Source organism: Zunongwangia sp., assembly GCF_048269745.1.
Taxonomy (GTDB): Bacteria; Bacteroidota; Bacteroidia; order Flavobacteriales; family Flavobacteriaceae; genus Zunongwangia.
Genome location: NZ_JBLXIB010000001.1, coordinates 1 through 461,373, shown reverse-complemented (window position 1 = coordinate 461,373; position 461,373 = coordinate 1). Strand labels below are relative to the sequence as shown.

The 461,373-nt window shown below is 33.2% G+C and carries 395 protein-coding genes, 6 tRNA genes, 1 rRNA gene, 3 pseudogenes, 1 CRISPR repeat array and 1 riboswitch (1 of these 407 only partly in view); of the genes and pseudogenes, 191 read left to right on the top strand and 214 right to left on the bottom strand.

Annotated elements, in window-relative coordinates; translation table 11 throughout:
- The 10 genes from ACN0WI_RS02025 to ACN0WI_RS01980 all read right to left on the bottom strand — a co-directional run.
- Window positions 1-947, bottom strand: the 5' portion of a protein-coding gene (locus ACN0WI_RS02025; RefSeq protein WP_417884939.1) for a fatty acid desaturase family protein. It extends 67 nt beyond the left edge of the window; only the first 947 of its 1,014 coding nucleotides appear in the window; its start codon is at window positions 945-947; the stop codon falls past the left edge of the window.
- Window positions 948-1,293: 346 nt separating this feature from the next.
- Window positions 1,294-1,488 (bottom strand): cold-shock protein, encoded by a 195-nt coding sequence (locus ACN0WI_RS02020; RefSeq protein ID WP_417884938.1) that lies wholly within the window; start codon window positions 1,486-1,488, stop codon window positions 1,294-1,296.
- Window positions 1,489-2,238: 750 nt separating this feature from the next.
- A complete protein-coding gene (locus tag ACN0WI_RS02015; protein ID WP_417884937.1) occupies window positions 2,239-2,700 on the bottom strand; it encodes a heme-binding domain-containing protein in 462 nt (153 codons plus the stop codon).
- Between the two features lie 57 nt (window positions 2,701-2,757).
- Window positions 2,758-4,095: a DUF3570 domain-containing protein gene (locus ACN0WI_RS02010; protein WP_417885095.1), complete on the bottom strand. Its 1,338-nt coding sequence runs from the start codon at window positions 4,093-4,095 to the stop codon at window positions 2,758-2,760.
- Entirely contained in the window at window positions 4,086-4,298 is a 213-nt protein-coding gene (locus tag ACN0WI_RS02005) for a DUF4266 domain-containing protein (protein ID WP_417884936.1), read from the bottom strand. The genes ACN0WI_RS02010 and ACN0WI_RS02005 overlap by 10 nt, the downstream gene beginning before the upstream one ends.
- Window positions 4,295-5,278, bottom strand: coding sequence for an FAD:protein FMN transferase (locus ACN0WI_RS02000; protein WP_417884935.1), 984 nt, complete (start codon window positions 5,276-5,278; stop codon window positions 4,295-4,297). The genes ACN0WI_RS02005 and ACN0WI_RS02000 overlap by 4 nt, the downstream gene beginning before the upstream one ends.
- On the bottom strand, window positions 5,278-5,715 hold the full coding sequence (locus tag ACN0WI_RS01995; protein ID WP_417884934.1) for a thioredoxin family protein: 438 nt from the start codon (window positions 5,713-5,715) through the stop codon (window positions 5,278-5,280). Before ACN0WI_RS01995 ends, ACN0WI_RS02000 begins: the two co-directional genes overlap by 1 nt.
- Window positions 5,716-5,728: 13 nt before the next feature.
- Window positions 5,729-6,376, bottom strand: coding sequence for an HD domain-containing protein (locus tag ACN0WI_RS01990; RefSeq protein WP_417884933.1), 648 nt, complete (start codon window positions 6,374-6,376; stop codon window positions 5,729-5,731).
- Between the two features lie 94 nt (window positions 6,377-6,470).
- Complete coding sequence (locus tag ACN0WI_RS01985) at window positions 6,471-7,847, bottom strand: ATP-binding protein (protein WP_417884932.1); 1,377 nt, start codon at window positions 7,845-7,847, stop codon at window positions 6,471-6,473.
- Window positions 7,844-8,512: a response regulator transcription factor gene (locus ACN0WI_RS01980; RefSeq protein ID WP_417884931.1), complete on the bottom strand. Its 669-nt coding sequence runs from the start codon at window positions 8,510-8,512 to the stop codon at window positions 7,844-7,846. The genes ACN0WI_RS01985 and ACN0WI_RS01980 overlap by 4 nt, the downstream gene beginning before the upstream one ends.
- Window positions 8,513-8,956: 444 nt before the next feature.
- Here ACN0WI_RS01980 and ACN0WI_RS01975 point away from each other — a divergent pair, with 444 nt between their 5' ends.
- The 8 genes from ACN0WI_RS01975 (at window position 8,957) to ACN0WI_RS01940 (ending at window position 23,632) form a co-directional block, all read left to right on the top strand.
- Window positions 8,957-11,707: a substrate-binding domain-containing protein gene (locus ACN0WI_RS01975; RefSeq protein ID WP_417884930.1), complete on the top strand. Its 2,751-nt coding sequence runs from the start codon at window positions 8,957-8,959 to the stop codon at window positions 11,705-11,707.
- Between the two features lie 218 nt (window positions 11,708-11,925).
- On the top strand, window positions 11,926-13,254 hold the full coding sequence (locus ACN0WI_RS01970; protein WP_417884929.1) for a sugar porter family MFS transporter: 1,329 nt from the start codon (window positions 11,926-11,928) through the stop codon (window positions 13,252-13,254).
- A 34-nt stretch (window positions 13,255-13,288) separates the two neighbouring features.
- Window positions 13,289-14,884: a glycoside hydrolase family 32 protein gene (locus tag ACN0WI_RS01965; RefSeq protein ID WP_417884928.1), complete on the top strand. Its 1,596-nt coding sequence runs from the start codon at window positions 13,289-13,291 to the stop codon at window positions 14,882-14,884.
- A 1-nt stretch (window position 14,885) separates the two neighbouring features.
- A complete protein-coding gene (locus ACN0WI_RS01960; protein ID WP_417884927.1) occupies window positions 14,886-17,987 on the top strand; it encodes a SusC/RagA family TonB-linked outer membrane protein in 3,102 nt (1,033 codons plus the stop codon).
- Between the two features lie 14 nt (window positions 17,988-18,001).
- Window positions 18,002-19,699, top strand: a complete 1,698-nt coding sequence (locus ACN0WI_RS01955; protein ID WP_417884926.1) for a RagB/SusD family nutrient uptake outer membrane protein — start codon at window positions 18,002-18,004, stop codon at window positions 19,697-19,699.
- A gap of 46 nt (window positions 19,700-19,745) precedes the next feature.
- A complete protein-coding gene (locus ACN0WI_RS01950; protein WP_417884925.1) occupies window positions 19,746-21,143 on the top strand; it encodes a DUF4960 domain-containing protein in 1,398 nt (465 codons plus the stop codon).
- Between the two features lie 17 nt (window positions 21,144-21,160).
- Window positions 21,161-22,714, top strand: coding sequence for a glycoside hydrolase domain-containing protein (locus tag ACN0WI_RS01945; RefSeq protein ID WP_417884924.1), 1,554 nt, complete (start codon window positions 21,161-21,163; stop codon window positions 22,712-22,714).
- Window positions 22,715-22,741: 27 nt separating this feature from the next.
- Entirely contained in the window at window positions 22,742-23,632 is an 891-nt protein-coding gene (locus ACN0WI_RS01940; protein WP_417884923.1) for a carbohydrate kinase family protein, read from the top strand.
- Between the two features lie 399 nt (window positions 23,633-24,031).
- On the opposite strand, the gene ACN0WI_RS01935 is transcribed toward ACN0WI_RS01940, so the two are convergent.
- The gene (locus ACN0WI_RS01935; RefSeq protein ID WP_417884922.1) at window positions 24,032-25,129 is read right to left on the bottom strand and encodes a Fic family protein; all 1,098 of its coding nucleotides are present in this window, start codon (window positions 25,127-25,129) and stop codon (window positions 24,032-24,034) included.
- Window positions 25,130-25,556: 427 nt separating this feature from the next.
- On the opposite strand from ACN0WI_RS01935, the gene ACN0WI_RS01930 reads away from it, so the two are divergent.
- From ACN0WI_RS01930 to ACN0WI_RS01905, 6 genes are all read left to right on the top strand, one after another.
- Window positions 25,557-25,835 carry a helix-turn-helix domain-containing protein gene (locus tag ACN0WI_RS01930; RefSeq protein ID WP_417884921.1) on the top strand — a complete coding sequence of 93 codons (279 nt, stop codon included), beginning with the start codon at window positions 25,557-25,559 and terminating at the stop codon, window positions 25,833-25,835.
- 54 nt (window positions 25,836-25,889) lie between these two features.
- On the top strand, window positions 25,890-27,101 hold the full coding sequence (locus ACN0WI_RS01925; RefSeq protein ID WP_417884920.1) for a primase-helicase family protein: 1,212 nt from the start codon (window positions 25,890-25,892) through the stop codon (window positions 27,099-27,101).
- Window positions 27,102-27,303: 202 nt separating this feature from the next.
- Window positions 27,304-28,197 (top strand): toprim domain-containing protein, encoded by an 894-nt coding sequence (locus ACN0WI_RS01920; protein WP_417884919.1) that lies wholly within the window; start codon window positions 27,304-27,306, stop codon window positions 28,195-28,197.
- A complete protein-coding gene (gene mbpA / locus ACN0WI_RS01915) occupies window positions 28,172-28,693 on the top strand; it encodes a mobilization protein MbpA (protein WP_417884918.1) in 522 nt (173 codons plus the stop codon). The genes ACN0WI_RS01920 and mbpA (ACN0WI_RS01915) overlap by 26 nt, the downstream gene beginning before the upstream one ends.
- Complete coding sequence (locus ACN0WI_RS01910) at window positions 28,690-29,559, top strand: relaxase/mobilization nuclease domain-containing protein (protein ID WP_417884917.1); 870 nt, start codon at window positions 28,690-28,692, stop codon at window positions 29,557-29,559. Before mbpA (ACN0WI_RS01915) ends, ACN0WI_RS01910 begins: the two co-directional genes overlap by 4 nt.
- Before the next feature lie 12 nt (window positions 29,560-29,571).
- A complete protein-coding gene (locus ACN0WI_RS01905) occupies window positions 29,572-29,883 on the top strand; it encodes a DUF6730 family protein (protein ID WP_417884916.1) in 312 nt (103 codons plus the stop codon).
- Window positions 29,884-29,934: 51 nt separating this feature from the next.
- Here ACN0WI_RS01905 and ACN0WI_RS01900 read toward each other — a convergent pair whose 3' ends face one another.
- The 4 genes from ACN0WI_RS01900 to ACN0WI_RS01885 form a co-directional block, all read right to left on the bottom strand.
- On the bottom strand, window positions 29,935-30,450 hold the full coding sequence (locus ACN0WI_RS01900) for a porin family protein (protein ID WP_417884915.1): 516 nt from the start codon (window positions 30,448-30,450) through the stop codon (window positions 29,935-29,937).
- A 103-nt stretch (window positions 30,451-30,553) separates the two neighbouring features.
- Window positions 30,554-31,102 (bottom strand): hypothetical protein, encoded by a 549-nt coding sequence (locus ACN0WI_RS01895; protein ID WP_417884914.1) that lies wholly within the window; start codon window positions 31,100-31,102, stop codon window positions 30,554-30,556.
- 604 nt (window positions 31,103-31,706) lie between these two features.
- Window positions 31,707-32,804, bottom strand: a complete 1,098-nt coding sequence (locus ACN0WI_RS01890) for a hypothetical protein (protein WP_417884913.1) — start codon at window positions 32,802-32,804, stop codon at window positions 31,707-31,709.
- Window positions 32,805-32,806: 2 nt separating this feature from the next.
- Window positions 32,807-33,595, bottom strand: a complete 789-nt coding sequence (locus ACN0WI_RS01885) for an RNA polymerase sigma factor (RefSeq protein WP_417884912.1) — start codon at window positions 33,593-33,595, stop codon at window positions 32,807-32,809.
- Window positions 33,596-34,044: 449 nt separating this feature from the next.
- Between ACN0WI_RS01885 and ACN0WI_RS01880 the strand changes: the two genes are divergently transcribed.
- The 10 genes and pseudogenes from ACN0WI_RS01880 to cas2 all read left to right on the top strand — a co-directional run bounded on the left by ACN0WI_RS01880 (window position 34,045) and on the right by cas2 (window position 44,059).
- Window positions 34,045-34,272 carry a helix-turn-helix domain-containing protein gene (locus ACN0WI_RS01880; RefSeq protein WP_417884911.1) on the top strand — a complete coding sequence of 76 codons (228 nt, stop codon included), beginning with the start codon at window positions 34,045-34,047 and terminating at the stop codon, window positions 34,270-34,272.
- Window positions 34,273-34,614: 342 nt separating this feature from the next.
- Entirely contained in the window at window positions 34,615-35,412 is a 798-nt protein-coding gene (gene cas6, locus ACN0WI_RS01875; RefSeq protein ID WP_417884910.1) for a CRISPR-associated endoribonuclease Cas6, read from the top strand.
- Window positions 35,409-37,364: a hypothetical protein gene (locus ACN0WI_RS01870; RefSeq protein WP_417884909.1), complete on the top strand. Its 1,956-nt coding sequence runs from the start codon at window positions 35,409-35,411 to the stop codon at window positions 37,362-37,364. Before cas6 ends, ACN0WI_RS01870 begins: the two co-directional genes overlap by 4 nt.
- On the top strand, window positions 37,364-38,284 hold the full coding sequence (locus ACN0WI_RS01865; RefSeq protein WP_417884908.1) for a type I CRISPR-associated protein Cas7: 921 nt from the start codon (window positions 37,364-37,366) through the stop codon (window positions 38,282-38,284). Before ACN0WI_RS01870 ends, ACN0WI_RS01865 begins: the two co-directional genes overlap by 1 nt.
- Window positions 38,285-38,295: 11 nt before the next feature.
- Complete coding sequence (gene cas5b / locus ACN0WI_RS01860) at window positions 38,296-39,066, top strand: type I-B CRISPR-associated protein Cas5b (protein WP_417884907.1); 771 nt, start codon at window positions 38,296-38,298, stop codon at window positions 39,064-39,066.
- 10 nt (window positions 39,067-39,076) lie between these two features.
- Window positions 39,077-41,839 (top strand): CRISPR-associated helicase Cas3', encoded by a 2,763-nt coding sequence (gene cas3, locus ACN0WI_RS01855; RefSeq protein WP_417884906.1) that lies wholly within the window; start codon window positions 39,077-39,079, stop codon window positions 41,837-41,839.
- A complete protein-coding gene (locus tag ACN0WI_RS01850) occupies window positions 41,839-42,348 on the top strand; it encodes a CRISPR-associated protein Cas4 (RefSeq protein WP_417884905.1) in 510 nt (169 codons plus the stop codon). The genes cas3 and ACN0WI_RS01850 overlap by 1 nt, the downstream gene beginning before the upstream one ends.
- Before the next feature lie 159 nt (window positions 42,349-42,507).
- Window positions 42,508-42,774: pseudogene (locus ACN0WI_RS01845) on the top strand (four helix bundle protein); the annotation flags it as partial.
- A gap of 15 nt (window positions 42,775-42,789) precedes the next feature.
- Complete coding sequence (gene cas1b, locus ACN0WI_RS01840; protein WP_417884904.1) at window positions 42,790-43,794, top strand: type I-B CRISPR-associated endonuclease Cas1b; 1,005 nt, start codon at window positions 42,790-42,792, stop codon at window positions 43,792-43,794.
- 1 nt (window position 43,795) lies between these two features.
- A complete protein-coding gene (cas2, locus tag ACN0WI_RS01835) occupies window positions 43,796-44,059 on the top strand; it encodes a CRISPR-associated endonuclease Cas2 (RefSeq protein ID WP_417884903.1) in 264 nt (87 codons plus the stop codon).
- Between the two features lie 206 nt (window positions 44,060-44,265).
- A CRISPR array of direct repeats spans window positions 44,266-46,015; the repeat unit is 30 nt; unit sequence CTTCCAATCGTACCATATAGGAATTGAAAT.
- Window positions 46,016-46,249: 234 nt separating this feature from the next.
- On the opposite strand, the gene ACN0WI_RS01830 is transcribed toward cas2, so the two are convergent.
- The 4 genes from ACN0WI_RS01830 to dnaE form a co-directional block, all read right to left on the bottom strand.
- Entirely contained in the window at window positions 46,250-47,461 is a 1,212-nt protein-coding gene (locus ACN0WI_RS01830; protein WP_417884902.1) for a site-specific integrase, read from the bottom strand.
- A gap of 243 nt (window positions 47,462-47,704) precedes the next feature.
- Window positions 47,705-47,778, bottom strand: a tRNA-Asp gene (locus ACN0WI_RS01825).
- 324 nt (window positions 47,779-48,102) lie between these two features.
- On the bottom strand, window positions 48,103-48,420 hold the full coding sequence (trxA, locus tag ACN0WI_RS01820; protein ID WP_417884901.1) for a thioredoxin: 318 nt from the start codon (window positions 48,418-48,420) through the stop codon (window positions 48,103-48,105).
- A gap of 205 nt (window positions 48,421-48,625) precedes the next feature.
- The gene (gene dnaE, locus ACN0WI_RS01815) at window positions 48,626-53,014 is read right to left on the bottom strand and encodes a DNA polymerase III subunit alpha (protein ID WP_417884900.1); all 4,389 of its coding nucleotides are present in this window, start codon (window positions 53,012-53,014) and stop codon (window positions 48,626-48,628) included.
- Between the two features lie 497 nt (window positions 53,015-53,511).
- Between dnaE and ACN0WI_RS01810 the strand changes: the two genes are divergently transcribed.
- Together ACN0WI_RS01810 and rimM are read left to right on the top strand one after the other, a co-directional pair.
- On the top strand, window positions 53,512-54,042 hold the full coding sequence (locus ACN0WI_RS01810) for a 30S ribosomal protein S16 (protein ID WP_417884899.1): 531 nt from the start codon (window positions 53,512-53,514) through the stop codon (window positions 54,040-54,042).
- 14 nt (window positions 54,043-54,056) lie between these two features.
- A complete protein-coding gene (gene rimM, locus ACN0WI_RS01805) occupies window positions 54,057-54,584 on the top strand; it encodes a ribosome maturation factor RimM (RefSeq protein ID WP_417884898.1) in 528 nt (175 codons plus the stop codon).
- A gap of 496 nt (window positions 54,585-55,080) precedes the next feature.
- On the opposite strand, the gene ACN0WI_RS01800 is transcribed toward rimM, so the two are convergent.
- Together ACN0WI_RS01800 and ACN0WI_RS01795 are read right to left on the bottom strand one after the other, a co-directional pair.
- Complete coding sequence (locus ACN0WI_RS01800) at window positions 55,081-57,978, bottom strand: leucine--tRNA ligase (protein ID WP_417884897.1); 2,898 nt, start codon at window positions 57,976-57,978, stop codon at window positions 55,081-55,083.
- A 713-nt stretch (window positions 57,979-58,691) separates the two neighbouring features.
- On the bottom strand, window positions 58,692-59,621 hold the full coding sequence (locus ACN0WI_RS01795) for a ketopantoate reductase family protein (protein WP_417884896.1): 930 nt from the start codon (window positions 59,619-59,621) through the stop codon (window positions 58,692-58,694).
- Between the two features lie 177 nt (window positions 59,622-59,798).
- On the opposite strand from ACN0WI_RS01795, the gene ACN0WI_RS01790 reads away from it, so the two are divergent.
- The 4 genes from ACN0WI_RS01790 to truB all read left to right on the top strand — a co-directional run bounded on the left by ACN0WI_RS01790 (window position 59,799) and on the right by truB (window position 62,616).
- Window positions 59,799-60,677, top strand: coding sequence for a cell division protein FtsX (locus ACN0WI_RS01790; protein WP_417884895.1), 879 nt, complete (start codon window positions 59,799-59,801; stop codon window positions 60,675-60,677).
- Between the two features lie 16 nt (window positions 60,678-60,693).
- On the top strand, window positions 60,694-60,948 hold the full coding sequence (locus tag ACN0WI_RS01785) for a DUF3098 domain-containing protein (RefSeq protein ID WP_417884894.1): 255 nt from the start codon (window positions 60,694-60,696) through the stop codon (window positions 60,946-60,948).
- Between the two features lie 3 nt (window positions 60,949-60,951).
- Complete coding sequence (locus ACN0WI_RS01780; RefSeq protein WP_417884893.1) at window positions 60,952-61,746, top strand: undecaprenyl-diphosphate phosphatase; 795 nt, start codon at window positions 60,952-60,954, stop codon at window positions 61,744-61,746.
- 150 nt (window positions 61,747-61,896) lie between these two features.
- Window positions 61,897-62,616 (top strand): tRNA pseudouridine(55) synthase TruB, encoded by a 720-nt coding sequence (truB, locus tag ACN0WI_RS01775; RefSeq protein ID WP_417884892.1) that lies wholly within the window; start codon window positions 61,897-61,899, stop codon window positions 62,614-62,616.
- Here truB and ACN0WI_RS01770 read toward each other — a convergent pair.
- Window positions 62,613-63,146 (bottom strand): hypothetical protein, encoded by a 534-nt coding sequence (locus ACN0WI_RS01770; RefSeq protein ID WP_417884891.1) that lies wholly within the window; start codon window positions 63,144-63,146, stop codon window positions 62,613-62,615. The two genes, truB and ACN0WI_RS01770, sit on opposite strands and share 4 nt — an antisense overlap.
- Window positions 63,147-63,345: 199 nt before the next feature.
- On the opposite strand from ACN0WI_RS01770, the gene ACN0WI_RS01765 reads away from it, so the two are divergent.
- From ACN0WI_RS01765 to ACN0WI_RS01750, 4 genes are read left to right on the top strand one after another with little or no spacing between them, the layout of a single operon-like run.
- Window positions 63,346-64,062: a hypothetical protein gene (locus ACN0WI_RS01765; RefSeq protein ID WP_417884890.1), complete on the top strand. Its 717-nt coding sequence runs from the start codon at window positions 63,346-63,348 to the stop codon at window positions 64,060-64,062.
- Between the two features lie 9 nt (window positions 64,063-64,071).
- Complete coding sequence (locus ACN0WI_RS01760; RefSeq protein ID WP_417884889.1) at window positions 64,072-64,431, top strand: hypothetical protein; 360 nt, start codon at window positions 64,072-64,074, stop codon at window positions 64,429-64,431.
- 34 nt (window positions 64,432-64,465) lie between these two features.
- A complete protein-coding gene (locus ACN0WI_RS01755; RefSeq protein ID WP_417884888.1) occupies window positions 64,466-65,050 on the top strand; it encodes a DNA-3-methyladenine glycosylase I in 585 nt (194 codons plus the stop codon).
- Window positions 65,051-65,108: 58 nt separating this feature from the next.
- The gene (locus ACN0WI_RS01750; RefSeq protein WP_417884887.1) at window positions 65,109-65,795 is read left to right on the top strand and encodes a DUF2490 domain-containing protein; all 687 of its coding nucleotides are present in this window, start codon (window positions 65,109-65,111) and stop codon (window positions 65,793-65,795) included.
- On the opposite strand, the gene aat is transcribed toward ACN0WI_RS01750, so the two are convergent.
- From aat to ACN0WI_RS01735, 3 genes are all read right to left on the bottom strand, one after another.
- A complete protein-coding gene (gene aat / locus ACN0WI_RS01745) occupies window positions 65,792-66,436 on the bottom strand; it encodes a leucyl/phenylalanyl-tRNA--protein transferase (RefSeq protein ID WP_417884886.1) in 645 nt (214 codons plus the stop codon). The two genes, ACN0WI_RS01750 and aat, sit on opposite strands and share 4 nt — an antisense overlap.
- A gap of 72 nt (window positions 66,437-66,508) precedes the next feature.
- Complete coding sequence (locus tag ACN0WI_RS01740) at window positions 66,509-66,883, bottom strand: DUF3127 domain-containing protein (protein WP_417884885.1); 375 nt, start codon at window positions 66,881-66,883, stop codon at window positions 66,509-66,511.
- Window positions 66,884-66,903: 20 nt separating this feature from the next.
- Window positions 66,904-67,770 carry a flavin reductase family protein gene (locus tag ACN0WI_RS01735; protein WP_417884884.1) on the bottom strand — a complete coding sequence of 289 codons (867 nt, stop codon included), beginning with the start codon at window positions 67,768-67,770 and terminating at the stop codon, window positions 66,904-66,906.
- A gap of 117 nt (window positions 67,771-67,887) precedes the next feature.
- Between ACN0WI_RS01735 and ACN0WI_RS01730 the strand changes: the two genes are divergently transcribed.
- Window positions 67,888-69,072, top strand: a complete 1,185-nt coding sequence (locus ACN0WI_RS01730) for a sensor histidine kinase (RefSeq protein WP_417884883.1) — start codon at window positions 67,888-67,890, stop codon at window positions 69,070-69,072.
- 75 nt (window positions 69,073-69,147) lie between these two features.
- Here ACN0WI_RS01730 and ACN0WI_RS01725 read toward each other — a convergent pair whose 3' ends face one another.
- Entirely contained in the window at window positions 69,148-69,537 is a 390-nt protein-coding gene (locus ACN0WI_RS01725) for an HIT family protein (protein WP_417884882.1), read from the bottom strand.
- A 103-nt stretch (window positions 69,538-69,640) separates the two neighbouring features.
- The gene (gene greA / locus ACN0WI_RS01720) at window positions 69,641-70,117 is read right to left on the bottom strand and encodes a transcription elongation factor GreA (protein WP_417884881.1); all 477 of its coding nucleotides are present in this window, start codon (window positions 70,115-70,117) and stop codon (window positions 69,641-69,643) included.
- A 244-nt stretch (window positions 70,118-70,361) separates the two neighbouring features.
- Here greA and ACN0WI_RS01715 point away from each other — a divergent pair, with 244 nt between their 5' ends.
- Window positions 70,362-70,790, top strand: a complete 429-nt coding sequence (locus tag ACN0WI_RS01715) for a hypothetical protein (RefSeq protein WP_417884880.1) — start codon at window positions 70,362-70,364, stop codon at window positions 70,788-70,790.
- On the opposite strand, the gene ACN0WI_RS01710 is transcribed toward ACN0WI_RS01715, so the two are convergent.
- The 3 genes from ACN0WI_RS01710 to ACN0WI_RS01700 form a co-directional block, all read right to left on the bottom strand.
- On the bottom strand, window positions 70,787-71,689 hold the full coding sequence (locus ACN0WI_RS01710) for a helix-turn-helix domain-containing protein (protein ID WP_417884879.1): 903 nt from the start codon (window positions 71,687-71,689) through the stop codon (window positions 70,787-70,789). The two genes, ACN0WI_RS01715 and ACN0WI_RS01710, sit on opposite strands and share 4 nt — an antisense overlap.
- Before the next feature lie 93 nt (window positions 71,690-71,782).
- Window positions 71,783-72,547, bottom strand: a complete 765-nt coding sequence (locus ACN0WI_RS01705) for an SDR family NAD(P)-dependent oxidoreductase (RefSeq protein WP_417884878.1) — start codon at window positions 72,545-72,547, stop codon at window positions 71,783-71,785.
- Window positions 72,548-72,699: 152 nt separating this feature from the next.
- Window positions 72,700-75,039 (bottom strand): TonB-dependent receptor, encoded by a 2,340-nt coding sequence (locus ACN0WI_RS01700; RefSeq protein ID WP_417884877.1) that lies wholly within the window; start codon window positions 75,037-75,039, stop codon window positions 72,700-72,702.
- A 115-nt stretch (window positions 75,040-75,154) separates the two neighbouring features.
- A riboswitch (TPP riboswitch) is annotated at window positions 75,155-75,245 on the bottom strand.
- An 86-nt stretch (window positions 75,246-75,331) separates the two neighbouring features.
- Between ACN0WI_RS01700 and ACN0WI_RS01695 the strand changes: the two genes are divergently transcribed.
- Window positions 75,332-77,773: an ATP-binding protein gene (locus tag ACN0WI_RS01695; RefSeq protein WP_417884876.1), complete on the top strand. Its 2,442-nt coding sequence runs from the start codon at window positions 75,332-75,334 to the stop codon at window positions 77,771-77,773.
- Here the strand turns inward: ACN0WI_RS01695 and ACN0WI_RS01690 are convergent.
- The 5 genes from ACN0WI_RS01690 to pnuC form a co-directional block, all read right to left on the bottom strand.
- Complete coding sequence (locus ACN0WI_RS01690) at window positions 77,763-79,118, bottom strand: sigma-54-dependent transcriptional regulator (RefSeq protein WP_417884875.1); 1,356 nt, start codon at window positions 79,116-79,118, stop codon at window positions 77,763-77,765. The two genes, ACN0WI_RS01695 and ACN0WI_RS01690, sit on opposite strands and share 11 nt — an antisense overlap.
- 261 nt (window positions 79,119-79,379) lie before the next feature.
- On the bottom strand, window positions 79,380-79,718 hold the full coding sequence (locus tag ACN0WI_RS01685) for a hypothetical protein (protein WP_417884874.1): 339 nt from the start codon (window positions 79,716-79,718) through the stop codon (window positions 79,380-79,382).
- 398 nt (window positions 79,719-80,116) lie between these two features.
- Window positions 80,117-80,518 (bottom strand): alternative ribosome rescue aminoacyl-tRNA hydrolase ArfB, encoded by a 402-nt coding sequence (gene arfB, locus ACN0WI_RS01680; RefSeq protein ID WP_417884873.1) that lies wholly within the window; start codon window positions 80,516-80,518, stop codon window positions 80,117-80,119.
- 9 nt (window positions 80,519-80,527) lie between these two features.
- The gene (locus tag ACN0WI_RS01675) at window positions 80,528-82,060 is read right to left on the bottom strand and encodes a DUF4301 family protein (RefSeq protein ID WP_417884872.1); all 1,533 of its coding nucleotides are present in this window, start codon (window positions 82,058-82,060) and stop codon (window positions 80,528-80,530) included.
- Between the two features lie 391 nt (window positions 82,061-82,451).
- Window positions 82,452-83,081, bottom strand: a complete 630-nt coding sequence (gene pnuC, locus ACN0WI_RS01670) for a nicotinamide riboside transporter PnuC (RefSeq protein WP_417884871.1) — start codon at window positions 83,079-83,081, stop codon at window positions 82,452-82,454.
- A 272-nt stretch (window positions 83,082-83,353) separates the two neighbouring features.
- Between pnuC and ACN0WI_RS01665 the strand changes: the two genes are divergently transcribed.
- Window positions 83,354-83,734, top strand: a complete 381-nt coding sequence (locus ACN0WI_RS01665) for a hypothetical protein (RefSeq protein ID WP_417884870.1) — start codon at window positions 83,354-83,356, stop codon at window positions 83,732-83,734.
- Between the two features lie 5 nt (window positions 83,735-83,739).
- Window positions 83,740-84,456 carry a hypothetical protein gene (locus ACN0WI_RS01660; protein WP_417884869.1) on the top strand — a complete coding sequence of 239 codons (717 nt, stop codon included), beginning with the start codon at window positions 83,740-83,742 and terminating at the stop codon, window positions 84,454-84,456.
- A gap of 15 nt (window positions 84,457-84,471) precedes the next feature.
- Here the strand turns inward: ACN0WI_RS01660 and ACN0WI_RS01655 are convergent, their stop codons facing one another.
- Window positions 84,472-84,831, bottom strand: coding sequence for a winged helix-turn-helix transcriptional regulator (locus ACN0WI_RS01655; RefSeq protein WP_417884868.1), 360 nt, complete (start codon window positions 84,829-84,831; stop codon window positions 84,472-84,474).
- A 138-nt stretch (window positions 84,832-84,969) separates the two neighbouring features.
- On the opposite strand from ACN0WI_RS01655, the gene ACN0WI_RS01650 reads away from it, so the two are divergent.
- A complete protein-coding gene (locus ACN0WI_RS01650) occupies window positions 84,970-85,857 on the top strand; it encodes an SDR family oxidoreductase (protein WP_417884867.1) in 888 nt (295 codons plus the stop codon).
- A 191-nt stretch (window positions 85,858-86,048) separates the two neighbouring features.
- On the opposite strand, the gene ACN0WI_RS01645 is transcribed toward ACN0WI_RS01650, so the two are convergent.
- Window positions 86,049-86,756 (bottom strand): geranylgeranylglyceryl/heptaprenylglyceryl phosphate synthase, encoded by a 708-nt coding sequence (locus ACN0WI_RS01645; protein WP_417884866.1) that lies wholly within the window; start codon window positions 86,754-86,756, stop codon window positions 86,049-86,051.
- Window positions 86,757-86,762: 6 nt separating this feature from the next.
- Complete coding sequence (locus tag ACN0WI_RS01640) at window positions 86,763-87,395, bottom strand: 4'-phosphopantetheinyl transferase family protein (RefSeq protein ID WP_417884865.1); 633 nt, start codon at window positions 87,393-87,395, stop codon at window positions 86,763-86,765.
- Window positions 87,396-87,459: 64 nt separating this feature from the next.
- On the opposite strand from ACN0WI_RS01640, the gene ahcY reads away from it, so the two are divergent.
- Window positions 87,460-88,776 carry an adenosylhomocysteinase gene (gene ahcY, locus ACN0WI_RS01635; RefSeq protein WP_417884864.1) on the top strand — a complete coding sequence of 439 codons (1,317 nt, stop codon included), beginning with the start codon at window positions 87,460-87,462 and terminating at the stop codon, window positions 88,774-88,776.
- Window positions 88,777-88,843: 67 nt separating this feature from the next.
- On the opposite strand, the gene ACN0WI_RS01630 is transcribed toward ahcY, so the two are convergent.
- From ACN0WI_RS01630 to ACN0WI_RS01595, 8 genes are all read right to left on the bottom strand, one after another.
- Entirely contained in the window at window positions 88,844-89,293 is a 450-nt protein-coding gene (locus tag ACN0WI_RS01630; protein WP_417884862.1) for a hypothetical protein, read from the bottom strand.
- Window positions 89,294-89,703: 410 nt separating this feature from the next.
- A complete protein-coding gene (locus ACN0WI_RS01625) occupies window positions 89,704-90,732 on the bottom strand; it encodes a phytase (RefSeq protein WP_417884861.1) in 1,029 nt (342 codons plus the stop codon).
- A 98-nt stretch (window positions 90,733-90,830) separates the two neighbouring features.
- On the bottom strand, window positions 90,831-92,444 hold the full coding sequence (locus ACN0WI_RS01620; protein WP_417884860.1) for a TonB-dependent receptor domain-containing protein: 1,614 nt from the start codon (window positions 92,442-92,444) through the stop codon (window positions 90,831-90,833).
- Entirely contained in the window at window positions 92,353-93,675 is a 1,323-nt protein-coding gene (locus ACN0WI_RS01615; protein ID WP_417884859.1) for a carboxypeptidase-like regulatory domain-containing protein, read from the bottom strand. Before ACN0WI_RS01615 ends, ACN0WI_RS01620 begins: the two co-directional genes overlap by 92 nt.
- Before the next feature lie 166 nt (window positions 93,676-93,841).
- Window positions 93,842-95,404 (bottom strand): tetratricopeptide repeat protein, encoded by a 1,563-nt coding sequence (locus ACN0WI_RS01610; RefSeq protein ID WP_417884858.1) that lies wholly within the window; start codon window positions 95,402-95,404, stop codon window positions 93,842-93,844.
- Window positions 95,405-95,630: 226 nt separating this feature from the next.
- The gene (gene rpmA, locus ACN0WI_RS01605; protein WP_417884857.1) at window positions 95,631-95,891 is read right to left on the bottom strand and encodes a 50S ribosomal protein L27; all 261 of its coding nucleotides are present in this window, start codon (window positions 95,889-95,891) and stop codon (window positions 95,631-95,633) included.
- Between the two features lie 30 nt (window positions 95,892-95,921).
- The gene (rplU, locus tag ACN0WI_RS01600; protein WP_417884856.1) at window positions 95,922-96,401 is read right to left on the bottom strand and encodes a 50S ribosomal protein L21; all 480 of its coding nucleotides are present in this window, start codon (window positions 96,399-96,401) and stop codon (window positions 95,922-95,924) included.
- A 108-nt stretch (window positions 96,402-96,509) separates the two neighbouring features.
- Window positions 96,510-96,977 (bottom strand): DUF4199 domain-containing protein, encoded by a 468-nt coding sequence (locus ACN0WI_RS01595; protein WP_417884855.1) that lies wholly within the window; start codon window positions 96,975-96,977, stop codon window positions 96,510-96,512.
- 171 nt (window positions 96,978-97,148) lie between these two features.
- Here ACN0WI_RS01595 and ACN0WI_RS01590 point away from each other — a divergent pair, with 171 nt between their 5' ends.
- Window positions 97,149-98,474 (top strand): M16 family metallopeptidase, encoded by a 1,326-nt coding sequence (locus ACN0WI_RS01590; protein ID WP_417884854.1) that lies wholly within the window; start codon window positions 97,149-97,151, stop codon window positions 98,472-98,474.
- A gap of 17 nt (window positions 98,475-98,491) precedes the next feature.
- Complete coding sequence (locus ACN0WI_RS01585) at window positions 98,492-100,558, top strand: M16 family metallopeptidase (protein ID WP_417884853.1); 2,067 nt, start codon at window positions 98,492-98,494, stop codon at window positions 100,556-100,558.
- A 572-nt stretch (window positions 100,559-101,130) separates the two neighbouring features.
- On the opposite strand, the gene gldD is transcribed toward ACN0WI_RS01585, so the two are convergent.
- From gldD to mutY, 4 genes are all read right to left on the bottom strand, one after another.
- A complete protein-coding gene (gene gldD, locus ACN0WI_RS01580) occupies window positions 101,131-101,697 on the bottom strand; it encodes a gliding motility lipoprotein GldD (protein ID WP_417884852.1) in 567 nt (188 codons plus the stop codon).
- Window positions 101,694-103,013, bottom strand: a complete 1,320-nt coding sequence (locus ACN0WI_RS01575) for a gliding motility-associated protein GldE (RefSeq protein WP_417884851.1) — start codon at window positions 103,011-103,013, stop codon at window positions 101,694-101,696. Before ACN0WI_RS01575 ends, gldD begins: the two co-directional genes overlap by 4 nt.
- A 21-nt stretch (window positions 103,014-103,034) precedes the next feature.
- Window positions 103,035-103,523 (bottom strand): single-stranded DNA-binding protein, encoded by a 489-nt coding sequence (gene ssb / locus ACN0WI_RS01570; protein ID WP_417884850.1) that lies wholly within the window; start codon window positions 103,521-103,523, stop codon window positions 103,035-103,037.
- Window positions 103,524-103,618: 95 nt separating this feature from the next.
- Complete coding sequence (gene mutY / locus ACN0WI_RS01565) at window positions 103,619-104,674, bottom strand: A/G-specific adenine glycosylase (protein ID WP_417884849.1); 1,056 nt, start codon at window positions 104,672-104,674, stop codon at window positions 103,619-103,621.
- A 124-nt stretch (window positions 104,675-104,798) separates the two neighbouring features.
- Between mutY and ACN0WI_RS01560 the strand changes: the two genes are divergently transcribed.
- From ACN0WI_RS01560 to ACN0WI_RS01550, 3 genes are all read left to right on the top strand, one after another.
- On the top strand, window positions 104,799-105,107 hold the full coding sequence (locus ACN0WI_RS01560) for an HU family DNA-binding protein (RefSeq protein ID WP_262506692.1): 309 nt from the start codon (window positions 104,799-104,801) through the stop codon (window positions 105,105-105,107).
- A 317-nt stretch (window positions 105,108-105,424) separates the two neighbouring features.
- Window positions 105,425-106,963 carry an Rne/Rng family ribonuclease gene (locus ACN0WI_RS01555; protein WP_417884848.1) on the top strand — a complete coding sequence of 513 codons (1,539 nt, stop codon included), beginning with the start codon at window positions 105,425-105,427 and terminating at the stop codon, window positions 106,961-106,963.
- An 83-nt stretch (window positions 106,964-107,046) separates the two neighbouring features.
- Window positions 107,047-107,535, top strand: coding sequence for a regulatory protein RecX (locus ACN0WI_RS01550; RefSeq protein ID WP_417884847.1), 489 nt, complete (start codon window positions 107,047-107,049; stop codon window positions 107,533-107,535).
- Window positions 107,536-107,564: 29 nt separating this feature from the next.
- Here ACN0WI_RS01550 and ACN0WI_RS01545 read toward each other — a convergent pair whose 3' ends face one another.
- From ACN0WI_RS01545 to ACN0WI_RS01450, 20 genes are all read right to left on the bottom strand, one after another.
- Window positions 107,565-108,446: a cupin-like domain-containing protein gene (locus tag ACN0WI_RS01545; RefSeq protein WP_417884846.1), complete on the bottom strand. Its 882-nt coding sequence runs from the start codon at window positions 108,444-108,446 to the stop codon at window positions 107,565-107,567.
- On the bottom strand, window positions 108,446-109,315 hold the full coding sequence (locus tag ACN0WI_RS01540) for a cupin-like domain-containing protein (RefSeq protein WP_417884845.1): 870 nt from the start codon (window positions 109,313-109,315) through the stop codon (window positions 108,446-108,448). Before ACN0WI_RS01540 ends, ACN0WI_RS01545 begins: the two co-directional genes overlap by 1 nt.
- 10 nt (window positions 109,316-109,325) lie before the next feature.
- Complete coding sequence (gene bioB / locus ACN0WI_RS01535) at window positions 109,326-110,423, bottom strand: biotin synthase BioB (protein ID WP_417884844.1); 1,098 nt, start codon at window positions 110,421-110,423, stop codon at window positions 109,326-109,328.
- Between the two features lie 73 nt (window positions 110,424-110,496).
- The gene (locus ACN0WI_RS01530) at window positions 110,497-111,654 is read right to left on the bottom strand and encodes a beta-ketoacyl synthase N-terminal-like domain-containing protein (RefSeq protein WP_417884843.1); all 1,158 of its coding nucleotides are present in this window, start codon (window positions 111,652-111,654) and stop codon (window positions 110,497-110,499) included.
- A 92-nt stretch (window positions 111,655-111,746) separates the two neighbouring features.
- Window positions 111,747-113,024, bottom strand: coding sequence for an adenosylmethionine--8-amino-7-oxononanoate transaminase (bioA, locus tag ACN0WI_RS01525; protein ID WP_417884842.1), 1,278 nt, complete (start codon window positions 113,022-113,024; stop codon window positions 111,747-111,749).
- A gap of 4 nt (window positions 113,025-113,028) precedes the next feature.
- Window positions 113,029-113,649, bottom strand: a complete 621-nt coding sequence (gene bioD, locus ACN0WI_RS01520; protein WP_417884841.1) for a dethiobiotin synthase — start codon at window positions 113,647-113,649, stop codon at window positions 113,029-113,031.
- A complete protein-coding gene (locus ACN0WI_RS01515; RefSeq protein WP_417884840.1) occupies window positions 113,646-114,059 on the bottom strand; it encodes a DUF2007 domain-containing protein in 414 nt (137 codons plus the stop codon). The genes bioD and ACN0WI_RS01515 overlap by 4 nt, the downstream gene beginning before the upstream one ends.
- Window position 114,060: 1 nt before the next feature.
- Window positions 114,061-115,218 (bottom strand): aminotransferase class I/II-fold pyridoxal phosphate-dependent enzyme, encoded by a 1,158-nt coding sequence (locus tag ACN0WI_RS01510; protein ID WP_417884839.1) that lies wholly within the window; start codon window positions 115,216-115,218, stop codon window positions 114,061-114,063.
- Between the two features lie 52 nt (window positions 115,219-115,270).
- Window positions 115,271-115,663 carry a monovalent cation/H(+) antiporter subunit G gene (gene mnhG / locus ACN0WI_RS01505; RefSeq protein ID WP_417884838.1) on the bottom strand — a complete coding sequence of 131 codons (393 nt, stop codon included), beginning with the start codon at window positions 115,661-115,663 and terminating at the stop codon, window positions 115,271-115,273.
- Complete coding sequence (locus ACN0WI_RS01500) at window positions 115,660-115,935, bottom strand: cation:proton antiporter (RefSeq protein WP_417884837.1); 276 nt, start codon at window positions 115,933-115,935, stop codon at window positions 115,660-115,662. The genes mnhG and ACN0WI_RS01500 overlap by 4 nt, the downstream gene beginning before the upstream one ends.
- Window positions 115,932-116,408 (bottom strand): Na+/H+ antiporter subunit E, encoded by a 477-nt coding sequence (locus ACN0WI_RS01495; protein WP_417885094.1) that lies wholly within the window; start codon window positions 116,406-116,408, stop codon window positions 115,932-115,934. The genes ACN0WI_RS01500 and ACN0WI_RS01495 overlap by 4 nt, the downstream gene beginning before the upstream one ends.
- A gap of 14 nt (window positions 116,409-116,422) precedes the next feature.
- Window positions 116,423-117,874, bottom strand: coding sequence for a proton-conducting transporter membrane subunit (locus tag ACN0WI_RS01490; protein ID WP_417884836.1), 1,452 nt, complete (start codon window positions 117,872-117,874; stop codon window positions 116,423-116,425).
- 56 nt (window positions 117,875-117,930) lie between these two features.
- Window positions 117,931-118,284 (bottom strand): Na+/H+ antiporter subunit C, encoded by a 354-nt coding sequence (locus ACN0WI_RS01485; protein ID WP_417884835.1) that lies wholly within the window; start codon window positions 118,282-118,284, stop codon window positions 117,931-117,933.
- A gap of 2 nt (window positions 118,285-118,286) precedes the next feature.
- Complete coding sequence (locus tag ACN0WI_RS01480; protein WP_417884834.1) at window positions 118,287-118,700, bottom strand: Na+/H+ antiporter subunit B; 414 nt, start codon at window positions 118,698-118,700, stop codon at window positions 118,287-118,289.
- 11 nt (window positions 118,701-118,711) lie between these two features.
- Window positions 118,712-121,024, bottom strand: coding sequence for a putative monovalent cation/H+ antiporter subunit A (locus ACN0WI_RS01475; RefSeq protein WP_417884833.1), 2,313 nt, complete (start codon window positions 121,022-121,024; stop codon window positions 118,712-118,714).
- A gap of 229 nt (window positions 121,025-121,253) precedes the next feature.
- Window positions 121,254-121,535, bottom strand: coding sequence for a F0F1 ATP synthase subunit epsilon (locus tag ACN0WI_RS01470; RefSeq protein WP_417884832.1), 282 nt, complete (start codon window positions 121,533-121,535; stop codon window positions 121,254-121,256).
- Between the two features lie 82 nt (window positions 121,536-121,617).
- Complete coding sequence (gene atpD / locus ACN0WI_RS01465) at window positions 121,618-123,126, bottom strand: F0F1 ATP synthase subunit beta (RefSeq protein WP_417884831.1); 1,509 nt, start codon at window positions 123,124-123,126, stop codon at window positions 121,618-121,620.
- Between the two features lie 207 nt (window positions 123,127-123,333).
- Window positions 123,334-125,181 carry a glutamine--fructose-6-phosphate transaminase (isomerizing) gene (gene glmS / locus ACN0WI_RS01460; RefSeq protein WP_417884830.1) on the bottom strand — a complete coding sequence of 616 codons (1,848 nt, stop codon included), beginning with the start codon at window positions 125,179-125,181 and terminating at the stop codon, window positions 123,334-123,336.
- A 31-nt stretch (window positions 125,182-125,212) separates the two neighbouring features.
- Window positions 125,213-126,817, bottom strand: a complete 1,605-nt coding sequence (locus ACN0WI_RS01455; protein ID WP_417884829.1) for a DUF4270 domain-containing protein — start codon at window positions 126,815-126,817, stop codon at window positions 125,213-125,215.
- 16 nt (window positions 126,818-126,833) lie between these two features.
- Window positions 126,834-127,646, bottom strand: a complete 813-nt coding sequence (locus ACN0WI_RS01450; protein WP_417884828.1) for a glycogen/starch synthase — start codon at window positions 127,644-127,646, stop codon at window positions 126,834-126,836.
- A gap of 110 nt (window positions 127,647-127,756) precedes the next feature.
- On the opposite strand from ACN0WI_RS01450, the gene panC reads away from it, so the two are divergent.
- Genes panC through ACN0WI_RS01420 form a run of 6 tightly spaced genes read left to right on the top strand, consistent with a single transcriptional unit; the run spans window position 127,757 to window position 133,681 of the window.
- Window positions 127,757-128,608 carry a pantoate--beta-alanine ligase gene (panC, locus tag ACN0WI_RS01445; RefSeq protein WP_417884827.1) on the top strand — a complete coding sequence of 284 codons (852 nt, stop codon included), beginning with the start codon at window positions 127,757-127,759 and terminating at the stop codon, window positions 128,606-128,608.
- 4 nt (window positions 128,609-128,612) lie between these two features.
- A complete protein-coding gene (gene panD, locus ACN0WI_RS01440; RefSeq protein WP_417884826.1) occupies window positions 128,613-128,963 on the top strand; it encodes an aspartate 1-decarboxylase in 351 nt (116 codons plus the stop codon).
- A gap of 57 nt (window positions 128,964-129,020) precedes the next feature.
- Complete coding sequence (locus ACN0WI_RS01435) at window positions 129,021-129,938, top strand: lysylphosphatidylglycerol synthase transmembrane domain-containing protein (protein WP_417884825.1); 918 nt, start codon at window positions 129,021-129,023, stop codon at window positions 129,936-129,938.
- A gap of 34 nt (window positions 129,939-129,972) precedes the next feature.
- Window positions 129,973-131,127 (top strand): alpha/beta hydrolase, encoded by a 1,155-nt coding sequence (locus tag ACN0WI_RS01430; protein WP_417884824.1) that lies wholly within the window; start codon window positions 129,973-129,975, stop codon window positions 131,125-131,127.
- Between the two features lie 14 nt (window positions 131,128-131,141).
- Window positions 131,142-132,506, top strand: a complete 1,365-nt coding sequence (gene radA / locus ACN0WI_RS01425; RefSeq protein WP_417884823.1) for a DNA repair protein RadA — start codon at window positions 131,142-131,144, stop codon at window positions 132,504-132,506.
- 47 nt (window positions 132,507-132,553) lie between these two features.
- Window positions 132,554-133,681, top strand: a complete 1,128-nt coding sequence (locus ACN0WI_RS01420) for a peptidoglycan DD-metalloendopeptidase family protein (RefSeq protein ID WP_417884822.1) — start codon at window positions 132,554-132,556, stop codon at window positions 133,679-133,681.
- Window positions 133,682-133,749: 68 nt separating this feature from the next.
- On the opposite strand, the gene ACN0WI_RS01415 is transcribed toward ACN0WI_RS01420, so the two are convergent.
- The 5 genes from ACN0WI_RS01415 to ACN0WI_RS01395 form a co-directional block, all read right to left on the bottom strand.
- Window positions 133,750-134,787 (bottom strand): NADP(H)-dependent aldo-keto reductase, encoded by a 1,038-nt coding sequence (locus tag ACN0WI_RS01415; protein WP_417884821.1) that lies wholly within the window; start codon window positions 134,785-134,787, stop codon window positions 133,750-133,752.
- 144 nt (window positions 134,788-134,931) lie between these two features.
- Window positions 134,932-135,882 (bottom strand): OmpA family protein, encoded by a 951-nt coding sequence (locus tag ACN0WI_RS01410; protein WP_417884820.1) that lies wholly within the window; start codon window positions 135,880-135,882, stop codon window positions 134,932-134,934.
- A 12-nt stretch (window positions 135,883-135,894) separates the two neighbouring features.
- A complete protein-coding gene (locus ACN0WI_RS01405; protein WP_417884819.1) occupies window positions 135,895-136,656 on the bottom strand; it encodes an exodeoxyribonuclease III in 762 nt (253 codons plus the stop codon).
- A gap of 66 nt (window positions 136,657-136,722) precedes the next feature.
- Complete coding sequence (locus tag ACN0WI_RS01400; protein ID WP_417884818.1) at window positions 136,723-139,695, bottom strand: GEVED domain-containing protein; 2,973 nt, start codon at window positions 139,693-139,695, stop codon at window positions 136,723-136,725.
- A gap of 132 nt (window positions 139,696-139,827) precedes the next feature.
- Window positions 139,828-140,517 (bottom strand): zinc metallopeptidase, encoded by a 690-nt coding sequence (locus ACN0WI_RS01395; protein WP_417884817.1) that lies wholly within the window; start codon window positions 140,515-140,517, stop codon window positions 139,828-139,830.
- Window positions 140,518-140,677: 160 nt separating this feature from the next.
- On the opposite strand from ACN0WI_RS01395, the gene pyrH reads away from it, so the two are divergent.
- From pyrH to ACN0WI_RS01355, 8 genes are all read left to right on the top strand, one after another.
- Window positions 140,678-141,385 (top strand): UMP kinase, encoded by a 708-nt coding sequence (gene pyrH, locus ACN0WI_RS01390; protein WP_417884816.1) that lies wholly within the window; start codon window positions 140,678-140,680, stop codon window positions 141,383-141,385.
- A gap of 29 nt (window positions 141,386-141,414) precedes the next feature.
- Window positions 141,415-141,969, top strand: coding sequence for a ribosome recycling factor (gene frr / locus ACN0WI_RS01385; RefSeq protein ID WP_417884815.1), 555 nt, complete (start codon window positions 141,415-141,417; stop codon window positions 141,967-141,969).
- A 104-nt stretch (window positions 141,970-142,073) separates the two neighbouring features.
- The gene (locus ACN0WI_RS01380; protein WP_417884814.1) at window positions 142,074-144,542 is read left to right on the top strand and encodes a DUF5686 family protein; all 2,469 of its coding nucleotides are present in this window, start codon (window positions 142,074-142,076) and stop codon (window positions 144,540-144,542) included.
- A gap of 77 nt (window positions 144,543-144,619) precedes the next feature.
- A complete protein-coding gene (locus ACN0WI_RS01375; protein ID WP_417884813.1) occupies window positions 144,620-147,052 on the top strand; it encodes an efflux RND transporter permease subunit in 2,433 nt (810 codons plus the stop codon).
- Window positions 147,053-147,109: 57 nt separating this feature from the next.
- The gene (gene asnS, locus ACN0WI_RS01370) at window positions 147,110-148,552 is read left to right on the top strand and encodes an asparagine--tRNA ligase (protein ID WP_417884812.1); all 1,443 of its coding nucleotides are present in this window, start codon (window positions 147,110-147,112) and stop codon (window positions 148,550-148,552) included.
- 137 nt (window positions 148,553-148,689) lie between these two features.
- Window positions 148,690-149,556, top strand: coding sequence for an RluA family pseudouridine synthase (locus ACN0WI_RS01365; protein WP_417884811.1), 867 nt, complete (start codon window positions 148,690-148,692; stop codon window positions 149,554-149,556).
- A gap of 84 nt (window positions 149,557-149,640) precedes the next feature.
- Entirely contained in the window at window positions 149,641-151,101 is a 1,461-nt protein-coding gene (gene rpoN / locus ACN0WI_RS01360) for an RNA polymerase factor sigma-54 (protein ID WP_417884810.1), read from the top strand.
- Window positions 151,101-151,709: a hypothetical protein gene (locus tag ACN0WI_RS01355; protein ID WP_417884809.1), complete on the top strand. Its 609-nt coding sequence runs from the start codon at window positions 151,101-151,103 to the stop codon at window positions 151,707-151,709. Before rpoN ends, ACN0WI_RS01355 begins: the two co-directional genes overlap by 1 nt.
- A gap of 3 nt (window positions 151,710-151,712) precedes the next feature.
- Here ACN0WI_RS01355 and ACN0WI_RS01350 read toward each other — a convergent pair whose 3' ends face one another.
- The 9 genes from ACN0WI_RS01350 to ACN0WI_RS01310 form a co-directional block, all read right to left on the bottom strand.
- Window positions 151,713-152,429 carry a porin family protein gene (locus tag ACN0WI_RS01350; protein WP_417884808.1) on the bottom strand — a complete coding sequence of 239 codons (717 nt, stop codon included), beginning with the start codon at window positions 152,427-152,429 and terminating at the stop codon, window positions 151,713-151,715.
- 97 nt (window positions 152,430-152,526) lie between these two features.
- Window positions 152,527-153,009 carry an ExbD/TolR family protein gene (locus ACN0WI_RS01345; RefSeq protein ID WP_417884807.1) on the bottom strand — a complete coding sequence of 161 codons (483 nt, stop codon included), beginning with the start codon at window positions 153,007-153,009 and terminating at the stop codon, window positions 152,527-152,529.
- A 36-nt stretch (window positions 153,010-153,045) separates the two neighbouring features.
- Entirely contained in the window at window positions 153,046-153,657 is a 612-nt protein-coding gene (locus ACN0WI_RS01340) for an ExbD/TolR family protein (protein WP_417884806.1), read from the bottom strand.
- Between the two features lie 4 nt (window positions 153,658-153,661).
- Window positions 153,662-154,099 (bottom strand): hypothetical protein, encoded by a 438-nt coding sequence (locus tag ACN0WI_RS01335; protein ID WP_417884805.1) that lies wholly within the window; start codon window positions 154,097-154,099, stop codon window positions 153,662-153,664.
- 21 nt (window positions 154,100-154,120) lie between these two features.
- Window positions 154,121-154,924: a MotA/TolQ/ExbB proton channel family protein gene (locus ACN0WI_RS01330; RefSeq protein ID WP_417884804.1), complete on the bottom strand. Its 804-nt coding sequence runs from the start codon at window positions 154,922-154,924 to the stop codon at window positions 154,121-154,123.
- 71 nt (window positions 154,925-154,995) lie between these two features.
- Window positions 154,996-155,083: transfer RNA gene (locus ACN0WI_RS01325), tRNA-Ser, on the bottom strand.
- A 67-nt stretch (window positions 155,084-155,150) separates the two neighbouring features.
- A complete protein-coding gene (locus ACN0WI_RS01320) occupies window positions 155,151-156,176 on the bottom strand; it encodes an asparaginase (protein WP_417884803.1) in 1,026 nt (341 codons plus the stop codon).
- On the bottom strand, window positions 156,163-157,305 hold the full coding sequence (locus ACN0WI_RS01315; protein ID WP_417884802.1) for a 1-acyl-sn-glycerol-3-phosphate acyltransferase: 1,143 nt from the start codon (window positions 157,303-157,305) through the stop codon (window positions 156,163-156,165). Before ACN0WI_RS01315 ends, ACN0WI_RS01320 begins: the two co-directional genes overlap by 14 nt.
- Window positions 157,306-157,354: 49 nt before the next feature.
- Entirely contained in the window at window positions 157,355-158,122 is a 768-nt protein-coding gene (locus ACN0WI_RS01310) for a TatD family hydrolase (RefSeq protein WP_417884801.1), read from the bottom strand.
- Window positions 158,123-158,175: 53 nt separating this feature from the next.
- On the opposite strand from ACN0WI_RS01310, the gene ACN0WI_RS01305 reads away from it, so the two are divergent.
- On the top strand, window positions 158,176-158,613 hold the full coding sequence (locus ACN0WI_RS01305) for a retropepsin-like aspartic protease (protein WP_417884800.1): 438 nt from the start codon (window positions 158,176-158,178) through the stop codon (window positions 158,611-158,613).
- 259 nt (window positions 158,614-158,872) lie between these two features.
- Here the strand turns inward: ACN0WI_RS01305 and odhB are convergent, their stop codons facing one another.
- The 3 genes from odhB to ACN0WI_RS01290 all read right to left on the bottom strand — a co-directional run bounded on the left by odhB (window position 158,873) and on the right by ACN0WI_RS01290 (window position 164,155).
- Window positions 158,873-160,144: a 2-oxoglutarate dehydrogenase complex dihydrolipoyllysine-residue succinyltransferase gene (odhB, locus tag ACN0WI_RS01300; protein ID WP_417884799.1), complete on the bottom strand. Its 1,272-nt coding sequence runs from the start codon at window positions 160,142-160,144 to the stop codon at window positions 158,873-158,875.
- Between the two features lie 57 nt (window positions 160,145-160,201).
- A complete protein-coding gene (locus tag ACN0WI_RS01295; RefSeq protein ID WP_417884798.1) occupies window positions 160,202-162,970 on the bottom strand; it encodes a 2-oxoglutarate dehydrogenase E1 component in 2,769 nt (922 codons plus the stop codon).
- Between the two features lie 210 nt (window positions 162,971-163,180).
- The gene (locus tag ACN0WI_RS01290; RefSeq protein ID WP_417884797.1) at window positions 163,181-164,155 is read right to left on the bottom strand and encodes a polyprenyl synthetase family protein; all 975 of its coding nucleotides are present in this window, start codon (window positions 164,153-164,155) and stop codon (window positions 163,181-163,183) included.
- A 137-nt stretch (window positions 164,156-164,292) separates the two neighbouring features.
- Between ACN0WI_RS01290 and ACN0WI_RS01285 the strand changes: the two genes are divergently transcribed.
- Genes ACN0WI_RS01285 through ACN0WI_RS01270 form a run of 4 tightly spaced genes read left to right on the top strand, consistent with a single transcriptional unit; the run spans window position 164,293 to window position 170,893 of the window.
- Window positions 164,293-164,907, top strand: a complete 615-nt coding sequence (locus tag ACN0WI_RS01285) for a TetR/AcrR family transcriptional regulator (RefSeq protein WP_417884796.1) — start codon at window positions 164,293-164,295, stop codon at window positions 164,905-164,907.
- Window positions 164,888-166,267, top strand: a complete 1,380-nt coding sequence (locus tag ACN0WI_RS01280; protein ID WP_417884795.1) for a TolC family protein — start codon at window positions 164,888-164,890, stop codon at window positions 166,265-166,267. Before ACN0WI_RS01285 ends, ACN0WI_RS01280 begins: the two co-directional genes overlap by 20 nt.
- Window positions 166,268-166,280: 13 nt before the next feature.
- Window positions 166,281-167,453, top strand: a complete 1,173-nt coding sequence (locus tag ACN0WI_RS01275; RefSeq protein ID WP_417884794.1) for an efflux RND transporter periplasmic adaptor subunit — start codon at window positions 166,281-166,283, stop codon at window positions 167,451-167,453.
- Window positions 167,450-170,893, top strand: coding sequence for an efflux RND transporter permease subunit (locus ACN0WI_RS01270; protein WP_417884793.1), 3,444 nt, complete (start codon window positions 167,450-167,452; stop codon window positions 170,891-170,893). The genes ACN0WI_RS01275 and ACN0WI_RS01270 overlap by 4 nt, the downstream gene beginning before the upstream one ends.
- Before the next feature lie 86 nt (window positions 170,894-170,979).
- Here the strand turns inward: ACN0WI_RS01270 and ACN0WI_RS01265 are convergent, their stop codons facing one another.
- On the bottom strand, window positions 170,980-171,348 hold the full coding sequence (locus ACN0WI_RS01265) for a toxin-antitoxin system YwqK family antitoxin (protein ID WP_417884792.1): 369 nt from the start codon (window positions 171,346-171,348) through the stop codon (window positions 170,980-170,982).
- A gap of 232 nt (window positions 171,349-171,580) precedes the next feature.
- Here ACN0WI_RS01265 and aspS point away from each other — a divergent pair, with 232 nt between their 5' ends.
- The 4 genes from aspS to ACN0WI_RS01245 all read left to right on the top strand — a co-directional run bounded on the left by aspS (window position 171,581) and on the right by ACN0WI_RS01245 (window position 175,734).
- Window positions 171,581-173,332, top strand: a complete 1,752-nt coding sequence (aspS, locus tag ACN0WI_RS01260) for an aspartate--tRNA ligase (protein ID WP_417884791.1) — start codon at window positions 171,581-171,583, stop codon at window positions 173,330-173,332.
- A 60-nt stretch (window positions 173,333-173,392) separates the two neighbouring features.
- Window positions 173,393-175,183 carry a chloride channel protein gene (locus ACN0WI_RS01255; RefSeq protein ID WP_417884790.1) on the top strand — a complete coding sequence of 597 codons (1,791 nt, stop codon included), beginning with the start codon at window positions 173,393-173,395 and terminating at the stop codon, window positions 175,181-175,183.
- Window positions 175,184-175,192: 9 nt separating this feature from the next.
- Window positions 175,193-175,435, top strand: a complete 243-nt coding sequence (locus ACN0WI_RS01250; protein ID WP_417884789.1) for a hypothetical protein — start codon at window positions 175,193-175,195, stop codon at window positions 175,433-175,435.
- A 104-nt stretch (window positions 175,436-175,539) separates the two neighbouring features.
- On the top strand, window positions 175,540-175,734 hold the full coding sequence (locus ACN0WI_RS01245) for a cold-shock protein (RefSeq protein WP_417884788.1): 195 nt from the start codon (window positions 175,540-175,542) through the stop codon (window positions 175,732-175,734).
- A 70-nt stretch (window positions 175,735-175,804) separates the two neighbouring features.
- On the opposite strand, the gene ACN0WI_RS01240 is transcribed toward ACN0WI_RS01245, so the two are convergent.
- Window positions 175,805-176,767: an NAD-dependent epimerase/dehydratase family protein gene (locus ACN0WI_RS01240; protein ID WP_417884787.1), complete on the bottom strand. Its 963-nt coding sequence runs from the start codon at window positions 176,765-176,767 to the stop codon at window positions 175,805-175,807.
- A 161-nt stretch (window positions 176,768-176,928) separates the two neighbouring features.
- Here ACN0WI_RS01240 and ACN0WI_RS01235 point away from each other — a divergent pair, with 161 nt between their 5' ends.
- Window positions 176,929-177,507: a hypothetical protein gene (locus tag ACN0WI_RS01235; protein WP_417884786.1), complete on the top strand. Its 579-nt coding sequence runs from the start codon at window positions 176,929-176,931 to the stop codon at window positions 177,505-177,507.
- Window positions 177,508-177,706: 199 nt separating this feature from the next.
- On the top strand, window positions 177,707-179,770 hold the full coding sequence (locus tag ACN0WI_RS01230; RefSeq protein ID WP_417884785.1) for a M13 family metallopeptidase: 2,064 nt from the start codon (window positions 177,707-177,709) through the stop codon (window positions 179,768-179,770).
- A gap of 80 nt (window positions 179,771-179,850) precedes the next feature.
- Here ACN0WI_RS01230 and nadB read toward each other — a convergent pair whose 3' ends face one another.
- The 4 genes from nadB to ACN0WI_RS01210 form a co-directional block, all read right to left on the bottom strand.
- The gene (nadB, locus tag ACN0WI_RS01225) at window positions 179,851-181,446 is read right to left on the bottom strand and encodes an L-aspartate oxidase (protein ID WP_417884784.1); all 1,596 of its coding nucleotides are present in this window, start codon (window positions 181,444-181,446) and stop codon (window positions 179,851-179,853) included.
- 10 nt (window positions 181,447-181,456) lie between these two features.
- A complete protein-coding gene (gene nadA / locus ACN0WI_RS01220; RefSeq protein ID WP_417884783.1) occupies window positions 181,457-182,452 on the bottom strand; it encodes a quinolinate synthase NadA in 996 nt (331 codons plus the stop codon).
- A 240-nt stretch (window positions 182,453-182,692) separates the two neighbouring features.
- Window positions 182,693-183,052 (bottom strand): YraN family protein, encoded by a 360-nt coding sequence (locus tag ACN0WI_RS01215; RefSeq protein ID WP_417884782.1) that lies wholly within the window; start codon window positions 183,050-183,052, stop codon window positions 182,693-182,695.
- 2 nt (window positions 183,053-183,054) lie between these two features.
- Window positions 183,055-183,633: a hypothetical protein gene (locus ACN0WI_RS01210; RefSeq protein WP_417884781.1), complete on the bottom strand. Its 579-nt coding sequence runs from the start codon at window positions 183,631-183,633 to the stop codon at window positions 183,055-183,057.
- Window positions 183,634-183,787: 154 nt separating this feature from the next.
- Between ACN0WI_RS01210 and metG the strand changes: the two genes are divergently transcribed.
- From metG to ACN0WI_RS01180, 6 genes are all read left to right on the top strand, one after another.
- Complete coding sequence (metG, locus tag ACN0WI_RS01205) at window positions 183,788-185,875, top strand: methionine--tRNA ligase (protein WP_417884780.1); 2,088 nt, start codon at window positions 183,788-183,790, stop codon at window positions 185,873-185,875.
- A 44-nt stretch (window positions 185,876-185,919) separates the two neighbouring features.
- The gene (gene clcA, locus ACN0WI_RS01200; RefSeq protein ID WP_417884779.1) at window positions 185,920-187,290 is read left to right on the top strand and encodes a H(+)/Cl(-) exchange transporter ClcA; all 1,371 of its coding nucleotides are present in this window, start codon (window positions 185,920-185,922) and stop codon (window positions 187,288-187,290) included.
- A 77-nt stretch (window positions 187,291-187,367) separates the two neighbouring features.
- The gene (locus ACN0WI_RS01195) at window positions 187,368-188,840 is read left to right on the top strand and encodes a hypothetical protein (protein ID WP_417884778.1); all 1,473 of its coding nucleotides are present in this window, start codon (window positions 187,368-187,370) and stop codon (window positions 188,838-188,840) included.
- A 7-nt stretch (window positions 188,841-188,847) separates the two neighbouring features.
- Entirely contained in the window at window positions 188,848-189,750 is a 903-nt protein-coding gene (locus ACN0WI_RS01190; RefSeq protein WP_417884777.1) for a histone deacetylase, read from the top strand.
- Window positions 189,751-190,114: 364 nt separating this feature from the next.
- Window positions 190,115-190,369, top strand: coding sequence for a DUF4212 domain-containing protein (locus ACN0WI_RS01185; RefSeq protein ID WP_417884776.1), 255 nt, complete (start codon window positions 190,115-190,117; stop codon window positions 190,367-190,369).
- A gap of 42 nt (window positions 190,370-190,411) precedes the next feature.
- Complete coding sequence (locus ACN0WI_RS01180) at window positions 190,412-192,184, top strand: sodium:solute symporter family protein (protein WP_417884775.1); 1,773 nt, start codon at window positions 190,412-190,414, stop codon at window positions 192,182-192,184.
- Window positions 192,185-192,227: 43 nt separating this feature from the next.
- On the opposite strand, the gene ACN0WI_RS01175 is transcribed toward ACN0WI_RS01180, so the two are convergent.
- Window positions 192,228-192,560 carry a single-stranded DNA-binding protein gene (locus tag ACN0WI_RS01175; protein WP_417884774.1) on the bottom strand — a complete coding sequence of 111 codons (333 nt, stop codon included), beginning with the start codon at window positions 192,558-192,560 and terminating at the stop codon, window positions 192,228-192,230.
- Window positions 192,561-192,873: 313 nt separating this feature from the next.
- Here ACN0WI_RS01175 and ACN0WI_RS01170 point away from each other — a divergent pair, with 313 nt between their 5' ends.
- From ACN0WI_RS01170 to ACN0WI_RS01145, 6 genes are all read left to right on the top strand, one after another.
- Window positions 192,874-193,863: a hypothetical protein gene (locus ACN0WI_RS01170; protein WP_417884773.1), complete on the top strand. Its 990-nt coding sequence runs from the start codon at window positions 192,874-192,876 to the stop codon at window positions 193,861-193,863.
- A gap of 101 nt (window positions 193,864-193,964) precedes the next feature.
- Window positions 193,965-194,591: a hypothetical protein gene (locus tag ACN0WI_RS01165; protein WP_417884772.1), complete on the top strand. Its 627-nt coding sequence runs from the start codon at window positions 193,965-193,967 to the stop codon at window positions 194,589-194,591.
- 194 nt (window positions 194,592-194,785) lie between these two features.
- Window positions 194,786-196,948: a DPP IV N-terminal domain-containing protein gene (locus ACN0WI_RS01160; RefSeq protein ID WP_417884770.1), complete on the top strand. Its 2,163-nt coding sequence runs from the start codon at window positions 194,786-194,788 to the stop codon at window positions 196,946-196,948.
- 134 nt (window positions 196,949-197,082) lie between these two features.
- Window positions 197,083-197,433 carry a hypothetical protein gene (locus tag ACN0WI_RS01155; RefSeq protein ID WP_417884769.1) on the top strand — a complete coding sequence of 117 codons (351 nt, stop codon included), beginning with the start codon at window positions 197,083-197,085 and terminating at the stop codon, window positions 197,431-197,433.
- 112 nt (window positions 197,434-197,545) lie between these two features.
- Window positions 197,546-199,858: a M20/M25/M40 family metallo-hydrolase gene (locus ACN0WI_RS01150; RefSeq protein ID WP_417884768.1), complete on the top strand. Its 2,313-nt coding sequence runs from the start codon at window positions 197,546-197,548 to the stop codon at window positions 199,856-199,858.
- A gap of 21 nt (window positions 199,859-199,879) precedes the next feature.
- Window positions 199,880-200,680 (top strand): NAD(P)H-binding protein, encoded by an 801-nt coding sequence (locus ACN0WI_RS01145; RefSeq protein WP_417884767.1) that lies wholly within the window; start codon window positions 199,880-199,882, stop codon window positions 200,678-200,680.
- Between the two features lie 88 nt (window positions 200,681-200,768).
- On the opposite strand, the gene ACN0WI_RS01140 is transcribed toward ACN0WI_RS01145, so the two are convergent.
- The 3 genes from ACN0WI_RS01140 to mfd all read right to left on the bottom strand — a co-directional run bounded on the left by ACN0WI_RS01140 (window position 200,769) and on the right by mfd (window position 205,412).
- Window positions 200,769-201,158, bottom strand: a complete 390-nt coding sequence (locus tag ACN0WI_RS01140) for a RidA family protein (protein ID WP_417884766.1) — start codon at window positions 201,156-201,158, stop codon at window positions 200,769-200,771.
- 115 nt (window positions 201,159-201,273) lie between these two features.
- Window positions 201,274-201,837, bottom strand: a complete 564-nt coding sequence (locus ACN0WI_RS01135) for a Crp/Fnr family transcriptional regulator (RefSeq protein ID WP_417884765.1) — start codon at window positions 201,835-201,837, stop codon at window positions 201,274-201,276.
- Between the two features lie 197 nt (window positions 201,838-202,034).
- Window positions 202,035-205,412: a transcription-repair coupling factor gene (mfd, locus tag ACN0WI_RS01130; protein WP_417884764.1), complete on the bottom strand. Its 3,378-nt coding sequence runs from the start codon at window positions 205,410-205,412 to the stop codon at window positions 202,035-202,037.
- Window positions 205,413-205,634: 222 nt separating this feature from the next.
- Here mfd and ACN0WI_RS01125 point away from each other — a divergent pair, with 222 nt between their 5' ends.
- The 3 genes from ACN0WI_RS01125 (at window position 205,635) to ACN0WI_RS01115 (ending at window position 208,391) form a co-directional block, all read left to right on the top strand.
- Window positions 205,635-206,030 (top strand): DoxX family protein, encoded by a 396-nt coding sequence (locus ACN0WI_RS01125; protein ID WP_417884763.1) that lies wholly within the window; start codon window positions 205,635-205,637, stop codon window positions 206,028-206,030.
- Between the two features lie 112 nt (window positions 206,031-206,142).
- Window positions 206,143-206,919: an SDR family NAD(P)-dependent oxidoreductase gene (locus ACN0WI_RS01120; protein WP_417884762.1), complete on the top strand. Its 777-nt coding sequence runs from the start codon at window positions 206,143-206,145 to the stop codon at window positions 206,917-206,919.
- A gap of 113 nt (window positions 206,920-207,032) precedes the next feature.
- Window positions 207,033-208,391 (top strand): dihydrolipoyl dehydrogenase family protein, encoded by a 1,359-nt coding sequence (locus ACN0WI_RS01115; protein ID WP_417884761.1) that lies wholly within the window; start codon window positions 207,033-207,035, stop codon window positions 208,389-208,391.
- Window positions 208,392-208,586: 195 nt separating this feature from the next.
- On the opposite strand, the gene ACN0WI_RS01110 is transcribed toward ACN0WI_RS01115, so the two are convergent.
- From ACN0WI_RS01110 to asnB, 7 genes are all read right to left on the bottom strand, one after another.
- On the bottom strand, window positions 208,587-209,378 hold the full coding sequence (locus ACN0WI_RS01110) for a tryptophan-rich sensory protein (protein WP_417884759.1): 792 nt from the start codon (window positions 209,376-209,378) through the stop codon (window positions 208,587-208,589).
- A gap of 152 nt (window positions 209,379-209,530) precedes the next feature.
- Complete coding sequence (pdeM, locus tag ACN0WI_RS01105) at window positions 209,531-210,160, bottom strand: ligase-associated DNA damage response endonuclease PdeM (protein ID WP_417884758.1); 630 nt, start codon at window positions 210,158-210,160, stop codon at window positions 209,531-209,533.
- Between the two features lie 4 nt (window positions 210,161-210,164).
- Window positions 210,165-210,620, bottom strand: coding sequence for a hypothetical protein (locus ACN0WI_RS01100; protein WP_417884757.1), 456 nt, complete (start codon window positions 210,618-210,620; stop codon window positions 210,165-210,167).
- 338 nt (window positions 210,621-210,958) lie between these two features.
- Window positions 210,959-211,702, bottom strand: coding sequence for a succinate dehydrogenase/fumarate reductase iron-sulfur subunit (locus ACN0WI_RS01095; RefSeq protein ID WP_417884756.1), 744 nt, complete (start codon window positions 211,700-211,702; stop codon window positions 210,959-210,961).
- Window positions 211,703-211,747: 45 nt separating this feature from the next.
- Window positions 211,748-213,751: a fumarate reductase/succinate dehydrogenase flavoprotein subunit gene (locus ACN0WI_RS01090; RefSeq protein ID WP_417884755.1), complete on the bottom strand. Its 2,004-nt coding sequence runs from the start codon at window positions 213,749-213,751 to the stop codon at window positions 211,748-211,750.
- Window positions 213,752-213,763: 12 nt separating this feature from the next.
- Entirely contained in the window at window positions 213,764-214,426 is a 663-nt protein-coding gene (locus ACN0WI_RS01085) for a succinate dehydrogenase cytochrome b subunit (RefSeq protein WP_417884754.1), read from the bottom strand.
- Window positions 214,427-214,676: 250 nt separating this feature from the next.
- A complete protein-coding gene (gene asnB, locus ACN0WI_RS01080) occupies window positions 214,677-216,359 on the bottom strand; it encodes an asparagine synthase B (RefSeq protein WP_417884753.1) in 1,683 nt (560 codons plus the stop codon).
- Between the two features lie 290 nt (window positions 216,360-216,649).
- Here asnB and ACN0WI_RS01075 point away from each other — a divergent pair, with 290 nt between their 5' ends.
- The 3 genes from ACN0WI_RS01075 to ACN0WI_RS01065 all read left to right on the top strand — a co-directional run bounded on the left by ACN0WI_RS01075 (window position 216,650) and on the right by ACN0WI_RS01065 (window position 219,136).
- A complete protein-coding gene (locus ACN0WI_RS01075; protein ID WP_417884752.1) occupies window positions 216,650-217,948 on the top strand; it encodes an aminopeptidase P N-terminal domain-containing protein in 1,299 nt (432 codons plus the stop codon).
- Window positions 217,949-218,011: 63 nt separating this feature from the next.
- Entirely contained in the window at window positions 218,012-218,782 is a 771-nt protein-coding gene (locus ACN0WI_RS01070) for an alpha/beta fold hydrolase (RefSeq protein WP_417884751.1), read from the top strand.
- Window positions 218,783-218,878: 96 nt separating this feature from the next.
- A complete protein-coding gene (locus tag ACN0WI_RS01065; protein ID WP_417884750.1) occupies window positions 218,879-219,136 on the top strand; it encodes a DUF1660 family phage protein in 258 nt (85 codons plus the stop codon).
- Here ACN0WI_RS01065 and thiL read toward each other — a convergent pair.
- A complete protein-coding gene (thiL, locus tag ACN0WI_RS01060; protein WP_417884749.1) occupies window positions 219,133-220,194 on the bottom strand; it encodes a thiamine-phosphate kinase in 1,062 nt (353 codons plus the stop codon). The genes ACN0WI_RS01065 and thiL overlap by 4 nt on opposite strands.
- A gap of 286 nt (window positions 220,195-220,480) precedes the next feature.
- Here thiL and ACN0WI_RS01055 point away from each other — a divergent pair, with 286 nt between their 5' ends.
- The 12 genes from ACN0WI_RS01055 (at window position 220,481) to ACN0WI_RS01000 (ending at window position 230,781) form a co-directional block, all read left to right on the top strand.
- Entirely contained in the window at window positions 220,481-220,810 is a 330-nt protein-coding gene (locus ACN0WI_RS01055; protein WP_417884748.1) for a HesB/IscA family protein, read from the top strand.
- Window positions 220,811-220,858: 48 nt separating this feature from the next.
- Window positions 220,859-222,304: a Fe-S cluster assembly protein SufB gene (gene sufB, locus ACN0WI_RS01050; RefSeq protein ID WP_417884747.1), complete on the top strand. Its 1,446-nt coding sequence runs from the start codon at window positions 220,859-220,861 to the stop codon at window positions 222,302-222,304.
- A gap of 17 nt (window positions 222,305-222,321) precedes the next feature.
- Window positions 222,322-222,708 (top strand): hypothetical protein, encoded by a 387-nt coding sequence (locus ACN0WI_RS01045; protein WP_417884746.1) that lies wholly within the window; start codon window positions 222,322-222,324, stop codon window positions 222,706-222,708.
- A gap of 48 nt (window positions 222,709-222,756) precedes the next feature.
- Window positions 222,757-223,509, top strand: a complete 753-nt coding sequence (gene sufC, locus ACN0WI_RS01040) for a Fe-S cluster assembly ATPase SufC (RefSeq protein WP_417884745.1) — start codon at window positions 222,757-222,759, stop codon at window positions 223,507-223,509.
- A gap of 74 nt (window positions 223,510-223,583) precedes the next feature.
- Window positions 223,584-224,897, top strand: a complete 1,314-nt coding sequence (gene sufD, locus ACN0WI_RS01035) for a Fe-S cluster assembly protein SufD (RefSeq protein ID WP_417884744.1) — start codon at window positions 223,584-223,586, stop codon at window positions 224,895-224,897.
- A gap of 28 nt (window positions 224,898-224,925) precedes the next feature.
- Window positions 224,926-226,164: an aminotransferase class V-fold PLP-dependent enzyme gene (locus ACN0WI_RS01030; protein ID WP_417884743.1), complete on the top strand. Its 1,239-nt coding sequence runs from the start codon at window positions 224,926-224,928 to the stop codon at window positions 226,162-226,164.
- A gap of 361 nt (window positions 226,165-226,525) precedes the next feature.
- Entirely contained in the window at window positions 226,526-226,903 is a 378-nt protein-coding gene (locus tag ACN0WI_RS01025) for a SufE family protein (RefSeq protein WP_417885093.1), read from the top strand.
- A 2-nt stretch (window positions 226,904-226,905) separates the two neighbouring features.
- On the top strand, window positions 226,906-227,229 hold the full coding sequence (locus ACN0WI_RS01020) for an SUF system Fe-S cluster assembly protein (RefSeq protein WP_417884742.1): 324 nt from the start codon (window positions 226,906-226,908) through the stop codon (window positions 227,227-227,229).
- A gap of 14 nt (window positions 227,230-227,243) precedes the next feature.
- Window positions 227,244-227,756: a DUF2480 family protein gene (locus ACN0WI_RS01015; protein ID WP_417884741.1), complete on the top strand. Its 513-nt coding sequence runs from the start codon at window positions 227,244-227,246 to the stop codon at window positions 227,754-227,756.
- A 1-nt stretch (window position 227,757) separates the two neighbouring features.
- Window positions 227,758-228,651 carry a DUF3078 domain-containing protein gene (locus ACN0WI_RS01010; protein ID WP_417884739.1) on the top strand — a complete coding sequence of 298 codons (894 nt, stop codon included), beginning with the start codon at window positions 227,758-227,760 and terminating at the stop codon, window positions 228,649-228,651.
- A 127-nt stretch (window positions 228,652-228,778) separates the two neighbouring features.
- Window positions 228,779-229,999, top strand: coding sequence for a GTPase HflX (gene hflX, locus ACN0WI_RS01005; RefSeq protein WP_417884738.1), 1,221 nt, complete (start codon window positions 228,779-228,781; stop codon window positions 229,997-229,999).
- A gap of 53 nt (window positions 230,000-230,052) precedes the next feature.
- Window positions 230,053-230,781: a hypothetical protein gene (locus tag ACN0WI_RS01000; protein ID WP_417884737.1), complete on the top strand. Its 729-nt coding sequence runs from the start codon at window positions 230,053-230,055 to the stop codon at window positions 230,779-230,781.
- Between the two features lie 12 nt (window positions 230,782-230,793).
- Here the strand turns inward: ACN0WI_RS01000 and ACN0WI_RS00995 are convergent, their stop codons facing one another.
- On the bottom strand, window positions 230,794-232,176 hold the full coding sequence (locus ACN0WI_RS00995; protein ID WP_417884736.1) for a DUF5689 domain-containing protein: 1,383 nt from the start codon (window positions 232,174-232,176) through the stop codon (window positions 230,794-230,796).
- Window position 232,177: 1 nt separating this feature from the next.
- On the bottom strand, window positions 232,178-235,003 hold the full coding sequence (locus ACN0WI_RS00990) for a TonB-dependent receptor (protein WP_417884735.1): 2,826 nt from the start codon (window positions 235,001-235,003) through the stop codon (window positions 232,178-232,180).
- A 92-nt stretch (window positions 235,004-235,095) separates the two neighbouring features.
- Here ACN0WI_RS00990 and ACN0WI_RS00985 point away from each other — a divergent pair, with 92 nt between their 5' ends.
- Window positions 235,096-236,130 (top strand): endonuclease/exonuclease/phosphatase family protein, encoded by a 1,035-nt coding sequence (locus ACN0WI_RS00985; protein ID WP_417884734.1) that lies wholly within the window; start codon window positions 235,096-235,098, stop codon window positions 236,128-236,130.
- A 36-nt stretch (window positions 236,131-236,166) separates the two neighbouring features.
- On the opposite strand, the gene ACN0WI_RS00980 is transcribed toward ACN0WI_RS00985, so the two are convergent.
- The 6 genes from ACN0WI_RS00980 to ACN0WI_RS00955 form a co-directional block, all read right to left on the bottom strand.
- Window positions 236,167-236,607 (bottom strand): hypothetical protein, encoded by a 441-nt coding sequence (locus ACN0WI_RS00980; protein WP_417884733.1) that lies wholly within the window; start codon window positions 236,605-236,607, stop codon window positions 236,167-236,169.
- A gap of 125 nt (window positions 236,608-236,732) precedes the next feature.
- Window positions 236,733-238,151 carry a hypothetical protein gene (locus tag ACN0WI_RS00975; protein ID WP_417884732.1) on the bottom strand — a complete coding sequence of 473 codons (1,419 nt, stop codon included), beginning with the start codon at window positions 238,149-238,151 and terminating at the stop codon, window positions 236,733-236,735.
- A gap of 23 nt (window positions 238,152-238,174) precedes the next feature.
- The gene (locus tag ACN0WI_RS00970; RefSeq protein ID WP_417884731.1) at window positions 238,175-240,736 is read right to left on the bottom strand and encodes a TonB-dependent receptor; all 2,562 of its coding nucleotides are present in this window, start codon (window positions 240,734-240,736) and stop codon (window positions 238,175-238,177) included.
- Between the two features lie 356 nt (window positions 240,737-241,092).
- The gene (gene pgi / locus ACN0WI_RS00965; protein ID WP_417884730.1) at window positions 241,093-242,724 is read right to left on the bottom strand and encodes a glucose-6-phosphate isomerase; all 1,632 of its coding nucleotides are present in this window, start codon (window positions 242,722-242,724) and stop codon (window positions 241,093-241,095) included.
- Entirely contained in the window at window positions 242,725-243,960 is a 1,236-nt protein-coding gene (locus ACN0WI_RS00960; protein ID WP_417884729.1) for a peptidoglycan DD-metalloendopeptidase family protein, read from the bottom strand. It abuts the gene before it with no gap.
- 337 nt (window positions 243,961-244,297) lie between these two features.
- A complete protein-coding gene (locus tag ACN0WI_RS00955; RefSeq protein WP_417884728.1) occupies window positions 244,298-245,074 on the bottom strand; it encodes a DUF3108 domain-containing protein in 777 nt (258 codons plus the stop codon).
- 458 nt (window positions 245,075-245,532) lie between these two features.
- Here ACN0WI_RS00955 and ACN0WI_RS00950 point away from each other — a divergent pair, with 458 nt between their 5' ends.
- Window positions 245,533-246,552, top strand: a complete 1,020-nt coding sequence (locus tag ACN0WI_RS00950; RefSeq protein ID WP_417884727.1) for an LLM class flavin-dependent oxidoreductase — start codon at window positions 245,533-245,535, stop codon at window positions 246,550-246,552.
- A gap of 152 nt (window positions 246,553-246,704) precedes the next feature.
- Here the strand turns inward: ACN0WI_RS00950 and ACN0WI_RS00945 are convergent, their stop codons facing one another.
- Window positions 246,705-248,933, bottom strand: a complete 2,229-nt coding sequence (locus ACN0WI_RS00945) for a patatin-like phospholipase family protein (RefSeq protein WP_417884726.1) — start codon at window positions 248,931-248,933, stop codon at window positions 246,705-246,707.
- Between the two features lies 1 nt (window position 248,934).
- Window positions 248,935-250,728, bottom strand: a complete 1,794-nt coding sequence (uvrC, locus tag ACN0WI_RS00940; protein ID WP_417884725.1) for an excinuclease ABC subunit UvrC — start codon at window positions 250,726-250,728, stop codon at window positions 248,935-248,937.
- 177 nt (window positions 250,729-250,905) lie between these two features.
- Here uvrC and ACN0WI_RS00935 point away from each other — a divergent pair, with 177 nt between their 5' ends.
- The 4 genes from ACN0WI_RS00935 to ACN0WI_RS00920 are packed head-to-tail and all read left to right on the top strand — an operon-like array spanning window position 250,906 to window position 253,771.
- Window positions 250,906-251,340, top strand: a complete 435-nt coding sequence (locus ACN0WI_RS00935) for an ATP-dependent zinc protease (protein ID WP_417884724.1) — start codon at window positions 250,906-250,908, stop codon at window positions 251,338-251,340.
- On the top strand, window positions 251,340-252,212 hold the full coding sequence (rimK, locus tag ACN0WI_RS00930) for a 30S ribosomal protein S6--L-glutamate ligase (RefSeq protein ID WP_417884723.1): 873 nt from the start codon (window positions 251,340-251,342) through the stop codon (window positions 252,210-252,212). The genes ACN0WI_RS00935 and rimK overlap by 1 nt, the downstream gene beginning before the upstream one ends.
- A 6-nt stretch (window positions 252,213-252,218) precedes the next feature.
- Window positions 252,219-253,205 (top strand): succinylglutamate desuccinylase/aspartoacylase family protein, encoded by a 987-nt coding sequence (locus tag ACN0WI_RS00925; RefSeq protein ID WP_417884722.1) that lies wholly within the window; start codon window positions 252,219-252,221, stop codon window positions 253,203-253,205.
- 2 nt (window positions 253,206-253,207) lie between these two features.
- Window positions 253,208-253,771, top strand: a complete 564-nt coding sequence (locus ACN0WI_RS00920) for a 5-formyltetrahydrofolate cyclo-ligase (RefSeq protein WP_417884721.1) — start codon at window positions 253,208-253,210, stop codon at window positions 253,769-253,771.
- A 144-nt stretch (window positions 253,772-253,915) separates the two neighbouring features.
- Here the strand turns inward: ACN0WI_RS00920 and ACN0WI_RS00915 are convergent, their stop codons facing one another.
- From ACN0WI_RS00915 to gdhA, 9 genes are all read right to left on the bottom strand, one after another.
- A complete protein-coding gene (locus tag ACN0WI_RS00915) occupies window positions 253,916-254,530 on the bottom strand; it encodes a lipoprotein signal peptidase (RefSeq protein WP_417884720.1) in 615 nt (204 codons plus the stop codon).
- Window positions 254,531-254,569: 39 nt separating this feature from the next.
- On the bottom strand, window positions 254,570-255,196 hold the full coding sequence (locus tag ACN0WI_RS00910) for a DUF4097 family beta strand repeat-containing protein (RefSeq protein ID WP_417884719.1): 627 nt from the start codon (window positions 255,194-255,196) through the stop codon (window positions 254,570-254,572).
- A gap of 72 nt (window positions 255,197-255,268) precedes the next feature.
- Window positions 255,269-255,652: a TraR/DksA family transcriptional regulator gene (locus ACN0WI_RS00905; protein WP_417884718.1), complete on the bottom strand. Its 384-nt coding sequence runs from the start codon at window positions 255,650-255,652 to the stop codon at window positions 255,269-255,271.
- Window positions 255,653-255,661: 9 nt separating this feature from the next.
- Window positions 255,662-259,066 carry an isoleucine--tRNA ligase gene (gene ileS / locus ACN0WI_RS00900; protein ID WP_417884717.1) on the bottom strand — a complete coding sequence of 1,135 codons (3,405 nt, stop codon included), beginning with the start codon at window positions 259,064-259,066 and terminating at the stop codon, window positions 255,662-255,664.
- 144 nt (window positions 259,067-259,210) lie between these two features.
- Window positions 259,211-259,408, bottom strand: a complete 198-nt coding sequence (locus ACN0WI_RS00895; RefSeq protein ID WP_417884716.1) for a hypothetical protein — start codon at window positions 259,406-259,408, stop codon at window positions 259,211-259,213.
- A 225-nt stretch (window positions 259,409-259,633) separates the two neighbouring features.
- The gene (locus tag ACN0WI_RS00890; protein ID WP_417884715.1) at window positions 259,634-260,032 is read right to left on the bottom strand and encodes an ExbD/TolR family protein; all 399 of its coding nucleotides are present in this window, start codon (window positions 260,030-260,032) and stop codon (window positions 259,634-259,636) included.
- A gap of 184 nt (window positions 260,033-260,216) precedes the next feature.
- Window positions 260,217-262,613: a TonB-dependent receptor plug domain-containing protein gene (locus ACN0WI_RS00885; RefSeq protein ID WP_417884714.1), complete on the bottom strand. Its 2,397-nt coding sequence runs from the start codon at window positions 262,611-262,613 to the stop codon at window positions 260,217-260,219.
- Entirely contained in the window at window positions 262,613-263,332 is a 720-nt protein-coding gene (gene recO / locus ACN0WI_RS00880; protein ID WP_417884713.1) for a DNA repair protein RecO, read from the bottom strand. Before recO ends, ACN0WI_RS00885 begins: the two co-directional genes overlap by 1 nt.
- Before the next feature lie 94 nt (window positions 263,333-263,426).
- On the bottom strand, window positions 263,427-264,770 hold the full coding sequence (gene gdhA / locus ACN0WI_RS00875) for an NADP-specific glutamate dehydrogenase (RefSeq protein WP_417884712.1): 1,344 nt from the start codon (window positions 264,768-264,770) through the stop codon (window positions 263,427-263,429).
- Window positions 264,771-264,973: 203 nt separating this feature from the next.
- Between gdhA and ACN0WI_RS00870 the strand changes: the two genes are divergently transcribed.
- Window positions 264,974-265,726, top strand: coding sequence for a THC0290_0291 family protein (locus ACN0WI_RS00870; RefSeq protein WP_417884711.1), 753 nt, complete (start codon window positions 264,974-264,976; stop codon window positions 265,724-265,726).
- Here the strand turns inward: ACN0WI_RS00870 and pncA are convergent.
- Together pncA and ACN0WI_RS00860 are read right to left on the bottom strand one after the other, a co-directional pair.
- Window positions 265,723-266,325, bottom strand: a complete 603-nt coding sequence (gene pncA / locus ACN0WI_RS00865) for a bifunctional nicotinamidase/pyrazinamidase (RefSeq protein ID WP_417884710.1) — start codon at window positions 266,323-266,325, stop codon at window positions 265,723-265,725. The two genes, ACN0WI_RS00870 and pncA, sit on opposite strands and share 4 nt — an antisense overlap.
- Before the next feature lie 7 nt (window positions 266,326-266,332).
- Complete coding sequence (locus ACN0WI_RS00860; RefSeq protein ID WP_417884709.1) at window positions 266,333-267,736, bottom strand: nicotinate phosphoribosyltransferase; 1,404 nt, start codon at window positions 267,734-267,736, stop codon at window positions 266,333-266,335.
- Window positions 267,737-268,048: 312 nt separating this feature from the next.
- Here ACN0WI_RS00860 and ACN0WI_RS00855 point away from each other — a divergent pair.
- The 3 genes and pseudogenes from ACN0WI_RS00855 to ACN0WI_RS00845 all read left to right on the top strand — a co-directional run bounded on the left by ACN0WI_RS00855 (window position 268,049) and on the right by ACN0WI_RS00845 (window position 269,149).
- A tRNA-Asn gene (locus tag ACN0WI_RS00855) sits at window positions 268,049-268,122 on the top strand.
- 53 nt (window positions 268,123-268,175) lie between these two features.
- Window positions 268,176-268,249 (top strand) — tRNA-Asn (locus tag ACN0WI_RS00850).
- Window positions 268,250-268,366: 117 nt separating this feature from the next.
- Window positions 268,367-269,149, top strand: a pseudogene (locus ACN0WI_RS00845) (PfkB family carbohydrate kinase).
- A 159-nt stretch (window positions 269,150-269,308) separates the two neighbouring features.
- Here ACN0WI_RS00845 and rseP read toward each other — a convergent pair.
- A complete protein-coding gene (gene rseP / locus ACN0WI_RS00840) occupies window positions 269,309-270,634 on the bottom strand; it encodes an RIP metalloprotease RseP (RefSeq protein ID WP_417884708.1) in 1,326 nt (441 codons plus the stop codon).
- Window positions 270,635-270,782: 148 nt separating this feature from the next.
- On the opposite strand from rseP, the gene ACN0WI_RS00835 reads away from it, so the two are divergent.
- From ACN0WI_RS00835 to feoB, 3 genes are all read left to right on the top strand, one after another.
- Window positions 270,783-271,457 (top strand): SCO family protein, encoded by a 675-nt coding sequence (locus ACN0WI_RS00835; RefSeq protein WP_417884707.1) that lies wholly within the window; start codon window positions 270,783-270,785, stop codon window positions 271,455-271,457.
- Between the two features lie 72 nt (window positions 271,458-271,529).
- Entirely contained in the window at window positions 271,530-271,760 is a 231-nt protein-coding gene (locus ACN0WI_RS00830; RefSeq protein WP_417884706.1) for a FeoA family protein, read from the top strand.
- Entirely contained in the window at window positions 271,757-273,862 is a 2,106-nt protein-coding gene (gene feoB, locus ACN0WI_RS00825; protein ID WP_417884705.1) for a ferrous iron transport protein B, read from the top strand. Before ACN0WI_RS00830 ends, feoB begins: the two co-directional genes overlap by 4 nt.
- A gap of 224 nt (window positions 273,863-274,086) precedes the next feature.
- Here feoB and ACN0WI_RS00820 read toward each other — a convergent pair whose 3' ends face one another.
- From ACN0WI_RS00820 to ACN0WI_RS00810, 3 genes are read right to left on the bottom strand one after another with little or no spacing between them, the layout of a single operon-like run.
- A complete protein-coding gene (locus tag ACN0WI_RS00820) occupies window positions 274,087-274,908 on the bottom strand; it encodes a ZIP family metal transporter (protein ID WP_417885092.1) in 822 nt (273 codons plus the stop codon).
- 18 nt (window positions 274,909-274,926) lie between these two features.
- Entirely contained in the window at window positions 274,927-276,819 is a 1,893-nt protein-coding gene (locus ACN0WI_RS00815) for an Nramp family divalent metal transporter (protein ID WP_417884704.1), read from the bottom strand.
- A complete protein-coding gene (locus ACN0WI_RS00810; RefSeq protein WP_417885091.1) occupies window positions 276,812-277,474 on the bottom strand; it encodes a metal-dependent transcriptional regulator in 663 nt (220 codons plus the stop codon). Before ACN0WI_RS00810 ends, ACN0WI_RS00815 begins: the two co-directional genes overlap by 8 nt.
- Before the next feature lie 100 nt (window positions 277,475-277,574).
- Between ACN0WI_RS00810 and ACN0WI_RS00805 the strand changes: the two genes are divergently transcribed.
- Together ACN0WI_RS00805 and ACN0WI_RS00800 are read left to right on the top strand one after the other, a co-directional pair.
- Window positions 277,575-279,938, top strand: coding sequence for a TonB-dependent receptor (locus ACN0WI_RS00805; RefSeq protein ID WP_417884703.1), 2,364 nt, complete (start codon window positions 277,575-277,577; stop codon window positions 279,936-279,938).
- Between the two features lie 221 nt (window positions 279,939-280,159).
- Complete coding sequence (locus tag ACN0WI_RS00800; protein WP_417884702.1) at window positions 280,160-280,711, top strand: thioredoxin family protein; 552 nt, start codon at window positions 280,160-280,162, stop codon at window positions 280,709-280,711.
- 15 nt (window positions 280,712-280,726) lie between these two features.
- Here the strand turns inward: ACN0WI_RS00800 and ACN0WI_RS00795 are convergent, their stop codons facing one another.
- Together ACN0WI_RS00795 and ACN0WI_RS00790 are read right to left on the bottom strand one after the other, a co-directional pair.
- Entirely contained in the window at window positions 280,727-281,239 is a 513-nt protein-coding gene (locus tag ACN0WI_RS00795; RefSeq protein ID WP_417884701.1) for a hypothetical protein, read from the bottom strand.
- Between the two features lie 201 nt (window positions 281,240-281,440).
- A complete protein-coding gene (locus ACN0WI_RS00790; RefSeq protein ID WP_417884700.1) occupies window positions 281,441-282,178 on the bottom strand; it encodes a TerB family tellurite resistance protein in 738 nt (245 codons plus the stop codon).
- A gap of 184 nt (window positions 282,179-282,362) precedes the next feature.
- Here ACN0WI_RS00790 and ACN0WI_RS00785 point away from each other — a divergent pair, with 184 nt between their 5' ends.
- The 4 genes from ACN0WI_RS00785 to ACN0WI_RS00770 all read left to right on the top strand — a co-directional run bounded on the left by ACN0WI_RS00785 (window position 282,363) and on the right by ACN0WI_RS00770 (window position 284,704).
- Window positions 282,363-282,773: a BrxA/BrxB family bacilliredoxin gene (locus ACN0WI_RS00785; protein ID WP_417884699.1), complete on the top strand. Its 411-nt coding sequence runs from the start codon at window positions 282,363-282,365 to the stop codon at window positions 282,771-282,773.
- A gap of 102 nt (window positions 282,774-282,875) precedes the next feature.
- Entirely contained in the window at window positions 282,876-283,052 is a 177-nt protein-coding gene (locus ACN0WI_RS00780) for a hypothetical protein (protein ID WP_417884698.1), read from the top strand.
- Window positions 283,053-283,312: 260 nt separating this feature from the next.
- Window positions 283,313-284,044 carry a lysophospholipid acyltransferase family protein gene (locus tag ACN0WI_RS00775; RefSeq protein WP_417884697.1) on the top strand — a complete coding sequence of 244 codons (732 nt, stop codon included), beginning with the start codon at window positions 283,313-283,315 and terminating at the stop codon, window positions 284,042-284,044.
- Window positions 284,045-284,047: 3 nt separating this feature from the next.
- Window positions 284,048-284,704 (top strand): HD domain-containing protein, encoded by a 657-nt coding sequence (locus ACN0WI_RS00770; RefSeq protein WP_417884696.1) that lies wholly within the window; start codon window positions 284,048-284,050, stop codon window positions 284,702-284,704.
- 133 nt (window positions 284,705-284,837) lie between these two features.
- Here ACN0WI_RS00770 and ACN0WI_RS00765 read toward each other — a convergent pair whose 3' ends face one another.
- The 3 genes from ACN0WI_RS00765 to ACN0WI_RS00755 form a co-directional block, all read right to left on the bottom strand.
- Window positions 284,838-287,102, bottom strand: a complete 2,265-nt coding sequence (locus ACN0WI_RS00765) for a S9 family peptidase (protein ID WP_417884695.1) — start codon at window positions 287,100-287,102, stop codon at window positions 284,838-284,840.
- 97 nt (window positions 287,103-287,199) lie between these two features.
- On the bottom strand, window positions 287,200-287,991 hold the full coding sequence (locus ACN0WI_RS00760) for an Fpg/Nei family DNA glycosylase (RefSeq protein WP_417884694.1): 792 nt from the start codon (window positions 287,989-287,991) through the stop codon (window positions 287,200-287,202).
- A 270-nt stretch (window positions 287,992-288,261) separates the two neighbouring features.
- On the bottom strand, window positions 288,262-289,338 hold the full coding sequence (locus ACN0WI_RS00755) for a PA0069 family radical SAM protein (protein ID WP_417884693.1): 1,077 nt from the start codon (window positions 289,336-289,338) through the stop codon (window positions 288,262-288,264).
- A 167-nt stretch (window positions 289,339-289,505) separates the two neighbouring features.
- Here ACN0WI_RS00755 and ACN0WI_RS00750 point away from each other — a divergent pair, with 167 nt between their 5' ends.
- Both ACN0WI_RS00750 and ACN0WI_RS00745 read left to right on the top strand, forming a co-directional pair.
- Window positions 289,506-291,905: an erythromycin esterase family protein gene (locus ACN0WI_RS00750; RefSeq protein ID WP_417884692.1), complete on the top strand. Its 2,400-nt coding sequence runs from the start codon at window positions 289,506-289,508 to the stop codon at window positions 291,903-291,905.
- Entirely contained in the window at window positions 291,898-292,692 is a 795-nt protein-coding gene (locus tag ACN0WI_RS00745) for a hypothetical protein (protein WP_417884691.1), read from the top strand. Before ACN0WI_RS00750 ends, ACN0WI_RS00745 begins: the two co-directional genes overlap by 8 nt.
- Window positions 292,693-292,777: 85 nt before the next feature.
- Here the strand turns inward: ACN0WI_RS00745 and ACN0WI_RS00740 are convergent, their stop codons facing one another.
- The 6 genes from ACN0WI_RS00740 to ACN0WI_RS00715 all read right to left on the bottom strand — a co-directional run bounded on the left by ACN0WI_RS00740 (window position 292,778) and on the right by ACN0WI_RS00715 (window position 299,266).
- Window positions 292,778-293,560, bottom strand: coding sequence for an enoyl-CoA hydratase/isomerase family protein (locus ACN0WI_RS00740; RefSeq protein ID WP_417885090.1), 783 nt, complete (start codon window positions 293,558-293,560; stop codon window positions 292,778-292,780).
- A gap of 32 nt (window positions 293,561-293,592) precedes the next feature.
- Window positions 293,593-295,062: an ATP-binding protein gene (locus tag ACN0WI_RS00735; protein ID WP_417884690.1), complete on the bottom strand. Its 1,470-nt coding sequence runs from the start codon at window positions 295,060-295,062 to the stop codon at window positions 293,593-293,595.
- 40 nt (window positions 295,063-295,102) lie between these two features.
- Window positions 295,103-295,651 carry a CopD family protein gene (locus ACN0WI_RS00730; RefSeq protein WP_417884689.1) on the bottom strand — a complete coding sequence of 183 codons (549 nt, stop codon included), beginning with the start codon at window positions 295,649-295,651 and terminating at the stop codon, window positions 295,103-295,105.
- A 147-nt stretch (window positions 295,652-295,798) separates the two neighbouring features.
- On the bottom strand, window positions 295,799-297,154 hold the full coding sequence (locus ACN0WI_RS00725) for an MATE family efflux transporter (RefSeq protein WP_417884688.1): 1,356 nt from the start codon (window positions 297,152-297,154) through the stop codon (window positions 295,799-295,801).
- A complete protein-coding gene (gene hemH / locus ACN0WI_RS00720; RefSeq protein WP_417885089.1) occupies window positions 297,154-298,188 on the bottom strand; it encodes a ferrochelatase in 1,035 nt (344 codons plus the stop codon). Before hemH ends, ACN0WI_RS00725 begins: the two co-directional genes overlap by 1 nt.
- A gap of 178 nt (window positions 298,189-298,366) precedes the next feature.
- Window positions 298,367-299,266, bottom strand: a complete 900-nt coding sequence (locus ACN0WI_RS00715) for a helix-turn-helix transcriptional regulator (RefSeq protein WP_417884687.1) — start codon at window positions 299,264-299,266, stop codon at window positions 298,367-298,369.
- 199 nt (window positions 299,267-299,465) lie between these two features.
- Between ACN0WI_RS00715 and hemA the strand changes: the two genes are divergently transcribed.
- From hemA to ACN0WI_RS00665, 10 genes are all read left to right on the top strand, one after another.
- Window positions 299,466-300,719: a glutamyl-tRNA reductase gene (hemA, locus tag ACN0WI_RS00710; RefSeq protein WP_417884686.1), complete on the top strand. Its 1,254-nt coding sequence runs from the start codon at window positions 299,466-299,468 to the stop codon at window positions 300,717-300,719.
- On the top strand, window positions 300,716-301,630 hold the full coding sequence (gene hemC / locus ACN0WI_RS00705) for a hydroxymethylbilane synthase (protein WP_417884685.1): 915 nt from the start codon (window positions 300,716-300,718) through the stop codon (window positions 301,628-301,630). Before hemA ends, hemC begins: the two co-directional genes overlap by 4 nt.
- A gap of 5 nt (window positions 301,631-301,635) precedes the next feature.
- Window positions 301,636-302,301, top strand: coding sequence for a uroporphyrinogen-III synthase (locus tag ACN0WI_RS00700; protein ID WP_417884684.1), 666 nt, complete (start codon window positions 301,636-301,638; stop codon window positions 302,299-302,301).
- Between the two features lie 42 nt (window positions 302,302-302,343).
- Window positions 302,344-303,372, top strand: a complete 1,029-nt coding sequence (gene hemE, locus ACN0WI_RS00695; protein WP_417884683.1) for a uroporphyrinogen decarboxylase — start codon at window positions 302,344-302,346, stop codon at window positions 303,370-303,372.
- A gap of 221 nt (window positions 303,373-303,593) precedes the next feature.
- Window positions 303,594-303,992 (top strand): hypothetical protein, encoded by a 399-nt coding sequence (locus tag ACN0WI_RS00690; protein ID WP_417884682.1) that lies wholly within the window; start codon window positions 303,594-303,596, stop codon window positions 303,990-303,992.
- 1 nt (window position 303,993) lies between these two features.
- Window positions 303,994-304,896 carry an oxygen-dependent coproporphyrinogen oxidase gene (gene hemF / locus ACN0WI_RS00685; RefSeq protein ID WP_417885088.1) on the top strand — a complete coding sequence of 301 codons (903 nt, stop codon included), beginning with the start codon at window positions 303,994-303,996 and terminating at the stop codon, window positions 304,894-304,896.
- A 38-nt stretch (window positions 304,897-304,934) separates the two neighbouring features.
- The gene (gene hemB, locus ACN0WI_RS00680; protein WP_417884681.1) at window positions 304,935-305,927 is read left to right on the top strand and encodes a porphobilinogen synthase; all 993 of its coding nucleotides are present in this window, start codon (window positions 304,935-304,937) and stop codon (window positions 305,925-305,927) included.
- A 183-nt stretch (window positions 305,928-306,110) separates the two neighbouring features.
- On the top strand, window positions 306,111-307,253 hold the full coding sequence (locus ACN0WI_RS00675) for a CNNM domain-containing protein (protein WP_417884680.1): 1,143 nt from the start codon (window positions 306,111-306,113) through the stop codon (window positions 307,251-307,253).
- Window positions 307,198-307,680 (top strand): methylated-DNA--[protein]-cysteine S-methyltransferase, encoded by a 483-nt coding sequence (locus ACN0WI_RS00670; protein ID WP_417884679.1) that lies wholly within the window; start codon window positions 307,198-307,200, stop codon window positions 307,678-307,680. The genes ACN0WI_RS00675 and ACN0WI_RS00670 overlap by 56 nt, the downstream gene beginning before the upstream one ends.
- Before the next feature lie 70 nt (window positions 307,681-307,750).
- Window positions 307,751-308,899 carry a serine hydrolase domain-containing protein gene (locus ACN0WI_RS00665; RefSeq protein ID WP_417884678.1) on the top strand — a complete coding sequence of 383 codons (1,149 nt, stop codon included), beginning with the start codon at window positions 307,751-307,753 and terminating at the stop codon, window positions 308,897-308,899.
- Window positions 308,900-308,985: 86 nt separating this feature from the next.
- On the opposite strand, the gene ACN0WI_RS00660 is transcribed toward ACN0WI_RS00665, so the two are convergent.
- Window positions 308,986-310,896, bottom strand: coding sequence for a S9 family peptidase (locus ACN0WI_RS00660; RefSeq protein ID WP_417884677.1), 1,911 nt, complete (start codon window positions 310,894-310,896; stop codon window positions 308,986-308,988).
- Between the two features lie 264 nt (window positions 310,897-311,160).
- Here ACN0WI_RS00660 and ACN0WI_RS00655 point away from each other — a divergent pair, with 264 nt between their 5' ends.
- Window positions 311,161-311,988: an ankyrin repeat domain-containing protein gene (locus ACN0WI_RS00655; protein ID WP_417884676.1), complete on the top strand. Its 828-nt coding sequence runs from the start codon at window positions 311,161-311,163 to the stop codon at window positions 311,986-311,988.
- A 92-nt stretch (window positions 311,989-312,080) separates the two neighbouring features.
- A complete protein-coding gene (locus tag ACN0WI_RS00650) occupies window positions 312,081-312,803 on the top strand; it encodes a 3'-5' exonuclease (RefSeq protein ID WP_417884675.1) in 723 nt (240 codons plus the stop codon).
- Here ACN0WI_RS00650 and ACN0WI_RS00645 read toward each other — a convergent pair.
- From ACN0WI_RS00645 to ACN0WI_RS00605, 9 genes are all read right to left on the bottom strand, one after another.
- Window positions 312,798-313,451: a CoA transferase subunit B gene (locus ACN0WI_RS00645; RefSeq protein WP_417884674.1), complete on the bottom strand. Its 654-nt coding sequence runs from the start codon at window positions 313,449-313,451 to the stop codon at window positions 312,798-312,800. The two genes, ACN0WI_RS00650 and ACN0WI_RS00645, sit on opposite strands and share 6 nt — an antisense overlap.
- 4 nt (window positions 313,452-313,455) lie before the next feature.
- Window positions 313,456-313,593 (bottom strand): four helix bundle protein, encoded by a 138-nt coding sequence (locus tag ACN0WI_RS00640; RefSeq protein WP_417884673.1) that lies wholly within the window; start codon window positions 313,591-313,593, stop codon window positions 313,456-313,458.
- Window positions 313,594-313,738: 145 nt separating this feature from the next.
- Window positions 313,739-314,437, bottom strand: coding sequence for a CoA transferase subunit A (locus ACN0WI_RS00635; protein WP_417884672.1), 699 nt, complete (start codon window positions 314,435-314,437; stop codon window positions 313,739-313,741).
- Between the two features lie 126 nt (window positions 314,438-314,563).
- Window positions 314,564-316,885 carry a penicillin-binding protein 1A gene (locus ACN0WI_RS00630; RefSeq protein WP_417884671.1) on the bottom strand — a complete coding sequence of 774 codons (2,322 nt, stop codon included), beginning with the start codon at window positions 316,883-316,885 and terminating at the stop codon, window positions 314,564-314,566.
- A gap of 5 nt (window positions 316,886-316,890) precedes the next feature.
- The gene (locus ACN0WI_RS00625) at window positions 316,891-317,385 is read right to left on the bottom strand and encodes a gliding motility lipoprotein GldH (RefSeq protein ID WP_417884670.1); all 495 of its coding nucleotides are present in this window, start codon (window positions 317,383-317,385) and stop codon (window positions 316,891-316,893) included.
- A complete protein-coding gene (locus ACN0WI_RS00620) occupies window positions 317,375-318,538 on the bottom strand; it encodes a PSP1 domain-containing protein (RefSeq protein WP_417884669.1) in 1,164 nt (387 codons plus the stop codon). The genes ACN0WI_RS00625 and ACN0WI_RS00620 overlap by 11 nt, the downstream gene beginning before the upstream one ends.
- Window positions 318,539-318,754: 216 nt before the next feature.
- Window positions 318,755-319,786 (bottom strand): rhodanese-related sulfurtransferase, encoded by a 1,032-nt coding sequence (locus ACN0WI_RS00615; protein ID WP_417884668.1) that lies wholly within the window; start codon window positions 319,784-319,786, stop codon window positions 318,755-318,757.
- A 31-nt stretch (window positions 319,787-319,817) separates the two neighbouring features.
- A complete protein-coding gene (locus tag ACN0WI_RS00610; protein WP_417884667.1) occupies window positions 319,818-320,048 on the bottom strand; it encodes a ferredoxin in 231 nt (76 codons plus the stop codon).
- On the bottom strand, window positions 320,048-321,289 hold the full coding sequence (locus ACN0WI_RS00605) for a peptidase U32 family protein (RefSeq protein WP_417884666.1): 1,242 nt from the start codon (window positions 321,287-321,289) through the stop codon (window positions 320,048-320,050). The genes ACN0WI_RS00610 and ACN0WI_RS00605 overlap by 1 nt, the downstream gene beginning before the upstream one ends.
- A 197-nt stretch (window positions 321,290-321,486) precedes the next feature.
- Here ACN0WI_RS00605 and recA point away from each other — a divergent pair, with 197 nt between their 5' ends.
- The 5 genes from recA to ACN0WI_RS00580 all read left to right on the top strand — a co-directional run bounded on the left by recA (window position 321,487) and on the right by ACN0WI_RS00580 (window position 325,684).
- Entirely contained in the window at window positions 321,487-322,515 is a 1,029-nt protein-coding gene (gene recA / locus ACN0WI_RS00600; protein WP_417884665.1) for a recombinase RecA, read from the top strand.
- Between the two features lie 121 nt (window positions 322,516-322,636).
- A complete protein-coding gene (locus ACN0WI_RS00595; RefSeq protein ID WP_417884664.1) occupies window positions 322,637-323,167 on the top strand; it encodes a hypothetical protein in 531 nt (176 codons plus the stop codon).
- A 137-nt stretch (window positions 323,168-323,304) separates the two neighbouring features.
- A complete protein-coding gene (locus ACN0WI_RS00590) occupies window positions 323,305-323,748 on the top strand; it encodes a hypothetical protein (RefSeq protein WP_417884663.1) in 444 nt (147 codons plus the stop codon).
- Window positions 323,749-323,768: 20 nt separating this feature from the next.
- Window positions 323,769-324,314 carry an RNA polymerase sigma factor gene (locus ACN0WI_RS00585; protein WP_417884662.1) on the top strand — a complete coding sequence of 182 codons (546 nt, stop codon included), beginning with the start codon at window positions 323,769-323,771 and terminating at the stop codon, window positions 324,312-324,314.
- On the top strand, window positions 324,311-325,684 hold the full coding sequence (locus ACN0WI_RS00580) for a hypothetical protein (RefSeq protein ID WP_417884661.1): 1,374 nt from the start codon (window positions 324,311-324,313) through the stop codon (window positions 325,682-325,684). Before ACN0WI_RS00585 ends, ACN0WI_RS00580 begins: the two co-directional genes overlap by 4 nt.
- An 8-nt stretch (window positions 325,685-325,692) precedes the next feature.
- Here the strand turns inward: ACN0WI_RS00580 and ACN0WI_RS00575 are convergent, their stop codons facing one another.
- Complete coding sequence (locus ACN0WI_RS00575) at window positions 325,693-326,436, bottom strand: lysophospholipid acyltransferase family protein (RefSeq protein ID WP_417884660.1); 744 nt, start codon at window positions 326,434-326,436, stop codon at window positions 325,693-325,695.
- 72 nt (window positions 326,437-326,508) lie between these two features.
- Here ACN0WI_RS00575 and trpS point away from each other — a divergent pair, with 72 nt between their 5' ends.
- Complete coding sequence (trpS, locus tag ACN0WI_RS00570; protein WP_417884659.1) at window positions 326,509-327,477, top strand: tryptophan--tRNA ligase; 969 nt, start codon at window positions 326,509-326,511, stop codon at window positions 327,475-327,477.
- Here trpS and dprA read toward each other — a convergent pair.
- Window positions 327,474-328,577 (bottom strand): DNA-processing protein DprA, encoded by a 1,104-nt coding sequence (gene dprA, locus ACN0WI_RS00565; RefSeq protein ID WP_417884658.1) that lies wholly within the window; start codon window positions 328,575-328,577, stop codon window positions 327,474-327,476. The genes trpS and dprA overlap by 4 nt on opposite strands.
- 96 nt (window positions 328,578-328,673) lie before the next feature.
- On the opposite strand from dprA, the gene ACN0WI_RS00560 reads away from it, so the two are divergent.
- The gene (locus ACN0WI_RS00560) at window positions 328,674-329,609 is read left to right on the top strand and encodes an SPOR domain-containing protein (protein ID WP_417884657.1); all 936 of its coding nucleotides are present in this window, start codon (window positions 328,674-328,676) and stop codon (window positions 329,607-329,609) included.
- Window positions 329,610-329,677: 68 nt separating this feature from the next.
- Window positions 329,678-330,190 carry an acyl-CoA thioesterase gene (locus ACN0WI_RS00555; protein ID WP_417884656.1) on the top strand — a complete coding sequence of 171 codons (513 nt, stop codon included), beginning with the start codon at window positions 329,678-329,680 and terminating at the stop codon, window positions 330,188-330,190.
- 95 nt (window positions 330,191-330,285) lie between these two features.
- Here ACN0WI_RS00555 and ACN0WI_RS00550 read toward each other — a convergent pair whose 3' ends face one another.
- The 19 genes from ACN0WI_RS00550 to ACN0WI_RS00460 form a co-directional block, all read right to left on the bottom strand.
- Window positions 330,286-331,503, bottom strand: a complete 1,218-nt coding sequence (locus ACN0WI_RS00550) for a murein hydrolase activator EnvC family protein (RefSeq protein ID WP_417884655.1) — start codon at window positions 331,501-331,503, stop codon at window positions 330,286-330,288.
- Window positions 331,500-332,270, bottom strand: a complete 771-nt coding sequence (locus tag ACN0WI_RS00545; protein ID WP_417884654.1) for a DUF4292 domain-containing protein — start codon at window positions 332,268-332,270, stop codon at window positions 331,500-331,502. Before ACN0WI_RS00545 ends, ACN0WI_RS00550 begins: the two co-directional genes overlap by 4 nt.
- A 314-nt stretch (window positions 332,271-332,584) precedes the next feature.
- On the bottom strand, window positions 332,585-333,595 hold the full coding sequence (locus ACN0WI_RS00540; RefSeq protein WP_417884653.1) for a sugar phosphate nucleotidyltransferase: 1,011 nt from the start codon (window positions 333,593-333,595) through the stop codon (window positions 332,585-332,587).
- 33 nt (window positions 333,596-333,628) lie between these two features.
- Complete coding sequence (dut, locus tag ACN0WI_RS00535; RefSeq protein ID WP_417884652.1) at window positions 333,629-334,063, bottom strand: dUTP diphosphatase; 435 nt, start codon at window positions 334,061-334,063, stop codon at window positions 333,629-333,631.
- Window positions 334,060-335,505, bottom strand: coding sequence for a lipopolysaccharide biosynthesis protein (locus ACN0WI_RS00530; RefSeq protein ID WP_417884651.1), 1,446 nt, complete (start codon window positions 335,503-335,505; stop codon window positions 334,060-334,062). Before ACN0WI_RS00530 ends, dut begins: the two co-directional genes overlap by 4 nt.
- A 53-nt stretch (window positions 335,506-335,558) precedes the next feature.
- Window positions 335,559-335,999 (bottom strand): hypothetical protein, encoded by a 441-nt coding sequence (locus tag ACN0WI_RS00525; RefSeq protein ID WP_417884650.1) that lies wholly within the window; start codon window positions 335,997-335,999, stop codon window positions 335,559-335,561.
- A gap of 174 nt (window positions 336,000-336,173) precedes the next feature.
- Entirely contained in the window at window positions 336,174-337,034 is an 861-nt protein-coding gene (gene atpG, locus ACN0WI_RS00520; RefSeq protein ID WP_417884649.1) for an ATP synthase F1 subunit gamma, read from the bottom strand.
- A gap of 52 nt (window positions 337,035-337,086) precedes the next feature.
- Window positions 337,087-338,661 (bottom strand): F0F1 ATP synthase subunit alpha, encoded by a 1,575-nt coding sequence (gene atpA / locus ACN0WI_RS00515; RefSeq protein WP_417884648.1) that lies wholly within the window; start codon window positions 338,659-338,661, stop codon window positions 337,087-337,089.
- A gap of 42 nt (window positions 338,662-338,703) precedes the next feature.
- Window positions 338,704-339,261 carry an ATP synthase F1 subunit delta gene (gene atpH, locus ACN0WI_RS00510; RefSeq protein WP_417884647.1) on the bottom strand — a complete coding sequence of 186 codons (558 nt, stop codon included), beginning with the start codon at window positions 339,259-339,261 and terminating at the stop codon, window positions 338,704-338,706.
- A gap of 9 nt (window positions 339,262-339,270) precedes the next feature.
- Window positions 339,271-339,765, bottom strand: a complete 495-nt coding sequence (locus ACN0WI_RS00505; protein ID WP_417884646.1) for a F0F1 ATP synthase subunit B — start codon at window positions 339,763-339,765, stop codon at window positions 339,271-339,273.
- A gap of 92 nt (window positions 339,766-339,857) precedes the next feature.
- Window positions 339,858-340,091, bottom strand: a complete 234-nt coding sequence (gene atpE, locus ACN0WI_RS00500; RefSeq protein WP_417884645.1) for an ATP synthase F0 subunit C — start codon at window positions 340,089-340,091, stop codon at window positions 339,858-339,860.
- Window positions 340,092-340,115: 24 nt separating this feature from the next.
- A complete protein-coding gene (atpB, locus tag ACN0WI_RS00495; RefSeq protein ID WP_417884644.1) occupies window positions 340,116-341,201 on the bottom strand; it encodes a F0F1 ATP synthase subunit A in 1,086 nt (361 codons plus the stop codon).
- A 135-nt stretch (window positions 341,202-341,336) separates the two neighbouring features.
- Window positions 341,337-341,732: a hypothetical protein gene (locus ACN0WI_RS00490; RefSeq protein ID WP_417884642.1), complete on the bottom strand. Its 396-nt coding sequence runs from the start codon at window positions 341,730-341,732 to the stop codon at window positions 341,337-341,339.
- On the bottom strand, window positions 341,725-341,946 hold the full coding sequence (locus ACN0WI_RS00485; RefSeq protein WP_417884641.1) for an AtpZ/AtpI family protein: 222 nt from the start codon (window positions 341,944-341,946) through the stop codon (window positions 341,725-341,727). Before ACN0WI_RS00485 ends, ACN0WI_RS00490 begins: the two co-directional genes overlap by 8 nt.
- On the bottom strand, window positions 341,927-342,319 hold the full coding sequence (locus ACN0WI_RS00480) for a bactofilin family protein (RefSeq protein ID WP_417884640.1): 393 nt from the start codon (window positions 342,317-342,319) through the stop codon (window positions 341,927-341,929). The genes ACN0WI_RS00485 and ACN0WI_RS00480 overlap by 20 nt, the downstream gene beginning before the upstream one ends.
- Window positions 342,320-342,324: 5 nt before the next feature.
- Entirely contained in the window at window positions 342,325-344,865 is a 2,541-nt protein-coding gene (locus ACN0WI_RS00475; RefSeq protein WP_417884639.1) for a tetratricopeptide repeat protein, read from the bottom strand.
- An 89-nt stretch (window positions 344,866-344,954) separates the two neighbouring features.
- Window positions 344,955-345,686, bottom strand: coding sequence for an ABC transporter ATP-binding protein (locus tag ACN0WI_RS00470; RefSeq protein WP_417884638.1), 732 nt, complete (start codon window positions 345,684-345,686; stop codon window positions 344,955-344,957).
- Between the two features lie 92 nt (window positions 345,687-345,778).
- Complete coding sequence (locus ACN0WI_RS00465) at window positions 345,779-347,263, bottom strand: DUF5687 family protein (RefSeq protein ID WP_417884637.1); 1,485 nt, start codon at window positions 347,261-347,263, stop codon at window positions 345,779-345,781.
- Window positions 347,264-347,315: 52 nt separating this feature from the next.
- Entirely contained in the window at window positions 347,316-347,624 is a 309-nt protein-coding gene (locus tag ACN0WI_RS00460) for a hypothetical protein (RefSeq protein ID WP_417884636.1), read from the bottom strand.
- A gap of 117 nt (window positions 347,625-347,741) precedes the next feature.
- Here ACN0WI_RS00460 and ACN0WI_RS00455 point away from each other — a divergent pair, with 117 nt between their 5' ends.
- A complete protein-coding gene (locus tag ACN0WI_RS00455; RefSeq protein ID WP_417884635.1) occupies window positions 347,742-348,788 on the top strand; it encodes a 2Fe-2S iron-sulfur cluster-binding protein in 1,047 nt (348 codons plus the stop codon).
- A gap of 53 nt (window positions 348,789-348,841) precedes the next feature.
- Here ACN0WI_RS00455 and ACN0WI_RS00450 read toward each other — a convergent pair whose 3' ends face one another.
- The 3 genes from ACN0WI_RS00450 to ACN0WI_RS00440 form a co-directional block, all read right to left on the bottom strand.
- Complete coding sequence (locus ACN0WI_RS00450; RefSeq protein WP_417884634.1) at window positions 348,842-349,921, bottom strand: glycosyltransferase family 9 protein; 1,080 nt, start codon at window positions 349,919-349,921, stop codon at window positions 348,842-348,844.
- A 13-nt stretch (window positions 349,922-349,934) separates the two neighbouring features.
- Window positions 349,935-350,540 (bottom strand): DUF4254 domain-containing protein, encoded by a 606-nt coding sequence (locus ACN0WI_RS00445; protein ID WP_417884633.1) that lies wholly within the window; start codon window positions 350,538-350,540, stop codon window positions 349,935-349,937.
- Between the two features lie 174 nt (window positions 350,541-350,714).
- The gene (locus ACN0WI_RS00440) at window positions 350,715-351,647 is read right to left on the bottom strand and encodes a DUF6427 family protein (RefSeq protein ID WP_417884632.1); all 933 of its coding nucleotides are present in this window, start codon (window positions 351,645-351,647) and stop codon (window positions 350,715-350,717) included.
- Window positions 351,648-351,692: 45 nt separating this feature from the next.
- Here ACN0WI_RS00440 and ACN0WI_RS00435 point away from each other — a divergent pair, with 45 nt between their 5' ends.
- Window positions 351,693-351,914, top strand: a complete 222-nt coding sequence (locus ACN0WI_RS00435) for a DUF6341 family protein (protein WP_417884631.1) — start codon at window positions 351,693-351,695, stop codon at window positions 351,912-351,914.
- Here the strand turns inward: ACN0WI_RS00435 and purD are convergent.
- Window positions 351,911-353,188 (bottom strand): phosphoribosylamine--glycine ligase, encoded by a 1,278-nt coding sequence (gene purD / locus ACN0WI_RS00430; protein WP_417884630.1) that lies wholly within the window; start codon window positions 353,186-353,188, stop codon window positions 351,911-351,913. The genes ACN0WI_RS00435 and purD overlap by 4 nt on opposite strands.
- A gap of 149 nt (window positions 353,189-353,337) precedes the next feature.
- Here purD and ACN0WI_RS00425 point away from each other — a divergent pair, with 149 nt between their 5' ends.
- On the top strand, window positions 353,338-354,588 hold the full coding sequence (locus ACN0WI_RS00425) for a phenylacetate--CoA ligase family protein (protein ID WP_417884629.1): 1,251 nt from the start codon (window positions 353,338-353,340) through the stop codon (window positions 354,586-354,588).
- Here the strand turns inward: ACN0WI_RS00425 and ACN0WI_RS00420 are convergent.
- The 5 genes from ACN0WI_RS00420 to ACN0WI_RS00400 all read right to left on the bottom strand — a co-directional run bounded on the left by ACN0WI_RS00420 (window position 354,580) and on the right by ACN0WI_RS00400 (window position 360,502).
- Window positions 354,580-355,356, bottom strand: coding sequence for a glycosyltransferase family 2 protein (locus ACN0WI_RS00420; RefSeq protein ID WP_417884628.1), 777 nt, complete (start codon window positions 355,354-355,356; stop codon window positions 354,580-354,582). The genes ACN0WI_RS00425 and ACN0WI_RS00420 overlap by 9 nt on opposite strands.
- A 2-nt stretch (window positions 355,357-355,358) precedes the next feature.
- Window positions 355,359-356,348, bottom strand: a complete 990-nt coding sequence (locus ACN0WI_RS00415; protein ID WP_417884627.1) for a UDP-glucuronic acid decarboxylase family protein — start codon at window positions 356,346-356,348, stop codon at window positions 355,359-355,361.
- 90 nt (window positions 356,349-356,438) lie between these two features.
- Window positions 356,439-358,124, bottom strand: a complete 1,686-nt coding sequence (locus ACN0WI_RS00410; protein ID WP_417884626.1) for a DUF6909 family protein — start codon at window positions 358,122-358,124, stop codon at window positions 356,439-356,441.
- Window positions 358,125-358,135: 11 nt separating this feature from the next.
- A complete protein-coding gene (locus ACN0WI_RS00405) occupies window positions 358,136-359,629 on the bottom strand; it encodes a GH3 auxin-responsive promoter family protein (protein WP_417884625.1) in 1,494 nt (497 codons plus the stop codon).
- Window positions 359,630-359,632: 3 nt separating this feature from the next.
- Window positions 359,633-360,502 (bottom strand): M23 family metallopeptidase, encoded by an 870-nt coding sequence (locus tag ACN0WI_RS00400; RefSeq protein WP_417884624.1) that lies wholly within the window; start codon window positions 360,500-360,502, stop codon window positions 359,633-359,635.
- Between the two features lie 208 nt (window positions 360,503-360,710).
- Here ACN0WI_RS00400 and tatA point away from each other — a divergent pair, with 208 nt between their 5' ends.
- Window positions 360,711-360,926, top strand: a complete 216-nt coding sequence (gene tatA, locus ACN0WI_RS00395; protein ID WP_417884623.1) for a twin-arginine translocase TatA/TatE family subunit — start codon at window positions 360,711-360,713, stop codon at window positions 360,924-360,926.
- Window positions 360,927-360,999: 73 nt separating this feature from the next.
- On the opposite strand, the gene ACN0WI_RS00390 is transcribed toward tatA, so the two are convergent.
- From ACN0WI_RS00390 to ACN0WI_RS00380, 3 genes are read right to left on the bottom strand one after another with little or no spacing between them, the layout of a single operon-like run.
- Window positions 361,000-361,995 (bottom strand): DUF4837 family protein, encoded by a 996-nt coding sequence (locus tag ACN0WI_RS00390; protein WP_417884622.1) that lies wholly within the window; start codon window positions 361,993-361,995, stop codon window positions 361,000-361,002.
- A 31-nt stretch (window positions 361,996-362,026) separates the two neighbouring features.
- Entirely contained in the window at window positions 362,027-363,625 is a 1,599-nt protein-coding gene (locus ACN0WI_RS00385) for a LysM peptidoglycan-binding domain-containing protein (RefSeq protein ID WP_417884621.1), read from the bottom strand.
- A gap of 48 nt (window positions 363,626-363,673) precedes the next feature.
- Window positions 363,674-364,858: a phosphoglycerate kinase gene (locus ACN0WI_RS00380; protein ID WP_417884620.1), complete on the bottom strand. Its 1,185-nt coding sequence runs from the start codon at window positions 364,856-364,858 to the stop codon at window positions 363,674-363,676.
- Between the two features lie 69 nt (window positions 364,859-364,927).
- On the opposite strand from ACN0WI_RS00380, the gene ACN0WI_RS00375 reads away from it, so the two are divergent.
- Complete coding sequence (locus tag ACN0WI_RS00375; protein ID WP_417884619.1) at window positions 364,928-366,082, top strand: ATP-binding protein; 1,155 nt, start codon at window positions 364,928-364,930, stop codon at window positions 366,080-366,082.
- Window position 366,083: 1 nt separating this feature from the next.
- The gene (locus tag ACN0WI_RS00370) at window positions 366,084-366,485 is read left to right on the top strand and encodes a DoxX family protein (protein ID WP_417884618.1); all 402 of its coding nucleotides are present in this window, start codon (window positions 366,084-366,086) and stop codon (window positions 366,483-366,485) included.
- A 49-nt stretch (window positions 366,486-366,534) separates the two neighbouring features.
- Here the strand turns inward: ACN0WI_RS00370 and ACN0WI_RS00365 are convergent, their stop codons facing one another.
- The 5 genes from ACN0WI_RS00365 to ybeY all read right to left on the bottom strand — a co-directional run bounded on the left by ACN0WI_RS00365 (window position 366,535) and on the right by ybeY (window position 371,082).
- Window positions 366,535-367,107, bottom strand: a complete 573-nt coding sequence (locus ACN0WI_RS00365; RefSeq protein ID WP_417884617.1) for an OmpH family outer membrane protein — start codon at window positions 367,105-367,107, stop codon at window positions 366,535-366,537.
- 240 nt (window positions 367,108-367,347) lie between these two features.
- Window positions 367,348-368,172 (bottom strand): class I SAM-dependent methyltransferase, encoded by an 825-nt coding sequence (locus ACN0WI_RS00360; RefSeq protein ID WP_417884616.1) that lies wholly within the window; start codon window positions 368,170-368,172, stop codon window positions 367,348-367,350.
- A complete protein-coding gene (locus ACN0WI_RS00355) occupies window positions 368,173-368,679 on the bottom strand; it encodes a hypothetical protein (RefSeq protein WP_417884615.1) in 507 nt (168 codons plus the stop codon).
- A gap of 78 nt (window positions 368,680-368,757) precedes the next feature.
- Window positions 368,758-370,629: a tRNA uridine-5-carboxymethylaminomethyl(34) synthesis enzyme MnmG gene (gene mnmG, locus ACN0WI_RS00350; protein WP_417884614.1), complete on the bottom strand. Its 1,872-nt coding sequence runs from the start codon at window positions 370,627-370,629 to the stop codon at window positions 368,758-368,760.
- Between the two features lie 15 nt (window positions 370,630-370,644).
- A complete protein-coding gene (ybeY, locus tag ACN0WI_RS00345) occupies window positions 370,645-371,082 on the bottom strand; it encodes an rRNA maturation RNase YbeY (protein WP_417884613.1) in 438 nt (145 codons plus the stop codon).
- 433 nt (window positions 371,083-371,515) lie between these two features.
- On the opposite strand from ybeY, the gene gltX reads away from it, so the two are divergent.
- Window positions 371,516-373,036: a glutamate--tRNA ligase gene (gene gltX, locus ACN0WI_RS00340; protein ID WP_417884612.1), complete on the top strand. Its 1,521-nt coding sequence runs from the start codon at window positions 371,516-371,518 to the stop codon at window positions 373,034-373,036.
- Between the two features lie 75 nt (window positions 373,037-373,111).
- On the opposite strand, the gene ACN0WI_RS00335 is transcribed toward gltX, so the two are convergent.
- From ACN0WI_RS00335 to ACN0WI_RS00320, 4 genes are all read right to left on the bottom strand, one after another.
- Window positions 373,112-373,351 carry a DUF6327 family protein gene (locus ACN0WI_RS00335; RefSeq protein ID WP_417884611.1) on the bottom strand — a complete coding sequence of 80 codons (240 nt, stop codon included), beginning with the start codon at window positions 373,349-373,351 and terminating at the stop codon, window positions 373,112-373,114.
- 2 nt (window positions 373,352-373,353) lie between these two features.
- A complete protein-coding gene (locus ACN0WI_RS00330) occupies window positions 373,354-373,710 on the bottom strand; it encodes a phage holin family protein (RefSeq protein ID WP_417884610.1) in 357 nt (118 codons plus the stop codon).
- 5 nt (window positions 373,711-373,715) lie between these two features.
- Entirely contained in the window at window positions 373,716-374,090 is a 375-nt protein-coding gene (locus ACN0WI_RS00325; protein WP_417884609.1) for a YtxH domain-containing protein, read from the bottom strand.
- 116 nt (window positions 374,091-374,206) lie between these two features.
- Window positions 374,207-375,883 carry a glutamine--tRNA ligase/YqeY domain fusion protein gene (locus ACN0WI_RS00320; RefSeq protein WP_417884608.1) on the bottom strand — a complete coding sequence of 559 codons (1,677 nt, stop codon included), beginning with the start codon at window positions 375,881-375,883 and terminating at the stop codon, window positions 374,207-374,209.
- Window positions 375,884-376,707: 824 nt separating this feature from the next.
- Between ACN0WI_RS00320 and folB the strand changes: the two genes are divergently transcribed.
- The 3 genes from folB to ACN0WI_RS00305 all read left to right on the top strand — a co-directional run bounded on the left by folB (window position 376,708) and on the right by ACN0WI_RS00305 (window position 377,752).
- Window positions 376,708-377,064 carry a dihydroneopterin aldolase gene (gene folB, locus ACN0WI_RS00315; RefSeq protein ID WP_417884607.1) on the top strand — a complete coding sequence of 119 codons (357 nt, stop codon included), beginning with the start codon at window positions 376,708-376,710 and terminating at the stop codon, window positions 377,062-377,064.
- A 50-nt stretch (window positions 377,065-377,114) separates the two neighbouring features.
- Window positions 377,115-377,188, top strand: a tRNA-Cys gene (locus tag ACN0WI_RS00310).
- A 72-nt stretch (window positions 377,189-377,260) separates the two neighbouring features.
- Window positions 377,261-377,752, top strand: coding sequence for an OsmC family protein (locus tag ACN0WI_RS00305; RefSeq protein WP_417885087.1), 492 nt, complete (start codon window positions 377,261-377,263; stop codon window positions 377,750-377,752).
- A gap of 89 nt (window positions 377,753-377,841) precedes the next feature.
- Here ACN0WI_RS00305 and ACN0WI_RS00300 read toward each other — a convergent pair whose 3' ends face one another.
- From ACN0WI_RS00300 to rnr, 3 genes are read right to left on the bottom strand one after another with little or no spacing between them, the layout of a single operon-like run.
- Window positions 377,842-378,552 (bottom strand): LysE family translocator, encoded by a 711-nt coding sequence (locus ACN0WI_RS00300; RefSeq protein WP_417884606.1) that lies wholly within the window; start codon window positions 378,550-378,552, stop codon window positions 377,842-377,844.
- A 31-nt stretch (window positions 378,553-378,583) separates the two neighbouring features.
- Window positions 378,584-379,258 (bottom strand): head GIN domain-containing protein, encoded by a 675-nt coding sequence (locus ACN0WI_RS00295; RefSeq protein ID WP_417884605.1) that lies wholly within the window; start codon window positions 379,256-379,258, stop codon window positions 378,584-378,586.
- 10 nt (window positions 379,259-379,268) lie between these two features.
- The gene (gene rnr, locus ACN0WI_RS00290; protein ID WP_417884604.1) at window positions 379,269-381,482 is read right to left on the bottom strand and encodes a ribonuclease R; all 2,214 of its coding nucleotides are present in this window, start codon (window positions 381,480-381,482) and stop codon (window positions 379,269-379,271) included.
- 1,054 nt (window positions 381,483-382,536) lie between these two features.
- Between rnr and rpiB the strand changes: the two genes are divergently transcribed.
- Both rpiB and ACN0WI_RS00280 read left to right on the top strand, forming a co-directional pair.
- Window positions 382,537-382,971 (top strand): ribose 5-phosphate isomerase B, encoded by a 435-nt coding sequence (rpiB, locus tag ACN0WI_RS00285; protein ID WP_417884603.1) that lies wholly within the window; start codon window positions 382,537-382,539, stop codon window positions 382,969-382,971.
- Between the two features lie 6 nt (window positions 382,972-382,977).
- Window positions 382,978-383,415, top strand: a complete 438-nt coding sequence (locus tag ACN0WI_RS00280) for a GNAT family N-acetyltransferase (protein ID WP_417884602.1) — start codon at window positions 382,978-382,980, stop codon at window positions 383,413-383,415.
- Between the two features lie 237 nt (window positions 383,416-383,652).
- On the opposite strand, the gene rnpA is transcribed toward ACN0WI_RS00280, so the two are convergent.
- From rnpA to ACN0WI_RS00255, 5 genes are all read right to left on the bottom strand, one after another.
- On the bottom strand, window positions 383,653-384,024 hold the full coding sequence (gene rnpA / locus ACN0WI_RS00275; protein WP_417884601.1) for a ribonuclease P protein component: 372 nt from the start codon (window positions 384,022-384,024) through the stop codon (window positions 383,653-383,655).
- A 59-nt stretch (window positions 384,025-384,083) separates the two neighbouring features.
- Window positions 384,084-385,073, bottom strand: coding sequence for a 2-hydroxyacid dehydrogenase (locus ACN0WI_RS00270; RefSeq protein ID WP_417884600.1), 990 nt, complete (start codon window positions 385,071-385,073; stop codon window positions 384,084-384,086).
- A 131-nt stretch (window positions 385,074-385,204) separates the two neighbouring features.
- Window positions 385,205-387,064: a M1 family metallopeptidase gene (locus tag ACN0WI_RS00265; protein WP_417884599.1), complete on the bottom strand. Its 1,860-nt coding sequence runs from the start codon at window positions 387,062-387,064 to the stop codon at window positions 385,205-385,207.
- A gap of 5 nt (window positions 387,065-387,069) precedes the next feature.
- Window positions 387,070-388,767, bottom strand: a complete 1,698-nt coding sequence (locus tag ACN0WI_RS00260) for a S8 family peptidase (RefSeq protein ID WP_417884598.1) — start codon at window positions 388,765-388,767, stop codon at window positions 387,070-387,072.
- Window positions 388,751-389,614: an MBL fold metallo-hydrolase gene (locus ACN0WI_RS00255; RefSeq protein ID WP_417884597.1), complete on the bottom strand. Its 864-nt coding sequence runs from the start codon at window positions 389,612-389,614 to the stop codon at window positions 388,751-388,753. The genes ACN0WI_RS00260 and ACN0WI_RS00255 overlap by 17 nt, the downstream gene beginning before the upstream one ends.
- 174 nt (window positions 389,615-389,788) lie before the next feature.
- Here ACN0WI_RS00255 and ACN0WI_RS00250 point away from each other — a divergent pair, with 174 nt between their 5' ends.
- On the top strand, window positions 389,789-391,654 hold the full coding sequence (locus ACN0WI_RS00250; RefSeq protein ID WP_417884596.1) for a cation:proton antiporter: 1,866 nt from the start codon (window positions 389,789-389,791) through the stop codon (window positions 391,652-391,654).
- Between the two features lie 68 nt (window positions 391,655-391,722).
- Here ACN0WI_RS00250 and ACN0WI_RS00245 read toward each other — a convergent pair whose 3' ends face one another.
- The gene (locus tag ACN0WI_RS00245; protein WP_417884595.1) at window positions 391,723-392,481 is read right to left on the bottom strand and encodes a YebC/PmpR family DNA-binding transcriptional regulator; all 759 of its coding nucleotides are present in this window, start codon (window positions 392,479-392,481) and stop codon (window positions 391,723-391,725) included.
- Between the two features lie 280 nt (window positions 392,482-392,761).
- A complete protein-coding gene (gene lepA / locus ACN0WI_RS00240; RefSeq protein ID WP_417884594.1) occupies window positions 392,762-394,558 on the bottom strand; it encodes a translation elongation factor 4 in 1,797 nt (598 codons plus the stop codon).
- A 369-nt stretch (window positions 394,559-394,927) separates the two neighbouring features.
- On the opposite strand from lepA, the gene ACN0WI_RS00235 reads away from it, so the two are divergent.
- A complete protein-coding gene (locus tag ACN0WI_RS00235; protein WP_417884593.1) occupies window positions 394,928-396,184 on the top strand; it encodes a sugar MFS transporter in 1,257 nt (418 codons plus the stop codon).
- Window positions 396,185-396,289: 105 nt separating this feature from the next.
- Window positions 396,290-397,120: an N-acetylmuramic acid 6-phosphate etherase gene (gene murQ, locus ACN0WI_RS00230; protein WP_417884592.1), complete on the top strand. Its 831-nt coding sequence runs from the start codon at window positions 396,290-396,292 to the stop codon at window positions 397,118-397,120.
- Between the two features lie 15 nt (window positions 397,121-397,135).
- Here the strand turns inward: murQ and ACN0WI_RS00225 are convergent, their stop codons facing one another.
- The gene (locus tag ACN0WI_RS00225; RefSeq protein ID WP_417884591.1) at window positions 397,136-397,891 is read right to left on the bottom strand and encodes a DeoR/GlpR family DNA-binding transcription regulator; all 756 of its coding nucleotides are present in this window, start codon (window positions 397,889-397,891) and stop codon (window positions 397,136-397,138) included.
- 254 nt (window positions 397,892-398,145) lie between these two features.
- On the opposite strand from ACN0WI_RS00225, the gene ACN0WI_RS00220 reads away from it, so the two are divergent.
- Window positions 398,146-401,208, top strand: coding sequence for a SusC/RagA family TonB-linked outer membrane protein (locus ACN0WI_RS00220; RefSeq protein WP_417884590.1), 3,063 nt, complete (start codon window positions 398,146-398,148; stop codon window positions 401,206-401,208).
- A 5-nt stretch (window positions 401,209-401,213) separates the two neighbouring features.
- Window positions 401,214-402,725 (top strand): SusD/RagB family nutrient-binding outer membrane lipoprotein, encoded by a 1,512-nt coding sequence (locus tag ACN0WI_RS00215; protein WP_417884589.1) that lies wholly within the window; start codon window positions 401,214-401,216, stop codon window positions 402,723-402,725.
- 91 nt (window positions 402,726-402,816) lie between these two features.
- Here the strand turns inward: ACN0WI_RS00215 and ACN0WI_RS00210 are convergent, their stop codons facing one another.
- Window positions 402,817-402,951, bottom strand: coding sequence for a hypothetical protein (locus ACN0WI_RS00210; protein WP_417884588.1), 135 nt, complete (start codon window positions 402,949-402,951; stop codon window positions 402,817-402,819).
- Between the two features lie 39 nt (window positions 402,952-402,990).
- Here ACN0WI_RS00210 and ACN0WI_RS00205 point away from each other — a divergent pair, with 39 nt between their 5' ends.
- The 6 genes and pseudogenes from ACN0WI_RS00205 (at window position 402,991) to ACN0WI_RS00180 (ending at window position 412,516) form a co-directional block, all read left to right on the top strand.
- Window positions 402,991-404,535: a glycoside hydrolase family 10 protein gene (locus ACN0WI_RS00205; RefSeq protein ID WP_417884587.1), complete on the top strand. Its 1,545-nt coding sequence runs from the start codon at window positions 402,991-402,993 to the stop codon at window positions 404,533-404,535.
- A 9-nt stretch (window positions 404,536-404,544) separates the two neighbouring features.
- Complete coding sequence (locus ACN0WI_RS00200) at window positions 404,545-405,564, top strand: dipeptide epimerase (RefSeq protein WP_417884586.1); 1,020 nt, start codon at window positions 404,545-404,547, stop codon at window positions 405,562-405,564.
- 18 nt (window positions 405,565-405,582) lie between these two features.
- Complete coding sequence (locus ACN0WI_RS00195) at window positions 405,583-406,791, top strand: SH3 domain-containing protein (protein WP_417884585.1); 1,209 nt, start codon at window positions 405,583-405,585, stop codon at window positions 406,789-406,791.
- Between the two features lie 103 nt (window positions 406,792-406,894).
- Window positions 406,895-407,708 (top strand): annotated as a pseudogene (gene lgt, locus ACN0WI_RS00190) (prolipoprotein diacylglyceryl transferase).
- A 211-nt stretch (window positions 407,709-407,919) separates the two neighbouring features.
- Complete coding sequence (ggt, locus tag ACN0WI_RS00185; RefSeq protein ID WP_417884584.1) at window positions 407,920-409,629, top strand: gamma-glutamyltransferase; 1,710 nt, start codon at window positions 407,920-407,922, stop codon at window positions 409,627-409,629.
- A gap of 28 nt (window positions 409,630-409,657) precedes the next feature.
- Window positions 409,658-412,516, top strand: coding sequence for a TonB-dependent receptor (locus tag ACN0WI_RS00180; RefSeq protein WP_417884583.1), 2,859 nt, complete (start codon window positions 409,658-409,660; stop codon window positions 412,514-412,516).
- A 211-nt stretch (window positions 412,517-412,727) separates the two neighbouring features.
- Here ACN0WI_RS00180 and ACN0WI_RS00175 read toward each other — a convergent pair whose 3' ends face one another.
- From ACN0WI_RS00175 to ACN0WI_RS00165, 3 genes are read right to left on the bottom strand one after another with little or no spacing between them, the layout of a single operon-like run.
- Complete coding sequence (locus ACN0WI_RS00175; RefSeq protein WP_417884582.1) at window positions 412,728-413,675, bottom strand: N-acetylmuramoyl-L-alanine amidase; 948 nt, start codon at window positions 413,673-413,675, stop codon at window positions 412,728-412,730.
- Window positions 413,676-413,720: 45 nt separating this feature from the next.
- Window positions 413,721-415,640 (bottom strand): glucosamine-6-phosphate deaminase, encoded by a 1,920-nt coding sequence (gene nagB / locus ACN0WI_RS00170; protein ID WP_417884581.1) that lies wholly within the window; start codon window positions 415,638-415,640, stop codon window positions 413,721-413,723.
- Window positions 415,641-415,651: 11 nt separating this feature from the next.
- The gene (locus tag ACN0WI_RS00165) at window positions 415,652-416,923 is read right to left on the bottom strand and encodes an ROK family transcriptional regulator (protein ID WP_417884580.1); all 1,272 of its coding nucleotides are present in this window, start codon (window positions 416,921-416,923) and stop codon (window positions 415,652-415,654) included.
- Between the two features lie 228 nt (window positions 416,924-417,151).
- Here ACN0WI_RS00165 and ACN0WI_RS00160 point away from each other — a divergent pair, with 228 nt between their 5' ends.
- The 4 genes from ACN0WI_RS00160 to ACN0WI_RS00145 all read left to right on the top strand — a co-directional run bounded on the left by ACN0WI_RS00160 (window position 417,152) and on the right by ACN0WI_RS00145 (window position 424,241).
- Complete coding sequence (locus ACN0WI_RS00160; protein ID WP_417884579.1) at window positions 417,152-420,091, top strand: glycoside hydrolase family 3 N-terminal domain-containing protein; 2,940 nt, start codon at window positions 417,152-417,154, stop codon at window positions 420,089-420,091.
- Window positions 420,092-420,163: 72 nt separating this feature from the next.
- Window positions 420,164-422,596, top strand: a complete 2,433-nt coding sequence (locus tag ACN0WI_RS00155; RefSeq protein WP_417884578.1) for an outer membrane beta-barrel family protein — start codon at window positions 420,164-420,166, stop codon at window positions 422,594-422,596.
- Between the two features lie 74 nt (window positions 422,597-422,670).
- Window positions 422,671-423,669, top strand: a complete 999-nt coding sequence (gene dusB / locus ACN0WI_RS00150; protein ID WP_417884577.1) for a tRNA dihydrouridine synthase DusB — start codon at window positions 422,671-422,673, stop codon at window positions 423,667-423,669.
- A gap of 131 nt (window positions 423,670-423,800) precedes the next feature.
- Complete coding sequence (locus ACN0WI_RS00145) at window positions 423,801-424,241, top strand: hypothetical protein (protein ID WP_417884576.1); 441 nt, start codon at window positions 423,801-423,803, stop codon at window positions 424,239-424,241.
- Between the two features lie 21 nt (window positions 424,242-424,262).
- On the opposite strand, the gene ACN0WI_RS00140 is transcribed toward ACN0WI_RS00145, so the two are convergent.
- Entirely contained in the window at window positions 424,263-425,459 is a 1,197-nt protein-coding gene (locus ACN0WI_RS00140) for an ABC transporter permease (protein ID WP_417884575.1), read from the bottom strand.
- A gap of 1 nt (window position 425,460) precedes the next feature.
- On the bottom strand, window positions 425,461-425,853 hold the full coding sequence (gene rbfA, locus ACN0WI_RS00135; protein WP_417884574.1) for a 30S ribosome-binding factor RbfA: 393 nt from the start codon (window positions 425,851-425,853) through the stop codon (window positions 425,461-425,463).
- 247 nt (window positions 425,854-426,100) lie between these two features.
- Here rbfA and ACN0WI_RS00130 point away from each other — a divergent pair.
- The 12 genes from ACN0WI_RS00130 to ACN0WI_RS00075 all read left to right on the top strand — a co-directional run bounded on the left by ACN0WI_RS00130 (window position 426,101) and on the right by ACN0WI_RS00075 (window position 438,051).
- A tRNA-Ile gene (locus tag ACN0WI_RS00130) sits at window positions 426,101-426,177 on the top strand.
- Window positions 426,178-426,311: 134 nt separating this feature from the next.
- Window positions 426,312-427,268, top strand: coding sequence for an AAA family ATPase (locus ACN0WI_RS00125; RefSeq protein WP_417884573.1), 957 nt, complete (start codon window positions 426,312-426,314; stop codon window positions 427,266-427,268).
- A gap of 3 nt (window positions 427,269-427,271) precedes the next feature.
- Window positions 427,272-429,743 carry a S8 family peptidase gene (locus tag ACN0WI_RS00120; RefSeq protein WP_417884572.1) on the top strand — a complete coding sequence of 824 codons (2,472 nt, stop codon included), beginning with the start codon at window positions 427,272-427,274 and terminating at the stop codon, window positions 429,741-429,743.
- An 80-nt stretch (window positions 429,744-429,823) separates the two neighbouring features.
- Complete coding sequence (locus ACN0WI_RS00115; protein ID WP_417884571.1) at window positions 429,824-430,498, top strand: hypothetical protein; 675 nt, start codon at window positions 429,824-429,826, stop codon at window positions 430,496-430,498.
- A 220-nt stretch (window positions 430,499-430,718) separates the two neighbouring features.
- Window positions 430,719-431,009, top strand: coding sequence for a helix-turn-helix transcriptional regulator (locus tag ACN0WI_RS00110; protein WP_417884570.1), 291 nt, complete (start codon window positions 430,719-430,721; stop codon window positions 431,007-431,009).
- A 23-nt stretch (window positions 431,010-431,032) separates the two neighbouring features.
- Window positions 431,033-432,244, top strand: coding sequence for a primase-helicase family protein (locus tag ACN0WI_RS00105; protein ID WP_417884569.1), 1,212 nt, complete (start codon window positions 431,033-431,035; stop codon window positions 432,242-432,244).
- Between the two features lie 202 nt (window positions 432,245-432,446).
- Complete coding sequence (locus ACN0WI_RS00100) at window positions 432,447-433,340, top strand: toprim domain-containing protein (RefSeq protein WP_417884568.1); 894 nt, start codon at window positions 432,447-432,449, stop codon at window positions 433,338-433,340.
- Window positions 433,315-433,836 (top strand): mobilization protein MbpA, encoded by a 522-nt coding sequence (gene mbpA / locus ACN0WI_RS00095; protein WP_417884567.1) that lies wholly within the window; start codon window positions 433,315-433,317, stop codon window positions 433,834-433,836. The genes ACN0WI_RS00100 and mbpA (ACN0WI_RS00095) overlap by 26 nt, the downstream gene beginning before the upstream one ends.
- Window positions 433,833-434,702, top strand: coding sequence for a relaxase/mobilization nuclease domain-containing protein (locus ACN0WI_RS00090; RefSeq protein WP_417884566.1), 870 nt, complete (start codon window positions 433,833-433,835; stop codon window positions 434,700-434,702). Before mbpA (ACN0WI_RS00095) ends, ACN0WI_RS00090 begins: the two co-directional genes overlap by 4 nt.
- Before the next feature lie 12 nt (window positions 434,703-434,714).
- The gene (locus ACN0WI_RS00085) at window positions 434,715-435,017 is read left to right on the top strand and encodes a DUF6730 family protein (RefSeq protein WP_417884565.1); all 303 of its coding nucleotides are present in this window, start codon (window positions 434,715-434,717) and stop codon (window positions 435,015-435,017) included.
- Between the two features lie 111 nt (window positions 435,018-435,128).
- On the top strand, window positions 435,129-436,349 hold the full coding sequence (locus ACN0WI_RS00080; RefSeq protein WP_417884564.1) for an SIR2 family protein: 1,221 nt from the start codon (window positions 435,129-435,131) through the stop codon (window positions 436,347-436,349).
- Complete coding sequence (locus tag ACN0WI_RS00075; protein WP_417884563.1) at window positions 436,339-438,051, top strand: ATP-binding protein; 1,713 nt, start codon at window positions 436,339-436,341, stop codon at window positions 438,049-438,051. Before ACN0WI_RS00080 ends, ACN0WI_RS00075 begins: the two co-directional genes overlap by 11 nt.
- Before the next feature lie 402 nt (window positions 438,052-438,453).
- On the opposite strand, the gene ACN0WI_RS00070 is transcribed toward ACN0WI_RS00075, so the two are convergent.
- Window positions 438,454-439,554 (bottom strand): hypothetical protein, encoded by a 1,101-nt coding sequence (locus tag ACN0WI_RS00070; RefSeq protein ID WP_417884562.1) that lies wholly within the window; start codon window positions 439,552-439,554, stop codon window positions 438,454-438,456.
- A 2-nt stretch (window positions 439,555-439,556) separates the two neighbouring features.
- The gene (locus tag ACN0WI_RS00065) at window positions 439,557-440,333 is read right to left on the bottom strand and encodes an RNA polymerase sigma factor (RefSeq protein WP_417884561.1); all 777 of its coding nucleotides are present in this window, start codon (window positions 440,331-440,333) and stop codon (window positions 439,557-439,559) included.
- A gap of 468 nt (window positions 440,334-440,801) precedes the next feature.
- Between ACN0WI_RS00065 and ACN0WI_RS00060 the strand changes: the two genes are divergently transcribed.
- The 3 genes from ACN0WI_RS00060 to ACN0WI_RS00050 all read left to right on the top strand — a co-directional run bounded on the left by ACN0WI_RS00060 (window position 440,802) and on the right by ACN0WI_RS00050 (window position 444,181).
- On the top strand, window positions 440,802-441,029 hold the full coding sequence (locus ACN0WI_RS00060) for a helix-turn-helix domain-containing protein (RefSeq protein ID WP_417884560.1): 228 nt from the start codon (window positions 440,802-440,804) through the stop codon (window positions 441,027-441,029).
- 93 nt (window positions 441,030-441,122) lie between these two features.
- Window positions 441,123-443,288: an NACHT domain-containing protein gene (locus ACN0WI_RS00055; protein ID WP_417884559.1), complete on the top strand. Its 2,166-nt coding sequence runs from the start codon at window positions 441,123-441,125 to the stop codon at window positions 443,286-443,288.
- Window positions 443,289-443,293: 5 nt separating this feature from the next.
- On the top strand, window positions 443,294-444,181 hold the full coding sequence (locus ACN0WI_RS00050) for a hypothetical protein (RefSeq protein WP_417884558.1): 888 nt from the start codon (window positions 443,294-443,296) through the stop codon (window positions 444,179-444,181).
- 6 nt (window positions 444,182-444,187) lie between these two features.
- Here ACN0WI_RS00050 and ACN0WI_RS00045 read toward each other — a convergent pair whose 3' ends face one another.
- Together ACN0WI_RS00045 and ACN0WI_RS00040 are read right to left on the bottom strand one after the other, a co-directional pair.
- Complete coding sequence (locus ACN0WI_RS00045; protein ID WP_417884557.1) at window positions 444,188-445,393, bottom strand: site-specific integrase; 1,206 nt, start codon at window positions 445,391-445,393, stop codon at window positions 444,188-444,190.
- 273 nt (window positions 445,394-445,666) lie between these two features.
- Window positions 445,667-448,555: a triple tyrosine motif-containing protein gene (locus tag ACN0WI_RS00040; RefSeq protein WP_417884556.1), complete on the bottom strand. Its 2,889-nt coding sequence runs from the start codon at window positions 448,553-448,555 to the stop codon at window positions 445,667-445,669.
- Between the two features lie 329 nt (window positions 448,556-448,884).
- On the opposite strand from ACN0WI_RS00040, the gene ACN0WI_RS00035 reads away from it, so the two are divergent.
- The 7 genes from ACN0WI_RS00035 to ACN0WI_RS00005 all read left to right on the top strand — a co-directional run.
- Window positions 448,885-451,995, top strand: a complete 3,111-nt coding sequence (locus ACN0WI_RS00035; RefSeq protein ID WP_417884555.1) for a SusC/RagA family TonB-linked outer membrane protein — start codon at window positions 448,885-448,887, stop codon at window positions 451,993-451,995.
- Window positions 451,996-452,018: 23 nt separating this feature from the next.
- Window positions 452,019-453,560: a RagB/SusD family nutrient uptake outer membrane protein gene (locus tag ACN0WI_RS00030; protein ID WP_417884554.1), complete on the top strand. Its 1,542-nt coding sequence runs from the start codon at window positions 452,019-452,021 to the stop codon at window positions 453,558-453,560.
- A gap of 92 nt (window positions 453,561-453,652) precedes the next feature.
- Window positions 453,653-455,401, top strand: a complete 1,749-nt coding sequence (locus ACN0WI_RS00025) for a cellulase family glycosylhydrolase (RefSeq protein ID WP_417884553.1) — start codon at window positions 453,653-453,655, stop codon at window positions 455,399-455,401.
- Window positions 455,394-456,791 carry a glycoside hydrolase family 30 protein gene (locus ACN0WI_RS00020; RefSeq protein ID WP_417884552.1) on the top strand — a complete coding sequence of 466 codons (1,398 nt, stop codon included), beginning with the start codon at window positions 455,394-455,396 and terminating at the stop codon, window positions 456,789-456,791. The genes ACN0WI_RS00025 and ACN0WI_RS00020 overlap by 8 nt, the downstream gene beginning before the upstream one ends.
- 2 nt (window positions 456,792-456,793) lie before the next feature.
- Window positions 456,794-459,091, top strand: a complete 2,298-nt coding sequence (locus ACN0WI_RS00015; RefSeq protein WP_417884551.1) for a glycoside hydrolase family 3 N-terminal domain-containing protein — start codon at window positions 456,794-456,796, stop codon at window positions 459,089-459,091.
- Between the two features lie 445 nt (window positions 459,092-459,536).
- The gene (locus ACN0WI_RS00010) at window positions 459,537-459,671 is read left to right on the top strand and encodes a putative porin (protein ID WP_417884550.1); all 135 of its coding nucleotides are present in this window, start codon (window positions 459,537-459,539) and stop codon (window positions 459,669-459,671) included.
- Between the two features lie 694 nt (window positions 459,672-460,365).
- Window positions 460,366-461,373 (top strand): 16S ribosomal RNA (locus ACN0WI_RS00005); the annotation flags it as partial.

Below are 461,373 nucleotides of genomic sequence, written 5' to 3'. Positions count from 1 at the left end.
TTATACGGAATTCCATAATCCAAAGCCGTCTGTTTTACAATAGGACTTATAGCTTTATAATGTACATGGCAAATATTAGGAAATAAATGGTGCTCTACCTGATAATTTAAACCTCCTATTAACCACGAAAAAATTGAACTTTTCGGAGAAAAATTTGAGGTTGTTAATAGTTGATGAACTGTCCAATTACTATTGATTTCACCATCTATATTAGCTTGCGGATAATCTATCCCCGGCATAATATGTGCTACCTGAAACACACAACTAATTACTAAACCAGTAACCATGTGCATACTTATAAAAGCTAAAATTGTAATCCAAGGTGCAAATGGTAAAATAATAATTGGCAAAACAATTACATAAGCATAGTACACTAACTTCCAAAGTGTTAAATATAAAAGATCTTTTTGAAATTCTATTCTAGTATCTATTAACCCCATTTTTTGATATCGGGTTAATCGAATAAAATCTTTAGCTGTTATCCAAGAAATTGTAGATATGCTGTAAAAAAACCAAACATATAAAAATTGAAACTTATGAATTTTATATTTTTTAGTATGTGGAGAAAACCGAAGGAAGAAAGGCATATTTATATCATCATCAGCATCGTGAATATTAGTATACGTATGATGCAATACATTATGCTGCAACTTCCAAACTGTTGCATTTGCACCGATAATATTCATCGAGTAGCCTAAAAACCGATTCAGAGTTTGACTTTTAGAGTATGATCCATGAATTGCATCGTGCATTATCCCCATACCTATACCTGCCATTCCAAATCCACTAATAATATACAGCAGAAACAAGCTCCATATAGAACTAATATCAGCTATTGATAAGCAAATAATAGGCACAATAAATAACAATAACATTACTATGGTTTTAATAACCATACTGTTATTGGCATGTGTAGAAATATTGTTTTGTTTAAAATATTCGCGCACTCTTTTTTGAAGAAGTTTAACGAATTTACGATCTAAAGACCTGGAAAATTTTGGTGGATACAAATGTCATGTTTTAGAATTAAGGAAGTATAACCGATAGTTTATTAGAAGTTTACCTAATATTCCCGGTAAGTTATAGTCGTATCTTGCACTAACTAAAAAGTTAGTAAAATATTACTCTAAGCTATCGATATAAAATTCTTAAAACACTGACTAAGTTAATATATGCATAATTAATTATTGGCACATATTAAAAAAAGAAAAGCTGTCTCAACAACTTCATTCTTGTAAGTATATACTACTATGTTCAAGAACAAATTACTGTTAATTGAGACAGCTTTTTTAATTATTCGATTACTTCTACGTTAGTAGCGTTTAATCCTTTTTTTCCTTGCTCAGTTTCAAATTGAACTTTGTCACCTTCAAAGATTTCATCTCTTAGTCCACTGTGGTGTACAAAGATATCTTCTGATGAATCTTCCATAGTAATAAATCCAAATCCTTTGTCTTTATTAAAAAATTTTACTGTTCCTGTTTTCATGTTATTAACTATTAAATCTATTTATAATTCGTTTTTATATAAGTTATTCTCTTTAGTTTCAATTAACTATTTAAAATATAGTTATTGAATCGTTTTCTATTTCTAAATTATTTGAAAATACTGTGGAAGTTATTCCTGATGCGAACATCCGGAAATTTATCTATAACAAGTCTTTTTTAACTGTAGAACTAGGCGTTATCGTGTTGAAACTGGTGAGAATAATCGTAATTGTATAATTTTTATTAATATTTAAAATTTATTATGGTACTATATGTAAGTTGAAAAACAGAGGATTGATAAAGGATTCGAAACTTATTCTTTTTGAAGAAAATATAATTCAGAAAACTGCCAAGCATAAATTTGCTAACGAACTTCGTAACATAACTACGGCAAAGATACAGCAATTTATATTGCAACAATACATAATTGCAAAAAATTATTACTTTTCTTTTTATATCTCAAAAGGTTAGACCTTTCACCTCAGTTATAGCAATACCTAACAGATAAATATTTTTTTAAAAATATTTAAAAAATATTAATATTTATTTGATATAAAGGCAAATATGCATGAGTTTTAAATTTAAAAACTTTTTTAAATGCATAATTTTGACTTCTGCAATTAGCCTTATAAACAATCCCAACTAAACTTCTTGATAAAAAATGCATTCTGGTTAATTACCTTTTACTAAGTTTAGAGGGTGATAAACCAAATATTATGAGATACAATTCTTAATTATTTTTATAAATTGATTAGTTTGGTTGATAATTTTTAACCCATTCTAATAACAACTGCTTTTGTTCTTCCGTAATCCGGGCATCGTTATGCAACCAGATATAAGAATTTAAAGGCATTTTCTCATTTTCAATTTCCTCCCCTATTTCTTTTACTTTATGCGTTTTCCTTTCGGAAGATAATTTTGCCCATTCTGAAAAATTCAAATGCTTTTTCCCATCATTAACATGATTGGCTAAAAAGTAATTTACCGGTGTAATTTCACTGTACCAAGGATACTTTGTTGTATTAGAATGGCAATCGTAGCAAGACCTTACCAATATTCTAGAAATATCTCTTGGCAATTTTTCAGCTTTTAAAATATCGCTATTCAATATTTCTTCGGAAGTATTTTTTGTCGGCTTAAAAAACTGAAGCACCACTAAAACCAATAAAACACAGATTAATATGTTTTTTAATATTTTATTTTTACTCAACATTTTTTAAGCTTAGATTACAATCAACGATCATTGAAAAAATTCTACTATAATTAAATACTAAGGAATTATAAAATTGATTCCCAATGAAACCAATCCAGAGTTAAAGCCTGAATTTCGCTCGTAATAGAGGTATCTAAGATCGATACTTTTTAAATGTAAACTCCAAATATTGAATTTGGTAAATATATCAGTGTAATTCACACCAAAACCAAATTGATTTGCATTAAAATCTGATAGATCGTAATCTGAAGTATAAAAATCTGAAGTTGATTGATGTACCTCGTAGCCTGCAAAATAATCAGCAGCCGTTTGGGTATAATATCGATACGAAGGATAGAGTGTAAACTTACTTCCCAATTTTATAGGCACTTCTAAACTTGCAGTATGCGATTGTATTCCCCAATCATCATTATAAAAGCGATAATATCCGCGCAACACAAAAGTTTCGTTTAAATAATAATTTAAACGTCCACCAACGGCAACTTTAAGCCGCGTATCGGGTAATTGTTCTATCGCATCAGCTAACTGAAAGTTCTCGATAAATGAATTATCTACATCAGCAAAGTAAACCCTCTGAAAAGGTGTTGATAAAAGTCCATTTTGGCTTACTACATCGACAGCAATAGACCCTTGCATTCGTTCACTAAGAATTTGTGAAAAATTTAAACCTAATGAATATGAATTCCGACCTTTATCGGTAAACTCACTAAATCGCGGATTATAATCTGGATTTCCTGTAATTGTATTTCGTTGAAATAAGCCATCATTTAAACCCGATCCATTTTCTCCAAAAGGCCTCAACTCAATAGGGTAAATTGGCTTCCAGGTATCCAGATAGATCTTGGTGTGTAGGGTAAGTTCCGTATTCTTTTCATTGAATAACTTTGTGAAACTTCCACCAAAACCTACTGAAAAATAATCATATTCACTAGCCACAGAAGCATTTGCTGTCCAGATCGTATTACGATCGTCTGAACTATGACTGTAAACTCCATTAATATTAGCCCAAGTATCGCCACGTGATGCTCCAGAAGAAGCCGTAAAAGGATCGGCCTGGCCAGAACCATCAAAAGGATCTATATTACTGGAAGATGCTGATGTATAAGCTGAAACACCTGAATCTATAGTTAAAACATCATCTTCATTTAACGGAATAGATACGACAATAGTTGGCGTAAAATCGGTAAGTTCTTCGGTTCCTGTACCACCAGAAACCGCTGCATTATTCCCATCCTGAGAATAATAACTGCTTAGAAAATCGATTTCCGTATTTTCTAAAACTCTTTTTTTGTAGCCTTCAGTACCCTCAGTACTTTGTTCGTTTTGCGCCAATAAAAAATTTGAACTCAAAATCGATAAAATTGCTACAAGACTATAGGTATGGTTTAGTTGCATCCGCATCCTCCTCCTGTTTTTCCTCCATTCGCACCAGAAGCTGCTTCTCTGTATGAATGAAAATTAGTTTGAAAACGATCTACCTTTTTTGTCCCCAAAACCATATCAGGATCGTTGATATACACTTTTTGGTATTCTTTTATTACGGAACAGGAGACAGTACAACTAAGTAGAACTCCAAGAATTATTATTTTTTTTATCATTTAGCCGCTATTTCTATATGATTTGAAGTATATATATTTCCTTCAACATCAATAATTATACATTCTATTTTTGGCAGTTGGTTTATCCGGTTTAGTCCTACCTCTTTTCCCATTACAAATACTGATGTAGCCAAAGCATCAGCCAATTCGGCCTTCGGAGCAAATACCGTTACACTAATTATTCCGGTTGCCGGATAACCCGTTCTTGGATCGATTATATGGGCATAACGTGTTCCGTTAAACTGTACAAATTTTTCGTAATCACCGGAAGTCACTACCGCTTCATTTTTAATTGGAAGCAAAGCAAATGCCTTGTTTTTATCCATAGGATTAGTAATAGCCACCTTCCAATCTTCACCGGTAACCTGTTTTCCCCATGTATTCATATCACCAGAAGCATTAATAATTCCCGCCACTACTCCTTTACTTTTCAAAAGTGCCTTCGCTTTATCAGCAGCATAACCTTTTCCTATAGCGCCAAATCCAATCTTCATTCCCGGTAATTTTAGAAATACCGAATTATCTTTCTCATTAAGAATAATATTGTGGTAACCAACTTTAGCTACAGAATTTTTAATTTCTTCTTCTGAAGGCATTTTCGACATACTCCCATCAAACTTCCAAATTTTATCCATCGAAGCATAACTAATATCGAAAGCACCATCGGTAAGATTAGAAATTCCTATTGCTCTTTTTATAAGCCAAAATAATTCCGGACTAACCTCAACAGGCTTTATTCCCGCATTTGCGTTAATTAATGATGTTTCTGAATTAGGATCCCAAGATGAAATTAGCTTCTCTATTCTGCGAATTTCAGCAACTGCCATATCAATATACTCATTAGCTTCAGAAGCATTTGCAGCAACCACCGTAATATCGAAACGACTCCCCATTAGTTTTAAGGTTCGCTTAATTGTTTCTTGCGCATTTACATGAACTGAAAATAATACCACTAAAACCAGTAGACTTACTTTCTTCATTATTTCACAAACTTATCGAGTGTTGCTATATAATCTTTAACTGTAGTTTTTCGGTAGCCCGTTTCTCCCAAAACCTTTCCCGATTTGTCTAAAACTACAACAAATGGAAAATATCCCTTTGTATTATATTTTTCAGCTAGCTTATTATTTTTTTCTTGTTGAGCTGTGGGTAATTCATTCTTCTTCCTTCTCGGAAAATCTGCTTTCAGCATTACATAATGCTCTTTTGCATATGCTTTAAATTCATCTGTACTCCAAATTTCTCGGTCTAATTTAATACAAGGCGCACACCAATCTGAACCTTGAAAAACCAAAATAATGGGTCTATTTTTTTGAGTTGCTTCTTGTTTAGCTTCAGTAAAATCGGTTTTCCAATTTTGCGACACCATAATTTGGAAGGAAAGCAAACACAATAGTATAAATATATTTCTTTTCATTTTTATTATCAATTTAAGATAAATTAGTTTCTTTTTTTATTGAATTCAACTTTTTAATTTGAATTTGCATTAATTTTTTCTTTAAATATTTTAGATTTTCGGCTTTTCCTTGCTCTAACACAGCCTTTCCATATCGCGTAAAAAAATGCTGTTTACTTAAAAAATCTATATTTAGCTGAAGCCAACTTTCTTCACAATATTGCTTTTGAAGTTTTTCTTCCCACTCTTTTCGCAATAGGCAATTTCTGTTTATAAATTTAGAAGTCCCTAAATGAAATATGTCTGCATCACATAGTATTTTTTGCTCGATTGTTTCGGGTTGTTGTGGTAAATGTGTTGCTGCTATACAATCCATCACAATAGCTATCTTTTCTTGGGGGCAAGCTTTTTTAGATAAAAACTGATTAGCTAAGCACATACTATCTGCTTCATGCTCTTGATAAGATTTTAAAAAGCCCGTATCATGAAACCAACCAGCTATAAGTACAGGCTCCAAAAATCCTGAAGACAACCCCATGTTGGAACCTATAATTTCTATACTTGATACAACCTCCCGGGTATGCTCCAAATTATGAAAAGACAATTCCTTGCAATATTGCAAAGAGAGTAAGTCTTCACAATACAATTTTACTTCATCCAACAACATATATCTCAAATTCAATTTAAAGTAATTCTCCCCTATAGCCTTATTATTTTAGTATGCTAAAAGTAAATAGGCTATCTAAAGATCGTCTGAGTGATTTCTTAAGATTTGCTTAAAAATGAATAATGAAGGTGGTTCCTTTATTTTTTACGCTCCTAACTTCAATTTTCGCATCTATCGCATCAGCAGCTTTCTGAACTATAGAAAGTCCTAAACCGGAACCTTTAATATGTTTATGAGCTAAACCTTCTGAACGAAAAAACGGATTGAAAATTTTATTTAAATCTTCTTCTTTAATCCCAATACCATTGTCGGATATTTTAAAAACAGGGCTATTTTTTTCTTTATACAAATCGATTACCAAATTAGAATCTTGATAGGCATATTTCACAGCATTTCCAATTACATTACTTAAAATTGCATACGTATAATAGTAATGAACCTGAAGTCCGGCTACCGTAGTTGCATTAAATACAACTTGTATATTTTTATCATTAATTTTTTTAGAATATTCTGCAATAACCGTTTCAGTTAACGAAGTAAGATCTACCTTTTCAATACGCTCCTGACTCTTCGTTTTGTCGTAACGGGCTAAAAATAGTAATTGCTCTATAATTAAGCTCATCCGATCAATTTCTCCAAGGCTATAGCGTATTCTATCTTCATAATCTTCTACGCTTCTTTCTTTTCGAATTAAAACTTCTAAAGTACCTCTAAGTGCAGCTATAGGTGTACGGAGTTCGTGTGAGGCATCACTGGTAAATTGTCGTTCTCGTTCTATAGCAAATTCAATCCTTTCTAAAAGACCATTAATAGACTGAGAAAGCTCATAGAGTTCATCTCTGTTTTCGGGAAGCTGCACACGCTCATTAAGATGCTCTTTACTGATAAGGTTTGTAGTCTGTGTTATCTCTTTAATCGGTTTTATACTTCGCCCTGCCAGCAATCTTGAAATAAAAAATAAAGCTATTAAAATAAGTGGAAAACATAGCAAAAGTACCCAAGCAAGCCTGGTAATTACATCTTGAGGAGCTTCAAAAGACATAGCGGTAATAATGTAACCGTATTTTTTTCCGTCCTTTTTAAAGGGAACTTGTACTTGGCGCACAAGTTGATCTTTTAAATAGGTATTATAATGTTCATAATCTTCTTTTTCTTTTGAAAAAGGCAAAACATCATCTTTTAAATTGGGAGCTTTATCGGTAACTACTGTACCGGTACTATCCATAATCTGAACAAAAACAGGGTTTACCTGAGCTTCACGATGCTCTCGCTCCTCCCATTCTTCCTTATCCCAAAAAACGGGTTTTCCGTTTTCCAAGGAGGTTTCCCGAAGATGCATACTAACTTCATAATTTAGATCATCATCCAGATTTTGATACACGGTTTGTTTGACGAGAATAAAAACAAACAAAAAAGCAAAAGCTACAATAAGCGCAGTAGCCATCATATAATAAAAGGCAATACGATCTTTAAAGGTTAACTTCATATTTCTTTTGCGATATAACCAACTCCTCTTACGGTTTGAATGTAGTTTTCTTTCTGCCCTAACTCTAATTTCTTACGTAAGGCATTAATATAAACATCGATTACCCCGGTATTATAGCTAAAATTAATATCCCAAACTTTTTCTATAATTTTAGTACGTGTACACACTCGTTCTTTATTACGGATTAAGTATTCTAGTAAAGTAAACTCCTTGAGAGTAAGACTCACTTCTTCTCCATTTTTAAAAGCTTGGTGAGTAGCTGTATTAAGTATTATAGAGCCTAAAGAAAAAATAGTATGATCTCCCGATTTTGGGCGTAGTTGTACCTTTATTCTTTCTAACAATTCTTCAAAATGAAACGGTTTTTTTATATAATCGTTTGCCCCACTTTGTAAACCAAAAATAGTTTCGTCTAGAGTGTCTTTGGCGGTTAAAAAAATCACAGGTGTGTCTTTATCTTCTTTTCGAAACTGTCTACATATTTCTATACCACTTACACCGGGCAGCATCCAATCTAATAGCAACAGATCATACTTTCCAATTAATGCTTTTTGCAATCCTGATCTTCCTTCACTTGCTACATCTACTTGATAGCCTTCTTCTTCGAGACCTTGTTTTAAAAATCCTACAATTCCATCTTCGTCTTCGACTATCAGAATATTCATTAGCATTTATTTTTTGTACTCATATTTCTGCTTAAAGAAAGTACCCATTGATAATAAATTACAAATTCTCTTTGAAAATTATTCTTTAAAGAGAGTAAACAAAAATAATAGTAAGCTTTCTTGATCTATCTAAATTAAACTATAAAAAACAGATATCAAATATGAAAGTAGCGATATATTTAAATTTAGGAAACATATACTTTAATAAACTTACATAGCTTAGCAATTATCTATATAAAGTTTTGATTTTTTTATAAATGAGCTAAACAAAGTTAGCTTTATTCTTTATTTTTGAAATGAGTCAAACGGCTACTATATCGATCTCAACGAAAATAATTCAGTTTATTTTATTCAGAATAAATATTAAATAGAGCCTTCAATTTAATTTAATATTAATTTTGAATTAAAAACTTATATTCAAAATTTTAAAAACATACATATATCTTGAACAATGCATTTTTTTTATATAAACTTGATTTAAAAAATATTTTTATAGGTGTTTTTTTTACTCTATTTCTAGTATCCTGTAATACATCTGAATCTAGAGAAGAAGTTTATAAAATTGGCTTTGCTCAGGCAATGACTACTGATAATTGGCGTAGGGATATGAATAAATCTATGCAGGTAGAAGCCTCTATGCATCCTGAGCTAAGTTTAAAAATTAAAGATGCTAATAATGATGTACAACGGCAAATAAAACAGATTGAAGGATTTATTAATGACGGAGTTGATGTTTTAATAGTTTCCCCTATTCAATCCGTTCCCATAACTCCTGCTATAGAAAAAGCGATGAATACCGGAATACCTGTAATTGTAATTGACCGGAAAATCCAGAATAGTAATTATACGGCCTATCTTGGAGCAGATAATTTTGATATAGGGAATCAAGCTGCAAAATATATAATTACTAGTAAATCTTCAGAAATAGTCCATATTGTAGAAATTACTGGGGATCCAGGATCTTCTCCTGCTCAAGAACGCACCCATGGTTTTAATAATGGTATAAACAGTAAATCAAATTTTACTGTAACACAGCAGATAAATGGAAATTGGGAAAAAAAATCTGTTATTACAAAACTGACTAATTTATTGGACACTATTGCTCCACCAGATTTTATTTTTGCTCATAACGACAGAATGGCTTTAGGTGCTTGGGAGGTAGCGAAAAAGAAAAAAATTAATAGCCAAATAAAGATAATTGGAGTTGATGGATTATTTGGGCCTAATGGAGGCATACAGCTTGTAAAAGAAGGAATTTTATCTGCTACCATTTTATATCCAACTGGCGGAGCTGAAGCTATGAAATTATCAAAACGAATACTGGACGGTGAAAGTGTAAGTAAAAATAACATTCTTAAATCGGTAGTTATTGACTCTGTGAATGTAGATATTATGCAGAATCAATTTGATAAAATTAACCAGCAACAAAATGATATCGCCTTACAACAAGGAGTTATAAACCAGCAAATTGACACTTATAATTCACAAAATAATTTAATAAAAATTATGCTGTGTTTGCTTTGTATACTTCTAATTTTAGTAATTGGAACAATTTATTTAGTATATCGACTTAAAAAAAGTAAACACCATTTGGAAAGAAATAATCAGCAGATTATTTCACAACGTAACCAAATAGAAAATTTTGCTAAGAAATTAGAAAAATATAATGAAGAGAAAATTAATTTCTTCACTTCTCTTTCACACGAGTTTAAAACCCCACTAACATTAATTACAAGCTCTATAGAAAGTATAGCTACAAAAACAGGAACAGGCTTACAAGGCTACGAATATGAAAGAAAACTAATTTTAAACAATTCCAAGCGCTTATTGAGACTTATTAATGAACTACTTGACTTTAGAAAGCTAGATGCTAACTCTTTCTCTCCAAAACCTGTTAAAACGAATCTAAAGCAATTCCTTGAAGTTATTTATGAAGATTTCAATAATGAAGCATTACGAAAACCAATTAATTTTGAATTTACAACTAATGTAAAAAAACCGATAGTATATATTGATAGGCTAATGATGGATAAAGTGTTTTTCAATATTTTATCTAATGCATTTAAATTTACACCTCAAAATGGCAATATTCGAATTACAATTACTGAAACTGATGAGACGTATGAGGTTTCTGTAAAGGATTCCGGAATAGGGATTCCTAAGGAAGAATACGAGAAAATATTTAATCCATTTACCCAAGCTAAAAACAATACCAAAAATAGCTCTGGCTTAGGATTATACATTACGCGAAAATTTGTTGAACTACATAAGGGACAAATAAGTGTTAATTCTCATAAGGGCACAGAGTTTAAAATAACTTTACTAAAAGGGAAGAAACACTTAGAAGAATTTGAACTTTCAGAATTTTCAGAAATAACAGATTGCGATCATCAAGTTTTAGAATTTACTTCAGATTTTGAGATTATTGATTCTCCTATCCCTGTAGATGAACAAGCCGAACACATTCTCATTATCGAAGATAACACAGACCTTTCACAATTATTAATTCGAAAATTAGGCCAAGATTATTTTGTTCATCTTTCAGATGGAACTCAAGCACTTCAAAAAGCCTTTCAAATTATACCAGATATTATTATTTGCGATATAAATTTACCAGAAAGAAGTGGTTTTGAATTATGTAAAAATCTAAAAACAGACTTAAGAACATCACATATACCTATTTTAATCCTTACTGCTTTGAGCGATCAAGCTTCTAGAATAAAAGCATTACAAGCAGGTGCAGATATTTATCTCACCAAACCTTTTATCTTTGACGTTTTAGAAAAGTCTATAAGCTCTCTGTTATATAACCGTGAAAAATTACGCTACTACTATACTCATAAGCTAGGTGAAGTTAAAGATGAAAAATTTGATAGTTCAGAACAACATTTTCTAAAAGACCTCAACACCTATATTGAGGCTAACCTCAACAACCCTTCTTTTTCGGTTGAAGATCTTGCAAAACAACTTCATATTTCAAGAGTGCAACTTTATCGAAAAGTGAAAGCTCTTTTAGGTATTAGTGTTAGTGAATACATTAATACACAACGCCTAGAAAAAGCAAAATATCTTTTACAAACTTCTACACTTAATATCTCTGAAATTGCCTATCAATTAGGATATTCTTCACCTGGATATTTCTCCACCACCTTCAAAAATAAATATGGGGTTTCACCAAGAATATTTAAAAAATAAATTAAGCTTCAAAATAAGTAACCAAACCTGAAAAGCTGTATCATTTTCAAAACTACAACGTTATCGTTATTAAAAATAATCAAATATAAATAATTGATTTACAGTTTTTTGTATTCATTTTAGCATTTAAATAACAAATTTGCAATTTTTTGAGTAAATCTCAAAATACATCTCTTCTTTTTACATATACATTAGCAAATACCAAAACAAAATATGAAATGAATAAAATATTCACCTGGTCAATAAGTGCTGCTTTAGCAGGATTTCTTTTTGGCTTTGATACAGTGGTTATTTCAGGAGCTGATAAACAACTTCAGGAACTTTGGGGGACCTCAGATGCTTTTCACGGTTCGGTAGTTATGGCAATGGCACTTTGGGGTACTGTAGTAGGAGCTATATTTGGCGGTATTCCTACTAATAAAATTGGAAGAAAAAATACTTTATTACTAATTGGAGCCCTTTATTTTATTTCAGCGGTCGGCTCTGCTTTAGTTAACGATCCTATATCGTTTGCTATATTCCGATTTATTGGAGGGCTTGGCGTAGGAGCTTCAACTATTGCAGCCCCTACTTATGTTTCTGAGATAGCTCCACAAGATAAAAGAGGTCGGTTAGTTGCTCTTTATCAGTTCAATATAGTACTCGGTATTTTAATCGCTTATCTTTCTAATTATTTATTGAGTAATGTAGATGGCGAATCTTGGCGTTGGATGGTTGGTGTAGAAGCAATTCCTGCTGTAATTTACATTCTTTTTGTTATCATTATTCCCAAAAGTCCACGATGGCTGATTTCTAAATCAAGACTTGAAGAAGCTGGGGAGGTTCTTCAAAAAGTTAATCCAGAAACCGATTTAGAAACAAAAATGCAAGAAATCAGAAAACAATCGAAAAAGGAAAAAATTGGAGAAAATATTTTAATGAAAAAATATAGATTTCCACTAATATTAGCATTTTTAATTGCATTCTTCAATCAACTTTCCGGAATAAATGCCTTTCTATATTACGCACCTAGAATATTCGAAGAGGCAGGATTAGGAGTTGATACCGCTCTTTTAAGTAGTATTGGAATTGGTATAATCAACTTAATTTTCACTCTTATCGGAGTATCATTAATTGATAAGCTAGGTAGAAAACAATTAATGTATATTGGTTCTGTAGGTTATATAATTTCATTGAGTTTAGTTGCTATGTCTTTTTTTCTTGACTGGGGAGGATTATCGGTTCCTATATTTCTATTTTTATTTATTGCTTCCCATGCTATCGGACAAGGAGCGGTTATTTGGGTCTTTATTTCAGAAATATTCCCAAATCATTTACGTGCCTCTGGGCAAGCATTTGGTTCTTCAACACATTGGGTGTTAGCAGCCATTATCCCCTCATTAATTCCTTTTTTATTTTCTACAATTGGTACAGGCTACGTTTTTGCATTCTTTGCTTTTATGATGGTCTTACAACTTCTATTTGTGATTTTTATGATGCCCGAAACCAAAGGAAAATCTTTAGAGGAACTGAGTGAAGAACTCACTTTAAAAGATGCTAGTAATTAATCAAAAGTATAATAATTAAAATTCATCAAAAATTATGAAATATATTTTAAAACCTTTTATTTTTTTGGTTTTGAGTGGATTGGCATTTACTTCATGTAAAAATCATAAGGGAAAAGAGGCCATATCAAAACAAGATACAGTAGCCCAATCTAATCAAGACTTCAGACCTAATTTTCACTTTACGCCGAAAAAGAATTGGATGAATGATCCTAATGGCATGTTTTATCTTAACGGCACCTATCATTTATTCTTTCAGTATTACCCAGAAGGCAATACCTGGGGACCAATGCACTGGGGGCATGCTACTAGCCCAGATTTAATAAATTGGGTAGAACAACCTATTGCACTAAAACCAGATGAAAAAGGATATATATTTTCAGGAAGTGCTGTAGTTGACACAAAAAACACTTCAGGTTTTGGAGATGGAAGCACTCCCCCTATAATTGCGATGTTTACCTATCACGACCCTAAGGCTGAAAAAGAAGGTAAAGAAATTTATCAAACTCAGGCCATTGCGTATAGTACTGATAAAGGTAAAACTTGGACTAAATACGAAGGTAATCCGGTAATCGAAAATCCAGGAATTCGGGATTTTAGAGATCCAAAAGTAAATTGGGACGAGGAACATCAACAATGGATAATGGTACTCTCTGCTGGTGATCAAACAAAATTCTATACTTCTAAAAATTTAAAAGAATGGAAATTAGCATCTGAATTTGGCCATGGCATTGGTGCTCATGGAGGAGTTTGGGAATGCCCCGATTTTATTCAAATGAAAGTTCAGAATAGCAAAGAAAAGAAATGGGTACTCATACAAAGTTTAAATCCTGGTGGCTATAATGGTGGTTCTGGAACACAATACTTTGTAGGAGATTTTAACGGTGAAAAATTCACCCTAGACCCATCTATGCAAGAGCTAGGTGAAGACCACAACTATTGGATAGACTTTGGAAAAGATAATTATGCTGGTGTTACTTGGACTAATATTCCGGAAAAAGATGGTCGGAATTTATTTATAGGATGGATGTCTAATTGGGAGTATGCTAATGAGGTTCCTACTGAAATCTGGAGAAGTACAATGACAATTCCTAGAGAATTACAATTGCATAAAAAAGATAATAAATATTTCATTAGTTCTACACCAGTACGAGAACTTGATAAGTTCAGGAAAAATGTACTTTCTAAAAATCATTTAGAAATTTCTGAAAGAAAGAACCTAGTTGAAAATACTAAAATAGATCTCAGCAAAGCTGAAATAAGTTTTGAAATACCAGACTTCAAGGATGATTCATATGAATTTGTATTTAGTAATGATTGGGGAGATAAATTAAAATTTGGTTATGATCATACCACAAACAAATTTTTTTTAGACCGAAGCAAATCTGGCCTAATTGATTTTAATGAAATTTTTGGCTCTAAACCATCTGTAGCACCTAATATTTCCAATAAAAATAATCTTAAAGTTCATCTATTAATCGATAAAACTTCTATTGAAATATTCTTCAATGATGGAGAAACTGTAATAACAGAGATATTTTTCCCCCATCAACCTTACAACCAATTCTGGGTAAATGGAAAGGAAAGCTTCCGTATAAATTCTTTAAAAATTAATCAACTAAACACTAATTAATATGAAATTAAAATTTTTACTTTCTCTACTCCTCTTACCTGGTATACTTATATCACAAGAGGTAGATATATCTGGAGTAGTCACTTCTGCTACTGATGGTATGCAGTTAGCAGGCGTTAATATAATGATAAAAGGAACTACTAACGGAACTACAACCGATTTTGATGGAAATTATAAAATAGAAAATGTTACCTTAAAAGACTCCTTAACTTTTAGTTACCTTGGTTTTATTACAAAGGTTGTTCCTATAAATGGGCGTAAAACTATAAACATTGCCTTATCTACAGATGCACAACAGCTTAGTGATGTTGTTTTGGTAGGCTATACTTCTCAAAAAAGAACTGATATAACCGGCGCTGTATCTGTAGTAGATATGAAGGAAATAAATAAACAACCACAAGCAAATCCTATTCAGGCATTGCAAGGAAGATTACCAGGGGTCCAAATAACTACAGATGGTTCTCCTAGCGGAGGGAATACTTCGATTAGTATTCGTGGAATTGGTACTTTAAACAATACTGATCCTTTGTATGTTATAGACGGTATTCCAACAAAATCTGGAATGCATGAGCTAAATCCTAACGACATAAAATCAATACAAGTTTTAAAAGATGCAGCTTCGGCAAGTATCTATGGATCTAGAGCATCTAATGGAGTAATTATAATAACCACTAAAAAAGGTACTTCTGGAAAAATGCGTATTAACTTAGATAGTTATATTTCGACTTCTACCTATACAGACAGACAAGAAGTTCTTAATGCTAAGGAATTTGGGGAGGTTCTATGGCAAGCAAATATTAATGACGGTTTAGATCCTAATAACAATAATCTTAGGTATCAGTTTGGTTGGGGTGTAAATGAAAATGGAGAACCGGTTTTAAATAATGTTCTTGTACCTGAGTTTTTAGACTCAGACCAGACTTTGAAATCTAGTGATACAGACTGGTATGATGAAATTTCCCAAAATGGATTTGTTCAATCTTATAATCTTTCTGTAACTAACGGTTCTGAAAAAGGAAATTATCTTTTTTCGTTGGGCTACTATGATAATGAAGGGATTGTAAAGACAACATATTTTAACCGCATTTCAGCACGAATGAATAGTAATTATAATTTCTTTGATGGTAGATTAGTTATTGGAGAAAATTTTTCAATCAATAAAACCGAAGAAGTTCAAGATCCTGGTGTATTAGATCCTGCACTAAGAGCTTTACCAATAATTCCTGTACATACTGTAGATGGAGAAGGTTGGGGAGGACCTGTTGGAGGTATGAACGATCGACAGAACCCTGCTCGTTTGTTAGATGCTAATAAAAACAACGGCTATGATTATCATCGACTTTTTGGAAATGCTTTTATAGACCTAGAAATAATTGAAGATCTTAATTTGAAAAGTAATTTTGGAGTAGATTACAGCAATTATTACCAACGTGCTTTCCAGTTAAGCTATGTATCAGGATACCTTAAAAATGAAGAAAATGCAGTAATTATAAATGAAAACAGGGATATGAAATATACCTGGAGTAACACTTTAACTTATAACTTGAGTTTTAAGGAAAATAAACTTGATTTTCTTGCAGGTACAGAAATGTTTGAAGCTAACTACGAAAACCTTTACGTAAGAAAAGAAGGATTCATTATAGAAAATTCAGACTATATGTACCCTGATGCTGGTACAGGAAAAGCTTTTAATGGAGGTGGGGCAAATTCTTACAAGCTATTATCTTTTTTTGGAAAACTAGACTATACTTTTAAAAATAGATACTTATTTTCAGCTACAATCAGACGAGATGGCTCTTCTCGATTTGGGGAAAACAATCGGTTTGGTACTTTCCCAGCATTTTCTGCTGGCTGGAGACTAAGTAAAGAAAGCTTTATAAAAGATAGATATCCATTTATTACCGATTTAAAATTGCGTACAAGTTGGGGACAGACTGGTAATCAAGAAATCGATAATAGTGCAGCATATTCTTTATATGTAGCAGATTATGCAGGAGGAGATCCTACATGGGAAACCTCTCATGGAACCGCATATGATTTCACAGGATCAGGTAGCGGTTTATTACCATCTGGTTATAAAGGAATACAAATAGGAAATAAAGACCTTAAATGGGAAACGACTACACAAACCAATATTGGTCTTGATTTTGGATTTTTAAAGAATAAGTTGTTCGGAAGTCTAGACTATTATTTTAAAAAGACTAAGGACATACTTGTACTCCCTCCTTACTTAGGAGCTATAGGAGAAGGAGGAAATCGATGGGTTAACGGTGCCTCTATGGAAAATAAAGGTTGGGAATTCGCGCTTACTTATCGCAATGAAACCGACGGGGGTTTTACATATGAAGTTTCTGGAAACATATCTGCAAACAGAAATAAAATCACCTTTTTGCCTAAAGAAGTACAAAATAGCTATGGAGGAGATGGAGAAGATGACAATATACTAGGAAGACCCATTAACTCAATATATGGGTACGTTACAGATGGCTTATTTACTACACAAGAAGAGCTAGAAAATTCTGCAGATCAACCTGGAAAAGACTTAGGAAGGTTAAAATATGTAGATTTAGATGGAGATGGACAGATAACTGACGATGATCAAACTTGGATTGGCAATCCCCATCCTGATTTTAATTATTCTCTTAATATTAGCTTAGGCTACAAAAATTTTGACTTTACAACCTACTGGCAAGGTATTGGTAAAGCAGATATTATAAATAATCGTAAATTTCAAACTGATTTTTGGAGTGTAGATGATGTAGGTTCAAATAAAGGAACTCGCCTACTTAATGCATGGTCTCCAAATAATAAAAACTCAACAATTCCTGCATTAACAACTATAGATGCTAATGCCGAGTCTAGACTTTCTACTTATTATGTAGAGAACGGTAGCTATCTAAAGCTTAGGAATATCCAGTTAGGCTACACCTTCTCTAAAAGTTTAATAGAAAAATATAGCTTCGAAAATTTACGCTTTTATGTAAGTGGGCAGAATCTTCTTACGCTAACCTCATCAGGCTTTACAGGGCAAGATCCTGAAAACCCCGGATTCGGATATCCGCAACCGTTAACACTAACTGCGGGTTTAAACATTTCCTTATAATATAATTTAAAAAAATGAAAAATATAATTTATATAACAAGTGCTATTCTTTTAATCAGTTTGACATTTTCCTGTTCTGATTATTTAGATAATACACCTAGTGGAGTTTTAAGCGAAGATCAAATTATCACTCCTAAAAATGTAGATGGATTTGTAACCGCAGCCTACTCGGCTCTCGGTAACGATCATTATGACATTCCTTTTAGCCTTTGGCCATATGGAAATGTTAGGTCTGATGATGCATACAAAGGTGGAAGTGGACCAAATGACATACAAGTATTCCACTTTATGGAAGTATCTGAAAATATAAGAACAGATTTTGGAGAATTGGATAAATTTTGGTTTAACAGTTATAGCGCTATTTCAAGAGTAAATAAAGCCTTAGATGCTCTAAACCGAGTAAATGAAGATGATTTTCCGCTTAAAAAACAGCGTATAGCTGAAATGAGATTTTTAAGAGGACATTTTTATTTCATGCTTAAAATTATGTTCAAATATGTTCCTTATATAACTGAAGATATCCCAGTGGAAGATTATGGATCAGTTTCTAATCGAGCATTAAATAATGATGAGCTATGGGAGGCCATTTCTCAAGATTTTGAAGCTGCTGCAAAAAACCTACCTGAAAATCAAGAACAAAAAGGAAGAGTTAATAATACTGCAGCCTACGCTTATCTTGCTAAAACAAGATTGTACCAAGCATACGAACAAGATGAAAATCATAACGTAATTAATATTAATCAAGAAAAATTACAAATGGTTTTAGAGGCTACTCAACATGTAATCGGAAAATATAGTTTAGAAAAAGACTTCGGATATAACTTCCTATCTGGCAGCTACCAGAATGGTCCTGAATCTATCTTTGCAATACAATTTTCAGATAATGATGGAACGCTTCATGGAAGGCTTAATTTTTCAGATGTACTATCAACTCCTCAAGGAATTGGATGTTGCGATTTCCATAAGCCAAGCCAGAATTTAGTAAATGCTTATAAAGCTACTGAAGAAGGTTTACCTATGTTCGATAACTACAATACTGTAAATGTAGATTATCAAAATTTAGATAGCTTTAAATTAGATCCAAGATTATTTCATACTGTAGCTATTCCAGGCCTGCCTTTCAAATATAATGAAGACTATATTTATAAAGAAAATTGGAATCGTTCTCCTGGCACATACGGTTACTTTGCTTCCTTAAAAGAAAATGTATCGCCAGACTGCTCTTGCTTTGTAAATATTGATCCATTTTATGGAAATTCTAAAAATAGAATAGAAATTCGATATGCAGATGTACTTTTATTTAGAGCTGAAGCTCTAATAGAACTTGGGCGACAAAATGAGGCACTCCCTCTAATCAATCAAATTAGAGAGAGAGCAGCGCAAAGCACTACCTTAATTTCTGATTATGAAAAAAATTCAGTAATAAAACCATATATAGATGGGGAGAACATTAATTGGACCCAAGAAAATGCAAGACAAGCACTTAGATGGGAACGACGCTTAGAATTTGCTATGGAAGGAAACCGTTTTTTTGATTTAGTAAGATGGGGTATTGCTGCAGAAACGCTAAACCGGTATTACAGCAAAGAACAAGAACGTATAAAATATTATCAAAATGCACATTTTGATAAAAATAAAGAAGAATATCTTCCGATTCCGCAAGCACAGATTAATTTTAGTCGAGGCGAGTATAAACAAAATACAGGTTACTAAGTTTTAAAAAAGCGCTGTTGAGGCGTGAACATATAATTTTAAAATCATGAAAATAACTATAAAAGCCAAAAAAAATATATTCCTTTTATTCTTAATAGGATTTATATCGATAAACTTTTCTTGTGAAGATGACAATAATGAAAGCTTGATCTTAAATAAATCAGTTAATATTGAATCATTCATGATTAATGATTTGGAGGGTAACATCAATAACCAAACAGGAAACATAAACCTTACTCTGCCTTATGGAACTGACATCAGTTCTGTATCTCCTCAGGTTATTTTGCCAAAACAAGCTAAGATAAATCCATTTATTGATGGTCCTATCAATCTAAATAATACTATAGAGTATCGAGTTATTAATGGTAACTTATATAAAGATTATGTTGTTACTGCGCAAGTGTTAAAACCTATTACTAATTTTTCCATAAATGGAATAGATGCTACTATAAATAATAATAGTAAAGTAATAAGTTTGGTTCTTGCAAATGATGAAATTGATATTACCAATTTGCAACCAAACATTCAATTATCAGAAGGTGTCTCGATTTCTCCTAACCCAAATACTGGTTTAGATTTTTCAAATCCGGTTATTTTTACTGTTAATGGTAACGGAAAAACAGAAAAATATGAGGCTGTGATAACTATGCCTAACTCAGGCATAAAAGTAGCTTATCTTGGTGTTTCCAACTCTATGGATGATATAAGTAATCCCGATGAAATAGCTGCTGCTAATTGGCTTACTTCCAATTTTCAGGATGTAACTTATATATCCTTTAATGATATAATCGATGGTGCTAACTTGGATTACTCTGTTATATGGTGGCATTTCGACTCCAGTATGGATTTACCAGAAATAGCTTTTAATGAAATAGTTATCAATAAAATAAGAGCATTTTATTCGCAAGGAGGAGGTCTACTATTAAGTACATTTGCTGCAAAATATGTAGAAGCATTAAAATTAGTACCCGAAGGAAAAGGGCCTAATAATGTTTTCGGTGATTTCTTACCTAATGGATTTGTAGAGAAAAATAATTCCTGGGGTATATCTTTTAAAACACATACAGAACACCCTATATTTAAAGAGCTAAATACTTTTGAAAATGGTAAAGCCTACTTTCTGGAGAAAGGCATTTTTAGACTAAACCATACTGCTTGGTGGTTTCTTCCTGAATGGGGTGGCTATGAAAATGGGAAAGGATGGCGAGATCAAACCGGCGGAATTAATTTAGCAAGCGAGTCTTGGGATGATAATCTAGATGGACGTGTAGCCATAGCTGAATTTCCTAATAATAATCAGGGTAATACTATAGTTATTGGCTTTGGAGCATACGATTGGTACAATGAAAATGATCCTGATGGTAGCACAAGTGAAACAAATGCATTTCTGTTAAATATCCAAACACTTACCAAAAATGCAATTGAATATTTAAGTAAAAAATAATCAAAAAATAAAGAAAAGTGACCAATATTTCAAATAAAAGTTATCTAATTCTTTGGGTAGTAATCTTCTTTTTCTCTTGTAGTAAAGAAGACGATGATACTACCCAAATTCCTCCCACAAATCAACATAACGAAAAACTTCAACTTTACCCAAATCCCCCATCAGGATGGAAAGGCGAAACTAATCCTTATGAAACGACTGGTTGGGTTGGAGATGTTATGCCATATTTTGAAGATGGGAAATTTCACATTTTCTTTCTTCATGATGCTCAAACTAAACCTGTGGGCAAGGGCTTTCATGATATTCATAAATTTGTTAGTAAAAATCTTACAGATTTTGATTATCAAGGTAGAATGATTAATTACGGAAAAACTGCTGATCCTGATTTTGCTATAGGTACAGGTTCTGTTATTAACATTAATGGAACATATTATTTTTACTACACCGGCCACAACGGAAATACCGAGTATATTCAAGATCATCCAAGAGAAAGCATTCTACTTGCTAAAAGTAATGATCTTAAAAACTGGAAAAAAACAAACGATTTTTTATTGACAGCACCAGAAGGATATTATGATTTCGAGTTTCGCGATCCATATGTTTTTTATAATTCAGAGGAGCAAGAATATTGGATGTTGGTAAGCGCACAAACAGATCAACGCAAAGCCGCAATCTTACTTTTTACTTCTACAGATCCAGTGAATAAAGAATGGGAAGTAAAAGACCCTTTATATACTTCTTCTCTAGCAGAAAATTACCTGATGATGGAATGTGCTGATATTTTCAAGATGGGAAATTACTGGTACCTATTATTTTCAGAAAATTGGAATAAAAAAGTTACTCATTATAGAATTGCTTCAACTTCCAAAGGACCATGGGTGACACCAAAAAACGACTTACTTGATGGAGAATTTTTTTATGCTGGTAAAACAGCCGCTAATGAAAATGGACGTTTTCTATTTGGTTGGACTGCTCGAAGATTTCCAGAAAATAATACAGGAAATAAAGAATGGGCGGGAAATTTAGTCACCCATGAACTTATTCAAAAAGATGATGGAGGTTTAGGTGTAAAACCTCCATCATCAATCCTGAATATATTCAAAAATAACCAAACACTACAAGCAATTAATACTGTAGGTAATATCAGTCAAAATGAAAATAACTTTGAGTTAGATGCTACAAAAAATCCTGCCTATATAACTTATCCTTTTTCTCAACTACCGGCCAGAATAACTACCAACATTACTATTAAAGGGGATAATGGCAAAACAGGTTTTATATTTAACATAGAAAATGATATAGAAAATTCAAGTAAGATTGTTTTTGACTCATCTAAAAATCGTATCGTTTGCGTTGTAAATGGAGAAGAAAAAAATAGTATTCCTTTCCATCTGGAAACAGGAAAAGACTATTCTATTGAAATAATTTTAGAAGAATCTATTTGTATCGTTTACATCAATAATGAAAAAGCTTTTTCCAATCGGATTTATGGATTGGGTAAAGAAAATTGGGGAATTTTTGCAGATGAGATAAATACTAATTTCAAAAATCTAAAACTCAATACTAATTAATACTTCTTTTTACTAAAAAAATTAATAATGAATAAATATACGGCAATCTGTTATGGTGAAGTTTTATTTGATGTTTTTCCTAGTGGAAAACGCATTGGCGGAGCTCCACTTAATGTAGCTTCACGTCTTGCTAGTCTTGAAATTCCAACTGGAATGATAAGTTGCGTTGGGAACGATGAAAATGGAAAAAAAATTAAAACTTACCTTCAAGATAGAGGTGTTTCAACAGAATATATTAATATCCAAAATAACTATTCTACAGGTGTAGTTAATGTAAAACTTTCTTCAGAAGGATCAGCTAGTTATGAAATCGTTCATCCTGCAGCCTGGGACAAAATTGAAATTAATAATGATACAAAATTGGCTGTTTCAAAAAGCGAAGTTTTTATTTTTGGCAGCTTAGCATGCCGAGATCATACCTCTCAAAACAGTTTATTAAAGTTGTTAGATGTGGCCCCTTATAAAGTCTTCGACATTAATTTACGCCCTCCATTCTATAACAAAGATTTACTTATCAAACTGATGAAAAAAGCTGACTTTATTAAATTTAATGATGATGAGCTTTTTGAAATTGCTGAGTTACTTGGTTCTAAACATAATTCATTGGAACAAAACCTGCATTTTATAGCGGAAAAAACTAATACTCCTACAATATGTGTAACTAAAGGTCGGCATGGAGCGGTACTATTAAAAAATGAAAATCGCTACTATAATAGCGGTTTTAAAACTAAAGTGAAAGATACTGTAGGCGCAGGAGATTCTTTTTTAGCGAGTATTATTGCAGGGCTATTAAAAAATAAAAATCCACAAAGTAGCCTAGATTTTGCTTGTGCAGTAGGGGCTCTTGTTGCAGCTGAAGAAGGGGCTAATCCGATATTAGAAACTAGACAAATACAAAAATTTATGTTTCCTCAATAATGCATTGAACTATTAAATTCTTGATTTTTATCAATAAAGCCAATACTCCGTATTGGCTTTATGCATTTTTAATTAAAAATAGACGAGAAAAAGTCTCTGTGCTAATTAAAAGAAAAGCTATAAAGCAAAAAAGCCACTTTCCGGACTAATGAAAAAAGCTTTTAACTGCTTACTTGTTTTCCTTAAAATAGATCCAGATTTTTTAAACTTTTGAGGCTACCCTAAAATTAATTTTAGACCAATAAAAAAAGCCTTTCGTTTCTGAAAGGCTTTTTGCAATCTTGCGGTCTGGACGAGACTCGAACCAAACATTTATATTTTTGATTATCAATATTTTAAATAAATTAATATTTAGACATACACCGAATTCAGCACCTTTTAACAAACTTTAACATTTATTCATATAAATTTTAGCTCATAATGTACACTTCGTCCACCTCCTCGTGGTTTCAAAATTCCTTTAGAAGCCATATCCTGTAAGTCTCGTGTGGCCGTGGCTTTTGAAGTTTTGGTTAGTGATGTATATTTCTTCGCCGTCATTCCTCCTTCAAAACCTTCAACACCTTTATCAAACATTTTTAAAATCACTTTTAACTGACGATCATTTAAATTCTCCCGATGTTGATCCAGAAATTTTGCTTTTTTTAGAATAAATCGAATAACTGCTTTAGCATTTTTCTGGGCGGTTAAGATAGTCTTACAGAAATAAACAATCCAATCCGTGATATTCAGAGAGCGCTGAGCCATTTTTAAGGCTTGGTAATACGCTGCTTTATTTTGTTCGATTGCAGTGGATATACTTAATACTAATACTCTACCTAAAGATTCCGAAAGACATTTATCAGCTATGGCTCTACCTATACGTCCATTTCCATCTTCAAAAGGATGTATCGTTTCAAAATATAAATGAGCGATAGCTGTTTTGATCAATGAACTTCGAATATCATTATTTTCAATATCAAATTCCTTGTACCACTGTATGAACTGTTTCATCTCCATAGGAACTCGATGAGATGGAGGAGCTTCGTAATGAATTTCTTCTCTCCCGTATCTCCCTGATACTATAAGCATGGGTTCCTCTCCAGATCGATAAGTCCCTGCCTGAATATACCGGGATTGGCTAAATAACATCGCATGCCATCCCTTAATTAATCGCTCGCTTAGAGGTTCGGAAAAGTTTTCTCTTACCTCCACCATTAATTCTGCAATTCCTCTGGCACTGATATCTCTAATAGTAGCACCATCTCCAATATCCAATCGATTTTTGATCGATGACATTACATCCTGACGACTGTAATATTCCCCTTCAATCGCTGAAGTTTTAATGGCCTCATCGATCATAAATTGTATAATCGCATCTTGTCTAAAGTCAGAAGGCAGGCTATCTATAATCCCTTTAACTTCACCTGTCTCTGAAGCGAATTCAATCACAATATCATCGATAGCTTTCGACTTATAGTCAAAAGAAGGCCAATTTTCAAGTTGCCAGTTATACATATGAGCCAGATAAATACGTTATTCAAATCAAATATACGTAATTTATGAGCCGAATAAAATTATTATTCGGCTCATTCGTGATTACAGTAACGGATTCTAATTAAGTTAACACGGAATATATTTTTTATTCTATTCTATTTTCAGCATTTGTTATCTGTATAGTTATTAACAATTGACCGATTTCGATATTTCAAAACATTAAACCTAATCAATTCAGTTCAAATAAAATTTGAGTCGGAATATAATATGATCTCACTTAAATCTAATTGAATGTATTTAAGTGTAATTAATTAAATCACAGAGACCTGTGAATAACTACAGACGTATCAGTCGCTATATATTTGCGTTTAGTACTACTTTTATCGATAGAATTCTACTATAGATTACAAGACGTCTTGTTCATTATCAATTTTTAAATCTAATACCAATGGACAAGTTTAAATTAGAAGAAAAACTCGACAGGATTGAAAACCTCCTTTTGGGTGTAAAGAAAGTACTGACCTTCGATGAGGCCTGTGATTATACAGGAATCTCTAAAAACTACCTGTATAAACTTACCGCTTCAGGCACTATTCCTCATAGTAAACCTAATGGAAAGCGGATCTTTTTTGATATCCATAAGCTTAATTCCTGGCTTCTTCAAAATGAACGGGTGACCAAAGAAGATCTTAATACTCCCGTAGTAGACCAGCTGCTGGATCAGTAAGCACATTCTTTTCATTTTTTAACCTGCTGTATTCTCAGCACAAATTCATCTATTATGAAAAGTATACCATATTTAAGGGTAGGGACGTCGTATTATAAAAAAGTCAAAGCTCCTACCATTGCTGGACATTTCAATGAGCTATTGCTGCCCTGGAGTGTAGAAACCATTCGACAGGATCATGGCAAATCGTACCTGAGTAAAATTGCAAAATATGATGGTTTTACCTGTATCCCGGATCACCTGAATTTTAAACCGGTCTATCATAATTTTTATAATATATATTCTCCCTTAAGTAATATCCCATTGCAGGGCGAATTAGGTTTTAGCCTGAATTTCGTCCAACATATTTTTGGGGAGCATTTTGAATTAGGATTGGACTATCTGCAACTTTTATATACCAAACCGGTGCAAACCTTACCGATCCTGTGTTTGGTTTCGAAAGAACGATCGACCGGGAAAAGTACCTTTTTGAAATGGCTGAAAAGCATCTTTGAAAATAACATGACCTATCTGACCAATGATAGTTTTAGTAGTCAGTTTAATGCGGATTGGGCGAATAAGCTACTGATCTGTATTGATGAAGTGCTTTTCAATAAAGAAGAACTGACCGAGCGCATCAAATACCTTAGTACCACTAACATTAATAAGTTAGAGGCGAAAGGGAAGGATAAACGGGAAGTGGAGTTCTTTGGAAAGTTTATCCTATGCAGTAATAATGAGGATAACTTTATCAAGATTGATGGTAATGAAACCCGGTTCTGGGTGCTTAAAGTTCCTAAAATTACGGCTGAAGAAACGGATTATCTATACCATCTCAACCGGGAAGTTCCGGCCTTTCTGCATTTTTTAAAGCATCGTCAATTGCATTCCAAACATCTCACCAGAATGTGGTTTCATCCTTCCCAGTTAAAAACGCCAGCCTTAAAAAAATTGCTTGCCAATAATCGAAACCGGGTAGAAAAGGAACTGGCTACCATTTTACTTATGGGTATGGATCATTTTAATATCGATGACATTCAACTCTGCCCGATTGATGCATTACAACTACTGAACCGGACCCGGGTTAAAACGGATCTTACCCAGCTGAGAAGACTGCTGAAGAATTCCTGGAAATTAGAGAATCAAAAGAATACACTTTGCTATCAAAGATTGGTCTGGTGGGGAGATGGATCGATAGAGCAGCGGGAAGCGAAAGGCCGCTATTTTAACATTTCAAGGTCGTTTTTGACCGAGAATTTTGATGAATTGATGAACGCTGAAGGCTAAGCCCTGTATTTATAGGGGGTTAGTGGCTCATCATTTATTCATCAAATGTTCATCAAAAATAAAAGTGATGAATAAAAGCCTGCTGTCGAAAATAAAAATGATGAATTGATGAATTTTTGATGACAGCTTCAGCTCAATGTCTACAAGGGCTTAGAAGGGGTTCTCATCAATTCATCAAAAAAATCCAGAAAATAGAACGCTTATGAAAATAAAGAAAATATGCTGTGACCATGCCCGTAATTTAGACATCGTACATGTACTCGCTAAATTAGGTCATTATCCCAGCAAAACAACGGTGAAAGAAGCCTGGTTTCTGAGTCCCCTGCGGTCAGAAACACAGGCCTCTTTCCATGTCTCTTATCATAACAACAGATGGTACGACTTCGGATTAGGAAAAGGAGGAAATTGCCTGGATCTGATTATTACATTAAAACAATGTTCCATTGCTGAAGCTTTACAATTTCTGGCCAATGATCAGCAACTATCAAATACAGATTTTAAAAACCCTTCTTTGTCTTTTCATAAGCAGATTTCTAAAAAGGAAAAGGAGGGGATTAATATACTTTGTGTTCAGGAACTCTCAAATTTTCAATTACTCCGGTATGCTAAAAAACGGGGTATTCCTAAAGAACTGATTCGGGAATTGACTAATGAAGTTCATTTTAAATTATATGGAAAACAGTATTATGCGATTGGTCTACAAAATAGACGGGGAGGTTATGAGCTTCGGAATGCTTTTTATAAAGCTTCAAGTTCTCCGAAATCCTATAGCTATTTTCAACAGGATGGAAATGGTTTGATCATAACCGAAGGATTATTTGATTACCTGTCTTTAGCGCTATTAGATCCCGAGCTATTCTTTACCCATGATCATATCATACTCAACTCCCTATCCTTTATTCAGGAAATCGTCAAAGGCTTTAATGCTTATCCCAATCCTATTTTATTATTCCTGGATCATGATGCTGCCGGAGATCGTATGACTTCCTATTTACTAGAAAATTTTGCTCAGGCGATTGACCTGAGATATCGCTTTTATCCACATAAAGATCTTAACGAAAAACTTTGCCATGTTCGACGAGAAAACACCCTTTGAAAATGAAAAGAAATCATCCTATTCCTTAAGCTTTGAAAAGCTAAAAAAAAGGGAGGGCAAAACGAGGATTTCTAATGATGGGGACACGGGTTCCCATCAAACGGAAAATTCTAATATAGATCCTAATTCAAGATGTGTGTCTGTGGACACAATCTTGATTGCTCCCCATGGTCGCAATGAAAAAAAAGAGAGGTTTAAGGGGAAGACCTCCTTAATCAAATTCAGGTGTACGCTGTACCAGAAAAAACTACTGAACATTAAGGCTAAAAGATCGGGACTGAGCCTTAGTGAATTTTGTCGAAAATCAGCCATGGATCTATCTATCAATGAGCGGATGAGCGATGATCATATTGCTATCTATAAAGACCTGGTGAAATTTCATAACAACTTTAAATCTATAGGAAACATGTTTCGAAAACGGGATCCGAGATTATCTACTGAAGTTTATAAGCTGGCCGAGGCCATGAAGCAACATCTTAAAAAACTGGATCTATGATTGGTAAAGGAAAATCCATTAGTCATACCCAGGCTTCCATGAAGTATGGATGGAACCAGGAGAAGCAGGCAGAGATTGTGTACGCTCAAAATATTGTTGGAGATTCCCCGCAGGAAATTAGCCGTGAGTTTGAACAGATTCAAAAGCTGAATGAGCATTGCGAGCGTAATACCCTGTCGTTTGTCCTGAGTCCTACCATTGAAGATGGACGGACATTGGATCAACGAAAACTTGGAGAATTGACCAAAGACTTTATGCGGGAGATGAAACTGGGCGAACGACAGGCGATTGCTTTTGTGCATCAGGATAAAGAGCATAAGCATGTACATCTGTATGTCAACCGAATTGATTTTGATGGGCGTGCCTACAAGGATAATTTTATAGGTAAACGTAGTCAGCATGCTGCCGAGCGGGTAGCCCATGAACATCAACTGACCACCGTTCGTGAGGTACAGCTCATACGGGAGATCAATCTTACCGATATCCGTTTGGAACTCAAACGCCGGCATGAGCTGACCATGAAACAGTTTAAACCGGAAACCTATAAAGCTTATATGCGCGGGATGGAAACTAACGGTGTCAAGGCGATTCCTTTTATCAATAAGCAACAAAAATTGCAGGGCTTTCGGTTTGAATTTGATGGGCATAGTCTTAAAGGTAGCGCGGTTCACCGCTCCATGAGTATGTCCAATATCGGAAAACAAATGGCACGGGAACATGGCATCGAGAAATTTAAAGCACTCAATAAAGCGATCAGTTTAGCTAAAAGCCCGGAACCGGTGCAAATCAGCTTAAAACTATTGAAAGAAATTGCACAAAAAGTTATTAAAAAGTCCATATCCAAAGGCATGGATATCGGATATTAAACCTCTGTAATTATGGCAAAAATTGATGAACTATCGGAATTGTTATGCTCCGAGCTGGCAAGCTTTGAGCAGCATATGAAACGATTGGAAGAAATTTACTCACAAGGGATTCACCTGGATACTGAAGACCTGATACGACGACTTTCAAGCCTGGAAGACACTCTGGATTTTGAAAAGAAGGAATATGAGCGAATTTCTAACGAATTATCTAACACGATTAAAGAGGCGAAGATCTATCCGAAGTGGGCGCTCATTGTGTTTTTTGTGTCCTTGAGTTTGAATATTATAGGAGTTGTGATGTTGTTCCTTGAGCTGCGGAAATAAAAAAAGCGAAAGATTTGATCTTTCGCTTTCATAAGTTTTTAGTATAGGTTTTTAAAACTTGTAACCTATACCAATATTTAGAGTATTAATACGAGCTTTTAGGTCATCGTAATAATTATCTCCAGAATATCGGTTTGTAAGTTCAAAAGCATACCTTGCCTCTATGAAAAAATGCTCATCAATATGGTATCCCGCTCCAAAAGCTGCATCTAATCCCACGGTATTAATGTCCACATCTTCTAGAATGAAAGTAGCCTGAGGTCCCGCCTGAACAAAAAACCCTGAATCTTCAATGTAATATTGTGCTAGTACCGGAACATTAAGGAAATTAACTTCTTTTATTCTCATGTAATTTGCCGAAGGTTGGATATGCCAATTTTCATCTAAATGAAAATCTGCTAAAAAGCCTACATAAAAACCAGATTCGGCTTCAGAAAAACTATAACCAGATCCCTTCTCTGAAATTTTAAGATTAGCATATCCTGCCTGAACACCAAAATTTACTTCTTGAGCAAAAGAATTGACACCTGCTAATAGGATCACTGCGAAAAATAATTTTTTAAACATTTTTTGATTTGATTTATTATTTATGATTTGCAAACCTATATTATTTTTTAAAATATTTCACGTTTTAGGCTAAAATAAAATATAACGAAAGTAGACTCTGTATTTATAGGTCTATTTTCTTATAGCCTACTTCAATCTTTAGTTCTTCCCAAGAGTCACTTTCAAAATTATAATAGTCTTTATATAGCGTCAAATGAATCTGAGTTTCCGTGTGATTATCCAACTCAAAATTTTCAATTGCTCCGAAGGGATCAAATTCGTTTTGTTCCAATACTACATGGCCATCTACTTCTTCATAAGAGGTTCCAAAACTAGCGTCAATATAATCCAAATTATAATCCGTCCTTTCTGAATCATAAAAACTTAATGAGGCTTCTGGAAATGAAAAGGAAATAAGTTTAGCATAATTATCCTGATCAATCATTGGTCGTATCTCTATTTCATAGATCGAATTCGTAAAAAAGAAAGCGGTCTCTTTAGATAAGTCCATATTTGATGTTCCATCATTATTTAAATCAACGGCTTTACTAGATTCGAAAGAAGTAATTTTGTAACGTCCAGAATATAACGGTATAGATTTATCTTCCTGATCTGATGTTGAACAAGAAATAACAAAAATTACGAATATGGATAAAGCTATCTTTTTTATCATTTTATGGGTTTAGGTATTTTGAGAAAATATTATTTTAATTATTTAAGAACCTATTTAAGGATATTGAAGGTTTAAATCATCTATTCTATTCCTGAAACGGATTTGATTTGAAATAATTCTCGAGATATTTATATATCTAATTTGTTCATTATGTGTTTGAAAATCTATAAAAAATTACGATTGTGTTTGATTTTAAGGGAAATTTACTATTCTTAAATTAACTAACACTTACGAATATAATAATTTTATTTTATAGCATCCCTCGCTGATTTATTCTTAATTCGAACTTCCTCATCCTATTGAATAAATTTTCAACCAACTGAATTTATATAATTGTTGTAAACTCTTCCTATATGAAATAAGTAAGCTCCGCCTTTGTATATGCCTAGGCACTTAGTGAGTGTTTTATAAAAAAATAACCTCACCTTACGGGTATACAATTACCCCCTATTTTAAACTATCAAATACGTATATTCATTTTATGCTATCCATTAGCAACTATTTTATATAAGAATGCTCACGCACTGTAGATGCCGAAACACTTAGTGAGTGTTTTTTAGTAACCTCACCTTACGGGTGTACAGCCACCCTCCACTAATTCAAATCAATCAATAATAAGTTCAATCCCGGCTTTCTCCGCCTTATATTTTATTTTCATCGTAAGATCATAATAGCTCCAATTCCGAAATAAAAAAGCTTCTTCTTTAGCTATTTTTATTTTTTCTTCCTGGTTCATTAGCACAAGAGTGCCGGCCTGATGTTTTACACAAAAATCTATGAGCTTTCGACTATAGACATGTAAGCGATTTTGTACATAATTATATTCTGCATTTTTAAATCGCTCCAAAGCTTTTGTTTTACGTTTTCGTCCTTTGCCTGATTTTGCATAGGTCACCCCAGCTTCTACTCGCTTTCTCGCTGATTGAATCGCCAATCGACGATGTAAAAACTCTTCTTTGGAACCGATAGCCAACTTTGCTCTTCCGGTCTTGACAATGATGGGATATTCAATCGAAAGGGAGGCCTCCGCTATCTTATCCGGTTGTAGTCTGTGTTTTTCCTTTTCGAGCTCAAAAACCGCATGCATAAAGATTTTATGTTTTTCCAACTTTAAATGGGATGTGCGAAGTTTGAGCTTTCCTTCCATTAATATATGTATGAGTTTGCGAGTTTCGTGATAGTCTTTTCCTAAATAGAATACCATTGGAATGGAAAAGAAGCGGAACCGAAAAATATGTTTTTCTTCATCGTATCTTAAACCACATACTCCTTCAAAACTAAACGGAAAAGCCATATCTCTTTTAAAGTTTTTCACGGATCGTTCTCCTCTCCAGTAAGCATCCCGGTTTTGTCGAAATGAACTGAGCAGAGTACTATTCAGATGCGTTAATATATTCGTTGGCATCTCGCCTTTAAAACGATCAGAAACTAAACGGTAGGTTGTATTAATTCGAGAACGATTAAATATGCCGTTTTCTGTTTTCTTTTCATCCAGCAGTTTATATCGAACCCCTTCCGAGAAGTAAAGGAATTCCTGAACCATTTCCTGAATGTATAAATGAGAAACGATAAGATTCGATGCACGGTAGCAATTATATTGCCAGTCATATAATTTACTCAAAGCTTCCTTGCGTTCTTCCTGAGTAGGGAGATCGATCAGTAATTGGATTTTTCGAGTAAGCTTCATTGTGGATGTACCCATAACTAGGCGGTTTGTAATTGTTCTTCATGTTTCTGCTGCATCAATTTATAAGCAACCATAAATTGACGGTGGACTTCCTTCTGTGGAAGCTGTAGCTCTTCCGCAATCTTTGAAAAGGATTGCTTTTCTTCACATCGTAATTTCAACACCTTTGCCTGTTCATTGGTCATTTCCTGTGATTCCTTTTCGAAATCTGATGTTGATGGATTCGGCTGATCTAGTTTACTTCCTCGATGAATAATTTGCTTTAGATCATCTATAGCCAAATAAACTTCGTTACTGGCATGCTTAACGCTTATGCCCATTAGTTTGGAAATAATCGCATATTTAAAATCATATTTCAAACAAAGCTCTATTAATTGCTTACGCTTTGGTTCTATAAACGGTAATACATTTCTAATTCGGTCATAATACTCCTGCTCTGACTTTTGATCCAAAAGATGCTGATCTTCTTCGGCTTCAGGATCAAAGCCGTACATATAATCCTGATAGTTTTCATAAAATTCTAAGCGGTTGATCGAACGATAGAATTTATTTCTTGGACGACAATAAAAGAATGTACATTCCCTCTTTACTACATGACGTAGAAAAAAGAACACATGTTCGGGTCGCTCTATGGTATCACGAAGCATCCATAGTTTTAGGAAAGCATCCTGCATGATCGTTTCAACAACAAACTCATCTTGAATTAGCTGCCTGCCAATAAAGAAGATATGCCGACTGTGCCTGGCGTAGATAAATTCCATGGCATCAGGATGTCCTTGTTTTAAGAGTTTGAAGTCACGTTCCATAGCCAACTGTTTTTAACGTTGGATCGGATCTTCGAACAAGTCTTGTATCAATAAAAAATACAGTTCTCTCGGTATGGTCTATAATTTTCATAATTTTGCTGTGGTTTTGTTTGTCTTTAATTAGTTCATCAAGCCATAAGCCTTCCCCACCAGCTGTCAAACTCAAGGGAGGCTTTCTAGCTTCTAGCCTAACCTAAATGGCTAATTCAATAAACGATGGTTTGTTTCTTCTTATAGGTTTGGTTTTGTGGTTATATCATTAATAAGTCAACTATCTTTCTTTCCGGAAAAGAATAGTGCTATAGAATTTCTATTTGCAATAGATTACTTATAAATGATTACATAATTGTTTAGCGATACTCAAATATAATAAAAAACACAATTAATGGTACATGTACCTTTGTTAAAATTACAAATAAGTTTCTAATTGTATTGTCGAATAATCGACTATGGCTAGCAAAATAGAGACTTATATAATTAATACAGTAAAGGAGAAGCGAAAAGAAAAAGGCCTCTCTCAAATAGCTTTATCTCAAAAGCTAGGCCTTAGCGATAGTTTTATTTCTCATGTAGAATCTCAAACGCGCAGAGCAAAGTATAATCTCAATCATTTAAATGAACTTGCCATTATTTTAGAATGTTCTCCAAAAGATTTTTGGCCAAAGAACCCATTATAAATAAGGTTTGTTTCAGAATAATATAGAAAGAAAAAGTAAGTCATTTTTGGTTTTAACTTTAGTAAGTTAAATTTTTCTTTCAATCTCATCAAACCTAAAACTTATCATTGATCTAAAGGTCATATCAAATAATTCTTACTATTTACGTTTTTCCGTATTTTTCTATGATTTAAATCTTTTATATTGTAAACAACAACATTTTTTTGTAAATCTTGCATTATATAATAGATAAAATACTTAAATATGAAAAGAATAATACTGGGATATTGAACTTTAGTACTACTCTTAAAGATCTTTCATCCTTCTGCGATAAATAATTATTAAAATTTAATCATCCTAATCTTGAAATTCAAAATCACTCTAGAAGGTCTGGGAAATGATAGAGAATTGCCTATTAACTATCAATATCCTTTAAGCGCAGCGATTTATAAGATTATCGATCACGCGGATAAAGAATACGCAAAATTCTTGCACCAAGAAGGTTATGGCAAGGGCTATAAATTTTTTACATTTTCCGACCTAAACGCCAAATTCAAGATCCATAAAGACCGAATGCTATTACAATTTCCTATTGTTTCTTTCTTTATCAATTTTCATTTGCCCGAAGCCTCCCAACATTTTATCAAGGGATTATTCCAATCCAGAAAAATCACTATTGCTGATAAGATTTCAAAGGTAGATTTTGAGGTAAAAAATATAGAAGCCTTGAAAGATCCCTTAAAAGAGAACAAAGCGGGTGAAATAATCGAGATAAACTGTAAACCGCTTTCCCCTATTGTTTGTGGAGTCAAGAACGATCATAATAATTACAACTTTTTGAATCCTTATGAGGAGCATTTTATAGACAGCCTAAAGCATAACTGGCGCCAAAAAGTTGAAGCCAATTACGATTTGCAGACTGCCGAAGGTGCTTTATTACTTGCTGAAATCGATTTCTATAAAAATAATAAAGCCAGATCCAGGCTTATCACTATAAAGGCCGGCACTCCTGCCGAAACTAAAATAAGGGGATTCCTCAATTTTAAATTGAATTTAAAAGCGGAAAAGCGCTTTATCGAAATCCTACAAAATTGTGGCGCAGGGCTTTATAATGCTCAGGGAATGGGCTTCCTTCAATCTATTAAAACGAATTTTTTATGATTACAGAACTCATAAATTTTACCGATAAGTTAGAAGAACCTTTCAAAATATTGGGATATTCACCTAAGGAGGGAATACACATTTTAGTTGATAAAGTGACTGATAAAGAAGGCATATCAAAAATTGATCTTCAAAATTATAAGTACGAGAAGTATAATAAAAAAATGAAGGGTGATGAAGGCGAGTTTGTTGCGGAATGTAAGATGAAGCAAAAAAATAGTTGGTGCGTAAACACTAACAAATGTTTTGATTTACCTACAAAAGCCATTCACTCCTGTTCGCCATTTTGTGTTGCTTTCAAACGAGAGCATTTAAAAGGTGGTAAAAAATATAAGCAATACGAAGGTAAGAAAGAACAGATTTACGATCGATTTGATACTTATTTTGAAAAAGCTTTCTCTCTTTTCAATAAGGAAATCAAAAAGGAAAAATATAAAGTATTCGAGCATTTTTTCACGCACAATGAATTCACATTAATTCTGAATGAAATTGAGGCTGAGAATGCAGAAAAACTGGAAAAAATCAATTCTAATATCCTGGATCTTCAAGAAAAGACTAAAGCAACTTCAGATAAAGCTACCAAAGAAAAGCTAAAAGAGAAAATCAACGAGTTAAATGAGGAACAACTAAAATTTAAACACCTTGCCGATAGCGACTATATTATTTTCTACTTAAATCTTCCACTTTCTGACTATAAGGAAGTGCATAGTTCTTATTTATCTGATAAACTTTTTAATACTGCAGATTATAATATTTCTAAAGAAAACGAGGTAATTACTTATGGCACCAGTGATTTTTTAAATGGTTTCCCTGATAAAAAACCATTTTCCTTGCATAAAACAGCCAGCTTCGATATTTCTGGTAGAATTAGTAGTGAAGAAGCTAAAACCCTATATGAATTCCTTAATATTTTACCTAATCGTTCTTTACCTAATCCTCTGCCGATATTTATTTACGAAGAAGAATTGCAAAAAGAAGCTATAAGCCTTTTTAAAGAAAGTGGTTTTAAAGCTTCTTACAAAGAAATCCTAAAAGATCTTTTTACAAGTCATAACCAGGAAGAAATTGCCAATTATTATCTTTTATACTGGCTTTATACTAAAGATGGTGTGATTTTTAAAGATTTCGATTTTGTTTCCAGATTTGAGTTTAAATTACCTGATCATTGCAAAATCGTTAATCTTCTAGAATTAAAACAAAAGGACAGCAAACAACCAAAATCCTATCAGTTGTCTAATATTTTTGATTTTGAATGGGTTGTTTTTAAACCGCTCATTCAAAGTAAATATCACCGTTTAGACTATTTCGGTGATTTAAAAAAAGACGATTACTCAGGACTGGATCAAAGCTTCAGTACATTTTCAAAATACAGAAAGGCCGTTTACGATTACGTTTATAAGGCTCAACGGCAAGCCATTAATTATTACGCTTTTCGGGAAATGGTATATGCCCGTCTAAAAGATCTTCTCAAACAAGATAATGATTACGGTATCAAAGAAATTTTGAATATCTGGTTCAGTCTTGCAGAATATTTTATTAATCCACAAAAACCAAATATAACTATGCCCAGTAAATTAAAAAGTTACCACGATTTTGTAGAGCGTTTGGTGACTGCAGAAAAAGAAACCGATATCAAAATGGAAGATGAAGAGTTTGCTTTTCTTTCCGGCCAGGTTATCAAATACCTGCATACCAAAAGTAAATCTTCACAAACAGGCTTTAACCTTTTAGAGCCTTATACCCAGCAATCCAGATGCGATCAGTTTAAGCTACGCGTTGCAAATGACTTCGACCGCTATAAACACGAAAATTTTTCTCGAAGATTTGAGCAGGCAGCCTCTTATATACTAAGCTACGAGACTAACGCCGATTTAAAAAACTTACTGCCCGAGATGCTTGCCGGGTTCTTTGCCGATAATAAACTTTTTTCTAATTCTAAAAACAACGAATAATGAACTCTTTCAACAACCGCGTTTATGGATGCGCTATCATAAAATCCGTCAACTCTAACTACAACGCCGATTTCTCTGGCCAACCCCGTAAATTACCTAATGGCAAAGTATATGCTACCGATAAAGCTTTAAAGTATACGGTTAGAAATTATCTTAAAGAGGTTCTTGGAGAGCGTATTTTCTATTTTAAATCATTGGATAAAAAAATGGCTCCCCGTACCTTGGATGAAACCTATCTTCACTACTTTAAAGAATTCGAAAACGAAAAAGATAAAGACAAATCTAAGCTTCGTCTTGAAGTGTTGGAAAACTTATTAACCTGCTTGGATGTTCGTCTTTTTGGCGGGACTTACGCCGGAAAGACCAATATTTCACTTCACGGTACCTGTCAGATTACCCCCGGAATCAATAAATATCCCGAAAACACTATTTATTCCGAACAGATTATGTCTCCCTTCAAAAATTCCAATGAAAAAAGTGCCGACAGCACAATGACGACTTTGGGAACACAATCCCGTTTAGAAGAAGGCCATTATGTACATAACTTTTCCATTAATCCTAGAAATATAGAAGAAGATGTTTCTCGTGTAGAAGGACAAGGATTAAGTGAGGAAGATATCACAAAATTAAAAGAAGGATTGCGCAGGGGAGCTTCTTTTTACGATTCTGCCGCCAAAGCGGGAACCGAAAATGAACTCTTGCTTTGGATTCAATTAAAAGAAGAAGCTAAAATTGTTCTTCCTTCACTGGTTGATCTCGTAGAAATTGATGCAAATAAGGTTATTGATCTTGATAAGGTAAATAAGCTATTGTCGGAAAGTCATATTAAAGAGAATATCAAAAAAATCGAAATTTACTATAGTGATGCGCACACACAGGTAATTAATACACCAGAAGGTGCTAAAAAATTACAACTTTAATCGCAAACCTTATGAAACTTATATCCATAGATCTAAAGGCAGATTTTGGATTTTTTAGAAAGCCTGATACCAATAATACCATCAACCTATCGTATAACCTTATTCACAAACCGGCAATTTTAGGGATTTTAGGGGCTATTTTAGGACTAGAAGGATATCAAAATAAAGGAGAGTTACCGCAATACTATCAACTGCTGAAACATCTCCAAATAGGTATCAGGCCTTTAAATAATGAAAAGGGTAATTTTCTAAAAACCAATATCAAATATTCCAATACTGTTGGCTACGCTAATAAAGGAAGTAACCTCTTAACAGAAGAACTTACATTAATCGCACCTTGTTATCGAATTTTCATCTTACTGGATGAGACAAAAGAACTTGAGCAAAAATTGTACGATTATCTTAAAGAAGCGAAAGCTGAATTTATACCCTATTTTGGCAAAAATGAATTTACCGCCTCTTGGTTAAAAAGCAGTTTTCAGGATTATACATTTGAGAAAGCAAGTAAAGAACAAATGGAAAGTTTTAATATCCTATCCGTTTTTAAAAAAGATGACCGCCTAAAAGATAAAAGTGGTACGCCAGAAATTGATCTTCTTAACTACGCCTCCCGCGAAGAACCCTTCCTTTATTTTGAAAGGCTTCCGGAAGATTTCGATTCGGAATTGATGCAATATAAATTAGGGGAGTTTGCTTTTACGAATTATGCCGTCCAGAATAGTTTCAAATTAGATGGCCTTTATCAATTAAACGAAAGCAAGGACTATGTGCAGCTCAATTAAAAAATCATCGGTGATTTTTAAAAGCAATATGCCAGTTGATCGTCTTTTAGATGATGCTGAAAAATATTGGGCGCATAAACCATCATTCGTGGACTTTAAAAAGCCTGAAACATTAAAGGAACACGTTGAACTGGTTAATGGTTATTGTGAAAGATTAATAGAAACTCATCATCTTGATCCTATCATTAATCGTTTAATTAAAGATCTTTTAAGTGAATTTCAACAACTGGATAAATGTAGGGATTATCTTAAAAAACTTTTTTTAGACACTATTATCTATCACGATTACGGGAAAATCAACGAGAATTTCCAGGTAGATAAAATGGGAAACTCGGGGTTTAAAAAAGTAAAACAATCACCCATATCATCCCGGCACTCTTCTTTAGGCGGTTTTATTTATTTAGCAAACCATATTCAAGAAATTCAAACCAGTAATTTTAGCCAGCAGGAAAAAGTGATGTTGATTGCTATAGCCTGGTATTTTGCATACTCTATTTTTAAACATCACGGTTTTCAACTCCACGATGATATTGAGCAAAGCCTTTGTTTTTCAAAAGATACCGAATTTTTGGAAATAGCAGACTTGAAAAACTTTATGAAAAGTTATGTTGAAAAATATCATTTTGAAATTAACCCTGCTCTATACGATCTTATTGGTAATTCTAAAGCGTTGAAAGATCCTGGTTTTACAAAATATCAAAAGTCTTTTCCGCTTTATGCTCTGTGTCGTTTAAATTTCTCATTGCTTACTGCCTCCGATTATCTGGCAACAAGCGATTATATGAACAATTCTGAAATAAATGAATTTGGGGTGCTTTCAAAAGAAAAAATCGATATTATTTTTAAGCACGTCACTATCCATCGTTTTCTGGATAAAGAAGAAAAAAAAGAGAATTTTAACCGGTGGACTTATGAGAAATTAGAAAATACAGACTATCTCCCGAAAAAACCTACTAAGCTTGGCGGCGAAAATTTAAATAAGCTGCGACAGGCTATGGCAATTGAAACCATTCGTAATCTTCGGGAAAATATAGATGACAACCTTTTTTATATCGAAGCACCCACTGGTGGCGGTAAAACCAATTTATCAATGCTTTCGGTTCTTGAAATTTTAAAAGCGAATAAAGGAGAGATCAATAAGGTATTTTACGTTTTTCCATTTACTACGCTAATTACCCAAACCTATAAAAGCATCAAAGAAACATTTGGTATTAGTGATGAAGAGGTAGTCCAATTGCATTCTAAAGCGGGCTTTAAAGAAAAAGAGACCGAAAGAGAAGATGATCAATACGGCAGGAATAAAATCAACTATGTTCATCATTTATTTGCAAACTTTCCATTTTGCCTTCTTACCCATATCCGTTTTTTTGACATTTTAAAAACGAATCGCAAAGAAGCCAATTATTTGCTGCACAGGTTAGCCAATTCTGTTGTAGTTATTGATGAGCTGCAGTCCTACCCGCCAGAGCATTGGGACAAAATCATTTATTTTATAAAGCGGTTTGCTTCTGCTTTTAATATCAAATTTATTTTGATGTCGGCCACACTGCCAAAAATAGATCGGTTAAAAATCGGTGAAAATAAAAAACAGGAATTCACTTATTTATTACCAAATGCCAAAAAAGACTATTTTCAGAACCCAAACTTCCGTAACCGGGTAAGTTTTGATTTGAGTTTAACTGAAAAAAATGAGCTTCAATTAAGTGAAATTGCAGAAAAGTTGCTGGAAACTTCAAAAAAGTATGCTCTCAAAGATTTTGGAAAGGTAAAGCCTTTGCGAAGTGTTTATACTATTATAGAATTTATCTTCAAAAAGTCGGCTTCAGATTTTTATCAACTGCTGAAAGAAAATAGCTTTTTTGATGAAGTTTTCCTGCTTTCGGGTACCATTTTAGAGCCACGCCGAAAATTTATTATCAATTATTTAAAGAATATTGAAAATAGAAAAAAGCGTGTATTGTTAGTAACCACCCAGGTGGTGGAAGCGGGGGTCGATATTGATATGGATATTGGTTTTAAAGACCGTTCCCTTATTGACAGTGACGAGCAACTCGCAGGTAGGATTAATCGTAATATCAATAAAAATGAATGTCAGCTTTATCTTTTCAAATACGATAAAGCGGGATTGATTTATAAAGGAGATCGCTATAAAATTTCAAATAAACTGAAACCTGAGGAATACCGATCGATTTTAAAGAATAAAGACTTCGATAAACTATACTATGATAAAGTAATCGAAAATCGGGATAATGTCAACACTACTACATTTCTGAAAAATTTTAAAGATTATAAGAACCTGATCGAATCCTTAAAATTTCAATCGGTAAATGAACAATTTCAGCTTATAGAGCAAAATAATATTTCCTGCTTCATTCCTTTGGCTATTCCAACAGTTATTTCAGAAGAGCAAGGAAATACAGAATATACTTTGAGTAAAAGCGGATGGGATTTCTTGCACAAGCATTCCATTTTCCCCAATGAAGAGAATAAAATTTCAGGAGAAGAAGTATTCGATTTATATCTGAATATTATTGAACAAAAGCAAGATTTTATAGAAAAGAAAACCAACCAGAAAATCTTGCAAGGAATTATGTCCAACTTCATCTTCTCAATCTTCGCTTCAGAGAAAATTAAGACTGAAATCATTAAGTTTTCAGATCAGGAAAAAAGTGAATACGGTTATCAATACATAGGAAGTTGGAACCAATTTTATGATTACAAAGAAGGTTTTAACACCGATAAATTTGAAAGCGTAGAAACTCAATTTTTATAATGCTTGTAAACGCTACCCATATTAATCTATTGCACGTTTGCCATCGCGAGTTATGGTTACACTATCACGGCATAAGGATGGAGCATAGTTCCCAAACTGTTGCCGAAGGCAAGCTTATTGGGGAAACTTCTTACCCGGAACGTGCCCAAAAATACACTGAATTAGCTTTAGACGGAGTCAAAATCGATTTTTACGACCCCAAAGAACAGATGGTGCACGAAGTAAAAAAGTCTGATAAGGTAGAAGACGCCCATATCGCACAGGTGAAGTACTATCTCTATGTTTTAATAAATAATGGTATTGAACATCCTTTAGCTATTATTGAATATCCAAAGTTGAGGCAACGCCAGATCGTAGAATGGGAAGAAGGTGATACCGAAAAAGTGGAAACCTGGAAAGAAAAAGTAATTGAAATATGTTCGCAAAAAGACTGCCCTCCCCTATTACATTCCCGCATCTGCAGAAGCTGTAGTTATTTTGATTTTTGCTATGCTGAAGAGGATGATTGATAGAAATAGATTGTAATGGAAAAAAGTAATTGGATTAATTATAAAATAGAAATTAGGGAAAGGTTGAAGCGATTTACTCTTCAAATCTTGAGTTTATCTGAAAAATTTTATGGTAGCGAAAGGGCTAAAATAATCAATTATTAGGTTACAAAATCTGGAACGTCAATGGATGCGAACTACAGAGCTGTTTTAAGGGCAAGATCAAAAGCCGAATTATATAACAAACTATCTATTGTTGTTGAGGAAACTGACGTAGCCGAAATGTGGTTGGAGTTATTGATCGAGTCCAAAATTTCAAATAATGAGGATACTTTAAAATTGCATTCAGAAAGTTTAGAACTACCTAAAATACTTCAGCAATATGTAAAAAACTATCAAAGTAATTTAATTCAAACTTTTTCGATCTGTGTCAATCTCAATAAATAAATCTTCTCAAAAGAAATGAAAAAATCCTACTACCTCTTTAATCCCGGAAGGCTAAGCCGAAAAGACAACACCTTAAAATTTACCCCGGTAGATGAAGAAGGCAGGGAGCTGAAACCTAAATATTTGCCTGTGGAAGGTGTTTCTAACTTGTTTTGTTTCGGATCTTTGGATGCCAATAGTGCGATGTACAATTTTTTGGGTAAAAATAAAGTGAGTGTTCATTTCTTTGATTATTACGAACATTACACCGGGAGCTTTCAACCTAAAGATTATTTACTGGCCGGAAAAATGCAAATTTCCCAGACCCGGCATTACACTTCTAAGAAAAAGCGACAGGCAATCGCACAAAAATTGGTAGAAGGTGCCGCTTTTAATATTCAGAAGAATTTAAAATATTATCAAAACCGGGATCGTGAACTAAAAAAATATATCCAGAACATTGAAAATTACGAAAAAGCAATTCCTCAAACCGAGGATATCGAAACCCTAATGGGAATTGAAGGTAATATTCGCCATACCTATTACGGAGCATTTGATGAAATACTAAAAGATTTTAAAATGGAAGGCAGAAGCAAACAACCGCCAAGTAATGAGGTAAACGCACTGGTTTCTTTTGGCAATATGATGTGTTATACACTATGCCTGGACCAAATATATCACACACAGCTGAATCCTACGATTAGCTTTTTGCACGAACCCGGATACAGGCGTTATTCCTTGGCTTTAGATATAGCCGAAATATTTAAACCTATTTTAGTAGACCGTACCATTTTTAAAGTACTCAACAAGAAGCAGCTACAAGCTAAGGATTTTGATGTGAAAGTGAACCGGGTAATCTTAAAGGAATCCGGTAAGAAGAAATTTATTAAGGCCTTTGAGGATCGCCTAAACGAAACGATAAAACACCGCGCCTTGAAGAAACACGTAAGTTATAAGCACCTGGTAAAATTAGAATGTTATAAGCTCAGCAAACATTTGTTGGGTATAAAAGAATACAAACCTTTTAAAATCTGGTGGTAATATGTATTTGATTTTAGTATACGATATTGGGCAAAAAAGGGTGGGAAAAATGCTGAAATTATGCCGGCAATACTTACATTGGATTCAGAATTCCGTTTTCGAAGGAGAGATAACCTCGGTAAAACTCAAAGAATTATTAGCCGAAGCCGATAAGATTATGGATAAGGAACAGGACAGTCTAATTATTTTTAAAAGCCGAAATGAAAAATGGCTTGAAAAAGAAGTCGTAGGCAAAGAAAAGAATGATCTGGACACTTTTTTGTAGTCGTCGGTAATGTCTTAGACTTATAAAAATATAAATTGTTCTTTGACATATTGAAATAATCCATTGAAAATGAGCTGACTTACATCCTTGTCGAAGCCCTGGCACAAATCGGGTATTGTATATCGACGCTTTTTGCTACTTTAAAATGCAGGTTATATATTTGTGAAGCCTTGAAATAAGGTGTTTTTTGTTGTCGATCGTGACGACTTCCAATCGTACCATATAGGAATTGAAATTACGTAGTGAGGTTATGAGTAATAGTATTATCGTTTCTTCCAATCGTACCATATAGGAATTGAAATGAATTAGAAAACGTGAAATTTACCGTATCTAAAGATCTTCCAATCGTACCATATAGGAATTGAAATTTCACTAAAAATTCAGCATTTAATAAAAATTTCGGAACTTCCAATCGTACCATATAGGAATTGAAATAGTTCTATACGTTGGGGGGATATAGTAGATAAACCACTTCCAATCGTACCATATAGGAATTGAAATTAATTTTAAGTTATTTACTTAGTGATTATTAAAATACTTCCAATCGTACCATATAGGAATTGAAATTTATTCAAATTATCTTTAAACTTAATTAATTGGCGTCTTCCAATCGTACCATATAGGAATTGAAATAGACCTTGAACGAACTTACCGCCAGCTTTTACCCACTTCCAATCGTACCATATAGGAATTGAAATGTAACATTTCCCTTAAATACTTTTTGCTCTTGTCCTTCTTCCAATCGTACCATATAGGAATTGAAATACATTAGAAATGTTGTTTACACTTAAATATTCAGAAACTTCCAATCGTACCATATAGGAATTGAAATCTCTTTAGTGATTGGTAGTAATAACACTGCGGCTACACTTCCAATCGTACCATATAGGAATTGAAATCCCTCTGCCGTGGTAGGCAAAGAAATACTGCTAGAGGCTTCCAATCGTACCATATAGGAATTGAAATATATTGTACAATTCTACTTTATGAATTGCGTTCTTCTTCCAATCGTACCATATAGGAATTGAAATCTGTCTCTAAGGATGGCACGGCTGTAACCAATCCAACTTCCAATCGTACCATATAGGAATTGAAATGTGTTGGATATTGATATTATAGGAGGTGATCCAAATACTTCCAATCGTACCATATAGGAATTGAAATATTCTTTTCTAAGGTTTATAGAATCCTTTCTCCATCTTCCAATCGTACCATATAGGAATTGAAATGGAGCTACGGAATTTTGTAACGTCTTGATGTCATTTGCTTCCAATCGTACCATATAGGAATTGAAATGCGGATAACAATATTTGGGATATTAAGATTTATGAATCTTCCAATCGTACCATATAGGAATTGAAATCTAGAACTCATAAAGCTATTTAAATGGCACTTAGACTTCCAATCGTACCATATAGGAATTGAAATGAAAGTAGAATTGTACAGTATTGATGTGGCTAAGAATCTTCCAATCGTACCATATAGGAATTGAAATATAGATCAGAAAAGTACAGGGGATAATATTCAGGAAACTTCCAATCGTACCATATAGGAATTGAAATACATTTAAAGCTTCTGTGTTATTGGAAAGTGAAGTCTTCCAATCGTACCATATAGGAATTGAAATTTGAAGATGATGTAAATGAGGTATTGACTGATAAAGCTTCCAATCGTACCATATAGGAATTGAAATAAATACAATTATAAGAGGTAAATCAGGTACAGCATTTCTTCCAATCGTACCATATAGGAATTGAAATATTTCTGCAGCTTGTGATGTTCCTCCAGAGGTAGCGCTTCCAATCGTACCATATAGGAATTGAAATTCGGGAACCATAATAAGTTTTGAGGATTTTGTGCACTTCCAATCGTACCATATAGGAATTGAAATATTATAATTCCCTTTATCAAACAATTAATGAATAACTTCCAATCGTACCATACAGGAATTGAAATACATCTCTAAGAAATTGCAGGTTAACGTCTAATCTAACCATAGAAAGTTCAATATCATAATCAATACTTCAAATTGATGTTTATCATTATTGATTATAAAACATGGTATTAAGAAGGTTAACTTAAAAATTTAAAATGTGTTACGTAAAAAATTCTAGTTTCTTATTTTTCCTATGAAGCGTGGTAGCGATCTCAAAGCCGATGCTACTGTATCAGTTTTATTTGTGATTATGATTACTTTTCCATTCCCTTAGCAACAACCTGCATATCTTTTGCAATCTTTTCATCCAGAACTTTTGCATAGATCTGAGTAGTTTTTAAAGATTTATGTCCTAACATTTTCCCTACAGACTCGATTGGCACCCCTTTAGAAAGCGTTACCGTAGTTGCAAAGGTATGTCTAGCCAAATGAGTGGTTAAATTCTTTTTTATTCTACACAGGTCTGCTATTTCCTTTAGATACGCATTCGACTTTTGATTAGACATTACCGGCAGTACATTGTCACTAAATTTAACTCTTGGATGATCTTTATACTTAACCAAAATGTTCTCTGGTATTTGTAATAGAGGAATACTACTTAAAGAATTTGTTTTCTTCCTTTTCGTCTTTATCCATCGTTGATCTCCGTTAGAAATGATATCATCCTCAGACAGCTTCTCTATATCTGCAAAAGCAAGCCCTGTATAACAGGAAAAAACGAACATATCCCTTACTAAATCTAATCGATTGATATCAAAATCTTTTTCTGATAACCTTTTTAATTCCTCATCATTTAAATAATCCCTATCTGAAGATTTCCAGGTTCCCTTCCAATGGAAGAAAGGATCACTACTAATCCATTCATTTGCTAACGCGACCCTAATAATCTTTTTAAAATTTACAATGTATTTAATCGAAGTATTATGTCCACATTCCTTTTGCGATTTTAAGAAGTGCTCTAAACCAGTAATAAATGAATAGTCAACTTCTTTAACCGGCATATCCTTTACTCTAAATTTAAAATCGAGGTAATCTTCAATATGTTTTTTGCAGGCTTTATAACGCTGTAAAGTTCCTTTTGTGTAGCCTTTACCAATAAGCCGTTCCATTTGGTCATTATGCTCATTAAATATTTCCATAAGCTTGTACTCCCTCTCCTCTTTCCCTAAATAAATATCCCTTATAATTTTAGACGAGATATTCTTTTGCTCCCTAACTAAACGATCATGGATATCGTATAACCTAGTACGTATGTCATCGAGGTATCTTTTAATGATCCTGGCCTCTCCAGAATTACCTCGAGTACTATTTGTACGGGAATTCCATTTACTTACTTCTATTTTTCTGGAAGTTGTAAAGTCTGATCGATTACCATTATACGTGATTCGAGCATAAATAATAGCTTCATTCGTATGTTTTGAAGTGGTCTTTTTTGGATAAAAAATGATTGATAGTGAATTATTCATCGGTGCTGGTATTAAAATATGCACCTCAAGGTAGCAAAAGAAAGTGTTAAAGAAAAGCCGCAAGCCTTTTATTAACAGTGCGTTATGAGTTTCGAGGTGCATATAAATCGGCGAAAAAAATATGCACCGAATTAAGCACCAAACACTTAGGTTAATATGCGTTAAAATGATAGTTAGGACAATAAAAAAAGCCTCTAAATCATTGATTTAAAGGCTTTTTGCTTTTATTTGATATTCTAAAAGCGGTCTGGACGAGACTCGAACTCGCGACCTCCTGCGTGACAGGCAGGCATTCTAACCAACTGAACTACCAGACCGTTGCGTTATTGCGAGTGCAAATATACAGCTCTTTTTCACTTACACAAACTTTTTTTTGAAGTTTTTTTCGATTTTTTTTCGTCTTAAAAATTAAGTTGTTGAAATTCAATAAAATAATCAAATAAAAAAATTAAAGTTTTTTATTCTCCATTATTTATTTGTCACTATTTAAAAATAGCACCTTTAAAAAAGAATACATTTTAATTGTGTTTGTTATCATCGCTTCAACAATTGAAACCTAAATCTACATGAAAACAGCAAAACAAAAAAGCCCGGTAAAAACCGGGCTTTTTTATTAAATCGTGTATGTACACATGTATATATTACAAAAGCTCATTCAAGGCATCAGCATAAGTTGCTTTTGGAGCAACACCTACTTGGCGGCCTACTACTTCTCCATCTTTAAATACAAGAACTGTAGGGATGTTTCTAACACCATATTTAGCAGCAAATTCTTGGTTAGCATCTACATCTAACTTTCCTACTACTGCTTTACCTTCGTATTCTGAACTTATTTCTTCTATAACAGGACCTACCATTCTACATGGTCCACACCAAGCAGCCCAAAAATCAACCATTACAGGTTTATCACTTTTTAGTACTTGCTCTTCAAAATTTGCATCAGTTATTTCAATAGCCATAATCGTTATTTTTCTATGTTTTTATTCTAATATGTAAAAATAGTCAATAATTTTCGTAAAACTTACACACAACATATCAGTTTTCGTTATGTAAAGATTAGTCTTTTTTATCTGGCGGGTTCTTTATTTCGAAAAATCAAAATAAAGACCGGGATTTTCGCGCTAAATGGTAGCTCGCCACAATCCCTACTCTTTATATAGTAAACTAATTTAGTTTATAAACCAAATTTTGTTCATCTAGATTTTCTAATAATTCCGCACAAATTTTAACTTTCTGCCTTTTACTTGGCATATGTAGCTTTAACTGATCTTTCATTTCGTATACTACAAAATTAAGTTTATGATCTCCTGTAAAACTCCTTAAAACATCTTTTAAAGCGGTTATACGCTCTTCTTTAAGCTCATTAATATCCAGTTGAATCGTTAGCTTTTTAGCATACGTATCCATAATATCATGTAATAGTTGTATGGTATTAAACTGAATGCGTGGCTCACCTTTTTTCCCGGTCTCTTTATTAGTCCAACCTTCTTTTATAAAAGCTTTTATATGAACAAATGAATTTGGAACTAGAAAATGCCGGAATTTCAAATATTCTTCCCCAAACATTCTAAACTCATACGATTCCGAATAATCTTCTATTGTAAATGCAGCCCAGCCTTTACCCATTTTAGATGTTCTATGCTGCACATCACTAATTACTCCTGCAAATGCTAATTCTCGATTAACAATTTTCTCTAATCCATGAAAATCTTCCAAAGAAGCATTACAAAAATATTTAATCTCTTTTTTAAAATCGTCTAATGGGTGCCCCGATATATAAATACCTACTACTTCTTTTTCTCTACGAAGCTTCTCCATAGTTGCCCAAGGTTCGCAAGGCGGCACACTTGGTTCCGGAATCTGAACTTCACTAGCATCTCCAAATAAACTTACCTGAGAGGAGTTCTCATTTTCTTGATATTTAGCGGCAAATTTTACCACTTTTTCTAAAAAACTCAAGCCATCTCCTTCATCATGAAAATACTGTGCACGATGCGTCTCCTTAAAACAATCGAACCCTCCTGCTAAAGCTAAATTTTCAAAAGCTTTTTTATTAGCGGCCCGTAAATCAATTCGTTTTGCCATATCGAAAATAGAGCGATAGGGACCACTTTCTTTTTTTCGATTTTTAACAATAGTCGCTACAGCTCCAGCTCCTACTCCTTTTATAGCTCCCATTCCAAATCGAATAGCATTATCTTTATTTACCGAAAATTTATAATACGATTCGTTTACATCAGGCCCAAGAACATTCAACTTCATTCGCTTACATTCTTCCATAAAGAAAGTTACCTGCTTAATATCGTTCATGTTATTCGATAATACCGCTGCCATATATTCAGCAGGATAATGTGCTTTTAAATAGGCTGTTTGGTAAGCAATCCAAGCATAGCATGTAGAGTGAGATTTATTAAATGCATACGAAGCAAAAGCTTCCCAGTCTTTCCAAATCTTCTCTAAAACTTCACGCGGATGCCCTTTCGCTTCACCACCATCTAAAAACTTAGGTTTTAATTTTTCAAGTAATGCAAAAATCTTTTTACCCATTGCTTTACGAAGCATATCGGCTTCACCCTTAGAGAAGCCGGCCAGCTTTTGTGAAAGCAACATTACTTGCTCTTGGTATACTGTAATTCCGTAGGTTTCTTTTAGGTATTCTTCCATATCAGCTAGATCGTAACTGATTTCTTCTTCTCCGTGCTTTCTAGCAATAAAACTCGGAATATATTCCATTGGACCGGGACGATATAATGCATTCATGGCAATTAAATCATCAAAAACAGTTGGTTTTAAGGATTGCATGTGTTTTTGCATTCCCGGTGATTCATACTGAAATACCCCAACCGTTTCTCCACGTTGGAAGAGTTTATAAGTTTCTTCATCATCTAAAGGAAATTCATCGGGAACCAAATCGATCCCGTGCCTACCCTTTACAATTTTAATGGTATCTTTAATCAAGGTTAGTGTTTTTAACCCCAAAAAGTCCATTTTTAAAAGCCCTGCGCTTTCTACAACCGAGTTATCAAACTGGGTTACGTATAAATCGGAATCTTTAGCTACTGAAACCGGAACATAATTAGTAATATCACTTGGGGTAATAATTACTCCACAAGCATGAATTCCTGTATTCCGAACCGAACCCTCTAAAATTCGTGCTTGATTTACAGTTTGTGCTTCTAGATCATCTCCTTCAGAAATATTAAGAAGTTCATTAATATTATCTACTTCTTCACTTCTGAATTTAGCTTTTAAAGCTTTTTCATCCATTCCGAAAATCTTACCTAGTTTGGTATTCGGAATTAATTTTGCAATTCTATCGGCATCACTTAATGGTAAATCTAATACTCTCGCAGTATCACGGATTGATGATTTAGCAGCCATCGTTCCGTAGGTAATAATTTGTGCTACCTGGTTGGCTCCATATTTGCCAATTACATAATCCATTACACGACTTCTTCCTTCATCATCAAAATCGATATCAATATCGGGCATACTTACACGATCCGGATTTAAGAAACGCTCAAAAAGCAGATCGTACTTAATAGGATCTATATTAGTAATACCCAAACAATAGGCAACTGCACTACCAGCAGCCGACCCACGTCCCGGCCCTACTGATACATCTAAATTTCGGGCTTCACGTATAAAATCTTCTACGATTAAGAAATATCCCGGATAACCTGTTTTTTCGATTACCGAAAGTTCAAAATCCAGTCGCTCTTTAATATCGGGAGTAATGTCGCCATAACGATTTTCTGCTCCCTTAAAAGTTATATGTTTTAAATAGGCATTTTCACCTCGCTTTCCACCATCAACTTTATCTTCTTCTACTAAAAACTCATCTGGTATAGTAAACGCAGGAAGTAATACATCACGAGCTAACTCAAAAGGTTCAATTTTATCTACAATTTCTTTAATGTTTGAAATTGCTTGTGGTAAATCTTTAAAGAGATTCTTCATCTCTTCTCCAGTTTTAAAATAATACTCCTGATTTGGTAATCCATAACGATAGCCACGACCACGACCAATAGGAGTTGCTTGCTTTTCACCATCTTTCACACAAAGTAAAATATCGTGTGCATTGGCATTTTCTTTATGCCAATAATAGGTGTTATTTGTAGCAATTAATTTAACATCATGTTTTTTAGAAAACTCGATTAATACTTGGTTTACACGATTTTCGTCTTCTTGATTATGGCGCATAATCTCGATATATAAATCGTCTCCAAACTCTTGTTTCCACCAAAGCAAAGCTTCTTCAGCTTGTTTTTCACCAAGATTTAAAATTTTGCTTGGCACTTCTCCAGATAAGTTACCGGTAAGTACAATGATATCTTCTTTATATTGTTTTATGACTTCTTTATCGATACGCGGTACATAGTAGAACCCATCTGTATAAGCTTTAGAAGACATTTTTGCCAAGTTATGGTAGCCTTTTTTATTTTTAGCCAACATAACTACCTGATAGCCATTATCTTTTCTAGTTTTATCAGTGTGTTTTTCACAAACAAAAAATTCACAACCTACAATAGCTTTTAATTCTTTAGCTTCTGGAGTTTCTCCATTTGCTATCGCCTCTTCATTTTTAGCTTTTACACCTTTATTATAAGTCCCTACCTCTTTTACAAAGTGAAAGGCTCCCATCATATTAGCATGATCGGTTAATGCTACAGCCGGCATATTTTGCTCGGCAGCTGCATTTACCAAATCAGGTATACTGGTTGTTGATTGTAATACCGAAAATTGTGAGTGATTATGAAGATGTGCAAAAGGAACTTCATCTAACTTTTCAAGATTTTCCTGTATCTCTTCCGTAGTAATTTCATCGGTAGGCTGTAACTTTTCTAGCCTTTTTCGGATCGCCTCAGAAGCTTTTTTAAGATTTATGTGTTTTAAACCTATCGGTTGAAACGGTTCAGGATTGGCTTCTGTAAAATCCTCTAAATATCCCGGCGCAGCCTTTAACTCTTCCGTAGAATAAATTCTTTTTCTAACTAACTCTAAAAAACAACGCGTTGTTGCCTCTACATCGGCAGTTGCATTGTGTGCTTCCCCAAAAGGTTCATTAAAAAGATATTCATGTAGTTCGGTTAATGTTGGTAATTTAAATTTACCTCCTCGCCCTCCGGGAATTCTACATAACTCGGCCGTAGTTTCTGTACAGGTATCTAAAACCGGAATTTCCAATAAACTACTCTCCATTTGTAGTCTATGGAATTCTGCTCCCATAATATTAACATCGAAACCTAGATTCTGACCGACAATAAATGTTGTCTTATTTAGTGCGTCCTTAAATCTCTCAAGCATTTCTTCTAAAGAGATACCCTCTTCTTTAGCTAAATCGGTAGAAATTCCATGAATACGTTCTGCATCATATGGGATATCAAAACCTTCGGGCTGCACCAAAAAATCTTGATGTTCTACAAGATTTCCCATCTCATCGTGCAATTGCCACGCAATCTGTATACATCTTGGCCAGTTATCGGCATCTGTTAATGGGGCATCCCAGCGTTTTGGTAATCCGGTAGTTTCGGTGTCGAAAATTAAATACATTGGCTTTTCTCTTTAAGCACCCAAAGAGGAAGGGCGAATTCTGCTTATTTTTATCTTGCAAAACTACGGATAATTTCAGCTGAGCAAAAGCCAAATTTAATGCAGTTATCAACGGATTTAAAAAACTTCACGGTTAGTAAGGCTTAACGCTCTTTCCGTGAGGCTCGATACAGATATTTCTACAACACCAACCTTACATCTATCTATATTATTTCATTTAAACACTATGGTCTTAAAACCTAGATTAAAGAACTAATCCTATAAATTTACTATCATGATTTTACCGAATCAATCTAATTAACAAGCTTTATTATTGGAATAAACTTAATTTAACAAGTCGCTAATAAATTGAATCTGAAGCCTTATATTTTTTTCAGAACTAAAATTATTTCTTCGTAATTCATATTTTTTTTCACAACCACTTGTAAATTAGAAAAATGTAGTATCTTTGCAGCCTCATTAATAATAGGGGTCGGGAACCCCATAAATTAATATTTATGCCTGTAAAAATAAGATTACAAAGACACGGTAGAAAAGGAAAACCTTTTTACTGGATCGTAGCTGCTGACGCACGTTCAAAAAGAGATGGTAAATTTTTAGACAAAATTGGAATTTACAATCCTAACACTAATCCTGCTACTATAGAATTAGATGTTGACGGAGCTGTAAAATGGTTACAGAATGGTGCACAGCCAACTGATACTGCTCGTGCTATCCTTTCTTACAAAGGTGCATTACTTAAAAATCACCTTGCTGGTGGCGTTAGAAAAGGCGCTTTGACTGAAGAAGAAGCTGAGAAGAAATTCCAAGCTTGGTTAGAGGAAAAAGAAGGCAAAATCAACGACAAAAAAGAAAACTTATCTAAAGCAGAAAAAGATGCTAGAGATAAAGCTTTAGCTGCTGAAAAAGAAGTAAACGCTAAGCGTGAAGCTGCTGCTAAAGAAGCTGAAGAGGCTGCTAATGCAGAAACTGCTGCTGAAGAGCCAGAAGCTACTGAAGGTGAAGCAACAGAAGAAAAAGAAGCTTAAAAACAGTATTAACGATGACTAAAGAAGAATGTTTCTACTTAGGAAAAATCGTTAGTAAGTTTAGCTTTAAGGGTGAAGTACTTATCAAATTAGATACAGACGAACCCGAATTTTACACAAAAATGGAATCAGTTCTTGTTGAATACAACAAGAATTTGATTCCATTTTTCTTTGAAAAAACATCACTACACAAAAGCACATTACTACGTGCAAAAATTGAAGATATTGATACAGAGGAAGATGCTGATGATATAATTGGCTGCGAACTTTATCTTCCGCTTTCCTTTTTACCGGAACTGGATGATGACCAGTTTTACTTTCATGAAATTATCGGTTTTCAAGTGATCGATGCCAAGCATGGCGATATCGGTGAAATACAATCCATAAACGATAGCACCGCACAGGCTTTATTCGAAATTAAAAAAGATGATAAAGAGATTTTAATACCGATGAATGATGAATTTATCGAAAAAATCGACAAGCCGAACCAAACCATCCACCTTATTACTCCTGAAGGACTTATTGATCTTTATTTAGACTAAAGTTAGACTGCTTCGCTTTTAGAAGTTAGAACATAGACTATTTGAAAATGTGATAATGAGTAAATGTGCTGATTTGAAAACAAAAAGGAGTCAAGAATCGTAACTCAAAATCTTGAATTTTGAATACTGAATTATCGTCATTTCGACTGTAGCGTAGCGAAATGGAGAAATCCTTTTTGAGCTGAGAGCTAACAGTTTAGAATTATTCTTTTTTGAAGACTGTATGCTGTAAACCGTATACTGAGATTAGAATGATGGGCTATTAGAATATAGAATCAAGACAAAAGAGCCAGAAATCAAGAATCAGGATGAAAAATATTGAATTTTGAAACCTTTTTTATACGAAAAAAATAGTTAGATTTCTCGACTTCACTTCATTGCGCTCGAAATGACACAATCATTAAAAAAACCTCACAGGTTTTAAAAACCTGTGAGATTTCATGTTTTATTTAAAAATTAGCTGGCAGCTGAAGGCTGCGAGCTAATAGCTAAAAAATCACCCTACAATATTTACAATCTTACCTGGTACCACGATCACTTTTTTAGGTGTTCTACCGTCTAATTGTTTTTGCGTACGCTCGTCTGCCATTACCGTTTTCTCAATTTCATCTTTACTCATATCCAATGCTAATTCCATCGTAAAACGCATTTTACCGTTAAATGAAATTGGATAATTCTTAGTGCTTTCTACTAAAAATTTCTCTTCAAATTTAGGATAAGTAGCGGTTGAAATGGATTCGGAATGTCCCAACTTATTCCATAATTCTTCAGCAATATGTGGTGCATAAGGAGCAATCAATACAGCTAAAGGTTCTAGAACTTCGCGACTATTACATTTTTGAGCATTCAGTTCATTCACACAAATCATAAAGGTAGAAACCGACGTATTAAAACTGAAATTCTCAATATCTTCCGTGACTTTTTTAATGGTTTTATGCAATGTTTTTAACGAATCTGCCGAAGCTTTTTCCTCTGAAACCTCAAATTGATCGTTTTTGAAATATAACTTCCAAAGTTTCTTCAAAAAGTTATGTACCCCGGTAATTCCGGCGGTATTCCAGGGTTTTGCCTGATCTATAGGCCCCAGAAACATTTCGTACATACGTAATGTATCTGCGCCGTAATCTTCACAAATATCATCTGGATTCACCACATTATATTTTGACTTCGACATTTTTTCCACCTCACGACCTACAATATAAGCTCCGCTTTCTTCAGTTATAAATTCAGCTTCTTTAAATTCTGGCCTCCAGTTTTTAAAAGCTTCAACATCTAATTGATTCGAAGAATTAACTAAATTGACATCAACATGAACATTATATAAATCATGAAATTTATAATCTTCTAGTTCATTTTTAATCAAGAATTCATTAACAACTTTAGCATAATCATTCTTATGATTATTGGATATTGCTATATATCTCTTTTCTGTTAAATTTGGAGAATTTATTATTGTATAATGAATAAATGCACTTTCACCCAAAATCATTCCTTGGTTGATCAGTTTTTTAAAAGGTTCTTCTACCTTTAGATAACCGCGATCTTTTAAGAATTTGGTCCAGAATCTGGAATATAATAAATGTCCAGTGGCATGCTCGCTTCCACCGATATATAAATCTACATTTTCCCAATAATCCAGTGCGGCTTCAGAGGCAAAAACCTCATCGTTTCCGGCATCCATATAACGGAACAAATACCAGCTACTACCAGCCCAACCCGGCATGGTATTTAATTCTAATGGAAATACGCTTTCATGATCGACCTTATCGTTGCTTACTACTTTATTAGCGGTAGTATCCCAAGCCCAATCGGTAGCGTTTCCTAATGGTGGCTCACCAGTTTCGGTTGGCAAATATTTTTCAACTTCAGGTAGATGCAATGGCAAATGCTCTACATCGATTAGTTGTGGTAAACCATTTACATAATACACTGGGAATGGTTCACCCCAGTACCGCTGGCGAGAAAATACCGCATCTCTTAATCGATAATTTGTTTTTCCATAACCACAACCGATTTCTTCTAATTTAAGAATCGCTTTTTGTAGCGCTTCTTTATATTCTAATCCGCTTAAAAAATCGGAATTAGCGATTACCGTTCCTTCTTTACCGCTATGAGCTTCTTCAGAAATATCGGCGTTTTCAAAAATATCTTTTATAGGGATTTCAAAATGCTTTGCGAAGTCATAATCTCTTTGATCTCCACATGGCACCGCCATAACCGCTCCCGTTCCGTAACCTGCCAACACATAATCACCAATCCAAATTGGCACCGGTTCTTTAGTAAATGGATGCTCTGCATAAGCACCGGTAAAAGCTCCTGATATAGTTTTCACATCAGCCATTCGCTCACGTTCACTCCGTTTTGCAGTCGCTTCAATATAAGCCTCTACTTCTTCACGCTGCGCGTCGGTAGTTATTTCTTTCACCAACTCATGTTCCGGTGCAAGCGTCATAAACGTCACTCCAAAAATAGTATCTGGTCTAGTGGTGAACACACCAACTTGATGCTCTGTTCCCTGAATTTTAAAATCTACATGTGCTCCAACAGATTTCCCGATCCAGTTACGCTGACTTTCTTTTAAACTGTCGGTCCATTCCAGCTCTTCCAGGCCCTTAAGCAAACGCTCTGCAAAGGCAGAAATTCGCATGCTCCATTGTGTCATTTTCTTACGGATTACCGGATAACCACCTCGTTCTGAAACGCCGTTTACAATCTCATCATTGGCCAAAACCGTTCCTAATTGCGGACACCAATTTACTTCAGTTTCCGCTAAATACGTCAATCGATATTTTAATAAAATTCGTTGTTTTTCTTCGGAGGAAAACTTGTTCCACTTCTCTGAAGAAAAATCTTCGATAGCATCATCACAAGCAGCTTTTACCCGTGTATTTCCTTCTGAAACAAAAATTGCTTCAAGTTCAGAAATCGCTCTTGATTTATTAGCCTCTAAATCGTACCAAGATTCAAATAACTCACTAAAAATCCATTGCGTCCATTTGTAATATTCCGGATTACTTGTACGTACTTCTCTACTCCAATCAAAACTAAACCCGATTTTATCTAATTGCTCACGATATCTTGCAATATTCTCCTTAGTAGTAATTGCAGGATGTTGCCCGGTTTGAATGGCATATTGTTCAGCCGGCAGTCCAAAACTATCGTAACCTTGTGGATGCAATACATTAAAACCTTTATGGCGTTTGTAGCGTGCATAAATATCACTAGCAATATAACCTAGTGGATGCCCAACATGTAAACCAGCTCCTGAAGGATAAGGAAACATATCCAGCACATAATATTTTGGTTTCTCTGATGAGTTTGATGCTTTAAAAGTTTGGTTTTCTGCCCAATACTTTTGCCATTTGGCTTCAATGTCGTTGAAGTTGTAGTTCATTTTCTTTCTATTTCTGAACGTCCTAAACGGACTTTATTTTAATCGGAACCCGATAATCGAGATTAAATACTTAAGACTAGCCTCGCAATCAAAAATCTTCTTATAAAAGTTTTATGGGCTTTTCCTAAGGTAATTTCCTGAATTCCGTAATTATCAATTCTTAACAATGGCTGCAAATTTACAATTTTAAAATGGTTGATGGTAATTACAATTGGAAATAGCTAAAGGCTTTTAGAGAATAGCTATTAGTCTTCAGTAATCAGCTAAATTTCTCTTAAAGTTTGAAGAATCTTTCTTTTTTCCATTGACGAAAAAAGAAACAAAAAAGTCTAGGCTTACGAACCTTGCTCTAAATTGTTCGTTCGGAAGCTAAATTTCAGAAACTCGCTACGCTCAAACACCCTGAAATTTATAAGCTTCTTTCACTTTAAATTTTACGAGCAATTTTCGATAGGCCATAATTAAATTTCAGCAATCCTAAGAAATAATATTTGAGCTGACACCTCAAATTATTTAATTTTCGATTAAAATGAAGTTAGAATTAAATTTTGATCTTTGCGCTACGAAATCTTTAAAATGCTAATGAGATGCTGAATCAAGTTTAGCATGACGGTAATTAACTCATTCACGACCCAACAATCAAAATTCAACATTTTTTACCCCAAAAACTTTTCTCTATTTTCTAAATTCTAACAGCAAAGCGGTCTAAATTCTCAATTCTGATTTCTAGCTTCCTTTTCCATCGGTAATAATGCTCGATAGATAAATTCGTTTACCGGAGTCTCGATTCCTAATTTTTTGCCTTGCTTTACGACATACCCATTAAAGTTTTCTAATTCAGAAGGACGGCCAGCCATAATATCTCGTTGGGTTGAAGCTGTTGCAGTTAATCCTTGCTTACCGATAAATTGAAATAGTTGTTTAATATCTTCATCATCAAAATTAACTCCTTTTGCTTGTGCGATGGCTTGGATTTCAAGACCGGTTTTCTTTAAAATGTCCTGTAAATAATCGTCTTGCCACATTTTACCGATACTTACACGTGTTAATCCTCCTAAACCACTTACGGTAGCTATAAATCCAAATTTTTTCCAAACTGCTTTAAGGATATCATCCGAAACAATTCCTTTAAAGCCAGCATTATTGAAAATTTCTTTCAATTTTAAAACTCGATCTGATTTTTCGTTATCTAATTCTCCAAAGATAATTTCAGGATCAAACTGAAAATGATTAATTACACCCGGAGCTTCTTTTTTACTATAAATTCTGCAAAAACCGGCTAAAATATTTTTCTTAGGCAATACTTCCTGAAGTTTTTCCATATTATCGGCTCCATTTTGCAACGGCAGTACCATAGTTTCTTCAGTAATAATCGATTTTAATTGTTTTGCGGCATCTTTTATTTGCCAAGATTTTAAACCAAAAATTACTAGATCAGGAGTAGTTACCTGAGACAAATCATCGGTTGCAAAAGCAGGATTAACGGTAAAATCTCCGTTTACACTTTTAACTTTTAATCCGTTTTCTGTTATAGCTTTTAAATGTTCGTTTCTGGCAATAAAAGTTACATTGTGACCTGCTTGTGCCAGCCGACCTCCAAAATAACCTCCAACTCCACCAGTACCGTAAATAAGAATATTCATAACTAAATTTTCAATCTTTAAAATTCAGTTTAAATTTAAAAATATCCAATCGATATATATAAAATTGATATGACTAATTCAAATTACCCCTTGTTAGAATAATTCGTAAAGTTTGAGTGTTAAGAAACTCAGGAAACCGTTTACTTTATTATTTTTACAAAAAATTGATAGCTATTTATGAGTACATCTTTTGAAAGATATCAAAAGCGACGCTTAATTTCGTCTTATTTCTCTGTGGTACTTAGTATTGCATTGGTGCTTTTTTTATTGGGAATATTGGGATTATTAATATTGAACACCAAAAAAGTAGCAGATCATTTTAAGGAACAGATTGCTCTAACGGTATATTTTAAAGATAATGCTAAGGAAGAAGCAATGCAAAAACTGACTAAAAGTTTAGATACTGCATCGTATACACGTTCAGTAACATTTGTCTCTAAAGAAGAAGCAGCAAAACAAACCAAAGAAGCTATTGGAGAAGATTTTATGGAGTTTTTGGATTATAATCCTCTTCAGAATTCTATTGATGTTTATATGAATGCTGATTTTGTTTCATCGGAACAAGTTGAAAAAATAGCGGCTGATCTTTCTAAAAATAAAGAGGTAGATGAAGTTTCTTACGATAAACCTTTAATTTCTCTATTAAACAATAACCTAAAAAAAATTAGTTTTTGGGTGCTTATTGTAAGTGGCCTGTTCACATTTATAGCTGTTTTACTTATTAACAGTTCTATTCGGCTTTCGGTATATTCAAAACGTTTTACGATTAAAACAATGCAAATGGTCGGCGCCACAAAAGGTTTTATCCGTAGGCCTTTTATTTGGAATAGCATAAAATTAGGAATGATAGGAGCTGTTTTAGCACTTATAGGCATGGCTGCTGTTATTTATTACCTAAACAACAGTTTTGCTGAACTTAATTTATTAGGCGATAAAAAAATTATACTAGCTTTGTTTACAGGAGTTTTCTTGGCAGGAATTATAATTACCTGGTTAAGTACCTTCTTTGCAACCACTAGATTTTTAAATTTAAAAACAGACGAGCTTTATTATTAAGCTAAAATTTATTTAAATGAGCACTAAACAAACCCCTCAAGAACAAGATAAAAACTTCATATTCGGTAAACGAAATTACAAATTCATGTTTATTGGTCTAGCCGTTATTGCATTAGGTTTTATTTTGATGGCAGGAGGAGGAAGCGACGATCCGAATAAATTTAATGATACTGTTTATAATTTTAGACGTATTCGCTTAGCTCCCACTATTGTTTTAATAGGTTTCGGAATACAAGTATTTGCTATTTTAACTAAACCAAATAAAAAATAAAACGTGGATACATTAGATGCTATTATCTTAGGAATTATACAAGGATTAACCGAATTTTTACCCGTTTCTTCTAGTGGCCATTTAGAATTAGGAAAAGCTATTTTAGGAGATAGTAGTCTTCCTGAAGAATCAATGATGTTTACCGTTGTTTTACATTTTGCAACGGCATTAAGTACCATTGTTGTATTTAGAAAAGACATATTCGATATTTTTAAAGGTCTTTTTCAATTTAAATGGAATGAGGAAACAAAATTTTCAGCTAAAATTATTATTTCAATGATTCCTGCTGCTTTAATTGGCATTTTCTTCGAAGATTATCTAGAAGAATTATTTGGTGGAAGTGTAGTATTTGTAGGATTCATGCTAATAATTACAGCACTGCTTTTATGGCTAGCCGATAAAGCAAAAGATACGGGGAAACCAGTAAGCTTTATGAATTCGTTTGTAATAGGAGTTTCTCAAGCTATCGCCATGTTACCTGGAATATCGAGAAGTGGATCAACAATTTCTACTTCAGTATTATTAGGAAACGATAAAACTAAAGCAGCTCGTTTTTCATTTTTAATGGTTGTTCCACTAATTTTTGGTAAAATAGCAAAAGATTTATTAGATGGTAACATTACTGAAGAAGCTGTAGCAGGCTCACACCTTATTATAGGCTTTATAGCTGCATTTTTATCGGGGTTGGTTGCCTGTACTTGGATGATTTCTTTAGTGAAAAAAAGTAAACTCTCTTATTTCTCTATTTACTGTTTTATTGTAGGTATTCTGGCTATTGGCTTTGGATATTTTGCTTAAAATATAATTTAGCCTTAATAAAAACTTGTGTTTATTTCAAACTGAATACAGATTGGTAATTTAAAATTACAGCATTTTATAAAAACTCAAATTTTACCTACGCCAGTTCTAAATTTGTGGTTAAGTTTGAAACCAAAACAGATTTTTTTCATGAATTACACTACTATTACCGCTGAAGATTTTAAGACAGGTCAAATCTTACTTTTTGATAAACCCTTAAACTGGACGTCTTTTCAGCTCGTTAATAAAGTACGTTGGATGATTCGGAGAAGCTGTGACATCAAAAAAATCAAAGTTGGACACGCCGGCACTTTAGATCCATTAGCTACAGGGCTTTTAATTATTTGTACCGGAAAATTTACTAAACGAATTCCAGAGCTTCAAGGGCAAATAAAAGAATATACAGGAACTTTTACACTTGGGGCAACGACACCTTCTTACGATTTGGAGACCGAAATTGACCAACGTTTTCCTATCGATCATATTTCTGAAGCAAAAATCGAAGAAATCAAGAATAATTTTATAGGCGAAATTGAACAATATCCGCCTGTATTTTCTGCACTAAAAAAAGATGGAAAACGGCTATATGAATATGCCCGAAAAGGGGAAGCTGTAGAAATAAAACCCAGAGCAATTACTATCGAAGAATTTGAAACGGATGCTTCTGCATTTCCAAATATCAATTTTAAAGTGGTATGCAGCAAAGGGACTTACATTCGAAGCCTAGCTCACGATTTTGGACAAAAGTTAGAAAGCGGAGCGCATCTCTCTACATTACGAAGAACTAAAATCGGTGATTTTCGTATAGAAAATAGTGTAAACCTTGATAATTTTGAAAAACAATTACCAAGGCCCATTTCAGATTTTTAGAAACGCTTACCGATAGATACTCCTAGCCTAGGGTAAACCTCATAATCATTACTATCGCCAAAAAGTCTGCCCGCACCGGCATAAATTTCGCCCACATAATTATTACGAGTTAACAGTTTAAACCCTACGGCTGCCCCTAAACCAAAATTGGTATTCTTTTCATCATGCATTTTTGGGTAGCCAGTGTAACTATAATCGAGATAAACATCTCGATACGAAGCTAAAGCAGCATTGGCTTCAATAAAAAAACCCGCATTTTGTTTTTTCCCGAAAAACAATCGGTAATAAGGGGTAGCAATAAAACGTAAAGCCAAATCTTCTGCCTCGTCTAATCCAATTCCTACCGCAAAACCAATACTGCTATTATCTTCTAAAAAATACTCATATGTTAGTTCTGGAATACCTGCAACAGCCATCCCTAAATTCAACTTCAATTCATGTTTTGTAGAATCGATAGTTGTTTCATTTTCTTGGGCTGAAATAATGAACGAGACACTTAATAAAAAGAAAGATAGTATTATTTTTTTCATTTTAATTGATGATTAGTTTACCTACTAAAATACCCAAAATTGTTAATACTATTTCACTTTTTTTAAAACAATATTAACATTTTTAGGTGTACATTATGCAACTATATAGAAACCTTTTTTCACTAAAAACCTAAAGCCGTTTCTTTTGATTATAAATTTTAAAGATATTAACTTCACAAAAAAATCGCTTAAGAGATTTATGCCATTTCTTGAAAAACATAAGGCCTTATTACTCACTATTTCGGTATTTCTAGTACTACTTTTAGTGTTGTATAATTGGCACTTAGGCAATAATTCGCGTAAAAACAGTGAGTTTTTAGTTGATCTTGAAGCTTTTTCTAAAGTAAATCAAGAAAAAAAAGAAGTTGAAAAACCAAAAGAGCAAGAAAATAAACCTACCGATAAGCTACAAACGCACCGAGCTTTTAATCAAAATTCGGAAGCTAGAGAAGTTAATTTCAATAAACAGTTAAACAAAATTTTTGAAAAAAATTCTGCTGCTAAAAAAGAAGTTTCCGAAAATTCTAAAAACACAGCTACATCAGGAAATTATACAATTTCCAAATCGAATAAAAAAGCACAACAACAATCGGATGGTGATAATTCCAATTCTAAAATTAGCACGAAAGCCGGTAGCTTAAAAAACAGTTCAATTTCTTTTAACTTATTAGGAAGAAATGCTGTTTCTATTCCAAATCCCATTTATACTTGTGATATGGGCGGAAAAATTGTAATTAATATTCAAGTAAATAAAGCCGGCCGAGTTACCGAAACTTCTTTCAATAAAGCCAGTTCTACTTCAGATAATAAATGTTTGGTAGATAATGCGCTACTATATGCCTCTGAAGCAAAATTCACCGAACTTTCCGGAAAAGATAACCAACCCGGCACCATTACCTACCATTTTAAACCTTAGGCAAAATGTATGGCTACCCAATTTTTAAAATTAACATTAATCACTACCCATCAAAATTCAATCACAAAAGCTGAGAAATTTGCCAAATTTGTATGCCAAGTTTTATCTGTTGCTGAAAAATATAAAATATCGGAATACGATAAATTAGAAAACGCTTATAAAATTGATATTTTTAATAAAATAGAAACTAATAATCCGATTGAAAAATCTATTGAACTTACCGATAGAATTTGCTCTCCTTGGCTGATTTTCTATAACAGAGAAGAAAATATAGTAGAACTAATTTTTAATAAATCAGAAAGCTCTAGTTTTAAAAATCAACGTTTAAATGTTTTAAACTGGGCTAATTTTACAATAGAATCTCAATAAATTTTAAAATAAATTAAAATTAGACTTAAAATATATGACCCAAAAACATAAATGCGGCTGGTGTTTAGGCAGCTATTTGTATGAAAACTATCACGATACAGAATGGGGCGTTCCATTACATGACGAGCAACAGTTATTTGAATTTCTAATTTTAGAAACTTTTCAAGCAGGACTTAGCTGGATTACGATTCTAAAAAAAAGAGAAAATTTCAGAAAAGCGTTCGATAATTTTGAATATAAAAAAGTAGCGAATTATTCCGATAAAAAAATACAAGAACTACTTAAAGACAGTGGAATTATTCGAAACAAATTAAAGGTTAACAGCGCAATAACAAACGCAAGAAACTTTATTAAAATTCAAGAAGAATTTGGGAGCTTTGATAATTATATATGGAGTTTTGTAAATGGAAAACCAATCCAAAATACGGTAATAGATTATAAAAAAGCACCAGCTACTACAGAAATTAGTGACAACTTAAGTAAAGATTTAAAAAAAAGAGGGTTTAAATTTACTGGTTCCACTGTAGTATATGCATTTATGCAGGCCATAGGAATGGTTAACGATCACGAAAAATCCTGCTTTCGGAATGAAGAAATAAAAAAGCTTACAAACCCGTAAATTCTTTTTACTTATTAAGGTATTTTTGTACTGAAACAAAAGGTTACCTGAAATATTTATGATTTTCGATTATTCTAAACATTTACTTTTTTTATTAATATGCTTACTAAGCTTCCATTTACAAGCTCAAAACAATTTTAGTGCTGTAATAAATCCAAACGTTTCGCTTAGTATTAAAACAGAAACTCGATGGTCTTATAATTTTTCAGTACAAAATAGAGATATCGTTTACAAAAATGAAGATTGGGACTTCGCAGCTAAGCATCTTCAATTTTCGCATTTCACAAGTTATAAAACTAGCCTCAGTAGCAAATTAAGTTTAGGAATTCTATATCGTTTTAAAGAATTTCTCGATACAAATAATCACGATGAAGTTAGAATTACAGAGCAATATGCGTATTATCGAAAATATAATCTATTAAAAACAGCCCATCGCATTCGTTTTGAACAACGTATACGAGATATAACATTTTACAGATGGCGATACCGTTTTTCCTTAGAATTTCCTTTAAACAAATCGCAAATAGAGAATAAAGGTTTTTTTATTGGAACCAGCACTGAGCTTCTTTACACTATTTCAAAAAAAACAAGTCCTATTCCGGGAAACAGATTTAGTATTTCTATCGGTAAGGCTTTAAAACCATGCAGTAAAATTAAAGTTGGTTTACAGTATCGCTATGAGGATTATTTGAAAAAAGTGGATAGTCAATTATTTTTTATAAGTAGTTTATCAATTACTATTTAATGGATTTCTAAATACTTTAAAAATTCACTTCTCGGAATTTCTTCTGCCCCTAAACTTTCTAAATGTGAAGTATGTACTTGACAATCGATAAGTTTTACACCTTCTTTTTGTAATTTACGCACTAAACTTATAAAACCATATTTAGAGGCGTTACTAACTTTAGTAAACATACTTTCTCCACAAAATACTTTTTGTTTTTTTAAATAAATACCATATAAACCGCCTACAATTTGGCCATCTTGCCATACTTCTATAGACTGAACAATGTTTTTTTGATGGAGTTTAGTATATGCAGCTTTCATTTCCGGAGTAATCCAAGTACCTACTTGGCCTTTTCGATTAATTTGCGCACAATTATCAATTACATACTCGAAGTCTTCATTAAAAGTAACTTTAAATGCTTCTTTCTTAAAAAGCTGACGCATACTTTTAGAAATTTTTAATCGCTGCGGAAAAAGTACCATACGGGGATCTGGGCTCCACCACAAAATAGGTTGTGACTCATCATACCATGGAAATATTCCTTTAGAATAAGCTTCTATAAGTCGGTCTTCAGTTAGTGTTCCTCCTATAGCAAGCAAACCATCTTCCGAAGCTAACGAAATATCTGGAAAAGGGTGAAAAGGCTGTAAGATTTGCAAATTGATAATTTTATAAACGAAAAAGAAAAAAGAAAGCTTAGCTCAAAAATTAAGCTAAGCCTTTATTACGTATTAAAAAGGAAGATCGTCATATTCCTCATCGTTAAAATCTTGCGCCGGCTCAAATTGATCTGCTGGTGGCGGAACATTTTGTCCTACTGGTTGTTGTTCCTGCAAGTTTTCTATTCGCCAACCTTGTATAGAATTAAAATATTTTGTTTCTCCTTGTGGGCTAACCCATTCTCTACCACGAAGATTAATCCCAATTTTTACTTGCTGACCTACTTGATAACTATTTAACAAATCGGTTTTATCTTGAACAAACTCTACCAATAAATGTTGAGGATATTGCTCTTCAGTAGTTACTACTACTTCACGTTTTCTAAAACCATTATTTCCAAAAGTTTTAGTCTCACCTATCATTTTAATTTTTCCTTGTACTTCCATCTATCTACTTTCTACTTTATTTAATATTTTGCTATTAATAATTTCCAGGCTTCTAAAATTCTATTTTCTGTCAATAACAACTGTGCCTGTTTATGAATCACCTCAGGATCTTGTGTGGCTATAATTTCTACCAAAAAAGCATCATCATCAACAAACTCTTTTGCTTCTTTTAAAGAAGGAATTTGGGAAACACTTCCCAATTTTCCTAAATCGTTACCTGTTAAAATATTGCTTTCTTTAATTTCAGCAGGAATAGCATCTATCCCTATAATTGCTTTAGTGGGCCGTGACACTTCAAATAAACCGGCTTTGGCTCGGCTATACCAATCACCTCCCATTCTAGCTACTAAATCTATTTTCACAGGATTTATATAGCCCTCTTCATCTAAAACAGCTTCTTCTATATGCATTTTTATAACTTCGCAAATCACTAGATTTCCAGCTCCTTTTTGAGATCCTAAACTTGTAATTTCTTTTACTTTACATTCAAACTGAACAGGAGCACCAGCTACCCGATATGCATTTACAACATCTGAACTTTGTTTCTGAAATCCGGATTTTTTAAATTCATCTACAGATTCTTCAAACCCAAAACTAGCCAACGACATTTGTTGTACCATATTGTAAGATACTACATTTACCACACACTCTTTAGTTGCTAATAAATTAGAATGAGTATGTTTAAGCGTATTATCTTCTCCTGTAACAGGTGAGAAAACAATAACCGGCGGCGTGGCACTAAATACATTAAAAAAACTAAACGGCGCTAAATTAGCTGTACCATCTAGTCCTAAGGTACTTACAAATGCAATTGGTCTTGGGGCTATTGCTGCACTTAAATGCCTATACAGCTTATCTCCTTCCTCTGCTGAATGTAAACTTAGCATACGCTCATTTTTTTGCAAAGGTAATAATTAGGCTTAGGAATTTAAAAGTTACCTTGCACAATAAAAATTATTTTTAAACGCTTATATTTAACCGCTTTTTAAATGTAAAGAAGCTGCATGAAGATACGTGACGAACGGAAATTTAATCGCTGGTTTATAATTTTTGCCAGTTTAGTGGTGGTGATTTTGGCTTTATGGAATACTACAATTTTCTTTAATCGCTTAAAAGAAGAAGAACGTACCAAAATGAGTATTTGGGTAGAAGCCCTAAAAGAATTGGATAGAGCTGACAGTAATTCGGACCTAAACCCATTAGTTTTAAATGTACTAAACAGCAATAGAAATATTCCTACCATTCAAACCGATGAAGATGGCAATATAGTATCTGCTTATCATATAGATCCGGCTATTCTAGAAGATACCCTTCGCGCTACCAATTATTTGAATGAATTAAAAGCAGAGAACCAACCCATTATTATGCACCTAGATCGCTTTAGAACGCAAGAAGTATATTATGGTAACTCACCCGTATTAAACAGCCTTAAATATTATCCGTTAGCTTTAGTTACTATTGGTTTTTTAATTATAGGTACAATTTATTTTTTCTATACAACTACCCGCAACAACGAACAAAACAAATTATGGGTAGGAATGGCTAAAGAAACAGCACATCAAATAGGTACTCCGCTAAGTTCGCTCATTGGATGGACAGAAATCTTAAAACAAGAAAACGTTAATGAGCTTTATATACGTGAAATTGAAAAAGATGTTTCACGTTTAGAGATGATAACTGAACGCTTCTCCAAAATAGGCTCAGATCCTCTTTTAGAGCCAACCGATTTAATTCGAGCAACTCGAGATAGTTTTTTATATATGGAAGCTAGAAGCTCTAAGTTGATTGATTTTAAAATTAAAGTCCCTTCTGAAAAAATTACAATCCCCCTTAATGAGCAATTGTATAGTTGGTGTATAGAAAATCTAGTTAAAAATGCAATTGATGCCATGAAAGGGAAAGGTGAAATTAGCCTTGAAATTAAACAGAACGATAAGAACGCTTATATTTTAGTTAGCGATACCGGAAAAGGAATTGATAAAAGCCGATTTAAAGTAATATTTGAGCCTGGACATACTACTAGAAAAAGAGGCTGGGGACTTGGTTTATCATTAGCTAAACGAATTATTGAAGAATATCATAACGGAAAAATACGCGTTGCCCATAGTGAAGTTGGAAAAGGTACTACATTTGAAATTGCTCTAAAAAAAGTAGCTGAAACTAATTCTAGCAAAAGCCAAAATGCTTAATATTTGCCAAAAAAACAGGAATTACTTGCTATAAATCCTGTTCTCAATTTTCCAATTGTATACTTATTTATTATTTTATAAGTTTACGTGAATAGAATTTGCCACTTCTTTAAATTCATCATCAGTCATTTCATATTTTTTACTAAAATCCATATCAGTCATATCTTGAAGAGGTATTAAATGAACATGAACATGTGGAACTTCTAAGCCTACAACAGCCATCCCTACTCGTTTACAAGGAATTGTTTTTTCTAAGGCAACACCTACTTTTTTAGTAAAACGCATTAATTCCATATACATAAGTTCATCCATTTCGAAAATTTTATTAATCTCTCGTTTCGGAATCACAAGTGTATGCCCCATTGCATTCGGGTTGATGTCTAAAAATGCCAAAAACTGACTATCTTCGGCAATTTTATAAGCCGGAATTTCGCCCTTAATAATTTTTGTGAATATACTAGCCATGGTTTATTACTGGTTTAGATTATACTTTAAAATTAAAAATCCTTTTCGAAATTCTTAGTTAAAGAATTAGAAAAGGATCTATAAATTTTAGATATCTTTAATTTTAATCTCTCCAGATTTCTAATACTTCAAATTTCATTATTCCATTAGGAACCTGAATATCGGCTACTTCGCCAACTTTTTTCCCTAGCAATCCTTTCCCTATTGGCGAATCTACAGATATTTTTCCTTCTTTCAAGCTAGCTTCACTTTGAGCAACTAATTTATAGTTTACCTCAGCTCCGTTGTTTTGATTTTTAATTTTCACATTCGAGTGTATCAAAACTTTAGAGGTGTCTAACTGAGATTCATCTATAACTCGTGCATTTGCTACCAACTCTTCCATCTTAGAAATTTTCATTTCTAATAATCCTTGTGCTTCTTTTGCAGCATCGTATTCCGCATTTTCACTTAAATCTCCTTTATCTCTAGCTTCTGCTATGGCATTGGCTGCTCGTGGCCGCTCTACATCTTTTAGTTGATTTAATTCAGCTCTTAATTTTTTTAATCCCTCTGCACTATAATATGATACTTTACTCATAACTTCTTAGTTTTATAATTAGCAAAGCAACTCTGTTACGAGTTTTGTTTACTATAATATGTTTTTTCATGATTTTGGTTAACCTAATGAAATCCTTTTGTGGAAAGGATTAACGTATACAATATGTTGTTTTTAAAATAAATTGCATGTTCATTAGATAGTTTTAATAAAAAAATCCCAATAACTTTGGGACTTATTCTAACAAATATAGCAAATTTACAATTGCTAAAAAAAGATTTTTTAAATGAAGCCTATTTTTCGTCTACTTACTGTTATAAGCTTATTTATAAGCTGTTCTTCGGATAATAATTACACAAAAAACCCAAATTTAATTGACGTTAGTTTTAATTTTAACGCGAATATGGATTTTGCAGAATACAACCAACTTAAATTTCAGGGCAATAGCTATACCACTTACCAAGAAGGAGTTGGCATTTTAGGTATTGTTATTTATAATATTAACAACCAACAATATATAGCTTTTGAACTGGCAGATCCAAACCACCTTCCCTCCGATTGCGACCCAATGCGAGTTGAAGGACTAACTGCCATATCAAGCTGCGGTAACGAATATAGTATTATTACCGGCGAACTAACTAAAGGAGAAGGTAACTATTCTCTAAAGCCCTATCGGGTAGAAAAAAACGGAAATATTTTAAGGATTTACAATTAAGCATTTCTAAAAGTTCCCGGAGTTTTGTACGATTCTTTTTTAAAGAATTTGATAAAGTACGACGGATCTTCAAATCCTAAGCACCAAGAAATTTCAACAATATTCCAATTTGTGTGTTTTAATAATGCCCGAGCTTCTTGAGCTATTCGTTCACTTATAATTTTTGAAGTTGTTTTACCTGTCACTTCTTTTAAAACTCGATTTAAATAATTAGGATGAATATTTAACTGATTAGCAAAATCCCCCGGACTCTTAAGTTTTAGTTGCTGAACTGGATTTTCGATAGGAAATTGACGTTCTAACAATTCTAAAAACAATGAAGTGATTCTCTCTGTTGCATTCGATTCTGTTTTGGCTTGCTTCCGAAGTTCTGCCGGTTGTAACTTTAAGGCTGCATGAATTAATTCAAAAACGATATTCCGTAGCAAATCATATTTATAATTGTACGCTGAATTTATTTCTGAAAACATCTTTTCGTAAATAACCAATATTTGTTGAAATTCAGCATCATTTAAAGAAAGAATAGGCGTGCCACTGCTTTGAAAGATTGGATATTCTTTGAAATTTCCAAATCCACTCATAAAATCTTCAGTAAAAACACAAAAAGCACCGGTTTTATCTTCGGAAAGTGGTTCCCAATTATAGGGTATTTGAGGATTTGCTACTAAAAGCATGTTATTTTCTACTTCGAGTGTTTTATCGGCATAATGCACTGTATTAGCTCCGGAAATTAAGCTTATTTTATAGTAATCTTTCCGGCTATACGGCATTTCCCTAGAAGACCCAAAATAATCTTGCAACCGAAAAACATTAAATTGACCAGTTTTTTTTAGAATATCGCTGGGTAATACCCCTAGCTTTTTTCGGTAAAATTCTTCTAGAGTAATTGTCTTTTCCATTAGTATAAAGATATAAATATGAATAATAAAAAGAGAATTCCGCAGTTTATAGACTTCGGAATTCTTTTTCGCATTATGCGAATAATAAGCAGATTAAATATTTTGTCCACCTGAAACTTCAATACGTTGTGCATTTATCCACTTAGCATCTTCGGTACATAAAAATGCTACTACTCCACCAATATCGTCGGCTTGCCCTACACGGTTTAACGATATTGCCTGCTTTACCTGATTATTCACCTTATCGTTGTCTCGCACTAAGCCGCCACCAAAATCAGTTTCAATTGCTCCGGGAGCTACGGCATTAGCTCGTATCCCAAACTTGCCTAATTCTTTAGCTTGGTACCGAGTAAGCGATTCTACAGCTCCTTTCATGGCCCCATAAGCACTATAACCTGGCATGGTAAATCGAGCTAAGCCGGAAGATATATTTACAATTCCACCATTTTCATTTAAGAATGGTAATAAGGTTTGTGTTAAGAAGAAAACTCCTTTTAAATGAATATTCATCAATCTATCGAAGGTTTCTTCGGAAGTTTCAGCAAAAGGCTCGTTTATACCAATTCCGGCATTATTTACCAGAAAATCGATTTTTTCAGCATTATACTCAGATTCTAAAATTTCCTGAAGTGTAGTCTTAAAGCTTTTGAAACCACTAACCTTAGCAGTATTTAGTTGAAGAGCCACCGCATGTTGGCCATTTTCTTTAATTATAGCAACTACCTTTTCGGCTTCTTCTTTTTTACTTCTATAGGTTAAAATTATATCTAGCCCTTTAGCGGCTGTTTTTAGCGCCATGTCTTTTCCTAAACCTCGACTTCCTCCGGTAATCAATGCAATTTTTCGTTGTATATCCATGATTTTCAATTTTTCACTTAATACAAAGTTACCTTAGAAGGAGAGTAATGGTTAGAAGCGATCAAACCAAAAATGGTAAATTTCAAACACAAAAAAATGCCTGAAAATTCTATCGAATTTCAGGCACTAGAACTAAAAGAAATCAAACAGAATTAAAATCGTAAAGTAATACCTGTTAAAAAGTTTATAGTGGCTTGCGGATAATAATAGGTTCCCCATTTTGGATCGTAATAGCCATTGGATACATATTCTGCATCAAAAATATTATTTACTAATCCGGTAAACACTACTTCTTTAAATATTGGAGCGGAATCCCAAGTATATTGAATATTAAAATCAGTAACAAAATAATCATCTAATTGTGAGGTTTCCAACTCAAAGTTTGTCATGTACTGCTTCCCTATATATTTAGAAAGCAATTTAAGCTCAAGCCCTTTAGTTGGGGTATAGCCTATAATATTACCGGCAACAATTTTCGGAGAAAAAGAAATATCGGTATCCCCATAATTTACCAATTCTTCATTTTGAGTAGATTTAAAATCTTTATTTTTATTTCGGCTTAACGAAATATTTGGACGAATACTTAATTGACTAGTAATTGGGATAGTAGCATCTACTTCTAAACCTAATCGATAACTATTTCCACTATTTGCTCTTACAAAAGATCCTACATTATCTATAGCTCCGGTTAGTACTAATTGATCGCGATAATCCATATAGTACAAATTAGCATTCAGTTTTAATGATTCTGAATTATGACGCCAACCTAGCTCCCAATCGTTTAATTTTTCTGAATTTGGATTTCCATTTTTATAATCACTTCGGTTTGGCTCACGATTTGCTCTTGCATACGAAGCATACAATCGGTTTTCTGAATTTAACTTATAGTTTACTCCAAATTTTGGATTAAAAAATTCAAAATTATCGTCCACATCAATAGGCGATCCATTATCTAATATTCCTTCGGTTTTGTAACTGATAGTACGCAACTGTAAATCTACATATCCGGCTAGATTCTCTACAATTGAAAAGTTCACTTTTCCGTAAATATTAAAATCATTTTTAGTAGCATCGCTAAAATAATACCGTTCCTCTGGAGCTTTATTCATAGCGAATTTTGTATAAATCACCTCTCCAAAATGATCGCCTTTATATTGATTAAATCCACCACCAATGGTTGCATCAAATTTTGAGTTTTCATACTTCAAACTAAATACGGTACCATAAAAATCGTTATCTAGTGATTGCTGATCTACTAAATCCGACTTGGTTACTTCTTCGCCTTCAAAAATAAAATTTTGTAATTTATAATCGTTCAATGTAGCTCCTTCATGGTATTGCTCATAGTATCCCTTACCTTTTGTATAGTGCAAAGCAATGTTTGAAGACCAATTTTCAGTATAAGTCTGATTCCATAATAATTGATAATGATCTTGTTTATAATTGTCGGTTTGGTTATCGTAAAACTGAACATTTCCATCTTCATCTACATATCTTCCTGCCGAGTTATAGGTTCGATTAGTTTCTAAGGTTTCTTTATCGATCCCGTTCCAAGCCATATAGGTTTGTTCTGTGCCCCCAAATGTTATCGCTTTAATTATGGTTTTATCATCTTTATAAGTTCCTTGTAAAAAATACGATTTTAACTCGGTTGAAGCTCTATCTACATAGCCATCACTTTCAATTTTAGAGGCTCTCCCTTTAAATTCAAAATGATCGTTAAACAATCCTGTACTAAATTTCACCGTATGCTTGTGAGTATTGTAAGAGCCATAAGTATTAGCTATTTCTGCATAAGGATCTTTCTTGAAATTATCGGTTAATATATTTAGGCTAGCTCCAAAAGCTCCAGCTCCATTTGTAGAAGTACCTACGCCACGTTGTAATTGTAAGTTCTGAACGGAAGAAGCGAAATCTCCTAAATTAACCCAAAACGTGCCCTGACTTTCCGAATCGTTGTATGGAATGCCGTTTATTGTAACATTAATACGAGTTGCATCGCTACCTCGAACTCGAATTCCGCTATAGCCGACTCCTGCTCCAGCATCTGATGTTGTAACTACATTGGGCATATAATTCATTAAAGTAGGAATATCTTGCCCTAGGTTTCTATCGGCAATCTCTTCATTACTTAATTCACTATACGTAATTGGCGATTCTGCATTAACTCGAACCGACTGTAAAAATACCTCTCCTAAAACTTCTTCTAGACCGCTTAAATCTACATTTAAAGTTTTATCGGAATTAAGGTCTACTTGTATTGTTTTTCGGTTTCCATGTAGAAATTCGACTTTGTAAACTCCTTTTTCTAACAACAATTCATAACTACCAAATTCATTTGTTTGTGTTCCTGAAGAAGCTTTTTCTACATAAACCGATGCGTTCGACAAAGGCTTGCCTTCTCGAGTAACTGTTCCGGAAAGTTTGTACTGTTGTGCCCATACTGATGTAGCTAGAAAAAATAGACTAAAACTGAGTAATACTTGTTTCATCCGTAAAATTTTTACGAATAAAAGGGGTCATTATTCTGTTAGTATAGTTTAATAAGTTTCAAAAAAACTCCTGAATTTCTCCAATTTCAATTTGGATCATATTCAGGAGTTTTACCGTGTTAAAAAACACTATCCCTTGGCAGCATTACCTGCCCAGGTTCTTTGGGTATAATCTCAGCCAATTATTGGCACCCCTTTTTGAGATTGGTAACAAATGTACTACGCTTTTTTAAAAAATTCTATTTATTTGAATTGATTTAATTCCTGTATTTTTGAATAATTATTCCAAATTATGGAAAACACAAAGCGCTCTATAACTATAAAAGTTATTACAGGCTACTTTATAATTGCTGCCTTAGTAGGCGTGGCTGTATGGATTATTTATACACGAGTAATTATTTTTAGCAATATGGCTAAAAATAACAATAATAATAATGCGCAATTATTTTTAGTCAGCGATATTACCAGTGATTTATATGAAACAGAAAATGTTAGTCGCAAATTAATACAAACAGGAACTCCTGAAGATTTTGAATCGTATTATGACCAATTAGATACTATAAGGAAAAATCTAGCTGTTTTAGACAAAAAGTATTATGAAAACGATACGGTACATAAAGAACTAGATAGTATTTATAAACTACTAGACTTAAAAACGGAAAACCTTAAAGCTTTAGTTGATTTACGGGAAAAAGATCGAAATACCGACATATATCAACAAGTAATGCGCCAACTAAAACGCGTAAATGAGACCTTTATTACCAATAATTCTTACGAAGGGCGTTTCACCGACTTAAAACCCCATCAACGTCGTGTTTTAATAAAATGGTTAGAATACGCAAAAGCAGATAATGCTAAATCGCTTACCAATCAAACAGCAGATTCCCTTGTAAATTCTGTAAAAAAAGTATTACATGAATTACAGTATGCTAATAAAAAATTTAGGAATAACGTTCTAGAGAAAGAAAATGCTTTGCTAAATAACGATATGGTTTTAAACCAACAACTTCGAAAAATTTTAGCAAATATTGAAGCTGAAGAACGAAAAGCAGCTTTTATACGAACCAATAAAGCCCAAAACACCTTAGAAGATACTGTTTTTATTATGCTAATTTCAGGTGTGATTTGTGTTGTTTTTATTTTATTATTTCTAATTCTAATTATTAAAGATGTTCGCCGCAGCCAACAATACCGAATTGAATTAGAAAAAGCCAAAAATTTTGCAGAAACACTCTTAAAACGAAGAGAACAATTTATGGCAACCATTACACACGATTTACGGTCACCTTTAAATACAGTTATCGGCTATTCAGATTTGCTAAAAAAAACAAAACTTGCCACCAAACAGCAACATTATCTAGAACATATTACCAAATCCTCTGACTTTATATTACGACTAGTTAACGATTTATTGGATCTTTCCAAATTAGAAGCTGGTAAAATGGTTATAGAAGAACTTCCTTTTACTCCTAAAGAATTAATTACTGATACTGTTTACAATAATATTCCGGCTACAACAAATAGAAAGTTAGAAATCCGTATTGATGCCTCACCAGAAACCGAAAATCAATTTTTAAGCGACCCATTTAGGATTAAGCAGATTATCGCCAACCTTATTACCAATGCTTATAAATTTACCGAAAAAGGATCAATTATAGTTAGTATTTCTGTATTGCATCAAAACGAAAATATATATCAACTTTTAATAAAGGTTACTGATACTGGAATTGGTATTTCTAAAGAAAAACAAGAAATTATTTTTGAAGAATTTAGCCAAGAAGATAATAGTATTGAAAAAAAATATGGCGGAAGCGGATTAGGTTTAACCATAACTAGAAGCCTAACAAGCTTATTAAATGGACATATTTCACTTAAAAGCGAACAGGGAAAAGGAAGTGAATTTTCTGTAAGCATTCCTGTAAAAAAATTGGCTTCTAAATCTATTGAAGCTACTACAGAAAAAAGCCGGGAAGTAACTAATTTAGATCTTTCTAATATTCATGTTTTAGTAATCGATGATGAACCCTCACAACTATCACTAACTTTAGAATTTTTAAAAAGTAAAAATATACTATTTGAAACGGCAGAAAATGGTAAAGAAGGTTTAGAAAAATTAAGCAAAGGTAATTTTGATTTAGTTCTTACCGATATTCAAATGCCGGTGATGGACGGATTTCAGTTCATAAACGCTGTACGAAAAATTCCTTCTTTACAAAAAATACCTATTATTGCACTTTCCGGGCGTACCGATATGGAAGAAACTACCTACATACAAACCGGTTTTTCTGCTAAACTTACCAAGCCTTTTAAACCTACCAACCTACTTAATAAAATTTGTGATGTTTTAGCTATCAAGCAACCTGATACCGTTAAGAATAATGAAAATTCGGAAATAAAAATTCACAAATCAAACTCATTATATAATCTTGATGATATTTATTTATTTTCAGGAGAAGACACGGAAGCGATGTTTTCTATTTTAGCTTCATTTATAGAAAGTACAAAAGAAAATATAAAAAAATTAGAAGCGTTTTGGGAAGCTGGTGATCATAAAGATTTATCACAAATTGCTCATAAAATGCTTCCTATGCTAAAACAAATGCAAGCTAATGCTCTAATACAACCACTAGAAAAATTAGAACATAATAATAGTATTAGTCAGTCGGAATTTGAAAAACTGACTGCTGATTTTAAACAACTTCTTGAACTTTTAAATCAAGAAATTAAAGCTTAATATCGTACTGTTTTAATTTATTATACAGGGTTTTTCGGTCTATAGAGAGTATTCTGGCTGCTTTACTTTTGTTGCCTCCTGTTTTTTCTAAAGCTTCCAAAATGAGTTTTTCTTCATTTTTATTTTTGAAAAGCCCATAATCATCATCACTTTTTTCAGCAGTAGCAATTTCGTGCGGAAGCACTTTCATAGGAATAAGGTCGCTTTGTGTAAGCAATACAGCCCTTTTAACCATATTTTTTAGTTCTCTTAAATTTCCTGGCCAAGAGTAGTTTTTGAAGGCTTGAATTGCAGGATCGGTAAAACCGACTACTTCTTTTTCGAGATCTACATTTGCTTCTTCTAAAAAATGATCTGCAAAAAGCATTAAATCTTCTTTTCGGTCTTTAAGAGCCGGAACTTTTATAGAAAATTCGTTTAATCGATGGTACAAATCCTCTCGAAAATCTCCTTTTTTCACCGCTTGTGCCAAATCTTCATTAGTAGCTGTTACCACTCTAATATCGACTTCAATCTCATTATTACTCCCTACCGGTTTTATCCTTCGCTCTTGTAAAGCTCGTAATAACTGCACTTGCAGTTCGTAACTAAGATTTCCTATTTCATCTAAAAATAAAGTTCCTCCATTTGCTGCTTTAAAATGCCCAACTTTATCATTTATAGCTCCGGTGAATGAACCTTTAATATGTCCAAAAAATTCACTAGAAGCTATCTCTTTAGGAATTGCACCACAATCTACTGCTATAAATGGTGCATCTTTACGTTTGCTTTGCTTATGGATACTTTTGGCAACATGCTCTTTACCGGTGCCACTTTCCCCGGTAATTAAAACCGACATATTGGTAGGTGCTACCAACTCGATATAATCGTTCAATTTTCGAGAAGCATCGCTCACTCCTTTTATAAATGCAGAATTAGGTTTATCGCTTTTTGAAGGTTTTTCTTCAGCCTGTTTTTTAAAAGGTATTTCTTGTTTAGCAACTTCCCTCTGCTCTAGAGCGTTCTCAATCGTTTGTAATATTGATTCTGGCCGGAATGGTTTACTTACGTAATCAAAGGCTCCATCTTTCATTGCCTTTACTGCCATACTTATTTCGGCGTAATTCGTCATTACTACCACTTGTGTAGCCGAGTCTTTAAGTTTTACTTGTTTTAATATTTGAAGACCATCGATATCGGGAAGTCGGACATCTGTTAAAACTAAATTATAGGATTCGTTATCAATTTCTTGTAAAGCATCGTTTCCGGAAAAACATACTTTAGTAGTATAACCTCTTTTAGCTAAAAATGTTTTTAACATCGTTCCAAATGGAACATCATCTTCAACAATCAGAACTTTCGGCATAATTTATTTTTAAAACAGAATACAAATTTAGAAAACTAAATAGCAATTACTTTAAATTAAATATAAAAAAAGAGGCTTTATAAGCCTCTGTCTTTTTTTACGAATATAATTAAAATCTAATTTCCATTTTGCTATTAGTAATTATACTATATCTTTCTAGAAAATTTTGGTTAGTTAGTAGTAGTGTTTTTAGAAATCTACAGTTTATTTTAAAAATAGCTCCGAAAAGTTGGTCTCTTTTTATATCGGATATAGTATTTATTAAATATCTTCTTTCTTTATCCAATTTCCTTCTTTATCTGCATACACAATTTTAGGATCTCCGCTTGTTTGAATGCTTAATTTATATACTTTCTTATCACCCGTATGATTTACCCATGCCTTTGATGCAATAGCACTAAAATCAATCATTACTGCATCTTTTATAGCTTGAGGCAGTGCAATTACTTCAATCTCAGAAAAACCTTCCTCTATTTCTTGATTCTGGCTAATTGTATCTTGCTTTTTTTCAACAGGCTCTTGAGCACTAATTGTTTGAGTTGCAAAAAATAAAGCGGTGATAGTAAGTGTTGATAAAGTTGATAAAATTGTCTTTTTCATATATGTTTTTTTTTAGTTGAATAACTGATAGCCTACTTTTATACTTTATTTATAGAAATAATTGTGCCCAATAATTCAAAAACAAATTAAAAAATTGAAAATCAATACATTAATCATAAAAATAAATAAAAAAAGAGGCCACCACAGCCTCTTCTTAATCCGAAAATCTAAATTATACAACAGCCTAGCAGTCTGTTGCGTTAGTTATTCAAAATCTTTCAATAACCCTAACACTATTTAAATCATTCAAAATTATGCCAGTACATAAACATGTACCAAAAACAAACATAAAAAACTATAAAACAGCAAATTAAACTAGAAAACTAAGAAATATCCAAAAAGATAGGTGTAGAGAAAAATGTAGAAACCTTTTAAAAATGTAGAAATTTTACACAAAACTATAAAGGTTTTTTTCTATTTTGTTTTTTTTCAGACAGCCTCTTCTTTTCTTTTAATCGTTTTAATTTGGCCATTTTACTAGGCTTCGTTTTTTTACGAATTTTTGGTGGTCTAATTCCAATCTCGATCATCTCTAAAAATTGTTTAGTGACAATCTCTTTATTTTTATGCTGACTTCTGGAATTACTATTTTGTAGAACAAGCACATTCTCTTTAGTAATACGTGTAGGAAATTTATGTTGAATTCTTGATTTCTGAATCTCATTTAAAGCATCAGATGCATTTATATCAAAATATAACTCGACTTTAGAAGCTGTTTTATTTACATGTTGCCCTCCCGGACCACTACTTTTAACGGCTCTAAAATCGAGTTCTTTTATTAGTTCTTCTTTATTACTCATGTTTACTTTTTAAGACGGCTGATGGCTATCTTTCAGTAAATCGGATACTGTTTTAACAGGATTGAATGTAGTTACAGGAACTTCCACAAAAACGGTATTCCATTTTGCCATTGCACCATTCCATAATCCGGGACGTTCTAAAGCTTTTAATGGTTTTCCGTCTTTGGTTTTATTAGCTATAAAACTCATATTAGGATCTACATAATCATTTAAATTATATGTATCTCCTTTAGGAGTTTTAATGCTACAAACAATATCTACCGGATTAAAATGAGTCGATTCTTGAACAATTTTTACTTGCTCAGGGTTATCGTCATCAATTTGTGCTCCTTCAATAATTTGCAATGAAATTTCTCCTTCTTCATCCTTTACTAGGAAAGGGCCTCCTCCTGGTTCTCCTTCATTTTTAACCATTCCACAAATACGTAAAGGTCTATCTAATTTTTCAATTAGTTCAGCAGCTGACTCAGATTCGGAAACTGATTTTACGAATAACTCTTTTTTCAAAAAGTTTATAGCTTCTTTATTAACTTCTTCAGACGGGTTATTTCCTAATTTTTCAATTAAGTTAAAGCTTTTCGCTCTAAGCTCAATCAATTTACCGGCTAACATTTTTTTGTAATCTACAACGTCACCTAAGTTAGCCCAAGTTACTACGTTATCTATATTTTTTATAAAAATTAAATCGGCATCTTGCTGATTTAGATTATCGATTAAAGCACCGTGCCCTCCAGGACGGAAGAACATTTTCCCTTCTTCTGTTCTAAAAGGAGCATTCTCATCATCTACAGCAATAGTATCAGTTTTTGGGTCTTGATAAGAATAAGAAATATCAAATTTAAGAACTGTTTTTTCTTCAACTCTATTTTTAATTTTATCAAATTCAGCTTCAAATTTTTCTTTGTCGCCTTGCCCAACTGTAAAATGAGATTTTACTATACCATTACTATTAGCATAATTTGCGGCTTCGTACAAATGCTCTTCAAAAGCAGTTACTATTGTCCCATCATAATTGTGAAAAGGAACTAAACCTTTAGGAAGATCACTTAACCCAAGCCCTTTAGAATAAAGTACATTTTCAGCAAATATCTTTTTTTGCTCATCGTTACTTAAATTATCAAAATCTGAATAATCTTCTTTTGAAGCTTTCATTGCTGCATCGTAAAAAGGAAGTTGCTCAATATTATTGAAAAATAGCTGTAAACTAGCATCTCCCTTTTTATCTAAATATTCACGTAAATCTTCCGATTTTGGATCGAATTCGAATACAAAATTATGTAATGCTTTAAACATTCTTGTTGCAGCACCAGATGCCGGCACGAATTTTAAAAGATCTAGCTCATCTTTTTTATGTTCGAAATCGCGAATATAATCTGTACGTTGTTCATCAGAAATAGCAGAAATTCCATTAGAAAGCGTTGCTGCTTCTTGAATATCTACTTTTATATTCCCTCTTTTAAAAATTTGTATTTGACGTTCAACTTCTTCTTTGGTTAAACCCTTTTCCTGAATTTGTAAAATGTCTGATTCGTTAAATTTCACGTTGGTGGTTTGTTTTAATTGGTTGGTTAATTATTGGTATTTTATTTAAATCTTTTTAAGAAAATAGACTTACTTGAATTTCCTAAAAATAATTTTCTGATTTTTAGAAACCGAATATATGTGAATATACGTTAAAATATAGAGATAGCTAGGGGTATTTAACGCATATTTAATAATTTTAGCTATGCATATAAAACCGTAATAATCTTAAAAACAGCCTTTAACTAAATAACTCTAAAAATATAAATTATTCATTATTGTAATTTAATTAAGCCATTTTTTAAGTAAAAATTTGGTTGACCAGCAACTACCTAAAACTTGCTATACTTTCGATTTTGTTCGATTTTAAATAATTGACACTAAAATTTTAATACCGGATAAAATCCATTTATTAGTTTACGTGGCCTTGATTGAGACTCTTTTTCCAAACAATATATCCCTGAATTGCCATAACTGTAAAAATAACATATTGTAACGCTAACACGCCTAAACCTCTGTATGCATACAACGGAACTGTAATTAAATCTGCAAAAATCCAAAGGGTCCAGTTTTCTAACTTTTTTATAGCCATATACCACATTGCAGTAAAAAAGACTCCTGAAGTAAAAATATCAATATAATTTGCGGTTTCAATCTCTCTGCCAAATGCCTTATAAACAGCAAATGTTACTAGCATAGTAAGTATGAATAATCCGAACCCAATTATTTTCTCTTTTGAATTTGTTCTAGAGATTGGCACTATTGGCTCACCATCTTTCTTTCTAGCCCAGTTAATCCAACCATATATACTCATTACAGAATAGTAGAAATTCATCATCATATCCCCATAATACTCAGCTTTGAACAATAAGTAAACCGTAATTATTGTAGCCACTAAACCTGTAGGATAAACCAGTATATTTTCTTTTTTTGAATAGTAGACACTCAAAATACCAAAAATAAACACTATGGTTTCTAGAACAATATTAAGTAATGAGGAGTCTCTATAATAGTTTAGAAAAAAATCAGAAATTTGATCCATAAATATTTCTGTAAAACATGGAATATATTTATATCAAAAATAAGATAAATTATAGTAAAGAAACAATTTGATTTATGCTAAAAATAGAAAATAGCATCCTAAACCGTCATTCAAAAAATATAAAAGGAAACAAGCACAATAAGGAACACCCTTTTGTGTTTAACACTAGAAAAACTATATTTATAGTCTTATACACAAGATTACAAACAATTATCTAATAATACAAACAATTGTGAGTATTTTTTTTAAAAAATTCAACTTAGCCCTGCATCATGATTGAACGTTTAGAAATCATAAGGAAAAGAGAAGGAATGAATAAAGCAGAGTTCGAACGAAAATTGTTAAAATCTAGTGGATATTTAAATATGCTAAAAAAAAGAAACAGTTATCCAAGTGCTGAAGTAATTGCTAATTTCTCTCGCGCTTTCCCAAAATACAATCTAAAATGGTTACTCACAAATGAAGGCAGCATGCTTGAAAATACAAAAAATTGCCCTATAGATTATTCACCACAACTTACAAATAAAAATTATCCGGAAATTTATGTAATGATCGAATCTATACTTAGTAATCAAAAAAAATTATTTGATAGTATTAAAAATTTAGAAAAATCGTTCCAATTCTTTTCAGAAAACCATAACTCTAATTACTAAATCGTATGAAATCTAAAATTGTTGTACTCTTTCTTCTAGTACACGTTTTCAACATAAACATTATCGTAGGTCAATCTTCATTACCTACAAAACCCTTTTCTTCACCAAAGAAAATAATAGAAAAGGCCACAGGATGGATATATAATAAAGATAAAGACTCATGGATTAACAGAGATAACTATATTCCTAACCTTAATTTTATTAAAGAAAAATCACTCAGCCAAACAGTAAAAATGGCTATGAGTTATCAAAATTTTAATAATATAACCTTGCAAAGTATTTCTCACAATAATGAAACCTATTTCATTTTAAAAATTGATAGTTGGAAAGGACATTTTAAATATCCCACTCTACAAAAAGAGTGGACTCAGCATACCCAAACTGATGCTTACATTTTTGATGAGCAAGATATTCGGATGCTTAGAAATATTAATCGCTATGTGTGCATCTCTACTAGTCATAAAATAACAGTTACAGGAGATCACCAAGAAAAACAACTTCAAACCAATATTAAACGAGAATTAATACGATTTACAAGCCAGATAAACCCTCAATATACTTTCGTGGCAAGGAAAATAGATAAAAACACTATTCACTTTTTACTACCTGAACATTATGAGCAAAACCCTATTTTAAAAATACAAAATAAATATTTTGAGGTATCTTTAAATACCTACCAAAACTTAGTAGGAGAACCCTCACAATTAGATTATTTAAAATAATTACCGAATTAGGGTTTATTTAGCACGATTACTATTTATCTCACTCATGTTTTCATTAGCCCACTGTACCAAACTAGTCAATTTCGGTAATAAACTTAAACCAAGCTCAGTTAAAGCATACTCCACTTTTGGTGGTATTTGCGGATACACCTTTCGGGAAATTAATCCGTCTGACTCTAATTTCTTTAAAGTTACAGTCAGCATTTTCTGAGAAATAGTCCCAATTTTTTTCTGAAGTTCATTAAAACGCAATATTTCCTGCTCTCCTAATATCAGAATCACTAATGTAGACCACTTATCTCCAAACCGATCTAAGATATTACGCACCGGACAATTTTCTGTGTCTGTATAATTTATTTCATTTTTTTTAAACATAATATATTGATTTTCAATATTAGTTACTGATTAGTAACTAAATTCCGAATCTGAAACTTCTTGATTATTCCTTTCTCTTTAGTTATATTTACTTACCAAAAGTAACTAAATATCTATTAGTAATTAAATAAAATTGAAATGAAAAAGACATTGATTACCGGAGCAACCGGAAGTTTAGGTCAGCTTGTTGTTAAGAACTTACTACAAAACGTGGAAACAGATAAGATTGCCGTTTTAGTTAGAAACACTGAAAAAGACATTGTAAAAGAATACCAATCTAAAGGTTTAGATGTTAGAGTAGCCGATTATAATAACTTAGAAAAATTACAGGAAGCTTTTAAAAATATAGAGCAAGTTTATTTAATTTCCGGAAGTGATTTGAGCGCCCGATTAGAACAACATAAAAACGTGGTTGAAGCAGCTAAAGCAAATACTGTTAAACATATATTTTATACCAGTACTGTAAAAAAAACAGAATCTACTGATGCGCCGCTAGCTCCTGTTGTTAACAGTCATCTAAAAACTGAACAAACTATTATTGATTCCGGTTTACAGTATACCATTTTACGCCATAATTTGTATAGCGATGTTGTACCTATGTTTATTGGCGATAAAGAACAGCTTTTAAAAACTAAATCTATTTACCTTCCTACAGAAGACGGAAAAGTTGCCTATGTTCCCAGAGAAGATTTTGCGGATGCAGAAGCTAAAATGTTGATTTCACCTAAAGAACATATCAATAAGATTTATGAATTTAATGGAAATGAAAAAATTTCCTACCAACAAGTTAGTGAAATTTTAACCAAAATATTAGGTGAAGAGATTGCTTATGTTTCTCCTTCTGTAGATGAATTCGAAGCACAAATGAAAGAAGTTGGTTTACCAACTGAAATTGTTGGCATGCTTAGCATGTTTAGCCAAGGTATTGCTAATAATGAATTTGATTTTGATACTACCGATCTAGAAAAAATTCTTGGTCGAAAAACAAAAACTATGCAACAGTTTTTAACTGAAGTTTACGCATAGTAGATGAAGTTGAAATGACGTTATCCTTTTCTCTCTACAGAAGAGGATGGCGTTTTTTTATTAAACTTAGAATTTAAATTCTCTTGATCCTTATGTTCTGAATCCAGGTTTTGCTTTACAACAATTCAAAATTCTACCTCCTTTCTACAGTCTAATCTTCTAATTTAGAACTACTCAATACTAACTACTTCTTAATCTTCAAATTCATCATTTTCAAAAGCTGTTCCTATAACTACCAAATCAGCTCCTGCTTCAAAGGCTTTTTGCAATTGACTTGAATTTCGAATTCCGCCACCTACAATTAACGGAATATTCAGGTCTTTTTTTACCTCAGCAATAATTTCTTCAGATACAGGTACAATCGCTCCACTACCCGCTTCTAAATAAAGCAATTTTTTTCCCATCATTTCCCCGGCAATCGCAGTATGGGTAATTAATGGAATATCCTTTTGAGAGATTGGCTTTGTTTGGCTTACTTTTGCTACAGCACTTTGAGTTCCACCGTCTAATAGTAAATAGCCAGTGGGAATAATTTCCAAACTGGCGTTCAACAATTTAGGCACTGCTTTTATATGTTGTTCTATAAGATATTCAGGGTTTCTACCAGACAATAAACTTAATAACAAAATACCATCTGCTTTTTTAGTTATCTGGCTTTTATCTCCCGGAAAAAGGATTACCGGTAATTTGGTTTTGGCTTTTACAAAATCAACACAAATTTCAGTCTGATTTGTATTCCCCGTGCTACCACCTATAAAAATATGCGTAGTCGATTCAGGTAAATTCTGAAAAAAAGCCACATACTTTTCCTCAGAAAATTTTTCGGGATCAATCAAAACGGCAAGCAATTTTTTATTGCTTTTGGATGCTTTTACAATAGCATCTAAAATTTTAGGCATCAATTCTTAATTTATCAAGAAAGTATAAACGCAGGTAAAGTCTTCAAACTCTAAAAACTCCAATTTATACTCAGTTTTTCTACCTTCAAAAGTAACAGTTCCGTAAGTAATGGCATCCTCAAAATCAAAATCTTTAATATTAATATGTTGTAAAAAACCTAATCCGGGCTGCGCATGCACTTTATAGATAGACTCTTTAGCACCCCAAACAATAGTGAGCTTACGAATAATCGCTTCTTCATTAGCTAATGTATGATATTCCTTAAGAGGAGTGAATTTATTAGCTATTTTCAATATTTTATCGCGCTGTTTTTCAATATCAATTCCTACCGGCTGATCGCTAACAATAATTCCGGTAAAATTAAAAGAATGGCTGATCGAAATATATTGCCCGTCGCTTAGGTGTGGTTTTCCCAATTCATCGTACCACAGATCCTGATCTACATACCCGGCTTCAGCCATTAAATGCCGAATACTCATAAAACCACGACGATGAATTTCAGATTTCATACCTGCAACTCTTCTTTCACAATGATTGGTTAATTTTATGCCTTTGCTAAGCCATTCAAAAGATTCTTCTACCTTCCAAATGAATACTTTAGTTCCCTGTCGCGGTGTTATTGTTTTGAAAAGAGGCATGCCCGTTTATTAAATATTAATTACTTTTGCGCTATTAAATTACAGAATAATCAAATATAATAATATGTCTACGAACACAGTGCCTTATACGGCGTATAAAGTAAAAGATATTTCCCTTGCTGCATGGGGGCGTAAAGAGATTGAACTAGCCGAAGCTGAAATGCCGGGATTAATGGCGCTTCGTGAAGAATATAAAGAAGAACAACCGCTTAAAGGTGCTCGCATTGCAGGTTGTTTACACATGACGATACAAACTGCTGTTCTTATTGAAACACTTAAAGCTCTTGGTGCTGAAGTTACTTGGAGTTCTTGTAATATTTTCTCTACCCAAGATCAAGCTGCTGCTGCAATTGCTGAAGCTGGAATACCTGTTTACGCATGGAAAGGAATGACGGAAGAGGAATTTGATTGGTGCATTGAACAAACACTTTTCTTTGGTGAAGAACGCAAGCCATTAAACATGATTCTTGATGATGGTGGGGATTTAACCAATATGGTATTAGATAAATATCCTGATTTAGCAAAAGACGTAAAAGGCCTTTCTGAAGAAACAACAACTGGCGTGCACCGTCTTTATGAGCGTATGAAAAACGGAACACTTCCTATGCCTGCAATTAACGTAAACGACTCGGTTACCAAATCTAAATTTGATAATAAATTTGGATGTCGTGAGAGTGCTGTAGATGCTATTCGTCGTGCTACCGATGTTATGCTTGCTGGTAAACGTGTTGTAGTTTGTGGTTATGGAGATGTTGGTAAAGGAACCGCACAATCTTTTAAAGGAACTGGTGCTATTATTACAGTTACTGAAGTGGATCCTATTTGTGCATTACAAGCAGCAATGGATGGTTTCGAAGTAAAATGCCTTGAAACTGTAGTTGAAAAAGCTGATATTGTAATTACTACAACAGGAAATAAAGATATCGTTCGTGGCGAGCACTTCCTAGCAATGAAAGATAAAACCATCGTATGTAATATTGGCCATTTTGATAACGAAATTGATGTTGCCTGGTTAAACAACAACTATGGTGAAACTAAAGATGAAATCAAACCACAGGTAGACAAGTACACTATCGATGGTAAAGATATCATTCTTCTTGCTGAAGGACGTTTGGTGAACTTAGGATGTGCTACCGGTCACCCAAGTTTTGTTATGAGTAACTCTTTCACCAACCAAACCTTGGCACAAATCGAACTTTGGAATAATACCGATAAGTACGAAAACAAAGTGTATATGCTACCTAAGCATTTAGATGAAAAAGTGGCTGCTTTACACCTTGAAAAGATTGGTGTTGAATTAACGAAATTAAGAGAAGATCAAGCTCAATATATTGGTGTTAAAGTTGAAGGACCATTTAAGCCTGAATACTACAGATACTAGAAACTAGAAAAAAATTAAAAAATCCCGTTCAGTATTTGAACGGGATTTTTTAATAAACCTGTAAATTTTACTCTATTCTTTTATAATATAAGTATGGGCCGTCGCAAGCTACCCAACTACCATTCACTAGCTGATCTTCCGAAAAATTGAGGTTTTCTATTTTAGATCGGCTGCTACAATTTGCTATTAAATTTGATTCTTCCCCATATTCTAGCATTATAATTTCACTGTCATTTATAGAAAACACACCCTCAGCAATATGGACTTCACCTTCAACATTCGATTTTTTCTGAAAAGTATGATCTTCATAAAAGGTATAACTTTCATTATAATCTAAATCCTTTTCAACCTCAGCATTAGGAATCATTGCAGATCGAACTCCAACTAATTTCCACTCCTGAGGAAAATCAGTAAATGAGAATTTCCGCACAACTATTTCTTCTTTATCATTATCACTATCACAAGAGATTAAAAACAGTGAAAATATCCCTAGAATAATAGCTAAACTATTTTTCATGAATTAATTGGTTTGTAATTAGATACGGAAAAGGGCAAAAGGTTGCATTCATAATATTATATCCTTCTTTTTAATCATAAAGAATAATGCTTAAGGAAATACAATTAATCGTAGATTTTAGGATACGCATATTATTCCAATAATAGATAAACATCAACACGCTACAGACTCTAATTATTGAAATATAATAACTTATATACTTGATATAGCCAATGGGAGTCAAAAAATTATTGCTTTTTCTGATAAAATTCTGGAGATACAACTTCTGTAAATAACAATATGCTAAAAGGATTTTCTGCGATATATTTTGAAGGTTAATAGCTAATTCTTCATTTGTATGCAAAGAAGCCTAGCAAATGCCAGGCTTCTTTTTTGAATATAAAATGTATTCTAAATTGAATTAACAGTAATTATTGTTCAGCATCTACAGGTTCTTTCAACCTACTTAAATTATAATAAAAGAAGTTACTCTCATCATTATCATTCATTGCTACAAATAATCCGTTTGGAAACTTATCTCCTAAAGGAGTTGTTATTACTTCACAACCATCGGTTTCTGTAGTTCCTAAATTCAAGGCATATTCAAAACTATTATCTTCTCTGCTGAAGAAATTAAACGTTCCCTCCTGCTGGTTGGAAACTATAATCTGTCCTTTTCCGTTAGAATACGTTGAAATGGCAATACCCTCGATATCATCTGTGAAATGGTTCCCTCCAAAAAGAGCTAATTCTTCGTTCCCCATATCAGGCTCTGCATAATACTTTCGAATACCATTACCTTCATCTGAGCAGTAAACAAACCCTAATTCATCATCTACAGCAATTGCTTCTATTTCTTTTTTACCACTAAAAAGCCCAAATTTACGCACTACTTTTGGCATAAATCCATTTTCTGAAGACACTAATTCTATTTGGTGCAAATAGCCTTTTTTAGGACCATTTTTTCGACCTACGATAGCATAGGTCTTTCCCGATTTTGGCGATTTATAGATCGAAACGCCCATCGGTAAATTCATTTCGTTCTCGCGAGTATCTTGAAATACTTTAAAACCACCATTATCTAGCGGTTTTAAATCTGGTACCGAAAATATTCGAATTTGTTCTCGCTCTCTTTCTGTAAAAATCATAATATCGGTAACCAAACTATCGTTTAGCTTCACATCATATTCTACGTCAACATTATTCGGCCTCTTAAGATTTTTTAAAGTTTTAGATTCGATGATTTTTCCATCTAAATCGAAAGCATAAATACCTCCATCGGTATTTTTATCGGTTCCAAAAACAATGCTCTGTTCCGGATTTTCTCTATTCACCCAAATTGCAGGATCATCGGTATCATGTGGAGTTTTATCGGTAACTACATCTGGTGAAATTTCCGGTAATGTTGGTCCGCATGAAGCTAGGATTAGACAAATTAATACTGAACTTATTCGTTTCATTCTTTTTACTTTATATATTTTTAAAACCCTACTACTGCTATATTGCCAGGTTTAAATTTTGTATTTGATTTTTTAGCGATTACTCAATAGCTTCATATTTAATATAAATCATATTTAAGGCCAACTGTTAAACGTTGACTATAATATTCCATTTGCATTGTTCTGCTAGACACACCTTGGTAATACCGTAATGGTTGGTTAGTTATATTATTCAGTTTACCATAAAATCTTAAGTTTTTATTTATGGAATAAGTCATATTAAAATCTAAGAAAAATTGTTCATCGTAATACCGATCTTCAAAAGCATTCCCCCCTAACTCATCTAAATAAGCATCTGAAAAATTACCTGATAATCGTGCACTAAAACGCTTACCGCTATATGAAAGTGATGCATTAAACATATTAGGAGAAGATCCTGGCAATTCTAAATCACCTTCTCTTATGTCTCCATCTTCATTTCTAATACCATTAGCCTCAGAATGTAAATATGTGTAATTAAGAAAAACACCTACGTTTTTAGCAAATCCCGGTAAAAAATCTAATTGACGTTGGAAAGAAACTTCCGCTCCATAAATAGTTGCATCTTCTCCATTAAAAGGTTTAAATAGAATTAAACTATTATCGATATCAGATCTATTGGTATAAATAAAATTATCTAAGCGTTTATAAAAAACACCTCCAGAAAGCAATCCTACCGAGCGGTAGTAGTGCTCTGCCATAAAATCAAAATTCATTGAAGTGGTTGGATCTAATTCCGGGTTACCAGTAGAAACCTCATCATCTTTTCTTTGTCGATATGGCACTAAATCTATATAATTTGGTCTTGCTAAAGTATTTGTCCAAGCTAAACGTAAAATAGTATTATCGGTAACATCATATTTCAAATGAATACCTGGTAAAATATTAGTATACGAGCTTTCATCGGAAACTTCGCTAAATCCTGCTTCCGGATTTTCTGCATCAAATTCATTCCCTGTACTTTCTATTTCTGTAGACTCTACACGGATACCTGCCAAAACAGAAAACTTATCTGATAGGTGTTGGTTAGCCATTATATACCCTGCGTATACATTCTCGCTAACTTCAAAATTTTCTCCTAGATATTCATCTGGAATCGATTCTTCTTCAAATAAATCAGAATTCTTAAGATCTAATGATCCTAGATATTCAGGAGAAGTAAAAAATCCAGGGCGATACTGCTCGCCTGCTAAAAAATCGTCTCCATTATATCTTACAATATCGGTATCTGCCATACTTTCAAAACCACCTTCTGGGGTATATTCGAAGAAATTATTATCTCTATTTTTGTTTTTAAATCTACCTCTTACTCCAAATTTAACAAGCCCTTCTTCCTGATTAAAGAAGTTTGCTGGTAACTCGAAATTTGCGAAAAAGTTTATATCTTCTTCTTCTGTATATTGATATTCTTCTGTAATCTCTTTTAATTCGAAATCTGATGGAGAAATAGTATTTACTGGAGTATGTATAGGCTTTTCTAAATTAGTACCGTTATTAACAGCATATTCAGATTTCCAACTAATATGTCGTTCATTTGGACGCTCTTCTGAAGCTTTAGCATAAGATCCCATCCAATCGAATTTTAATTTTCCGAATAAATGCTTACCTCCTAACGTATAATTTTGCATTCGCTGGTCTTCTAAACGTCGATTTTGGGTTCTTCCTCCTGGTTGGTGTACCTCCTTTTGTTTCACGCTTGGCTTCTGCCGGAAACTGTATAAGATTTCCATTAGATATTGTATAATCGTCTGCTGAAATATCTTCTGCATCTAAAATTTCAGAAGCGTACTTAAATCGATTTTCACGATCGTCTCGCCAGTTGTACATGGTTTTTAAGTAAATACTGTTATTATCGTCGAAATCGTAATTTAGATTTAGTGAAAAACTTCGCCTAACTCGTTGTACTAAATATTTTCTATTTTGAAATTCACTCGCATACGGATTTACGGCCTCTTCTTCAAGAATATCTTCTCCTTCGCTATCTTTTACACCAGTATTATATTCAAATTCATTAGACCATTCAGCCTCTACATTATCAGAGCCAAAATCATTATCGTTTATAGAAGCAGAAATCATATACCCAAACTTACCATCATTAGTTCGGTCTCCTACCAAGATCGATCCGTTTAAAATACGTTTATCGGTTATAAAGTTTATTCCAGAACCTAAAGTTGCAGCCAACCTAAAATCTTCTGGAGCCGAACGAGTTACTAAATTAACAGAGCCACCAAGTGCATCGGCATCCATATCTGGAGTTACAGCTTTACTAACTTCAATAGTTTGAATCATATCAGAAGGGATAAGATCCATCTGCACATTTCGATTATCTCCTTCTGCTGAAGGAACTCGACTTCCGTTAAGTGTAACTGAATTTAACTGCGGAGCTAAACCTCTCACGATAATATTTCGGGCTTCTCCCTGATCGACTTGCATGGTGATTCCTGGAATTCGTTTTACCGCATCACCAATATTAGCATCTGGGAATTTACCAATCTGATCGGTAGACACGATATTGGTAATATTCTGTTTGTTTTTTTGTGTATTAAGTGCCCTAGATTGTGCACTTATTCCTCCAATTAATTGAACTGTTCCTAATGTAGTGGTAGCCGAGTTTAGTGTAAGCTCTACGGTTAAAGTTTTGTTAGCAGAAACTTGTATTTCCTCTTTATGGTCTTCATATCCTAAATATTTTACTACTAATATATGTGTTCCTGCAGGAATTTCTACCAATGTAAAATTACCATCAAAATCGGTAGTAGTTCCTTTATTTAAATCAGAAATCATTACTGCCGCTCCAGGAACATACATTCCGTTATCGTCTATAATATTTCCTTTAATTGCGCCATTTTGTGCTTGTAAAAAACTAAAGCTTGAAGCTACAAATAGCGTTACAAAAATTAATTTTAAATAGTTGATTTGTTTCATTTATTTAGTATTTATAATACTCCAAAACTATATTTTACAGGGGTTTAAATAAAATAAACAATAGCAACAAAGAGTTAACAAATCATTTTTTAGCGGCTACAACAAGGCAACATTTAAGATTACTTTACATTACAATAACCTTAACTAAAAGAAGCTCGAAATTCTATTAAAATTGAAGCATAAAATTGACTAATTCTTGTTTCTGTTCTATGGGAAGTTTTTTTCGTAATCGATATCGAGCTACACGAACACTATCTGGTGTTACCCTTAGAATAGCAGCAATTTCTTTAGAAGATAAATTAAGACGGAGTAGCATTGCTAAACGCAACTCGGTTGATGATAATTTGGAATTAGAAATCTCAGAAAGATTTTTTATAAATTGAGGATGAATCTCTTGAAAAAAACTTAAGAACTCATCCCATTCCTCTTCATCAGCCAAACTTTTATTTAATTCTTTAGCTAAACTTTTAATTTTGGGAATCGGATCCATTGAAGATCGTAAAGCAAGGTTTTGCAACGTAGATGATGCCTCTGCAATCATCTTATTTTTTTGAGCCATATTTAGGCTGTATTTAGAAAGGGAAGCTGTTTTTAAATGTATTTCATCTTGAAGTTTTTTCTCTTCTATACTTTTTTTCTCTAATTCTACTTCTAATAACTTCTGTTCGTACACTTGTACTCTAGCAGTTTCTTTACGTTTTTTATTATAAAAGTAGAAAACACCACCTATAACTAAAATTAGTAAAGTTCCTCCAATAATTAGTAAATTTTGGTTTGCTTCACTTACTTTATTTTGCTGTTTTAACAAGGCAATTTCAGACTCCTTTTCTTGGGTATCGTAAATAGTTTGTAACGCATTAAGTTGTTTAAAGTTTTGGGAGTAAAATCCTGCTTCTTGTAACTTTTTATAAATTGATAAATGGCTGAATGCTTTTTTATAATCACCCAATAGCACATAAACTTTAGATAAATCTTTATGTGCACTTTCTATCTGATGGTTATCTTTATAGAATTCTGCTAGTTGTAAAGCTTTATTAGTAAAATGTAGGGCTTCTTTAAGCCTTCCGGTTTTTCGATAAATATCGGCTATATTATTAACTACATTCACCCGAGCACTACTCTCTAAATCAGAAAAAAGCTTATTCGATTTTATAAAAAAATTCAGTGCTTTATTATACTGTTCTATATCTTCGTAAACGCTACCTATATTTTCGTAAACAGTTCCAATTCCTATTTCGTTTTTTAAATCGAGATATAATTGTAAACTTTTATTCTGATGCTTTAAAGCTCTTAAATAATCTGTTTCTTTTTCGAATGTTGTACCCAATAAACTCTCTGCAAATGCTAACTGTTCTGTAAAGTTATTTTTTTCTGAAATTAAAATGCTCTCATTTAGATATTCTCGAGATTTAGCATAATTTTTCAACTCAATATAAGAAAGCCCTATTTTATTTTTTATGATTACTTGAAATTCTGAAAACTGATCTTTTAAAACTGAAAGCGCATCGTTATAACGCTCTATAGCTTGGGTATTAATTTCTACAGATTGATAGTAATCGCCTAAATGTACTTGTTTTTTTGCAACTTGAAAAATATTTCCATCTAACTTTGCTTGGGTTAGCTGCCGTTTATATTCAAAAAATATAGAATCAGTATATTCTATTGAAGAATTTTGACTTAACAGCAGTTGAAAAATAAAAAATAGAACTGAAAAACTAAACAGCTTCATAAAAATGATGTAAAGCTTTAAATTTACCTTTCTACTTTAAAGCTAACGTTAGTTACTTATTATAAAACTGTAAAGTCTAAAACTTAATATATCGTGTTATCTATAAAAAAGACTTCTAAAAAGGATCATCTTACTATTTGCAAAATTTTATCTATTTTTTATAAACTAAAAAGCCCTCTCAGGAAATCCTGAAAGGGCATTTTTATAATGTGCTAAAAATTATTTCTTATGCCTCAAAAGGAACAACAGAAACAAAAGACTTATTGTCTTTCTTTTTAGTAAATTTCACTACACCGTCTACTTTAGCATGTAAAGTATGATCTTTTCCAGCGTATACATTTTCGCCAGGGTTATGAGCAGTACCACGTTGTCTAACAATGATGTTACCTGCTATAGCCGCTTGACCTCCGAAAATCTTCACTCCAAGTCGTTTCGATTCTGACTCTCTACCATTCTTGGAACTACCAACTCCTTTCTTATGTGCCATATTATAATAAGGTTTTTAGTATATTAATAATTAACTTAAAGCTTCAATTAATTCAGCTTTTTTCATTGAAGAATATCCTTCAACACCTTTTTCTTTCGCCATTTCTCTAAGCTCTGCAACTGTATGCTTACTTAAATCATTATCAGCCTTTGCTTCTTCTTTCTTTTCAGATTTGCTTTCAGAAGCTTTCTTACCACCTTTAGCAGTAATACTTTCGATTACAATTTCTGTTAAATACTGGCGGTGACCATTTCTAACTTTGTAACCTTTACGTCTTTTCTTTTTGAAGACAATTACTTTATCTCCTTTAAGGTGACGATTAATTTTTGCTCCTACAAGAGCACCTTCTATAGCCGGGGCGCCAACAGTAATGTTGTCTCCGTCTCCTGTTAGAAGAACTTTATCGAAAGAAACGCTGTCTCCTTCTTCTCCTGGCAAACGGTGAACAAACACTTTCTGGTCTTTTGCAACTTTAAATTGCTGCCCTGCTATCTCTACAATTGCGTACATAGTGTTCTGTTAATTAATTACTTAAATAATCAAAAATAAACTTCAATTTTACTCAAAGCGGGTGCAAATATAATTTTAAATAATTAATTTACAAAGACTTCTAGCAATTTAGTTCGAAAGCTTATGTTTCTCTGCTTCAGTAGTATTCCAGCTTTTTTTAAATAACTGCATAAATGCTAATGTTAAAGCAAATGTAGTGGCTGCACCCATAGCAAAAACGGTAAATAATACTATTGGAATACTAATTTCGTAATCGCTACGCCACATTGTTAGAAATTCATCTAAAAAATCTGGATTTATTTCACCGGCATATATTCCAAAGAATATTGTAAAAATAGTAGTTGCTATAAAACCCGTTACTAATCCGGTTGTAAAACCATCGCCATACTTAAATAAGCCTGCTTGTTCTTTTTTTTTCTTTTTAATAGCAAACCAAATGCCTGCTCCCATAATAAGGCAGTTTACAAAACTAAAAGCAGCACTACTTAATCCTAATAATCCATTTAATATCCAGAAATATGCACATAATGCTATAGCAATCACTATTCCATAGGTAATTGATGTCTTGTTTTTCATAATTAGAGTTTAGTTTCAGCTTAATTTCACAAAAAAAAATAAAAACATCACTTAAAAGCTTGTTAATTTATATTTTTTAAGCTTAAAATGTTAAATATTTGAAATATAAAAAATTGTAACAAATAAAGCTATAACTACACCTATATATTGAAATCTATAAAAATTGATACTATGAACAAACTAAAGCTAACTATCGGGATATTCTTTCTCGGTATTGCTGGTTTTGCCCAAAAAGTAGATTATACGGAATATAATCTAGATAATGGGTTACATGTAATTTTACACCAAGATAATTCAGCTCCTGTAGTTACCACCTCTGTAATGTACCATGTAGGAGGAAAAGATCGTGAAGATGGAAGAACAGGATTTGCCCATTTTTTTGAACATTTATTATTTGAAGGTACCGAGAATATAGGTCGTGGTAAATGGTTTGAGATTGTAAGCTCACACGGAGGCAAGAACAATGCAAACACTACAAATGACAGAACTTATTATTATGAAACTTTTCCATCAAACAACCTAGAATTAGGGCTTTGGATGGAGTCTGAAAGAATGATGCATCCGGTAATTGGCCAAGAAGGTGTAGACACTCAAAACGAAGTTGTAAAAGAAGAGCGAAGAATGCGAATGGATAATTCTCCTTACGGTAACATTCTACCTGCTATGCAAAAAAATATGTTCGAGAAACATCCTTATAAAGATCCTAATATTGGCTATATGGAAGATCTTGATGCAGCAACATTACAGGAATTTAAAAACTATTTCAAAAAATATTATGTTCCTAACAATGCTGTATTAGTTGTTGCAGGAGATATTAATATTAAAGACACCAAGAAACTTGTTCAAGATTATTTTGGTCCTATCCCCTCTGGTAAAGACGTAGTAAGAAATCTCCCAAAAGAGGAACCAATTACCAAAGAAGTCCATGCAAAATTTTACGATGCTAACATCCAGATTCCAATGACAATTATTGGTTATAGAACTCCGGAATTTGGCAATAAGGACTCTTATGTTTTAAATATGATTTCCAAATATTTAAGTGACGGAAACAGTTCTAAACTTTATAAAAAATTAGTAGACCAACAAAATATTGCATTGCAGGTTGGAGCAGTTAACTTAGAGCAAGAAGATTATAGTATGTACCTTCTATATTCCTTACCACAAGGTGAAACTAGCCTAGCTACATTAAATACCGAAATAGAAGCAGAAATAACTAAACTTAGAAGCGAACTGATTTCTGAAAGCGATTTCGAAAAACTTCAGAATAAAGCAGAAAATAGCTTTGTAAATTCAAACTCTAGTATTGAAGGTATTGCTAACTCACTTGCCAGAAACTACCTTTTATATAATAATACAAGTCTAATTAATGAAGAAATAGATATTTATAGAAACATCACTAGAGAAGAAATTAAAGAAGTGGCTAACAAATATCTAAAACCAAACCAACGAGTAATTATCGATTACTTACCAAAATCCGAAGAAAAGAAAGCGGAATAAAACCAATTTAGACGAAAATGAAAAAAAATATAATAGCAATAACAGTATTTCTTTTGGGAGTTCTTGGGCTCAACGCTCAGGTTGATCGTAGCACTATGCCAGAACCTGGTCCTGCTCCAAAAGTAAAAGTAGAAGAGCCAGAGACCTTTACATTGACTAACGGCTTAACCGTAATGCTGGTAGAAAATCACAAATTACCAAGAGTTTCGATGTCTCTCAAATTCGACAATCCGCCACACTCCGAAAGTAAAAAAGCTGGAGTAAGCAAAATTATGGGCGAGCTCTTAGGACAAGGAACAACTAATATTCCTAAAGATGAGTTTAATGAAAAAGTAGATTATTTAGGTGCCAGATTAAATATTAACTCTAGAGGAGCTTCTGCAAACACTCTTTCTAAATATTTCCCGGAAATTCTTCACCTAATGGCAGACGGAGTTATTAATCCAGAATTCACTGAAGAAGAATTTAGTAAATCTATTGCTCGTGAGAAAGATTACCTAAAAAGCAACGAAAAAGATGTGGCTTATAACGCAAGCCGAGTACGTTCAGCCTTAGCTTATGGTAAAGATCATCCTTACGGAGAATTCGAAACTCAGGAAACGATAGGAAATCTTAGTCTTCCCGATGTTAAAGATTATTACCAAACTTGGTTTTCTCCAACAAATGCGTATTTAGTTATCGTAGGTGATGTAAACAAAAAAGAAGTAAAAAACTTAGTTAAGAAAGAGTTTTCGAACTGGAAACAAACGGCAATTCCTGAGGTGAATATTCCCGAAGTTAAAAATGTAAAACAAACTGAAATTGACTTTGTTGACATGCCAAATGCTGTGCAAAGTGAAATAGCTTTAGTAAACACAATTAACCTTCAGAAAAATCAGGAAGATTATTTTCCCGCAATAGTAGCCAATAAAATCTTAGGTGGCGGTGGCGAAGCAAGACTTTTCCTAAACCTTAGAGAAGATAAAGGCTATACGTATGGAGCTTATTCCAGAACCGGTAACGATAAATACGCAGCTACTTTTATAGCAAGTGCAAGTGTACGTAACGAAGTTACTGATAGCTCCGTAGTTGCATTTTTAGATGAAATCAACAAGATTAGAAATGAAAAAGTTTCTAAAAAAGAATTAGCAAATGCTAAGGCTAAACTTACCGGAGATTTTGTACTTAGCTTAGAACAGCCTTCTACAATTGCTGCTTTTGCTATGGAAATCGAAACTGAAGATCTAGACAAAGATTTTTATAAAAAATACTTAGAAAATATCGATAAAGTTTCCATAGAAGATATACAAAGAGTGGCTAAAAAATATTTCCTTGCCGATCAATCCCGAATTGTAATTGCAGGAAAGGGAAGCGAAGTTTTAGAGAACCTAGAAAAAATAACTTATAACGGAAAATCGATTTCTATTAATTATTTTAATAAAGATGGAGAACAAATCGAAAAACCTGATTATAAAAAAGAGCTAGATCCTTCGATAAATGTAGAAAAAATCTATTCTGATTATATTGATGCTATCGGAGGTAAAGATGCTACTGAAAAAGTAACTTCTATTCTATTGAAAGCTACTGCAAATATCCAAGGGCAAGAATTAAGCTTAGAGCAACGTAAAACGAAAGCTGGTAAATTTTCACAATCTATTAGTTTAATGGGGAACGTAATGCAGAAACAAGTATATAATGGAGAAACGGGTTATATGATGGCGCAAGGCCAAAAAATGCCTATGAATGACGATCAGATAAAAGCTATAAAAATAGAAGCAAAACCTTTCCCTGAACTTTCTATTGATGAAACTGCTAAAGTTACTGGTATTGAAAATGTAGAAGGTGGTGATGCTTACGCGGTAAAAGTAAATGAAAATACTACCAATTATTACAATATCGAGAGTGGACTAAAAGTTAAATCGCTTACAACAGTATCTCAAATGGGACAAACAATGAGTATTCCTACTGTTTATAGTGACTATAAAGAAATAAGTGGTGTAAAATTACCATATACTATTTCGCAAAGCGTAGGTCCACAATCTTTTGATTTAAAAGTTCAAGAGATTAAAATTAATGAAGGAGTTAGCGATGCTGATTTTGAATAAATAAAGCATATTACTTATCGAAAAAGCCGGTTTAAAACCGGCTTTTTTATTTTAAAAAAATCTACTTTTCCATTTGTTATTAATCCCAATAATAGATTTCGATCAATTTACTATTAAATAAAATCATAGCTGCTCCTGTTACTAAAATAGCCACAAATCTAACAGATTTTTGAATTATACTATTTGACAAATTTTGATGAAAAATTCTAGAATAAATTTGAAATAATAATACAGAAATAATTAAACTTTAGTTACTGCCAAAACTGAAACACCACTTATTAGATGTCGCTTTAACCCCATAACAAAAGCTGCTACAACCCCTAAAATTGAATATATAATTTTCAGTATCATATACAGAAGCGCCACTTAGTATTAAACCAACAACCTTCATAGGCTTCAGAAATACTTCAAGAAAGATTTTTTATTCATTTTATCTTGGGAGGATATAAATCCTAAAAGGAGTGTTATTAAAAGTGTTTACACATATAAAATAAAAGAAGTATTCCTCTTATTTTCAATAAAATAGACCAAAAATATTCTAAACTGAAATTCCGAATAAAAAGTAGAAAATTTTATTGCCACTGAACGCTTTCCATTAAATGCTTTATATCTTTCTGAATATAAGCTGCTGCCGGATATATAGAATCGTAATTAGGAAGCGCTTTAAAATATAAAGCGCCCGTTAAAAAGTGATGTACACTATCGGTAATATAAAATTGTGCTTGAGAAGCTGCGTCCCCCTCTAATTCGTAAAACATACCATACACTTTTTTACCGGGATTGGTATAAATATCTCCCTCTATTGCATCAGCCTTTATAGTATGTTCTAATGGTAATTTTTGGGCATCCGCAAGTAACGAATCTAAATTGTTTTTCACAGGCTGATAGGTTATAAAAACCGATGCATTAAGCAATGGATAGTCTACATTAAACCAACAAGGTTTACGATGTTTAGGATAACTTATATTGGCAATTGTATTTTTTTCAAAAACGTAAGGGCATGGCAAACTTAATTTTTTATAGCTTGCTTTTGGATATTTTAAAGCTAAAAATCCATTAGGTTTAGGCTGCACCTCTTGCTGACAAGCTGTTAAAAAAAGTAAACTAAAAATTACAAAACTGAATTTCAACAATCTCATAGTGCAAGTATCGTCAGTTTTATTTGTTTAATACGGCGATCGTTAATGGCTTCAATTTCAAAATTATAATTTCCAAAATTGATAACTTCATTTTTATACGGAAAATCTCCAGATATTTCTAACAGAAAACCTGCTAAAGTATCTGCTTCACCTTTATTATCTTCAAACAAAGAAGGATCTTCTAATTTTATAATTTTATAGAAATCTTTTAAAGGTGTTCGCCCTTCAAAAACAAAATTGGCTTCATCTAGTTTAGAATATATTAAATCCTCATCATCAAACTCATCACTTATATCGCCTACAATTTCTTCAATAATATCTTCAAGCGTAATTAATCCACTTGTTCCTCCATATTCGTCTACCACAATAGCTAAATGATTTTTCTTAGCCTTAAACTCATTCAAAAGATCATCTAACTTTTTATTTTCAGGAACGAAATAAGGGTCGCGAACTAACGATACCCAATCGAAATTCTCTCTTTCTAAATGCGGTAAAATATCTTTAGCATATAAAATCCCGGTTACATTATCGATGTTTTCTTTAAAAACCGGTATTCTAGAATAGCCATTTTCGATTATTTCTGGAATAATTTCTGAAAAAGGATCTTCTTCATCTAAAGCAAAAATATCCATTCGAGGAAGCATTACTTGTTTTGTATCTATATTCCCAAATGATACAATACCTTTTAAAATTTTCTGTTCTTCTTTAGTTGTATCCTCTTTACTAGTAAGCTCTAAAGCTTGCGAAAGTTGATCAATACTAATATATGATCGTTGTTTTCCCAAATGCTTATACAAAAATAATGTAACCGAACGCATAGGAATTGTTAGGGGCGTGAAAAGAGTATCTAAAACCGATAAAGGCTTGGCCATTATTCCCGAGAACTTTACATTATTTCGGCTTGCATAAACCTTTGGCAATATTTCACCAAATAGTAGAATTAGGAAAGTAACAATACCTACTTCAAAAATCAGTTTTAAATTTATTCCAAATAAAACCGGATTGAAATTCTGAAAAATAAAATCGGAAAGCGAATCGAACAAAAGCACTATAGCTATGTTGATAAAATTATTGGCCACCAAAATAGTTGCCAGCAATTTTTTAGGCTTTTCTAATAGCCTAATTACAGTTTCCTGAGATTTTGTACGCTTCCCGTCTTCAGTTGTAAAATCGGCTGGAGTTAACGAAAAAAATGCTACTTCTGCACCAGAGATTAGCGCAGAGCAAAACAATAATAAAAATAATATTAATACGCTCATAATCTCTGTTATATCAAGCGCAACCATAAGAAGTAAACTGGGGGGTTCCGAATCCAAAAGTTTAAAATTTAGTTGTACTTAGAATGGTAAATCATCGTCATCATCATTACCAAAAGGTTGTGATGAATAACTTTGTTGATTCTGTGAACTCTGAACATCAGATTTTTGCTGAGGTTGAGAAGTTTGAGATTGCGCTGCTTGATTAGCAGTATCTCCACCAGCATTCTCTCCTTTAGGAGTTAAAAATGTGAAATCTGTACATTGAATTTCGGTAGAATAACGATCCATTCCTTTATCGTCTGTCCATTTTCTAGTTTTTAAGCGTCCTTCAATGTATACTTTATCTCCTTTTTTAAGATACTTCTCGCAAACTTCTGCAGCTTTATTTCGTACTACAACATTATGCCATTCGGTATTATTTACACGCTCACCAGAATTCCGATTGGTGTATACCTCGTTGGTGGCTAAAGGAAAACGACCAATTGATCCACCTCCTTCAAAATAATGCATCTTTACATCGTCTCCTGTATGCCCAATAAGCATTACTTTGTTTAGCGTTCCTGTCATAAAAAATAGTCTTAATTTGTTAAAAGCGACTTCTTGTTCTAAATTAACTAAAATTTCTTTTAACTAAAAAATTACAAGAATGGTAATCTACAAAATTACAAGTTTTCCAATTCAATTTCATTAAGAAAGTTCTGAATTAACACTGGTACCGGATAATTTTCTAGATTTTCTATCAATATAGCTTTTTCTACAGAAATATTTTTAACCTCAACTAACCAAAAACGAGCATAAATATGCTGGTGTGATAATTTATGAACAATTGGTTTGTAATTATAAAGGCTAACTGAAGCTTTTGTAGATCCCGTTATATTTTTAAATTCTTTAGACTGCTCAATATTTAATGCATCTCCAATATCTTGTTCTGTTTCTATTAAAGGAAATTCATACAATCCATTCCATATTCCTTTGCCTTCTCGCTGCTGAAGCATAGTTTTATTTTCTTCAGAAGAAAAAACTAAGTAATTAAAATATCGTTTCTTTATTTTTCCTTTTTTAATTTTTACTGGCAATTCCGAAATTTTATCTTCTTTTAAAGCTAAACAACTATCGTTAAAAGGACAAGTTTCACAAAGTGGATTTTTAGGTTTACATTGCAAGGCACCAAATTCCATAATACCCTGATTAAATAAAGAAGGCTGATCTTTATCTAACAACTCGGTTGCTAAATTTTTAAATTCTTTTTTTCCTGCTGTACTATTAATGGGTGTATCTATATTAAAATAGCGCGCCAATACTCGAAATACATTTCCATCCACCACAGCAACCGGTTCGTTATAGCTAATAGAGGCAATCGCACTAGCAGTATAATCTCCCACTCCTTTTAACTTTAAGAGCTCCTTATAAGACTTCGGAAACTCACCTTCGCACTCAAAAGCAATATATTTTGCAGTTTCATGTAAATTACGAGCCCTAGAATAATATCCTAATCCTTGCCACAATTTCATAACTTTATCTTGTGGTGCTTTTGCTAAATCGAATACTGTCGGAAAAGCCTCAATAAATGCTTCATAATAGGGCAAACCTTGTGCAATACGAGTTTGCTGAAGCATAATTTCACTAAGCCAAATATTATAAGGGTTTTGAGTTTCTCGCCAAGGCAACTTTCTTTTACTTTTTAAGTACCAGTTAATCAATATTTTATAAAATTCCATATATTTATTTCTGCGGATACAATAATAATTGTTTATTCCGTTATTATTTAATGATTTAGGTTTGAAATATTGAAGATTTAATTCTTATATTTGCCCCCTTGAAAATTACAACCCACATTTAATAATATTAAATAGTACGAAAATGACGAAAGCAGATATCGTAGCAAACATTTCAGAAAAACTAGGAATGGAAAAAGGCGATGTACAAGCTACCATAGAGACTTTTATGGACGAAGTAAAGACTTCTTTGGAAAGCGGTGATAATGTATATTTAAGAGGTTTTGGAAGTTTTGTTGTTAAAACTAGAGCAGAAAAAACAGGTAGGAATATTTCTAAAAATACGACTATTAAAATACCTGCTCATAACATTCCAGCCTTTAAGCCAGCAAAAATTTTTGTTGAAGGTGTAAAAAGCAACGTAGAAGTAAAATAAGTCCTGTATTATTGCAAACAGGAAAAACGAAAATAAATTATTAATTAAAACGTAACACTATGCCAAGTGGTAAAAAAAGAAAAAGACATAAGGTAGCTACGCACAAGCGTAAAAAAAGAAGAAGAGCTAACCGTCACAAGAAAAAGTAGTTTTAAACTACTTTTTTTATATCTGTAATTAGCCTTTTAAAAAGGTTAAAGTTCTTTGAAATTGAAATTCTTTATTTTTAGTAGATAAAGAATTTCCCAGGCCTAAAAACCTGTGATAATTTAATGTTTAATCCATCCCGAAATATTTCGGGTTAAAAATCTAAAAGCGTGGACAAAGAGTTAATAATCCGGTCCAATTCTTCTGCTGTAGATTTTGCCTTACTAAAAGATGGAAAACTTATAGAACTAAACAGGGATGAAGACGACAACAATTTTAATGTTGGCGATATTTTTATCGCCAAGATTAGAAAAGCTGTACCAGGGTTAAATGCCGCATTTATTAATGTTGGCTATAGTAAAGATGGTTTTTTACACTATCATGACCTAGGCCCTCAAATTTCATCCCTACTTAAGTTCGTAAAACGTGTAAGCACAGGTAAATTAAAAGATTATTCTTTACAGAATTTTACTTTTGAAAAAGATATAGACAAAAACGGAAGCATTTCCGAAGTCTTAAAATCAAATCAGTCACTATTGGTTCAAATTGTTAAAGAACCTATTTCTACCAAAGGTCCACGAATAAGCAGTGAGCTTTCGTTACCGGGTAGATATATAGTTCTGGTTCCTTTTTCAAATCGTGTATCAGTTTCTCAAAAAATTGAAAGCAAAGAAGAAAAGGAACGTTTAAAACGCCTTGTAAAAAGTATTAAACCGAAAGGTTTTGGCGTGATAGTAAGAACCGTAGCTGAAGGCAAAAAAGTAGCAGAGCTAGACAAAGACTTACAAAACTTGTTAGGTCGATGGACAGCAATGTGCAAGAAATTGTACAAACCAAATTATCCCTATAAAGTATTAGGAGAGTTAAACAGAGCATCCTCTTTATTAAGAGATGTTTTTAACGACACCTTTACTTCTATTAGTGTAGATGATGAAACTTTGTATACACAAATTAAAGATTACTTGAGCGAAATTGCTCCCAGTAAAGAATCAATTGTGAAATTACATCAGTCCAACATTCCTATATTTGAAAAATTCGGTATCGAAAGACAAATAAAAACTTCATTCGGGCGTACTGTATCGATGAGTAAAGGCGCCTACCTGGTAATCGAACATACAGAAGCAATGCATGTTATCGACGTAAATAGCGGTAACCGTTCGAATAAATCCAAGAACCAGGAAGATACTGCATTAGAGGTGAATTTAATTAGCGCCACAGAAATTGCTCGCCAATTACGACTTCGTGATATGGGCGGCATTATTGTTGTCGACTTTATAGATATGAACAAAGCCGAGAATCGCAAAGCTTTGTATGATCATCTTAAAGACGAAATGAGCGATGATCGTGCTAAGCACAAAATACTCCCTCCCAGCAAATTTGGACTTATACAAATTACAAGACAGCGCGTTCGGCCGGAAATGAATATTAAAACCAGGGAAGAAAATCCCAATGGAGACGGAGAAATTGAAGCTCCGATAATTTTAATAGGCAAAATAAAATCCGATTTAGAGCGAGTAATCAAAAAAGGACATAAAAAGGTTACCCTTAGCGCACACCCCTTTATAACAGCATTTCTAACTAAAGGATTTCCATCACCCAGACTACAATGGTTTATTAATCATAAAATTTGGGTTAAAACAGTACCTAGAGACGCTTACACGTACTTAGAATACCATTTTCTCGATAATGAAGGGAAAGTGATACTATAATATTTAAAAGCCTTATAACTTTTGTTATAAGGCTTTTTTTATACCCTTTTCTTAAATTCAGAATAAACTTTATTTTTGCAAGTATGAGGCCTGACAACCAGAAAACGTATACTGTTAAAGAAGCTACTGTTAAACTGATGCAATTTTGTGCGTATCGTGAACGAACACACAAAGAAGTGGAAGAAAAATTAAAGAAATTAAATATGATTCCCGCTGCACAAGAACAAATTATTATACAGTTAATGCAAGAAAATTTCTTAAATGAAGAACGCTTTGCAAAAAGTTTCGCCCGTGGTAAATTCAGAATAAAAAAATGGGGAAAAAAAAGAATTATCAATGAATTGAAAATTCGGGGAATCTCCCCTAGAAACATCCAAACAGGTTTAAAAGAAATTTCAGAAACTGATTACCTAAAGACATTTCATGAAATTTCAGACAAAAAGTGGGAGGCAACAAAAGAAACTTCTATAACAAAGAAAAAGAAAAAAGTAGCTGATTATTTACAATATCGAGGTTGGGAAAGCCAACTTATTTTTGAAAAATTAGCCGATCTAATTACAAACGAAAATTAGATATCCGCGCCTACCTTTTTCATTAAAAATTAATACTCAATATTATTCATTTTATGAGTATTTTCTATAGCCTTCTCATTTTTATAATCAATCCATTCTTGGCCTTTCCATTTCCGCATAATATTATCTAGATTACGCATAACAACTAAATTATAGATAGCCTTAGAAACGTTTTTTACACTTCTAGGCAAAGCTCGCAAACTCATTGAAAAACCAGGCGTTAAATACGTCATTTGGTGCCAATAGCCTTCAGGCATATACAATGTTTCCCCGTGATTTAAATAGGCTACGTAGCCTTTTGCTTTTTTAAGTGCAGGAAATTTCTGAAAATCCGGATTGGTAAAATCAATATCTTCCCTAGAGATTAATGCATGCGGGACTTTATACAAATACTTACTTTCTGAAGGCGGATACAAAATACATTGCTTTTTTCCATGAAAATGAAAGTGAAAAATATTCGCAAAATCGATATCGTAATGCATAAATACTTTTGAGTTTTCTCCTCCAAAAAACAACATTGGCAATTGCTTTATCATTCGCAAGCCAATATCAGGAAATTTAAAATCGTTTTGGAGAGCAGGTACTTCTTTCATTAAATGATAAAGAAAAATACGATAATCGGTTGGTTCCTGCTCCAATAAATCGATATAATCGCTCATGCTCATTTCGGCGTGTGGCTCATTAAACTTATATTCAGAAGTAGTAGGCCTATCGTCGTAAAGAGGCACAATTTTATCACCGGCTATTTCTTTAATATAATTTAGGTGCCATTTGTGGTAAGCAGGCCAATCTTCAATAAAATTTTCTATTACAACCGGCTTCTGAGGTTTAATATATTTCTCTAAAAGTTCGGTTTTTGATATAGCTCTTTCCCTAGGTATTTCTTCTAACTGTAATTCTTCTTCCTTCATTATCCAATATTCGACTTTTTATGAGTGTTTTTTACAGCCTGTTTATTCTTATAATCTATCCAACTCTGCCCATTTATTTTACGCATCAAATTATCATAATTTCGCATAAACAACAGGTTATTTAAAACTTCTGCTATTTTTTTTGGTGATTTTGGAAAAGATCGTAGTGTTAAGGATAAACTTGCTGTTTCATACTTCATATAATGCCACCATTTACTAGGCATAAATACACCTTCTCCGTGCTCTAAATATGTTTCATAACCTTTTGCTTTCGCTAAAGCCGGATACGTTTTAAAATCGGGGTTATCCATATTAATAACCTCCATACTTACAATTGAAAAAGGTACTTTATATAAATATTTAGTTTGGCTTGGTGGATATAGTAAAACTCGCTTTCTACCGGCGAAGTTAAAATGAAAATTATTGGCCAAATCCATATCATAGTGCATTACCACACTAGAGCCCTCTCCTCCTACAAATAATACAGGAAGTTTTTTAAAAAATGAAACCCCAAAATCGGGATAATTGATATCTTCTAAAAGTTCTGGACAATTTTGAAGTAAATTGAAAAAGAACATCCTTAAATCGGAAGGACCTTGTTCTAAAATATCAAAATACTCATTTATAGGTAACTTTTTAGCAGCTCCGTGAGAGTTTTGCCGTCCCCTAGCCGGCTTTCCATCGTATAATGGCACTACAATTTCACCAGCTTTTTCTTTAAAGTATTCAAAACTCCATTTATGGTAAGCTGGCCAATTTTTAGCTAAATCTTCAAAAACAACTGGTCGTTGCGGAATAAAATATTCCTGTAAAAATTCCTCTTTAGAAATTCCTTTTACACGAGGTAATTCTTGAAGATTTAGTTTCATACTATTATAATTAAACTTTTGCTTTTGCCTTTTGTTTTTCTTCAGTTTGAACATTTCGCTCAATCACGTGACCTGGCCTAGACCATTTTGGCTTTTCACCTTTTGCCTGATATTGAGATTCTTTAGCCTCAACAGTTTCTGGCTGCGATTTCTTTTCAAAAGGTAATTGGGCTTTTATTCCTAAAGCTTTAAACATATCCATATCCTCATTTACATCCGGATTAGGAGTAGTCAATAACTTATCACCGGCAAAAATGGAATTTGCTCCGGCAAAAAAGCACATAGCCTGACCTTCTTTACTCATTTGCGTTCTTCCTGCAGATAAACGCACTTGCGTTTCGGGCATTACAATTCGGGTGGTCGCTACCATACGCACCATTTCCCAAATCGATACCGGTTTTTGTTCTTCTAAAGGAGTTCCTTCTACTGCTACCAATGCATTAATTGGCACAGATTCCGGCTGCGGATTTAATTTTGATAATGCTACTAACATTCCGGCACGATCTTCTTCTTTTTCTCCCATTCCGATAATACCTCCGCTACAAACTGTAACATTAGTTTTACGAACATTTCCTATAGTTTCTAATCGATCTTCAAATCCGCGAGTAGAAATTACTTCTTTATAATATTCTTCCGAAGTATCTAAGTTATGATTATATGCATATAAACCTGCTTCTGCTAAACGGTATGCTTGGTTCTCGGTAAGCATCCCTAAGGTACAGCAAACTTCCATATCCAGTTTATTTATGGTTCGTACCATTTCTAGCACATTGTCAAATTCAGGACCATCTTTTACATTTCGCCAAGCTGCTCCCATGCAAACACGAGAACTACCGGTAGCTTTTGCTCGTAATGCCTGTGCTTTTACATGGCTTACACTCATTAAATCGTTACCATCTATATCGGTATGATATCTTGCTGCTTGCGGGCAATAGCCACAATCTTCAGAGCAACCTCCGGTTTTTATAGATAATAAAGTAGAAACTTGTACAGTATTTGGGTCATGATTTTGCCTGTGTACCGTTGCTGCTTCGTAAAGCAATTCCATTAAAGGTTTATTGTAAATCGCTAAGATTTCCTCTTTGGTCCAATTATGTTTTGTAGCCATCAGATTTGATTTGTATTCAAAAATAAATAAAACTTCATTTAAAAGCATTTTTAGGTAAGTGCTCTTTCCAGTTTTATACTTTACTTATTAAAATAGAGACGGAATTACCGCCAAAACCAACCGCATTAACTAAGATATTTTGTAGCCGCTTTGGTTTTTTACTAATATCGGAAAAAGGAACCGAAATGAACTCTTGATTCTTTAGCATTAACATTGCTAATTCCAAATTCAGAATTCCCGACGTTGCAAACGTATGCCCTATTTTCCATTTATTAGAAGTCATTGCTGGTAAATTTTCACCAAACAGCGCTTTTATGGCATTTACTTCTCCTAAATCTCCTTTTATGGTTCCTGGCGCATGCATTACCACAGCATCAATTTCAGCTGGATTTAATTTTCCAATTGCCATTTTCATGGAATTTTGCATACATACTCCTTCATCAGAAATAGAAACACTATGTTTTAATTTTTCTGCGGAATACCCAATTCCGATAATTTTAGCTTCCGCATTATCTGAAACTGAATTTTCTAAACACAGCAAGGCGGCACCTTCCCCTAAAACCATCGAATTTCTAGTTTTATCCAGATTCAAGGCTTGACACGGATACTCTAAATCTTCTGTTGCATAGGTTTTTATAGCTTTCATTTGGGCTATTGTAAATGGTGTAAGTGCTGCTTCGCTAGCGCCGGCAATAAATTTATTAGCCAGCCCAGATTGTAACCAAGCAACCGCATTTAAAACCGAATGTAAACCGGTTGAACAGGTTACACTATGGGAAAAATGAACGCCATTATTCTGTAAATCTTGTCCAACCCAAGATGAAATATTTCCTAAAGTTGTTGAGGGTGAAGTTTGAGTAGAGGCTTTTCGATTTTCAATAAATTCAGAATGAAATTTTTCAAAAAGTTCTGTTGCTCCACGAGAGCTTCCGATGTTGATTCCTATATTTTTTTCGTTTTGCCAACCAGCGCTTTGTATAACTTGCCTAGAAACATAAATCGCCATTAAAACAGAGCGATCAAGTTTTCGATAGTGTATAGATTCTGTTCTTAATTTATCGATTTCAGCTTGTACTTTTTTGGGCAAAAAAGCAGCAAAGGCTTCTTCTCCTTCAAAATCATGCTTTTTAATACAATGCTGATTGGTTTTATAAGCATTCCAGGTCTCTTTTTGATCTTCTCCCATAGGAGAAACCGAAGCCATGGAAGTTATATAAATTGGGTTTTTCATATTTCTAATTGTAAGCCTTTAGCTCAATTGAATTATCTAATTGATCTACCTCTTTCTTTTTTCTAATGTCTAATATAATATCTAAATTCTATTTAAAATCTATCAAAAACTCCTTCAATAACTTCGTAAATCCTATTCATTTCTTCGTCTGAAATTATATAAGGCGCGGTGATATAGATCGTATTTCCAAGTGGACGAAGATAAACTCCATTTTTCATGAAATATTGAAAAAGCTGATTTCGAAGGTTTCCGTAGCGTTCCATTTTTACATTTAGATCGAACGCAAAAATAATCCCCAATTGCCTAATATTGGTCACTTTTGGATGCTCTTTTATTTTATCTGCAAAGGCTTGGTGTAAGTTTTCGATTCGCTTAATATTGTTTTGCATCTCTTCCGAAGTTAATAATTCCACTCCAGCTAAAGCTGCAGCACAAGCTAGCGGATTTGCGCTATACGTATGTCCATGAAATAATCCTTTAGCTATATCTTCAGAATAAAAAGCATCGTAGATTTTTTGCGAACAACTAGTAAGCCCCATTGGTAATAAACCAGCTGTAAGTGCTTTAGACATGCATATTACATCGGGTTTCGTTTCAATATAATCGGAAGCAAAATAACGTCCGGTTTTTCCAAATCCCGTCATTACTTCATCGGCTACACAAATAATATCGTTGGCTTTACAAACTTTCAGGATTTCATTTAATCCTTTGGCATCATGCATTTTCATTGCAGCAGCTCCTTGCACCAAAGGTTCGTAAATAAAACCGGCAATATTATAATGTTGAATTACTTGTTGAAGTTTTTCCAAAACTTGCTGATTGTTCGTACCATTTGGTACTGGAATACGCTTTACATCGATAAAATGATCTTTAAAAGCTCCATTATAAACAGACAAACTTGAAACTGACATTGCTCCAAAGGTATCGCCATGAAAACCTTCTTCAAAAGCTAGCATTACTTTACGGCCATTTCCTAGATTATAATGATACTGCAAGGCCATTTTTATTCCGATCTCGGTTGCTGTAGAACCATTATCGTTAAAAAACAGTTTTTGCTGACCTTCTGGTAAAATCTTAATTAAAGCTTCGGAAAGTTCGACCGCTGGTTTGTGAGTAAAACCGCTAAAAACAACCTGATCCAGGTTCTTCATTTGCGCAGCAACACGATCGGTAATAAAATTGTTGCAATGGCCATATACACAAGTATACCAAGATGAAATTCCGTCTATATATTCTTTTCCCTCTTCATCATATAACTTTACGCCTTTAGCTTTAGTAATTCCTAAAGCATCTCCGGCAATTTTATGCTGTGTCAGCGGATGCCACAAATGCTTTTTATCGCGTTCAGCTAAACTTAAATGCTCTTCCATTTCTTTATTTTTTCAAATTCTCACGAAATTTATCTGCATATTTTTTAATCACTTCCGCAGTAAATTCTTTTTCTTCTTCTACGCGACCAATTACAGAAACACCACTCATTTTCTCAATAATATTTTCAGTAGTTTTCGTTGCATTTCCACTATAAATTATTCCGAAACAATCTAACCCGCGGGTTCGCAAGGCTTCAATACTTAACAACGTATGATTGATGCTCCCTAAATAGTGACGAGAAACTAAAATAACCTTATCAGTTGGCTGAATTAAGTCGGCAATGGTTTCTGTATTGCTTATTGGCACCAACAAACCACCAGCGCCTTCAATCACCAAATTATTATAGGTTTCCGGTCTAACTATGGTTTTGGATGTAACTTCAACACCATCTATCTCCGCAGCAGCATGTGGACTCATAGGGGTTTTTAATGCAAAAGCATTGGAATGAAATTGTGTGGTTTCATTACTAATTAAATGCTGAATTTTATGGGTATCTGAATAATCTAAATCTCCTGCTTGTATAGGTTTCCAATAATCTGCTTCTAAAGCTTCCGTCACCATCGCAGAGATCATTGTTTTTCCAACTTCTGTACCTATGCCGGTAACAAAATAAGTCTGTTTCATTTTAAATTAAATTTGTATTTGCAGTTTTCGCATCGGTACGAATATTTGGTATACATTGGTAAAACCGAAAAAAGAAAGCCGACAAAGAAATAAATAAAAGATTTAAAATCGGTAATACTGGTATAATATTCTATTTTAGAACTATTGCAATTGGGACAGTGAATAGGTTCTCCTGCATTATCCAACGAATACTTAGAAATACTTTCTAAAATCGTTTTTGCGCGAGCTTCATCTTCATCAAAAACCATTAATTCTACGCCACCAATTGCATTACTGATTAGCGGATCGGTATTAATTGTATGCTCATTATTAATTACAACCTGAATCTCTTCGGCTTCTAGCCTAGCTTTTACAATTTGTGCTTCTGAAGCATATTGAAAACTTGCAATTACTTTTAATGAACTATTCATCTCAAATAGATTTTAACGATTCTGAAAGTAAATTTATAAGTGAATTTATTTCTTCTTCGGAATTGAAACTATGCAAACAAAAACGGAGACGCTCGCTACCTTTTGAAACAGTTGGCGAAAGAATAGGTTTTACTAAAAATCCGCTTTGTTGAAATGAAGTCGCTATTTTTTTAACCGATTCGTTTCCTGAAACTATTGCACATTGAATTGGCGATTCACTTTCGATAAAATAAGAATCGATTTTAGCGATTTTCAATTGTTTTTTGAAATACTGAATATTCGCTTTTAGCTTACCTATTTCAGCTTCTCCAATTTTTAATTGCTGAAAGGCTGAATAAATAGTTGCTATTGTATGTGGTGGAAGTCCTGTTGTGTAAATAAAACTTCGTGCGAAATTTACCAAATATGATTTTAGTTTCTGGCTACCTAAAATAACAGCTCCATGGCAACCCATTGCTTTCCCAAACGTATGGATTCGTGCAAAAACCTTTTCCTGAAGCTGAAATTGATTTACTAATCCGCTTCCGTTCTCACCGAAAATCCCGGTGCTATGCGCTTCATCTACAATTAAAAAATGATTGTTTTTTTCGGAAAAATTAGCCAATTCAAGTAAAGGAGCTTGGTCTCCATCCATAGAGAATATAGCTTCGGTTACAATATAGATTGACGCGTTTTCTGAAGGTTTTTGACGGGAAATTTTAGCTTGTAAATCCTCGATATTATTATGCTTAAATTTATAAGCTTTCGCATTACTTAATGAAATTCCATCACGAATGCTGGCATGAATTAATTCATCATAAAAAATGAAATCACCTTTTTGCGGTACTGATGAAAAAAAACCCAGATTGGCATCGTAACCGGAATTAAAAACAAGGGCACTTTCAGCCTGATGGAATTCGGCTAAAAAATTTTCGGTAAGGTCGAATAATTTATGATTTCCTGAAATAAGCCGACTACCGGTAGCTCCGTTTTGCTTCAGTTGAAATTTTTCACAAAGCCTTGTTGCTTCAATAAAAATTGATTCAGAATTAGAAAACGCTAGATAATCGTTAGAATAAAAATCGAATAGATCTTTATCTGTTTTAGAAAGAATCCTAAAATTTTGCTGCTCTTTTCGAGAATCTAATTTGTAACGAAGTTTTTCAGGAAAAAAATTCATAGCGCAAAACTAGGATATTCACCCTATAACTACCAAATACAAATTTGTTTAGTTACATTTTTGTATGGTCGATATTATCTTCTGGAGTATCGTCTATCTGACTTTTTAGAACATGAGAATTCTTCTGATATTTACCTTGCAAATCATCCATTTTAGATTTATACCAAAGCTTATTTCCGATAAAATAAGAAGCTCTCCCTATTAAATGGGCTCCTACCGGAGCTGTTAAAAACAAAAATAATACAATTACAAAAGTACGAGAAGTTGTACCTAAATCGTTAAAATAAAAGGCTACAGCTCCTAATACTAAACTTATCCCTAAAGTTGCTGCTTTTGTATTTACTGAAATTCGGAGGTAAGTATCTGGCATACGGATTAAACCTATTGCTGCTAAAAGCACAAATAGCGTTCCGCCTGTTATCATTATCCCTATAAATATATTCATTTTCTCTTACTTCTTCGTTCTAAATAATAACTTAAGGCAACGGTACTTAAAAATGCAATTAGGGCTAAAATCATTCCGGTATCTAACAATGTAGAACTTCCGGAAACTATTGTATATACCCCAATAATTCCAATTCCTGTTGTTATTAAAAGGTCAAGGCAGACAATACGATCTGCTATACTTGGCCCTTTAAAAAATCGGACTAATATTAAGATAACCGAAAAAGCTAAAATCGGTAAAATTATTATTCTGCAATATTCTGGTAGCGTCATGTTAAAATATCTAAAATTCGTTTTTCAAAACCATTCTTAATTCCTGCAACAAATTCCTCTTTATCATCAATATACATGGCATGTACATACAACACTTTTTTATCATCTGAAACATCTAAACTTAATGTTCCGGGTGTTAATGTAATCATGTTTGCCAACAAGGTTATTCCTGCATCGCTTTGAACTGTTAATGGGACTTTTATAATACCAGGCCTCATATGTAATTTAGGAGTTCCCACTTCCCAAGCCACTTGCAAATTTGCTTTTATTAATTCATAAACAAAAAAGAATACGAAATTGATAAGTTTAGGTACAATAGTAAAATACTTTGCTTTACGAGCACCCGAAGTGATAACCATTAAGATAAAATAACTTAATATAAAACCAAACAAGTAGTTAGTAAAATGGAAATCACCCGTTAAGACCACCCAAACGAATGTGAGAAGTATATTTGAAACAAAGCTGTTTTTCATCATTGTTCTACTTATTAACTATTGTTTAAAACAGTATCTATATACTGCTGACTATTGGTTAACTCGTGTGCTATTCTTTGTGATAAAATTTGAATGTTTTCGGCGCCAAAACCTATATATAACGATATTAAGCTAAGAAAAATAATCGGAATTATAAATTGTGATTTTTTAGCTCTGCTGATATCTGAAAAATATTCAAATTTTGGTTTTTCAGGGATTGCTTTTGCATCTTTCCAAAAAACCTCTGCCCACAATTTGGCTATAATTATCAGCGTGATAAAACTTCCGAAGATAATACCTCCTACAACCCAATAATTATGAAGATTTAATCCTTCGGAAATCAATGATATTTTCGGCCAAAACCCAGATAAAGGAGGAATACCTACTAAAGAGAATAATGGTATAAAAATTAGCAAACTAATTTTCGGGTATTTTGCATAAAAACCACCTAACATTCGCATACTATTAGAGGACTTTATTTTAAAGATTAACCCACTAACCATAAACAGGTTAGTTTTTACCATAATATCGTGAATTAGATAAAATATAACTCCTGTTATAGCTATTTCAGTGTACATCCCCAAACCGGCAATCATATAACCAATATGGCAAATTATTAAGTAAGAAAATACCTTCCGAATGTTATTTTGAACTAATGCACCTATTCCTCCACTAAACAATGTTAAGATAGCGAGCACCATAATAATTTTATCTAAAAAGACATCTCCAACAAAAATTAGTGTAAATACACGTATTAATGCATATACACCCACCTTAGTTAGAAGACCACCAAAAATTGCAGAAACTGCAGCTGGTGGAGTATGGTAAGAAGCCGGTAACCAAAAATATAATGGAAAAATAGAGGCTTTTGTACCAAAACCTATTAAAAATAGAATAGCAGCTACTTCTACTAAACCTCTGTTTTCTACAGCAGCTACCTTACCAGCTAAATCTGCCATATTTAAAGAACCCGTCAAACCATATAATATAGCAATTGCTGTTAAAAATATAGTAGACGCTAATATATTAAGAGTAAAATATTTTACCGCTCCCTCCAACTGTGCTTTTTCACCTCCAATAGTTATAAGTACAAAAGAGCTAATAATTATAATTTCAAACCATACATAGAGATTAAAAATGTCTCCTGTTAAAAATGCTCCGGTAAGTCCTAATAATAAAAAGTGAAAAATGGGATAATAGCCAAATCGTAATCGATCTTTAATAACCGATCCTGCTGAAAATATGGAAACAGCCAATCCTGATATAGCCGTTAACAAAACTAACGTAACCGATAAGGTATCGGCTGCAAATACAATACCATAAGGAGCATCCCAATCTCCAGCTTTTACTATTTGCATACCATTCTCCCATACATAATAAAAAACATATGAAGCTAAGCCTAATGCAATACAACTGCCAGCGATACTAATTATCTTTTGAATATGAATTTTATTCCAAAAAAACATTAATACAATGCTTAGGAATAATTGAAATAATAAAGGGTATATAATTAACTGTTGCATTATGAATCTTCGTCTGTTGCGTTCATTTCATCCAAATCGTCTGTGCGTACCACTTTATGTGCACGTTTAACCAAAATAATAGCAAAGGATTGCAATCCAAAACTAATTACGATAGCGGTCAAAATTAAGGCCTGTGGTACAGGATCTGCGTAAGCTTCTATGAATACTTTAGAAGCTTCGGGTATTATTGGTGGCGCTCCTTTTGTTATTCTTCCTAACAAGAAAATAAGTAAATTTGCACCGTTACCTAATAAAATTATTCCAATAATAAGCTTTACTAAACTACGCCTTAAAATCATAAAAATTCCGGCAGCATATAGTAACCCTACTAAAAATGCTAATAATATTTCCATAATTAAGGGGCTTCTGAGATTGTAAAGATTATGGTTAATGTAACACCTACTACAACTAAATACACTCCCATATCAAAAAACATAGCGGTTCCTACACTACCTAAAACCGGTACGTGACCATGATACCAAACCCCTGTCATAAAAGGTTTGTTGGCAAATAATACCGGAACTAATCCACTAAAGAAAGAAAGTGCTAACCCCGTAGGCATTAAAAAACCAGGATGAAATTTAATTAATTGCTTGGTGTTTTTTAAACCATTTGCAAAGGAATGTAATACAAAAGCAATGGCTGCAATTAAACCTCCTACAAAGCCTCCTCCGGGCAAATAATGCCCTCTTAAAAGGATAAAAATCGAAAACAGCAGCAATACCGGTAATAAGTATATAGACGCTGTCCGTAATATTATAGTTTTCATATAAAAACAAATTATTGAACTCTATCGGTTCTTTTCAATCTTAATTTTAATAAACCAAACACCCCAATGGCTGCTATGGTTAATACTGAAATTTCTATCATTGTATCAGCCCCTCTGAAATCTACTAAAATCACATTAACCACATTCTTACCATGTGCCATAATATATGAATTTTCAGCATAAAAATCTCCAATTTCGCTATTAACAGGCTCGGCTAATACTTCTAAAGCGAGTATTCCAATAGTACTTCCAAATAGCAAAGCTAAGATACCATCCCTAATCTTCATTTTACGGTCTTGTATCTTTAAATAGCGAGGTAATCTATATAATACCAAAACAAATAATATTACAGTTAAGGTATCAATAGAAAATTGCGTCATCGCTAAATCGGGAGCGCTATAAAAAACAAATATCAAACAAAAGGAAAGACCAATTACACCCATTCCAACTACTGCTGATAATCGACTTTTTGTAAATACAGTATACAAAATTGCGACACTCATTATTACACATACTACTAGCTCGTAAAAACCAATATTAGATAATTTATTAAAATCAATTCTAAACTCAGTACTTGTTATCATAGTGCTTGCAACCATACACACTAAGAAAAATATAATAACAAAAACATAATTTCTTAAATATCCATTCTGAAAAGTACGCGTCCAAAATGATGATACTGCTACAAAGCCACGGTTAAAAGCATGCATTATACTTTTAGGACTTATAAACTCTAACTTACCTATTGCTGTTTCTAACTTTACAGAAGGTTTAATTATAAAATATAATAATGTTCCTACTGTAATAGTTACTAAACTTAAAATAAATATAGTATTAAAACCATGCCATAAAGCAAGGTGAATCTCTTCTGATGCTCCCCCCATTGCCTTTACTAAAGGTTTTATTAAACTATCTTGTATTAATCCAGGCATAAGACCAAATAACAAACTTAAAACAGCAAGAATTAATGGAGGAAACCACATTAATGGGCTTGGCATTTTAGCATCTTTAAACGTATCAGGAAGCTTCCCTCGAAAAGGGCTAATACCTGCTACAAAACCTGCCCATAATAATAGTATTTTTGTTATTATTATTGACACTATTAATATCGTTGCAATTATAGGTGCATGCATTGTGGCCTCATACGTTAGCTCTTTTCCTAAAAACCCGATAGTTGGTGGAATTCCGGCACTCGAAATACCAGCTATAATTGCTGCAATACCAACCGGCATTAAAACTTTCATTAAACCGCCTAGTTGAGTAATATTACGAGTACCTGTTTGGTGATCTATAATTCCTGTAGTTAAGAATAGAGTGGCTTTATAAAGTGCGTGAACTATTATAAAAACTGCAGCAGCTGTGAAAGCTTCGGTTGTTCCTAAGCCTATTAAAAACATTAAGATTCCTAATGCTGAAATTGTGGAATAAGCCAACACTCCTTTTAGATCAGTTCGAAATAAAGAATGAAAAGCTGAATACAACATCGTTATCGCTCCTACTATAATTAAAGTATTATTCCATAAAGGTTCGTCTCCTAAAATTGGCGTAAATCTCATCATTAAATAAATACCTGCTTTTACCATGGTTGCAGAATGCAAGTAGGTAGATACAGGCGTAGGAGCTTTCATTGCTCCAGGCAGCCAAAAATGAAAAGGAAATTGAGCTGATTTTGTAAATGCTGCTCCAAAAAACATTAATACCGCTAGGGAATAAAATTCACTCCCCTTAATAGCTTCAGTAGGCATTGTTAGCATTTCGCTAATACTATAAGTCCCGGTTATATTACCAAGCGTCATAGCACCTACCAATAAAAACATTCCTCCTAAACCAGTAATACCTAGAGCAATTAAAGCTGATTTACGAGAACCTTCTTCAGTATTATTAAAGCCTATTAAAAAGAATGAACTAATACTAGTAAGCTCCCAAAACATGAATATACTAATAAGGTTATCAGAAAGGACAAGACCTAACATAGCGGCCATAAACACACTTAAATAGCCATAAAACCTATCTAAGTATTTATGCCCGTGTAAGTATGATGAAGTATATATAAATACAATAGAACCTATTCCTGTTATCATTAAACAAAAAAGTAATGACAAACCGTCTAACGTAAAAGTAAGACTAGCTCCAAATGAAGGAACCCAATTGTACACTTCTCTAATAACTTTACCTTCTAAAACTTTAGGTATAAAGCTCAAAAAGTATATAAATAAACTAAGTGGAATTAAGGAAGACAGGACAGCAAACTTCCCTTTAAAAAATTTTCCAGCAAAAATAAGAATAAGCGCAAATAAAAATCCTAAGAGTACTGCTGTAAGCATATTTTTTAAATAACCGTTTTAGCAAATATAATAGTAATTATTTAAGTTTTATGCTAATTCTAGTGCTTAAATATTCACAATCTAGTTCTATTTGCAATAAAATAACCTTAAAAGTAAAAAGTTAATATTTCAGGATAAATTTAACCAAATATCACCATCATTAATAACTCAAAAAATAAAAAGCCGAAGTAAAAACTTCGGCTTTTTGTAAATATATTTTTAAAAGATTTTAATCTGCTAGAATGATTGCTTTATTATCTTTCATTTCCAGAACTCCTCCTTTAATATCATAAAACAATTCTTTTCCTTCTTGCTTAAAATCTGAAGATAATTTTTCTATTTCAGTACTTGCTGAAGCAAGATTAATTTTAACCGTTCCATCTGTTAAAGTTGATACGATAGGTGCGTGATTATTCAACATTTGAAATTCACCATTAATCCCAGGAACTTTTACAGCATCCACATCGGCTTGAAAAACCATCGCTTCTGGTGTTACGATTTCTAAATACATATATATTAGTATTGAATATTGAGCACTTAGAGGTTAAGTTTAAAGTAATTTTATACGAACTTCTAATATACCCTATAACTAGTTATGATTCAGCTAGCATTTTTTCTCCAGCTTCAATTGCTTCTTCTATAGTACCTTTAAGATTGAAAGCAGATTCTGGTAAGTGATCTAATTCACCATCCATAATCATATTAAATCCTTTAATAGTTTCTTTAATATCTACTAAAACACCTTTAAGTCCAGTAAACTGTTCTGCTACGTGGAAAGGCTGAGATAAGAAACGTTGTACTTTTCTTGCACGAGCTACAGCAAGTTTATCTTCTTCAGATAATTCTTCCATACCCAAAATCGCAATAATATCTTGCAATTCTTTATAACGCTGTAAAAGCTCTTTTACACGTTGTGCACAATTATAATGATCTGCCCCTAAAATTTCTGCAGTAAGAATTCTTGAAGTAGAATCTAAAGGATCTACCGCAGGATAAATACCTAACTCTGCAATTTTACGAGAAAGTACTGTTGTTGCATCTAAGTGAGCAAAAGTTGTTGCTGGTGCTGGATCGGTAAGGTCATCCGCAGGTACGTAAACAGCCTGAACTGATGTAATAGAACCATGCTTAGTTGATGTAATACGCTCTTGCATTGCCCCCATTTCGGTTGCAAGTGTTGGCTGGTATCCAACAGCCGATGGCATACGACCTAAAAGTGCAGAAACCTCTGAACCAGCTTGAGTAAAACGGAAAATATTATCAACAAAGAAAAGTACGTCTTTCCCTTGTCCTTCTCCTGCTCCATCACGGAAAAATTCAGCAATTGTAAGACCAGATAGTGCAACACGTGCACGAGCCCCTGGTGGTTCGTTCATTTGTCCAAATACGAAAGTTGCTTTAGAATCTTTCATAGCTGACTTATCAACTTTTTCAAGATCCCATCCACCTGCTTCCATAGAATGCATAAAATCATCTCCGTATTTTATAATACCTGATTCTAGCATTTCTCGAAGTAAATCATTTCCTTCACGAGTACGTTCTCCTACTCCGGCAAAAACAGAAAGACCACCGTGTCCTTTTGCAATATTATTAATTAATTCCTGAATAAGTACTGTTTTACCTACACCAGCACCTCCAAATAATCCAATCTTACCACCTTTTGCGTAAGGCTCAATTAAATCGATTACTTTAATACCGGTAAATAAAACTTCAGTAGAAACAGATAAGTCCTCAAATTTTGGCGCTTCTCTATGTATCGACATTCCATTTTGTCCAGTCTTCGGCAAATTACCTAAACCGTCTATAGCGTCACCTACAACATTAAAAAGACGACCATATACATCTTTACCAATAGGCATCTGAATTGGAGAACCTGTTGACAATACTTCTACCCCTCTACCTAAACCATCGGTAGAATCCATAGATATAGTTCTAACAGTATCTTCACCAATATGCGTTTGCACCTCTAAAACTAATATAGAACCATCTTCTCTTTTAATTTCCAAAGAATCGTAAATCCTTGGAAGATCATTCTCTGAGTCGAAAGATACATCAACTACAGGACCTAGTACTTGGGCAACTTTACCTGTTACTTTAGACATTATAAATTTCTTTACTGTTTTTTTATTAACTAGTTTTACAGCTTTATAGAATGTTGATTTTTACAACTATATCCAAAAAAAGACTGTAAATTGGCTGCAAATATAGTTTTTTCTAAATAAAAACATACTCACATATTAATAACTTTTTTTATACACTAAAAAGTTATCATTTTGAGAATCAAAAATAACAATTTTTACTGAGTTTAATTATTCAACCGTAACAGATTTTGCTAAATTACGAGGCTGATCCACATTTTTACCTAAAATAACAGCTATATGGTAAGAAAGTAACTGTAAAGGAATTGTAGTTAAAAGCGGAGTTAATGCTTCTATTGTTTCAGGCACTTCAATTAAATGATCAGCTAAATTTTTCACTTCTACATCTCCTTCAGTAACCACACTTATAATCTTTCCTTTCCTAGACTTTATTTCTTGAACGTTACTTACTACCTTTTCATAATACCCCTTACTTACCGCTATTACAACTACCGGCATTTCATCGTCGATTAAAGCTATAGGTCCATGTTTCATTTCTGCAGCAGGATAACCTTCTGCATGTATATAAGAAATTTCCTTAAGTTTCAAAGCTCCTTCTAAAGCTACCGGGAAATTATAACTACGGCCTAAGTAAATACAATTTCTAGAATCTTTGTAAATAGCTGCAATATCCTTAATTGTATCGTTAAGTTTTAAAGTAGCTTCTATTTTTTCTGGAATTTGTTTCAACTCTTGTAAATGTAATCTAAAACTAGAGTCTGAAATTGTTCCTTTATATTGACCAAGTTTCAATGCCATTAAGGTTAAAACAGTAATTTGGGTAGTAAATGCTTTGGTTGAAGCTACTCCAATTTCCGGACCTGCATGTGTATAAGCGCCTGCATGTGTTTCTCTTGAGATAGAAGAACCAACTACATTACAAACACCAAATACAAAAGCACCTTTTTCTTTAGCCAATTTAATTGCTGCCATAGTATCTGCTGTTTCTCCACTTTGAGAAATAGCAATAACAACATCATTTTCAGTAATTACAGGATTTCGATACCTAAATTCAGAAGCATATTCTACTTCTACAGGAATTCTAGCCATATCTTCAAACGCATATTCAGCTACTAAACCTGCATGCCAAGAAGTTCCACAAGCTACAATAAGAATACGATTTGCATTCGCAATTCTAGCTAAATTATCATCTACCCCAGCCATTTTAATAATGCCTTCGTCTGCTAAAAGCCTACCCCTATAAGTATCTCTAACTGCGTTAGGTTGTTCGTAAATTTCTTTAAGCATGAAGTGCTCGTAACCGCCTTTTTCAATTTCTTCTAAATTCAATTTTAACTCTTGAACATAAGGATCTACTAAAGAATCGGTATTTATTTTACGAACTTTTACTGGTTTATTTTTTCGGACTACTGCCATCTCTCCATCTTCAAGATAGATAGCATTATTGGTATATTTAATAAAAGGAGATGCATCTGATGCGATAAAATATTCCTCCTCGCCAATTCCTATAGCTAAAGGACTTCCCAAACGAGCCACTACAATCTCATCAGGTTTACGCTTATCAAAGACAGCAATTGCATAGGCTCCAATAGTATGATTCAGCGCAATTTGCACCGCTTTACCTAGTTTAACTCCTTCGCTTTTAATGACATCCTCAATAAGGTTTATTAAAACCTCGGTATCCGTCTCACTATCAAACTTATAACCTCTTTTTCTAAGCTCTTTACGAAGCGCATCATTATTCTCTATTATACCATTATGCACAATAGCTAAATTACCAGAATTCGATAAATGCGGGTGAGAATTTACATCATTTGGCTCGCCATGTGTTGCCCATCGTGTATGGCCAATAGCAACGTTACCATTGGTCGTTATATTATTTTTAGCCTTTTCTACTAAATCAGCTACTTTACCTTGTGTCTTACAAACTTTTAATTGCCCTCCATCAAACAAAGCGATACCTGCACTATCGTAACCACGATATTCCAATCGTTTTAAACCATTAATTACAATATCATAGGCTTCTCTATTCCCTATATAACCAACTATTCCGCACATAGTAGTAGTTTTTATTCTAATTTAAAATACGTTATATTCCGCTCTCTGTATAGTAAATATTCAATTTAGGACGGCGAGCTTCATCTTCTGCTGTATTTCCATACAACACTGTTCCTTTTGGTGAAATAACACTTACTGAAGGTATTGCTTTTACAGGTGAAGGTGTTGATTCTTTAACTATTGTATTATTTAAAGCTGTAATTTGGCCTCTATTTGATACCAAAACAGAATTAATATTAGAAACCACAACCAAACCTAAACGTACATTCTTCACATCTTCACTTGCTAATAAATTAACAATATGCGAAGTTAATCGAAGTTTATAACTCTTATAACCATCTTCTTCATCTTGCAATGGGCCAAAAATTGTGCTTGCAGAGGTTGCTGGAGAGGCTGAAAAAGATGCAGATGATGCATCTGCAATTATAGATTTTTTATCTAAATCATAAAGATAAATTCGGGAAGGCTCAACTCCAAAATCTATATCATTTGGCACGTAAAAGGTAAGGTTCGCTTCATTAATAATTAAATCACGCGCTCTTAAGTCTTCTAACACCTGATTGTCTGGAAATAATTTTATTACTCCCATACTACCTTCTCCTCCTTTTAAATAAAGTTTTTCGGCACCAACTAATGTATCTTGTGCAGCAATTTCCGAAAGAATATTTTCCGGGTAATTTCCTTTCAATAAATTAATCTTTTTAGTATCGAAATTTATTTTAAAACTTTTGGAAACTTTCTCACCTTCATCATTATCGTGCGAATAATAAAGAGTTATACCTGTATTAGCATCAGCATTTGCCATGTCTAGCAACACCATATTTCCTTTATCGGAAACAGGTTCTGCTTTTAAATACAATCCTCTAAAATAATTATCAAAATCTGCTTGACTAGATAATTTTGATTGATTATTTATTATTTTTTCTTTAAAAAATTCCTTATCCAATTTTACCCTTAAAGCTGGTTTTCTAACTATAGTATCGTTTTCTCCTTCGCTATTTTTAGCTAATAAAATTATTTGTTTTGATGATGGATAAAAGCTTGTATTTTCATAAACTTTTTCACCCTTATGATTTTCAAAAATATCTTGTTGATTACTATAGTATTTTTGAGAATCCTCAAAATTAGATTCGGGATCCAAATCACTTAAATAATATTTAGATTCAAAAATCGATAATTTTATTGGGGTTTCTCCATACAAGGAATCTAATTTGTAAGAAACTGAAGTTGTATTCGAAGCTTCTTGTTTAGAAAAATAAGGTATTTCTAATACTACACTATCTAAATTAGTATCAGCAGGAAAATCTGGATTTGTAGTCGATAGCTGTAATCCGGAAACAACACTTGCTACATCCTCGCCATATACGTTATTAGTATAAACACCTAATAATTTTGAACCATAATAGGTATTTTGGTTAGCACCACCACTACTTACTAAATTAGTATTATAGTAATTTGTTTGCACTGAGTTCAATTTTGAAGTAAATGTTTTTACATCAAACTTTTCTAACTGCACACCAGCTGGGTTTTCTATAAGTTCGCCACCCACTTCACTAAAATCATCATCGCATGATGTAAAAACAAAAATAACAACAAGAGCTGTTGTTATTTTTAAAATTGATTGGTATAAATTCATTTAAACAGAAATTTCTTTATTGCGTAAACACTTTTGTTAGATAAAAATCTTGATAAGCTTGAGAAAATTCTTCTCTAGGTTTGTAAGGTAACAAAGGTTTGTTAATCTTTTTTAGATAGTCTATTAATCCATCAGAAAGATCATCACTTCCTATTATAACTGCATCTGAATTATCAGCCGCTGTTTTTGCTAAATTTTCAAAACTAGGTTCTTTTAAATGTTTTAGATCTCTCTTCTCCATCCCATCAAAAAGAATTTTATCGCGCATTTCACTATTTAACGTTCCTTCAAAGTTTTCATTGTAAATTGAAGTCACAATTTTTGTCCCCTTAAACAAAGGCTCATTACCATAGTAATGTTTCAAGTACAATGGCAGCATATAAGCTAACCAACCGTGTACATGAATTACATCCGGCGCCCAATTTAATTTTTTAACAGTTTCAATTACTCCTTTTGCAAAAAATATAGCACGCTCATCATTATCTTCAAAAAGATTTCCATCTTCATCAGTTAGCGTAGCTTTTCGCTTAAAGTAATCTTCATTATCTATAAAATAAACCTGCATTCTCTCTTTTGGAATAGAAGCTACTTTAATAATTAATGGCATATCTAAATCATTGATAACCATATTCATCCCCGAAAGTCGTATAACCTCGTGTAATTGATGCCTTCTCTCGTTGATATTCCCAAACCTAGGCATAAAAATTCTGGTTTGCCCACCTATATTATTAACCATTCTAGCGGCTTCAAACGACGTAGATGATATTTCGGTTTCGGGCAAGTAAGGTATCACTTCAGACGATACGTACAATATCCTCTTATCTTTCATAAATTTTTTCTTTTAAGTGCAGTTGCAAACAAAAAACACGCAAAATTACAAAATTTTATGCAGATTGCCAGAGATATCTTAAGTTTGCACGCTGATAATTTTAATTTAGAATGCAGGTTTTCAAAGAAAAAAAGGTATTACAAAAGCTTTTAGCTGGTTTTAAGTCAGATAAAAAGGTAATTGGATTAGTGCCTACAATGGGCGCGCTTCATCAAGGACACTTGTTTTTGGTAAAAGAAGCTATTAAAACTTGTGATAAGGTTGTAATAAGTATTTTCGTAAACCCTACCCAGTTCGACAATCCAAAAGATTTAGAAAAATATCCTAGAAATCTTGAAGCAGATCTTCGTTTATTAGAAGAAATCTCTTCAGATTTAATCGTTTTCACGCCAAATGCTGTAGAACTTTATGGATCGCAAATAAAATCAGAAGAGTTTGATTTTAACGGACTTGACAAAGTGATGGAAGGAAAGCACCGATCGGGGCACTTTAATGGTGTCGGCACAATTGTTAAGCTATTATTTAATACTGTAAAGCCCGATAAAGCTTTTTTTGGAGAAAAAGATTATCAACAATTGCAAATCATCAGAAAATTAACTGAAATTGAAGCTATGCCAGTTGAAATTATTGGCTGCCCAATTCTACGAGAAGAATCAGGACTTGCAAGAAGTAGTCGAAACGAACGACTAACTCCAAAACAGCGAGAAAATGCTGCTTTTATTTATAAAACACTACAAGAAATTAAAAATAATTTTGGCACAAATAGTGCTGATAATATTCAAAAATGGATTGAAAATGAATTTAAAAATCATCCATTTTTAGAATTAGAATATTTTGAAATTTCTGAAGCAAAAACATTACAGAAAATTACAAACATAAAAGAAGGCGAACAATACCGAGCGTTTATTGCTGCCTATGCCGGTGAGGTTAGGCTTATTGATAATATTGCTCTAAATAATTAAAAATATGCAAGTTCACGTAGTAAAATCCAAAATTCACCGCGTTAAAGTAACAGGTGCTGATTTAAATTACATTGGCAGTATTACTATCGATGAAGATTTAATGGATGCTGCAAACATCATCGAAGGTGAAAAAGTGCAAATTGTTAATAACAACAATGGCGAGCGTTTAGAAACTTATGCAATTCCCGGACCTAGAAATTCAGGAGAAATTACTTTAAACGGAGCTGCTGCACGAAAAGTAGCAAAAGGAGATGTTTTAATCCTAATTTGTTATGCAATATTAGATTTAGAAGAAGCAAAAACTTTTAAACCTTCTATTGTTTTTCCAAATGAAGATACTAACTTACTCGATTAAACCACAGCGTTGAAAATTAATATTAAAAAAATATTAAAAACAATAATCCCCTTATTTTTGGGGATTTTTTTAATTTGGTATAGCTACAATAGTGCCACCCCAGAAGAACGCGAAATATTAATTGCCAATATAAAAAAAGCAGATCCTTTTTGGGTTATCCTCTCAATAATATTGGGTCTCTTATCTCATTTATCTCGTGCTTATCGCTGGAAGTTTATGTTACAACCATTGGGATATAAAACTAGTTTTTCAAATCGGTTTATGGCAGTTATGGTGGGCTATTTATCGAATTTAGGAATTCCACGATCAGGAGAATTTTTAAGAGCTGCTACTCTAAAAACTTATGAAGATGTTCCGGCAGAAAAAGGATTCGGTACTATTATTTCTGAAAGAATTGCAGATCTTATAATACTAATTAGTATTATTCTAATTGCTATTTTATTACAGACAGAAAATTTATTATTCTACTTTAAAGAAAACAATATAAATCCAGCTATTAGTATCGGTATTTTTATTCTGCTTATTGCTATTGGGGTTCTCGGACTATTATTTATAAAAAAATCTAAGCTACCTATTTTTAAGAAAATAAAAAACTTTGCAAAAGGGCTTTTAGAAGGAATGAGAAGTATTTTAAATATGAAACAAAAATGGGCTTTCATTTTTCATACTGTTTTCATTTGGACTATGTATATCCTCATGTTTTATATAGTCATTTTTGCTATACCGGAAACTAATCAATTAAGCTTCGAGGCTATTTTAGCCACTTTTGTAGTGGGTTCTTTTGCCATTTCAGTAACTAATGGAGGTATTGGCGTATACCCGCTTGCAATTGGTGGTGTATTAACACTTTTTAATATTTCTCAACAAGCAGGAGAAGCTTTTGGCTGGGTTGTTTGGGCCACGCAAACCTTTTTGGTATTGGTATTTGGCGGGCTTTCATTTATTTTACTACCTATAATCAACAGTAAAAAATAATTAACTATCTTGTTTTCTGCTAATTCAGAAAAATATGATCAAAAAATTACTGTTTGGGATAAGTTTAATCTCTTCATTCCTAATTACTGCGCAAAGCAACATTCTTAAGGAAACCATTTCTTCGCAAAAATTAGGGGAAAAACGAGAAATTAAAATTCAGTTGCCTAAAAATTACGATCAAGATACTGAAAAAAAATATCCGATAATTATTGTTTTAGATGCCGATTATCTATTCGATCCTGTTGCAGGCTTAATAAATTACTATTCGTATTGGGAGGATATTCCAGAAATGATAGTAGTAGGTATTAATCAGAATACTACCCGAGAAGCAGATTCTTCTTACGAAGAAACTAATTATTTACCAGCTAAAAGTGGTGCTGCTTTTTTTGAGTTTGTGGGAATGGAATTAATGGAAAAAATTTCTGAAAAATACAGAATATCTGCTTTTAATGTAGTAATTGGCCACGACCTTACTGCTAATTTTATGAATTATTATTTATTGAAACCCGATCCTATTTTTGATGCCTATATAAATTTAAGTCCAGATTACTCGCCACTTATGGCAGATCGTTTGGTAAATTCATTTAAAAAAGAGGAATCGAAAACATGGTATTATCTAGCCACCGCATCAGAAGATATTCCATTTCTTCAAGAATCAATTTTAAAATTCAATACCTCCGCAGAAAAAATCGACAATAAATTTTTGAATTATAAATTTGAAAATTTTGATAATGCAACCCACTACTCGCTAGTAGGAAAAGCTATACCATCTGCTATAGATTATATTTTCAAAGATTTCAGACCTATTTCCGAAAAAGAATACGAAGAAGTATTATTACAAACCAGTGTTAGCCTTTCTGAATATTTAAAAAATAAATACACTAGCATTGAAACATTATTTGGTGTAAAAAAACGAATTAGAATTAACGATTTTCTAGCTATTAATAAAGCTATTGATAAAACTAAACGTTGGGACGATTTTAAAGAACTTAGTAAAATGGCTGAACACGAATACCCAAACACAATGCTAGCTACTTACTTTGAAGCTAGGTATGAGGAAGAAGCCGGTAGTCCGGAAAAAGCCATAAAAATCTACAAAAAAGCCTACGGACAGGATCCTATTGCTTTTTTAACCATAGATTTTATGCTTGAAAAAGCAAACAACATTAAAAAAACATACGGCTATTAAGTACCTTTGCAGCTATGGCAAAAGTTAAAACGGCATATTATTGTCAAAACTGTGGTGCACAATACACAAAATGGCAAGGACGATGTAACTCGTGTGGAGAATGGAATACAATTGTAGAAGAAGTAGTTGAAAAACCGGATAAAAAAACATGGAAAAGCCCTTCTAACAACGAAGCTAAACGTACCGCCAAGCCCCTAAAAATTAACGAAATTGAAAGCGCTCCGGAATACCGTTGGAAAACCGGCAACAACGAGTTAGACCGAGTTTTAGGTGGCGGTTTGGTTCCAGGATCGCTAACACTTTTAGGTGGCGAACCAGGAATTGGAAAAAGTACCCTTTTATTACAAATATCATTAAGCTTTCCTTACAAAGTTTTATACGTTTCCGGAGAAGAAAGTCAGCAACAAATTAAAATGCGAGCCGAAAGAATCGACCCGAATTCTACCAACTGCTACATTCTAACCGAAACTAAAACACAACATATTTTCAGGCAAATTGAAAAAGTATCGCCAGAAGTAGTGATTATCGATTCCATACAAACCTTACATAGCGATTATATTGAAAGTGCTCCTGGAAGTATTTCTCAAATTCGAGAAACAGCAGCCGAGTTAATCAAGTTTGCCAAAGAAAGTAATATTCCCGTTATATTAATCGGACATATTACTAAAGAAGGCAGCATTGCCGGACCTAAAGTATTAGAGCATATGGTAGATACGGTTTTACAATTTGAAGGAGACCGTAACCATGTTTATCGAATTTTACGAGCAAACAAAAACCGCTTTGGAAGCACCCATGAATTAGGCATTTACGAAATGCAAGGCAGCGGACTGCGAGAAGTTTCTAACCCATCCGAAATTTTAATCAGTAAAAACCAAGAAGATTTAAGTGGAACAGCAATTGCTGGTACACTAGAAGGATTGCGCCCGCTTATGATTGAAATACAAGCGCTGGTTAGCACAGCTGTTTACGGAACACCTCAGCGATCGGCTACCGGCTACAACGTAAAACGCCTAAATATGCTTTTAGCAGTTCTCGAAAAGCGCGCAGGCTTTAAACTTGGAGCTAAAGATGTTTTCCTTAATATTACTGGCGGAATTAGCGTAGACGACCCCGCAATAGATTTAGCGGTAGTAACGGCTATTTTATCTTCTAACGAAGATATTGCTATAGAAAAAGACATTTGTTTTGCTGCCGAAGTTGGATTAGCCGGAGAAATTAGGCCGGTTACTCGCGTAGACCAACGCATTTTAGAAGCTGCTAAATTAGGTTTCGCTAAAATTATGATTTCAAGCCAAAGCAAATTACCCAAGACCAATTATACTATAGAAATTATTAAAGTAGGCAAAATTGAAGATGTGGTAAACCATTTATTCGAATAAAGCTGGCATAATTCCTGTCCGTATTCAACTAAAAAAAGCATATCAGGTTGAAATACAAGATTATTTATATTGGAATACTACTATTAATTATTTCGGGATGCTCTCGATTAAAAAAAGCAACCAATTTTATTACCAATGCCAGCGCACGAGAAGTGTATAAGCGAGATTATAAAATTTCTAATGACTTATTTTCAATTTGGAATGAACAATATAAATTAGGATTACAGGATAATTTAAAAATTAGCCTTCCATATACCGAAAATGGACATTTTTTACCAAAATCATTTCCAGTGTATACATATAATATGAAGCTACATGCTGGAGAAATTTTTAATTTTGAAATACTTACCGATTCTGTAAACGATCTTGTTTTTATTGATTTTTACTTAAACTCCAATGATAGTTTACACTCTTTAAAAAAACTGAAAAGCTCTAAAATCGATGAACATTATTTTGATTATGAAATTGAAAAAACCGGAAACTATACATTAATTTTTCAGCCTGGTATAGAAACACATTCTAATTTTGTTGTAAAGTTTTACACAACACCCACATACATTTTTCCTGTTTTAGGAGCAAAAAATCGTAATATCCAGAGCTATTGGGGCGCTACTCGAGATGAAGGTAGTAGGAGTCATGAAGGTATCGATATTTTTTCAGAAAGAGGAACACCGGTTCTTGCCGTTACAAATGGCAGGCTTGGTTTTACAGGTAAAAAAGGTTTAGGCGGTAAACAAGTTTGGCTTAATGATACTAAAAGAAGGCAATCGATATATTATGCGCATTTAGATAGTATTGCAAAAACTTCAGGAAGTGTAAAAAAAGGAGACACATTAGGCTTTGTTGGAAATACCGGCAATGCCAGAACTACACCTCCACACCTACATTTCGGAATTTATAGGCAAGGCGCTATCAATCCGTTGTATTTTGTTTATCAATCTGGAAATTTCAAACCTAAACTTCAACACTTCGATTCAAACGCTACGAACTTACTTGTAGAAAGTAAACTTGCAAATTTAAGAAACCAACCTACTACTTATAACTCAACTATTCTAGATCAGGTAAAAAACAAGGATACACTTCAGCTTTTAGGGAAAACAGAGGATTGGTACCATGTTCGATCTAAAAACAAAAGTGCATCTTTTATTCATGAGAGTCTAGTTTCTCCACTGTAATAAGCGATTATAAGTTAGCTATCAAAATTTAAAATAAATTTCTAGACATTTGTACTTGCAAAATAAATTTAAGGAGCCGGATTTGGATATTTTTCATGAACTTTTTCAATATCTTCCAACACCTCAGCAGAAAGCTCTAAATCGATACTAGCTATATTTTCTTTAAGCTGATCCATTTTAGTGGCTCCAATAATAGTACTAGTAACAGAAGGCTGCTGGTTTACAAATGCTAGTGCCATTTGTGCCATAGAAAGACCGTATTTATTGGCTACTTCTTGATATTCTTGTGTTGCTTTTACAGCTACTTCTCCAGAATATCTTTTATACTGCGGAAATAAGCTCAATCTTGTATTCTCTACTATTCCATTTAAATGTTTACCGGATAAAGTCCCCATTCCTAATGGAGAATACGGAAATAAACCTACATTTTCTCGATGCAATACTTCGGTTAAACCAATTTCATCTTTTCGGTTTAATAAGCTATACGGATTTTGAACCGTAACCACTTTTGGTAAATTATGTGTTTTGCTTTCTTCAAGGAAACGCATTAATCCATAAGCAGACTCATTAGACAATCCTATATATCTAATTTTACCTGCTGTAACTAATGCTTGCAAATTTTCAAGCACTTCTTTAAAATTATCCTCCCAAGCTTCATCTTCTTGGTGTTTATAGCCCCGTTTTCCGAAGAAATTTGTATTTCGTTCCGGCCAATGTAGTTGGTATAAATCTAAATAATCGGTTTGTAAGCGGGCTAAACTTTTATCGATTGCATCATTAATTGCTTCTTTACTGAATCCCATATTATCTCGAATATGGGAAACCATTTCTGCAGGACCAGCTATTTTAGAAGCTAATACTATTTTCTCTCTTTTGCCTGATTTTTTTAGCCAAGAACCAATAACTTTTTCAGTACTTCCTTGAGTTTCTGGTTTGGCAGGTACCGAATACATTTCTGCAGTATCTAAAAAATTCACACCTTGCTCTAAGGCATAATCTATTTGCGCATGTCCTTCAGCTTCGGTATTTTGCTGTCCCCAAGTCATTGTTCCTAAGCAAATTTTACTTACTTCAATGTCGGTATTGGGTAATTTGTTATATTTCATTATTTTCTTTATTCTGCATTAATTGTCGCTTTCTTACTAGATTGCTAACAACAAGTAATTCTTTTTAAATAACACATCAAAAATAAAATGCCCTTTCGAAAATTTCAAAAAGGCATTTTGTACTTTTCTTTTTAGATTCTGAAGTTAATCATCTTCGTTCAGAAGTTTAGTAACCTCATCTAATTTTGGAGTTAAGATTACTTCAATTCTCCTGTTTTTTGCTCTTCCTTCAGCAGTATCGTTTGTAGCTACAGGAGCATATTCTCCACGTCCGGCTGCTGTTAGATTTTGAGGATCGATATTATTATTCGTTCTTAAAATCTGTACAATTGCAGTTGCTCGTTTAGTTGAAAGATCCCAGTTATCTTTAAGTGGACCATTACCTCCATAAGGTACATTATCGGTATGTCCCTCTATCAATACACTAATATCAGGGTTTTGCGCCAATACATTTCCTAATTGATTAACTGCTTGGCGACCATCAGTATTTACTGCCCAGCTTCCGGAATTGAAAAGTAATTTATTTTCCATTGAAACATATACTTTTCCGTCTCGCTGCTCTACGGTAAGTCCTTTTCCTTCAAAATCAGTTAAGGCTTTAGATATAGCATCTTTCAATGCATTCATTTTGGCATCTTTTGCTGCAATTAAGCCTTCTAACTCGTTTATTCGTTGTGAGCGTGCTTCTAAATCTTTTTGTAATTTTTCTAAACGTGCTTGCTCATCGGCTAAAGTTTTTTCTTTTTCTTCAAGCTGGGCTAATAATTCTCGATTTTGACGTGAATTTTCAGCGATAGCTTGTGATGAGTTTTTCTCTAGCGCATCGTAAGAGTTTTTTAAATTATCGTAAGTAGATTGTAAGCTTGCAAGATCTGCTTGTAATCGATCCCGTCTTGCTAATAGAGCTTCATGTTCTTCTTTTAATTTAGCAAGTTCTTCATCTACTCCTTCTAAACGATTTAACTCACTTTTTAATTCGCGGTGTTCTCGTTTTAAATCAGCATGACGACTTTCTAAATCTTTATAGACTTTTGAAGAAACACAAGAAGTTAGCATTAATACACTTCCTATTACAACTAATACTGTTTTTTTCATTATTTATTTTTTTTAGTCTAATTCTACTAATATCGGACAATGGTCGCTATGGTGAGCTTCCGATAATATAACGGCTCTTTTTAATTTTTCTTGTAACGGATTTGCTACTAAATTATAATCGATCCGCCAGCCTTTGTTATTTGCTCGGGCATTGGCACGATAACTCCACCATGAATATTGATCGGGTTCATTATTAAAATGACGAAAACTATCTATAAAACCGCTTTTCATAAAATCGTCGATCCATTTTCGTTCTACCGGTAAAAACCCAGAAGTGTTTTTTAAACGAACCGGATCGTGAATATCGATTGCTTCATGACATATATTATAATCTCCACAGATAATTAAATTCGGAACGGTTCCTTTTAGCTCATCAATATAGGTTTGGAAATCGGCCATAAATTGCAATTTAAATTCTAACCTATTACTATTGGTTCCTGAGGGTAAGTATAAGCTCATTACCGAAAATTCTTCAAAATCGGCTCTAATATTTCGGCCTTCAAAATCCATATAATCTATTCCGGTTCCGTACTCTACATGTTTAGGCTCAGTTTTACTCAAAATTGCCACACCGCTATAGCCTTTTTTTTGAGCCGGATACCAATATTGATACGGATATCCTGCTTCCATAAATTCTTCTAAATTTAACTGATCTGGATTTGCTTTTATTTCTTGTAAACAAACCACATCTGGATTTGCTTGTTGCAACCAATCTAAAAAGCCTTTTCGTACGGCAGCTCTAATTCCGTTTACGTTATAGGATATAATTTTCATGAAATTCAATTTTGAGCAAAAATAAGATTCTTAATGTTTATACCATGATACCACTATCATAGATATCTATTTTACAATAAAGCGTTTCACTTTACCCACTTTTCGAGTTCCTACCCGAACTAAATACACTCCTTTTGCTGCATAAGACATATCCAAATCATAAACATAACCCGTTCCATTAGTGTTGGATATTTTATTTTCGAGCATTAATTGTCCTAAAACATTATGTACTGTAATTCGTAAAGGTTTATCAAAGGTGGTTTCTAGTACTACTTTGTGAATTCCATCTTTTCCGTTTAACACTTTTAGTTCGGCTTCATTCAATATAAAATCTTCTATATTTAAATTACTATCTACTATATTCACAGAATAATCATGAGTGGTCCCATATTCCATTACCTCGCACGGATTGTTTAAATCTCCATCATAGGTTACATCTCCGGCTCTAACTCGCATTAAATGTTGACCTAAAGGCGCATTTTCAGGTAAAGTAATATCGAAGGAATAAGCTTGATTAGGATTTAACAACGGTTCTGAAGTAATCAAACGTTCATTATCATCAAACTCTCCATTATCGTTAAAATCTATCCAAAGTGAAAATTGTTCTTCATCTTCCTGAGCATTGAAAGTTGTTTTAACTACAACCATATAGGAAGATTGCGCTCGATCTAAATAAGCTATGTAATTTATATAATCGTTATAGCCCTTTCCGCAAGGTATATTTTCATTCAAAATATCGGCAAATTCAAAATAGGACAAACCATCTTTCAAACTACAATCTGAACCTACTGGTATACAATTTAAACTAGCAATCGATGTTTGAGTAGTATCATTTTCAGCATCAAAATCTTCTGGTAAAGCTGTACCTGAACGAATTTCATATCTTCCTTCGTATGATAGATCTACCTGTTGCTGAAAAGTATAAATTGTATCGCGACCTACAGCCAAATTTCCATTAAAAACTTCTTGTACCTTATTGTTATTTCCTATTTGATACCATATTGGAATTTGAGATTGTATTCTTCCTCCAAAATTTTCTAAAGTTACTGTTACCTGTTCGTTTGTGTCAAAATTTTGAGACGATGTTGGTGCATCTATAGAAGTAATTCCAACATCTTTTGGAGGTAAATTTCTAACCACTTTTTTTAGTGTATCATTTTTCCGATTTTGATCTTCTGCAATGTTAGAAAAGACTTCTAATTCATAATTTTTTCCGATTTCAGAAAGATCTACTTTATTATTAAATGTCACTTCTTCAGTATCGTTAACCGCTATAGTAGTATTGAAATCTTCAAAATTTATTGTCCCACCATCAACACGGTATCCTAATTCAAATTCAGACAAAGGCATTGCCGAAAAATTGCGAACTTTAACGGTTATTGATTCAATATCTCCTAATGTAGCATCTATTGGTTTTATAATTTCGGTGACTCCTATATCCTTACTTAAATCGGATGCTATTTGAAATTTAGCTACTCTATTTTTTCTATAAATTCCGTCAAAATATTCCGCATTATGCCAAAAGCTAATTCCATCTGTTGGATCTACCGTTAAGTGCGCATAATCTCCATAACGTTCACTAGGGTCTGGGGATTCTCCCGTAACAATTTCTTGTTCTTCAAGCGTCATTATGCCTAATTCGTCATTAGCATATCTTCCTGTATAACGTATCGATGGAAAAACAGGAGTTTCAGGGCTATCATCTACAATAGTAAATCCTAACCCGATATTGCCAAAGTCATCTATCCCAATACTACCTGAAAAACGATCGCTTTTATCTGGTGCATAAGTTCCTTCTTGATATACATACCAAGGTTCACCATCGGTATTTTGACGAAGTTCGTACCACCTGATACCTGCATGCTTCGCGCTTGAAGCCTCTACATCTACCACAAAATTTAAAACTGCAGAATTATGATCTGAAAACCTACGATATTGCGTCATATACATCATAGTGGCTTGTAAAGCATCTATATCATTGTTATTATCTCCAGGTTGGGCTAAATTTGAAAAATTCCCTCCATCGAAAGTAGCTCTAAATGGAGAAACCCCTTCTGCCGCTCCTAATTCTTGCGATTCTTCTATTGTTGAATTCAATGTTTCCTGCCAATCTACATTTACTAACCATATTTTTAAGTGATCCTGGAAAACACCCGACCACGCATCATCTTGTAAATAAATTATAGGAACATTTCCCGGAGGAGGCATTAAATCTCCCATCGCATTAAAACCTGCCGGACTATAAAACCCGTTTGTTTGGATACCCGGTAGCGGAAATGATACAACTTGAGCAGTTTCACCTTCTAGCATTTTATCGCGTTCGTACACATAAATAACCTGACTTTGTTCGGGACTAAACTGATCTTTATTTGATGTTAAATAATAACCGTCACTCCAAACTGAAATTTTGGGATAATCTGGAAAACTACCATTTGTAGAAAAACGATACGTATACCAACCATCATTTACAGGATCGGGACCTTTAGATATCGCTATTAAAATTCCTTCTGGTGAGTCACTAAACTCACTTATTAAGTATCTATCTGCAAATTGATCGTATACTACTATTGGATCTCCTAAGGTTTCCCCTTCAAATTCTCCACCAATACTAGCTAGTGAAGTTGGGCCTAACAATAAATTTCCTTGCTTATCGTAAATTGAAAAAGCAGAATTCCATGCATTTAGGTAATGATTTCTACCTGCTACACCTGTAGGATCAGTTGGTGTAGATCTAGATCTTACGGCATCAAAAGACACCGATGGAGCTTTAGATGGCAACATTCCTTTTTGTAGCTGAATTGCCGGATCCTTATATTTAGGAAGCCCTTTTCCGGGAACTATTTTATTGATTCCTCTATTTCTAGGATTATATAATTTAAAATCGGTTTCAGGAATTGTTAAATTAGAAATAGAAAGTGGCGCTGACTGTATAGCTTGAGCCGAATCCAGAAAAGTTGGTTTTAAAATATCTTTTTGAGCAAAAGACGTAAAGGATATTACTAATAGAAAGGTGAAAATTAAATAATTATTTCTGTACATGGTAGAAATTTAAACGCTATTTGCCAAAAATAGCGAATAGGACTACAATCAAACGCTTTTTTAATGTCTAATTATCAAATAAAAAGCCTATGATTTGTAAACCATAGGCTTTTTTAACAATTATACTAATTATTAATCTCTACTTCCCGCAAATATACCTATAAAATAAAGCAATGTAGCTAGAGATCCTAAAGCAGCAACCACATACGTTCTTGCGGCCCACTTTAAAGAATCTTTTGCTGCACTATGCTCTTGTTGCGTAAGCATATTTTCTGTTTCTAACCAAACTAATGCTCTATTACTAGCATCGTACTCTACCGGTAACGTAATAAAGCTAAATAAAGTTCCCAATCCAAAAAGCACAATCCCAATAAAGAAAATAGTTAGTCCTAATGTACTTGTATAAAGAAGTATCAAACCGGCTAAAATCACCCACTGCGATAAATTAGAAGCAATACTAACAGCTGGAACCAATGTACTACGCATTTTTAACCAACTATATGAAGTAGCGTGTTGCACAGCATGTCCACATTCATGAGCTGCCACTGCTGCAGCTGCCGCATTTCTTTGCGAATAAACACCTTCACTTAAATTAACTGTTTTTTTTGAAGGATCGTAATGATCTGAAAGCATTCCAGGAGTTGAAATAACTTTTACATCATAAATACCATTATCTCGCAACATTTTTTCAGCAATCTCTTTCCCACTCATGCGGTTTTGCAACTGCATTTTTGAATATTTCTTGAATTTTGATTTTAATTTATTGCTTACATATAAGCTTACAATAAAAATAATTCCTGCAATTATATAATACCCAAACATAGTTTCAATTTTTTACTAATAAATAAGCAAAAATTTGACCAAATTTTATTTCTTTTGAATTCAAATGCTAAAATATTATTAAGATTCAGAATTTTAAGTAATAAGATTTTTCAAGTTCAGATATTAATTATATTTGCATCACTCATCTATAAACATGGCTATGCAATACAAAAGAATTTTATTAAAATTATCAGGAGAAGCTTTAATGGGAAACCGTCAATACGGAATAGATCCTGAACGATTAGCAGAATATGCACAAGAAGTTAAATCTATTGTTAGTAAAAACGTTGAAGTAGCGATTGTTATAGGTGGAGGAAATATTTTTAGAGGAGTAGCAGGAGCTAGTAGAGGAATGGATCGTGTTCAAGGCGACCACATGGGAATGCTTGCTACGGTAATAAATGGTTTAGCATTACAAAGTGCTTTAGAAGAAGCAGGGATTCAAACTCGTTTACAATCTGCTATTAAAATTAATGAAGTAGCAGAACCTTTTATTCGTAGAAAAGCAATTCGGCATTTAGAAAAAGGACGTGTAGTTATATTTGGTGGCGGTACCGGAAATCCTTATTTCACAACAGATTCTGCCGCTGTACTTCGTGCTATCGAAGTAAATGCAGATGTAATCTTAAAAGGAACTCGTGTAGATGGTATTTATACATCTGATCCTGAAAAAGACAAAAATGCGACTAAATTTGACTTTATCTCTTTTGAAGAAGTATTAACAAAAGGCTTAAAAGTAATGGACACTACAGCATTCACATTAAGCCAAGAGAACGAATTACCTATTGTTGTTTTTGATATGAATACTCCAGGAAATTTATTTAAAGTAGTTTCCGGAGAAAAAATTGGAACAAAAGTAAATTTATAAAAAACAGAGACAGTTTTAAATAACACATCATGGAAGACGAAATTGAATTAATTGTAGAAACTGCCAAAGAGGGAATGGATGATGCCATTAACCACTTAAAAAAGCAACTAGCAAATATACGTGCTGGTAAAGCTACTCCTAGTATGCTAAATGGAATACTAGTAGAATATTATGGGTCACAAACCCCTCTAAATCAGGTTGCTAACGTAAACACTCCTGATGCTCGTACTATTTCAATACAACCTTTTGAAAAAGGGACCATTCCTAATATTGAAAAAGGAATTTTACAAGCTAACATTGGGTTTAATCCTATGAATAATGGTGAAAGTGTTATTATCAATGTGCCGCCATTAACAGAAGAACGCCGTAAACAACTTGTAAAACAAGCTAAAGGTGAGGCTGAAGATGCTAAAATTGGTATTCGAAATAATCGAAAAGTTGCTAATAATGAGCTTAAAGCGGTAGATGCCTCTGAAGATCTTAAAAAAACTGTTGAAGAAGACATTCAAGAGTTAACAGATACACATATCAAAAAAATAGACGAAATCTTAGCTGTGAAAGAAAAAGAAATAATGACAATATAAAAGTCTGTTTTTTAATAATTTAGCCAAATTAACGATGCTTTTACGATTATAAGTTCGCTAAATTTGGCTTTTTTTTTGTTTAATTGTACCTCTTATGAGATAACATGCGTATTCTTCTTGTTTTTTTATTCATCATTTCTGGAGGTCTGTGCTGTGCCCAACAGCAAAAAGTTCCCGGGAAAATTATTAATGCCTTAACCGGAAAACCTTTGGCATATGCTAAAGTCGAAATTGGCAGTCAGCAGCAACTATTAGCAAAAGTTAATGGGCAATTTTCTTTTAGCTTCCCAGAAAACGAGAAAGTTTCAATAAGAGTTTCTTATTTAGGTTTTAAACCTCGGGTATTCGAAATTTCTAGTAAAACAAAACTACCTTTATTAATTCAGCTATATCCTTCAGAAGAATTATTAAATACTGTTTACTTACAAGGAGAAGAAAATAAAGCAAACCAGATTATAGAAAAAGTAATTGAAAATAGAGAGCGAAACGATCCTTATAAAGCGCTTAATGGATTTTCTTATAAATCGTACACTAAATTTATTATAGATAATTACGAAGATCCTGTACAAATTACTACAGACACAACCAACAGCGAAATTGCTACTATCGTAAATTCAGCACGAGCTTATCTTTCTGAAAAAGTCACTAAGCATGTTTATTCTCAAAAACAAGGAGAAAAAGAACATATAATAGGACTTTCTACTGCAGGATTTAAAAAGCCGGTATACGATGTATTAACGCTAGATTTAGATCCGACTTCGTTTTACAATACAAAATACACAATCTATAAAACAAATTATGCGGGTCCTTTAGCTAAAAATTCACTTAAAAATTATCAATTTAAAATATTAGATACCTTAGAGAATGAGCGGCCTGCTTATTTACTTTATTTTAAACCAAAACGTAAAAAAGTTGTTGCAGGTTTAGAGGGATTAATTTATATAGATACACTTACTTACGGAATTCAAAAAACAGAATCTCAGTTAATAGGGAAAACAAATTTACAGATTACCGAAAATTATAAATTAAACAATGAGCATTCGGTTTGGGTTTTAAAAAGCAGAGATATTAAAATGAGACCTGGTACCGGAAATAAAGATATCTCAATTTTTGGCGGTAATATTTCTTTAGGAACCATACAACGCAGAAATTCGTTAAGCAGTGTTTTTAATAGCGACCCAATACAACCCAATCTGTATTTAGATGCCTCTACAACCAATTTTGAATTTAAGCTAGACACTACACCAAAAATTTCTTACAAAACAACTAGCATTTATATTACAGATTCAGCCAATGTAAAAAATGACTCTTTTTGGGAAGAAAACCGAAAACAACCTTTTACTGCGAAAGATAAGGCTACGGCAAATTATGTAGACAGTATTATAAAGGCTAAAAATATAGCCCACAAAATTGAAGTAAAAAAAACAATGGCAAACGGCTATTATCCGTTAAGTTTTTGGGATTTAGAATTAAGTAAATTAATTAAATATAATAATTACGAAGGCTTGCGCTTAGGATTCGGAGGAAAAACTAACAATCATTTTTCAGAAAAGTTTAATATTGGAGGGTTCTTTGTTTATGGTTTTGGAGACCAAAAACCAAAATACAATTTAAACACCAGCATCTTTTTAAATAAGGAAACAAAAACTAGCCTTAAATTTGGCTATACTAAAGACATTAAAGAAGTTGCAAGTTTTAGATATTTAAAAGAACCCCGAAAATTTTATTTAATAGAACCTAGATTTGTTAATATTAATTTTTTCTACAATGCAGAGGCCTATTATGCGGCAATAACCAGACAAGTTACACCAGCACTTTCTGGAGAATTTCGTTTTAGCAAAACTGATATTTCAAATACTAGAGATTATCAGTTTACTTACCACGACCAATCCTATTCAAATTACACCATTAGTACTGCCAGTTTAGCATTAAAGTGGGAACCTTTTAATAACTATCTAAAAACTCCGGAGGGCACTATAACTGTAGATAAAAAATATCCTACATTTTCTGCTGAGATTGATAAAGCTTTTGCTGATGTTGCAGGTGGCGATTTTAATTTTATTAGAACCGGTTTAAAAATTGAACATCAAATTAAGCAATTAGACCTATCTAGAACCGAAATTATTTTAGAAGGAAATTATGCAACGGGAACGCTTCCACTAACGCATACCTTTCATGCCTATCCAAACTCGTCACGACAAGAAGCCATTTTAAAACGATTTTCTATAGCCGGACGGACTAGTTTTGAAACCATGTATTATAACGAGTTTTATAGTGACCGATTAGCGATGCTTCATATCCGGCATCAACTTCGGCCCATCAAAATTTCTTCATTCTTTCAACCAGAAATTGTTTTTATAAGCAGGCATGCCATTGGAGATATAAAAAACAAAAGTGCCCACCAAAATATAGAATTTAAATCTTTAAGTAAAGGGTATTCAGAATTTGGACTAGAAATTAATAAAATAATTTCCGGTTTTGGGCTTTCTGCAGCTTATAGATATGGTTCGTATCACTTACCAACATTCAATCAGAACTTAAGCTTAAAGTTCACGCTAAATATTAAATTTTAACGGAAGTCAGTTTACTATACAAAATACTCATTTTTAGATAGTCTTTTGTTAACTTTGCGCGCGCTTAAAATTTACGCATGCTTAAGATTTTCACCTTCGGATTTTGGAACGCTGTTGCCAGACTTATTCTGCGCAACAGAATCCTTATAATTTTACTGATTTTAGGCACAACTGCCTTTTTAGCTTCCCAATGGAAATATATGCGATTCTCGTTTACGGAAGCTAACTTACTTCCTGATGACCATGAAGTTAACCAAGAATACAATGCCTTTTTGGATAAGTTTGGAGAAGAAGGAAATTTAATTGTGTTGGGAATTAAAGATTCTACCTTATTTACTCCTGAAAATTTTGAAGCTTGGAAGCAATTGAACGATACCCTACAGACTTTCCCGGAAGTAGATTACGATATTTCACTAGGTAACCTAAAACAACTTAAAAAGTTTGAAAATCCGAAACGTTTTGAAATGGTTCCGTTCATCAAAGAGAAAAAACCAGATAGTACTGAATTGGCAGCTTACGAAAATCAACTTTTCACAGCGCTGCCTTTTTATGAAAATTTAGTATTTAGTAAACACTCTAATACTATCCAATCAGCACTTTACTTAAACAAGGATATTGTAAATACAAAAGCACGAAAAGATTTTGTGATCGACGTTTTAGAACCACTGGTTTCTAAATTTGAGAAAAACACCGGCATTGATGTTCGCGTTTCAGGAATGCCATATATACGGACCATCAATTCACAGAGTATTATTGACGAAATCGGACTTTTTATTGGAGCGGCTTTAGCTGTTACTTCGCTTATTTTCTTTTTCTTTTTCCGTTCGTTTAGAGCTACATTCATTTCAATGATTACCGTCTGCATAGGTGTAATGTGGGCTTTTGGAACCATTGGTTTACTTCATTACGAAATAACCGTTCTTACTGCTTTAATTCCGCCACTAATCATCGTTATCGGTATTCCAAACTGTATTTTCCTGATTAATAAATATCAACAAGAAATACAGAAACATGGTAACCAAGCAAAATCACTACAGCGTGTAATTGCTAAAGTTGGGAATGCTACCTTAATGACGAATATTACCACAGCTTCTGGTTTTGCTACTTTTATATTAACCGACAGTAAATTGCTAAAAGAGTTTGGTATTGTAGCCTCTATAAATATAGCAGCTATTTTTGTGCTTTCGCTATTAATAATTCCTATTATTTATAGCTACATGCGTGTCCCTAAAACCAAACATTTAAAGCACTTAAACCGAAAATGGATTAGCAGTTTTGTGGGTTGGATGGAAAAAATGGTAAAACACCATCGCGTTAGTATTTATTTTGTAGCTGTTTTTTTAGTTGCCGTAAGTATTATAGGAATTTATAATATTAAAATTTCAGGAAGTTTACTAGAAGATATGCCTCAAGATGCCGACTTTTTTAAAGATGTGAAATTCTTCGAAAAAGAGTTTGATGGCATTATGCCATTAGAAATTTTAGTCGACACAAAACGGCCTAAAGGAGTATTAAAAGGCAGCAATTTAAAACGAATTTCAGAATTAGAAAAAACAATTTCTGAAGAGCCTCAATTATCGGAACCTATTTCCATTACTAGACTTGTTAAATATTCAAAACAAGCATTTTATAATGGAAATCCAAAGTATTACCAATTGCCAAGTTCACAAGAACGTAATTTTATATTACCGTATACTAAAAATTTAGGCGGCACTACTAATTTGGTGAATAGCTATGTAGATTCTACTGGACGATATGCGAGAATAACTGCTTTTATGAAAGATATTGGCACCGACCAAATGGAAAAAATAGAAGATAATTTATGGCCAAAAATCCATAAAGTTTTTCCAGAAGATCGATACAATGTTAGCATGACAGGGAAAGCTTTAGTTTTCCAAAAGGGAACCACGTATTTGGTTAAAAATTTAGTAGTATCATTAACATTAGCTATTGTACTTATAGCATTATTAATGGCTTGGATGTTCCGATCTTTTAGAATGATATTAATATCTTTAGTCCCTAATTTATTACCACTATTAATAACAGCCGGAATGATGGGCTTTTTAGGCGTTCCTATAAAACCATCAACAATTCTTGTATTTAGTATTGCTTTTGGAATTTCAGTAGACGATACCATCCACTTTTTAGCTAAATATAGACAGGAGTTAAAAGTAAATAATTGGAAAATTAAAAAGTCCGTTTACGCCGCTTTACAAGAAACAGGTGTTAGTATGTTCTATACATCTATCACATTATTTTTTGGTTTTTCGGTATTTATGATTAGTAGTTTTGGTGGAACTGTAGCCCTTGGTGGTTTGGTTTCGGCCACTTTATTATTTGCTATGTTAGCAAATTTATTACTATTACCATCACTATTACTTTCATTAGAACGTAGCATAGCAAATAAAGAAGTTTTAAAAGAGCCTTCTATGAAAATTATTGATTCTCCTGAAGACGAAGAGGAATTCAAAAAAGAAGAAGAAGCTTATAAACATAAAAATGAAAAGTAAAGCTTAGTCAAGCTTATAAGAATATTTTATCTTTGTTCTTTTTCAAATTTTAAAAAAATGATACAAGCAAAAATTACTGAACTGTTAGAAAGTGATCAGTTTTTACAAGAATTTAGAGTAAGTGGCTGGGTAAGAGCATTTAGAAGCAATCGTTTTATCGCCTTAAACGACGGTTCTACCATTAATAATTTGCAATGTGTTATCGATTTTGAAAAAACAGATCCTGAAGTTTTAAAACGTATTACCGTTGGTGCCGCCATTTGCGTAAAAGGTATTTTAAAAGAAAGTGAAGGAAAACAACAACGTGTAGAAATTGAAGTAAACGATCTTGAAATTTTAGGAGATGCTAATCCGGAGGAAGTAAAATTAACCATTTTATCTCCGAAACGTCACTCTTTGGAGACCTTACGTGAGCAAGCACATTTACGTGTTCGTACCAATACATTTGGAGCTATTATGCGTGTTCGTTCTAAACTATCTTTTGCAGTACATAGTTATTTTCAGCAAAATAATTTTTACTATGTAAATACACCTATTATTACTGGTAGTGATGCTGAAGGAGCTGGTGAAATGTTTAAAGTCACAAACATGGACATTAAACAACCGCACAAAAATGAAGATGGAAGCATTGATTATAAAAAAGATTTCTTCGGAAAAGAAACTAACTTAACTGTATCTGGCCAGTTAGAAGCTGAAACTTATGCATTAGGACTTGGACAAGTATATACATTTGGCCCTACTTTTAGAGCAGAAAATTCAAATACTTCTCGCCATTTAGCAGAATTCTGGATGATTGAGCCTGAAATTGCTTTTTGCGATTTAGATGGCAATATGGATTTGGCTGAAGATTTTATCAAATATGTTATAAAATATGTTCTTGAAAATTGCGAAGACGATCTAAACTTTTTAGAACAACGCTTAGCTAACGAAAACAAAACGAAACCTGCTGCTGAGCGTACCGATATGGGACTTGTTGAAAAATTAAAGTTTGTTTTAGAAAACAATTTTAAACGTGTAAGCTATACCGAAGCAATAGAAATTCTTAAAAATTCGAAACCCAACAAAAAGAAAAAATTCAAGTATCTAATTGAAGAATGGGGTGCCGATTTACAAAGTGAACACGAACGCTTTTTAGTAGAAAAGCATTTTAAATGTCCCGTAATATTATTCGACTACCCAGCTGATATTAAAGCATTCTATATGCGCCTTAACGAAGATGGAAAAACTGTACGTGCAATGGATATTTTATTCCCAGGTATAGGAGAAATTGTAGGAGGATCACAGCGGGAAGAACGCTTAGATGTTTTACAAGGAAAAATGGCAGAATTAGGAGTCGATGAAAAAGAACTTTGGTGGTATTTAGATACGCGTCGTTTTGGCACTTGTGTACACAGTGGGTTTGGTTTAGGTTTTGAACGTTTAGTTCAATTTGTAACCGGAATGGGAAATATTAGAGACGTAATTCCTTTCCCAAGAACACCACTTAATGCAGAATTTTAACTCTAAATAATAAGTTCGTTTTAGTTTCGAGGCAAACTAATAAAACAAACATTCAAATCTCGATAATCGAGTACGTAAAAAATAAACCTCATGTTTTTTCATGAGGTTTTTTAATATAATCAAATTTAAAACCTATTTTGGAAATTCTTGAAACTTATATTGTAACCGAATTATCAGAAGAAATTAGACTTCAAGAATACGCTGCTAAAATATTCAAAACAATTACCAGTCGGAGCGCCGTAAAAAAAGCAATTAAAAAACAACGAATTTTAATTGATGGTACCATTGGCGAAACTGGAAGTTGGATAAAAGAAGGACAAAAAATCGAATTGATCGCTATAGAAAAAAAAACGCCTTCATTTCATTTAGAACTTTCTATTATTTTTGAAGATGAACATATTGCTATAATTAATAAACCAGCCGGATATCCTACAAGTGGGAATTACTTTAAAACTATTGAAAATGCACTAAGTTTTAATTTAAAGCCAAGCAGCTTATTCGATAAGTTACCTACACCACAACCAACGCACCGTTTAGATAATCCCACCAGTGGTATTTTAATCTGTGCGAAAACAAATAAAGCTTTAGTTGCTCTAAACAAACAATTTCAAGATAAAAAAATTCAAAAAACATATTCTGCTTTAGTCGAAAATCGTGTAGAAGGAACTCATATTTTAACAGATGATATAGATGGAAAATCGGCAAAAACCACTGTAATATCTAGTAAAAATTTTAGCTATAAATCTTCCAATTTAACCTTAGTAAAAGCGCTTCCTCTTACAGGCAGGACTCACCAGATAAGGAAACATTTGGCAAATCAAAATTGGCCAATTTTAGGAGACAATTTATACGGGAACACAAAATCCTTAATACCTTCAAAAGGATTATACTTAACGGCAACAGCAATTACATTTACACATCCAGAGACTCAAGAAATTTTAAGTTTTGAAGTGGCACTTCCTAAAAAATTCAGAAGAATTATAGAGAATCAATTAGAGAGTTAACAAAAATTTACCATAATCAATTATTAAGCCAAACTGAAATCAGGCAATATTTCCTTATTTTTGTAACAAAGGAAAAACCGATATATGCTAAAACAGCAATTAAATTTTAAACTATCTCAAAAGCTATCGCCACAACAAATCCAGTTGATGAAGCTAATACAATTGCCTACTCAGGCCTTTGAGCAGCGCATAAAACAGGAATTGGAGGAAAATCCGGCTCTAGACACCGGAAAAGATGATGATCGCGATGAATTTGAAGATGAATTTGAAAATCGGGATACTGAAGCTGAATTTGATGATAACGAAACAGAACCTGATATTAATATCGACGAATATTTAAGTGATGATGAAGTTCCGGAATACAAATTACAAGCTAATAATTATAGTGCAGACGATGATGATAAGCAAGTTCCGTATGCTGCGGGTACTTCCTTTACCCAATTCTTAAAAAATCAGCTAAATACATTTCGTTTTAACGAAGAAGAGCAATTAATTGCCGAATTTTTAGTGGGAAGCATCGATGAAAGTGGCTACATTAGACGTTCAATTTTAGACATTGTAGACGATCTTGCATTTACGCAAAACACCTATACCGACGAAGAATCAGTAGAAAAAGTACTAAAAAAAGTGCAGGAATTAGATCCTGCTGGAGTTGGAGCTAGAAGTTTACAAGAATGTTTAGTTATTCAACTAAAAAGAAGAAATCAAACCAGACCAATTGAATTGGCTTCTGAAATTATAGCTGATTCTTTCGAACAGTTCAGTAAAAAACATTATACCAAATTACTTAATAAACACGATATTTCTGAAGATGATTTACGGGAAGTAATTGAAGTGATTAGTCATTTAAACCCAAAACCAGGCGGTGCGTATTCAAGTAATACTCGTATGGTTGAGCATGTAATTCCAGACTTTACCATTAAAATTGTAGATAGTGATTTAGAATTAAGCCTTAACGGACGTAATGCACCCGAAATGCATGTCTCCAAAGATTACAGCAACATGCTTAAGGGCTATAAAGAAAGCAAGAAGAAAACGCAAGAACAAAAAGATGCTGTAATGTTCATTAAGCAGAAATTAGACGCTGCTAAATGGTTTATAGAAGCTATTAAACAAAGGCAACAAACGCTTATGGTAACTATGAGTGCCATTATGCATTATCAAAAAGAATACTTTTTAAGTGGCGACGAGCGTAATTTACGCCCAATGATTTTAAAAGATATTGCTGATGAAATTGAAATGGATGTATCCACAGTTTCTAGGGTTGCCAATAGTAAATATGTAGACACTCCTTACGGCACTAAATTAATTAAAGAATTTTTCTCTGAATCTATGAAAAACGATCAGGGAGAAGATGTTTCTACTAGAGAAATCAAAAAGATTCTAGAGATGTCTGTTGAAGAAGAAGATAAGAAGAGACCGCTTACAGACGAAAAACTAGCTAAAGTTTTAAAAGATAAAGGCTATCCAATAGCAAGACGAACTGTTGCAAAATATAGAGAACAATTAGATATTCCGGTAGCAAGACTCCGTAAAGAAATTTAATGAGATATCTATTTAAGTATGCTTCTTATGTTTTTCACCCTGTTTGGATGTCTTTTCTGGGAACTTTATGCTATTTTATACTTACACCTCGATATTTTCTTAGAGAGATTATAGAAGCTAAATTATTAGCTATAACAATCATTACTATTTTTATTCCTTTAGTATTTTTCTTTTTGCTTAAAAACTTAGGGAAAGTATCTAGTTTCTCATTGAATAAAGTTAAAGAAAGAAAGCTTCCTCTTCTAGCATCATGCCTATTAAACTATATGGTCCTTCAACAAGTTTTTGATCAATACAACTACCCAGAGGCTTATTTATTCTTTGAAGGAATTCTTATAAGCAGCAGCATTGCGCTAGTTGCTAGCATTTTTAAAATTAAAATAAGTTTACACATGATGGGCTTATCTGGACTTAGCTGTTTTCTTTTAGGGATTGGACACTACTTTGATTTAAACATGGTTTTACCTATAGCCTTTTTATTAGTTATAATCGGGCTAACTGCTTCTTCTAGAATGTATTTTAAAGCTCACAATAAAATAGAACTTATGTTAGGTATTTTATGTGGAGGCCTACCGCAATCACTACTATTTTTTTTAGTTATAAATTAGTTTTCAGAATAAATAAAATTTAAGTCCAAATTTTAAAACTGAAAATTTAAATGCCTCTCCATTTTCTAGCTTTGCATTATTAAAAAAGGGTGTTATGGCGTACTGAATTTGGAAATTGAATTTATTATAACCAAAACTAATATGTGCACCTAATCGCAGACGTTCTAACTCAGGAATATCATTTATTTTGATTGTTCGATTATTATTATTACCCTTATAGACAGATTTAAAATAGTAGACATAGCTTAGTTTTAATCCTCCGTATATCCTCCAAAACTTATAACTAGTAAAAGTGGAGGTACGCCATCTGAACTCCAAAGGCAAATCTAAAGTGTATAATGAGAAATAATTCTTGTCATATTCACCGCTATCTTCTAAACTGGTAAATGATGTAGAACCATCAGCATTTTTAGTGATTGATAAATTTTGATTATAAGTATCAAAACCTAATCCTAAACCCACCGCTATGGCTATATTTCGATTTTCATTCAAGGGAAAATCTCTAAGAACTCCTGCATTTATCCCTCCTGAAAAACCATTTTGAGATAAGAATTTAGGCTTATTATTTAAAAGATTAAAAGTTAGACCTATATATATTTGATCTTCTCTATACGTACTATCAACTACGGTGGGTATTGAATCTGCAAAGGCCGGATTAGTTGTTTGCCCAATAGCTACAATAGGCAAAAAGACAATTACAATAAGGATTAGGTTTCTCATGATATTTATATATAAACAAATGTATAAATATAAAAAAGCATCCCATCCTTAAAAAGGATGGGATGCTTTTAATTGTTAATTATAGATGTATACTTAGCTATTGTTGATTTTCCAACGCATCGCCTTGTACAGTAGTATAATTAATTTTTAAGGCTTCAGCTTTACGAAGCTCTTGTTTAATATCAGAAACTAATCCCATGTTTGTTTCTTTATCAACTTTTAAAGCAGTTGTTAAATAAGGAATTAATTCTTCTCGTTTAGTTTCTCGCTCAGCATAAATAAAAGATTGAACTTCACTTACGCTTGCAAACTTATCATTTAACTGGATTCTTCCTTCAGTACCGTATTTCTGCTGATAACGCTCACTTGGCTTACCAGCGTATATATACATTACTAAATCCTTTTTATCTAATTTTTCAACTTGATCTGCTTTTGGTAAACGATTTTCTACCATTAAAGTAGTTTCACGCATAGTAGTAGCAACCATAAAGAAAAATAATAGCATAAAAACAATATCAGGTAATGAAGCCGTACTAATTGCAGGTAAATCGCCAGATTTTTTCTTTGTGAACTTAGCCATAATTCTAAATTATTTAATCATTTTTTAAAAAGGCTATTAACCCTTAGGTTCTGCTTCAGAAAGTTTTTGAGGAATCAAATCTTTAATTTGATCAATCTTTTCTTTCAAAGACTCCTTCTTACCTTCTCCGGTATTCGGATCGTTATATTGCGCTTCCATATCTGTAAATGAAGTACCAAAAAGTCTTCTGGCTTCACGATCACGTAACTCATTATATGCAGCAACTAACTCATTTTGAACTGCGATATAAGTTCCGTATTCTGTACCTCTGTTATTTACTAAAGATATAATGGCTTTTTGAGGATTTACAGAAGAATTTTCTGCTCCTTTACCTTGACAAAAAGAGCAAGCTTCTTTTCCGGTACCCCCTCCATTATCTAAGAAATCGAATGCAGCTTGTCTTAAATCTTTAAGCTCCATTTCTTCATCTTGTACTAAAAGGTCGTTATTGCTATTCACAACAACCTGTAAGATATTTCTTTTCTTAATGTTAGGCGGATCTTGTTGCTCATCTTGCCATGGTGGAAGCTTTCTACTTATCCCCTTATCTGTCTCGATAGTTGTAGTAACCAAAAAGAAAATAAGAAGCAAGAAAGCGATATCCGCCATAGATCCAGCATTAACTTCTGGTGATGATCTTCTTGCCATATCTCTAATTTATTAATTTTCTAACTGAAGAAAAAGCCATAGCTAATAATGCTAAACCTGCAAGAATATAGAAACTCCACAAGCCTGCTCCTACCCAATGATCTGCAGATGCAGATAGTGTTGTACCATCTTTTAGCACAATTTCGGAACCACTAGATAGTAGATAAGATAATAAAATAACTACCCCGAAAGATACTATTCCAATTATCGTATTTTTAACATTTCCTCTAAAAAGTCCAGCTATTACAAAAATAGCCACTAGAACAACCACAAGTGCTAGTACTAGGTAAGAAATCCACATAATAGGATCTAGTACACTATTTTGTACTTCAGCTGAAGCTTTTATTGCATCGTCTCCGGTTGCAATAATCCTACCTAAAAAGATAAGACCTAGAACACCGATCACTAATGCGATATATTTTAAAATTTTATGTAAGGTCATAACGTTTAGTTAAGCTTCTAATTAAACTCTTTTTTTGTTTTTGTACTCTACCAACATATCGATAAGTACAATTGATGCATCTTCCATATCGTTTACAATACTATCAATTTTCGCAATGATATAGTTGTAAAATACTTGAAGGATAATTGCTACAATTAAACCAAATACTGTTGTAAGAAGTGCTATTTTAATACCACCTGCTACAAGAGAAGGTTGCATATCTCCAGCTGCTTCAATTCTATCGAAAGCATCAATCATACCAATTACAGTACCCATAAATCCAAGCATCGGAGCAAGAGCGATAAATAAAGAAATCCAAGAAACATTTTTCTCTAATTGTCCCATTTGAACACCACCATAAGCTACAACAGCTTTTTCTGCAGACTCAACGCTTTCGTTAGCACGATCTAAACCTTGGTAGTAAATAGAAGCAACAGGACCTCTTGTATTTCTACAAACTTCTTTAGCAGCTTCAACGCCACCACTATTAAGCGCTTCTTCTACATTACGAGCTAATTTTTTAGTATTCGTAGTAGCTAAGTTTAAATAAATAATTCTTTCAATAGCAATCGCCAAACCTAAGATAAGACATAATAATACAATCCCCATGAAGCCGGCACCACCTTCAATAAAACGTTTTTTCAATTCCTGATGAAAACCTAAGTCTTCGTCGTCTTGTGCAGCTGCTGCACCATTGTCTTCATCTTGCTGTACAAAAGTAGCGATCGTACCAGGCACTGCACTTACCATATTCGCCGCCTTAAGATTACCGGCACCTAATACCATAATCACAGCGATTACCAAAATAGAAAATAATCTTTTCATTACTGTTTGTCTTAATTTAATTAGTTAAAGGGTTTAAAGATATAAAAATAATTTCTCATTAAAAATACCAGCAGAGAGGAAGGGATTCGAACCCTCGATACGCTTGTGACGTATACACACTTTCCAGGCGTGCGCCTTCGACCACTCGGCCACCTCTCTTTCTTATTTGAAACGGTGCGCCAAATAACAAAAAAAATTAAACACCGTCAAGTATCATCCGTTAATTTTATAACATTTCTCCTCTTAAAGATGTTTCAAATATTGTTTTAAAGACCTTTAATGATAAATTTTTATCAAGAAGGTACATTAATTTAGCTATAGCCGCTTCTGTTGTGATGTCCTTACCTGACACTACTCCAATACGTTTAAGCTCTAAGCTTGTTTGATAATTACCCATTACTACACTACCACCAGAACACTGAGTTACGTTAATAACTTTGAGTCCATTTTTTATTTTTTCTTCTAATAAATTTACTAACCAAGTATCGGTTGGTGCATTTCCGCTACCATATGTTTCTAATATTAATCCTTGTAAAGAATCTAAATTTAACACATGCTTAATCACGTTTTCAGAAATACCTGGAAACATTTTTAAAATTACAATATTATCGTTTAACTGTGTGTGTAATTTTAAATTTTGTTTTCGAGATTGTCTCCATAAACTTTTTGATTGAATAGACAGATTCACACCGGACTCGGCTAAAGGCGGGTAATTTGGTGAAGCAAATGCCTGAAAATGTTCCGCATTTATCTTTGTAGTTCTATTTGCCCGATATAATTTATATTCAAAATAAAGGCCTACTTCTGTTATTATTGGCTTACCATTTTTCTGAAGACCAGCTATTTGTATACTTGTAATTAAATTTTCTTTTGCATCGGTTCTTAGGTCACCTATAGGAAGCTGAGAACCAGTAAAAATTACAGGTTTATTTAAGTTTTCAAGCATAAAACTTAAAGCTGAAGCTGTATAAGACATGGTATCGCTACCATGTAAAATAACAAACCCATCGTATTTTTCATAGTTTTCGTAAATTATGGTGGCTATTTTCTCCCATTCTACCGGATTCATATCCGAGGAATCTATAGGATCTTCAAAACTTAGCGTTTCTATTTCATGTTCTAAAATCTTTAATTCAGGAATTTTTTGAAGTAATTCATCAAAATTGAAGGGTATTAAAGCGCCACTTTCATAATCTTTAATCATACCGATTGTACCTCCGGTATAAAGTAATAAAATTTTAGTTTTCTTCATTCTGTAAACCAAACTGATTTATTACTGGATTTGCATACATTAAAAGATAACTATTCAAAGCTAAAGAATTAGTAAAATCTACTCTGCGCTTTATACGCCTTTCAAAACGTCTTTTTTCTTTAGCTGAATAAAATTCTTTATAGGTTTCGGTATTATTCAGCAAATCGTAAGCAACATAATTTGAAGGCCATAATTTATAACTTTTATGGATTCGATCATCGATTACATCTGCAACTACCTTTAATTGTTCGTTTACCGATGTATATTCGTGTTCGATAGCTTCAAATACAGAAGCATCTAAAACTTCTCCAGCAGCAACATGTATTCTTCCTTTATCTCCTAAAATTCCTTGAATAATTGATTTAAAATCTTCATCTGGAGCTTTCACATATTCTTCTTTCATGCGTTTTGACAACACTTCCGGCATTTTTAAAATATCGGTAGGGTCAAACTCATAAGAAATTGCAATAGGTACTATCTTTAACTTTGTAAAATATTCAGGAAGGCTCTGTTTATCTTTTGCCATCCCAACCATTTTTAAAACTCCTTGCTGTGTGTAATCGCTACCATCTTTAGTTCGACCTTCGCGTTGTGCCATCCAAACAGACCGTACATCTTCCATCAATAATGTTCGAATATATTTAGATAATACTTGCGAACTTTTTAACATTTCTCTAGGACTAAGCTTCCTTTTGACCAAAAAATTTCGATTAAGTTTAGAAAGCATCATCAAAAACGTTTTCTGTACTAAATTATCACCTATAGCCGAGGCTGTCATCACTAAATCGTGATTATAAAGTGTGTAGTTTAGCAGAGAAGTATCCAAAATAATATCTCTATGCGTAGAAACAAAAAAGTAAGATTCTCCTTTCTTCAATTTATCAAAACCGCTACTTGAAACTCCATCGGTACTACGATCTATAATTTTCTGAACGGAATGATAAATAACTTGAGTTTGAAAATCACGAATACTTTTACATCCTAAAACTGTTTGCTGAATTTCCTCTGGAGTTTTATCTGGAAAGGTAAAATCCAAAAGCGCTTTCATCATTGGATGCTTTAAATAGTGGCTTAAAGCTTCCTGAACTTCTTTCTCGTTATAAAATCGTATATCTTCAAAATCTTGCACGTGGTATGGCTTAAAATAACAAATGAACAAAAAATTAACTAATTTCTACCTAAACGCCGAATATATATTTAGAATTTTCGGTTGTGATTTTAGCTATCTCTTCAATAGGTTTTGCATAAATATCTGCCAATTTTTCAGCAATATTTATTAAATAGGCAGATTCATTTCGCTTTCCTCGAAATGGTGTTGGCGCCAAATAAGGAGCATCTGTTTCTAACACAATATGTTCTAACGGAATTTGGTTTAAAAACTGATCTATTTTTCCGTTTTTGAAAGTAACAACACCTCCAATACCTAATTTGAGATTATAAGAAATGGCACGTTTTGCTTGTTCTAAATCTCCTGTAAAACAATGAAAAACGCCGAAAAGATCATTTCCTTTTTCTTCTTCTAATATTTCAAAAACTTCATCAAAAGCTGCTCTACAATGTATTGCAATAGGAAGTTTGTACTTTTTTGCTAATTTAATCTGGTATCGAAAGGCTTCTTGCTGAATAGCCAATGTACTTTTGTCCCAATATAAATCGATACCAATTTCTCCTACTGCATAAAAAGAACGTTTTTTAAACTCATTTTCGATAAATTCGAGCTCATCTTTATAGTTTTCCTGAACGTTTGTTGGGTGCAACCCCATCATTAAAAAAATCTGATCTGGATACTTTTCTTCCAAACGATACATAGCCGGCACATAAGTAGAATCTATTGCCGGTATAAAAAAACGATTAATATTTTTATCTAAAGCTCTATGAATCATTACATCACGATCTTCATCAAAAGCTTCACTATATAAATGGGTATGTGTATCTGTTAATATCATAGTTGCAAAAATAATTTATTTTGAAAACCTATCTTTGCTGAAAACAAAAAAGAATGGCATCTCTAAAAAAAATATTAAAAGAAAAAGGCTATGAAAGCATAAAATTTGAATATACCAAAACAAACCATTTAGAAATTGTAGCGAAAATTAATAAAATTGAAGGTAATTTTATAATAGACACTGGCGCTTCTAGTACTTGTGTGGGAATAGATAGTATAGATCATTTTAATTTATCTGCAGAAGAAAGTGATGTAAAAGCTGCTGGAGCTGGAGCAAATAATATGTTAACACAAATTGCCCTAAAAAATAAATTTGAAATAAAAGGTTGGAAAAAGAAAAAAGTAGATCTAGTTCTTTTTGATTTACGCCATGTAAACGAAGCATTAATACAGCATGATGCTGAAAAAATCCATGGTATTATTGGCGCAGACATCTTAAAAAAAGGAAAAGCTATTATAGATTATAGCAAAAAAACTATTTTTTTAAAATAAGGGGTTTAATCCCCCTTTACTAGCAACATATTATAATTTATATTTGATTGAACATACTTTTTTACAAAGTCGCTATTAAATTTTGAAAAATAACCAGTTTATAAGTATAATAATAGTTGCTGTTATCAGTATACTTATTTTGAATTTAATAAACTTATTCTATTTTTAACCAATACCAACTTAACTAAACCAATCAAAAAAGAAAAGCGGGAATATATTCCCGCTTTTTTATATAAATCTAATCGCTGCTAGTTACATATTATAATTCTAAAGCTCTTTTTACATCGTTATCCATCAATAGTTTTTCAGGATTTTCTATAGCTTCTTTCACAGCTACTAAAAAGCTTACTGATTCTTTACCATCTATAATTCGGTGATCGTAAGAAAGTGCAATGTACATCATTGGTCGGATTTCAACATGACCATCAATAGCCATTGGTCTATCTACAATATTATGCATTCCTAAAATAGCGCTTTGTGGTGGATTAATAATAGGAGTAGACATCATAGAACCAAATACACCTCCGTTTGTAATTGTAAATGTACCTCCAGTCATTTCATCAACCGTAATTTTACCATCACGTGCTTTTACAGCTAAACGTTTTACTTCATCCTCAACCCCACGGAAACTCAAATTTTCAGCATTTCTAATTACTGGAACCATTAATCCTTTAGGTCCAGAAACTGCTATACTAATATCTTTATAGTCGTATTTTACCTGATATTTTTCATCTATCATGGAGTTTACATCCGGATACATGTCCAAAGCTCGCACTACTGCTAATGTAAAGAAAGACATAAAACCTAAACTTACACCATGCTTTTCTTTAAACTGCTCTTTGTATTTTTTACGTAAAGCATACACAGCAGACATATCTACCTCATTAAAAGTAGTAAGCATAGCCGTTTCGCTTTTTGCTGCCACCAAACGTTCTGCTACTTTACGACGAAGCATCGACATTTTTTTACGAGATTCTCCACGTTTACCCCTACCTGGAGTTCCCATAGAAGCTTTGGCTTGAACAGCATCTTCTTTTGTTATTCTACCATCTTTACCACTACCCTGTACAGATCCAGAATCTATGTTTTTTTCATCTAAAATTTTCTTTGCCGCCGGAGAAGGACTTCCGGTTGCATACGTATCTTGTTTTTGAGAAGGAGTAGAAGATTTAGAAGGCTCTTCTGTTTTAGCAGGAGCTTTATCACTATCTGTTTTAGATTCTTTTTTATCCTGCTCATCTTTTACTTCTTCTTCAGCACTTTCATCATTACTCTTACTGCCCCCTGGCTTTTCTGCCTCAGTATCAATTAAACAAACTACTTCTCCAACAGCTACAGCATCTCCTTCTTCTGCTTTTAATGTAATAATACCACTGGCTTCAGCCGGAAGTTCTAAAGTAGCTTTATCGCTATCTACCTCAGCTATCGCCTGGTCTTTTTCTACATAATCTCCATCTTCAACCAACCATTCAGCAATTTCTACTTCGGTTATTGATTCACCGGGAGATGGAACTTTCATTTCTAAGGCCATGTTCTTCTATTTTATTTTATATTCCTGATTTACAGAAATGTATTTTAAATTTAATTATTATTCTGTTAAAGATTTATCAAAAACTTGATCGATTACTTGTTGATGCCGTTTTTTGAAACGCACTGCACTTCCTGCTGCCGGAGAAGCATAAAATTTACGACTACAACATCTTAAATTTTTACCTTCTTCAAAATGCATCAGCATGTGCCCGTAAGCTCCCATATTTTTAGGTTCTTCTTGAGCCCAAACAATATCATCTGCATTTTTATATTTTTTTATAACTGCTTTCATCTGATCGGATGGTACTGGGAAAAGTTGTTCAACTCTTACCAACGCTACATCGTCACGTTCTCTTTCTTCTTTAGCTTCTAAAAGATCGTAATAAAATTTACCAGTACAAAAAACAAGCGTTTTAACTTTATCTACAGCAGCTTCAGCATCATCGATTACCATTTTGAATTGCCCCTCTGTAAGATCTTCTTTAGTTGAAACTGCTTTTGCATGCCTCAACAAGCTTTTTGGTGTAAAAACAATCAATGGTTTTCTGAAACCAAATTTCATTTGTCGTCTTAGCAAATGAAACATATTCGCAGGTGTAGTAACATCTGCTACAAACATATTATCTCTAGCACAAAGTTGAAGGAAACGTTCCATTCTCGCAGAGGAGTGCTCTGCTCCTTGCCCTTCATAACCATGTGGTAAAAACATTACTAAACCATTTTGTACTTTCCACTTATCTTCTGCAGCAGAAATGTACTGATCAATCATGATTTGAGCTCCATTTACAAAATCACCAAACTGAGCTTCCCAAATAGTTAACGTATTAGGGCTTGCCATAGCATAGCCATAATCGAATCCAACTACTGCATATTCAGATAATAATGAGTTATAAATAAAGAAATCTCCTTTTCTATCTTTTATATTGTTGTGAAGAATTATTTCTTCCTCACTTTCTTCTACTTTTAACACAGCGTGTCTATGAGAAAAAGTTCCTCGTTCACAATCTTGTCCGGTTATACGTATATTATAACCCTCTTTCATTAAACTACCATAGGCTAGATGTTCTCCCATAGACCAATCTAGCTTATTGTCTTCGAAGTACATTTTCTTCCGTAAATTGATAATTTTATCAATTTTACGCATAAATTTTTTGTCTTCTGGTAGTGTAGAAATTGCTTTTGCAACATCATCTAAATCTTCAATTTTCACCGAGGTATCGACAGCTTTCATCATTTGATCTTCCTCTACATTCTCATAACCACCCCATTCATCTTCCATAAATGGTGTTATACGAGTAAGATTTTCTTTTCGAGAATCGGCAAAATCTTCTTCTAATTTCTTCTTATAATCTTCTTCTAATTTATCGATATATGATTCATCGATAATCCCTTCTTTTATAAGTTTCTCCGCATATATATCTCTAGCATTTTTATGTTTTGCGATCGCCTTATACAGTTTTGGTTGTGTAAATCTAGGCTCATCACCTTCATTATGACCATATTTTCTATAGCCTAACAAATCGATAAACACATCACGCTTAAAAGTCATTCTAAAGTCCAACGCAAATAAAATTGCATGTACTACAGCTTCTGCATCATCTGCATTTACATGTAAAACCGGCGATAGTGTAACTTTAGCAACATCTGTACAGTAAGTAGCAGAACGACCGTCTAAATAATTGGTTGTAAAACCAATTTGATTATTTACCACAATATGAATTGTTCCTGCATTTTCATACCCTTCTAATTGAGCCATCTGCACAACTTCGTAAACAACTCCTTGTGCTGAAATTGCAGCATCTCCATGTACTAAAATTGGTAATACTTTTCCAGTATCCCCTTGATAATGTCGATCCCTTTTTGCTCTAGCAATACCTTCTACTACCGGGCCTACGGTTTCTAAATGTGAAGGGTTTGGTGCTAAATTTATATTAATTTCTTTTCCTGAATCGGTTGTCCGGCAGGAAGTCCAGCCTAAATGGTATTTTACATCACCATCAAAAATATCCTGGGCATAATCTTTACCATCAAATTCAGAGAAAATATCTTTTGCACTTTTACCAAATATATTGGTTAAAGTATTTAAACGGCCACGGTGAGCCATTCCCATTACAAAGTCTTTTATTCCTTTTTCTGCGGCAGCTTCTATTATTGCATCTAAAGCAGGTATTAAACTTTCACCTCCTTCTAAAGAAAACCTTTTCTGACCAACATACTTACGATGTAAGAATCCTTCAAATGAAACTGCTTCATTAAGCTTTCGTAAAATTTGTTTTTTACGATTTTCATCAAAATTAGGATGATTTTCGTTTACGTTTAATTTTTTTTGAAGCCACTCTATTTCTTCAGGCTTTCTAATAAACATATATTCAACCCCAATAGCATCGCAATAAATTTCTTCTAGATGGCGAATGATATCTTTTAATGGTTGAGCTCCAATTCCTAAAATATCCCCAGCTCCAAAAGTGGTGTCCAGATCCTCTTTAGTTAAACCAAAGTTTTCAATATCTAAAGTTGGAGAATAATGCCTACGCTCTCTAACCGGATTGGTTTTAGTGAATAAATGTCCTCTCTTTCTATATCCGTCTATTAAACGGATTACCTGTAATTCTTTATAAACATGCCCTGGCACATCGGTATCCTCAAACGTTACCGGAGCTTCTTCAAAAATTTTTTCTTCAACACCATTTTGTTCCATTCCAAAGTCGAAACCTTGGAAAAAAGCCCTCCAACTAGGCTCTACACTATCTGGGTATTGTAAATATTGATCGTATAACTCCGCGAAATATGCGGTATGTGCGGCATTTAAAAATGAAAATCTGTCCATAAGTTGAAACTAAAGTTTCTTTTCTGTGTATAACATAGCAAAAGTACAATTTTGGCATTACTGGTTACAGCAATTAATAGTTTTATTTCAAACCTTAAAAAAATTTTAACACACTTTCATAGCAACTCTGTTTAAAAACAGGGGCTAATATTATGAATATGATAATTTATTTTGATTTTTTAAAAATCTAATAAATTGAAATTATTAAATTTAAACACTTCTTTTCATAAGCATATTGCCAAATTCTTGTAGATTTTTTTTATACTCATCTTTAATTGCTATTTCTTCTAAAACATCAAAAGCACTATTTGTATAGTTCTCGATTTCTTTTTGAGTAGCGTTAGCCGCACCACTTTGTACAAAAATGCTTTTTACTGTTTCTATCTTTTCAGTATTATCTGAAGGTGTTACAGAAAACAAATATTCTAATTGTTGCGCCTCTTCCTTGGTAGATGCTTCTAATGACTTAAGATATAAAAAGGTTTTTTTGTTTTCTATAATATCACCTCCTACCTGTTTTCCAAATGTTTTTGGATCCCCAAATGCGTCTAAATAATCGTCTTGAAGCTGAAAAGCAATACCTAACAATCTCCCAAATTGATAAATAGCATCTTTAGATTCTTTGCTTGCTCCGGCAACAATAGCTCCCATTTGTAACGAAGCCCCTACTAGAACTGCCGTTTTATACTCAATCATTTTTAAATAATCTGGAATACTTACATCGTCTCTAGATTCAAAATCGATATCGTATTGTTGCCCTTCGCAAACTTCAGTTGCTGTTTTAGAAAACAACTGTGCTAATTCTTTAAAAGTGGAGCCTTCATAATTTTCAAAAAGCTGATATGCATTTATAAGCATTGCATCTCCAGACAAAATACCAGTATTTAACCCCCATTTTTCGTGTACTGTTTTTTTCCCTCTACGTAATGGCGCATCGTCCATAATATCGTCGTGTACTAACGAAAAATTATGAAATATTTCTATAGCCAAAGCCGCATCTAATGCTCTTTTATAATCGGCATTAAACACCTCAGTACCAATTAATACTAAAATCGGGCGTAAACGTTTACCTCCCAAATTAAGTATATAAGCCATTGGCTCGTATAAATTTCTAGGCTCTTTAACTTTGACTTTACTTTCTAAATAATTTAGAAAAGCATCTCTATACTCTGATATAGCAAGCATTTCGGTATTTTTTCGCTAAAATACCGAAATTGAATAGGATTTTATATTCATACAACATATTAAATATCTTAAAAACTTAAGAAACTTTATTTGTCTTAAAAGTTTCCAAAGATTACATTTGTTGAAATTTTTGAAATTTGAAAGAATCCATATTAAATATAGCTACAGAAATGTTTCTAGAATACGGCTTTAAGAGCGTCACCATGGACGACATTGCCGAAAAAATGGGCATCTCTAAAAAGACTATTTATGCCAATTATGCAACTAAAACAAAATTAGTACACGATGTTGCATTCAACATCATAAGAATCATTCAAATAAATATTGCTGAAATAAAGAAAAAAAACATTAATGCTATAGAAGAACTTTTTGAGGTAAAGAAACAGGTAAATATCTTTTTAAAAGATGAAAAATCATCTCCTCAGTTTCAACTTCAAAAATATTATACAGAAATATTTGAAAGCTTAGAAGCCATAAAATATGAAACTATAGAGTCTAGTATTAAAGAAAATGTTACTAAAGGAATAGAAGAAGGACTTTTTAGAGAAGATATTGATAAGAATTTTATATGTAAAATATATCACTCAGGACTTAATGCTGTGAGAGATGCTTCTATTTTTTCCAAAGATAATTACAAAAAGTCTGATTTATTTCAGCTTTTCATAGATTATCACATAAGAGCAATAGCTACAAAAAAAGGACTAAAAATTCTAAAAGACCAATTCAATAAGAATGAAACAACCACTACATAAAATTATATTTACACTAACAGTACTAGGCTGCTGTGCACTAAATGCACAAAACCAACCTAACACCCAAAAATCATATTCTTTTACTTTAGAAGAAGCCATTCGATATGGATTAGAGCATAATGTAGAAGCTGCAAAAGCACAAAAGGATGTTGAGATTAGATTACAACAAAAATGGGAAATTATAGCACAAGGATTGCCACAACTAAGTGGTAAAATAGATTATCAAAATTATATAAAACAGCCTGTAAATTTATTACCCGCAGAACTTAGCGGTGGCGAGCCAGGTACTTTTACTCCAGTTACTTTTGGTACTAAACAAAATTTAAATGGAACTGCTACCTGGAATCAAATTATTTTTGACGGATCGTACATTGTAGGAATTCAATCCGTAAAAACACTGCTTCAAGTAACCGAAAATGCTAAAACAAAAACCGACTTAGAAGTAAAAAAAGGAATTATAAATGCTTACGGAAATGTACTCCTAGCTGAAGAAAATGTTGCTATACTTTCTAAAAACGTAAAAAGCATCCAAAAAACTTATAATGAAACCAAAGCCACTTTCGATAATGGTTTAGCTGAAGAAGAAGATGTAGAACAACTTGAGATTACCCTTCTCACACTTCAAAACAATCTAAATCGTAGTAAACGAATGCAAGACATAGCTTACGATATGCTAAATATTACTTTGGGCTTACCTATTGAGACTGATTTAATACTAACAGAAAAACTTGAAGCTTTAACCTTACAATATTTTGATCTTGGAATACTAGAAAAAAACATCCCCATAGAAGAGAATATCGATTATAGAATATCAAAAAACAGTGCGGAATCTGCCAAAATTGAAGTAAAATTAGAGAAAGCCAAAGCTCTTCCTTCTCTTACAGGTTTTTGGAATTATGGTTTTCAGGGAAACAGTCAGGATTTTACATTTCTAAATAGTAATCAGAAATATTTCCAACAATCTGTGTTGGGTATAAGCTTAAATGTACCGGTTTTTAGCAGCAGTATGCGATCCGCTAGAACACAGCAAAAAAAAATTGCTTTAAAACAAGCTATTCTCGATTTAGAATACACACGTAATGAGGTAAAACAACAAATCAATTCCGCTAAAAACGAATATGAATATAGTTTAGAAAACTATCAAGTTCAAAAGAAAAATTTAGCGTTAGCCGAACGAATTGAAAATAAGAATAAAATAAAATTTAAAGAAGGCGTAGCCAGTAGTTTCGAATTAAACGAAGCACAACAACAGTTATATTCTGCCCAACAACAATACTTAGAATCTATGTTTACTGTAATTACAGCAAAAGTAGAGCTAGAAAATCTATTAGACACCAGCAAGTATGAAAACAAACAATAACTCCCCTCTGTTCATGAAAAAACTATTTGCCATATTTAGCTTTTCAATTCTTATAATTTCCTGTGGAAAAGAAAATGAAAAATCTATAGATGATCTTATTGAAGATGGAAACCTACCTGAGATAAGAGCTCGTAAATCTAAACTTAGTAAAGAGCAAAGTACATTAACCGCTAATATTACAAAGCTAGATGAGGCTATTAACGAATTAGATAAAAACAAAAATCTAAATTTAGTTACTATTCAAAAACTATCCGATACTATATTTAACCATTATGCAGAAGTTCAAGGCGATGTAGCTACTAACGAAAATATTATTATCTATCCTGAATATTCCGGATTATTAAAAAAAGTATACATTAAAGAAGGTGATAAAGTAAAAAAAGGACAACTTTTAGCCAAAATTGATGATGGCGGACTTGCTAGCCAAGTAGCCCAAAGCCAAGCTCAAGCTACTCTTGCTAAAACAACTTATGAACGGCAAAAAAGATTATGGGATCAGAATATTGGATCTGAAATTCAGTATCTACAAGTAAAAACAAATTTTGAAGCTACTCAAAAAGCAGCCGAGCAATTACAATCGCAATTAAGCAAAACAACAATAACAGCACCTTTTAGTGGTGTTATAGATGAAGTTATAAGCAATCAAGGCGAAGTAGTTAGCCCAGGGCAAAGTCAGCTATTTAGACTTATCAACTTAAGCAATATGTATGTCGAGGCCGCTGTTCCTGAGAATTATCTTACTAAAATTAAAAATGGAACTTCTGTTTTTATTAGCATAAATTCTATCAATAAAAAATATGAAGGAAAAGTAACGGATGTTGGCAGTAACATCAATCCGAATAATCGAACTTTTAGAGTTCGAATTTCAATTCCAAATCCAGAAAAGCTAATTCGGCCTAACCAAATAGCTACAATATTATTAAACGACTACACTGCTGAAAATGCTGTGGTTATTCCAGAAAACACCATCCAAACAAATGCTTTAGGAGAAAGCTTAGTTTACACGTTAAATAAAAAAACAGACAGTACTGGTATTGCTCAAAAAAATGTGATAGAAACTGGGTATAGTTATAATGACAATATCGAAGTAAAAAAAGGGCTTCAAAAAGATGCATTATTAATTATTGAGGGTAGCAAAAGCCTAAGAGATGGCCAAGAAGTAAAACTAGCAAATAATAGCAAATGAACAATTTAGACAAAGAATTTAAAATTTCTTCTTGGGCTATCGACAATAAAATGACGGTATACGTTATTATCGGAATTATTATGATTGCGGGTCTACTCTCCTACTACGGGATGCCTCGGGAAGCTTTTCCTGAAATTGTAGAAACTAAAATTTATGTAAGCTCTGTTAACCCTGGTAACTCAGCAGAAGATGTTGAAAAATTTATAACAGAACCGCTAGAAGAAGAATTTAACGATATTGGTAGCGTAAAAGAAATAACCTCAACTACACTCCAAGATTATTCTATTGTTATTGTAGAATTCGAAGAAGATGTTAGTGTAGATGTCGCTAAAAATAAAGTTAAAGATAAAGTAGATTTAGTAAAGGCAGAAACTACTTGGCCTACCTTAGATAACGGCGCTAAAGTAGAACCAAATGTTTTCGATTTAAACTTATCTGAAGAACAACCTATTCTAAACATTAACCTTACCGGAGATTATCAAGTTCAGCAATTAAAAGATTATGCTGAATATCTTCAGGATAGAATAGAATTATTACCTCAGATTAAAGAAGCAAAAATTCGGGGTGCTGAAGAAATGGAAGTTGAAATTGCGGTAGATATTTATAAAATGTCGGCCTCTAAAGTAAGTTTCGATAATATTATAAATGCAGTTAGCTTAGAGAATAAAACTATCTCTGCGGGAAATATAAAAACAGACGGACTTCAAAAAAACATCCGCATAATAGGAGAAATAAACGATCCAGATGAATTAAAAAATGTTATTGTTAAACGTCAAGACGGAATTATTTTTCTAAAAGATATCGCAGAAATAAATTTTAGAGAAAAAGATGCCACCACTTTTGCTAGAGAATATAAGCAACCCGTTGTAATGCTAGATATTAAAAAGCGAAGTGGTAGAAATATGATTGAAGCTGTTGAAGAAATTAAAAAAATAATCGAAACAGAACAAGCAGATTATTTACCTCAAAACTTACATATTTCGTATTCCAACGACCAGTCTACAAAAACTAAAACCCAAGTAGATGATTTGGTAAATAACATTATTTTTGGCGTTATATTGGTGGTTCTAGTCCTTATGTTTTTTCTTGGTTTTAGAAATGCATTATTTGTAGGGCTCGCCATCCCTCTTTCTATGTTCCTTTCGTTAACCATTTTATCCTATTTCGGGTTTACCCTAAATACTATGGTACTTTTTGCATTAGTTATGGGCTTAGGAATGCTGGTAGATAATGGAATTGTAGTTGTAGAAAACGTGTATACTCTAATGGATCAGGGAATGTCTCGTACAGATGCTGCCAAACAAGGTGTCGGAGAAATTGCTTGGCCTATTATTGCCTCTACAGCCACTACTCTAGCCGCATTTTTTCCTTTGGGCTTATGGCCGGGAACCATTGGTAAATTCATGGTTATATTCCCTATTACACTTTCAGTAGTATTAGGTTCTTCGCTATTTGTTGCTCTTATTATAAATTCGATGTTAACCTCAGAATTTATGAAAACCGAAGAAGGTGAAATTTCAAAAAAACGCCTTATTGTAATCAGCCTTTTACTAGGAGCCGTTGGTATTTTATTTCTTTTAGCCGGCTTTATGTTTAATATAGCTGCATTACGCGGATTCGGAAATATATTTATTTTAGTTGTGCTATTATTATGGTTATACAAATATGTACTATCAAAAGCAGCGAACTATTTTCAGTATACCATTTTACAAAAATTAGAAAGTAGTTATGAAGCTACACTTAGGTTTGCTTTAAGCGGAAAGCGAGCCTATATATTTTTCTTCGGTACAGTCGCTATGCTAATTTTATCATTTTTATTAGTCGGAATTGTAAAACCAGAAGTTTTATTTTTCCCGGAGAACGAACCTAAACAGATTATTACATACATTGAATATCCCGAAGGAACTACTATTGAAAAAACCAATCAACTTACCAAGAAAGTTGAAGATCGAATATTTTCAGTAATCGAAAAATATAACGACAATGGATATAATTATATGGTAGAGTCAGCTATTTCTCAAGTTGGAGAAGGTGCAGGAAACCCCTTTAGCGATGGAGGCCAAAAAAATGAAATGCCCCACAAAGGAAAAATTACACTTTCTATGCGCGAATATAATGAGCGAAGGGGTGTAAAAAGTAGTGATGTGATGGAAGAAATCCGACGAGCTGTACAAGGTTTTCCAGGAGTTTCCATTATTGTTGAAAAGGATGCTGCCGGACCTCCTTCAGGATATCCAATAAATATTGAAATAAAAGGAGAAGATTACGAAGCAATGCTAGCACAAGCTGAAGATATGCGCTCTTTTATTCAAGGTTTAAGTATTGAAGGCATCGAAGAATTAAAAATCAATGTAAATAAAGCGAAACCCGAATTACAAGTTCGAGTAGACCGTAAAAAAGCGGGACAATTAGGAGTTTCTACTGTAGCAGTTGGGCAAACAATGCGTCGGGCTATTTATGGGGAGGAAATTTCTACTTATAAAAAAGGTGATAACGATTATGAAGTAAATGTACGTTTCGACAAACAATACAGGTATAATGAAAATGTGTTGTTTAATCAGCCTATTACTTTTAAAAATCAAACAAATGGAAAAATTGTACAGGTTCCAATTTCATCATTAGTAGAAACTAAAACGACCTCAGCTTTTAGTGCTATTAAAAGAAAAGATTTGAAACGGGTGATCACGCTTTATTCAAATGTACTAGGAGATTACAATGCAAATGAAATTGTACAGCAACTTAAAACAGAACTAGTGAATTACGACTTGCCTAAAACTATGAGTTTTGAATTTACTGGTGAGCAAGAAAAGCAAGCTGATAATATGGCTTTTCTATTAAAAGCGCTATTAATTGCTATTGGAGGGATTTTATTAATTTTAGTAGCTCAATTCAATTCCATTTCAAAACCTATTATAATTGTAACTGCGGTAGTACTAAGTTTGGTTGGGGTATTTCTTGGACTAATTATATTCCATATGGATTTTGTGGTTATAATGACTATGATGGGAATTATCTCTTTAGCAGGTATTGTTGTTAATAATGCAATTGTATTAATAGATTATACCCAAATTCTTATAGATAGAATGAAAAATGATTCAGGCTTACCTTCTAATGCATTACTAACAAAACAACAATATTTTGATTGTATAGTTAATGGAGGGAAGTCTAGACTACGTCCGGTATTACTAACAGCAATCACTACAGTATTGGGATTAATCCCACTTGCTATTGGACTAAATATCGACTTCTTCGGACTAATGATAGATTATGATCCACAAATATATATTGGAGGTGATAATGTTATTTTCTGGGGACCTCTCGCCTGGACAGTAATATTTGGATTAGTATTTGCTACTTTTTTAACTTTAGTAGTAGTTCCTGTAATGTTTTACTTAATAAACCGGGGTAAGCTAAAGTTTAAAAATAGAAAAACAGCTTAAAAGCTGAATTTATATATTATTATATAAAAAAATCCCCGACATAAATTTATATCGGGGATTTTTAATTTTTGAACTAAAATCAACATTTATTTTTCGCTACTCACTAAAGTAGGCATATCTTTAATTGTGCTTACAACTACAATTTTGTTAGAATCATAGTTTACTTTTTTCACCAAGCTTCCCTGCCAAAAATACCATGTACCAACTTTTTTACCATTGGCATATGTGGCGTAGGCAATCTTTTTACCGTTTTTGTCGTAAGAAACCCATTCTCCATGGAGCTTTCCGTCCTTGTACGTACCTTCCTGCTTAACATTTCCATCTTCATAATAATATGTACCTTTAATTAATTCATTTTGTTTTTCAAATACAGGTTTTTTATGCCCGTTTTGTGCTCCTACCGCTCCTCCGATCATCATTAAGGCTGCAATAATTGTAATTTTTATAGTTCTCATAACCTTTATATTTAAACTTACAATAACAAATATAGTGAATTATTTACATTAAATCAATATTTACATAACATTAAGTTAACATTGAGATTAAACTTAGAATAATTATAATTATTTAGCAACTAGATAATTAGGACGATAATACAATTCTATTGTATTTTTAATACGGTTTATTTACTCAGAACACATTTACTTATTACTTTTGCCCCACTTAAAAATATTCACCGATTTTACTATGTATAGAAGTCATACTTGCGGCGAGCTTAATGTTTCCGAAATAGGCCAACAGATAACGCTTTCTGGCTGGGTTCAAAAAATTAGAAATAAAGGATTTATGGTTTGGGTAGACCTACGCGATCGCTATGGAATTACTCAGCTTATTTTCGATGAAGAACGATCTTCAAAAGAATTAATGGATAAAGCTGCTACACTAGGGCGAGAATTCGTTATTCAAGTTAAGGGAGAAGTTATAGAAAGAGAATCTAAGAATCCTAATATTCCAACTGGTGAAATTGAAGTTTTAGTTGATGAATTGAGTATTTTGAATACATCATTAACTCCTCCTTTCACTATAGAAAATAAAACAGATGGGGGCGAAGATTTACGAATGAAATATCGCTATTTAGACATTCGTAGAAATCCGGTAAAAGAAAAATTAGTATTCCGCCACAAAGTAGGAATGCAGGTTAGAAATTACTTATCTAACGAAGGTTTTATAGAAGTTGAAACGCCTTACCTTATTAAATCTACTCCAGAAGGTGCTAGAGATTTTGTAGTACCTAGTAGAATGAATGAAGGGCAGTTTTATGCATTACCACAGTCTCCACAAACCTTCAAGCAGTTACTAATGGTTGGTGGAATGGATAAGTACTTCCAAATTGTAAAATGTTTTAGAGATGAAGATTTAAGAGCCGACAGACAACCGGAGTTTACTCAAATTGACTGTGAAATGGCTTTTGTTGAACAAGAAGATATTTTATCAATTTTCGAAGGTTTAACTAGACACCTATTAAAAGAAGTTAACGGAGTTGAAGTTGATAAATTCCCACGAATGACTTATGATGATGCCATGAAAAAATATGGTAACGATAAGCCAGATATTCGTTTCGGAATGGAATTCGGCGAACTTAACGAAGTTACTAAACACAAAGATTTCAAAATCTTTAATGAAGCAGAATTAGTAGTTGGTATTGCAGTACCAGGAGGTGCTAATTATAGCCGTAAAGAAATAGACAAATTAATAGATTGGGTAAAACGTCCTCAAGTTGGTGCTTTAGGAATGGTTTACGCAAAGTATAATGAAGATGGAAGCTTTAAATCTTCAGTAGATAAATTTTACGAGAAAGAAGATTTAGCAAAATGGGCAGAAAAAACCAATGCAAAACCAGGTGATTTAATTTGTGTTCTTTCCGGAGCAACCAATAAAGTCCGAGCACAATTGAGTTCTCTACGTATGGAAATGGCTGAACGTTTAGGTTTACGAAAAGCTAATGATTTTGCACCACTTTGGGTAATCGATTTTCCTTTATTAGAATGGGACGAAGAAACAGAACGTTACCATGCAATGCACCATCCTTTTACTTCTCCAAAAATTGAGGATATTCCATTATTGGAAACAGACCCTGGGAAAGTACGAGCAAATGCTTACGATTTAGTATTAAACGGCAATGAAATTGGAGGTGGTTCTATTAGAATTCACGATAAAGAAACCCAATCTAAAATGTTTAGCCATTTAGGTTTTACAGAAGAAGAAGCAAAAGAGCAGTTCGGGTTTTTAATGAATGCGTTCCAATACGGAGCACCACCTCATGGCGGGCTTGCTTTCGGATTCGATCGTTTAACAGCTATTCTTGGTGGACAAGAAACCATTCGTGACTTTATTGCATTCCCTAAAAACAATGCAGGACGTGACGTAATGATTGATGCTCCATCTAAATTAGATAACGAACAATTAAAAGAACTAAGCTTAAAAGTAGATCTTAATTAATAATAAAAAATCCTGTTTTTCAACAGGATTTTTTTAGCACTAAAATTGGAGGTTTAGCCAATGTCTTTAAAAACAATCCCCGGTTTACATCGATTCTTGCTTTGGAAGACAAAGCATTTATCTCAGCAGCAGTTTATATTAATATTAAGTGTAATAATTGGCTTTACAGCAGGTCTAGGTGCAGTTATTATTAAAAACCTGACTCACTTTATTCAAGATTTATTAGAAGCAAAGGTGATTATTACCTACCATCATGCTTTTTATTTCATCTTTCCGTTAATTGGTTTAGCGCTTACCCTTTTTATTATAAAAAAGGTACTTAAAAAAGATGTTGGGCATGGTATTCCTTCTACTTTATATGCTATTTCTAAGAGAAAGGGAATTATGAGGTCATTCCAAATGTATGGCTCCATACTTACAGCGCCACTTACTGTTGGTTTTGGGGGTTCTGTGGGACTAGAAGGTCCTACAGTTGCTACGGGTGCATCTTTAGGTTCTAATATATCTAGACTTTTTAGAATGAATCAAAGTGCACGTACTTTATTGGTTGGTTGTGCTGCTGCTGGTGCTATGAGTTCTATTTTTAAAGCCCCTATAGCTGCAATAATTTTTGCAATAGAAGTTTTTAGTTTAGATCTAACGCTCGTTAGTATGCTACCATTACTAATGGCATCGGTTTCTGCTATTTTAACTTCTTATTTTTTCTTTGGTTCAGATACGCTTTTACCATTTGAATTAAAAGATAGTTTTCATTTTTCAGAAGTTCCCTTCTATATTATTCTTGGCTGTATCTCAGCATTAGGATCTATCTATTTTACAGTCATTTATTTCAAAATCTATAAAATTTTCGGCAAAATTAATAATCAATTTTATCGGATGTTGATTGGAGGCGGATGCTTAGGAATACTCGTTTTTCTAGTTCCTCCTCTATATGGAGAAGGCTATGGCGTAATCAATAATTTACTAGCTGAAAATTATTTACAAGCTCTAGGGACTAATTTTTTAAATGAATTTTTAGATAACATTTGGGTTGTAATTTTACTGTTAACCGGATTAGTGATCTTTAAAATTATAGCTACTTCCCTAACTTTCGCGGCTGGTGGTGTTGGTGGTATTTTTGCTCCTGTTCTATTTATGGGAAGTGCATTAGGGCATTGTTTTGCATTAATAGTTAATAACACTGGACTATTAAATAAGCCCATTTCTACTAGTAGCTTTACTATGGTAGGAATGGCCGGATTAATGGCAGGTGTTTTACATGCTCCATTAACTGCCATATTTTTAATTGCCGAATTAACGGGTGGTTACGAGTTATTTGTACCTTTAATGATAACCGCTTTAATTTCTTATTTAATTACCAATACGGTACAACCACACTCGGTCTATACTATGGAATTGGCTAAGAAAGGAGAGCTTTTAACACACGACAAAGATCAAACCGTACTAACCTTGTTGAATATAAACCAGATTATTGAAAAAAACTTTGTTCCCCTTCAAATTAATATGAATTTGGGAGATGTTATTCATAAAGGTGTAATAAAATCATCTCGAAATATTTTTCCTGTGATAGATGGAAATAATAACTTTATGGGAATCATTTTATTAGATGATATTCGACCTATCATGTTTAAACAACATCTATATGACGAAATAAAAGTAAGCGATATCATGCAACGCGCACCAGATACTATAGACTTACAAAATGATAGTATGAAAACTATTATGAAAAAATTTCAGCATAGTGCCGCATGGAATTTACCTGTTATAAAAGAAAACAAGTACATTGGTTTTATTTCAAAATCTAAAATGCTTACTGCTTACAGACAAAAACTGATTGAAGTAACCGTATAAATTGATAATATGAAAATTTTCATGAAAATCTTAGGACTCGCAATATTAATTGCTGTAGGTGTTGGTTTTTATTATCGAATAATTCTAGAAAATGAACTAACCGGTAACCGAATAATTGGTGTTGCAGTTTTAACAGCATCATTCGTTTTTATGCCGATTTTTTTAGTAATAAGATGGCGAGGAAAAAACTTAAAAGATTACACCCTTAGTCCGGAAAATATGAAAAAAATGAATGAAAGAGGTATTGATTAATTTAACAAAAAAACTAGCTTTTAATACAATATTTTACATTTTCTTGAACCAACCTCAATAATATTATAGTATGTTTGTACTTTACTAATTATTATTATATTACAATGGAAGGTACAGTTAAATTTTTCAATGAGTCTAAAGGATTCGGATTCATTACTAACGACGACACAGGAAGAGACATTTTCGTTCACGTTACAGCGATCGATGGTGAATCTCTAAACGAAGGAGATAAAGTGGAGTACGTTGAGAAAGAAGGTCGAAAAGGTCTTAATGCAGACCAAGTTCGCGTGATTGAATAACATATAGTTAAAAAACATATAAGTATTCAAATTAAAAGCCGCATTAAGCGGCTTTATTTTTTCTCTAAAATCAAAACTCGATATTATCCAGTTGTTTTTTTACTCCTTCTAACATCCCTTTTGCTAACTCTTCTATTCCATAATTAGGCTTCCATCCCCAATCCTCTCTAGCATTTAAATCATTAATAGAAGACGGCCAAGATTCTGCTATTTGTTGCCGAAAATCGGGTTTATAATCTATTGTAAAATTAGCTAAATGTTTTTGTATACAATTTGCCAATATTTTTGGTGTAAAACTCATTGCAGCTAAGTTATAAGAAGATCTAACTTTAATAGATTCTTTCGGAGCTTCCATAATATCAACAGTAGCTTTAATAGCATCTTCCATATACATCATAGGTAAAGAAGTGTCTTTATCTATAAAAGAAGTATATGTTCCGTTTTGTACTGCTTCATAAAAAATTTCTACAGCATAATCAGTAGTTCCTCCTCCGGGCTTTGTTTTATAGCTTATAATACCTGGATAACGTAAACTTCTTACATCTACAGCAAATTTATCATTATAATAGCTGCACCATCTCTCCCCTGCTTGTTTACTTATTCCATATACTGTACTAGGATCCATAATAGTATCTTGTGGTGTATTTTCTTTAGGTGTAGTTGGCCCGAACACAGCTATACTAGATGGCCAAAATATTTTTTCAATATACCGTTCTTTGGCTAAATTCAGAATAAACAATAAAGACTTCATGTTAAGATCCCAAGCTCGTAATGGATTCTGTTCGGCAGTAGCACTTAACATTGCTGCCATTAGATAAACCTCCTTAATGTTATGATCTACAACTATTTTTTTAACCTGTTCCTCATTCATAACATCAGCAACTTCAAAAGGTCCAGCATTCATAAGTCCTGGAGCTCCGGGTTTTATATCACTAGCTATTACAGCATTAGATCCATGAATTTCACGAAGTTTTTGCGTTAGCTCAGTCCCAATTTGTCCACAGGCACCTATAACGAGAATTTTGTTGACCATTATTTTTAAAATTTTTAGGCAAATATATCTATTTATTAAGAAAACAATAAAATAAAGTACAACAGTCCTTTTATTATTATATATTTTTCAAGGAATACTTTTTACAACTCAGCTATTTTTAAAAACTTATATTTGTAATTCTATTTTTATAAATTACAAACATGCGGTACTTTTTTTTAGTTTTAATAAGTTGTTCTCTATGTTTTTCTTGTAAAAAAGAACAACAAAAAGCACCCAAAAAAGATATTCGAGAAACCAAGGCATACACAGCTAGCTATCAAGCAAAAAAAGCTACTATTGCTTTATCAGATAAAGCTAAGGTACATGCTTTGAAATGGGCTGAATATATAACTGCAAAAAATGAAATCGACAAACTCTCAAAAACCTCAGTGAATTCGGTTATTGAAAATGCAGAAAGTATTGCTCAAATAATGGAAGCATTAGCGGTTTCCGTACCTGATTCTTTACAAACCAAATCAGTTATAGCAAGGCTAACTGTTTTAAATACAAAAGCTCAAGTTTTAGAACAAAAAGCAAATAATGAAATACCAAATGCGGAACAAATTAAAAAAGTGAGCATAGAATTACCTGAAGAATTCAACAATTTGAATATCCAGATTAATGAAATATTTTTGCAAACTATAAAAGATTTTGAAGAAAAACTAGACAAACTACACGAAGAAAGATTACAAGAATTAAGAGAAAAAGATAGTCTAGATGATGCAAAACCAGTTAAATAAACAAGCGCTATACATTATTAAATCATATTTCTAGAATATGTATTTATAATCGAAAATTATTAAAATAAGATAATTATTTTAGAATTGAAAATCCTAAATTTCAATATCATTATTTCAAATTAAGCATTTCGATGTGTAACTTTTTTAAATAAATGCGTCTCTTTTAGTACATTCGCATTACTTAATTTAATTTCTATACATGAGAAATATAACAAAAACGCTATGTTTATCTGCTCTTTCAGCATCTTTGCTGGTAGGCTGTAAGCAAGAAGAGAAAACCAATAAACAAGAAGAAGTTCACGGTATACATTTGGCATATATGGACACAACTACATCGCCAAAACAAGATTTCTTCCGATATGTAAACGGAAAATGGTTAGATTCTACTGAAATTCCGAGTGATCGTACTACGTGGGGTAGCTTTATGGAACTTAGAGAACGTACCGAAAATGATGCCTTAGCTTTATTAGAAAGTGCATCTAAAAACGATACACTTCCAGAAGGATCTGATCAGTTTAAAGCTGTAACTCTTTACAAATCTATTATAGACACAGCATCTAGAAACAAACTAGGCATTAAGCCTTTGCTTCCGTATCTTGAAAAAGTAGACAAAATTGAAAATAAAGAAGATCTACAAAAATATCTTACTGAAATGGAAGCCTATAGAGGTGCAGGGTTCTTCTCATTTGGTGTAAGTGCAGATGCTAAAGATAGTAATAAAAATGTAGGTTACGTTTCTCCGGGAAGTTTAGGTTTACCTGATCGTGATTATTATGTTGCTGAAGATTCTGACTCTAAGGAGAAAAGAGAAAAATATAAAGAGCACATCACTAGAATGATGCAATTTTTAGACTATTCTAAAGAAGAATCTGAAAAAATAGCCAAAAAAGTATTAGCATTCGAAACTAGTCTAGCTGAACCAAGATTAGATAAAGTAGAAAGAAGAGATGCTAGAAACACCTATAATCCAAAAACATTAGCAGAGTTACAAAAACTAACTCCAGCTATTAATTGGACTAGATATTTTGAAGAAATAGGAGTTGGTAAACTTGATACAGTTATTGTTAGCCAACCTAAATATATGAAAGCAATGCAAAAAGTTATTGCTAAAAACAATGTAGAAGACTGGAAAGACTATTTAAAATGGACGCTTCTTGATCATGCAGCAGGAATTCTCTCTACTGATATTGAAAAAGCTAACTGGGATTTTTACAGCAAAACATTGCGTGGAGCTAAAAAACAACGTCCCCGTAACAAAAGGGCTTTAGCAACCATAAACGGAACTGTAGGTGAAGCCTTAGGTAAGTTATATGTAGAAAAAAACTTCCCTCCTGAAGCTAAAGAAAAAGCTCAGGAAATGATTGGAAACCTTATTAAAGCTTATGAAAAACGTATCAATAACTTAAGTTGGATGAGTGAAGATACTAAGAAAAAAGCCATTCATAAACTGGAAACCATCACCATAAAAGTAGGGTATCCTGACGAGTGGAAAGATTACAGCTCATTAGATATTGAAAGTCCAGAAAATGGATCATATTTTCAAAATATGATGAATGTACGCAAATGGAATACTGCTGAAAACTTAGACAAATTAGACGAGCCAGTAGATAAAACAGAATGGTACATGCCTCCACAAACTGTTAATGCATATTATAACCCTAGTTATAATGAAATTGTATTCCCGGCAGCCATTTTACAACCTCCATTTTACGATTATAAAGCCGATGCTGCTGTTAATTATGGTGGAATTGGTGCTGTTATCGGTCATGAAATCTCTCACGGTTTTGATGATAGTGGTGCTCGTTTTGATGCTAAAGGAAATCTTAACAATTGGTGGACAGATGAGGATTTAAAACAATTTGAAAAACTTGGAAAAAGTCTTGCTGATCAGTTTAGTGCTATAGAAGTACTAGATAGCACCTATATTAATGGAGAATTCACTTTAGGTGAAAATATTGGAGATCTTGGTGGTGTAAATGCTGCTTACGATGCTTTACAAATTCACTTAAAAGAGCACGGAAATCCTGGAAAAATAGATGGGTTTACTCCAGAACAACGTTTCTTCCTTTCTTGGGCTACAGTATGGAGAACAAAAATGAGAGACGAAGCTCTAAAGAATAAAATCAAAACGGACCCGCATTCTCCAGGTATGTATAGAGCTTATGTTCCACTTCAGAATGTTGATGCTTTTTATAACGCTTTCAATATAAAAGAAGGAGATAGCATGTATGTAGCTCCTGAAGATCGTGTAAAAATCTGGTAATCGAAATTGTATCGATATTCCATAAAAAAACCGATGTTTAAAAGCATCGGTTTTTTTATTACAAAAATTTATTCGTTTAACTAAATAATAGTGTCTTTTAGAAATTGTTCTTTCTTTTCAGGATGATCAATCATATAATGCAACCCTCTACTTTCATTTCTTCGTAAGGCCGATTTAATAATCATGTAAGCCACCGTTGTTAAATTTCGTAATTCTAATAAATCTTTAGTAATTTTAGATTTACTGTAATACGATTCTACTTCCTCATAAATAACCGACATTCGTCGTGCTGCCCGATATAATTGTTCTTTAGAGCGTACAATTCCTACATAATTCCACATAATATTTCGGATTTCTCCGAAGTTGTGCTTTATTAAATACCATTCATATTGGCTATATACTCCACTCTCATCCCACTGTGGAATTACAATATCTCGGAACGGACGTAATTGTTTACGCTTGGCTTTTTCGGCGGCTCTATGCGCAAAAACAAGCCCTTCTAACAAACTATTACTCGCTAATCGATTTGCCCCATGCACGCCGGTATGGGCCACTTCGCCACAAGCATATAAATTTTGCATAGACGTTTGTCCGGAAAGTGACGTCATTACTCCGCCACAACTATAATGTGCGGCTGGGACAACCGGAATGGGTTTCTCTGCAATATCTAACTGAATATTCTCTAAGCAATTTTTATAAATATGAGGAAAACGGGTTGTTAGTTCTTCTTTGTCAAAATGTGTCATATCTAAATAAACACACTCTTCTCTTCGTTCTTTCATTTCAGCATCAATGCTTCGTGCTACTATATCTCGTGGTGCTAATTCTAAACGCTCATCATATTTTTCCATAAAACGTTCACCATCGCTATTCCGAAGTAAACCTCCGTGCCCACGTAACGCTTCAGAAATTAAAAAAGATTCACTCCCCGGGTTATATAATGCAGTCGGATGAAATTGAATAAATTCCATATTAGCAATACGAACTCCAGCCCTATTAGCCATAGCCACACCATCTCCTGTAGCTATTTTAGGATTAGTACTATGCAAAAAGGCTCTAGAAGCACCTCCGGTTGCCAACATTACAAATTTGGCTTGAAACGGAAATACATGCTTCTCTTTTGCGTTTAGTACATAAGCGCCAAAACAAATATTAAAAGCCGATTGTAAATTATTAAGCACCTGATGTTCGGTAATAAGATCGAGTGCATAATGATTATCGAAAATCGAAATATTAGGATGTTTTTTTGCCTTTTCTAAGAGTACATTATGTACCGCTGCACCGGTTAAATCTCGAACGTGTAAAATACGATGTGCAGAATGTCCTCCTTCTCGAGCAAGATCAAATTCTTTTTTATCGGCTTTTTTATCGAAATTGACTCCAAGTTCTATAAGTTCTGCAATACGTTGCGGTCCTTCTTTAATTAACACTTCAACAGCATCTTGATGGCAAAGCCCAGCACCAGCTATATGAGTGTCTTCAATATGTTTTTCAAAATCATCATCTTTATCCCAGACAGCAGCAATTCCACCTTGCGCATATTTTGTATTACTTTCAGAACCATCAGTTTTAGTTACAATGTGTACCGTTCCGAAATCAGCTACTTTTAAAGCATATGTTAGTCCAGCAATACCACTACCTATTACCAGAAAGTCTGAAGTATATATTTTTTCCAAAAGAGTAATTCTATAAATTAAGTTTAGCTGAAATGTCCAACATTTTTTCGATTGGTTTTTTAGCTTTCTCTATTTGTTCTTGGTTAAGATGAAGCTCGGGCTGCTCGTGCTCTAAACACAAAAATAACTTCTCCATAGTATTTAATTTCATGTAAGCACAATCGTTACAAGCACAAGTAGAATCGTTTGGCGGAGCCGGAATTAAGGTTTTATCGGGATTGTTTTTACTCATTTGGTGTAAAATTCCGCTTTCAGTTACAACAATAAAGGTTTGTTTATCACTATTTTCTACATGCTTTAACAAAGCAGTAGTAGAACCTATAAAATCGGCTACTAATAAAACTGGTTTTTCACATTCCGGATGCGCAATTATAGAAGCTCCCGGATTTTCTTTTTTCAGTTTTAATATTTTCTCTAGCGAATATTTTTCGTGAACCATACAAGCTCCGTCCCAAAGCACCATATCTCGGCCGGTTACACTATTAATATAATTCCCTAAATTTTTATCGGGTGCAAATATTAAAGGCTGATCTTTTGGGAAACTATTTACAATAGCTTCTGCATTACTCGATGTACAAATTACATCGGAGAGTGTTTTAATATCTGCTGTACAGTTAATGTACGAAATAACTTTATGATCGGGATATTGTGCTTTAAATGCAGCAAATTTATCTTTAGGAGCCGATTCAGCTAAGGAACAACTAGCTTTTAAATCGGGAATAATTACTTTTTTATTCGGATTTAAAATCTTGGCAGTTTCTGCCATAAAATGAACACCTAAAAAAACAATTATATCTGCATCGGTATTCGCTGCTTTTTGTGCTAAACCTAAGCTATCTCCTGTATAATCTGAAATATCTTGAAGGTCTCCGGTAATATAAAAATGCCCTAAAATTACAGCATTTTTTTCCTTCTTTAACCTCTTTATTTCTTCTATTAAATTTAAATTCTTATCAATAGGGAGATTTAAAAACCCCTCTTTTTCAAGGATTGTTGTTTGATCCATTGTTTCAAAAATTTCAATGTTCAATTAATATTGTCTTCTACAATTTGCAATAAGGTTGGCGGTACAATTGAAATTAATTTCAATACTATTGATTCAGCATCAGACACCACTCAACATATTAGCCGCCCTAAAATTACAGATTTTTTTAACGCATACCATATATCTCCCTATTTTATACCTTTTTATACAGAAAAACAGCATTATCTTTCCGAAGAAAATAAAATATTGAGATACTTATAATCAAAAATGATAAAAAGCATTCTCAAAATGTTGAATTTGAGGTGTTGTTTTATGTAGAATAATGGCTATAATATCAAAACGAATTTCAGCATCTATTGAGCGTTGTTCTGCAAACTGATTAATAGCCATTACCAATCGTTGAATTTGGCCTGATTTTACAAAATCTTGCGGATCTCCAAAATACGTTGTACTCCGTGTTTTTACCTCAACAGCAACTAAAAATTCGTCTTTAAAACCAATAATATCAATTTCAGCACGTTTAAACCGATAATTTCGCTCTAAAATGGTAAATCCTTTATTTTTTAAATAATCTACCGCAAGCTCCTCTCCTTGTTTACCGATTTCGTTATGCTTCGCCATTCCTATTTACGGTACATAATGGCCGCTACCTTTAAATTTAATTTAGCGATTTCCTCTTCGGAAGCTTTTATAATTCGATCTCCATAAAATGGATTAGGAATATCACCTTCCGGTGCTAAAAATACTCGAATGTTAGAATCTTCCAATTTACCACCATTCCAATCTACAGCTCCGCTATAATCCCAACCAAATCCGTAAAATTGTATTGGTTTTTCGTTGAGTTTCACTAGCTGATCGTAAGAAGTACCTACCTGAATTCCTTTTTCACTTTGCCATTTTCCATCTTTATTATAATAAATATCATAAATCGAAGTTTTAGCATCATCTTTCCAAGATATCAAAATCTCATCTGGCGTATCTGGATATAGAATAGTATACTGCCTGTCTTCAGCCTCTTCTTCAATTACATCTTTTAGGTTTGTTCCAGATTCAGGTTGCGCATCTGGATATAGCTCCAAAATCTCAGAATTTGTTTTTCCTTCGAGCGATTCAAGCGTAAATCGGTCTGATTTTGCACTGTTTTTACGGCTTCCACAAGAAAGTATTAAAAAGGCGAAAAGTATAGTGAGTATTTTTTTCATAATTGAATAGTTTTTACTGAAATTTGACCCTGGAAAAATAAAGCACTAAAATAGGTTTAATTTTCCACTAAATTAGAAACTAAATTAAAGGCCGCATGTTGTTTTGCAAGACTTTAACGTGTAAACTTACTGCAGCCCACTAAAAAAGAAAAATATGAGTACAACGCCACAACGATATACAATTACGGCAGCTTTACCTTACACCAACGGTCCCATTCATATTGGGCATCTAGCAGGCGTATATGTTCCTGCTGATATTTATGCCCGTTTTTTACGAATGCAAGGTCAAGATGTTGCTTTTGTATGTGGTAGTGACGAGCATGGTGTCCCTATAACTATAAAAGCTAAAAAAGAAGGAGTTACTCCGCAAGATGTTGTTGATAAATATAATGGGATTATTAAAAATTCATTTAAAAATTTCGGAATTTCATTTGATAATTATTCGAGAACTTCTGCTGATATTCATCATAAAACAGCATCAGAATTTTTCAAAAATCTATATGAAAACGGAAAATTTATTGAAGAAACCACCCAACAACTTTACGATGCAGAAGCTAAACAGTTTTTAGCTGACCGATTTGTTACCGGTACTTGCCCAAAATGTGGTAATGAAGAAGCGTATGGAGACCAATGTGAAAGTTGTGGTACTTCTTTAAATGCGACTGATTTAATTAATCCAAAATCGGCAATTACAGGTGCTACTCCTACTTTAAAAGAAACGAAACATTGGTTTTTGCCATTAGATCAATATGAAGACTGGTTAAAAGAATGGATTTTAGAAGGACATAAATCCGATTGGAAATCGAATGTTTACGGACAAGTAAAATCGTGGATCGATGATGGTTTGCGCGCTCGTGCCGTAACTCGAGATTTAGATTGGGGAATTCCTGTTCCGGTAGAAGGTGCTGACGGGAAAGTACTCTATGTTTGGTTTGATGCACCAATTGGTTATATCTCATCTACTAAAGAATGGGCTAAGCGCGAAGGAAAAGATTGGGAACCGTACTGGAAAGATAAAGACACCAAGCTTATTCATTTTATTGGAAAAGATAATATTGTTTTTCACTGTATTATTTTCCCGGTAATGCTAAAAGCTCACGGTGATTATATTTTACCGGAGAATGTACCAGCTAATGAGTTTTTAAATCTTGAAGGTAAAAAATTATCTACTTCTAAAAATTGGGCTGTTTGGTTACACGAGTATTTAGAAGATTTTCCAGGACAGCAAGATGTGTTACGTTATGTATTAACTGCTAATGCTCCCGAAGCTAAAGACAATGATTTTACTTGGAAAGATTTTCAAGCCAGAAATAATAATGAGTTAGTAGCTATTTTCGGTAATTTTATTAATCGTGTAGTAGTGCTTACTAACAAATATTACCAAGGAGAAGTACCAACACCTGGAGAATATTCTCAATTAGACAAGGAAACTATTGCTGCTCTAAAAGCTTATCCAGCAGTTATTGCTAGTTCTATAGAAAAATACCGATTCAGAGAAGCTCAATCTGAATTAATGAATCTTGCTCGATTAGGAAACAAATATTTGGCAGATGAAGAACCTTGGAAACTAATAAAAACTGATGAGGAACGCGTAAAAACTATTATGTATGTAGCGCTTCAAATTGCATCAGCTTTAGCTACGCTTAGTAAGCCATTTTTACCATTCAGTTCTAACAAATTAAAAGAAATTTTAAAATTCACTTCCGAAGAAGCAAACCTTAACGAAGGTGAATTATCGCAATGGGATAAAATTACAACTCGCGAAGCCTTACTTCCTGCCGGACATGTAATTGGTAAAGCGGAATTGCTTTTTAGTAAAATTGAAGATGAAAAAATCGAATTACAATTGCAAAAACTAGAAGCAACCAAAGCAGCTAATAACAAAGAAAATCAATCGGTAGACCCACAAAAAGAAACCACTCAATTCGAAGATTTCACTAAAATGGATTTACGAGTGGGGACTATTATCGAGGCTGAAAAAATGCCGAAAACAAAAAAATTAATGGTTATGAAAGTTGATACAGGAATCGATAAACGAACTATCGTTTCTGGTATTGCCGAACATTATAAAGCAGAAGAATTACTCGGAAAAAAGGTGACCGTATTGGCCAATCTAGCTCCTCGTAAGTTAAGAGGAGTAAAAAGTGAAGGGATGATACTGCTAACCGAAAACGCCAATGGGAAACTTGTTTTTGTAAATCCAGATGAAGAACAAGTAAACAATGGTGCCACAATTAACTAGTCATATCATATGGCTAATTTTCTGACAAATAATTTTGTAATAAAATGAGAACCAGAAGGAAAACAATCTACTTCTATAAAGTAGCACAACGTAGTTTAAAAGCAGATGCAAAAAATGTAAAGGTTTTATATTGCGCGGTGATCATCGGTATTGTAGCCGGTTTATTATCTTCAGCTTTCCGAATTATAATCTCTAAAATAGAGCATGTTCGGGAAGCACTTTATGGAGAATTTACATTCTCCTTTTCATCAATATTAGAAGGAACAGGTTTAATTTTGCTGGTCATAGGAGCTATTTTAATAGCTCTTTTTTGTGTTAAAAAGTTTGCTCCGGAAGCTGGAGGAAGCGGAATACAAGAAATTGAAGGTGCTTTAGATGAAGTACGGCCAACACGATGGAAACGCATACTTCCCGTTAAATTTTTTGCTTCAATCTTTTCTTTAGGAAGCGGAATGTTATTAGGACGTGAAGGGCCTACTGTACAAATTGGTGCCAACGTTGGGAAAATGATTAAAGACATTTTTAAACAACCCGATGAACAAAATAACCCTTTACTTTCTTCTGGTGCTGCTGCTGGTTTAGCCGGAGCTTTTAACGCACCCCTATCAGGAGTTGTTTTTGTAATTGAAGAAATGCACGGCCATTTTAAATTCAATTTTTATTCCGTAGCCGCAATCATGATTGGTTCTGGAACTGCAGATATAATTGTTCGATTTTTAATTGGTGGAGATCCTGCTTTAAGCATACGTGTATTTGCATCACCCGATATTCATGAAATATGGCTTTTCGGTGTTTTAGGATTACTGTTTAGCTTTATAGGGTTGTTATTTAATACTGTTTTACTAAAATCGTTACAATTTTTCGATAATTTTAAATATCCTGTACTATTCTTCGGATTAGGATTAGGTACTTTAATTGCCATTCTAAGTATTTATTTTCCGGACATGACAGGTGCCGGATATACAACTATTAAGGATGTATTAAACAACTCATTTGGAATTTGGGTACTTATTATCATGTTTGTAGGGCGTTTAATTTTATCGGTATTAAGTTATAGCTCTGGAGTACCCGGTGGTATTTTTGCCCCACTTTTAACCCTAGGAGTTATTTTCGGGATGATTTTTGGTTATGTAGTACAAGCAATAGATCCTTCTTTAATAGATCAAACAGGTGTATATGCCGTAGCAGGAATGGCTGCTATTTTTGCAGCAACAGTACGTGCTCCACTTACCGGAATAATGCTAGCTATAGAAATTACTTCTAATTACGAACTTACGCTGCCATTAATTATATCAACAGTAACAGCATCAGTATGTACTGCTTTCCTAGGAAACAAACCTGTTTATACTTCTTTATTAAAAAGGACGTTACTAAAAGCAAAAGAAACCGAGGTACAAAGCGTTCCAAATTCATAAATAATATTTAAGAGGTGTATTAAAAAATACACCTCTTTTTATATAGTAAATTCAATATCAAATCATCAATTTCAACAATGAAAAAACATTACATCTTAGCACTTCTATTTGTTTTTAGTTCATTTCTAAACACAAAAGCCCAGCAGTATTTTAGTATCCCAAACGATTTAAAAGAAAGTCATCGGTCAGTTAAAGATGCGTTTACCATAACCAATCCTAACACCAAAACCTTGAGCGTCTTTATTGATGACAACAAAACCATAAATGCTTATATATACAACGAAAATAGTGAGCGAATAGACTCTTTAGTATCAGATGGTTTGCCGAAAAAATATTCAGAAATTATAGGTTATATTCAAAAGGAACAAAAAACAATCTTGTATTTAAAACATAGAAACGGAAAACAGTTTGGATCAATATTATTTGATTTTAAAAATCGAAAAACAAAAGAAATAGAATTCGATTTTAAACTTCGTGGAGAGCAATATGTTGAAAGCCTAAGTAAAAACAATAAATTATATCTAATTACAACTCCGAAAAAGCGATCAGTTTTAAAATTATATGAGTTTGAAGGATTGTATCCTAAAAAACATCTTATCCCTATAGATTATACGTTTCGAATTGCTGATAATGAAAAACTCAACCTATACGGAATGTTGAAAAATTTAAAAAAAAGTAGTCCCGACCCGATTGAGTTGAGAAAAATTGACACCGAATTTCCTGTTAGCGTGGAACTTGCAGGAGCCATGAATAAACTTTATGAAACCGATAAAGGTTTCGAATTAACCTTAGATAAAAGTATTTACGAAACCTATATTATTGCTGTCGATTTAAAAGATTATAAGGCTGACATTACGCGTTTCGAAAAGCCAAAATATTCAACTGAAGAACGTTTTTTCAGTAAATCATTTTTACTAGATGATAATATTTATCAAATTGTTGGAAACGCTGACGAACTTTTTTTTGAAGCTAAAAACAGAAACACAGCAAACGTGCTAAAAAAATTACATGTAAATAAAGATGACGTAATTCCATTTAAAAATACACCTATTATTCAAGATAAAGAAGGTAGTATTTTTGCTCCCCATCGAGAATTAAAAAAAACATCAAAATTCTTGAAAAAAATAGATAATGAAGATATTAGTGTTGCTGTTCAGAAGAAAAATAATAAATATATAATCACCATGGGAAGTTTCACTAAACCTTACTATGGCAGCAGTAGCACCTTTATGATGGCTCCGACACCAGGAATGGGAATGGGAGCCCCGACAATGATGACAGTACCTATAGGTTCTAACATTAATCTTTCGTTATCTTCATATCTTACGTATGCTTATGGTAAATCGGTTAGAATTAAATGTTTATTCGATAGTAATTTTAATCATATTGAAGGGGAAATTCCAGAAAATGCTTTCGACCGTATAAAAAAATATGCAAAATTACTGCATGATCCTATTGCCGAAAATGTTTTTGAATGGAATAATTCTATTTATTATGGCTATTATAACAAGGAGGGTGAAGCTTATCGAATTATGAATTTTTCAAAATAACCTATTTGTGCTTAAAATTGCTTACCACCCTATCTATAAACATCCGTTGCCGGAAAATCATCGTTTCCCAATGGAAAAATACGAGCTGTTACCCAAACAGCTTTTGTATGAAGGTACATGTGAAGCACAGCATTTTTTTAGTCCAAAACCGGCTGAATTAGATGATATTCTTGCTGTTCACGATAAAAAATATGTAGACGATTTATTGAATCTTACGCTAGGTAGGCGAGCCATTCGAAAAACCGGTTTTCCGCTTTCAAAAGAATTGGTAGATCGAGAAATTATAATAGCAGGCGGAACTATACAAAGTAGCTTTTATGCACTAGAAAATGGCATATCAATGAATATTGCTGGAGGCACTCACCATGCATATACCGACCATGGTGAAGGGTTTTGCCTTTTACACGATCAGGCTATTTCAGCGAGACATCTTCAGAAAAAAAATTTAGCTGAAAAATTCTTGATTATCGATTTAGACGTACACCAAGGAAATGGTACAGCTGAAATTTTTAAAAACGATGATTCGGTGTTTACCTTTTCAATGCACGGAAAAGGAAATTATCCCTTCAAAAAAGAAATTTCAGATTTAGATATTGAAGTTCCGGATGGTTCTAAAGATGAGTATTACTTGAAAAATCTGAAGGAAACCTTACCCAATTTAATCGAAAAAGTTCAGCCGGATTTTATTTTCTTTCAATGCGGTGTAGATATTTTAGAAACCGATAAATTGGGGCGGCTTTCTTGTTCTATTGCTGGTTGTAAAGAACGTGACCAATTTGTACTCCAAACCTGCCACGACCTTCAAATACCAGTACAATGTAGTATGGGTGGCGGTTATTCACCACAAATAAAATATATTATTGAAGCCCATGCTAACACCTATCGCTTGGCACAAAACATCTATTTTTAGCTCCGTTTTAGCTTCTTCATAAATTTGGCAAATTCGATAGTTTCAGTTTCAAAAAGCTATCTCAATTTCACCACAGCTATAATTCCTAAGATCTCATCATGATTTGGAAATTCAAATTCGATTTTTTGATGGTAAACTTCTTCTTTAAGCTTAGGAACGGTTTCTAGTTAAAGTCGGTAAACATTAGCTTTCTTAATCATTTTTATTTTTTTGGTAAGTAACTAAAGTTTCCTTACTCATCAAATATAGAGTATACTACCTTAATAAACAGGAAAGTACAGGATACTATTCCCGTAATAAAAATTGATTTTTAATAAATTTTTATTACTTTAAATATTAAATCAACAATAAATTTCTCTAAAAATTGAAAAAAAACAATGCTAAAAAATACTGGAGAGAAAATATTAAATATTTAGTCATTCTATTAAGTGTCTGGTTTGCCGTTTCGTTTGGAGCAGGAATATTATTCAAAGATTTTCTAAATCAATTTAAAATAGGCGGATTTAAACTTGGTTTTTGGTTTGCCCAACAAGGCGCTATTTATGTATTCGTGATTCTCATTTTTATTTATATAAGACTAATGAATAAATTGGATAAAAAATACGGATACTCCGAGTAAAACTGACGAAATCAAAATACAAATAACCTTTATATCTTAACTATGGACGTTCAATTATGGACTTGGATTTTAGTCGGTATTAGCTTTGCGCTCTATTTTGGTATTGCTATTTGGGCAAGAGCCTCTTCTACAAAAGATTTTTACATCGCAGGTGGTGGTGTTTCCCCATTAGCCAATGGAATGGCCACGGCTGCAGATTGGATGAGCGCAGCTTCGTTTATATCTATGGCCGGGCTTATTTCCTTTAGTGGTTATGATGGATCTGTTTACTTAATGGGGTGGACAGGTGGTTATGTATTATTAGCGCTTTTGCTTGCGCCTTACTTGAGAAAATTTGGGAAATTCACGGTACCCGATTTTATTGGCGACCGCTATTATTCTAATTCAGCAAGAACCATTGCTATCATTTGTGCTTTGATTGTTTCATTTACTTACGTAGCCGGGCAGATGCGTGGCGTGGGAATTGTTTTTTCTCAATTTCTACAAGTCGATATCACCAAGGGAGTACTTATAGGAATGGCTGTTGTGCTGGTTTTTGCCTTTCTAGGCGGAATGAAAGGAATTACCTATACTCAGGTTGCCCAATATTGTGTACTAATTTTTGCATTTATGGTACCGGCTATTTTCATATCTATACAAATGACGGGAAATCCTATTCCGCAAATTGGTATGGGTGGACGCATTGAAGATGGCACCTTTCTTTTAGACAAACTCGATCAATTACATACACAACTAGGTTTTAAAGAATATACTAGCGGAAGTAAATCTACCTGGGATATTTTTGCGATCACCTTAGCATTAATGGCTGGAACATCTGGATTACCACACGTTATTGTTCGATTTTTTACTGTTCCTAAGGTGAAAGATGCCCGGAAATCTGCCGGATACGCATTGTTGCTTATCGCTATTTTATATACTACCGCCCCGGCTGTTTCTGTTTTTGCAAGAACAAATTTAATTACTACAGTAAATGAAACTGCTTATACCGAGTTACCTGTTTGGTTTAAAAATTGGGAAAACACAGGATTAATTTCTTGGACCGATAAAAATAACGACGGAAAGATACAATACAGAAATACGGATGCCGTAAATGGGAAACCTGTTTTTACTGAAAAAAGAGGGATATATGGGGAACGTATTGTTAGCAATCCAACAAATACTGAAAATGAACTTTATGTAGATAAAGATATTATGGTATTAGCCAATCCTGAAATTGCCCAACTACCTAATTGGGTGATCGGGTTAGTAGCTGCAGGAGGCCTTGCTGCTGCTCTATCTACTGCTGCGGGGTTACTACTGGTTATCTCAACTTCAGTATCTCACGATCTCGTAAAAAAACAATTAAAACCTAATATTTCTGATAAAGGAGAATTGCTCATAGCCAGAATAAGCATTTTAGTTGCTATTATTATTGCAGGATTCTTTGGAATTTATCCACCGGGCTTCGTAGCGGCAGTCGTCGCATTAGCATTTGGTTTGGCTGCAGCTTCTTTTTTTCCTGCAATTATTTTGGGGATTTTTGATAAACGAATGAATCGCCAAGGTGCAGTAACGGGAATGGTGGTAGGAACTAGCCTGATGTTAATATATATGATTATTTTTAAAACCGGACTTATAGGCATTATGGAACCACTTCCGGAAAGTAAATGGTTATTTGGAACTTCTCCAGAAGGATTTGGCGTAATTGCCATGATTGTTAATTTTGTTTTAGCTTTACTTATTTCAAGGCTTACTCCTGCTCCTCCAGAAAATGTTCAAGAAATAGTTGAAAATATTCGAATACCTAGCGGAGCGGGAGAAGCACAAATACATTAATAAAGCTACGCAGTAAATAAAAATTTTACTGCGTAGTTCTACGTTATTTTCCCAATAATACAATCTCATTACAAATAACCTCGGTAACATAACGTTTATTACCTTCTTTATCTTCATAATTACGATTAGTTAATTTACCATCAATAGCTATTTCTTTACCCTTAGGCACATAATTCTCTACCAATTCTGCCGTTTTCCCCCAGGCTACTAAATTATGCCATTGGGTTTCAGAAACTTTTTCTCCTTTAGCATTTTTATAATATTCGTTTGTGGCAATAGAAAATTTAGCTAATTTTTTACCGGATTCTAAATTTACAATTTCAGGTTGATTTCCTACATTCCCAATCAATTTCACATTATTTCTTAAACTACTCATATCATTTAAAATTAGATAAACGTTAAAAATCATTTGTTCATTCCAACAGGACAAACTTACTAGCGAATAAAAAGTTTAATCGTCTAATAATTAATTGTTTTCGAATGTATTCGTTTGTAAACGATTGTAAATGTTTAAAAGTTTAGTTATAAATTCTCAAGATTTTTATACCGAAATTACTAGGGTAGTATAGCAAGAATGAGTGTTTTATGGGATTACTCTTTTTATTATTCTCGGAATTTTCAGGAAAAACGGGAAATAAAACCAAAAAATATCGTTTTATAAACAAGTTGAAAAAACATAAATTAAATAAATGTGGTTTGAGCAACTAACAGGATTCAAAGAAGAATCACCCGAAAATGTAAAAAAGAATATTGAGATTAATGGAAGTGAAATTGTTTCACTCGTTAATTCTCGAAGATTTTCATATGGAAAATTAGAAGTCCCAACTTTGTATGAACTTAAAAAGCAGAACAAAAATATAAAAGATTACAACGGGAAAATTCAAGTAACTGAAATTGTTGCTGATGTACAAAAACTACATACTCAAATTGAAAACTCAAATGCTCTATTTCAAGCCGCTTCACAGTTTAATTTGCTTGAAATGGTTAGTAAGTCTGTAACACCTGAACACGGTATAGACAGATATGAATTTGATTACACACAAGGTCCAGCTTGCGCAATTTCTTGTGGAGCAGGAACGATATATCGGAATTATTTCGCAGAAGTAAATGGACAAGTAGGGCAAACAGCTAATAATCAAATAGATTGTTTGGAATTAATAGGCAAAGAATTGGGCAATGACAAGTTGAATCTATGGAAAATGCAAAATGGTTACGCATTGGTAAACCTAAAAGGACTTCTAACTATCAATAAAAAAATAGCCCAACTAACACTAACAGAAAGAGAAAGTCTAAAAGAGAAACTGAAAATTGGAATTCAGTGGAATACAGAAGTTACCATATCTAATACAAAACATAAAGTTTCTCAAATATATTGTTCAGCCCTTCCGGTAGCATACAGCCAAATTGAATCTTTTTATTGGGAGTATTTTGCTAGGGTTATTTTAGAAGCAACTTATGAAGCATCTCTTTATGCCGGAGTAATAAATATGAATAATAATAATTCAAATAAAGTATTTCTAACACTGGTTGGTGGTGGCGCATTTGGAAATGAAGAATATTGGATTTTAGAATCGTTGCAAAAAGCAATCAGAAAATTTAAAAATATTCCTTTGGATATTAAAGTTGTTAGTTATGGTAAATCTAATCCGAATTTAATAAAATCTATTAATGAAATATAAAATACTGCCGCAAATGGTTTTGTGTAACCATAATACTGCAAACAGTACAGACTGAGAAAACTCTATTTAGAAAAAACTAGCCATTTAAATTCAACCAAAAAATGCTTAAGAAAGTTTTATTAGGAATATCGATTTTAATAGGAGTCAGTATTTTAATTTTTATTGGTTGGTTAATACTTATTTTATCTGCTTTTGGAGGTTTCGATAAAGATTATTCTGTGTCTGAATTAAAAGAAAATTTTGAAGAAAATAAGACCGAAATTTATGAACTGAAGAAATACTTTAATGAAATAGTACCAAAAAACAGAATTGTTGAGATTGAATTTAAAGATAATAACACTTTGGGAAGATTCGGAATTAAAGCTTTAGACTCTAAATCTTTAATTCCAAACAAAACAATATTTTTAGATTGGAACTTGAAAATAAGCACGGCTAAAATGGATAGTATAATCAAACCAATAGAATGGTCTAGAGAAACATTAAAAAAATTAAAAGAAAAACTAGATAAAGTAGATTGTATTCAAATTGAAAGCGGTGAACCAACCAAAATTGGATTTAAAAGAAGTGGAATGGGAATGTATTCATTTAATGTTTTTAGCAAACCAATTCAGGATAAATTAATTGAAGAATATAAAGACAGTTGTAGATATATTTTAGTAAACAAAAAATTTGTTTTAGAATACGGTAGCGGAGCACTTGGAAGTCAATGCTTATACAATTTCGATTAAAAAACGAATCGCTAAAAGCAAGTAAAAAACCACAACTTATTGATGCTTTATAAAATTGAATTAAACCTTTTACAAATAATGCAGTCTAAAAATTGATAGAATTCCCTGGCTAGGCACTTTTTTGTCTCAAAATCCCTATTTTTAAAAAAAATCTCTCGCCAGGGAGTTTACTTTAAACAATTTCAATAGCTGTTATGAATAAATTTTACTTTGTTTTATACTTTCTAGTTTATACTACCATTACATTCGGACAACAAAACTCAAAAAAACTCACTACTACAGATTACGAACAGGCTGCAAAATTTTTAGCCTATAATACGTACTCTTTAGTAGATAAAGATTATGTAAGTCCCAATTGGTTAGAAGATGGCCGGTTTTGGTATAGTGTTTCGGTAAACGGAAAAACGCATTACGTCCTTATCGATCCGAAGATAAAAACAAGAAAAACAGCGAGTTCTATTTCAGCATTAATTAATGATAAGCCCACTAAAAATCAAAGAAGATCTAGAATTGAGGTCGCCTCTCCAGACGGCTCTAAAGTGGTTTTTATTAAAGACTGGAATCTTTGGATGCGAGATAATGAATCTGGCGAGGAAATTCAACTTACTACAGACGGAGAGAAAAATTATGGGTATGCAACCGATAATGCGGGTTGGAAGCATAGTGATAAGCCCATAGTTCTATGGAGTCCAGATTCTAAAAAGATCGCCACATTTAAGCAAGATCAGCGACATGTAAGCGATATGTATTTGGTAAAAACCAAAGTTGGCGAGCCCGAACTTCAGGAATGGAAATATCCTATTCCGCAAGATTCAGCAATTATAAAAATTGAACGTGTAATTATCGATATTAAAAATAAAAAGATTACTAAACTTAACATGCCTGCCGATGCGAGACGTGGTACGCTTTGCGATGATATTGCCTGCGACGGCACCTTTGGCGATAACGAATGGGGACCAGATTCTAAAACTTTAGCTTTTGCCTCAGTTTCTCGAGATCATAAAAAAGTGACACTTCGTGTAGCTAATACTGAAAATGGAGAAGTTCGAGATATTTTTTCTGAAGAGGTAGATACACAATTCGAATCGGGACAAGGAACAATCAACTGGCATTATTTGCCAAAATCTGATGAAATTATTTGGTACTCGGAGCGCGATAATTGGGGTCATTTATATTTGTACGACCTTGAAACAGGAAAACTTAAAAACCAAATTACCAATGGTAACTTTGCAGTAACTAGTCTACAAAAAGTAGATAAGAAAAATCGAAAATTATATTTCTACGCACAAGGAAAAGAAAAAGGTCGCGATCCTTATTTCAGAAATTTATATAGCGTAAAATTTAATGGTAAAGGTTTAAAGCTTTTAACTCCTGAAAACGGAACACACAGTGTTTCTTTTTCTCCGGAAAACGCCTTTTTTGTAGATAATTATTCACAACCCGATGTTCCTAATAAAGCCGTTCTTAGAGACATTAAAGGACGCAAAATCATGGATTTGGAAAAAGCCGATATTTCTCGCCTAAAAGCTATAGGGTGGCAGGCCCCTAAACCAATAAAAGTAAAATCGGCTAAAAAAAAATGGGATTTATACGGACTTATGTTTACGCCTACCGATCTCGATGAATCCAAAAAATATCCGGTAGTAAATTACATCTACCCCGGTCCACAAGGCGGCGGAGTTGGTGGCCGTGAATTTTACCCTTCTCGTGGTGACCACCAATCTTTAGCTGAGCTTGGTTTTATTGTGGTAGTAATAGATGGAACTTGTAATCCGGGTCGATCTAAATCCTTCCATGATGCTTGTTACGGAAACATGGGGGATAATACCTTAAAAGATCAAATAAGTGGATTAAAACAATTAGCCAAAAAATACTCCTATATGGATTTAGACAAAGTAGGAATTTGGGGACATTCAGGCGGTGGTTTTGCAACTGCAGATGCAATGTTTTCGTATCCTGAATTTTACAAAGTGGGAATTTCTGAATCTGGAAACCACGATAACCGAAATTATGAAGATGATTGGGGCGAACGTTATAACGGACTTATTCAAGAAACGGAAAGCGGAAAAACCAACTACGAGTTACAAGCCAATCAATACAACGCCAAAAATCTTCAGGGAGATTTGTTAATTGCCCACGGAAATCTGGATGATAATGTGCCACCTTATAACTCGTATTTAGTAATCGATGCTTTGATAAAGGCAAATAAAGATTTTGACTTAATTATATTTCCAAATGCGCGCCATAGTTATGGTATGGATAGTTATTATATGATGCGCAGACGATGGGATTATTTTGTTGAAAACCTAATGGGTGCCGAACATCCGAAAGAATTTAAATTAAGCCCGAGACAATAAAAGTAAAAGATTATTGAAAATCGATTTTTTTGAAGTAAATTATTAATTGAAACCTATTACTTCAAAAATAAATTACAAAACAACAAACAAGAATCTGATTTTCAATAATCTATATTTTTTAATATCTTTCTAATATGGATAAGCTTTGTTTAGATTGTGGTGAAAAAATAATAGGTAGAGCCGATAAAAAGTTCTGTAACGACTATTGCCGGAATTCTTATAATAATAAACTTAATAAGGATACTAAAAATCTGATGCGGAACATCAATAATGCGCTTCGGAAAAACTATCGTATTTTAGAACAGCTAAATCCAACCGATAAAATTAAAGTTAGTAAAACAAAATTAATTGCTAAAGGATTTAATTTCGAATATTTTACAAGCATATATACTACCAAAACAGGGAAAACCTATTATTTTGTATACAATCAAGGCTATTTACCTTTAGAAAATAATGAATATTACGCACTAGTTAAAAGAACATAATTTTAAATTCAATAATCTCTGAATTTTCCATATAAACCTAAAAAAAGCTTCGACTTTCTGTGAGTTATAATAACTTAAGTATCTTTATGGCTATTATGAAATTTTTTACTGAATGTCTAAAAATTTACAAGCTTTAATAGCTTTATTACTTATTTCTTTTTGTTGTTGGTTAAGTTACTATAGCTTACAACCTCATAGTATTTCTGAAGATGTACCCAATAATCAATTTTCTGTGAACAGAGCTTTTGAGCATGTTGAGAAAATAGGGCAGCAACCACATTATTTAGGTAGCAAAAACCATAGTACAGTCCGAAATTATATTGTAGATCAGCTTCAAAATTTAGACTTGGTTGTACAAACTCAAGAAGACTTTATTCTTAATAAAGAAGGTTTTTTAGCACGACCAGAGAATATTTTAACCCGAATTAAAGGTAGCGGAAACGGTGATGCATTGCTTTTAATGGCGCATTACGATAGTCAACCTCATTCATCACACGGTGCAAGTGACGATGCAAGCGGTGTAGCAACTATTTTAGAGGGTATTCGGGCCTTTACCGCAGAAGGTAATATTCCTAAAAATGATATTATCATCCTTTTCACCGATGCGGAAGAAATCGGTTTGTTAGGAGCAGAACTTTTTATGCAAGAACATCCTTGGGCTAAAGAAGTTAAATTGGCGCTTAATTTTGAAGCTCGTGGAAGTGGTGGAAGCTCATTTATGCTTTTAGAAACTAATGCAGGAAATGCAAAACTTATTGAAGCTTTTAAAAAAGCGCACGTTCCCTACCCTACTACTAATTCATTAGCATATAGTGTATATAAGTTATTACCTAACGATACCGACCTAACTGTTCTTAGAGAATTAGGAAATATAAATGGGTTTAACTTTGCTTTTATAGATGATCATTTTGATTATCATACAGCAAACGATATTCCTAAAAACTTGGATAAAGAAACCTTAGCTCATCAAGCTGATTATTTGATGCCAGTACTTAAATATTTTCAAAACGCTAATCTAAAAAAACTAAAATCAGATAAAGATTTACTGTATTTCAATTTGCCTTTCGGGATATTTATAACCTATCCATTTACATGGATAATACCGATGCTAATTATTGGTATTCTATTTTTCTTCGGTATAATAACATATGGTTTCTTAACTAAGAAATTAAGCTTTAAAGCTATTGCAAAAGGTTTTGTCCCTTATCTGGTTAGTTTAATTGTAGGCGGACTTTTAATATTCGGATTTTGGAAGTTTTGCCTATATATTTATCCGGAATATTCTGAGATGCTGCATGGCTTTACCTACAATGGCTATAGCTATATTTTAGCAACAATTTTGCTTGCATTAACGGTTGTATTTTTTACGTATCATAAATTTTACAACGCAACACACGCAGCTTCGCAATTTGTTGCGCCTCTTTTTTTCTGGATTTTAATATGCACATTACTTAGTTTCTCTTTAAAAGGTGCTGCTTATTTTATAATTCCGGTTTATTTTGGATGTATTCAGTTATTTTTAATGATAAGACAAAAACAACCAAATTTAATTATCAATACATTATTAAGCCTTCCGTCGCTTTTTATAATATTTCCATTTATAAAAATGTTTCCTGTTGCCTTAGGACTTCAAATTTTATTTGTTTCGGGAATTCTTACTATTATACTATTCACACTATTTTTTCCAGTTTTTGGTTACTTCAGTAAAAAAGATTTATTAGCAGTTTTATTCTTTTTAGGTTTTAATATTACCATGTTCTATGCTCATTTTACAGCTGATTTTACTGCGGAAAGGCCAAAACCAAATAGTTTAGTATATTTATATGATGCTGATGAAGATAAAGCGAATTGGTATTCTTACGATAAAGTTCCCGATGAATGGACAAAAACTTATTTTGGAGAAAATCCGCCACTAATTACAACTACTGAAAATAAATTTAGTAGTAAATATCATTCCGGTTTTAGTTGGAGAAGCGAAGCTCCTAGAATTGAGATTAAAAAGCCGACAATTAACCTTAAAAAAATAGATAGCTCTGCCAACGAAATTCAATATTCACTAAAAATAACACCTAATCGCAATTCAAAACGAATTGAAATTTATACTAAAGATATTGTCGATTTTAATAACTTTAAGGTGAATGGTCTAGCTGAAAAAAATGTGAAGCTCGGGGAAGAGGCCTTCAACATGTTTACCAGAAGGTGGAAGCACCGCTTGCTTACTTATTACATTTCAAGCAAAGATACTTTGGAAATGAATTTTAGCTTAGATAAATCAAAATCTGCTGAATTTATTATGTATGAATCTAGTTACAATTTGCTAGACAACAAACAACTTGACGTACCGAAACGCGCCGAGAATATGATCCCAAAGCCTTTCGTTTTAAACGATGCTATAATTTATAAAAAAGAAATACCTGTACAATAAGAAAAATAAAACTACTGAAAAATGCAAATATCGATATTAGGATGCGGTTGGTTAGGTTTTCCTTTAGGGAAACAATTAGTAGACGAAAATTATTCTTTGAAAGGATCTAGCACATCAGCTCATAAAATTCACGATTTAGCAAATGCTAAAATTACGCCCTACAAACTTCAGCTTTTTGAAGATGGTATTATGGGCGATATGGATGCTTTTCTATCAGGCTCTTCAGTATTAATTATCGATGTTCCACCAGGACTTCGAAAAAATCCAGAATTAAATTTTACCAAAAAAATTGAAAAATGTATTCCTTATATCGAAAATTCAGGAATAAAGAATATTATTTTTATTAGTTCTACCAGTGTTTTTCAGGATACAGAAGCTATTCAAACTTATACTGAAGAAGATACTCCTAACGGAACGTCTGAAGCAGGTAGACAACTTTATAATTGTGAAAAATTATTACAAGAAAACAGCAATTTTAGTACTACTATTATTCGATTTGGTGGCTTAATAAGCAACGACAGGCATCCGGTTACCATGCTTTCGGGTAAAATTAACTTAAAAAACGGAGATGCTCCTGTTAATTTAATTCGGCGTGAGGATTGTATAAACTTAATTTCAAAAATCATCGAAAATGATGAATTTGGAACAGTATTTAATGCGGCATATCCCGAACATCCCAGTAAAGCAGAATACTACGCCAAAGAAGCGAAATCCAGAAATATAAAAGCTCCTGAATATAGCCAAAATCAAATTTCTAGAGGAAAAATTATTTCTTCCGTAAATTTAGAGAAAATAGGCTTTGATTTTGAGCATGGAATTTAATAGAAATGAGATATTAGATTTGAGTATTGAGAAATTATAAAGAACCTCACTAGTTCTTGAAAACCAGTGAGGTTTAATTCCAGTTTTATTACTTAGCTAAAGTAGCTTCAAATTCAACTTTTAAAGTTTCAAAAAGTACTTGCACTTCAAGTACTGTTGATGTTTGCTTGATATCATTTTTAATAACCCAGTTTTGAAAAACATCAAAATTATTGAATAAATCTTGTGATGAAGTGGTATAAATATTTAGTCGAACGATGTCTTTGCATTTGTAGTCAGCTTCGTGGATAACTTTTTCCAAATTTTCTAAAGCCTCAAAAATCTGACTTCTCATATCTTCTTTACTAGAAACACCGTCGGCATCTATCGCGGTTTGCCCTGAAACATACAGCGTACTTTCTACATTTTTAACTTCTATTGCCTGTACATAATTTCGGGCTTCCTGCCATTGCCAGGGATTGATTGTTCGCTTTTCCATTTTTATTTGCATTTTTTTGCTGTTTAATACAGCGTTTAACATCCATGCAAATATCCTGGGCTCATTCTTTATTATGTGTGATATAGGTCACGATTAAGGAGAGTAATAAGTTTTTTTAATGCTGAAGTCTGCTTAAGGTTTCTCTGGAAACTCCCAAATAAGACGCTAAAAGTGTTTTAGGAACACGCTGAAATAAAGATGGATATTGCTTCAGTAATTCCTGATATTTTCCCTGAGCATCTAAGCTAAGTAACGAAATCATTCTATTTTGTGCGGCAATATGACCCGAATTTGATTTTTCAAGGAAAAAACAAGCCATTTTAGGCATTTCAGCAATAAGTTTTTGATAGTTCTTCAAACTAAGTGTATACACCCTAGTATCTTCAATACACTGCAAGGACATTTTCGCTTTAGACTTTGTAAAATAAGCTGAAAAGTCACTTTCCCACCAGTCTTCCATAGCAAAAGAAATAATTTGCTCTTTCCCGTTTTCGTCATTGTAGACTAATTTTAAAAGGCCCGAAACAATAAAATAGCAATAGTTTACATGCTCTCCTTGGCGAATAAGAAAATCTTTCTTTTTATATGCTTCCTCCGAAAAATAAGAAGACAAGAAGGTGTATTCTTCATCTGTAAGTGGTGTAATTTGATTAATATGTCTTCTTAGATTTTTATTCATCTTAACCGCGCTATTACAACGTATAATTCAAAAATACCACATAGCTTAATATGGGATTATGGGGTTTGATTTAGCTTTTTGTTTTAAATTTCTCAGCTCCATTTTTTCTTGCTCGAAACTACCTAAGTTATACCGCTAAAATATCTCTAATACCATTTCGTCCATAGAAGAGAAATCTTTATCAAACTTCTTTTTATCTATGCTTCCACTTCTTCCTTCTTCTTTCTAAAATCTAAGGGTTGTAATACTTTTAGTGCTCTTTCTATCGAAGTTATCTTATCGAAGGTTAATAGCAAACGCAGGCCATTTCTAGTTTTCTTTTCTTTCATCTTACAAGTTGTAGGATGCGACTGTACATACTGCAATACTTTGGTAAAATTAGCTGTTTGGTAGAAACGCGATTGCTGATCGGCAATAAAATAGCCTATCAGTTTATTCTGCTTCATAATAATGCGTTCTAAGCCTATTTTAGAAGCGATCCACTTAATACGAACACTATTTAATAAATCGACGGCAGAAACCGGTAATTCGCCAAAACGATCGACTAATTCGGTTTCAAACTTTTCTAATTCTTCTTCGGTTTTTAATTCGTTCAGCTTGGTATATAAATTCAAACGCTCGGCGATGTTATTGATATAATCATCCGGGAATAGAATTTCAAAATCAGTATCGATCTGTGTTTCCTTCACAAAATCTTTATCTTCAATATCTTCTTCGTTATACAGCTCTTTAAATTCATTTTCTTTCAGCTCTTCAATAGCTTCCGCAAGGATCTTCTGATAGGTATCAAAACCAATTTCATTGATAAATCCGCTTTGTTCCCCGCCTAATAAATCTCCGGCACCACGAATTTCTAAATCTTTCATCGCGATATTGAATCCGCTTCCCAATTCAGAAAATTGCTCTAGAGCCGTCATTCGTTTACGCGCTTCTTCGGTCATTGCCGAATAAGGTGGCGTGATAAAATAACAGAAGGCCTTTTTATTGCTTCGTCCTACCCGACCTCGCATTTGGTGAAGATCAGACAGTCCGAAATTATTGGCGTTATTAATAAAAATAGTGTTGGCATTGGTCACATCCAATCCACTTTCAATAATCGTGGTAGAAACCAGCACATCAAATTCGCCATTAATAAAACTCAGCATTAATTTCTCCAGCTTCTTCCCTTCCATTTGTCCGTGACCAATGCCTACTTTCGCATCGGGCACCAAACGCTGAATCATTCCGGCAACTTCTTTGATGTTTTCAATGCGGTTATGAATGAAGAACACCTGTCCGCCTCGCTGAATTTCATATAATACCGCATCCCGAATGGTTTCTTCAGAAAAACGAATCACATTCGATTCGATTGGATATCGGTTAGGTGGCGGAGTGGTAATGGTCGATAAATCTCTTGCCGCCATCAAACTAAACTGAAGCGTACGCGGAATTGGGGTTGCCGTGAGTGTCAATGTATCGACGTTTTCTTTGATGGTCTTCAGCTTATCTTTTACCGCTACTCCAAACTTTTGTTCTTCATCAACAATCAGCAGTCCCAGATCTTTAAATTTAACCGCCTTGTTTACTAATTGATGCGTTCCGATGATAATATCTACGCGACCGCTTTCCAGATCGGCTAGCGTTTCTCGGCGTTCTTTGGCGGTTCTAAACCTATTTAAGTAATCGACTGTTACGGGTAAATCTTTTAAACGCTCCGAAAAAGTTTGATGATGCTGAAAGGCCAAAATCGTCGTGGGCACTAAAACCGCAACTTGCTTCCCATTATCTACCGCTTTAAAGGCCGCGCGAATGGCCACTTCGGTCTTCCCAAAACCAACATCCCCACAAACCAATCGGTCCATTGGGCGTTCGTTTTCCATATCTTTTTTAACTGCTTCGGTCGCTGTACTTTGGTCTGGTGTATCTTCATAAATAAAAGAAGCTTCCAGCTCGTGTTGCAAATAAGAATCGGGACCGTACGCAAAACCTTTTTGCAAGCGGCGTTTCGCATATAATTCAATTAAATTATAGGCGATATGTTTTACGCGGGCTTTGGTCTTTTTCTTCAGGTTTTTCCAAGCATTACTACCTAACTTGAAGATTTTAGGTTCTTTTCCGTCTTTACCGTTATATTTCGAAATTTTATGTAGGGAATGAATACTTAAATACAGGATATCGCGCTCTCCATAAATCAGTTTAATGGCTTCCTGTTTTTTGCCTTCTACATCTATTTTTTGCAATCCACCAAACTTCCCAATTCCGTGATCAATGTGGGTTACATAATCACCTACGGTAAGGTTGGTCAACTCTTTCAGGGTAATTGCCTGCTTTTTGGCATAGCCATTTTTAAGGCTGAATTTATGGTAACGCTCAAAAATTTGATGATCGGTATAGCAAACATTTTTTGCCTGCTCATCAATAAATCCTTGAAATAAGGAAAGGACTACCGTTTTATACTTTACCTCTTTTTCCTGATCTTTAAAAATATCGTGGAAACGTTTGGCTTGCTGTTCGCTTCCGCAGAAAATATAATTGCTATATCCTTTTTCTTGATTTTCGATTAAATTGGCAATCAATAAATCGAATTGTTTGTTGAAGGAAGGTTGCGGCGATACAAAGAAAACAATCTCTTTTTTTGGTTTTAGCAACGGATAATTGCTTAATTCTACCACCGAAAAATCAAGAATCTGTTCATGAATTAAGGAAGAGGTACAAAAAAGTGCTACGGGTTCACTTTGCTTTACCTCTCCGGAAAGTTTTTGGAAAGCTTCTTCTGCCTTCTCAAAAAGTTTATCCATTTGTGCTGAAAAAAGATCGAGATTTTTAACAAATATCAAGGTATTTTCAGCGATATATTTTAAAAAGCTTTCTCTTACTTCATCGAGATGTTTATTCTCGACATTGGGCATAATAGAAATCTTGTTCACCTTATCGGTAGAAAGTTGGGTTTCTACATCAAAACTCCTGATGCTATCTACCTCATCCCCAAAAAATTCGATTCGGTACGGCTCGTCATTACTAAAAGAAAATACATCAATAATCCCTCCTCGTACTGAAAATTCGCCGGGTTCTGTGACAAAATCTACTCGTTTGAACTTGTATTCAAACAAAACTTCATTTACAAAATCGATAGAAAGTTCATCGTTCACTTTAATCTTTAGTGTACTTCTATCAAGTTCTTTTCGGGTAACTACTTTTTCAAAAAGCGCATCGGGATAAGTAACAATCACCGCCGGTTTCTTGCGCGAATTGATTCGGTTTAAGACCTCGGCACGCAAAAGCACATTGGCATTATCGGTTTCTTCAATTTGATAAGGCCTGCGGTAACTGCCAGGATAGAACAACACATTATCCTCTCCGATTAACTGCTCCAAATCATTTAAGTGATATGCAGCCTCCTCTTTATCATTCAGAATTAATAAAAAAGGCCGTTTGGCTTCTTTAAAAGCATTGGCCACCACAAAAGAAAGGGATGAGCCAATAAGACCTTTTAAATGAATTTTATCGGTATTTTTTTCTGAAACGGCAATAGCGTCCCGCAATTCCTGCTGTTGCGGGGATTGTGCAAAACTTTGGGCGATAGTAGATGTACTCATTGCCGCAAAGATAATGGCAAAACCAAAGCTTCACAACTGGGTATGAAATTTTTAACGTTGGTTTTAAATAAAAAGATAAAAGAATACCTAAACAGCCTCTCCGTATTCAACATTCAAACTAATATCGCCTATCTTCTGAAGCTATCCATAATCTAACTAGATATTTTACAATTTCCCTAACAAGGTTTGCTTTCCAAAATACTTAATTTCAAAAAAAATATAATGTCTAACCAGCAACTCGCTTTTCTTTTAGCTAGGATTACTTTAGGAATCAACCTTTTCCTACACGGATTTGTTCGGATACCAAAACTGGAAATGTTTGCTAACGGACTCACACAGGGTTTTGAAGGCACGATGCTTCCTCTCGCATTAGTAGCAGTTGTGGCTTACGCTATTCCTTTTATTGAAGTGGTACTGGGAATTTTTATTCTCTTAGGTATTTATAGTAAAAAAGTATTAGCTGCGGCAGCAATTTTTATAATGCTACTTATCACTGGTTGTGCGTTTAAAGAAGATTGGAGCGCGATCGGCACACAAATGCTTTACGCACTATTCATCTTTTTTCTTCTGAAAAATCTTGAATACGAGGTGTGGACGTTGAAAAAGAGTAATAAGTAGTTGGAATTAAAATTTAAGACAACAAAAGCTAGAGCATAGACCTAACAATGATTAAATTTTAGTCTATATTCTATTAGCAAAGCGGCTTTATTTAAACAAAAAAGATATAAAAATGGATTATCTATTAAAAGACAAGAAGGTATTTATTTCAGGATCAACCAAAGGTATTGGATATGCAGCAGCAAAAACTATTGCTTTTGAAGGTGCTGAAGTGATTATTAACGGAAGTTCGCAAGAATCTGTAAATACTTCTTTAGAAAAATTAAGAGAAGAAACTAGTAGTAAAAAAATAAGTGGAATTGCCTGTGATTTTAGCAATACTAAAGAAATTGATACTTTAATTACGCAACTTGGCAGCGTTGATGTTTTAGTTAACAACGTAGGTATTTTTGCCAACAAAGATTTCTTTGATACCACAGATGAAGATTGGCAGCAGTTTTATGATATCAATGTAATGAGTGGTGTTCGACTCTCGCGTGCTTTAATGCCAAAAATGATGGAGAAAGGTTGGGGAAGAATCATATTTATTTCTAGTGAAAGTGCTTTGAATATTCCGGTAGAAATGGTTCACTACGGAATGACCAAAACAGCAATGCTGGCAATTTCACGAGGTTTAGCTGAAATGACTACAGGAACCGGTGTTACCGTTAACAGTGTTTTACCTGGACCAACTAGAACCGAAGGATTAGAAAAAGATGTTCCTGAAGATCAGAATTTTGAAGACTTCCAAAAAGAATTTTTCGAAAACGATCGTCCGACATCGATTTTGAAACGTTTTGCCGATCCACAAGAAGTCGCCAATATGATCGCTTATGTGGCAAGTCCGCTTTCCTCAGCAACTAATGGCGCCAAACTAAAAGTTGAAGGTGGAGTGGTGAAATATATTTAAATAGTAGTGAGATAGGACAAATAGAGCATAGATATGGACAGACTTAAGAATCATAATTTTTCAATCTGTTGTCTATAATCTAAAAATCACAGCGATCTAAAATCTAAAATAAAATGGGAATAGAAGAATTTGATGTTTTTGTAATCGGTACCGGAACTGCCGGAAAAAGCGTAGCTAAAGATTGCGCAAAAGCCGGCTGGAAAGTAGCTATAGCCGATAATCGGGAATATGGTGGCACCTGCCCCAATCGAGGTTGCGATCCAAAAAAAGTGTTGGTAGGGATTACCGAAATTATCGAGCGTTCCCAAAATATGCTGGGATTGGGAATTTCAAAAATGCCCGAGGTAAGTTGGCAAGATTTACAGAAATTCAAGTATAAATTTACGGGCGCTATTCCCGCTGCCACCGAAAAAGATTTGGCTGCTCTTGATATTAAGATGTACCATCAATCGCCTAAATTTTTAGACGAAAACACGCTTTCGGTAGAAGGAAAAACGGTAAAGACCAAAAAAATCGTAATCGCCACTGGTAATAAACCCATGCCGCTTAAAATACCGGGAGCCGAATTAATGCTGAACAGTGACGATTTCCTGGAGTTGGAGAAACTTCCAGAATCGATGATTTTTATTGGTGCCGGCTATATTGGAATGGAATTCGCTCATATTGCCGCCCGACTTGGCGTTGAAGTTACGGTAATTGATACCGAACCCAGACCACTTTCAAATTTTGATGAAGATATGGTGGCGCATCTTACCGAAGCTTCCGAAGCTATTGGCATCAAATTTATGTTTAATGCGAAAGCTTCAAAAGTAGAAAAGCTTAGGAAATACCTTCGGGTGACTGCAGAAACGAAAAACGGAGAAGAAATTTCAGCAAAAGCAGAACTGATTTTTAATACCGCAGGACGTGTTCCTTCGATTGACGAATTAGAACTGGAAAAAGGGAATGTCGCTTTTAGTAATAAGGGAATTACCGTAAATGAGCATCTACAAAACACGACCAACGCAAGTGTTTATGCTTGCGGAGATGTTTCCAATAGTGAAGGTTTACCACTAACACCACTTTCTTCCCAGGAATCGCGGGTGGTTTCAGCGAACCTTTTAGGAAAATATAATAAAACCGAGGCGCATTATCCGCCACAACCTTCTGTCGTGTTTACACTGCCCAACGTGGCTTCCGTAGGGCTTTCAGAAAAGCAAGCCAAAGAAAGAGGTTTTGATTATGTAGTAAAACACAAATCAGTACCCAGCTGGTTTAATTCAAAACGTATTGCCAATCAGCATTACGCGTTTAAAGTGATTAAAGACAAGGAAACCGAAAAAGTTCTCGGCGCTCATCTTGTAGGTCCAGATGCCGGAGAAATGATTAATATGTTTGTAATGGCAATGTGTGGCGGTCTTTCCTGTCACGACCTTAAAGCGATGATTTTTGCCTACCCTACGTGGAGTAATGATATTAAGGGAATGACATAGATCTAAAATTTAGACCGCTAATGTTATTAGACTTTTAAAATTAGTCATTTTTAATCCTATTTAGAACCCCATAAGAGTAATAAGATTCCAAAATGAACTCCAGGATGACGAGTTGTTTCTATTTTCTAAAAGAAAAGCGATGTATTATTTATTTTCTAAAACAGAAAAAGCAAATCCAACCTAATAACTAACTCTTCATTTATTTATCATTCGATACATAACATTTTGTTTCCTATTGATAAAACCATGGTAACCTGCATTTAAACCTATTAGAATGGCTCCTGCTAAAGCTGTAAAAGCAATAAGATTTTCTGAGGAATAATGACGCATATAAATAGCAATTAAACCCCAAATACCTACAGCAGCAAACTCACGCATATTTCGGGTATAAATTAAAACGATATTTAATACTGTGGCAACAACAATCATTATCAATGTCCATTGCGTTTCTGTAAAAAAGGCACCATCCCAACCTATTTTTGCTAAATAAGCCGCAATATTTGCAATTGTTGCAACTGCAATCCAACCAGCATATAAACTTATTGGCCACCACCCAAAAGCCAGTGTAGTAAGAGGAGCATTCCAACGCTCCATATTGGTCTTCAAAATTATTTTTATAAGCGCAAAAAGGATTATAAACATTACAACTATCGATAGTGCTGTATATTCATATAACCACAAAACGACCCAACTGGCAGTAGCTAAATTAGCAATCACAAACCAGTATTTTGATTTCGACATAAATTCAAAATCATTTTTAGCGTAAAATACCTGATAAAGTTGATAGCCCACTAAAGCCAATAAACCTAAATATATAAGCCCCCAAATGGCAAAAGCATAATCTGCCGGAGTAAATAAATTAGCATATTTATGGCTTAAACTTCCCATTGTATTTCCGTTAAGCTTTACTGCTTGCGTGTAATAACTTATAAATAGTGCAATAACTACAGAAATTGCATTACTGAGAGCAATGAATTTTAGTTTCATAATATATTAATATCGTCTCTTTTTAAACATGATTCGGATCTACAGACTTCCACTTTTAACTAAGAACGTAGATCTGAACTAGATTCAGTATAAAAATTTAAGATGAATTTAGCGAAGATGGCTGTAAGCTTGTGTTACTTTGGCGTTAAAGTTTATGCCACTTTTATTACCTCTTCTGATGCACAAACATATATTTGGTCTTTCGGGCTTGGTGTCATTAAAAAACAGCCAGTAAATTCACCAAATGCAGGTAAAATTAATTGATTTTCACTTCTGAAAAAGCATTTCAATTTCAAAACCTGTTTACCAAAGCCTTCTAACCGATACCCTGGATGAATATGACCGCAAATAGTAAAAAACCCTGTTCTTTTTTCTGGATGATGTGTGAGTAGAAACTTATTAATTATCAATTCTTCTACAAGCTCAATATCTAATGAAGAATACTGAATTGGTGAAATAATATCGTGATTTCCTGCAATAAGTGTCATTGAAATTTGCTGCTTCTTGACCCAATTTTCAAAAACATACCATTCTGAATTAAACGAACTATGAAACAAATCGCCCAGAAACACTACTTTTTTTGGTTTAAAACGTTTAATCGCTGCCGTTAAGCGTTCAAAATTAGCCTGAATTGCTTGTTGCGGTACCGCACTCCCATTTTTTCGAAAATGAGATATCTTTCCCAAGTGCACATCAGCTACAAGCAGCATTTTTTGTTCTTCCCAATAAGAAACACCGCTGAAATTCAACAGAAAATGGTTATTTAGAATGGTGATTTCCAATTAGCTATTTTACTTCTTCAAAAATAATTTCCTTATTTGTTTTAGGAATGGTGGCCAAATAATAGGGCTGCATCATTCCCATAGTAGCCATTCCTTCAGTTTGAAATTTCTTCATTTTAATTACCACCGATTCTTTTTTATTCTCTATTGTTGAAATTTTGATAGAATATCCACCTTTATTTCGTTGTTTATCAATTAAAGCAATAACTATTTGTTTATCAAAATCGACGGAATTTACTTGGTCTTCTTCTATAGCGGCATTAACAGTATTCATTTTAGCTACCAAATCTTTCCATTCTTTTTGATTTTTAAGAACTCTATTCTTTTCTGATAAGCCTTCAGCACCATTGCCATATAAGTTGCCTTCAGCAATTAGACTCGAATTTATATTTTGTAGTTTTTTAGCTGAATTACAACTAAACATTAATATCGCAAAACAGAAACAAACTAATTTTTTCATAAAAATTTATCTTTTTAAAAATCTAAGATAGAAATTTAGTTATTGAATAGTGGCTGAATTAACATGCTTTCTAGAGCATGGATTGAGCATAGAAATTCTTTATTGATCATAAATCAACCACTTCATCTTCGCTCAATATAAGTAAAGTATTGTTGAAAAGGTGAAATAGACTGCGTGACTAATATAAAAAACTTCAGCATTCAAAATATCTTAAAACTTATAATATGCTGGTGCAAAATGTTCAAAAATTGGCATGAAAACTTTTCAAATGATCCACAAAAAAAACCCGAAATCTAATAAGATATCGGGATTCTATATATGCTAAAAGCAGTTTACTTTTATTTAGTACTAGCTGCTAAATATTCACGATTCATTCGAGCTATATTGTCTAAAGAGATTCCTTTAGGACATTCAATCTCACAAGCTCCGGTATTGGTACAGTTTCCGAATCCTTCTTCATCCATTTGTCTAACCATAGCCATCACACGCTCGGTAGCTTCTACTTTCCCTTGTGGAAGTAATGCAAACTGAGATACCTTTGCAGAAGTAAATAACATTGCACTTGCATTCTTACAAGCTGCCACACATGCTCCACATCCAATACAAGTAGCGGCATCGAAAGATTCGTCTGCTTTAGCTTTTTCTACTGGAATAGAGTTTGCATCTATTGTATTACCTGAAGTATTTACAGAAACATACCCCCAAGATTGCTGAATTCTATCGAAAGCAGAACGATCTACAATTAAATCTTTAACTACCGGAAAAGCATCTGCTCTAAATGGTTCTATTGTAATTGTATCGCCATCGTTAAACTTTCGCATATGCAACTGGCAAGTTGTAATTAGGCGATCTGGCCCATGAGGCTCTCCATCTATTTGTAATGAACAAGTTCCGCAAATTCCTTCTCTACAGTCGTGATCAAACTCTACTGGTTCTTCTCCCTTTGCAACTAACTCTTCATTTAAAACATCTAGCATTTCAAGGAAAGACATATCCTCTTCAATTCCATCGATAGGATATTCAACTATTCCTCCTTTTGATTTGGCATCTTGTTGACGCCATATTTTTAATGTAAGTTTCATACGTAGTGTATTGTGTTTTGTGTAAATAATTTTACACTTACATTGTTATTTGTAACTTCTAGTTTTTAATTCGATATTGTCGAATATCAATTCTTCTTTATGTAATACCGCTTCGCTAGGTAATCCTTTAAATTCCCAAGCTGCTACATACCTAAAGTTTTCATCATCCCGTAAAGCCTCTCCTTCTTCAGTTTGATATTCTTCTCTAAAGTGACCTCCACAAGATTCATTTCTATGTAAAGCATCTTTAGCAAATAGCTCTCCTAATTCTAAGAAATCGGCTACTCGACCAGCTTTTTCTAATTCTGAATTCTTGCTTCCCGGTGTTCCAGTTACTTTTACATTTTTCCAGAAATCTTCACGTAAGGCTTTTATTTCTTCAATAGCTTCTTCTAAATCTTTTGCGTTACGGGACATTCCACATTTATTCCACATAATCTTACCAAGTTTTTTGTGGTAAGTATCTACAGAATGTTTTCCTCCGGCATTCATCAATTTATTGATTCTATCTTGAACTGCTTTTTCAGTCTCTTTAAATTCAGAAGATTCAATTGATATTTCTCCGGTTTGAATATCATTTGAAAGATAATCTCCAATAGTATAAGGAAGTACAAAATAACCATCTGCAAGACCTTGCATTAAGGCAGAAGCTCCTAATCGGTTAGCACCGTGATCGGAGAAGTTTGCTTCTCCTGCAGCGTAACACCCAGGTATTGTTGTTTGCAAATTATAATCTACCCAAAGTCCACCCATAGTATAGTGAACGGCCGGATAAATCATCATTGGAGTTTCGTATGGATTCTCATCAACAATTTTTTCGTACATCTGGAATAGGTTACCGTATTTCGATTCGATTACGCCTTTTCCTAATTTTATAATCTCTTCTTTTGAAGGATTCTTGTGTCCTGAAGTAAATGCTTTTTCTTTTCCATAGCGCTCAATTGCACTAGAAAAATCTAAATATACCGCTTGTCCTGTTTTGTTAACACCAAAACCAGCATCACAACGTTCTTTAGCAGCTCTAGAAGCAACATCTCTAGGTACTAAGTTACCAAAAGCAGGATATCTTCTCTCTAAGTAATAATCTCTATCTTCTTCAGAAAGTTCTGTTGGGCGCTTTTTACCAGCTCTAATAGCTTCGGCATCTTCTTTCTTCTTCGGAACCCAAATACGTCCATCATTACGAAGAGATTCTGACATCAATGTTAATTTTGATTGTTGATCTCCTGTAACAGGGATACAAGTTGGGTGAATTTGTGTATAACAAGGATTTGCAAAAAATGCTCCTTTTTTATGTGCTCTCCATGCAGCAGTAACATTACATCCCATTGCATTGGTAGACAAGAAGAAAACATTACCATAACCACCAGTTGCTAACACTACTGCGTGAGCAGAATGGCGTTGGAGTTCTCCTGTTACCATGTTACGAGCAATAATACCTCTAGCTTTGCCATCTACTAAAACAATATCCATCATTTCATGACGGTTATAAGCACGTATTTTACCACGATTTATTTGGCGGTTCATTGCAGAATAAGCACCTAATAATAACTGTTGTCCTGTTTGCCCTTTGGCATAAAAAGTACGAGATACAAGAACCCCTCCAAAAGAACGGTTATCTAAATATCCACCATATTCACGGGCAAAAGGAACACCCTGAGCTACACATTGGTCAATGATATTTCCAGACACCTCAGCTAAACGATATACGTTAGCTTCTCGAGAACGATAATCTCCTCCTTTTACAGTATCATAAAAAAGTCGATAATCTGAATCACCATCTCCTTGATAATTTTTAGAAGCATTTATACCTCCTTGTGCTGCAATTGAGTGTGCACGTCGAGGAGAATCTTGGTAACAAAACGTTTTTACGTTATACCCTAGCTCTGCTAAGGTTGCTGCAGCAGCACCACCAGCTAAACCAGTCCCTACTACTATAACATCTATATTACGCTTGTTAGCAGGATTAACTAGATTAATATCGTTCTTATGTTTAGTCCATTTATCCTTTAGTGGGCCTTCTGGTATTTTTGAGTCTAAAACTGACATAATTCTTCCGTATTATAGATTATTAAAGTAATGGAACAATGCTACAAAAATAAACCCTAAAGGTACAATGATAGCATAAGCCACTGTAAAACCTCTCAATCCTTTTGCATACTTGTTGCTCCATCCCATTGATTGAAAAGATGAAGAAAACCCATGAAGTAAATGAAGCATTAAGAATATAAAAGATATTACATAAAGCACCACTCGAACCGGGTTTTGAAATTTCGCTACTAATTCATGATAATAGCGTGTTGGCTCCGCAGGATTAGCTTCAATATATTTATAGGCAATCTCTGGAAACCAGAAATCATAAAAATGAAGCCCTAGAAAAGCTAATACCACTATTCCAGTGTAAATCATATTTCTAGACATCCAGCTAGTGTTAGCTGATTTGCTATATTTAACATATTTTACAGATCTTGCCTTATTGTTTTTATACTCTAAGACGAAAGCCATCACAAAATGAAAAATAACCCCTAGTATTAATATGGGTTGAAGTACAAACTGGACTAAGCCATTAGTTCCCATGAAATGGGAAGCCTCGTTAAAAAAATCTTCGCTTATAACAGAAGTGAAGTTGGTAAATACATGAAGTGCTAAAAATAAGACTAAAAAAAGTCCTGAAAGAGCCATAGCAAACTTTCTTGCTATTGTTGAATTTAGGAAACCACTCATTTTGGTTTAAGTTTTATAAAAAGTTGTCTAGCAAAAATAACTTTATCCCTTTTTTCTTACAAACATTTTATGTAGTTTAAATGCTATTTAGAATTAATATAAAATAGTCGATTTTATAAAAAAAAACGCTAAAAATCCCGATCTTTTATCAAATAGAAAATTACAGCATTTATTTTTTAGTAAATTATTAAAATAAAAAAAGCCATTCGATTTAAATCGAATGGCTTTTTTTATTTTATCCATAGGCTTTTTATTCCACAGTAACTTCTTTTTTATAGGCATCGGAATGTACATTAGCCACTGCTCTACCTGAAGGGTCGTTCATGTTTTTGAAAGACTCATCCCACTCTAACGCAGTTGGCGTACTACAAGCTACTGAAGGAACTGAAGGAACCGATTTTGCAGCAGCATCACTAGGGAAGTGTTCTGCAAAAATAGATCGGTAATAATACTCCTCTTTACTAGATGGCGGTTGTATTGGGAATTTAAAATGGGCATTTTTCAATTGCTCATCACTTACTTCCTCTTCCACCATTTCTTTCAAAGTATCTATCCAGCTATACCCTACTCCATCAGAGAATTGCTCTTTCTGTCTCCAAGCAACACTTTCTGGCAAGTAATCTTCAAAAGCTTTACGAAGTACCCATTTCTCTATACGCTCCCCAGTAATCATTTTATCTTTTGGGTTTAAACGCATTGCCACATCCATAAATTCTTTATCTAGAAATGGAACTCGACCTTCAATTCCCCATGCACAAAGCGATTTATTAGCTCGTAAACAATCATACATATGCAATTTATCAAGTTTTCTTACTGTTTCCTCATGGAAATCTTTAGCGCTAGGTGCTTTATGGAAATATAAGTATCCGCCAAAAATTTCATCGGAACCTTCTCCAGAAAGTACCATTTTAATACCAAGAGACTTTATTGTTCTTGCCATTAAATACATAGGAGTAGATGCTCGTATGGTAGTTACATCGTAAGTTTCTAGGTGGTAGATTACATCTTTTATAGCATCTAATCCCTCTTGAATAGTAAATTTAATCTCATGATGTACCGTATCTAAATGATCGGCTACTTTTTTTGCAGCAGCTAAATCAGGAGATCCTTCCAATCCAATAGCAAAAGAATGTAGTCTTGGCCACCAAGCTGCATCTTTATCATCACTTTCTATTCGTTTTTCAGAATATAATTTTGCTACTGCTGAAGTTATGGAAGAATCTAGCCCACCTGATAACAATACTCCATAAGGAACATCACTCATTAATTGACGGTGAACTGCTTTCTCTAAAGCTTCTTTTAAATCTTCAATACTAGTTTCATTATCTTTCACAGCATCATATTCCATCCAATCACGCTCGTACCATTTTTGGAAACCTTCTTCTGTACTAGACAAATAATGTCCAGGAGGAAATAATTCAATTTTAGTACATTTTCCTTCTAAAGCTTTCAATTCTGAAGCTACATAGAACGTTCCGTTTTGATCCCAACCTATATAAAGAGGAATAACTCCAACATGATCTCGAGCAATTAAATATTCGTCTTTTTCTACATCATAAATCGCAAAACCAAAAATTCCGTTTAATTCATCTAAAAATTTTGCGCCTTTTTGCTTATATAATGCAAGAATTATTTCACAATCTGATTCTGTTTGAAAATTATAGTCTGGGCATTGCTCACGTAAAGCTTTATGATTATAAATCTCACCATTAGCAGCAAGTACTAATTTTTTATCTTCCGACAATAATGGTTGTCCACCGGAAATAGGATCTACAATTGCAAGACGCTCATGCGCTAAAATTGCTTTTTCATCACTATAAATTCCACTCCAGTCTGGCCCTCTATGTCGTAAACATTTAGCCATTTCTAATAATTGAGGTCGTAAACTTTCAGCCTCTTGTTTTAAATCGAATGCACAAACAATTCCACACACAGTTTTAGATTTTTAAGTATTAATTCTGAAACAAATATCACCCAAACATTTCATTAAAAAAGCATATAAACACATTTAACTTACATCAATAAACAATATAATGCAAAATGAGTTATTATTTAAAATAACATAATGCAATTTTACTTTTTTTCTTTTCAGAAGTAATTTTAAAAGACCTGCACTTATCATTTATAAGATTCTGCACTAGTAAAAGATAAAAATTAGCCTTCGATTAACAGCTATTCTAAGCGGTGTTTTATAGCTTTGAGGGAAATTTTGAATTTTTAATTATGAAATACGAGCAGATAAACAAAGACCTTTTTATAAAAAACCGTAAAAACTTTATGGCTCAGATGATGCCTCAGAGTTTAGCTGTTTTTAATGCTAACGATATTTTCCCAATTGGTGCAGATAGCACAATGCCTTTTCAACAAAACAGAGACTTATTTTATTTAAGTGGTGTGGACCAAGAAGAAGCTATTTTGGTATTATTCCCAGATGCTCCAAAACCGAAACACCGAGAAATTTTATTTTTAACAGAAACGAATCCGCACATTGCTGTTTGGGAAGGCGAAAAACTTACCAAAGAAAAAGCTTTTGAAGTTAGTGGTATAAAAACGGTGTATTGGCTTCAAGATTTTGAAAAAGTTTTTTTCGAAATTATGGCGCAAGCTGATACTATTTATTTCAACAAAAACGAACATTATCGCGTACAAGGAAGTATTCAAACCGAAACTAGAGACGATCGGTTTATAAAATGGTGCAAAGACAAATACCCAGCTCACCGAGTAGCAAAAAGTAATCCTATTTTACAACGCTTACGCTCAGTTAAAGACCCTATCGAGCTAGATTTAATGCAAAAAGCTTGTAATATTACTGAAAAATCGTTCCGCAGAGTTTTACAATTTACAAAACCAGGTGTTTGGGAATATGAAATTGAAGCGGAATATTGGCATGAAATGATTAGAAACCGTTCTAAAGGTTTTGCTTACACACCAATTATTGCTAGTGGCAATAACGCCAATGTACTTCACTACACAGAAAATAATCAACAATGTAAAGCCGGAGAGTTAATTTTATTAGATACCGGAGCAGAATATGCAAACTACTCTAGTGATATGACGCGTACAATCCCTGTATCCGGGAAATTTACCGATCGCCAAAAACAAGTTTACAATGCGGTAAATAATGTAAAAAATGAAGCTACTAAATTGTTAGTACCCGGAACTATTTGGGCAGATTTCCATAAAGAAGTAGGTAAATTAATGACTTCTGAATTATTAAGTCTTGGTTTATTAGATAAAGCAGATATACAAAACGAAAACCCAGACTGGCCAGCTTATAAAAAATACTTTATGCATGGTACAGCACATAATATAGGTTTAGATACCCACGATTACGGTATTTTAACTGAACCTATGAAGGCCAACCAAGTATTTACCGTAGAACCTGGTATTTATTTACCGGATGAAGGTTTCGGAATTCGTTTGGAAGATGATGTAGTGATTCAAAATGAAGGAGAACCTTTCAACTTAATGCGAAATATTCCAATTGAAGCAGAAGAGATTGAAGAAATTATGAATTCATAACCTAAATTTTGCCTTATAATAATCGAAAATCGATTATTATAAGGCTTTTTATTTTTATTAATTATGGAAATAACATTCGAAAATTCAAGTATTCATTTTACCAATAAAGGAAGTGGAAACCCTTTAATTTTATTGCATGGTTTTCTAGAATCGGTTTCTATTTGGAACGATCTTCAAGAAAAATTAGCTAAAAATAGGCAAGTTGTATGTATCGATTTACCCGGACATGGTAAAACCGGTAATTTTGCCGCTATACACTCCATAGAATTAATGGCAGATGTAGTTAACCAAGTTTTACTGCATTTAAATATTAAAAAGGCAGATTTTGCCGGACACTCGATGGGCGGTTATGTATGCACAGAATTTTTGAAAAAATATCCTGAAAAAATTAATAAAGTTGCTTTAATAAATTCAACTCCTTCAGCAGATTCTGAAGAGAAAAAGGAAAATAGAAATCGTGCTATTAATTTAGTAAAAAAAAATAAAGATGCATTTGTGAGCATGGCTATTTCAAATTTGCTAACTCCAGAAAACAATTTAAAATTTAAATCTGAAATTCAAGATTTAAAGGCAGAAGCAATAAAAATGCCTGCAGAAAATATTATAGCTGCTATTTTTGGAATGCGAGACAGAGAAGATAGAAAAGAAGCCTTCAAAAATCATCCTTCAGAAAAATATATAGTGATTGGTATGCAAGATCCGGTACTCGATGTCGCCAAAACCACGACTATTGCTAAAAACACCGGTTCACATATTGTAAATTTTCCCGACGGACATTTATCATATCTTGAAAACAAACCACTTATACTGAATTTCCTACAATCTATCGCTTAAAATATTCCATTTAACAAAAAATTAAATGGTTTTTGGGAATTCTTAGCATTGTTTTTTAACTTTATGACATCAAAAAATTAAAAATCAATCATTTATATGAATAAAGATCCCGAAAAATTTTCTTTTGTAAAATTATACTGTCGCATTTTTGGCCACAAATTAAAAGTGACCAAAAACGTAACAGATCATGTATGTGAATATCGCTGTAAACATTGTGGCGAAGAACTTACAGATACCGCTAACGGTTTTTTAGCTCCTTTAACCCGAAAGTTTAAAGAAACCAATGCTTATATTGCTAAAATTCACCGTCGTCGTAAAAATCGAAAAAGTAAACAATTCGCTAAAGCTTCTTAAGCTTCTTCTGACTCTTTATCCATAGAGTTCCAGCCTCTAGCAATTAATTCTACAGCCTGATTGGCTCGTGTAATTAAATGCATGCCTTCATGCTCTTCGGTCATATGGCCAATAACCGTAAAATTAGGGTTCCCTTTTATTTTATCGTAATCAGATTGTGAAATAGTAAATAGTAATTCATAATCTTCACCCCCACTTAATGCGATGGTGGTACTATCTAGTTCAAACTCTTCGCACACTGAAATTACCGCTGGATCCAACGGAATTTTTTCTTCGTAAAGTTTAACTCCTGTTTTTGAGTTTTTACAGAGATGTATAATTTCAGAAGAAAGCCCGTCGCTTACATCAATCATAGAAGTAGGCTTTAAATCGAGCTCTTTTAATAATTTCGGAACATCTTTTCGTGCTTCTGGTTTTAACTGGCGCTCAATTAAATAGGTATATGGTTCTAAATCGGGTTGTGCGTTAGGGTTGGCTTTAAAAACTTGTTTTTCACGTTCTAGAATTTGCAAGCCCATATAAGCAGCACCTATATCGCCACTTAGAACTACCAAATCGTTACTTTGGGCACCATCGCGGTAAACAACAGCCTCTTTTTCTGCTTCTCCAAAAACCGAGATACTAATAAATAAACCTGAAGTAGAAGAAGTGGTGTCGCCTCCTATCACATCGATATTATAGACATCTGCTGCTAATTTTATTCCTGCGTATAATTCTTCTAAAGCCTCTACAGTAAAACGATTAGATGCTGCAATCGAAACGGTAATATGCGTCGCTTTTGCATTCATTGCATAAATATCGGAAAGGTTTACAATTACCGATTTATAGCCTAAATGCTTAAGCGGCATGTATGCTAAATCGAAATGAACTCCTTCCACAAGCATATCGGTACTAATAAGTGTATGCTTATTGGAAAAGTCTACCACAGCAGCATCATCTCCAATGGCTTTAATGGTTGAGGAATGCTTCGGGGCAAAATGTCTTGTTAAATGATCTATCAATCCAAACTCTCCAAGTTCAGAAAGTCCAGTTCGAGTCTCTTCGCTATTATCAAACATCAATATTTTTTTTACAAAATAAATGAATAATAAAGCAACACGCTATTTTAAATAAAATTTAACTACAAAATCATATTAACATTTTCCTTAAACCAGTCTAAATTAATACTAAAATTAAAGGACTTAAAAGTAAAAAATAATAATTTACAACTGATTTTCAATAAGTTAAAAAATTGACACTATTAGCTTTATTTATTACCCTATCAGTAAAAGAAATTTTAGGTATATGGTTAAACGTATCTTTTAATGTATATTTGTAAACTGATAAATTTAAGCTTTTTAAGCGATGGTAAAAGTACATGAAAACGCAAAAAACAAGATAACCGCCCTAATGGCGGAAGAGGGCTTTGATAGTTTACGAGATTTTGTGCGTGTTGGCGTAAAAAGTGGTGGTTGTTCCGGATTATCTTATGATTTGAAATTTGACAAATCAAAATCTGAAGACGATAAGCTTTTTGAAGATAATGGTATAAAAGTAATTGTAGATAAAAAAAGTGTTTTATACCTAGCTGGCACTATTTTAGAATATTCTGGTGGATTAAACGGGAAAGGCTTTGTTTTTAATAATCCAAATGCACAAAGAACTTGTGGCTGCGGAGAAAGTTTTTCATTATAAATCTCCAAAACATCCTTCACAGGGTGCTAAAACATAGAACAATACGAAATGGCATATACTGAAGACGATTTAAAAAAAGAACTCGAAACCAAGGAGTATGAGTATGGATTTTATACAGATATAGAATCTGACACATTACCTATTGGTTTAAATGAAGATATAGTTAGAGCAATCTCTAAAAAGAAAAATGAGCCGGAATGGATGACAGAATGGCGATTAGAAGCTTTTAGAGCTTGGGAAAAAATGGAAGAACCGGAATGGGCTAACGTACATTATGTGAAACCTAATTTCCAAAATATTTCTTACTACTCTGCTCCTAACAAAAAACCTAAATACGAAAGTTTAGACGAAGTTGACCCTGAGCTATTAGATACTTTTAAAAAGCTAGGAATCTCTATAGATGAACAAAAAAAGCTTACAGGTGTAGCTGTAGATGTTGTGATGGATTCGGTTTCAGTAGCAACAACGTTCAAGAAAACATTGGCTGAGAAAGGTATTATTTTCTGTTCTATTTCTGAAGCCATTCAAGAACATCCTGAATTGGTTAAAAAATATTTAGGTACAGTAGTTCCTAAAAAAGATAATTTTTACGCAGCATTAAACTCGGCTGTATTTAGTGATGGTTCTTTCTGCTATATTCCTAAAGGAGTACGTTGCCCTATGGAGCTTTCTACCTATTTTAGAATCAATCAAGCAGGAACCGGACAATTCGAAAGAACACTGGTAATTGCCGATGAAAGTAGTTACGTAAGTTACCTAGAAGGTTGTACTGCACCAATGCGAGACGAAAACCAATTACATGCAGCTGTAGTAGAGCTTATAGCATTAGATGATGCTGAAATTAAATACAGTACGGTTCAAAACTGGTTTCCAGGCGGAAAAGATGGCAAAGGTGGTGTTTTCAACTTTGTAACTAAACGAGGATTGTGTGAGAAAAATGCAAAAATATCTTGGACTCAAGTTGAAACAGGATCTGCTGTAACTTGGAAATATCCTTCTTGTATATTAAAAGGAGATAATTCGGTTGGAGAATTTTATTCTATTGCTGTTACTAATAACTATCAGCAAGCAGACACAGGAACTAAAATGATACACTTAGGTAAAAATACTAAGAGTACTATTATTTCTAAAGGTATTTCTGCAGGTAAATCACAAAACTCCTATAGAGGTTTAGTTAAAGTAAACCCTAGAGCTACTAATGCTCGTAATTTCTCGCAATGCGATTCGCTATTAATGGGTAACCAATGTGGAGCACATACCTTCCCATATATAGAAGCTCAAAATAAAACCGCAAAAATAGAGCATGAAGCAACAACTAGTAAAATAGGAGAAGATCAAATTTTTTACTGTAACCAACGAGGTATCGATACTGAAAAAGCAATTGCACTAATCGTAAATGGCTTCAGTAAAGAAGTACTAAATAAATTACCAATGGAGTTTGCTGTAGAAGCTCAAAAACTACTAGAAATTTCTTTAGAAGGTTCTGTAGGATAATCAATTATAAAAAGGAAATGAAATATATTTTGTTCATCGCAATCATTCTTGTAGGCTTTACAGCCTGCAAAGATGAATCTAATACAGCTAGTAAACAGAAAAAAGTGCGAACTGTAACCGAACAAGATAGTATCCCTACGCTAACGGGAAACTTTATTTTTGCAAATAATGTAGCGCTTTTACGAGGAGACGATTTTATTTACAATGTAGAGATAGATAGTCTTAGTAGAAGTTTAGCTAAAAAAGTTGCTCCTTACCAAAAGGAAGATTTCGATATGATTCCGGTTAAAGTAAGCGGAAAAATTAAAGAAAGTCCTAGAAGGAAAGGAATTAAAGAAAATTTAGAATTGCGAAAAATTATTGCTGTTTTAGCAGATAGCACAGAAATAAAAAAAGAAAATTAAAAACCCTATTATAAGCCTATACAGCTTATAAATGTAGATAATAGAAGTATGCTTAAGATAAAAAATTTACACGCTAATATAGATGGGAAAGAAATCCTAAAGGGAATTAATCTTGAAATTAACCCAGGTGAAGTTCACGCTATTATGGGGCCTAATGGTTCAGGAAAAAGTACTTTATCATCCGTAATTGCCGGTAGAGAGGAATTTGAAAAAACGGAAGGAGAAATCATTTTTGAAAATCAAGATCTTTCTGAACTTAATCCTGAAGAAAGAGCTCATAAAGGCGTGTTTCTTTCTTTCCAGTATCCCGTGGAAATACCAGGTGTTTCTGTGACTAACTTTATGAAAACAGCTATAAATGCTCATCGTAAAGCTAAAGGTCTAGAAGATATGCCTGCTAACGAAATGCTTAAGCTAATTCGCGAAAAATCTGAATTATTAGAAATAGATCGTAAATTTTTATCTCGTTCTTTAAACGAAGGTTTTTCGGGAGGAGAGAAAAAAAGAAACGAAATATTCCAAATGGCAATGCTAGAGCCTAAATTATCTATTTTGGATGAAACTGATTCTGGATTAGATATCGATGCACTTAGAATTGTATCTAATGGCGTAAATAGATTAAGAAACGATAATAATGCTGTTTTAGTTATTACACACTACCAACGTTTATTAGATTATATTGTACCAGACGTAGTACACGTTTTAATAGATGGTAAAATTGTAAAAACAGGTGGTAAAGAACTTGCTTACGAGCTAGAAGAAAGAGGTTACGATTGGGTTAAACAGGAAAAAGCGGTTTAATATTAAAATTCAATAACTAAGCGCTGATTTTTTTCAGCAAAACGAATTTTAATAAACCCGATAAACGGAAAACAATGGATTTAAAAGATAAATTAGTATCATCATTTCTAGCTTTCGATGAGAAATATCAAGTAGCTGATGATATTCACCAAATACGTAGTGAGGCCATTAAAGATTTCGAAAATTTTGGCTTTCCTTCTAAAAAAGAAGAAGAGTGGAAATATACCTCACTAAACCAAGCCTTAAAAGATAACTATAGCATTTTCCCAAAACAAGAAGATGCTATTGAATATAACCACATTAAACAGTATCTAATTCACGATGTAGATACTTATAATTTGGTATTTATAGATGGCATTTATTCATCACATTTATCAACTACTACACATGATAAAATCGATGTTTGCTTAATGTCTTCTGCGCTAAATAAAGATAAATTTAAACCTATAATCGACAATTATTTTAATAGAATTGCGCCTAAAAATGGTTTAAATTCTTTAAATACAGCATACACTAAAGAAGGTGCTTTTATTCATATTCATAAGAATGTGATGGCTGATAAACCTATTCAGATTATCAATTTTTCTACGGGCAACGAATCTTCTTTATTATTACAACCAAGAAACTTAATAGTTGTAGATGAAAATTCTCATGTACAAATTATCGAACGCCACCAAAGTCTTAGTGATCACCCAGTTCTAACCAATTCGGTAACCGAAATTTTTGCAGATCGTAGAGCTATTGTAGATTATTATAAAATCCAAAATGATAGAAAAAACGCTTCTTTAATTGATAATACCTATGTCGAACAACAATCTGAAAGTTTATGTTCAGTACATACATTTTCTTTTGGTGGTAACATCACTAGAAATAATTTAAATTTTTATCAAAAAGGAGAACGTATAGATTCTACATTAAATGGAGTTACTATTATTGAAGATAAACAACATGTAGATCATAATACTTTGGTACATCATACCACTCCTAACTGTGAAAGTCACCAAGATTATAAAGGTATTTTTTCTGATAGATCTACCGGAGTATTTAATGGGAAAGTAATTGTAGAAAAAGAAGCGCAACAAACCAATGCATATCAGTCTAACAATAATATTTTGGTAGACGATAAAGCAAGCATAAATTCTAAGCCACAGCTGGAAATTTTTGCTGATGATGTTCGTTGTAGCCATGGTTGTACAATTGGACAGTTAGACGATGAAGCTCTTTTTTACCTTCAATCTCGAGGAATTCCTAAAAAAGAAGCTACCGGTTTATTAATGTATGCATTTGCTAATAACGTTTTAGAAAGTGTAAAAATACCAGAAGTTAAAAATAGAATTAACACCTTAATTGCTTTAAAATTAGGGGTAGAACTAGGATTCAATTTATAATATCCTATTTCAAAATAATTTTTAGTATATGAGTACATCCACGGATGCTTTAAAATATAATATAGAATCTATTCGAGCAGATTTCCCTATTCTTCAACGAAAAGTAAACGGATATCCGCTAGTATATTTCGATAATGCAGCTACTTCACAAACTCCAAAAGCAGTGATAGATGCTATTACCGATTATTATTCTAATTATAATGCAAATATACACCGTGGCGTACATGCTTTATCACAAGAAGCAACCGATAAATACGAACAAGCTCGACTAAAAATTCAGCAGCACTTTAATGCTGAAAAGAGTCATGAAATAATTTTCACTTCCGGAACTACGCATGGCATTAACCTTGTTGCAAACGGATTCTCTGATATTCTAAAAAAAGGAGATGAAATTATTGTTTCTGCCTTAGAACATCACTCCAATATTGTTCCTTGGCAAATGTTGGCTGAAAAAACAGGAGCCGTTTTAAAAGTAATCCCAATAAATCAAGAAGGAGAATTAATAGTTTCTGCTTTTGAAGAATTACTTTCAGAAAAAACAAAATTGGTTTTTGTAAATCATGTATCGAATGCGCTTGGAACCATTAATCCTATTAAAAAAATAATTGATACTGCTCATAAATTTGATGCCGCTGTTTTAATTGATGGAGCACAAGCAGCTCCACATATTAAAGCTGATGTTCAAGCATTAGATGCCGATTTTTATGTGGCTTCTGCACACAAAATGTGTGGCCCTACAGGAGTTGGTATGTTATACGGAAAAGAAAAATGGTTAAATAAATTACCTCCTTACCAAGGAGGTGGAGAAATGATTGCTACTGTAACTTTCGAAAAAACTACTTACGCTGAATTACCTCATAAATTTGAAGCTGGAACACCTAATATTTGTGGAGGAATTGCTTTTGGAGCTGCATTAGATTATATGAATTCCATAGGATTCGAAAATATTGCAGCATACGAAGAAGAGTTACTAAAATATGCTACTCAAAAACTTTCGGAAATAGAAGGAATGATTATTTATGGTGTTTCAAAACAAAAAGCATCCGTAATTTCATTCAATTTAGAGGGATTACATCCTTACGACATGGGAACTATTTTAGATAAACTTGGAATAGCAGTAAGAACCGGCCATCATTGTGCTCAACCTATAATGGATTTCTATAATATACCAGGTACAGTTCGTGCTTCTTTTTCTTTCTATAATACAAAAAAAGAAATAGATATCTTTATAGAAGGAGTAATTAAGGCAAAAAATATGCTGTCATAATTCATTTTCAAAATTCATATAAGCGTTTTTTTTGCCATTTATAGCAGAATCTTAAAACGTTAAATAAATCTCAAATTTTCAAAATCAATCGGTTAAATAATCAATTCTTATTTTTGATTTTTTAAGGAATAGTATCTTTGTTGCTCCTTTAGTAAAACTGTTACGAGCTATTCCTAAATTTAAAAAATAAGAGGCTCAGTTTGTTACTAAAAAATTCGAGTGAAGTTTAGTAAGTTTGGCGCTATAAACCTACTAAACTAAATAGTAGAATTAATTAAGGTTTTTACAAACCCTATAAAAATAAGAAAAAGTGAGTAAATCTATACAAGAAGAACAAGCAGAGATAATCGATGAATTTTCAATGTTTGAAGATTGGATGCAACGATACGAATACATGATAGAGCTCGGGAAATCGTTACCTCTAATAAACGAGAAATATAAAATTGATGAAAATTTAATTAGAGGTTGCCAAAGTAAAGTTTGGGTTCATGCTGAATTAAAAGGGAATAAACTTCTGTTTACTGCAGATAGTGATGCCATTATCACCAAGGGAATTGTAGCTATACTTATTCGTGTATTCTCAAACCAACATCCATCAGATATTTTAGAGTCAAACACTGATTTTATAGATGAAATTGGTTTAAAAGAACACTTATCGCCTACCCGAGCTAATGGCTTGGTAAGCATGATTAAGCAATTAAAAATGTATGCTATTGCATACCAAACTCAATTAGATTAATAATGGGACAAGAAATAAATACAGAAGAATTAGGAGAAAAAATTGTAAAAGTGCTTAAAACTATTTACGATCCTGAAATTCCTGTAGACATTTATGAGCTAGGACTTATTTATGACGTAATGGTTAGTACCGATTATGATGTAAAAATTTTAATGACACTAACTACTCCTAATTGCCCAGTAGCAGAAAGTTTACCTCAAGAGGTTGAAGAGAAAGTAAAATCGTTAGATAGCGTTGAAGATTGTGAAGTTGAAATAACTTTTGACCCACCATGGACTCAAGATCTAATGAGTGAATCAGCTAAACTAGAGTTAGGTTTACTATAATAAGTATTAGGTAAATGGCAGACGAAATTATTAACAGAGTTGCAAACAGTAAACTAATTACTTTTAATTTAGAAGAGTATTATCCCGAAGGTAAAAGAGTAAGTTTCGATATTTCTACTTGGTTATTAGAAGGTTTTGTATTGCGCGAAAAAGTCTTTAGAGAAGAAGCTAAAAAACACGATTGGAGCCAATACCAAGACTGTTTTGTAGCTTTAAATTGCAGTACCGAGGCTATTATTCCAGCTTGGGCTTACATGCTATTGGCTACTTATTTACAGCCTTATGCCAAAAAAGTAATTAGCGGGAGTTTAAAAGATTTAGAAACGATTATTTACACCGAAGTAATTCAAAATTTAGAACTTTCAAACTTAAAAGACAAACCCGTTATTGTTAAAGGTTGTTCTAATAAACCTGTACCTGAAAATGCATATATTCTTTTAATTAATAAACTACAACCAATTGCAAAAAGTATAATGTATGGCGAAGCCTGTTCTTCAGTCCCATTGTACAAAAAAAAGACTAACTAACATGAAAAAAATCTTACTCGGATTATTGATTTTGGCTTCAATTTCTGTACATGCTCAAAAAGAGGAAACTAATAAACAAAAGCAAGGTTGGACAACAGAAGGAAATCTTCAATTACTTTTTAATCAGTCAGCTTTTAATGCAGAATGGACGGGCGGAGGAACATCAAACATTGCCGGTAATTTAATTGTAAACTACGATTTTAATTATTTAAAAGATGATTTTACTTGGGATAATAAAATTATGGTAGATTATGGTTTAACGAAACAAAAGGACAGTAAGTTTGCGCAAAAAACTAGTGACCGGCTTGAATACAATTCTGTTGCAGGTAAGCAAATAAAAGAATCTAATTGGTTTTATTCATTCTTTATAAATTTTAGAACCCAAATTACTAAAGGATACAAATACAGTGAAGATACCGAAACAGGAGAAAGCATTCGAACAGAAAGAACACATTTTATATCTCCTGCATATTTACAATTTGGTCCTGGTATACTTTGGAAAAAGAGCGAGAACTTATATGTGAACTTTGCTCCGGCAACCGGAAAATTAATTTTAGTAGACTCAGATTTCACATCTGCACCAGAATATGTAGATGGCGATTATTTTGGAGTTGATGCAGGAAAAAGCACTCGATTAGAACTTGGTGCTTCTATTTCAGGCTATGCGAAATTCGATCTTATTGAAAATGTAAAAATGGAAAACATTTTAAACCTATACTCTAACTATTTAGAAGATGTACAAAATGTAGACATTAATTACACGATGAATATTAAGATGAAGATTAACGATTTACTATCTACTAACTTCATCTTTCAGACCATTTACGACGATAATGCCGTAAAAGCTTTTCAGGTAAGAGAAGTATTCGGACTTGGTTTTAATTATAATTTTTAAAACCTAATTTAAAAATTGGATTTTGGAAAGCCTGTAATTTATAATTATAGGCTTTTTTTAAAGAATATTTTCTTAAAAATTTGCCACTAAAAAATCCAATAATAATCTATTATGTACATTTGTAATTATGATTGAAAAAACGGATTTAAGTTACGAGAAAGCTGTTTTGATTGGTATTGTTACCAAAGACCAGCCAGAAGATAAGTTAAAGGAATACTTAGATGAATTAGAATTCCTTACCTATACAGCCGGAGGTGAAGTTGCCAAACGTTTTTCACAGAAAATGGATATTCCGAATCCTAAAACTTTTATAGGAACCGGAAAAATGGATGAAGTAAAAGATTATGTAGTTGAACATGAAATTGGAACAGCTATTTTTGATGATGAACTTTCTCCTGCTCAACAAAAAAATATAGAAAAAATCCTAAAGTGTAAAGTTTTAGATAGAACCAACCTTATTCTAGATATTTTTGCACAACGAGCACAAACCAGTTATGCCAGAACTCAGGTAGAACTTGCTCAATACGAGTATTTATTACCACGCTTAACAGGTATGTGGACTCACTTAGAAAGACAACGTGGTGGTATCGGGATGCGCGGACCAGGGGAAACTGAAATTGAAACTGACCGACGTATAGTACGCGATAAAATTTCGCTACTAAAAAAGAAATTGGTAACTATCGACAAGCAAATGGCGGTACAAAGAGGTAATCGTGGCCAGCTAATTCGAGTTGCTTTAGTAGGATATACCAATGTTGGTAAATCTACGCTAATGAATACCATTAGTAAAAGTGAAGTTTTTGCTGAAAATAAATTATTTGCAACTTTGGACACAACAGTTCGTAAAGTTGTGATTCGAAATTTACCGTTTTTACTTTCTGATACCGTAGGGTTTATTAGAAAACTACCAACTCAATTAGTAGAATCGTTTAAATCTACTTTAGATGAAGTTCGGGAAGCCGATTTACTGCTTCATGTAGTCGATATTTCTCATCCTAATTTTGAAGAGCATATCGAATCGGTTAATCAGATTTTAAGCGAAATTGATAAGTCGGATAAAAAAATTGTGATGGTTTTTAATAAAATCGATCAATATATTCCGGAAGAGATTGAAGAAGACGATTTGGTTACCGAAAAAACTAAAGCTCATTATACACTACAGGAATGGAAAGAAACTTGGATGAACCGTTTAGGTGAAAATGTTTTGTTTATTTCTGCTTTAGAAAAAGAAAACATGGAAGACTTCCGTAAGAAAGTATACGAAGAAGTACGTAAAATACACGTTACCCGTTTTCCTTACAATAATTTCCTTTACCCGGAATACGATAAATACGGAGAAGAAAAATAATCTTTCTGAAAACTTTAGAATATTAGTATCTTCATCGCGTTAACCATTACGTGATGAAGATATTTTTTTTAGTACTCGTTTTTAGTATTAGCCAAGCTAGTTTTTGCCAAAACATAGATGGATCTTGGGAGCTTATTCAGAAAAATAATAAACCTCTATCAGGAAGTAGTTGTATTCGCATTTATGAAGATGGTTACTTTATGGAATCTAGTAAAGAAGGAGATTATAAATTTAGCGATGCTAAAGGAGGCCGATATACTGTAGATGCTTCAACGTACTCTGAAGAGTATGATTTTAATACCTCAGAAGAAAATCTAATTCATACTTCCAAAAAATTTAAAATTTCAACAACTAACGATACCTTGCAATTAAAAGCTGGAAATCAATCTTCAACTTGGCTTCGTATTAGTTCAGCAAAAAATAAGCTAAGTGGTTTATGGGTTTTAAAAGGAAATAAAGAAAACGGAAAAGTTACTTTCGATTTACCTAAAAATCAAACTTGCCTTAAAATTATAAGTGGTGAAAAATTTCAGTGGGTAACATTTAATCCGGAAAACGGAAAATTTATAGCATGTGGAGCAGGTTCTTCCTACGCGCAATATGATGTATATCTTGAAAATATCGAAGTGTTCTCTAGAGATGAAATTATGGTTGGGGCTAGCCTTTCTTTTGAATATGAATTGGATAATGGACAATGGTATCATCGAGGAACAAGCTCTGAAGGAAAACCGCTTTATGAAATTTGGGAACCTTATCGTTTCAAAAAAAGTCTTCGAGAATAATACTTCTTGATTCTATTCAGAAATAATTTCTCTAGCGTTTATCCGAATATTATCAATATCATAAGTAGTGGTTTTATCGGGATCGCGACCTAAATAATAAAACCCAACAGCAACACTATCTTGCAAACAGCTAATATCTATTTCTGAATGGGTAAAACCTGCCCCGTTCTGGTTGGTTGGTCCTATTGGAATAGATGCTTTTAAAAGTTTCCAATTTGCATTTTTAGGATTTCCGCTAAAATCTTCGCTTATATAAACTTTTAAAATACTACCATTATCGTAAGAAGCTTTAATATCGAAAGAGAGCATTTCTCCGCCTGATTTTGATAGATCTATATTAGGAGTTACCAACCAAACTTCTAACGGATTCTCGCCTGTATTATATCCTGAAATACGTATCGTTCGGTTACCATTAGAAGTGGCATCAACAAAACGTTCTTCACCTTCATTAATATTTCTATTCATCCATCCTAATTCATCTAGCTTTTTTTCATTTGTAATTTCAGCAAAATTCTCACTAAATAAAATATAATCACCCTCTACTGCGGTTTCACTACATTCAAAAAAATCAGGATCGCATCGTTCCGCATTAAATTTCATAGCTGATAAACTATTTACTTTCAACACGTAATAATCGTCATAATAATTACGGGTAAGTACACCTTCAATACTACCTGTACCATCGGGAACAGCAATAGATTTAAAATCGGCATAAGTACTAGTCCCTACAAACGAAATCTCAGTAGTTTGGCAACTTTCAATTTGGCGCACCGCATCGTATTGATCGAAACTTTCTCCGGCAAACGTATACGATTCTCGTACAATAGTTCGATTAAACTGAACCCGTTCAAGTTTTACATAGGTATTTAAAATTGCTTGCGAAAAATCACCAATATCGATTAGTTTAGGTTCTAATTTGCTTATTGTTTGTGTTCTCAAAATAAACCGATCAATCTCAGAAGGGGTTATCGCCACCACATCGCCCCTATTTTGTTTTCCTAATTGAAAAACACCATTATTCTTCCAAAGGCTAAGGCCTTCAAGACGAATAATTAATTTTCTACCTAAATCGTAAGTTTCAAATAACGCATTTTCATCTACCAAAATTTGAATACCGCTTTGTGAATTTTCAGGTGCATCTTGTAAAATTAGTTTATTATAAAAGTTCCCTGCTTTATCTGAAGAAATCACATAACCTACAAAATACATATCTCCAGAAAATGTATAAATTTCTGCCGTTTCTTGATTATAATTGTTTTTAACCGAATTTATACTTATTTCAGTTCCTTTAACTTGAGATTCGATTATACTTCCCGATTTTGGAATATCGTAATTATCAGTTTCTACACAAGCAAATGCTATTAAAAACACAAAAAGGCTACTAATCTTCTTCATTTTAAAACCGTATATAAAAATTAGTGAAATAAGTGATACCACGCCCAAACCAATATTTGTTACCAAAAATCGGCATTTCACGTTCTCGGTCTTCTTTTAAACTGGTATAATTCGCATTTCGAGATTGCTCGTAACCACCGGTTTTAAAAACTGTATCGAGTATGTTATTTAAACTGACAAACAGCCCCAAATATTTCTGTTTTATTTTCCAAGATTTCCCTCCAATTAGATTTACTAGCCAATAATCGGGTAACTGTTCTTGCTGTAATAAACGTTTAGCTACTTCCGGATTGTAATTTGCTAATGGCAATCCGTCAGGTGCTGTTGCAAAATTATCGGTTCGAATTAATGGACTGCTATTAATAAAAGCATGCGAAAAATAGTTTGCCGTTGCACCAAACCACCAATAATCAGGATCACGATATTCAAAACCTACTTGTGCAGCGTGTTGTGGCCCATTCGCTAATCGGTAGTTTTTTAATTTTGAAGTACCATAATCGATACTTCCAGAAAAACTATCGCTTGTTACGTATAAATTTGGATTGTTAGCAAAAATATGTTGCCCAATTGCTACAACTGTTTTTAATTTTAGCGAAGCCGTAAGTTGATAATCGGCTCCAAATTCAATCCCAATATGTTGTTTTTCAATATTGGTGAGTACTTCTTGCACAAAGGCGGTAGTTGTATTTCTACCCAAGCCAGACAAACCATCGGCATAATAAAAAGATACGTCGGTTAGTTTGCTAAAATTCGAAAAATAACCAGTAAGCTTTGCATTAAAATTTGAAGATCGAAATTGATAACTGCCATCTATAGAAAAAATATGTTCGCTTTCTAAATTCTGAACAATGAAATTATTTTGCCGAGGATTAGAAAATGAATTTTGAAGATTTGGAGCTCTTGTTTGATAGCTACTATTTAAAATTGCAGCATGCTTTCCGTTGAACTGATAAGTAATCCCTCCTTTAAAACCGAGATTAGTAAAATCTAACTGCTGGCTTTCTCCTAAAGATTGATTTTGATACAACCCACTCTGAAATTTTCCGTCTCGAATATAGTCTGTATAACTTACGCTTCCTCCCAAAAAAGCACTAAGCTTATTTTTTCGAAACTGAAGTTGGTAAAAAGCTTTTGCCTGAGCAGCATTTAAATTATAATGATATTTATAGACTTGCCCTTCCCTAACTAATTTATTTGGATTTTTTAAATTATTCTGAACGGCTTCTTCTAAAGGAATTGTTTCGGTTTCTTCAGCAAAAAAATTGATATCTAAAAATTCTGATCCACCCAACAAATCTTGAATTTCAGCATAATTTTTATTTAATAAATGAGTATAGGAAAGTGCTGCATTCGCTGAAAAAATAGGGGAAATAGTATGTTGAAATTGACTACTAAATAGCCATTTTCGATTATTAGCTATATCTGCTGCCAATGCATAAATTGCATTACTATTACTATTTTTTTGGCTTTGATTAGCTTCATATAAACTTTGCCAATTTAATTGTCCATCTTCAATAAATTCTTGTTGGATTTTATAGGCTGCTTCATAATTTTCATTTCCTTGAAAACGCAAAAAATAACTCGGCAAATTTTGATAATAGGCTGGATCCGGATTACGACCGCCACCTTCATAGAAAATATCATCTCCAAAATTAATCAGATTTGTTCCTCCATAATCTAACCTAGAGTTGCTTATTTTACCAAATTGATAGCCTAAATTGTTTTGTAATGAAGTTTTAGAAGTTAGCTTCCAATAATGATTCAACATTACAATAGGCTCTTTAATTTCACGCAAACGAGCATTTCGAATTTTCCCGTTCTGCAATCCCCAATAACTATTGTAACGTCTTCCCTTCAACTCGAAAACTTCATCGGTAATAGCTGCCGATTTGCCGCGTGTTGTTGGAGTATAGAATGCTGTAAGATTGATGCTGTGTTTTTTGTTAATAGTTTTTTCCGCAGCGAAGAATATCCCGTAGGAATTGTACAAAGTTCCGTTTGTAAAACCTTCCTCTCCCCAACGTTTACTGGCTGATACTGAATAATACCAAGCATTATCTATCTCTCCGGAATGATAAGTAGCCATTAAGCGGCCTCTATAACTTCTGTTAGCAGCCGAAATAGATATTTTACTCCCTTTCGAAAACTTTGAGGCTCGCATCGTAAAATTTGTTAAGCCTGCCACCTGACCAAAATGCTGATCGGTAGCTCCGACACCATATACAAATTCCTGATTGCGTTGTACATCATTTAATCCGCCCCAATTGCTCCACTGAGGTCGTCCATCAAAAAGTTTATTAAATGCCAATCCATTTATTAATATAACACCATATTCGCTATCGTAACCACGAGCTTTAAAAAAAGTTTGACTAAAATCGAAAGCGGCTGCATTTAAAAAATTATTTCTATTAGCATTTAATAAACCGGGAATAAAACCAACATCTATATTCTCTTGATTTAATGCATTCTCGGAAAGAACAATGCTTCCCATCTGTAATTGTTTTTCTGCGATATCGGGATTCATTAATAGCACTTCTAAATCTATCGATTTGTTAGCATAAATTACTAACGGTAACTTTAAATCTTTAAAACCTTCCTTCGCTATTTTAAGTAAAAATTCTCCCTCTGCCCTCTCAGGTATTTTCAGTTTAAAATATCCATTCAAATCGCTATGTATATATTCAGAATGGCCTAGTAATTGAATTTTTGCATTATCTATTGGTTGCTGAGTTCTGGCATTAATTAATTGCCCATCTATTTTAGATTGCTGGGAATAGAGATTGATAAAAACCATCTGAAACAATAAATAAAAAACAACAAATCTCATTGATAATCAGTATATTGAAAATCAATTTATTAAATTTATATACTAAACCGTAATTTTTATTTATTTTTTAACATAAATACAATTATTTGTATATGAGTAACTTATCTTATTTTTGGTTTTTTATTTGCTTTTCAGTTTTTGCTCAGCAACATCATGAATATCAAGTTATGACTGTTGCTTTTTATAATGTTGAAAATTTGTTTGATACTGAAGATGATCCTTTTAGGTTTGATGATGATCGCACTCCTGAAGGAAAAGATGCTTGGACTAGAATTCGGTATCAATTAAAACTAAATCATATTTCCAAAGTTATTGCTGAAATAGGAAATTCGTTAACCAGAAATTCTCCGGAAATAATTGGCTTGGCTGAAATTGAAAATCGAAAAGTTCTTGAGGATTTACTGAATACTCCAATATTGAATTCTGAAAATTATGATATTATTCATTTTGATTCTCCTGACCGGCGAGGAATAGATGTTGCTTTGCTATACAATAAGAATATTTTTATTCCTAAGCATACAAAGGCTATACCTGTAGAATTAATTACACCGAATAGCAATCGAAAATATACGCGAGATATTTTAGTTTGTACAGGAACTATCGAAAATGAGAATTTTGCTTTTATAGTTAACCATTGGCCATCGCGAAGTGGTGGTGAAAAAGCAAGCCGAAATTATCGAGAATCGACTGCATTAGTAAACCGTAGAATTTGCGATTCGATTTGGGCTACCAATGCTTCAATTAAAATTGTTAATATGGGTGATTTTAATGATGACCCTAAAAACAAAAGCGTAAAAAAGTTACTTAAAACTTCAGAAAACCCAAATCAATTTGAGTTTTACAATCCGATGCTAAATCTCTATAAAAATGGAATGGGCAGTTTAGCTTATAGAGATCACTGGAATTTATTTGATCAAATATTAGTTTCTGGTAAATTAACAGATAAGAATTATCTTAATTTTCAGTTTTATCAAGCTGGTATTTTCAGTAAAGATTATTTAATAACCAAAAATGGAAAATATAAAGGATATCCCTTCAGAACCTATGGTTATAATGGTTATTTAGGTGGTTATAGTGATCATTTTCCGGTTTATCTGTACTTGGTTAAAAAGAAAAATCCTCACTAAAAGTAAGGATTTTTAAATATTATAATTATCTATTGATTATGACAACCATGCATTCCAAGGAATTCTAGATAAGAGTACTATTAGTGCCAGTGTATAAAAAATAGCCAAAATTTTAAATTTTGGAGTTGATGTTAGTTTCTTTTTATGCTTAGAATAGCCAATAGTAATTAAAGCTATAGCAATAATCATCATCAGCGGATGTTCAACGTTATACAATCTTAGTGTTGCATCCTTCATTACTCCACCCATGCCAACTTCTCCCCACATTTTAAAATAAGGAGTTGTAAAGTACAGTATAATACCTATTAACAATTGGATATGAGATACAATAAGTGTAAATAAGGAAATTCGGAAATTAACCGCTCCATATTCTTTACCTGACAACCACCCAATAATTGAAGTAATAGAAGCTATTGCAAGCATTGCAACTACTAAAAATGCCCAATATGAATGTATAAATTGTATAGTCTCGTACATAGTCTTGTATTTTTTACAAAAATAGTTTTTCAAATGTAATTAAACGAATATTTAAAAATATTAATATAAAAAAAGCCTCCTTATTGAAAGGAAGCTTTTTTATATTATTGTAGATTAATTAGTAATTATTCTTTTACTACCCAATCTCCATTTTCGCTTTTAATCATATTTAAAGACTCTGTATCAGAGTTACCATAAGACTTATAAGTAACAACAAATTTTTGTCCCACTTCAGCATTTGGATTATTTTTATTTAATAGAAAAGCAACAACTTCAACCATCATTTCATCTGTCCAGCTACTGCTAGATCCTTGTCTATTAAAATTACCATAACTACCCAAGTTACTTGCTTGATCAGGATATGTTGAAGCAAACTCTTCAGCAATAGCATCATAATCAGCAGAGGTCATCGTATATTGAATTGTATTATCAGGTACCCATACACCATTTTCTAAACCAAATTGTATAGATGATTCTCCTATTGTTGCATCTGGTATATATACAAATTTACCATCTGTAAAATTAAATTCTGCATAAGTAGTTTCGGTACTACCATCAGAATAAAAATTATACTTTACAGCTGCAAAATCACCTTCTTCAGCATAAGTATATTTATTTTCTAAAAACAATCCTAATTTATAAGCTACTTCATCCTTATCGTCAAAGTTAGCATATCTCTGTCCCATATCGTAATAATCTTGCTCTACTAGCTCAATTGGCATTTCCCAATATCCGCCATAATTAACAAAACTCTCGGTAACTTGACTTGTTTTTGAAGCTACATTAGTATCGATTACAAAATTACTATTATTATAAATTAATACAGAAGTTGCAGACCCTGAACCTCCATATGTTTTGTAAGAGATAACAAAAGTTTGATCTTCAGAAGCATTTGGATATCTATCTTGTAACAAAACATCTAAAGCATCTAAAATCATATCTTCAGACCAATAGTTTTGGCTATCTGTATTAATATCAAAACTTCCATAGTTACCTGCATTTTCAGCTGGGCCAGGATATTTATCAGCTAAAGCTTCTCCGATAAATTCAAAGTTACTACTAGTCAATTTATATACTATAACATCTCCTTCTGTTATTTTAGAATATGTTAATTCTGCAACATCACCTTTTTTTGAATCAGGATAGAAATCTTCTAAAAAAGATTTAGTTTCATTATTGGTTGGTATATACTTACCCGAATATCCGTTTTCAGTATAATTATCGTCAACTAATGTATCTACTTTAACAGCTATAGAATTACTATTATTAAGATTAAAAGTTACATTAACTAAAGATCCATCTGTAAAAGCTGGATACTTTGAATTTAATAAAAAAGGTATCGTGTCTTTTGCAAAATCTAGATCACTAAAATATTCATTAGTTAATTTCAGAGTTTCTGTATAATCTTCTGATGATAAAACTAAATTTTCGTTTCCGTTTACTTGTATACTAGTGTCGATATCATCATAAATATCGTCCATAGGATCGCAGCCAACCGATAAAAGAGCGGTTAATCCTACTATTAGAGTGAAAATTTTTTTCATTTCTATATTTTTATCTTTTATTTTTAAAATTTAAGGTTAAAGCTTACACTGTAAGTTCTTCCTGATCCGAAGTATACTGTAGCATTTTGTGCTGTACCATCAGCATCTCTAGCATCTGATATATACTCAGTATTTAATGCATTGTTAATTTTACCATATAATGATGCTTCAAAAGGACCAAAATCGAATGTATGTTTAATTCCTAAATCGAACAAGCCATATTCTGGTGCTTTCCATGTTTGTTTTCCTTCATCACCCTCACTCATTCTACTGTCTATATTATAATAAGCATACATGTTTCCTGCATAGTTATAATCTACAAAAATGGTTGATTTTGGAGCAAAATCGTAGCTACCCCCTAAGGCAAAAGTAGTTTGGGCAGCATCACCAACTTTTAAACCTTTTGAATACAGATTTATTTCTTCAGTTACATTTCCAAATTCATCTTTTTTAAATCCTTGAGCATTATTTGTCCACTCCCAATCTCCTAAAGAAAGCATTCCGTTTACTTTAAATTTATCGGTTACATTATAAGATGCTTCTACTTCTATACCTTGGTGCAATGCATCTACTCCTTGAAGATTATAATATCTTCTGATATTATCTCTTTCTCCTTGAATTTGATACGAGCCGGCTAGAGCTTTATCAATATATTCTGTACGATATAAATTCAGTGCTAATTTTAAATTTGGCAATCTAAACCCGTATCCTAATTCTGCACTAAATATTTTTTCGTTAACTGCATCTTTATTAGCTTCTGTAGATCCTGTTGAGTTCATGAATACATTAGAAAGGAAAGGTGCTCTTGTAAAATACCCCACATTAGCAAATACATTTTGATTATCGGTAAAGTTATAGTTAGCTCCACCTTTTACACCATATCCTGTAAAATATACATGATCTGACTTTTTCTTATCGATTACTTTCTGGTTATTTTCTAAACTGTATACTGTTCTAGAAACATTAGCAGATGCAAAAACATTTAAATTATCTAACACATCATATTCTGCTTGTCCAAATACACCACCTCGAATTACTTTCCCATCATAATCTTTACCAAAAGTATCTCCTACTTGTAGAGCTTGATTTGCATTAATATCATTAGGATTGTTATCATTCAACCAATAATCGCCTCCTAATAAATCGGTAATCTCGTACCAGTGAGAACCTACATAATATCTACCATCAATACCTCCTGAAAGTGTTAGCTTATCGGTTGTTCTATTTTTAAAAGTAGAAAGAATTCCGTACCATTGATGGCTATTATTTGAAGCATAAACCATATCAGATGCCCCTAAAGTTCCTAAAGCTCTATTTTCGTCAACAATTTTATCAAAATCTATAGGCTGATCAAATCCTCCTAATCTGTACTCGTCAGATCCAATTTTATCACCTTGAGTTCTACGTCCTCCACCAGATCCAAAAGAAGCATATAATGCTGTAGATATATTAGTTTTGTCGTTAACTGTCCAGTAATGGTTTAAAGACATTTGTGGTTTGTGATAAAAGTTGTAAGAAGAATTATAAACTTCTCCATTTTTGTAACCCCAGTCACCATTAAATCTTTTAGGCCCTGCTTCTGATTGTTTATACTCTTTAATTGTATATCTTGTATAACGTTGCCCATGCTGCTGTTGTGCGCCAAATGCATTAAAAGAAAGAAGATGATTTTCATTTATCTGTTGCGATAAATTCACAAAATAATTGTATCCACTAAATTCAAGGCCATTTACATAACCATCTCCACTAATTCTAGAAGCCGATACAGTGGCAGCAAAGCCTTTATCAGAAAGACCTGTAGAATACGTCATTCCGTATTTTAAATATCCATTATTACCTATAGAAGACATTATTTTTCCACCTTCTTTAGCATCGGTACTTTTTGTAACAATATTAATAGTACCACCTACAGAAGGCACAGCTACTTTAGCAGCACCTAAACCTCTTTGTACCTGCATAGTAGAAGTAACATCTCCTAAACCAGCCCAGTTACTCCAGTAAACAGATCCGTTTTCCATATCATTAACAGGTACACCGTTAATCATAACCGCAACGTTTTCAGAACTAAATCCACGGATATTTACACGACCATCTCCATATCCACCACCTTGCTTTGTAGCATAAATACCAGGAGTAGTTTTTAAAATTTCAGGAAATTCTTGAGTTCCTAATTTAAGTGCTATTTCTTCAGACTTAACTGTAGAAACTGCAACAGGAGTTTTTCGATCAATAGCTAGAGAGTAAGCTGTCACCAAGACCTCATCTAAAGCACCTTGATCCATTTCTAACCCGATAGCTCCTAAATCTTTTTCACTACCATTAGATATTGCAAATTTTACATTTTTTGAAGCAAAACCAACATATGATATTTTTAGAACACCACTGTTTTCATCTACTTCTAATTGAAATAAACCGTCAAAATCGGTAATAGCACCATTGTTTGTACCTTCTACAAAAACATTTGCTCCTGGAATTGGAGTATCTGTTTCTGCATCTACTACTTTACCAGTTAAAATTCCTTGCGCTTGCATGAAGGCAGAACACATAATGAAAGCTACAACTAGTAGGTTTGTAATTTTTTTCATTGCACTTTGTTTGATTTGATTTTAGTTCAGCGCAAAAGAAGTTAATTTCAATAGATTCAAGTTTAACGTAATGTTAAGAATCTTAGTTTAACATCTTTTACGCTACAAACATAAACTTTTTATAAACTCTCTGAAAGTGAGGATGTAACTACTTCGATATTTAAATAAAAAAGATTGTATTTTTAACAAAAAACAACAATTAACAGTTAATTAATAATAATTTATCACTTAAACTAATAAAAACTTTAACAAGCCAATACAGATGATTTCTAAATAAAACGTTTTCGAAAAATTGAAATAAAAAAGCCCCCTTTAAAAAAGGGGGGCTTCTCATTTAAAATGATCTATTTTATAGCCTATTTTAAATAATTATCTAGCAAAGCTGAAGTTGATTCATCGTGACTGGTAATTTTTTTAGAATCTATATCTGTTAAAATTGAAGATGCTAATTGCTTTCCAAGTTCTACACCCCATTGATCATAACTGAAAATATTCCAAATTACTCCTTCTACAAATATTTTATGTTCGTACATAGCTACTAGTTTACCTAAACTTTCAGGAGTAAGCTTATTAATTAAATAAGATGTAGTTGGCTTATTACCTTCAAAAACTTTAAATGGAACAATTTTTTCCATTTCTTCCTCTGTCATTCCTTTAGCGACCAACTCTTCTCGTACTTCTTCTGATGTTTTTCCTTGAAGTAAGGCTTCTGTTTGTGCAAAGAAATTAGCCATTAATTTATCATGATGACTTTTATCTTCAAATAAGGGCACTTTAAAACCAATAAAATCTGTTGGAATTATTTTAGTCCCTTGGTGTATTAATTGGAAAAAGGCATGTTGAGAATTTGTTCCTGGTTCTCCCCAAATTATAGAGCCAGTTTGGTAATCTACTTTATCTCCGTTTCTATCTACACTTTTACCATTACTTTCCATAATTGCTTGTTGCAAATAAGCTGGTAATCTATGTAAATATTGAGTATAAGGAATTACGGCTTCGCTTTCAGCTTTATAAAAGTTATTATACCAAACACTTAATAATGCTGCTTGTACAGGAATATTTTCTGCAAAATCTGTGTCTTTAAAATGTTTATCCATTTTTTGGGCTCCGCTTAATAAAGCATCAAAATTAGGATAACCAATAGCTAAACTTATTGATAATCCAACTGCACTCCATAAAGAGAATCGGCCTCCAACCCAATCCCACATTGGGAAAATATTTTCTTCGTCTATTCCAAATTCTTTTACTTTATCTACATTACTAGAAATCGCTACAAAATGTTCAGAAACAGCTTCTTTAGGAGCCGTTCTGTTAAACCAATTTCTTACTGTAGTTGAATTAGAAAGCGTTTCTTGAGTGGTAAAAGATTTAGAAACTATTACAAATAAAGTAGTCTCAGGATTAAGATCTTTTATCGTTTCATGAACATGATCGCCATCTACATTTGAAATAAAATGAACATTTAAATGGTTCTTATAAAAAGCTAATGCTTCAGTAACCATTACCGGGCCAAGATCTGAACCACCAATACCTATATTTACAATATCTGTAAATGTTTTATCGGTATATCCTTTTTTAATTCCTTGAATTACTTCAGAAGAAAAAGATTTTATCTTGCTTTTTACAGCTTTAACTTCATCCATTACATTTTCACCATCTAATGTAATTTCTGAATCACTTGGCGCTCGCAAAGCGGTATGCAATACGGCTCTATTTTCGGTTTGATTAATTGCATCTCCACCAAAATAAGAATCCATTGCTTCTTGTAAACCACACTCTTCTGCTAATTCTAGCAATAAGTTTTTTGTAGTCTCTGTGATACGATTCTTACTAAAATCTACATAAAAATCTTCCCATTTTATAATGAATTTCGATGCACGATCTTTATCGGTATCAAATAATTTTTTTAAAGTATCATCTTTGGTTTCCTCAAAATGAGCTTTTAACTTTTTCCAGGCTTCTGTTGTGGTTGGATTAATATTTTTCATTTAAATATTTTTATATGGAATATTATCTAATTCCGTTTTCAATGGTTTTATAGAAGCTAAATAAGCGTCTTTCTTATCATCTTCTATTTTTTTAGCAGTTGGAAGGTTTTGTCGATATGGATCCACTTGTTTTCCGTTTACCCAAAAACGATAACAAACATGAGGTCCGGTTGCTAAACCTGTACTCCCCACAAAACCAATTACATCTCCCTGCTTTACAATTTGTCCTTTTTTTACATTTCGTTTACTCATATGTAAATATTGGGTCGTATATTTTTTATTATGCCGTACTTTTACATAATTCCCATTACCAGATGTATAGCTAGAAGCAATAACTCGACCATCGGCAGTGGTTTTAATTGGCGTTCCGGTTGGTGCCGCATAATCGGTACCTAAATGAGCCTTCCAACGTTTTTGAACCGGATGAAATCTTCTTTTTTGATAACGTGAAGAAATACGGCTATAATTTAAGGGTGCTTTTAAAAAGAAACTTTGCAAGGCTTTAGCTTCTTCGTCATAAAAGCTAGCTTGTCCAGTCACTGTATCCGTTTCATAATTAAACGCATAAAAAGGTTTATTACCATGTTTAAAAACAGCGGCATCTACTTTTTCGATACCGGCAAAAATAGTATCATCGATATATTTTTCGTGATATACTATTTTAAATTGATCTCCCTTCTGAAGTTTGAAAAAATCGATACTCCACTGATAAATATCTGATAATTTATACATTACCATATTACTTAATCCCTGAGCATTAACGGCTTCTGAAAGTGATGAAGTTATTACTCCAGAGACTTCTCGTTTTTTTATAGTTACTGGCTTTTTTGCAGTATAAGCCGAAATAGAATCACCTATATTCAGCACAGTATAATCTATTGTTCCGTTTTGATAGATAAAATGAAGTGGCTTGTGTGTGGAATCTTTAGATTTTAAAATAACATACTTCTTCCCGGCTATAATTCGAGCAGGATTAAACGTATCCTTAACTCGTTGTGTTATTTCGAAAACGTGACCTTGATCAACTCCATTATTATTTAATATAAATCCAAAATTATCTCCGGATTTAATGGTATCTACAACAACATCAAAATCATTTAAATTAAATCCATATTCTTTTATTACTGGCTTAGGAGCCGGCTTTTCTGCTTTAACTACTTCTTGTTTTTTTTCTTCTTTTTCTTGGCATCCTGCTAAAACTAGCACTAACAGGAAAAACAAACTAATTCTTCTCAATTTCAGCTTTTTGTTTTCAAAATTCAACATATAAAATATCTGTTCTTTTCAACGAAGAACAGTCAAAAATCTTATTTAGATTTTGTTTTATTTTTAAAATGAATGTTTTGTTTGAGAGATTTATAATCCTTTTGATTAAATTTAACTGCACTAGAATTTTTTGCTTATTTTCAAAAAGAAAATAGTTTATACAAGCTACTATTTTCCTTAGATATACAGGAAGTTTACCATTTAAAAAAACACTATTAAAAACAGCTATTTTCAGAAAAAACAGAGCTAATTTTTCTGAATATTCTATTTTTAAATTGGAGTATTTAGCCATCTTAAATTCAAATTACTATTCTTGTATTATCGTAAATGGATGTTTTAAACCTTTATAAGCTTCCAAATCTGCATCTAAAGACCCTACAGCTAAATCTGCTTTTATTTTTAACGGAATTTTATTTTCATCATCACTTACCCAAAAAGTAAGACTTTCTTTTTCCTTAAAAACTCTTCCCGCTAAAACATATGGTTTAAATTTCAATGCTTTTACTTTTCCGAATTTAGTTTTAATGATCTCTCTTTCTACAAAACGAACCTTAAAATCTATATTTTCACCGTCTAAGAAAAGATTTAGATGAAACTCTTCACCAGGTGTTAGTTTTTCTGGTTTTATTTGATTGCGAAGATAATAAAATGATGACAACATATCGTGGATATTCTCCTTTGTTGTATAGGTTTTTCGGGTGTCATGTTTTTTATCGTAAACCCGAGCCTTATTATCTTGATGATCAAAATTGATAATTAAGTTTTTAGTATGCCCACCTTCATTTATTTTCCGAAGAAATTTATAAGGTCTTGAATCTTGTTTATCAATAAATGTTTGATAAGTATCGTCTACTTTAAAGAATAAATGTAAAAGTCCGGTAGATTTACCTTTACCGGTTATATGATAAACAGGTTTACCGGCTAGCGATGTTTCGTTTAACTGTAAGGTTGCAAAACTAGCGTTAAAAAGCCCATAATGAATACGGAATTTAAACCACTCTCCATCTTGATAAGCTGTTTGCCCTTGGGATGATTTTAAGACAAACAATACTAATAGCAAACTAATTGCAAATTTTTTATACATAAAAGGCCTTTTAAAATATTAGGTCATAAAGCTAATTTACAATTACTATTCCAAATGTATAAAAAACAAAAAACCCCATTAAATGAATAACGGGGTTTTTTATCTTATTAACCAACTAAAACTTAAATTATGAAAAAATACATTATTTGGTAACCACTCCAAAAATGCAGGTGCAAATTTCTACAAAACTTCTCGTTTAAAAAACACAAAATTTTATTTTAACGCAAGAAATATTACTTATCAACAACTAAGCTTCATTCACATGTATTATTGATAATAATTTAGCATTTCCCGTAAATTTTAATCAAAAACAGAAGCACTTAAAAAACTAATAATAATCTCTTTTTCACCATTTTACTGTTTTCGAAATAGTCAAAAAACTAACTAATAAATTTAGATTATTAAAAAACTTGTAATATTTAGTATTATTTTTCAATTAAATTACAAAAGAAGGAAGGATGAAGGATTTGAAAATAGGACTTTTAGACCAATCGGTAGTTAGACATAATATTAGTCCCGCTCAAGCAATACAAGAAACAATACAAACTATAAAATTAGCCGAAAAATTAGGATATTCCCGCTTTTGGGTATCCGAACATCACAACTCAAAATTTATCGCAGGGTCTGCACCAGAAATTTTATTAGCTAGATTGGGTGCTGAAACAAATAATATTCGCATTGGTAGTGGCGGAATAATGCTCCCAAACTATAGTGCCTTTAAAGTGGCTGAAAACTTTAGATTACTAGAAACGCTTTATCCTGGTAGAATTGATTTAGGTATTGGTCGTGCATCAGGAGGAGACAAGGCAAGCGCAACTTTATTAAACCCTTTTAATAATTTTAACGAGGAAGATTATAAAGAGCAACTAACGCAGCTAAATCAATTTTTTAAAGATGAAGTTGAAACTGAGCAAGGACGGGTGTATGCAGTTCCTCAAGCAAACACAATACCTCAACAATGGATTTTAAGCAGTAGCGGTGATAGCGCAAAAATAGCTGCTAAAAAAGGTCTTAATTTAGCCATTGCAAAATTTATTAATGGCTTGGTTAGCCCAAACGTAGTAAATCAATATCGAGAAAGCTTTGTTCCAACATCAACAAACCCGAGTCCTAATGTTTTACTAGGTATTTTTGTAGTGTGCGGCGAAACTTCAGAAGAAACGAACCAAATGCGGAAATATGTTGATTATATTTTATTGCAGTTTGATTTAGGTAACTATCAGAAATTTCCAGATTACGAAACTATCCAAAACCATCAATTTACTTCTTTTGAGAAAGAGCGGTTACATTATAATTCAAAACGAATAGTATCGGGTACTCCAAATATTATAAAAGAGAAAATAAGCAATCTAGCAAAAGAATTTGATGTTGATGAAATTATGATCTCTACCATGAGTTTTGGTAAAGAATTACGATTTAGAAATTTCGAATTAATTGCTGAAGCGCTTTCTATAATTCCAGAAATACAATCACTATAATTATTTTACTTATAACCTTCCTAAATTAGATACACTATTAAAAAATCACCAAACACATTACGAATAAAACTTCCAATAAAAAATTTTGCGATTAAAATTTCAACAATAAAAATAGATATGCTTATTGAAAAATATGTTTTGTGAAACCTCATCTAAAACCAAAATCCTAAACTGAAAAACCATTGACTCTTTTTTATTTCAGGGGAATACGAATATTTTACTTCTAACGGACCAAGAATAGTTTCGAGCCCATAACCTAGTGCATAACCTGAATAATCAGGTATAGAAAGCCAATTACCATTAGAATATAAATCATCATCTACATTGGCATAATTAGCGCTAAAAACCAGATGGTTTTTCGGGAAAATCTCAAAATCAGCATCCAATAATGATTTTGCATAACTTTTCCCTCCTAAACTAAAAAAATCATAGCCATAAAAAGGCACTAAATTATTAATGAAGTTATTACCATACCCGCCTAAAAAATAATCAAAACTTGTATCTCCTTTTGAACCAATATTCATTCCTGTTTCAAAAAAAAATCGAAAACTTAATTTTGAAATAGGTGTAAATGCATAACCGGCTTTACCTTTTAAAATCGAAAATTCTGAAAAATTATCGATTCCAGATGCAAATGGATATGCATTAAAACGTGCATTAAAATAAAAGCCTTTTGATGCAAAATAAAAATCATCTAGCGTATCAAATTTTAAATACACAAAACCACTATAATAATTAGCGTCTGCAAAATTAGTTCCCGGAACATCTAAATCATTCTCTCTATCGTTAATAGTTTGCGAAGATATTTTTAGATATTTATGTTCTGCTCCTATTCCAAAAGATGCTGCTTGGCTAAACAGAGTTTCTACATAAAATTGATTGGTAAAATCTTTATAGTCTATATCAATACGATTAACATCGGTAATAGGCATTTGTATTCCTTCCTTTATCAAATCGTAATTAATCGGTTTATCGAATGAATTAAACCTAGAATTAATACCGATGCTCCAATAATAGCCTTTGTCAATATAATACTGAAAGTTATAGCGTAGATTTTCTCCTACAATTAAATCTAAAGAAGCTACATCGTTGGCAAAAAATGTACTCTTCTTGGTTAGGTTTAATAAAGCGGCACTTCGGTATAAATCATCATAATGTATTCCAAATTTTAAAAAGGTTTTATTTTCTCCTTCCTTTAGGTTTACATGGAATTCATATTCCTCTTCTTCATTTTCAATTTTAGACAACGAATAATTTATTTTATCAAAATTCCCAGAAGCCGATAAATTATTAATCGCATCGTTTAAATTATTTATTGAATACTTCTTAGGGTAATTTAACCGAAGTCTACCTAACACATAAGATCGAGGATATGTATTGTTTCCTGTTACCTCTATTTTTGAAACATAAACACTATCAATTTCCTGTCTTTGATAATTTACAAGATGTTTTTTTTGCTTAGCTGCCAAGTCTTTAAGTATTTTCATTTTAGGAAAAGCAGCTTTTTCTCCTGCTTCAATAATAGCTGGAGCATCGTCAAAAGAAAATACTGTAAAATCATCGATATTCGGATGAATATAGATATCTGTTTTAGGAATTTTAGATTTCATGTCCTTAATAGTCCTAAAATTGGTTACCTGAGTAAGTATATCAAAAACCCCTTTTAATTTTTTTCGACTTAATAAAGTGTCTTGAACATCAACACCTATTACAACATCAACACCTCGTTTTTTAAGCTCTTCTACTGGATAATTATTTACAATACCACCATCTATTAGCAACCTATCGTTAATTTTAACTGGCGCAAATACTGTAGGAATTGCTCCACTTGCTGCTACCGATTTTGCTAGCGAACCTTTATCTAAAATTACTTCTTCCCCGCTCTCTACATCCGTAGCTACACAAAAAAAAGGAATAGGTAATTTACTAAAATCTGTTTGATTATTTAGATGAACCGTAAGACCCGACATTAAATTATAAATATTTTGGCCTTTTGAAAGACCTGAAGGAAATCCTAAACTAAAATTATCGAAAGGTAAGTTTATTGCATATTTATCAACATTCTCTTTTTCATAAAATGTCATTGACCTTCGCGGAATGGCATCCTGAATTAGATAATTAAAATTAGTGCTCAGTACAATAGAATCTAACTCTTCCGAAGAATATCCTGCTGCATATAGACTTCCTACAATAGCGCCCATACTGGTACCTCCAATATAATCTATCCGGACGCCTGCTTCTTCAATAGCCTTTATAGCTCCAATATGCGCTAAACCTTTAGCTCCACCACCACTTAACACTAAACCCACCTTCAAATCGTCTTGCTGCGCAAAAACAGCATGAAAAGCTAACAGACCAAAAATAAGTAGTGTATTTTTCATATCAATCTGAGTGATAATAACTATAAATAATAGTAGCTTTTGAATGACCTACTACTTCGGTAAGTGCATCTAATGAAGCTTCTTTTATTCGTTTTAACGATCTGAAACTTTTTAAAAGCTCTACTACAGTTTTTTCTCCAATACCTTTAATAGATTCCAGATCTGTATTCAACGCACTTTTACTTCGTTTATTACGGTGAAATGTAATTCCGAAACGGTGGGCTTCATTCCGAAGATACTGGATAATTTTTAAGGATTCCGTCTTTTTATCAAGATATAAAGGAATAGGATCGCCTGGATAATAAATTTCTTCCAAACGTTTTGCTATACCCACAATAGCTATCTTTCCTCGTAAGCCTAAGGTCTCTAATGCTTTTAGTCCCGAACTTAATTGTCCTTTACCTCCATCTACAATTATTAATTGTGGCAAATCTTGACCTTCATCCAACAAACGCTTATAGCGCCTGTAAACCACTTCTTCCATCGATGCAAAATCGTTAGGCCCTTCTACCGTTTTAATATTAAATTTACGATAATCTTTTTTACTTGGTTTTCCGTTTTTAAAAACTACACAGGCTGCAACCGGATTAGTCCCTTGAATATTCGAGTTATCAAAACACTCTATATGGCGAGGCTCTACACTTAAACGTAAATCTTCTTTCATTTGAGCCATTATTCGATTTACATGCCTATCAGGATCCACTATCTTCATCTGCTTAAATCGCTCTTGACGATAATATTTTGCATTACGTTCAGAGAGTTCTATAATTTTTCGTTTATCGCCTAGTTTAGGAATGGTAACTTTTACATTCCCTCCTACATTCACTTTAAAAGGAACATAAATCTCTGGAGATCTAGAGTTAAAACGTTGTCTAATTTCAGTAATAGCTAATTCTAGTAATTCAGTATCGCTTTCATCCAACTTCTTTTTCATCTCTATGGTATGCGACCTAATAATGGACCCGTGCATAAGCTGTAAAAAATTTACATAACCATAGCCTTCATCACTAGTAACCGAAAACACATCTACATTATTGATTTTCGGGTTTACTACTGTAGATTTTGCCTGATAATTTTCTAGAACAGCTATTTTATCTTTTATTCGTTGCGCATCTTCAAACTCCATCTTTTCAGCATACGCTTTCATTTGTTCTTTAAATTGATGCAGGCTATCTTTAAAATTTCCTTTTACAATTTGCCGTATATGCTCTACATTTCTGTTATACTCTTCTTCAGGTTGATAGCCTTCGCAAGGCCCTTTACAATTTCCTAAATGATATTCTAAACAAACTTTATATTTATCGTTTCGGATTTTATCTTCAGCTAAATCATAATTACAAGTTCGTAACTTATAGAGCCCTTTAATTAAATCAAGCAACGTATTTACTGTTTTAAAGCTGGTAAAAGGGCCAAAATATTCACTACCGTCTTTAATGAGTCGCCTGGTAGGAAAAACGCGCGGAAAACGTTCGTTTTTAATACAAATCCATGGGTAGGTTTTATCATCTTTCAGCATCACATTAAAGCGCGGCTGTAACTTCTTAATCAAATTATTTTCAAGCAATAATGCATCTGTTTCCGAATCGACTACAATATGCTTGATCTCATGAATCTTTTTTACCATAACCCCTATACGGTGGCTATCGTGCTTTTTATTGAAATAAGAAGTAACTCTTTTTTTAAGATTTATTGCTTTACCTACATATAAAATCTTCCCATTTTTATCGTAATATTGATAAACGCCGGGGCTATCGGGTAAGGTTTTTAATTGTACTTCTAAAGAAGGTATTTCCATTATTTCAAAATTAAGATATCTAAACGATGCTTTGAAGAAAATATGTAAAATTATTACAATTTTCACACCAATTAAAAGCCGTTATTTGGCGAAGCTATTTTTCTATCTTCATTTTTTTAAAACTTTTTTATAATAATTAGCACTAAAAATATATAGATATTTAACTATCTTGGATTTATGAGTACAAACAATAAGGTTTTATTAGGCAGGTTTGATAAAGCAGACTTTCCCTTATTAGATTTACAGGAAATTTCCGTAAAAATAGATACCGGAGCATACACCTCTTCTATACATTGCGATAATATTGAAGTAAAAAACAATATTTTGCACTGTACTTTTTTAGATGAAGAACACCCACAATTTAATGGTAAAGCGTGGAAATTCGAAGATTTTAAAACGGTTTCTGTTCGCAGTAGCAATGGTATTTTACAAGAACGTTATCAAATCCAATCAAACATTAAACTTTTTGATAAGGTTTATAAAATTTCACTTTCTTTGTCTTCACGACAAGAAATGCGCTTCCCCGTACTTTTAGGGCGTAAATTTTTAAGCGGAAAGTTTTATGTAGATCCGCAACTAATCAATTTATCATTTAATCAGCATCAAGAATAATGAATATTAAAATTCTTTCCAGAAACTCACAATTATATTCTACCAAACGTTTGGTAGAAGCAGCCGCTAAACGCAAACATAATGTAGAGGTTGTTGACCCTTTAAAATGCGATATCGTAATTGAAAAACGTAACCCCAATATTTATTATAAAGGCAATTACATTAAAGATGTTGATGCAATTATTCCTCGCATTGGATCTTCTGTAACATTTTATGGAACAGCAGTAGTTCGCCAATTTGAAATGATGGGTGCTTTCACAACTACAGAAAGCGAAGCATTAGTAAGAAGCCGTGACAAACTTAGAAGTTTACAGGTACTGTCGAGAGCAAAAATTGGGCTACCTAAAACTGTATTCACCAATTATTCTCGAGAAGTATCAGGAATTATTAGTCAAGTAGGCGGCACTCCTTTAGTGATTAAACTATTAGAAGGTACTCAAGGCGTAGGCGTGGTTCTTGCAGAGACTAAAAATGCTGCTGAATCAGTTATTGAAGCTTTTAATGGCTTACAAGCTCGAGTAATTGTACAAGAATTTATTAAAGAGGCAAAAGGAGCTGATATTAGAGCCTTTGTGGTAGATGGCCATGTAGTTGGTGCTATGAAACGCCAAGGAAAAGAAGGAGAGTTTAGATCGAATCTTCACCGAGGCGGTACTGCCGAATCTATAGAATTAACCGATGATGAAGAAATTGCCGCAGTAAAAGCAACTAAAGCAATAGGATTAGGAGTTGCCGGGGTAGATATGCTACAAAGTTCTCGTGGTCCATTAATTCTTGAAGTAAACTCTTCTCCAGGACTAGAGGGTATAGAAAAAGCAACCGGAAAGGACATAGCCAAAACCATTATTAGATATATCGAGAAAAACGCATAGCACTATATGCCGCAGATAGACGAAAATAACATACTTAGCATTTTAGGTAAAAAAGTGCCTCCCGGTAAAAGTGTCACCATTAATATGAATATGGCAAAACTATACACTACCACTTCGGTAGAAGTACCGGTAATTATAGAACGCGCTAAACATCCGGGACCAGTTGTATTAATTACAGCAGGAATTCATGGTGATGAAATTAATGGAGTCGAAATTGTTCGGCAGTTAATAAGCAAAGGTATTAATAAACCCGATCGAGGAACGGTTATTTGCGTTCCAGTTGTAAACGTTTTTGGTTTTTTAAATATGATGCGAGAATTTCCGGACGGTCGTGATTTAAACCGAATGTTTCCCGGAACTAAAAATGGACCTTTAGCTAGCCGTTTTGCCTATCAATTTAAAGAACGTTTATTACCTATTGCCGATTTCTGTTTAGATTTCCATACTGGTGGTGCTAGCCGATTTAATGCTGCTCAAATTCGAGTAAAAAAAGGAGATTTAGAATGTATAAAATTGGCTAAAGTTTTTAATGCTCCTTTTACTGTAGTTTCTAAAACCATCACAAAATCATATCGTGAAACTTGCAGTAAAATGGGAATTCCTATTCTTTTATTTGAAGGAGGAAAATCGATGAATAGTAATAAAGAAATTGCTCGTGAAGGTGTAGAAGGTGCCATGCGTATTTTAAGTCATTTACAAATGCTAAAATCAAGATTTGAAGTACCTGAAATTCATTTTAAATCGGTTTTAATAGAAAATTCAACTTGGATGCGTGCAAAATACAGCGGATTATTACATATAAAAATTCCGTGTGGCAAACATGTTGAAAAAGGAGAATATATTGGTACAATTACAGATCCTTATGGAAAATTTCGACATAAAATAAAAGCTAAAAACAGCGGATACATCATCAATATTAATGAAGCAGCAATTGTGTACCAAGGGGATGCTGTTTTTCACCTTTCTTCACTTACCAATAATCCAGAAGACTAAAAATGGACAAACACGAACTTCGGAAAAAATATAAAGAATTACGATTAAACTTATCTGCTGAAACTATTGAAGATTTTAGCTTACAAATAGCTAATAACTTATTGAAATTACCGGTTTGGCAATTCGATTTTTACCATTTATTTTTAAGCATTGCCGAGCAAAAAGAAGTCGATACTGAATTTATACTACACATCCTCCAAGGAAAAGATAAAAATGTAATAATCCCACGAACCAATATTGAAGAAAATACGCTTATTAATTATTTACTTACCGAAACCACCAAAATAAAAAAGAATCGTTGGAATATTCCTGAACCTGTTGATGGAATTGAAATTCCTCCAGAAAAAATGGATGTAGTTTTTGTTCCTTTATTGGCATTCGATAAAAACGGACATCGTATTGGGTACGGAAAAGGCTATTACGATAAATTTTTAAGCACCTGTAAACCGGAAATCATAAAAATAGGATTATCTTTTTTTGATGCTGAGGAGGCCTTTCAGGATGTTTATACTAGCGACATTCCACTAGATTACTGTGTTACTCCGAAGCAGGTGTATAAATTTTAGATTTGGAAAATGAAATTTAGACCGCTAGAAGATAGACTTAAAAATAGCTTCTGAAAAACAGACTTTTAATCTAGTTTTAAAGTCATGCGGGACTTGTTTCAGCATCTCATTAAGCTTTAAGCTAATAACTATAAATCGAAAAATCTACGCCTCAATCTTATCTTCCTTCGGAAATGCTCTCTTATTGAACAACAAGAGTAAAGCAACCCCAATACTTATTGAAGAATCGGCAATATTAAAAACCGGCTCAAAAAAGGTGAAATACTCCCCACCCCAAATAGGAATCCATTTTGGTAAATACCCCTCATACAAAGGAAAATAAAGCATATCGACTACTTTACCATGAAAAAGTGTTCCGTAACCTCCTGCTTCTGGTAAAAAAGTAGCTATTTTATTATAACTATCACTAAATGTAATTCCGTAGAAAACAGAATCGATAATATTTCCAAATGCCCCGGCAAAAATAAGAGCTATAGAAGTAATTAAAATTCGGCTTCCATTCTTTTTTACAGAATCTATCAACCAATATCCAATACCGAATATAGCAACTAATCGAAATAAGGTTAAAGCTAATTTCCCGTATTGCCCAGGTATTTTAGTTCCCCAAGCCATTCCTTCATTTTCAACAAATAAAATTCGAAACCAGCTTAAAACGGTAAATTCCTCTCCTAAAGCAAAATTAGTTTTGATATAGATTTTAGAAACCTGATCGATTAATAAAACAATGAATATAAGTAAACCGGCTTTTTTTAAAGACATTTTTTTCTTTTAGTTAAAAACGCACCAAAAATAGTAATATTATTTAGTTTTAACTACGCTAATATCACCATTAATTGAGTTTAATTTAATTTGATGTAAACCATTAAGTGGTTTAGCCACATTCACTTTCCCATGTCGGCTAGTGGCTTTTATTTGGGCATTATTGGTTTCTACCCTAATATCTCCAAAATAGGTATTAATTTGGGCATTTCCTACAAACCTATCTAAATAGCAATGTCCCTCTTTCAAATTTGCAATGAAGTTTGAAAAATTACCTGTTGCTTTTATGGATCCTGAATTTGAGCTTACTGAAACCAACTTATTATTAGGAACATACAGCTCTAATTCTATAGAAAATACTTTATGAGCGCTTAATTTATCGAATCCTCCAACTAACCGATCTGGATATTGGGTTTTTAGTAATACTTGATGCTCTCTAACTTCTGAAAGAACAGCTATATTATTAAAGTATTCACCTTCAGAATGTGTGCTGAATTGTATTGAATTTCGATTTTCAGCAATTATATTTATTTTAAATACTTCATTGGCTTCTATAAATATGTCTACTATATTTTCAGCATTTATAGTTTTTCTAGTTTCCTTTTGTGCAAAACAGGTTAACCCAGTTACTATAAAAATTAATATGCTAAAACCATATTTCCTCATATTTACAAGTATAACAAAAAACGCTCCTTAATTAAAAGGAGCGTCTATAAATAAATTGTATACAAACTACTCTTATTTTTGCATGTTTTTAGCTTCTATACTTAAAGTAGCGTGAGGTACTAATTTTAACCGATCTTTATTAATAAGTTTTCCGGTAACACGGCACACGCCATATGTTTTATTTTCAATACGCGTTAATGCATTTTTTAGGTCTCTAATGAATTTTTCTTGACGAATCGCTAACTGCGAATTCGCTTCTTTACTCATTGTTTCACTTCCCTCTTCAAAAGCCTTAAATGTTGGAGACGTGTCATCAGTTCCGTTATTTCCATCATTCTTATATGCATTTTGATAAATGTCTAATTGCTCTTTAGCCTTGTCGATTTTCTTTTGAATCAACGCTTTAAATTCGGCTAATTCAGCGTCGCTGTAACGTTCTTTAACTTCGGTTGACATAACTATGGTTTAGTTTTTAGTGATTAATAATTTAGTTGCAAGCTCATCAAACTCTACTTCAACTCCTTCTTGAACTACTGCTGCAAAATCTAGATTTGCAGTTAAAGTTTCTGTTTTAATATATTCTATATTCTCTTTTACAGCATCTTCAATTATACCATCTTTTTGCAAAACAACATTAATGGTATCGGTTACTTCAAATCCGCTGTCTTTTCTTATATTTTGGATTCTATTTACTAATTCTCTAGCTACTCCTTCTTTCTTCAATTCATCAGAAATACTCACATCTAAGGCTACTGTTATATTTCCACTAGAGGCAACTAACCAACCTTCAATATCTTGTGAGCTTATTTCTACTTCACTGGCGTCCAAATTAATAAATTCTCCATTTACTTCAACATGTATTTTACCTTCTTTTTCAATAGTGGCAATATCTTCGGCTTGAAGTTGATTAATTTTAGCGACAACGTGCTTCATTTCTTTTCCGAAACGAGGTCCTAAAACACGGAAATTCGGTTTTATTTGTTTTACCAAAATTCCCGAAGCATCATCTATAAGCTCCACTTCCTTTACGTTCACTTCAGATTTAATTAGATCCTGAACGGCAAGAATTTCCTTTCCTTGTTGCTTATCTAATATCGGAATCATGATGCGTTGTAAGGGTTGTCTTACCTTGATCATTTCTTTTTTACGTAATGAAAGCACCAAACTTGAAACCGTTTGTGCTTTTTCCATCTTACGTTCTAAAGATTTATCTACAAATTTCTCATCGTAAACCGGGAACAAAGCAGTGTGAACTGAATCGTAATTTTCTTTATTAGTCGTGCTATTTAAATCTTTATACAATGCATCCATAAAGAATGGCGCTACAGGAGCTCCAAGCTTCGCTACGGTTTCTAAACAAGTATATAAAGTTTGGTATGCTGAAATTTTATCTTGCTCGTAATCACCTTTCCAGAATCTTCTTCGGCTTAAACGTACAAACCAGTTACTCAAGTTTTCCTGAACAAATTCTGAAATTGCTCTGGTTGCTCTCGTTGGCTCATATTCTGCATAAAACTTATCAACTTTCGCTATAAGCGTATGTAGTTCTGAAAGAATCCAACGATCGATTTCAGGACGTTCTTCTAACGGAATATCGGCTTCAGCATACGTAAAGTTATCGATGTTTGCATAAAGCGTAAAGAACGAATAAGTGTTGTAAAGTGTTCCGAAGAATTTACGGCTTACTTCTCCAATTCCTTCAATATCAAACTTAAGGTTATCCCAAGGATTAGCGTTAGATATCATATACCAACGCGTTGCATCTGGCCCATAAGCAGCTAAGGTTTCGAAAGGATCTACCGCATTACCCAAACGTTTGGACATTTTCTGCCCGTTTTTGTCTAAAACGAGTCCGTTTGAAACAACATTTTTATAGGCAACATCATCAAAAGTCATGGTTGCTATTGCATGAAGTGTATAGAACCAACCACGAGTTTGATCGACACCTTCTGCAATAAAATCAGCTTTACGCCAGTCTTTTTCTACTTTTTCTTTATTCTCGAATGGGTAGTGCCATTGCGCATACGGCATTGAACCCGAATCAAACCAAACATCGATTAAATCGGCTTCACGCTTCATTGGTTTTCCAGAATCAGAAATCAACGTAATCGTATCTACCACATTTTTATGAAGATCTACATTAGAGTAGTTTTCTTCACTCATATCGCCAATTTTAAAATCAGCAAAAATATCCTTGTCCATCACTCCGGCTTCTACTGCTTTGGTGATTTCTATTTTTAATTCTTCAACAGAGCCAATGATTTTTTCTTCTCTACCATCTTCGGTTCTCCAAATTGGTAACGGAATTCCCCAATATCGGCTTCGGGATAAGTTCCAGTCGTTAGCATTAGCCAACCAGTTTCCAAAACGACCTTCTCCGGTAGATTTTGGTTTCCAGTTAATACCGGTGTTTAACTCGTGCATACGATCTTTAACATCAGTCACTTTAATAAACCAAGAATCTAACGGATAATATAAAATTGGCTTATCGGTACGCCAGCAGTTTGGATAACTGTGCACATATTTTTCAACCTTAAAAGCTCTATTTTCTTCTTTCAGTTTAATAGCGATTTCTACATCTACAGATTTTTCGGGCGCTTCACCATCGTCGTAATATTCATTCTTCACGTATTTACCGGCAAATTCACCCATTTCTGGTCTAAATTTCCCCTGAAGATCTACTAATGGCACTAAATTATCATTATCATCCTTAACCAACATTGGTGGCACTGCAGGAGTTGCTTGTTTGGCAACCATAGCATCGTCTGCACCAAAAGTAGGCGCAGTATGCACAATACCTGTACCATCTTCTGTAGTTACAAAATCTCCAGCAATTACACGGAATGCGTTTTCAGGATTTTCGAAAGGCAACGTATATGGCAATAATTGCTCATATTCTATTCCTACCAGATCTTTTCCTACGTAAGTTTCGCCAATTAAAAAAGGTATTTTCTTATCGCCTTCTTTGTAATCCTTTAATTCTTCTTCAGTCTCAACTTGCTTAAATTTCTTATCGAATTGTTTAGAAACAAGCGGTTTACCTACTAAAATAGTGATAGGCTCGAAAGTATATTGATTATAAGTTTTAACCGTTACATATTCAATTTTTGGACCTACAGTAAGAGCAGTATTACTAGGAAGCGTCCATGGAGTAGTTGTCCAGGCAATTAAGAATACATCATCTACATGTTCTTTTAGACCAGCAGGCAATGTTTCTTTTTTCGATTTAAACATTGCGGTTACCGTAGTATCCGAAACATCCTGATAAGTTCCCGGCTGATTAAGCTCGTGAGAACTTAAACCTGTCCCTGCTTTTGGTGAATATGGCTGAATGGTATAGCCCTTGTAAATAAGACCTTTGTTATAGATCTGTTTTAAGAGATACCAAACCGTTTCCATATACTTGGGCTTATAAGTGATATATGGATCATCCATATCTACCCAATATCCCATCTTCTCGGTAAGATCGTTCCAGATATCTGTATAACGCATTACCGCATTTTTACAAGCCTCGTTGTATTGCTCAACACTAATTTTAGTGCCAATATCTTCTTTGGTGATACCAAGTTCTTTTTCTACGCCAAGCTCTACCGGAAGACCATGAGTATCCCAACCTGCTTTACGTTTAACCTGAAATCCTTTTTGAGTTTTATAGCGACAAAAAATATCCTTAATCGATCTTGCCATCACGTGGTGAATTCCCGGCAATCCATTTGCCGATGGCGGACCTTCAAAAAACACGAATGGTTTCTCACCTTCACGAGAAGTTATACTTTTTTCAAATATATTATTTTCTTTCCAATGCTTTAAAGTCTCTTCTGCAACTTTTGGCAAGTCAAGTCCTTTATATTCAGGGAATTTTGTGCTCATTTCCTCAAAATTTCTAATGATGTGCGAAAATAAGGAATTTTGATAAAAAAGTGGTTTCTATATGCTTAAATTACTTAATCTTTACGATCTTAATTTTAAAACCAACTTAGATTAAAGAAAATATACCATTTAATAGCTTTTATTTTAAAGTTTATAAAAAATTTTAAATAGAATAGTTCGATCTTGTAAATAAACTCGGCGATCGGTTACGATGAATTCTGAAAAGGAATTTTCTCTTCGGAAATTGGCATCCAGCATATTATTAACTTCGATCTCAAAATTCCAGGCACTATCTAATTTATTATAGAACAGAGAGGCATTTCCTATCTGAAAACGGTTCACCTGGTCGTTTTCTTGGTTTTTATAATAATTATATTCGTAATCGGCTTTCAGAATAAATCCGTTTAAAGTTACTTAATCAATAAGAATTCACATAACTAGTGTAAATAAATAGGCAAAATCAAGTGTAAACGATATTTTAATTGTAATTTTCTAGACTAGAAAAATTATATTACTTTATAATTTGGATAACAAAAGAATACTTATTCAGTAATTCCCCACTTTTTATTACTTAAAAGCTTTTAAGTCAATTTTCTGAAACCAGTTTTTACCATCTATGTTTAATTTTTTCGTTTCCAAAAGATAACGTTCGGTTTTTATATTTTCGCGAATTGCTTTTCTCATTTCAGAATTAACATCGATGATATAGCCCATATCAAGATCTTTATCTCCAAAGATTCTAAAAACAATTTGTTGATCTATCTTAAAAGGTTGGTTTCTTAAAATTTCAGACACCTGCTTTTGTACATTTTGAAAAGAAGTTTTTTCCTCTTCAACATAAATAGTTTTATTAGCACTTATAAACACATTAAGGTAAAAAGTATTACTACTCTCTGTATTAGATTGAGCCTTTGTTGTAATTGCGAACCCTAAAAAACATAGTAAGATGTAAAATTTATTAGCCATAATTCCCAATAGTTCTATAGTCTTCCAATAAATCTATTTTCTTTAGCTGCTTTCACTATCTACACTATAAAATAATTATTGAAACTGGTATTTACTGATGAATTACTAATGTAATCATTTAAACTAACTTATTAGTTTAAATCAAAAAAATTAACGGTATTAACGGTATTACCTAAAACTTAAATTAAAACCTAAACCTAGCTGAAATGATCAAATTTCGACCTGCTGCGGCGATGCCAGAACTATAAGTACGGTAACGCCGATCGGTAATATTTTCAACGGAAGCGGTGAGCAACCAGTTTTCATCTATATCGTACTGCCCAGTAAGATTTAATGTGTACCAGGAGGGAGAATATGGATTTCCGTTCACATCGATGGCATACAAATAAGCCTTTCCCTGCTCTGAAGTTGCAAGATCGTTATAACTGATCTCTCCGTTATATTCAGCAAAAAGATCGAGTTTTACTTTCTTTTTATGCCAGATTAAATGAGTATTTCCAAAAAGTGGCGCAGCATGGCGCAATGGTGCTACCGAGCCATCATCTAATTCTTCTTCGCCTTCAGTGATTGCAATTTTTGAAGCAAGTCGTAAAGCCACTGAAAAATCGACCTCAACACTTCCCTCAAATCCATAAACATGCGCATTCGATGCATTTTGAATCGCTTGTACATTACTTGCTTCGCCTTGATAATCGATTTCAGTTTTACCTTTCAGGTTAAAATCGCGGCGCACCATTGCATCTTCTAACCAGGTATAAAAACCTGCAAAACCAAATCGGATATTTTCAGCTGGTGTCCAATTCACTCCAACTTCAGCATTGTAAGCATATTCAGGTTTTAAATCGGGATTAGGAACTACCACCGATCCTGGTTCAGAATCAAATATTTTCCCCACATCATCGATATTTGGTGCTCTAAAAGCTGTCGATGTATTTACGCGCCATCGCAAAAAATTATTTTGTTTCCAGTTGATTCCCGCACTTGCGGTTAGCGCTCCGGTGTTAATATCAGCATCTCGAAACGGAAAATCATAGAGAGTTTCATCGAATTTGGCATTCAACAAAATATGATTATATCGCAAACCCGACTGAAAATTCAAGGCTTCCTGAATTTGCCACTGATAAGTAGCGTATGTTGCTAAAGACCTCCAGCTAGAATTATCGGGATATCGCGAGGCGGTTTGTTGCCTGGAACCTGAATTAATATTTTCCTGAAAACCTTCAGAATTTATCTGGTTATTTACATATTCTAAACCGTAAAATAATTTACTCCCAACAAATGCTTTTTCAAAATCTAAATTAGCGGAATAGGCACCCACATTTTCTTCTGTATTAAATAAAATTTCCTCGCCAAAATCACGATCATGACGACTTTCCTGAAAAAACTGATATGCTAAAGTAAATTGAGCTTTATCGTAAAAATCACCATTCCCTTTTTTATTAATTTTGAAATCCCCTAAAAACCATCGTTGCGGCCCATAATACCATTCGGCTGACCTTAACTGATCATTTCTACGACGATACAAACGATCGTACCTGGGAACATCTGAAGTTTCACTATAAATAAGCCCTAAACTAAAATTCCATGTTTCATTGGGCATATATTTTATTTTTTCCAGCAAACTAAGCTGCGTATAACCAGTTGGTTTTTGAATCAGTGGATCTTCATTTTCTAAAACAACATCTTCACCATTTTCTTGTGCGGCATATTCTTGCCTCAAATAAGAATCGGGACCATGTTCTCCCATTTTTAGATCATTAAAATCTGAATAAGAAATCGACGTCTGAAATGCCCAATTTCTCCATCCTAAATTAACATCGGCATGCAAGGTTTGTTCATTGTTTGCCGAGGAATATCTTCCGTAGAAATTACCACTTATCAAAGTTTCGGCTCCAAACGAAAATCGAGGTTTTAGCGTATAAAAATTCATTACTCCTCCAATAGCATCGCTCCCGTAAACCATGGAACCGGGACCTAAAATCACTTCAGATTTTTCTATCGCCAACGGATCGATATTAATCACATTCTGAAGATTCCCGCTTCTAAAGATTGCGGTATTCATCCGTACGCCATCTACCGAGATTAGCACTCGATTGGTTGCAAAACCACGAATCATAGGACTACCGCCTCCTAACTGACTTTTTTGCACAAAAACCTGTCCGGTACTTTCTAATAAATCGGCTGAAGTTTGCGGACTGTTCAACAGTACATCTTCTTTATCGATACTTACTATTTTCTGCGGAATTTCGTCTTTTTGAAGCTGAAATTTTGCTACGGAAAGCACTACTTGATCCAGCTTATTTTGGTCTTCCTGAAGATACACAATCTGATCTTTAATTTCAGACTTTTTAATCTTAAATAATTCATGCGAAATATGCTGAAAAAGGAGCACTTCAGCAGTATTAAATTTTGATATATCCGCACGACCTTCAAAATTGCTCAGGCTAGTTTTAGTCTTTTCAGCATTAAAAATCATGACATCGCTTAAAGGCTCTTCGGTAATTTTATCGAGAACGATGATATGCTGAGAAAATAGATTTCTGCTTAAAAAAATAAAGAATAATAATACTAAGAAGCGCATTAATTAAAGATTTCGTTAAGTACAGTTAGGGATTTTGGCTTTCTGAAGCCTTCGATATGCAACTCGTAATATAATAGGATCATCTTTAAAAATTCTGCTCGTTGTGAACTGCTCAACTTTACGCTTTTCATATCATTAAACCCCACATTTAAAAATGCTGGCAAAATATCAAGATTTTCACCTTCTATGCAATAGTCATTAGTTTTAACAGGTTCAAAAGTTCCTTCCAACAAATTAAAAAATGGGTACTCAGTATTCAAATCATCAGGCTGGAAGCCTAAAAATCCGGATAATTTCAGCAAAAACATAATATGAAAATTCGCAATTTTATCATGCAAATCCAGCCACGCAAAAGCGGTTTCTAAAAAGTGATACAGTGAAGTATTAGCTTCTTCTTCTCTAATAGCGCTTTTTAAAACTTCAGCAATAAACATCGCAACACTAGCCTTAATAACATTGGTATGTAGCGAAGTATAGGTGTTAATTACCTTGGCATCTTTCAGGTATTCGAGTGTGCCTTTATTTTTATGGCTGGCGACAATCTCGAGCTGTGTTAGCAGTTGAAACTGGCTGGCTTTAAACTTTCCTTTTTTCGATTTTAAAATTCCGCGAAGCATATAAGTCCGCAAACCACTTTCTGATGTATATAGATTTACGATAAGATCGGCTTCTCCATATTTAAGCGCGCTAATAACTATAGCTTTTGTAGTAACCAGCATGAAGTTTATGAAAATTTTAGAAAATACTCAGTAAGTGAAGATATAAAAAAAGCCGCTTCTAGAAGCGGCTTATAATATTTATATTGCTTGGAATTTATACAACCCCTTGAGCTAGCATAGCATCGGCTACTTTTACAAAACCAGCAATGTTTGCTCCTTTTACGTAATCTACATATCCATCTTCATTAGTACCATATTCTACGCATTTTTCGTGAATATCGTTCATGATTTCATGTAGTTTTTTGTCTACTTCTTCAGCTGTCCAATTATAACGCATTGAATTTTGCGTCATTTCTAACCCTGAAGTGGCTACACCACCAGCATTTGAAGCTTTACCCGGAGAGAATAAAATCTTAGCCTCACGGAAGATCTCTATAGCCTCTGGCGTACATGGCATGTTAGCCCCTTCACCAACACACATACATCCATTATTTACTAATTTCTTAGCATCAACTTCTTTTAACTCATTTTGCGTAGCACAAGGTAATGCTACATCACATTTTACTTCCCATGGCGTTGTATCCGCGTAGAATTTAGCATTCGTATATTTCTCAGTATACTCTTTAATTCTACCTCGTTTTTCATTCTTAAGTTCCATGATGAATTGTAGTTTTTCTTCATCAATTCCATCTTCGTCATGAACATAACCAGCAGAATCTGACATTGTCACTACTTTAGCACCAAGCTGAATTGCCTTTTCCGCAGCATATTGCGCCACATTACCAGATCCTGAAACAACAACCGTTTTCCCTTCTAGCTTTTCTCCTTTGGTTTTAAGCATATTCTGAGCAAAATATACATTACCATAACCGGTAGCTTCTGGACGAATTAAAGAACCTCCGAAAGAAAGACCTTTTCCAGTTAAAATTCCGGTAAATTCATTTTGAATTCTTTTATACTGCCCAAACATATAACCAACTTCTCTGCCTCCTACTCCAATATCTCCGGCAGGAACATCTGTATTATAACCTATATGTTTACTTAGTTCTGTCATGAAGCTTTGGCAAAAACGCATTACTTCATTATCAGACTTTCCTTTTGGATCGAAATCTGAACCACCTTTACCACCGCCCATTGGCAATGTTGTAAGACTATTCTTAAAGGTTTGCTCGAAAGCTAAAAACTTAAGAATACTTAAGTTTACCGAAGGGTGAAAACGCAAACCGCCTTTATAAGGTCCGATAGCAGAATTCATTTGAATACGATATCCGCGGTTTATTTGAATATTACCTTCATCATCTAACCATGTAACTCTAAACATAATTACACGCTCTGGCTCTACCATACGCTCTAATAACTGCGCATTTTGATATTTTTTATTTTCTTCTATAAAAGGTATAATAGTTTCAGCAACTTCATGAACCGCTTGTAAGAATTCTGGTTCGTTTTGATTTCTTTGAGATACATTATCTAAGAAATCCTGTATATTTTTTTCCATAAGGCGTCACTTAAATATTTTTTAAAAAATGTATTGATTTCGGCTACAAATATATAAGTTCTATAAATTTTGAGGCTTATTTTAATTTTTTTTCTACAAAATTAACTTTTTATTATTTACTAAAAATAAAAAAGAATGAAGATAAATAAATTTTTATTCTGTAGGTTTTATATATTTGCGGCATTACACCATAAACACTTGTATTGAAGTCAGTTACCATATTTTCATTCATCGTTTTTTTCTACCTTTTGTCGGGTAAATTACAAGCGCAAGTCCTTCATGAGATAGGTATATCTGCTGGGCCTGCTGCTTTTACTACCGACTATGGAGAACGAGGCGATTTCCGGAATTTCTATTTAAATACAGGAGTAGGTATTGGTTTACAGCACTATATGAACTTTACTTTTACCGGAAATAATTCAAACCTTTTTAAGGATTTTGTTAGAATACGCTCTGAGCTAGATTACTTTTATTCTAAACTTGATCACTACGGTCATATTTCTTATAAAAATAATCCTAGAGGTGAACTCTTACGAGCCATGCATGGTACTGTACAAACTATTGAAGCAGGCGTACAACTAGAAATTCATTTTACTCAAATTAGAAAATTTTTATTTTTCGATAAGCGTTTCTCTCCTTACGTACTAGGAGGTGCTCATATTGTATATTTTATGCCCGATGCATATAGCGATTTAGGACCATTAGATAGTCCGAATGTTTTATTTCCATCTTTTGAAGGTGGACTGAATTTAGATAGCGGATTTACCTATTCTTTAGTTTTTGGAGGAGGTTTAAGGTACCGATTAACTAGAGATAGTGATTTATTAATTGAAGCTAAATGGAATTATTATTATAACGATTATATTGAAGGATTAAATGTACAAGGTCCCCAAAACCAGTCTAACGACTGGAATATATGGGTTAACTTTGGATATATTTATTATCTAAATTTTTAAATAGCGGCTGAACAAAGTAACTGTAATCCTTTTGTTTCTAATTCTTCTTTAATTTTTGAAAAATTTGCTGAATCTATAGCTCGTGTTGCATCTTCAATTAAAAAACAAGTAAATCCTTGCATTAAAGCATCTTTTATACTAAAAGCTACACAAAAATCAGCTGCTAAACCTGTAAAGTACAATTCTGTAACTCCTTTTTCTTTTAAATATCCTTTTAATCCTGTCGATTTTAAATGTGCGTTATCATAAAAACCGCTATAGCTATCTATTTTTGGATTGGTGCCTTTTCTAAAAATCGCTTCAATTTTATCGGTTTTTAAATCTTTATGAAAATTAACTCCTTCAGTACCCTGAACACAGTGATCTGGCCACATAATTTGGTTAATACCGTCTAAATCGATAGTCTTGAATAGTTCTTTATGATGTGTACTGGCAAAACTAGCATGTCCGGATGGATGCCAATCTTGTGTTGCAACAACTAAATCGAATTTATCTTGAATTTTATTGATTATCGGTATTATCTGATCGCCTTGCGGAACGGCTAGTGCTCCACCCTGCATAAAATCGTTTTGAGCATCAATTATAAGTAAAGCTTTCATAACTGAATTATATTTTATGTTCGTTTATTAATCGATCTCTTTCGTTTTTTAATTTTTCTGAAATACTAACTTTATAAATATGCGGATTATTGAATCGTTTATACTCATGTGGTAATTCGGCTAATCTAGATTTAGAATATTCGGCTATTTCAGTGAGTGTTCGCTTTTTTATCTGAACTTCACCTTTTTTCATTACTGGTTTCAACAAAGCTTCTTTTTTATATTCTGAAGTATTCAAAAATTTATAAGGCTCGAATGGATGAAAAACTTTATCGATATTTTCTTCATTTTCCATACTTATTACATCAATCCCGATACAAAAACCATCTTTATCTTTCATCCGGTATACCTGCTTTCTATGCGGTAAGGTTGTTTTAATTAAACTTTCCGAAATTTTAATTCGAGGCTTACCATCTGAAAAAGTTAGTTTATAGACGCCATCCAAAGCACCATCTGAATTACCTATCACTAAATTGGTTCCTACTCCATAAATATCGATAGGTGCTTCTTGTTCTTGTAAACTTTTAATAACAAATTCATCTAACTGATTAGAAGCTGCTATTTTTACATACTGCAAGCCTGCAGCATCCAATTGTTGTCGGGCTTGTTTTCCAAAATAAGCTAAATCACCACTATCTAAACGAATTGCTAGTAATTTCTGCCCCTTCTCTTCCATTTCTTTAGCAACAGTAATTGCATTAGGAACGCCACTTTTTAACGTATCGTAAGTATCTACCAATAATACACAACCATCAGGTCTGTTTTTAGCAAAATCTCTAAATGCTGTTAACTCATAATCATAACTTTGCACAAATGAATGTGCCATAGTTCCAGAAACGGGAATATCAAAATCTATTCCTGCTATTACATTACTAGTCCCATTAAAACCTCCTATAACGGCTGCTCTAGAGGCATAGTAACCTCCCGGCCCCTGGGCTCTACGTAACCCGAAATCAAGAAGGGTTTGGTTTCCTGCAACCAATCGCATTCTGCTTGCTTTAGTAGCTATTAAAGTTTGAAAATTTAAAAGATTAAGCAACAAAGTTTCTATAAGTTGGGCTTCAATTATAGTTGCTTCAACTTGTAAAATAGGACGCGTTGGAAATACCAAATCTCCTTCCATTACAGAATAGATGTTACCTGAAAACTTAAAATTTTCTAAGTAAGAAAGAAAATCAGGTTCAAAATTTTTAGTTTTTAAATATTCAATATCTTTTTTAGTGAACTTTAGATCATTTATAATTTCCAATAAGTCTTCTAAACCGGCAAAAATTGTATACCCTCCTTTATATGGATTTTTTCTGAAATAATAATCAAAGGTGGCTCGGGTATCTTTTTGACCGTTTTTAAAATAGACTTGCGCCATAGCAAGTTGATATTGGTCGGTATAAGTAGCACTAAAATCGAACATATAATAGTTTATTTCTTTAAATTACTTAAGTATTGAATTAACTTGAAAAACAAATGTAAAAGTTTGGAAAGTTTTGATAACGCTTTGTAACGCCAAAATTATTATAAAAATTTACCTAATATTTCTCCTTTGATGCATTATTTAGAGAATAGTTAAAATTATGAGTGATTTTTAAATGGAATTTGGCTAAATCTATATTACATTTACGTCAAAACACAGAACAAAAATTATTACTAATATTTTTTTTTAAAAATTATTTAGTGATATTTAAAAAATAATATATATTTGCATCCGCAAAAACGTTTGCAATATTCCTCCTTAGCTCAGTTGGTTAGAGCATCTGACTGTTAATCAGAGGGTCCTTGGTTCGAGCCCAAGAGGAGGAGCAACAGTTTTTAAGGCAACATTGGCTGCCACAAATGCCAATATTTATTGATATTCCTCCTTAGCTCAGTTGGTTAGAGCATCTGACTGTTAATCAGAGGGTCCTTGGTTCGAGCCCAAGAGGGGGAGCAAAAAGCCGTATTAAAATACGGCTTTTTTGTTTTTTATTTCTTCCTTACCAACTTACCAAGCTATTTCTCTAAAATTATCATCCAAATCAAATAATTTTCTAGATAAAAAATATTCATGAACAATACTATTCGGGCAATTTGTTTTGGTGAAATTTTATTTAATGTTTTTCCTAATTCAGAAAAAATAGGTGGAGCACCTTTAAATGTTGCTTCTCGACTTAGCGCTATTGGGATTAGAACAATTATGATTAGCAAGGTTGGAGCCAACGAAAAAGGCAAAATACTTCTAGATTACTTAAAATCTAAAAGCATTGAAAATTCTTTAGTTACCAAAACTAAAGAATTTCAAACAGGGGTTGTAAATGTTTCATTAAGCACAAATGGATCTGCTTCCTAAACTATCGAGCACCCTTCAGCCTTGGACAAAATCGAATGTTCTAAAGCTATGATTGAAAAAGTAAAAGCTTCTGATGCTTTTATATTTGGAAGTTTATCCTGTCGAGATCCTAAAAGTAGAGAAACGTTATTTCAACTTCTTGAATACGCAAAATATCGGATTCTAGATATCAATTTAAGACCTCCGCATTATGCCAAAGAAATTTTGAAAATTTTAATGCAGAAAGCCAATTCTATAAAATTTAATGATGATGAATTATATGAGATTGCTACCATGTTCGATTCTCCTTTCCACTCTTTAGAACAAAATTTGAGCTACATATCCAAAATTACCAATGCAAAATCGATTTGTGTAACAAAAGGTAGTCACGGCGCTGTACTTTTAAATGAAGGAAAGCTGTATTACAATAGTGGTTACAAAACAAAAGTTGCTGATACCGTTGGTGCTGGTGATAGTTTTTTAGCCTGTTTAATTTCAAGTACAGCCACAAAAAGCTATTGATTTTGCCTGTGCAGTAGGAGCCTTGGTAGCTTCAAAAGAAGGGGCTAATCCTGAATTCTCTTCGGAAGAAATTGAAGCGTTTATGTTTCCGGAAAATCTTTAAAAAACAAACCCCGAAATTATAAAATTTCGAGGTTTACTATTTTGAAAATATCTCCTTTATTTATCGAATATGGCTCGATAGATATCATTTCCATTAGCGTATAACACTAAAGCTATTAAAATGAAGAAACCGACCATTTGAGCATATTCCATAAATTTCTCGTTCGGTTTTCTACCAGTAATAATTTCATATAATAAAAATATAACGTGCCCCCCATCTAAAGCTGGTATTGGTAGAATATTCATAAAAGCTAAAATAATAGATATTAAAGCTGTTGTGTGCCAAAATGATTGCCAGTTCCAAGCATCAGGAAACATACCTCCTATCGCTCCAAAACCTCCTACCTGAGTTGCGCCTTTTTTTGTAAAAACGTACTTAAACTGATATACATAATCCCTAAGTGTCCAATATCCATCTTTAAAACCTTCTGAGATACTTTCGGCTAATGTATAATCTTTATGAGCAATTGTATACGGTAAGTTATTAGATACGGCTACACCAATCATACCTTCCTCATCTGGAGCTACATTTGTAGATTGTACTTCGTCTCCTCGTTGATAAACAATCGTTAAATCCTTTTGCTTATTTTTTTTAGTAAAATGATTAAGTTCATTCCAGTATTTAATGTTTTCTCCGTTAATTGATATTATACTGTCCCCTTTTTTTAAACCTGCTTTAATTGCTGGTTTACCCTCAATTATACTATCTATAACTGGTCTACGGAAAGGCATAAAAGGTTGCATAACGCCTTCCTTAAACATTTTTTCGCCAATGTTATCAGGAACTTTAATTGTTTCTGTTTGGTTGTTTTGATGCTGCACGGTTATTGTATTTATTCCGCGTAACATCAAAAACCGATTAACATCCATGCTATTTTGAAGTGGCTCTCCATCGATCTCTAGAACTTTATCTCCGTCTTGAAAACCATATTGCTTAAAACTATCTGCTACAGCAAATCCTTTGTCCATTTGCTCCGGTCCCATATAGTTGGTTCCCCAAACAAATAAAATCATCATAAAAAGCAGGAATCCTAAAATTAAGTTTACTGTTACTCCACCTAACATAATAATTAAACGCTGCCATGCCGGTTTGCTTCTAAACTCCCAAGGTTGTGGTGGCTGAGCCATCTGCTCTTTATCCATACTCTCATCAATCATTCCGGAGATTTTTACATATCCTCCTAGCGGAAGCCAGCCTATCCCATACACGGTGTCACCTATCTTCTTTTTGAAAAGTGCAAATTTTACATCGAAGAATAGAAAAAACTTCTCTACTCTAGTCTTAAAAATTTTTGCCGGAATAAAATGTCCTAATTCATGTAGAACAATTAGTAAAGACAAACTTAAAATTAATTGTATTGCTTTAATTATAAACGGACTCATTGGCTATTGTCATTTTTTAATCGCACAAAAGTAGTCTTTTCATTAGACCTAAAAAAGTACGATTTTTTACTACCATTTATCTTGCCAAAATTTAAAAGCTAAAAATGGGTAAAACGAGCTATTAGCTTTAATTTTGTAAAAAAAATATATGAAAGGTTTTTTTTCTAAATATAAAATTTTCATAATCACTTTTGGTATTATTTGCATAGTTACTATGTATAGCATCTACACACTGCTTACTCCAAAAGAAAAATTACCAGTTTATCAGCCAGATATGGTAAATGCAGATCTTGTAGACTCAACAGTACAGTATGTAAGAAAATATCATAAAATTGCTGATTTTAAATTGATTAATCAAAATGGCGACACTATTACTAATGCCGATTATAAAGACAAAATATATGTAGCTGATTTCTTTTTTACCACTTGCCGAACTATTTGCCCTATCATGACCGACCATATGGTAAAAATTCAAGAAAAAATTAAAGATGATCCAGAGGTGCTATTACTATCGCATACAGTAATGCCTAGAATAGACACAGTAGCACAATTAAAACGCTACGCAAAAGAAAAAGGGGTAATCGATAAAAAATGGAATTTAGTTACTGGCGATAAGAAACAAATTTACGAATTAGCCAGAAAATCATATTTAGCTTCTAAAACTACCGGAGACGGCGGTAAATATGACATGGTACACACTGAAAATTTTGTATTAGTAGATAAACAACGACAAATTCGTGGGTTTTATGATGGAACAAACCCTGAAGCTATCGAAGAATTAATGCATGATATTGCTATTTTAAAGCAAGAATATCAAAAATAGCGATTTTTTCTATAAAATTTTTATTGCTGCACAAAATCCTTACTTTTGTTGTTTAAAATCAATCTAAATAAATTGAAGGTAACATTAGCAGACTTAAAACGTGGTGAAAGCGGAATTATTAAAAATTTTTCTGCAGAAAGAGTTCCTCTTAAATTATTAGAAATGGGATGTTTGCCAGGTAATGAAGTTACCATGGTACAAATAGCTCCTTTTCGTGACCCAATGTACCTTAATATAAACGGAAGTCATCTTGCATTGCGAAGAGAAACCGCTTTAGAAATTGAAATAGAGCTGATAAAATGAAGGGAAAACAAATAAATGTCGCTTTAATCGGTAATCCAAATACAGGGAAAACCTCTATATTTAATCAGCTAACAGGTTTAAACCAAAAAGTAGGAAACTACCCAGGTATTACGGTAGAAAAGAAAGAAGGTATCTGTAAACTACCACGAGGGCTAAAAGCGCATATTATCGATTTACCCGGCACCTACAGTTTAAATGCTTCTTCACTAGATGAAAATGTGGTAATCGAATTATTATTAAATAAAAATGATAAAGATTATCCTGATGTAGCCGTAGTAATTAGCGATGTAGAAAATTTAAAAAGAAATTTACTCCTTTTCACACAAATAAAAGATTTAGGGATTCCAACTATTCTTGTTATTAATATGGCAGATAGAATGGATCGTAAAGGAATCTCTTTAGACATTGAAAATTTAGAAGAACGGTTAAAAACAAAAATAGCCCTAGTTAGCGCAAGAAAACATATGGGTATCGATAAGCTTAAAGAACTTATTATTAATTACCGAAGTATTTCTAATGAACCTTGCGTAAATGCTTCTGTTATTGAACCTAATTATTTTGAAAGTCTTAAAAAAGCATTTCCAAATCAATCAGTCTACAAACTCTGGTTAGTAATTACTCAAGATGTTAATTTTGGTAGTATTAACCGAAAAGAGCTAACAGCTAACTCTGGTTTTACAACAAAATCGGTCTCTGATTTAAAACGGCTTCAACAAAAAGAAACCATACATCGCTATCAATTTATAAACGGTGCTTTAAAAGAAACTCTTACTATTGATCGAAATGCAGCTAAAGATTTACGCGGCCGTTTAGATAGAGTTTTGACTCATAAAGTTTGGGGGTATGTTATTTTCTTTGTCATCTTACTTTTAATTTTTCAGGCAATTTACGATTGGTCGAGCTATCCAATGGATCTTATAGACAATACTTTTGCCACTTTAGGAGAAATGGCAAAAGTCAATTTACCGCCCGGGGCATTTACCAACCTATTATCAGAAGGAATAATACCTGGCTTAGGCGGAATTGTAATTTTTATTCCACAAATTGCTTTTCTATTTTTCTTCATTTCTATTCTAGAAGAAACCGGCTATATGAGTCGTGTTGTTTTCTTAATGGACCGAATAATGAGAAAGTTTGGTTTAAGCGGAAAAAGTGTAGTCCCACTAGTATCAGGAACTGCTTGTGCTATTCCAGCAGTTATGGCTACTCGAAATATTGAAAATTGGAAAGAGCGCTTAATAACAATTCTAGTTGTTCCTTTTACAACCTGTTCTGCTCGCTTACCTGTTTATCTTATAATTATAGCGTTAGTTATTCCTGATGATAATTTTTTAGGTCTTAATTTACAAGCTCTAACATTAATGGCATTGTACTTAATAGGCTTTGGTACCGCTATTTTTTCAGCATGGATTTTAAACAAAATTCTAAAAATAAAATCTAAAAGCTATTTTGTAATTGAAATGCCTAATTACAAAATTCCGATGCCAAAAAACATTGGAATTAATGTAGTTGAAAAAACAAAGTCATTTGTTTTTGGTGCAGGTAAAATAATATTAGCCATTTCAATAGTATTATGGGTTTTAGCTAGCTATGGTCCAAACAATAACTTTAGTAATGCATCTGAAATAGTTAAAGACAAATACACTGAAACTACTGTTCCTTCTAAAGAAATTCTAGACCAAGAAATTGCTAGTTATAAATTAAAACACTCCTACATCGGAATTATGGGTCGTGGTATTGAGCCAGTTGTGGCTCCTTTAGGATACGACTGGAAAATAGGTATTGCACTTATTAGTTCATTTGCAGCTCGAGAAGTTTTTGTGGGTACACTTGCTACTATTTATAGTGTTGGTAGCGATGAAGAAGAAACAATTAAAAACAGAATGGCCGCAGAAATAAATCCTGTTTTAGGCGGGCCGCTATTCAATTTTGCCAGTGGCGTAAGTTTAATGCTTTTTTATGCATTTGCCATGCAATGTATGAGTACACTAGCCATTGTACAACGAGAAACAAACAGTTGGAAATGGCCTGCATTTCAACTTATTTTTATGAGTGGTTTTGCTTATGTTGTGGCTCTTATTGCTTATCAGTTATTAAAATGATAATGTAAAGATTTACTATTAAAATCGACTAAATAAAAAATTATGGAAATCTTACAACAAATATTAGTCTTATTTTTTTTCTTTTTAGCTATAGGTTATTTAATAACCAAATTTGTATGGAAACCTAATTTTTTAAAAAGAAAATCGAATAAAAACAATAGTGCTTGCGGGATGTCTAATTGTAAATGTGGAAGTGATTAAGATTGCCTTTTGACTATTAGTTTTTATCCTAAAGCCACATCTAAGATCATCATTACCAAAAAGCCACCTATAAATCCTAATGTACTAACATCTGTATAATTTCGTTGCTGTGATTCCGGAACAACTTCCTCTACCACTACAAAAATCATGGCTCCAGCTGCAAACGCTAATGCGTAAGGTAAAATTGGTTGAAATGTCATTACAGCCCATGCACCTAAAACGGCTGCAATAGGTTCTACTATAGCAGATAATTGTCCATAATTAAAGCTTTTTAATCGACTAAAACCCTGCCCCCTTAAAGGCATAGCAACTGCAAAACCTTCAGGAAAATTCTGCAATCCTATTCCGACAGCTAATGCAACTGCTCCGGCAATACTAGCTCCTTCAAAACCAGCTGCTGCACCACCAAATAAAACACCTACAGCTAAACCTTCAGGAATATTATGTAATGTAATCGCTAAAACCAATAATATCGATTTATGCCATGGAGTTTTTATTCCTTCTTTCTCTTCAGTAGAAAAATTAACATGTAAATGTGGGAGCACTTTATCTAGTGCAAAAATAAATAGGGCACCTAGCGCAAAGCCTATTGCTGCTGGTATTACTTTAAAAAAACCCTCTCCCGGACTCATTTCGATACCAGGGGCTAATAAACTCCAAAAACTTGCTGCTACCATTACTCCTCCCGTAAAACCTAACATACCATCGAATAACATCCGATTCATCTTTTTAAATAAAAAAACTAATGAAGCTCCAGCCGCAGTAACTCCCCATGTAAATAAAGTGGCATAAAAGGCTGCTAAAACCGGATCTAAGGTTTCAAAATAATCTATAACGGTATTCATCATAAAATTTGGAATTATTTATGTAATAAAAACAGGAATATCTATTCTATGCCTAACAGCATCTACAGTAGTTCCTAATAAAATATCTTTAAAAAAAGTATGTCCATGTCTTCCTAAAACCAGCAAATCATAGCGCTGCTCTTCATCATTAATTGCCTTTGGAATTTCTTTCCTAGGATTTCCAAAATTAAGTATAACAGATACCTTATAACCTAATTCTTCTAACTGTGATTTATAAAGATTTAAAAACTCAGTGTCCTTATCCGTTTCGTAATCTTGAATATCTTTTCCATAAATAAAGGCTCCTGGAGTCTCTACACAATGTATTAATGTATAATTACAATCTTTACCTCCTAATTGCAATGCTCTATTAATACTTTTCTCATCTGATGAAGAAAAATCTAATGCTATCGCAATATTTTTATAGGATTTATCTGTAATTTTTGAGATAATACTTGGTGTTTTATGTGGTGCATGATTTTTAATCCATCGCTTACCAAGCTCTCTTTTGAAAAAAGGCCAGAATGTAATAAATAATAACAAAAAGCCGGTTGCAATTACTATTGGAATGACAATTGCCCAAATGTAAATAGAACTATCTGAATGTTGAATCCATTGCTGAAGCTCATCAATTACCAATTTCACATTCAACACAACAATTACAATACTAACAACCCAAGAAGCAATTACTGTATGCCATTTTATATGAAATCCTCTCATTTTTTTCTTATCGCTTACAAAATGGATAAGTGGAATTATAGCAAACCCTAATTGTAAACTAAGCACTACTTGGCTCAAAACCAATAAATTACCAGTAGAGCGTTCTCCAAAATAAATAATAGTAAGAAATGCGGGTACAATAGCTAATAGCCTTGTTATTAAACGACGAACCCAAGGCTGAATTCGTAAATTTAAATAGCCTTCCATTACAATTTGTCCGGCTAATGTTCCAGTAAGCGTAGAACTCTGTCCGGCTGCAATTAAAGCTAAAGCAAAAAGAATAGGAGCTAATGAAGATCCTAATAAAGGTTCCAATAATTTATGCGCATCCTGGATTTCGGCTACTTCATACATTCCATTTTTAAAAAAAACAGAAGCTGCTAATATTAATATTGCCGCATTTACAAAAAACGCCAAATTCAGAGCTATTGTAGAATCTATTAAGTTGTATTTTAAAGCTTGGCGAATTCCTTTTTTGTTTCTCTTTATAGTTCTCGTTTGTACAAGTGAGGAATGCAAATAAAGGTTATGAGGCATTACCGTTGCTCCTATAATTCCTATAGCTATATATAAACCTCCATTTGTAGGTACAGATGGTACTAATCCTGAAATAACTCCTGGCAAATCAGGTTTTGCCATAACCATTTCTAAAAAGAAAGATAAACCAATTATTGCTATTAAAGCTATAATAAAAGCTTCCATCTTTCTCATCCCCTTATTTAGTAAAAACAATAGTAAAAAACTATCAAAAACAGTTATAGAAACGCCCCAAAGCAATGGAAGTCCAAATAGCAGCTGAAGCCCGATTGCCATTCCCACTACTTCTGCAAGATCGCAAGCAGCAATAGCAATTTCAGCAAAAATATAAAGTACAAAATTTACAAAAGGTGGATATTCCTCCCGAGAAGCTTGTGCCAAATCTACGCCACGAACTACACCTAAACGCGTGCATAAACTTTGTAAAAGCAATGCCATTATATTAGACATTAGTAATACCCATAATAACGAATAACCAAATTTACTCCCTCCTGCTAAATCGGTTGCCCAATTCCCTGGATCCATATACCCTACGCTAATTAAATAGGCAGGACCTAAAAAAGCTAAAATTTTCTTCCATTTAGATTTCTTACCGGAAGTATTCACGGAATTGTGTACTTCTCCTAACGATTGGCGTTGGTTATCTTTACTCAAAAGAAATAATTTTTAAATAAATATTATTAGCTGCAACTTTAGATATAGTAATTTCTTTATTATTCATCTGTAAAACCATAGAACCATCAAATTGTTCTTTTTCAATAATTTTAATGGTTTTGCCTAGTTTAATTTTATTCCGATCTAAATACTGAAGAAATTCTGAAGAAGAATCCCTAACTCCCACACAAACACCTTGCTCCCCTTCTTCAAAATCAGAAAGTATCTTTTTATTCAGATTTATAAAATTTCCATTAGCATCTGGAATAGGATCGCCATGCGGATCTCGCTTTGGATATTCTAAAAACTTATCCAGTTTGGAAATTAATTCATCAGACTTTATATGCTCTAATTGTTCAGCAATTTCATGCACTTCATCCCAATTAAAGTCAAGCTTTTCTACCAAAAAATATTCCCATAATCGATGTTTCCTAATAATTTGGATAGCTATTGCATTTCCTTTTTCACTCAACTTTACACCTTGATATTTTTTATAATTTACAAGGTTTTTATCGGAAAGCTTTTTAATCATATCGGTAACCGATGAAGCTTTAGTCTCCATCTCCTCTGCAAGTGCATTGGTACTTACGCCACTGCTATATCTTTTCTCTAAATGATAAATCGATTTTAAATAATTTTCTTCTGAAAGTGTCATCTCAAATTTAATTCTAAACAAAAATACATTTTTTTTAATTAAAACAAATTTTTAGATTTGTCTAAAAATAATATTAAGCAAAGCTAATTAAATATATAATATGAAGATTATTAAAGTTTTAATTTTTATCTTTCCAATAATTGCAAACGCGCAACAAGAATTTAACATTATTGGAGACATCTCCTGTGAAGGAAAAACTGTAGCTTTTGCTAATATCTCCGTAATAGGAAAAACCAAAGGGACTTCTGCCGATCAAAACGGTACTTTTAGCATAAATCTAGCCAAAGGAAAATATAATCTTAAAATCCAGGCTATTGGTTATAAAACCAGAATCATTAAAATTGATACCGAAAATTACAAAAATGAAAAATTATATATTCAGCTTGGTGAAGATCAATTAGGCTTGGATCAAATTGTTGTGAGTGCCACAAGAAACAGAGTAAACATAAAAGAAGCTCCCGTAATTGTAAATGTATTAAGTCCGAAATTATTCAATGCAACACAATCTATCTCAGTTGCTGAAAGTTTAAATTTTCAACCCGGAGTTCGAGTAGAAACCAATTGCCAGAACTGCGGATTTACTCAAGTTCGATTAAATGGCCTTGATGGAAGTTATACTCAGGTTTTAATTAATAGTCGAGCCGTATTTTCAGCATTAAACAGCGTTTATGGGTTAGAGCAAATCCCAACTTCTATTTTAAATCGTATAGAAGTGGTTAGAAGCGGTGGTTCTGCTTTGTACGGGTCCAATGCTATTGCGGGTACCGTAAATATTATCACTAAAGATCCGGTTTTAAATTCATGGCAGATTTCATCAAGTTTGGGTTTAATAGATGGTAAAACTCCAGACCGAACCTTAAGTGTAAACGCCTCTGTAGTTAGTGAAGATTTAACCAGTGGTATTACAGTTTTCGGGATGAAACGCGATCGGGATAGTTACGATGCTAATGATGATGGATTTACGGAAATAACCGAACTTACCAATACAAGCTTAGGAGCAAAAGCATTCTTAAAACCGAACGAAAAAAGTAAATTAACTTTAGATGTTACCGCTCTAGAAGAATATCGCCGTGGCGGAAATCAATTAGATTTAGCACCACATCTTACTGATATCACTGAAGAATTAGATCATAACACTGTAATTGGCGGAATTACTTACGATTTTCACAACGAAGATGCCAGCAATAATTTTTCGATATACACTTCTGCACAACATACTGATCGGAGAAGTTTTTATGGCGGCCTTGGTGGCGGGCGTACCTGGCAAGATTCTATTAGTGCTGCTAATGCCTACGGAAATACTAAAGATTTGGCATTATTAGTTGGCGGACAATTTACTCGTAATTTTAAAAATAGTAATGATATTTTAACGGTTGGAACTGAATATAACCTCAGCAATACTGAAGATAACATTCCCGGATATAACAGATATATCGATCAAAAAGTAAATGCTATTGGAACTTTTGCACAATACGAATGGAAACCTTCTGAAAAATTTACGGCTCTTATCGGCGGTCGGTTAGACTATATAAATGTAGATGGAAAATACACTATTCAAGATATCAATCGAAATTCAGAAATCGATCAAGCTGTTTTAAGTCCACGATTAACTTTACGATACAAAGCCTCCGAAAATTTACAGCTTAGAGGCGGTTATGCTCGTGGTTTTAGGTCTCCGCAGGCATTTAATGAGGATATGCATATTTCCTCGGTTGGTGGCGAACCGCAATTTGTTATTTTATCGAATAACTTAAAAACCGAATACTCTAATGCTTACACTGCTTCGATAAATTATTCCAAAAATTATAATAAACTTCAAACCAATTTCTTGTTAGAAGGTTTTTATACCAATCTTGAAAATCCATTTACCACAATAAGCACCGGTGCGAGTTTGCCTAATGGTTCTATTTTAGAAGAAGTAAGAAATGGTAACGGCGCTTATGTAAGCGGAGCTAATATTGAAATTGGGGTTTCACCCTCGTCAAAATTGAGCTTTCAAATGGGCGGAACTATCCAGAATTCCAAATATAAAAAAGACCAAATTTTATTTGAAGCTGATGCAAATAACCCTAACGAAAATGATATTATCATTTCTGAATTTGTTCGTAACCCCAATATATATGGTTATTTAAATACCAATTTTTCCGTTTTCGAAGAAACAAGTTTTGATATCACCGGAACTTACACCGGATCGATTACGGTGCCGCATGTGGTTAGTAATTCAGGTTTTCTAAAGCTTAACAAAAGCGATTATTTTTACGATATTAATCTGAAAGTTACGCATCATATCGATATTACCGATACTTTCCAGATGAATATTTATGGTGGCGTTCAGAATATATTTAATGAATATCAAGATGATTTTGATAAAGGGCCTACTCGAGATTCCGACTATATTTATGGCCCGTCGCAACCCCGTACATTTTACTTCGGAATTAAGTTTGGAAACCTACATAATCTATAGAATTGAGATCGCTTCGCTGTTAGAGCATAGAATATAGAATCAAAAATCTGGAAACATGTTTTTGAATGTTAAATACTGGATTGAACACTATTCAGACTGGCCTATCGAAAATTGGTCGTAAAATTGGAAATGAGAGCAGCGAGTTCCTAAAATTTAGCTGCCGAACAAACAATTTAGAGCAAAATTCGTAAGCCTAGACTTTTTTGTTTCTTTTTTTGTCAATGCAAAAAAGAAAAGAAGCAAAACTTATTGGCAATAATGACCGCAAAAGCTATAAACTTAAAATCAAAAATATGATAAAAAACCTCCAAATATTGACTCTAATTTTCATCTTTCCTTCGCTCAGCTTTGGACAAAAAAATGAAGCAATAAACTGGTTAACTTTTGAAAAATTAGAAGATTCCCTCAGCGTAAAACCGAAGAAAACGTTCCTCTACTTTTACGCAGATTGGTGTGTGTACTGCAAAAAAATGGATAGAAATACTTTTAAAAATACTGAAATTATTGAAAAACTAAACACAGATTTCTACGCAGTGAAAATGAATGCGGAAAGTACCGACACCATCTCATTTGAAGGTCAAAAATTCTACAATCAACAAGCAAAAAGCATGCGAAATGGCACTCATCAAATTCCGCTACTATTAGCCAGTCGGAAAAATAAAGCATTCAGTTTACCGGCAATATTGATTTTGGATGAAGAATTTAGGGTCCAAAATCGGCAATTTGAATATTTAACGATTGATAAAATGTTGGAGTTGATTAGCATCCATTAAGCTAAGTGTCTGCAATTATTGGGTTGCTAAAGGTAAAATAACAAGCAGCTCAGTTTCAGAAACCTCCATCTGCTCTAGAGCTTCACCATTTACCGATGCTCCTACTGGAATAACATAAGAATAACAAGGTTCTTTTATTTGTTCTGCCTGAATAACTACCTCAACCGTTTCAAATCCCTCAGCACTAATTTGATATTTAAAAGTTTCCATATTGGTTGGCATAAATACTCCCAGAGAATATTGAACTTCACTATCTATAGAATTAGGTTCTACATTTTCAATTTCGGGTATATAAACAAACCCGTAATTCCCAAAATCTGATTCCACCTTAATAGTCTCTGAATCAATACTTTCGTTTTCAAGAAGATTTTCCCCCGAAGCATCTACCAGTCGTAAATAAAATTGCGGGGAATAATAAGAATCTAGTAATACATTTTTTTCTAGAGAACATTCAATTTCCCCATCATCGTCACCTGCACAACCTACCAGGAACACAACTAAAACTAAAAACCGTAAAGCTACTTTCATAAATACCTATTTTACAAATAGATACCTAAAAAACTAAATGGTTGCGTAGCTATCGAAAATTAATTCGCGTTAGGGATTGCAGTGAAAATCCTTTTGTGAGGTACGAGCAAAAGATTGTAGCGTAAAGCCCGGCCGTAGGCAACGCCCAAAATTTAATTCCTCGAAAATGTGCTACATCAATTAGAAATGGCTCAATGAGCCTTAGAAGCCGCGTTCTTTCTGAATGGTTTCGTAAGCTTCTTGTACTTTATCAAATTTCTCTCGAGCGCCTTTTTTATAGGCTTCATCCATATGTTCTAGCTTATCGGGATGGTATTTTTTCACCATTTTTCGATAGGCTTTTTTTACTTCGGAATCGGAAGCAGATTTATCGATTTCAAGTATTTTATAGGCATTATCGGGAGACTGCTTAAAGAACATGGCCTTTATACTCTCGAAATCTTTTGTTCCAATCCGTAAGTAACTGGCAATTTGCTGAATCATATTAGCTTCAGATGCGCTAACCGAACCATCGGCTTGGGCAATTCCGAATAAAAAATGTGTGATTTGTAAACGAGTTGGATATTGCGTTCGGCTTACTAGATATTGCGAAATTCTTGGAGCTGATAATTCGTGATTTTTTCGAATTTCGTTAAATGTCCTAAATGTAGCATTAGCACGCTCTTTTCCGTAGGCTCTTACAAAATAGGAACGTACGTAATCAAGTTCGGATTGAGATACTTTACCGTCAGCTTTAATTACTAATGCTGATAAGGAGAGTAAATTTAATTCAAAATCTCCCGGAGAAACTGAGGATTGTTGCTTCCCGCCCATCGATTTTAAAATTCCGCCACTACTACGGTTCCAATTATCTAATAACGTACCGATAATGAAACCTAGAATTGCTCCTGGAAAGCGCAAATACATATATCCCAAAACAGCTAAAAGCCACTTTATCATAAATCATCTTGTTTTATGCAAATATAGTATTTACAAAACTAAATGCTTTCTTGTAAGGTGGTTGAAATTTATGCGACCACTATACCTAAATATTGAGTTAAGGAAACTGACTTTCACTCAGCTAAACTTAATTTAATATCTTTGTCATTTAGAAAATGAGTCTAAAACTAATAAATTACAATATATGTATCCAGCAGATTTAGTGAAACCAATGCGAGAAGACTTAACCAGCATCGGTTTTGAAGAATTACATACCGTAGAAGATGTTGAAGCGGCAATGAAAAAAGAAGGAACTACCTTAGTAGTTGTGAATTCTGTATGCGGATGTGCTGCAGCTAATGCGCGACCTGGTGCCAAAATGTCTTTAAAAAACGAAAAAACTCCAGATAATTTATATACTGTTTTTGCAGGTGTAGATCGTGAAGCTACCGATTTAGCTCGTGGCTTTATGGTACCATTCCCACCTTCATCTCCATCAATGGCTTTATTTAAAGATGGTGAATTAGTACATATGTTAGAGCGTCACCATATTGAAGGCCGTCCTGCTGAAATGATTGCAGAGAACCTTACTAGTGCTTATGATGAGTTTTGCTAAGCAATAATCAGCTTAAAATATTGAAAACCGACATCAAAAATGTCGGTTTTTTTATGCTTTCTTTTACGCAACCATCGGCTATTCACTGAGTCTTAGATTTATATGAGAAAGATATTCCCATTAGGACCGATTTTTAGCTTAGTTGCTTGTAAGGATTATGATTTGTCTGAAAAAAAAGCTGAAGCTGAATTTGAAATGAAATTACAAAATCAATTTAATGCTATCGAAAAGCTTCCCAGAACAAGAAACTGCAATTATGATTGTGATTATTTACCATAAGAAAGAAAAACTTGTCCATCAAATAGAATCGTAGTTTTTATTAATTCTATAGATGTTGACTTTTTAAAGTAAAAAATTAAAGAGTATACCCAGCTTGAAGCAGAATATAATAAGGAGTTCAGTATCCCATCAAACTACTCAACAGAAAATCCTCAATTTATTACCGGTTGCCTAGATAGTAAATTTGCTAAGATGATCGAGTAAGAAAACTTCGGTTCATTCGCAGTAAAAACTTATTTTTGTAGTTTTTAAATTGAACAATGAAGAAACTACTTTCATATCCGTTAACGATTATCTTTTATATTTTCTTTTTTTTCAATCTCTTATTATTTCATCCGATCCAATGGATTTGTTTAAAATTAGGAGGTTATGAAGCTCATAAAAAAAGTGTCGATATTTTTAATTTCTTCTTATTACGATGTCTCAACTTGCTGGGAACTCGAATATTTGTAGATAACCCACATACAATTCCAACAGATAGACCTTGTATTTTTGTTTCTAACCATCAGGGTGTTTACGATATTCCTCCTATAATCTGGTATTTAAGAAAACACCATCCAAAATTTGTTAGTAAAAAAGAATTAGGAAAAGGTATTCCTAGTATTTCTTTCAACTTAAGACATGGTGGTTCTGTACTTATCGACCGTAAAAATAGACGAGAAAGCCTATTAAAAATGGCGAAATTTGCCAAGTATTTAAAGGAAACTAATCGATCTGCTGTTATTTTCCCGGAAGGAACGAGAAGTCGTGATGGTCAACCAAAGAAATTTGCAGCTAGCGGAATGCAAATGCTTTTTAAGCAAATGCCAAATGCATTAATAGTACCCATCACCATAAATAATTGCTGGAAACTATTAAAAGATGGTAGTTTCCCTTTATCCATTGGCGTACAATTAAAAATGAAAGTGCACCAACCTATCGAAATAGATTCTACCGACCCGGAAAGCCTGGTGGCCCTTGTAGAACGTACTATTATTGCTGACATTAGATAAAATATGACCGAAAAAGAATTAGTAATTGATAATACTATCGCATTTGTAAAGGAAACACTTATAAATGCCGAAGGTGGTCATGATTGGTTTCATATTCATCGAGTGTTGAACAATGCAAAGCTTATTTCCCAAACCGAAGACGCCGATAATTTTATTGTTCAGCTGGGAGCCTTACTTCACGATATTGCCGATTCTAAATTTCATAACGGAGATGAGACCATCGGGCCAAAAATAGCTACTGAATTTTTAGAATCTCAGCATGTTTCTCCAGATGTTATCGAACATGTGGTAAAAATTATTCAAAATATCTCCTTTAAAGGCGGAAATACGGAGCAACAATTTCATTCTGCAGAACTGGATATCGTTCAGGATGCCGATCGTTTAGATGCACTTGGTGCCATTGGTATTGCCAGGACTTTTAATTATGGTGGCTTTAAAAATAGAGCGCTTTACGATCCTGAAATCGAACCAAAACTAAATATAACCAAAGAAGAATATAAAGCCTCTAATACACCTACAATCAATCATTTTTACGAAAAATTATTATTGCTCAAAGATCGAATGAATACCGAAACAGGTGCTAAAATTGCACAAAAACGCCATGAATTTATGGAGCAGTTTTTAAACCAGTTTTATGCGGAATGGAATGGAGAAGCATAACTTATTAAATGATTCATTCGGCTATTAGCTTATAGTATTTTATCTTACAAAAAAGCCTCACAGTAAATTTGTGAGGCTTTTAATTTCTACTCATATCTAACTTCTAATAGCGAAGCGATCTAAATTCTAAACTTTAATTCTTCAAGTGTTCAGCGAAAAAGCCCATCATTGCTCTATATAAATCTAATCGATTCTCTTCTTTAGCAAAACCGTGACCTTCGTCGTATTTTACCATATAAGGCACTTCTACACCTTTAGATCGAAGGGTTTCTACAATCTGGTCGGCTTCATTAATATTCACTCTCGGATCGTTAGCACCTTGAACGACAAATAGCGGATTTTTAATTTTATCGACATGTAATGCCGGAGAAATTTCATCCATAATTACCTTTTCTTCAGGGATTCCTGGATTATACCATATCTTATATAACAACTCACGATATTTTTCCCAGTAAGGCGGAATAGTTTCCATAAAAGTATTCAGGTTACTTACCCCTACATAATCTACTCCACAAGCATATTTTCCCGGAGTTTTTGTCATTCCACGTAGTACAGCATATCCACCATGGCTGCCTCCGTAAATAGCAACACGGTCTTTATCTACATAACCTTGTTCGATTACATAATCTACTCCATCTTCAACATCGTCCATGGCTTTTCGACCAATTTCACCAAAACCTGCTTTCAGAAATTCTTTCCCATAACCTCCAGAAATTCTAAAGTTTACGTGCAAAGTGGCATAGCCTCTACTGGCAAATAATTGTGCTTCCGGATTAAAGCCCCAGCTATCGCGAATTCCTTGTGGACCACCATGCGGATTTACAACTAAAGGAACACGTTTACCTTCCTCATAATTATGAGGCAAAGTGATATAACCATGTAAAGTTAGCCCGTCTCTACTTTTGAAAGTAATCGGCTTCATACTGGCCATATCTTCAGCTTTAAGATGTGGCAATAACTTATACAATAAGCTTACAGTATCTTTTTCTACATCGTACAAATAGTATTCTCCTACAATCTTGTCACTAGTTACGGCAATCATATATTTCGATTCATCATCGGTTCTACCTACCGTAAAAAATTGCTTTTCACCAAATTCTTTCTCTAATCGATTATAGATTTTTTTATAGGTATCACTCACCGGAATTATTTTTGTTTTCTCTCCGGTATACGAAAAATAGTCGATTTCATAATTTCGTTTTCTAGAAAGAGACATGCCGGAAACATCGAATGTGTCATTGCTAAAGACCGTTTTAATCTTCTTATTCTTTTTTAAATCATAAAGTTGAATTTCTGTTTTATCACCTTCAAGATTAGAAACTACATAGGCTTCATCTGGATTGTCTGAATTTGGGTTAAAAGAATAAATCCCAAAATTATCTCCAAATTCGGTTAATTTTACTTGTTTGAATTCTCCGTCGATCTTATATGATACTTCAGTATTCACTCCATCAACAATATGGCTGATAGCTCTCAAATTACCTTTACGATCAAAATCGTAACCAGCTACCGGCGGCTCTCCTTCTTTAACAGTATATAACTTAGTTACTTCACCTGTATTAATATTTAAAAGATAAGGCTCTTCTTGTTTCAGATTATCTTTATTCATCTGCACAATAACATGGTCTTTATCTTCTTTTAAAGATTCTAAAATACTGACACGAACACCATCAAAAGGCGTAAGTTCTTTATCATTTTCACCATTAAGATCTACACCGTACACGTGATAATTTTCATCGCCTCCTTTATCTTGTACATATAGAATACGATTGTTGTTAGCCCAGTCGAAACCTCGAATCAAATCCTCTTCCTGCTTTTTTAAGAGGCTTTCTTCTTTTGTTTCCGTATCCATTATATACAAATCGCGTTCTCCGGAATCTCTACGCTTCATATATGCGATATGATTCCCGTCGGGAGACAGCTGAAACCCATAAGTTTGCGGAGTTTGAAAATAGTCTTCTACAGAATATTTATAATCTCCCGTTTCTTGAGCTGCAAGTTTTTTTAATTCTTCTTCGCTAGATGGTAATGTAATATTTCCTGGTCTTTTCTTCACAGTTTTCTTTAAATTTAAAGGCAAATTTTGCCCCATTTGCTCATAATTTCCTTCAATATTATCACCGGCCACTTTTCCGGTAAATGTCATTTTCATTTTTGCCGACTTGATCGTCAACGAATCGTTTTGCAAAATTACCGAATCCATTTCGATTCCTGAAGCGCCCTGGGCGGGAACATCTAAAGTGGCGGTATAGCCGTCTTCCGTCGGGCTAATATTAAAAATAAGCTCCAATTGCATTCCTTGAACTGCCAACTCTCCGCTATAAGAACCTTCCAATTTTTGCGCGTGTATTGAAATACTTAAAATTAATAGAAGTAAGCTTGTAATTACTGTTTTCATATTTATGGTTTTAGATAAAGGGGTTTGAAATATTGGTAACACAAAACTGATTTTGTTACATCTTAGCCCTTTTTTTATGAAAACATAAAAAGTATTCTCACCTATCAAGCTGTTGGCACTTGGAACAGAAATAAGTAGTTCTACCTGAAACTTTGGTTTGTTCGATTTTACCATTATTTCTTGGGCAATCGGCGCCTTCGCCTTCTTTTCGAATTCGGGTTAGGTAAGATTCAGGCACTCGTTTTCCTTCAATTCGTGCTTCTTTCACCACTTCTAAAATATCTTTAATTTTATCGAAAATTGATTTTAGCTGTTTTTCACTTAATTTATTCACTTTTGTTTTCGGGTGAATTTTTGTTTGAAACAACACCTCATCAGCATACATATTACCGATACCCGCAATTAAGCTTTGATTCATCAACAAACCCTTTATCGTGCCAGTTCTACCCTCGCAGATTTTTAAAAATTGATTTTCTGTTATTTCCAAAGCATCAACTCCAAGATTATGAGATTGCTGAAATTCTTCGATACTTTCTGCTAAATGAAGTTTGGCAAATTTTCGCGGACAGGTAAATGCCAATTTGGAATGATCTTCAAAAATTAATTTTAATTGCGTGTATTTTGGAGTATCGTCGTGTTGATAATAATCAAGTTTCCCCGTCATTCCAAAATGCATTACCAGCACTCCGTTTTTCTTTAGATTCAGAAATAAATATTTTCCTATTCGCGAAGTGGATTCAAATTCATTGTCTTTGAGGATCTTTTCAAAATCGAATTTATCTGACTGATATATTTTCTTATCACCGGTTTCAACCTCAATGATCTTTTTGTGCAAGATCGTCGCGTCAGCATATTTTTTCTGGTAAGCAACTTCTGGTAATTCTGGCATTGTGCTTTGGTTTAAGATTTAAGGTTTTTAGCCTCGATAAAGCTCGGCATTTTTTAGAATTCGATAGTTTTAGCTCATTGATTCTAATCTTTTCTTTTTTCTATATGCATTCCTCTCCCTTCGGTCGTCGGATGCAAAAAAAAGAAACAAAAAACTCTAGGCTTACTAACCTCATTCAAAATTGAGCATTTAAAATTCAGAATAAGGCTTGTCTCTTTTCTTTAAAATTATAAACCCTAAAACCATAATTCGCTAAATTCCTGCTAAAGTTTAAAACAACTTCATCTGTCCATCTTTATAATCTTCATGTAAATCGCAATTTAATCCCTCACGTTGGCGATCTTTTAAATATAAATTTCTGGCAATTTTAAACTGTTGTTTTACTTGATCGGCAAACTCACCTTCGCCCTTCATTCGAGTTCCAAATCTGCTGTCATTTAAACTTCCGCCGTGAATATTTTCAATTTGATTAAGCACCTTCTCTGCCCTATCCGGCATAGTTTTCTTTATCCAATCAGTAAAAATTCCCCCAATGGCACCATTCAATCTTACAATAGTATACCCCACACTAAGCGCTCCACGATTGGCTATTTCTTTAACCAATGGCATAATTTCATGACTGTTTACGGAAGGAATTATTGGTGCCATCATTACATTTACGGGAATTCCTCTTGCTGAAAGTTTTTCTACGGTTTCTAATCGTTTTTTAATACTCGCCGTACGCGGTTCTAAAATTCGGCGTGTTTCTTCTTGTAAGCTGGTGATGGAAATATTTACATGAATTAAATGATCTTTATTCAATTCTTCTAAAATATCTAAATCGCGAAGTACCAACGCATTTTTAGTGATGATCCCTACCGGATGACGGTATTTCAAAAAAGTTTGTAGTAGTTTTCTAGTAATTTCTAACTTCTTTTCTACTGGTTGGTAACAATCTGTATTTCCAGATAAAACTATAGGAACTGCCTGCCATTTTTTACTAAGAAGCTTTTTTTCGAGCAATTCTACTGCGTTTCTTTTAACCAGAATTTTCTGTTCAAAATCCAATCCAGCGCTGAAACCCCAATATTCATGAGAATTCCTTGCATAACAATAAATACAACCATGTTCACAACCCTGATAAGGATTGAGGGAAAATTCCATTCCCACATCTGGGCTTGCTACTTTATTTACGATGGTTTTGGGAAACGTATCGATGATCGTTGTTTTACTTTCTTGAAAATCATCACCTTCAGCAGCACAGTAATTTAAAAAATCATCTCGAAATTCATGATTATGCGCATCAAATCGATTAGCCACATTGCTTTGTGCTCCTCTACCTTTTATATACTCATTTGAAATTGACATATTTCAAAATTATGGAATTTTTCCATTATTTTGGATTTTATCCTCTTTTTAAAACATAATTAATAATTTATATTCTTAAGCGTTAACTCAAATATTTCAATTATCAGGCAACCTTTCTTAGAAAATATGCGTCTTAATTAATAGAAACCATCATCAACCAAATTTACATGAATAGAATAGTAACCTTAGCTTTTTTTCTACTATCGTTTATTACAAATGCTCAGCAACTAGAAACAATTCCACTTTCTTCTCCTGAAAGTGAAAATTATAAAGATTTAGAATTTCTGAAAAATCAAATCCAACAAAAAAATGTCGTTATGATGGGCGAACAAACCCATATGTACGCGAATATTTTTGAAATGAAAATTCGGATTATCGAATATCTGCATCAGGAATTAGGTTTTAACACCATTGCTATAGAATCTCCCATGTATGATATCTGGAAAATGAACCAAACAGGATTTGAACCCTATACGTTTAACAAAGCCATATTTGGAGTTTGGGGAAATAATGAAGAATTTCAGCGGCTGGTAAATTATATTGAAACGAATGACCTTAAAGTTATTGGGTTTGATTCTCAGGTAATAAACACCTCAAATTTTACTGACGATTTTTTTGATTTCATTGAAGAAAACAATCTCCGTTTAAAACATGATGAGAATGATTTAGGAATTATAATCGAAGGAATTTTAGAAAATTTAACTTTCGATGATTCAGACCTAAATTTTAGCCAGTTTAAAAAAGAAATTGAATCTATAATTCGGCAAATTGAAAAACGACCAAACACTGAAACAAACTATTATTGGAGGCAATTCACTAAAAGCATTTTAGCTTCAGCAAACGACGTTTACGAAAATGCGGAGCCTATCTTAAGCGAAGATTTTGCAAATAAACAGCATAATTTTAGAGATGCTCAAATGGCTGATAATTTAATTTCTTATGTTGAAAGAAACCCTAAAGAAAAAATTATAGTTTGGGCCGATAATATTCATATTATGCTAGATAATTCATCCATAAATCAACCGATAATTGGAGGGTTTATTTCCGCAGGAAATTATATCAAGGAAAAACTTCAGGATAACGTATATAGCTTGGCAACCATTCATGCTAACGACTCTCTATATGATTATGGAAGAAGAAAATGGGAAAAAACACCTATTAAAACTGGCTCTTTTGAGGATATTATTCTTAAAAAAGAAGCTGATTATTTGTTTATAGATGCGCATCAAAAAGCAATGGATAATTCTTACGATTCTCGGTTATTAAGTTTTATAAATTTTTATAACCTTCGATTAAATGAATTTCATGATAGCTATATATTCTTTAAACAAGCAAGCTTACCTAAAAGCGAAAAGAAAGCAATAACTGAGGCTAAAGAAGATACTATAACAGAAAATAAAATCGCTTCGCCGAAGGCTGAAAAAGAAAAGTCTGGTAGAATCATCAGATTAAAAGGAAAACTTATAGACGCTGCCAATAACGAACCGGTAGCTTTTGCGAATTTGATTATGAAGGATGAGCAAATTTATAGAGTTGCCGATGAAAACGGCCATTTTGAGCTTACAATTAACGATAGAATGTTTAAGGAATCTTCCGTCGAAATTTCTTCAATAGGATATGAAAGCAAAACAATTTCGCTTAATAATTTACCAAAAGAAATATCACTTAATCCTAGTTTTGAGAGTTTGGCTGAAGTTGTAATTTCGGCACATCTTACTCCAATTTCGGTATTAAAAAAAGCAGTTAAAGCAAAGTATAAGAATCATTCGAAAGATGACTTTAATTATCAACGCTATAGCCATATTATACTCAATACTAAAGATACTACTTTTATTGATTTAGACCTGATTACGAAGAATTATGATAACGGTTTTAAATCTGAATATGTGACTGATAAACGAGTAGAACAAATACGCTGGAATAAAAATCTGGTAGGTAACGCTTATAAAAATACAAGACAATTCTTTGGTTATCGCGAAGATCCTATTCGTTACGCCAATATTTTACATAAACGAAAATATAAAAAGTTCGATCTAGAATTTGTAAGCTCAGGATTACCGGAGGATAAAGGCAATTATATTATTGCATTCAAAACCAGCCGAAATAAATGGAATTATACCAATAGAGGCTATCCTACTTCATATTCCGGCAAAGTATATATTGATAAAGCTAGTTTTGCCATCACTAAGGTGGTGGAAAACTGGGAAACCCATTTAGATGAAAAAGAAGTTGAAAAGCACTATTCTGATAGGAGAGATTACCAAAAAGAAAGAAGCCTTATTATAAAGGAAGAAAATATAGCTTATTATAATAAAATCTATAATGGCAAATATTATCCATCTAGGTATTTTAGAAGAGCATACAAGGAAGGAGAATATAAAAATGGCAAAAAAGTCAATAATGTTTTCGAAATAAACTCTTATCTATACGATTATGAATTTGAGGATGTAGAGGAAATAAAATATGAACATTTTGGAGAGGAAAATGAAACGCTTTTAAACCATGTAGAATATAATCCTGAATTTTGGAATGATTTTAATCTTAATATAAATCAGCAAAATGACTAAAACCAGCTTAATTATTAGCCTTTTGATTTCTTTCAGTGGAATATGCCAACAATATGACGGCGTTGAAATCGAAAAATCCAAAATCGATAAAAACAATACGATTTACACATTAGGAAAACAGTTTGTTTTCAACATAAATATTGAAAATAATGGAGAAGTTCTTTATATCAAAAATAACGAAGATAATTCAATTCAACTCACTAAAAATTGTGATTCAGCAGCGATAACTGAAGTTCATTTAACAGTTATCAAACCAAAATTGTTTCAAAGAACAAATAAACATCAAACTGAAATTTATTATAGTTACGAGCCTAATCCTACTTCAATTTCAGCGACAGGAATTGTAGAAAATCAGAAGAATATTTGGTTGCACCCTCCTAGAAACGGATTTTTCAAAGCGCTGGAAACTTGTCCTTTTCCATATATCGTAAAAAATAAACCTGTAGGTTTTCAATGGAAAGACAGCATGAGTATAGGTAAACACTGGGGAAATAAACTATGGGGAGAATGGAATGATCGTTTGCTACTAAATTATAAATATGAAATTACTGAAACTGAAATTTTAAATACTCCATTTGGGGAAATAGAATGTTCAGTGATAAATGCAATTGCAACTTCAGAAATAGGCCAATCGCGGTTAAAAGCTTACTATTCAGAAGATTTTGGGTTCGTGGCACTACACTATACTTTATTTAGTGGAATAGAAATAGATTTAAAGTTGGATAAAATCATTGAAGGGTCTATTTTGAGAAGTGCCAGAGATTTTTTTGAAAATAGGTATCAGTAATATAAAAGTCTACTTAAATATAAAAACTTGTGGCGCTATCCAACTTATTTGAAATAGCGCCACATAATTATAAAAAGATAAAATATTACTTCCCAGGAAAATCGGCTTTTCGTTTATTTAAAAAAGCAGAAGTTCCTTCTTTAAAATCTTCAGTTCCAAAAGCTTTACCAAACTCTTTAATTTCAATTTCAAAACCATCAACACTTTTTTCAAAATTTGCATTTATAGCTTTTATTGCAGCACTAATGGCTACCATAGAGTTATTCATTATTTTTTCAGCTATTTTTTCAGCAAACTCTATTAATTCCTCTTGTGGAGTTACATGGTTTACTAAATTATATTGCAAGGCTTGGTTAGCATCAATCATTCCGGCAGTCATAATCATCTCCATAGCGCGACCTTTACCCACAAGTTGCGATAAGCGCTGCGTCCCTCCATAGCCTGGAATTAAACCTAATGAAACTTCCGGCAACCCCATTTTGGCATTTTCAGAAGCAATTCTAAAATGTGCTGCCATAGCAAGTTCTAATCCGCCTCCTAAAGCAAAACCATTGATTGCTGCAATTACGGGTTTCGGAAAATTTTCAACATAATCAAATAAAATATCATGCCCTTCAGCAGACAATTGTCTTCCTTCTTCTGTAGAAAAATCAGCAAACTCACTAATATCTGCTCCGGCTATAAAAGCTTTTTCTCCGCTTCCAGATATAATAACCACTTTTATTTCTTTATCGGTTTCAGCATCTTTAAAAGCTTCATGCAACTCTTTAATGGTTGCTTTATTAAGTGCATTTAATTTTGAAGGTCTATTAATAGTTATGTACTGTATTCCTTCTTCTGCCTCTACAATAATATTCTCAAACTCCATAAGGTCGGATTTTTCAAAAAAACTCATTCAATTTATTTATTTTCAGTTTTCTTAGGAAAACGTACTTTAAATATAGTGCCTTTGTCTGGTTTAGAGGTAAAATTTATGCTTCCTTTATAGGTTTCTACAATTTTTTTAACCATTGCTAAACCTAAGCCCATTCCGCTATTCTTGGTTGTAAATTTAGGCTCAAAAATCTTATCACTATTTTCTGATGTTATCCCGTGCCCATTATCAGACACGCAAATACAAACCATTTTTTCTTCTTCTTCTACACTTACTACAATTTTTGGATCAGTAACCTCATCTAGTGCCTGAATAGCATTTTTTACCAAATTTGTAACAACTCGTATAAGCTGAGTGCGATCGAATTTGGCTAAAATTTCATTTTTTTGGGTATAAAAAGATATATAATTTTCATTGAATATATCTAGCGCTAATTTCGTGATTTTAGGTACGTTGAGGATTTCGTTTTGCTGAGCCGGCATTTTTGCAAAATTTGAAAATGCAGAAGCAATAGAACTCATAGTATCGATCTGATTTATTAAGGTTGAGCAAAATTCTTTTAACTTTTGATCGATTTCCGGATCGTCTTTATCAAATCTGCGCTCAAAACTTTGCACACTTAATCGCATAGGTGTAAGCGGATTTTTAATTTCGTGCGCTACCTGTTTAGCCATTTCACGCCAGGCTTGTTCTCGCTCGCTAGTAGCTAATTTAACAGCACTTTCTTCCAAATCGTCTATCATGCTATTGTAGGCTGCTACTAAGGCATAAATTTCTTCGGAAGCATTAGTAATCTCTATTTTTTGATTTCGTTTATCTAAGCGAGTCTGATTAATTTTTTCTGAAATTATATTCAGTGATTTAGTAATATATTTTGAAAGGAAGTAGGCTAAAATAATGGCTAGCATCAGCATAAATAGATAAACTTCCGCCAAGCGCATTAAAAAATCTTTCAAATCTCGATTCAATTTAGAGTCGTCTTGTAAATAAGGTAGGTTTAATATTGCCAGCGGTTTAAACTTATTATCCGTTATATATGTATAAGAAGATTGGTATTTTTTATGATCTCTTTCTGTTTTATGTAAATAACGTCGGCTGGGGGCATTATCTAAGCGTTCTATTATTTTTTTTGGGATTAAATAATCCGTGGTATCTTTAAAAAATTGCTCTTTAGAACTAATTAAAAGCCGCCCTTCCAAATCGTAAATATTAATTTCCATTTGGTGAACCTGAGCCATCTCATAAATTTTTTGGCGTTCTTTAAAAATGGCGGGAATATTTTCGGTTTTCACCATGTAAGTTGTATTGGCTAATACAAAGTTTATATTTTCTCGTATAGCCTGCTCTTTACGCTCTAGCCTTTTTTGATGATAGGTTTCTGCTTCTGCTTTATATTGAAATACACTAACTGTAGCAATTAATATGGAAGCCCCTAAAACCAATAAAATCATGGAAATGAAAATACGGGTTCGTAAAGAAAGTTTTAACAGCTTCATATAATTGTACTTATGCCACGTTTAGCAATTATCGCACCAACTAAGCTTCGGGATTTTTATTCCGAATTTTTTTATACAGTTTAATGCCTAACATTAGTAAAATACCTAATAAAAATATAGATAAGACTCCGTAAATCCAATTTAAAGCATCCCTAACAATAACCAAAAATATTACGGCGAATAATATAATTGTAGCGCCTTCATTCCAAATTCGCATCTGGTTAGAAGTATATTTTACAACGTCTGCCTGTAGTTGCTTGAATATTTGATGTGTTTTTAAATGATAGGCGATTAAAAGCACGACAAACCCTAGTTTAACATGCATCCAGGGTTGTTGCAACCATACTGGTTGTAATACTAATAAAATTATCGCAAAAAATGTAGCCAATATTGCCGAAGGCCAAGTTATGATATTCCAAAGTCGCTTAGCCATCAATTTTAATTGATATCCCAAAATCGACTTATCGGGTTCGGGTTTCTCAGATGCTTCAATCTGATAAACAAACAATCTTGGAATATAAAAAAGACCGGCAAACCATGTGATTACAAAAATAAGATGTAGCGATTTTATGTAATTATAATATTCCAAAAGCGTAAAATTTAAAACTATAACCCCAAAAATATAAAGAGCGGTCTAAAAACAGATTGTTTTTTCAAGCTATTTAATAGAAATATTAAAATCGGCCAGAATTGTTTTAAATATCAAAGATAATGCTGATTAAAAAATTATTGCTATTTAGCTATTTTGACTTGCTTTTAAATTTTGACGAATTTCTCGATTTACAAAATATCCGGTAATTATAGTAGAAAGTACATCAGCTATAGGGAAACTAATCCAAACCCCTAATTCACCGTAATATTTCGGCAAAATTAGAACTAACGGTATTAAAAAGAATCCCTGTCGAGAAAGCGTTAATAATAATGCTGGGAGTGCTTTGCCAATTGCTTGGAAATATGCAGCTCCTATCAGCTGTAAGGCTATTATTGGTGTGGCAGCAAACACCCAGCGCATAGCATTTGGAGCTCTAGAAAGTATATCTTGATCTGATGTAAAAACACCGGCGATTCCATCGGCAAAAAACATTATTGAGATAAAAATTAATACCCCTAAAATACAGGCTGAAATAATGGCCTTATTGATTGATTTACGGACTCTGTCATAATTTTTTGCACCGTAATTATACCCAGCAATTGGTAAAAATCCTTGCGTAATCCCTAATACCGGGAATAAAGCAAACATCAGCATTCTACCAATTATTGCATATACTGCTACGCCACTTTCTCCGGCTAAATCAAACAAAATATTATTCATTAATAAATAAATAATACTAACTACTGCTTGCCGAGCTAAGGTTACAAAACCTAAAGATCCTATTTCTCTAAAAATTGAAAAATTGATTTTAAAATGGGATAATCTTAATTTTAATTCTGACTTTTTAGAAATAAAGAAGAAAAATATATAACAAAAACAAAGTATATACGAACCTGTTGTTGCCCAAGCTGCACCATACATGCCCCAGTCTAAAACATTTATAAAAATATAATCGCCTATAATGTTAGCAATAGAAGGTACAATCATGCCTACCATAGCAAAGGTTGGTTTCCCTTCTGCTCTCATTACATTATTCCCAACCATGTTTAAAGCTAAAATGGGTACGCCGTAAAGTACAACTCGGTAATAAATTTTGGCAGGTTCAAAAATAGCTCCTTTTCCTCCAAAAGCAGGAATAAGTGAATCAGCAAACAAAAGTCCTACACCTACTAAAACTGTACATAAACTAATTGTTAGTAGTATTTGGTTACCAAAAGTATTAGAGGCTTTTAAAGTATTACCGGCTCCTAAGGCTCTAGAAATAATAGAAGCTCCACCAATACCAATAGACATTCCTAAAGCAGCTATAAAAAATGAAATAGGCAATACTACATTTATTGCTGCAATTGCGGTAGAACCTATCCAATTTCCTACAAAAATGGTATCTACTAGAACATTAAGCGACATCACCAAAATTCCTATAGATGCTGGTGCAGCTTGCTTCAGTAATAATTTACCTATGGGTTTATTTCCTAAATCTTCAGAGCTTACTTTAGCCATTATACATTTACAGGCTTTTGATGAGCCCATTCATCTACCCAACGAGATAACATTTTAACCCACTCTTCTCGATCGTTTAAACATGGAACTACGTGGAACTCTTCGCCTCCTACTTCTTCAAAAATTTCTTTTCCTTCCATCGCAATCTCTTCTAAAGTTTCTAAACAATCTGAAACAAAAGCCGGAGTTACAATCGCTAATTTTGTCTTTCCTTCTTTTCCAAAACGTTCTATTGTCCGGTCTGTATAAGGTTTTAACCATGGATCGAAACCTAATCTAGATTGAAAACTGACACTATAGCTACCTTCTTTTAAATTAAGATATTTAGCAACCAAACGGGTTGTTTCAAAACATTGGTGACGGTAACAAAATTGATGAGCAGAGGAAGCTGTTTGGCAACAACTACCATCTAGCTTACAATGAGAATTTGTAATGTCGCTCTTTTTTATATGTCTTTCCGGAACTCCGTGATACGAAAACAATAAATGCTCGATATCTTTTCCATTTAAAGTTTCTTGAATGCTATTAGCTAAAACTCGTATATAATCGGGATGATTATAAAATGCAGGGACAGATGTAAACTGCATATCCGGAAAATGTTGTTGTCTTATTTCTTCAGCTAACACTAAAATAGTTTCAGTAGTAGCCATTGCAAATTGAGGATATAAAGGAAAAAGCAACACCTCTTTTACTCCTTTATCATGCAATTCTTTTAAACCGTCGTAAATACTTGGTGTACCATAACGCATAGAAAGTGCAATGGGTACACTGGTGCTCTCATCTACTTTTTTCTGCAATCTTTCAGAAAGCACAATTAATGGAGACCCTTCTTCCCACCAAATTTTTTGATAGGCTGCTGCCGATTTTTTAGGACGAGTATTTAAAATAATACCTTTTACTAATAAGGCTCTAAAAAAATAAGGTAAATCGATTACTCGACCATCCATTAAAAATTCCCCTAAATATTTTTTAACATCTTTTGGATCGGTACTATCGGGAGATCCTAAATTAACAAGAAGTACACCTTTGCTCATATCTGTCTGTCTCTTTTTTGCTATTTCAAAATTACAACTATTGCGCTGTAATGACTTCATTATTTATAAAAAGTATCTTTAGAGCTATTGTTTTTTGTTATGCTGAATTTTTATTTTCTTCTATTCTAAAAAAACCTTACTGGGATATTATTAATAGTTGATATTTTGAAATCTATTTTTATTGTGGATTAGAAGGCAACGACAATAAATACTTTTTAGGTGTAGTTCCAAACTTCTTCTTAAACGCCGCTATAAAATGGCTTGCTGTACTGTAACCTACTTTTAAACCAACTTCATTTACATTAAACTCTCCACTATCCAAAAGTTTACGAGCGTATTCCATTTTATAATGAAATAAAAAACTATAAACCGAATCTCCGTAAATTTGCTTAAATCCTTCTTTTAAGCGTTTTAAACTTAAGTTAATTTCTTCAGATAATTCTTGTAGCGATGGTGGTTCTGCCATTCTAGAAATAACAATATCCTTAGCTTTTCGTATCTTCAAAATATTTTCTTCATCACTTAAAAATGGGCATTGTTCCACATTTGCATCTTCTGCTCTATTAAAATATAAACTCAACAGCTCGTAGGCTTTTGCTTTAAAGTATAAGCTTTTGATGGTTGGCGTTAAATTAAAATTAAGTACCTGATTAAGCACAATGGCCATAGATGGGGAAATTGGGGCATCTTTATAATATTTTTTATCTCTATTTTCCGGATTTAAAAACGCAATATAATCAGCTTCTTCAGAAAATAATGCATGAAACTTCTGAATAGATATTACTAATGAAACTAACCAAGATTTTGGACCCAGTTTTAAATGTAATGGCAAGTTTTGTTGCGGATTAAAAAGTAAAAGTGATTTCTCTTCTAAAAGCGGTAAACTATAACTGCCATTATTGAACAAGAATTCGCTCTCTCCCTTTACTATAAAGTGAAATTGAATAAAACTGCTATCTATTTCTCGTTCTATTGTTTGCGATACAGAGGTCTCATTTTGAAACTTTAAAATAAAGAATCCTTCTTCAACCTTTGTTTCTTCTGAAAGACTTACAGCGATATTTTTCTCTTCATTCATAACTTAATATGTTTAATTTATTTAGAATTAATCTAAACAACATGTTTTCAAATCTTTGGTAGTACTACAAAAATAAGCTATTTACGGTGCTAGCGCCACAAAAAGAGTTAAAATCACTGAGAGCGATACAAAAAGTTCTTTCAGCGTTACTTTTTGAAGATACAATGCCTTAGTTTTGCCATGCAATCCCTATAAGTTCATGGAAAGTTTTATTTCGAAAGGAAGACATTTTTACGTTATTGGTCTTAGTTATAAAAAAGCAGATGCCAAAATTAGAGGACATTTCAGCTTGAATGAAGACGCTAAGTCTAAATTATTAAAGCAAGCGAAGAAAGAAGGAATAGAAGGTATATTAGTTACTTCAACGTGCAACCGCACAGAGGTTTGTGGCTTTGCAGCTCATCCCTTTCAGCTTATAAAATTACTTTGTGAACACACCCATGGTACTGTAGAAGAGTTTGAAAAAGTAGCGTATGTTTATAAAAGTAAACAAGCGATTTCTCATTTATTTCGTGTAGGGACAGGTTTAGATAGCCAGATACTAGGAGATTTCGAAATTATAAGCCAGCTTAAAACGGCATTTGCACATTCAAAAAAACTAGGCCTTACCAATGCATTTATAGAACGTTTGGTAAATGCTGTTATACAAGCCAGTAAGCGTATTAAAAATGAAACAGAACTTTCTTCCGGAGCAACATCAGTTTCTTTTGCTTCTGTGCAGTATATTTTAAACCATGTAGAAAATGTATCTACTAAAAACATATTACTCTTTGGTACAGGTAAAATAGGAAGAAATACTTGTGAAAACTTAATAAAACATACCCAAAACAAACATATTACTCTAATAAATCGTACTAAAGATAGAGCTGAAAAAATTGCCGGAAAATTTCAATTAACGGTTAAAAACTATGCTGATCTACAGGCTGAAATTAGAGATACTGATATTTTAATAGTTGCTACAAGTGCGCAAAACCCAACTATTAATAAGGAGCTTTTATATTGTAAGAAAGATTTGCTGATTTTGGATCTCTCCATCCCTAAAAATGTAGCAGAAAATGTGACTGATCTACCAAATGTTTCTTTAGTTCATTTAGATCAACTTTCCAGAATTACTGATGAAACGCTATTACGTCGCAAAAAATTTATTCCGCATGCCGAAGCAATTATTTCTGAAACCGAGCTAGAATTTAATCAATGGTTAGAAACCAGAAAATTTGCTCCTACTATTAAGGCTTTAAAGAAAAAGTTAGGCATGATGAAAGATGCTGAACTCGATTTTCAGCGTAAAAAACTAGTAGATTTTAACGATGAGCAAGCTGAAATTGTTAGTAATCGAATTATTCAGCAAATTATGAAGCGTTTTGCTAATCATTTAAAAGAAGATTCCGATTCTACCGATGAGAGCATAGAACTCATTCAAAAAGTATTTCAGCTAGAAGAGCAAGCACGATGAATAAAACAATACGTATAGGAACACGAGACAGCGAGCTGGCTTTGTGGCAGGCAAAAACTGTTCAGTCTGCATTAGAAAAGTTAGGCCATCAAACTGAACTTGTTCCTGTAAAATCAACCGGTGATCTTAATCTAGACGTTCCCCTTTACGAAATGGGAATTACTGGCATCTTTACTAAAACCTTAGATATTGCCATGCTTACTGGAAAGGTAGATATTGCAGTACATTCCATGAAAGATGTACCAACCACACTACCTAAAGGAATTGTAGAAGCTGCCGTTTTAAAGCGTGCAAACACTAAAGATATTTTAATTCATAAAGGCACCGATTTTTTAGAAACTAACGGGACTATTGCTACCGGAAGTCTCCGTAGAAAATCGCAATGGCTTAATAAATATCCACAACATACCGTGGAGGATTTACGTGGAAATGTAAATACACGTATGCAAAAGCTGGAAAATAGTAACTGGAATGGAGCTATTTTTGCTGCTGCCGGTCTGGAAAGAATCGAGATTAAACCTGAAAACTTCATCAATTTAGACTGGATGATTCCAGCACCTGCTCAAGGAGCTATGCTTGTGGTGGCTTTAGAAAATGATGAGTTTATTCGAAAAGCAATTGGGGCATTAAATCACTACCAAAGCGATGTTGAAGTTCATGTAGAACGTGAGTTTTTAAAAACACTAGAAGGCGGCTGTACAGCTCCCATAGGCGGTTTAGCAAAAATAGATAAAGACAATATTCTGCATTTTAAAGGAGCGCTTTTTAGTCTAGATGGAACCCAAAAATTTGAAGTAGAAAAAAGAATTGTTGCTGAAAATGCAGCTGGATTCGGGAAACTTTGTGCTGAAGAAATTTTAGCTAAAGGAGGTTTCGAATTAATGAAAGAAATTAAGGAAGTTTTAAATTAAGGCTCATGGCCACTGTACTTTCCACAAAAAAACTTACCACTGCACAACAGCAATTATTGCTAAATGCAAAAATTGGTTTTGTACAGTACAATGCCATTTCTATAGAATTTCTTCCTTTTTTATCGAATATTGATTTTGTGGAACATGCAATTTTCACCAGCAAAAATGCTTTTAAAGCTATTCAAGGCAAAGTTTCAATTAAAAGCGCCTTTGTAGTAGGTAACAAAACAGCGTTATTACTTCAGCAAAATAACATTGAAGTTGCTGAGATGGCTGATAATGCCTTAGAACTAGCTGAAAAAATAATCGAAAATCATCAACATAAACACTTTCTTTTTTTCTGCGGAAATAAACGCCGAGACGAGCTTCCATCAGAACTTACAAAAAATAAGGTGTCTTTTGAAGAGCGTACCGTTTATAAAACCAACTTAAATTATACCAAATTTCAACAAGATTTCAACGGAATTTTATTTTTTAACCCCAGTGGAATAAAAAGTTATTTCAAAAAAAATAAAAAGACCGATTCTATTGCTTTTTGCATTGGCACAACCACAGCAAATGCAATAAAAAAGTATACAACCAATATTAAAATTGCTACTAAACCAAGCATAGAAAATGTACTGGTACAAGTAGTAAAAACGTTTAATAAAAATAAATTGAGTAATTTCTAAAGAATTTCGGAGTTTACTGAATTTTAAAATAAACCCAAAAGCATGATTAAAAACGACCTTTTCTTAAGAGCTTTAAAAGGCGAATCTGTAGAGCGTCCACCAGTTTGGATGATGCGCCAAGCAGGACGCTATTTACCAGACTTTATGAAGCTAAAAGAAAAATATGATTTCTTTACGCGTTGTCGCACTCCAGAATTAGCAGCCGAAATTACCACAATGCCTATCGAGCAAGTTGGTACAGATGCAGCTATTTTATTCAGTGATATTTTAGTGGTTCCCCAAGCAATGAATATCGAAATCGAAATGAAACCCGGTGTTGGGCCATTTTTACCTAATCCGGTTCGTAGTCCGCTTGATGTAAACAACATTGTAGTACCGGATGTATACGAAGAATTAGGTTATGTTTACGATGCCATTAAGCTAACTAAAGAGCGTTTAAATAATGACGTTCCGTTAATTGGTTTTGCAGGTTCTCCGTGGACAATTTTATGTTACCTGGTACAAGGACAAGGTTCAAAAAACTTTGATAAAGCGAAAGAATTTTGTTTTAAACGCCCAGATGCAGCACAAGTATTACTACAAAAAATTACAGATACTACAATTGCTTATTTAAAAGGAAAAGTAGAAGCCGGTGTAGATGCTATCCAGATATTCGATTCTTGGGGAGGCTTATTATCTCCTACAGATTATCAAATTTATTCTTGGAAATATATTCAGCAAATTATTGATGCATTAAAAGACGATATTCCAGTAATTGCTTATGGTAAAGGTTGTTGGTTTGCATTAAAAGAAATGGCCAATTCTGGGGCTGCTGCTATAGGTGTTGATTGGACATGTTCAGCCACTAATGCTCGGTATTTAAGTGGCGGAAAAATTCCGTTGCAAGGCAATTTTGATCCGTCTAGATTATATTCTACCCCACAGGAAATTAAAAAAATGACTACTAAAATGATCGATGAATTTGGCAAAGATCGATACATCGCCAATTTAGGGCATGGTATTTTACCAGATATTCCGGTTAGAAATGCACAAGCATTTGTAGATGCTGTTAAAGAATATAAGCCAAGATAATGGCAATTTGGGCAAGAATATGGCAAGTTTATAAAAACAGCGACTACTAATAAAATGATAGTTAGATGTTCGGGTTTACTTAAAAGTAAAGTTAGTCAACAGATTTTTGGAAATTATAATTAAAGTACAAAGCAAGAATTAATGAAATCTGTCGTTAAAATTTCAGAAATAAATCCAATTACACCAAATTAAATAAATTGGGATACACAAAAAATTAAGTTATGCTTAGTAAAGGACTTAGAGATGAAAAAAATGAGGAAATCGATAAAATAATTGCTTCATTATTAGAACTTGGCTTTCTACCTGATGAGTGGAGAAAAATCAGAAATATCCTAAATAGTAAACTAAAAGAAGGTTTAGGATTAAGTTTCGATGAAATAGAGCAACTTTCTCAAGAAAAACTAATGGAAGTATTGGCTAGTTTAAAATTAGAAGCTTCTCAATATGAATCTCTTGCCGATGTTTTATTGAATAGCATTCCTCTAGAAGCAGAAGAAAAACAGTCCGATTTAGCCCGTAAAACACTTTGTATTTACCAAACCTCTCAAGAAATAAGTAAAACATTTTCATTCAGCCTAACACAAAAAATTAATGACGCAAGAAGCTGGACCAATGACTAGTATGAAGGATGAATTTTACCAATATATACAAGATCTTCAAGATCGAATTACAACAAAACTTGAAGAAGTAGATGGCAAAGCTAAATTTCAACAAGACTTTTGGGAACGAGAAGAAGGTGGTGGTGGCCGCACTCGCGTGATTGAAAACGGCAATGTATTTGAAAAAGGAGGCGTAAATATTTCTGCCGTTCACGGGCCTTTACCTCCTGCTATGCAAAGCTACTTTAAAGTTGGTGATGTAAATTTCTTTGCTTGCGGATTAAGCTTAGTCATTCATCCAAAAAGCCCTATGGTTCCTACTGTCCATGCCAATTGGCGCTATTTCGAAATGTACGATAAAGATGGAACTATAATTAACCAATGGTTTGGTGGAGGGCAAGATCTAACGCCTTATTATCTTTTTGAGGAAGATGCTATTCATTTTCATCAAGTTTCAAAAAATGCTTGCGATAAACACGACCCTAACTTTTATTTAGAATATAAGAAAAGATGCGACCTATATTTCTGGAATGCACATCGAGATGAAGCTAGAGGAATTGGTGGATTATTTTTCGATTATCTAAAAGATTCTGAAGAATATAGCATTAAAGATTGGTATAATTTTGTTACTGAAATAGGTGATAGTTTTCTGGAAGCTTACGTTCCAATTGTAGAAAAGAGGAAAATGCTTAACTACGAAAAACAACATCGTGATTGGCAAGAAATAAGACGCGGGCGCTATGTAGAATTTAATCTAGTTCACGATAAAGGCACACTATTCGGACTAAAAACCAATGGGCGGATTGAAAGTATTTTAATGAGCTTACCTCCACATGCACAGTGGGTGTACGATCATCAACCTCAACCAGGAACCAAAGAAGAAAAACTCCTAGAGGTTTTAAAGAAACCCAAAGATTGGGTATAGAATAGATCACTAGAATTTTGAATTGATACTAAAAAATTATGTTTCCATTACGAAGAAATAGAAGATTACGAACTAATGAATCAATAAGAAGTTTAGTTCGCGAAACAAATTTAAGTCCGCAAGATTTTATGTTTCCGATGTTTATTGCGGAAGGGAAAGGAATAAAAACAGAAATACCGTCGATGCCCGGAATTTACCGCCAATCGATAGATGGCACGGTAAAAGAAGTTAAAGAATTATGGAATCTAGGTGTAAAAGCGGTAAATCTTTATGTGAAAGTCAGTGAAAATCTAAAAGATAACACCGGTAAAGAAGCATGGAATAAAGATGGCCTAATGCAACAAAGCATAAAAGCAATTAAAGATGCTGTACCGGAAATGATAGTAATGCCAGATGTAGCGTTAGATCCCTATTCAATTTACGGCCACGATGGAATTATCGAAAATGGACAAATTATTAACGATGCTACCGTAGATGCGCTAACACAAATGAGTATTAGCCATGCTGAAGCGGGGGCCGATTTCGTTGCACCTAGCGATATGATGGATGGGCGCATTCTTGCTATCCGCAATGGCTTAGAAGAAAACGGTTTCCATAATGTTGGAATTATGAGCTATAGTGCTAAATATGCTTCAGCCTTTTACGGTCCGTTTAGAGATGCGCTAGATTCTGCTCCTAAGGAAAGTACAGAAGCTATTCCAAAGAATAAAAAAACCTATCAAATGGATTATGCCAACCGAATTGAAGCCATTAAAGAAGCTATAGACGATGTAGATGAAGGAGCTGATATTGTAATGGTAAAACCAGGTATGGCTTATTTAGATATAGTTCGAGAAGTTAAAGATAATGTAGATGTTCCTGTTGCGGTATATCATGTTTCCGGAGAATACGCCATGATTAAAGCTGCTGCCGAAAAAGGTTGGCTAGATCACGATAAAATTGTATTAGAACAACTATTTTGTATTAAGCGAGCTGGAGCTAGTATTATTTCTACCTATTTCGCTAAAGAAGCTGCAAAATTATTACAATAAAAACTATTGTAAAAAAGATAAAAAAACAGCCTCAATTATAAATTTGTAATTGAGGCTATTTTCAATAATAAAATAATTTTTCATTGTTCAGTACTACCAAATTACACTTCATATTTTATAATTTCTTTCAAAGTTTTTAGTTTTTTAATAATTAATTTAGGCCTTTAAAACTAAAAATCAATAATGGGTTTACTCCTAGTTTTTGCTGCATTTTCTATTTTATTTTCGTTTATGTGCTCAATTTTAGAAGCTGCACTACTAAGCTTTACGCCTGCATATATTAAAATAAAAAAGCAAGAAGGGAAAAAATACGCCGAAGTTTTAGCGAATTTCAAAAAAGATATCGACAAACCTTTAATTGCAATTTTGACTATTAATACGGTAGCTCATACTGTAGGTTCTATTTTAGTGGGAGTCCAAGCCGAAAAAACCTTTGGAGATGGTAGTAATGCCGTTGGGGTTGTCTCAGGGCTACTTACTTTGGGAATTTTAATCCTTTCTGAAATTATTCCAAAAACTTTAGGAGCTACTTATTGGGACAGGCTAGGCTATTTTACCGCAAATACCTTGCGATTTATGATTGCTCCCATAAAATATACAGGAATATTATGGCTTTTAATGTTAACTACCCGACTAATCGGAAAATCTGCTAAGGTAAATACCATGAGTCGTGAAGAATTTGCTGCAATAACGGAAGCTGCTGAAGAAGAGGGTGTTTTTGAAGAAAATGAAAGCACCGTTATTAAAAATATGCTCATCTTCAAATCTGTTGAAGCAAAAGATATTATGACACCTTTTTCTGTAGCAATTACCGAAGATGAAGCAATAACCATAGAAGATTTTCATCATTCCCACAGAAATTTAAAATTCTCTCGAATACCGGTTTATAAAGATAAATCCAACAACATTTCAGGGTTTATTTTGAAAGATGATGTGTTGGAAGAAATGATTAAACAAAACGGAAAAAGCCCATTATCATCTTTAAAGAGAGAAATTTTTGTCACCACATCTGAAGTTGCTATTCCCGATCTTTTCGATATATTTATTAGAAAACGCACCCATATTTCCATGGTTAGTGATGAATTTGGAAATGTTGTAGGCTTAGTAACTATGGAAGATATTATTGAAACCCTGCTTGGCTTAGAGATTATGGATGAAAGCGATAATATTGAAGATATGCAAAAGCTAGCTCGTAAAAATTGGGAACGCAGAGCAAAACGCTTAGGTCTTATCCAACGAAGAGAAGAAGCCCAACCCGAAAAATTGGAACATGAAAAAGACGATTTACCTAAAAACTCCGATAGCAACCGCTCAACTAACGGGTAGTAAAAATGGTGTTTCTGAAATAAAAATTATTGATAACCAATCTTCGTTTAAAGATGATATCGATATTCCGAAATGCTTACTACAAGCAAGACTTCAACTAAGTGAATATTTTAAAAAAGAACGCACTAAATTCAGTTTTCCGATTAATCCGGAAGGTACAGAATTTCAGCAAAAAGTATGGAAAGAGTTATTACATATCGATTACGGAAAAACCTGTAGTTACTTAGAACTCTCAAAAAAATTGGGCAATCCAAAAGCCATACGTGCCGTTGCTTCTGCAAATGGGAAAAACCCACTCTGGATTGTTATCCCTTGCCATCGCGTAATAGGCTCAGATGGATCTTTAACAGGTTATTCAGGTGGTTTATCACGAAAAAAATGGTTGCTAGAATTGGAGAGTCCTTCCCAGCAACAATCCTTGTTTTAGTAATAAATTCTTAAAGAATTAATATATTACAAAAAGCTATAAATTTATCTTGAATACGTACTTTTAGGGTATGAAAAAGTTTTTCCGCTTCCTAAAATATTTTGCTGGATTTATTTTATTACTAGTCGTTTTACTATACGCTTTTGGATATGGTTATATCTTTAAAGGCATTCGTATAATGTATTTAAATGGTCATAAAACAGCCTATATAGATGATTATAAAGAATTCGATAATCGACTCATTAAAAATGATAGTACAAATAATGAGCAATGGCCGGAAAGCAAGTATTACAATTCGGTTTTAGCTACCGATTCTCTTGACACTTTAAACAAACAACTTAACACTTCAGCTTTCCTCATTATAAAAAAAGATAGTATTTGGTTCGAAAAATATTACGATACTTATACCGCAACCAGTAAAACCAATTCTTTTTCAATGGCAAAAAGTGTTGTAGTTGCTCTTTTAGGAAAAGCTATAAAAGATGGATATATTACCAGTGTTTACGAACCAGTAAGTCATTTTTTTCCGCAATTCGATACCCGCCTTACGGTAGGTGATCTAGCCTCTATGGCTTCTGGTTTAGATTGGGATGAAAGTTATTATAATCCGTTTGGACATACCGCAAAAGCCTATTTAGGCAATAATATTCGAGAACTTATTTTAGAACAAAAAGTAATAAAAAAACCAGGACAAGAATTTGAATATTTAAGTGGTAATACCGAATTGCTAGGAATGGTTATTGAAAAAGCCACGCGAAAAACACTTTCCGAATATTTAAGCGAAAGTTTTTGGCAACCTATGGGTATGCAGAGCGATGCGTTATGGCAGTTAGACAGTAAAGAAGATGGTATGGAAAAAGCCTATTGCTGTATTGCCAGCAACGCAAGAGATTTTGCCCGTTTTGGAAAGCTTTTTTTACACGATGGAAACTGGAAAGGAAACCAATTGATTCATAAATCATTTGTTCGGAAAATGACAAATCCTCGATTTGAAAAATCATCGTATTATGGGTATGGATTATGGCTTAGTGATTACAGAGGCAAAAAAATCTACTATATGCGCGGAATTTTAGGCCAATACGTCATTGTAATTCCGAAAGATGATTTAATTATTGTAAGACTGGGACAAGGAGTTAAAAAGCGAAAAAGAGACGACAAACACAGCCCGGATTTTTATAAATATATCGATGAGACTTATAAGATGTTAGATAAAAAATAATTTAAATAAAATTATTTTTTATTTTTAAAACAAAACATCCTTGCAATAAAAATTACAAGGATGTTTTTTAAACTACTTTTATAAACTTAAAGTGTTTCTTTTAACCATTTAAAAAATTCATGTTGCCAAACTAGTGCATTTTGAGGTTGTAATACCCAGTGATTTTCATCTGGGAAATACACCAACTTACTTTTTAAACCAAGTAATTGTGCGGCTTGAAAAGCACCTAAACCTTGTTCAATAGGAACACGATAATCTTTACCTCCTTGATAAATTAAAATAGGGGTATTCCAATTGGCTACTTTTGTAATTGGGTTAAACTCGTTATATGCCTTTTGTGCATCAGCATTATCTTTTTCCCAATATGGATCTCCAAAATCATGGTTTACAAAAAATAATTCTTCAGTAGTTCCATACATGCTTCGAGTATCGAAAACACCATCATGCGCTATAAATGTTTTAAATCGATTATTATGAATTCCGGCTAAATAAAACACCGAATACCCCCCGTAACTAGCACCAACTGCTCCTAAACGTTCGTTATCCACGTAAGGTTCTTTAGCTACTTCATCAATAGCCGATAAATAATCATCCATTACTTGACCACCCCAATCTTTACTAATTTCTTCATTCCATTCTACACCATGCCCTGGCATTCCACGACGGTTAGGTGCTACTACAATATAACCTTGCGAAGCCATTACCTGAAAATTCCATCGGTAAGAGTAGAATTGTGATAATGGAGATTGTGGGCCACCTTGAGTATATAATAAGGTTGGATATTTTTTAAAAGCATCAAAATTAGGAGGTAAAATAACCCATACTAACATCTTCTTACCATCGGTGGTTTTTACATATCGTTTCTCTACTTTAGGCAAATCTAAGGCAGCATATAATTCAGTATTTACATTGGTTATTTGCTCAAAATTTTTCTTTCTCAAATCAAAGCTAAATACTTCAGCTGCATGGTTCATATCGGTACGGGTAACCAATAATTCTTTTTTCTTTTCAGCTACAATTCCAGTAACATCAAACTGCCCTTCAGAAAGTTGTTCTACTACAGCAGCAATTCGCTTTTTACCTGGATAATTCACTTTAAATAATTGAATTGTACCATCTACCGGAGCCGTAAAATAAATTTCTTTTCCATTTTTAGCCCATACAAAACTATTTACTGTTCCATCCCAATTGGCAGTAAGGTTTTGTTTTACGCCATTTTCTAAAACAACTATATCATTTTTATCAGCCTCGTAACCATCTTCCTTCATTTGCAACCAAGCTAACACACCTTCCGAAGAAAAAGCTGGATTAGTATCATACCCTTTGTTTTCTTTAGTTATATTCTGGGTATCCTTAGTTTCTAAATTATACTTATAAATATCGGTATTGGTACTGGTAGCGTAATCTTTTCCTTTTAATTTTTTAGATACGTAATAAATACTTTTACCGTCTGGAGACCAGCAGTAGTCTTCTTCACCACCAAAAGGTTTCTGTGGTGTGTAATATGGTTCTTTTGGCATAATATCTATACCTTCGCTATCTTCTTGATTTACTTTTTTGTAAAAAACATGTGTAAAGCTTCCGTTTTGCCAAGTATCCCAATGGCGAATGTCTAAATCTGAATATACATATGCATCAGATTTATCTAATTCTTTATAAATATCTTTAGACTGTACATCCTCTAAATGAACTTCTTGGTTAAAAAGTTTATACGTTCCATTAGGTGATATATTTCTATCGTGAGCTACTGCAATTTTATCTTTAGTAATCTCTTTTGCCGTTCCGCCATCAGCAGGAATTTGATAATACTTTGTAGTATAGTCGTTTTCTTCGATATTCGGGATTGAAACTTTATAAAATAACTGGTCTCCACTTTTATCGAGTCCTAAAACGCTAATTCGTTCTACCTGCCATAATTTTTCTGGCGTCATTTTTTGTTGCCCAAATACAAGCGGGCCACTTATTACTAAGCTCATAACTAGCATTAATTTCTTCATAAGTCTTATAATTTTCTCTATTTAGAAGTATAAATAGCAGTTTACATTCTACAAATTTAAGCCTTAGTTTGCGAATTTTACTCGATAATCAAAATTTAAAATGCCTATAAGATTATCTAGAAGTCACTTTTTTTTATAAAATAAGATAAGGTTTTTCTTTAGGGAATTTAAAATATCACAACTAGTTTTAAAATCAAAAATTGCTTAGAAATAGCCATTCAATTATCACAAAAGGGTACTTTTGTTACCTTAAAACTTTAAACCATGTACCGAAAATATATATTCTTTTTACTGATTATTACAGTTTTCTCTTGTAAAACCGGAAAGTTTACTAAACTCGATGAAACTGAACTACAAAAAACACATAAAAAACTAGCCAATTTAATTGAAGAAGACTCGATCGCGACTTTTAAAACGCTATTTAAAAAAACAAATTTCGATCCAAATCATGTAGATTTTGGTACTACTTTATTATTTGATGCTGTTTCAGAAAACGAGTTAGAAATCTGTAAATTTTTATTGAAAAAGGGTGCCGATGTAAATTTTATTTCTCATTACGGCACAGTGATGCATTGGGCTTTAGAATCAAATAAAATTGAAATGGCAAATTTGTTACTGAAATATGGTTATGATCCTTCCACCGAAAAAAACAGTATCCAAGACGCTAAGCCCTTAAATGTTTTAGCCGCTTTTTTAATAACCAAAAACAGCGATAATTTTGAGCTTTTTAAAAAATTACTAGAGAAAGGGATGAATCCAAATTTAAAAGATAGAGATGGTGCTTGTGCACTTATTTTGGGCTGTTATTATGCTAATTCCGAGTTAATTTCTCTGCTTCATAAAAATGGAGCGAATATGAATATTAAAGCAATCCCACAGGAAGACAACCCCAATTTAAGGCCGCCTGAATTTACCAAAAATCAGTATACGCCGCTAATGATTGCTACATTATTTGAAAAAACGGAGGTTGTAAAGCAATTATTAAGCTACCCAGAAGTAGACAAAAGTATTGAAGGCTTAGAAAACCATAAAACGGCTTATGATATTGCTCTTGATACTAAAAATGAAGCCTTAATTGCTTTATTTAAATAAGCTATTTTTATAGACGTCCTAAAAATAAACATATAAGTTTTTGAAAATTGAGCTATAAAATTGTAATTTAAAATACTGAATTTCAGTTTTTAATGAGCTTTGAAAAATATAATATAAAGCATATTTTATTTCTGGATATTGAAACCGTTCCGGATACGCCTTCTTTTGACGATTGGGAAGAAGAAAAGCAAGATTTATGGGCTGAAAAAACCAAATATATTCGAAAAGACGAATATTCTGCAGAAGATTTTTTCCCTAGAGCAGGTATTTGGGCTGAATTTGGTAAAATTGTTTGTATTTCAGTCGGATTTTTGAAGGTTAAAAATGAAAAACGAAACTTTAGACTTAAAAGTTTTTCGGGCGATGAGAAATCGATTTTAACCGATTTCAGCACTCTTTTAAACGAACATTTTAACAAAGCTTATCACCTACTTTGCGCGCATAACGGTAAAGAATTCGATTTTCCGTTTATTGCTAGAAGAATGATTATTCATCAGCTAAAACTTCCGCAGAAATTAAACAATATGGGTAAAAAACCCTGGGAAATTCCGCATCTCGATACAATGGAGTTATGGCGCTTTGGGGATTATAAACATTTCACTTCACTAAAATTACTAACCCACACTTTGGGGATTCCTTCTCCTAAAAACGACATTAGTGGCGAGCAGGTTTTTGAGGTGTATTATCAAGAAAATAACTTGCAGCGAATTGTCAAATACTGTGAACGTGACGTAGTTGCCATTGCGCAAATCTTACTAAGATTAAAGCAGGAAGCACTTTTAAAAGATTCAGAAATTAGCTCTGTTTCATTATAGATTCATTTCTTGGATTTCTCCATCAACGATTAGTTTTCCTTCAGTAGCAGCCTTTATTTCATCTACACTTACGCCCGGAGCCCTTTCTAAAAGTTTAAATCCATCTTCGGTCACTTCAATCACGGCAAGATTGGTCACTATTTTCGTGACACAGCCCACTCCGGTTAAAGGAAGCGTGCATTTTTTAAGTAATTTCGATTGGCCGGCTTTATTTGTGTGCATCATAGCGACAATGATATTTTCGGCAGAAGCTACCAAATCCATCGCGCCTCCCATACCTTTTACCATTTTACCCGGAATTTTCCAGTTGGCAATATCTCCATTTTCAGCGACTTCCATGGCACCCAAAATCGTAAGATCTACATGCTTTCCTCGAATCATTCCAAAACTTAAAGCTGAATCAAAGAAACTTGCTCCCGGTAGCGCAGTAATGGTTTGTTTACCTGCATTAATTAAATCGGCATCTTCTTCACCTTGTAAGGGAAAAGGGCCCATCCCCAAAATACCGTTTTCACTCTGAAATTCTACCTGTATATCATCACGCACAAAATTGGCCACCAAAGTAGGAATTCCAATCCCCAGGTTTACATAAAACCCATCTTTTACCTCTTTGGCAATACGTTGTGCTATTCCGTTTTTGTCTAACATTTTCTTATAATTTGAAAATTAGAGCTTCTTTTGAAGCAATTTTTAATTTGTGAAAAAAATCCTTTTTACTCTCAGCATTCTTGGCTTCACAAGTATTTGCTCCTATTGAATTCCCCTTTAAATAACGGAGAGGACATTTCATATTTATGATCTGACTTTAATTCTTCTGAAAATTCAATGATAATCAATTAAAAATTGAAGCTTTTATCTACGATTATATTTGGCGTATCGTTCCTTATTTTCAAATTGATTCATTTTCAAATCGTCAAATTACCCATATTATCAGATTATTTTTCTCTAACTGTTCGTTTCTCTATTCGTTTTTCGTAATGCTGTCCTTCGAAAATACGTTGTACAAATATCCCTGGAATATGAATAAAATTAGGATCCAGCTCTCCTGGTTCTACTAGTTCTTCTACCTCAACAACAGTAACTTTCGCAGCACCACACATCACCGGATTAAAATTTCTGGCTGTTCCTTTAAAAATTAAATTTCCTGCTTTATCCCCTTTCCAAGCTTTGATAAAGGCAAAATCGGCTTTAAAAGCTTCCTCTAAAACATACATTTTACCATCAAACTCCCTGGTCTCCTTGCCAAGGGCAACCTCGGTTCCGTAACCGGCAGGTGTATAAATTGCCGGAAATCCCTGCTGTGCTGCCTGGCATCTCGCCGCTAATGTTCCCTGCGGAATTAACTCGACTTCCAGCTCTTCGCTTAACATTTGTCGTTCAAATTCGGCATTTTCACCTACATACGAAGATACCATCTTATCGATTTGTTTATTTTGAAGTAAAAGCCCCAATCCAAAATCGTCTACCCCGGCATTATTAGAAATACAGGTTAAATTTTTAATGTTTAGCCGTACTAATTCTGAAATAGCATTCTCTGGAATTCCGCTCAGTCCAAAACCACCAAGCATAAACGTCATCCCATTATGGATACCTTCTAAAGCTTCAGCAACATTATTCACCGTTTTATTAATCATTTCTAAATTATTTCCTATTAAAATACATAATTTATCATTAAAAATAGGTATAACGTTAAAATCATTAAAATAAAAAGCCTGATTAGCTATTTTCTAATCAGGCTTTGACATTTCTTAAGGGCTATTTTAAAAATCTAACTCTTCTATTACTCCAGAATTTGAATTTCCTTTTTTTCCGTAGGTATCACAATCTATAGCTATTGATAAGTCTTCCGGTTTCTCAAAATCTTCTTGAGAAATATTCATATCCTTATCAGCGTAAAGCTTTTTCATATACAATCCCCAAATTGGTAATGCCATAGTTGCTCCTTGTCCATATCTAATTCCCGGAAAATGTACTGCACGATCTTCTGCCCCTACCCATACTCCGGTAACTAAATTAGGTACCATCCCCATAAACCAACCATCACTTTGGTTTTGTGTAGTACCTGTTTTTCCGGCAATTGGATTTTTAAAATCGTATGGATAACCGGTTACCGCTTTTTCATAAAACGAATTTCCTTTAGCCCAATTCCCGCGTAAACGAGCTCCAGATCCAAATTTAGTTACTCCTTCCATTAAATTTACAGTAACATATGCTGCTTCTGCACTCATTACATCGTGAGTTTTTGGTACATTTTGAAATAAAACAGTTCCATTTTTATCTTCTATTCGGGTTATCATTACCGGATCTATTCGAACTCCTTTATTTGCAAAGGTGCTATAGGCAGAAACCATATCGTATAAACTGATATCTGCTGTTCCTAAAGCAATTGCAGGACCTGTTGGAAAATTAGTAGTATCTATTCCTAACTTACCAGCTAAGCTAATTACATTATGTGGTGTAGTTTTATCGATAACACGAGCAGTAACGGTATTTACCGAGTTTGCTAGCGCTTCTTTTAAACTCATCATTCCTACATAAACATCGTCTCCACTACCCGAGTTTCTTGGTGACCAATCTTTTATATTTCCGTATTTACCGGCTGGAATGGTGAATCTATTAAGCGGTAAGGTATCGCAAGGAGACATTTTAAGCTGATCGATTGCTGTGGCATATACAAATGGCTTAAATGTAGAGCCTACTTGGCGTTTCCCCTGTTTTACGTGGTCGTATTTAAAATGTTTAAAATTAGAACCTCCAACCCAAGCCTTCACTTCTCCGGTTGTTGGATCCATAGACATTAAACCTGCCTGAAAAAAGGATTTATAATACCGAATAGAATCCCTTGGTGTCATAGTTGTATCTATATCACCTTTCCAAGAAAAAATACGCATTTCGCGAGGTTCATCGAAAGAAGCTAATATTTTTTCTTTAGAAATTCCTTTTTCTCGCATTTTTCTATATCGCTCAGAACGACGAATAGCTCCGTTTATAATATTCTCGGTCATCGACTTATCGATATCTCTAAATGGTGCTGTACGATTATTCTTATTCTGACGGTCAAATTCTTTCTGTAAATTAGCTAAATGCTGAGTAACAGCTGTTTCTGCATATTGTTGCATTTTAGAATCTATACTTGTATAAATTCTTAGTCCATCTCGATAAATATTGTAAGTTTCTCCATTTGGTTTTGGGTTATCTACAATCCATTTTGATAAAAACTGACGTGTATATTCTCTAAAATATGTGGCAATCCCATCATCATGACCTTCTGGAGTGAATTCGATTTTAAGTTTTTGTTGTTGTAAAGAATCTTTTTCTTGTTCGGTTAAAAACCCGTTTTTATACATCTGTACTAAAACCTGATTTCTACGTTTTTTTACAAGTTCCGGACGTCTAACCGGATTGTAAAGAGCTGAGTTTTTTAACATTGCTACTAATACCGCTGACTCTTCAACTTTTAAATCTTCAGGCTCTTTATCAAAATAAATATGTGCAGCCGAACGTACACCTACTGCCTGATAAAGGAAATCGTATTTATTTAAATACATCGTTATAATTTCCTCTTTTGTATATTGGCGTTCGAGACGAGTAGCAATAACCCATTCTTTCATTTTCTGAAGCACACGCGCAAAAGGATTGTTAGATACATTTTCAGTAAATAATTGTTTTGCTAACTGCTGAGTAATGGTACTAGCTCCTCCTTTAGTCCCTAGAAAAACCGCTGCTCTTATGGTTCCTCTAGCATCTATACCCGCATGTTTATAGAAACGTTCATCTTCGGTTGCAACTAATGCCTGCACTAAGTTTTGTGGTAAATTTTCGTACTTAATAGGAGTTCGGTTTTCACGATAGTATTTCCCTAAGGTTTTTCCATCTGCAGAAATAAGCTCGGTTGCGAGGTTCGTTTCCGGATTTTCTAACTCTTCAAAAGTGGGCATTTTGCCAAAAACACCCCACCCTGCTAATAGAAAGAATACAATTACCCCTAAGAATCCGGCAATAAATAAGGCCCAAAAGCCAAGTATATACTTGCGATTACTGTGTTTTTTTTGCTGTTTTTGCTTTTTACGAGATTCAGCCATTTGCTCTATTTATTCTGTATATTTTTTTCAATTCGAAACCCCACATCGGTAATTCCGTCTAAATTTTCAATTCCTTCAACAGATCCATTTTTACGCATGGCCTGCCGAATTGATATTTGATATGTTCCGGACTCTGTAAAACGAACGCCTTCTTTGTACCAAAGTTTATTTTCTTTTACATCTCCAAAACCATCTCCTAACCAACTTCCATCCGGATTGGCCATTTTATATTCTAACGTATCAATAATTACTTTACCTTTTGGAAATTGCATTTCAGTAATTAAAAACAAGTTTGCATATTTATAATCTGCATTATTCCGAACATTAAGAAATAAATTATATGTTGATGTGGTATCTAATTTATTTACCTTAAACGAAACAATTGAATCTTTATTCCATTCGTTGGGTAATGACTTATAACTATCGTAAACTCGATTCGAGTCACAACTCCAAAAAATGAGACTTAAAATGGCTAAAACCGATACTAAATTATTTCGCATTTCGAGAAGAAGGTTTTTTCTTAGTTCTTCTTTTTTTAGTTCGTTTACGTTTTTTTGTAGGTTTATCGAAACGAGTTAAACTATCCTGCCCAACCACATTATTAAAATCTGGTTTTTCTTCTTCTTGCTGCAAGATTACTTCAAATTCTTCTAAGCTACCAACTCCTTTTTTCTGCTTATTTAAATCTATAATTTTATTAGCTTGTTCTGCAGTTAGTTTATGCCAAGTCATCCATTCTCCTTCATAAGCATACCATAAAAAGCCTTTAAAAATATCGATTTTCTGGCAAACTGCTATGCCTTTTTTTGTATGAAGTTTAATATCAGTCTTTGGAAATTGTTTTAAAGCTTCCAAATACGTATCAAGTTCGTAGTTTAGGCAACATTTTAATTTACCGCACTGTCCGGCTAATTTTTGAGGATTTAGGGATAATTGCTGATAGCGAGCTGCACTAGTACTTACCGATCTAAAATCGGTTAACCAAGTTGAGCAGCACAGTTCTCGCCCACAGGAACCTATACCTCCTAATCGGGCGGCTTCTTGCCTTAATCCTATTTGTCGCATTTCAATTCGAGTATTAAACTCACGAGCAAATTCTTTTATTAACTGGCGGAAGTCTACTCGATCATCTGCTGTGTAGTAAAAAGTTGCTTTAGATGCATCCCCCTGAAATTCAACATCGCTAATTTTCATACTCAACTTTAAACGAATAGCTATTTCTCGAGCCCTTGTTTTAATCTTTTCTTCTTTTTCGCGAACTTCTTGCCAAACATCAAGATCTTTTTGTGTGGCTTTTCGATAAATCTTTAAATGTTCTTGATCGTTAGGATCTGCTTTCTTTTTTTTCATCTGAATGCGAACTAGCTCTCCTACAAGGCTTACCATACCAACATCGTGACCTGGGGAAGCTTCAGTAGCTACCGCATCGCCCATACTTAAGCTTAGATTTTCAACATTCTTATAAAAATTTTTTCTACCGTTCTTAAATCGTACTTCTACAAATTCAAAAGGTTCAGCTCCATTAGGAAGAGACATATTAGAAAGCCAGTCGAAAACCGAAAGTTTATTACATCCGTCTGTTCCACAAGTTCCATTATTCTTACATCCTTTAGGCTGACCATCTGTTCCGGTTGAGCAACTGCTACACGCCATAAATTATTTTATATCTTGACAAGGAGTATTAAAAGTTGAACGGTATTTTGAAGATACATCTCGATATCCTAAACGTATGCTAACTTCTCTATCACTAAGGACCTCAAAAGATTATTTCAAAATCCAACTTTTAACTAACCTCCTTTGGGTTCGTAAATTAGTTCTTCAAAAGTAAAGATACCAATATTAATTGGCATCATTTTTTAGAACGAATTGTTAAGGCTTATATTTTAACACTTCTGAACGTCCTTTTTTGAAGATTTTATTGCTGTTTCCTTTTCCTTTTCGGAGTTTTTTTTGTTTTTCATACGGAAGATCGTTAATCTTCATACATTCTTCACTACAGCAATTATTCATTTCCATTGCACATTCTTCACACTGTATAAATAAAAGATGACAAGCTTCATTAGCGCAATTTACATGTGTATCGCAAGGTTTTCCACATTGGTGGCAATGGGCAATTACCTCATCACTAATACGTTCGGAACGACGATGATCGAAAACAAAGTTCTTACCAATAAACTTGTTTTCAAGCTTTTGCTGTTCTACTTGTCTAGCATATTCAATAATTCCGCCTTCTAACTGGTATACATTTTTAAAGCCTTTATGCTTATAGTATGCACTCGCTTTTTCGCAACGAATACCTCCAGTACAATACATTACTAGATTTTTTTCTTCTTTAAAATCTTCTAAATCTTTTTCGATTATTGGTAAAGAATCTCTAAACGTATCTACATCTGGTGTAACAGCGCCTTTAAAATGACCAATTTCACTTTCGTAATGGTTTCGCATATCAACACAAACCGTATCCGGATTGTCTAATAGTTGATTGAAAGTTGCTGCGTCTACATGAATCCCTTTATTGGTAACATCGAAACTTGCATCATTAAGTCCGTCTGAAACTATTTTCTTACGAACCTTTACTTTTAGTTTTAGAAAAGATTTAGCATCCTGTTCAATAGCAATATTAAGCCGAACATCTTTTAAAAAATAAATGTTATCTAGAAAATCTTTAAATTCTTGAAAGCGTTTTGCAGGAACAGAAAGTTGAGCATTAATCCCCTCTTGAGCTACATATATTCGTCCCAGAACGTCCATTTCATCCCAAGCTAAGAATAAATGATTTCTAAAAAGTTGTGGATTGCCTATTTTAGCGTAGGCATAAAAAGAGAGTGTAAGCCGATCTTCGCCAGCTTCTTCTATTAAAACTTCTCTTTCTTTAGCGCTTAATTTGTTGTACAGTTGCATGCTATACTAATTTTAAGTGTTAAAGATTATTTTATACTTTTTTTGTGGTAATAATTTTTACCGGACAAGCTTTTTGTGCTTGTTGACATTCATCGAAAATACTATCATCGTGCGTTTTTAAGGTATAAAAACCTTTTTTTTCTTTAGAATGAAGTAATACGCTCTTTCCATCTTTCTTTGACATTTGAAATTCTGAAGGAGCCATTTCTACACAATAGTTACATCCAATACATTTTTCGCGTTGCAAAGTTACTACAACCATTATGCCTTTACAATTTTATAAAGTTTATCTGAATTACGTATTCTGAATTTTAAAGGAATAGTGCATGAATCTCCTTTTTTTGCGGTTTCCAGCTTCTCATCGTTTACCATCATTTCAGAAAGCTCTAATTCTTTCGCTCCAGTGGTTGGGCCTGTAATTAATAAGGTATCTCCAACTTTTATATCGTAAGCTTCAATTTTGAATTCTCCAATATTAGCTTTTGGAAAATAATGCATTCCTTTTCCTACATATACTTTTTTCTGAGTAGCATGAGAACCGGAACCATCACTCCATTCTCCTAATTTTTGTCCTAAATAATAACCACTCCAAAAACCACGATTGTAAACTGTTTTTAAATCGGCCATCCAAGCTTCGACTTTTTCTTTAGTATAGGTTCCTTCCTCGTAAGCATCGATAGCTTCTCGGTAGGTTTTTATAACTTTAGCTACATATTCCGGAGCTCTTCCCCGACCTTCTATTTTTAATACTTTACAACCAGCATCGATTACTTGATCTAAAAAATCTAAAGTACATAAGTCTTTTGGGGACATCATATACTCGTTATCAAGCTCTACTTCAAATCCGCTTTCCTGATCGATAACCGTATATTTTTTACGGCAATTTTGCTTACAAGCCCCACGATTGGCAGACGAGTTATGCGAGTGCAAACTCAAATAACATTTCCCTGATACCGCCATACATAAGGCCCCGTGGCCAAATATTTCTACTTCAACAAGATTTCCTGAGGGCCCGGTTATCTGTTCTTTTTCAATTTGTTCACAAATCTTTTTTACTTGCCGTAAACTCAATTCTCTACTCATTACCATCGTATCAGCAAACATGGCATAAAAACGAACTGTTTCTATATTGGTAATATTAATTTGAGTAGAAATATGTACTTCCATACCAATTTGTCTAGCATAAGCAATTACCGCTTGGTCCATCACTATAACTGCTGTAATATCTGCCGCTTTTGCTTTATCCAACAAAGTTTTTACAATCGATAAATCATGATCGTAAATTATTGTATTTAGTGTAAGATATGTTCGTACACCTTTAGCTTTACAACGGTTGGTTATTTCCTGTAAATCCTCAAGCGTAAAGTTAATTGTTGCTCGTGCACGCATATTTAGCTGCTCTACTCCAAAATATACAGAGTCTGCTCCATTATCTAAGGCTGCTTGCAGAGATTCAAAATTACCTGCTGGCGCCATAAGTTCTATCTTTCCTGTACTTGTCATTTTCGCATAAAAAATTAGGTTGTAAAGATACATTTCTTTCAAATATTACATACCTTTAAATTTAACTGATTCATACACTTGTACTTCAGTTATTAAAAAGTATCGCACACAATTTGTAGTGCTATAGACTAAACAATAAAATTGCTACGATGAAAAACTTATAGTAATTTAGCAATTCGCAAAAACAGGAGAATTAAATGAGTAAAGAAAAAGACGAAAAAGAAAAAGACGCTAAATTAAAAGCACTAAAGCTTACCCTAGATAAAATGGATAAAACCTATGGGAAAGGGACTGTTATGAAAATGGGAGACCAAGCAGTACAAGATGTTCCTTCTATATCTACAGGTTCTTTAGGTTTAGATTTAGCATTAGGTGTAGGTGGATATCCAAGAGGAAGAATTATAGAAATATACGGGCCAGAATCTTCTGGTAAAACAACCTTAACTTTACATGCTATTGCTGAAGCGCAAAGCGAAGGAGGTATTGCTGCCTTTATTGATGCAGAACATGCTTTCGATCGTTTTTATGCTGAAAAATTAGGGATTGATATCGAAAACCTAATTATATCACAACCAGATAATGGTGAGCAAGCCTTAGAAATTGCAGATAATTTAATCCGATCCGGAGCAATAGATATTATTGTAATTGACTCGGTTGCTGCCTTAACACCTAAAAGTGAGATTGAAGGCGAAATGGGAGACTCTAAAATGGGACTTCACGCTCGTTTAATGTCTCAGGCACTTAGAAAATTAACCTCAACAATTAGCAAAACCAATTGTACCGTTATTTTTATTAACCAATTACGTGAAAAAATTGGAGTAATGTTCGGTAACCCGGAAACAACAACCGGTGGTAATGCGCTTAAATTTTACGCTTCTGTTCGTTTAGATATTAGACGATCTACCCAAATAAAAAATAGCAATAGCGATGTAATGGGTAATAAAACGCGAGTTAAAGTAGTTAAAAATAAAGTTGCTCCTCCTTTTAGAACTGCAGAATTCGACATTATGTATGGCGAAGGAATTTCTAAAATAGGAGAAATTATAGATATTGGTGTAGACTACGAAATTGTGAAGAAAAGTGGATCTTGGTTTAGTTATGAAGATACCAAACTTGGCCAGGGTCGTGATGCAGTAAAAACATTACTAAAGGACAATCCAGATTTAATGGATGAGTTAGAAACTAAAATTAAAGAAGCAATTCGTATCGCAAAAGAAGAGAATTAATTTATTGATTTTGAGAAATATAATTTAAAAATCCCCAAAATGGGGATTTTTTATGTTTTATACGCAACCTTTTCTAGCGTCCAACATCTAAGATAGAAGAAACCTAATTTTAAATAAAAAAATGAAAAAATTAATTTTACTTTTAGTGGTAGCTGCGACTACTCTTGTAAGCTGTAACGATGATGACGGGCCTAGCATTGCTTACGATTATGCTAAAATTACCGGCAATAATTTACCTGACTATTTTGAAGCTGGAGAAGAATACGAAATTAAAATAACTTATGAGCTACCCGATGCGTGCCATAATTTTTATAGTATCCCAAATGCACAAGGATACCAAAACCAAGATGATGATACCATGTTAATTTATGATATTGCGGTACAAACCTCATATGATGTTAACATTACAGAATGTACAGAAGAAGATGGTACGGACTTAGAAGAAACAAAAGTTCTTGCTAGTAACTATAAATTACCAAGTAACACTGAATTCAAAACAATACGCTTCAGGCTATTAAAAGGTTTTAATTCATCAAATGAAGCGGAATTCACCACAGTAGATGTTCCTGTAGGTGCTCCGGAAGAAGATGGTTCTGGAGACGAAGGGGGTACAGACGATACCGAAAATACTGGCGAAGAAGGTAATGCCTAAAAACAGCCTATTACAATAACACCTATTTTATAAGCCGGGAATCATTAATTTCCGGCTATTTTTTTTCATAATACGCAACCTTTTCGACTAATTCTCATCTATTTAAAAAATAACTTTCAAATAAATCTATTCGAAAATTGAAAAAAATAATCATACTTTTAATAGGCGTATTCAGTTTATACGCTTGCGAAATTGAAGATGATGGTCCTACACTCATTTATAATTTCGCGCCAATAACTGGTGCCGATTTTCCGGAGCATTTTACAACAGGTGAAATCTATGATTTTCCGGTGACTTTTATAAAAAATAATTCGTGTAGTGCTTTTGCTGGTTTCGATATAAGTCGAGAAATAAACGGAAATACCAGAGATATTTATATTTATGCAGTAACCAAAGAAGCAGAAAGTGCAGGCTGTAAAACAGAAGTAACTGAAGAAACCCAAGTCCTTCAACAGATTACAATAACCGGAAGTAATGAAACCGAATATACCTTTCATTTATGGGAAGGTGTAAGCGAAGAAACTGGTAAAAACAGCTATCTAGAAATTAAGATACCGGTAAAAAATACCGATACTAACTAATAAACTTAAACCATCATTTTTTGACGCTAGAACAGCTCATAAAAAATTGTAAAAAACAGAATAGTAAAGCGCAAGAACAATTATACCGGCTTTATAGCAGTAAAATGTTTGGGTTATGCCTTAAATATTCTGATAGCTACCAACAAGCAGAAGACAATTTGCATGATGGGTTCATGACTATTTTCGAAAAAATAGATCAATATAAACATAAAGGCTCTTTTGAAGGTTGGATGAAACGAATCATGATAAATACTGTGCTTCAAAAATATCGAAACAATAAAGTATATAGCCTTAATAATGAAGAACAATTAGAAGAAGAAGTAACTGTAAACTATGATGAAGAAAATGTATCCTTAGATTATTTATTACAAATAGTGCAAGAATTACCTGATAGGTATCGAGAAGTATTCAACTTATATGTGTTAGATGGATATTCTCATAAAGAAATTTCAACATTACTTAAAATTTCAGAAGGTACATCAAAATCAAATTTATCAAGAGCACGTTTACTTTTAAAAGTTAAAATAGAAGAAAAAAACTATAATTCTTCCGCCAAAACCCTATGAGAGAAGATAAAAACATAGATCGTCTGTTTCAGGAGCGCTTTAAAGATTTCGAAGCCAGTCCTAATGAAAAGGTTTGGAAAAATTTAGCGCAAGAATTACAGAAAAAGCAAACTAAAAAATATAGAATTCTACCATTTTGGTATAAATTAGGAGGCGTTGCTGCTATTTTAGTAATTCTTTTGAGCGGCTCTTACTTTATAGGTGTTTTTGATAATTCTCAAGATCAAAACTTAGAAATTACATTTGAAGTTGACCAAAATTTATTACCGAAAATTGAAAAAATCACCCCAAACCCGGATTTTCAAAAGTCACTTAACACCTTAGAATCGATAAGCGAAAATCGGCAAAAACAAGATGATTTTCAAAATTTAAAAGGTAGTAATAATTCAATCTCAAAACCCTCAAAATCCACTACTAATTTGATAGATTCTAAAGATCTGTTAGCTACTACTGAGAATTCAGAAAATACTACTTCATCAAAAATAGATTCTAAAATTCCCGATAATCAAAAAGAAGAAAAAAGTTCAGAGGTAGAAGATTCTGAAAACTTATTAGAAAAAATTCAGCAACAAAAAGAACAAATTGCTAAAAATGAAGAAAACGAAACTGATAAAAACATAAAAATTACAGATTCAGAGAAAGGTAAAATAATAATAACCCCAGTTGCGGCACCTGTATATTATGGTAATCTAGGAAGTGGCAATCCGGTAGATGCCTCTTTTGCTAAAAATAATAATAGTAGTGATATTACCATGTCTTATGGATTAAAAATTGCGTATGCAGTATCTAAAAAAGTAAAAATACGATCTGGCGTAAACAAAGTTAACTTACAATTTAAAACAAAAGATATTAATTACTCCTACATGACCGCTGCAAAAAATATTAACAATATCGATTATCAGGAAAGTGCAACTAATATTCAAATTAGAAGCAATGTTAGTTCGGGAAACTTAATGAGTGATCCTGTTAATAATTCCGAATCCTTCTCTAATTTAGTAAATAGCCCAACAGAAAATGGTACTATTAATCAGCAGTTTGGTTATATTGAAGTACCTGTGGAGGTTGCTTACCAGTTAGCAAGTAATAAATTTGGCGTTACTGTTATTGCTGGTGCCAGCAGTTTATTTCTACAAGAAAATAATATTGGTATTAACTCTAAAACAGGAAATGTAGATTTAGGGAAATCTAATAATTTAAAAGATGTTAGCTTTACAACTAACATAGGTATTGGTTTAGATTATCAGCTTACCAATCAGTTTAAACTAAATATAGAACCTACATTTAAATATCAGCTCAATAGTTTTAATAATGTGAATAATGTTAAGCCTTATATATTTGGAGTATATACTGGTATAAGTTTTGAATTTTAATCCTAAAGTTAAGAAATAGTTGGTGCTGTCAATTCTTTTAATATCACAGCACGAGCTTCGTCTTTTATACAACGTCGATCTTTTTGCGTTTTGTTTTCGGTTGGAATAAAATTATGAATCTTAACACGTAATTTACCAGGACCACCCGAAAAAAACTGATATGAAAATCGCTTTTTAGTATCGTGAAATGTTAGGGGTACAATCGAAATTTGATGATCTATAGCCAGTTTAAAAGCTCCCTCTTTAAATTCATCTAAAATAATACTCTGGTCATCGGGCACACCTCCTTCAGGAAAAATACAAATACTATTACCTTGCTTTAAGCGCCGCTGAGCTTCATTAAAAACAGCTTTTCTACTTTGTGGAGAACTTCTATCTACCAATATACATGTGCGCCGATAAAAGAAACCGAAAATCGGAATTTTGGCTAACTCTTTTTTTCCAACAAAAACAAAAGGATGATTAATGGTAGAAAGCATAAGCATAATATCTAACATAGAATAATGATTGGCTATAAACATATAGCTTGCCTGCTTATCGAAGGATTGTTCTCTATGTACTTTTCTATAGAAGCCCATCCCGAAAATAATGAATTTTGCCCATACCCTAGCGCAAAAGAAAAACTGCGGATAAAAACGTTCTGAAGCTGTAAATACAACAAGTACAGGAAACATCAAGACAATTGGTACTACCAATAATATATAGAACCAAATTCTCCAGAAAAGAATTAAAACGTTTTTTAATAATTGCATAGAGCTCAAAAATACTAAATCCTTTAACCTAATTCTATAAAAAAAGTACCTTTGCATAAAAATTAATTCAAAATGTCTAGAATATTAACAGGAGTACAAAGTACAGGCACTCCGCACCTAGGTAATTTACTGGGTGCCATAATGCCTGCCATAAAAATGGCGAATAGCCCTGAAAATGATTCTTTTATTTTTATAGCAGATATGCACTCTTTAACGCAGATTAAAGATGCAGAAACTTTAAAAAACAACACATACTCTGTTGCAGCAACGTGGCTTGCTTGTGGTCTTGATATAGAAAAAACCGTTTTTTACAGACAAAGCGATATCCCACAAACCAGTGAACTTTCTTGGTATTTAAGCTGTTTTTTTCCGTATCAACGTTTAACCTTAGCACACTCTTTTAAAGATAAAGCTGACCGATTAGAAGATGTAAATGCCGGGCTTTTTACATATCCAATGTTAATGGCTGCAGACATTTTATTATACGATGCTGAAATTGTTCCTGTTGGTAAAGATCAATTACAGCATATAGAAATTACTAGAGATGTAGCTTCTCGATTCCATAATAAAATGGGAGAAACTTTTGTAATTCCCGAAGGAAAAGTGGAAGAAAACACCATGTACGTTGCGGGAACTGATGGGGCTAAAATGAGTAAATCGAAAGGCAATACAATAAACATCTTTCAAACCGATAAAAAGTTACGCAAACAAATTATGGGTATTGAAACAGATAGTACACCTTTAGAAGAACCTAAAAACCCAGATACTTGTAAAGTTTTTGCTATTTATAAATTATTAGGAACTCCTGAAGAGACTGCCAATTTAAAAGCAAAATATGAAGCTGGCGGATTTGGATATGGACATGCTAAACAAGCTCTTTTTGAACTTGTTAAAGAGAAATTTTCTACTCCTCGAGAAAAATATGAATATTATATTAATAATCCTGCTGAGATAGATAAGGCATTAGCCATAGGAAAAGAGAAAGCATCAACAATAGCAAACAGTGTTTTAGAAAGAGTACGGAAAAAATTAGGATACTAAATAGCTTCAAAAAGTTTACCAGGCAAAGGTTTCACCAAACCCTTGAGTTCCAAATTTAATAGAATTGAAGCTACTTTATAAGTTGGGAAATCGTTACTAAACGCAATTGTGTCTAATAACGATTTCCCATTTTCTTTTAAAAAAGTATAAATTACTTCATCTTCTCCCTCTATAGAAACAAAAAGCTTTTGTTGAATCGGTTTTGGTTGTTCTTCTTTTAATTTCCAATTCAGCATATAGACCAAATCAGCCGTACTGGTTAGTAAATGGGCTTTGTTAGTTTTTATTAAATTATTACACCCCTTGCTCAATAAATCTGTCGGGCGACCTGGTACCGCAAATACTTCTCGATTGTAGGAGTTCGCAATATCTGCCGTTACTAAAGAGCCTCCTTTTTCAGCACTTTCTATTACTACAGTAGCTTCACTAAGGCCGGCAATTATTCGGTTTCTTTTTAAAAAATTATTTCGATCAAACTTATCTGTACTCCAAAAATCAGTTATAAAACCACCGTTTTCTAATACAGAATCGGCATATTTTGTATGTGTTTTTGGATATATTTGATTTAAACCATGCGCTAAACATCCAATAGTTTGCAAATTATTAGCAACAGCTGCACGCTGCGCAACAATATCTACTCCGTAAGCAAAACCTGAAACAATAATAGGATTAACTACACTCAATTCTTCAATAAATTTTTCAGTAAAAGCTCTTCCTGAGTTCGTAATTTTACGGGTTCCTACTACACTTATAATCTTGGGATTATCTAAATTAATTTTTCCTTTAGAAAACAATAAAATAGGGGCATCAGAGCAATGTTGTAACCGTTCTGGATAATCTGAATCTAAAAAATATTGTGCTTTTATTCCTTCTTTTTCGATAAACTGTAGCTCTCTTTCTGCTTCTTTAAAATTATTCTTTTCAAAAAGGCCTTGTACTCTAGTATTTCCTATCCCATCTATTTTTAAAAGATTTTCTTTCTTTTCCTTAAAAATAGCAGCCGCACTTCCAAATTTAGCCAATAGCTTTTTTGCAGTTTTACTTCCCAGATTAGGAGCGTGTTGTAACGCTAACACACATAGTAATTCAGATTTTTCCATAACTTGTGTTTCTTTAAAAATACACAAAAAAAGATTTGTTAATAAAAATTGTTTTTCTAACTTTAAATATTACATATTCCTACTATTTTTGCGATTATGAGTTTAGCTAAGCATATACAAGATTTATTGTACCGTTACGAGTGTGTAATTGTACCGGGGTTTGGAGCGTTCTTATCCCAAAGAGAAGCTGCTGTTATAAATAATGAAACAAATACATTATTACCTCCCAAGAAAACAATCTCATTTAATCGCCAGTTACTCAAAAACGATGGTTTGCTTGCTAATTATATTACAGAGGTTGAAAGAGTATCTTATAGTACTGCACTAACTATTATTGCTGATTTTGTACACCAAATTGAAGTTTCTTTAAAAACAGAACGAAAAGCAGATCTTGAAAATATTGGTCAGTTTTCTATTTCTGAAGAAGATACACTGCAATTTGAACCTTACAATACAGTAAATTATCTTACTGATGCTTTTGGTTTAGCTAATGTACAAGCTACAAAAATAGCTCCTAAGGTTTCTGAAGAAATTGCTATACCTTCTCACGCTAGTAAAGAAAAAGAACTTGTTTCTTTTGTTCCCAAAAACAGATCTCGAATTTATAAATATGCAGCTGTAGGTGTTGTTGCAGTTGGACTTTCTGGAATCTTAGGATTAAACTTTTATAGTAATACAATTCAGGAGCATAATATAGCAGAACAGCAAGAGGCTGAAACACAACTTCAGCAACAAATTCAAGAAGCTACTTTTGTAATTGATAATCCGCTTCCTGCTATAACTTTTACTGTAGAAAAACAACCTGGTAACTTTCATGTAGTTGCCGGAGCTTTCCGAATGGAAGAAAATGCAGAAAAAAAGGTAGCTGAACTTAAAAAAGAAGGATATAAAGCACGTTTAATCGGTCAGAACAAATATGGCTTACATCAAGTGGTATACTCTAGCCATAAAACTAGACGTGATGCTACCAATGCTCTAATCCGAATTAAGAAAACAAATAAAGCTGCTTGGTTATTAGTAGAAGAACTTTAGTATTTTTTAAGAGTATTTACTAAAAGGTATTGTATTTTTGCCCAAAATCTGGAATATAACCAAATTACATGAAGGCAAAAAAACCAAGCGATTCTCGAACTACTTTAACCGATTTAGTATTACCTAGTGAGACCAACCATTTAAATAATCTTTTTGGAGGGGAACTTTTAGCTCGAATGGACAGAGCTGCGAGTATAGCTGCTAGAAGACATAGTAGACGGATTGTAGTAACCGCTTCGGTAAATCATGTTGCTTTTAATAAAGCAATCCCTTTAGGTAGCGTTGTAACTGTAATAGCCACTATTTCTAGAGCTTTTAAATCCTCTATGGAGATTTATATTGATGTTTTTGTAGAAGACCGCGAAAGTGGTTTAAAAACAATTGCTAATCATGCTATCTATACTTTTGTAGCAGTAGACGAAACTGGAACACCAGTAGCCGTTCCTCCTTTAGAACCCGAAACAGAAGAAGAAATTGAACGTTACGAAGCTGCATTAAGAAGAAAGCAACTAAGCTTAGTTTTAGCGGGCAAAATGGCTCCGAAAGATGCTACCGAGCTAAAAGCAATTTTTAATAATTAAAGAAAATCAATCGAATTTCAGAAATGAAAATTACTTACTCTAAGTACTATTTTCAGCATAAATGCTTATTATTATAACAAGCCTTTAATTTAATTTTACCGATTTATAATCCAATCTTCTGGATCCATCTTTTTGGTGTTTTGGAAAATCAAGAAATGGAGTGTTGTTTTCCCATTACTTTTGCTCGTCGCTATTTTACCAATTTCTTGGCCTGTAATTACAACATCTCCTTTTTTTACATATACTTCAGAGAGATTATCATAAATGCTTATATAATTACCATGCCTAACCATAATTGCTTTGTTAGCGCCTTTAAGAACTTGAACTTCACTAACCGTTCCGTTAAAAATTGTTTTAGCTTTGCCTCCTTCTTCGGTATCTATATTAACACCATTATTATTAATCATGATATTATGAACAATAGGATGCGGATGTTTACCAAATTTCATACTTATTCGGCCTGAAGCTACTGGCCAAGGTAATTTCCCTTTATTCTTAACAAAATCGGCTGCTAAAGCTTTAGATTCTGGTGTTAATTCAAAAGCATCACGTTTAGAAGAACCAGATTTCTTATTGGTTTCAGCAATCGAAGATTTTACCATCTCTTCAATTTGACGGTCTATCTTATTTATTGCTTTTTGTTTTGCATTAATTTCTTTCGAGAATTGGCTCTCTTTAGCAGTAATAGTAGCCATTAATTCTTGTTGCGCTTTTTTGTTTTCTTGCAAACGCGCCTGTACTTTTCTATTTTCTGCCAATAATCGCTGTTGTTCTTCTTTCTGATTTCCTAAACTTTCATTTAATCGCTGTAAATCTGCCGTACGAAGCTTTATGCTCTCACCTTGTTCTTTTCTGAAGTCTGCATATTGCTTCATATATTCTAACCGTTTATAAGCCTGCAAAAAACTTTTAGAAGATAATAAAAACATTAACCGACTTTGTTCTGAACGGTTTTTATAGGTGTTTTTTATTATGCCTGCATAGTCTTCTTTTAATTGCTCTAATTCTTTTCTGAATTTGGCAATCCTACGTTCATTTTTGTTGATTTTATTATTTAGAAGTTCTAACTGTTTATGTGTAACATCAATTAGATTTTCGGTACTTTTTATTTGCTGATTTAAATCTTGTACCTCGGTAAGTATCGACTTCTCTTTCTTTTTATTAGATGTTCTTAATTCTGAAATTCGTCTAATTTCATTACGTAATTCAATACGCTTTTTCTCAAGAGCTTCTCGAGTAGTTTGTCCCCAGCTTACTGTTGCTGCAAAAAACAAACAAATGCTTACTGTAATTTTAATGATGTTTAATCTCATTTTATAGAAATTTCATCGTATCCGGAAGGAATTTCAAAAGGAAAACTAACTGGTTTATCAAATTCTAAACTCCTATATTCTAGCGTTATATTTGTATTTTTATCTCCTTCGTTAGCTATAATTGTAATTGTTTTTGGAAAGCGAATTCCATTAATGGTTTGATAATCGTCATAAGTAACTGTTACCGATTGGTTTTCTGCTTCTTGAGCTAATTGTTGTGCATTAACTTGATAAGTATCTAAGTTTAAAAGAAACATCTTTTTAATAGCTTCATCCTTTTTAGGAATTAACTGAAAACCGCGTTCTGAAACACTTATTTTGTATTTATCGTCTCGCAAATCGTAAATGGGTTGTCCCATTAATAGATTTTGTACTTTTTCAAAATCTAACGGAGTTCCTAACCAATCTGCTAATAACCGAAAATCGCCTTCAAAATATGTTTTTCCTACTTTTTCGTAATAACTTGCTTTTTCTGGAGTAATATATACTTTTGCCATTGAAAACCCGAGTAAACTCGCGCTTATCCAAACAGCTTCATCTTTTTTCATTCGGAAACTAAGGTTGGCTGATTTTGTTTTATTCTCAGTTTTATAGGTTGCTCTAATTTTACCTCGAATAGTATTAAAATTTGGTGTATTAGCGTAATGTTCTTTTATTACTCGTGAAGCTTTTGCGTTGGTTGGAAGAGAACCTTCCATATTTTTTTGAGTACCACAAGAGGTAATTAAAAAAGCTATTAGCATACTTATACAAAAGTATTTATTCATGATTTTTGTCTCTTTAAATTGTAACGAATTTCGCCTGAATTCTATTGCTCTTGCTAAAAAAGCTAGTAAAATTTTAGCTATCTCAGCTTAAATTGCTTTTGCAATAATTTTAAATACATTTCAAAAGTAAGCATTTCAACTTCTCTCTTATAATTTTTAATTTTATTTAAGAGAATCAAGTATTCAACTAAAATTAAAAAAGGAATATCAGACCTATTTTTCGTATATATACCATTGAAAAAGCCTTTTTAAACTGAATAACTAAGTTTAAAAAGGCTTTTTTATTTTTCAAAAATGGTAACCATTTAAAAAAATTATTCTAAAACCGAATAATCTCCGATACTTATAGCGGTAAATTTTCCGTCGAACTTCGCAAAATTACCAATCATTGCATTATCTAAATTTGCATTTTTAACTTCAGCAAATGTCTGTATTAAACTATTTTTAATTGTTGATTCTTCAATTTTGGATCCATCCCCAATAGAAACATTCGGACCTATTTTAACATTCTTCAAGACTACATTTTCTCCAATATAACAAGGTTCTGTAATTTCAGAATTTTCAATTTTAATACTATCTGAAATTAGTTTTTCGCCATTTTTATGAAGTATTTTTAAAAGACGTCCATTAGTTTCTACAGTTACATTTTTATTTCCGCAATCCATCCATTCATCTACTTTCCCAGGCTTAAACACTAAACCTTTAGCTTGCATTGCCTTTATTCCATCGTTAATTTGATATTCGCCACCATGAATAATATTCTGGTCTAATACCTTTTGAAGCTCATCTTTAAGAACAACTACATTTTTAAAATAATAAATACCAATAACTGCTAAATCCGATACAAATGTCTCAGGTTTCTCTACCAGTTCTGTTATTTGATTGTCTTCATTAAGGTTTACAACGCCATATGCTGATGGATTTTCTACTTTTTTAACCCAAATTACACTATCTGCTTCTTTATCGATTTTAAAATCGGCTTCAAAAAGCGTATCGGCATAAGCAATAACCGCCGCACCGCTAAGCGAATCTTTAGCACACATAATGGCATGCCCAGTACCTAAAGGTTTATCTTGATAGTAAATAGTTCCTTTAGCATTTAAATCTTCAGCTATACTTAAAAGGTCTTTTTCTATAACTTCTCCAAAATCTTTACCAATAACATACGCTATCTCATCTATTGGATCTTCTACAACTTTAGCTATGCTTTTAACTAAACGTTCTACAATTGGTTTACCAGCAATAGGAATTAAAGGTTTTGGTGTTGTAAGGGTGTGCGGCCGTAGGCGAGAGCCTCTTCCTGCCATAGGTACAATAATCTTCATCTTCTTTCTGTTTGTTTGACTAGTTAAACAAGCTTATTTTGTTCCTGTACTCCCGAATCCGCCAATACCACGAGTACTATCTGTTAACACTTCAACTTCTTCCCACTGTGCATGTTCATGCTTCGCTATAACCATTTGGGCAATACGCTCGCCGTTTTCTATTGTAAAAGGCTGGTTAGATAAATTTACAAGTATCACACCTATTTCCCCTCTGTAGTCGGCATCTATAGTTCCAGGAGCATTTAATACTGTTATTCCCTTTTTTGCAGCAAGACCACTTCTAGGACGTATTTGAGCTTCGAAACCTACCGGTAATTCAATAAACAACCCGGTTTTTACAATGCTGCGTTCTAAAGGTTTTAAAGTAAATGGCTCAGAAAGTTCTGCACGTAAATCTACTCCAGCTGATGCATCTGTAGCATAATTTGGTAATTGGTGAGAACTTTTATTGATAATTTTTATTTTCATGCTCTTTTTAAAATTTTTTTAATGTCTTCTTGTTCTTTAAAATAAGTTATGGCCACAAAAATGAAAATAAAAATTGAAGCTACTATATAATTTTGTCGAAAGAATATAAAACTAATACTTGAAAAAGCAATTGCTAATCCTAAATAAAAGCCCACTCTTTTAATATTATAAGGTACGGGATAATACTTTCTTCCTAAAAAATAAGAGATTAACATCATACTTCCATAAGCGGCTAATGTTGCCCAAGCAGCAGCTATAAAACCAAAAATATTAATCAAAAGCAAGTTCATAACCACTGTTATAAATGCACCAAATAGTGAGATATACATTCCCATTCTGGTTTTATCGGTTAATTTATACCAAATGGATAAATTATGATAAATACCCAGAAACAAATTAGCTAGCAATATAATTGGAACTATAGACATGGCTACCCAATAATCGCTATTTGGAATTACAACTTGCTTAAAAAGATCTACAAAACAAACTAAAACAAGAAAAATTAAACTCCCTAAAATCACAAAATAATTTAGAATTTTAGCATACGTAAACTTGGCATTTTTTTCTTTGGAATGATTAAAAAAGAAAGGTTCTGCTCCCATTTTAAAAGCCTGAACAAAAATCATCATAAATACCGCTAGCTTATAACAACCCGAGTAGGCTCCCATAATACTATCGGAAATCATATCCTTCAAGAGAATTTTATCTAGATTATCGTTAATTATAAATGCAATCCCTGCTACCATTATAGGCCAGCCATACTTCCACATTTGCTTAAAAAGAGGTACACTAAACTGGATTTTCGATTTAAAGAAATAGGGTAATAAAATGATAAAGGTTATTCCGCTTGCTATTAAATTAGAAATAAAAATATAACCAACTATATCTTTCTGATCATAGTTATTGAGCACATAAGTTGGTGCCAGATCCGGAAATTCTGGGACAATTTTTAAAAAGTATAAATTCAATAAAAAAACGCTTAAAATATTTAATATTTTAATTGCCGCAAACCGAACCGGACGATTCGTAGCTCTTAGATATGCAAAAGGGATCACCACCAAGGTATCAAGCACTAAAACAGAAAAAAGTATTGAAAAAAAATAAGGATCTAAATCAACAATACTGATTAAATACTGTTTAAATAGAAAAACTAAACTTGCAAAAAGAATAGTCGTTGTCGTTAATGCTATAAAAGAAGTTGAAAAAATCTTCTTTTTATCGGTTGCTTTACTAAAAAAACGAAAGAAGGAGGTTTCCATTCCGTAAGTAAGCAACACATTAAAAAAAGCTGCCCACACGTAAAAGGTTGTATTTACCGAGTATTCATCGCTATTTAAAATACCGGTATGCAATGGTACAAGTATAAAATTTAGCAATCTGGGAACTACAGTAGCAATACCGTATATTATTGTATCCTGAAAAAATCGTTTTAAAGTACCCAACAGGTTAATTATTTAACTTGCTGCAAATATCTTAATAATTAGCAACAATAAACCTATTTACGCTCTTCGATATTAGTTAATACAAAATAATAGGTTTTGCCCTTTTTTGAATATTCTAACAAAGCTTGTCCCTTTTTTAGCTCAACAGGGCTTTTAACAGGCTTTTGTGGTAATGTATTCCCGTATTCTCCTTTAGGGTTTCCACTCATCACAAAATCTAATTTACCAGTATTAAAATACGCTTGAAACATATTATTATCAGATACATTAGTTGCTATAGGAGATTTTAAGCCTTTAAAATATAAGTATTGAAGATTAACTTCTGGAATTTTAGTTGCTACAGATACGTAGAAATTAATATTGTTATCAGCTGTAGTACGATAATACGCTTGTTTAAAAGCTAACGGTGCTGATTTTTGAAGTTTTTTAGTACTCGCGCAATTAGTAAAAGAAGCACAAATTAAAACTGATATAAAAAATGTAAAGTTATTCATGAGATTACTTTTATTTCAAAAAATAAATCAAAACAAGTGCCAACTTATTAAGTCTATTGATCTTATAACTAAACCTAGGTCCCTTATTTTCAGCTTTAAGAGTTTTACATAGAACTTCATAAAATAAAAAAAGCCTCGTAAAAACGAGGCTTTTCAGTATAATAGATCTTAAAATTAGTTGCTAAGTGCTTCTGCTCCTCCAACAATTTCAAGAATTTCATTAGTAATAGAAGCCTGTCTTGCTTTATTGTAAGACAATTTAAGAGAATCTCTAAGCTCTGTAGCATTTTCTGTCGCTTTATGCATTGCAGTCATCCTTGCTCCATGTTCTGAAGCAAAAGAATCTCGTAAGGCTTTAAAAAGCTGAGTTTTTAAAGATTTAGGGATTAAATCTTTTACAATCTCTAACTTCGAAGGTTCAAAAATATAATCTAACTCTATTTCGCTATCTGCTTCAAAAGTTGGAATTGGCAAAAATTGCTCTGTTTGTATAATTTGAGTAGCTGCATTCTTAAATTGATTGTATACCAATACAATTTTATCAAAATTACCTTCCACAAATTCGTTCATCAACTCTTCAGCAATTTCAGCTACATTATCAAAAGTCAATGTATCGAAAATACTTTCGTTATGTTTATACGCTTTGTAGTCTTTTTTCAGAATTTCAAAAGCTTTCTTTCCAAGACCATAAATGTATACATCTTTATCACTATACTCATTAGCGATCGCATGCTTTACACCCTTTACAATATTAGTATTAAAAGCTCCCGCTAAACCTCTATTAGAAGAAATAGCGACTATCATAACTTTTTTCACTTCACGCTGCTCTGCAAAACGGCTTCCGCTATCGCCTTTTAAAGTAGCGCTAAGATCTTGTAAAATTTGTGTTAGTTTTTCAGAATAAGGACGCATTGCCTCGATAGCTTCTTGAGCTTTACTCAACTTAGCAGCCGATACCATTTTCATGGCACTGGTAATTTGCATAGTTGAAGAAACCGAGGTTATCCTACTTCGTAATTCTTTTAAGTTTGCCATTGCTACAATTTACAAATTCAAAAAACAGTAAATACTGAAGTTTAAATTAAGCTTAATACTTCTCTGAAAGTTCTTTAGCTACTGATGTTAATGTATCAGTAACTTCATCTGTTAATTTACCAGATTTCAAAACATCCAAGATATCTCTGTGTTTTGTATTTAAGAATTCTAGGTAATCTTTTTCGAATTCTTTTACTTTATCTATTGGTACATTTCTTAATAGGTTTTTAGACCCTGCAAAAATAATTGCAATTTGATCTTCTACCGGATATGGGTCATTCTGACCTTGTTTCAAAATCTCCACGTTACGTCTACCTTTTTCGATAGTACTTAGTGTAGCAGCATCTAAATCTGATCCAAATTTCGCGAAAGCTTCTAACTCACGGAACTGTGCTTGATCTAGTTTTAATGTACCTGCTACTTTTTTCATTGATTTAATCTGGGCTGAACCACCAACACGAGATACTGAAATACCAACGTTAATTGCCGGACGAACTCCAGAGTTAAATAAATCTGTGGTTAAGAATATCTGACCATCTGTAATTGAAATTACGTTAGTCGGTATATATGCTGAAACGTCTGCTGCTTGTGTTTCGATAATTGGTAATGCTGTTAACGAACCACCACCTTTAATTTTATCTTTTAAAACATCAGGTAGATCGTTCATTTTACTAGCGATATTATCATCGTTTATCACTTTTGCAGAACGCTCAAGTAATCTAGAGTGCAAGAAGAATACATCTCCAGGATACGCTTCACGTCCTGGTGGACGACGTAATAAAAGAGAAACCTCACGGTATGCAACCGCTTGTTTCGATAAATCATCATAAATAATTAATGCAGGGCGACCTGTATCTCTAAAATACTCACCGATAGCTGCACCAGCAAACGGAGCATAAACCTGCATTGGCGCAGGAAAAGATGCATTTGCAGCAACAATAGTAGTATAAGCTAAAGCTCCTTTATCTTCTAAGTTTTTAGCAATACTAGCTACAGTAGATGCTTTTTGGCCTATTGCAACATAAATACAATAAACTGGCTCCCCAGCATCGTAAAATTCTTTTTGATTAAGAATAGTATCAATACAAACTGTTGTTTTACCAGTTTGGCGGTCACCAATAACAAGTTCACGTTGACCACGACCAACTGGAACCATAGCATCGATAGACTTAATACCTGTTTGTAAAGGCTCAGTTACTGGCTCACGATAAATTACTCCAGGAGCTTTACGCTCTAGAGGCATTTCGAAAGTTTCGCCTTCAATAGGTCCTTTACCATCTATTGGGTTACCTAGAGTATCTACTACTCTACCTACAATACCTTCACCAACCTTTATTGAAGCAATACGTTGCGTTCTTTTTACAGTTGAACCTTCCTTAACTTCTTCTGAAGCACCAAGGAGTACTATCCCTACGCTATCTTCATCTAGGTTAAGAACCATTCCTTCTAAACCACTGTCGAACTGAACTAATTCTCCGTATTTAGCATTAGCCAAACCATAAACGTTTGCAATACCGTCCCCTACATTAAGAACAGTACCAACTTCATCTAAAGAGGCTTTAGCTTCAAATCCAGAAAGCTGTTGTTTTAATATTGCTGATACTTCAGCAGGATTTACTTCTGCCATAATTTAAGATAATATGCCGTTTACTAAAGCGGCGATTTTCTATTATATTTTTGAAACGTATGAGTTGCTTGTATTAAATTTTCTTTTCAGTGTATTTAAACTGTTAATTACACTGGCATCATATTGCAAATCTCCTACTCTAAGTATAAATCCACCTATGATGCTATCATCAATAACATTTTTAATTTTTGCTTCTCTACCCGTTAATTCTTTAATCTTTGCTTGAATTTTGATTTCTAAAGCGTCATTTAGAGGAACAACAGTAGTTACTTTAGCATTTTGAATATGTCTTGATTCATCAAACTTCAACAAGTATTGATGACAAATTATATTTAAAATGCCAATTCGCTCATTCTCTATAAGTAAACTAAATAATTTTTTAGTTAATGGATTAACAGCCTTAAATACTTCTTGAAGAATATTTGATTTAATAGATGCCTTAATTACCGGACTAAGTAACGTATTTTTTAATTCGGGATTGACGTCTATTGTTTTAGATATGCTAATCATATCATCTTTAACAGCTTCATCAATTTTATTTTCTGAAGCTAATTCAAACAATGCTTTTGCGTAACGCTGTGCTGCTCTTGATCCTTTCATGCTTTAAGCTTAGTTTAAGGTAACATCACCCAACATATCATTGATCATTTGGTGCTGTTGTTCTTTACTAGATAATTCTTTACGAACTACTTTTTCTGCTATTTCTAGTGATAAAGTAGCTACTTCAGATTTAATTTCAGCCATAGCTGCTTTTTTCTCTAACTCAATACTTTGTTGAGCTTGAGCAACAATTTTATCTGCTTTAAGCTGCGCTTGTCCTTCAGCTTCAGAGATCATTTTATCTTTCATAGCTCTCGCTTCTTTTAAGATAACTTCTCTTTCTGCTCTTGCTTCTTTTAACAATTGCTCATTGTCAGCTTTAAGATTTTGCATTTCTTTTCGCGCTTCTTCAGCAGAAGATAATGCATCATTAATGGTAGTTTCTCTAGTTTTAATTGCATTTAATATTGGCCTCCATGCAAACTTTCCAAGTATTACCATTAATACCAAAAAGACTATTGTCTGCCAAAAAATTAAACCAATTTCAGGAGTAATTAATTCCATAATATTTTAAATAACTGTTTCTTTAAATCTTGATTAACAAGTTAAATCTACTTCGTAACCAACCGTTACGAAGTAGATTCATTTTTTTAGGACTATGCTGCTGGCGCTGTAAGAACCCCTAATAAAGAAGCTACAACTCCAAATAAAGCAACACCTTCTACAAGAGCGGCTGCAATAATCATAGCAGTCTGGATTTTTCCAGAAGCTTCTGGTTGACGTGCGATAGCGTCCATTGCTGAACCACCAATTTTACCAACACCAACACCAGCTCCAAGAACTGCTAATCCAGCTCCTACTGCTGCAAGTCCAATGTGTAAATACTCCATAGTATAAAAATTAAAAATTAAAAATTAATGATGTTCATGTTCTTCTACTGCCAAACCTATAAATAGTGCCGACAGCATTGTAAATATAAAAGCTTGTAAAAAAGCTACTAATAATTCTAAAACAGAAATAAATACTGCAAAAGGAACCGAGACACCGGCAACTCCTGCACTTTCCAAAATAAAAATCAGCCCAATTAAACTTAAAATAATAATATGTCCTGCTGTAATATTTGCAAAAAGACGAATCATTAAAGCGGCTGGTTTTGTAATAATCCCAATAATTTCTACTACTGCTAAAATAGGTTTCACAAAAGTAGGAATCCCAGGCATCCATAGCGTATGCTTCCAAAAATCTTTGTTCCCGTTAAATACTATTAATACAAACGTAAACATCGCTAATGAGAAGGTTACAGCTATGTTACCGGTAACATTTGCTGCTCCAGGCAACAAACCTAATAAGTTTGTAATCCAAATAAAGAAGAATACAGTTAATAAAAACGGCATAAACTTCATATATTTTTTTTCTCCAATTTGTGGCCTAGCAATATCGTCTCTAACGAAAATTACTAGCGCTTCTAAAGCATTATTAAGTCCTTTTGGAGATACCTCTTTTTTCTTATAATGTTTAGCAAGTAAACTAAAAATAATAAGCATTATAACAACCGTTATAAGCATTGCAGCAACGTTCTTTGTGATTGAAAAGTCATAAGGACGCTCAGCGTTTTCAGGATGATCTGTTTTATCTAAAATCAGCTCTTCTGCACCAGGATCTAACTGATAAATTTTCTCGTGAAGATTCACAAAACGCATTCCGTCTTTTTCAACTACGTGGTGACCTTTATCATCATGGTGAAATTCGCTAGACATAAACGTAACCAGACCATTATCGGTATATAAAATTACTGGTAAAGGAATAGTAAAGGAGTTTTCAGCTTCACCGTAAAAATGCCACCCATGGGAATCTCCGATATGGTGAAGAATCATTTCAGTTGCGTTAAATTCTCTTTCATCTTCCACGATCGAATCGTCTTCTTTTGAAGCAAAAGATAAAACAGGAAGTAAAGTTAGTGCGAATGCCACTATAATCTTGAACGATTTATGTGCTATCATGGTACCTGGTATGCTTAAAATATTTAGGCTATAAAATTTCCATGCAAAGGTATACTTTTATTTTTTATACAAAAGCGAGCATTTTATTTTTTTCAGTTATTCTAACAAAAAACTTAAAATACTGAAAATAAGCCATTAATTTTGATTCATTAGTTTTACAGAAAATACTGTTTTAAAGGTTAAGAATAGGAAATAAGGTATGAAAAACACTATAATCTCCTCCAACAAATCTACAGTATTATTTGCTATTGCAGGCAACAAAAAAATGATTGCTGCAAACATTTTTAATACCGAAAATCCCATAAAGGCTAAACCGGTAATGTCTTCAAAATTTTTATGAATATAAAGCAGTAATAAAAATATAAAACCTGTCCCTAAAACATGAAAAGTATAGTTAGCAAATGTGCTATAAAATAAATCTGCTTCCAAAAAATGATACTCAACTAAAAACTGAATCACTAATGAAATACTAGCAAAAGGAAGAAAACTTTTCAAAAAAATTAAAAATGTTATTCGCTGCTTTTTAGTCATTTTTACCTCCTAAATCTTTTACGCTTCTAAAAACTTGATAAAGTGCCAAAAATACACCAAAAAGTGATAATCCAATGGTGAATGCAGAATATTTATTTGGAATTTTTTTATCTAGCCAAATTCCTAAAAAAACGCCCCCAGCAATCATAATTCCCATCTGAGCACCTAAATTTATAAAAACTAGATATCTATTATTATGCGGTTTTTTTTCCATTTTCAACATTTTTTAAGTTGGAAATCATTTCACAACTTGCATTAAAAATTGCTCCAGAATCTACTTCCAGCCTATTAATTTTAATGGTTCCGAAAACTTTAGCTGACGATTTTAGCTTTAGAATATCGGCAACCTTCATTTCTCCATCAAATTCCCCAGCAATATCAACACTATCGCACTCTAATACACCTACAATTTTTCCTGTTTTACTTACCACTACCTTACCTTTCGTTTTTAATGTTCCTTCAAGAAAACCTTCAATTCTAAAATTTCCATCTCCAACAACATCTCCTGTAAGCTTTGTACCTGTTGTTATTGTATTTTGTTCTTGGATATTTTTCTTTGAATTTGAACTCTTCTTTTCTGAAAACATTGTTATTATTTTTCTGGTACAGGTTTTAAATAAGTATCTAGATTTTTTTTAATTTGAATTACACGATAGTTATGATTAGAAATGGTAAAATATTCATTTTCAATTTCATAATCATCATTTTTTCGTAATAATTCTCCAAACCCTAAGGCTCTTTGTTCATTTTTTAAATGATAAACACGCACAAAAATGCTTTTTTCTGAATAAACATCAACTGAACAAGCAATTGGTTGATACTTTAATTTTACAATTGCAGAATCTATAGTTGCCTTTAGTTTATTAGCTTCTTCGCGCTCGGAATATTTAAATTGATAAACAAGATTATACGGTCCTGATATAGAATCGGTCTCTAAATTTAATCGAAATAATTTTGGAAGCACTTGCCCAATTAAATTAGCAGCCTTTATTCCTTCTTCAGATTGTGGATACGTTACAGCAATCTCATTTAACGCTTTTCGATATGCAACTAAACCTTCTAATCGACCTATTGTAGTCGCTTTTAACAACTTAAATTTTGTAACTATTGGATTTCCTGTAAAACGAGGTATTAATGTATTACAATCTGTTAATACCTGTTTATATAGCTGATTTTCGTATTTTTTATAAGTCTCTTTATATTCCTGCTCCGGTAAGCTTTTTTGATTAGCAATCGATTTTGGATTACGAATGTAGCTTGCAAACTGAGAATCGGGATAATTCTTTAAAATATCTTGTTTGTATTGCTCTCTTTTTTCTGGTTTCTTGAGAATCTCGTAAAGTTGGTACAAATTGAATTTTGCCGGTAGTACTAATCGCCGCTCCTGATTACTTTTTAATAATGATTCTAGATGCTCTACCGCCCAATCGTATTTTCCAAACTGTTCTTTATAGAGTAATCCTAATTCATAATAAGCATAATTACGCTTATCTTGAATACTATCTATAACTGATTTTTCTGTCGGTAATTGAGAAATGTAAGTTTCTGTATTAAATCGCGGATCGTTTTCAAAATCAAATTCAGCTAAATCATCCTCAGTTTGTTCTGTATAAGCCATGCTATTGTAGGCTTTCCATCTCCAATTATCGGTTAATTCGCGATTACCCCACGTTTTAATAAACTCACGTTCCCCTCTGAATATCCGATTAGCATTATAAAAATAAAAGGCATTACTCGATTCCTCAGGAGTTACAAGATTAGGAACTCCAGGACCACGATTATTTAAAGCAATTATTTTTTTATTTTCTTTATTTTCTAAATCCGCTAAATATTGTTGCTTTAAAGTATCTATATATTGTTGAAAATACTCTTGCTGCTTATTTTTAGGCATCGCAAGCAAATTCAAAATACTGTCATTTCTGGTAGCTATTTTTTGGTAACGGATTACTTCATCTAATTTTTTACGCTTTTTTGATATGGTACGATATTCTCTTAAATCTGTAGACATTTCTGCTAGTGTACTATCAAAATAACTGGCGGCTGCTTGGTAATTAGCTTTGTCTAGTTGAATGTTACCTAATATTTCGTAATTAATAGAGCGCAAATACCGATCGCTACTTATTGGCGTTTTAAGCGATTCGTTATAATAGCTAATTGCCACTTTAAGAGAATCTCTTTTTTTAAAGTATTCTGCTATTTGAAAATAAATTTTATCTAAAAATGGTCGATTTTCACGGTCATCAGCTAAATCGAATAACATTTCTTTTAATTGTAACGGATCTTTTTCTTTATAATCAAAATTCCGGGCTTTTTCTACATATGCATTTATTCGATATATACGAGGGGTTTTTCGTTGCAAATCTATAACCTCATCGAAAACTATATTCGCATTATCTGATTGACTTAAGCTGTTGTATAATTGTCCAAGGATAAAGTAGTAACGACCTTTTTCGTCATTTTTTTTAGTGAAATTAGCTGCTACTGTTAAAGGTGCTAGAGCACTATCAGGATATTTTAGGTTTATATATACTTGTGCTATTGCTGCATTTGCATTTGCAAGTTCCTGATCTTCTAGATAATTATTTGATATAATTTGTTTTAAATTCTCTAAAGCAACTTGATTATTTTCTAAGCGTATATTAGCTTTTGCTCGCCAAATTTGAGCATTTGTAACATTATTACTTTCTGGGTAGCGTTGTAATATAAAATTAAAAGCCTCTAAAGCAGGAATAAAACGTTGATCAAAATAACGAGCCTTACCGAGGAGCATGTAAGCTTCATCTATTTGCGGATTTTTTTCCTTTCCACCAATCATCATAGAATGGCGTTGTATAGCTTTTACAGCTTTTTCTTCCGCAATTCCAAAATCAACATTACGAGCACTATCTGGTAGAATAATACGATCATCTAACTGTAAAGGTTCTATTGGTAATAAATCCCAATAATTATCTCGGTAACCCGAATTCAATTGAGATTGCCCACTTGTTAAAGCTAGGTTACCATTATACAAAGTATTATACTCTGTAGTAACAGCATGCCAATTTCTATTTAAAAATGTATTTTTTTTTCTGGAACAAGCAATACAGGCTACTAAAACCCATAGTACTAATACCGCTCTTTTAAATCTGCTCAAATTCTTTTTTCTTACGATCGCACTAACAAAATTAGGCAAAATTTGGTTGGTAAAAATACGTTTCTTTACAGAAAAAAAAGCCTTACAAATTATTCTATTTCAGATAAACTATCTTCAGTAACTTGTTTTCCAGAAAAATAAGCTTCTAATTCCTGTAAAGTCGCTTCTGATGTTTTTATATCTCGTACAATAACGCCTTTATCTAAAACTACAATACGCTCGCAAACTTCGGTTACATGAATTAAATCGTGACTAGATACTAATACTGTAGTTCTAGAGATTTCAGACAGATCTTTAAGTATTTTTTTTAAACGGATTTGGGTAGTAGGATCGAGATTTGCAAAAGGCTCATCTAAAATAACCACTTTGGGTTCGCCTATTAAAGCTGCTACTATTCCTACTTTTTTCTGATTTCCTTTCGATAAATCCCGAAGATATTTTTTACGCCCAATAATTTCACCGTTAAAGAATTCTTCAAATTGCATCAAAAAACTATCGATATCGGCGCGGTTTTGATTACGCAGCTCTCCTACAAAATAAAAATATTCTTCAGCAGTAAGATATCCAATCAAAAAGCTCTCGTCGATAAATGAAGCTGTAAAAGTTTTCCAGTCTTCACTCTCGTTTACAGTGATATCCTGATTAAATATATTTCCTGTGGTAGGCCTAATAAGATCTAATAATAAACTGAAAAATGTGGTTTTTCCGGCACCATTATTCCCTACAAGTCCAAAATTTTGTCCTTCAGGAATTTCAAGATTATCAATATCTAAAACTTTAGTACCGTTGTATGTTTTAGAAAGGTTAGTTGCTGTAATCATATTGCTTTTTTCTGAATATTCAGCTCTATACTAATTTACACTTTTAGCCTCGAAATGAATATTTATTTAATTTCTTCTTTTAAATATTTCTATTAGCTATCGGTTTGTTTAAATCCGTATATCATCACATACTTTTTCTTTTTATACTGAAATGTAATTTGTTCCATCAGAAAGCCTTTAAGTAAAAGACCTACAATTCCTAAAAATCCCAAAACCGAAATACTAATATAGAAATTGAGGAATAGATTGCATACATAGAAAATTCCTGGCGGCAATAATAATAACGGTAAGCTGATAATCCATTGCGCTGCACCCATACCCTGATAATTCATCACAGGACTTTTTTCCAGATCAATTCTCTTTTTGTTTAAGGATCCTAAATATAGGATAAAGGGAACATTTATTCCCAAGTTATACAATGCGCCAATAAAGATGATAAACATAATTTTCCAACCAAAATAGAGATAAGGAGTGCATAAAATGCTCAGCACGACAACGCTAAAGCTGAGTAATGCAGATTTAGCGTCTAGATATTTACGCATGGGAATATTTTGGGCCATCATCATCTGGTAATAAGGGGAATCCCAGCTAGGTATAAATTGCCCAAAATTCAATATAAAGGTACTTGTCATAAATAAGGCTGCAAAAACCGACATGGTACTAAACTTTTCAAAAACAGGATTTATAAAGAATATCACCCCGTAAAAAACGAAAATAAATGCAAAATAAACAGTAGTTTTCGGACGTTTATTACGCAAAATTAACTTCATATCTAACTGAAGGAACGTTGCCAGATCTCCAAATCGCTTTAACCATTCAAAATCTTGTGATTTTACTTCTTTTTGCTTTGTCTCTAAACCGTCATCCAGATAGAACTTCCCTTTTAATGTATTTCTTATCCAAATAAAAATCAGTAAGACAAGAATTAATGGTACAATAGCCAAATAGGGCATTTCCAGTACATAATTTAGGAATAAACCAAACTTCTCGCTAACAGGAAATACATCAAAATATTCTAAGCCCGCTAAGGCTAAAATTAAAATTATAACTGGTAGAAAGGATTTTAAATCTTCAGCAAACTTCTTTTTAATTAAGAAATTAAAATAATTTACAGAAAAACTTAAAAACAACACACTACATACCCAGCCAGTCATCGAAAGCTCAGTATGATTAGATTTTGCTGCTACTACAATGGCAAAAGGCACGTAAATTAAAATTGGTAAAATATTATAAAACGAGAATAGCGATTTTAGCAACACAAAATTGATCACCTTCTCTTTTTTTATATTCTGAAGTAACAAAGGTTTTATTTGCACTACCGGAAGACTTTGCATAAAAAACCGAAATATAAGTTCAAAAGCCAGCCAGGCTAAAATATATTCGTTCAATTTAAAAAGCGGGTCTTCTTCTGGAAATACCTTTTTTATAATTGGATATAAGCCAATTCCCATAAAAAGAAACACGACAGCGAAATAAGCCCCTATAAAAATCATGAAAATCTTAAGTCCAAGACTTTTGCCAAAACTTGCACTACGCGTAAATGACTTCCACTCTAAACTGAGTAATTTACCTACCATAAAAAAATGCTTTACTTACTTGTGTCTAGGTTTTGACTTTTGTTACATGTAATTAATATTTTAACGCTAACTCTGGGTATACTCTGAATAAAATAGCAGGCATTTTTAAAGGAAGAACAATAACTGCTACGTAATGTATTACAAATGCGAATGCGATCAATAAGGCTGTGACAACAGATGCAATTTTATTTGGAATTATTTTATCAAAATACAAAAGAAAGTAAACTGGATAAAAAGATACCGCTACTATTTGACCAACATTTAAAATCATATCCTCTAAAAGGTATATTCTACCTTTTCTTTTTAACCGTTTTTTCTTTTCACGGTTAAGTTTAATAAGATGGTAAATAAGAAAAGTCATTTCGGTTAAAACACCTATAATTATTTTTCTGTATCTACAAATTAGATGTTATTTTAATAATTAAAATACTTTTAAAAAAGGGGTTACTTTGTATTTTTGCGATAAATACGTTTGTTAATGAATACATTTCATACTTTAAAAATAAAAGAAGTTATACGGGAAACGCCACAAGCCGTTAGCTTATCTTTCGAAATACCTGCTAATCTTCAAAATGAATTTTATTTTGAAGCTGGCCAGTACATTACCATTAAAGCTCAGGTTGACGGCGAAGAGTTACGTCGCGCTTATTCGCTTTGCTCGACTCCTACTTCAGAAGAATTTAAAGTTACTGTCAAAGAGGTTGAAGGTGGTAAATTTTCGGTACTTGCCAATAATAAATTAAAAGCAGGCGATAGTTTAGAGGTACATCCGCCAGAAGGAAAATTTAAGTTAGTTCCTTCTGCAACTCCAAAAACCTATGCTGCTTTTGCTGCAGGTAGCGGAATTACACCTATTCTTTCGATGATAAAAACAGTTTTGCAGCAAGAGCAACATAGCAAATTTATTCTTACTTACGGAAATAAATCTCCTGAAGAAACTATATTTTTTAAGGAGTTACTTGAACTGCAGGCTACTTATCCTGACCGGTTATTTATTGAATTTACATTTAGCCGCAGTCGTGAAGAAAATGCTCAATTTGGAAGAATTGAAACTAGTACAGTAAACTATGTGCTCAAAAATAAATTTAAATCGCATACTATAGATGCATATTATCTATGCGGACCAGAAGCGATGATAAATACGGTAAGTGAAGTGCTAACTAATAGAGGTGTTTCGGAAGATACTATTTTCTATGAACTGTTTAATAGTACTAATACTGGTGAAGTGACATCTAACCTTGAAGGTCAATCTGAAATTACCATTATGATTGATGATGAAGAAACTAGCTTCACCATGAACCAGAAAGAAGTAATTTTAGATGCTGCTCTTGAAAAAGATCTAGATGTACCCTACTCTTGCCAAGGTGGTATTTGTAGTAGTTGTATAGCTAGAATTACGGAAGGAAAAGCTGAAATGATGAAAAACCAAGTGCTAACCGATGATGAAATTAAAGAAGGACTAATACTAACCTGCCAAGCTCATCCACTTACTCCATCCATAAAAATAGATTTTGATGATGTTTAAATAGCATGTAAACGAATTAAAAAGCTCTTAAATAAATATTTTAAGAGCTTTTTTTATCGATTTTCTAATAAAATTGTTTGTATTTTTTTTAAAATTTCGGAAGGATTTATCGAGGCAATTGCTTTCTCATACCCATCAGGATATTTATTTCCGTAGATAGAAGTAGGTATTTTTGGATACTTTTCTAAATTAGGCAAAATACTATTAGAAAGTGGCTGATTAAAAGGTACAAAACCAGCAAATGGATGCGTTACACCCCAAATTGTTACCACCGGAACACCGTACATTGCTGCCATATGGCCATTTCCGCTATCCATAGAAAGCATGATATCCAAATTCGACAATAAAGCTAGCTCTTCTTCAAAATTGAGAAGCCCGGCAACACAAATAGCACATTCAAATTGATTTTCCCACTTCTGAAGCTGTTCTTTTTCAACTGCACCACCGCCAAATAAAAATATTTGATATTCTTGGGTATTATTTAACTCAATAAGCACATTCTCCATTAACTCAACTGGATAAACTTTGGATTGGTGTTGCGCAAAAGGAGCAATTCCTATTATTTTTTTTGAAGTATCAATTTTACGTCGAATAGCGTTAGGAAGGGCTCTTTTTTCGGGAAAAACATGATCATTTAAATCAATCGGAAAACCCAAGTTCGCAAAAACATCTGCATAACGTTGAACACTACTTTTTAAAGGAACAGCGTTTTTAATCGATTCTTGAATTAGTTTTTTTTTCTCTGCTCGTCCTTTATCTATTTGCTGAAAAGGAATGCCATAAAAATAAAAAACTGATTTTAGAACATTTGTTCTTAACACATTATGTAAATCAGCTACTTTTTCAACTCCTTCATTCCGGAGTTCTTTCGCTAATCTTCCTAAACCTAATACTCCCTGATGAACGCCATTTACATCAGCTTCATATACCTGAGTGTTTGGAATATCATTAAACATAGGTACAAAAAAACGCCGTGTTAAAAAGGTTATTTTGAGTTGCGGATATGTAGCTACTAATGTTCTAATTACCGGAACAGCCATCGCTACATCTCCCATAGCTGAAAGCCTGATGGCAAGAATATGAGTTCTCTTTTTTGTTGAAGGTATTAATTCCTGAAATTTAGTAGAACTCATATTCTTTATAACATTATTTATTTCGAAGTACCGGATTCAATTCATCATCATTATACATCTTCATCTGCTTATAGACTTTCATATATTTATCCCCATTCTCAATATCATGAAGTAATTGGTCTATTGCTGAAGATAAATCTACTCGCTGCTCTAATAAAATAGCTAATTTTTCTTGGCATTTTTCTCGGTGATCTTCAGAAGCATCTTGTCTAGTTGCTTCTTCATGCATATGATAAATTTTTAGAGCCAAAATAGACAAACGATCAACTCCCCAAGCTGGACTTTCTGTATTAATAGTAGCAGCATCTTTAGGCTGTATATTTTTATATTTTTCTAAAAAATAACTATCTATATATTCTACCGTATCAGTTCGATCTTGGTTAGAAGCATCTATTAATCGCTTTAATTTTAAAGCTGCAACCGGATCTATATTAGGATCTCTAACAATATCTTCGTAATGCCATTGTACAGTGTCTATCCAGCATTTTCGGTATAATAAATGCTCGATTAATTGCGATTCACTATCATATGGATTTGTAAAAGCTTGTTCTACGCTATCTATTTTATGATAGTTTACAATTACCTCTTGAAATATTTTATTTGCTTTATCTGAAAACATTCGTAGTTAATTTTTTCGTTTAAATAAACGGAATTTGAGTGTTTATTATTTCGATTCACGAATTAAATTGTAGCTAATTTTATCGAATTTCAATTATTTAGCTACATTCTTTAGAATCTTAAAATGCAAAGATATTATAAAAAACGAATTTATTAAATTTAGTACTATACTAGATTATTGAATAAATAGAATAAATAGAATACCTATTGGCATAACTAATATTATTAATAAAAGAATTTCTCTAAAAAGTTTATCTTGTACATTATCGAAATAATTAGAGCCTATTATACTTAACGGAATAAAAAAGAAAATAAGCTCACTTCCATTTTTCGAAGGTGCTAAAAAGCCAATTAAAATTCCTAGAACTAGGGTAAATAAAATAAGGTTTAAAGAAGGCCGTAAACTTACACCCGCCTTTTGGATTAAAGAGAAATAATAAACTAACCACCAAAGCATTAGGGCTAAAATAATACTTACTGGAACTAATAACTCCAAGCTCTGATATTGAGAAAAATCAAAATTAAACGGTTGATACCAATCATTTAATGTATAAAACTGGTCTTTAAACATTAAATAAACAGTGTTATACAAGATGGCTACGCTACTAGCAGACACTATAGGAATTAACCAATATTTTGGTTTTGGGGCGTAAATTAAGATCCCTCCAAAAACAACCAAAATAAAAATAAAACTCCAAAAATAGAATAACGAAGCTATAGCAATCCAAAATGAAGCATCAAAAAGCTTTTTTTGAACAGCAATTTGAGATTTTAAACTAATAACACGCCGAAGTGCTAATAATACAAGAGATGCCGAAACTATGCAATTATAATCGCGTAATAATGATGAAAATGAAGCACAAAAAACACTAAATAGCAATATTTTATAAGCACTCCTCTTAGTTAATTCATTTTTTTTTGCAATAAAATTCAGCATAAAAATGCCGAAAAGCAATACTAAGTAAACCCCTATAATTTTTGTAAAAACAAAAGGCTGAAAGGGAGAAAATAGGTTCCCGAAATTAGCAGTTACAAAAAAAACCGATAACAATATTATTATAAATAAAATGTTTATAGGTTTTGATTTTGCAAAAAAGCTTGTTAGCATTCCTCTTTTTTATATTTTTGTAGTGTTAAACTAACTCTGTTAAAGATGACTGAATTTTTTAAAGGTATATCCTGGCTTTTTGAAAACGTGCTTTTTGTACCCTATGATGCATTAAGATCTCTAGAACTTGATTCGTGGTGGGCCGCCAACGCCATAAACTTTGTTTTCATCATAATTGGTATGATTGCTTTTGCTTACTGGTGTAAGCAACTAAAAATGTTTCAGGACGCTGACGACGAAAAAACAAGATCTAAGCCTTATTCTTAGGCTAAATCAAATCCTAGATCTTTTCTAAAATACATCTTATCAAAATGTAGTTTTTCTATGTTTTGATAAGATACTTTTAGTGCTTCTTTGTAATTTTCTCCAAATGCAGTGGTTGCTATAACTCGGCCTCCATTGGTAATTACCTTACCTTCTTCATTTATTGTTGTTCCTGCGTGAAATACTAATGCATCCCCAACAGTATCTAACCCTTTAATTTCTTTTCCTTTTTCGTAAGCTTCCGGATATCCTCCTGAAACAGCCATTACTGTAGTAGCAGTACGAGGATCGATTGTTAAAGTTGCTTCAGCTAATTTACCTTCAGCAGTTTTCGATAATAATTCAACTAAATCTGATTGAATTCTAGGTAAAACTACTTCTGTTTCAGGGTCTCCCATACGTACATTATATTCAATAACATAAGGGTCTTCCCCTACTTTTATAAGACCTATAAATACAAAACCTTTATAATCGATTTCTTCTTTTTTTAAACCTTCTATTGTTGGCTTAACTATCCGATTTTCAATTTTTTGCATAAATACATCATCGGCAAATGGTACCGGAGAAATAGCCCCCATTCCACCAGTATTCAAACCAGTATCTCCTTCTCCTATTCTTTTATAATCTTTAGCCGTTGGTAATATTTTATAATCAGACCCATCGGTTAAAACAAATACACTTAATTCAATTCCTTTCAAAAATTCTTCAATAACAACCTTTGCACTAGCTTGTCCAAATTTTTGATTTTTTAGCATATTTTCTAATTCATCCTTAGCCTCTGTAAGATCATTTAAAATTAAAACTCCTTTTCCGGCTGCTAATCCATCTGCTTTTAAAACGTATGGTGCATCCAAGGTTTCTAAAAATTTCTTACCAGCTTCTAAACTTTCCGGTGTAAAGCTTTCGTAAGCTGCTGTTGGTATGTTATAAAGCCCCATAAACTCTTTAGCACGTTCTTTACTCCCTTCTAATAAAGCTCCTCTTTTAGAGGGTCCTACAATTTTTAAATGACTAATCTCGTTGTCCTGTTTAAAAAAATCGGTTATTCCATTTACTAGCGGATCTTCTGGACCAACTACCAACATCTCTATGTTTTCTTGTAAAACGAATTTTTTAATTTTAGTAAAGTCATTAGGATCTATCGCTACATTTTCTCCTATTTGTTTTGTTCCGGCGTTACCTGGTGCAATAAATAATTTATCGCATTTAGAACTCTGTGCAATTTTATAAGCAAAAGTATGTTCTCTTCCGCCTGAACCTAGAATTAAAATTTTCATTTTTTTGAAGTATATTTATTTTTGGTCTTCAAAAATAATTGTTTGTAAATTGAAGCACCAATAATTTCTTATAAAACATCTATAATATTTTGGATTGGTTTAAAATTTCGCTTCAACTTAATAATTTTCCGATAAATAAAGCTCGGAAAATGCTTCATGAAATTGATAGCATTTCCCAAGAAAATTACCCTGATTACATATCTGCTAAAAAGAGGGAGATAGTAAACTATCATTTAAAAAATAATCCTTTTTATAAAAGTTTTATTGGTGATAAATCGATTGAAAAATGGGAAGACATTCCTATAATGTCTAAATCCGACTTACAAAAACCTATAAAAGAACGACTTAGCAAAGATTTCAATTTAAAAAATACATATATAGGGAAAACATCCGGAAGTAGCGGACACCCTTTTACTTTTGCTAAGGATAAACTATGCCATGCTTTTACTTGGTCGGTTATAGAACGTTGTTATGGTTGGTATAATATATCACTAGAACGTTCTAAACAAGCCCGTTTTTATGGAATTCCTTATGACTTTTTTGGATATTATAAAGAGCGATTAAAAGATTTTTTAGGTAACCGTTATCGCTTTCCTGTTTTTGATTTAAGTGATAATGTATTAGAAAAACATTTAAAAAAAATACAAAAGGGAAATTTTGAATATATATATGGATACACCAGTGCTATTACGTTATTTTCTAAATTTTTAGCAAAAAAAGGAATCGTTTTAAAAAATAGCTGTCCAAATTTGAGATTATGTATAATTACAGCTGAACAATTATTTGAAGATGATCGGATTATAATGGAAAAGTCATTTGGAATACCTATTGTAAATGAGTATGGAGCAAGTGAAATAGGATTAATAGCCTTCGAAAAAAACAATGATTTAGTTTTAAATACAATTGATCTTCATGTAGAAATAGTAGGTAAAAATGGAAAGAATGTGCCTTCAGGACAAAAAGGAGAAATAGTAATTACTTCTCTCTATAATAAAGCTCACCCTCTAATTAGATACAAAATTGGAGATATTGGCAGTATCGTTTCAAATGAGAGCTCAAATCCTAAGTATCCCATTTTAAAATCAATAAATGGTCGAATAAGCGATTTTGCCATTTTACCTAATAACAAAATAATACCTGGACTTACTTTTTATTATGTAGCTAAAAAGGTAATAGATGATTCTGGAGAAACTAAAGAGTTTATCATTACGCAAACTAAGTTGGATACTTTTGTTATTGATTATGTTAGAGAAACAAAATTTACTGAACGTGAAATTATTGCTATTTCTAAAGCTATGGAAAATTATGTCGAAAAAGATTTGATTCTTCAGTTTAACCAAAAAAAATCTTTATCTAGAAACAAAAGAGGAAAACTAAGACAATTTACTTCATTAATTTAAGTTTTTGTATAAAGTTATTTTAACATAAACATGCATTATTAAAAATGCAAAAAGATAGTATACACTTTTAGCTTTGCTAAAATTCAATTCTCGATTATAAACATTAAAATTATATTTGATAAGTGTAAGTTTATTACTAGAAACCGATATTTTTCGAACACGATATACAGCTAACGATTCTTGAATACCAATTGCTTTTTTTGCTTTTTGTAAAACAATTAACCACATAGCCCAATCTTGTCTTTTCCGCATTTCAGGCTGTAGAACTACTCCAATTTTTGAAGCATCATATAAACCTGTCAAATTCCCAATATAATTATGCTTCAATAACTTTTTATAAGAAAGTAACTTTATTGCTTTCACTCCTTTTAGGTAGAAGTTACCCTTTTCATCAATTCGCTCATAACTACTAAAAACGACAGAAACATTCTCCTTTTTTATAGTTTCAATTTGAATTGAAAGCTTTTGAGGTTTCCAAATATCATCTGAATCTAAAAATGTAATATATCTTCCTGAAGCAATTTTTAAAGCTCTATTTCTAGACTTTCCTGCTCCTATATTATTCACATTATTTAAATATTTAATACGCTTATCTAAAAAAGTAAATTTCTCAATAATATTTTTAGTTGTATCTGTAGAACAATCATTAACAATTATCAGTTCCCAGTTTTGATACTGTTGATTTATTACAGATCGTATTGATTCTTCAATATAATCAGCTGAATTATATGCAGGCATAATAATACTTGCCAATTCAGAAACTACCATATCTAGCGCCTTATATGTTTCGAAAAATCTTTATGTTCCTTTTTATTTAAGTCTTTCTTTGGGAGGCTTTTAAAATAATTATAAGTAGCCTTCATTCCCTCTTCTCTTGAAACCTGTGGTTCCCAGCCCAAAATTTCTTTGGCTTTAGTAATATCTGGTTGGCGTTTTAATGGATCGTCTTGCGGAAGTGGTTTGTATATTATTTCTTGCTTCTTTTCTGTTAAATGCAAAATTTCTTCTGCAAAGTCTTTAATGGTAATTTCTTCGGGATTACCAATATTTACCGGATCGCTATAATCACTCAATAATAATCGATACAGCCCTTCAATTTGATCATCTACATAACAAAAAGAACGCGTTTGTGAACCATCTCCAAAAACCGTTAAATTTTCACCTCGAAGTGCTTGCCCTATAAAAGCAGGAATCACTCTCCCGTCATTTAAGCGCATTCTAGGGCCGTATGTATTGAATATCCTTGCTATTCGAGTTTCTAGCCCGTGGAAGCGATGGTATGCCATTGTTAGCGATTCTTGAAAACGTTTTGCTTCATCATAAACTCCTCTTGGCCCTATAGTGCTTACATTTCCATAATATTCTTCAGATTGCGGATGCACCAATGGGTCTCCGTATACTTCAGAAGTAGAAGCAATCAGTATTCTTGCTTTTTTTTCTTTTGCTAAACCTAAACAATGGTGAGTCCCAATAGAGCCTACTTTTAAAGTTTGAATAGGGATTTTTAAATAATCTATTGGGCTAGCCGGGGAAGCAAAATGAAGAATATAATCTAATTTCCCAGGAACATATATATACTTTGTTATATCATGATTGTAAAACTCAAAATCCTTATTTTTAAACAGATGCTCGATATTTCGTATATCTCCTGTAATAAGATTATCCATCCCTAAAACTCGATAACCTTCTTTTATAAATTTATCACATAAATGAGAACCTAAAAATCCCGCTGCACCCGTAATTAAAACAGTTTTTGGCATACTTTTGATATTGAATTTGTAAAAATCTGTCCTGTTATTTCAACAATCTTGATTAAAGTTGTAAGAAACTTCAAGAATTAATGCTTGAAGTTACTCATTAAATATTTGTTCTAAAATTTTCTCGGTAATTAAATAAGTTGGTTTTACGCCGGATGTTCCTAATCCGCCAGAAGCAAGAGTACTTCCTGTTTCTAAAGGATTATCCGAAGCATAATATGCATAACGTACTTTTACATCGGTAGAAATACTGCAACGTAATTTGCTTGCAGCTTGTATCGCTTTTTGATAATGTACTCCTTCCATTTCTAAACCGATCACATTCCAAGTAGAATCATGGAAAAATTTCAGAATATCTTTATTCTGCAAAGAAGTTCCTAATACCGTTATCATACTACCCGAAACCACATCAATTCCATTTCCTTCTAAATCGGAAGCTTTTAATTCATTCTCGAATGGATAATTATCGGCGGTACCTTCAAAAACATGCGCAGAAGGAATCATGATATCTCCTTTTCCACCTTCTAAAATACCAGCTTTTCCCATTATGGAAACAGATGTTACATTCATTTTCACTTCTTCTTCATTGAATGTATAAGGTTTTAAAAGCTCATCCATAGTTTCGTAAGCTTGTTCTCCAAAGGCATAATCCATTACAATTATTACCGGCTTCTGAGATTCTTCTAAATCTTTAAAATTAGTATTTCTAAAACCATTTTCATTTTTCGCAGTATCAAAAACTTGTACATCTATATTAGTACCGCTTTTGTCTTCTATAAACTTCATTCCTTTAGCTAAAGCAGCTTTCTGAACTCTTTGCCGTAATTGTCCATTTGCGCTATCGCTTAAGGCTTCATACACTTCTAATATATTCCTTTTCTTTACTTCATTTTTTAAAGCTTCCGGAGCAAATAACGTATTCATTACACTATGCATATTGGCACTTATAATATGTATAGGCCGGTGTAATAGGTTTTCTTCAGCTAAATAATTTTTAATATTATCAGCCCAAACTTCGCCATGGATGTGGTGTCCTAATCGTTCTCTTAATACCGGGCTAAATGTGATAATGCGTTTATCGTTATTAATAGTTTCTTCGATCGCTAATTTCCCCATCCAGTAAATAATGTGTAAAAAACGTTCTGGATTTTTTACTGAAGAGAATTGCCCATAAATAGTAGATACTTCATAGAATGTTCTACCTAGAATATTAGCAACATGTGTAAGCGCAATCTCTCTATCGGATTGGGAAATTTCTTCTTTAGAAAGCACTATACTTTCTAATTTTTTCCAATCTCTAGTTACACTACCCTCTTCATCAATTACGACACGTCTCATTATTTTATGAGATTCTATAAACAAAAAGGTTAAGTGAGTTAGAATATCGTAAATTTCAGAACGCCCACGGGTTATTTCAATATTCATTTGTTCTTCATCTATACGGTAACAATTACGCCGACGTTTTGGAGGAACAATAGGTTGAAAATGGGATTCTCCGTAACCTTCATCACTTGTTAGATTAATATAACGGCATTCTTCAATACCTACAGGCAAACGCTCTATAACATATAGAAGTCCGCTAAGCTCGGCTTTTTCTTCTGATACAGCTCCATAAATTTCGGGGCGAAGCGCTAATAAAGCTTCTCGTAAAGTTTCTCCGGAAACTCCCATTGGTTTGTAAAACCCTCTATTAAATAGGTGCCGCATTGTAATATACATACGCTCGATAGCATTTGTACTTTCTTGTGCTCTGGTGCGTCCTTCATTTTTAAAAATCATAACAATACTTTTTAACTAATTTTTTCTAAAGCTTCCGCTATTTTTCTGTCGTTCGATAATCTTGGTAGTTTGTTTTGTCCTCCCAATTTCCCTATTGATTTCATGTAATTTTGAAATCCATCTTTTGGAACCTCAGTTATTTTTAAGGGTTGTAAAATATTCCCTTCAATTAAATCTAGATAATATGAGTTCTGTTCTTGTAAAGAAACATCTAACAATTGCTGAAATTTAGCGTTATTTTCAGGTTCTTTATCAAACTCGATAAACCATTCGTGATACGGTAATTCTCCTTCTGTTGGGTTGACTTGTGGAGCCACGGTAAACTCATTAATTTGAGCATTTGTTTCTTTTGAAGCTTTCTGTAAAGCTTCTTCTACTTCTTTAGCTATAACATGCTCTCCAAAAGCTGAAATATAATGTTTAATACGTCCGGAAACTCGCAAACGGTATGGTTTTGTACTGGTAAACAAAACTGTATCGCCAACATTGTAGCCCCATAATCCTGCTGAAGAGCTTATTATCATTACATAATTTACGCCTACTTCTACTTCTCCGATTGTTAATCGTTTAGGAGACTCTTCAAAAAACTCATCTGCTTTTATAAATTCATAAAATATTCCACTGTCTAATTGAAGTAACATTCCCGATTGTTTTTGCTGATCTTGAAAAGCAAAAAATCCTTCAGAAGCTGGATATAACTCGATACTTGGTACTTTTCTACCGATTAAGTTTTCGAATTTAGAACGATACGGTTCGTAATTTACTCCTCCGTAAATAAATAAGTCAAATTCCTTAAAAATATCACCTATTTTTTTTCCAGTTTTCTGCTGAAGCTTTTCAAAATACATTTGTACCCAACTAGGAATACCGCTTATAATCGTCATATTTTCCGCTACTGTTTCTTCAACAATAGCATCTACTTTAGTTTCCCAATCTTCAATACAATTGGTTTCCCAAGAAGGCATTCGGTTTCTTTGTAGATAACCCGGGATATAATGCGCAACAATACCAGAAAGACGTCCTAATTTAACGCCATTTTTTTCAGAAAGTTCAGGACTTCCTTGTAAAAAAATCATTTTACCATCTACAAATTTAGAGTTTCCGCTTTCTTCTATGTAACATAAAATAGCATTTCTAGCTGCATTAATATGTGTAGGCATACTATCTTTTGTTATTGGTATATATTTAGCGCCACTGGTAGTTCCGGAAGTTTTTGCATAGTAAAGTGGTTTACCCGGCCAAAGTACATTTGGCTTTCCGGCTACCATTTTATCGATGTATACCCTTAAATCTTCATAATCTCGAACAGGCACTTTTTCAACAAAATCTTGATGATTTTTAATGCTTGAAAATTCATGATCTTTTCCAAAATCGGTTTCTTTAGCTTTAGCCAATAATGTGGCAAATGTTTTTTGCTGAACCGCAACAGGATTAGAAGCCCATTTATCTATTTTATTTCGGATATGTTTTGCAAATATTTTTGCAGCAACTGATTTTAATGACATACGCTATTCAAAATCTATATAATCGGTTGGATTAACCGGGTTTTGTTCATTCCATAATTCAAAATGCAAGTGTGGCCCCGTTGTATAGTCTCCGGTAGAACCAGCTGTTGCAATTACTTCTCCTGCTTTTACAAAATCGCCCTCTTCTTTCATTAAAGTTGCATTATGCTTGTAAACAGATAATAATCCATAACCATGTTTTACTATTATTACATAGCCGGTTTCTGTTGTCCATTCAGAAAAAATAACTCGCCCATCGGCAACCGATTTTATAGGTGAATTTTTAGCTACAACCACATCTACTGCATAATGTTTTTCTTCCGGATTATAGTTTTCGGAAATACTTCCTTTTACGGGTGGAAACAACGAAAAATCTAACTGATCCGTAGCACTTGGCAATATATTATATTTATCCTCCATAGCTACTTCTTGCCGTAAAATACTATCGGTTTTAGAAGGTGATATAATTTCTACGTCAGGACTATCTTTTGAATGTTTAATAATAGAATCCCTATTTAAATCTTTAGTATCTATCTTACCCGTTAATACATTTTTAACTGAATTCAAGTACTGATTATTTAGCATCAATACATTTTGTAAAGAATCGGTTTTGTACGCTAAATCAGCAGCTTGTTCTTTTAACTTTGGAGAAGAATAGCCTGGTATATATTCTCTTAAAGGCGTAAATGCAATTATAAAAGTAGTAGCAGCAACAAGTATTATTGCACTACTGGTACCCAAAACAAATACGTTTAAACGTGTTAATTTAAGCGAGTATCGCTCTTCAAAAGTATCTTCATTTAAAATTACCATTCGGTATTTATGAAGCAACTTTTTAGTTAATTTAGATTTATTTTTTTTGTCTTTAGCCATAATTAATAAGCAAGCACGCTACAAAGATATAGTAAAAATTATGCTGTACATAAGGCTTTATTTTAAATAAAAAATTAAAATTTATGTAATTAAATAAATATGATATTTTCTTTATTTACAGCAAGCAAGGGTTTTACATGTAATTTTCGAACTAATTAACGCATATTTATTTATTTCTTTTTTATGTTTGTAGCATAAATTTAGAGTTATGAATGCACTTATTTTGCCATTAGTAATGGGAACAACACAAATAATACTTATTGTAATTGTTGTTCTGCTTATATTTGGAGGTCGAAAAATTCCTGAATTGATGAGAGGTTTAGGTAGTGGAATTAAGGAGTTTAAAGATGCATCTAAAGAGGACGATGATACAACTAGTAGCTCTTCTTCACAAGAACCTAAGGAGGTGAAAGACACCAAATAAAAAAATTAAGTATCAATAAAAAAGGCTTTCAAAAATTTGAAAGCCTTTTTTATTGAATTACAGATTCAAAAAATCACTTCAGTTTTGCTGATTTTAAAATAGCATCTAACTCAAAAATTTCATTTCTTTTACTTTTTGCAGGTCTAAATACAAAGCCCTCTAACACCAAATACCGGTTATTTTCTTCATCCCGAATAGCATAATTAACAAATGGACCGGCCATAAATGCATTTTTCACCTCCCATGTTCCTCTTGTTTCGTAAGCAAAATGTCCGTTAATTTTAGTTTTAAACAAATAAGGAGCATAAGCTTCCTCAGTAACCATATAACTACCTTCTACAGGACCAGGCACATATTCACTCCCAATACTATCTCTCATTTTTATAATATTTACTATAGTGCTAGTATCCTTATCTATCGCATTAAGAGGTACTTGATAAATAAGAATTTCCATTAACCCTTTAGGAATATCTTTTCGAATCCATGTGAAGTTTTTTCCTTCTGTAGCATATCTATAGGCTGTTGGAAAGTTTAATGAAAGTCCAAATTTCTCGTTTAATTTCTCATCAGATTTTAACGACTTTTTTATTCGCCGTTGCTTTTCTTTTATTTCCGTTTTCTGAAATTCCTCAATTATTTTGGAACTATTTTTAGTTATTTCAGAAATTATATCCTCGTCAGTAGCTCCTGTAATTACAATACTTGTTTGCGGTTTAGCATAAACATTATGCTTTATCATCAAAGATTTTTTAAGTTTAGGTGACTTTTCTATTCTTAAAAAAGAACGGCTTCGCTTTACAAATCCGGTAAAAGAAGTTGTAGGCATTTGCGCTAAATTAAATATAGGCTCGTCTTGTGGTAAACCTTTAAAAGGTGCAGCTAGTAAATCTCTAATTGTATCTCCTACTTCTCCTTCCCAAAGGGAATTATCTGTAACAACGGTAATTAAATTAATTTTACCTGAAGAATCTAATAAAATGCGTTCTTCTGGTTTTTCTGAGCCATCCGAATTCTCTTTACAGCAAACAACTAGTAATGAAACCAGTGTTAAGAAAATAATTTTTTTCATTTTGAAATTTTTGAATTTGAGATTGGTTTTTTTAACCTCTAGAAACCTTGATTTTCATTCCAGGTTTTAGATGTTTAACGTTTATATTATTCCAACTCCTCAAATTCTGTACCGTAACTCCCGGAAACTTTTTAGAAATACTCCAAAGTGAGTCTCCTTTTCGGACAGTATACACTTTTGATTTAGAAGATGTTTTAGATGTATTACTTCTTTTACTAGAAGTAACATTAGCCGTAGCTACTGGTTTTTGGGGATAAATAGTAAGGTATTGCCCAGCTCTAATAGAATTACCTCTTAGGTTATTCCACCTTCTAATCTGGCTCACTCCTACTCCAAATTTTGATCCTATTTTCCCTAAATAATCGCCATTTCTAACTCGATATCGAATACGATCTTCGGTTTCTACGTATTTAGGTAACTTTTTTTCTCCTTTTTCAATCTCGTTAGTTGCGTACTCATAAATTGCGGCTTCGTTAGCTACAAATTTACCACTTGCTTTTCTTGGTAGCCTAACCGAATAGTTTTTCCCATCTACGTAAGGAATAATATCAAGCTTATAACTAGGGTTTAAAAATTCGAGTGTCTCTTTATTTACGCCTGTTACTTTGGTTATCTGATCGAAAGTTAAAAGCTTTTTTACCTGAATAGTGTCGGTCTGGAAATAAGCAATATCAGGATGTGGAGGCTCAAAGCTATGAGCATCTGCATATTCAAAAATATAAAGAGTTGCTAAAAAAGCGGGGACATAACCAGCAGTTTCTCTCGGTAAATGCCTACGTATTTTCCAATAATCGGTACTTCCTCCACTTCGGCGTATAGCTTTGGATACGTTACCCGGACCAGAATTATAAGAAGCTAATACTAAATCCCAATCTCCAAAAACTTTGTATAATCTAGATAAATATTTAGCAGCGGCCTCTGTAGATTTCATGGGATCCATGCGTTCATCTACATAAGAACTCACGTTAAGATCGTGCATTTTACCGGTTGTAAACATAAATTGCCATAAACCAGTAGCTCCTACTCTAGATCGAGCTTTAGGATTTAAAGCCGACTCTACAATAGCCAAATATTTAATTTCTAAAGGAATATCATACTTATCGAGTTCTTGTTCGAACATAGGGAAATAATAATCTCCCAATGCCATCAAACGTTCCATCGATTTTTTATTCCTTTTTAAATAGCGTTTTATTACACTTTCTAAACTGGGGTTGTATTGAATATTAAAAGGCGTCCTGGCATTTAAAATAGCCAGGCGCGCTTTTAAGGTATCCGTAGGCAATTCATCGTATACCACAGGATTATAATCCTGTTCGATGATTGATTCTTGCATTTCATCAAATAGTTCGGAATTGGTAAGTTCTGCCATCCAAACCGAATCGATTTTAGCTGCTTTTGGATAATCTTTTAATGCTACTTTTGAAGAATCTCGAATTACTGCCGAAATAGGTAATTTCGACTTAAACTCCGGATCTGGTTCTTCTAATATAATTTTAGCACTATCCCTTTTCTGAAAAATTTGAACTCTAAAATTAGCTTTTTCAACCTGTTTTTTAGTATTCTTTTTCTCTTGAGCTTGTAAACCGATAAAGGAAAAAAGTCCTAAAATTAAGCAAGTGCATTTTTTCATACTTTAAACATCATTTTTATAAAATGCTAAAGTATCAAAAATTATTCCTTATTTACCAATTGCTTCGATTCCTGGAAGTGATTTTCCTTCTAACATTTCCAACATTGCTCCGCCACCGGTAGATACGTAGCTCATTTTATCTGCTAGACCAAATTGTTTAACTGCAGATACAGAGTCTCCACCTCCTACTAAAGAGAAAGCTCCATTTTCTGTAGCTTTTGCAATTGCTTCTCCTAATTGGATAGTTCCTTTAGCGAAAGTTTCCATTTCGAAAACCCCTAATGGTCCATTCCAAAGAATAATTTTAGAATCTGCTATTACCTGTTCAAAAGTTTTTAAAGTTTCAGGACCTGCATCTAATCCCATCCATCCGTCAGGAATACTTTCGATTTTTTCTACTTGTGTACTAGCTTGTTCAGAAAAACTATCAGCAATAATTACATCACTTGGTAAGTATACTTGTACATTTTTCTCTTTCGCTTTTTTAAGAATTTCTAAAGCTAATTCTTGCTTATCATCTTCACATAAAGAATTTCCTATTTTTCCGCCTTGAGCTTTAATGAAAGTATACGTCATACCTCCACCAATAATTAAATTGTCTACAGCATCTAGTATATTTTCAATAACAGTAATTTTTGAAGATACTTTAGCACCTCCTAAAACTGCTGTTACAGGCTTTTCTTTGCTATTTAAAACTTTATCTAAACTTTTAATTTCTTTAGCTAATAGGTATCCAAAGCATTTTTCTTCGAAGAATTTAGCTACTATAGTAGTAGATGCGTGGGCACGGTGAGCAGTTCCAAAAGCATCGTTTACATAAATATCGCCTAATTCAGCTAATTGCTTAGCAAAAGCTTCATCTCCTTTTTTCTCTTCCTCATGAAAACGAAGGTTTTCCAGAAGTAAAATTTCTCCGGCTTTTAAATTGTCTGCAGCTTCTTTAGCTTCTGCACCTACACAGTCCTCTACAAATTTAGGTTCTACACCTATAATCTCAGTAACTTTAGAAATAATATTTTTTAATGAAAATTTAGCTTCTTTACCATTTGGTCTCCCTAAGTGAGACATAAGTACTACGCTACCTCCATCATCAAGAATTTTTTTAATGGTTGGTTTAGCAGCTTCAATACGGTTGGCATCGGTTACTTTAAGGTCTTCGTTTAAAGGAACATTAAAGTCTACACGGATTAAAGCTTGTTTATCCTTAAAATTGAAATCGTCTACTGTTTTCATAAATATGGTTTCTTACAAATATAATTTTTTCCGAAGACATAAAAGCTGATATAAATCTTATATTTGCTTATGTTTTTTTCAGAAATAGCAGGTTTACCACATATAAAAAATCACCTTACCACTACAGCTCAAAATGGGCGTATTCCGCATGCGCAATTATTTGTTGGAAATAGCGGAAGCGGTACATTACCAATGGCTATAGCTTACGCTCAGTATTTGTTGTGTAAAAATTCTGGAGGTGAAAACGAGAACGGAAATAATTCGTGTAATATTAAATTTAAAAATTTATCGCATCCCGATCTTCATTTTGTGTATCCAGTAGCAACAAATTCACGAATTAAAAGCCATCCGGTTTCAACCAATTTTATTGAAGAGTGGCGCAATTTTATTCAGCAAAACCCTTATGGAAATTCTGCCGAATGGTATAAACATATTGGGATTGAAAATAAACAAGCGCAAATTGGTGTGGATGAAGCCCACGATGTGGTTAAGAATTTATCTTTAAAAGCTTATGAAGGCGGTTTAAAAGTAATGATTATTTGGATGGCCGACCGAATGAATATTGCGGCAGCTAATAAACTTTTAAAACTAATAGAAGAGCCTCCTACAAAAACTATTTTTATTTTAATAACCGAAGATGAGGGACAAATTATCCAGACTATTAAATCTAGATGCCAAATTTTAAACTTCCCTCCTTTACCAGAAGTAGATATTGCTGAAAAATTAAAGCAGGATAAACAAGTAGGAGAACAACAGGCAAATCTTGTGGCTCATCAGGCTAATGGAAGTTATACTCGGGCACTAACTTTACTAGAAAAAAATACAACCGACGACCAATTTGAACAATGGTTTATTGATTGGGTACGAACTGCTTTTAAAGCTAAAGGAAATAAAGCAACAGTTTTAAAATTGGTAAGTTGGAGCGAAGAAATTGCAAACTTAGGCCGCGAGCAACAAAAAAGTTTTCTTTTATATTGTTTAGATTTTTTTAGACAAGCTTTGGTATTAAATTATAAAGCAAAAGACTTGGTATATCTTTCACCAAAAACAAAAGGCTTTCAATTATCTAAATTTGCTCAGTATGTACATGGTAATAATATTATTCCTATAAGTAAAGCTCTTGAAGATGCTATTTACCATATAGAGCGTAACGGAAATGCAAAAATAATATTAACCGACCTTTCTATCAGACTTACTCGGTTTTTACACATAAAAACAGCTTAAAATGGCTAATATCGATTTTAAGATTGCTTTTATTTTAGTATTACTCTTTTTATTAATCACTTTTTTCATGTCGTTTTACGAAAAAGTGAGTACATACAAAGGTACCAAAGCTTGGATGGAGAGTCATTTTGAAAATACCTTTCTAAAAAATAAAATATCGGTTTTATTACCTGTTTTGGTTTTTATTGAATTAATAGCTGTTTTGGCTTTACTTCCGGCAATCATCAATCAGCTTTGTTTCTTTACTGAATTTCCTTTTGCCAGAATTAGCCTTATTCTTTGTGCTATAAGTTTACTAATGCTGCTTTTTGGACAACGCATTGCTAAAGATTACCAAAGTGCGGCAGGAATCACTATTTATTTTGCAGTTGTAATTTTAGGTTTTTTTATTTTAGGCCAATAAAAAAGCCCGGTTTTCACCAGGCTTATACTGTTATTTACTAATAAGCTAATTACTCTGCAGAAGTAGTATCGTTAGCTTTTTCGGTTTCTGCTTTAGTTTCTTCAGTAGCATCAGCTCCACCGTATTTATTATTTAATTCTTTTAAAACTTTATCTGTAATATCTAAGCCTTCTTTAGCATACATAATGTTAGCAGATTCGTTACTTCCGAAGATATAAGTATATCCGTTTTCTTTTCCATATTCAGCTACAAAATCTTTTACTTTCTCTACAACACTATCAATAGCAGAGCTACTTTCATTTTGTAGTTGCTGACCAATCATTTGTTGGCGTTGCTGCAATTGCTGACTTTTTTGTTGTAATTCTTGTTGTTTCTTTTGAAGTTGAGATTGACTCATAGAACCTGCATTCTTCTGAAATTCTTGAACTTCTTGTTGAAATTGTTGCTGTGGCCCAGAAATTAATTGAGAAAGAGAATCTCTTTTTGCTACAAACTTAGCTTCAACATCTTTCATTTCTTGATAGTCCTGAATAACTTTTGTAGTATCCACATAAGCAGTTTTTTCTTGATTACAAGAAACTAACGAAATTGCTAATGCTCCTATCGCGATTATTTTTTTCATAATTAAAAATTTTTAGTCGGCAGCAAATGTATAAAAGTAAATGTATAAAATTTGTCTATCCTATTAAATTTGCCAAAAACCACAATTCATAAATAAAATCTATAATAAAATAAAAAACATCAAAAAAAATTATTAAAAATGAATTAAAATAAGCTATTTTAACGAATTTTTAATTTCATCGAATATAATTATAGTACATACACTATAAAAACAGCTTAAAAAGCCTAAAATAAGCTATTTCTATTGTTTTTTAAAGAAATATACCATAGAGCTATATTCTCCTGTATTCAGAGCTGAAATATTCGAGGATAAGCCATTCCAAAAAGCTTTAATTAAATGTACTTTTTTAGTTTTATGCTTTTCGGAAAGTAGACTTACATAGAAAGAGTCAAATTTCAAGCCTTCGGTTTTAATAAGTTTATATCCGTTATCAGAAAATAATTGTTCAATCCCTTTTTTAGAAAAATGCCAAATATGTCTAGGTACATCGTAAGCCGCCCAATCTTCTTTATAAACATTAGCATCTTTACTTTTATAATTAGGAACTGCTATTACCAACATTCCATCTTTTTCTAATAGTCGATTAAACTCTAAAAACTGATTTTCTAAATCTGGCACATGTTCTAAAACATGCCACATACTAATTATCGAAAATTGCTGATTTAAAATTTCTGAAGTATCAGCATATAATTGTTTTCCTTTCTCTAAAGATTTAGCACGTGCTTTTTTGTTTGGTTCTACTCCTTCTGTTTTATAATATCGACTAGCTGCTTTTAAAAAATCTCCGGTTCCCGCTCCAATATCTAAAAGCGAACCTTCTGCTTTTTCTTTTAATAGCCAACCTACTTTTTTTTGAAGCATATATGTTTTAACCGATTTATAAATTTTATCGGTTAATGTTTCTGCTGAATCGGTATGCGAAATATATTCTTCACTTTTATAATATCGATCTAAATCTTCTGGCACCGGACTTGTTTTTAAAATATCATAATTAGGTAATTTTTCTAATCGATATTTTTCTCCAGATACTAAATGATCTTTACAAATAAATTCTGATTGTTCCACTTAAGGTAAGGCTTTAAAATTTTTCTGATATTCGAAAAAATCAGCTTCTAATTTATTTAGATACTCTCTAATTCTAATAGAATATAACGAGGATGTTTTTAAATGATCTTGTGCTTGTGCATCTAAAATTTTTAGATGTACAAAAAACTTAATAGATCCTGTATTATCATCGTCGTCATCTTCTCGTTGTGAATTGTTATCATCATCGTCTAAACCTAGCAAATTATCCACCAAAGTTTTTACAATTGGATTATCTATATATTCAGCTCTACCGTCTTCAATATCTACTGTAATTAAAAATTCTTTTTCCAATTCGGGAAATAAAACCACAGGAGTATTCACTAAATATTCAGATCGATCTAAACCCATATATTTCTTAATCCATGTTTTTACAATTGGTTTTTGAAGCTTTGATTGGAATAAAAAATAGTTAGGTTCGTTTTTGGTTTTTACAATTCGAGAGCCTTCGATATCGGGTACCGAATGGGTTTGAATTTTACAACTCATTACCAAAATAAGAAACAAAAAAACAAGACCTTTTTTTATCATTTAAATTAAATGTTCCACGTGGAACGTATTAAAAAATCACCTACCCATATAGACTAATAATACAGAAATATCGTTTGGACTTACTCCACTTATTCGAGATGCTTGAGAAACATTTGCAGGTTGAATTTTATTCAATTTTTCGCGAGCCTCAAAAGACATCGATTTAATTTTTGAATAATCAAACCCCTTAGGAATCTTAACATCTTCTAACCGATTTAGTTTATCGGCATTGTTTTTTTCTTTCTCAATATAACCAGAATATTTAACCTGTATTTCGGTTTGTTCTAACATTTCGGTATCTAAATTATTTTCCTGAATGTACTCCTCTACTCCAGAAAATTTACGAACATCTTGCATAGCAATTTTTGGTCTAGAAAAGATTTTAAAAATCTTATCACTTTGTTTCATAGGTGAAGAACTGTATTCTTCTAAAACCACATTAGCTTCTTCAGGAGCAACACTTTTATTTCTTAAGAAGGATACAAAATCGAAAGACTTTGTTTTTTTCTCTTCCATTTTTCGCATTCTAGATTCACTAGCTAAACCAAGATTATACGATTTTTCCGTTAATCTAAAATCGGCATTATCCTGTCGTAACAATGTTCGATATTCAGCTCTAGAAGTAAACATTCGATATGGTTCTTCTGTACCTTTCGTAATCAAATCGTCGATAAGTACTCCAATATAAGCCTCATTTCGTTGCAGTATAAAAGGATCCTTTTCCTGAACTTTCAAAGCCGCATTAATACCTGCCATCATTCCTTGACAAGCTGCTTCTTCGTATCCGGTAGTTCCATTAATTTGACCTGCAAAATATAAACCCTCAACAAGTTTTGTTTCTAATGTATGTTGCAATTGTGTTGGTGGAAAATAATCGTATTCGATAGCATAACCCGGTCTAAAAAATTTCACATTTTCAAAACCTGCTACAGAACTTAAAGCTGCATATTGAACATCTTCCGGTAAAGATGTAGAGAATCCGTTTACATAAACTTCTACCGTATTCCAACCTTCTGGTTCTACAAATAATTGGTGACGATCTTTATCTGCAAATCGATTAATTTTATCTTCTATAGAAGGACAATATCTAGGTCCTAAACTTTTAATCCTACCATTAAACATTGGAGATCTATCGAAACCGGAACGGAGGATATCGTGCACCTCATTTGAGGTATACGTCATATAACAAGATCGTTGTTTTTGAAGTGGTTTAGTTTCATCTGAAAAAGAGAATTTACCTGGAATATCATCTCCTGGCTGTTCAATCATTTTTGAATAATCCAAAGATCTGCCATCTACTCTTGGAGGGGTTCCAGTCTTCATTCTTCCAGCTTCAAAACCTGCATCAATTAAATCTTTAGTGATTCCGGTTGCAGCAGCTTCACCTGCCCTTCCTCCTCCACGTTGTTTATCTCCAATATGAATTAAGCCGTTTAGAAAAGTCCCGTTAGTACACACAACAGATTTCGCTTTAATCTCAATACCCAAAGAAGTTTCAACTCCTTTAACTTTACCATTTTCGATTAATAAACCATGAACCATCTCTTGGTAAAAATCAAGATTTGGCGTTTGCTCTAACCGAAGCCTCCAATCTTCGGAAAAACGCATCCGATCACTTTGCACTCTAGGACTCCACATTGCAGGCCCTTTAGATTTATTAAGCATTTTAAATTGAATAGCACTGGTATCACTAACCAAACCACTATAACCACCCATAGCGTCTATCTCTCGAACTATTTGTCCTTTTGCAATACCTCCCATAGCAGGGTTACAACTCATTTGAGCTATGTTTTGCAAATTCATAGTTATAAGCAATGTACTAGACCCCATATTCGCGGCTGCAGCGGCAGCTTCGCTACCGGCATGTCCTGCTCCTACAACAATAACATCATACTCCTTTTTGAACATAAATGCATTTAATTTTTAAGATTGTTCCACGTGGAACAATTCAATTTTCTCTTCTTCTTTTTGTCGCATTAGTTGCGAATCGATTTCAGTTTTATCTTTATATCCACAGTAATGTAAAATACCATGAATAATTACTCGTTTTAATTCAGATTCGAAATCTTGATTATAAGTAACCGAATTCTCTTTTACTCGCTCTGTACTTATAAAAATATCGCCGTCTAATATATTCCCTAACGTATTATCAAAACTTATAATATCAGTAAACGTATCGTGATCTAAATATTGCTGATTAATTTTTAATAAATAATCATCGTCACAAAAAATATAACTAATCTCTCCTACTCGTTTACCTTCAGATTCTGCAACGCGAATAATCCAATTTTGGAAATCTTTTGTGTTTGTTAACTCAAAATCATTTTCTGAGTAAAAATTAATTAAGCCTTCTTCAGTCATAAGTAAAATAATAAACGTATTTATTCGATAATTAATTTAAAATAGGATAAGTAAATTTACTTTGATTAAAACCAAAAGCAATAATTCTTTTATTTTTACCCTAAACTACTTTATATAAAATGATTGGCAAAGGTAAGATTTGTATAGTTAAAATATTAATTGAAATACAACATTCTTAATTCTATTTACAATAACATGAGAATGCAAATATGTTTTACAAATCAAAAAACACTTGCACACGTAGAACAAATTCTTTGCCAAAAGGCTTGTAGTATAATCGCTCTAAGTGAAGATTGAAATAAGATACTACAATAGTATAAATTTAAAAGGTAAAAAAAGCAATTTGAAATTTAACAAAATGCATTTAAAGATCCTGAAAATCTAAATTAGGATTGCATTATTTTGATTGTATCTTTGCAGTAAAAACAAAACTATGTCATCTAAAGTACGTGTTAGATTTGCGCCCAGCCCTACCGGACCATTACATATTGGCGGTGTAAGAACAGCTCTTTATAATTACTTGTTTGCTAAAAAGCATAATGGTGATTTTATATTGAGAATTGAAGATACAGACCAAAATAGATATGTAGAAGGTGCTGAACAATATATTATTGACTCTTTAAACTGGTGTAATATTCCTTACGATGAAGGACCAGGTAAAGAAAAAGATTGTGGCCCATATCGACAAAGCGAACGTAAAAATTTATATAAAGAATATGCCGATCAACTTATAGAAAGTGGAAATGCTTACTACGCTTTTGATACTGCCGAATCGTTAGATGCACATAGAAAAGAACATGAAGCTGAAGGAAAAACCTTTATTTATAACTGGCATAATCGTGAAAAGTTAAAAAATTCTTTAGCACTTTCTTCAGAAGAAGTAGCCAAAAGAATTGAAAAAGGAGAGCATTATGTAATTCGATTTAAAGCTCCTAAAGATGAAATTCTTCATACTGTAGATGAAATTCGTGGAGAAATGGAAATTGACACTAGTATATTAGATGATAAAGTTTTATACAAAAGTGACGGTATGCCTACTTATCACCTAGCTAATATTGTGGACGATCATTTAATGAAAATTACCCATGTAATTCGAGGTGAGGAATGGTTGCCATCCTTAGCGTTACACGTATTATTATATCGATCTCTAGGCTGGGAATCTCCAAAATTCGCACATCTTCCTTTAATATTAAAACCAAAAGGTAAAGGTAAATTAAGTAAAAGAGATGGTGACAAACTTGGTTTTCCTGTATTCCCTTTAGAATGGAAAGATCCAAATTCTGGTGAAATAGCCTCAGGATATCGTGAAGATGGTTACTTTCCTGAAGCAGTCACTAATATGCTAGCCTTTTTAGGATGGAATCCGGGTACTGAACAAGAATTTTTTACAATTGAAGAGCTTACTGAAGTTTTCGATTTAAAAAGAGTACATAAAGCCGGAGCTAAGTTTGATCCTGAAAAAACTAAATGGTTTCAACAACATTATTTACAAGAAAGCGATAATAGTTATATAGCATCAGAATTTTTAAAAATATTAAAGACTAAAAATATTGATGCTACATTAGAATATACTAAACATGTAGTAGATTTAGTTAAAGAACGAGCTATATTTATTGAAGATATATGGGAACAAGGTTTTTACTTTTTTGTAAATCCTACATCTTACGATCCAAAAAACACAAAAAAAGCCTGGAAAGAAACTACTAATGAGTTAATGAAAGAACTTATTAGCGTGCTAAAAAATATTGAAGATTTTAAAGCTGATAAAGTTTCTGAAGAAGTAAAAAATTGGATTAAATCTAAAGAAATTGGTTTTGGAAAAGTGATGCAACCATTACGAATTTCATTAGTTGGTTCGTTACAAGGTGTTGATATTTTTCAAATTGCTGAAGCAATCGGAAAAGACAAAACAATTTACAGAATTGAAAATGCTATTCAAATTATTAAAAAATAAGACTCAATATTATACCATAAAAAAAGCTACTTTAAAAAGTAGCTTTTTTTATTATATCTTTATATCTAGTAATAGTTATTTACGTCTTGTAGTAGTAATCACTTGTTTTACTCCAAATATTTTTCCGACAGCTTTTAATACAAGTGCTTTTTGCAAGATTGAAGAAACCGTACTTCCTAAAAGTGCAAGCGGTGATAATCCTTCTTTAACTTCTTCTAAAGTTAATTTAATCTCTTCCTTATCTATCTGAGATTGTAACTTTAAAATTTTTAAATCCTTGTCTATTTCTTCGAAAGAGGAATATTTTTTACCCATGGTTAATTGTCTTCATTAAAAAATTGCTTAGAAAATTTCGCAAGCATAATTTTAGATAATGGCTTTCTTCCAAAGATTAAAAACAATACAATAACAAGTATATAAAAAGCTCCCACAATAAAAAATCCGGCTGATGGTTGTCCCATTGCCTCTCCTATTGCAATTGCACATCCGAAAGAAAGAAAAGCAATAGCTGTACTTAAGGCAAAAGCAACAATTAAAAAAGTTATCAGCGATATTGCGGACTTACTGGATTGCTTAAAGAGAAATAGTCTATAATATTCGGCATTACTTTGCGCAAAAGACTTTACATTCTCATTAAGATCGTCTATACTATTGCTTAATTTTTCAAATGCCATAAATATTATACCACTGCTTTATTGGCACTATCTTTAGCTTCTGCTTTTTTTGCTTCCTTCTGTAATTTTGCATTTTGCTTACGTAGTTCTTCCAACTTACCTTCCATAGCAGTTAAAATATCATCTGCTTTGTAACTGGCATTAGAAAGTGTTTCCTCTAATCTAGTTTCAAATTCAGACTTTGCTGTTTTAACACGCTCGCTTAAAGTAGAAGTTGTGTCTTTATATTTCTTGTTAAATTTATCTTGAGCATCTAAAGCATCCTTACGTAATTTTTCTCTCGTTTTTTCGCCTTTATCTGGAGCATATAACAAACCGAAACCTGCACCTAATGCTGCTCCAGTTACTAATGCTAAAAATGTTTTTCCTGTATTTGCCATAATAATTTAAAATTTTATGAATAGTTATACCAAATATACATTAACATTTATACGATTGATGTTAATATGCGGTTAATATACAAAAATGCTATACTAAAATATTCTTAAACAACAAGTTACTTCTTTTTAGCCCAACTATCTCGTAAAGTTACAGTACGATTGAATATTAAATTTTCGTCGCTACTATCTTTATCTACACAAAAATATCCGATTCGTTGAAATTGATACTGACCTAATACGGATGCTTTTTGCAAACTTGGTTCTAAATAACCAGTAATTATTTTTAAAGATTCCGGATTTACAAATTCTGTAAATTCTTTTTCTTTATCACCATCAGGAGATTCTACTGTAAATAACCTGTCGTACAATCTAACTTCTGCTTTAATAGCGTGTTTTATAGAAACCCAATGTAAAGTTCCTTTTACTTTCCGTTGCGATTCTTCTGTACCGCTACCACTTCTACTTTTAGGATCGTATGTGCAATGTATTTCAGTTATATTACCTTCTCCATCTTTCACAACATCTTCACCTTTAATTATATACGCATTTTTAAGACGTACTTCTTTATTTAAGGTTAGTCTAAAGAATTTACGGTTTGCACTTTCTTTAAAATCCTCTCTTTCTATATATAATTCTCTACTAAACGGAACTTCTCTACTTCCTGCAGCTTCGTCTTCCGGATTATTTTCTGCAGTTAGCCATTCCTCTTCTCCTTCTGGATAATTCGTAATCACCAACTTAATAGGATCTAGCACAGCCATTACTCTTGGAGCTTTTTTATTTAAATCTTCACGAGCACAAAATTCAAGATGCGCAACATCAATCATATTTTCACGCTTCCCTACTCCAATAGATTTTGCAAAATTTACAATAGAGTCTGGTGTATAACCTCTTCTTCGTAAACCTGAAATTGTTGGCATTCTAGGATCGTCCCAAGAACTTACAATTCCTTTTTCTACCAACTGTGCTAATTTACGCTTGCTTACAATTGTATGGCTTAAATTTCTTCTAGCAAATTCACGCTGTTTAGGAATAAAATTTCCTGGTTTTTTTACCTTTTCTAAAAACCAGTTATAAAGTTCACGATGTGGTAAAAATTCTAACGTACAAAAAGAATGAGAAACTTGTTCTATAAAATCACTTTCTCCGTGTGCCCAATCGTACATTGGATATATTTTCCACTCACTTTCAGTACGGTGATGTGGTTTATGCAAACAACGATACATAATAGGATCACGCATTAACATATTTGGACTAGCCATATCTATTTTTGCTCGAAGTACATGGGCTCCTTCTTGAGTCTCTCCATTTTTCATTTTTTCGAACAGCTCTAGATTTTCAGCTACAGTTCTATTTCGGTACGGAGATGCTGTTCCGGGCTCTGTAGGAGTTCCTTTTTGCTCGGCCATTTCTTCAGAAGTTTGGCTATCTACATAAGCATCGCCACTTTTAATTAGCGCTATTGCCCAATCGTATAATTGCTGAAAATAATCTGAAGCATAACATTCTTTTGCCCATTTAAAACCAAGCCATTCTACATCAGTTTTAATTGCCTCTACATATTCTTTTTCTTCTTTAATAGGGTTAGTATCATCAAACCGTAAATTAACAGGAGCATTATACTTTTCTCCTAACCCAAAATTTAAACAAATAGAAGATGCATGACCAATATGAAGATATCCATTCGGTTCCGGTGGAAATCTAAATTTCAATTGATCGTTACTATAATCTGTTTGTAAATCTTCTTCGATTATTTGTTCTAGAAAATTGAGTGAATGTTTTTCTTCAGCCATAATTTAGTTTAAATAGTTCGCAAAGTTATCAAAAATTAAAGCGTTATGGTAAAAGCTAAAAAATAGATTTATATCTTGCTATAAATTTATTCTAAAAGCATGAATATTCTTAGTAAAATACCATTATTTTCAGGTTTATCAGGTTGTACTGTTTTATTAGGGTGAGTATAATCCTATTTCTATGGAAAATCTTTCAGAAATAATAAACATAGTACTGCGATTTTTTTAATAATAGCTTTCGAAGGAATCATTAACTCTTGTACTTCCTAATTGATTACAAAACTTATAACTATTACATTTTGTAATATACTTTTGGATTAAAATACTAGTCTTTATCTTTTCGAATATAAAATTAAAAAAATATGAAAGCCAATTATCTCAACTTATGGCTATGATTTTGGATTATATTCCAGAAGACATGCTATTTTTCTAAAAGAAGATAAAACCGGGATTTTATATTTTTATAAGATTACAAAATTTACCAAGGCTTTTAATTCCTATAGAGATCTTGAATTTAACGGATTTAAAATTTCAAAAAGTTTCGAAATTTTGTCCTTTTTGAGTTTTTCTAGGCTAATTACAGCTTTTACTGGCTATAATTTTCTTAGTGCTTAGCCTAATTATTACTTCTGCATTAATTACGTTTGCCAATGGTGATATTTTATACTTTATTTTAAAAATGTTGGTCCTTCTATTCCTAATAAAAAATAAATAGACAATTGCTTTGGTTACTAATTTCAACTTTTTAGCACACTTTATTGCTGAAAAATTGCTAGGATAATGATATTTTTAAAAACAACAGTATCTTTGAAAAAAATAAAAACGTGGGAAGTATTACATTAAAAAACATCAAGGTTTTTGCCTATCATGGTTGTTTGGAAGAAGAAGGTAAAATAGGAAGCGAATACCGAGTTGATCTAAAAATTAAAGGAGATCTTAGCCAATCTGCAAAAACTGATTTATTAAAGGATACTGTTGATTATGTACATTTAAATAGCATTGTAAAAGAAGAAATGGCTATACGCGCTGAATTATTAGAAACAGTTGTAGCAAGAATTAATACAAGAGTATTAAAAGAAATACCTAAAGTACAAAAAGTAAAGGCTACAGTTTCTAAAATAAACCCTCCAATTTGTGGAGATGTAGAAATGGTTTCGGTAAGTGAAAGTAAAACTCGATAAAATTAGTTTCAAAATTTAAAAATTTTATTACATTTGCGTTCCTGAAAAATGGCATCGTGGCCGAGTGGCTAGGCAGAGGTCTGCAAAACCTTGTACAGCGGTTCGAATCCGCTCGATGCCTCCAAAATAAAAAAGGCTTTCCTAAAACTAGGAAAGCCTTTTTTATTTCTATCTATTTAACTCTTTTTCCGAACTAATTAAAAAAACACCTATAAAAATAAAGAAACATAATTATAAAATAAAAGTTGAATGGACAGGGAACCAAGGAAATGGAACACAGAATTATAAATCGTATACAAGAAATCATAATATAATAGCTGAAAATAAATATGAAACTATAAAAGGATCTGCAGATCCTTCCTTTTTAGGAGATAAAACGAAATATAATCCTGAAGATTTATTTTTATCGTCAATATCAGCTTGCCATATGCTTTGGTATTTACATTTATGTTCTGTAAATAACATTATTGTTACCGACTATTTAGACAATGCAAATGCGGTTATGGAAGAAACAAAAGATGGAAAAGGAAAATTTACAGAGGTAACTTTACATCCAAATGTAAAAATTACAGATCCTTCTAGAATAAATGAAGCAAACAAGTTACATCAAAAGGCCAACAGAATGTGTTTTATAGCAAATTCTTGCAACTTTCCTATTAAACACACCCCAATTACAACGAAAGAATAGAAAATAGCTTAAAACGACACGCTTTTATTTTTAGCATATCGTTTTATTTAGGTTGTTCTATATTTAAAAAAGAAAAAATTAAAATTTGTTTAGTGATGAAGTAAATTTGTAGTATCTGAATCTGGAGTTATATTATCCAACTGTTGTTTAATTTCGTTTACTTCACCCGGAAAAGCTCCTTGTGAAATTAAAACAGCTCCAAAAACAATAAGTAAAATACTAATTGCTTTTTTCATAATGTAAATTCGGTGAGGAGTTAACTTCCTATTCAACTTTTTTGCTAGTATTATTTTTAAAATATCTACCATCAAATAACTTAGTAAAACGGTACTAAAAAAAAGTACTATTCTATTAGTTTGCATATCGAGTCTAGGGCCAAAAACGATTATTAAACCAAGCCAAAAACCGAGTACTCCAATATTTATAAAATTCAGTAAAAAACCTTTAAGCGCTAAGCCTAAATAATCACTTTTTCCTAATTTTCTAATATCTGGTCCATCATCATCCTGAGGCATGGCTTTTTTAGTTCTAATAAAAGTCATAACTCCATAGGTGGTTAAAATAACACCACCAAATATAAATAATGCCGGATCGTCTTTTATTCGCTCTAATAACTTTGTAGTACTTAAGTAAGCGATAAAGAGGAAAACCGTATCGGCTAAAATCACTCCTAAATCAAAAGAAAATGCAGCTCTAAATCCTTTTATTGCTGCGGTTTCTAGTAAAACAAAAAACACTGGCCCCAGCATAAAAGCTAAAAAAATCCCTAATGGTATAGCTGCTAAAATATCATGTAGCATTTGCCCAATTTAAATTGCTAAAATATGCTTTTTAGTTTTTTCTGACTACATCGCCACCAAATAAGGTGCTTTTATCTATTTCTTCTGGATTACCATAAACATTTACAGTCCCCCCTGCTCTAACTTTAGCAGTTACTTTTCCGGTTACTGTTACGTCAGCCACTCCTCCAGCTTTTATTTTGATATTTAAATAATCGGACTCTAAATTTTTAGCATAATATTTTCCGCCGGTATTAATACTTACTTCTTGATTTTTTGATGTTCCGCTTGGTGTAATCTCACCCCCACTTCTAACAAATGCAGTAAGATGGTTTACCTCAAAGTCTCCGGTTACATCTCCACCTTCTTGTGCTTCTAAAGTAAACAGATTAGTTTTAATTTTATCTTCAATTACAATGGATGCATTTCGTTTTGCGCGTACTTCATTTAAATCTTTATAATAAACAACAACTTTAGTATCATCATCGTCACTCCATAGATTATCGATTCCCAATTTAATTCGAAGTGTAGTTCCATCTATATCAAATTCTACTTCAGACCTACTTTTTCCGGTAACCACAGCTTTATTATCATCTCCATGAATTAAAGTAACAGGAAGATTATCGTAAGCAAAAATTTTATCGAAATTATCTAAATCATGTTTAGATTCTTGTGCATTAGTTAGTAAACCAATACTCATCATTACTATACAAACAAACTTTTTCATTTTATAAATTTTAATGGGTTGGTTGGTATTCTTCTTGTTTTCCTAATAAGAAAAAATCTAAATGTTTTTTTGCTAAATCTGCATTCTTGACTTTTACAAAAACTTCATCTCCTAATTGGTAAACTTTTTTATGCTTCTTACCAATCACTGCATAAAGTTCTTCATCAAATTCATAATGGTCATCTTGTAAATCTCGTAAACGCACCATGCCTTCACATTTATTTTTCTGAATTTCTATAAAAATCCCCCAATCGGTAACACCAGATATCACTCCTAAAAATTCTTCATTTTGGTGATTTTGCATGTATTTAACCTGCATATATTTTATAGAATCTCGCTCAGCATTAGTTGCTAAACTTTCCATCTCGCTAGAATGATGACATTTTTCATCATAAGTTTCTTCACTTGCCGATGCTCCATTATCTAAATAATGTTGCAACAATCGGTGAACCATTACGTCTGGATAACGCCTAATTGGAGAAGTAAAATGTGTATAATAATCAAAAGCTAATCCATAATGCCCAATATTTTGAGTTCCATAATACGCTTTACTCATTGTCCGGATTGCTAAAGTATCAACAAGGTTTTGTTCTTTTTTACCTTGCACATCTTTCAATAATGAATTAAGTGAACTGGTAACCGATTTTCGATCGGTAAGATTTAATTTATGCCCAAATCTAGAAACCACCGTTTGTAACGAAGCTAATTTTTCATCGTCCGGTTCATCATGGCATCTATACACAAATGTTTTTTTAGTATCTTGTTTTCCGATAAATTCTGCCACTTTTCTATTCGCTAAAAGCATAAATTCTTCAATCAACTTATTAGCATCTTTAGAAGTTTTGAAAAATACACCAGTAGGTTCGTTATCTTCATCTAAATGAAATTTAACTTCGATCTTATCAAAAGAAATTGCTCCTTCTCGCATTCTTTCACTTCGCATTTTTTTTGCCAAATCATTCAATTCTAAAATGGCATTTGCAATTTCTTTATCTACAGTATAAGCTTCATCCTTTATCGAAATTTCTTTCGGTATGCTTTGCTCTTTAGTTTCAATAATGTGCTGTGCTTCTTCATAAGCAAATCGAGCATCTGAATAAGTTACTGTACGCCCAAACCATTGGTTTTTGACGGTCGCTTTTTTATCAATTTCAAAAACTGCAGAAAACGTATATTTTTCTTCTAAAGGACGTAATGAACATGCACCATTAGATAAAATCTCTGGAAGCATTGGTACAACTCGATCAACTAAATAAACCGAAGTAGCTCGTTCGTAAGCTTCTTCATCTAAAATAGTATTAGGTTTTAAATAATGCGAAACATCAGCAATATGAATTCCTATTTCAAAATTTCCATTTTCTAATTTTTTAAAACTTAGCGCATCATCAAAATCTTTAGCATCTTTTGGATCGATAGTGAATGTTAAAACATCTCGCATATCTCGACGCTTTTTAATTTCTTCAGAAGAAATTGAAGTATCGATATTATTCGCATATTGTTCTACTTCCTCAGGAAATTCGTAAGGCAAACCATATTGAGCTAAAATAGAATGCATTTCGGTGTGATGCTCTCCAGGTCTACCAAGTGATTTTGTAATGATTCCGAAAGGTGAATCGGCTTTTTTTGGCCAATCGTCTAATTCAACAACTACTTTATCGCCATCTTGAGCATCTCCAATTCTATTTTTCTGAACAAAAAAATCGGTATACATTTTTGGATCGTCTATCACTACAAAACCAAATTCTTTTTTTAGTTGAAGTGTTCCGATAAAATTTGTCTTTTTCCGTTGAACGATTTTAATAACTTCTCCTTCCGTCTTTTTACGTCTCCTATGTTGGTATACATAAATTTCAACTTCATCGCCATGAAAAGCTGTATTTAATGCATGCTGGGGTATCATTACATCATCTGCCAGTTCGTTTACAATTACGAAACCATAACCCCGGGTAGACATGTCTAAAATACCGGTATAGTAATTACTGCCTTTTTGAATTTTGAATTTTCCTCGATCTACTTGAGTAATTTCTTTTTTTGCTGCGAGTTGGGATAATTTTTTTGTGATTTGATTTCGACTACTAGGGTCGTCCACCCCAAGCTTTGAAGCTATTTGTTTGTAATTATAACTCTTGCCAGCATCTTCTCTTAAGATCGCTATTATTTTTTTTGAAAGATCACCTATTTTGGTGTTCCGTTTATTCTTATTTCGGTTTTTTGGTTTTCTCATACACGATAAAATTAAGGTATATAACTGGTTTTCGTGATTTTTGAATGTAAAGTTTTGTTAAGTTCTGCCACTAATAGCAATGTTAAAGCAAAAAAATAAAAGCTTCTAAGTATAATATATTAGATGTACATACGTTTTTTTAGTATAAATAGTCTTAATATTTTCTTAATATTGCTGAATATAATTTGATATCATCATTGATAACACTAGTGTATGAAATGCTTAGTTTTTAAATCTAATCGAATCTCGATTTTATTTATTTTGATTTTTCTAATAGGCTTCATTGGATTTTATGCTTATATAAATTCTACGCTCAATAAAAAATCGGAAGAAAATCCAGTGACAACAAAAATGAAAAATAATTATTCAATTCTCGCGAATTAATTTTTTTTTAATTCTCAGAAAAGGTCCTAATTGAATTTTTCAATTAGGACCTTTTTTTTGTTTTAGACAATTATAATAAGCTACTTCATTTTTTTTTAAAATTTCGAAACTTTTTTCTCTTTTCAACTTCTAATCACCTCATAAAAAGTTCAAAGTTATTAACCATATATATAAACATTATCATTCTTATTTAAATTAAAAAAAATAATGATGTGATATGATTGTTTGTTAATATCTAGCATAACTTTCTTTTTAAAAATTTTGATATTGAGTTGTTATTTTTTAATAACATGTTATCAACAGGTGTATTTGCTTTTAAATAATTGATTTTCTATGTTTTATTTTAAAATTTATATTCACATCAAATTTAATTAACAATAAAATGCTAATAACTTAACGTGATGTTTACGGTTAATAACCCGGTTAATAGTGCTGAAAATTTGATAACAAAATGTGAACTTATAATTTGGCTTATAAGGTATAGAGCGTGTATTTAAATTTTTTTGGAATAAACCAAAAGAGGTTCTTATTTATGATTAACGGTTATCCACAATTAATTGTTAATAGTAAAGTATTGATTATTAAAGGTGTCTAAAAAGTAATTAACAATGAATTTTGAAATGGTTAATAGTAGGTTTTTATACCTTTGTACATCTAAATAATACACAATATGAAGATCTCTATAGGTAACGATCATGCTGGTACACAGTATAAAAATATTATCAAGTTATATCTTGAAGAACAGGCAGGTATAGAAGTAATAAACTATGGAACAAATACAGATGATAGTGTAGATTATGCTGATTTTGTACATCCTGTTGCCGAAGATGTTGAGAACGGAACCTCAGATTATGGAATAATAATTTGTGGAAGTGGTAATGGCGCTAATATGACGGCAAATAAACATCAAGCAATACGTTCAGCTTTATGTTGGTCCGGAGAAATTGTTAAACTTGCTAGAGAGCATAACAATGCTAATGTTTTAAGTATACCTGCGCGGTTTGTATCTGTACAGCAAGCTGTAGATATGGTTAAAATATTTTTAAATACTGATTTTGAAGGAGGTAGACATCAAACAAGAATAAATAAAATACCGCTGAAATAGTAGTATATGGATTTTATTGCAAAGAATTTTAATGAACTTTCTATTAATGAGTTGTATGAAATTTTACGATTACGATCTGAAGTTTTTGTGGTAGAACAGGATTGTGTTTACCAGGATATAGATAATAAAGACCAGCAAGCATTACATATAATAGGTATAGAAAATGGAAAAATTGTAGCATATGCTAGATGTTTTAATAAAGGAATTTATTTTAAAGAAGCTGCTATAGGAAGAGTAATAATCAATAAATCTATTAGAGGAAGAGGCTGTGGAAACCAGTTGTTAAATGCTTCTATTCAGTCTATTAATAGTATTTTTAATACTACCGAAATAAGACTCTCTGCACAGCAACACCTTACCAAATTTTATGAATCGCATGGGTTTTTGGTTACAGGTGAAGGTTATTTAGAAGATGGTATCCCACATATTGATATGATTAAATAAAAACTACCAGAAATTTAAAATAGAAAAGACTGTAAATACAGCTATAAACAGCTATTTGTTAATAAAATTTAATTTCAAGTTGTTTGTTTTTAGGTGTTTGTGAGGTTATTCACATTTTAACTGTAATTGTTAATAAGTGATTTTTAACATGCTAATTTCACTATTGGAAACGGAAAATAGCTATTTTAAAATGGAAATAAGTAACCTTAGAATTTTAATACAAATGATGAAGATATACTAGCGAATTGTACTTGAAAATTGTTTCAATAAACTGATCATACAGCGCTCAATTTCTTGTTGAGAAAGTATCTCTCTAGATAAATAAATAAACATAAAAGCATACGTTTTATCCGTACTAGATAAGACGATATATTTGTTTTTTCTAAAGCTTTCTCTAAGTAAACGTTTTACTCGATTTCGGGAAACAGCAGTTTTAAAATTACGTTTTGATACTGAAAATCCGGTTTTAAAATGTGTATCTTTTGGGGAAGAAATAGGAATATAAACTAATCGAATTGGGTACTTTTTAATAGTATTTCCTTCAGCAAAAAGCTGATCTATTAATCGAGTACTTTTCAATTTTTCTAATTTTCCGAAGCCTTGTTCCATATGCCAAAAATAGGTATTTATTTGTAACACCAGAAAGGCTTCGGGAAATTATGAATGCTTTAAAGTTTTACACAATTATCATTTTCTATACCAGCTTCAAAATCTCTAATATTTTTTACTGTAACCTCAGCAATTTGTTGTAATGCTTCCTTAGTTAAAAAGCCTTGATGAGAAGTAATTAATACATTTGGAAACGATATTAAGCGAGAAATAATATCATCCTTTATAATACTTTCCGATAAATCTCTAAAGAATAAATGCTCTTCTTGCTCGTAAACATCGATGCCTAAATATCCTAATTTTCCAGATTTTAACGCTTCTACGGTATCAATAGTATTAATAAGTGGCCCACGGCTAGTATTGATAAGCATAACCCCGTCTTTCATCAATTTAAAGGTATCCTTATTAATTAAATGTTTAGTTTCTGGTGTTAATGGACAGTGTAGAGAAATAATATCAGATTTTTCTAATAATTCCTCTAAGCTAACATATACACCTCCTTTTCGTTTAAGCTCTTCGTTTTCATACATATCGTATGCTATTACATCACAGCCTAATCCCATCATATTGCTAGCGAAGATTGTTCCTATTTTACCAGAACCTATTACACCAACTGTTTTACCATGTATATCGAAACCTCTTAAGCGTTCTAAAGAAAAGTTACCTTCTCGTACTCTATTATAGGCTTTATGTGTTTTTCTATTTAAGGTTAAAATTAGTGCTAAAGCATGTTCGGCAACAGCTTCTGGGGAATAAGCAGGTACTCTATAAACACCCATATTGTATTTTTCTGCTGCTTTTAAATCTACATTATTAAAACCGGCACAACGTAAAACAATAAGTCTAACTCCATTTTCAGATAGATTTTTTATAGTTTCTTCATCTAAATCGTCATGAACAAAAACGCAGACAGCATCAAAACCATTGGCAAGATTAGTAGTGTCTTTATAGAGGTGTCCATCGAAATATGTGATCTGTATTTCTTGATTATCAAATGTATCGAAGAATTCTTTATCGTAAGATTTAGTGCTAAAAAAAGCTAATTTCATGTTTTTGAATTTTTGTTAAAATTACAGAAATAATAGTGTAAAAAAGTGAAGTTTAGACAATTTTAAGGAGATATTAATAACTAAAAAAGCCCGAAATTAATCGGGCTTTTTACTATAAAAAATTATTTTTTTTATGGTTTTACCATATTATTACTTCTGTCGATGTCAGCCATTTTCTCTGAAGAGTCAATTTCTATAGAATCAATTTCAGATTTTGGAGTGTTTAATTGTAGGGTATAATTAGATTGAGCCCAAGGCCAACTTTTCTCTACAATACGTTCTATATTGCCTTCAGCTGGTTTCTGCCAACGCATCATTCGTAATGGAATATAATATAGCTTTTTATCTCCATTCTTGTAGCTTACAGTTACTTCAATAGGCATAGGCATAAGTCCTTTTCTTTGTAAGTCTACAGCAGTTCCATTTTCCGTATCAGCTACATTTGTAATAGCATAATCAATAGTGTTGGTGGTTTCTGTCCAATCGGTTAAATACCAATGTAATTGTGCACCAGAAACCTTTTCTGCTACTCGAATAAAATCGTTTGGAGTTGGATGTTTAAACTTCCAATCTTGATAATAACGTTTTAAGGTTTTTGCTACATTTTTTTCGCCAATTACATATTCTAATTGTCTTAAAAAGATAGCTCCTTTACTGTAGGCTGCTATAGAATATGCCATGTTTACTTTGTAACGATCTCCGTGTGTGGTTTGTGGTTGTTCCATTCCAGAAGTAGCAAGATAATTGTAACCTCTGTAAGTATTAGAAAATGGATTACCAGTATTCCCTTTAAGTTGATGTCCAGCAAGAGTAGAAATGTAGGTAGTAAAACCTTCGTCCATCCAAGGATGCTCAGATTCATTAGTTCCTAATAGTTGCTGAAACCAAGAATGTGCAAATTCGTGAGCTGTTGTTCCCATAAGGCTTTCATAATCTTCTCCTCCGGTAATTAGCGTACACATAGCATATTCCATTCCACCATCTCCACCTTGGATAACGGAATATTGTGGCCACGGATAAGGACCTACATGTTCATTATAAAATTGTAATAATTTAGCAGTATTAGGCTGGATTTTTTCCCAAGCATCTTTAAATTTCTTATTATCTTTATAAAAGAAATGAAGTACAACACCGCTTTCAGTTTCTAATGTATCATGAATAAATTCTGGATCGGCAGCCCAAGCAAAATCATGTACATTTTTAGCCACAAAATGCCAGGCTAATTTTTTGCCTTTTCGCCTAACTTTTTCTCCTTCTTTTTGGTATCCGTATCCTATTTTTTCTGGGTTTTGTAAAACACCAGTCCCACCAATAATATAATCTTTATCGATAGAAATAGTAACATCGAAATCGCCCCAAACGCCATGAAATTCTCTAGCAATATAGGGGTCGGCATGCCAGCCTTCAAAATCATATTCGGCTAATTTTGGGTACCACTGTGTCATAGAAAGAGCAACACCATCGGCATTATTTCTTCCAGACCGTCTTATTTGCACTGGTACTTGTCCTTCAAATTTCATTTTAAATGTGGTAGAAGCTCCCGGTAAAATGGGCTTTGCTAAAGTAACTGAAAGGATAGTTCCCTCCTCTTTTACTTCTACAGATTTACCATCTTGTTTTAAAGATACAGCTCTTAAATATCCAATTTCATCTTCTTTTAATTTTGAAATTCTACTCTCAAAATCCGGATTTTCTCTAGTACCATTATTGATAGCCATTCTGCTATCTGGATCTTGAATGTTCTGCAAGCGTAGATCCATCTCACTCCCTGGCTGAAAAGCATTAAAATACATGTGGTAAAATACCTTTGTAAGTGTATCGGGGGAGTTATTTGTATACACTAATTTTTGGGTTCCGGTATATTGATAGTTTTTTACATTAACATCAACATCCATTTTGTAATCTACGTGTTGCTGCCAATACGAAGTATTGTTTTGAGCTTGAGTTAAAGCAGCAGCAAAAATAGATAATGTGACTAAAAACTTTTTCATAAAAACTATTTTGAAACTTTAGAAGCTAGGATTAACGCATTGTATAGGTTAACTATTTTTCCGGATGTAGATAGGTTGCTGAAAGCTTCTGTATCTAATCTATTTCCGGCAACAATTACATTTGCTTTTACTGGTAAACCACTATCCATTATAATTTTTTTCACTTGTGGAGCGGTTAATTTTGGGAAATATGAACGAATCATGGCAGCTACACCTGCTACTTCCGGAGAGGCCATAGATGTTCCCTGTAAGAACTCATATTCATTATTGGGAACAGTAGAATATATTTTAGTACCAGGGGCAAAAACATCTACATTCTTTTTTCCGTAGTTTGAAAAAGTAGCAACTAAATTAGCGCCATATTCATAGTTTAATGCACCAACTACTAAGAAATTATCTGCAATTTCTTGTGGATTTTTAGGAGTTTGGTCGTTTGGATATACCATTTTTTTATCTAGATTTTCTCCTTCATTTCCTGCTGCATTTACGATAAGTACATCGTTTTTGGCTGCATATTTAATGGCATCCCAAACCCATTCTGGATGTGGAGAATAATATTTTCCGAAGCTAGTATTAATAACTTTTGCTCCATTATCTACAGCATATCGAATGGCTAAAGCAATATCTTTATCATATTCATCTCCATTAGGTACCGCTCTAACCGGCATAATTTCAACATTATTAGCTACACCATCCATGCCGATATCATTTTTACGTACAGCAGCTATAATTCCGGCTACGTGTGTACCATGTTTTATATTTTTTTTATCAGCTTCCGGTCCCATAACATTGCTATTCCCGTAGTTAACATCAGAAATATCGTCTGGATCGTCTCCTAAAATTTCTCTTCCATTAAGATTAATATTAAGATTTACTAACTTTTGATCGGAATAATATTCTACAGCTTCGTTAAGTTCTGCCAATGCATCCGGTATATTTTCACTTACATTTTGTTGAATTTGCAACAGCATCATTTTGTACTGTGAAAGAGGTTGTGCAGAAGCTTCCATAGCTTTTAGCTCTTCTCTTGTATAATCTTCTTTACCTAATTGAGAAGAAACAGCTTCATGAGCAGCTAAAAGTTGTTGTTGAATTTGCTGATATTGCTGAAGATTTTTTTCCGCTTCGGTTAGTTTTTTATTGTATTCTGCCTCTGCTTCTTTGTAAAGAGTAAATTCATCTCTATTTTCAGGAGCAATACTACTAGCCGATTTACCTTCGTATTTAGGTTTTAAATCTCTGTAAATTCTAACTAATTCTAAATTTTCCTCAACTACATCACCTAGAAAATTCCATCCGTGTACATCGTCGATGTAGCCATTGTTATCATCATCTTTTCCGTTACCAGGAATTTCATCGGTATTGGTCCAAATAACCCCGTTTAGATCTTCATGTTCAATATCGACCCCACTGTCGATTACGGCAACAATTACTTTTTTTCCTTTTTGTTTTTTAATAATTTCAGAATAAGCTTTATTTACACTCATTCCGGGTACTGTATCTTGTAAAATATCGTCACTACTCCACTCTTTAAGTTGAGCTTTTGAAAGCGGAGTTACTTTTAAAGGTATGGTATCTATACTTTCTATAGGTGTAGAAACAATAGTTGGGGCACTGCTTCCGCAAGAAGCTAAAATAGCAGCGGTAGAAGCTGCTAAAAATGGTTTTAAAACTGGGATTTTCATATTACTTAAATAATTCATCAAATGTGTATGTTTGGTTTAGACGTACTCCTTTTTCGGTGTGTTTAACAGTTATAATTTCGTTATGAGCATCGTGCTCAAGAAAAAGAAACAGTTCTTCGTCTGCAGCTTTTTCAAGAAACGATTTTTTTTCATTTAAAGTTAGCAAAGGGCGAGTATCATAACCCATTACATACGGTAACGGTATGTGACCAGCTGTAGGCAGTAAATCTGCTGTAAATACAAGTTTTTTTCCTTTGTACTCCAAGTGAGGTATCATTTGTTTATCGGTATGGCCATCTACAAATAATACGCCAAAACCTAATTCATCAACGTTAGTAAAGGTTTGGTTAGTATTTCTTTCTATAAAATTTAATTGTCCGCTTTCTTCTATCGGTAATATATTTTCTTTTAAAAAAGAAGCTTTTTCCCGAGCATTAGGTTGTGTAGCCCATTCCCAGTGTTCTTTATTACTCCAAAATTTGGCATTTTTAAAAGCGGGTTCGTAACCGGTGTGTTCTTTATTCCATTGTATACAACCACCACAATGGTCGAAATGTAAATGTGTAGTAAAAACATCAGTAATATCATCACGATGAAAACCAAACTTTGCTAAAGATTTATCTATTGAATGGTTTCCCCACTGATAGTAATAACTAAAAAACTTTTCACTTTGTTTATCGCCTAAACCAGTATCTATAAGTATCAAGCGGTTTCCATTTTCAATAAGCATACAGCGAGCACCTAAGTCTATCATATTATTGCTATCTGCTGGGTTGGTTCTGTTCCAAATACTTTTAGGAACCACCCCAAACATAGCCCCACCATCTAGTTTAAAATTGCCCGATTCGATAGGATATATTTGCATAATTTATTTTGAAATTTATAATTGTGTTGCAAATTAGAAAAACAAATACGTATTAATTAAATTTTAGCTTGATTTAACGGCAGCATTTAGTAAGTTTATTTCTTATAGTATAAATTTTTCTAAAAACTCAAGGATTTTTTAATATTTTTAAAACTTCATAACAAATACATTTAGATGTTAGAATTAGCAGGTATCATTATTTTAGGAATATTAGCACAATGGGTTGCTTGGAAGTTTAAAATTCCCGCAATTTTGCCATTAATTTTAATAGGTCTCGCTGTCGGGCCTGTTGCTACCTTGTTTACGGAAGATGGAAGTAAGTTAATTGAACCAATTTGGAACGGAGAATTTGGACTTTTTCCAGGAGAAAGTCTGTTCTATTTTGTTTCGTTAGCCATTGGTGTTATTTTATTTGAAGGAGGTTTAACCTTAAAAAAAGGTGAAATTTTAAATGTAGGCTTTGTAATTGTAAAGTTAATTACCGTTGCTGTTATTGTCACCTTTATAGGAGCTGGAATTGCTACCCATTATATTTTTAATTTATCTTGGGAGATTTCGTTTTTATTTGCCTCTTTAATTATTGTAACAGGACCAACTGTTATAACTCCAATTCTTCGAAATATTCCATTAAAAAGAGATGTTTCAACCATATTAAAATGGGAAGGAATATTAATTGATCCTATTGGAGCTTTGGTTGCGGTATTAGTATTTGAGTTTATTAGTGCAGGTAAAGGAAAAGAGTACACTTCTACAGTACTTTTGGAATTCGGCAAAATTGTACTGTTTGGGTTTACCTTTGGGTTTACTTTTGCTCATGCATTAGCTTATAGTATTAAAAAAAATATTATTCCTCATTATTTATTGAATGTATTAACCTTAGCAGCAGTTTTAGGGGTTTTTGTATTATCAGATCAGTTTGCTCACGAAAGTGGATTATTAGCAGTTGTAGTAATGGGAATGGTTATGGGAAATATCGATTTACCTAACCTGAAAGAGTTGCTATATTTTAAAGAATCTTTAAGTGTATTATTAATTTCAATATTATTTATTTTACTATCTGCTAATATTAATATGGCAGATTTATACTTAGTTTTTACCACTAAAGCGATTCTATTATTTGCGGTAATTGTTTTTGTTGTAAGACCATTAGGCGTATTTATAAGTAGTGTAAATTCTTCTTTAAAGTTTAATGAAAAGCTATTTATTAGTTGGGTTGGTCCAAGAGGAATTGTTGCTGCAGGTATCGCCTCTTTATTTGGTATTGAGTTGGCTAACCGAGGAGTTGAAGGAGCCGAATATATAACCCCATTAGTATTTATGATCGTGCTGGGAACAGTACTTTTAAATGCCACAACAGCACGACTTTTTGCGAAATTAATAGGCGTATTTCTTAAAAATTCTGAAGGGATTTTAGTAATTGGGGCTTCTTCTTTTTCACGTTTAATTTCTGAATATTTAGTAGATAATGGTCGCCATGTTGTATTAGTAGATAATAACGGAATGAATGTAAGAAAAGCTAAAAGTGCCGGATTAGATGCTATTGAAGAAAACGTATATTCTGAAGATTTAGTAAATAATATTGAGTTAAATGATATAGGATATTTAATGGCTATGACTAGCAATAGCGAGATAAATAAAAACGCAATTACTAAATTTAGAAAGCATTTTGGCGAAAACGGATCGTTTCGAGTTGTTTCTCCAGAAGAAATGCAAGATCCCGAAAATAATCCAAAAGAAGGTTTATTCTCGCAAACTGACGATTACGTGAAATTAACCAATTTAGCTAGAAAATATCCTTCTATTCATGAATCAGTATTAAACTCTCAAGAGCATTACGAAGGTTTAATTGAAATTTCGAAAACCGATTCGGATATTATTCCGCTATTTGTAAAAAATAATGATGGAAAATTAAGCATTATTCCTTCTGCTAGTAAAGAAGTAAAAATAGAAGAAGGCTACAAATTAGTTTATATGGGGAAACGAATGGAGTCTGACCAAGAAGAAGCTCGAAAATTAGAAGATGAGGAGAATACTAATTAATCTAAAAAATAGTATAAAAAAGCCCAATATTGATTATCAATATTGGGCTTTTTTATGAATGGTCCTCTTTATTCTTTTTCCATTTCGGTTATAAGCTCATCAGTGATTTCTAAAGTATGATAGACGTTTTGAACATCATCATCATCTTCAAATTTTTCAATAAGATTAAGCATTTTTTTAGCATCCTCAACAGGCAGTTCTGTAGTATTAAGTGGTATTCGTTGTACTTCAGAGTTTTTAACTTCAATATTTAACTCTTCTAACTTTGAAGACATTAATCCAAAATCTTCAAAATCTGTATAAACGGTAAGTAAATCCTCTTCTTTTTCAATTTTAGTAGCGCCTCCTTCAATAAGTTCTAATTCAAATTCTTCTAAATCGCGTTCTATTTTTTCTTTTTCTAGTACGAAAACGCCCTTTTTATCAAACAGAAATTCTAACGAACCATTAGTTCCTAAACTACCCCCATTTTTAGAAAATATAGATCGTACCGAAGATACCGTTCTATTTGTATTATCGGTTGTGCATTCTACAAAAATAGCAATACCATTTGGTCCGTAGCCTTCAAAAGTTACTAGCTCGTAATTATCTGCATCTGCCCCACTAGCCTTTTTTATAGCACGTTCTATGGTGTCTTTAGGCATATTTACACCTTTTGCATTGCTAATTGCATTTCTAAGTGTGGGGTTAGCCTCAGGATCTGCTCCGCCTCCTTCTTTTACCGCTACACTAATTTCTTTAATTGCCCGGGTAAATTCTTTCGCTCGCTTTTTGTCTTGTGCGCCTTTACGGTGTTTTATATTTGCCCATTTGCTATGTCCAGCCATTTTCTTCTTCTTTTTAGTGTTTTTTATTCAATTTTACTTCAATTTAGATCGATTTTCATCAAAAATGAAGCAATTTTTACAAATTTAAGAAATTGAGTTACAAATAAGAAATAAGCAATTTTATTCACTATTTCCAAAAAATAGTTTAGTATAACTTGACGTTTTAGCTACTAAAACTGCAAAAAGAAGATAGAATTTGGTTTTGATAAAAATGAATAAAATAAAAAACCTCGTAGTTTTTAAGGCTACGAGGTTTATATAATTCAGGTTTCACTGTTTGTTAATCGTTTAGTTTTAAAACAGCCATAAATGCTTCCTGAGGAATTTCAACATTACCTACTTGTCGCATTCGTTTTTTACCTTTTTTCTGTTTTTCTAAAAGTTTTCTTTTACGGGAAATATCACCACCATAACATTTTGCCGTTACATCTTTTCGAAGTGCTTTTACGGTTTCTCGGGCAATAATTTTAGCACCAATTGCGGCCTGAATTGGAATATCGAATTGTTGTCTAGGTATAAGTTCTTTTAATTTTTCACACATTTTTTTACCGATATCGTAGGCATTATCTTGGTGTAATAAGGCAGAAAGAGCATCTACTTTATTAGCATTTAAAAGAACATCTACTTTTACTAATTTAGAAGCGCGTAATCCAATTGGTGAATAATCGAAAGATGCATATCCTCTAGAAACTGTTTTTAAACGATCGTAAAAATCGAAAACAATTTCAGCCAGTGGCATATCAAACGTTAACTCAACACGCTCAGTAGTTAAATAAGTTTGATTGGTAATCTCTCCCCTTTTTTCAATACAAAGCGACATTACCTGACCTACAAAATCAGCCTTTGTAATGATAGTAGCTTTAATATAAGGCTCTTCTACCCTATTTAAGGTGGATGGCTCAGGTAAATCTGATGGGTTATTTACTAAAATAACATCGTCCGGATGTTTATTGGTATAAGCATGGTAAGATACGTTAGGAACAGTTGTAATAACTGTCATGTTAAATTCACGTTCTAAACGTTCTTGAATAATTTCAAGATGAAGCATTCCTAAGAATCCACACCTAAAACCAAAACCTAATGCTGCAGAACTTTCTGGTAAAAAAGTTAACGAAGCATCATTAAGCTGCAATTTTTCCATTGATGCTCTAAGTTCTTCATAATCTTCAGTATCAACCGGGTAAATACCAGCAAATACCATTGGTTTTACGTCTTCAAAACCAGCTACAGCTTCGGTAGTTGGATTTTTAGCATCGGTAATAGTATCCCCTACTTTTACTTCTCGAGCATCTTTAATACCGGTAATTAGGTAACCTACATCTCCGGTTTTAATTTCTTGTTTTTTATGCTGAATTAGTTTTAGTGTACCAACTTCATCTGCAGTATAATCGTTACCGGTAGCAACAAATTTAATATGCTGATTTTTTTTAATACTTCCATTTATTACTCTAAAGTAAGTTTCTACACCACGGAAAGGATTGTAAACAGAATCAAAGATCAAAGCTCTTAAAGGAGCATCTACTTTTCCACTTGGTGCTGGAATTTTAGTAATAATTGCATGTAGTATTTCTTCAATACCAATACCTGTTTTTGCACTAGCAGGAATTATTTCTTCTCGGCCACAACCTAAAAGATCGACAATATCATCAGTTACTTCTTCTGGATTTGCACTCGGTAAATCTACTTTATTTAATACCGGAATAATTTCAAGATCGTTCTCTAAGGCTAAATATAAATTAGAAATAGTTTGTGCTTGAATACTTTGGGCAGCATCTACAACTAATAAAGCGCCCTCACAAGCAGCAATAGATCGAGAAACTTCGTACGAAAAATCGACATGGCCGGGAGTATCGATAAGGTTTAAAACATAGTGTTCCCCTTCGTATATATAATCCATTTGGATAGCGTGACTTTTTATGGTAATGCCTCGCTCCCGCTCCAAATCCATATTATCTAAAAGCTGCTCTTGTTTTTCTCTTTCGGTAACCGATCCAGTAAAATCCAATAGTCTATCTGCTAATGTACTTTTACCATGGTCGATATGGGCGATGATACAAAAATTACGAATGTGTTTCATCAATTCTTTTTTATTGCTTTATCGGTTCGATGTAGTTCACCATTTTGCGGATTATTCATCCTAAATATTATGGTGTCGTGCATATGAACATTAAAATTATTATGCGCTTAATGTACTTTATAAAAAGTTTGGCTGCAAATATAGTTTATTTCTTACTCTAAAATCAAAAGATGCTAAATTGTAACAAATAGTTTGTTAGGAGTTTATCGTTTTTATGTTATGTAATTTTATAAAAGGAGCTTGGTTTTATAAAATTATATATAAAGTAAATAAAGATTGTTTAAATATTTATTTAACTATTAGTTCTATATTCACGTTATTTTTAATAGTTTAGTTAAAATTTTATAATTCTAGGTTAAAATTAATTAGATGGCTACAAAAAATACTTCGCAAACCAGTAAATCGATAATTATAATAGGTATTTTATTTTTTATTTTTGGGTTTGTAACTTGGTTAAATTCAGTATTAATCCCTTATTTAAGAACAGCAAACGAACTCAATAATTTTCAGTCTTTCTTTGTCGCTTTTGCATCTTATATTTCATACTTTGTAATGGCAATACCTTCAGCAAAAGTTCTGGAAAAAACTGGATTTAAAAAGGGTATGGGGCTTGGTTTGTTAGTAATGGCCATTGGAGCATTAATTTTTATTCCGGCCGCAGCTTCTAGAACGTATGCCTTATTTCTTACCGGATTATTTGTTCAGGGAACAGGTTTAGCTTTATTACAATCGGCTGCTAACCCTTATATTACAGTTTTAGGCCCAATCGATAGTGCTGCTAAGCGAATTAGTATTATGGGGATTTGTAATAAAGTTGCCGGCGCTTTGGCTCCGCTAACTTTAGGGGCTATTCTCTTAAAAAATATGGATAAAATCGAAGCAAAGCTAAGTACATTAAGCGGAGCAGAACGAGAAGCAGAATTAGATATTTTATCCTCTAGAGTTGAGATGCCATATATAGTGATGGCTGTTGTGTTGGTATTATTAGCTGTATTAATATATTTTTCTTCATTACCTGAAATAGAAACGGATAAGGAAGATGATATGGTAGCTGCGGCTAATAAAAATAAAACTAGTGTATTACAGTTTCCAAATTTATTACTTGGGACTTTAGCTATGTTTTTATACGTTGGGGTAGAGGTAATAGCGGGTGACACAGTTATTACTTATGCTAAAAATGGTCAAGGCATAGCTACAGAAATAGCTAAAAACTTTACATCATACACGTTAGTTGCCATGATTGTTGGTTATTTAATAGGAACGGTAACAATTCCTAAACTTATTAGTCAGGCAAAAGCACTTCGAATTTCAGCCATTTTAGGTATTTTTTTAGGACTTGCAGCAATTTTTACAGATGGTTTTGTTTCCGTTGTTTGCATATCCATGTTAGGTTTAGCAAATGCAGTAGTTTTCCCTGCAATATGGCCTTTAGCTTTAGATGGTTTAGGAAGGTTTACTAAAATAGCTTCTTCATTTTTAATTATGGCAATTGCTGGAGGAGCAATCGTTCCGTTAGCTTACGGAGCTTTAGCAGATAGCATTGGTCTTCAACAAGCATATTGGGTGGTAATTCCTTGTTATTTATACATACTTTTCTTTGCTGTAAAAGGCTATAAATTGAGATAATATTTTTAAAAATTTCTTTTTATGATAATTTTTAAGCTTAAAATTTGAAGATCTTTTTTTATTCTGAAAAAAAATATCAGAACTTGCATGCGTTAATTTGATCTCATGGAATGCAAAAAACCGGATACCGAAAAGCAATCGAACTATAACGATCTTGAAAAAATGAATACTTCAGAATTACTCTTAAGTATTAATAAAGAAGATCAAACAATTGCTGAAAATGTGCAAAAACAACTACCTGCTATTGAAAAACTAGTAACAGTAATTGTTGAAAATATGCAAAAAGGCGGCCGGTTATTTTATATTGGTGCAGGAACTAGCGGCCGTTTAGGCGTTTTAGATGCTTCTGAATGTCCACCGACTTTTGGGGTATCTCCAGATGTTGTTATTGGTTTAATTGCAGGAGGCGATACCGCTTTGCGGAATGCGGTTGAAAATGCAGAAGATAATTCAAAACAAGCCTGGAAGGATCTTCAGGAATTTAATATTTCAGATAATGATACTTTGGTTGGGATTGCAGCTTCGGGAACTACACCTTATGTAATTGGTGGTATAAAAGAAGCAAGAAAACAAGGAATTTCAACAGGTTGTGTAACCTGTAGTAGTGGAAGCCCATTAGGAGAGGCTTCAGAATTTCCTATTGAAGTAGTTACCGGTCCCGAATTTGTTACCGGTAGCACTCGAATGAAAGCTGGAACTGCACAAAAAATGGTGCTAAACATGATTTCTACTAGTACTATGATAAAGTTAGGAAAGGTGAAAGGCAACCGTATGGTAGATATGCAACTTTCTAATAAAAAATTAATAGAGCGTGGTACCGAGATGATTATGGAAGAATTAAAGGTGCCTCAATCCGAAGCTAAGCAATTATTACTGAAATATGGTAGCGTTCGAAATGTTCTTTTAAATTATAATAAAAAAGTAAATAAGTATTAATTTTTAGTACGAAAATTATAGGAGTTCTAAGCCTGCTTTTTTGTAATTTTTTAGATCTTCATTTGAAGGATCTAATTCGGTAATAAGTGTATTTACTTGTTGAATGTTGCATACTTTATATCGATTTGCAGTATTTAATTTTTTTGAAATACTAAGGGAAATAACTTTTTTTGAAGAGTTAATCATCGCTTTTTTCATTTGTGCAATTTCCCAATCAATTTCCGAAATTCCTTTATCGATATCCACATAACCGGTTCCTAAAAAACAAATATCGGCTGAAATATCACTCAATGTATTTATAGAGCTTCCCCCAGTAGCAAGTTGCGAACCTTTGGATAACTTCCCTCCAATTAAATGAATATCGTTAAAGGTAGAGCTGTTATTTAATAACTCTATTGCCATAGGTAGGCTAGGAGTAAAAACAGTAAGATTCATTTTTTTAGGGAGTAATTTTGCTAATTCTAAATTTGTAGATCCGCCCGTTATAAGCACAACATTTCCATGATTTAAACATGAGATAGCTTTTTTAGCAATAATTGTTTTGTTTTCGTATTCATAAATCTCTCTATTTTGATCAGATTGAATATTAAAACCATTAGATATCGCACCACCATGTACTTTTTTAAGTTGTTTAGATTTATCTAATTCAATAAGGTCTCTACGAACCGTATCTATAGACACATTCATAATATTTTTTAAATCGCTTAAAAGAACTCGATTATGTAAATGAACTTCGTTAAGAATAATTTTATGGCGTTCTGTTTTTTTCATGTATTAGAATTAAATAAAAAATCAGTCTCTAATATTTCAATTTTAATTAAAATTTAAGTTAAAAAAGAGATATTGTTAAATTGACTATAATTTATTAAATTAAATAAAAATTTAGTTTTTATGCAACAATATATTGCATATTGTGATTTTTTTATTATATAAAACTGCATTTTAATTAAAAAATTGCAATTTTGTATTGTTTTTAAGGTTTTTATATGATAAGTTTGTTTATAACTAATTGTTAACGAGCAACTATGAAAAACCAACTAAGGAAACCAATCCTTTTTCTACTCTTAGTATTTTCAATACAGATTTGGGCGCAAGAAAGAGAAATTTCTGGGACAGTGGTAGATGAAGATCAAATTCCACTTCCTGGTGTAAATGTTCGATTAAAAGATTCTAAAACAGGAACCGTTACTGATTTTGATGGTAATTTTAGTTTATCAATTCCAGATAATAATTCAGTTTTAGTATTTTCTTCTGTAGGATTTATAAGAAAAGAAATAGCAGTCACTAATCAATCAACTTTATCCGTTACAATGTCCGTCGATACCGAGAGTTTAGATGAAGTGGTGGTAACTTCATTTGGAATTGAAAAAAAGAAAAAAGCGCTTGGGTATGCCGTTCAGGAGATTTCTTCAGAAGAAGTCTTAGAAGGTAATCAGAAAAACGTAGTGAGCGGTTTACAAGGCAAAGTTTCTGGGGTAACTATTGGGAACTCTGGAGGTGCACCTGGTTCTTCATCAGTAATTTTAATACGAGGAGGAACATCGATAACAGGTGATAATCAACCTTTATTTGTAGTAGATGGTATTCCAATAGATAACTCTACCGGTTCTAGTTTAACTGTAGCGAGTATTAATAGAGCAGCTGATTTGAATCCTGAAGATATCGAAAACATTTCAGTACTTAAAGGTCCGGCAGCCGCAGCATTGTACGGAATTCAAGCAGCTGGTGGAGCAGTAATTATAACCACTAAAAAAGGAAAAGCAGGAAGTAGTACTATTTCGTATTCCGGAACATTTTCTGTTGATGAAGTTTTAGGAACTCCAGATGTTCAGCAAGTGTTTGGTCAGGGTAAACAGAGTATTAACAAAGGAGTATTTAATTATGTCGATCAATCGGAATTTAGTTTCGGTCCTGAAGTCTCTTCCGGTGCTAAAACATATAATCATATTAATGATTTTTATCAAACGGCAATTACTCAGAATCATAATGTAAGTTATTCCGGAGGGACCGAGAAAAGTACCATGTATCTTTCGATAGGAGACTTATCTCAAGAAGGCGTAATCGATGGAACGAGTTACGATAAAACATCATTCAAAATAAATACATCGTCTAAAATAAACGATAAACTTACTATTGGTGCTTCGGCCAATTATATTGTAAGTGAGATTGCTAGTACCAAACAAGGGAGTGCAAGTGGGAGTAGTTACGGAAGTTTACTTTCGTATCCAATAAATATAGATATTCAGGATTATTACAATGAAGATGGATCGCAAAAAATGTTTTATACCGATCAAACTTTCGATAATCCATATTGGAGTTTGGAAAATAGCCCTAATAATAATAAGGTAAATCGATTATTGGGAATTGTAAATATTAGCTACGATTTTCTAGAAGATTTTAATCTTTCTTACAAATTAGGAACCGATTATTTTAGAGAATTTAGTAAAAGAATTATCGGAGATGGCTCATTAATTGAGAGAAGAAGTGAGGGGTACATTAGCCAATTTGAACGTGAAAATAGACGAACTACTTCAAATTTAATACTAAGCTACAATAAAGCGATAACAGAGGATTTTTCAGTAGATGCTTTGGTAGGAAATATGGTAGAAGATTCTAAAATACATACTGTTTATACCTATGGTGATGGTTTTCAAGCTCCAAATATTTATAGTATTGGAAATGTTTCTAAAGAGAATCAATCTATTTCAGAGATCATACGAAGAAGAAGATCCGTGGGAGTGTTTGGAGAAGTAAAATTTGGTTGGAAAGATGCACTTTTTCTTAATTTTACAGGAAGAAATGATTGGAGTTCTACTTTACCTAAAAAAGATCGCTCATTCTTTTATCCTTCTATAGGAACCTCTGCAGTTCTTAGTGATTTATTAAGTCAAGGTGGGCACAATATTACATCCGATAACGGGCTAACTTATTTAAAACTCCGAGCAACTTGGGCTCAGGCAGGTAAAGATGCACCAATTGGAGCACTTGAAAGCTTTTTAGGTACCGATATTAATTCTTTAGCAAGTTCTGCGTACACCTACAACGGAGTTGATATAGGAAATCCGGAATTAGAACCTGAATTTACGAATAGCTATGAGTTTGGTTTCGATTCTCGATTTTTTAAAAATAGAATAGGCTTAGATATGAGTTTTTATTACATGAAGTCTAAAAATCAGATTCTTAAAGATATTCGTGTTCCGCCATCTTCAGGTACATTTTATGCAACTATGAATGGAGGTTCTGTAGAAAATAAAGGAATAGAAGCTTTATTGACCGCTAAAATTTTCCCAAGAAATAATAATTTTCAATGGGACATGACTTATAATCTAGGGATAAATCGAAGTGATGTTATCGAGTTACCTGGCCAATTAGATGAAGTTTATCTTTCAGATTCTTGGACATTTGGAAATACTGCAGCCGGAGCGGCCATCTTAGGAGGATCGTTATTCGGGCTAAGAGGCGATAAACCGAAAAGAACTGAATCTGGAGAATTAGTTATTGGTGCTAATGGTATTCCTGAATTTGAAACCGTAATTTTTGAGGATGTAAATCGCTTACCGAATTGGACGCTGGGTATAACCAATACCTTATCGTATAAAAACTTTAATTTCTCATTTTTATTAGATTTTGTACAAGGTCAGGAGGCTTATAATGCTACAAAATCAGCATTAGCTTATTATGGTCTTGCTGAAGAAACGCTTACTAGAACAGGAAATAATTTAAGAGTTATTGAAGGAGTATATGCCGATGGCTCACCGAACACCACACAAATAACCGATCAGCAATACTATCAAAATTATTATTCTCAAAATGCGGAAAATTTTATTGAAGACGCTTCTTTTACAAGGCTACGTTATGTAACACTGTCTTATGATTTACCTAGCGATTTTTTGGATAAACTACATATTGTGTCAGCACAACTTTCAGTAACCGGAAGAAACCTTTTTACCATTACCGATTATAGTGGGGTAGATCCGGAAGTAAATACGTTTGGAGCCGGAATTCAAGGAGCGGGTTCTGTAGGGATCGATAATTTAGGAACACCGAATACCAGAGGTTTTGATATGGGTTTACGATTTAAATTTTAGAAATTATGAAGAATATTTATAACTATATATTGGCTATTTCAGTACTGATGTTGTCGTTTTCATGTAGCGATGATTATTTTGATGTAAACAGTTCAGAAACACAACCTTCTACAACAGGTTTAGCACCGCAATATCGAATAGAAGGAGCCATAGAAAATACGGTGGCAACTGCTCAATATCGAGGAATAAGAGAAGTGCTAGGGATTGTTCAGTACGGTTCACAAAATACCCCAGCCTATTATTCAGAATCATGGAATACTTATTTAACTACTGGAAGTTATTATTTGTGGCAAAACGTATATGTATATGCCTTGCCTAATACAGCAGACCTTATTTATCTAGGGGAACAATATAATTCACCACACTATACTGCTGTTGGTAAAATTTTACGAGCTTATATTTTCGGGATGGCAACCGATCAATACGGATCAATTGTAATGGAAGATAGTTACGATCCAGAAAGAACCATAATTCTAGAGCCTGAATTTTCGACTCAGGAAGAAGTTTATGAAAGAATTTTTCTTCTTCTAGATGAAGCTATTGCTGAATTAGATCAGGAATCCGAAATTGGATTAAATGATGAAGAAGGGGATATCCTATTTAATGGAGATACTGAACAATGGAAGCGTTTTGCATATTCAATAAAGGCAAGATATTTAAATCATTTAACCAAAAAATCTTCAGGAGAACATGCTTACGATCCACAAGCTGTTATAAGTGCTATTGAGAAGGGATTCACTTCAAACCAAGATAATGCGTTAATTCAGTATGGAGGAGGAGAAGCCAGTAACGATAACCAGCCTTTTAGTGAAGATGGTTATGGTTCCACCCGATTCGATTTCTTTTCTGAATTTTTTGTAGAATTACTTAAAAATCCATTAAATATCGATGAAGAATTTCAAGATCCGCGATTAACTCGTATTGTTACCGAGGCCGAAAATGGAGGATATTATGGTGTAAAAACAGGTGCCGGAATTAATAATGACCCTAAACTTAATGATGCTGATAATTACTCTACTGGATATGGAGGTTTTTATACTTCACCAGATTCACCAACGTATATGATGACTTTTTCTGAAGTAAAATTTATTGAAGCTGAAGCCAAATTTAGAAGTAGTGATATAGCAGGAGCATATGCAGCTTATAAAACTGGAGTAGAAGCCGATCTTCAAAAATTAAATATTCCTTCTGAAGAAATTTCAACTTATATAACAAAAATCGATGAAGAAATTGGACAGGAAAATTTTGGGTTAACACAAATTTTTGTGCAAAAATATATAGCAAATATGTTAAATCCGGAAACTTGGGTAGATTTTAGAAGAATGGATTATAGTTCAGCAATTTATCCGGGCTTAGAGCGTCCAGATAATGTAAATGTAAGTATTTTTCCAAACGAAGATGATTGGATAAGAGCGATGATGTATGAATCTAATGAAGAAGCTCGTAATTACAAAAATATGCCTAATAATAATCCTGCAATTCGGTTAACTACACCACTGTGGTGGGATACCGAATAGTAATCTTTTTTAGATCGATAAACGTATTCAAAATTGGTTGATTTTGAATACGTTTTTTAGTTATAAATAAAGTTTACACACTCAATAAAATTTATTTTAATTTTTTATGTTTACTTCTATTCATAGCTAACTCTAAACCAAATTTATGCGTCAGCATTTGTTTTTTAAAAGATCCTACATATTTATCGTTTGTTTTCTGATAATTTCCTCCTGCAAAACTCAGCAAAAAGTTCAAAATTCAGAGTCGGAAAATAAACCAGAAGCTGTGGAAACCGAGATTCCGGTTGAAGATAAAACTGACGGGATCAATACTACAACACCTGCAGAAGTAAATTCAGAAGAATTACCCGATACTGTTGAAGTTGAAAAAGAAATTTTAAAAAATGAATCCCCAATTGATGTGGCTGAGTTTCGTGCCGCATGGATAGCAACGGTCGCAAATATCAACTGGCCATCACGTTCGGGTTTGCCAACTGCACAGCAACAGCAAGAAGCGATAAAATTACTCGATTTTTTATCGAATCATAATTACAACGCAGTAATTTTTCAAGTGCGGCCACAAGCCGACGCGCTTTATCAAAGTGATTTGGAACCTTGGTCTTATTTTTTAAATGGCACTCAGGGAAAAGCTCCCCAACCTTATTATGATCCTTTAAATTTTTGGATAAACGAAGCCCATAAACGAGGAATGGAATTACATGTTTGGTTAAACCCATATCGAGCCTATCATACCACCGGAGGCGAAATTAGCGATGCTTCCATAGTAAAAACCAATCCCGAAATGGTAGTGAAATTGCAAAACGGAATGTATTGGATGGATCCTGCCCGTAAAGATGTTCAGGATCGTACTTCAGCAGTTGTCGAAGATTTGGTGAATCGATATGATATTGATGGAATTCATTTTGACGATTATTTTTACCCGTATGATTCGTATAACGGAGGTAAAGATTTTCCGGACGATAAAAGTTGGAATTTTTATAAGACTGAAGGAGGAAAATTAAGTAGGGGAGACTGGCGTCGTAAAAACGTAGATGATTTTATTGAGCGTGTAGCGAAATTGGTTAAAAAAGAGAAAGATTTTGTAAAATTCGGGATTAGTCCGTTTGGAATCTGGCGTCCCGGTTATCCGCAATCTATCGTAGGTTACGATCAATATGAAAAGTTGTACGCCGATGCAAAAAAATGGCTAAACGAAGGTTGGGTAGATTATCTTACGCCGCAGTTATATTGGAAAACCGATCAAACTCCGCAAAGCTTCCCAGTCTTATTAAACTGGTGGAAAGAGGAGAACACCAAAAATCGACATGTTTGGCCGGGAATTAATGCCGGGCTAATCGAGGAAGAAGTTTACGAAAACGAACTGTTTAATCAGATAATGATTACTCGCGGAATGTTAGCTAAAGATCCCGGAGCAGTACTTTGGAACCTTAAGGCTTTGATGAATAATAAAGAAGCTGAAAAAGCTTTAGCTGAAAATTATTTTAGAAAACCGGCTTTGATACCAGCAAGTCCGTGGATAGATGATAAAGCTCCAAAATCACCTGAAGTTTTAACTAATCTTGATGGAAATACGCTTAGAATTTCTTGGCAGCATCCAGATGAAAATGACGTCTTTAAATGGGTTTTATATTTTCAATACGAAGGCAGTAAATGGGACTTCAAAATCCTGAATAACGATCAGCTTTCAGAACTAAAAACCACGCTTTCTTACCTTGTTGGACAAAAGAAAGTGAAATTATCGAAAATCGGAATTACAGCCGTAGATCGTACCGGAAATCAAAGTGATTTTAAAGAAATCATTTTAGAATAGATTGATAAAATGAAGATCGAATATCACCAATATCAGTTGCAGTTAAAGGACACCTTTAGGATAAGTCATGCATCGCGAGATGTGCAGCCAAGTTTGGTGGTTTCAGTATCTCACGATGGTTTTACCGGCTTTGGCGAAGCTGCCGCAACTTCATATTACGGAGTGACGGTAGAGGGGATGATTCGGTCTTTAAAAAAAGTCGAAAAAATTGTCGAAGATTATATCGAAGAACCTCCGGAAATGATTTGGGAAAAGCTTTATCCTGAATTAAAGACTGAAACTTTCGCGCTTTGTGCGTTAGATATGGCATTGCATGATCTTTATGGAAAGAGACAGCAAAAACCCCTGCACAAATTGTGGAATCTTGATCCTTCTGAAGTACCGCAAACCAGTTATACAATAGGAATTGCTTCAACCGAAGAAATGATTCGTAAAATTAAAGATTTTCCCTGGCCATTGTATAAAATCAAGTTGGGAACCGATCATGATATCGATATTATAAAAGCGCTTCGAAAACATACAAAATCGATTTTCAGGATCGATGCAAATGTGGCGTGGAATGCAAAACAGGCGATCGAAAATAGCCATATTTTAAAGGAATTAAATGTTGAATTTTTAGAACAGCCACTTCCGGTTGAGGATTATGATGGACAAAAACTGCTCTTTGAGCATTCAGCTTTACCTGTAATTGCCGACGAAAGTTGTATCATAGAAAGCGATGTTGAAAAGTGTGCCGATTATTTTCATGGGGTAAACATTAAACTCACTAAGTGTGGTGGAATTACCCCGGCTTTACGAATGATTGCTAAGGCAAAATCACTTGGTTTAAAAACCATGGTAGGTTGTATGACTGAGTCTACTGTTGGGATTTCAGCGATTGCGCAACTCGCCCCAATGTTAGATTATGTAGATATGGACGGTGCTTTGCTTTTAAAAAACGATACAGCAACCGGAGTGAAAATCACTTCAGAAAAAGTGATTTATCCTACGGAAAATGGTACCGGAGTAAAATTGTTTAAATTTGAATAAGATTGAAATTCAGTAAAAATGAAGATAAAAAAATATAGTTTTTGGACCCTGGCTTTAGCAGGTATTTTGGTAAGCTGCAACGAGAAAGCAGAAAATACTTCCGAAGAAAAAAACGAGGCACAAATAGTTATTGATAGTTTGGAAAATGTATATGCTCCAGATGGAAGAGTAGCCTTATTTGATGTTGAAGCAGAAAAAAATGCTGACGGTTTTAAGATCGAAGGCGAAACCAATATGCTAGAAGCGGCGGATGACCTGGAAAAAACACTGAACCAAAAAGGCATAAAATTCACTTCAAATATTCAAACTTTGCCAGATGAGAAAGGTTTAGAAAATCAAACGATGGGGGTGATCAAGATTTCAGTAGCAAATCTTCGTGAAGAACCGCGGCACGCAGCGCAACTGGTAACGCAAGCTACATTGGGAATGCCGGTAAAAGTGTATAAAAAGGAGGGAAGCTGGTATTATATTCAAACTCCTGAAGGGTATTTGGCTTGGGTAGATTATGGAGGCATTCAGAATATGACCAAAGAAGAGTTTTCTGACTGGAAATCGAAAGAAAAGCTGATCTATTTAAATCCTTACGGAAAATCGCTAAAATCACCTAGTAATGACGCTGAGGTAGTTTCCGATCTTGTAGCCGGAAACGTTTTAGAGTTAACTTCAGAAAAAGGTAATTTTTATGAAATAACTTATCCTGATGGCAGAACGGCTTTTGTACCAGAATTTGATGCAAAACCTTATAAAACCTGGTTAGCAGATTTAGATGTTAATGGTGAAACATTAGTTGAAACAGGCGAGAAATTGATGGGACTTCCTTATTTGTGGGGAGGGACTTCACCAAAAGGAGTAGATTGTAGTGGTTTTACAAAAACGGTATATTTCTTAAACGGAATGGTAATTCCACGTGATGCTTCACAGCAAATTCATACCGGAGTTTTAGTAGATTCTACCAAGAATTTTGAGAATCTTGTTGCGGGAGATTTGTTATTTTTTGGTAAACCTGCAACAGATTCTAGCAAGGAAAGAGTGATTCATGTAGGCATGTGGATTGGTGATCATAAATTTATACATTCTATGGGTGATGTGCACATTAGCACAATGGATACCACTGCTGACGATTTCGATGAGTATAACTATAATCGTTACTTGCGTACAAAACGAATTTTAAACGAAAAAGATAAAGGATTACAATACCTTAAAGAGGCGGATATTTTTACAGAATAGAAGTTTTTAATAAAGCTTTATGTCTTAGGTTTCTTCTAGGTTTACAGAAAAGACGAGACGATAAATTATAAAACTAATCTAAAAAGTTTAGGAAAATAAGAGCATGAAAGACAATATTATATATTGGGATTTAGATCCTGTTATTTTTTGGATTACCGATTCTTTTCCGCTAAAATATTACGGTCTCTTTTTTATGAGTGGCCTTTTTTTAGGCTACTTTATTATATAAGAAAGAGAACATTCCGGTGCAGGATTTAGATAATTTGCTAACCTATATCATTTTGGGGACGCTAATAGGAGCAAGGCTTGGGCATTGTCTATTTTATCAACCCGAATATTTTCTTAGTCGACCTTTAGAAATGTTTTTACCCATTCAAAAAATAGGAGGATCCTATCAATTTGTTGGTTATCAAGGTCTGGCCAGTCATGGTGGTGCAATTGGTGTTTTGATAGCTATTATACTTTATTGTAAAAAATATCAGGTAAATGTCTTATGGTTACTTGATAGAGTTGCAATTGGTATTCCGGTGGCTGGTGCTTTTATACGTTTTGGTAATTTTATGAATTCAGAAATTTATGGAAAACCAACCCATGCTAATTGGGGGATAGTTTTTATGCGCGATGATATGATCCCAAGGCATCCTACTCAACTCTACGAAGCATTTTCATATTTATTAATTTCAGTGATTTTGTATAGCCTTTACAAATCAGAAAATATCAGAATTAAAAATGGACAATTATTTGGTCTCTTTTTAATACTGCTATTTTTGGCTCGTTTTATTATTGAATTCTTTAAAGAAAATCAAGTAGCTTTTGAAGATAGCCTTACTTTAAATATGGGGCAATGGTTGAGCATTCCGTTTATAGTAGCAGGCGCAATATTAATTCTTTGGAAGAGAAAATATCTCAAAAGCTAATGCCTCAAATTCATTATTAATTTTTATCTAAAGCTTTTTCTATAATAGAATTACAGATATTCATTTTTCAAAAATCCTTATAAAAATCATAAAACCTACTTAATAGATAGGTTTTATGATTTTATAGATAAAATCTTGTAGCTGAATTTCTTTTTTCAGATTATAATTTGTCTATTTGTGTTTTAGTTTAACATTCTCTACTCATAAATCTATGAAAATCAAACATCTTATTAACCTATTAGTTCTATCGGGTTTATTCTTTATTTCGTGTAAATCAAAAACAGCAGAAATATCCAAGTCAAATATAACCGGTGAAATTGCCGAAAAAGCAATGATAGTTTCTGCCAGAAAAGAAGCTTCAAAAATAGGTGTTGATATCATGAAAAAAGGCGGAAATGCTTTTGATGCTATGGTGGCTACAGAGATGGCTTTGGCAGTAAGTTACCCGTTTGCCGGTAATTTAGGGGGCGGTGGTTTTATGGTTTATCGTACTGCCGATGGCGAAATAGGTACCTTAGATTATCGCGAAAAAGCACCATTAACCGCTTCAAAAAACATGTATTTAGATGAAAATGGAAATGTAATTGATGGTAAAAGTACGTTAGGAGCTATGGCCTCTGGAGTTCCGGGAACCATTGCAGGAATATTCAAAGCATATGAAAAATTTGGGAGTTTACCAATTCAGCAATTATTAAAACCAGTCATTGAATTAGCCGAAAAAGGAGTCGTGGTAACCCAAAAGCAGGAAGAGCGTTTGCAAAAATATCGCGAGGTTTTGCTACAAGTAAATCAAGATTCTATTCTTTTTACTAAAAATTATTCAGAAGGAGATACTATTAAAAATATCGCTTTAGCTAATACTTTAAAACGAATTGCTACTAATGGTAGAAATGAATTTTATGGCGGCGAAACCGGAGAAAAAATGATCGCTTTTCTACAAAAACAAGGCGGAATTTTAACGGAAGAAGACTTGAAAAAATATGAGGCTAAATGGCGAAATCCGGTTCGTATTCAATATAAAGATTATCAAATAATTTCTATGCCACCTCCTTCTAGTGGCGGAATTGTTTTAGGACAGATTCTAAAGATGATCGAACCATTTCCGTTAGAAGAATACAATCAAAATTCAACAAAATATATTCAGGTTTTAACTGAAGCTGAGCGTAGAGCTTACGCAGATAGGAGTTTTTATTTAGGGGATTCCGATTTTTATGATGTACCACAGGACACATTATTATCACAACAATATTTAAGTGATAGAATGGCTAATTTCAGTTTTGATGAGGCTACTGCTTCTTCAGCAATAAAACACGGTACCATAAACGGTTACGAGAGTAACGAAACCACTCATTATTCAATTGTAGATGAAGAAGGCAATGCGGTTTCAGTAACAACTACTTTAAATGGCGCTTATGGTTCCAAATTATACATTCCGGAATTAGGTTTTTTTATGAATAATGAAATGAACGATTTCAGTCTAAAACCTGGTGTGCCTAATATGTTTGGTTTAGTAGGAGCTGAAGCCAATGCGATTGAACCAGAAAAACGAATGTTGAGTTCCATGACACCTACCATTATTGAAAAAAACGGAAAACTATGGATGGTAGTAGGCTCACCTGGAGGTTCTACCATTATCACTTCAGTATTACAAACATTTTTAAATGTTGCTGAATTCGATTTATCGATGCAAGAAGCCGTTGCAGCAAAACGTTTTCACCACCAGTGGTTACCAGATGAAATTATGATGGAACCCGACGGTTTTGAGGAAAAAATAATAGAAGAGCTTCAACAAAAAGGATATCATATTAATCAAAAAGAATCTAGAATTATCGGTAAGGTAGATGCTATAAAAGTATTGCCTAATGGTGATTTAGAAGGAGGCGCCGACCCCAGAGGTGATGATACCGCTATCGGCTTTTAATTACTTACTAAACTAAAAAAACAAAAAAATGAACAAGATTTTTACCCTACTCTTTTTGCTTATTGGCAGTAATATACTCGCACAGCAAGAAAATATTACGGGAAATGTAACCGATGAAAATTCTGAGCCTTTACCGGGCGTAAGTATTCAGCTTAAAGGAACACAAACCGGAACGGTAACCGATTTTGACGGAAATTTTAGTATTGCAGCTGAATTAGGAGAAACACTGGTTTTTACTTTTGTAGGATTTGAAAAAAAAGAGGTTGAAATTACCCAAACTAAATTAAATGTACAGTTGGTAAACGGTACCAATTTAGAAGAAGTGGTTTTAGTAGGTTCAAGAAACCGAAGTAGAACGGTTACTGAATCTGCTGTGCCGGTAGATGTATTGGATGTAGAGGAGCTTCAGGTTTCAGTACCACAGGTAAATGTAAACCAGATTCTAAATTATGTAGCCCCTTCATTTACGTCGACAACCCAGTCTTTATCAGATGGGACCGATCATATCGATCCGGCTTCGTTACGGGGTTTAGGGCCCGATCAGGTATTGGTGCTAATCAATGGGAAACGTCGTCATACTTCTTCTTTAATTAATGTAAACGGAACTTTTGGTAGAGGTAGTGTTGGGACCGATTTAAATGCCATTCCTGCTGTAGCCATCAAACGAATTGAAGTATTAAGAGACGGCGCTGCAGCACAATACGGATCGGATGCAATTGCAGGAGTTATAAATGTAGTTTTAAAAGATGAGGTAAATACCCTTAATTTTAATGTAACAACCGGCGCAAATGTATCTCGAAATGCGAATGAACAAACCGGTGGGATAGATGGCGAAAGCGTTAATGTAGCAGCGAGCTACGGAATTGCATTAGGCGATAACGGTGGTTTTATAAATTTCTCTGGAGACTTTGATTATCGGGATTCGTATAACCGAATGAAAGCCTGGGAAGGTGATATTTTTAATGCTTACAATGCAGTTGAGTGGAGAGCTAACCAAGACAATGCCGATATTAGTAATTTGTCTAATCAGCAAATTCAAAATTACGCGCAGCAGGTAGATTATTTTTCTAACGATTTTAAAAGTGAAATAGCTCAAGCTACAGATCGTAGTGCTTTACAAAATCTTTTAGGGCGAGATGTTACTGAAGAAGAATTGGCTGCACGTGGTTTAAATCGATCTGATTTCAATATGCGCGTAGGACAATCGGAATTGAGAGGCGGTCGTTTCTTTGCCAATTTTGCATTACCATTAGATGATAACGGAACCGAGTTGTATGCTTTTAGCGGGCTTAGCTCTCGTAAAGGAAATGCAGCAGGTTTTTATAGATTACCAAATCAAAGTCGTACGTACACACCTTATTACATTAATGGATTTTTACCGGAAATCAATTCTAAGATTACCGATAAATCTATTGCAGCCGGAATACGTGGAAAAGTTGGAGACTGGGATGTAGACTTTAGTAATACTTGGGGAGAAAATGAATTTATGTATATCATTTCAAATACTTCTAATGCTTCTTTAGAAGGAACCAGCCCAACCACTTTTGATGCTGGCGGATTTTCTTTTTCTCAAAATACGACCAACCTTGATGTTTCTCAGTTTTTCGATGGTTTGTTTGAAGGTTTCAATGTAGCTTTTGGTGCCGAGTATCGATTGGAAAATTATAATATTATTGCTGGTGAAGAAAAGTCTTATACGCAATATACCGAAGATGGAACTATTATTACGAACTCCAGCCAGCAACCGGCAACCGATTTCTTTGGGAATCCTAGAGCAGGTGGAGCACAAGTTTTCCCTGGTTTTACCCCAGATAATGCAATTTCTAGACAACGAAATAGTGTAGCTGCATATGCCGATTTTGAAGCAGATGTAACCGAAGATTTTCTGTTAACTTTTGCCGGAAGATTTGAAAACTATTCTGATTTTGGATCGACCTTAAATTTTAAAGTAGCTTCCAAATATAAACTTACGGATAACTTAAATTTACGAGCTGCGGTAAACACAGGCTTTAGAGCACCATCATTACACCAAATTTATTATAACTCTACTTCTACTGTTTTTGACGATTTTGGAGATCCGGTACAAGTGGGAACATTTTCTAATGATAGTAGAGCTGCTAAATTGCTGGGCATTCCAGATTTAAAAGAAGAAACCTCGAAAAGCGCCAGTTTTGGAATAACTGCTAAAATCCCAGATGCAAATTTAACCATTACAGCTGATGCTTATTTTGTAGCGATAGACGATCGTGTGGTTTACACAGGCCGTTTTAGTGATGACGATCCAGATTCTGAAATTAGTCAGATTCTTAGAAGCGCGAATGCAGAATCTGCTGCATTTTTTGCCAATGCGATCGATACAGAATCAAAAGGACTGGATGTGGTAATTACACAAAATATATTTTTTAATAATGGTTGGAAACTGAAAAACGATTTGGCCGGTACTTTTACTCAAACTAAAAGAGTTGGAGATATTCATGCTTCTCCTTTATTACAAGGAAAACTAGATACTTATTTTTCTGAAGACAATCGTATTTATTTGGAAGAAGCCGTCCCCAGAACAAAGATTAATTTAACCAATGTACTTACAGTAAATGATTTTAACTTCTTCCTTCGTAATGTCTATTTTGGTGAGGTAACACAGCCTTCTAATACTTTTGCCAATCAAGAAATTTACTCAGGAAAAGTAGTAACCGATCTTTCTGTAGGCTATAATTTTGCAGAATCGGTTAATCTAACAATAGGAGCTAATAATTTGTTTGATTTATATCCCGATAAAAATAGAATAGAAGATAACCGAAGTAGCGGAAGATTCGACTGGCCTAGAAATGCCCAATTTGGTATAGGCGGGCGTTATCTTTTTGCGAGATTGCATCTTAATTTAGATTAATCAAAGCGCTAATAGCTTGCTGGGATCAGTTATTTTATACAGTAAACCTCACAGTTTTCAAATCTGTGAGGTTTCTTAATTTAATAAGTTTTCAACTAATATTATCGAATGTAGCATTCAAAATGCGCCATTTTAAGGCTTGATTTTTTAACTGAAATTTTCACTATTATCAATTCTAATTTGTAACAATAAAGCAATCTATATACTATTTCTAATTAAGGGATTTTTGATATAAATTATAAAGAATTTTAATTTCTTCTGCGTTTAAAATTCCGTCTACCTGCTCTTTTTCCTGAAGAAAATGGATTTGAAAGCTTTTAATTGCGGCATCTAGATCGTCTACGTTATATCCAATAATTTTCAAAGCTTCAGCAATATCAAAATTAGACGGAATTACGTTTGGAAATAGATATTTATCGAGAATTGGAATTCGCTTTTTCAAAGCAGGATAGATATTGTCGATTTTCAGTGGCTTTTCTGTAAAAAATTGATACTCAAACTGGATATTTTCGATACTGTCTTCATCATACCAGATTCCGTATCCTTCTTCAGCCAAACTTTTCCAAGGAAAGTTGGCACTCGGATCTACTTTTCTTCCCGGAGCAATATCTAAATGGCCTATAAAGTTTTCAGTAGGAATTTTATAATCTTCTTTTAGTTGTTTTAAAACCGCAAGTAAACTTGAAATTTGAGCATCAGAGAATTTTTCTTTGCCATTATTATCAAGTTCGATACCTATAGAAGATGAATTTAAATCGGTAGTATGCCCCCATTGGCCAATGCCACCATGCCAAGCACGATAATAGTTGTTGAGCATATGGAAAACTTCTCCATCATCTCCAATAACATAATGTGAACTTACCTGAGTTCTGGGAATCGTAAATGTGTTTAAGGTTTGAATCGTAGAATCCTGAGCGGTATGATGGATAACTACAAAATTGGGTCGTCGAAGATTGAAATTAGTAGTTCCCACAGGATACTCACCATAATTGAGTGCGGATTCGTTCTGGTTTTCTTCAAGTGGAAACTTGCTAAGTTCTTTTGCATAGGCTTTCGCCTTTTTTTTATAAAATTTATTAGTAGTTCGGTATGGGTTTGATGAACATGCAACCATCAAACCCAAACCTCCTAAAATCAAAAATTTTCTAAAATAAGTCATTGTTGCGTTTTCTAACCAAAATACATAATATTGATTATAAAAGAACTAGAATTTCCAACGAACAAAAGCTTCCATAGCTTCATAATTGGCTAAACCAAGATTGTGATATTCTAATGCTGTTTCGCTGTTTCTTTCTTCGGCACGTACCCAAAATTCACGTTCATCGTCACCTGGGAAAACTGGAGTGTCTTTTTGTGACTGGTGCTTAAAGATGGCTTCACGTTTTCTGGCTACTTCTTGCGGAGAAAGTGGAACCGCCATTTCAATAGAATGAATATCAAATTCCTGCCAAGCCCCACGGTACATCCATAACCAGCAATCTTTAGTCCATTCTTCGGTTTTTCGAAGTCGGTTCATGGCTTCAATAATAATATTGAAACAAACTACGTGTGTACCATGTGGATCGGCAAAATCACCGGCTGCAAAAATTTGATGCGGTTTTACTTGTTGAAGTAATTTCATTGTGATTTTTACATCTTCTTCGGTTACCGGGCTTTTTACTTTCTTGCCGGTTTCATAGAAGGGCAATGCCATAAAATGAATATTCTCGTCTTTCAATCCGGCATAACGAGCGCCTGCTATAGCTTCAGTTTTACGAATAAATCCTTTTACATTCATTATCTCGCGTAAGTCGATATCATTAGGACGTTTTTCAGCAATAAATTTATTGATTTTATCGTACGTTTTTTCGAGTTTGCTAGTATCTTCTCCCATACTTTTATTGAAATCGATAGCAAATTCGATATATCTTAATACATCGGTATCCCAAACTGCTGTATTTCCTGAAGTCTGATAAGCAATATGTACATCGTGTCCCTGATCTACCAGCCTTATAAACGTACCTCCCATTGAAATAACATCATCATCGGGATGTGGACTAAAAATAAGCACACGTTTCTTAGCAGGCTCAGCACGTTCAGGACGCTGTGTATCATCAGCGTTCGGTTTCCCGCCAGGCCATCCGGTAATGGTATGTTGTAATTGGTTAAATACATCAATATTTATATTGTAAGCCGGACCTTTTTCGGTAGCCAATTGCGCCATACCATGATTGTTATAGTCTTCATCGGTAAGTTTAAGAATTGGTTTTTGAACTTCATCAGAAAGCCAGATTACTGCTTTTCGAATGAGGTTTTTATCCCAAGTACAATCTTTTACTAACCAAGGAGTGTCAAACCGAGTTAGCTCTGAAGCGGCATCGGTATCTAACACAAATTCAACATGATCGTTTAATTGAAGATAGGTAGCTGGAACATTTCCGGAAATTTCACCTTCAACTGCTTTTTTAATAATGGAAGCTTTTTTCTTACTCCACGCCATTAAAATAATTTCGCGAGCTTTAAAAATAGTCCCAATACCCATGGTTATGGCTTTGGTGGGTACATTTTCTTTCCCTCCAAAATCACGAGAAGCATCACGTCTGGTAAGGTCATCTAGTGTTACTAAGCGGGTACCACTATTTGGAGCCGATCCCGGTTCGTTAAAACCGATGTGGCCTGTTCTACCTATTCCTAAAATTTGTAAATCTAAACCTCCGGCTTTTGTGATTTTTTCTTCGTATTCTAAACAAAAAGCAGCAATATCATCTTTAGCTAAAGTACCGTCTGGAATATTAATATTTTCTCTAAGAATATCGATATGGCTGAATAAATTTTCATCCATGAATTTCACGTAGCTCTGATTTTCATCTGGCTGCATGGGGTAATATTCATCTAGATTAAAAGTAATTACATTTTGGAAGCTTAATTTTTCTTCCTTATGTAAACGCACTAATTCTTCATATACGGTTACAGGAGTTGCCCCGGTAGCAAGCCCAAGTACTGATTTTTCACCTTTTTGTTCCTTTTCTTTTATAATTTTTGCAATTCGGTTAGCTACTTTTTTCGAGGCTATATTTTCGTTATCGAAAACGCTTACCGATAGTTTTTCGAAACGTGTTTCTTCTAAAAGATTTAGTCTGGCCATAAGAGATTTTTTTAACTTAAATGAGATTTAACCAATGCTAGTTGATTTTTAAAAATGCTATTCATAACAGCGATAGTGCTGCCATATAAGCTAGAGTTGTTACCAAGGTTAGATAGCGCAATAGATGTTTTTTCTTTAAGCTGCATCATGCAGTAAATATTAGTAGATTGCTCTATAGGTGTGGTTATAAATTGTTTTGCCTTGGCAATTTTCCCTTCTAAAATAATGAGTTCTGGGTTAAATATTTGAATGAGAACCGCAATTCCTTTACCAAGATTACTGCCAATATCTGAAAGTTGATTTATAGCAAATTGGTCGCCTTTATTGGCTGCATTAATAATAGTATCGGGTTCTAAAGTATCGAGTTCTTCTGATGATAATTGATTAAGTATTGAAGTTTGCCCTTCGGCAAGACCTTCTTTTACTTTTCTTACTAAAGCAAGTCCAGAAGCTTCGGTTTCTAAACAACCTCTTTTGCCACAATAACACAAACGTCCGTTTTCGAGCATTGGGATATGCCCAAATTCTCCTGCAAAACCTGAAATTCCACTTTGTATTTTACCACCCATAATAATTCCTAGCCCTATTCCCCAGTCCATAGAAATTACTAGCGCATGTTGTTTTTGTTGAGCTTTTCCGAAATGGAACTCGGCAAGAGTAGCACTTTTAGCATCATTTAAAATGGCTACAGGTTTATCGAATTTACGCTCAAATTTTTCTCGAAGTGATTCTGGTTCTTGTTCGGTTAGATAATAGGTGTAGTTTTTACCTTCTTCTGAAGATACTAAACCGGGCATACTTATGCCAACTCCCATAAGTTGCTTACTTGAAATAGCTGATTTTTCTAAAAAAGATTCTGAAAAATCGAATAAAAGATCAACAATATTAGAATTCGGAGAAATTTCTGTTTCTAAATGTTTTTCGTTTAGAATACTATGGTTGTTATCAAGTAAAGCTAGTTTTATTTTATAGCGTTCGATATGAATACTTAAAACAAAAAATGAATGATCTTTTAAACCATACAAGTCAGGTTTACGGCCTCCTTCCGATTTTCCTTGTCCTTTTTTTATTACAAATCCTTCCTTGAGTAACTGATTGATGAGCGACATTGAAGTAGGCAAACTAATTCCAAAAGTAGAACAAATGTCTGCGTTAGAGGTGTCGCCATTCAAAAACATATATTTGATAATCTTTGTTTTCTGCAGGTTTTTTTTTAATTCAACATTGCTCATTTTTTTGAGCAAGCTTTCACTAACAAAATAATCTTGTAATAATTTTTCCATAAAATAATTTCCAAAAAAGCCTATAAATCTATAAATATTGAGGCGCTTTTTTAAAAGAATAAAACTTATTCCGATAAATGTATGTAAAATATATGTTCAGACAAATACTTAACTAAAAAAATTATATAAGTTTATTTAGAATTTAAAATTTGAGCTTAAAAAGTAATTTTATTTTAAAATATGCTATTTAAAAATGTTCTTGTACTTTAGAAATTAGAATTATAGATTATGAAACCTTATTTTTTTATCCTTTTTTTTTGTCAGTTTTTACTAGTTAACTCTCAGGAGTCTCAACAACCCGAATTTTTAGAATATACCAACAGCAAATGGGTAGATTCGGTAATGGAACAGTTAACTCCTAATGAAAGGATTGCTCAACTTATTATGGTGGCAGCCTATTCTAACAGAGGCTTAAAACATAAAGAAGAAATTTTAAAATTGATTAAAGAGCAAAAAATAGGAGGACTCATTTTCTTTCAGGGGACAGCGAAAAAACAGGTGCAGTTAATGAACGATTATCAATTAGTTTCAAAAGTGCCGCTTTTAGGTGCTATCGATGCGGAATGGGGTTTAGGAATGCGATTGGATAATACCATCAGTTTTCCCTTTCAAATGGCATTAGGCGCTATTAAAGATGATACCTTATTATATAAGATGGGTGAAGAGGTGGCTCGGCAGATTAAAAGAACCGGCTTACACATGAATTTTGCTCCCGTTGTTGATGTGAACAACAACCCTAACAACCCGGTGATTAATTACCGGAGCTTTGGCGAGGATAAAGAAAAAGTTGCTGAAAAAGGTATTGCGTATATGAAAGGAATGCAGGATGAAAGAATCCTAACAACGGCAAAACATTTTCCCGGGCATGGTGATACCGATACCGATTCGCATAAAGCACTGCCACAAATAAACCATCCATTTACGAGATTGGATACCTTAGAAATGTATCCGTTTAAGGAATTAATTGATGCGGGTGTGGGCGGAGTAATGGTCGCTCATTTAAATATTCCGGCGTTGGATAGTAGTGGCGTGCCTTCAACATTATCTAAGAAAATCATTAGTGGAATACTAAAAGAGAAACTTGGTTTTAAAGGCTTAATTGTAACCGATGCCATGAACATGAAAGGAGTAACTACCGGAAACGAGCCTGGAGTTGTCGATAAAAAAGCGATCATTGCCGGGAACGATTTGTTAGAGTTTACCGAAGATGTTCCAAAAGCTATTGCTGAAGTTAGAAAGGCGATCAATATGGGAATTATTTCTCAAAAAGATATCGACGAAAAATGCCGAAAAGTGCTGGCCGTAAAACAATGGGTTGGTTTAAATAATTATGAGCCTCTAAAAACGGCCAATATCGATAAAGAGCTTAATAACTCTTATGCAAAATATTTGCAGCAAAAATTGGTTGAAAAATCTCTAACCGTTTTAAAAAATGATAACGAAATAATTCCGCTTCGGCGTTTAGATACTTTAAAAATCGCCAGCATTTCTATAGGTGCCGACAAGAAAACCACTTTTCAGGAAAGCTTAGGATGGTATACCAAAATCGATGATTTTCAACTAAAAAATAATGCCACAGCGAGTCAAATTTCCGCAGTAAAAGAGAAATTGAAGGGTTATAATGTGGTGATTGCCGGCTTACACGATCACAGTAAATACCCTAGAAATTCTATTAGATATTCTGCTCAGGTTTTAAAATTTATTGCTGAAATTGCACAAAATGAGCATAGTATTTTTAGCGTTTTTAAGAATCCGTATACGCTTAATAAAATTGAAAATATTGAAGATGCACCGGTTTTAATTGAAGCCTATCAGGATTCTGAATTATCGGAACAAAAAGCAGCACAGCTTATTTTTGGAGGATTTAAAGCCGATGGAAAACTTCCAGTAAGCGTTGGTGATAAGTTTAAGGCAGGGGATGGTATAGAAACCTCAGAAAAGATTCGTTTTTCGTATACTGCTCCAGAAGATGCAGGGATGAATGCCGATTTTCTTCAAAAAGGGATTGATTCATTGATGGAACAGGCAATAGCTAACAAAGCTATTCCCGGTGGAGTAGTTTTAGTAGCTAAAGACGAAAAGGTAGTATTCCAAAAAGCTTATGGTTTACATAAATATAGTGATACCGTAAAAACAAAAGCATCAGATATTTTTGATCTGGCATCGGTAACTAAAATTTCTTCAGCTTTACCGGCTCTAATGAAATTACAAGATGAAGGTAAGTTTAGTTTAGAAGATGGAATCGATGATTATTTACCTTATTTCAGAAATTCAAATAAAGCAGATATTCCTTTTAGGCAAATCTTTGCACATCAGGCAAGATTTAAACCTTGGATCCCATACTGGCAAAATACGTTAAGAAAAAACGGAAGTTATAAATGGAATACCTTTAAAAAAGATTCTTCAGCTCGCTTTCCGGTAAAAGTTAGTGACGATATGTGGCTTCATCGCAATTACAAAAAGAAAATTTATAAAGCCATAAAAAAGTCACCGTTAGAAGATAAAGCTGAATATAAATATTCCGGTCTAGCTTTTTATTTGCTTCCGCAGATTGTAGAAAATTTGAGTGAAGAAGATTATCGTACTTACCTCAATGAAAATTTTTATTCAAAACTAGGAGCGACAACTTTAGGTTATCAACCAACGGAATCTTTTGATCTTTCGAGAATTGTACCTACAGAAAGCGATTTTGAATTTCGGCATAAACCCATTCATGGTAGTGTGCATGATGAAGGCGCGATAATGATGGGAGGTGTTTCAGCAAATGCCGGGCTTTTCTCTGATGCGAACGATTTGGCAAAACTTATGCAAATGTATTTGAATATGGGTGAATACGGAGGAGATCGATATATTGAGGCGTCTACTTTAAAGGAATGGACAACAACGCAATTTCCAGAAAATAACAACCGTCGTGCTCTAGGATTTGATAAACCTAATTTAAAATACAAAGGCCCTAACAATAATACTGCAAAAGATGCTAGTAAGGCTAGTTTTGGGCATACCGGTTTTACCGGAACTATGGTTTGGATGGATCCTGCGCAAGATTTGCTTTTTGTTTTTTTATCGAATAGGGTTTTGCCAACTAGAGACAACCGAAGATTGTATACTTTAAATACGCGTACGCAGATTCAAGAAACTTTATATAATTCGATTTCAGCTTACGAATAGTTTAGTTGTTTTTTAATGAATTTTATAACAAACAGTTATATTTGTCATTAAACTATAAACAACTAACCATTAATGAAGAAAATAACTACTATTCCGGCTTTTTTGTTATTATTTTTTATAAGTCATTTTGCCGAGGCTCAGTATGTAGTAAAAGGTGAAATTGTAACGGATAAACAAGAACCAATAGCTTTTGCCAATGTAGTTTTGTTAAATGCAGAAGACTCTACAACTGTAGTAAAAGGTACGGTTTCCGAGGAAAATGGAGCATTTCAAATCTCTGGCATAAAGCCTAATACTTATCTATTACAGACAAGTTTTATCGGTTTTTCAGAATCTAAGCTTAGGGTAGCCATTTCAGAGAATATTGATATGGGAAAAATTGTTTTAAAGGCAGCTAAATCAAGTTTAACAGAAGTAACCGTTAGTTCTAGGAAACCTAAAATTGAACGAAAAGTAGACCGAATCAGTTTTAATGTAGCCAATTCTATTCTTTCCGGATTAAACACGTTTGATATTTTAAAACGAACGCCCGGAGTAATTGTTAGTCAAGGGCAATTATTGGTGAAAAACCGACCGGCAACTGTTTATATAAACGATCGGAAGGTATATTTATCGACTTCAGAATTGCAACAGCTATTATCGGGTTTAAGTGGAGAAAATATAAAATTGGTTGAAGTTATTACCACGCCGCCAGCCAAATACGATGCTGAAGGAGGCGGTGCAATTTTAAATATTGAAATGTCAAAAAACCCGTCAATTGGTTATAAAGGGAGTATTCAAGCTTCTAATACCCAAGCGACTTTTCCAAAATATCAGGTAGGAACTAGCCAATATTATAAAACGAAAGCTTTAAATGCGTTTGCAAGCTATAATTTTAACGCTAAGAATATTTATAAGAATGATGAAAGTAACGTCACTTATTTTGAACCTAATGGTGCTGAAAATTCAACTTGGTTAGGCAATTTTGAACGAGACACTAAAAATTATGCACATAGCTTAAATACAATTTTAGATTTTACACTCTCTAGCAAAAGTAATTTAAGCCTAAGTGCCAATTTATTATTTACACCAAAAAATAATTCCGATTTAAAAGGAAGAACCAATATTTATAATCCATCCGATAATTTAGATTCACTATTTACCACCGATAGCCGAGTAGAAAATGAAGCTAAAAATCTACAATTTAACGCTGATTTCTCAACAAGTTTAGGAGAAAATGGTAGCACATTACGCGCTCAGGCTAATTATATTCGATATGATGACGATCAAGATCAGGATTTAAAAACCACATATTCTTATATTACTAACGATTTTTTGAGGGAAAATTATATCACAACTTATGCAAAACAAAGTTCAGATATTTATACCGGGCAGGTAGATATTACATCGGCCATTGGAAGTGTTCCGATTGAAACCGGTGTAAAATATTCTGGAGTAACTTCTACTAGCGGATTAGATTTTTATGAAGGATTTGATAGATTATTTAATGATGAGTTGTCGGATGCTTTAGATTACGACGAAAATATTTATGCGGCTTATTTTAGCGGATCGAAAGATTGGGAAAATTGGAGTGTAAAAGCAGGTTTACGAGGTGAGTATACTGATATAACTGGAATTTCAGATAACGAGGGATTGGTGAATTCTCAAGATTATTTCAATTTGTTTCCAACAGTATATGTAATGAAAAGCTTGAACGAATCAAATTCAGTTTCTTTAGAATACAATCGACGAATAAATAGGCCGCGATTCCAAAGTTTGAATCCGTATCAATATTTTATTAACGAGAATAATGTAAAAGTTGGAAATCCCTCTTTAGTACCTGGAATTTCTAATAAAATTAATTTCAATTATACGTATAAAGGAATTTTGTTTTTCGATTTATATTGGGATCGTATAAAAGATGAAACAACAGTTATCTCTTTTCAAGACAATCAAGAAAAAATTCTTCGAACTCTTAATGATAATTTAGATTATACTCAACAATTCAGTTTAGATATAACCTATGCTAATTTTGTAAACTCTTGGTATTATTTATACGGGTATGTGTCGGGTTTCTATATGGAAAATCAGTTTTATGCTAGAGAAAGTGCCGCAGAAGTTTATAAAAATGATATTTTTAGTGCTTTTGTAAATATTCAGAATTATTTTTATTTCCCAGGTGACGGTAGTTTTTCTGGAAATCTAAACTTGTATTATTTACCGAATATATTGGCTGGTTCTTATGAATATGATAAAAACCAATTCGGTTTAGATATTGGGCTTCGAAAAACATTTATGAATAAACGTATTTCTGTTTCTGTAAATGCAGAAGATTTATTAAACACTATGAATATTCCGCTACAAAGCAATTATCTAAATCAGCATAATGGATTTTATGCAAAATCAGAAACTCGACGAATAACTTTCAGTTTTAAATATAAATTTGGAAACTTTAAATTAAGCGATAATAATCGTACGATTGAGGCATCAGAAACTAAGCGTTTACAAGAAAAATCAATACTGTAAAAATACTGAAACACAGGAGTTAAAAACTTCAATCTTATTTTCTTAATTTTGCCTTTTCAAAAAAATAAAAAATTGTGGCAAAAATAGGAGATATAGATGTAGGAGATTTTCCGTTGTTGTTAGCACCAATGGAAGATGTGAGCGATCCGCCGTTTCGAGCATTATGCAAAGAGCAGGGAGCCGATGTAGTATATACCGAATTTATTTCTTCGGAAGGGCTTATACGCGATGCGGCTAAAAGCACTATGAAGTTAGATATTTATGAAAAAGAGCGACCGGTTGGTATTCAGATTTTTGGTGCAAACCTAGAGAGTATGCTACAATCGGTTGAGATTGTTGAAAAATCGGGTCCAGATATTATCGATATCAATTTTGGATGCCCTGTTAAAAAAGTGGTATCTAAAGGTGCTGGAGCAGGGATTTTAAAAGATGTAGATCTTATGGTTTCGCTGACCGAAGCTATGGTAAAGCATACAAAGTTGCCGGTAACAGTAAAAACGCGTTTAGGTTGGGATCACGACTCAATTAAAATTCTTGAAGTTGCCGAGCGCCTACAAGATGTGGGTTGTAAAGCCATCTCTATCCATGGCCGTACCAGAGCACAAATGTATAAAGGAGAAGCCAATTGGCAACCTATTGCAGAAGTGAAAAACAATCCAAGAATGCATATACCGGTTTTTGGGAATGGTGATGTAGATACGCCAGAAAGAGCCCTAGAAATGCGTGATAAATATGGACTTGATGGCGCAATGATTGGACGTGCTAGTATAGGTTATCCGTGGTTTTTTAGAGAAGTAAAGCATTACTTTGAAACCGGAAAACATTTAGCTCCACCAACTTTACAAGAGCGAGTGGGTGCTGCAAGACGGCATTTGCAAATGGCGATAGATTGGAAAGGAGAGAAGCTTGGCGTTTTTGAAACAAGAAGGCATTATACCAACTATTTTAAAGGAATTCCTCACTTTAAGGAATTTCGAATGAAAATGGTTACTAGCGATGACGCTGCCAATGTTTTTGCTGCTTTTGATGAAGTCGAAAAAGAATTTATCGGTTACGAATTTACGCGAGAATAATGAATTTTTATACCTCGTTAGGAAACTGCGAGGTATATTTATAAGTTGTAAAAACTGAATTTAATACACCAAAAACTGTAAATTAGAGTACTTTTTCAGGAAATCATCTAGATATTCTTATAAAACAAAATATGGAGCAATCAGAACAAAAAACAACAAAGAATAAAGTGATACAAGGGATATCTTTCGTAATTACTTTTGTGATTGCTTATTTCGGGGTGCAGTATTTGTTTTCTAATGCTAGTCTTGAAGATCAGCTTATAGATGCAGCACAGGAACTTAATGAAGTTACTCCAAAGAAAATAGATCAAGATACAAGGTTAGATAGTGCATCTACAGTTTCAGACAAAATTTTTAAATACCACTATACCTTAGTGAATTTGGAAAAGAGCGAAGTGAATCTGAACGATTTAAATAATTATATGAAGACCAATCTTACAGAAAGTGTAAAAAATACTCCTGAATTAAAACAATTCAGAGATAATAAAGTTACAATGAGCTATAATTATTACGATAAAAATGGTGTTTTTATTACCAGTATAAATATAACTCCCGCTATGTATCAAAATTAATGATCTACTAAAAGTGAAAATTTATTCTTCTAAAGCTTTTTTACTTCTGCCCGCAGCTAAAAATGATGCAAATAATCCTAAAATTCCGATTGTTAATATCACAATAAAAATATTTTGAAGTTCCAACGTAACCGGATAGGGTAAGTTGGGAGTAATCATAACAAATTGAAATTGCATTTGCAGGATAATTAACACGATAGCACAAATAAGTCCAATTCCTCCTCCAAATGAACACATTAACATACCTTGCGTAAAAAAGATATTTTTGATTTGATTAGGGGTTGCTCCCAAGCTTTGTAATGTTTTAATATTATCTTTTTTATCGAGAATAACCATAATTATAGACCCTATAACATTAAATAAGGCAATAATTAAAACAAGCGTAAATATTAAATATACTGCTAAATTCTCGGTATTTAGCATTTTATAGAGTACATCGTTAAGCTGGGCGCGGGTTTTAATTTCTACGGAATTATCAAAAAACTTCAGAATTCTATCCTTTACATTTTCTTGATTGGCTTGTGGCGTAAGTTTTACTTCTATAGCGCTGAAGGTATCTTCATTTAAGCTTAAGAGATTTTGTGCAAAATTTATATTTGAAAATACGTATTTCTTATTTAATTCAGAATTGATATTATAAATTCCGCTAACTACTACACTTTTTTGATTAAATGCATCTGCCGGATTGGTTATTTGTCCTTTTCCGGGTTTTGGTACAATTAAACGAAGTAAATGATTGTAATTAAAAATCCCAGTATTTAATTTTCTGGAAATATCGTAACCGATTACAACCTGTGGTTCTGTTTTTGTAAACCAAGTTCCTTGAAGCGAACTGTCTATTTTGGTAATTTGGTTATAATGCTCGTCTACTCCTTTTATAAATGCCCAAGCTGTTTTTTGCTGATAATCCAGAAAAACGCGTTCTTCTATAGTTTTACTATATAGCTGAATACCTTCAATTTTAGCAAATTTTTTCTGATCATTTTCAGAGAAAGTCAAGGTTTTGCCTTCGGAAGGGATAATCTTTAAATCAGGATCAAATTCATTCGAAAAAGAGAGGCTGAATTCCTTAAGTCCAGAGAAGCCTGAAAGCACTATAAACAAAGAAAATGAACCAGCAAAAACCCCTATAGCAGCTATAATGGTAATAATATTTATGGCATTATTGCTGCTTTTTGTAAACAGATATCGTTTGGCAATATAATAGGAAAACTTCAAGCTACGATTTTTTCCTTTGATCTAGTAAATCAGGATTCGAGATGGGATTATCTTTTCCTTTAATCGATTCTTCAATATTTTTAATATATTCTAAAGAGTCGTCAATAAAGAAAATAAGATCTGGCATTTTACGTAATTGATTTTTAGTACGCTGAGCCATTTCATGTTTTATTTTTGGCTTAACTGTATTTAATTCCTCTAAAATTTCGTTAGCATGCTTAGGAGGAAATACACTTAAATATGCTTTAGCTACGCTAAGATCTGTTGTTACTTTTACTTTTGAAACAGAAATTAAAATTCCACTAATCCCAGCATCTCTCAAAATTGAATTTAGGATATCTGCCAAATCTTTTTGCAAAACACCACCTATTTTTTTCTGTCTATTTGTTTCCATAACTGCAAAAATAAAACTTTAAATTAAGCTATAGGTTTTTAGATACTAAGAATAAAAAAATATTTGAAAAATAATAAAAAATAGTAAATAGAATTATTCTTTAATTCCTTTTTAATCAGTTAGTTAATTTATTCCTATTATTAGGAGGAATAAATTTTACATATTTTAGTAAAGTAATTGATAAAAATATTTGGCATATATCACGTAATTATCTAAATTTGCGCACCCATAAGTAAAATTATGGACTGGTCCTATAGCTCAGCTGGTTAGAGCACTTGACTCATAATCAAGGGGTCCCTGGTTCGAGCCCAGGTGGGACCACCAGTAAAATCAAGCCTTACAGAGATGTAAGGCTTTTTTGTTTCTATTCGGGTACAACATATGTACAACAATTATTGTGAAAATTACCTGATAAAAAGTTTCTATAAATGTGTATTTTTGTTTAGTAAAACTTTCAAATGGCAACTGCAGAGCAAATAAAATCATTATTACTTTCTCACTATAAGAATGATAGTGATCGTTTTACATCTATAGCTCTTCAGGTTGCTGCACATGAGGCTAGAAAAGGACATATGTCTATTGCCAAAGAAATTAAAGCTCTAATCGATAAAGCTAAAACTGATGGCTTTAAGGTTATAAAAATTAACCCTAATTTAGAGGATTTAGTACTAGTATATTATCCGGAGATAGGTTTAGAGAATTTGGTTTTGTCTGAAGAGATTAGAAATAAACTTTTGAGGATTATCAGAGAATATGATCAAAGAGAAAAAATAACAAAATTCGGTCTTAATATTAGAAGAAAAGTTTTATTATCAGGTTTACCTGGTACTGGTAAAACGGCTACCGCCTCCTCAATCGCAGCTGAATTGAAACTCCCTCTATATGTCGTAATGATGGATAAATTAATGACTAAATATATGGGAGAAACTTCAGCTAAATTAAGACAAGTCTTCGATATGATGGTTTCTAATCGAGGAATTTATCTATTTGATGAATTTGACGCTTTAGGTGCTTCAAGAGGAAGAGATAATGAGATTGGTGAAATGAGAAGAATACTTAATTCTTTTTTGCAGCTGATTGAACAAGATCAATCAGAAAGTTTAATTCTTTGTGCTACTAATCATATTAAAATTCTAGACTCTGCCTTGTTTAGACGATTCGATGATATTATAAATTATAAATTGCCCGATCAAAAAATTATCAAGGAATTAATACAAATTAAATTATTTAAATATCTTGATAATTTTTCACTAGACCCTATAGTTGAAATTGCAGATGGACTAAGTCATGCTGAGATTACTAATGCCTGCAATGATGCTCTCAAAGAAATAATACTAAGTAATAAAAGTAAAGTTTCAGAAGAATTGTTAACTACTATGATTAAAGAAAGAAAAATGAATTTTTTTAATCAATAACATATGTCCAATAATTCAAAACCTCACTTATTTCTTAATAAGACGGTTTATGATAAGCAAAAATACACAGGTAAAGGTGTTCCTATAACAAAGAAAAAACCTAATAAAAATCGCTCCGAACATGGAGAATTCTTATTAGGTGCAATAGGTGAAATATGGGAGAGAAATGATCAGCGGAATCCAAACTTGGATTTTAAAGAAGGAGGAGAATATCTAGTTTTTGAAAATAAATCAGGATTTGATTTAAAGGTCAATTCATTAGATTCAAGCGGACTGAAGCTATTAAAGTACGACTATGACCGAGATAGTGGTAGAAAATTTGCAAGTGTTTATATTAATCCAGAAGCTAGAATTCAATTAGAAAAAAAAATTAAGGATTATCTTGATTATACCAGAAATGGTAAACCTTGTAATCAAGAGTTGGTTGAAAGCATTGATAGGCTTTATAAAGCTCAGATAGAAGATATTTGGAGTGGAGACCTAAACTATTTACCCAAAGATCAGCAAATATGGTGTGAGGTTTGGGTTGATAATGAATCATTAACTTCAGATGATTTTTTTGAAATTCTTACAGTAATATGCACCAACTTTGATATTCCTTTAAATTCAGAACCTATTTTATTTCCTCAGAGAACAATATTTTTAGTTAAAACAAACTTTCATCAATTAGTCGAAATAATAAATTATTTACCATACATCGCAGAGGTAAAAAAAGCTATTGAGTTAAATAGTTTTTGGCTTGATCAAACTATAATTGAAAGAGAAGAGTGGATTGCAGATTTATGTAATAACAGGCTTGCTGTCGTGGATAATAATAATTTTATTACGATTCTTGATTCAGGTGTTAATAATGGACATGATTTGCTCAAAAATGTTTTATTCGATAATGATAGATTATCGGCAGATATCAGTTGGGGAGTTAATGATCAAGGATACAATGGGCACGGTACAAAAATGGCAGGGGTCATAGCATATGGGGATCTTAATGATGTGTTGGGTAGCAACAAATCAATTGAAATCCCGTATCTATTAGAATCTGTAAAAATTTTACCAGCTAATAAAACTAGTTCTGATGATAGTAAAATACCAATAATAACGAAGAATGCAATTAATACAGCTATAGCTAATAACGCTATTGCTAATCGTACTATATGTATGGCCGTTACATCTAAGGATCAAAATGATTTTGGAAAACCATCAGTTTGGTCTGCGACTATCGACCAATTAGCTTTTTCAGGTAATTTTGATGAAAAATTGCTATTTATTATTAGTGCTGGAAATGTTCGGCATGAGGATGATTGGAAAAATTATCCTGAAAGTAATTTAGATTCATCTGTTGAAGATCCAGCTCAAGCTTGGAATGCAATAACGGTAGGTGCTTATACAAAGAAAATTTTCCCTAATAAGACTACGATTGCAAAGAAATTTGAGCTATCTCCTTTTAGTAGGACTTCAAGTTCGTGGGATCCACAGTGGCCAATTAAACCAGAAGTGATATTCGAAGGAGGTAATTTATCAAATTACAATAATGTTCCTGAATGTGACCATGATCTTGAAGTGTTAACTACCTCTAATTTAGGAAGAATTAATCACCTATCTACTATATGCGCTACAAGTTCAGCAACGGCTTTAGCATCTAAATTTATAGGAGAGTTAAGAAGTGTGTATCCAAATGCTTGGCCAGAGACTTTAAGGGCTTTAATGATACATTCTTCCAGTTGGCCTAAAGAATTAATTAGTCAATTCAAAATAAGCTCTACAAAAAGTACTGAAGCCTTAAAATTGTTGAAAATTATTGGCTATGGAGTGCCAAATTTGGAAAAAGCTAAAAATTGTAATTCCAACTATCTTACCTTTATCTCTGAACAGGAATTACAACCTTTTTCAAAACAAAAGAGTAAAAACTCAACCCAAGATATACATTATTATGATTTTCCTTGGCCAGATGATATTTTGACTGGATTGGGAGAAACTGAGGTCACCTTAAAAGTTACTCTTTCTTATTTTATTGAACCTAACCCAGGAAATAGGTATACTTCAAAATATTCTTATCAATCTTCGGCATTGAGATTTCTTCTTATAAATCCAGATGAAGATTTCGAGAATTTTAAAATAAGAACTAATAAGGCAAATCAGGATAAATTGAAGGCTATATTAAAAAAGGAATCGCTCGAGGATACAGATTTTAATAAAAACACTGGTAACAATAGGTGGGCCTTAGGTGCAGATAATGTATTTAAAGGTTCTGTTCATAGTAATTATTGGAAAGGAATAGCGGCCGAAATAGCTAAGTGTAACAAATTAGCAATTTTTCCTCAAGCTTCTGGATGGTGGAGGGAGCTTAAAAAACAGAATAGAGCAAATGATAAAATGCGCTATAGTCTAATTGTATCTATAGAAACACCTGAGGGTACCAGCGATATTTATACACCAATTGTAAATAAGATTGAATCTGAAAATATGATTAAAGTTTAATTTTAAATTGTAGAAGGTTTTGTACACGAACTAAATGTATATTCTTTTGGTTATATTTAATAAGACAAAAGAATTGATTCATGGAGAAGTTCATTCAGATCTCAGCAAAGGCATTGGCCCAATTGAGGTCTGGATTCAACTATTTTCTGGAAGAGAAAGTTCAGGCTAATTCTACTAATTTAATTCTTTTTCTTCTGTCCTTCTTTGTTTTATTTCTGCTAAGCTTCAGCCTTATTCTAGGTTTTCCAAACATTGCCCAGATTCTGATCATTATTGCAGTTTTAGCAGTGGTTATGCTTGTTCTTCTTGTGGGACTTGCTATTTATTATGAATCTAATAGACATCTTACTAAAGGACATCATAACTTTAAGATCGAACCCATAAACAAAAGCCGTATCCGTTTTGATCTTATTCAGTTGGATAAGGCTTCTCAAAAGGAGTTCCTAAGGCTTATAAAAGGAAAACGGGTAAATCAAAGAATCAATTTTACAATGGGAAATAAAAGTGGAGATTCGGCCAATCATAAGATCCTTTTCGTTCTTTTTGATGAACTATTAGTAGGAGGGATTCAGGATCTTGCTGGTGAACGTAAGCAATATTTTTTTGACTTACTTATGGAATCATTTTTAATGAATAATGCTCCACTTAAAGCCTCCACATTAAAAACCAGTTTTTCGGCATGGAAGGGAGATCAGGAAAAAATAAACTCCCGAAATCAGCGAAAATTAATTAAACAGATGCTGCGGAAAGACTGAAATTCAATTCTATTATTCCTAATTTTTCCAGATCATATACCTATAAGCCTTACTTCTTTCTTCTTTTTTCATCTGACAGTTAGTTTATAGCATAATTAATGAATAATATCTTATTGTTTTAAATTATGGTATTGATTTACAGGTATTTGCTTTCTTAAGTTTGCTTTAGCTAAAATTATAAGAGGCCTCTTATGCAGTTCTAATTTTAAAGTAAATACTTATGAATAAGCAAGAAAAAGTGGTGGATTTACTACAGGAAATTAAAGTACTGTTATCCCATAAGAAAAAAGTTATGAATGTTGAAGACCTATCTGTTTATACCGGACTTTCCAAAAGTAAAATATATAAACTTACCCACCTTCAGCTTATCCCAATGGGGAGCAATCCTAATATTCGTCAAAAGTTTTTTGATAGGGATAAAATTGATGCCTGGCTGTTAGGGGAACCTGATCTATCGGATCAACATATCGAGGAGCAATTCAATAAAACATTATTGAAAAATAAGAAGTAACCTATTCACTTAATTTATTTACTATGAAGAGTATACCATATTTAAGGGTAGGGACTTCGTATTATAAAAAAGTTAAAGCACCTACCATTGCCGGGCACTTCAATGAGCTATTGCTCCCCTGGAGTGTAGAGACCATTCGACAGGATCATGGAAAATCATACCTGAGTAAAATTGCAAAATATGATGGGTTTACCTGTATTCCTGATCACCTAAATTTTAAACCGGTCTATCATAATTTTTATAATATCTATTCCCCCTTAAGTAATATCCCAATGCAGGGTGAACTAATATTTAGCCTAAATTTTGTCCAACATATTTTTGGGTCACATTTTGAATTAGGATTGGACTATCTACAACTTTTATATACCAAACCGGTGCAAACTCTGCCGATTCTTTGTTTAGTGTCTAAAGAACGATCCACCGGAAAAAGTACCTTTTTGAAATGGCTGAAAAGCATCTTTGAAAATAACATGACCTATCTGACCAATGATAGTTTTAGTAGTCAATTCAATGCGGATTGGGCGAATAAGCTACTGATCTGTATTGATGAAGTACTTTTTAATAAAGAGGAACTAACCGAGCGGATCAAATATCTTAGTACCACCAACATTAACAAGTTAGAAGCTAAAGGTAAAGATAAACGGGAAGTGGAGTTTTTTGGAAAGTTTATTCTATGCAGTAATAATGAGGATAACTTTATCAAAATTGATGGTAACGAAACCCGGTTCTGGGTGCTTAAAGTGCCTAAAATCAAGGCTGAAGAAACGGATTATCTCTACCATCTTAACCGGGAAGTTCCGGCCTTTCTGCATTTTTTAAAACATCGTCAATTGCATTCCAAACATCTCACCAGGATGTGGTTTCATCATTCCCAGTTAAAAACACCAGCCTTAAAAAAATTACTTGCCAATAATCGAAACCGGGTAGAAAAAGAACTGGCCACCATTTTACTGATGGGTATGGATCATTTTAATATCGATGACATTCAACTCTGCCCAATTGATGCATTACAATTACTGAATCGGACACGGATTAAAACGGATCTTACCCAGCTTAGAAGACTGCTGAAGAATTCCTGGAAATTGGAGAATCAAAAGAATACGCTTTGCTATCAAAGATTGGTATGGTGGGGGGATGGATCGATTGAGCAGCGGGAAGCAAAAGGCCGCTATTTTAACATTTCAAGGTCGTTTCTGACCGAGAATTTTGATGAATTGATGAACGGGGAAGGCTAAGCCCTGTATTTATAGGGATTTTAGGGTTCATCACTTATTCATCAAATGTTCATCAAAAATAAAAGTGATGAATAAAAGCCTGCTATTGAAAATAAAAATGATGAATTGATGCATTTTTGATGACAGCCTTAGCTCAACAACTATAAGGGCTTAGAAGGGGGTCTCATCAATTCATCAAAAAAATCCAGAAAATAGAACGCTTATGAAAAGAAAGAAAATATGCTGTGAACATGCCCGTAATTTAGACATCGTACGCGTACTCGCTAAATTAGGTCATTATCCCAGCAAAACAACGGTGAAAGAAGCCTGGTTTCTGAGTCCCCTGCGGTCAGAAACACAGGCCTCTTTCCATGTCTCTTATCATAAAAACAGATGGTACGATTTCGGATTGGGAAAAGGTGGAAATTGTCTGGATTTGATTATTGCATTAAGACAATGTTCCATTACTGAAGGTTTACAATTTCTGGCCAATGATCAGCTGCTAACAATTTCAGATTTTAAAAACCCTTCTTTGTCTTTTCATAAGCAGATTTCTAAAAAGGAAAAGGAGGGGATTAAAATTCTTTGTGTTCAGGAACTCTCAAATTTTCAATTACTCCGGTATGCTAAAAAGCGGGGCATCCCTAGAGAACTAATTCGTGAATTGGCCAGTGAAGTTCATTTTGAGTTATATGGAAAACGGTATTATGCCATTGGTCTACAAAATAGACGTGGAGGTTATGAGCTTCGGAATGCTTTTTATAAAGCTTCAAGTAGTCCGAAATCGTATAGCTATTTCCAACAGGATGGAAATGGACTGGTCATTACCGAAGGATTATTTGATTACCTGTCTTTAGCCATTTTAGATCCTGAGCTATTTTTTATCCATGATCATATTATACTCAACTCCCTATCCTTTATTCAGGAAATCATTAAATGCTTTGATGGTTATCCTAATCCTATTTTATTATTCCTGGATCATGATCCTGCCGGAAATCGTATGACTTCCTATTTACTAGAACATTTTGCTCAGGCCATAGACCTGAGATATCGCTTTTACCCACATAAAGATCTTAACGAAAAACTCCGCCATGTTCAACGAGAAAATACCCTTTGAAAATGAAAAGAAATCTTCCTATTCCTTAAGCTTTAAAAAGCTAAAAAAAAGGGAGGGCAAAACGAGGATTTCCAATGATGGGGACACGGGTTCCCATCAAACGGAAAATTCTAATATAGATCCTAATTCAAGATGTGTGTCTGTGGACACAATCTTGATTGCTCCCCACGGTCGCAATGAAAAAAAAGAGATGTTTAAGGGGAAGACCTCCTTAATCAAATTCAGGTGTACACTGTACCAGAAAAAACTACTGAACATTAAGGCGAAACGATCGGGATTGAGCCTGAGTGAATTTTGTCGAAAATCAGCCATGGATCTGCACATCAATGAGCGGATGAGCGATGATCATATTGCCATCTATAAAGACCTGGTGAAATTCCACAACAACTTCAAATCGATCGGGAATATGTTCCGAAAACGGGATCCCAGATTATCTACTGAAGTTTATAAACTGGCTGAGGCGATGAAGCAACATCTTAAAAAACTGGATCTATGATTGGTAAAGGAAAATCCATTAGTCATACCCAGGCTTCCATGAAGTATGGATGGAACCAGGAGAAGCAGGGGGAGATTGTGTACTCCCAAAATATTGTGGGAGATTCCCCGCAGGAAATTAGCCGCGAGTTTGAGCAAATCCAAAAGCTGAATGAGCATTGTGAGCGCAATACGCTGTCGTTTGTCCTGAGTCCTACCATTGAAGATGGACGGACACTAGATCAACGAAAACTTGGAGAACTGACAAAAGACTTTATGCGAGAGATGAAACTGGGCGAGCGACAGGCGATAGCCTTTGTGCATCAGGATAAAGAGCATAAGCATGTACATCTGTATGTGAACCGGATTGATTTTGATGGGCGTGCTTACAAGGATAATTTTATTGGTAAACGTAGTCAGCATGCTGCCGAGCGGGTAGCTCATGAACATCAACTGACCACCGTTCGCCATGTGCAAATGATGCGAAATATTAATTTAACTGATATTCGAAATGAAATTAGACGCCGGCATGAGCTGACCATGAAACAGTTCAAACCGGAAACTTATAAGGCCTATATGCGCGGGATGGAAACCAATGGCGTCAAAGCAATTCCTTTTATCAACAAGCAACAAAAACTACAGGGTTTTCGGTTTGATTTTGATGGGCATAGTCTTAAAGGTAGCGCCGTTCACCGCTCCATGAGTATATCCAATATCGGAAAGCAAATGGCCAGGGAACATGGCATCGAGAAATTTAAAGCACTCAACAAAACAACAAGCTTGGCGAAAAGCCCGGAACCGGTGCAAATCAGCTTAAAACTATTGAAAGAAATCGCACAAAAAGTAATTAAAAAGTCCATATCCAAAGGCATGGATATCGGATATTAAACCTCTGTAATTATGGCAAAAATTGATGAACTATCGGAATTGTTATGCGCTGAACTGGCAAGCTTTGAGCAGCATATGAAACGATTGGAAGAAATTCACTCGCAAGGAATCCACCTGGATACTGAAGAATTGGTACGACAACTTTCAAGCCTGGAAAATACCCTGGATTTTGAAAAGAAGGAATATGACCGGATTTCTACCGAATTATCCAACACCATCAAAGAAGCAAAGATCTATCCGAAATGGGCGCTGGTCGTATTTTTTGTGTCCCTGAGCTTGAATATTATTGGTATAGCGTTTTTGTTATTTAGTTAAGTATCCAATTATAGTGGATACTATAATTCCAGATATCCGAAACATACTCCAGATAAATAGCTATATTTATGAATATATAATGAGTTGTGCCTTATTTTTAACAAGTAATAGATGAATTACATTTACATTAATGGATCTAGTAAAGTTTCCATAAAATACTCCGAGGATAATTCAAAAGTAGAAGAAGTTTATATTGATGATAGTTTAGTAGAATTTGAAGAAGAGGACAAGCAAGATAAGCTCGAATATGCAATAAAAACGAAGAGAAATAAATACCAAAAATTCCTGAATAAGCAATTTGAAAATTTAATTGTTTTAACTGGCGCAGGTTCTTCAGTTGGAATTGGAGAAAAGAATAAGGGAAGACTTTTATCACATTTATGGGATGACACGAAAGAAAAATTAGGTGAAGAAAAACTTAATCATTTCTGTGAATTAGTTAATTACAATTCCAAAGATGAAAATGGAAATTATGTAAAAAATTTAGAAAAATTATTATCGATTGCTAACGCAGCTAAAGATTTTGTTGCTTCTACGAAGGAAATTAATATCCCGAAAACTATAAAAGAAATAGAAAAACTAATTAAATCCAAATGTGAATTAGTTTTACCTAAAGATGCTCCTCACCATACTTTTTTAGAAAAGATAACACGCCGAAAAGTAACGCTTCCAAGAGCAAAAATTTTTAATTTAAATTATGACACTCTTTTTGAACAAGCTGGGAGAAAGGGAAACTTCACAATCATCGATGGCTTTTCATTCTCATTTCCTAGATATTTTAGTGGAAGAAACTTCGATTACGATATTGTATTAAGGGATAAAAGTAGATTGAAAGAAGAAGATAATTTCAAAAAAAGGGTTTTTCACCTTTACAAACCACATGGCTCCGTAGATTGGGAAAAAGTAAAAAAAGACATTATTCAATCTGATAATGTAAAAAAAGCATTAATGATCTATCCAAAAGACAGCAAATATGAAAGCTCATATGAGCAACCATTTTTTGAAATGATGTCACGGTTTCAACAAAACCTAAGGAAAGATAATATTCTGCTAATTTGTATTGGATTTAGCTTTAATGATAAACATATAGTTACTGCCATCCAAGAAGCTCTCGAACAAAATTCAGGATTTCAATTAATGGTTATAAATAAAGGGATTGACACTTCAGATAATTTAAAATGGCTTTTGGAATTAGCTCATAAACATTCCAATATTCTACTAATTGATGAACTTTTCTCAGATTTTGCAGAGCAATATCCTTTGCTAAAATCATATAACCAAGATGAGTATAAAAGAATTACTATTAACCTAAATGACACAGATGGAGAATAGAAATCCTTTTGAGCACAACTATTTCATTGGATATATTAATTACGTTTCAGCACAATTTGTAAAAGTCCACTTTCCTTCCTCCACCCTTCTCCAATCTTTTACATTTAAAGGAGAAAATCTAAATGGTGGATTAGTTGGAAACTTTGTTGTCATTGAAGGAGAACAATTCGGATTTTTAGGTAAGATTCAAGAATTGTCATTGCCTGAAAAAGAAAGATTAGAATTCAGCGAAAAATCTTTCAAGAATAGTGATTTCCACCCGACTGGTAAGATAGAAATATTACTATCTTTTGATTTATTTGAACCTACTAAAATTGATAAGGGTTTAAATGCACTACCTGTTATCGGAGCAAAAGTTTTCGTTTGTTCATCTAATTTTATAAGAAGTTATTTTAGAAAATTCGGAATTAAACATGAGCATTTACAAACTAGTCCAGTTTTTGAACTAGGAAAATTAACTTTTGACAAATCCGCGCCAATTGAAGTATCACAACAAGCGATTTTTGGACGTCACTGTGCCGTTGTTGGCACAACCGGCGGCGGTAAAAGTTATACGGTTAGTAAACTTTTAGAAGGTATTGTATCTAATAACGGAAAAGCTATTATAGTTGATGCTACTGGTGAATATTCTACCCATGATAAAAACAGTTATTCTGATATTCCGGCCACATTATCCACTAATTCCTTTTTTCATTATTCTAACCTTACAGTTGGAGATTTATTCGTCTTGCTAAGACCTTCTGGTCAAGTCCAGCAACCAGTACTTTTAGATGCAATCCATTCATTAAAACTTGTTCAAATTGCTAAAAGAGAAAATAGGAATTTGGAGCAAATTAAAGATGGGATCTTAATTAAAAAACAAGCCTTAAAAAGACCCATATTTGATTTATACAATGAATTCTCTGAAGAAATTGAAAAAAGTAATGCTGATTTCGATATACAAAAATTGACTCAGCAATTAAGAAGGGAATGTGTTTATGACAGTCACAAATTTGGAGAAGATATAACAAGATGGGGCGACTTAGACAAGCGAAAATTTGAAAATAGCACAAGTCTTTTTCTTAGAACAGAGAATCTTATTCAAACTGAATCTTTCAAAAATATTTTTGGGTTTGGAAAGCAGAAAACCGATGAAGGTGAGTTGGCCACTAGGATATCTGATTTTTTAAAAGGGGATAAAAAGATTCTAAGAATCGGTTTCGAAAATGTAGGATTTGATTTTCAAGCGAGAGAAATAGTTGCAAATGCTATTGGGAAATACTTGTTAGAAATGGCCAGAAAAGGTAAATTTAATGAAAAGCCCTTAGTATTATTTGTAGATGAGGCACATCAATATTTAAACAAAAGTGTTAAGGATGAATATTTTGAACTGACGCAATTAAATTCATTTGATTCTATTGCTAAAGAATGTAGAAAATATGGGCTTTTTCTTACAATAGCAACTCAGATGCCAAGAGATATACCTCTTGGTACTCTCAGTCAAATTGGTACATTTATCATACATAGATTAATCAATCATTATGACAAAGAAGCAATAGCTAATGCAAGTTCTTCTGCCAATCGAAATACATTAGATTTTCTACCGGTTTTAGGTGCTGGTGAAGCAATTTTAATGGGAGTTGATTTTCCTATGTCTGTCATGTTAAAAATAAATAAGCCTTTAACTCCTCCTAATTCGAATACTCCACAATTCAAAATTTAAAAAAAATGAAAGGATCGGAAAAACCCTAGCACGCAGATTAAAAGGCGGATTAAAGACCAAAAAATCATGGTACATTTTATTTTGGTCAGCCCATAATTCCTGTATTTTCCAGCCTTCAGATCTAAATTTTCTAAGCTTAATTGTTGTAAATACTGCGTACTTTTAGTGAGTGTCATTAAAGATCTAAACCTCACCTTACGGGTATTCTAATTATCCCAAGTGTACTTACACCAAAAACCTTAGATCGTAGTTAATTTTTAATGACTACATATAAATATTTCTGTTTACCATAATTCCCAGTTTATCTTATCGCGGGAAGGCTTTTGTTGTATATGCTGCGCGCATTTGGTGAGTGCTACTGAGACCTCACCTTACGGGTGTACAAGCACCCTCATTTTTAATTTAATCCACGATAAGTTCTATTCCGGCTTTTTCAGCCTTATATTTTATTTTGGTCATCAGTTCATAGTAATTCCAATTCCTTAAAACAAATCCATTTTCCTTTTTGGCGATCTCCATTTTATCTTCCTGATTTATTAAAATGAGTGTACCTGCTTGCTGTTTGATACAAAAATCAATAAGCATCCGACTGTATACATGCAAACGGTTACCTACATAATTTTTTTCTTTTTCGTGAAATCTTTCTACTGCTTTTGTTTTGCGTTTACGACCTTTTCCTGATCTACAATAGGCAGTAGCATTTTGCACTCTTTTTAAAGCAGCCTGAATGGCTAATCTTCTATATAAAAACTCTTCTCTACTACCAATATTAAGCTTTGCTTTACCAGATTTCACTATAATAGGATATTCAAGAGATAGGGAGGCTTCTGCAATGACTTCCGGTTTTAGGCTATGATTTTCTTTTTCAAGCTCAAATACGGCTAACCAATAAATTTTTCCTTTTTTCAGTTGAATTTTAGAAGCGCAAAGTTTGATTTGGCCGGCTACTACCTGTTCTAGCAAGCTTCGTTTATCCGTATAATCCCTACCTAAATAGGTTTTAAAAGGAATAGAAAATAAACGAAAGCAAAATTCTTTTTTTTCTTTTTTATAGGATAATCCATGAATCCCTATCGTTCCAAATGGAAAAGGAATATCCCTTCTATAATTTGCAAGTGAGCGCTCTCCCATCCTATATTGCACCAAGTTTTTACTAAAATTATTCATGATATTATAATTCATATAGGCTAAAATGTTGGTTGGAACCTCACCTTTAAAAAGATCAGAAACCACCCGGTAGGTACAATTGCTCTTGGAACGATTGAGCATGCCATCTTCAGCTTTCTTATCATCCACCAGCCTATATTTTATCCCTTCAGATAAATAAAAAAAATCCTTAATCATTTCCTGAATATACTGGTGGGAAACAATAAGGTTACCCGCCCTATAGCTTCGGTTCTGCCAACGGTATAGGGTATCAAGAGCCTCTTTTCTTTCTTCTTTGGTACGGGCGTCGACCCGTAGCTGGATCTTTCGGGTAAGTTTTATGGTTTCTTTTCCCATGACTAAGCCGATTGTTGTTGTTTGTGTTTACTTTGTAAAAGCTTATAAGCAGTCACAAATTCCTTGTGGACTTCTTTTTGGGATAGTTGCAGTTCTTCTGCAATAGCCGCAAAAGAATAGTGCATTTCATTCCGTAGCTGTAAGACTTTTTCTTGTTCCCTGGTTATTCTAGTATTTTTCTTTACTTGAATTTGATCAGGTTTTGAACCCAAATTACTCCCGTTATGAATAATTTTTTTAATATCCTCGATCGCTCTTTTCACCTCATTACTGGTATAGGTAATACTGTTTCCCATAACCTGAGCAATGCTTTTATACTGAAAACCGTATTTTAAGCAGAGTTCAATGAGACGTCGTCTTTCTGGGCTGAGTAAAGGAAAAACACGGCTTATCTGATCGAATGCTTTTTGGTGGGCTTCCTGATCCTGTAAATGATGATCCTCTTTTTGGGGATCGTAACCGTGCATATACTCTTGGTAGTTCTCATAATTATCCAACCTGTGAATGTTCCTGTGAAACTTGTTTCTAGAGTTCGTATAGTAAAACTTGCAATTCCTTTTCATCACATAGCGCAAAAAATAAAAGATGTGGTCGGGATCTACTATATACTCTCTTTTTTCCCATAGTTTTAAGAACGTATCCTGAAGAAGGCTCTCAATCACAAATTCATCAGATATGGATTGCTTACCAATCCAAAAGAGCTTACGGTGAAACCTAGAATAAATAAAATCCATGGCATCAGGATGACCTTTCTTTAAAAGTTTAAACTCACGTTCCATAGCCAACAGTTTTTAATATTGGATCGGATCTTCGAAAAGGAACTGTACTAATAAATAATACGAGTCTAGCGGTGTGGTGTATAGTTTTCATAATTTGCTGTGGTTTTGCTTGTCTTTAATTAGTTTATGAAACCATAGGCCTTCCCAAAAAAGCCGGTAAACTTAGGGAAAGGCTTATGCTTGAGGGAAGGCTTTCTGGCTTCTAGCCTAGACTAAATGGCTAATTCATTAAATAGTGGTTTGTTTCTTCTTATAGGTTTGGTTTTGTGTTTATTTCATAATTAAATCAACTCTTTTACTGGCCGAAAAGAATAGTGCTATAGAATTTCTATTTGCAATAGATTCTATATAAATGCTAACAGAAATGTTTAGTGATACCCAAATATAATAAAAACTTACATACAAAGGTACATGTACCTTTGTTAAAAATACAAATATGTCTCTAATTGTATAGTCGATAATTCGACTATGACTAGTAAAATAGAGTTTTATATAATCAATAAAGTAAAGGAAAAGCGAAAAGAAAAAGGGTTTTCGCAAATAGCACTATCCCAAAAATTAGGTCTAAGCGATAGTTTTATTTCTCATGTTGAATCTAATAATCGAAGGGCAAAATATAATTTAAATCACCTAAATGATCTTGCTAGAATTTTAGAATGCTCCCCAAAGGATTTTTTCCCTGATAAAGCTTTATAATAGCCTCTAAAAATGAAAAGATTCATCGTAAGATTGAATATTTTTAAAAATGAGGCTTTTCTAAAATCCTAAATGAATACAAATTTAAAATGAATGGAATTGGAAAAAATTGATTATATAGATAATCTTTTCTTGTCTTATAATTATCAATTGGCGAGACAATCAAATGATAAGGTTAGGGTATATACTCTGAGATATGGAATGTACCATGCAGCAGAATTTATATTATTCGATAAGGAATATGATATTTCTGAAATTAAAAAGGAATATTCAGAACTCGGATTTGCAACTGATGTAAGAATTCTTTCGGAAAATGAAGAAATTGAAGAATATCTGTTTGAAGGTTTTTTTATAAAAACTCCTTTGGGAAATGAATTAAAAAATAGATATAAGCAATTTGTTAACAAACAACTTCAAAACTTACCGGAAGGTAGTACATACGAGTACATAAATAGTTCGTTTGACTTATTACTTCAAGATGATAATCAAAATATTATAGAGGATGAATATTACGATTCTGAGTCGCAGATCAATATTATTGAAAAAATAAATCAATTATTGAGTAATGTGAAAGGTGCTATATTTATAATAATTGAAGCACCTGCCGGCTTTGGTAAAACTTGCACAGCTAATGAGATATTAAATGCCTTTTCACCTAATGAGTGCAAACAACTACCATTTTTTACAGAACTATCAAGAAATAGAGAAGCAAGAGTTTTTAAGCATATTCTTCTAAATGAAATTGATGAGCAATTTCCTAATGGGATAAAACAAAATATAGTTATCGAGCAGATAACAAAAGGAAGAATACCATTAATTATTGATGGTTTTGATGAATTAATTTCAAAGGAAAGTAATAAAGAAGAAGTTGAAAGTATGCTTACTACGATTATTGAGCTTCTTAAAGGTGATGCAAAAATAATTATTACTTCTCGAAAAACAGCGATATTTAATAGTGACGAGTTCTTAAATTCAATTTATGATTCGAAAAATGAGTTTTCTCTTGCAAGATTTGAAATAAAGGAGCCAAAAATTGAAAATTGGTTAGACAGTGATAGAATTGAAGTAATAACAAAAGGTAATTTTCCAGTATCACAAATAGCAAATCCAGTATTACTTGCCTATCTAAGAAATATTGATTTCGACACTTTAAAAGAATATGTGGACAATAAAAATGATGTTACTTTAATTGATAAATATTTTGATTATTTATTAAAGAGAGAGCAACAAAGACAAAACTTAAAACTAAATAGTGAAGAACAATTAAAAATTTTTAGAAAACTTGTTCGATTTATGTCTGAATTTAATATCACGGCTGAATCAAAAGAAACTATTAAAGATTTTATAAAAGACTATAATCAAAAACTCATTCAAGATAGTTTGAAATTATATATAGCTGAAGAAAAGCCTTCAATAGAAGATCTAATAGAAACTTTATCAAATCATGTTTTTTTGGATAGAAAGCCTAATGGGGATGTTGGAATTGTAAATGATTTTATTTTAGGACATTTAGTAGGGGAAAATCTTATCTATGAAAAATACCAAGAGCATTATGATAATTTTGTTGAAATAATTCCTCAAGATTTTGCAATTAAGTCCGTCGATTCTTTTAAAATTCAAAATAAGGAAAATAAAGAGGCACTCTGGCAAATTTATAATGTGGAGGATTTTAATTATGAAGTCACATTCTACTTTGACTTAGACTATAATTTCGGAAAACAACCAGGTAGAAAATATGAAAATTTATATGTATTCGATAGGGAAATATCCAATTTAAAATTTAGTACGGGATGTATGTTCCAGTCATCAGCTTTTTCTTCTATTATATTTTCCAATTGTGAATTTGACTTAAGTAATTTCAGGGATACTTCGTTTCAAAATTGTTCATTTTATGATTGTCATTTAATTAATTCGAGAATAGGTCAACCTTATAGTGATTTTGCACTTTTCGCTTGTGAATCTAATAATAATTTTGTTTCAGATGTTATGTATCTATTCGAAAATAATCAAATCAACTCGGAAACTGGAGACATACTTGAACCGCTTGATGAAGATATGGTTTTAAGACATTTTTTTCAGGTAGATGGCATCAAACCAAGGGCACGAAAATTTTCTTATATAAAGAAATCTCTTTCAGATTATCCAGAAAAAGAAATCAATAAAGTATTTGACTCTTTAAAATCAAAGGGCTTTCTTCATTTTAAAGATGATGTTGGATTTATTACACGTGATGCGATACATTATTTAAAACATAAATAGTAGAGATGATTGAGGGTTTTCAAATAATCGAAAAACAAATTCATCAAAAAATAGTAGATGAATTAAATAAAATTAGTTTACCGCATAGAATATTTTTAAGGACTAAGAATGATAAATCATTAGATGAAAAAATTATTCGAAAAATTAGGGAAGGAAAACCATATACTGAGGGAGGAAAGAAAATACAAGATATCATAGGAGTAAGAGTTGTAACCTATTTTCAAGATGATATTAATTTGGTCAAGAGTATTTTGAAGAATAAATTAAAATTTATAGACGAAGAAATTGACGAACATGAACTAACCGTTTTTAAGCCTAAGAGAACAAATATTATATGTCAGTTTGATAAACATCATAGTGAAATATTTGAAGACATAAAGAAAGCTTCTTCTAATGCTAACTTTAGATTCGTAGATGGCACTTTTGAACTACAGTTAAGAACGGTTCTTTCTGAAGGTTGGCATGAAATTGACCACAGTCTAAGGTATAAATGTAAAACGGATTGGACTGATCACAAAGAGAGTGAAAGGCTATTAAATGGAATATATGCTAGTTTAGAAACCAATGATATAGCTCTAAAAAATCTATTCAGTGAATTATCGTATAAGCACTTTAAAAGTCAAAATTGGGAAGCTCTATTAAGAAGTAAATTCAGGCTTCAGTTTCAAACTGGAAATTTAAACGATAGGTTAATAGAAATTCTTAATAGAAACAATTCTATTGGAAAAAAGATAATTAAAATTGATAGAAATGAATTTTTACTGAAATTATGTTGTTTAGACCTTTCTCTGCCTATAAACTTTAATAATTTGCTCTATCTATTAAATTTTATTGAAATCAACGATAAAGAAATTTTAGATATAACACCTGAAATAATTAAAAATTCAAACTGATTGAAACTACTGCAATAATAGTTCACTCGCCTCATCTAATATTGCTGTATCCAATTCTTTTAAATATGCTTTTGTCGTCTTAACATCTTGATGGCCTAAAGATTCGCTAATAATATCTGTACCAGCACCTTTTTGCTTTAAGCAATTGGCAAAGCTATGCCTGGCCACATAGCTAGTAATAGGCTTATCAATATTTGCAAGTTCTCCTAACTCTTTTAAATCCTTATTAAATTTTTTGAGTGTTTTTCTTTTCCTGTTGTTTAATTGACTAGGTGTTAGGTTTTCATGAAGTATAATAGGAAAGACGTACGAATGGTTATTGCCCTTATAACAATTCAATATTTGTTGTACAGGCGGCAAAATTTTGATTATAAAGTTTCCTTTAGTCTTTGATCTTGTATAATGTATTCTATCGCTGTAGATATTATCCCACCTTAATTTCATCATATCTGCAAAATTCATTCCCCTCGTATAAAAACTAAAAATGAAATAATTTTTGCTATTCAATAAATGTGGTTTGTCATTTAAATCAAGATTTTGAAGTCGATGTATTTCTTCGATTTTGAGCGCTTTTTTTATGGACTTTCCTTTTAGTTTGGAAATTTTGTAGTGCTTAAATGGATAAACTTTTTCATCTATTATATTTCGCTTAATTGCAACATTAAAAATCGCTCTAATGGCACGCATTTTAACTCCAATTCCCCCGCCAGTTCCTCCTTTATTTCTGAGATAAACTTCATATTTATCTAAAAAAGTAGGAGTGACCTCTTTAAAATGAACAGGCTTATTCTTTGCGAATTTCTGAACTGAATTTTTAGTATGGTGGTATACGTCGGCATTTCCCATTCTTCCAGCCATTTTCATTTCTCGAATCAGTTCATCCCAAAATGGAAAAATATTTGAAGCTTCGGGATTAGATTCTATTCTAAATTTATTTTCGAAATCACTTAGAGTGTAAAAATCCTGATTCATTTCTAATTCGGAAATTACAGATAAGGCTCTGTCTTCGATTTTTCCAAGCAATCTATTGGATTTAATTTGCTGATTGTATTTTTTACTAAATCTACCTAGCTTAGAATCCCACTCATTCAAACAAACTTCAAATGGTGTTCTAAAAAATTTTGATTTTCTATCTTTAGTGACACGCAAAAGAATTGGATATTTTCCATTCTTTAATACTGTTTTTCTTAGGATTGTTTTGATTGATGCCATTGTAGAATTATTTATTTCATGTACAACATATGTACAACAAATTGAACATTAAAGGTAAATCAAAGAAAGTAAATGTAAAAGATAAAAAAATTAAATATCTGATTTACAGCAAAATGAAAGTAAATGAAAATTATTCAAGTTGAATTTTTCATTTCTCATAATCAAGGGGTCCCTGGTTCGAGCCCAGGTGGGACCACCAGTAAAATCAAGCCTTACAGAGATGTAAGGCTTTTTTTATTTTCTTATAGCATATATTCAACTTATAATTTAAATTTAGTCTTCTACCAATTCTTCTAAAAACTGTGAAAATTTAATATCCTTAACTTCTAGTTTTTTCCTAATCCTATAGCGGGCCGTTTCAACTCCTCTAACGGAAATATTCAATAAGGGAGCTATTTCTTTATTTGTAAGATTCATTTTTATAAATGCACATAAGCGTAAATCCCTTTGAGTAATATCTGGATAAATTTCTTTTAACTCTTTAAAGAAATTATGATGTATTTTTTCAAAATTCACATCAAATACTTTCATATATTCTTCACCAATTCTATGCTGATTAAGTTTCATTATAACATCTTGTAAGCGTTTTTTTGCAGCCTGAGTCTTTAAGGTCTTTCTAAATTCCTTAAGGTTATAATAGGTTTCAGAAAATATATCTTTTTTCTTGACAAGAACCATTGTGTAATTAGCTAGTTCTTTACTTTTATGAATATTATCTTCCTCTAGTATTTTTTTATCCCGTCTTATTTTTTCTTTTTCCTGTTTTAACTTTAGTTGTTCAATTTCTAGTGTGAGCAATTTTTTTGTTTTTTCAGCACGGGATTTTTCTTTGAATCTTTCTTTTTCTATTTTCTTTTTCACTAACAATATAAGGGTTCCAATAGCAATACATGATAAAAGTATATATGTTAATATTGCTATTTTGGTTTGATACCAAGCGGGAAGAATTTGAAATTCGAAACTAGCTTCTTCACCTTTCTTGCCTAAAAGATTTTTACTTTTAACCTTAAATGTATAATCTCCAGGAGGTAAATGGTTATACTCACTAAAGGGCATTGTGCTCCACGAAGACCATTTTTTATCAATTCCCTCTAGTATATGGGCGTATTGTATTTCAACAGAAGAAGACATGTTAGGTGCCGCAAATTCAAATTGTAAAGTTTTTGTATTATTAGATAATATTGTTTTTTCTCTCTTGTTTAAGGCGAGGTTTTTTTGTTGTGTTGAATCGGTATAAACTACCTTGGTTATTTGGGTTTGTATGGCTTTCGTACTTTCTATTTTATCTAGCTGATAGATGAAAAGTCCATTTGTAGCGCCAATTATTACTTCGTTTTTCTTATAAGGTATAATAGTCTCCATTCCTCTTATTAAATTTCCTTTTAGGCTTGCAAAGAGTTTTTGATGAAGTATGGGAGATTTTTGAAGAATATTAAAATAGCCTACCTCTTCGTCTTGTACAAACCATGCCTTATTATTACTTTGAAACAATTTTCTGGTGTTTTTAGAAGGATCTAGGATGTTATTGAGATAAGGGTGTTTCTCGAATACGTTAGTAGCTTCATTAAAAGTATAAATTCCTGTATTTGTAGTAAAAATAATTTCTCTATTCCATTTAGTTACATTTACATTATAAGGGGATTTTAAACCATTTTGATCTGTATAATGTTCCATGGCAAAAACTCTTTCTAAATTGCGATCTATCTTGACCTTGTAAATTCCTTTATATCCGTGACAAACCCAAAATGTATTATCTGATCCGGCATAAATAATGTCTCTACTAGATTCATCAAAGCCTTGAATTTTATGTTTTATGCTCCAGGTTTGATTACTATACTCAAGTAAGTAAAGTCCATTGTAGTTACAGGCCAGAAATTTGTTTGTTTGATTTGGTAGTGGTATAACTTTCCAAAAGCCTCCAATATTTCCTATTTTTTTTGCACCTGCTCTATTAATTAGTAATAGGCCTTTATCATGACCGACAATTATATCTCCTTTAAATTTTTGAATGGACCAAGCTTGGCCTTCCGTATCTGGGATCTTTATGAAAGAAGGGACACTTTGTGATGAGTTAGGAGAGGGCTTTATGGAGGTATAAACTCCTTTATTGGTAGCTAGGTAGAGATTGTTTTTGTCCATAAATGCATCGTAAACGGCAGCATCTCTAAAAACATGACTCATCGGAGAGTTAAATTCTATAAAATCAAGACCATTATTTAATAAAGACCATACATTTCCATCTGCAGTCATATAAAGATTTAAAACAGAGGAATCATAGCTATGATTTAAGGCATTAGTTTTATCTGTTATCTTTCCTGTATTGTCTAATACTAGTATATTAGAGCTTAGGGTTCCAAGTAAAAAATAGTCTTTATAAGGTATAGCCGAAATTATCCGATCTTTTCTTTCATTTTTAAAAATAGACCCGGTTAATTTTATTTCATTTGAATTTAGATTGCCCACAAAAAAATTTCCATCTCTAGATATTCCAGCAAACTCTTCTTTATTATTTAAAGGCATTATGTTAACGAGATTTTTACCTTCTAGAGCTTCGCTTGAAAATACTTTTTCTAATCTAAGTTGTTGATAGTCAAATTCAAATATGCCATTTCCTAAGTCTTGAACATAGAATCGATCATTTAAAATATAAGAATAAATAAAAGCACCTTTAGAAGAAATATGAGTTGCTTTATTATCACTTACTACAATTAACTCTTTATATGTTCTAAAAATAATGTAATCATCAATTTGATGAATCTCCCAAATATTCTCGAAATTCTGATTTTCTAATTTTAGATCCTTAATAAGTGATACATATTGTGGATTATTTGTTGAGTCCCTTTTTATAATTCCAAATTCATTATAACCACCTGCGTAAATGGTACCATTATCTGTAGTTATCATACTCCTAACAGAAGAGTTATTCGGTAGTTTTATCTTTTTCCATCGCTCACCATCATAAATAATAATACCGTCATTGTTTCCAAAATATAAGTTTCCTTCTAAATCGGTTGTCATCGACCAGAATTGTGCATCTGCCTGAAAATCTGTTCTAGAATAATGTGTGATACTTGGTTTAAATGTTTCTGGAAATATAGCAGATTGAGAAAAGCAACGATAAATTGTAAGAATTAATAATAGGCTAAAAAGTAAATTTTTCATTGTATAGGGTTCAAAATGAATAAAAACGAAATCGTTATCGTTGATCAGAGTTCAAATATATTATTTTAAAACAATTTTTGGCAAAAAAATATTAAGTTTAAAGTTTTGAAAACTAGTAAATTATATTTTAAAACGTTGTATTGACGTATAGCATTAACATATTGGCGTAATTATGGAGTAATGCATTTTTAGTGTTAATTATCATCGAAATTTAATTTTATCGAGCTTTAAAAAATCAATTTATTGTTTATCAGATCTTTTTTTTGATAATAACGCAATATTGAGTTTTGTATTAAAGCGATTAATAATTAATGCTAATTTTTTTATATATGAAGGTAGAAAATTACTTTTTAGTAGTATTGCTTTTTTTAACTACTATAACGTTTGCTCAAGAACCGATTAAGGTAGAAGGAGTAGTTTTGGATGAAAATAGTATTCCATTGCCTGGGGCAAATGTTGCTCTAAAAGATTTATCCATTGGCACAATGACCGATTTTGATGGAAACTTTTCCCTTATGGCTCATCCTGATGATATATTAGTAGTTTCTTTTGTAGGGTATGAAACTGCAGAATATAAAGTAGGTAACCAAACAAAATTTGAAATTGTTATGATTCAGGATGCTGATGCTCTTGATGAGGTGGTGGTAGTGGGTTACGGAACTCAAAAAAAGAGTGTAGTAACTGGTGCTATCTCAAGTGTAGGTGTAGAAGATCTTGAAACTCTTCCAATTAATAATGTAGGTCAGGCATTACAAGGGCGAACATCTGGTGTAACTATTGTTTCCGGTAGCGGACAGCCAGGTTCTGGAGCAACAATCAGAATACGAGGAATAACCTCTTTAAATAATAACGACCCCCTATGGATTGTAGATGGAGTGGTTGTAGACAATGGAGGTATTAATTATCTTAATCAATCTGACATTGAGTCTATTGAAGTATTAAAGGATGCTGCTTCACAGGCTATTTACGGAGCAAGAGCTGCAAGTGGAGTGGTGCTTGTTACTACAAAATCTGGGAAGTCTGGAAAATTAACCATTAATTATAATGGTTTTGCGGGTATATCAGAACCTGCTAATAAGTTAGACCTTTTAAATGCTACACAATATGCGAGATTAAGAAATGAAGCATCTATTAATGATGGAGGAGAAGCTATTTATAATAACCCTGAAAGCTTAGGACAAGGAACTGACTGGCAGGAAACCATTTTTAATAACAGTGCATTTAGGCAAAATCATGAATTTAGCGTAAGTGGAGGAACCGAAAAATCGACATTTTATCTTTCTTTCGGATACTTGGAGCAGGAAGGAATTGTTGCCTCTGAAATTTCTAATTACGAACGCTATAATATAAGGCTTAATTCCACCCATGAATTAGCGGAGTGGTTAACTCTTGGTGAAAATCTTGGGTATTCTAGAGATATTAGTGTTGGTTTAGGGAATACAAATAGTGAGTTTGGAGGGCCGTTAAGCTCTGCCATAAATTTGGATCCAATAACTCCAGTAGTGGTCACTGACCCTTCAATGTTAGATCAGGCACCATACAACCGTGGACTAGCCCTAATAAAGGATGCGAATGGAAATCCTTATGGGATTTCAGAAAATGTTGTTCAAGAAATGACCAATCCTCTTGCCTACATTCAAACACGTCTGGGAAATTATGGATATTCTGATAATATAGTAGGGAATGCTTTTATAGAAGCTCAACCAATTGAAGGATTAAGATTTAGATCTTCGCTCGGGGTAAAACTGGCTTACTGGGGTTCTGAGGCATTTACGCCTATTTATTATTTAAATGCTTCCACTACTACAAATCAAACTTCCTTTAATAGAAGCTCAAACAATAGCCTTAACTATAATTTAGAAAATACTCTTTCTTATAATAAGAGTGTAGATCTGCATAATTTCACCGTATTATTAGGACAAGGAGCTTATCGCGATAATTTTACTAAAGGTTTAAGTGTTACCAAATACGATATTCCAGCAAGTAATTTTGATGAAGGCTCACTAAACTTTGATGTCCCTGATACTGATATTGTTTCCAGTGGTTACGAAAATGTTCCTCATTATGTATCTTCTCTTTTTGCGAGAATTAATTACGATTTTGATGAAAAATATCTTTTTAGCGGAATTATAAGGAGAGATGGTTCCAGTCGTTTTGGTGCCAATAATAAATATGGATATTTTCCTTCTGCATCAGCAGGATGGGTAGCCTCAAAAGAAGAATTTTGGGGAGCAAATAATCCTATAGGATTCCTAAAAATTAGAGGGAGTTATGGAGTAGTAGGGAATGATAATATTGGAGATCTTGCTTATTTATCCACTATAAGCTCCGGAAGAAATTACGCATTCGGAGATCAAATTAGTAATTATGATGTTGGTTATAGTCCAGATGCGCCGGCAAACCCAGATTTAAAATGGGAAGAAACAAGCCAATTGAATATTGGTTTTGAGTCACGGTTTTTACAATATTTTAGATTCCAATTCGATTGGTATAAAAAAACGACAAAAGATATTCTTCAATACCCTAGAATACCTGCTTATGTTGGTGTAATTGGTAATCCGGCAAAAAATATTGGCGATATGGAAAACAGCGGTTTGGAATTCGAACTTAATTTCTCCAGAACTTATGAGGACTTTAGCTTTTCTGTCAATGCTAATGCATCATATTTGAAAAATGAAGTTACTTACCTAGGTGATGGCGGTGAGTATTTAGATGGTGGTGAGGGATTCCAGTCAAGTAGTTATCCTATTACAAGAACCGCTGTAGGACAGGCTGTGAATTCATTCTTCGGATTTAAAACAATGGGCATCTTTCAAAATCAGCAAGAAATTGATAACTATACAAATTCTGGCGGACAGGTAATTCAACCTAATGCTGTTCCTGGTGATTTTAGATGGCAAGATACCAATGATGATGGTACTATATCTGAAGAAGATCGTGTATTTATTGGTAATCCAACTCCAGACTGGTCTTTTGGAATAACCTTGAATGCAGAATATAAAAACTTCGATTTGACTGTATTTGGACAGGGGGTCGCAGGGAATCAAATCTTCCAAGGGCTACGCCGATTGGATATCGCCAATGCAAACTATCAGAAAGAAGCATTAAATAGATGGACAGCAGAAGGTACCTCTAATACACATCCGCGTTTAACTAATAATGACCCCAATAGAAACTATAGCAATCCTTCCGATTTTTATTTGGAAAAAGGAGATTATTTTAGAATAAAAAATCTTCAAATCGGATATACTTTACCAGAAGATGCCATTGCTGCTATAGGCTTGAAAAAAACAAGGGTATACGTGATGAGCGAAAACCTATTGACAATTACCGGTTATAGTGGCTATGATCCTGAGATAGGGGGAGGAGTTTTTAGTATAGATCGTGGGATCTATCCTCAAGCAAGATCATTTATGCTTGGTGCTAATTTCAGTTTTTAAAAAAATAATATAAATATTTGGATATGAAATCTATTATAAAATATATACTATTCTCTATTATTATCACACCGTTCTTTAATTCTTGTAGTGATGATTATTTGGAAGTGAACCCAAAAGGGCAGAGTTTAGAATCTAATTATTACAGAAATGCAGATGAAGCTTATGCTGCCTTAGTAGCGGCTTATGATCCAGTAGGTTGGATATCGGCTAATTATGTTGCAAAAGAATTTGCCTTAAATATTGCTTCTGATGATCATTATGCGGGTGGAGGTAATGCACAAGATGCTAATCCTTTACAAGTTTGGTCTAATTATACTCTTGATGCAGCTACTGGACCACAGGAAGAACTATGGAGGAGGGGATATTCGGGAGTATTCAGGACAAATATTTTACTTTCTAAGTTACCTGATGTAGATATGGATGAAAATTTAAAAGCACGTTATACTGCCGAATCAAAATTCTTAAGAGCATATTATTATTTTGATTTAATAAGACTTTTTAAGCGTATTCCATTGTTTAAAAAGCCGCTAGAGGCAAGTGCTATTAATAATGTACTTCAGGTAGATCGTGAACAGGTTTATGCATTAATAGAAGAAGATTTGTTGGCTGCAATTAATGATCTTCCTCTTACAATTGAAAATAGAGAAACTGAAGCGGGGCGAGCTACTCAGGGAGCAGCAAAAGCTTTACTTGGTAAAATGTACCTTTATCAGGAACGTTTTAATGAAGCAGTGACCCAACTACAGGATGTAAATGGAGAGCCAGGGGGAAATAATATGTACGGCTATAAGCTATTAGATAATTTTGGAGATTTATTTAAAAAGGAAAATCAATTTAATTCTGAATCAATATTTGAAGTGATTCATAGTTCAGCCTCTAATGGAGTTTGGGATTGTATAGGTTGTACTGAAGGTAACCTTCTTAGTGTTATGTCTGCTCCGCGTGGTTACACAGTATTGGAAGAAGGTAGAGGGGCTCCTAATTTTGTTTCTGGATGGGGGTTTAATGTAGTAACCGAAAACTTAGTAGCTGCTTTTATAAAAGAAGATGGTTCTTTTGATGGGCGTTATCCTTTTACTATTACCAATGTTGATAGTTTGGCGCAAGAAGGAATTGTTAATTATGATAAAAGTTATCAAGGGTCTGGCTATTTCTTGAAGAAATTTGCTGGAACAAAGGATGACAGATCCGATGGCGGTGGAAACTGGGAATTAAATTTCCCTAAGAATTTTTATGATATTCGTTTGGCAGATACTTATTTGATGGAAGCGGAAGCTCTTGTGAGAGGTGGTGGAAATACAGGTCGGGCTCAAAAGTTGCTGGATGCAGTGAGAACGCGATCAGGAAATAATGATATGGTATCTGCTACTTTCGAAAATATTCTTAAAGAAAGAAGACTTGAACTGGCTGGGGAAGGCCACAGATGGTTTGATCTTGTGAGAACAGGAATGGCAGCTGAAGCTTTGGAATTTAAAGGTTATATAGAGGGTAAACATAATAAATTGCCCATACCGCTTCAGGATCTTAATAATACGTTATTAGAACAAGATCCGGCTTATCAATAGTTGTTTTTTTTAATTTTTATAGTTATTGAAATAAAATGTTAGATGAAATTAATTTCATCTAACATTTTATTTCAAATAATAGATACTACGAAATGAGACATTTAACCTGGTTTCTTACGCTATTTTTCTTACCATTTAGTTGGCAATCTTTTTCCCAGGGATTTCTGAAAACCGAAGGAATAGAAATACAAAATTCTAAAGGAGAGAATGTACTCCTAAAAGGAATAGGGCTTGGGGGACATATGCTACAAGAGGGCTACATGTTAAGAGTTCCCTATTCAGGACAGCAATATGTAATAAAAGAACATATAGAAGAACTTATTGGTAGCGAAAAGACTAAATCTTTCTATAATGCATGGTTAACAAACTATACTCAGAAAGCAGACATAGATTCACTTAAAAGTTGGGGTTTTAATTCTGTGAGACTTCCGATGCATTATAATTTATTTACGCCTTCTGTGGAAGATGAACCTGTTAGTGGAGAAAACAATTGGATAGAAAAAGGTTTTAAACTGACTGACTCTATTTTAAGCTGGTGCAAAGCCAATAAAATCTACCTTATTTTAGATATGCATGCTACTCCAGGCGGACAAGGCCACGATGTGAATATCTCTGACAGAAACCCTGCTAAACTTTCTTTATGGGAAAGTCCAGAAAATCAAAAGAAACTAATCGCTCTCTGGAAAAAAATTGCTAAAAGATATAGTGAGGAGACTTGGATAGGCGCTTACGATATTATAAATGAGCCTAATTGGAGCTTTGAAAAAAAGAAGAATAAAAATGGTATTGAGGATGAAAAAAATAAGCCTTTAAAAAAACTTATGGTTGAAATTACCAAGGCTATACGTGAGGTAGACAAAAATCATATTATAATTATAGAAGGTAATGGATGGGGAAATAACTATAATGGAATAATGCCACCTTGGGACAATAATATGGTTCTAAGTTTCCATAAATACTGGAATTTTAATAACAAAGCTGCAATAAAACAAATTCTTGATTTTAGAGAGAAATATGAAATTCCTATTTGGTTGGGTGAATCTGGAGAAAACTCTAACACATGGTTTACAGATGCTATTAGCCTAATGGAGGAAAACAATATCGGCTGGTGCTGGTGGCCACTCAAAAAAATGGGCTTTAATAATCCTTTAGAAATAAAAGTGAATAAGGGATATCAAGAGATTCTGGAATATTGGAATGGAAATGCAAAAAAACCTTCTGAGAAAGCCGCATATAAAGCATTTATGCAGTTAGCCGAAAACACTAAAATTGAAAATAATATTTTCCACAAAGATGTGGTAGATGCTATGATTAGACAACCACATTCTACAGAAGTTATTCCTTTTAAAGAAACGATTGTAGATAAAAAGGCACAAATTAAGGCAGCTGATTACGACTTTGGAAAGAATGGAGTTGCTTATAGCGATAAAAAAGTGGCTAACTATCATATTTCTACAGGAGAGGACCGATCAAGTTGGAATGATGGATACACCTATCGAAATGATGGTGTTGATATTTTTAGAAAAGAAAAATCTAAAAAATATAATGATGTATATGTAGGGGATTTTGAAGAAGGTGAATGGTTGCGATATAGTTTTACTGTCAAAAAACCTGCTATTTATCAAATTAGATTTAAAATTTCTTCTTCAGTTAAATCCCGAGCTCTTGTGCTTTTAAATGATAAAGAAATAGGTTCTATAACCAATTCAAATATTTCTGAAGAATGGAGTTTGGTGAATTTAGATAATATTAAAATTTCTAGAAAATCGAATTATTTAAAAATCAAATCACTTGAAGGAAATTTCAAATTAGAATCCATAGAAATTAACTTAAATGAATAAATTATACATTTTTTTCTTCGGAGTGCTATTATTAGCAGGTTGTCAAAAAGATAATTCTGATAAAAGCATTGAAATATGGCTAACCACTTTAGATAAAAAATCCTTGTTGGAAAAAAGAGATCTTCAGATTAGTTCAAAAGAAGATTTTAGCCCAGATGCTACCATTAGCATAGACCCTTCTAAAACATATCAGGAAATTGATGGTTTTGGTTATACTTTAACTGGAGGGAGTGCCTTGCACTTAAATAAAATGAGTGCAGCTGCTCGAGCAGATTTGTTACAAGAGCTTTTTGGTACAGGAAGTGACGAAATTGGAATAAGCTATTTAAGACTTAGTATTGGAGCGTCTGATTTGGATGAAACTCCATTTTCTTATAACGATCTTCCTGAAGGAAAAACCGATGAAGATTTGGAAAATTTTAGTCTGGCTAACGACACCGTGAACCTTATACCTGTACTAAAGGAAATCATTAAAATAGCTCCAGATATCAAAATCCTTGGTTCTCCATGGTCGCCGCCAGTGTGGATGAAAGATAATGTAGATACTCGCGGAGGAAGTCTTAAAGAAGAATATTATCCCGTGTATGCCAACTATTTTGTGAAGTATATAGAATCGATGAAGAAAGAAGGGATTACAATAGATGCTATTACGATCCAGAATGAGCCTTTACATCCGGGAAATAATCCAAGCTTATTAATGAAAGCAGATGCACAAAAGGAATTTATTAAAAATCATTTAGGCCCTACCTTCAAAGAAAATAATATCAAAACTAAAATTATTTTATACGATCATAATGCTGATCGTCCCGATTATCCTATTTCTATTCTAAATGATCCTGAAGCTGCCAAATATGTGGACGGCTCCGCTTTTCATCTTTACGGAGGAAAAATCGATGCTCTTACTGAAGTTCATAATGCACATCCCGATAAGAACCTATATTTTACAGAGCAATGGGTTGGGGCGCCCGGAGATTTTGCAAAGGAAATGGAATGGCATATCGAAAATCTAATTATTGGAGCCACTAGGAACTGGAGCCGAACTGTTCTAGAATGGAACCTTGTAGCGGACGAAAACCAAAAGCCTCATACCGATAGAGGAGGTTGTAAAAATTGTCTTGGTGCGCTCACTATTTCAGGAGACTCTATAATTCGTGAGCCTGCTTATTATATTATTGCTCAGGCTTCAAAATTTGTACGTCCAGGCTCAGTGAGAATTGCCTCAAATGAAGTCCAGGAGATAAACAATGTTAGTTTTAAAACCCCTCAGGGTGATGTTATACTTATAGTTCAAAATAAATCAAAAGAAAAAAAAAGCCTAAAGCTTGAAATGGAAGAAAACTCGTATCAGTTACAAATTCCTGGAAAAGCAGTGGCAACTTTAAAATTATGATTATGAAGAAAAATATTATTGTATCGTTTTTATTGATGATAGGTAGCTTTACTTATTCTTTTGCCCAAAACGATGTTTCCGCTAAAGTAGAAAGCCTGCTAAAAAAAATGAGTCTAGAAGAGAAAGTTGGTCAAATGACACAAGTTACGCTTGATGTTATTGGTGAAGGAGAAGACCGATATTCTAGTTTTGAACCTTTTAATCTGGATAAGGAACAGGTAATAAAAGCAGTTTCGCAATATAAAGTAGGTTCATTTTTAAATACAGCTAATAACCGCGCTTTAACACCAAAAAAATGGTACGAGGTTATTAAGGAAATTCAGGATATCAATAAAGACGAAACTAAGCTGGGTATTCCTATAATCTATGGAGTAGATCAAATTCATGGGGCTACATACACCGCTGGAGCAACGATGTTTCCTCAACAAATCGCTCAAGGAGCAAGTCGTAATCCAGAGCTTGTCGAGAAAGGGGCAGCTATAACCGCTTACGAGACCCGTGCTAGTGGAATTTCTTGGAATTTTTCACCTGTTTTAGATCTTGGAATGGATCCAAGATTTTCCAGAATGTGGGAATCCTTTGGCGAAGATCCATACCTTATTTCATCTCTTGGCGTTGCGATGATAGATGGTTATGAAGGAAAAGATAATACTATTGGTGATCCAGAGCACTTAGCTTCAACTTTAAAACACTTTTTAGGGTATCACGCAGTAACTTCTGGAAAAGATCGTACCCCTTCTTATATTCCAGAAGATGTGCTTCGAGAATATCATTTACCTCCCTTTAAAGCCGCAATTGAAGCAGGAGCTCATACTATAATGGTCAACTCCGGAATTATTAATGGAGTACCTGTTCACGCTAATTATGAACTACTTACTGAATTATTAAAAAATGAACTTGGGTTTGAAGGTTTAGTAGTGACCGACTGGGCTGATATAGAAAATCTGCACCGCCGTGATCGTATTGCTAAAAATGATCGTGAAGCAATAAAAATGGCTATTAATGCAGGAGTAGATATGTCTATGGTACCCTATGAATATGAGCGCTTTTTTGATAATCTTGTTGCCTTAGTTAAAGATGGAGAGGTTAAGGAAGAGCGTATAGATGATGCTGTAAGAAGAATTTTAAAAGTAAAATATGAATTAAACCTGTTTGAAACGCCAGTAACTCATTACAAAGATTACCCTAAGTTTGGAAGTAAAGAGTTTGAACAAGCTGCTTACGATATGGCTGCTGAATCTATTACTTTATTGAAAAATGAAGACAATATTCTTCCAATCAATAAAAGCTCGAAGGTACTAGTAACTGGGCCTAACGCAAATTCTATGCGTACCTTAAATGGTGCTTGGACGTATTCTTGGCAAGGCGAAAAGACAGAAGAATTTGCAGGAGCGTACAATACAATTTTGGAAGCTGTGCAAAATAAAATTGGAGAAGAAAAGGTAACTTATGTGCCAGGTGTAAATTATGTGAAGGATGGTAAATATTATGAAGATGAAAAAGATCAGTTTGACGAGGCTATCGCAGCTGCTCAAGGTGTAGATTATATCTTTTTATGTGTAGGTGAAAATAGCTATACTGAAAAACCTGGTGATTTAAATGATTTATATATTTCAGATAATCAAACGGAGTTAGCTAAAAAACTTGCAGCAACAGGAAAACCAGTGATAATGATTTTAAATGAAGGTAGACCTCGTATTATTAGTAAATTTGAGAAGGATGTAGAAGGAATTATTCAAGTCTATCTTCCGGGGAATTTTGGAGGTGATGCCTTAGCTGATATTTTATTTGGAGATGTGAATCCTTCTGGAAAACTACCTTATAATTATCCTCGCTATCCAAATGCGCTTATTCCTTATATTCATAAGCATTCTGAAGAACAAACTGCCTCTGAAGGCGTATATAATTATGAAGCCGATTATAGTCCGCAATTTTCTTTTGGTGACGGATTGAGCTATACCACTTTTAAAGTAAGTGATTTAAAACTAGAGCAATCTTCAATTAAAAAAAATGAGGAGCTTAAGCTGGAAGTAACAGTTACTAATACTGGTGAGAGAGCCGGTAAAGAAGTAGTTGAAATATATACTTCCGATTTATATGCGACTGAAATTACGCCAGATGTGAAACGATTAAGAAGATTCAAAAAAGTTGATTTACAACCTGGTGAATCAAAAACCTTACACTTTACTATTCCATCTAAAGATTTAGCTTATTTTAATACAGAAGGTAAACCCGTGATTGAAGCTGGTGAATTTGAAATTATGGTAAAAGATCTAAAGCAGAAGTTTGAAATAGAATAATAAGGAAATTAAGATTAAAATTGAAGGGGACGCTAATGTATTAGTTGTTCCTTTCAATGACTATTTATACTTAATTAATTTTATTCAATCGACTAAATTTCAACAAATAGAAAGAAAAAAATTACTAGGCTAAAAATGAAGTGCTAATCGATGTAAATAGAATGAATTTATATATACAGCAATTAATTGACATTTAAGATTTCCTGATCAAATCAGATCTTTATTTGTTATTTTAATTAAAAGATAGATTTACTAACACTCATTTTGCTGCACTCTTCAGGTAAATGATTACTACTATATACCTCAATCTATTTAATGATAAAGGAGATTTTTTGGCAACATAAGAATTTTATCGTTTTATCAGTAAGTCCACCGGTTACAATAACCATTTATTTACTCAGGTTCTCAATATAGTTAATAGTATGCGCGAATACATTAATATAATATGTATTACAGGTTATTTTTAAAATTAGAGAACATCAATTATCTTTTAACACAGAACACAGATTTTGTATCACGGGGCTACCCACATGGCGATTTTTTAATACGATTTGGGTTAGTATGGAACTTTTTTCTATAGATTTCACATTTGTTTAATAAATTGTTAGCACAATATTAAGATTAGTAGTTTTGTATTCACTGGATTTGGGTTCTTTTTCAATGAAAAATCTACAAAAAAGGATTGAATTATCGATTATCGGTAAAATTGCTATTACTTAAAAAAAAGTATTGTTTAGGTAGAAAAAGGGTTTATATTTGCACCCGCTAAGGTTTTTAGCGAGGTTGTTTAAGTTCATTGAGAGAGTAGTGTTGTTAGGGGTTTAGGGTTATATTTATTTAGATAGTCTTTGAAAAAAAACCTTAAAAAAACTTTTGGTAAATGTAAAAAAGAGTTTTACATTTGCATCCGCTTTTAGCGGGAAGTTCTTCGGTTTTATTTTGAGAGGTTGATTAAAAAAAGATTTATTTTTTCTTGTTGAATTAAAAATCTTTTGTATATTTGCAGCCGCTTAACGACGAAGCAAAATTATTGGATTACTGAGAAAGATCGTTGGGGTCAAATATAAGGTTCGACTCCTTAATTTCTAACAAAAAGATGTTAAATATTTATTAGCATCTGAACTAAGAAAGTTCATTGACATATTGAATTGACAAGTTATCATTCTATTGGAATGGTAATAGTGTACATTAAGAATTAAGACTATATAGAAGTCATCTTTTGAGCTTTAGCGAAGAGCAAACATTTATAGTGTTGTTACTATATAAAAGAAACAACGATGAAGAGTTTGATCCTGGCTCAGGATGAACGCTAGCGGCAGGCTTAACACATGCAAGTCGAGGGGTAACAGGAAAAAGCTTGCTTTTTTGCTGACGACCGGCGCACGGGTGCGTAACGCGTATACAATCTACCTCTTACTGAGGGATAGCCCATGGAAACGTGGATTAATATCTCATAGTATTATGAATTGGCATCAATTTATAATTAAAGGTTACGGTAGGAGATGAGTATGCGTCTTATTAGCTAGATGGTAAGGTAACGGCTTACCATGGCAACGATAAGTAGGGGTCCTGAGAGGGAGATCCCCCACACTGGTACTGAGACACGGACCAGACTCCTACGGGAGGCAGCAGTGAGGAATATTGGACAATGGGCGAGAGCCTGATCCAGCCATGCCGCGTGCAGGAAGACTGCCCTATGGGTTGTAAACTGCTTTTACAGAGGAAGAATCGCATCTACGTGTAGGTGTTTGACGGTACTCTGCGAATAAGGATCGGCTAACTCCGTGCCAGCAGCCGCGGTAATACGGAGGATCCAAGCGTTATCCGGAATCATTGGGTTTAAAGGGTCCGTAGGCGGATTTATAAGTCAGTGGTGAAAGTCTTCCGCTTAACGGGAGAATTGCCATTGATACTGTAAATCTTGAATTATTATGAAGTGGTTAGAATGTGTAGTGTAGCGGTGAAATGCATAGATATTACACAGAATACCGATTGCGAAGGCAGATCACTAATAATATATTGACGCTGATGGACGAAAGCGTAGGTAGCGAACAGGATTAGATACCCTGGTAGTCTACGCCGTAAACGATGGTTACTAGCTGTCCGGCCTAATTGAGGGCTGGGTGGTTAAGCGAAAGTGATAAGTAACCCACCTGGGGAGTACGTTCGCAAGAATGAAACTCAAAGGAATTGACGGGGGCCCGCACAAGCGGTGGAGCATGTGGTTTAATTCGATGATACGCGAGGAACCTTACCAGGGCTTAAATGTAGTCTGACAGGGG

Excerpts from the sequence above, each read along its gene's own strand:
- ACN0WI_RS01660 (WP_417884869.1), top strand. The coding sequence starts at position 83,740 with ATGAAATCTAAAATTGTTGTACTCTTTCTTCTAGTACACGTTTTCAAC.
- ACN0WI_RS01850 (WP_417884905.1), top strand. The coding sequence starts at position 41,839 with ATGCTTGTAAACGCTACCCATATTAATCTATTGCACGTTTGCCATCGC.
- ACN0WI_RS01135 (WP_417884765.1), bottom strand. The coding sequence starts at position 201,837 with ATGAATAAAAATCTAAGAAGACATATTAATCAAATTACACCACTTACA.
- ACN0WI_RS01430 (WP_417884824.1), top strand. The coding sequence starts at position 129,973 with ATGATCAAAAAATTACTGTTTGGGATAAGTTTAATCTCTTCATTCCTA.
- ACN0WI_RS00465 (WP_417884637.1), bottom strand. The coding sequence starts at position 347,263 with ATGGTAGGTAAATTACTCAGTTTAGAGTGGAAGTCATTTACGCGTAGT.
- ACN0WI_RS00405 (WP_417884625.1), bottom strand. The coding sequence starts at position 359,629 with ATGTCATTAAAATCAGTTGCTGCAAAAATATTTGCAAAACATATCCGA.
- ACN0WI_RS01495 (WP_417885094.1), bottom strand. The coding sequence starts at position 116,408 with ATGAAAAACAGCTTTGTTTCAAATATACTTCTCACATTCGTTTGGGTG.
- ACN0WI_RS00320 (WP_417884608.1), bottom strand. The coding sequence starts at position 375,883 with ATGGCTGAAGAAAAACATTCACTCAATTTTCTAGAACAAATAATCGAA.
- ACN0WI_RS01490 (WP_417884836.1), bottom strand. The coding sequence starts at position 117,874 with ATGTTTTTTTGGAATAAAATTCATATTCAAAAGATAATTAGTATCGCT.
- ACN0WI_RS00660 (WP_417884677.1), bottom strand. The coding sequence starts at position 310,896 with ATGAAGAAATTAATGCTAGTTATGAGCTTAGTAATAAGTGGCCCGCTT.
- ACN0WI_RS01625 (WP_417884861.1), bottom strand. The coding sequence starts at position 90,732 with ATGAAACGAATAAGTTCAGTATTAATTTGTCTAATCCTAGCTTCATGC.
- ACN0WI_RS01305 (WP_417884800.1), top strand. The coding sequence starts at position 158,176 with ATGGCATCTCTAAAAAAAATATTAAAAGAAAAAGGCTATGAAAGCATA.
- truB (WP_417884892.1), top strand. The coding sequence starts at position 61,897 with ATGAATTACACTACTATTACCGCTGAAGATTTTAAGACAGGTCAAATC.
- ACN0WI_RS01920 (WP_417884919.1), top strand. The coding sequence starts at position 27,304 with ATGAAAATAAAGAAAATATGCTGTGACCATGCCCGTAATTTAGACATC.
- uvrC (WP_417884725.1), bottom strand. The coding sequence starts at position 250,728 with ATGGAAATACCTTCTTTAGAAGTACAATTAAAAACCTTACCCGATAGC.
- ACN0WI_RS01910 (WP_417884917.1), top strand. The coding sequence starts at position 28,690 with ATGATTGGTAAAGGAAAATCCATTAGTCATACCCAGGCTTCCATGAAG.
- ACN0WI_RS01455 (WP_417884829.1), bottom strand. The coding sequence starts at position 126,817 with ATGAATTTATACCAATCAATTTTAAAAATAACAACAGCTCTTGTTGTT.
- ACN0WI_RS01685 (WP_417884874.1), bottom strand. The coding sequence starts at position 79,718 with ATGAAAAAGACAATTTTATCAACTTTATCAACACTTACTATCACCGCT.
- ACN0WI_RS00070 (WP_417884562.1), bottom strand. The coding sequence starts at position 439,554 with ATGGGAAAAGAAACCATAAAACTTACCCGAAAGATCCAGCTACGGGTC.
- ACN0WI_RS00400 (WP_417884624.1), bottom strand. The coding sequence starts at position 360,502 with ATGGCTAAAGACAAAAAAAATAAATCTAAATTAACTAAAAAGTTGCTT.
- mnmG (WP_417884614.1), bottom strand. The coding sequence starts at position 370,629 with ATGTTCAAAAAGGAGTATGATGTTATTGTTGTAGGAGCAGGACATGCC.
- ACN0WI_RS01590 (WP_417884854.1), top strand. The coding sequence starts at position 97,149 with ATGAACAAACTAAAGCTAACTATCGGGATATTCTTTCTCGGTATTGCT.
- sufD (WP_417884744.1), top strand. The coding sequence starts at position 223,584 with ATGGATTTAAAAGATAAATTAGTATCATCATTTCTAGCTTTCGATGAG.
- rnpA (WP_417884601.1), bottom strand. The coding sequence starts at position 384,024 with ATGGAACAAGGCTTCGGAAAATTAGAAAAATTGAAAAGTACTCGATTA.
- ACN0WI_RS00270 (WP_417884600.1), bottom strand. The coding sequence starts at position 385,073 with ATGAAATTAGCTTTTTTTAGCACTAAATCTTACGATAAAGAATTCTTC.
- ACN0WI_RS00020 (WP_417884552.1), top strand. The coding sequence starts at position 455,394 with ATGAATAAATTATACATTTTTTTCTTCGGAGTGCTATTATTAGCAGGT.
- ACN0WI_RS01790 (WP_417884895.1), top strand. The coding sequence starts at position 59,799 with ATGAGTACATCTTTTGAAAGATATCAAAAGCGACGCTTAATTTCGTCT.
- rnr (WP_417884604.1), bottom strand. The coding sequence starts at position 381,482 with ATGAGAAAACCAAAAAACCGAAATAAGAATAAACGGAACACCAAAATA.
- ACN0WI_RS01375 (WP_417884813.1), top strand. The coding sequence starts at position 144,620 with ATGCTTAAGATTTTCACCTTCGGATTTTGGAACGCTGTTGCCAGACTT.
- ACN0WI_RS01715 (WP_417884880.1), top strand. The coding sequence starts at position 70,362 with ATGAAGCCTATTTTTCGTCTACTTACTGTTATAAGCTTATTTATAAGC.
- cas1b (WP_417884904.1), top strand. The coding sequence starts at position 42,790 with ATGAAAAAATCCTACTACCTCTTTAATCCCGGAAGGCTAAGCCGAAAA.
- ACN0WI_RS00050 (WP_417884558.1), top strand. The coding sequence starts at position 443,294 with ATGATTGAGGGTTTTCAAATAATCGAAAAACAAATTCATCAAAAAATA.
- ACN0WI_RS01650 (WP_417884867.1), top strand. The coding sequence starts at position 84,970 with ATGAAAAAGACATTGATTACCGGAGCAACCGGAAGTTTAGGTCAGCTT.
- rplU (WP_417884856.1), bottom strand. The coding sequence starts at position 96,401 with ATGTACGCAATTGTAGAGATAGCAGGGCAGCAATTTAAAGTTGCAAAA.
- ACN0WI_RS00605 (WP_417884666.1), bottom strand. The coding sequence starts at position 321,289 with ATGACAAGTACAGGAAAGATAGAACTTATGGCGCCAGCAGGTAATTTT.
- dprA (WP_417884658.1), bottom strand. The coding sequence starts at position 328,577 with ATGGAAAAATCTGAATTACTATGTGTGTTAGCGTTACAACACGCTCCT.
- ACN0WI_RS01935 (WP_417884922.1), bottom strand. The coding sequence starts at position 25,129 with ATGTATAACTGGCAACTTGAAAATTGGCCTTCTTTTGACTATAAGTCG.
- ACN0WI_RS01905 (WP_417884916.1), top strand. The coding sequence starts at position 29,572 with ATGGCAAAAATTGATGAACTATCGGAATTGTTATGCTCCGAGCTGGCA.
- ACN0WI_RS00435 (WP_417884631.1), top strand. The coding sequence starts at position 351,693 with ATGACTGAATTTTTTAAAGGTATATCCTGGCTTTTTGAAAACGTGCTT.
- ACN0WI_RS01545 (WP_417884846.1), bottom strand. The coding sequence starts at position 108,446 with ATGAAGGAAGAAGAATTACAGTTAGAAGAAATACCTAGGGAAAGAGCT.
- ACN0WI_RS01350 (WP_417884808.1), bottom strand. The coding sequence starts at position 152,429 with ATGAGAAACCTAATCCTTATTGTAATTGTCTTTTTGCCTATTGTAGCT.
- ACN0WI_RS01965 (WP_417884928.1), top strand. The coding sequence starts at position 13,289 with ATGAAATATATTTTAAAACCTTTTATTTTTTTGGTTTTGAGTGGATTG.
- ACN0WI_RS01255 (WP_417884790.1), top strand. The coding sequence starts at position 173,393 with ATGTCTTTAAAAACAATCCCCGGTTTACATCGATTCTTGCTTTGGAAG.
- clcA (WP_417884779.1), top strand. The coding sequence starts at position 185,920 with ATGAGAACCAGAAGGAAAACAATCTACTTCTATAAAGTAGCACAACGT.
- ACN0WI_RS00645 (WP_417884674.1), bottom strand. The coding sequence starts at position 313,451 with ATGTTAGACAAAAACGGAATAGCACAACGTATTGCCAAAGAGGTAAAA.
- aspS (WP_417884791.1), top strand. The coding sequence starts at position 171,581 with ATGTATAGAAGTCATACTTGCGGCGAGCTTAATGTTTCCGAAATAGGC.
- ACN0WI_RS01085 (WP_417884754.1), bottom strand. The coding sequence starts at position 214,426 with ATGAGTGGTTTCCTAAATTCAACAATAGCAAGAAAGTTTGCTATGGCT.
- ahcY (WP_417884864.1), top strand. The coding sequence starts at position 87,460 with ATGTCTACGAACACAGTGCCTTATACGGCGTATAAAGTAAAAGATATT.
- ACN0WI_RS01290 (WP_417884797.1), bottom strand. The coding sequence starts at position 164,155 with ATGCTTGCTATATCAGAGTATAGAGATGCTTTTCTAAATTATTTAGAA.
- ACN0WI_RS00085 (WP_417884565.1), top strand. The coding sequence starts at position 434,715 with ATGGCAAAAATTGATGAACTATCGGAATTGTTATGCGCTGAACTGGCA.
- ACN0WI_RS01530 (WP_417884843.1), bottom strand. The coding sequence starts at position 111,654 with ATGAAAAACCCAATTTATATAACTTCCATGGCTTCGGTTTCTCCTATG.
- ACN0WI_RS00105 (WP_417884569.1), top strand. The coding sequence starts at position 431,033 with ATGAAGAGTATACCATATTTAAGGGTAGGGACTTCGTATTATAAAAAA.
- rimK (WP_417884723.1), top strand. The coding sequence starts at position 251,340 with ATGAATATTAAAATTCTTTCCAGAAACTCACAATTATATTCTACCAAA.
- ACN0WI_RS01295 (WP_417884798.1), bottom strand. The coding sequence starts at position 162,970 with ATGGACAGATTTTCATTTTTAAATGCCGCACATACCGCATATTTCGCG.
- ACN0WI_RS01055 (WP_417884748.1), top strand. The coding sequence starts at position 220,481 with ATGGTAAAAGTACATGAAAACGCAAAAAACAAGATAACCGCCCTAATG.
- ACN0WI_RS01615 (WP_417884859.1), bottom strand. The coding sequence starts at position 93,675 with ATGAAACAAATCAACTATTTAAAATTAATTTTTGTAACGCTATTTGTA.
- dut (WP_417884652.1), bottom strand. The coding sequence starts at position 334,063 with ATGAAAATAAAAATTATCAATAAAAGTTCTCACCAATTACCAAATTAT.
- ACN0WI_RS01015 (WP_417884741.1), top strand. The coding sequence starts at position 227,244 with ATGGCAGACGAAATTATTAACAGAGTTGCAAACAGTAAACTAATTACT.
- ACN0WI_RS01690 (WP_417884875.1), bottom strand. The coding sequence starts at position 79,118 with ATGCCGAAAGTTCTGATTGTTGAAGATGATGTTCCATTTGGAACGATG.
- ACN0WI_RS01755 (WP_417884888.1), top strand. The coding sequence starts at position 64,466 with ATGACCCAAAAACATAAATGCGGCTGGTGTTTAGGCAGCTATTTGTAT.
- ACN0WI_RS01795 (WP_417884896.1), bottom strand. The coding sequence starts at position 59,621 with ATGAATATTCTTATTTACGGTACTGGTGGAGTTGGAGGTTATTTTGGA.
- ACN0WI_RS00370 (WP_417884618.1), top strand. The coding sequence starts at position 366,084 with ATGGCTAATATCGATTTTAAGATTGCTTTTATTTTAGTATTACTCTTT.
- ACN0WI_RS01345 (WP_417884807.1), bottom strand. The coding sequence starts at position 153,009 with ATGGCTAAGTTCACAAAGAAAAAATCTGGCGATTTACCTGCAATTAGT.
- ACN0WI_RS00480 (WP_417884640.1), bottom strand. The coding sequence starts at position 342,319 with ATGTTTTCAGAAAAGAAGAGTTCAAATTCAAAGAAAAATATCCAAGAA.
- ACN0WI_RS01940 (WP_417884923.1), top strand. The coding sequence starts at position 22,742 with ATGAATAAATATACGGCAATCTGTTATGGTGAAGTTTTATTTGATGTT.
- ACN0WI_RS00015 (WP_417884551.1), top strand. The coding sequence starts at position 456,794 with ATGAAGAAAAATATTATTGTATCGTTTTTATTGATGATAGGTAGCTTT.
- ACN0WI_RS01410 (WP_417884820.1), bottom strand. The coding sequence starts at position 135,882 with ATGAAAAAAACAGTATTAGTTGTAATAGGAAGTGTATTAATGCTAACT.
- ACN0WI_RS00975 (WP_417884732.1), bottom strand. The coding sequence starts at position 238,151 with ATGAAAAAAATTTTCACTCTAATAGTAGGATTAACCGCTCTTTTATCG.
- atpE (WP_417884645.1), bottom strand. The coding sequence starts at position 340,091 with ATGGAGTATTTACACATTGGACTTGCAGCAGTAGGAGCTGGATTAGCA.
- ACN0WI_RS00165 (WP_417884580.1), bottom strand. The coding sequence starts at position 416,923 with ATGGAAAAATTATTACAAGATTATTTTGTTAGTGAAAGCTTGCTCAAA.
- ACN0WI_RS00115 (WP_417884571.1), top strand. The coding sequence starts at position 429,824 with ATGGAGAAGTTCATTCAGATCTCAGCAAAGGCATTGGCCCAATTGAGG.
- ACN0WI_RS00980 (WP_417884733.1), bottom strand. The coding sequence starts at position 236,607 with ATGTACGAGACTATACAATTTATACATTCATATTGGGCATTTTTAGTA.
- ACN0WI_RS00805 (WP_417884703.1), top strand. The coding sequence starts at position 277,575 with ATGAAGATTATTAAAGTTTTAATTTTTATCTTTCCAATAATTGCAAAC.
- ACN0WI_RS00655 (WP_417884676.1), top strand. The coding sequence starts at position 311,161 with ATGTACCGAAAATATATATTCTTTTTACTGATTATTACAGTTTTCTCT.
- gdhA (WP_417884712.1), bottom strand. The coding sequence starts at position 264,770 with ATGGAAAAAAATATACAGGATTTCTTAGATAATGTATCTCAAAGAAAT.
- ACN0WI_RS00970 (WP_417884731.1), bottom strand. The coding sequence starts at position 240,736 with ATGAAAAAAATTACAAACCTACTAGTTGTAGCTTTCATTATGTGTTCT.
- ACN0WI_RS01145 (WP_417884767.1), top strand. The coding sequence starts at position 199,880 with ATGCAAATATCGATATTAGGATGCGGTTGGTTAGGTTTTCCTTTAGGG.
- lepA (WP_417884594.1), bottom strand. The coding sequence starts at position 394,558 with ATGAAACACATTCGTAATTTTTGTATCATCGCCCATATCGACCATGGT.
- ACN0WI_RS01320 (WP_417884803.1), bottom strand. The coding sequence starts at position 156,176 with ATGAAGAAAACTAAAATTTTATTACTTTATACCGGAGGTACAATCGGT.
- ACN0WI_RS00790 (WP_417884700.1), bottom strand. The coding sequence starts at position 282,178 with ATGATAAAGTGGCTTTTAGCTGTTTTGGGATATATGTATTTGCGCTTT.
- ACN0WI_RS00125 (WP_417884573.1), top strand. The coding sequence starts at position 426,312 with ATGGCAACTGCAGAGCAAATAAAATCATTATTACTTTCTCACTATAAG.
- ACN0WI_RS00560 (WP_417884657.1), top strand. The coding sequence starts at position 328,674 with ATGAGTTTAGCTAAGCATATACAAGATTTATTGTACCGTTACGAGTGT.
- arfB (WP_417884873.1), bottom strand. The coding sequence starts at position 80,518 with ATGAGTAATAAAGAAGAACTAATAAAAGAACTCGATTTTAGAGCCGTT.
- bioB (WP_417884844.1), bottom strand. The coding sequence starts at position 110,423 with ATGGCTACAAAACATAATTGGACCAAAGAGGAAATCTTAGCGATTTAC.
- ACN0WI_RS00030 (WP_417884554.1), top strand. The coding sequence starts at position 452,019 with ATGAAATCTATTATAAAATATATACTATTCTCTATTATTATCACACCG.
- nagB (WP_417884581.1), bottom strand. The coding sequence starts at position 415,640 with ATGGCCAGACTAAATCTTTTAGAAGAAACACGTTTCGAAAAACTATCG.
- ACN0WI_RS01155 (WP_417884769.1), top strand. The coding sequence starts at position 197,083 with ATGGATAAGCTTTGTTTAGATTGTGGTGAAAAAATAATAGGTAGAGCC.
- ACN0WI_RS00080 (WP_417884564.1), top strand. The coding sequence starts at position 435,129 with ATGAATTACATTTACATTAATGGATCTAGTAAAGTTTCCATAAAATAC.
- ACN0WI_RS01000 (WP_417884737.1), top strand. The coding sequence starts at position 230,053 with ATGAAGATATTTTTTTTAGTACTCGTTTTTAGTATTAGCCAAGCTAGT.
- purD (WP_417884630.1), bottom strand. The coding sequence starts at position 353,188 with ATGAAAATTTTAATTCTAGGTTCAGGCGGAAGAGAACATACTTTTGCT.
- ACN0WI_RS00795 (WP_417884701.1), bottom strand. The coding sequence starts at position 281,239 with ATGAAAGTAGCTTTACGGTTTTTAGTTTTAGTTGTGTTCCTGGTAGGT.
- ACN0WI_RS01980 (WP_417884931.1), bottom strand. The coding sequence starts at position 8,512 with ATGAATATTCTGATAGTCGAAGACGAAGATGGAATTGTAGGATTTTTA.
- ACN0WI_RS00915 (WP_417884720.1), bottom strand. The coding sequence starts at position 254,530 with ATGTCTTTAAAAAAAGCCGGTTTACTTATATTCATTGTTTTATTAATC.
- ACN0WI_RS00675 (WP_417884680.1), top strand. The coding sequence starts at position 306,111 with ATGGGTTTACTCCTAGTTTTTGCTGCATTTTCTATTTTATTTTCGTTT.
- pnuC (WP_417884871.1), bottom strand. The coding sequence starts at position 83,081 with ATGGATCAAATTTCTGATTTTTTTCTAAACTATTATAGAGACTCCTCA.
- atpA (WP_417884648.1), bottom strand. The coding sequence starts at position 338,661 with ATGGCAGAAGTAAATCCTGCTGAAGTATCAGCAATATTAAAACAACAG.
- ACN0WI_RS01230 (WP_417884785.1), top strand. The coding sequence starts at position 177,707 with ATGAGAAATATAACAAAAACGCTATGTTTATCTGCTCTTTCAGCATCT.
- ACN0WI_RS01865 (WP_417884908.1), top strand. The coding sequence starts at position 37,364 with ATGAACTCTTTCAACAACCGCGTTTATGGATGCGCTATCATAAAATCC.
- ACN0WI_RS01880 (WP_417884911.1), top strand. The coding sequence starts at position 34,045 with ATGGCTAGCAAAATAGAGACTTATATAATTAATACAGTAAAGGAGAAG.
- ACN0WI_RS01045 (WP_417884746.1), top strand. The coding sequence starts at position 222,322 with ATGAAATATATTTTGTTCATCGCAATCATTCTTGTAGGCTTTACAGCC.
- ACN0WI_RS01655 (WP_417884868.1), bottom strand. The coding sequence starts at position 84,831 with ATGTTTAAAAAAAATGAAATAAATTATACAGACACAGAAAATTGTCCG.
- ACN0WI_RS00725 (WP_417884688.1), bottom strand. The coding sequence starts at position 297,154 with ATGGCTAAAGTAAGCTCTGAAGATTTAGGAAATAAACCCATAGGTAAA.
- ACN0WI_RS01960 (WP_417884927.1), top strand. The coding sequence starts at position 14,886 with ATGAAATTAAAATTTTTACTTTCTCTACTCCTCTTACCTGGTATACTT.
- trpS (WP_417884659.1), top strand. The coding sequence starts at position 326,509 with ATGTCTAGAATATTAACAGGAGTACAAAGTACAGGCACTCCGCACCTA.
- hflX (WP_417884738.1), top strand. The coding sequence starts at position 228,779 with ATGATTGAAAAAACGGATTTAAGTTACGAGAAAGCTGTTTTGATTGGT.
- ACN0WI_RS01515 (WP_417884840.1), bottom strand. The coding sequence starts at position 114,059 with ATGAATAGTTCATTAAAAGTAATTGCAAGTTTTCAATATGCTTCAGAA.
- ACN0WI_RS00625 (WP_417884670.1), bottom strand. The coding sequence starts at position 317,385 with ATGCGAAATAATTTAGTATCGGTTTTAGCCATTTTAAGTCTCATTTTT.
- ACN0WI_RS01355 (WP_417884809.1), top strand. The coding sequence starts at position 151,101 with ATGAGATATCTATTTAAGTATGCTTCTTATGTTTTTCACCCTGTTTGG.
- ACN0WI_RS00785 (WP_417884699.1), top strand. The coding sequence starts at position 282,363 with ATGTATCCAGCAGATTTAGTGAAACCAATGCGAGAAGACTTAACCAGC.
- ACN0WI_RS01020 (WP_417884742.1), top strand. The coding sequence starts at position 226,906 with ATGGGACAAGAAATAAATACAGAAGAATTAGGAGAAAAAATTGTAAAA.
- ACN0WI_RS00075 (WP_417884563.1), top strand. The coding sequence starts at position 436,339 with ATGGAGAATAGAAATCCTTTTGAGCACAACTATTTCATTGGATATATT.
- ACN0WI_RS01480 (WP_417884834.1), bottom strand. The coding sequence starts at position 118,700 with ATGAAAACTATAATATTACGGACAGCGTCTATATACTTATTACCGGTA.
- ACN0WI_RS00525 (WP_417884650.1), bottom strand. The coding sequence starts at position 335,999 with ATGAATAACTTTACATTTTTTATATCAGTTTTAATTTGTGCTTCTTTT.
- ACN0WI_RS01510 (WP_417884839.1), bottom strand. The coding sequence starts at position 115,218 with ATGAATTTTTTTCCTGAAAAACTTCGTTACAAATTAGATTCTCGAAAA.
- ACN0WI_RS00120 (WP_417884572.1), top strand. The coding sequence starts at position 427,272 with ATGTCCAATAATTCAAAACCTCACTTATTTCTTAATAAGACGGTTTAT.
- murQ (WP_417884592.1), top strand. The coding sequence starts at position 396,290 with ATGGAATGCAAAAAACCGGATACCGAAAAGCAATCGAACTATAACGAT.
- ACN0WI_RS00575 (WP_417884660.1), bottom strand. The coding sequence starts at position 326,436 with ATGCAATTATTAAAAAACGTTTTAATTCTTTTCTGGAGAATTTGGTTC.
- ACN0WI_RS00740 (WP_417885090.1), bottom strand. The coding sequence starts at position 293,560 with ATGGAGTTTGAGAATATTATTGTAGAGGCAGAAGAAGGAATACAGTAC.
- ACN0WI_RS00745 (WP_417884691.1), top strand. The coding sequence starts at position 291,898 with ATGACTAAAACCAGCTTAATTATTAGCCTTTTGATTTCTTTCAGTGGA.
- ACN0WI_RS01395 (WP_417884817.1), bottom strand. The coding sequence starts at position 140,517 with ATGTTTGGGTATTATATAATTGCAGGAATTATTTTTATTGTAAGCTTA.
- ACN0WI_RS01735 (WP_417884884.1), bottom strand. The coding sequence starts at position 67,770 with ATGCTAAGTTTACATTCAGCAGAGGAAGGAGATAAGCTGTATAGGCAT.
- ACN0WI_RS00450 (WP_417884634.1), bottom strand. The coding sequence starts at position 349,921 with ATGAGTTCTACTAAATTTCAGGAATTAATACCTTCAACAAAAAAGAGA.
- ACN0WI_RS01115 (WP_417884761.1), top strand. The coding sequence starts at position 207,033 with ATGGGAATAGAAGAATTTGATGTTTTTGTAATCGGTACCGGAACTGCC.
- ACN0WI_RS02005 (WP_417884936.1), bottom strand. The coding sequence starts at position 4,298 with ATGATAAAAAAAATAATAATTCTTGGAGTTCTACTTAGTTGTACTGTC.
- trxA (WP_417884901.1), bottom strand. The coding sequence starts at position 48,420 with ATGGCTATTGAAATAACTGATGCAAATTTTGAAGAGCAAGTACTAAAA.
- ACN0WI_RS01540 (WP_417884845.1), bottom strand. The coding sequence starts at position 109,315 with ATGAAACTAAATCTTCAAGAATTACCTCGTGTAAAAGGAATTTCTAAA.
- rpmA (WP_417884857.1), bottom strand. The coding sequence starts at position 95,891 with ATGGCACATAAGAAAGGAGTTGGTAGTTCCAAGAATGGTAGAGAGTCA.
- ACN0WI_RS00110 (WP_417884570.1), top strand. The coding sequence starts at position 430,719 with ATGAATAAGCAAGAAAAAGTGGTGGATTTACTACAGGAAATTAAAGTA.
- ACN0WI_RS01765 (WP_417884890.1), top strand. The coding sequence starts at position 63,346 with ATGCCATTTCTTGAAAAACATAAGGCCTTATTACTCACTATTTCGGTA.
- bioA (WP_417884842.1), bottom strand. The coding sequence starts at position 113,024 with ATGGAAGAGCATTTAAGTTTAGCTGAACGCGATAAAAAGCATTTGTGG.
- ACN0WI_RS00650 (WP_417884675.1), top strand. The coding sequence starts at position 312,081 with ATGAGCTTTGAAAAATATAATATAAAGCATATTTTATTTCTGGATATT.
- ACN0WI_RS02020 (WP_417884938.1), bottom strand. The coding sequence starts at position 1,488 with ATGAAAACAGGAACAGTAAAATTTTTTAATAAAGACAAAGGATTTGGA.
- ACN0WI_RS00025 (WP_417884553.1), top strand. The coding sequence starts at position 453,653 with ATGAGACATTTAACCTGGTTTCTTACGCTATTTTTCTTACCATTTAGT.
- ACN0WI_RS01985 (WP_417884932.1), bottom strand. The coding sequence starts at position 7,847 with ATGAAGTTAACCTTTAAAGATCGTATTGCCTTTTATTATATGATGGCT.
- ACN0WI_RS01025 (WP_417885093.1), top strand. The coding sequence starts at position 226,526 with ATGTTTGAAGATTGGATGCAACGATACGAATACATGATAGAGCTCGGG.
- mbpA (WP_417884918.1), top strand. The coding sequence starts at position 28,172 with ATGTTCGACGAGAAAACACCCTTTGAAAATGAAAAGAAATCATCCTAT.
- ACN0WI_RS00100 (WP_417884568.1), top strand. The coding sequence starts at position 432,447 with ATGAAAAGAAAGAAAATATGCTGTGAACATGCCCGTAATTTAGACATC.
- ACN0WI_RS00365 (WP_417884617.1), bottom strand. The coding sequence starts at position 367,107 with ATGAAAAAAATAATCGCGATAGGAGCATTAGCAATTTCGTTAGTTTCT.
- ACN0WI_RS01215 (WP_417884782.1), bottom strand. The coding sequence starts at position 183,052 with ATGGCGAAGCATAACGAAATCGGTAAACAAGGAGAGGAGCTTGCGGTA.
- pgi (WP_417884730.1), bottom strand. The coding sequence starts at position 242,724 with ATGAAAAATATTAATCCAACCACAACAGAAGCCTGGAAAAAGTTAAAA.
- ACN0WI_RS01890 (WP_417884913.1), bottom strand. The coding sequence starts at position 32,804 with ATGGGTACATCCACAATGAAGCTTACTCGAAAAATCCAATTACTGATC.
- tatA (WP_417884623.1), top strand. The coding sequence starts at position 360,711 with ATGAATGCACTTATTTTGCCATTAGTAATGGGAACAACACAAATAATA.
- ACN0WI_RS00640 (WP_417884673.1), bottom strand. The coding sequence starts at position 313,593 with ATGAAATGTCCTCTCCGTTATTTAAAGGGGAATTCAATAGGAGCAAAT.
- ACN0WI_RS01730 (WP_417884883.1), top strand. The coding sequence starts at position 67,888 with ATGAAGATACGTGACGAACGGAAATTTAATCGCTGGTTTATAATTTTT.
- ACN0WI_RS01475 (WP_417884833.1), bottom strand. The coding sequence starts at position 121,024 with ATGCTTACAGCAGTACTCTTAGGATTTTTATTTGCGCTTATTCTTATT.
- ACN0WI_RS01140 (WP_417884766.1), bottom strand. The coding sequence starts at position 201,158 with ATGGAAAAGCGAACAATCAATCCCTGGCAATGGCAGGAAGCCCGAAAT.
- ACN0WI_RS01725 (WP_417884882.1), bottom strand. The coding sequence starts at position 69,537 with ATGGCTAGTATATTCACAAAAATTATTAAGGGCGAAATTCCGGCTTAT.
- atpD (WP_417884831.1), bottom strand. The coding sequence starts at position 123,126 with ATGTCTAAAGTAACAGGTAAAGTTGCCCAAGTACTAGGTCCTGTAGTT.
- ACN0WI_RS01120 (WP_417884762.1), top strand. The coding sequence starts at position 206,143 with ATGGATTATCTATTAAAAGACAAGAAGGTATTTATTTCAGGATCAACC.
- ACN0WI_RS01250 (WP_417884789.1), top strand. The coding sequence starts at position 175,193 with ATGAAAATTTTCATGAAAATCTTAGGACTCGCAATATTAATTGCTGTA.
- ACN0WI_RS00055 (WP_417884559.1), top strand. The coding sequence starts at position 441,123 with ATGGAATTGGAAAAAATTGATTATATAGATAATCTTTTCTTGTCTTAT.
- ACN0WI_RS00145 (WP_417884576.1), top strand. The coding sequence starts at position 423,801 with ATGGAGCAATCAGAACAAAAAACAACAAAGAATAAAGTGATACAAGGG.
- ACN0WI_RS00920 (WP_417884721.1), top strand. The coding sequence starts at position 253,208 with ATGGACAAACACGAACTTCGGAAAAAATATAAAGAATTACGATTAAAC.
- ACN0WI_RS01870 (WP_417884909.1), top strand. The coding sequence starts at position 35,409 with ATGATTACAGAACTCATAAATTTTACCGATAAGTTAGAAGAACCTTTC.
- ACN0WI_RS02015 (WP_417884937.1), bottom strand. The coding sequence starts at position 2,700 with ATGTTGAGTAAAAATAAAATATTAAAAAACATATTAATCTGTGTTTTA.
- ACN0WI_RS00690 (WP_417884682.1), top strand. The coding sequence starts at position 303,594 with ATGCTTAGTAAAGGACTTAGAGATGAAAAAAATGAGGAAATCGATAAA.
- ACN0WI_RS00890 (WP_417884715.1), bottom strand. The coding sequence starts at position 260,032 with ATGGCTAATAAATTTTACATCTTACTATGTTTTTTAGGGTTCGCAATT.
- ACN0WI_RS00460 (WP_417884636.1), bottom strand. The coding sequence starts at position 347,624 with ATGACTTTTCTTATTTACCATCTTATTAAACTTAACCGTGAAAAGAAA.
- ACN0WI_RS00700 (WP_417884684.1), top strand. The coding sequence starts at position 301,636 with ATGGCCACTGTACTTTCCACAAAAAAACTTACCACTGCACAACAGCAA.
- ACN0WI_RS00995 (WP_417884736.1), bottom strand. The coding sequence starts at position 232,176 with ATGAAGAAGATTAGTAGCCTTTTTGTGTTTTTAATAGCATTTGCTTGT.
- ACN0WI_RS01785 (WP_417884894.1), top strand. The coding sequence starts at position 60,694 with ATGAGCACTAAACAAACCCCTCAAGAACAAGATAAAAACTTCATATTC.
- ACN0WI_RS00090 (WP_417884566.1), top strand. The coding sequence starts at position 433,833 with ATGATTGGTAAAGGAAAATCCATTAGTCATACCCAGGCTTCCATGAAG.
- ybeY (WP_417884613.1), bottom strand. The coding sequence starts at position 371,082 with ATGACTGAAGAAGGCTTAATTAATTTTTACTCAGAAAATGATTTTGAG.
- ACN0WI_RS01160 (WP_417884770.1), top strand. The coding sequence starts at position 194,786 with ATGAATAAATTTTACTTTGTTTTATACTTTCTAGTTTATACTACCATT.
- ACN0WI_RS00010 (WP_417884550.1), top strand. The coding sequence starts at position 459,537 with ATGTATTACAGGTTATTTTTAAAATTAGAGAACATCAATTATCTTTTA.
- ACN0WI_RS01895 (WP_417884914.1), bottom strand. The coding sequence starts at position 31,102 with ATGATAAAAAAGATAGCTTTATCCATATTCGTAATTTTTGTTATTTCT.
- feoB (WP_417884705.1), top strand. The coding sequence starts at position 271,757 with ATGAAGGGAAAACAAATAAATGTCGCTTTAATCGGTAATCCAAATACA.
- ACN0WI_RS00820 (WP_417885092.1), bottom strand. The coding sequence starts at position 274,908 with ATGAATACCGTTATAGATTATTTTGAAACCTTAGATCCGGTTTTAGCA.
- ACN0WI_RS00065 (WP_417884561.1), bottom strand. The coding sequence starts at position 440,333 with ATGGAACGTGAGTTTAAACTTTTAAAGAAAGGTCATCCTGATGCCATG.
- ACN0WI_RS01335 (WP_417884805.1), bottom strand. The coding sequence starts at position 154,099 with ATGACCTTACATAAAATTTTAAAATATATCGCATTAGTGATCGGTGTT.
- panD (WP_417884826.1), top strand. The coding sequence starts at position 128,613 with ATGCAAGTTCACGTAGTAAAATCCAAAATTCACCGCGTTAAAGTAACA.
- ACN0WI_RS00665 (WP_417884678.1), top strand. The coding sequence starts at position 307,751 with ATGAAAAAGTTTTTCCGCTTCCTAAAATATTTTGCTGGATTTATTTTA.
- ACN0WI_RS00160 (WP_417884579.1), top strand. The coding sequence starts at position 417,152 with ATGAAACCTTATTTTTTTATCCTTTTTTTTTGTCAGTTTTTACTAGTT.
- ACN0WI_RS00615 (WP_417884668.1), bottom strand. The coding sequence starts at position 319,786 with ATGCAACTGTACAACAAATTAAGCGCTAAAGAAAGAGAAGTTTTAATA.
- ACN0WI_RS01885 (WP_417884912.1), bottom strand. The coding sequence starts at position 33,595 with ATGGAACGTGACTTCAAACTCTTAAAACAAGGACATCCTGATGCCATG.
- ACN0WI_RS01170 (WP_417884773.1), top strand. The coding sequence starts at position 192,874 with ATGTGGTTTGAGCAACTAACAGGATTCAAAGAAGAATCACCCGAAAAT.
- ACN0WI_RS00765 (WP_417884695.1), bottom strand. The coding sequence starts at position 287,102 with ATGAAAACAGTAATTACAAGCTTACTTCTATTAATTTTAAGTATTTCA.
- ACN0WI_RS01810 (WP_417884899.1), top strand. The coding sequence starts at position 53,512 with ATGCCTGTAAAAATAAGATTACAAAGACACGGTAGAAAAGGAAAACCT.
- ACN0WI_RS00620 (WP_417884669.1), bottom strand. The coding sequence starts at position 318,538 with ATGGCGTGTAGCAGTTGCTCAACCGGAACAGATGGTCAGCCTAAAGGA.
- atpH (WP_417884647.1), bottom strand. The coding sequence starts at position 339,261 with ATGAAAGGATCAAGAGCAGCACAGCGTTACGCAAAAGCATTGTTTGAA.
- ACN0WI_RS00985 (WP_417884734.1), top strand. The coding sequence starts at position 235,096 with ATGAGTAACTTATCTTATTTTTGGTTTTTTATTTGCTTTTCAGTTTTT.
- ACN0WI_RS01010 (WP_417884739.1), top strand. The coding sequence starts at position 227,758 with ATGAAAAAAATCTTACTCGGATTATTGATTTTGGCTTCAATTTCTGTA.
- ACN0WI_RS00485 (WP_417884641.1), bottom strand. The coding sequence starts at position 341,946 with ATGGAAAAAAAACCGCATAATAATAGATATCTAGTTTTTATAAATTTA.
- ACN0WI_RS01065 (WP_417884750.1), top strand. The coding sequence starts at position 218,879 with ATGAATAAAGATCCCGAAAAATTTTCTTTTGTAAAATTATACTGTCGC.
- ACN0WI_RS00630 (WP_417884671.1), bottom strand. The coding sequence starts at position 316,885 with ATGGCTGAATCTCGTAAAAAGCAAAAACAGCAAAAAAAACACAGTAAT.
- rpiB (WP_417884603.1), top strand. The coding sequence starts at position 382,537 with ATGAAGATCTCTATAGGTAACGATCATGCTGGTACACAGTATAAAAAT.
- ACN0WI_RS01235 (WP_417884786.1), top strand. The coding sequence starts at position 176,929 with ATGCGGTACTTTTTTTTAGTTTTAATAAGTTGTTCTCTATGTTTTTCT.
- radA (WP_417884823.1), top strand. The coding sequence starts at position 131,142 with ATGGCAAAAGTTAAAACGGCATATTATTGTCAAAACTGTGGTGCACAA.
- greA (WP_417884881.1), bottom strand. The coding sequence starts at position 70,117 with ATGAGTAAAGTATCATATTATAGTGCAGAGGGATTAAAAAAATTAAGA.
- ACN0WI_RS00595 (WP_417884664.1), top strand. The coding sequence starts at position 322,637 with ATGAAAAAATTAATTTTACTTTTAGTGGTAGCTGCGACTACTCTTGTA.
- ACN0WI_RS01180 (WP_417884775.1), top strand. The coding sequence starts at position 190,412 with ATGGACGTTCAATTATGGACTTGGATTTTAGTCGGTATTAGCTTTGCG.
- ACN0WI_RS01750 (WP_417884887.1), top strand. The coding sequence starts at position 65,109 with ATGATTTTCGATTATTCTAAACATTTACTTTTTTTATTAATATGCTTA.
- ACN0WI_RS01070 (WP_417884751.1), top strand. The coding sequence starts at position 218,012 with ATGGAAATAACATTCGAAAATTCAAGTATTCATTTTACCAATAAAGGA.
- ACN0WI_RS01275 (WP_417884794.1), top strand. The coding sequence starts at position 166,281 with ATGAAAAAACTATTTGCCATATTTAGCTTTTCAATTCTTATAATTTCC.
- ACN0WI_RS00385 (WP_417884621.1), bottom strand. The coding sequence starts at position 363,625 with ATGAAAAAATGCACTTGCTTAATTTTAGGACTTTTTTCCTTTATCGGT.
- ACN0WI_RS00945 (WP_417884726.1), bottom strand. The coding sequence starts at position 248,933 with ATGAAAAATACACTACTTATTTTTGGTCTGTTAGCTTTTCATGCTGTT.
- ACN0WI_RS01075 (WP_417884752.1), top strand. The coding sequence starts at position 216,650 with ATGAAATACGAGCAGATAAACAAAGACCTTTTTATAAAAAACCGTAAA.
- ACN0WI_RS00950 (WP_417884727.1), top strand. The coding sequence starts at position 245,533 with ATGAAGGATTTGAAAATAGGACTTTTAGACCAATCGGTAGTTAGACAT.
- ACN0WI_RS00425 (WP_417884629.1), top strand. The coding sequence starts at position 353,338 with ATGCTTCATGAAATTGATAGCATTTCCCAAGAAAATTACCCTGATTAC.
- recA (WP_417884665.1), top strand. The coding sequence starts at position 321,487 with ATGAGTAAAGAAAAAGACGAAAAAGAAAAAGACGCTAAATTAAAAGCA.
- ACN0WI_RS00215 (WP_417884589.1), top strand. The coding sequence starts at position 401,214 with ATGAAGAATATTTATAACTATATATTGGCTATTTCAGTACTGATGTTG.
- ACN0WI_RS01925 (WP_417884920.1), top strand. The coding sequence starts at position 25,890 with ATGAAAAGTATACCATATTTAAGGGTAGGGACGTCGTATTATAAAAAA.
- ACN0WI_RS00255 (WP_417884597.1), bottom strand. The coding sequence starts at position 389,614 with ATGCAAATATATCCTATCGAATCGGGCAATTTTAAACTAGATGGTGGG.
- hemA (WP_417884686.1), top strand. The coding sequence starts at position 299,466 with ATGGAAAGTTTTATTTCGAAAGGAAGACATTTTTACGTTATTGGTCTT.
- ACN0WI_RS00410 (WP_417884626.1), bottom strand. The coding sequence starts at position 358,124 with ATGATTTTTAAAAATGAAGGACGCACCAGAGCACAAGAAAGTACAAAT.
- ACN0WI_RS00180 (WP_417884583.1), top strand. The coding sequence starts at position 409,658 with ATGAACAAGATTTTTACCCTACTCTTTTTGCTTATTGGCAGTAATATA.
- ACN0WI_RS00905 (WP_417884718.1), bottom strand. The coding sequence starts at position 255,652 with ATGTCAACCGAAGTTAAAGAACGTTACAGCGACGCTGAATTAGCCGAA.
- odhB (WP_417884799.1), bottom strand. The coding sequence starts at position 160,144 with ATGGCCTTAGAAATGAAAGTTCCATCTCCCGGTGAATCAATAACCGAA.
- frr (WP_417884815.1), top strand. The coding sequence starts at position 141,415 with ATGGAAGACGAAATTGAATTAATTGTAGAAACTGCCAAAGAGGGAATG.
- hemB (WP_417884681.1), top strand. The coding sequence starts at position 304,935 with ATGTTTCCATTACGAAGAAATAGAAGATTACGAACTAATGAATCAATA.
- ACN0WI_RS00445 (WP_417884633.1), bottom strand. The coding sequence starts at position 350,540 with ATGTTTTCAGATAAAGCAAATAAAATATTTCAAGAGGTAATTGTAAAC.
- ACN0WI_RS00635 (WP_417884672.1), bottom strand. The coding sequence starts at position 314,437 with ATGATTAATAAAACGGTGAATAATGTTGCTGAAGCTTTAGAAGGTATC.
- ACN0WI_RS00755 (WP_417884693.1), bottom strand. The coding sequence starts at position 289,338 with ATGTCAATTTCAAATGAGTATATAAAAGGTAGAGGAGCACAAAGCAAT.
- metG (WP_417884780.1), top strand. The coding sequence starts at position 183,788 with ATGAGTACAACGCCACAACGATATACAATTACGGCAGCTTTACCTTAC.
- ACN0WI_RS00235 (WP_417884593.1), top strand. The coding sequence starts at position 394,928 with ATGGCTACAAAAAATACTTCGCAAACCAGTAAATCGATAATTATAATA.
- ACN0WI_RS00195 (WP_417884585.1), top strand. The coding sequence starts at position 405,583 with ATGAAGATAAAAAAATATAGTTTTTGGACCCTGGCTTTAGCAGGTATT.
- ACN0WI_RS00245 (WP_417884595.1), bottom strand. The coding sequence starts at position 392,481 with ATGGCTGGACATAGCAAATGGGCAAATATAAAACACCGTAAAGGCGCA.
- ACN0WI_RS01695 (WP_417884876.1), top strand. The coding sequence starts at position 75,332 with ATGGAAAACACAAAGCGCTCTATAACTATAAAAGTTATTACAGGCTAC.
- ACN0WI_RS02000 (WP_417884935.1), bottom strand. The coding sequence starts at position 5,278 with ATGAAGAAAGTAAGTCTACTGGTTTTAGTGGTATTATTTTCAGTTCAT.
- ACN0WI_RS01330 (WP_417884804.1), bottom strand. The coding sequence starts at position 154,924 with ATGAAAAGATTATTTTCTATTTTGGTAATCGCTGTGATTATGGTATTA.
- rpoN (WP_417884810.1), top strand. The coding sequence starts at position 149,641 with ATGCTAAAACAGCAATTAAATTTTAAACTATCTCAAAAGCTATCGCCA.
- hemF (WP_417885088.1), top strand. The coding sequence starts at position 303,994 with ATGAAGGATGAATTTTACCAATATATACAAGATCTTCAAGATCGAATT.
- ACN0WI_RS00735 (WP_417884690.1), bottom strand. The coding sequence starts at position 295,062 with ATGAAGCTGTTAAAACTTTCTTTACGAACCCGTATTTTCATTTCCATG.
- ACN0WI_RS00935 (WP_417884724.1), top strand. The coding sequence starts at position 250,906 with ATGAGTACAAACAATAAGGTTTTATTAGGCAGGTTTGATAAAGCAGAC.
- ACN0WI_RS00670 (WP_417884679.1), top strand. The coding sequence starts at position 307,198 with ATGAAAAAGACGATTTACCTAAAAACTCCGATAGCAACCGCTCAACTA.
- atpB (WP_417884644.1), bottom strand. The coding sequence starts at position 341,201 with ATGATAGCACATAAATCGTTCAAGATTATAGTGGCATTCGCACTAACT.
- cas2 (WP_417884903.1), top strand. The coding sequence starts at position 43,796 with ATGTATTTGATTTTAGTATACGATATTGGGCAAAAAAGGGTGGGAAAA.
- ACN0WI_RS01585 (WP_417884853.1), top strand. The coding sequence starts at position 98,492 with ATGAAAAAAAATATAATAGCAATAACAGTATTTCTTTTGGGAGTTCTT.
- ACN0WI_RS01770 (WP_417884891.1), bottom strand. The coding sequence starts at position 63,146 with ATGAAAAAAATAATACTATCTTTCTTTTTATTAAGTGTCTCGTTCATT.
- mfd (WP_417884764.1), bottom strand. The coding sequence starts at position 205,412 with ATGAGTACATCTACTATCGCCCAAAGTTTTGCACAATCCCCGCAACAG.
- gldD (WP_417884852.1), bottom strand. The coding sequence starts at position 101,697 with ATGAGATTGTTGAAATTCAGTTTTGTAATTTTTAGTTTACTTTTTTTA.
- ACN0WI_RS01450 (WP_417884828.1), bottom strand. The coding sequence starts at position 127,646 with ATGAAAGATAAGAGGATATTGTACGTATCGTCTGAAGTGATACCTTAC.
- ACN0WI_RS01900 (WP_417884915.1), bottom strand. The coding sequence starts at position 30,450 with ATGTTTAAAAAATTATTTTTCGCAGTGATCCTATTAGCAGGTGTCAAT.
- ACN0WI_RS00885 (WP_417884714.1), bottom strand. The coding sequence starts at position 262,613 with ATGCGCTTCTTAGTATTATTATTCTTTATTTTTTTAAGCAGAAATCTA.
- ACN0WI_RS01110 (WP_417884759.1), bottom strand. The coding sequence starts at position 209,378 with ATGAAACTAAAATTCATTGCTCTCAGTAATGCAATTTCTGTAGTTATT.
- ACN0WI_RS00545 (WP_417884654.1), bottom strand. The coding sequence starts at position 332,270 with ATGAATAAATACTTTTGTATAAGTATGCTAATAGCTTTTTTAATTACC.
- ACN0WI_RS00810 (WP_417885091.1), bottom strand. The coding sequence starts at position 277,474 with ATGACACTTTCAGAAGAAAATTATTTAAAATCGATTTATCATTTAGAG.
- ACN0WI_RS00380 (WP_417884620.1), bottom strand. The coding sequence starts at position 364,858 with ATGAAAACAGTAGACGATTTCAATTTTAAGGATAAACAAGCTTTAATC.
- ACN0WI_RS00330 (WP_417884610.1), bottom strand. The coding sequence starts at position 373,710 with ATGGCATTTGAAAAATTAAGCAATAGTATAGACGATCTTAATGAGAAT.
- ACN0WI_RS00580 (WP_417884661.1), top strand. The coding sequence starts at position 324,311 with ATGAGAGAAGATAAAAACATAGATCGTCTGTTTCAGGAGCGCTTTAAA.
- ACN0WI_RS01280 (WP_417884795.1), top strand. The coding sequence starts at position 164,888 with ATGAAACAACCACTACATAAAATTATATTTACACTAACAGTACTAGGC.
- ACN0WI_RS01165 (WP_417884772.1), top strand. The coding sequence starts at position 193,965 with ATGCTTAAGAAAGTTTTATTAGGAATATCGATTTTAATAGGAGTCAGT.
- ACN0WI_RS00355 (WP_417884615.1), bottom strand. The coding sequence starts at position 368,679 with ATGAGTTGTAAAATTCAAACCCATTCGGTACCCGATATCGAAGGCTCT.
- ACN0WI_RS00490 (WP_417884642.1), bottom strand. The coding sequence starts at position 341,732 with ATGACTAAAAAGCAGCGAATAACATTTTTAATTTTTTTGAAAAGTTTT.
- ACN0WI_RS00835 (WP_417884707.1), top strand. The coding sequence starts at position 270,783 with ATGAAAGGTTTTTTTTCTAAATATAAAATTTTCATAATCACTTTTGGT.
- ACN0WI_RS00420 (WP_417884628.1), bottom strand. The coding sequence starts at position 355,356 with ATGGTAGTTTCTGAATTGGCAAGTATTATTATGCCTGCATATAATTCA.
- sufB (WP_417884747.1), top strand. The coding sequence starts at position 220,859 with ATGGCATATACTGAAGACGATTTAAAAAAAGAACTCGAAACCAAGGAG.
- ACN0WI_RS00200 (WP_417884586.1), top strand. The coding sequence starts at position 404,545 with ATGAAGATCGAATATCACCAATATCAGTTGCAGTTAAAGGACACCTTT.
- ACN0WI_RS00540 (WP_417884653.1), bottom strand. The coding sequence starts at position 333,595 with ATGAAGATTATTGTACCTATGGCAGGAAGAGGCTCTCGCCTACGGCCG.
- cas5b (WP_417884907.1), top strand. The coding sequence starts at position 38,296 with ATGAAACTTATATCCATAGATCTAAAGGCAGATTTTGGATTTTTTAGA.
- sufC (WP_417884745.1), top strand. The coding sequence starts at position 222,757 with ATGCTTAAGATAAAAAATTTACACGCTAATATAGATGGGAAAGAAATC.
- ACN0WI_RS01270 (WP_417884793.1), top strand. The coding sequence starts at position 167,450 with ATGAACAATTTAGACAAAGAATTTAAAATTTCTTCTTGGGCTATCGAC.
- ACN0WI_RS00045 (WP_417884557.1), bottom strand. The coding sequence starts at position 445,393 with ATGGCATCAATCAAAACAATCCTAAGAAAAACAGTATTAAAGAATGGA.
- ACN0WI_RS01095 (WP_417884756.1), bottom strand. The coding sequence starts at position 211,702 with ATGAAACTTACATTAAAAATATGGCGTCAACAAGATGCCAAATCAAAA.
- ACN0WI_RS00925 (WP_417884722.1), top strand. The coding sequence starts at position 252,219 with ATGCCGCAGATAGACGAAAATAACATACTTAGCATTTTAGGTAAAAAA.
- ACN0WI_RS01955 (WP_417884926.1), top strand. The coding sequence starts at position 18,002 with ATGAAAAATATAATTTATATAACAAGTGCTATTCTTTTAATCAGTTTG.
- ACN0WI_RS01030 (WP_417884743.1), top strand. The coding sequence starts at position 224,926 with ATGAGTACATCCACGGATGCTTTAAAATATAATATAGAATCTATTCGA.
- ACN0WI_RS00250 (WP_417884596.1), top strand. The coding sequence starts at position 389,789 with ATGTTAGAATTAGCAGGTATCATTATTTTAGGAATATTAGCACAATGG.
- ACN0WI_RS00775 (WP_417884697.1), top strand. The coding sequence starts at position 283,313 with ATGAAGAAACTACTTTCATATCCGTTAACGATTATCTTTTATATTTTC.
- ACN0WI_RS00550 (WP_417884655.1), bottom strand. The coding sequence starts at position 331,503 with ATGAGATTAAACATCATTAAAATTACAGTAAGCATTTGTTTGTTTTTT.
- ssb (WP_417884850.1), bottom strand. The coding sequence starts at position 103,523 with ATGACAGGAACGCTAAACAAAGTAATGCTTATTGGGCATACAGGAGAC.
- ACN0WI_RS01705 (WP_417884878.1), bottom strand. The coding sequence starts at position 72,547 with ATGGATATACAACGAAAAATTGCATTGATTACCGGAGGAAGTCGAGGT.
- ACN0WI_RS00470 (WP_417884638.1), bottom strand. The coding sequence starts at position 345,686 with ATGATTACAGCAACTAACCTTTCTAAAACATACAACGGTACTAAAGTT.
- ACN0WI_RS00440 (WP_417884632.1), bottom strand. The coding sequence starts at position 351,647 with ATGCTAACAAGCTTTTTTGCAAAATCAAAACCTATAAACATTTTATTT.
- ACN0WI_RS00265 (WP_417884599.1), bottom strand. The coding sequence starts at position 387,064 with ATGAAAAAGTTTTTAGTCACATTATCTATTTTTGCTGCTGCTTTAACT.
- dnaE (WP_417884900.1), bottom strand. The coding sequence starts at position 53,014 with ATGTATTTAATTTTCGACACCGAAACTACCGGATTACCAAAACGCTGG.
- ACN0WI_RS00610 (WP_417884667.1), bottom strand. The coding sequence starts at position 320,048 with ATGGTTGTAGTAACTTTGCAACGCGAAAAATGTATTGGATGTAACTAT.
- rimM (WP_417884898.1), top strand. The coding sequence starts at position 54,057 with ATGACTAAAGAAGAATGTTTCTACTTAGGAAAAATCGTTAGTAAGTTT.
- ACN0WI_RS01630 (WP_417884862.1), bottom strand. The coding sequence starts at position 89,293 with ATGAAAAATAGTTTAGCTATTATTCTAGGGATATTTTCACTGTTTTTA.
- ACN0WI_RS00280 (WP_417884602.1), top strand. The coding sequence starts at position 382,978 with ATGGATTTTATTGCAAAGAATTTTAATGAACTTTCTATTAATGAGTTG.
- ACN0WI_RS01240 (WP_417884787.1), bottom strand. The coding sequence starts at position 176,767 with ATGGTCAACAAAATTCTCGTTATAGGTGCCTGTGGACAAATTGGGACT.
- ACN0WI_RS00910 (WP_417884719.1), bottom strand. The coding sequence starts at position 255,196 with ATGAGGAAATATGGTTTTAGCATATTAATTTTTATAGTAACTGGGTTA.
- ACN0WI_RS01970 (WP_417884929.1), top strand. The coding sequence starts at position 11,926 with ATGAATAAAATATTCACCTGGTCAATAAGTGCTGCTTTAGCAGGATTT.
- ACN0WI_RS00505 (WP_417884646.1), bottom strand. The coding sequence starts at position 339,765 with ATGGAATTAATTACTCCTGAAATTGGTTTAATTTTTTGGCAGACAATA.
- ACN0WI_RS01760 (WP_417884889.1), top strand. The coding sequence starts at position 64,072 with ATGGCTACCCAATTTTTAAAATTAACATTAATCACTACCCATCAAAAT.
- ACN0WI_RS01830 (WP_417884902.1), bottom strand. The coding sequence starts at position 47,461 with ATGAATAATTCACTATCAATCATTTTTTATCCAAAAAAGACCACTTCA.
- ACN0WI_RS01550 (WP_417884847.1), top strand. The coding sequence starts at position 107,047 with ATGAGGCCTGACAACCAGAAAACGTATACTGTTAAAGAAGCTACTGTT.
- ACN0WI_RS01245 (WP_417884788.1), top strand. The coding sequence starts at position 175,540 with ATGGAAGGTACAGTTAAATTTTTCAATGAGTCTAAAGGATTCGGATTC.
- ACN0WI_RS01930 (WP_417884921.1), top strand. The coding sequence starts at position 25,557 with ATGGACAAGTTTAAATTAGAAGAAAAACTCGACAGGATTGAAAACCTC.
- mnhG (WP_417884838.1), bottom strand. The coding sequence starts at position 115,663 with ATGAATATATTTATAGGGATAATGATAACAGGCGGAACGCTATTTGTG.
- ACN0WI_RS00375 (WP_417884619.1), top strand. The coding sequence starts at position 364,928 with ATGTTTTTTTCAGAAATAGCAGGTTTACCACATATAAAAAATCACCTT.
- ACN0WI_RS00750 (WP_417884692.1), top strand. The coding sequence starts at position 289,506 with ATGAATAGAATAGTAACCTTAGCTTTTTTTCTACTATCGTTTATTACA.
- pncA (WP_417884710.1), bottom strand. The coding sequence starts at position 266,325 with ATGAAAGCTTTACTTATAATTGATGCTCAAAACGATTTTATGCAGGGT.
- gltX (WP_417884612.1), top strand. The coding sequence starts at position 371,516 with ATGTCATCTAAAGTACGTGTTAGATTTGCGCCCAGCCCTACCGGACCA.
- ACN0WI_RS00260 (WP_417884598.1), bottom strand. The coding sequence starts at position 388,767 with ATGAATTATTTAAGTAATATGAAAATCCCAGTTTTAAAACCATTTTTA.
- ggt (WP_417884584.1), top strand. The coding sequence starts at position 407,920 with ATGAAAATCAAACATCTTATTAACCTATTAGTTCTATCGGGTTTATTC.
- ACN0WI_RS01470 (WP_417884832.1), bottom strand. The coding sequence starts at position 121,535 with ATGTATTTAGAAATCGTAACACCAGAAGCGATGGTTTTTCAAGCCGAT.
- ileS (WP_417884717.1), bottom strand. The coding sequence starts at position 259,066 with ATGAGCACAAAATTCCCTGAATATAAAGGACTTGACTTGCCAAAAGTT.
- ACN0WI_RS01090 (WP_417884755.1), bottom strand. The coding sequence starts at position 213,751 with ATGTCAGTTTTAGACTCAAAAATACCAGAAGGCCCACTAAAGGATAAA.
- ACN0WI_RS00220 (WP_417884590.1), top strand. The coding sequence starts at position 398,146 with ATGAAAAACCAACTAAGGAAACCAATCCTTTTTCTACTCTTAGTATTT.
- ACN0WI_RS01665 (WP_417884870.1), top strand. The coding sequence starts at position 83,354 with ATGATTGAACGTTTAGAAATCATAAGGAAAAGAGAAGGAATGAATAAA.
- ACN0WI_RS00415 (WP_417884627.1), bottom strand. The coding sequence starts at position 356,348 with ATGCCAAAAACTGTTTTAATTACGGGTGCAGCGGGATTTTTAGGTTCT.
- ACN0WI_RS00335 (WP_417884611.1), bottom strand. The coding sequence starts at position 373,351 with ATGGGTAAAAAATATTCCTCTTTCGAAGAAATAGACAAGGATTTAAAA.
- ACN0WI_RS01150 (WP_417884768.1), top strand. The coding sequence starts at position 197,546 with ATGTCTAAAAATTTACAAGCTTTAATAGCTTTATTACTTATTTCTTTT.
- ACN0WI_RS01100 (WP_417884757.1), bottom strand. The coding sequence starts at position 210,620 with ATGAAAAAATTAGTTTGTTTCTGTTTTGCGATATTAATGTTTAGTTGT.
- ACN0WI_RS00175 (WP_417884582.1), bottom strand. The coding sequence starts at position 413,675 with ATGACTTATTTTAGAAAATTTTTGATTTTAGGAGGTTTGGGTTTGATG.
- ACN0WI_RS00325 (WP_417884609.1), bottom strand. The coding sequence starts at position 374,090 with ATGGCAAATACAGGAAAAACATTTTTAGCATTAGTAACTGGAGCAGCA.
- ACN0WI_RS01800 (WP_417884897.1), bottom strand. The coding sequence starts at position 57,978 with ATGAACTACAACTTCAACGACATTGAAGCCAAATGGCAAAAGTATTGG.
- rbfA (WP_417884574.1), bottom strand. The coding sequence starts at position 425,853 with ATGGAAACAAATAGACAGAAAAAAATAGGTGGTGTTTTGCAAAAAGAT.
- ACN0WI_RS00155 (WP_417884578.1), top strand. The coding sequence starts at position 420,164 with ATGAAGAAAATAACTACTATTCCGGCTTTTTTGTTATTATTTTTTATA.
- ACN0WI_RS00455 (WP_417884635.1), top strand. The coding sequence starts at position 347,742 with ATGAATACATTTCATACTTTAAAAATAAAAGAAGTTATACGGGAAACG.
- ACN0WI_RS00955 (WP_417884728.1), bottom strand. The coding sequence starts at position 245,074 with ATGTATAAAAAATTTGCAATTAGTTTGCTATTAGTATTGTTTGTCTTA.
- ACN0WI_RS00040 (WP_417884556.1), bottom strand. The coding sequence starts at position 448,555 with ATGAAAAATTTACTTTTTAGCCTATTATTAATTCTTACAATTTATCGT.
- ACN0WI_RS01415 (WP_417884821.1), bottom strand. The coding sequence starts at position 134,787 with ATGAAATATAACAAATTACCCAATACCGACATTGAAGTAAGTAAAATT.
- ACN0WI_RS01400 (WP_417884818.1), bottom strand. The coding sequence starts at position 139,695 with ATGTACAGAAATAATTATTTAATTTTCACCTTTCTATTAGTAATATCC.
- ACN0WI_RS01265 (WP_417884792.1), bottom strand. The coding sequence starts at position 171,348 with ATGAGAACTATAAAAATTACAATTATTGCAGCCTTAATGATGATCGGA.
- ACN0WI_RS01610 (WP_417884858.1), bottom strand. The coding sequence starts at position 95,404 with ATGAAGCTGTTTAGTTTTTCAGTTCTATTTTTTATTTTTCAACTGCTG.
- ACN0WI_RS00225 (WP_417884591.1), bottom strand. The coding sequence starts at position 397,891 with ATGAAAAAAACAGAACGCCATAAAATTATTCTTAACGAAGTTCATTTA.
- ACN0WI_RS01310 (WP_417884801.1), bottom strand. The coding sequence starts at position 158,122 with ATGATATTAACAGATACACATACCCATTTATATAGTGAAGCTTTTGAT.
- ACN0WI_RS00760 (WP_417884694.1), bottom strand. The coding sequence starts at position 287,991 with ATGCCAGAATTACCAGAAGTTGCTTACCAGAAAAAATATGCTGACGCG.
- ACN0WI_RS00780 (WP_417884698.1), top strand. The coding sequence starts at position 282,876 with ATGAGAAAGATATTCCCATTAGGACCGATTTTTAGCTTAGTTGCTTGT.
- ACN0WI_RS01595 (WP_417884855.1), bottom strand. The coding sequence starts at position 96,977 with ATGAAAAACAAGACATCAATTACCTATGGAATAGTGATTGCTATAGCA.
- ACN0WI_RS00390 (WP_417884622.1), bottom strand. The coding sequence starts at position 361,995 with ATGAAAAAAATTATTTTCTTAACACTGGTTTCATTACTAGTTGTTTGC.
- ACN0WI_RS00555 (WP_417884656.1), top strand. The coding sequence starts at position 329,678 with ATGAAGGCAAAAAAACCAAGCGATTCTCGAACTACTTTAACCGATTTA.
- atpG (WP_417884649.1), bottom strand. The coding sequence starts at position 337,034 with ATGGCAAACTTAAAAGAATTACGAAGTAGGATAACCTCGGTTTCTTCA.
- ACN0WI_RS00800 (WP_417884702.1), top strand. The coding sequence starts at position 280,160 with ATGCAAAAAAGAAAAGAAGCAAAACTTATTGGCAATAATGACCGCAAA.
- ACN0WI_RS00300 (WP_417884606.1), bottom strand. The coding sequence starts at position 378,552 with ATGCTACATGATATTTTAGCAGCTATACCATTAGGGATTTTTTTAGCT.
- ACN0WI_RS01740 (WP_417884885.1), bottom strand. The coding sequence starts at position 66,883 with ATGGAAGTACAAGGAAAAATTAAAATGATAGGTGAGACTAAAACTTTT.
- ACN0WI_RS01195 (WP_417884778.1), top strand. The coding sequence starts at position 187,368 with ATGAAAAAACATTACATCTTAGCACTTCTATTTGTTTTTAGTTCATTT.
- asnS (WP_417884812.1), top strand. The coding sequence starts at position 147,110 with ATGATACAAGCAAAAATTACTGAACTGTTAGAAAGTGATCAGTTTTTA.
- rseP (WP_417884708.1), bottom strand. The coding sequence starts at position 270,634 with ATGAGTCCGTTTATAATTAAAGCAATACAATTAATTTTAAGTTTGTCT.
- pyrH (WP_417884816.1), top strand. The coding sequence starts at position 140,678 with ATGCAATACAAAAGAATTTTATTAAAATTATCAGGAGAAGCTTTAATG.
- ACN0WI_RS00770 (WP_417884696.1), top strand. The coding sequence starts at position 284,048 with ATGACCGAAAAAGAATTAGTAATTGATAATACTATCGCATTTGTAAAG.
- ACN0WI_RS01645 (WP_417884866.1), bottom strand. The coding sequence starts at position 86,756 with ATGCCTAAAATTTTAGATGCTATTGTAAAAGCATCCAAAAGCAATAAA.
- ACN0WI_RS00990 (WP_417884735.1), bottom strand. The coding sequence starts at position 235,003 with ATGAGATTTGTTGTTTTTTATTTATTGTTTCAGATGGTTTTTATCAAT.
- ACN0WI_RS01950 (WP_417884925.1), top strand. The coding sequence starts at position 19,746 with ATGAAAATAACTATAAAAGCCAAAAAAAATATATTCCTTTTATTCTTA.
- ACN0WI_RS00715 (WP_417884687.1), bottom strand. The coding sequence starts at position 299,266 with ATGAATGAAGAGAAAAATATCGCTGTAAGTCTTTCAGAAGAAACAAAG.
- bioD (WP_417884841.1), bottom strand. The coding sequence starts at position 113,649 with ATGAAACAGACTTATTTTGTTACCGGCATAGGTACAGAAGTTGGAAAA.
- ACN0WI_RS01125 (WP_417884763.1), top strand. The coding sequence starts at position 205,635 with ATGTCTAACCAGCAACTCGCTTTTCTTTTAGCTAGGATTACTTTAGGA.
- ACN0WI_RS00060 (WP_417884560.1), top strand. The coding sequence starts at position 440,802 with ATGACTAGTAAAATAGAGTTTTATATAATCAATAAAGTAAAGGAAAAG.
- recO (WP_417884713.1), bottom strand. The coding sequence starts at position 263,332 with ATGCTGGTTACTACAAAAGCTATAGTTATTAGCGCGCTTAAATATGGA.
- glmS (WP_417884830.1), bottom strand. The coding sequence starts at position 125,181 with ATGTGCGGAATAGTTGGTTATATAGGGAATAGAGAAGCCTATGATATT.
- nadA (WP_417884783.1), bottom strand. The coding sequence starts at position 182,452 with ATGGATCAAACAACAATCCTTGAAAAAGAGGGGTTTTTAAATCTCCCT.
- ACN0WI_RS01210 (WP_417884781.1), bottom strand. The coding sequence starts at position 183,633 with ATGAAAAAAATACTCACTATACTTTTCGCCTTTTTAATACTTTCTTGT.
- panC (WP_417884827.1), top strand. The coding sequence starts at position 127,757 with ATGCAGGTTTTCAAAGAAAAAAAGGTATTACAAAAGCTTTTAGCTGGT.
- mutY (WP_417884849.1), bottom strand. The coding sequence starts at position 104,674 with ATGGAATTTTATAAAATATTGATTAACTGGTACTTAAAAAGTAAAAGA.
- ACN0WI_RS01175 (WP_417884774.1), bottom strand. The coding sequence starts at position 192,560 with ATGAGTAGTTTAAGAAATAATGTGAAATTGATTGGGAATGTAGGAAAT.
- ACN0WI_RS00860 (WP_417884709.1), bottom strand. The coding sequence starts at position 267,736 with ATGTTCGATTTTAGTGCTACTTATACCGACCAATATCAACTTGCTATG.
- ACN0WI_RS01340 (WP_417884806.1), bottom strand. The coding sequence starts at position 153,657 with ATGGCAAGAAGATCATCACCAGAAGTTAATGCTGGATCTATGGCGGAT.
- ACN0WI_RS01405 (WP_417884819.1), bottom strand. The coding sequence starts at position 136,656 with ATGAAAATTATATCCTATAACGTAAACGGAATTAGAGCTGCCGTACGA.
- hemE (WP_417884683.1), top strand. The coding sequence starts at position 302,344 with ATGATTAAAAACGACCTTTTCTTAAGAGCTTTAAAAGGCGAATCTGTA.
- hemH (WP_417885089.1), bottom strand. The coding sequence starts at position 298,188 with ATGAGCAAAGGTGTACTTCTTGTTAATTTAGGATCTCCCGATAGTACC.
- ACN0WI_RS01640 (WP_417884865.1), bottom strand. The coding sequence starts at position 87,395 with ATGCCTCTTTTCAAAACAATAACACCGCGACAGGGAACTAAAGTATTC.
- ACN0WI_RS01995 (WP_417884934.1), bottom strand. The coding sequence starts at position 5,715 with ATGAAAAGAAATATATTTATACTATTGTGTTTGCTTTCCTTCCAAATT.
- ACN0WI_RS00295 (WP_417884605.1), bottom strand. The coding sequence starts at position 379,258 with ATGAAAAAGTTTGTTTGTATAGTAATGATGAGTATTGGTTTACTAACT.
- ACN0WI_RS01380 (WP_417884814.1), top strand. The coding sequence starts at position 142,074 with ATGCGTATTCTTCTTGTTTTTTTATTCATCATTTCTGGAGGTCTGTGC.
- thiL (WP_417884749.1), bottom strand. The coding sequence starts at position 220,194 with ATGTTTGATAATAGCGAAGAGACTCGAACTGGACTTTCTGAACTTGGA.
- ACN0WI_RS01710 (WP_417884879.1), bottom strand. The coding sequence starts at position 71,689 with ATGGAAAAGACAATTACTCTAGAAGAATTTTACCGAAAAAAGCTAGGG.
- ACN0WI_RS01500 (WP_417884837.1), bottom strand. The coding sequence starts at position 115,935 with ATGACGCTACCAGAATATTGCAGAATAATAATTTTACCGATTTTAGCT.
- mbpA (WP_417884567.1), top strand. The coding sequence starts at position 433,315 with ATGTTCAACGAGAAAATACCCTTTGAAAATGAAAAGAAATCTTCCTAT.
- ACN0WI_RS02010 (WP_417885095.1), bottom strand. The coding sequence starts at position 4,095 with ATGCAACTAAACCATACCTATAGTCTTGTAGCAATTTTATCGATTTTG.
- ACN0WI_RS01700 (WP_417884877.1), bottom strand. The coding sequence starts at position 75,039 with ATGAAACAAGTATTACTCAGTTTTAGTCTATTTTTTCTAGCTACATCA.
- ACN0WI_RS00035 (WP_417884555.1), top strand. The coding sequence starts at position 448,885 with ATGAAGGTAGAAAATTACTTTTTAGTAGTATTGCTTTTTTTAACTACT.
- ACN0WI_RS01485 (WP_417884835.1), bottom strand. The coding sequence starts at position 118,284 with ATGGAAATATTATTAGCATTTTTAGTAGGGTTACTATATGCTGCCGGA.
- hemC (WP_417884685.1), top strand. The coding sequence starts at position 300,716 with ATGAATAAAACAATACGTATAGGAACACGAGACAGCGAGCTGGCTTTG.